The following is a 355,374-nucleotide window of genomic DNA, read 5'->3' as shown; positions in this document are numbered from 1 at the left end:
CTGTTCGATCAGGCCGAGGCAGGGCCCGTCGGAAAAGCGGTGGTCGGCATCCTTGACCAGGAGCAGGCGCATGTCGTCGCAGGTGGCATGGTCCACCAGCCGCAGGGCGGTTTCGGTCGAGACGGCGGTATCGGCGGTACCTTGCAGGCAGCGCACGGGGAACGGCAGGTTCAACGACTGCCGCAGGACCAGCCGCCGCCGCCCGTCCTCGATCATCCGCTTGGTGACGATATAGGGCTCCATGTAGTCCGAGGGCAGTTCCACGTGGCCCACCTCTTCCAGTGCCGCCTTCTGGTCGTCGCTGAATGAGGCCCAATAGCCATCCTCGGTGAAATCCGGCGCGGCAGCGATGGTGACCACGCCGGCGATCCGGTCCGGCACCGCGCGTGCCAGCAACAGCGCCTGCCAACCGCCCATGGAGGACCCCACGACGATCAGCGGCCCCTCGGTCAGGGCCGAGACAGCGGCCACGGTATCCTCATGCCAGTCGCCGATACAGCCCTCTGCAAAAGTGCCCGAACTCTCGCCATGCCCGGAATAGTCGAACCGCAGATAGCCCTGCCCGCGCGCCTGCGCCCAGGCTTCCAGATGCACCGCCTTGGTGCCCTCCATATCCGACTTGAGCCCGCCCAGAAAAACGATGGTGGGCCCTGCCCCCTCACTCCGGTGATAGGCCAGCCGCCGCCCTTGCGGCGTCTCCAGAAAATCCGTCGCTGCCATGAAATCCTCTTTGCTTTTCCAGCATCATGCACGCCCCGCCCCCAAGTGCAATTCCCCCCATCCTTGCTTCATCTTTTCCAAAATACTCCGGGGAGCGCGAGGGGCTGGCCCCTCGCTCCGCCCCTTGACACGCGCGCACCCTCCTGCCACATGGGCCGGACATCATAACCCGCAACCGGGCGTTCAGTGGGCGCCAAACCGACGAGGAGTGCCGATATGGCCACCGCGCTACAAACAGACTCACAATCCGTCTCCCTTACCTTTCCCGATGGCAATGCACGATCCTATGACGCGGGCGTAACCCCTGCGCAGGTGGCATCCGACATCTCGACCTCGCTGGCGAAAAAGGCCATCTCGGCCACGGTCAACGGCCAGCACTGGGACCTGCAATGGCGCATCGAAGCCGACGCCGATATCGCCATCCACACCATGAAGGACGAGGCGCAGGCCAATGAGCTGATCCGTCACGATCTGGCCCATATCATGGCGCGCGCGGTGCAGGAGATCTGGCCAGATACCCAGGTCACAATTGGCCCCGTCATCGAAAACGGTTGGTACTACGATTTCGACCGGGCCGAGCCGTTCACGCCCGAAGACCTCGGGCTGATCGAAAAGAAGATGAAGGAAATCATCAACAAGCGCGAGCCCGTGACCACCGAGGTCTGGGACCGGAGCCGCGCGGTCGATTTCTACACCGAGAACAACGAGCCCTACAAGGTCGAGCTGATCGACGCCATTCCCGGCGACGAGCCGCTGCGCATGTATTGGCATGGCGACTGGCAGGATCTGTGCCGCGGCCCGCACCTGCAGCATACCGGTCAGGTGCCGGGCGACGCGTTCAAGCTGATGTCCATCGCGGGCGCCTATTGGCGCGGCGACAGCAACCGCCCGATGCTGCAGCGTATCTATGGCTGTGCCTTTACCGGCAAGGAAAAGCTCAAGGCGCATCTGCACATGCTGGAAGAGGCCGCCAAGCGCGACCACCGCAAGCTGGGCAAGGAAATGAACCTGTTCCACATGCAGGAAGAGGCCCCCGGCCAGGTGTTCTGGCATCCCAATGGCTGGACCATCTACACCACGCTGCAGGACTACATGCGCCGCAAACAGCGGGCCGCCGGCTACAAGGAGGTCAATACGCCTCAGGTGGTGGACCGCAAGCTGTGGGAGGCCTCGGGCCACTGGGACAAGTATCAGGAGCATATGTTCATCGTCGAAGTGGACGAGGAGCACGCGCGCGAAAAGGCAATCAACGCGCTCAAGCCGATGAACTGCCCCTGCCATGTGCAGGTGTTCAATCAGGGGCTCAAAAGCTATCGCGAGCTGCCGCTGCGGCTGGCTGAGTTCGGCTCGTGCTCGCGCTATGAACCCTCGGGCGCGCTGCACGGGATCATGCGGGTGCGCGGGTTCACGCAGGATGATGGTCACATCTTCTGCACCGAGGACCAGATCGAGGCTGAATGCGCGGCGTTCCTGGAATACCTCTCGTCGGTCTACAAGGATCTCGGGTTCGAGAAATTCGAGATCATGTTCGCCACCCGCCCGGAAAAGCGCGTGGGGTCCGAGGAAAGCTGGGATCACGTGGAAAGCGCGCTGGAAAAGGCGATCAAGGCCACCGGGCATTCCTATACGCTCGATCCCGGCGAAGGTGCGTTTTATGGCCCCAAGCTGGATTTCAAGCTGACCGACGCCATTGGTCGGGAATGGCAGTGCGGCACCTTCCAGGTGGACCCGAACCTGCCGGAACGGCTGGGCGCGACCTATATCGGCGAGGATGGCGCCAAGCACCGTCCCTACATGCTGCACCGGGCCTGCCTGGGCTCGTTCGAGCGGTTCATTGGCATCCTGATCGAGAACCATGCGGGCAAGCTGCCGTTCTGGCTGGCACCGCGTCAGGTGGTCGTCGCCTCGATCACGTCTGAGGCGGATGACTATGTGCAGGAGGTCGTCAAAACCCTGCGCGCCGCCGGTATCCGGGTCGAGGCCGACATCCGCAACGAAAAGATCAACTACAAGGTCCGCGAGCATTCGGTGGGCAAGGTGCCGGTGATTCTGGCCGTCGGCCACCGCGAGGTTGAAGAGCGCACCGTCAGCGTCCGCCGCCTGGGCGAAAAGCAGACCAGCGTGCAGCCGCTGGCGGATGTAACAAAAGAGCTGGCCCGGGCCGCGACCCCGCCCGATCTGCTGTAACATTCGGCGGAAATTTACCTGCAATCCGGCCCCAAACCGTGGGCCGGATTGTAACATTTCAATATTTTCACTTGAAAAACAGTTTGTTAACCAGGCCCGGGCCATGACAAAGCCTGACGGGCTTGTGAGACACGGGCTCGTGAATTCAACTGCGGCGTCCAAGTCGCTACCTTTGAGTTCGTAAGCAACAGACATACGCAGTCATCAAGAGGATTTCCGAGATGTCGAATACCGCAAAAACCCTGGTCATCGCCAGTGCCGTCGCAGCAGCCATGACCGGCGCCGCCACCACCGCAAGCGCACAGGCCAAAGAAAAGTGCTATGGCGTGTCGCTGGCCGGTCAGAACGACTGCGCCGCCGGCCCCGGCACCACCTGCGCGGGCACCTCGACCGTCGATTATCAGGGCAACGCCTGGACCCTGGTGGATGCAGGCACTTGCGAATCCATCGAACTTCCGGCTCAGGCAGACGGCACGGACCGCAAGGGCTCGCTCGAGGCGCTGGAACGCGACCTGCCGGCATAATCCGGACGTAAATGACCGGGGGCGGGCCTGTTGGATGGCCTGCCCCCAATTTCATTTTCCGCAGGAGACAGGGTGATGTTGGATAGCGCGAACAGGTCGAACCGCCTGCCCGCAGCGCCGGGCGTCGGCTACAAGCCCCAGCATTTTGCCCAGATCCTCGACGCGGCCGCCCCGGTGGAATGGCTGGAAATTCACGCCGAAAACTACATGGGCGATGGGGGCCGCCCGCTGGCGCAGCTGCGCCACCTTTCCGAACAGTTTCCGATCTCGGTCCATGGCGTTGGCCTGTCCATTGGCGGCGAAGGCCCGCTGGACCCCGATCATCTGGCCCGGCTGAAGCATCTGGTAGGCTGGCTCGATCCGGCCAGCTTTTCCGAGCATCTGGCCTGGTCCACTCATGACAGCCATTTCCTGAACGACCTGCTGCCCCTGCCTTATACCGACGCCACGCTGAACCGCGTGTGCGAACATATCGATCAGGTGCAGGAGGTGGTCGGGCGGCAGATGCTGCTGGAAAACCCGTCGAGCTATCTGGCCTTTGACGAAAGCACCTGGGCCGAGCCCGATTTCCTGCGCGAAATTGCGCGGCGCACCGGCTGTGGGCTGCTGCTGGATGTGAACAACGTCTTTGTCTCGGCCACCAATCTCGATTACTCGCCGCAAGGCTATATCGACGCCTATCCGCTTGAGAAGGTGGGGGAAATCCATCTGGGCGGGCATGACGAGGATGAGGACGACCACGGCCGTCCGCTGCTGATCGACAGCCATGGGCGCGAGGTTGTGGACCCGGTCTGGGCCCTGCTGGATTACGTGCTGGACCGCTCGGGCCCCAAGCCGGTCCTGATCGAATGGGACACGGATGTGCCGGACTGGCCGATCCTGCGCGACGAGGCGGTGCGCGCCCAGACCGCGCTGGAGCGTATCCCGGCATGAGCGTGTCGCAGGACATGTTCCGCAGCGCCCTTCTGGACGCCACACAGCCAGTGCCACAGGGCCTGAGCGATGCGTATGACCGCCCCGCCGGCCGCCGGTTCAGCGTCTACCGCAACAACGTCGCCGTCTCGCTGACCGAAGCGATGCATCAGGCGTTTCCGGTCATCACCAAGCTGCTGGGGCCGCAGAACATGGACGGGCTGTCCGGCATCTTCCTGCGCCAGCACCCGCCCTCGTCGCCGCTGATGATGTTTTACGGCGACGCGTTTCCCGAGTTTCTGGCGGGCATGGAGCAATTGGCCCATCTGGGGTATCTTCCGGATGTGGCGCGGCTGGAACTGGCACTGCGCCGGTCCTACCATGCGGCCGACAGCGCTCCGATCGCGCCCGATGCGCTGGCCATCGACCCCGAGGAGCTGATGGGCGCTCGGTTGGGATTTGCCCCGGCGATGGAGATCTTGCGTTCCCCCTGGCCGGTCTATGCGATCTGGCGCTTCAACACCGAGGAGGGTGCGCCGAAACCGCAGGCCGGGGCTCAGGACGTTCTGATCACCCGGGCCGAGTTCGATCCCGCCCCCCATCTGCTGCCCGCAGGCGGGGCCGACTGGATCGACGCCCTGCGCGCCGGACAGACCATCGGCGAAGCCCATGAAACCGCGCTCGCCAAAGTTCCGGATTTCGATCTGGGCGCCACGCTGGCCCTGCTCTTGCAGGGCAACGCCATCACTTCACTCACCACCAACAAAGGATGAGGCCATGCACGCACTAGTCTCGATTCACAACAAAATCTTCGATCTTGTCGAAAAGGCCGGGGACTGGTTGCTGCCGCTATTCGCGCGTTTCACCTTTGCAGCGGTTCTGCTGATCTACTACTGGAATTCCGGGAAGACCAAGCTCGGCGAAGGGATCTTGGGCATTTTCAACCCTTCGATCGGCGCCTATTCGCAGATCTTCCCGAAACAGCTTGAAGCCGTGGGTTATGACACCTCGCAGTTTGGCCTGTTTCACTGGGCGGTCGTGATGGCGGGCACCTATGCCGAGTTCATCCTGCCGCTGCTGATCGTGATCGGGCTGGCCACCCGTCTGGCGGCGCTGGGGATGATCGGCTTTGTGGTGGTGCAGTCGCTGACCGACGTTTACGGGCATGGCGCCACCGATCTGGCAACGCTGGGCGCGTGGTTCGACAATCAGGCCAGCGGCGTGATCATGGATCAGCGGCTGTTCTGGGTGTTCCTGCTGACCTTCATCGTGGTCAAGGGGGCCGGGGTTCTGTCGGTGGATGCGCTGTTGCGGCGCCGGGCGGAACCGGCGATGGCCTGACCTCAACCCCCGTGAATGTGTTGGACACCGGCCTGCAAGGGCCGGTGTTTTTGATTCAGAAATGCGCCTTGGGTTCATCCGGCTTACCCGCCGCGATGGCCAGCACCCCGGCAACACCGGCAAACGCGACCGGGAACATGGTGAAGACATTGAAGCCGAAGGCATAATACATCCCCGCCGCCGACGCGAGCAGCAGGAGACCGCCCCACAGCGCCCTCGCCCGTGCCATGGCGCCCCCGGCGATGGCCAGCATCGGCGCCACAATCGACATCACCTGTATCAGATCCGCATTCTCGACCTGTTCGGCGATGCCCTCGATCTCACCGAAATGCTCGATGGCCTCGATATAGCCGAAGCCGAAAAATCCGACGATCATTCCGATCAGACCGGCGATCACCCCCAGTACCAATGCCGCGTTGCGCATACTCTTTCTCCGTTACCGTGAGAGTGCAGATAAGGGCGCGATCAGCCGGCGCCAAGGGCTGTGCGCGTTTCCTCGTTCCACCCAAGGTAGAGCTCTCCGTCCCGTTCGATCAGCGGGCGCTTCATCAGGGCCGGGTGGTCGGCCAGCAGGTCGGCCGGGGCGCGGGTACGCTCGGTCTCGTCCAATCCGCGCCATGTCGTTGAGCGGGTGTTGAGCAAGGTCTCGCCGAACCGCGTCAAGGCCCGCGCCATCACATCTTGTGGCAATCCGTCCGAGCGCACGTCGACAAACTGCGCGTCCGGCAATAATTTCAGCGCCTTACGGCAGGTGTCGCAGGATTTCAGGCCAAAAAGCCGCATGGATTATCCCTCTCCCATTTTGCTCATTTTGTGGACAATGCGCGATATCCCACCGCCTTGTCCTTGATTTTTTGCTTTAGCGTGTAATTGTGAGGCAGGCGAAACCTGCGCTTGAAACCGGTCCGGGACCAATACCTGTCCGCCTTTGGGAGTTGGCATCGTCATTTACTACCCCACAAATCCTGTGGGCCACGTGCAAGTAGAAGGAGACACGGGACATGCCAACCGGCACCGTGAAATGGTTCAATACGACCAAGGGTTATGGTTTTATTGCGCCCGACGAAGGTGGCAAAGATGTGTTTGTTCATATCTCGGCCGTAGAGCGTTCCGGACTGACCGGGCTCGCCGACAACCAGAAGGTTTCCTATGAACTTCAGGATGGACGCGACGGCCGCCAGATGGCCGGAGAATTGAAACCTTTGTAATTCGTTTTCCGTATTCACGACGGGACTATCCAAAAAAGGTCGGCGGCCTGGGCTTGGCCGTTGACCGTTTCGCTGGCGTGATCCCCCTGTCCGGCCGCATTGCAGCCCGGAGGGTCGCGCTCAGCCTTCCCGAATGACCGCCTCGAACTCACGCCATTCCCGTGCCGAAAGGCCCGAGTTTTCCTGTGTCACATCCTCACCCTTGAGCATCCGGCGCAGGATTTCGACCATCTGCGCCGACAGGTTGACCGCGCCCAGCCGGTAATCCTCGAACGCCCGGTAGGCGAAGGGCACCCAGTCGGCAACGATGGCGCACATCGCTTCGGCATAGACGCGAATCTCGTATTGCGCATGAGCATCGGCGCGCAGCCGCAGGAAGTGGAACAGGTTGTGCAGGTCCACCTTCCAGTACCATTGGGTGTAGACATTGGCGGGCAGGTTCATCCGCGCCAGTTCCCGTGCCAGCCCCTGCTGGCCATCCTGGCTGATCATCGCCTCGTAATTGTCGTAACAGCGGGCGCTGTCGGCCTTGAGCATCTCCAGCACGCGCGCGGCCTCGGCCCCCTCCAGCGCGGAACCGCGGCCCTGATTGTTGATCTCGGACTGCGCGGCGACATGTTCGGGCGCAGGGATATAGAATTCGCGGTCGAGGATCGAATAGCGGGCGGAGTATTCGTTCACGTTGGCGGTGCGGTGGCGGATCCACTGGCGGGCCACGAAAACCGGCAGTTTCACATGCAGCTTGATCTCGCACATCTCGAACGGGGTCGAGTGCCAGTGGCGCATGAGGTAGCGGATCAGCCCCTCGTCATTCTGCACCGATTTGGTGCCCTTGCCGTAGGACACCCGCGCCGCCTGACAGATCGCGGCATCGTCGCCCATATAGTCGATCACCCGGACAAAGCCGTGATCCAGCACCGGATGGGCGGTATAAAGATGATCCTCCATCCCCGGGGCGACCACGCGGCGTGTCTGCTGCGATTGCGCGCGCTGCGCCTCGATCTCGGCCAGTTGCTCAGGCGAAAGCGGCATGGGGGCTCCTTTCCGGAAATGAGTCGGGTACCACTATATCTCTGCAAAACGGGAACCGGAACCGCGACATAAGGTATTGATGCAGATTATCTGGGGTCGCGTGCCCTGCCCCGGTTTCCGGGCCTGCGCCCCTCGACACCGGCGCGGGGCGCGCTAAGCTTCGTGCCAGCGAAATACCACGAAGGATGGCACAAGATGGCGCTGAAATACCTGCACACCATGGTCCGCGTGAAGGATCTGGAGAAATCCATGGCTTTCTATGAGTTGCTGGGGCTGAAAGAGACCCGGCGTTATGAAAGCGAACAGGGCCGGTTCACGCTGGTGTTCCTGGCGCCCCCGGGGCAGGAAGAGGCGCCCATCGAGCTGACCTATAACTGGGATGGCGATGACGAGCTGCCCAGCGACAGCCGCCATTTCGGGCATCTCGCCTATGGGGTCGATGACATCTACGCGACGTGCCAGCACCTGCAGGACAATGGAGTGACCATCAACCGGCCGCCGCGCGACGGGCGGATGGCCTTTGTGCGCTCGCCGGACAATGTCTCGGTCGAGTTGCTGCAGAATGGCGAGGCGCTGGCCCCGGCCGAGCCCTGGTCCAGCATGGAAAGCACAGGCCACTGGTGATCCGGGGGCTAATAGCCCTGACGCTGGCCCTGGCGGCCGGCCCGGCCGGGGCGGCCCAGTGTCGCCTGGCCCTGGCTTTGGCCATGGATGTGTCAAGCTCGGTCGACGCCGCCGAGCACGATCTGCAGCGCGGCGGGATGGCCGCCGCGCTGATCGCGCCCGAGGTCGAACGGGCGTTTTTTGCCTCGCCCATGCCGGTGGCGCTGGCGGTGTACGAATGGAGCGGGCGGTTCAATCAGGAAGTTCTCGTGGACTGGCAGCTGATCCGCAGCCCGGCGGATCTCTATGCGGCCTCGGCGGTTGTTGCCCGCGCACCCCGGTCACAGACCGAGTCGCCCACCGCGCTGGGGCATGCGCTGGCCTATGGCTCGCAACTGTTGCGCCGCGCGCCTCCGTGCCTTGCCCGGACCATTGATGTGGCGGGCGACGGTGAGAATAATGACGGCTATGCGCCGCATCTGGCCTATGCGCATTTTCCATTCGAGGGCGTCGTGGTGAACGGGCTGGTCATCAACGGTGCCGATTTCGAGGCCGAGACCGGGCTGATCCCGTTTTACCGCTCCGAAGTGTTGCGCGGCCCCGGCGCGTTTCTGGAAATCGCGCAGGGGTTCGAGGATTACGAGCGCGCGATGCGGCGCAAGCTGGAGCGGGAGCTGTCCAATATGGTGATTGGCGCGGTGGACAGGGACCGGAAATGATCCGGGCCCTCGCCCTGTTGTGCTGCCTTCTTGCCTCACCGCTTTCGGCGCAGTGCCGGCAGGCGCTGGCGCTGGGGCTGGACGTGTCGGGCTCGGTCGACAGTACCGAATACCGTTTGCAGATCGGCGGGCTGGCCAATGCCCTGCGTCATCCCGATGTGGAGCGGGCGCTGCTGGGCACACCTGGGGTGCCGGTGCGGCTGGCGGTTTTTGAATGGAGCGAGCCGGGCTATCACCGTCTGCTGCTGGACTGGACCGAGATACGCGACGCCGCGACCCTTGCCGGAATCGCGGCGGATCTGGGGGCCACTGCGCGGCAACCGGCGCCGAACGGCACCGCAGTCGGGGCGGCGATGCTCTATGGCGCCGATCTGCTGGCGCGGCAATCGGGGTGCTGGAAGCGCACGCTGGATCTGTCGGGGGACGGGAAACACAACATGGGTCCGCATCCGCGCGACATCCGCAAGGTGCTGGAACCTTCGGGGGTCACCATCAACGGTCTGGTCATCGGCGCCGACGATCCGCATGGCGGCGACAAGCGCCAGATGCAGATCGGAGAGCTGTCGGCCTATTACAAGGCCTGGGTCATTCTGGGGCCGGATGCCTTTGTCGAAGTCGCCCTGGGGTTCGAGGATTACGAGGCCGCGATGGTTCGGAAACTGCGGCGCGAGTTGGAGGGGCTGGTGCTGTCCGCCCTGCCCGCCCCAGTCCCAAGCTCTCAATAGATATAGCGGATCTGATCGGTCCAGTAGCGTTCGACCCGGCGCAAGGCGCTGGTGATCTCTTCGATGCCCTCAGCCCCCAGCACGCCCTTGGCCTGCAACCCCTCGGCGTGGCGCGAGAACAGGTCGGCGACGATATCGCGGATTTCACGCCCCCGCTGGGTCAGCCGCACCCGGACCGAGCGGCGGTCAATCTCGCAGCGCTGGTGGTGCATGTACCCCATCTCGACCAGCTTCTTGAGGTTGTAGCTGACATTGCTGCCCTGATAGTAGCCGCGGCTTTTCAACTCGCCCGCCGTCACCTCGTTATCGCCGATATTGAACAGCAGCAGGGCCTGCACCGCGTTGATCTCCAACTCGCCCACCCGCTCGAACTCATCCTTGATGACGTCCAGCAGCAACCGGTGCAGCCGCTCGACCAGGGCCAGCGACTCCAGATAACTGGTCATGAACCCCTTGTTGCCGGTGGCAATCTGCGTCTCGATACTCATCCAACTCTCCGACTCGCTCGTGCTTTAAGCACACGATGCGGGGAAATGCCGAAGAATCGGTTAAATCCAAATCTGTCTTATTTTTGAAACGTTTGCGCGATATCGGAAATCAGGGCGCCATAGGCGTCGGGCACGTCGGCCTGCCCGGTGACCCATTGATAGAGGTCCTGATCGTTCTCGTGCAGCAGCGAGTCGTAAAGGTCGAGCCCCGCCGCATCCATCCCGTCGAGGTTCCGGTCGGCATAGGCGGACAGGATCAGATCCATCTCTTTGATACCGCGCCGCATCGAGCGCATCTTCATCCGCTTGATCCGGTGTTCGCGCGGTTCGCTCAATGGTCGGCTCCGACCAGTTGGCGCAGGCGCTTTTCCAGCCGCGCCGCGCGCTCGGCGGTGGTGCGCATCTCGCCCCGGATCGCGCGCAGTTCGGCCGCCATGGCAGCCAGATCGGCGTCGCCCTCATCGATATCCGCCGGAGCGTCCATGCCCTCGCCCTCGCCGGTCAGCAACCACATGATCGAGACGTTGAGCATGCCCGCCATCATCGAAAGCCGGTTGGCGCGCGGTTCGGACAGGTCCTGTTCCCATGCCGCTACGGTGGACTTTTTGACCCCCAGCCTGCGCGCCATCTCGGACTGGGACATTCCCGCCGCCTCACGCGCGCCCGCCACCCGGTCGCCGAAGGTCGCCGCATCGGGACCGTACCAGTCGTTGTCATCGCTCATCGGGGTGCCCTCATCCGTCATTTCATACAGCTTGATCGTCATTCGGGCGCACCCTATGACAGACGGGCTGAACATACAAACCGAGGCCGCCCATGAGTTTCCTGTCTGCGACACTGTCGCGCGTCAAACCCTCGCCCACCATTGCGATGACGGCCAAAGCCGCTGAGCTGAAAGCCGCCGGTCGCGATGTGATCGGCCTGAGCGCGGGCGAGCCGGATTTCGACACGCCGCAGAATATCAAGGATGCGGCGGTGGCGGCGATTGCGGCGGGCAAGACCAAGTACACGGCTCCGGACGGTATCCCAGAGCTGAAACAGGCGGTCTGCGCCAAGATGCAACGCGATCATGGCCTGGAATACACGCCCGCGCAGGTCTCCGTCGGAACCGGCGGCAAGCAGACGCTCTACAACGCGCTGATGGCGACGCTGAACGAGGGCGACGAGGTGGTCATACCCGCGCCCTACTGGGTCAGCTACCCGGACATGGTGCTGTTGGCGGGTGGCACGCCGGTGATCACGGAAACCTCGATCCAGACCAATTTCAAGCTGACCGCGGATCAGCTTGAGGCGGCGATCACGCCCAAGACCAAATGGCTCATCTTCAACTCGCCGTCAAACCCCACCGGGGCTGGCTACAGCCGGGAGGAGTTGAAAGAACTGACCGACGTCCTGTTGCGCCACAGCCATGTCTGGGTAATGACCGACGACATGTATGAACACCTGGCCTATGACGGGTTCGCGTTCTGCACCCCTGCGCAGGTGGAACCGCAGCTTTATGAGCGCACGCTCACTTGCAACGGTGTCTCCAAGGCTTACGCGATGACCGGCTGGCGCATCGGCTATGCCGCCGGTCCTATCGAAGTGATCGCGGCGATGCGCAAGATCCAGTCGCAGAGCACCTCGAACCCCTGCTCGATCAGCCAGTGGGCGGCGGTCGAGGCGCTGAACGGCACGCAGGAGTTCCTTGCGCCCAACAACGAGATTTTCGTGCGGCGGCGCGATCTTGTGGTGAAGATGCTGAATGAGATCGATGGGATCAGCTGCCCCACACCCGAGGGCGCGTTCTATGTCTATCCCTCGATCGCCGGTCTGATCGGCAAGACCACGCCCGCAGGCACGGTCATCGACAGTGACGAGGCATTCGCCACCGCCCTATTGGAGGAGGCCGATGTCGCGGTGGTGTTCGGGGCCGCTTTCGGGCTGTCGCCGAATTTCCGGGTCAGCTATGCCACCTCGGATGAGGCGCTGAAAGAGGCCTGCACGCGCATTCAGCGGTTTTGCGCGTCGCTGGTGTGACGAGGGGATACGATGACCGCAGAGTTGCCACGCTACTATTTCCGGGTTCGCGACAACGGCGCCTTTGTGTTCCGTGTCGAAACGGAAAACCGCCAACGCCGGATCGAGATGGACCAGATTGCGGTGGTCAATATCCGCAACGGGGATATCAAACCGCATGGCGGGCGCACGCTGTCGCCCGAGGACAAAGACGAGATCGCGCGCTGGATGGCAGAGCGGACCGAACTGCTGGCACAGCGCGATATCGACGACATTTACCGCGCGGTGGATTACCTCAACACCACCGCCCACTGGGCGCAGTCCAAGGCCACCGATGCCCAGCTTGACGAGGTGACGGACGCCCTGTTGCTGGCGATGCATGATTTGCGCTCGGTGCTGGTGCGCAAGAAGTCCGACCGGCTGATGGGCAAGGTCGGCAAGGACTGACCCCGACAGCTTGTCTGGCTGACCGTTTCAGCGCACTGTGCCCCCGTATCCGGCAGGATATGAGAGCGACGGAGGGCGGTATGAGCGGCTGGCAGGATTATCTGGACCAACACCAATCCCGGTTCGAGGCGGAGTTGCTTGAGTTTGTCCGCATCCCCTCGGTCTCGGCCATGCCCGGGCACATGCAGGATGTTAAGCGAGCGGCAGACTGGGTGGCGGACCGGTTGCGCGGAGCGGGGATGGAGCATGTCGCGGTGCTGCCCACGACGGGGCATCCTGCGGTCTATGGCGACTGGCTGCATGCCGGGCCGGACAAGCCCACGGTGCTGATCTACGGCCATTTCGACGTGCAACCCGCCGATCCGTTCGAGCTGTGGGACAGCCCGCCGTTTCAGCCCGAAATCCGGCAGGGCTGTGTGTTTGGCCGGGGGGCCTCGGACGACAAGGGCGGCATGTTCATCCCGATCCTGTCGGTCGAGGCGCTGTTGCAGGCGGGCGGGCAGCTGCCGGTCAACGTCAAGTTCATCTTCGAAGGGCAGGAAGAGATCGGCTCGCCCGACATGCCCCCGTTCATCGCCGCCCAGTGCGAACGTCTCGCCTGCGACATGATCTTTTCCGCCGACGGGCTGCAATGGAGCGCGGATGAGGCGCAGCTGATCATGGGCCTCAAGGGGCTGGTGGGGGTCGAGGTGATCGTGGAGGGGCCTGCCGCAGATCAGCATTCGGGCCTGCATGGCGGCGGGATCAACAACCCGCTGATGGCGCTCAGCCAAGTGCTGGCCTCGATGAAGGATGCGCAGTCGGGGCGCATCACTATCGACGGGTTTTACGACGACGTGGTGGACCTGACCGTCGAGGACAAGGAACAGATCGCGCGCGTGCCGTTTGACGAGGCCGCCTATTGCGCCAGACTGGGCGTGCCGGAGGCGTTCGGAGAGGAAGGCTATACCATCCGCGAGCGGATATGGGGGCGACCGACGCTGGAGTTGAACGGGCTGACCGGCGGCTATCAGGGCGATGGCAGCAAGACGGTCCTGCCCGCCCGCGCCAGCGCCAAGATCACCTGCCGTCTGGTTGCGAACCAGAAACCCGAACGGATTACCGAGTTGATCCGCGCCCATGTCGAGCGCCATCTGCCCCCCGGCGTCACCGCCCGCATCGAGCATCTGGCGGGCGATGCCGACCCGTTCCTGGTTCCGCGTGGCCACAATGCGACGCAGGCAGCCGGAGAGGTGCTGCGCGAGGTCTATGGCGAGGCGCCCTATGTCACCCGTGTCGGCGGCTCGATCCCGATCATGACGCTGTTTCTGCGCGAGTTGGGCGTGCACGGGGTGATGTTCAGCTTCAGCGTCGGCGACGAGAACCTGCACGCGCCGAACGAGTTCTTTCGGCTGGCCAATTTCCGGCGCGGGCAGACGGCCTATTGCCGGTTGCTGGAGACGCTGGGCGGCTGAGACCTACTCGGCGGCGACGCCGATCTCCTTGACCGAACGCATCCAGAACCGCGCCATCAGCATGACAGCGGCGCAGGCCAGCCCCAGAACCAGCCCCATCCAGACGCCGATGCCGTCCATGTGCTGAACGAAGCCAAAGTAATACGAGGCCGGGATACCCACGACCCAATAGCTGAGCGCGGCCATGATCATGGGAACCTTGGCATCCTGCAGGCCCCGCAGCAGCCCCAATGCGATCACCTGCGCACCATCGACCAGTTGGAACAGTGCCGCCATCGCCAGCAGGCCAACTCCGATGGCCAGAATATCCGGTCGCTGCGGATCGTCCGGCTCCATGAACAAAGAGATCAGCGGCTCGGCGCAGGTCAGGAACAGAATGATGGTCAGGGCGGACATGATCAGCGACATCAGCGTCACGGCAACGGCCCCCCGTTCCAGATGGTTGCGATCCTGCCGGCCAAAGGCGTTGCCGGCCCGCACGGTGGCTGCGTTCGACAGGCCCAGATGCACCATGAACGTGGCCGAGGCCAGGTTGAGCGCGATCCCGTGCGCCGCCAGCGGCACCTGCCCCAGCCACCCCATCATGAAGGCGGATGTGGCAAACAGGCTGACCTCGGCGAGGGTGGTCAGCCCAATCGGAACGCCCAGTTTCCAGACGCGCGCAAACATCTCCCAGTCGGGGCGCCAGAACCGCTGGAACAGGTTGTGTTCGGGCAGCACTTTGACCGCGTAAACAATGACGGCAATCAGCGACACAAGTTGTGTCACGACCGAAGCGATCGCGGCGCCGACCACGCCCAGTTCCGGCGCGCCCCAGTTGCCGAAGATCAGCGCATAATTGGTCACAGCGTTGACGACCGCGGCTACCACCGTGATCCAAAGCACGATCTGCGTGCGCTCCAGCGCGGCCAGATAGGATTTCAGCACCATCACCAAAAGCGCCGGGAACAGCCCCCAGCCCGCAACCCGCAGGTAAACCGCCGCCGTCTGGGCCACCTCGGGCTCCTGCTTCAATGCGATCAGGATCGGATAGGACCACCAGAGCAAGGGCATCATCACCGCGGCATAGAGCAGTGACAGCCAAAGGCCCATCCGGGTTGCGCGGCGGATGCTGGTCTCATCCTCTTCGGCGGCTGCCGCCGCGACCATCGGCATCACCGCCCAGCCGAACCCGGCGCCGAACAGGAACAGGACAAAGTAATAGCTGTTGGCCAGCGTCACCGCCGCCAGCGCCTCGACCCCGTACCAGCCCAGCATGACGGTATCGGTCAGCCCGATGGCGTACTGCGCCAGATGCCCGCCGATCAGTGGCAGGCCCAGCACGGAAATCGCCCGGAAATGGCCGCGATATGTCATGACTTGGGACATGCCGTCACGCTTATCAGCCCGCAGGGATTCCACAAGAGCCCCGATAAGATATTTCAAACCGAGACTTCACTGATAGACTGCGCCGACCAACAGGAGGCCGCTCATGTCCGATCCGTTCGCATCGCTCATCCCCGAAGCCCGCGCCTATCTGGCCGAGCTTGCCGCCAATAACAGTCGCGACTGGTTCAACGATCACAAGGCGCGGTACGAGGCCGAGTTGAAGGGACCGGCCACGCTGTTGCTGGAGCAGTTCGCGGCCCAGATTGGGGGCGCCGGGACCAAGCTGTTCCGCCCGCACCGGGACGTGCGGTTCTCCAAGGACAAGACGCCGTATAACACTCATCTGCACATGCTCTGGACCCTGCCCGGCGGGGGCCGCCAGGCGCCCGGGTTCTTCTTCGGCGTCGCGCCGGATTACGTCAGCATCGGCGGCGGTGTGATGGGGTTCGACAAGGCGGTCGTGACCGATTGGCGCAACGCGATGGACGGCCCGCTGGGCGCTGAATTGGAGCAGGTGCTGGATGGGCTGCGCGCGGACGGAATGCGGATCGGGGAGCCGGACCTGAAGCGCGTTCCGGCGCCGTTTGACAAGGACCATCCGCGCGGCGAGCTGTTGCGGCGCAAGGCCTTGACGGTCTGGCGCGACCTGCCCGAGGGTGACTTCTCCTCCCCGCTGGCGGCGCTGAGCGGGACTTATCAAAAACTTCTTCCGCTTTACGACAAGCTGCGGGAGTTTCTTTAGTGCCCAGCCGCTGAGTGGCCAGAGCGGATTTTCTACAAAAGGCCCCGACAAAGGGCCGCGCTCTCGGTTCCGGGCCGGCAGGTCAGTGGATGGCCGCAGCGGCGCATACTCTCACGCGGATCTGCGCACGGTATGCTTAAGTGTCCGGACCCGGGAGGATGACCGTGGAAACGATACTGCTTCTTATCGATGCCGGAATAAATCTCGGCCTTGGTCTTGTTCTCATGCCGTTTCCGCTGTGGCTCATCCGTGCCCTCGGGCTGCCCGAGGCTGTGCCCGCGTTTTACGCCAGGATATTGGGTGCCGTTCTGTTTGGCATCGGCCTCGCCCTGCTGTTCGAAGCCTATCCCGGGCTGACGGGCGCGGGCGGCCTGTCCCTGCCCGGCGCGGTTGCCATCAACCTTTGCGGCGCCACGATGCTTGCGCTGACGCTCTTGTTTGCCAGGCCCGAGATGCCATTGCGCGGGCGCCTGATACTATGGGCATTGGTCTGCGTGCTTGTGGGCCTCAGTCTGGTCGAGATATGGATTTTGTCGAATGCAGCACCCCTTTGAGCCATACCCAACTGTCACAAAGGAGCCATCATGGAGTTTCACAAAGGCCGGTTGGTTGATCACATCCATCTTCGGGTCAGGGACCTGCAAATCAGCCAAAGGTTCTACGAAGGCGTTCTGAAATCGCTGGGCCGGGACCTGACGCTGGTGACCGAAGAGTTCTTCATTGCCGATGAGCTGTTCGTCTCACAGTCCGGGGAAACGCCCAGCCGCATTCACCTTGCCTTTCAGGCAGAGGATCAGGACCAGGTCCACGCCTTTCACCGGGCCGCCCTTGCACATGGCGGCACCGATAACGGAGGGCCGGGGGAACGCCCCTACCATCCGGGCTATTTCGCGGCCTACGCGCTTGATCCGGACGGCAACAATATCGAGGCCGTCTATCATGGCCCCGCCGAGCGTTCGGCGGTGAGTGTCGTTCTCACCGTCACCTGAAACAGTGCCGCTCTACGGCTCTGCCCCGGCGCGGGAAAGACGCGCCGAGGCGCCGGTCCGGCACAGGACCTGCTACTACTTAACCCTTGCCTCGGGATGCAGTGCGGTGCCGAGGATATGTTCCGAGCGATGGATCACGTGATGCGCCTGCCCGACGATCAGCGGATCGGGCTCGCCCACCAAATCCATGTCCTTGTCGGGATAATCGACCGTCGACAGGAAATGCCGCATGCAATTCAGGCGCGCACGTTTCTTGTCGTTCGACTTGACGATGGTCCAGGGCGCGTCGGCGGTGTCGGTGTAAAAGAACATCGCCTCTTTCGCCTCGGTATAGTCGTCCCATTTGTCGAGGCTCGCCTTGTCGATCGGCGACAGCTTCCACTGTTTCAACGGGTCGGTCTCACGCGATTTGAACCGGCGGAGCTGTTCATCCCGGGTGACCGAGAACCAGTATTTATAAAGCCTGACGCCAGAGCGCACCAGCATCCGCTCAAGTTCGGGCGTCTGGCGCATGAATTCCAGGTATTCATTGGGCGTGCAAAAGCCCATCACCCGCTCGACACCGGCACGGTTATACCAGGAGCGGTCGTAGAACACCATTTCGCCCAGGGTCGGCAGTTCCTGCACATAGCGCTGGTAATACCATTGCCCCTTCTCCTCCCAAGTGGGCTTGTTCAGCGCCACCACCCGGGCCTGACGGGGGTTCAGGTGTTCCATGAAGCGCTTGATGGTGCCGCCCTTGCCGGCGGCGTCGCGCCCCTCGAAGAGCATCACAAAGCGCTCACCGGTTTCCTGCGCCCAGTGCTGCACCTTGAGCAGCTCGGCCTGCAGTTTCGCCTTTTCCTTCTCATACTCCTTTCGGGCCATCTTGACCTTGTAGGGGTATTTTCCGCTTTCAAAGGCATCGCGGACTTTGTCCGCCGTAGGCTCGGCAGCGTGTGGTGGCGTGGTGTCGGCGCCATTAGGTTTCACTTTTTTCGCGTCGGTCCGGGTGACTGTCTCCATGCGTTCCTTCTCCTGTTCTGGATGTCGCGCATGGGCTAGCAGAACGGATCTCGGCACGCGTTGATCCGTGTCAACAAAATGTCGCATAACGGTGGACCTGACGTGACGTTCCGGCGTGTCTGGACCGGCGCCCGCCACCGGGGCAGAGTGGGCAGCGGGAGGACGCGCCATGATCACCGGAACCGCCACGCTGAACGGCCATGACTTCTTTCTGCGCCGCTGGGGAGATCCGGCGCTGCCGCCGTTGCTGATGCTGCATGGCTTTCCGGAATATGGCGGTGCCTGGTCCGATCTGGCGCCGCATCTCGCGCATCGCTTCCACTGCGTCGCCCCCGATCAGCGCGGATACGGGCAAAGCTGGGCGCCCGAGGGGGTCAGAAACTATACGGCGTCCGAACTGGTGCGCGACATGGCCACGCTGATCGGGCAACTGGACGCGCCGCTGACGGTGCTGGGCCATGACTGGGGCGCGGCGGTGGCTTATGGGCTGGCCATGTTCCAGCCGCATCTGGTGTCCCGCCTGATCATCGCCAACGGCGTGCACCCGGTTCCGTTCCAGCGCGCCCTGGCCGCCGGAGGGGCGCAGACACGGGCCTCGCAGTATATCGGCTATCTGCGCGATCCCGAGGCGGCGGCGCGCTTGTCCGCGAACAATTTTGAAAAGCTCGAGAAATTCTTCCGTCACGACTTGGGGCAGGATTGGATGTCGCCGCAGCGACTGGAGGACTACCGGACCGAATGGGCCCGTCCGGGGCGCCTGGACACCATGCTGAACTGGTACCGCGCCTCACCGCTGATACTCGCCAGCCCCGGCAAGCCGCGCACCGACATGCCCGAACTGCCGCGCGACAGGCTACGTGTGCCCTGCTCGCATCTGCTGATCTGGGGTCCCGAAGACAAAGCGCTGCTGCCCGAGGCCACCGAGGGGCTGGAAGAGTTCGCGCCCGACCTCACCCGCGTCACCATTCCCGGCACCGACCACTGGTTGCACCACCAGAAACCGCGGGAGGTGGCCCAAGCCATCCTGGATTGGACGTCGGATACCTGATCCGACCTCTCTCCTTAAACGCTGACTTCACCCCTTCTTCTGTTCACAAATATCCCGGGGAGCGCGAGGGGCTGGCCCCTCGCTCCTGCCGCTACCGATGTCCCCAATCGTCCGGGTTCTCCGAGTTGTTCGGAGACAACCCCAGCACATCCCCCTCGGTCGAACACCCCAGCCCCAACACCGTCCGGTTGGCATAGGAAAAATAGGCACAGACCTGATTGATCTCGAGGATTTCGCCGTCATCCCATCCGGCCTGCCGCAGCGCCTGCACATCCGCCTCGACCATCGCCGCCGGATCCTCGGTCAGCTTGCGGGCATAGCTCATGGCCGCGACCTGCGCGGGCTCCAGCGGGGCCAGATCCGGCTGCCGCGCCTCGATGGCGGCCCGGATCGCATCACCTCGCGCCTCGTCCTCAAGCAACCGCTGCACGCCCTGAAAGTGATGCTCGACACAATAGGCGCAGCCGTTCAGCGAACTGACCCAGACCCCCAGCACCTCGAGGAACCACTTCGGGATGCGGTTCCCGGTGTGATGCAGGACGTTCTTGTAGAGCGCCATGTGGCCTTCCATCGAATGCGGGCGCAGGGAATGCGCCATCATGATGTTGTCCACATTGTTGCCGGGCCCGGTCACCCGCTCATACAGCTTCCTCAGCTTGCCTGTGGCGTCCTCGAACGGCACCGTCCTGATCCAGCTCATGCAGCCCCCTCCCTTTCTGTCTGCCCTGCATCAGCCGCAGCTTAGAGAGGTTCGGGACCGGCTTCGAGGCACAATCGACGGCCCCGCTTCAATTCCGGGCACATCGTTGAATGGCGGGGCCGCGCACAACGCGGAACACTCCCTGGCCGGCCGCGAAAGACTGCAAAAAGCTGCTGCGGGCGGCGGCCAACCAGTCTTTTCTGTTGCGTTTCCCCCGTACCGGACCTTTCCTGACCAGGACCCGCGCACAGGAGACGTCAGATTGACCGTCCGCAAACTCTACCTTGGCCCTCTGACGGATAACAGGCGTTGGGATTCGGTGGATATCCGGCCCGACGACGTCATTGTCGTCACGCCCCCCAAATGCGGAACCACCTGGATGCAGACCATCGTGGCGCTTCTGTTTTCCGGCGATCCCGAGGTCGAAACGGAGCTGTCCGTGAAAATGCCGTGGGTCGATATCCGCCTCCGTGAGATGCCCGAGGTGGCCGAGCGGCTGGCGGCAATGACCACCCGGCGCAGTATGAAAAGCCACACGCCGATGGACGGGCTGCCGCTGCATGACCGGGCGCATTATATCTGCGTGTTTCGCCACCCGCTCGATGCGCATTTCTCGTACCGCAAACACGTGCGCAACATCCCGATGTCATTTTTCGATACCTGGTATCCCGAGGACGATGCCGACGGCATCACCTTCCGCCGCTTTCTGGACGGCGGCGCCGAGGGGTTCGACGGCGATGCCATGCCCCTTGCGCATATCCTTCGGCACTATGAGGCCGCAACCGCCCTCGCAAACCGCCCCAATGTCTCGCTTTTCCACTATGCGGATATGACGCGCGATCTGGCGGGCACGTTTGACAAGCTGGCCGCTTTGCTCGGCATATCGCATCCTCCGCATGTTCTGGATCGGCTGGTACAGACGGCCACCTTCGACAACATGAAGGCGAGGGCCGAGCGCTATGCCCCGTCCGGCGGCAAGGGGTTCATGAAGTCCGACTCCGAGTTCTTCCATAGCGGCACCAGCGGCAAATGGGTGGGCAAGCTGACGGACAAGGAGCTGTCGGCATATGACGAAATCATGGACGCGCATCTGAGTCCAAAGGATCGGGCTTGGCTGGAGTTTGGATCTCAGGGACACTCGCCCGCCTGAGGCGCTGCCCAGCCCCCGGATTATCCACAACACCTCGCGTCCCCCTTCCCCCGAACCACATCCCCTGCCATAATGGCGAAAACCCAAGAACAAGAGCAGCAGCCATGCCCGAAGATTTTTTGACGCCGAGCGCGACCACCACCTATGACGCCTCCTCGATCGAGGTGCTTGAGGGGCTGGAGCCCGTGCGCAAACGCCCCGGCATGTATATCGGCGGCACCGATGAACGCGCGCTGCACCACTTGGTCGCCGAGATCCTCGACAACTCGATGGACGAGGCGGTGGCGGGGCACGCCAACCGGATCGAGGTGGAACTACACGAGGATTACGCCCTGACCGTGCGCGACAACGGACGCGGCATCCCGATCGACCCGCACCCGAAGTTTCCGGACAAATCCGCTTTGGAGGTCATCCTGTGCACCCTGCATGCGGGCGGCAAGTTCTCGGGCAAGGCGTATCAGACCTCGGGTGGTCTGCATGGCGTCGGTGCCTCGGTGGTCAACGCGCTGTCGGATTCCATGGTGGTGCAGGTGGCCCGCGACAAGCAGCTGTTTGAACAGCGCTTCTCGCGCGGTGTGCCGCTGGGACCGGTCGAAAAGGTCGGCGCGGCGCCCAACCGGCGCGGCACCACTGTCACCTTCCACGCCGATGCGGAAATCTTCGGCCATCACCGGTTCAAGCCCGCACGCCTGTTCAAGTCGATCCGCTCCAAGGCCTACCTGTTCTCGGGCGTCGAGATCCGCTGGAAATCGGCCATCGACGATGGCGAGACCCCGACCGAGGCCAGCTTTCACTTCCCCGGCGGCCTTTCCGATTACCTCAAGGAGACGATGAACGGCTCGTCCACCTATGCCGAGCAGCCCTTTGCCGGCACCGTGGACTTTCAGGAGAAATTCGGCACCCCCGGCAAGGTGGAATGGGCGATCAACTGGACGCCCTCGCGCGACGGGTTCATCCAGTCTTACTGTAACACCGTGCCCACGCCCGAGGGCGGCACCCATGTGGCCGGGTTCTGGGCGGCGATCCTCAAGGGGATCAAGGCGTATGGGGAACTGACCAACAACAAAAAGGCGGGCCAGATCACCCGCGACGACCTGATCACCGGGGGCTGCGCGCTGGTGTCGTGCTTTATTCGCGAGCCGGAATTCGTCGGCCAGACCAAGGACCGGCTGGCCACGGTCGAGGCACAGCGGCTGGTCGAGAACTCGGTCCGCGACCATTTCGACAACTGGCTGGCGGCGGATACCAAGTCGGCCGGAGCGATCCTGGATTTCCTCGTGCTGCGCGCCGAAGAACGGCTGCGGCGGCGTCAGGAAAAGGAAACCGCCCGCAAAAGCGCCACCAAGAAACTGCGCCTGCCCGGCAAGCTGGTGGACTGTTCCGCCACCAACCGCGACGGCACTGAGCTGTTCATTGTCGAGGGCGACAGCGCGGGCGGCTCGGCCAAGATGGCGCGCAACCGCAAGACGCAGGCGCTGCTGCCGCTGCGGGGCAAGATCCTGAACGTGCTGGGGGCGGCAAGTTCGAAACTGGGCTCGAACGCCGAGATCAACGACCTGACGCAAGCGCTGGGGGTCGGCCTTGGCACCAAGTTCAACATCGACGATCTGCGGTATGACAAGATCATCATCATGACCGACGCGGATGTGGACGGGGCGCATATCGCCTCGCTGCTGATGACGTTCTTCTTCACCCAGATGCGCCCGATGATCGACGCGGGCCACCTGTACCTGGCCTGCCCGCCGCTCTACCGCCTGACCCAAGGCGCCAAGCGCGTCTATTGCCTGGACGAGATGGAACGGGACGAGTGGCTTGAGAAAGGTCTGGGCGGCAAGGGCAAGATCGACGTCTCGCGCTTCAAGGGTCTGGGCGAGATGGACGCCAAGGACCTGAAAGAGACCACGATGGACCCCGCCTCGCGCAAGCTGATCCGGGTGACGATAGACGAGGACGAACCCGGCGAGACCGGCGATCTGGTCGAGCGGCTGATGGGGAAAAAGCCCGAACTGCGGTTCCAGTACATTCAGGAAAACGCGCGGTTTGTGGAGGAGTTGGATGTTTGAGGAGTGAAGAAATTCTCCATTTCCCAAAAACTGAAGTTTTTAGAGAATCCTGTTGCACTCAGCAAAAAATGGCCTTGGCTGTATTGGAGAATATACAACTTTTCTTGGAAAGATTACTTCTGGATTTTCGATAACAAACTGTCGAAGGCGTCTATCTTGGCTTCTGCCGCTGGATACCTACTGTACCTAAACGACATACTTATTCACAATGGGTTTGGATTCGAAGGAATTACGAACAACTTCACATCTGTTTTTGGACTGGATACTAGACAAAAACTATCTCTTATCTACTTTGGGTTAATCCTTATCTCCTTGAGCCGGCTTTTATTCCTCTGGCGCCGCCCGAATTCGATAAGGTTAGGGCCAGACCTATCAAGCTGGGTCATACACGGTCTGCGTGAATTTACTTTCTATGATTTCAACGAACTACACGGTGATATAACATACAACACGCATCGAACCCTGTACGGAAAATACTATACCGACGATTGGGAAGCGTTTGTAGAGGACGCCCGATGGGAGCAAAGTGGGAAAACTAGCGAACTAAGCCCTGCTCAGAAAAAACGAAGCAGAAGTAATGTCGATTTTTCCACTGCGAAGGCCAAACACGAAGACTTATTGAGATCTATTTTGATCGATAGGTATTACGAATACTCTGCAAGGAATAAAATTTCCCTTCTAGCTGCTTTGGCATTAGCTACAATCGGTTACATAATGTTTCTATTGCCAAATTTTGATTTGCTTTTGACCGTGGTTCGTAGTCACATCTCGTAGCAAGCTGTAGGGTGGGTTTCCAACCCACCACTGCTCCCCCAAAACCCGCGCACAAGCGTGGGATGAGTGCTCACACCCATCATTCGTAAATCCGCCGGCGGGCGATGGGTTAAAACCCATCCTACCCCAAACACGAACCTCGCGCCCGGCCAGAGAGTGGGCGCGTGCATGATGCCTTGCACCCTGCATTGGGTTGGATGGGGCGAGGCATTCCCACAAACCGTAGCAAGCGTAGGATGGGTGCTCGCACCCATCATTCAGAATTCTCTGTGACGCAGCGATGGGTGTAAACACCCATCCTACCTCAACCGCAAACCTCGCGCCCCGGCCCGAGGGTGCCTGCGGAACGCGCCCGCGTCGTGCCGCAGGCACGCCTGCGGCGTGACGGGGTGGGGCGAGCGCGTGCATGATGCTTCGCATCATGCATTGGATTGGATAGGGCGCGGCGTTTCCACGAACCGCAGGGCGGGCTTCAGCCCGCCACCCCTCCAACAAACAGGACCACGAAAACCGCCCCACACCTCGCTCACCACACGCCAAAAAACATTTTGTACAAAACAAACAAACCCCGCCCCGGAGCCGGTACAAGACGAACAAAACACCGCAACCCTACAACTTCGTGAGGACGGTTGCCTGAGCCCCCTGCCCCCGTAAACTCCCTCACATGACGTTCATTGCCGATAACCAGTTGCCGCTGCTGATCCTGTTCTTTCTGATCGGATCGGTCGGCACCGCGTTCCTGTTCCGCAAACCCGCCGGGCACCGGGCGTGGAAGCTGGCGGATCTGGTCTGGGTCGTGCTGGGCGGCATCGGCGCTTTAGTTGCTGTTTTAGCTGGACTTTATACCGCCGACAGCTCGCGCCTCGACCGGCAGATCGACGTGGCCTATGCCGCCAGCCTCGCCTTTGACCGCGACGCCGCGCGGTTCCGGCTGCGGTTCTGCGATCCGGCCTATGATCCCGATACCGCTGTTCTGTGCGAAAAGGTCGAGTTCCTGTCCGCCTCGACCGCCAGCAATTCCGAGCTGCCGCTGTTCATCGCCGTCACCAACGAGGTGGCGCCGCTGCAGGGGCTGAATTTCCTGTTCGGCGGGTCGGACAAGGACGACATGGACGAGATGCGCGAGAAGGTGGCGCAGGCGGATGCGTTCGAGATCGACCAGTTCCTGGTCTTCACGTCGCTGGACGAACCCACCCAGGCCGCCATCGACAACCTGCGCCGCAAGGTGCCCGCGATTGCAGGGGATTACCTGATCATCGCGCAGAGCTATGACGATCTCGTCGAGCAGGTCGGCAAGCTCAAGGATGAGTGGGAGTATCTGCAGGACAACGCCGAGATCCTGCTGTTGCAGATCATCGCCCTGTGTCTGGTCAGCTTCGCGGCGCCGTTCCGGCTGGGCAAATCGATTGTCGAACTGCGGGCGAGCCGGGGCGCCGCCCCCACGCCGCGCCGGGGTCAGGGGAAGCGGGCCAAGTAGAACGGTTATCTCGGCTCTGGTCTTGGGGCCATGATCTCCTATATCACGGGGTCCGAACAGATCATGAGGACCGCCCATGCCCACCCGCCGCATCCTGCGCCTGACCGGCAAAGACACCGAGGATTTCCTGCAGGGGCTGGTCACCAATGACATCGCCCGGCTGGAACAGGGGCTGGTCTATGCGGCGCTGCTGACGCCGCAAGGCAAGTATATCGCCGATTTCTTCTTGGCCCGGGATGGTGACGGGGTGCTGCTGGATGTGGCCGAGGATCTGGCCGACATGCTGGTCAAACGGCTGGGCATGTACAAGCTGCGCGCTGACGTGACGATTGCCGAGAGCGGGTTGCAGGTGCAGCGCGGCACCGGTCCCGCCCCCGAGGGTGCGCTGCCCGACCCGCGGCACGCGGATATGGGCTGGCGGGCCTACACCGAAGCGCCCGAGAGCGACGATGGCAGCGACTGGGATGCGATCCGGGTGGCTCATTGCATCCCTGAAAGCGGGATCGAGTTGACGCCCGACAGCTATGTTCTGGAATCCGGGTTCGAGACGCTAAACGGGGTGGATTTCAAGAAGGGCTGTTACGTCGGTCAGGAGGTCACGGCGCGCATGAAACACAAGACCGAGCTGCGCAAGGGGCTGCGGGTGGTCGAGATCGACGGCAGTGCACCTGTCGGGGCCGAGATCAAGGCGGATGGCAAAGTCGCAGGCACGCTCTTTACCCAATCCGGCGGGCGGGGCATCGCCTATCTGCGGCTGGACCGGGCGAAGGGGGAGATGCAGGCGGGTGAGACTTCCGTGCGCTTGCCCTAAACGGGCTGTGGCCATTGGGGCACGACGCGGCCCCGGCGGGGCCTGCACGGTTTGAACTCCGGGCGCGGCCGCCCCAGACTTGCGCCATCCACTGGACCGGGATGCGCTCATGTTTCAACTCTATGCCGCAATCTGGCGCGTCAGCGCCGGGCGTCAGGTCGTCCTGATTGTGCTCTCCATCGCCATCGCCGCGCTGGCCGCAGCCCCGCTGGAGTTTCAGCGCAATATCATCAACCTGCTGACCAAAGGCGGGCTGGATACCGCGCAGCTCTATCTATTAGGCGCGGGCATGATGGCGGTGATCGGGCTGAGTTTGGGTCTGAAATGGCTGCTGGGCTTTCGCAGCGGCACGCTGGGCGAGGATGTGATCCGCCTGATCCGGCAGCGGCTGCTGACCCGGGCGGTGGATGCAGATGAAAGCGGAGAAGACGTGCGCCGAGGCACGCTGACCACCGCCGTCTCGGCCGAGGCCGAGGAGCTTGGCAAATTCGCCGGTGCCGCCTTTTCCGAGCCGGTGGTGCAGATCGGCACGCTGATCAGCGTGATCGGCTATATCTCATCGACCCAGCCGGGGCTGGGCCTGATCGCGCTGTCGATGATCCTGCCGCAGATCGCCATCGTCCTGATCTCGCAGCGCAAGGTGAACGTTTTTGTGGCCGAGCGGGTGCGGGTTCTGAGAGCCGCCACCGACCGGCTGACGGCAGAGCAGATCGAGGCGGTGACGCGCGAGGTGACCGACCGGTTCGACGCCATATTCGAGACGCGACGGCAGATGTTTCTATGGAAGCTGTCGGCCAAATTCCTGCTCAGCATGATCAACGGCGCGGGCACGGTTGCGGTGCTGATGCTGGGCGGCTGGCTGGTGCTGAACGGGCGCACGGATGTCGGCACCGTGGTGGCCGCGACCAGCGGTCTGGCACGCATTCAGGGGCCGACGGCGTTCCTGATCGCCTTCTACCGGCAAGTCAGCGCCAACCGGATCAAATATGAACTGCTGCTTGAGATTTTCGGACCTGCCGCCACCAGGCAGCGGGCATAGTTTCTGCCCCGGTTTTCATGAAGAAAGCCGCCCCGGGCGGAGCGGCCTCAGATCTCGGATCAAGCGCCGTGTTCCGGAACGCAACGTCATGCGCGTTCGGAGTATTCCATGGTTTCGGTGTTCACCACGATCATCTCGTCCTGCCCGATGAAGGGCGGCACCATGACCTTGACGCCGTTGTCGAGAATCGCCGGCTTGAACGAATTGGCCGCGGTCTGGCCTTTGACCACCGGCTCGGTCTCGACGATCTTGCAGGTGACTTTCTGGGGCAGCGTGGCGTTCAGCGCCTCGGCCTCGTAGAACTCGACCACGATGGTCATGCCGTCCTGCAGAAACGGGCGGCGATCGCCCAAGAGATCGGCCGGCAGTTCGATCTGTTCGTAGGTCTCGGTGTCCATGAAGACCAGCATCCCGTCATTTTCATAGAGGAACTGCTGATCCTTCTGTTCCAGCCGCACCCGCTCGACCTTGTCCGCCGAGCGGAAACGTTCGTTCAGCTTGGACCCGTTGCGCAGGTTGCGCAGCTCGACCTGGGCAAAAGCGCCGCCCTTTCCGGGTTTTACGTGGTCAACCTTCACCGCGGCCCACAGGCCATCGTTATGCTCCAGAACATTGCCTGGGCGAATCTCGTTCCCGTTGATCTTGGGCATGACATTATTCCTTCACACATGGTTGATGCACCAATCGTTGCCCCTATATCTGGCGTGACCGATGCTGGCAAGACAACGACACCTAGTGCTGCACGTGCAGCAAGCTATGCAAAATTTGCAACACAATTATGCATTTCTACTGTATCCGAATCGAGCCGGATCGGTCATAAGGATCGCCACGCCGAAAATTGCAAGAGCAAGAACAACAAGGAAGACGAGATGAGAGATTTCGTTGACGGCACCGCCTTTAACAACGAGCAGGGCAACCGCGCTCGCAAGCTGTTTGCGGCTGTTGTGCTGGCCGCATTGGATGATGCCATTGCGGACGACAAGAAATACGGCAACGGGCCCGAGCAGATCGCCCGTTGGGCACGTTCGCGTGATGGGCGCGAAGTGCTGAGCTGCGCCGGTATCGACCCCAATGAGCGGGTCGTGAGCGGCCTGATGGAATTCGTGGGCCGCGGGGTGCGGACCTCGGTCGCGCTGTCGCGCGAGGAAAGCGAACGGCGCAACGCCGCGCAACAGGCCGAAGCCGCCTGAACCAGCCTACCTTGGATTGGAAAAACGCGCTCCCAGAACGGGAGCGTGTTTTTTTGAGCCCTCAGAAATACAGGATCCACTGACGGGCCACCCATAGCTCGGCTGCCAGCAGCGCGCCAAAGCCCAACCTGCCCCAGAGGCCGATCCCCTTGCGCCAGAGAACAGTGTAGGCCGCCAGACAGGCCAGCGCCGCCACCGGCGCGATCCACAAGGCGTGATGCGTTCGGTCCCAATAGCTGAGCGGGCTGTCAAACACCCAGTCCGACAGCGGCCAGAAATGCGGCCTGCCATCGCCGGCATGCAGCACGAAATCGGTGGCCAGATGCAAAAGCCCGGCGCTTGCAAACGCCATCATCGGCGCCCAGCCCAGCCGGATCGCCACCAGCAGAACCGCTCCCCACAGCAGGAACGAGTTGTCGATGGCAAAGACGGTTTGCCAGGCGGACGAAAAGTACAACCTGTCGAACACCACCTGCTCGGGGATGTTCAGGACATACAGCGACGTGCCCGCCATCAGATAGAGCGACAGGTCCGGTAGCAGCGCCCCGGCCAGCGCAGCTGCCATGGTGCGCCGCTCGCCGGGCGCACCAAAGGCGGCGGCGCCGATCAAAAGATGCGCGGGCGTGTTCACCGGCCTTTTCCTTTGTCCCCAAATCGGGTCATCTGCGCCTCAGCATAGGAGGCAGGCCATGGTTCGGTCCATCATGATTCAGGGCACCGGCAGCAATGTCGGCAAGTCGGTTCTGGTCGCCGGTCTGGCGCGGGCCTACACCCGGCGCGGGCTGCGGGTGGCACCGTTCAAGCCGCAGAACATGTCGAACAACGCCGCCGTGACCGAAAACGGCGGCGAGATCGGGCGGGCGCAGGCGCTGCAGGCGCGCGCCGCCATGCGGCCCACCCATACGGATATGAACCCGATCCTGCTCAAGCCCGAGACCGATACCGGCGCGCAGATCATCGTGCAGGGCCAGCGGGCGGGCACGATGAAGGCGGGCGATTACCGCAAGCACAAGTCCAAGCTTCTGGGGGCGGCGCTGGACAGTTTCGACCGGCTGTGCGCCGATGCCGATCTGGTGCTGATCGAGGGCGCGGGCAGCCCGGCCGAGACCAATCTGCGCCAGGGCGACATCGCCAATATGGGCTTTGCCTGCGCGGCAGGTGTGCCGGTGGTGCTGGTGGGTGACATTCACCGGGGCGGCGTGATCGCACAGCTGGTGGGCACGCAGGCGGTGCTGGACCCGGATGATCTGGCGACGATCCGGGGCTTTGCAGTGAACCGGTTCAAGGGCGACGTGTCGCTGTTCGACGAGGGCCGTGACGATATCGCCGCCCGCACCGGCTGGCCCTGTCTGGGCGTGGTGCCGTGGTTCAACGACGCCTGGCGCCTGCCCGCCGAGGACATGATGGACATCCGCTCGCACGCAGGCGGCGCCTGCAAGGTGGCAGTGCCGCAATTGGAGCGGATGGCGAATTTCGACGATCTCGATCCGCTGGCCGCCGAGCCCGGACTTACGGTCGAGGTCATCCCCGCTGGTCGCCCCTTGCCCGGAGATGCCGATCTGGTACTGCTGCCCGGCAGCAAATCCACCATCGGCGATCTGGCCTATTTTCGGGCGCAGGGCTGGGATATCGACCTCTATGCCCATGTGCGGCGTGGCGGGCACGTTCTGGGTCTATGTGGCGGTTATCAGATGCTGGGTCGGACCATCGCCGACCCTGACGGGGTGGATGGCCGCCCCGGCACGGTCAACGGTCTGGGCCTGCTCGATGTAGAGACGGTCATGGCCGGGCAAAAGCAGGTCACGCTGCGCGCGGCCAAGGCCCTGCCCGGTGGCGAGCCGGTCGCGGGCTATGAGATCCATATGGGCCGGACCGAGGGGCCGGATTGCGCGCGCGCATGGCTCGAGGTCGAGGGGCGGCCCGAAGGTGCGGCCAGTGCCGACGGCCGTATCAGGGGCAGCTACCTGCACGGGCTCTTCGCCTCGGATGCCTTCCGCACCAGCTATCTGGCGGGGCTGGGTGTCGCGTCAGATGTGGCCTATGAGGACGGTGTGGACCGGACGCTGGACGCGCTGGCGGATCATCTTGAGCAGCATATGGATCTGGACCTGCTGCTGTCACTGGCAGAAAAACCCAAAAGCGGCACCCGGATGTGACTCCGGCGTGCCGCTGTGATTTCTGAACTGCGCTTTGGGCGCGGCTAGCGTGCTATTCCAGTTCCTTCGCCGTCAGCGCGCGGTGAACCTCACGCCGGACCAGTTTGCGCACATTGCGGGTGATGCGCTCACCCAGCGCCCCCTGCAGCTCCTGACGGACGATATCGGCCACCATCAGGCGTAGAGTTTCCTCGTCCAGCACCGCCTCTTCTGCCGGTGCAGGGCTGGCTGCAGTTTCGCTGGTGTCCTCAGCTTCCGCAGGCTCAACAACGGGGTCAGCCTGCGCCTCGATCACCTCGGGCTCATCGCTCTGAACCTGCTCGGGCTCATCCGTCAGCTCGGGCATCAGGTCGGCCACCGGTTCTGCCATACTGGCCTCAAGCTCGGCGCGGATTTCAGCCTCAAGCTTGGCGGCCATGTCGCCGTCCTGCCAATTCAGGCTGCGGGTCCAGGTTCCGGAATAGTCATCGTCGCTTTCGCCATCCGGTTCCCACTGATCCTCGGTCTGGGCAATCGCGGCTTCCAGCGCTTCGATCTTGGCACTGAGGCTGTCGGCCAGATGCTTCTGGCTGAGTTCGATCGCGGGTTCAGGTTGCCAGCCTGCGTCTTCGGCGGTCTCTTCCGCCTCCGCCGCGGGTTTGATTTCCAGCGGAGAATTGGCGGGCGTGACGTCCCGCCCTTCGATCCAGACCGCATCCACCGGGCGCAACAGCATCGGCTTGGACAGGTCCATGTCAAACGCCCGGCCCGTCTCCTTGTCCTCGGCGTTCGCGACCGCCTTCCCCGGCACATCGCGGTCCGCCAGATTGGCGGCGCAATGCGGGTTGGCATCGGCTGGCGTAGCAATACGCAGCGCCGGGGTCAGGATCAGACGATCCGGCTTTTGCTGTGGGGTCCGGGGCGCGGGGCGCAGTTCCTTGCGGCCCTCTTCGCTGACCAGACGGCGAATCGAGGACAACACATCCTCGATCTCAACTTGTGCGACAGGTTCTGACATCATTTTTTCTACCACTCTTGCCCTCGGGTTTGAGTGTAGCGAATGTCAGGCCACCTCACAACAGATAGTATGGCAATTCACTGTTTCCCCAATGCCTTGAGGACCCGATCCAGATCTCGGCTCTGTTTGCTGACCTGCGCCGGGGCGCCCTTGACCAGGTTGTAATAGAGCGTGGGATCATAGATTTGCACCGCCAGACCCAGCCGTTCGGCGGTCAGCAGACCCTGCGCCTGCAGCACCTGATAGGCGGCAAGAGATCGCTCGGTACGGGCGGAAACCTGCGCGAGCTGCGCATCCAGCAGGTCCTGCTCAGCCGTCAGCACGTCCAGCGTGGTGCGCGCGCCCAGCGTCGCCTCTTCGCGGATGCCGTCAAAGGCTACCTGCGCCGCCCGGACACGCTCGTTCGAGGCGGTCAGGCTGGCATTGGCGGTCTGAAACCGTACATAAGCGTCGTTGACGCCTTGCCGGATGTCCTTCTGCACGTTCAGCAGGTTCGAGCGCGAGGCGTCGCGGGTGGCCATCGCCCGGCGCACGACAGCGGCCAGGCGGCCACCAGCATAAATCGGCTGGCTGTAGATCAGCGCTCCGCTGGCCGTGTTGCTATTGTCGTCGTTGCGGAAGTTCTCTGTGATGCCCACATCGGCCTGGAACCGGACCGTGGGGCCCAATCCGGCGCGCTGCTGCTCGACGGTCAGGTCCAGCGCCCGCACCTGATGCTGCGCAGACAGGATCGACGGGTGGTTGCGATTGGCCAGGTTCACAGCATCCCCCAGCGAGCGGGGCTGCTGCGGCAGGCGCGGCTGACCGGCGGTGCGGCCCGGCTGACGGCCCACGGCGTTGACATATTCGGCCTGCGCGGTGCTCAGCGCGCCTTGCGCATCGGCCAGGTTGGCCCGCGCATTGGCCAGACGCGACTCCGACAGGGCCACGTCGGTGCGGGTGACCTCACCCACCTCGAACCGGTCCTGCGAGGCGCGCAGTTCCTCGCCCAGAAGGCGCACGTTGTTCTGACGGATGGCGACGGTTTCTTCCTGCAGCAGAACACCGAGATAGGCCGTCACCGCCCGGAACAGCACCTGCTGTTCGATCTGTATCAGCGTCTGCCGAGTGGCCAGAACCGTCTCTTGCGCCGATTGCTTGCCCAGGAGCGAGGCGCCGCCATCGTAGATCAACTGCTGCAGGGTCAGCCCGGTGAAAAAGGTCGCAGGCTCGTTGTCGGTGACCAGAGCGCCGGTGCGGGTCCGGTTGTAGTCCTGCTGAATGCGCGCGGTCCAATCGATGATCGGGCGCAGCGCCGACAGCGCAATCGCCACATCTTCGTCAGCGGCGCGCAGCAGCGCCCTGTTCTGCTCCAGCAGCCCGCTGGTGTTATACGCCCCGATCAGGGCGTCCGTCAGATTGTCCGCCCAGCCCTGGCGTGGTGCCAGCACGGCCAGCGAAACCCCGGCGGTGAGAACCAGCATTCTGGTCAGTTTTCCACGAACCACTCTGCGCATCGCGTGCCTCATAAAATTTTTTAATTGCTCTGCGCACAGTTTGCGCGTTTGCGCAGGTCATGGCAAGGCAACGGAAAGTTCTGGCTGTGAACTATAGCGCAAATGCACGTGCACCGGTGAATCCGGGCAACACCGGGGCGCCCGCATTGAACGCATAGCGCCAGGTTACGCGTCCCGCGGCCTTGTGGCCGATGCGCACGGTGCCCAGGTCGCCTTCCATGAACACGCAGGCAATCCGGCCGTGATCCTTGAGCTGATCCAGCAGCGCCTGCGGCACCTCTTCGACCCCGCCCTGCACCATGATCACGTCATAGGGCCCGTGCTCTGCGGCGCCCTCGGCCAGCGGGCCGGTATGCACGACCGCATTGTCGGCGCCCGCGTCCATCAGCAGCGTCTGCGCCTCTTCGGCCAGTTGCTCATCCTCTTCCACAGCAACGACAAGCTGCGCCATGCGCGCGGTCACGGCGGTCGAATAGCCCAGCGCCGGGGCCACATCCAACACCATCTCATCCTTGGAAATGTTCAGCGCGTCCAGTATCTTGGCCAGCGTGCGAGGCTCGAGCAGACAGCGCCCCTCGCCCAGATCCATCAGATCGCCGGCATAGGCCGCTTCGCGCTGCGCATCGGGCACGAACTGTTCCCGCGCAACCGTCAGCATCGCGTCGATGATGGGAAACTTGGTCACGTCGGAAGGCCGGATCTGGGTGTCGACCATCATGCGGCGCCGGGCTGCGAAATCTGTCATCTCATCGCTCTTCATTTCCGTGTGTCACCCGGCTTTTGCCACATCCCCGCGACACCGGCAACGTCCCATCGCGCGAAAAGGCGTCGCGGGTCCGGGCCGCGCGGGTAATTCGCGCAATTCGCATGAATTTCGAGGTGTCCCCTCTGGACGCCGCTCCGGAAAGTTGGTAGAACCCGATGCACACCACGGCAAGTGCTTGATTTCACTTGATAAGGCGAGTTGGCGGAGTGGTGACGCAGCGGATTGCAAATCCGTGTACACCGGTTCGATTCCGGTACTCGCCTCCATTCACAACCAAGTCAAAGACTTAGCGCCGGGGCACACAGGTGCGGCACAAAGCCCATGGTGCTGTCGACTTACACAGGCCGTGCCAGCACTTGGACTGCCGGTGCTCAGTAGTGCGGCGGGCGCTCGTCTCCGAGCACCACTCCGCCTGTGCCTTCCTGTTCCCGGGCCGCCTCGCGCTGCATCAGCATCTCGACCTTCCGGGTGAGCCGGTCGATCTCGTCCTGCTGCCGTGCCGTTTCCGCGCTCAACTCATCCACCGTTTTGGTCAGATGGGCGATCTGTTCCTCAAGATGCTGCATGGGCGCGTCTCCTGATCTATGCGTGCCAGCGTCATACATGCGCAACGTCACGCTTGCCAGCCCTGCCTGGGGCGCCGAGGCTGAGTGCAAGGGAGGAGACCATGACCGTCATCACCGAGCGCCGGGACGGGATAACGACCGTCACCATCAACCGCCCCGAAACCCGCAACGCGGTGGACCCGGCCATGGCGCGGGCGCTTTACGAGGTCTTTCTGGCCTTTGAGGCGGATGAAACCCAGCGCGTTGCCATCCTGACCGGCGCGGACGGTTATTTCTGCGCGGGCTTCGATCTGAAGGCGGCGGGCTCGGGCGCGTCGGACGGCTGGCTGGCGGGGCTTGGCTTGCCCGAGAACTGGTCAGATCCGATCTCCGATCCGCTTCCCGGACCGATGGGACCCACGCGGCTGATGCTGTCCAAACCGGTGATCGCCGCAATCGAGGGGCCCGCGGTGGCGGGTGGGATGGAACTGGCGGCGTGGTGCGATCTGCGGGTGATGGCCGAGGGGGCGGTCACCGGCGTCTTCTGCCGCCGCTGGGGCGTGCCGCTGATCGATGGCGGCACCGTGCGGCTGCCGGGCATTCTGGGACAGGGCCGAACCAATGATCTGATCCTCACCGGGCGCCCCGTCGAAACGGATGAGGCGCTGTCCCTGGGGTTTGCCAATCGCGTTTGTCCCAAGGGGGCGGCGCTGGCCAGCGCAACCGCTCTGGCGCGCGAATTGACGCGTTTTCCGCAGGCCTGCATGCTTGCCGACCACCTGTCGGCCCGCATGCCGCCCGAGACGCTGGCTGCCGCGCTGCGCCGCGAATGGCAATCCGCCGCCGCCTTTGTCGCCGAGGGCCGTGCAGGTGCGGCGCGGTTTGCGGCCGGGAAAGGACGCGGCGGGGATTTCTCGGATATCTGAGTCATCTCCGAGCCGCCCTGTCCGGCCATGCGTATTTTTGGCAAGAAGAAGCGAGAGGGTGCGCGTTCTTCTTCCTGTTCACAAATTTGGCGGCCGGAAGTGCGTGTATCTCAGGCGGTTGCGACCCTCGCAGCCTTGCCCCTGCGCGGGCCTTCGGCTAGACCCCGCCCCGACTGCAATCCCCTGAGGACGCCCATCATGGCCAAGCCCAAGAAACAGCCCCGCCCCAAGGCGATCACGCCAAAAGGGTTCCGTGACTATTTCGGCTCGGAAGTCACGCAGCGCACCGAGATGCTGCGGACCATTGCTGGCGTCTATCATCGTTACGGGTTCGATGCCTTGGAGAGCAGCGCGGTCGAGACCGTCGAGGCGCTGGGCAAGTTCCTGCCGGATGTGGACCGCCCGAATGAGGGGGTCTTTGCCTGGCAGGAGTTCGACGAGGGCGGCAACGGCGACTGGATGGCGCTGCGCTATGACCTGACTGCGCCTCTGGCCCGGGTTTACGCACAGCACCGCAACGACCTGCCTACGCCCTATCGGCGCTATGCGATGGGTCCGGTCTGGCGCAACGAAAAGCCGGGGCCGGGGCGGTATCGTCAGTTCTATCAGTGCGATGCGGACACCGTTGGTACCGCTTCGATGGCCGCCGATGCCGAGATTTGCGCCATGCTCAGCGACACGTTGGAGACCGTTGGCATCCCGCGCGGCGACTATCTGGTGCGCGTCAATAACCGCAAAGTGCTGAACGGTGTGCTTGAGGCGATGGGGCTGGGTGAAGACCAAACGGCCCGCGACAACGTGCTGCGCACCATCGACAAGTTCGACAAGGTAGGTGAGCAAGGCGTGCGCGAGCTGCTGACCAAAGGGCGCTTGGATGCCTCGGGTGCGTTCATCGACGGTGTGGGGCTGAGCGAGGATCAGGCCGAGCCGGTCATCGCTTTCCTGACCTCCAAGGCTGCCGATACTGCCGGAACGCTAGCCAATTTGCGCGCCGCTGTGGGCGACAACAAGACCGGTGCTGACGGCATTGCCGAGCTGGAACACATCGGAGAACTGCTCGACGCAGGCGGCTACGGTGCGGATCGGATCGAGATCGACCCCTCGGTCGTGCGCGGTCTCGGGTACTACACCGGCCCGGTCTATGAGGCTGAACTGACCTTTGAAATCTTCGACGAAAAGGGGCGCAAGCGCCAGTTTGGCTCGGTTGCGGGCGGTGGACGCTATGACGATCTGGTCAAGCGCTTCACCGGACAGGAAGTGCCCGCGACCGGTATCTCCATCGGTGTCGACCGTCTGCTCGCCGCGCTGCGCGAGAAGGGCCGCGTTCGGGCCGTTGAACATGGCCCCGTCGTCGTCACCGTCATGGATCGCGACCGTATGGCCGATTATCAGGCGATGGTGGCCGAGCTGCGCAATGCGGGCATCCGGGCCGAGGTTTATCTGGGAAATCCCAAGAACTTCGGCAACCAGCTCAAATATGCCGACCGCCGCAACTCTCCGGTCGCTATCATCGAAGGCGGGGACGAAAAGGCCAAGGGGATCGTGCAGATCAAGGACCTGATCCTTGGCGCAAAGATCGCCGAGAGCGCCACGCTGGAAGAGTGGAAGGAACGCCCCAGCCAGTTCGAAGTGCCGCGCGGCGATCTGGTGGCCAAGGTGCGGGAGATCCTCGCCTCGCAAAGCGGGCAAGGCTGATGCCCAGCCGCGCCCAGACGCTGGAGCGGGCCGCCCGCCTGCGGAGCTATTTCGAGGCCGCCGGGGCCGAGCCGGTGGAAACGCCGGTCCTGCAGCCGGCGGAAACCCTGCTGGACCTTTACGGCGAGGATATCCGGGGCCGCGCCTATGTGACCTCGGACGCGCTGAGGGGCGAGCAGATGCTGCGCCCGGACTACACGGTGCCGGTGGTGCAGAAACATATGGAGTATGGCGCCGAACCTGCCCGCTATACCTATGCGGGCGAGGTGTTCCGGCGGCAGGAGCACGACCCGGACCGGGCCAACGAGTATATCCAGGTGGGATACGAGGTCTTTGACCGCGAAAACCCCGCCGCCGCCGATGCCGAGGTGTTTGCCCTGATTGCCGAGGCCCTGAACGGGCTGCATCTGCGCGCCGCGACCGGGGATATCGGCATCCTGATGGATGCGGTGCGGGGGCTGAACACCACCGACCGCCGCAAGACTGCGCTGATGCGCCATATCTGGCGCCCGCGCCGGTTCCGGGCGTTGCTCGACCGGTTTGCGGGGCGCGCGCCGGTGCCGCCAACCCGGGCCGCGCTGCTTGAGGCCGCCGAGCCCCTGGCAGGCGATATGCCAAAGATCGGCAAGCGTACCGGCGCCGAGATTGCCGACCGCATCGACGCCCTGCGCGCCGATGCCCAGGCCGCGCCGATTTCCGACAACGAGTTGGTGGGGCTGGAGACATTGCTGGCCGTGCGCGAGACCATGCCCTTTGCATTGGAGCAACTGCGCGACGTGGCCGTCGATCTGCCGCAGATCACCCCGGCGCTCGACCGGCTCGAGGCGCGGATCGAGGCGCTGAAGGCGCGCGGGGTGGATGTTGCGGGGCTCGATTTCGAGGCCTCTTATGGCCGCACCTCGATGGAATACTATGACGGCTTCGTCTTTGGCTTTTACCCCGAAACCCGGCCGGACCTGCCCCCCATCGCCACCGGCGGGCGTTATGACGCGCTGACCCGGCAACTGGGCAACGGCGCCGAGATCCCGGCCATCGGCGGCGTGCTGCGCCCCGGCCTGATGCTCGAGCTTGAGGAGGGTGCGCAATGAGCCTGAAGCTGGGTGTGCCCTCGAAAGGGCGGCTGATGGAAAAGACCTTTGCCTGGTTCGAAAAGCGGGGCATCACGCTCAGCCGGACCGGGTCGGACCGCGAATATGCGGGTCGGGTGGACGGCATCGACGGCATGTCTCTGGTGCTGTTGTCGGCCGGAGAGATCCCGCGCGAACTGGCCGCCGGGCGCATCCATCTGGGCGTGACCGGCACCGATCTGGTGCATGAGAAACTGCCGCGCTGGGAACAGCAGGTGGAACAGGTGGCGCCGCTGGGGTTCGGTCAGGCCGATCTGATCGTCGCGGTACCGGCCTGCTGGGTCGATGTGGATACGCTCGACGATCTGGACGCGGCCTCGGCAGCGTTCAGAGCGCGACATAGCCACCGGTTGCGGATCGCGACCAAGTACCACCGGCTGGTGCGTGAATTTCTGACCGACAGCGGGGTTGCCGATTATGCGCTGGTCGACAGCCAAGGCGCGACCGAAGGCACGGTCAAGAACGAAACCGCCGAGGCGATTGCCGATATCACGTCGACCGGCGAGACGCTCAGGGCCAATCACCTCAAGATCCTTGAAGACGGGCTGATCCTGCGCTCGCAGGCGACGCTGTGGCGCAGCCGCGTGGCGCGCTGCGCGGACGCGGATAAAACTGTCCTGGACGACCTGCTGGACCGGCTGCACCGGGCGGCCTGAGCCCCCTCATTTGTCATGATCGGGGCGCATCTGATAAGGTGCGCCTTTGTTTACGTGTATTTCATGACGAATGGAGAATGCTGTGGCCGGCAAGACAAAGATCAGTATCGATGTGTCCTTTGACAAGAAGGTCAAACTGAGCCACGTGGCAAGCGGTAAGTTGCAGAAAGAGAAAGACGGTCTGAAAACCACCAAGACCCTGGGGGTGACCAAGCCCTCGGCTGCCGTTGAATCCCCGGTGCTGCATTGGGACGAGGTCACGGACCCTATCAACAAAACCAAGACGCTGGCCATCAAGGAGGTCAGCGCCAAGGTCGTCTACAGCACACGGGTCTGGATCGACAAGGCAATCGACAAGAAACACGACTGCTACAAGCACGTGTTCGAACACGAGAAACGCCATGTCAAAGTGTGGCAGGCCGGCGTCAAGAAATACGCCAAGGACATCATCAAGGCGGTTGACGCGGCGACGACGCCCAAACTGAGCAAACCGGTTGAGGTCAAGGACAAGGGCGCCGCCAAGGTGCGGGATGAGGCCTTTAAGCGGATCGACAAGGCGCTGGCGGATGCGGTGCAGAAATACGGCAAGAAGATCGGCGACGAATCCAAGAAAAAGATCGACACGTCGTCGGAGCGCAAGAAAACCAACGCGATCTGCGCCGATTACCTGAAATAAGCCGATTGTTCGTTAGCTGCGACTAGAGAACGCCGATCTCGGCCAGCGCCCGGTTCAGATCGTCCGGCAGTGCGTCGTCCTGTACCCGGGTTTTGGGCAGATCGGGCGGGGTGTCCTCGGGTTTCAGATAGCGCCAGCCCTGGAAAGGCCGCTTTTGTGCGCTCTGAGTGCGGTGCAGTTCGGGGTCGAGCACGATGGCGCAGCGGCGGATGCCGTCCTGTCCGATCACCTCGTCCAGCCGCAAGATGCGCTGGCGGCACTGCACCAGCCCCTTGATCACCCAGTAGATCGAGCCACCGTTGAGAATCTCGGCCTCGCGCTTGGGCCACATCCGGGTGACGTGGCGCGGCAGGCCATCCTCGGCCTGGGCGGCACGGGCGCACTGCCAGTCGGCCAGCGTATCGACGCTTTCCGAGCCGACCGAAAGTTTTATGAGGTTCACATACTTATCCACAACTCCCCCACAGAGTCGTCCAGAGGCCTGACTTGATATTGTAGCTCACAGACAGCTTTCATCAACCTATTGTGGTGAACTCGGCGTCAGGTTTAATCTGAGTACCACTGTCGGCAAATCACGAATCACCAGTAGCAGCGCCGAGAAAAAAGTTTTGGTGCTTTAGATGCTCAAGACGTTTCGTGGAATTGGTGCCCCGACTTTGTCGAGGCACCAATCTTTGGGGGATGGCATGGTGCGGGGTACGGCTTCTCATCCACAGCCCCGAGGGTTCGAGCCCCTCCATCTCCACCGCCTATCAACAGCATATCCCGCTGATGATAGAGATCGAACTAGTGTGCCAAGGGCATTTGTAGCGGTCAATCAGAATTGTACTATTTTTTTTTGGCTGGCAAGGTGCCTTTGTTGTCATATATAGTTGAGGTTCGATTGACTGCCACCACCTATAGAGTTGTAGCATGAGCCGCTTTGCCGCCCCCATTGCCGAGCAGATCTGGGACATGAAGTACCGCTTCAAACAGGCGGACGGCACGCCCATCGACCAGACTGTCGAGGACACCTGGCGGCGCATCGCCCGTGATCTGGCGAAGGTCGAAGATGATCCAACGCATTGGGAACAGAAATTCTACGAAGCACTTGAGGATTTCAAATACCTCCCCGCCGGGCGCATCACCGCAGGCGCAGGTACCGCGCGGCAGGTGACCCTGTTCAACTGTTTCGTGATGGGCACAATCCCCGACAGCATGGCCGGTATCTTCGACATGCTGAAAGAGGCGGCGCTGACTATGCAGCAGGGCGGCGGCATCGGCTATGATTTCTCGACCATCCGCCCGCGCGGCGCGGATGTGCACGGGGTGGCGGCGGATGCCTCGGGGCCGCTGTCGTTCATGGACGTATGGGATGCGATGTGCCGCACGATCATGTCCGCAGGCTCGCGCCGGGGGGCGATGATGGCCACCATGCGCTGCGATCACCCGGATATCGAACAGTTCATCACCGCCAAATCCGACCCGGCCCGTCTGCGCATGTTCAACATGTCGGTGCTGGTGACGGATGCCTTCATGGAGGCGGTCAAGGCCGACGGCCCGTGGGAGTTGCAATTCGACGGCAAGGTCTATCACACCGTGCAGGCTCGCGATCTGTGGAACAAGATCATGCAGGCCACCTATGACTATGCCGAGCCGGGCGTGATCTTCATCGACCGGATCAACGCGGCCAATAACCTGAGCTATGTGGAAACCATCGCGGCCACCAACCCATGCGGCGAACAACCCCTGCCCCCTTATGGCGCCTGCCTGCTGGGCTCGATCAATCTGGCGCGGCTGGTGGCAGAGCCTTTCGAAGAGGCGGCCCATCTGGATGAGGACGCGCTGCAGGAGCTTGTCGCCACCGCGATCCGGATGATGGACAACGTGGTCGACGCCTCGAAATTCCCGCTGCCGGAACAGGCCGCCGAGGCGCAGGCCAAGCGCCGGATCGGCCTCGGCGTCACCGGCTTGGCCGACGCTCTGCTGATGCTGGGTCTGCGCTATGGCTCGGACGAGGCGGCGCGCCAAACCGAGCGCTGGTTGCACGCCATCGCCCGCGCCGCATATCTGGCGTCGGTGCAATTGGCGAAGGAGAAAGGGGCGTTCCCCCTGTTCGACGCCGACGCCTATCTGTCCAGCGGCACGATGCAGGCCATGGATGAGGATGTGCGCGACGCGATCCGTGAACACGGCATCCGCAACGCGCTGCTGACCTCGATCGCGCCGACCGGGACGATCTCGCTTTATGCCGGCAATGTCTCATCCGGGATCGAGCCGGTCTTTGCCTACGCCTACACCCGCAAGGTGCTGCAGAAGGACGGCTCGCGCACCGAGGAAGAAGTGGTGGATTACGCCGTGCAACTCTGGCGCGACAAGTTCGGGGATACCGAACTGCCAGAGTTTTTCGTCAACGCCCAGACGCTGACGCCACTGGATCACGTCAAGATGCAGGCGGCAGCGCAGAAATGGATCGACAGTTCGATCTCGAAGACGATCAACTGCCCCGAGGATATCTCGTTCGACGATTTCAAGGATGTCTACATGCAAGCCTGGGATCAGGGCTGCAAGGGCTGCACCACCTACCGGCCCAATGACGTGACCGGATCGGTACTGACGGTCTCGGAAAGCTCGGACAAGGTGCCGGGCGAAAGCGCCGATGCACCGCAAGAGGTCGAAGGCGGCGACGTGATCTACATGTCCGAACCGCTGGACCGCCCGCAGGCGCTCGAGGGCTCGACCTACAAGCTGAAATGGCCCGACAGCGAGCATGCGATCTATCTGACCATCAACGATATCGTCATCGCCGGCCGCCGCCGCCCGTTCGAGGTGTTCATCAACTCCAAGAATATGGAGCACTACGCCTGGACGCTGGCCCTGACACGCATGATTTCAGCCGTGTTCCGGCGGGGTGGTGACGTGTCCTTTGTGGTCGAAGAGCTGAAAGCCGTGTTCGACCCGCGCGGCGGCGCCTGGGTCAAGGGCAAGTACATCCCATCCATTCTGGCTGCCATCGGTGGCGTGATCGAGCATCACATGATCGCCATCGGATTCCTTGAAGGTGAAGGAATGGGCCTGAAATCCGACCCGCAGGCGCAGGTGGTCAACACCGACGCCCCGCGCGGCAAGGCCTGTCCGTCCTGCGGCCAATACGACATGGTGATGATCGAGGGCTGCATGACCTGCCGCAGCTGCGGGCATTCGAAATGCGGGTGAGGATCACCTAGGCAAACCGGTAAAACGAGTTTCCGGCCACGAACCCATCCAGCCCTGCCGACCGCGCATAGTGGCAGAGGTCGCTGGTTTTGTTGATAAAACCCGCCCCCCGGAAGTTCAGGGAGGTGTTGCACAGAACCCCGCTGCCGGAAATTGCCCGAAACTCGGTCAGCAAGTCGTAGAACATCGGGTTTTGATTGCGCGCGACCGTCTGCACCCGCGCCGATCCGTCAACATGGGTGATGGCCTTGAGCGCCGGGTCGGTGACCTTCTGAAAATACAGCATATGTGGCGACGGGCGGGTGGAATCGAAATGCCGGCCCACATCTTCCTCAATACAGGACGGCGCAACCGGGCTGATGTCGGCGCGGTTCTTGGCCCGGTTCAGACGCAGCCGCGCCTCGGCTGAGAACGGAGAGGCCAGAATGGACCGGTTGCCCAAGGCGCGCGGTCCGATTTCACAGTTGCCGCGTGCCCACCCGATGATCTGGCCCTCCATCAGCGCCTGAGCCACGTCGCGCGGATTCTGCTCGGACATGGTCAGACCTTCGTGGTCGATCCTGTCGTCGCAAAAGGACTGACCGGCATAAACGCTCCAGGTCAGTTTGGCTTGCCCGGTATAGTGGCGCATCGCGTCCACCGCTGTCCCGATTGCGCAGCCCGAGTCACTGGTGCAGGGCGGCACGAAGACATCGCTGAACAGGCCGCTGCGCATCCATTTGGTATTCCAGTCGCAATTCAGCCCGCATCCACCGGTGATGATCAGCGGATACCCTTTGGTCAGCTTTTGCTCTGCTGCCGCGTGAAACCGGTCGAAAATGGCATCCGACAGTTTGACCGCAACGTGGCACAGGCGCGGATCGTCGACGCCGATATTGTAGAAGGGCGATCCGGTCAGCTTGTCCTTGCACAAGAGCTCGGCCGCCGGTTCGGACGAAAGCAGATAGTCGATCAGCGCCTGTTCATCCGGGTTGGTTGATCCGTTTTCCCCAAACGCACAGGCCGCCATCAGACGGCCGGGATCCTCGCGCCGCATCCGCCGGGCGGTATCGGGAAACTTTGGATCGGCCAGCGCGTAGAGAAACGAATATCGTTGGCCCGGGGCCTCCATCACCCGCCCCAGATGATGCAGGTTCAGCTGCGCGTCGATCTCATAAAAGTCGCCCAGAACGCCTTCCCAAACCAGAACATAGCACGGCTCACCCTGGTTGAATGGCGACATCGCATAGGCGCCCCAGATATGCGCCCGTTCATGGGTGGACGAAAAATAGTCGACAACCTTGCCAAAGAACGTGCGTTTGCCGACATTCTGCGATCCGTCGCCAATCCCGAAATACCCCGCCCCCGAGGTGGTGACATGCTGTGCCCCTGAGGTGGACCAACCGCTGAGCGCCAGCACATCCGGCAGGTCCCGAAACCAGAGCCCTGAGTCGATGAACGTGTCCGGCGTCACCGAGGTATAGCGGGGAAAGCTGTCTTTTTCGGATTCATAGGAAAACAGCAGCTCACCCCCTGCCGCATCGACCCCTGCAACGCTGCCGTCATGTCCCGATTTGAATGACAGAATCTTCATGTCGCTATCCCCTGCCCGACACCCTGCAGCACCATCCGCGAGACCACAATGCTGCGAATGCAATACGGCAACTCAGTTCATCAGACCCTGGTTGCGCAATCCCTTTGCAATGGTGGAAGCTGCCAGCTTTGCCCCTTCTTCATTGAAATGAGAATCCGCGGCAAACAGAGATTTGGGATCATCGGTCGCCTCAAATGCATCCGTCAGGTCGATCAACCTCAGCCCCGCCTGATCCGCCGCCTCCTTCACCATGACCCGCAACGGATCATGAATGAAATCCTGCGACACGAGGCCCTGGAACCGGCGGGCAGGCGGTATGAAAACGACCACCAGTTCGCCGTCCCATTGCGTGACGATATCGGCCGCGCGCTCCAGTACCTGCGCATAAACGGGTGTCGGCTTGGTTGCCCGCGCATAGTGTATTCCGATGATCTCCGAGGTTTTTTGCAGCGCAAAGAAGTTGCGTATGATCCGCTGCTTGCGAAGGAAATCCTTGTAGGACAACGTGGTGGTCTTCCACCAGTCCTGCACCACCTGCGAGGCGATCTCGACCTGCTCGGGGGAGTGTTTGGCGGGGCCGAATTTGGTTCCGGGGTCAAGCACGGGTGTCAGCCACGATATCTCTTTTTCCCGGTACAGGTTCCGCCAGTCGTTGCCCGCAAAGAACGCAAACACCGTCACGTCGGGTTTGAGCTCCGGGCCATACCGCCCCAGCGTTGCCAGTTCCAGCATGGGCCCTGCCCCGCGATGTCCGGTATTGACAAGCTGGGGAATTTCCGTGCGCAGATGGCTGGCCATGTCCCGGCCGTCATCCAGGCAAAACCCCTCGACAAAGGAATCGCCCAGCAACATGACCTCGATATCGTCGTTATAGACCGAATCCGGATTTCTGAACCCGTAACGGTCCGGCCGATACGTCACCGGATCGCCGTAGACCGAGCACATCAACATCTCGCGCCCGGGGATCGGTGCAAGGATCGCATCCTCCAAATCGGTGATTTCCATGACGTTGTTCAGGTGCTTGATGGTGAAGGCCGGTGGCAGGTTCTGCTGATATTGCGCGACGCTCACATCCTCACCCACGACCCCGACCAGACCCAGACGCCCGGGCAGTACCTTGATCGTGACATAGGCCTCGAACGCAAACAGCCCGATCCAAAGGGCGGTTGCGTATATGCCGACCATCAGCCGGGTTTCCCGCGACAGGAAGAGGGCGGCGCACAGAAAAAACAGGCCGATCAGCGCGGGGGCCACGACATACCGGATCACCAACGGGGTGCCGTGCGCGTATTCGGCCGATTTGACAAGCGCGTAAACGACGGTGACGAAACAGTACAACGCCGGCAGCAAACACAGGATCAGGCCAATCCGATTGGCGCGCTTTGCTGTGGTCATCTCGTTGCTCCCTTTCAATTCGGTCGGTCTGCCGCCCGCCACCATCTTTCGGCAGCACCGGCTCACAATCAATAATACACTTTGGCCCCGACGATGGGGCGACTAGTCCAGCTCAAATTTGCTTTCGTAATTAATTCTCAGTTCGGGGTTCTGATCCTCTTTCCGCAGCAGGCAATTGCCGACGACCAGAACTTCGATCTCGGTCCCCATGAAACACCGAAACGCGTCCGTAGGGGTACAGACAATCGGCTCACCCCTGACGTTGAACGACGTGTTCACCACGATCGGGCAGCCGGTCAGCTCTTTGAAGCGAGAGATCAGGGCGTGGTATTTCGGGTTGGTTTCCTTGTGAACCGTTTGCACCCGCGCCGAGTAATCCACATGGGTGACAGCCGGAATGTCCGAGCGCTTGACGTTCAGCTTGTCGATACCGAACAGCGCTTCTTCGTCTTCCGTCATCTGACGGCGCTTCTCGGGCTGCACATCCGCCACGATCAGCATATAGGGGCTGTCGCCGTCCAGTTCGAACCAGTCGGCAACATCCTCGCGCAGCACCGACGGGGCAAAGGGGCGAAAGCTCTCGCGGTATTTGACCTTGAGGTTCAGGGTCTTCTGCATCGTCTCCGAGCGCGGATCGCCCAGAATCGACCGTGCCCCCAAGGCGCGCGGGCCAAACTCCATGCGTCCCTGAAACCAGCCGACCGCCTTGCCATCGGCCAGCGCCTGCGCCGCCAGTTCGGTCACTTCGCCATCCTCATGCGCGCTGAAGACGGCGCCTGCATCGGTCAGTTCGGTCGTGATGGCGTCGGTTCCGAACTCAGGCCCCAGATAGGCCCCCGACATCTGATCGGTGCCGGTCGCCTGCCGGGGCTGGCCCATTTCCTGGTGCCAGGCGGCATAGGCGGCCCCCAGTGCGCCGCCGGCGTCCCCGGCTGCGGGCTGAACCCACAGGTTTTTGAACGCGCCGTCGCGCAGAATTTTTCCATTTGCGACACAATTCAGCGCCACACCCCCGGCCATGCACAAATTGGAAATACCGTGCTCCTCGGCCAGTGACCGGGTGATTCTCAGAATGATCTCTTCGGTCACCGCCTGCACCGATGCCGCCACATCCATATGGAACTGGGTCAGCGGATCGGTTTCCGGTTTGCGCACCTTTTGACCGAACAGCTGCTCCATCGCCTTGCTGGTCATGGTCAGACCGGAGACATAGTTGAAATATTTCTGGTTCAGGCGAAACGAGCCATCCGGTTTCAGATCCACCACGTTGTCCAGGATCAGGTCGCGGTATTTCGGCGTGCCATAGGGCGCCAGACCCATCACCTTGTATTCGCCGGAATTCACCTTGAAACCGGTGAAATAGGTGAAAGCGGAATAGAGCAGGCCCAGCGAGTGCGGAAAGTGCAGTTCCTTCACCATCGTCAGCTCGCTGCCGCGCCCGATACCCACCGTGGTCGTCGCCCATTCCCCCACTCCGTCCACGGTCAGCACAATGGCCTCTTCAAACGGTGAGGGATAAAACGCACTGGCCGCGTGGCTCATGTGGTGCTCGGCAAACAACAGCTTCTCGCCGGAAAAACCCGGCGCGATCTGGCGCAGCTGTTTGGTCAAAAGATCCTTGAGAAACAGTTTCTCGCGCAGCCAAACCGGCATCGCCATGCGAAACGAGTTGAACCCGCGCGGGGCCGCGGCCAGATAGGTCTCCATCAGCCGTTCGAACTTGAGGAACGGCTTGTCGTAGAACACCACGCCTTCCACGTCATCCAGGGTGATCCCGCCCGCCTCCAGGACATACTGGATGGCCTTGGCGGGAAATCCGGGGTCGTGTTTGCGGCGGGTAAACCTTTCCTCCTGCGCGGCGGCCACGATCTGGCCGTCACGCATCAGCGCTGCCGCACTGTCATGATAGAGTGCCGACACACCCAGAAGATACGCCATGGCTTTAGAATAGCGTGTAGACGAAAGGTGCGATGGCCGAGCCCTGGCTCGCCACGATCAGGCCGCCGAACACGGCCAATACAATCAGGATCGGAAGCAGCCAGTACTTCTTTCTCACCCTCATGAACATCCACATCTCGGAAACAAACGAAACCATCCGATACCCCCAAAAAACCTAAAACTGATACTTCATACTGCGCGGCTGTTCCTCGCGCTTGATCCAATAGCTTTCCGCATCCCTGTCCTGGCGCAAGGATAACAAATCCTTACCCAACAGCCGCATAACTAGTCCGATCGGAACAAAAGTCGTGACAAAAACCAGCGCCATCACAATCGGCGCCACGATCGCCCCCAAGAGCATTCCGAACTTGAACCACAGCCGGTTGGGTTCGCGCAGCAGATGCGGCGCCACAAAGGCAATTCCCAGAATCACGCCGGCAATCAGCAGCGGCACAAGGCGCACCGACCCCGATCCGCTCCACAACGGCCACAGTCCGATGATGGTGAATACTAGGGCGAAAACAATGCCAAAGCTGCGTTCCGACCCAACTTCAACGGCGACATTCGCGCGATGATCATCCATGACACTCAATACATTTGCTTTATCAAAATTCGGTCTGTGTATAACACATGGCCGAAGAAAAGCAAACAAACCTGAGCCTCAAATACGTGGCATAGCCGCCGTCCACGATCTGTCGACAGGCCGGGATCTCGCCCCTCCCGGCGGGCCAGCGTTTCCCGCCTTTTTTATCAGGCTCGAAATGGGTGGCTCGACCTCGGCCGGGCCATGCGCTTGAGGATTTCAAAAGTCGGTGAGTGGTGGCTCGGGATCAGCTCAACGCCCCCTCTTTCCGGGCCGCCTCTGTCTGTCTGACCAAGCCTGTTGGACCAAGTGCAGCAGACGGCTGGTTAGAGGCCGTACTGATGGGTAATGCGGTCCGAGCAAACGCAGCTTTCCATCCAACGCAGGAACGGATCACGTCCCACCGGTCACCTTCAACACTGAAACCCGCAGCGCCCCAAGCAGATCCAGCAGGTGCTTCCTGCTTCTCGCATTGTATTTTGCCGCCGTGGCCGAGCGTTGAACGAAGTCTGCAAACTGCCCGACCGTCAGACCGTTCCTTTCGACCTCGCTCGCATAGGGACCAATGACCCCTGAAATGACCTCAATGTTCCGCTGGGCCCCCTCCTCCAGCTCATTCTGGCTGGACGCATTGAACCCCGCGACGATGTCTTCGGCGTTGGGGGACGTGTGCATCAGATCGAAATGCTCGATCGCGATGTGCTTGAAGATGACATCCAGCTGATCGCCGAGACCATCCGCCTTTTTCAAACCGGCCTCGATATCGGCAATCACCCTGTCGGCCAGCAATCGTATCGTCGCCTGCAGCACCGCGTCCTTGTTTGCAAAGGCGTTGTACAGCGTTTGCCGCGATATGCCGGCCTCTGACGCAATGTCGTTCATACCGGTCCGCTTCACCCCGTAGCGGATGAACAGCCGCATGGCGGCCTCGATGATGCGTATTTCGCGTTCGTTCATTTTTACATATTGACAAACAGACACTGTATGTCAATATTTACACTCATACGTAAAATGTCCAATCGTCAGGAAGCGAGCCATGAACACGCAGCCTCAGAAAATCGCCATCGTCACCGGGGCCAATAACGGCATCGGCTTCGAAACGGCCGCAGGCATGGCCGAAGCCGGGTATCACGTCGTCATGGCCTGCCGGAGCCAGGCGAAAGCGGAAGCCGCCCGTGATGAACTGATCGCAAAAGTGCCGTCAGCATCGCTCGACATCATCCTTCTGGATCTGGGCGATTTCGCTTATGTTCAGCGCTTTGCTGAAGACTTTCGCGCACGCTACGAAAAGCTCGATGTGCTGATCAACAATGCCGGCATCCTGCTTTACTCGGCCCAAACCAATGGCGGCGGCATTGAGCTTCAGTTTGCCACCAACCATCTGGGGCATTTCCTGTTGACCGCCCTTCTGATTGACCTGATGCCCGATAATCCCGCATCAAGAATCGTCGCGCTGTCGAGCCTTGGCCACAAGGGTGCCAGCATCCATTTCGATGACCTGACCTGTGGTGGGGACGGCGGTATCGCCTATGGGCAGTCGAAACTCGCCTGCCTCCTGTTTGGTGATGAATTGGATCGCCGCCTGCGGGCCTCGGGCAGGAAGATCAAGGCGCTCTCGGTCCATCCCGGCGGCTCTGACTCCGGGCTGTTCACCGACATGAGCGACGCGCAACGCAGCAAGCTGAAGGCGCAGGTCGAACAGTTCCTTCACTCCAATGCGTCGGCGGCCAAACCCGCTCTGCACGCAGCATTGTCGCCAGACGTCAAGGGCGGAGACTATTACGGACCAACCGGCCCGCAGGAAATGAGCGGCGAAGTGGGCCACGCTACACGCGATCTGATCACCGGCGATCTTGACGTCGCAGGGCGGCTTTGGCGCGTGTCCGAGGAACTGACGGGCAAGACATTCTCTCTCTGAGCCCTTCCATCGCAAAACCAATCGGAATGAAACGAACCATCTGGAGGGAGTGAATGAGGGGATTTGTGAACATGTCGTCTCGGGCATTCAGCTATCTGATCGTCATCGCCGCAGCCGTAATGCTGGGATGGGGTCTTTTGGGCTTTCTGGAATATTTCACCGGGCTGGCCCCGCTGATGCCCCTGCAGAACCCGACATTCCCGGGCGGGACGCAAACTGTCCATTGGGTGTTGATCACACTCTCCGGTGCCACTTTTCTGGCCGGGTACGTCCTGCGCTGGCGCTACACGCCCGTAGCCATGCTGGTGCTGTTTGCATCGCTGGCCACGATGTGCGCCATCCAGACCTTCGACTTTCTCGAAAACCCGGATCGCTACAGAAATTTCGCTCAGGAATGCGTCAACTACGTCGTCATCTCGATCTACCTCTTCCGGTCAGAGCGGATGCGCGAGCGGTTCGGCCAAATCACGAGCGTAGGTGCTGCGCAAACCTTGCCGCAAAGTGCTTAATGGGTGCCCCGGAAAGGAAAATCATGGAAGCCGCAAGATCCGAAAAAGTCAGCCTGGCACATCACAAGATCTACACCGAGATCCTCATTGATGCCTCTCCGGATGTGGTCTGGTCGGTGTTGACCGACACAGGCAGCTATGGCGACTGGGCGGCTTTTCTGGTCGATATCAAGGGCGAGATAAGGGACGGAACGCAAATAACGACGGTGTTTCAGGTCGATCCGGCGAAAGAAAAGCTGACGACCATCGACCACAGAATAACGGTCGTGGACGGCGAGACGTTCTTCTGGGCCGAAAAGGGCCCGGGCGGCATCCGGGACAATCACCATTTCAGGGTCGAACCCGCCGCCGAGGGAAAAACCCGGTTCATCCAATCTGACGAGATCATGGGCGGGATCACCTGGCTGATGGGTGGCCGATTGGCGAAGATGTATGAGGACGGGTATCAGGCTTTCAATCGTGGCCTGAAAGCCGAAGCCGAACGCCGTGCCCGTGCAAAATGAACAAAACCCCAGGGCGCTCGGGCGCGTCCTGCTGACCGGGGGCACCGGCATGGTCGGCTCTTCCGTGCTGTCGGCGCTGCTCGATGCGGACAGCGCCTCTGAAGTCATTTCCCTGGGTCGTAGGCCATCCGGGCGCCAACACCACAAACTGACCGAAGTCACCTTCGCGGCGTTTGGCGATGCCGAGGCTATCACGCCGCATGTCGCGGGCGTCGACACGGTGTTCCACTGCCTCGCCACCTATTCCAGCCGCGTCAGCCGCGAAGCCTACGAAGAGATAACGGTCGACTGGCTGGGCGCGCTTCTGCACGCCTGCGAGACGGCGTCGCCCTCGATGACGTTCTGCCTGTTTTCGGCTCAGGGCGCGCGACCGGACGGGGGCGGAATGTCTTTCGCGCTGAAGGTCAAAGGCAAGGCAGAGACCGCCTTGTTCAAGTCAAACATCGCCCGGAAATTCGCGTTCCGGCCGGGCTACATCGCACCCTCCGGATCGCGGGACGGCTGGAAGCTGGCCGATTACCTGTTTGTGCCCGTGCAACGGCTCATTCCGTCGATTGGTTTAACATCCAACGAACTGGCCCTTTCGATGCTGAAGACGGCCACGAATGATCCACGGCACTCAGCGGTGCTGGAAAACGGGGACATGCGGACCCTGCTGGATTAGCCTCACGCCCGCACTTAGTGCGCTGTAACTGGGCCCGATGAGGTGCAGGCGCCCGAACGCGCCGGGCATCAACTCGACCTCACCGCGCACCCGCAAACAGGCAAGCAAACTTGACCCGACATCGGCACCTGCAGCGCCTAGAACACCACGTTCAGCATCACCATCGACACGATGAGAAACAGCACGGTCATGATGCCGCCGCTCTTCAGGAAATCCGTGACCTTGTAGCCCGCCGGCCCCATGATCAGCGCGTTTACCTGATGGGTCGGTATGATGAACGAGTTCGACGTCGAGATCGCGACCGTCAGCGCGAACAGCGCCGGGCTTGCGTCGGCGGCAACCGCGATTGAGACCGCCAGCGGCACCAGCAGCACGGTTGCACCCACATTCGACATCACCAGCGAGAACACGGTGGCCAGGACGGCGACACCCAGCTGCAGCGACCAGACCGGCCAGCCATCGAGTATCGCCAGAATTTGCTGAGCGATCCATTCCGCCGTTCCGGTATTCTGAACCGCCTGCCCCAGCGGGATCAGACTGGCCAGCAGAAAGACGGTGTTCCACCCCACCGCGCGATAGGCCTCGTCAATGCTCAGGACACGGCTGAGCAGCATCCCGACCGCGCCGGTCAGCAGGCAGAGCGACAGGCGCACGTCCGTGAACAGGATCAGCGACAGCGAGACGGCAAAGAACAGGAGCGCCCAGCCGACCTTGTGCGGGCGCAGCTCCTCTTGCGGGAAATCGGTGGTCACCACGATGAAATCCTGGTCCCGCTTGATGCGCATCAGGTTGTCCCAGCGGGTATGGGCGACCAGCATGTCCCCCGCCTGAAACGGAACCAGCCCGATCTGGGTCGGCTCATGCTCTTCGGTTTTCACATGGCTCAGGGTCTCTTCACCCCGGTGAATGGCCATCAGGCTCAGGCCATAGGTCTTGCGCAGCAGCAACTGGCGGGGGCTTTTGCCGATCAGCTTGGAATCCGGCGGGATCACCAACTCGGCCACACCGGCATTTGTGGGGGCAAACTCCTCGACAAAGACATCCAGTTCGGGCCGAACGGTCAGCCCGTACTTCTTTGCAAAGTTCTGGACCACGTACCTGTTGCCGATGATGGCCAACCGGCACGGCGCCGCGATCTCGGCGGTCAGGATCTGGATCATCGACACTTTGCCGCGATAGAAGGTGGAGATGATGTAGAGATTGTTCTCGTTGTTGATGTCGGCCAGGATTTGCCCCACCAGCGCGCTGTCGGCGGGCACGTCAACCTCGAAGACATCCGCATGAAGCCCGTAGATACGCTCCAGATATTCCGCGGTCCCGCCGCCGGCCGACACTTCGGCCGCTTCCGCCGTCCCCGGCAGAACCCAGCGGCCGAGAAGCAGGAAATACAGGATGCCGGTGCCCACAAGCGCGGCGCCGATGGGGGTTACGGAGAACAACCCGAATGGCGGTATCTTGGCATCGTCGGGCAACCCGGCATTTGCGGTCAGGATCAGATCGTTCAGCAGGATCAGCGGCGATGATCCAACCATCGTCATGGTCCCGCCAAGGATCGCGCAAAAGCCCATCGGCATCAGCAGACGGCTGATCGCTATTCCCGAGCGCACCGAGATCCGGCTGACAACCGGCAGAAACAGCGCCGCCGCACCGACATTCTGCAAAAAGCTCGAGATGAAGCCCACGGTTCCCGACACGATCGGAAGAATCCGCGCCTCGGTGGTGCCGCCATGTTTGAGAATGGACGAAGCCACCTTGTTCATGATCCCGGTCCGGTCCAGCCCGGCCCCGACGATCATCACGGCGATAATGGATATGACGGCGTTGGATGCAAAGCCATCGAACAGATGTGTCACATCGGCCAGGTTTTCCAGCCCCGGCAGATAGCTCAGGATGCCCACGATCACGAGAACGAGCAGCGCGGCCAGGTCAATTCGGATAATCTCGGAGACGAACAGGAAGACCGTAAATCCCAAAAGGCCCAGAACGACCGCCATTTCATTCGTGAATTGCAGAGCTTCCATTATGCCCCCCGGAACAGTTCAGACGTATTGTGACCCAAAAAACGGCTGGCCCGCGCAAGGTTTGGCCGCACGGAGTCTTTAGTCCCTATCACACTTCCGACAATTTGTCAGATTTCACATTCTATTTATTGAATTCGATACAGAAAACTGCGCAAGCCAAGCCTCAGGAACACGCATGCGTGTGATGGGGCTTGTCCACCTTTCCCAGTGGCTGCGTTCTATGAAGATTGGCAAAGGATGGGTGAAATCACCCATCCTACACTGCGCTCCGAACCTCTTCCCCCTGCACCAGCAGATCCAGCATGCCCGAGATATCCTCAACCTCCTCGGCGATCACATGGGTCACCGAATCCGCCCGCTGCATCTGCCCGGTGATGCGCAACAGCCGCCCCGCGATCACCGCGCGGCGGAAGCGTTCGAACACCTTGCGCCAGACGATCACGTTGACCACGCCGGTCTCGTCCTCGAGCGTGACAAAGATCACCCCCTTGGCCGTCCCCGGCCGTTGCCGCAGGATGACCAGCCCCGCCACGGCCACCCGCGCGCCCTCGGGCGGATCGCCCAGCCGGGCGGCAGGCAAGCAGGCGGGCGGGCGCGGCCAGTCGCGGCCCGGGGCCGGGGTGGGAACGGGGATCACATGCATGAGAACAAATATAGAACATGCGTAACGAATGTCCAGACGCGGCCCGGTGCGTCGCAATTGAGGCTAGAATCGTTCCAACAGCTTGACTAAGGAAGATGCGGAACATCGCAGAAGGAAGACGCGAGCAATGGCAAAGATTACCTATATCGAGCATGGCGGGACCGAGCACACTGTCGATGTCGCCAACGGCCTGACCGTGATGGAAGGTGCCCGCGACAACAATATTCCCGGCATCGAGGCTGATTGCGGCGGCGCCTGCGCCTGCTCGACCTGCCATGTCTATGTCCATCCCGACTGGGTCGAGAAGCTGCCCACCAAGGACGATATGGAAGAGGACATGCTCGACTTTGCCTACGAGCCCGACCCCTCGCGCTCGCGCCTGACCTGCCAGATCAAGGTCACCGACGCGCTGGACGGTCTGGTCGTGCAGATGCCCGAAAAGCAGATCTGATGCCAAGGCAGGCGCCGCGCCTGCCAGCACGCCCGTGGCACGCATATGCCCGCGGCGCAGGGCTGGCGTTGAGCCTGTGGCTGGGTTTGTCGAGCGCGGCCGAGGCCTGCCGAGCTTCCCCCCGTCATTGGGGAATCTCCAACGGCTCATATGTCATCACACCGGGTTGCAAAGGCGGTCAGTTCACAACCTGTCCGGGGCAAACTATCTCCTCGGCTTGGTACAGCCACGAAACCAGCCGCTATGCGCATGGCGTTCTCGGGGATGCCATCGAATACGCTCAGCTCACTGTCCACTCCAGCGACCCCCTCGCAGACACGTGCGGAACAAAATCCGCGCGGCTGGATGATCTTCACGTGTTCGAAGATATCGCCCCGCGGCTCGTGGATCTGGACCGGGATCAAAGCGCGGAAATCATCACCGTGCGCAGCCACGCCGAGAAAGGCGCACAGCTCGCGATCTACGCCGACCGGGGCGGGTATGATCTTCAACTTGTCGCCGCAACTCCTTATATCGGAAGAAAGAACCGCTGGCTGGCCCCCGCGGGAGCCGCCGATCTGGATGGCGACGGATATGTCGAGATCGCCTATGTCGACCGCCCGCACCTCGCCAAAACGCTCCGCATCTGGCGGTTCCGGGACGGGGAACTGAGTGAAATCGCCGCTCTGCCCGGCCTCACCAATCACCGCATCGGCGAGGATTTCATCTCGGGCGGCCTGCGCGACTGCAGCACCGGACCCGAACTCATCCTGGCCAGCGGCGATTGGCGCCGTATCGTATCAGTCCGGTTCGACGAGGGCTGGGTGACCCGCGACCTCGGCGCATATGGCCGAGACCGCATGGTCCAAACGATGGAGTGCGGCTAGCACGTTCTCATCACCTCAACAGAAAACTCTTTTGATCTGGTCCCGGGTGAACACACCCCGCCGCGCGCCCCGCGCGCGGCGTCGGGCCCAACGGGAGGCAACGCCGCAGGCGTGGCCGACGGGCGGGAGCTTCCCGGTTCCCGATCCTCGACCGATACTATGTCCTACAGCGCCCGCCAGCCGATATCGCGGCGGTAGAAGCCGCCGGGCCAGTCCACCGCCTCGACCATCGCATAAGCCTGGTCGCGTGCCTCCTGCAACGTGTCGCCCCGCGCGGTCACGTTCAGAACCCGGCCTCCAGACGCCAGCACGGCCCCGCCCTCGGCCCTGGTCCCGGCGTGAAACACCATGTTGCGGCTGTCCTCGGGCAGCGCCTCCAGCCCCTTGATCTCGGTCCCCTTCTCATATGATCCGGGATAGCCATTGGCCGCCATCACCACCGTCATCGCGTGATCGTCGGCCCAGTTCACCCGGGCCTCGGCCAGACGCCCCTCGGCCGCCGCATGCATCAGGTCCATCGCCTGCGCGCCCAGCCGCATCATCAGCACCTGGCATTCCGGATCGCCGAACCGCACGTTGTATTCCACCAACCGGGGTTGACCATCCTTGATCATCAGCCCGGCATAGAGCACGCCCTGAAACGGCACCCCGCGCCGGGCCATTTCGGCCATGGTCGGGCGCACGATCTGATCCATCGCGCGCGCCTCGACCTCGGGGCTCAGCACCGGCGCCGGAGAATAGGCGCCCATGCCGCCGGTGTTCAGCCCGGTATCGCCCTCACCCACCCGCTTGTGGTCCTGCGCGGTCCCGATCGAGAGGATGTCGGTGCCATCGCACAGCACGAAGAGCGACGCCTCCTCGCCCTCCATGAACTCCTCGATCACCACCTCGGCCCCGGCCCCGCCAAAGGCACCGCCGAACATGTCATCGACCGCCTCCAGCGCGGTGGCCTCGTCCATGGCCACGATCACGCCCTTGCCCGCGGCCAGACCATCGGCCTTCACCACGATCGGCGCGCCCTGCGCCCGGACATAAGCCTTGGCCGGTTCGGCTTCGGTGAACCGCACATAAGTCGCCGTCGGCGCCCCCGCCGCATCGCAGATCTCCTTGGTAAAGCTCTTCGATGCCTCCAGCCGCGCCGCGCCCTCGGAGGGGCCAAAGACCAGTATCCCCGCCTCGCGCAGCCGGTCCGCCACCCCGGCGGCCAAAGGTGCCTCGGGCCCCACGATCACGAAGTCGATGGCGTTTTCCTCGGCAAAGCTGACCACGGCTCCGCCATTCTCGATGTCAAACGACGCACACTCGGCGATCTGCGCGATCCCGGCATTTCCCGGCGCCACGATCAGACGGTCGCATTTGGGGTTCTGCATCACCGCCCAGGCCAGCGCATGTTCGCGCCCGCCGCTGCCGAGAATGAGGATGTTCATGAAGGTCTCCGATCTGCTTGGCCTCGCCTGCGCGGCGTTCTAAGCTGCGCGGGCAGTCTAAACAAGGCGATGAAATGTCCGACCTCCTCGACGACCCCGTTCCCGGGCAGAACATGCCCGAATACACCGTCTCGGAACTCTCCGGCGAGGTGAAGCGCACGCTGGAAGGCTCCTTTGGCCGCATCCGCGTGCGCGGCGAGGTGGGGCGGGTGTTCAAGGCCCGCTCAGGCCACCTCTATTACGACGTCAAGGACGACCGGAACGTGCTGGCCTGCACCACGTGGAAAGGCCAAATCGCCGGGCTGTCGGTCGTGCCGGAAGAAGGTCTGGAGGTTGTCGTCACAGGCCGCCTCACTGCCTTCGGTGCCCAGTCCAAATACAACATGAACGTGGATGAAGTCGCGGTTGCCGGTCAGGGCGCGCTGATGGCGCTCTTGGAAAAACGCAAGAAACAGCTCGAGGCCGAAGGGCTGTTCGCGCCCGAGCGCAAGCGCCCCCTGCCCTATCTGCCGCAGATCATCGGCGTGGTGACCTCGCCCTCGGGCGCGGTGATCCGCGACATCCTGCACCGCCTGCGCGACCGGTTCCCGCGCAAGGTGCTGATCTGGCCGGTGGCCGTGCAGGGCAGCAATTGCGCCCCCGAGGTCGCCCGCGCCATCGAAGGAATCAACAAGCTGACCCCCGGCGGCGCCCTGCCCCGGCCCGACCTGATCATCGTCGCGCGCGGCGGCGGCTCCATCGAGGATCTCTGGGGCTTCAACGAGGAAATCGTCGCCCGCGCGGCAGCCGCCTCGCAAATCCCGCTGATCTCGGCGGTGGGGCACGAGACCGACACCACCCTGATCGACTACGTCTCGGACCGCCGCGCGCCCACCCCCACCGCTGCCGCCGAACTGGCGGTCCCGGTGCGGATGGAACTGCTGGCCTGGACCGGCGAACAGGGCGCTCGCCTTGCCCGCGCCGCCGCCGACACGGTGCAGCGCCGCGCCCAGCGTCTCAGCGATCTCAGCCGCGCCCTGCCGCGCGCCGAGACATTGCTCGACACCCCGCGCCAGAGGCTCGATCAGGTGGCCGAGCGCCTGCCCAATGCCCTGATCCGGGGCGTGCAGAACCGGCGGGTGAAGCTGCTGGACATCTCGGCCCACCTGCGCCCGTCCACCTTGCGCGGTCTGGTCGAAACCCGCCGGGACCGCTGCCGCAACCTCGCCTCACGCCTGTCGCTGCGCCCGATCCGACGCGAAATGCAAGCCCAGCGCGACGCGCTCACCCGCCTGTCCGAACGCCTCGACACCGCCCAAACCGCCCGTGTCGACCGGCTGCGCCAGCAACTCGACGCCACCGACCGGCTGCGCGAGACACTCAGCTACAAGGCCACGCTGGAGCGCGGCTACGCCGTTGTCCGCGCCGAGGGAGAGGTCGTCACCACCAAGTCACAGGCCGCCAAACACGCCGCGCTGGAAATCGAATTCGCCGATGGCCGCCTGACCACCGGCGGCGCCTCTTCGAAACCAACCCCAAAGAAACCCAAACCCGAACCGCCCAGCCAGGGCTCGCTGTTCTGAGCGCATGCTGACGATCTGGGGCCGCAAGACATCCTCGAACGTGCAGGCCCTGATGTGGTGCGTCGGCGAGCTGGGCCTGCCCTACCGGCGCCATGATGCCGGCCACCGCTTCGGCGGCCTCGACACCGACGCGTTCGCCGCCCTGAACCCCAACCGCACCATCCCGGTGCTGCAGGACGGCGACGACCCACCGCTGTGGGAAACCGGCGCCATCCTGCGCTATCTGGCGGCGCACTACGGCGACGACCAATTCTGGCCGCGCGCCCCCCTGCGCCGCGCTGAAACCGACAAATGGGCCGAATGGGCCAAGCTCAACGTGGCGATGGCCTTCACGGTGCCGGTGTTCTGGCGCGTGGTCCGCACCGCCCCTGCGGACCGCGACCCAGACGCCATTCGCGCGGCAGTCGACGCGCTGGAAACCAAGCTCGCCATCGCCGACGCGCAACTTGGCCTACACCCATACCTCGCCGGAGACACCTTCACGCTCGCCGACATCCAGTTCGGCCACGTGCTCTACCGCTATTACGACATAGACATAGCCCACAGGCCGCTGCTCAACCTCGCCCGCTACCACCAAAACCTGACAGATCGCCCCGCCTATCGCGAACACGTCATGCTATCCTACGACGAACTGAAAGCAGACTAACCCCACCCCGCTTCTTCTTGCCAAAAATACGCAAATCCCGCAGATGCCACCGGGTGCCGCATCAGACCCCCACCTCGGGCCCGTAACACAGCATCTCTTCCCCGATATCCTCGGCCTCGTACAGCTCGGTCGCTTCCGGATCCCCCTGAAACCGCGCGATCAGCCCGCCGGGCGTGCGGTTGAACACCCAGCATTGCGGGTCCAGCCGGTCCTCGTAGATAAAACAGATCTGCTCTTCCCGCTCATACCAGATCCCCTCCTTGCAGTCCCCATCCAGAAAGGACCACAGCACGCGGCGGTTCGGCATATAGCGCTCGACCCCGTAGGCCACGCCATCGAAGCCGTAAAACAGGGTCTTGCCGCGGGTATAGCTGTCGAACTCCTCAGCCGACATCGGGCCCTGGGCCCACGCCGCCTGAACCGACAGCAACAGCAGAATCACGGATCGCTTCAGCATGGCCCGATTGTGGCAGATCGCTGCCCGCGCGGCCACTCACGATGGCGACACGGGGGTCCATCACCCGGCGCCAGAGCGGCGGGATCAGGGCCAGCAACGCCATCACCGGCATCGAGCGTGGCCAGACCGGCATCCCGTCCTCCAGCCGCAGCGCCGGATAAATCCGGCTCGGGTTCATGTGATGATCCGAATGACGCGGCGCGTTCAGCATCATCGCCCCGCTATACCAGTGCGGTGCGTTCCACGCATGTTGCGGCCCCGCCGGTTCCGCCCGTCCCTGCGCATCCACGCGCCGCCGCAACCCGTAATGCTGCACATAATCGGCCAACAGCAGCTGCGCCTGCGCATATCCCGCAAGCGCCAGCAGTGCCAGCGCGCCGCCAGACCCTGCCAAAACCCAAGCCGCCCATAACGCGGTCACCGCCCCGCCGACATAGATCACATAAGGATGCCCCGGCCCCACACCCCGCCGCAATGCAGTCTCCGCCCGAAACCCGGCCACAAACGAGCCCACCCAGGCGCGCAGCAGGAAATACCAGTAACTCTCCCCCAGCCGGGCCGAGTTCGGGTCCTGCTCCGTCGCCACGTGCACGTGATGCACCCGCCGATGGGCCGAGGCATGGTGCCCGAACAGCAACGAGACATAAACGGCCACCCCCAGCGCCCGCTCCCACCGGGCAGCACGATGGATCAGCTCATGCGCGTTCGAGTTCGACACCTGCCCCAGAAACAACCCAGCCGCCAGCCCAAGGCCCAGCCCCTGCGCCACGGTCAGCTCTCCCTGACCCAGAACCGCGACCGACAGGCCCAGAACCACAAAATGCCCGAGCCCCAGAACAACCGACAGCCCCCGCGCCCAGGCGCTCCCATCCTGCACCGGCAACAGACCGTCCCAAAGCCGGTCCATCACCCAGACATGCGCCGTCATGGCCAGCAGCGACAGCCAGATCCAGACGCCGCCCAACAGGCAGGCCATCAGAATCAGACCCGCAGGCAAAAAGCTCGCAATCGCGTACCAGAGCATCCAATCCAACCTTCGGGGCACCAAACCAGAGCATAACATCGCGTCACCCCGAGGCCCTGTCAAACCTTGCCGGTTGAAATGCGGCCGGATTTTTGCCCCTCTGGGCAGGCTGACGAAAGGACAACCCGATGATGCCGTTTCTGTTTTTCGGCGCCGCTGCCTGCGCACTGGCCTACCTGCCCCGGACCGCGCGTCCGGCAAGCCTGCTGCGCACCGTGCTCAAGACCGGATCGGTGGCCCTGCTCGCCCTGATCGCGTGGCAGAATGGCGCGCCGTTGCTGCTGACCGGCGCGCTTGGCCTCTGCGCGCTGGGCGACGCCCTGCTCTCGCGCGAAACCGACAGCACCTTCATGGCAGGCATCGGTGCCTTCGCCGCCGGGCACATCGCCTATATCGCCCTGTTCCTCAGCCACCCGGCCAGCGATCCCGCCCGCATCGCCACGCAACCGGGCGTGATCGTGGCGCTGGTGCTTCTGGGCCTCGTCATGGCCATCCTGCTTGCACCCCGTGCCGGAGAGCTCAGGGGCCCGGTTCTGGCCTATATCCCGATCATCCTCGGCATGGGGATCACCGTGCTGGCCCTGCCCAAGGACTCGCCGCTGGACTGGGCCTTTCCCGCCGCGCTGGCCTTCATCGCCTCGGACCTGATCCTGGCCGCCGAGAAGTTCCTGCTGCCGTATGGCCACCCGGCCCTGCGCCTGACCCCCTATCTGGTCTGGACACTCTATTGGGGGGCGCAAGCCGGGCTGCTCCTTGCGTTCTCCTGACCCTTTGCAACCGGCGCCAATCCGCATTAGGTGAGGGGAAGACCTCGCGGAGACCGAATATGGCGTTTTTCTCAAAGCTCAAGGACCGGCTGTTCAAATCCTCTTCCCGGCTCGAACGGGGGCTGGACGCGATCATCGAGGATGGCGGCGAGGAAACCCCCGCCGCACAGGACCCGTTCATCCCCAAGCCCGACCCCGAGCCGCAACCGGTCCCGGAAATCCCCGAACCGGTGCCCGCGCCGCAGCCGGTCGAAGTGCCCGAACCGATCCCGGCCGATCCGGTCCCTGCGCCTGTACCGCCGGAAGAGCCTGAAACCCCGGCGCAAAAGGGCCTGCTGGGTCGCCTGTTCTCGCGCGCCGACACCGCGCCCGTCATCCGCCGCACGCTGGATGACGACATGCTGGAACAGCTCGAAGAGCTGCTGATCGCCGCCGATATGGGCGTCGACACCGCCCTGCGCGTCACCGCCAACATGGCCGAGGGGCGCTATGGCAAGAAACTCTCGACCGACGAGATCAAGCAGGTGCTGGCACAGGAAGTCGCCCGCATCATGGACCCGGTCGCCAAACCGCTGCCGATCTATCCCAAACGCCCGCAGGTGGTGCTGGTGGTCGGCGTGAACGGCTCGGGCAAGACCACCACCATCGGCAAGCTCGCCAGCCAGTTCAAATCGGCAGGCAAGAAAGTGGTCATCGCCGCCGGCGACACCTTCCGCGCCGCCGCGGTGGAACAGCTTCAGGTCTGGGGCGAGCGCGCTGGCGTGCCGGTGCTGACCGCGCCCGAAGGCTCGGACCCCGCCTCGCTCGCCTTCGACGCCATGACCCGCGCGCAGGAGGACGGCGCCGACCTCCTGATGATCGACACCGCGGGCCGCCTGCAGAACCGCGCCGACCTGATGGAGGAACTGGCCAAGATCGTCCGCGTCATCCGCAAGAAGGACGACACCGCCCCCCACAACACGCTGCTGGTACTCGACGCCACCACCGGCCAGAACGCGCTGAGCCAGGTAGATACCTTCCAGAAGCTCGCCGATGTCTCCGGCCTGGTGATGACCAAGCTCGACGGCACCGCCAAGGGCGGCGTGTTGGTGGCGCTGGCCAACAAGTTCGGCCTGCCGATTCACGCCATCGGTGTGGGTGAGCAGATCGACGACCTCGCCCCCTTCGACCCCGAAGAATTCGCAGCCGCCCTGACCGGTCTGGAAACCCGCTAATTCCTTCTTCTGTTTAAAAATATCCTCGGGGGGTCTGGGGGGGCAGACAGCCCCCCAGACTCTCCACCAAGCGCAAGGCCCAGATTTGAGCGACTGGCTGATCTCCCTAGAAGGCACCGAATCCGGCCACCACCTCGCCTTGGGGCTGGCGCTGATGGCCGCCTTCCTGCACGCAGTGTTCGGCGCGCTTCAGAAAGGCCGTCACGATCCGTGGCTGTCGCGCGGGGCCATAGACGCCTCCTACGGGCTGATGGCCGCACCCTTCGCGCTGTTCGTGGTGCCCTGGCCCGAGGCGCATATGTGGCCGATCTTCGCCACGGTCTGGCTGATCCATATCCTCTACAAATGCCTGCAGGCGCTGGCCTATACCAAGGGCTCCTACACCGTCGTCTACCCGGTGGTGCGCGGAACGGGGCCTCTGTTCACGGTGATCGGCGCCTACCTGCTGTTTGCCGAGACCTTCTCGCCCACCCAATGGCTGGGCGTTGCGGTGCTGCTGGCGGGCATCTATGGGCTTGCGGCCTACAATCTCCGCCACCTGACCGCCGAGCGCGACACGCTGGGCGTGGCCCTGACGCTGGCGGTGATCACCGGGCTTTTCGTGGCGCTCTACACCACCTATGACGCCTACGGCATCCGCGCCACCGCCGACCCCTTCACCTTTCTGGCCTGGTTCTTCATGATCGACGGGGCCACCATGCCGATCTACGCCTTCCTGCGCTGGCGGGTGATGGTGAACCGTCCCGCGCCCGGGCCGCTGATGCTGCGCGGGTTCATCGGCGGGATCGTGGCCTTCCTGTCCTTCGGCTCCATCATGCTGGCCACCCGGCTCGACAAGGTGGGCGAGGCTGCCGTGCTGCGCGAAACCTCGACCGTCTTTGCCGCGCTGATCGGATGGCTGGTCTTGAAGGAAACCGTCGGTCCGCGCCGGATTGCCCTGATGGCATTGATTGCACTCGGCGCCGTAATAGTTGAAATGGGCGGGTAAGTATTCAGGACACGCGCATGACGAACAAGAAAGAGATCCACCCGCTTCTGAAACAGGTATTGGAGCTTGGGCCCCCGCTGGCCTTCTTCTTCATCTACCTGCGCCTGCGCGATCAGGATTTCACCATTGCGGGCACCGAGTATTCCGGCTTCATCATCGCCACGATCCTGTTCGTGCCGATCATGCTGGCGGCGATGGGCATCCTGTGGTGGCTTACGGGCAAGCTCAGCCGGATGCAGATCTTCACCGCCATCATGGTGATCTTTTTCGGCGGCCTCACCGCTTGGTTCAATGACGAGCGCTTCTTCAAGATGAAGACCACACTGGTTTACGGGTTCTTCTCGGCCATGCTGGGGATCGGGCTGTTACAGGGCAAATCCTATCTCGCCTATGTGCTCGACGACATGCTGCCCATGCGGATGGAAGGCTGGATGATCCTGACCCGCCGCCTGTGCGCCGGGTTTGCGGTACTGGCGGCCGCGAACGAGCTGGTATGGCGGACGATGTCGACCGATCTCTGGGTCAAGATCGAAACCTTTGGGTTTCCGCTGGCGCTGATGGCGTTTCTGATGATGCAATTCAGCCTGCTGCAACGCTACATGGACGACCCCGACGGCAACTGAGGCCGCGCAACAAGTCACGCGGCGCTCCCGCCCGTCATCGGGCCGCGCTGCGCGCGCCCCTCTTCCCGTTGGGCCCGGCGCCGTGCGGCAAAGCCGCCCGGCGCCCCAACCTGCCGCGCCAGCGCCGCAATGCCCTCACGATTCTGACCATTTCTCTTGGAATAACGGCCAAGCTGTGAAAAACAGGTAAGTACCACTCAAGTCCACATAGGAGCGCCGCTCGATCCATGACGGCCTTTCCAGACACCGAATTCCTGTCCGAAGCGTCGGACCGGCTCAAGGCCATGCTGTCCGCCCAGGCCTCGGAGGTTGAGCTTGAGCGCGGCGAGGTTCTATTCGAGCAGGGCGATGCCGGCGATGCGCTCTATGCCCTGCTGGACGGATCGCTCGAGGTATCCGTGCTGGCAATGAGCGGGCGCAAGCTGTCGCTCAACCTCATGCGTCCGGGCGAAGTGTTTGGCGAGATCGCGCTGTTCGACGCCGGCCCCCGCACTGCCACTGTATCCGCTGCGGAACCCTCGCGCGTGATGCGGGTGCGCAGCCGGGACGTGATGGCCCAGATCAAGCAGCATCCCGATCTTGCCGCGGACATGATCCGGCTGGCCGGGCTGCGGATGCGCTGGATGGGCACCCAGCTCAACGAACAAGTCTTTCTGCCGATGCCCGCGCGGCTGGCCCGCTGGCTGCTGCATCTGGTGCGCGCGCGCGATGAGGGCGATGGCAAGATCACTCTGTCGCAAAGCGAACTGGCGGAATTCGTCGGCGCCACGCGCGAAGCGGTCTCAAAGACCCTGTCCGGCTGGCGCCGTGAAGGCGTGATCGAAGTGTCGCGTGGCGGGCTGGTGATCCTCGATTTCGACGCGCTCGGGACGCTGGCCGAAACCGACATGATCTGAGCCGTACCGGGTGTGACCCGCTTCACAGACACGGGGCCGCCTGCCGGGTTAATGTATCCTTGGTTACCGCGAGAGGCCGGATGTTTCTCCCCAAGGTCTGTCCGAAGGTCTCTTCTAAGTGACAGAGCCATATGCCCCCCTCGGCATATGGCTCTTTACTTTTGCAGCCGGACCATCGCGCGCTGACACCGATCCCACCCAAATCGACAAAGCGATAATGTGACGGTTCCCAAAGGCTTGCAGCGGGAAACGGATCTGACACCCCCGTCAAAGCAAACGGCCGGGCATTTGACCCGGCCGCAGCATGCATGTCGTGAGGGCGTTTCTACTTTGCCAGACTCAGCGCGACGAATCGCGGCTCGCCACCCCGGCGCACCAGCAGCAGCAGCGATTTGCGCCCGGCTTCCTGCGCCTCGACGATCCGCGCGTCCAGGTCGGCCAGCGAGGTGACCTTTTGCTGGCCCGCCTCGGTGATCACGTCCCCGGTGCGCAGGCCCTTCTCGAACGCCTCCGAGGATTCATCGACGCTTTTGACCACAAGCCCGGCCACATCCTCGTCCAGCCCAAGCTCGGTCCGCTCGGCATCCGTCAGCGGTGAGACGACCAGCCCCATCAGCTCTTTTTCAGCTGTTTCAGGTTTCGCGGTCGAGGAACTCTCGCCATTCTCGGCCCGCTCGGCATCCTCGCGGCGGCCCAACGTGACCAGAACGGTCTGGGTGCTGCCGTCGCGGAACACGACCACACGCACCGATTTTCCGACCGTGGTCTCACCCACCTGGCGCACCAGCGTGCGGGTGTCCTTGACCTCGACCCCGTCGAAATTGACGATCACGTCACCGGCCAGCAACCCGGCCTCCTTGGCGGGACCCTCGGGCACATCGCTGATCAGCGCGCCGCCCGGCTTGTCCAGACCCATCGCCTCGGCCATGTCCTCGGTCACGTCCTGAATGCGCACGCCCAGCCAGCCGCGGCGGGTCTCGCCAAACTCGCGCAGCTGATCCACCACCTTGACCACCACGTTCGACGCCATCGAGAACCCGATCCCGATCGAGCCGCCATTGGGCGACAGGATCGCGGTGTTCACGCCGACCACCTCGCCCTCCATGTTGAAGAGCGGCCCGCCCGAGTTGCCCCGGTTGATCGCCGCATCGGTCTGGATGTAGTCGTCATAAGATCCGCTCAGCGCCCTGTTACGGGCCGAAACGATCCCTGCGCTGACCGAGAAACCCTGCCCCAGCGGGTTGCCCATGGCGATCACCCAATCGCCCACGCGCGCCGTGTCGCTGTCGCCGAATTTGACATATTTCAGAGGGCCTTGCGCCTCGACCTTGAGAAGCGCGATATCGGTTTTCTCGTCCGTACCGATCACCTTGGCGGGCAGCTCCTTCTTGGGCTGGCCATCACCGGGAAAGAACTCGATCAGGATCTCGTCGGCCTCGGCAATCACGTGGTTGTTGGTGACGATGAACCCGTCCTCGGAGATCACGAAACCCGACCCCAGCGCATTGCTGCGGCGTGGGCGGTTTTCATTGTCGCCGTTGCGATCCTGGAACTCGCGAAAGAAATCCTCGAACGGAGAGCCCTCGGGCACGATCCCCTGCGGACCGGTGCGGCCCTCGATCAGGGTCGAGGTGGTGATGTTCACGACCGCCGGGCTGATCTGTTCGGCCAGCGGCGCCAGGCTTTCGGGACGCGCCTGCGCCATGACGGCCTGAGCAAGGGCGAACAGCATGGTCAGGAATGCCAGCCACATCAGCCGCGCATTCGTGATCATACCGTCCTGCCTGAGGGGAATACTGCGTGCCTTTGCCTGCACTGGACGTCTCCTTGTCACCAACCTGTTTCGCCCGGTCCCATGGCGGAAACCGGTCTGTCAGGGATCAATGTAGTGAGTTTGGCCAAGCCCGCAACTCGGGATCGCGGGGAATTCACCGGCAATTGAGGCGCAATCACACGCCAGGCGCAAGTGCATGGGCGCTGAGATGGCGGTAATGCGGCTCGTGCCGGTCCAGCAGGGAGCGCACATGCGGGGCGCGCGCGCAGAGCGCATCGAACCGCCCGGCCTCGCGCGTCTCGGCCTGCGGATCGGGCGGTGCGATGCCCGAGCTTTGCAGCACCCGCCCGTGCCAGCCTTCGACCTTCTGCCAGTCCTGCGGCGCTTCGTTCTGCCAGTCAAAGGCGTGATCCGCCGGTGCCAGCCCCACCGCCCGCCACAGCGCCCCGATGAGGCCGCGCGGATCGGCCCGCACATCCTCGGCCCGGATCACCTGCGCGCGCGCGCCCCGCGCCACCAGCGCCCGATGCTGCGCCGCCTGCGCCGCGATGCCGATCTCTTCGTCGGTCACCTCCGGGTCCAGCTTGTGATACGAGACGATCGCCGCGCGAGGGCGCCGGATCAGGAACATGTTGCGCAGCCGCGCCAGAAACACCGCATCCTCCAGGATATGCGGCATCACGTAATAGCTCATGTCCTTGATGAAGACCGGCTGCACCGCAGCGCGATCCAGCAGCATATCCCGGATCTCGCTATAGCTGCGGGGATGGCCGGGTTCGACCTCGAAATGCGGCATCTCGCGCACGCGGCGATGCACGTAATAGTCATACATGAAGGGCTCATGCGCACAGTCCAGATCGCCACGCTCCCGCATGATCCGCTCGATGGCGGTGGACATGGAACGGGGATGCGACCAGAGCGCATAGATCGGATGCATGGCAGCGTCTCACGCCAGTTATAGCGAAATCGAATCAATCTGCACGAGGGAGCATCAAAATTCGCGTTCGAAAGCAGCAGTATGCTGATTGAGAGGCGGAGAATTTTGATTCAGATTTTTCGATTTCTGCTTTGGGCAGGGTCAGGCTGTCAAAAGCCGAACCGATGCGCAATCCACAGCAGGATCAGGCCGGTGACAACACAGATCAGTCCGACCTGGCGCCGGGCGCCTTCGGGCAGTGCGCGCAACACTTCCAGCATGCGTTCAACAAGCGAAGGGGCCAGCGCATAGGCCAGCCCCTCGACGATCAGCACCAGCCCGAAGGCCAGAAAGATCATGCCCATTATTCGGCCCCGCTCGCGGGTTTTCCGTTGGGCGACTTGAGATAGTTGAAGAACTCCGAATCCGGGCTCATCACCATCGAGCTGTTATTGCCCTGCAGCGCGCGGCCATAGGCGGTCAGCGAGCGGTAGAACTCGAAGAATTCCGGGTCCTTGCCAAAGGCCTGGGCAAAGATCGCATTGCGCTCGGCATCGGCCTCACCGCGGATGATCTCGGCCTCGCGCTTGGCCTCCGACACCAGCTCGACCACGGTCCGGTCGGCCTGCGCGCGCACGCGCTGCGCCGCCTCGTTACCACGGGCACGTTCGTCGGTGGCTTCACGTTCCCGCTCGGCCTTCATCCGGTCGAACGTGGCCTCCAGGTTGGCCTGCGGCAGGTCGGTCGCTTTCAGGCGCACGTCGATCACGCTGACCCCAAGTGCCAGCGCCTCGGCAATGGCGCTGTTGCGGATGCGCAGCATCAGCGCCGCCCGGTCCGAGCTCAGGATGTCCTTGGAGCTGACCGAACCCAGCACCTCGCGCGTCTCGGCGCGCAGGATGCGGTCCAGCCGGTCCTCGGCGACGGCAAGACCGCCGACACCGACGGCCTGACGGAACCGCTCAACATCCGCGATACGGTACCGGGCAAAGGCGTCGACCACCAGACGGCGGTCATCCAGCGGGGTCACCTCCAGCGGCTGCACGTCGATGGACAGGATGCGGTCGTCATACCGCACCACTTCCTGAATGAGCGGGATCTTGAAGGCCAGCCCCGGCTCTTCCTTCACCGCCACCACGCGGCCAAACTGCAGCACCAGCGCCTTTTCGCGCTCGTCCACGATGAAGATCGCCGACAGCACGCCGACCACGGCGAGAACCAAAACCGGCAGAATGAAATTGGTTTTCCGCATCACTGATTCTCCCCACCGGAATTGCGGCGCAGCTCGTTAAGCGGCAGGTAAGGCACGACGCCCTGCCCCGTTCCGCCGGAACTTTCATCCAGAATGACCTTGTCCAGATCCCCAAGCACCTGCTCCATCCGTTCCAGATAGAGACGTTTGCGGGTCACGTCGGGCGCCTTGGAGTATTCCTCGAGAACCGCGCTGAACCGGCTCGCCTCACCCTGGGCTTCGTTCACCTGCTGGGCGCGGTAGCCTTCGGCCTCTTCCAGGATCTGCGCCGCTTCACCGCGCGCCTCGGCCAGTACCTTGTTGGCATAGGCATCGGCCACGTTCTGCAAACGGTCCCGCTCCTGTGCTGCGGCCTGAACGTCGCGGAAGGCGGCGATCACGTCCTGCGGCGGGTCGGCCTTGTCGAAGTTCACACGGATGATGTTCACACCCGAATCGTAGCTGTCGAGCGTCAACTGGATCAGCTCCTGCAGCCGGTCGGCGATGATGCCGCGATCCCGGTTCAGGATCGGCGCCAGCTCCGACTGCGCGATGATCTCGCGCATCGCCGATTCCGACACCGCCCGGATGGTCGGGCGCGGATCGCGCAGGTTGAACAGGAACTTGGCCGGGTCGTTGATGTTCCAAACGACCTGATAGTCGATATCGACCACGTTTTCGTCACCGGTCAGCATCAGTCCGTCTTCGCTGCCCCGGGTGCCGCCCATGTCCTCGGTCTGTTCGCGGGTGACCGGGATCACTTCGGCGGTGACCAGCGGCCAGGGGGCAAAGTTCAGGCCCGGATTGCCGACGGCCGAGAACTCGCCCAGAAACAGCTCGACCGACTGTTCTTCGGGTTTGACGGTGTAGAAACTGGCCGCCGCCCACAGACCGGCGGCGATCAGCACGCCCAGCCCCACGGTGCCACGGGTAAAGACCGGACCGCCGCCGCCCGGGCCGCGGCCATCGCCGCCCCGGCCACCGCCGCCGCCACGCCCGCCCATCAGCACGCGCAGCTGCTCCTGACCCTTTTTCATCAATTCATCGATCTCGGGGATCTGCGGGCCGTCGCCTTCGGGCGGCCGCCGCCCGTCACCGTTGTTTCCCCGATTTCCGCCGCCGCCGGAAGAGCCTCCGCCCCCCCAGGGGCCACCGCTGTTGCCCGCCATGTGTTTTTCATCCCTTGTGTGGTGCCGTCTTGATCACGGCGTCAGTTCTAACCTGTATGCGCCCGCGTGCAAATCAAGCGCTGCGGACCGGATGCCGCATCGTCACCAGTTCCTCGGCCATCACCGGGTGTACGGCCACGGTGCGGTCGAAATCTTCCTTGGTCGCGCCCATCTTGACGGCGATGCCCGCCATCTGGATCATCTCGCCCGCACCCGGCGCCACGATGTGACAGCCCAACACCTTGCGGGTGGCCTTGGACACGATCAGCTTCATCAGCACCCGCTGCGACCGGCCCGCAAAGGCCTGCTGCATCGGCTTGAACGAGGTCGCGTAGACCTCGATCGGCTCCTGCGCCGCCGCCTGTTCCTCGCTCAGACCCACGGTGCCCATCTCGGGCTGCGTAAAGATCGCGGTCGGGATCAGTTCATGATCCACCGGCGTCGGGTTGGCCTTGAATACGGTCTCGACAAAGGCCATGCCCTCGCGGATCGCCACCGGGGTCAGGTTCACCCGGTCGGTCACATCGCCGATGGCATAGATCGAGGGCACGCCGGTCTGGCTGTACGCATCCACCACGATCTCGCCCTTGCGGCCCCGCTCGACGCCCAGAGCTTCCAGCCCCATGTCGCCGGCATTGGGCGCCCGGCCCGTGGCATACATCACCACGTCGAACAGACGCTCAGTTCCGTTGGTCGCCTTGACCCGGATCTTGTCGCCATCCTTGGCCATCTCGATCACGTTGGTGCCCAGATGCACATCGACCCCGTTCTGGCACATCTCCTCGCAGATCAGCCCGCGCGCCTCTTCGTCGAAACCCCGCAAGATCTGCGCCCCGCGATAGAACTGCGTGGTATTAACGCCCATCCCGTTCATGATCCCGGCAAACTCGCAGGCGATATAGCCGCCGCCAACGATCAGCATGGTCTCGGGCAGCTTCTCCAGATGGAATATCTCGTTCGAGGTGATCGCCAGTTCCGAGCCCGGAAACTCCGGCACCACCGGACGCCCGCCGGTGGCGATCAGGATGTGCTTGGCGGATTTGCGGGTGCCATCGGCCAGTTCGACCGTATGCGGATCGACCAGGCGGGCACGCTGGTCAAAACTCTCGACCCCGTTGTTTTTCAGAATGCCGCGATAGACACCTTCCAGCCGGTCCAGCTCGGCATGCAGCTTGCTCTTGAACGCGTCCCAGTCAAATGCGCCCGGCTTGACGTCCCAGCCATAGGCCTGCGCATCCTCGACCATACCGGCATATTCGCTGGCAAACACCATCAGCTTCTTGGGCACGCAACCGCGGATCACGCAGGTCCCGCCATAGCGGTCCTCTTCGGCCAGCGCCACCTTGGCTCCGGTCTCACCTGCCGCAACGCGCGCCGCCCGCACACCGCCAGAGCCGCCGCCGATGACGAACAGATCATAGTCAAAGCTCATGGAATATTCCTCAATCCGTCAGATCGGAGAACAGGTTGTCGCTCTCGGCGAACTCCATCCGATCCTGCTCAATCGTGCCCTCATTGATGTCGCGCGTCTCGACCCGGCCATCGCCAAAGCCGATCACGACCCTGTCACAGATATCGATGAACAAACCGTTTTCAACCACACCGGGGATCTGGTTCAGCACCAGCGCCAGTTGCCTCGGGTTGCCGATGCGCTGCAGATGCAGGTCCAGAATGTGGTTGCCCTCATCGGTAATCGCGGGCGCCTCGCCCTTCATCCGCAGCGTGACCGAGCGGCCCAGCACATCCATCGCCACCAGCGTTTCCTCGATCAGCGAGCGGGTGGTCTGCCAGCCGAACGGAATGACCTCGACCGGCAAGGGAAACGCGCCCAGCGTCTCGACCTCCTTGCCCGCATCGGCAATCACCACCATCTGATCGCTCGCCGTGGCCACGATCTTTTCCTGCAGCAGAGCGGCCCCGCCACCCTTGATCAGGTTCAGATCGCCGTCGAACTCGTCCGCGCCATCAATGGTCAGATCCAGCCACCCGGCCTGATCCAACGAGACCACCTCGATCCCCACTTCCCGCGCCAACTCGGCGGTTCGGGTCGAGGTCGGCACGCCCTTGATCCGCAGGCCATTGTCCCGCACCATCTCGCCCAGGCACCGCACCAGCCAGGCCGCGGTCGAGCCGGTTCCCAGCCCCACTCGCATCCCGTCTTCCACCATATCGGCGGCGCGTCTTGCAGCAACGAATTTGGCCTTGTCGATGGGCGACAACTCTCCGGTCATGGCAGCATCCCTTGTTTGCGTTGCCGGACTTATACGGAATGCCCTGCCCGACTGCGAGGCCAAATTGCCCGCCCCGCAATCGGGACAGCGCGGACAAGCGCGCAACCCCGCCATGGGGCACCCATCAAAACACCCGAGCGCGTGCGCAGCACGCTCAATTTGGTAACCGCTCAGCCGCGCTGCATATTGGCGATGGCGCGCCGCATCAGGGCCAGAAACAGCACGCGATCCGCATCGTCGATCCCGGCCAGCGCCTGCGCGTTCTGCGTCCGGGCCGCCGCCTTGGCCTCCGCCTCCAGCCCCCGTGCCCGGTCCGTTAGGAACACCAGCCGCGAGCGTTTGTCGGTTTCCGACGCGCGCCGCTCGATCAGCCCGTCCCGCTGCATCCGGTTCAGCGTGTTGGCCATGGTCGCCTGCTCCACATCCAGCGCCCCAACCAGATCGGCCTGCGTGCGCCCGTCCCGCACCCACAGTTCCAGCAACACCATGAACTGCGCGGGCGCCAGCCCCAAAGGCTGTATCCGCTTCTGCAACCCCGCCGCGAACAGCCGCGCCATGTGGTTGGCCAGATACCCGGCCGAGTTTTCCTGAAAATCCGACATGGCCGCAAAAAACACTTGAATAGCACGCTATGCAACTCTATTTACATAGCATGCTATGTTAAATCTGGACACCACCGCCATGAAAACCGCCATCCACGCCACCGCCGGAAGCCTCGCCCTCGCCACCATCTCGACCTTCTGGGTCTCGACCCTGATCTCGGAACTCTTCGCCTCGCATGCGGCCATCGCTGCGGTCAAAACCGCCATCCTCTACGGCATGGCGCTGCTGATCCCGGCCATGGCCACGGCGGGCGCCACCGGGGCCAGCCTCGGCAAGGGATGGAAACTGCCGCAGGTGGCGGCCAAATCGTGCCGGATGAAGATCATCGCCACCAACGGCCTGCTGATCCTGCTGCCCTCCGCCGTCTTCCTCGCCCTGCGCGCGCAGGCCGGACAGTTCGACACCGCCTTCTATGCGGTGCAGGCGCTTGAATTGATCGCGGGCGCCATCAACATCACCCTGCTCTCGCTCAACCTGCGCGACGGGCTGGCACTGGGCCGCCGCCGCAAGGCCCGCGCAAAGGCCAGCACACAGACCAGCACACAGGCGCGGTGAGGCGCGGCAATCCGCCAAAGATACCCTCAAAATACGCGTTTCCGATAGGAAACGTCGGAATCAAGGCTTTCTGAATTCTCCACAGCCCTTAAACAGGCGGCATGGAATCGCCGTACCGCCTGCACTGCGCCCCCGACAACGCCTCGCTGGTGATCCGGCTGGCGATGGAAGAGATGGGCCTGCCCTACGACACCGCCCTTGTCAACCGTCCGGGCAAGGCGCAGGACAGCGCGGCCTACCGGGCGCTCAATCCCAACGGGCTGATCCCGGTTCTGGAAACGCCGCAAGGCCCGATCTTTGAGACCGCCGCCATCCTGCTCTGGCTGGCCGACACTCACGGGCAACTCGCCCCGGCACCGGACAGCGCCGAGCGCGCGCCCTTCCTCAAATGGCTGTTCTTCGCCTCGAACACGCTGCACGCCGATCTGCGCATCCTGTTCTATGCCGGAAAATACATAGACGCCGCCCAGACCGAGACCCTGCGCGCCGGGATCCGCCCGCGCCTGCGCCAGCACCTGCAAGTGCTGGAGGCTGAGGCGAAAAACGCCCCCACCTGGCTCAGCCCTCATCAGCCCTCGGTTCTCAGCTACTATCTCGCCTGCATGATGCGCTGGATGGCGCTCTACCCGGCCGGCACCGACCGCAGCTGGTATCAGCTGGCCGATACCCCATATCTGCAGAAGGTCCTGATGCAGCTCGAACTCCGCCCCGCCACCCGCGCCGCCATCAGGGCCGAGGGGCTGGGGGTCACCCCGTTCACCTCGCCCACCTACGCCAACCCTCCAGAAGGCTCAGCAACCTAAGATGTTCCTCTCCGTCTTCGATATGTTCAAAGTGGGCGTCGGCCCATCGTCTTCGCACACCATGGGGCCGATGGTGGCCGCCGCACGGTTCCTCGACCTGATGCGCGCCTCGCCGTTCGAGTTTTCGGGCCTGCGCGGCTCGCTGCACGGCTCGCTGGCCTTTACCGGCGTCGGCCACGCCACCGACCGCGCCACCATCCTCGGCCTCGCTGGCTTTACCCCCGACAGCTACGACCACAACAAGGCCGAGGCCGCGCTGGCCGCCATCGCCGACACCCACACCGTCACACCCGAGGGCCTGCCGACGCTGAAATTCGACCCCAAGGCCGACCTGCTCTTCGACTACGACCACACCCTGCCCGGCCACGCAAACGGCATGATCCTGATGGCCACCGACGCGCAAGGCGACGTGATCCTGCGGCAGGTCTACTACTCCATCGGCGGCGGCTTCGTGCTGACCGAAGAGGAACTGGCCGAGGGCAAGGACTCCAACGATGGCGCGCCCGTGCCCTACCCCTTCCACACGGCCGCCGAAATGCTGGAAATGGCCAATGCCAGTGGCAAGACCATCGCCGACATGAAACGCGCCAACGAGGTCGCGCGCGGCTGCGCCGACAGTTTCGCCAAGGGCACCGCCCGGATCTGGGAGGTGATGAACAACTGTATCGAGCGCGGCCTGGCCACCGATGGCATCCTGCCCGGCGGCCTCAAGGTCCGCCGCCGCGCCAAGGGCATCCACGACGCGCTCATGGCCGAGCGCGGCATGAACCTGAACGCGCCGCACACGATCAACGACTGGATGAGCGTCTATGCCATGGCGGTGAACGAGGAAAACGCAGCCGGAGGTCAGGTCGTCACCGCCCCCACCAACGGCGCGGCAGGCACCATGCCGGCGGTGCTACGCTACTATCTCGATCATGTCCCCGGCGCCTCGGAAAGCCATATCGAGGACTTTCTGCTCACCGCCGCCGCCATCGGCGGGCTGATCAAGTACAACGCCTCGATCTCGGGCGCCGAAGCGGGCTGCCAGGCCGAGGTCGGCTCCGCCTCGGCCATGGCCGCCGCTGGTCTCTGCGCGGTGATGGGCGGCACGCCGGAACAGGTGGAAAACGCCGCCGAGATCGCGCTGGAACATCATCTGGGCATGACCTGCGACCCGGTCGCCGGGCTGGTGCAGGTGCCCTGCATCGAACGTAACGGTCTGGCCGCAATCAAGGCGGTATCTGCCGCCTCGCTGGCGCTACGTGGCGACGGCCAGCACTTCGTGCCGCTCGATTCGGCCATCGAGACCATGCGCCAGACCGGCCACGACATGCACGAACGCTACAAGGAGACCTCGCTGGGCGGTCTGGCGGTCAACGTCCCCAACTGCTGAGGCCCTCCCTCCGGCACCACCCGACGGACCAAGCCGCTTGCAAGCGGCTTGATGCGGTTTGCAAACCGCATGAAAGGCGTTTACAAAGGCGATGGAGAAAGTTGCATCTTCACCTACCCACCAAAATCCGTCGCGCCAAAATGACGAATAGCAAGACGCTGTGTCGCCTCGGCAAACAATCGGTATTCATCAGGAAATCGTTTCGCCTTTGGGTCCATCCCCCTAATTCTACGTGAGTAGTAAGCCACAAAGTCGGCAGCTTGCAGCGATATTACCGACTTCTTTTCAGCAAAACTGAGGGTGCCAAGCATGGCGTGGTGCTGTTTAGCATGTTGAAAGCGAGCAAGGACATCAGCATTGTTTGAGTTTCCGTCCTCCACGACAAATGACAGCGTCTCACCATGTTGGGCAATTAGGTCAAGGTGCCCAACCTTCTGATACTGATCAATAATGCCGACCATGCAAAATCCCAACGGCGAGACTGTCTTGTTTCTCCCAAGCTCCTTTTTGCGCTTCGGGTAGATCTTGCGAAGAGTGGAGAATTCAAAACTATCAGCAACATACATTTCAAGGATTTCGCAGAAGACGTTGGCAAAGCCTTTCCTGTAATCCCAATCTTTGTCACTCCAAAAGCCGCGAGCATGCCTGAAATCTTCAGTGTGTAAATAATCAAGTCCGATCTCATCGAAAAACAGACGAGCATGGACCTCAAACGCCTTCCACTTTTCTTCTGTGGTCGCATGTCCCGCAAGCGTGACGTACTTGGTGTCTCTCCCGCCGCTATCGTCAATATAAGCTATCAGCACAAAAGATGTCGCTTCTCACGATCCGGAAAACTCATGATCGGAAAGCATGGAGTCCGGTGCTTTAGGTTAGATACATTACTCATACCCTACCTCGCTGCCTCGGGTACGGCACGTACAATAACGCCTTTCCAAACCGCCATTTTCCGCCTTTTGCAAACGCACGCCATGCCCTAGCGTGGCGCGCATGACCCATGACCGCCCCGTCCTCGGCATCCTCCTGATGCTCGGCTTCTGCGTGCTCGCCCCGATGGGCGACGCGCTGGCCAAGCTGCTGGGACAAACCGCGCCCATCGGCCTGCTCCTGCTGGGCCGCTTTGCGGTGCAGGCCGCCGTGCTGATCCCGCTGATCGCGCTGACCGGCAGGCCGTGGCGGATGCGCGGGCGTGTCCTGCGGCTGACCATGATCCGCACCGGGCTGCACATCGTGGGCATCGGCGCGATGTTCACCGGGCTGCAATACCTGCCGCTCGCCGACGCCGTCGCCATCGCCTTCGTCATGCCTTTCATCATGCTGCTTCTGGGCAAATACATCCTCGGCGAAGAGGTCGGTTCCCGCCGCCTCGGCGCCTGCATCTTGGGCTTCATCGGCACCCTGATGGTGATCCAGCCCAGCTTCGCCGAGGTCGGCCTGCCCGCCCTCTGGCCGCTGTTGGTCGCGGTGATCTTCGCGCTCTTCATGCTGGTCACCCGCCAGATCGCCAAGGAAACCGACCCGGTGGGGCTGCAGGCGGTCTCCGGCGTGATGGCCTCGGCGGTGCTGCTCCCCGCCCTGCTGCTGGGCAACCGCGCCGGTCTGGACCAGCTCACGCTGATCCTCCCCGACGCCCGCACCACCTGGCTGCTGCTCGCCATCGGCCTGCTGGGCACCGGCGCCCACCTGCTGATGACCTGGGCGCTGCGCTACGCGCCATCGGCCACGCTGGCGCCCATGCAATATCTGGAGATTCCCATCGCCACGCTGATCGGCTGGATCATCTTCAGCGACCTGCCCGACGGTCTGGCCGCGCTGGGCATCTGCATCACCATCGCCGCCGGGCTCTACGTCATCCTGCGCGAGCGGACCAGCGCCCGGTCCGGTCCGACAGAAACGCCTGCATGACCTGATCCAGCGCCCCGCGCGGCACCATCACTAACAGCCCCGGCGCGTCGACCTCAAGCGCCACCGCACCCGTCGCCCGGTTCGAGGTCCCGACCTGCCCGTCGGGCTCGAACACCAGCCCCTCGATCGGCCACTCCAACCCCTCGCTGCGCCCGGTCACCCGCGCCAACGGAAACAACGACACCACGCTGCCGGGCTCCAGCTCCAGCCGGATCCGCGGCGGCGCATGAAAGATCACCTCACGCTCGCCCAGCAGCAGGCAGGGCCGGTCCGCATGCCGGACCAGCGCGTTGAACACCGCCAGCTGATGATCCACCCGCGCGCCCAGAAACCCCAGCCCCAGCACCAGCGGCGCCTCTATGTTCCGCAAAGCCTTGTCAAAATCAGTGCTGTCCTGCTCGCGAATCGGGAACAGCCGTTCGGAGGGAATCAGCTCCCGCGATACCCGCTCAAGTGAGTCGAAATCGCCGATAACGGCGTCCGGAACCCGCCCTTCGGCCAGAATAGCCGCCCCACCGCTATCCGCCGCAACCAGCGTTTTGACGCGATTCAGCGCCAGATTCATGTCGTCTGGGCCGATTTGCCCCCCTCCGACCAGTAAAATGGGGGTTTCCGAGCAAACAATTGCGCCACTTTTAGACGTATTGGCCACTTTTTCTAGGTTTCGACACATTCTGACCACAAAATGATACGTTGATTTACACAGATTCGCGCCGAATTTGACGCCCGGCGTTTGTTAGCTTGGTGTCATAAGTTTGTAGAGGACGAGCGTCGTATGGTACACAACAACAAGGTATTGACCGTCTCCTATGGGACGTTTTCATGCACCCTCGAAGGGTTCGATGACTCCTTTGAGACCATGAAATCCATCGCCGAGTATTTTCGGGACCTGGCAGCGGACGACCGCTATTTCGGATCGGAACCGCCGCAGCCGGATGCAGAAATGCTGACCCGGATCGCCCAGCGCGACATCGCCCGTCAGGTCGAGGCCCGCCAGAGCGAGACCGGAATCGTTTTGCGCGCAACCGAGGCCGAAGCCCCGGCCATCGCCGCCCAGCCGCAGCCCGCAGCCGATCCGACGCCGGCCGCGCCGCAGCAGCCCGTTCAGGCGGAGCCCGCCCCCAGCATCGCACCAGTCCCGGCCGAGCCCGTCCAGCCCGCCGCAACCACGCCCGAACCTGCAAACTCCGAGCCGTCCACCCCCGTCCAGGCCGAGGCGCCGCAACCCGCGCCCGAGCCGGTTGCCGAGCGCAAGCCGGTCGTGCTGGAAGCGGTCAAGACGGATGTGCCCGAACCGACGCCCGCCCCGGCACCCGAAGCCGCAGAACCGGAAATGGAAGCGGAAGAGGCCCCGATCCTCGAGGCCGAGCCGGTCGACCCCGAAACCGTACCCGCCGCAAACAGCATCGCCGCGAAACTGCAGCGCATCCGCGCCGTGGTGTCGCGCTCCGAGGACGAGGTTAGCTCCTACTCGGAAGACGAGCATGCCGATCTGATGGCTGGCGGAACCGAGGAAGATCAGGACGCGATCTCGTCGGCCTTTGACGCGGAAACCGAAACGGCAGCCGACCTGCCCCCGGTTGTCCAGACCCTGGAAACCATCATCGCCGGTGCCGAACCCGCTCAGGAAGACGAGAGCGACGACATCCTGTTCGCCAATCTCGATGAAGACGCCGATGAGCCCGAAGAGGATGGCGATTTCCGCAATATCCTCGACGACGACACCGATACCGCGCCCGAGCAGATCGCACCGGCAGCCGAGTCCGTTGTCGAGATGCCGGCCCCGGCTGCGGCAGAGGATCAGCAGACGCCCGATGGCGCCCTGACTGCCGAAGACGAGGCCGACCTGATGCGCGAGCTTGCCGGGGTCGAGGCCGAACTGATCTCGCGCCGCGAAGATCGCCCGGACATGAGCGGCGGCATCGACGATGACGCCGACGTGTCCCGCCTGATGGACGCAGCCGACGAAAAGCTGGGCGAGCCCGGCGCATCGCATAACCGCGAGGCCTACACCCACCTTCGCGCTGCCGTTGCGGCGACCGAGGCGGATCGGACTGTCGGTGAAGAAGCCAAAACCGGCGCGGATGCCGAGGACTATCGCGAGGATCTGGCCTCGGTCGTGAACCCGCGCCGCCCCACCGCAGAAGGTGCGACCCCCCGGCCCGAGGTCGACAAGCCCGGCCCGTTGAAACTGGTTGCCGAGCAGCGCATCGACGAATCCTCCCCGGCAAATGCCGGCCCCGTCCGCCCGCGCCGGGTGGCCAGCGTGGTCAAGGCGGATGTAACCGCACCCGACAGCGGATTTGCCAGCTTTGCCGAGGAAAAAGGCGCCCAGTCGCTGGCCGAACTGCTGGAGGCCGCTGCCGCCTACCTGTCCTTCGTCGAGGGGCAAGAGCAGTTTTCGCGCCCGCAGCTGATGAACAAGGTGCGCGCGCTGAACCTGGACGAGTTCAACCGCGAAGACAGCCTGCGCTTTTTCGGCCAGCTGCTGCGCGAAGGGAAAATCGAAAAGGCCGGTGGCGGCCGCTTCGCCGCGTCCAGCCAGATCGGCTATCGCCCCAACGGAGAACGCGCCGTGGGCTGAACCCCTCGTCATCTCACGGAAAAACGCCCTGCCGGACACCCCGGCGGGGCGTTTTCTTTTTTTGAGTATCGCCCCGTTGCAATGGCAGGGCTATTTGCGACCCCCGATTTGGTTTCCGGGCCAAGAGACCAACGGGTTTCATTCGCCCCAAAACTGCGCGAACACTTACCTGTTTGCGGGCGCCTCTTCCTTCTCCACGTTCCAACTGACGAAGAGAGGCAGAGGGGCCGGCTCTGCGCAAGCAGAAAACACTTTAAGAAACCACCGTAACCCCTTACGGATAAGACAATGCGACTGATGTGCCTGAACGGATGGGGCGGAAAACTCCACGATGATCTGCTGCCCTACCTGGCAGCGGACCGCCCCGACATCCTGTGCCTGCAAGAGGTGGTGCACAGCCCGCAAACCGGCAAGGACTGGCTCACCTACCGGGATGGCGACCATGTTCTGCCGCAACGGGCCAACTTCTTCCGCGATGTCTGTCAGACGCTGCCGGACCACGTCGCCACCTTTTGCCCGGCCGCACAAGGCGTGCTGTGGGATGGCGAGAAATCAGTGCCGTCGCAATGGGGGCTCGCCACCTTTGTGCACAAATCTCTGCCCGTCATCGCGCAGGCACAGGATTTCGTCCACAAAAACTACTCACCGCACGGCTACGGCCCCCACCCCAGATCCCGCAGCGCCCACGGCATCCGGGTCTACGATCATCAGCGCGACCGCCCGGTGAGCGTCACCCATATGCACGGTCTGCGCGATCTGAACGGAAAGTTGGACACGCCCGACCGGCTGGCACAGGCACAGCGGCTTCTGGACCTCTCGAACCGGGTCTCCGACCCCGATGGCGTGGTGATCATCTGCGGGGATTTCAATGTCGAACCGGATAGCGAGACCCTGCGGCTGCTACAGGACACCGGACTGACCGAGCTTGTCACGCGCCGGGGCTTCGACGGCACCCGCACCTCGCACTACACCAAACCGGGCCGATTCGCGGATTACATGCTGGTGAACCACGAAAGCGAGGTTACCCGCTTTGATGTGGTCCACCAGCCCGAGGTATCCGATCACTGCCCGCTTGTGCTCGAAATCTGAGCGGTGCCGCGCCGCACGGGGGCGCGACACCAAAACGAAAAACCCGAACCCGAACAGGGGCCGCATGACTGAAGGCCCCAGCCCTGGTCAGCTCCCCAGATCGCAGCCGATGATCTCGGTTGCGATCCCGTGCCCCAGTGCTTCGTCGGACGACAGCAGCCGGTGCCCCAGCTTGAGCTCGCGCACTTCGTCCCGCGTCAGCTTCGAACGCTGGGCCAGAATGCTGATCGACCGTTCCTCGGTCTTTTCCCAGCGCTGCGGAAAACTGTTGAGCTCGGTCCGGTCGTTCGAACTGGCCACCACCGTCAGCGTGACGGGATGGATCTGCATCGTGCTGCTGCAGCTGATCCGCCGCTCGGAACCGGCCAGGAACACATAGACCGCCGCCGAATGGCTGTTGCCATAGATGGTCGTGGTCAGTCGGTTCTCGGTATCCGCGATCCGCAGCGCCTCATAGACGCCATGGGCCGTGGTCGGGCTGCCGCCAGGCGAGTTGATGACGATTTCCTGCGCGTATCCGCCTTCCAGACAGGGAATGACCGTGTCAAAGATCTTGCCGGTCAGTTCCCAATCGACCTTACCGTCGAGAACAAAGCGCCCGTGCTTGCCGGTGCATTTAAGCTTGTCCCCTTCCTCTTTCTTGGCCGTTTCCACGGCTGCCATGGCCGTTGCCGAGTCTCCGGCAGACCAGTTGATGGCGACGATACTCAGCGCCGCCAGTGCCAGTGTAATTGTGACTTTTTTCATGTGTTTACCCACTAAACAGAAAGTGTACCCCGGTATTCATGAATTCATGGCGCACCTGAGCCTTGGTCTTCCGGCTCGAATTCTTATTTGTGCGCCGCCTTCAGAAGACCAGAAAAACCGGCCGAAATATAGTTTGGAATGTGGCCATAATACGGTTCGCAACAACTTGTGACCGGTCCGTCAGGTGCCGTGAGGGCTGCGCTTTTGCACCAATCTGCCCCTGAAACGACACGCTCCGAAACGCCTTGGGCAGTCACCGATATGTGCCGCCGCCGCTTTCGTGTTACGGTTGCACCAGTCCGTTCGAACCAGCCCACGAGGTCTGATGTGGCCACCCGTCACGTGAAATTACGCCATTTTACCATAGCCTTGGTTCCCATCGTCATTTTCTGGCTGAACGCCCTGATCAGCAAGCATCTGATGGCCTCGGACCTCGATGTGCCCCCCGATATCCTGCAGGACGGGCGCCACTGGCTCGAGGCGGTGGGCCGGTACCGGTTCCTCGCCGCCACCTGGTTCTTCGCCGCTCTGGCGGTGCTCGCGGTGGCGGTGCTGGTGCGCACTCTGATGCGCCCGACAGCCCGCCAGACACGTCTTGCGGCTGTCGCCACCATGGTCGTCATCTTCCTGCTCGCCGTCACCCCGGTGATTCAGCAGAACCTGAACCCGGACGGGACGCGGCTCTATCACCGCCTCGGAGCGGCTGTCTTTGAGACCGCCCTTGCTCGGGGCAACTTGCCGGGATGCGTCGGACCGGACGACCTGTGGCTGCTGGGCCGATGCGGCGACATCCCGGTCGTCTCACTCTTCAACCGCCTGATGGATATCGTCACCGTCCTGGCCGGCCTCGCCGTGGGCGCATTGATCGTCGGAATGATCCTGTGCCTGGAAACGCGCCACAGCGACGATTTCGAGGAAGCCGCCGCGCAGCTCGCCCAGAACCTGCGTCAGATGCGGCAGCAGCTTTACCTCTCCAGCCTGATCCTCACCTTCGGCATGCTCTTCGCAACAAGCTGGATGCACTGGCCCCTGCCCATGGTGTCCGAGGCGGAACGGGGACCATACGGCTCGATCGTACTGGCCTCGGCCCTGTTCACCGGCACCTATTTCAGCCTGCTGCTCCTGAGCTTCTACCTGCCCGTGGCCCTGATACTGGACGAGCGGGTCAGACTGCTCGCCGAAAAGGCGGGGCAAAGCGCGCCGGCCGGCGAGCCGCTCGATATCATCGGCTGGCGGGCCTCACACGGGCTGAAAGACGGGGCCAGCGAATACATCCGTGCGGGGTTTGCCCTGACAGCGCCGATCCTGGCGGCCTTTGCAGGCGGGATTTCTCCCATCGCGCTGTAAGAGCGCCATACGCCCCAGAGGCGCAAAGGTCAGGCGCATCCTCGCAGGGGCGCAGCTTATCCCCCGTCGTCCGGGTCCGCCTGCCCCACGCCCCGGAACACATATTTGAAGGGCAGCGCCCACAGGATGCCAAGGCCGATATAGACCAGCAGCTCCAGCCAGATCGGCGGACGCTCAAGCAGGTTCAGCACCGTGACCACCGCCACGATATAGAGCGGCAGCCCCACCAGCAGGATCACCAGCGACCAGCGGCGGCGGGCCTTGTAGCTGAGCCCGGGTTTCTTTCCCGCGCCCATCAGTCGGCAAACGGGTCGGTCACCAGAATGGTGTCGTCCCGCTCCGGGCTGGTGGAGAGTAACGCCACCGGGCATTCGATCAGCTCCTCGACCCGGCGCACATATTTGATCGCGTTGGCGGGCAGATCGGCCCAGCTGCGTGCTCCTTCAGTGGATTCGCTCCAGCCCGGCATTTCCTCATAGATCGGCTTGCAGCGCGCCTGTTGGTCGGCGGCGGTGGGCAGGTAATCCAGCCGCTCGCCATCCAGCTCATAGCCCACGCAGATCTTCAGCGTCTCGAACCCGTCCAGCACGTCCAGCTTGGTCAGCGAGATACCGTTCACCCCGCTGGTGGCGCAGGTCTGGCGCACCAGAACCGCGTCGAACCAGCCGCAGCGGCGCTTGCGCCCGGTGGTGGTGCCAAACTCATGCCCGCGCTCACCCAGCCGCTGGCCGTCCGCGTCATGCAGCTCGGACGGGAACGGCCCCTCGCCCACGCGGGTGGTATAGGCCTTGACGATGCCGAGGACGAAATCGATCGAGCCCGGCCCGATGCCCACGCCGGTGGCGGCCTGCCCGGCAATCACGTTCGACGAGGTCACATAAGGGTACGTGCCGAAATCGATATCCAGCAGCGCGCCTTGCGCGCCCTCGAACAGGATGCGCTTGCCCGCCTTGCGTTTCTCGTTCAGCACCTTCCAGACCGGCGCCGCAAAGGGCAGGATCTGCGGCGCGATCTCTTTCAGCTGCGCCAGCAGCGCGTCGCGGTCGATGGCCTCGATCCCCAGCCCTTTGCGCAGCGGGTCGTGATGCTGCAACGCCCGGTCCACGCGCGCCTCAAGCGTGGCGGGGTCCGCCAGATCAGCCACGCGGACGGACCGGCGGCCCACCTTGTCCTCATAGGCGGGGCCGATGCCGCGCCCGGTGGTCCCGATCTTGGTACCCTTGCTCGCGGCCTCTTCCCGCGCCCGGTCCAGCTCACCATGGAAAGGCAGGATCAGCGGCGTGTTCTCGGCGATCATCAGCGTCTCGGGGGTGATATCGACACCCTGCGCCCGGATCGTGCCGATCTCGTTGATCAGATGCCACGGGTCCAGCACCACGCCGTTGCCGATGACGCTCAGCTTGCCGCCCCGCACTACGCCCGAGGGCAGCGCGTGCAGCTTGTAGACCTCACCGTCGATGACCAGCGTATGACCGGCATTGTGCCCGCCCTGAAAGCGCGCGATCACGTCCGCCCGCTCGCTGAGCCAGTCGACGATCTTGCCTTTCCCCTCGTCGCCCCACTGGGCGCCGACAACAACCACGTTGGCCATATCCGGTCCTTTTAGCTCGGTAATATCAAACCCGGGCCCGTATAGCGGGGCGTGAGGGGCAGGGAAACCGGTAATTCGACGCAGTTCAGGTCATATCGCGCGTGCCGTGCGATGCCTCCGGCGGGGACATTTTTGGCAAGGGGAAGAGCGTGTCCGCCTTAATGGCGGTGTTACTGCGATGAGGGCAGATGCACGGGCTGTCCATGCGGGGTGCCGAGATAGGCGTCCTCCCAGGCGCGGCGGATGGTGGTGACCTCGTCCGCGGCCGCGGCGCCGTCTTCGGCCAGCAGCGTCTCGAGCGTCTCTAGCCAGGCGTGGAAATAATCGTCGCCCCCGTCCAGTTCACGGCTCAGCCCGTGCCGTTTCAACGTCTCGGAAAACCGCGCCGCCCAGTCGGGCCAGTCGAACCGCCCCGCCTCGTTCAGCGCCACCGTCAGGGCAAAGACCTGCGCGTGCCAGGGCTGCTCGAACGCCGGTTCCGGCGCGGAATGCTCGGGACAACTGCTCATGCCGGTGCCAGATAGCTTTGCCAAAGGTCCAGCACGACCTCATCTTCGGGGTGTTCGGGATGCGCCCACAGCTCGCGCGCGTGAAACCGCACGGCATAGAGCGGCTCGGGCGCCTCGCCCAGACCATGCGCGTTGCTGTCGGGAAACACGTGATTGCCGTGCAGACGCTCGACATATCCCAGCGCACCGGCAGCATAATGCGGCAGGCGGGTGTGCCCGCCGGTGACCAGCGCATTGTCGGACGGAATATGCGTGCGCACCGCCTGCCCTGCCGAAAACAGCGGTGCCGGACCTTCGCCCCGATCCGCCGGGCCCCCCTTGGCCAAAACCCCCGGCACCGCGTCCGCCTTCAGCGCGCGTTGCGCTAAGGCATGCGGTTCGTCATTCCCGGCCCCGCGCAGATCCTCCTCGGTCAGCACGCCGGTCTCGACCAGCAGATCGGCCAGCCCCGAGAGCCATTTCTCGTAATAGGAAAACCGGGCGTAATCCCTGGGCGACAGCCGCTCCCGCGCGTGCCGCGACACGTCGATGTTCCACTGTCCCAAGGCGCCCGCCGCCAGCGTCACCGCCAGGGCCCGCGCGTGCCAGTCCTCGGCAAAGACCGGCGCATCCTCACCCTCGGGCTCCACCGGGCCATCGCCGAACCGCCCGCCCATGTCATGCACCCGGGTCATGCCGGCACCTTGGGCAGGCCGGTGCCGATCATGCTGTCGCGAGTGACCAAAGCGGCCAGCTCATCCTCGCTCATCCCTTCGGTGCCCTCGGGCCGCATCGGCAGCACCAGATAGCGGACCTCGGCAGTCGAATCCCAGACCCGCACGGCGGTGCCCTCGGGCAGGGTCACGCCGAACTCGGCCAGCACCTTGCGCGGCTCGCGCACGGCGCGGGCGCGGTAGGCGTCGGATTTGTACCAGCCGGGCGGGATGCCCAGCAAAGGCCATGGGTAGCAACTGCACAAGGTGCAGACGACCATGTTGTGCCGCGCGGGCGTATTCTCGACCACCACCATGTGCTCGCCCTGCCGCCCGTAATAGCCCAGATCGGCCACCACCGGCGTGGCATCCTCCAAGAGCGCCGCCCTGAACGCGGGATCACTCCACGCCTTCGCAACGACCCGCGCGCCGTTCTGCGGGCCGATCCGGTTCTGATAGGTGTCGATGATCTCATCGAGCGCTGCCGGATCGATCAGCCCCTTGCGGGTCAGAATCGTCTCCAGCGCCTTGACGCGGAGCGCGGGATCGGGCGGCAGCAATGCATGCGGGTGGTCATGGTGATCATGTGGCATGGCCGCAGGGTGCGCGAGCGAAACGCAATCTGTCCAGTCCCTTTGCCGTGATCGCCCCGATCACGGGGTTTGATGCCAACTCCTCCCTTGCCCCCCCGGCCAAACTTGCATAGATACCACGCGATACACGCCACGCTCCGCAGGACCCCCATGGAAAACGTCGTTCTCATCATTCACCTTCTTCTGGCCCTTGGCCTGATCGCCGTCGTTCTGATGCAGCGGTCCGAAGGCGGCGGGCTTGGCATGGGTGGCGGCGGTGGCGGCGTCATGTCGGGCCGCTCGGCGGCAACCGCACTGGGCAAACTGACCTGGATCCTGGCGATCTGCTTCATCGTGACCTCGCTCACCCTGACTATCATCGCGGCGCAGAAATCCGCAGGCACCTCGGTGATCGACCGTCTGGGCGTTCCGGCGCCTGCCGAAACCGAGCAGAGCGCACCGGCGGTTCCGGCCGCCGACGACCTGCTGCCTCCGGCCCAAGGCGACAACGCTCCGCTGATTCCCCAAGCGGACTAAGCCACAAAACCTAGAAATTCTTAAGAGAACGGCAACAGCATCTTGCGGTTCTCTTGCGCCTTTCGCGCGAATCCTCTATATGTGAAGTCCCGTGATGCAGCGGTTTTTCAAGGCCGCCGGGCAGCCGAATAATGACGTCTCACGGGAGCAGCCGAACAACATGGCGCGTTTTATCTTCATCACTGGTGGTGTGGTTTCATCCTTGGGCAAAGGGCTGGCCTCGGCCGCGCTCGGCGCTCTGCTGCAGGCGCGGGGATACTCGGTCCGCCTGCGCAAGCTCGACCCCTATCTGAACGTCGATCCGGGCACCATGTCACCGTTTGAGCATGGCGAAGTGTTCGTGACCGATGACGGGGCCGAGACCGATCTGGACCTCGGGCACTACGAGCGCTTCACCGGCGTGGCCGCCCGCAAGACCGACTCGGTCAGCTCGGGCCGGATCTATTCCAACGTGCTCGAAAAGGAACGGCGTGGAGACTACCTCGGCAAGACCATTCAGGTGATCCCGCACGTCACCAACGAGATCAAGGATTTCATCGCCATTGGCGAGGATGAGGTCGATTTCATGCTCTGCGAAATCGGCGGCACCGTCGGCGACATCGAGGGCCTGCCGTTTTTCGAGGCCATCCGCCAGTTCAGCCAGGACAAGCCGCGCGGCCAGTGTATCTTCATGCACCTCACCCTGCTGCCTTACATCAAGGCGTCGGGCGAGCTGAAGACCAAGCCGACCCAGCACTCGGTCAAGGAGCTGCGCTCGATCGGCCTTGCCCCCGACATTCTGGTCTGCCGCTCCGAAGGGCCGATCCCCACCAAGGAGCGCGAGAAACTGGCCCTCTTCTGCAATGTGCGCGCGGATTCGGTGATCGCGGCGCAGGACCTCTCGACCATCTACGACGCTCCGCTGGCCTATCACCGCGAAGGTCTGGATCAGGCGGTTCTGGATGCTTTCCAGATCAGCCCGGCCCCCAAGCCCGATCTCGCCAAATGGGAGGACGTTAGCGACCGCATCCACAATGCCGAGGGCGAGGTGAAGGTGGCCATCGTCGGCAAATACACCCAGCTCGAAGATGCCTATAAATCCATCGCCGAGGCGCTGACCCATGGCGGCATGGCCAACCGGGTGAAGGTGAGCATCGAATGGGTCGATGCCGAGATTTTCGATACCGAAGACGCCGCCCCGCATCTCGAAGGCTTCCACGCCATCCTGGTCCCCGGCGGCTTCGGCGAGCGCGGCACCGAGGGCAAGATCAAGGCGGCGCAATACGCGCGCGAGCACAAAGTGCCTTATCTGGGCATCTGCCTCGGCATGCAGATGGCGGTGATCGAGGCCGCCCGCAACGCGGCGGGCATCAAAGAGGCGGGGTCCGAAGAGTTTGACCACGAGGCCGGCAAGAAACGGTTCGAACCGGTGGTCTATCACCTCAAGGAATGGGTGCAGGGCAACTACAAGGTCCAGCGCGGCGTCGATGACGACAAGGGCGGCACCATGCGCCTGGGCGCCTATGACGCGGTGCTGGCCGACGGCTCCAAGGTGGCCGAGGTCTATGGCGGCGCCAATATCGAGGAACGCCACCGCCACCGCTATGAGGTCGACATCAAGTACCGCGACAAGCTGGAAGAGGCGGGCCTGAAATTCTCAGGCATGAGCCCCGACGGCCGCCTGCCCGAGATCGTGGAATGGTCGGACCACCCGTGGTTCATCGGCGTCCAGTACCACCCGGAACTGAAATCCAAACCCTTCGAGCCGCACCCCCTGTTCCGCGACTTCGTGCGCGCTGCCAAGGAAACCTCGCGACTGGTCTGATTTGGGCGCAAGGCAAAAAGATGATAGAGTCCCGGGATATTCAATTTCGGGACTTTTATTATGCCAAAACCCTCATTTCTTCAGCCGAACTACGAATCCGTCGCCACCAAGCGGGTCTGGATCACCCTCGACGATGGCCCCCACCCCCGGCGCACGCCCAAGATCCTCCGGGCGCTGGCCGCCCACAAGGTCAAGGCGACCTTCTTCGTCATCGGCCAGAACGCCAAGGCCCATCCTGACATCATCAAGGCCATTCACGATCAGGGCCACGGCATCGCCAACCACACCTACACCCATCCCGACCTAACCCGCCTGTCGCTGACCAGCATCCGGCGCGAGCTGAGCCGGGCCAAGAAGCTGACCGAACCCTACGAGGGCAAATCCCCGCTCTTCCGCCCGCCCTACGGCGCCTCGAACGCCAATGTGGAACTGGCCGCGCGCGAGCTGGGCTACCGGCTGATCCTGTGGAACGTGGACACGCTGGACTGGAACAAGCGCTACAAGCCCGACGGCTGGATCCAGCATGGCATCGACCAGATCCGCAATCGCAGCTCGAACGTGGTTCTGGCCCATGACATCCAGAAAACCACCGCCGACCATTTCTCGATGTTCCTGACCCGGATCAAGGCGCTGGGCTCGATCACGTTCGAACCGCCCTCGACGCTCTGATCGCGTCCCGCACCGGAACTGCTTGCCACCGCGCCCATTCCACGCCACTCTGGGCGCTACTCAACCAGTGAGGGAGCGCTGGCCATGGCCAAGGGATACTGGGTCGCCCATGTCGACGTGGACGACATGGACGCCTATAAGAACTACATCGTCGCCAACGGGGCCGCCTTCGCCGAATACGGCGCCAGGTTTCTGGTCCGCGGCGGCGAGCGCGAGCTGCGCGAGGGCACGGCCCGCGCCCGCACCGTCGTGATCGAATTCCCCTCTTACGAGGATGCTCTGGCCTGCTATGACAGCGACGTCTATCAGGCGGCCAAAGCGCTGCGCGATCCGGTCTCGACCGGCGACTTAGTGATCATGAGGGGCTATGACGGGTAGTTCCCGCTTGGCTGCCCACTAAATCTGGCATATTCTCATCCCATGCTGAAAAAGTTCTTTCAGGCCCTCCGCCCGCCGCAACACACCACCCTGCCCGACCCGGATGCCGAGCTGGCCCTGGGTGCGCTGATGGTGCGCGTGGCCCAGGCCGACCGCGATTATCAGGTCGAGGAAATCAGCCTGATCGACAAGATCCTCGCCCGCCTCTATCAGCACAACGCCATCGAGGCCGCGAAAGTGCGCGCAACCTGCGAGAAACTGCACGCCGCCGCGCCCGAAACCGACACCTTCGGCAAGCTGATCCGCGAGACGACGGGACTCGAAGAACGCCTCGCCGCCATGGACGCCCTGTGGGAGGTGGTGCTGGCCGATGGCGAGACCAAGGAGGGCGAGCTGAAAATCCTCGAAGAGGCGCGCATCGCCATGGGGCTCAGCTACAATGACAGCAAGGCCTCGCGCGAGCGGGTGGAACACAAGATGGAATCCCGCTTGGACGAGCTGTAATCCCGGCCTATAACCCGTCCATGTTTCGTGATTTTCTCTCTCGCCTGACACAGGCCGACCCCGATCCGCTGGCCGATGAGGACGCGCGGCTGGCGCTGACCGCCCTGCTGGTGCGCATCGCCCGCTCCGACAACGATTACGCCGATACCGAAATGTCCCGGATCGACCGGATCACCGCCGCCCGCTACGGGCTCGGCCCATTCGAGGCCGCCGCCCTGCGCGCCCGCGCCGAGGATCTCGAGGCCGAGGCCCCCGATACCGTCCGCTTCACCCGCGCCATCAAGGACGCAGTGCCTTACGAGGATCGCCGCGCCGTGGTCGAGGCGCTGTGGTCGGTGGTGCTGGCCGATGGCGAGCGCGCACAGGAAGAGGACGCGCTGCTGCGTCTGGTCGCCAACCTGCTGGGCGTGAACGACCGCGACTCGGCGCTGGCCCGGCAAAAGGCCGCCCGCTCATGACCGCGATGCTGGGCATGTATGACATGCCCGCGCTGCAACCCGCCAATGACCGGTTCTGGGCGCTGATTCGAGCCCATCTGGGCGACGGCCCCGCGCATCTGACCCGCGATCGGGACTTCTGGGAGGTCTGGCAGGATCCTGCGCTGGTTTTCGCGCAGACCTGCGGCATGCCCTACCGCACCCGCCTGCACGGCACCGTGCAACTGGTCGGCACGCCCGATTACGGCCTGCCCGGCTGCCCGCCCGGACATTACTGTTCGGTCTTCGTGGCCCGCGCCACGGACGACCGCCCGCTCGAAGCGCTGGCGCAGGGAACCTTCGCCTATAATGAGGCGCTGTCGCAATCCGGCTGGGCCGCGCCGATCACCCATCTGACCGGGCTGGGCCTGGCCCCCGGCGCGCTGCTGCAATCGGGCGGCCATGCGCTGTCGGCACAGTCTGTCGCAGAAGACCGCGCCGATCTGGCATCGCTCGACGCCCTGACATGGGAGCTGCTGAAAACCCATACCGATCTGGGCCGGACCCTGCGCGAGGTCGCCCGGACCACGCCAACCCCGACCCTGCCCTATATCACCGCCAATTCCCGCGACGCGCAGGCCGTCACCGCCGCCACCCGCGCCGCCATCGCCGATCTGACGCCGCAGGACCGTGAGGCCCTGCATCTGCACGGGCTGACAGAGATCCCCGCCGAGGTCTATCTGGCCGTCCCGACACCTCCGGGACCGGACGCGCTGGGCGCTGCCAAATAGCCGTTTTGACCATTCCCTATGGTCAATTCGCCCCATTCTTGCCCGGAACTTCCTTTTTGCGCATTGCATTGCACCGAAAATTCGGCCCTAGTACCGGACCAATAACACTCACAACACCGGACAGCCCGTGACAGAGACCGCACCCGTCATCGAGATCAAAAACCTGCACAAGAGCTTTGGACAGCTTGAGGTACTCAAAGGGGTCGACATTACCGCGCATCGGGGCGACGTCGTCTCACTGATCGGATCGTCGGGATCGGGCAAATCCACGCTTCTGCGCTGCTGCAACCTGCTTGAGGACAGCCAGCAAGGCGAAATCCTGTTCAAGGGCGAACCGGTGCACTGGTCCGGCAATGGCCATGGCCGCCGCCCCGCGGACGCCAAACAGGTGCTGCGCATCCGCACCAACCTGTCGATGGTGTTCCAGCAGTTCAACCTTTGGGCCCATATGACCATCCTGCAAAACGTGATGGAGGCGCCCGTCACCGTGCTGGGCCGCGACAGGGCCGAGGTCGAGGAGAGCGCCCGCAAATACCTGGAAAAGGTCGGCATCGGCGACAAATGCGACGTCTATCCGGCGCAGCTGTCGGGCGGCCAGCAACAGCGCGCCGCCATCGCGCGGGGCCTCTGCATGGAGCCGCAGGCGCTCCTGTTCGACGAACCCACCTCGGCGCTCGACCCGGAACTGGAACAGGAAGTGATCCGGGTGATCAAGGATCTGGCCGCCGAGGGCCGCACCATGATCATCGTCACCCACGACATGAAGATGGCCGCCGACATCTCCAGCCACGTGGTGTTCCTGCATCAGGGGCTGATCGAGGAAGAGGGCTCGCCCGAGGACATCTTCACCGCGCCCGAATCCGCCCGCCTTCAGGGCTTTCTTTCCGCCACCCAGGCGGCATAAAACTTCACAACACAACCTAAGAAACAGGGGAGTACACATGAAAAAATTGATCCTGACCACTGCCGCACTGGCGCTCAGCGCCGGTATGGCCATGGCTGAAACCGTCCGCATGGGCACCGAAGGCGCCTACCCTCCTTACAACTTCATCAACGATGCCGGTGAGATCGACGGGTTCGAGCGTGAAGTGGGAGACGAGCTGTGCAAGCGCGCCGGCCTGACCTGCGAATGGGTCAAGAACGACTGGGATTCGATCATTCCGAACCTGGTTTCGGGCAACTACGACACCATCATCGCCGGCATGTCGATCACCGCCGAGCGCGATGAGGTCATCGACTTCACCCAGGACTACTACCCGCCCACCGCCTCGGCCTATGTCGCGGCTGCCGAGGGCGTTGACGTAACCGGCGGTGTCGTCGCGGCGCAGACCGGCACCATCCAGGCCGGCCACGTGGCCGAGTCCGGCGCAACCCTGGTCGAATTCGCCACGCCGGAAGAAACCATCGCCGCCGTGCGCAACGGTGAGGCCGACGCGGTTCTGGCCGACCGCGACTACCTGGTGCCGCTGGTTGCGGAATCCTCGGGCTCGCTGGTCTTCATCGGCGATCCGGTCCCGCTGGGCGGCGGTGTCGGCATGGGCCTGCGTGAAAGCGACGGTGAACTGCGCGGCAAGTTCGATGCCGCCATCACCTCGATGAAAGAGGACGGCACGCTGAACGACATGCTCAAGAAGTGGTTCGGCGAAGGGACCCAGACCTACGGCACAGACGGCACCGTCGTCACCAACTAAGCAACGGGTGCCGGACCCGCTGCCATTGGCGCCGGGTCCGGTCCGAAAGCGGCCCCGCGGGGCCGCTGCCGCCTCGCGAAAGCCGTCCCATGTTTTCCTACTGCGCCGAACCCGACACGCTGAGCACGTTCCGCTGGTTTTCGTGCTACCTCACGAACGGCGTGCACATGTCGTTCTATCTGTCCTTCGTGAAGGTGCTGCTGCTGCTCGCCATCACCGCCCCGGTGGCGCTGGGCTTCGGGTTCATCGGCGCCATGGCGGCCCGCTCGCATTTCCCGCCGCTCAGCTGGCTGGGCAAGGGCTATATCGCCATCGTCCGGGGCGTCCCGGACATCGCGTTCTTCCTGTTCTTCGTGATCGCGCTGGATCAGGCGCTGGAATGGACCCGCCACAAGGTGCTGTGCCCGGAATGGACCGACCCGATCCGGCAGGGATCTGACTTCATCGTCTGCGCCCAAGCCAAACTGCCGCTGGGCACCGCGCCGGAATGGATGCATGAAACCTACGGCTTCTTCCTCGCGGTGATCACCTTCTCGATCGTCTTCGGCGCCTTCGCCGCCAATGTGCTGTTCGGCGGCATGCGCGCCGTCCCGCACGCGCAACTGGAAACCGCCGAGGCCTATGGCATGACCCGCCGCCAGACCTTCTGGCGCATCCTCGTGCCGCAGATGTGGGTCTACGCCCTGCCCGGCCTCTCCAACCTCTGGATGGTGCTGATCAAGGCCACCCCGCTGCTGTTCCTCTTGGGGATCGAGGATATCGTCTATTGGGCCCGCGAACTGGGCGGCACCAAGACCTCGCAATTCACCAGCTACCCCCATGGCGACTGGCGCATGTGGTACTTCCTGTTCCTGCTGGTCTTCTACCTCGCCATGACCAAGGTCTCCGAGATCGGGCTCGAACGGCTGATGCAGCGCCTCTCGCACGGACAGGCCACCACCGGCGGCGAAGCGCAAAGAAAGGCCGCGGCATGAGCTGTCTGCAGACCATCCAGGACTACGGCCTGCGCGCCATCGGCATCGGCGAACGCCTGCTGCCCCGTGACGACTATACCCTGTGCGAGCACTTCACTCTGATCGGCTCGGGCATGATCTGGAACGTCTATTTCGGCCTCGTCGCACTGACCACCGGTTTCCTGCTGGCCACGGCGGTGGCCCTGGGCAAGGCCTCGCCCAACCGGATGCTGCGCAAACCGGCCGAGTGGTTCATCTTCCTGTTCCGGGGCTCGCCCCTCTTCATCCAGTTCTTCTTCGCCTATTTCCTGTTCCTGAACCTCAAGAACGTGCACCCGGTCTTCGACCCCTTCACCGCCGCGTGGCTCGGCGCGCTGATCGTGCTGTTTTTGAACACGGCGGCCTATACGGGCGAGATCTTCTACGGCGCCCTGCGCTCGGTCCCCAAGGGCGATGTCGAGGCGGCGGACGCCTACGGCATGTCCGGCTGGCCCCGGTTCCGGCGGATCGTCTGGCCCACCATGCTGCGGCTCGCATGGCCCGCCTATACCAACGAGGCGATTTTCCTGTTCCACGCCACCACGCTGGTCTATTTCTCGGGCTTCCCGGCCTGGCGGCAAAAGGGCGACGCGCTCTACTATGCGAACTATTTCGCGGACAAAACCTTCAATCCGTTCATCCCCTACCCGATCCTGGCCTTCTATTTCATCCTGCTGACACTGGTGATCGTATGGGTGTTCGGCCGCGTCAACAAACACCTCAACCGCCACCTCCCCGCCGCCCAACGCACCAAGATGCGCTTCCGCTTGAACCTGGCACGATAGGCGGGTCGCGGCGGAACACTGCGGGCGAGAGCAATCCAGTTTCCAATACAACGACCGCAACGCCGCGAGGCCGCCTGAAGGCCACGTGATCCGGATGAGCCCGCCGCCTCCACCTACCGCACCAGGTTCGCTTAGTAGGCCACGTGGCGGGGAAGTTTGCGCTCGAAATCCCGCAGGCGCCGCCGAACCCAGAGTGAGTTCGACCCAGCGAGCGGTCGCTCAACCGGGGCACGCAGCCGAAATCATTTGGAAAACGAAGGAGCAAGACGCTACTCTCCCCGCTGACAGACCTTACTCGAAAGGTAAGGAACAAATCCAATGGCACAGCCCACTCTCGTTCGCGGCTCCACCGGTTCTGCCGTCGAAACGCTCCAGACCAAGCTCAACAAGCTCGGCGCCCGGCCCGAGTTGGAAGTCGACGGCATCTTCGGCCCGCTCACCGATGGCGAGGTCAAGAAGTTCCAGAAACGGCTCAAGCCCCCGCTCAAGCCCGACGGCAAGGTCGGCACCGACACCTGGGCCGCCATCGAGTTCGAGCTCAAGGGCGGGAAGAAACCGGATCTCAAAATTCCCGACTGGCTGTCCCCGAAAGAGCTCATCAAATACCGTGATCATGACCGCAAACAGTCAAAGCTGATCCAGAAGTCTATCCAGAGCGCCGGAACCGCCGCTGCCACCTTTGGGAACACCTGCAAGTCAGAAGAGAGCGGCCTCCTGACCACCATGAAGGGGAGCGAGGCGATGTGGAAAAAGGTATTCGCACTTCAAGCCTCGTCCGAAAAACTGGTCGCTGAGTTCGACGCCGGAGCCTTTCGCGACCCTGCGCGTGTGAAGGTCATTCAGTCGAAGATCGACCAAATTCTCGCAAAGATAGAAGCGCTTACCGCCGAGTATCCGGGCATCGAGCGATTTGCGGCGCACAAGGATGCGGTAAAGGCGGCACTCAACAAAATTCGCAATTTCAAGCTGCCCTGAGAGGCATCCCGGGCCGTTGGTGCGGGCCTTGCTCTCCAAACTGGCCGGGGGCATTCACTTGTTTCCGGACAGTCCGAAGTCAGCTCCGGAGCCCCAACTGCCTGATGCTGCGCTTCGCATAAATGCCGGCTTTCGGAAATTTCGCATTGCGGTCGATGGACGTAGGTGTCAGCTTTTGCATCGTTTATCGTCTTGCAGGACACCAAGAAGCATTCTTTCCAGCGGAGGATGGGAGATGATCGACCATATCAGTTTTGGTGTCACCGATTTCGCTCGCTCTACGGCCTTCTACGATCAGGCCCTTGCCCCTCTGGGTGTCCGCCGCTTGTTCGATGTGCCCGAAGAGCATTCCGACGGGGTGAGGGTGACCAGCTACGGCGACGATCGCCCATGGTTTTGGCTGGCCGAAGAACGGGCCACCACCGGGTTGATGCACATCGCCTTGCAGGCAAAGAGCCGGGCGGACGTAGATGCATTTCACGCGGCGGCAATCCGTGCGGGCGGAACAGACAACGGACCGCCAGGTCTCCGCCCGCACTATCACCCGGACTACTACGCCGCCTTCGTCCTTGATCCCGACGGACATAACATTGAAGCGGTGTGTCACACGCCAACGCCCTGAAGATCGCAAGCTTTTGCCGAGGCGGTGAAAAACCGACATTCATACAAGCGCTGCGAATGTCCGGACAGTCCGCCCATCACCGATCTCGGGCGCACACCGGCGCAGGAACCGACAGGGCGAAGCCGCCAGATGGCAGCCTCGAACCCAATTGACCCGGGGCGGACCGACATGTTCGAGCATTCGCGATGTTTGCCGGAAAGATACCTGTGCTACAGATTAACTCACTCGCAGCGGGAGTGTGGGCAATGACACGTGATTACCTGTCGATCAATCGAGATGTCTGGAATGCCGACGCAGTCAACTGGGTTACCGCAGGCAAACGTCTTTGGAGCCTCGATACTCCGGAATGGGGAACCTGGGGAAATTCCGACGAGGGCCTGAACCTGCTGCCCCCGGACATGTCGGGCATGAATGGGATCGAACTCGGCTGCGGAACAGGATACGTGTCGGGCTGGATGTTTCGGCGTGGGGCGAAGGTCACGGCAATCGACGTTTCCGCCGAACAATTGGCCACCGCACGTGACCTGGCCGCAGAGCATGGTGCAGATATCACGTTCATCGAGGGCAACGCCGAAGCGACAGGCTTGCCGGATGCCTCGTTCGACTTCGCGATATCGGAATATGGTGCATCGATCTGGTGTCCGCCAGACAAATGGCTGCCAGAGGCCTGGCGATTGCTGCGCCCGGGCGGGCGACTGGCGTTCCTCGGAAATCACCCGCTATCCCTGATCTGCTCGCCCCTCGATGGGTCGCCTGCTGAATGGACGATGCATCGTCCATACCGAGGCATGTGGGGCGCCGATTGGACAGAAGTCGAATACGAACCGACGGGAGTATGTTTCAACCTGACGATCTCGGCCTGGATGGACCTGTTCACGGAAATCGGATTCGACATCATAAAATACAGCGAACTCTACGCACCAGAATGGGCATCGGGAACGCGCGCGGAAATTCCCGCAGACTGGGCTAAGAGCTACCCGGTCGAGCAAATCTGGCAGCTCAAGAAGCCTGAATGACTGCTTGGTCCGCTCGCGGGACTTTGCCGCCATTCAAGCGATTAGTTTTACTTTCTCAGACCACCATCTCAAAATGCTTCGAGCGCTCCGTTCGCAACAGTGAAAGTCCTCGATGAAACCTTCGATGTATCCCATTTCAGCCGAATACCCTGGGCAGTTGTTCATTATGCCCAAGCCATCGGGCGAATGGTTAGAAGATGACGTGCATCACTATCATTCGATGGGAGTAGACGTGGTGATTTCGATGTTGGAAGACACTGAAGCGACCGAACTGTCCTTGCAAGATGAAGGTCGCGTTTGTTTGAGCAACAATATGGAATTCTTGAACTTTCCTATCCCCGACAGGGGGTTGCCAGACAAGAAGAACTTCACAGAACTCGTTGCCTTAGTAAGATCACACCTATCGCAGAATAAAAGCGTTGCTATTCATTGCCGGGCGGGGATTGGTCGATCCGGAATGCTGGTGTGCTGTGCACTTTCCAAATTCGTTGGATCACCAAGTGCGGCAATCCAACTCGTTAGCTGTGCACGTGGTGTCGAGGTTCCGGACACCGCAGAACAGCGCGAGTTTATCGAGAGCATTGCAATGGAGATCGACGGCTAAGGCATGTCACTCTGGACTCACACCGGTCATCTGACGGATTTGGCCGGGCTTCCTGGCGGGTCATGAGGTGGCAACGACGACAGAGCGGACTTTGCTGCCGTTCCACGGATTTGTATCCCTCAGCTCTCAGGCTAAGCTTCGCTTTGTCGAAAACGCTCGACCAATTTGAAGAAAGTAAGGAAGGCTCTTTCCGGACTGGAAGTATTGCTTTCAATTGCTGAGGCGAAGCCAAGCGCCCCAAACCAACCCATCTCATCAAACAGCCATGCGGAAAACTCGCGCGGGTGAAACTGGCGACCTTCGTAATACTCTTTGATTTCATTTGACTGAAGGCAGGCACAGTACCCATAAAGAAGAGTTTCTAGAGGGCCTAAGGATTTGTCTTGCGTGAACATTCCGGGCCTGGCTCTCATCTCATCGATATAGTCGTAAATGGTGCTCAACAGATTGACCTTCGAAACTAATATCGGAATCACGATGGTACAGAAGATCACGGCGCGGTGCTAGACAACTGACCGTCACTCTTGGGCTCACTCCCGACTTTGGTCAGCATTCGCGGGATTTCAAACACAAACCTCCCAGCAACTGTCCAACCCAAAAGAAACTACGACCACAAGCCCGAACACAGGGCAGCGCTCGACTGCTGGTAAGCGCTCCTGCTCTCAACGGTCTCCCCCTCATGGTGCCACCGCACCCGAACCCAAACCACACCGCCCACGCCATAATAGCGCCGCCCATAGGGGCGGTGTCGCCATTGGTACTCGAACCAATGGCGCAACACTGGCGACCGCTGCCCGGCGGCACTGCGTGCCTTGGCTCCGGGCCGGGCGCCCAGATCTGAGCGTCCATCTCTCCCACCGTATCTGCCTTCTCGGTTCGCCCAGATCGCGCTACATCCCGCGGCGCACACGACGATCCCGCTGACCCAACGCGATCCCACACCTCTGGCCTCACCACCTCTGCCCAGCTACCATCAAAGTACCCGCCTCACACACCCGCTAATCCCATGAACGAACCCCAACTCCAAAGCACCCTCACCTGCCCCGAATGCGGCCACGCGCAGGTCGGGCAGATGCCCACCGACGCCTGCCAGTGGTTCTACGAATGCAGCGCCTGCCGGACGCTGCTGAAGCCGAAACCGGGCGATTGCTGCGTCTATTGCTCCTACGGCACCGTCCCCTGCCTGCCTGTACAAGCCGGAAACTCCTGCTGCGAGTGATGTACAAAACGGACAGAACACCTTCTGCTCCGGATAAACCGGCACCGCCGGTCTACATCCCTGCAATAATTTGATCAAATATCGTGACAACGCCCCCTGCCTCGCGCTACACCTGCGCGAAAGAGGATCGGAGAGCCCCATGGACCTGAGCAATCTGCACACTTTCCGCGTCGCCGCCTGTGACCTGAACGGCCAGATGCGCGGCAAACGGGTGCCCTCGGCCTATGCCGCCAAGCTCGACACCGGCGCGGTGCGGATGCCCTTCTCGGCGCTGAACGTGGACCTCTGGGGCGCCGATATCGACGGCAGCCCGCTGGTCTTTGAAAGCGGCGATGCCGATGGCGTGCTGCGCCCCACCGGACGCGGCCCGGTGCCGGTGCCGTGGATCGACGCCCCCACCGCGCTGGTCCCCATGAGCATGCATCACGACGACGGCCGGCCCTTTGCCGGCGATCCGCGCCACGCGCTGGCAACGGTGCTCGACCGCTACGCCGCGCGCGGCTGGTCCGTCATCGCCGCGACCGAGCTGGAGTTCACCCTGCTCGACGCCTCCGCCGACACGCCCCGCCCGCCGGTCAACCCGCTGACCGGGCGCCGCCTGGAGGATGAGGCGGTTCTGTCCATGGCCGAGATGGACGCTTTCGATACCTTCTTCACCGAGCTTTATGATGGCTGCGAGGCCATGGGCATCCCCGCCCAGACCGCGATTTCGGAAAGCGGCATCGGCCAGTTCGAGATCAACCTCAACCATCAGGAAGCAATGCGCTGCGCCGACGATACGTGGCTGTTCAAGGCCTTGGTACGCGGGCTTGCACGCAAGCATGGCTTTGCCGCCACCTTCATGGCCAAGCCGTATCCCGATGACGCGGGCAACGGCATGCATGTGCATTTCTCGGTGGTGGACGGCGCGGGCAACAACGTGCTGGACGATGGCGGGCCTCAGGGCACGGACACGCTCCGCCACGCGGTTGCGGGCTGTCTGGCGGCGATGCCCGCCAGCACGCTGATCTTTGCGCCGCACGGCAACTCTTACACCCGCCTCGTGCCCGGCGCCCACGCGCCCACCGGCGCCTGCTGGGCATATGAGAACCGCACCGCCGCGATCCGCATCCCCGGCGGCGCTACGGCCGCGCGGCGGATCGAGCATCGCGTCGCGGGTGGCGACACCAACCCCTATCTGATGTTGGCTACCATCCTCGGCGCCGCACTGACCGGGATCGAAGACGCGATGGAGCCCCCGGCCCCGATCACCGGCAACGCCTACGAGATCGACGGCCTGCCGCAGCTCGCCGCCGATTGGCCCACCGCCATCACCCGGTTCGAGGCCGATCCCCTGATCGCCCGCATCCTCCCCGCCGATCTGATCCGCTACCTGGCCATGACCAAACGCCAGGAGATCGCCCGCTTCGCCGATCGTGCGCCCGAGACCCACTGGCTGAGCTATCTCGAGGCCGTGTAACCCCTCTTGCCCGGGCGGTCTGACTCCGCTACGGTAAATTTGATCAAATTGGTGATACATGAAAATCGGCATCCTCCAAACCGGCCACTCCCCCGATGCATTGATCAAAACAGAAGGGGATTATGATCAGATGTTTGAGACCCTGCTGGACGGGCACGGGCTGACGTTTGACACCTATGTCGTTGTCGATGGCACCTTCCCGCAAAGCCCTAGGGACGCGGATGGATGGCTGATCACCGGCTCGCGCCACGGCGCTTACGAGGATCACGCCTGGATACCACCGCTTGAGGCGTTGATCCGCAACATTCGCGACGCCAGACTGCCCCTGATCGGCGTCTGCTTCGGCCACCAGATCATCGCGCAGGCGCTGGGGGGCAAGGTCGAAAAGTTCTCAGACGGCTGGGCTGTTGGACGGACGGAATATGAACTGGACGGCAGGACGGTGGCGCTCAACGCATGGCATCAGGATCAGGTCACCGACCTGCCCGAAGGGGCTGAAGTTCTGGCCTCGAACGCGTTTTGCCGCAATGCGGTGCTGGCCTATGGCGACACGATCTGGACGATCCAGCCGCATCCGGAGTTCAGCAACGGCTTCGTCGACGGGCTGATCCGTACCCGCGGTAAAGGCGTCGTGCCCGACGCTCTGTTGCAGCAGGCCAGAAACCGGCTGGACGGCCCCATCGACAGCCGCGAGATCGCGGGTCTCATGGCCGCGTTTTTCAAGAAAGAGAGGGCCTGATGGCCGATTGGAAGGACAACCTCCCGCAAGCGGCGCAGGACTATCTGGACGGGCGACGCCTGGACGAGGTGGAATGCGTCATCGCCGACCTGCCCGGCATCGCGCGGGGCAAGGCGGTACCCGCCTCGAAATTCGCGCGCCAGTCCTATTTCCACCTGCCCGACAGCATCTTTTACCAGACCATTACGGGCGATTGGGGCGAGGCCGCAGGCGATGACGGGTTCATCGAAAAGGACATGATCCTCAAGCCGGATTTCTCGACCGCCTCAGCCGCGCCCTGGACCGGAGACTGGACGCTGCAGGTGATCCATGACGCCTATGACCGGGACGGCGCGCCGATCCCGTTCAGCCCGCGCAACGTGCTCAAGCGGGTGGTGCAGCTTTATCACAAGAAAGGCTGGGAGCCGATCGTGGCCCCCGAGATGGAGTTCTTTCTGGTCGCCCGCAATCTGGACCCGGCGCATGAGATCAAGCCGATGATGGGCCGCTCGGGCCGTCCGGCGGCGGCACGGCAGGCCTATTCGATGACGGCGGTGGACGAGTTCGGCCCGGTGATCGACGACATCTACGACTTCGCCGAACATCAGGGCTTCGAGATCGACGGCATCACCCAGGAGGGCGGCGCCGGGCAGCTTGAGATCAACCTGCGCCACGGCGATCCGGTCAAGCTGGCCGATGAAGTGTTCTATTTCAAACGACTGATCCGCGAGGCGGCACTGCGTCACGACTGTTTTGCCACCTTCATGGCGAAACCCATCGAGGACGAGCCGGGATCTGCCATGCACATCCACCACTCGATCATAGACGCAGAGACCGGGCAGAACATCTTCTCCGGTCCGCAAGGGGGCGAGACGGACGCGTTTTATCACTTCATCGCGGGTCTGCAGAATCATCTGCCGGCCGGTCTGGCGGTGATGGCGCCGTATGTGAATTCCTACCGCCGCTATGTGAAGGATCATGCCGCCCCGATCAATCTGGAATGGGCGCGCGACAATCGCACGACCGGCATCCGCGTGCCGCTGTCCCCTCCGGAAGCACGCCGGATCGAGAACCGGATCGCGGGCATGGACTGCAACCCGTATCTGGGCATCGCCCTGTCGCTGGCCTGCGGCTATCTCGGCCTGACCGAGCAGGAGCGCCCGCGCCGTCAGTTCTATGGCGATGCCTACGAGGGTGAGGGCGACATTCCTCAGGTTATGGGCAATGCGCTGGACATGTTCGAAGGGGCCGAGGCGCTGCATCAGGTGATGGGCCCGGAATTCGCGCGGGTCTATGCCATCGTGAAACGGGCCGAATACGAGGAGTTCCTGCAGGTGATCTCTCCGTGGGAGCGCGAGCATCTGCTGCTCAACGTCTGAGCCTTTTGGCCCGGGCCGGAATATGCGTATTTGCAGCAAGAAGAAGCAGGGGGCGGGATGAATCTGCTTTATTCCAATGATCGGCGGGGGGAGTTTCCGCCCAGTTGGTACGCGGCCACGGCGCATCAGGCGGAGCGCTGCGCCCCCCTGCGCGGCGAGGTCAAGGCGGACGTCTGTGTGGTGGGCGGTGGCTACACCGGTCTGTCGGCGGCGCTGCATCTGGTCGAGGCCGGGTTCGACGTGGTTCTGGTCGAAGCGCATCGCGCGGGCTTTGGCGCCTCGGGGCGCAACGGTGGGCAGTTGGGCAGCGCGCAGCGGATGGATCAGGAGGATCTGGAGCGGTTGGTGGGCGACGCGGATGCCGCGCGGCTCTGGGATCTGGCCGAGGATGCCAAGGCGCTGGTCAAGGACCTGATCGCAAGGCACGGGATCGACTGCGACCTGAAACCGGGCGTGGCCACGCTGGGCCTGTCCGACGGCGAGCGGCGGGAGTTGCACGCCCACGCCACGCATCTGACGGACCGCTATGGGTATGACCAGATCGAACTGCTGGATACGGCGCAGGGCCATGCGCTCTGCCCCTCGCCCGCATACAAGGGCGGGTATCTGGACATGGGTGCGGCGCATCTGCATCCTCTGAACTATGCGTTGGGGCTGGCGCGGGCGGCACAGGCCGCGGGTGTGCGCATCTTCGAAGAGACCGAGGTGCATCATATCGAAGAGCGCACCCCGGCGGTCGTGCGCACCGACAAGGGCCGGGTCGTGGCCGAACATGTGATCCTGGCTTGCAATGGCTATCTGAGTTCGCTGAACCGCAAGGTGGCGGCGCGGGTGATGCCGATCAACAATTTCATCGTGGCGACCGAGCCTTTGGGGGACGAAGCGGCAAAGGTCCTGACTCGGGACGTGGCGGTGGCCGATACGAAGTTTGTGGTCAACTATTTCCGCCTCAGCGCCGACAAGCGCCTGCTGTTTGGTGGTGGCGAGAGCTATGGCTATCGGTTTCCCGCCGACATTGCGGCCAAAGTGCGCAAGCCGATGGCCGAGATCTTTCCGCATCTGCGGGATGTGAAGATCGACTATGCCTGGGGCGGCACGCTGGGCATCACCATGCGGCGGATGCCCTATCTGGCGCGGGTTGCGCCGAACATCCTGTCGGCCTCGGGCTATTCCGGCCATGGCGTCGGCACCGCGACCCATGCCGGGCAGTTGATGGCGTTGGCCATTCAGGGGCAGGCCGAGGGGTTCGACACCTTCTCGCGCGTGCCCGCCCTGCCCTTTCCCGGCGGCCCCGCATTGCGCAGCCCGCTGCTGGTGCTGGCCATGACCTGGTACGCGCTGCGGGACCGGTTGGGCGTCTGAGAGCCTGAAAGCCACAGATCAGTGAATTCTCGCCGATGGGGGCAAAAGGGTCTTGGCATCGCCGCATCATGAATTTACTTTTTCGAAAAGTGGAATTCAGGATTTCCAAAGATGACTCAACCTCCCAACGTTCATGACGCCGAACCCATCCCCGCCGCCGCACGTGAGGCAATTGAGGCGCTGATGCAATCCGGCGACCTGTTCCGCTACACCGCCCCGCAGGATGCGCCCGTTGCCCTGCTTGAGGCCGAGTTCGCCGAGCTGCTGGGCAGCAAATATGCGCTGGCGGTGTCGTCCTGCTCGGCGGCGCTGTTCCTGTCGCTCAAGGCGCTGGGTCTGCCACGGGATGCGCGGGTGCTGATCCCCGGCTTCACCTTTGCCGCCGTGCCGTCTTCGGTGGTGCATGCCGACTGTGTGCCGGTGTTGTGCGAGGTTGGGCAGAACTACCGCATCGACATGGGTGATTTCGCCGCCAAGCTGGACGGGGTACAGGCGGTCATCATCAGCCATATGCGCGGGCATACCTCTGACATGGACGCCATCATGGCGCTGTGCGATGCACGAGGCATCCCAGTGATCGAGGATGCGGCGCACTCGCTGGGCACCACCTGGCATGGCCGCAATATCGGCACCATCGGCAAGGTGGGCTGTTTCTCGTTCCAGTCCTACAAGATGATCAACGCCGGCGAAGGCGGTATCATGATCACCGACGACGCGGATCTGGTTGCCCGCGCCGTGATCATGTCCGGCGCTTATGAGCATAACTGGAAAAAACACAAAGGCCCGCATGGCGACAACTCGCCCGAGCTGGAGCAGGCCTTTGCCCGCTGGCAGAACAAGCTGCCGCTCTACAATCTGCGCATGAGCAACCTGAGCGCCGCCGTGATCCGCCCGCAGCTGCCGGAACTGGCGCGGCGGGTGCGCGACGGGTTGGCCAACCACGACTACGTGGCCGAACGGCTGAACACCTCGCCCCATCTCTTTGTGCCCAATCCGCTGACACCGGAACGGCGGGCGCCGGATTCGATCCAGTTCAATCTGGTCGATCTGGACGAGGCCGAGACCCGCGCCTTTGCCGCTGCCGCCGAGGCGCGCGGGGTCAAGGTGCAGGTGTTCGGGATGAGCACGGACAACGCCCGCGCCTTCTGGAACTGGCAGTTCCTGCCCGAGCAGACCGAGCTGCCGCAGACCCGCGCCATGCTGATGCGCGCCTGCGACGTACGCCTGCCGGTGCGCCTGACGAAGGCTGAGCTGGACGTGATCACCGACATCCTGCTGGGCGCGGTGAGCGAAGCCACGCAGGCAATGCCCGCCTACGGCACCTGAAACTGACGGAAGTTGCGGCCTGACCCGGCATGACCGGGTCGGCAGGGGCTAGCTGAGCTTGGAGAGCTTTTTCTGCAGCTCGGCAAGCTGTTTCTTGATCTCGTCCAGATCCTCGCCTTGGCTGGATTTCGTCTCATCTTCCTCGGCGGGATCGGGTGCGGACCAATTGCCGGACAACCCGCTGGTCATCGCCTTCAGGAACGCCTGTTGCTGCGCCTGCATCGCGTCAAACCCGGGCATCTTGGACATCGGGTTCATGGCGTTCATGTTCTCGACCATCTTGGCCTGGCTTTCGCGCAGCATCTCGAACGAGCTTTGCAGGAATTGCGGCATCAGCCCACCACCCGGCACCATGTAGCTGCGCACCAGATCGTTGAGCACATTCACGGGCAGCACGTTCTCGCCCCGGCTTTCATGTTCGGCAATGATCTGAAGCAGATACTGCCGGGTCAGGTCGTCGCCGGATTTCAGATCGACGATCTGAACCTCGCGCCCGTCGCGGATGAACCCGGCGATATCCTCGAGCGTGACATAGTCGCTGGTCTCGGTGTTATAGAGCCGCCGGCTGGCGTAGCGTTTGATCAGCAGCGGTTTTTCTTCTTCTGCCACCGTGTTCCCCTCCCCAAGGATGATGCATTGCAGCAGAGGTTATGCGAGTGCAGCAGAAAAAGAAAGTCCGGCCTTGCCGGAGGTGGCGCCGGTCACGAATGCTCCTCGGCCGCCGTTGCTGCCAGCGCGCGGTTATAGGCCTTGAGCGCGTCCACGTGATAGAGGACACCAACCGGGTCCTCACCCCCATCCTCGTCCCGGATCACCACCGGAATGCAGGGGACGTCGTCGCGGTCGAAATAGGGCATTGCGGCTTCGAGGGTGGAGCTGGCCTCGATACACAGGCCCTGCTCGATCAGGTCGCGGCATTCCTCGGTGCTGATGGCGCGCGGATCGCCCAGCGGGCGCATGACCGCGCCCGCCCTCAGCATGGCCAGCAGATAGGCCTGCGGCCCGGCGGCCAGATGCACGTTGCGGCGTTCGAGCTGGGTCAGGAAGAACGACCGGTCCACCAGCCGCGAGGCCAGCGCGGTGGACATCGACACCGACACCATCACCGCCAGCCCGATCTGCCAGTCGCCGGTCAGTTCGAACACGATCAGCGTGGTCGAAATCGGCGCGCCCAGCACCGCAGCCGCCACAGCCCCCATCCCGGCAAAGGCATAAAGCGCGTAAGTGCCAGACACATCCGGCAGCAGCCCGGTGGCGATATGACCGAATGCCAGCCCGGTCAGCGCGCCGATCATCAGCGAGGGCGAAAACACCCCGCCCCCCATGCGCCCGCCCATGGTGATGGCCAGCGCCCCGGTCTTGATCACGGCAAACAGGATGGCGGTGGTCAGCGCCAGCTCACCGCTCAGCGCCAGGATCGTGGTCTCATAGCCGACGCCGATGATATGCGGGAACCAGATGGCGATCAGCCCCAGCATCGCCCCCGACACCGCCGGACGCAGCCAGCGCGGCAGCGACAGGCGGTTCTGGACGTGCGAGCTGATGTCCTCGGCAAAGAAGATCGACCGCATCAGCACCAGAGACACCAGCCCGCAGATCAGCCCCAGCAGCAGGAAGGCGGGCAGTTCGACGTAGAATTGCAGCGAGCCGGGGGTGGTCAGCACGAACTCGGTCACGTCGCCATAAGACAGCCGGTTGATCACCGTGCCCGCGACCGAGGCGATGACGATGGGGGCAAAGGCGTGCACGGCGAAATGGCGCAGGACCACCTCAAGCGCGAACAGCGCCCCGGCAATCGGCGCGTTGAAACTGGCCGAGACGGCAGCCGCCACGGCACAACCAAGCAAGTCGCGCCCGGTGATGCCGTCTGCATGGATCTTTTCGCTGACCCAGGTCGAGATCACCCCGGCCATGTGTACCACCGGCCCCTCGCGCCCGCTGGAGCCGCCTGAACTGAGCGTGATCAGCGAGGCCAGCATCGAGGCCAGACCGGCCCGGGTCTCGACCCGCCCGTCGGTCAGCGCCGCGCCCTCGATCACGTCGGCCACCGAGCGCACCCGGCCATCGTCGGTGAAATTGTGCAGGATCAGCCCCACGATCAGCCCGCCGACAATCGGTATGATCAGAATCCAGTACCATGGCAGTTGTTCGGCAAAGCTGTGCAGGTATTGCACATCCTCGGTGCCGTAGAGATAGGCCTGCAGCGCCGCGATCCCCTCGCGAAAGAACAGGGCGGCAAACCCGGCCGCGATCCCGATGGCCAGCGCGATGAACCAGAACTGGATCTGGCTGGGCCCGCGATGGCGCAGCACCCGCCAGGCATCCTTGAGCGCGGCAAGGGCCTGATTGAACTGCTGGCTCAGGATAGTGCGGGTGGATTGCGTCATCGCCCCCTCGGGTCACAGGTTAACCTTTAGTAAGCTACGCGCGCAAAACAGAAAAGCGGGTTCGCGACAGTGTGAGGGCCGCGTTGCGGCAAGGCCGCGCTTCAGGCGCTGAGCAGGGCGCGGGCGGCAGCGCGGGCCTCGTCGGTGATGGTGTCGCCGGCGACCATGCGGGCGATCTCGTCGACCCGCTCGTCCGGGTCCAGCGGCACGACGGTCGAGAGTGTCTGGCCATCGGCCACCTGTTTCTGCACCCGCCAGTGATGCGCGGCCCGCGCGGCCACCTGCGGCGAGTGGGTCACCACCAGCACCTGCCCGCCCTGTGCCAGAGACGCCAGACGCCGCCCGACCGCATCGGCAGTGGCACCGCCGACGCCCCGGTCGATCTCGTCGAAGATCATGGTGCGACCACTGTCATCCCCGGTCAGGCAGACCTTGAGCGCCAGCAGGAAACGGCTGAGTTCTCCGCCCGAGGCGATCTTGTTGAGCGGCCCAGCAGGCGCACCCGGGTTGGTGGCAACGGTAAAGGCCACCGTGTCGCGGCCCTCGGGACCCGGTTCGGCCTCGGTCACATGGGTTTCGAACACCGCGCGTTCCATCTTGAGCGGCGCAAGCTCGGCCATCACCGCCTTGTCCAAAGCACCGGCGGCCTTGGCGCGGGCAGCGGTCAGCACCCCTGCGGCGGTGTCATACGCGGCCTCAGCCGCCGCTAGCACGGCGCGCCGGTCAGCCAGATCCGCATCGCCTGCATCAAGCTGTCCCAGCCGCGTCCTTAGCGTATCGGCAAACCCGCCCAGATCGTCGGGCGCCACGTCATGCTTACGGGCCAGCGCGCGAATGGCAAACAGCCGTTCCTCTGCCGCCTCCAGTTCCGCCGGGTTGAAATCCAGCGCCTGCAGGCAGGTCTCGACCCCGCCCTGCGCCTCGCCCAGTTCGATCATGGCGCGGCCAAGGGCAGCAATGGGTTCCTCCAATTGCCCTCCGGCGCTTTCGGACACCCCTTCCAGCCAGCGCAGCGCGTCGCCCATCGCGCCCTCGGCCCCCTCGCCGCCCAGCAGGGCAAAGGCGCGGGCCACGTCGTCGCGGATGCGCTCGGCACCCTGCATCATGCGGCGGCGGGCGTCCAACTCGGCATCCTCACCGGGCTGGGGATCAAGTTGATCCAGCTCGGCCACCGAATGGCGCAGGAAGTCTTCCTCGGCCCGCATCGCGGCCAGAGCGCTTTCCGTTTCCTCCAGCGCCTTGCGCGCCCGGCTCATGGCGGTCCACGCACCGCGCGTGTCAGACAACGCCGCGTCCAGCCCGGCATAGGCGTCCAGCATCGCGCGATGGCCGCGCGGGTTCAGCAGGCCCCGGTCGTCATGCTGACCATGCAGCTCGATCAGCGTCTCGGACAGCGCCCGCAGCACCTCGCCCGAGCAGCGGCGGTCATTGACCCAAGCGGTCTTGCGCCCCTCGGCGGTGTTCACCCGGCGCAGGATCAATTCCTCTCCACCCGGCAGCCCGGCCTCGTTCAGCATCGCATGGGCCGGATGACCGGCGGGCAGCTCGAACTCGGCCACCACCTCGCCCTGCGCCGCGCCCTGCCGCACCAGCTCCGCCCGGCCCCGCCAGCCCAGCACGAATCCCAGCGAATCCAGCAGGATCGACTTGCCCGCCCCGGTCTCACCGGTCAGCACGTTGAGCCCGGGCTGGAACGTCAGTTCCAGCCGGTCGATGATCAGCATATCGCGGATATCGAGCGCTCGCAGCATCGGGATCACCGTCCGAGGCGTGTCCGCATGGCGCCTACAACCATTCACCCTTGATCGACTGGCGATAGATCTGGCTCAGCCAGTTGTTGCCGCGATCCTTGAGGTCGAGCCCACGCGAAGTCAGCAGCTTGTAGCTGCGCTCATACCATTCGGTGGACTGGTAGTTGAAGCCGAGGATGGCACCCGCCGTCTGCGCCTCGTTCACCAGCCCCAGCGAGAGATAGGCCTCGACCAGACGGTGCAGCGCCTCGGCGGTGTGGGTGGTGGTCTGGAAATCCTCGACCACGACGCGGAAACGGTTGATGGCGGCGGTGAAGTGATCGCGGCGCAGGTAGTAGCGCCCGATCTCCATCTCCTTGCCCGCCAGATGGTCGAAGGCCAGATCGAATTTCAGGATCGCCGAGGTGGCGTATTCGCTGTCGGGATAAACCTCGATCACGGTGCGCAGCGCCTGCAGTGCCTGAAAGGTCAGCCCCTGGTCGCGGCCCACCTCGTCGATCTGGTCGTAGTAACTGAGCGCCAGCAGATACTGGGCATAGGCCGCATCTTCATCCGTGGGATAGAAGTCGATGTAACGCTGCGCGGCGGCGCGGCTTTCGGGGTAATCCTTGCCCGAATGGAACGAAAACGCCTGCATGATCAGCGCGCGCTTGGCCCAGTTGGAATAGGGATAAAGCCGCTCGACCTCGGCAAAATACCAGGCCGCGTCATCCGCCCGGTTCTGCGACAGCTCGTATTCACCGCGTTCGAAAATCTGTTCGGGGGTGAACCCTTCGAGGTTCTGGGTTCGATCCGCCCCGGACCGTGCACCACATGCCGCCAAAGTAGCTGTCAGAAGAATCGCACATGCGAGTCTGACTGCCGCCCTGCTGCCAACCATACCGCCCATCCTTGTCGTCTTGTTCATGGGGCAAACCCCGAATTGGGGATCGGTCTAGCACATATAATTCTGGTGCAAAACGCCTTATCGGCCTGATCACACAATTGCCGGAGGTCAGGCAACCTGCGGGATTTCAGCCCACACCACTCCGTATCCAGGCAGGCGCGCGGCCTGCTCCGGGGTGCACAGCACGGGACGCACGGCGCCGGGCGTCTCGAACAGCTTGCGCAGCAGCGTGTTGGTCATGGCGTGGCCCGATTTCTCGCCCACATAGCGGCCCAGAATGGGACCGCCCGCCAGATACAGATCCCCCAACGCGTCCAGCATCTTGTGGCGCACGGCCTCATCCTTGTGACGGAAGCCGCCCGGGGTCAGAACCTCGTCATCCTGAACCACAACCGCGTTGTCCAGCGACCCGCCCAGGGCCAGGCCATTGGCGCGCATCGCCTCGACATCGGCGCGGCGGCAGAAGGTGCGGCTGTCGCACAGCTCGCGCGCGAATGTGCCATTGTGCATGTCGAGCGTCATGCTCTGCTTGCCGATGGCCTTGTCATCGAAGTCGATGTGGAACTCGATCTCCTGCCGGTCCGACGGCAGCAGGGTTGCCTTGGCGCCTTCGCGCTCGACGGTAACCGGCTCGACGATCTCATAGGCCAGAACCGGCGCTGCCTGCTGGCGCACGCCGCAGGCGACGATGCCACGCACGAACGCGATCGAGGATCCGTCCATGATCGGAACCTCGGGGCCGTCGATCTCGATCAGCGCATTGTGCACGCCGCATCCGGCCAGTGCTGCCATGATGTGTTCGACGGTGGAAACCGAGACGCCCGCGTCGTTGACCAGACGGGTACAAAGCGGGGACCGCTCGACCACATCATAAGCCGCCGGGATCATCGCATCACCAAGCTCGATATCGGTCCGCTTGAACCAGATGCCGTACCCCGCAGCCGCCGGGCGCAGCACCATCGTGGCCGGCCGGCCGCTGTGCAGACCGGTGCCTTTGAACATGACCGAGGATTTAAGCGTGTGTTGCAATGTGAACCTCAAGGCGCTGTGTCCAACCTCGGCGGGTTGGGTTGATCCTGAGGTAAGGGAGGGGCGCGTTACGCACAACTCACTCTTTGCAACCGAATGAAACATGGATGTAACACATCGGCAAAACCCTGCTTGCAGCGTTTCAACCATTTGGTTCCAAAGGAAAAAGGGCCGCCCGCAGGCGACCCTTTTTGCTTACTTTGTTATCGCTGTCAGTTGGCCTGACGGCGCAGGAAGGCGGGTATTTCGATCCGCTCCTGATCCGGGTCGGCCTCGGTCGGCGCAGGTGCCGTAGCGTCATTCTGGCGCAAAACCGGCTGCTGCCGCACCGGCGGCTGCTGCGCCGGAGTGTCGGCTGCGTGGCCGGTCATCCGGTCGATCAGCCGGTTGAAACCAAAGCGCGGCTTGTCCTGCGGCGGCTGCTGTTGCTGCACCGGCTGCGGCTGTGCGGCGGGCCGGGCCTGCTGATTTTGGGCCGAGGGCACTTTCTGCACAGCGGCCTGCAACCGCTGCATTGCCTCGGGCGACGGGGTGCCCGGCGCGGGCGCCCGGGGGGCCACAAACTCCTCTGCGGGGCTGTCCACCGCATCGGCTTGCGGCTGGAACGTGGCGGCAGGCTGCTGGTAGACCGGCGGCGGCAGGCCGTCATCGTCCATCACCTGCGGCTCTTCGGACCGATAGGTGCCCTCATCCATTCCGCGCGGCGCTTCGGCGGTTTCCATGTTCTCGAACAGGGTCGGCTCTTCCACCGGTTCGGCAACGGTTTCGGCCACCGGCTCTTCGACCACACGCGGAGCGGCGGGAGCGGCCGGAGCCTCTTCCTCGGCCGAGACCTTGCGGGTCAGCGGGGCCGACATCGGACGGCGCGCCACCGGGATATCCGACTGCACTTCGGTTGCGTCGATGCCGGTCGCAACCACCGACACACGCATCGCGCCCTGCATCTCGGTATCCAGCGTCGAGCCGACGATGATGTTTGCGTCCGGGTCCACTTCCTCGCGGATGCGGTTGGCCGCCTCGTCAAGCTCGAACAGGGTCAGATCGTGGCTGCCGGTGATGTTGATCAGCACACCCTTGGCGCCGCGCAGGCTGATTTCGTCCAGCAGCGGGTTGGCAATCGCCTTCTCGGCGGCCTGAATGGCGCGATCTTCGCCCTCGGCCTCGCCGGTGCCCATCATCGCCTTGCCCATCTCGTCCATGACCGCGCGCACGTCGGCGAAGTCGAGGTTGATCAGGCCCGGTCGCACCATCAGATCGGTCACACCCTTGACGCCCTGATAGAGCACGTCATCGGCCATCGAGAATGCCTCGGTAAAGGTGGTTTTCTCGTTGGCAAGGCGGAACAGGTTCTGGTTCGGAATGATGATCAGCGTATCGACGACCTTTTGCAGCGAGTCCACGCCGTCCTCGGCCTGACGCATCCGCTTGGCGCCTTCGAACTGGAAGGGTTTGGTCACCACGCCGACGGTCAGAACGCCCAGCTCACGCGCGGCCTGCGCGATGATCGGTGCGGCACCAGTGCCGGTGCCGCCGCCCATGCCGGCGGTGATAAAGCACATATGCGCGCCCGCCAGATGATCGACGATCTGTTCGATACTCTCTTCGGCAGCCGCGGCGCCGACGGTGGCCCGGGCACCCGCGCCCAGTCCCTCGGTCACTTTCACGCCCAGTTGGATGCGGGCCTGCGACTGGCTTTGCTGCAGCGCCTGCGCATCGGTGTTCGCAACGACAAAATCCACGCCGTCGAGTTGTTTCTCAATCATGTTGTTGACGGCATTGCCGCCAGCCCCGCCTACACCAAATACCGTGATCCGTGGCTTCAGTTCATCCTGACCGGGCATCGAAAGGTTCAATGTCATGCTCTGTCCGCCTGTATTATATTTCCCCGCGAAAACGGGGTTTTTCTTACCTATCCACAGCCGACTCTACCTTTCGAATTGCCAAACGTCACGCCAAAAATCGCGCAAAACCACAAAATATGGAGAAAGTAAGGCGGCAACCGGCGTCATTTCGCCGGGCCCGCCAAATGTTGCGGCTCACAGTATACTCACCACAAGGCGTGCGAATGCAGCACGCCCGGCAAAACACCGCCATGCGTGACGTATTCAGGTTTCCAATGCGCAGATCCTGCTCGTTCTGCCGCCGGGCCTCTGTCGGGCCTTGTGGATATCTTGCGGGATAAATCGTTGCGCCGCAACCAAATTCTTCAGCTTGTCAGCTCACCCGGGCACGAGATTGGATCACTCGTGATCGCGCGAACTTCCTGGATCTCTGCATCCAGGAATGTGGCAAGGCGCACCATCAGCCGATCACCCTGCATGAAAGGCCACCAGCAGACGGGCCGGCGGTCCGGATTATTGTCGTAGAGAAAGCAAATCCGGCCGTCGGGCGTGCTGATCCGGCCATAAACGCAGTGTTCGCCCACCTGTTTCCAGACCGAACGCGAACGGTCAAGGAATTGCTCCACCCCGACCAGTTCGCCGCTCCTGACCTCATAGAAACTGAGTGTCTTGCCTTCTGCGGCATCCAGGAAATCCTCCGGGCTGATCAAGGTCTGCGCCGTTGCTGACGTGGCCAGCAACACGCCGCCCAGGGCCGCGGGAATCCGGGACATCGCGTTACCAGTTGTCGCGGAACCACTTCACCGCGCGCTTGAGCGAGCGCGAGGGGTAGCGATCAACCGGAATCTCGAAATCCCACCATTCGTCCTGCGGATGCGCCGCAAACAGGCTCAGCCCCACCGCCGACGAAAACCCGGGCCCGGTTGCCGATTGCGGCAGCCCATGCACGCGCAGCGGACGCCCCAGGCGCACGCGCTGGCCCAGAATGCGGCTGGCGAGCCCGTCAAGCCCCATCACCTGGCTGGCCCCGCCGGTCAGCACGATCTGCTGGCTGGGCAGATGCTCGAACCCGGCGGCATCCAGCCGGACGCGCACCTCTTCCAGAATTTCCTCGACCCTCGGACGCATGATGCCAATGAGTTCGGCGCGGCTGACGGTGCGGCGGTCATGCTCCCAATCGCCGGTGTCGCCGCCGATGTCGATCAGGTCGCGGTCATCCGCGCCTGTTGCGTGCACACCACCACTGAAGGTCTTGATCCGCTCGGCCACCGCCGCCGGAACCCCCAGCCCCATCGAGATATCGCTGGTCACGTGATCGCCGCCCATGCGCACGCAATCGGCATAGATCATGTGCTTCTTCATGAAGATCGAGACGCTGGTGGTGCCGCCGCCCATGTCGATACAGGCCGCGCCCAGCTCCTGTTCATCCTCGACCAGCGCCGAGATGCCCGAGACATAGGCCGAGTTGGCAATGCCCGCCAGTTCCAGATCGCAGCGTTTGATGCAGTGCACGATGTTCTGGATCGCCACCGCATCCACGGTCAGCATATGCATGTCCACCGCCAGCGACTGCCCCAGCTGCCCGCGCGGGTCGATCAGGCCCGAGCGGTTGTCGAGCGCGAAGTTCACCGGCTGGGCATGCAGCACCTCGCGCCCGGCCCCGTATTCCGGCACCTCGCAGGCGTTCAGAACCCGGCCCACCTCGGCCTCGGTCACCACCTGGCTTTCCAGCTCCACCTGCGCGTCCAGGCCATAAGACCGCGGATTGGCACCCGAGAAACAGGCGATCACGTGATCGACGCGGATATCAGCCATCTTCTGCGCCGCCTGCAGGGCGGTGCGGATGGCGCGCTCGGTCTCCTGCATGGCGGTCACTTCGCCAAACTGCACCCCGCGCGAGCGGGTGGTGGCGGCGCCGATCACGCGGAACCCGGTCTGACCCGCCATCGAGCCGATCGAGTTGTCCTCGCTCAGCCGCCCGGTGCCGTCGAAGCGCAGCACCAGACAGGCGATCTTGGAACTGCCGACGTCCAGAATGGCCACCACACCGCGCTGCATCGCCTGCCGGCGCATCTGCCGCATCGCCCTCTGGGACTGATAAAGATCCGTCATCATACCTGTTACTGCCCATTCCCGATTGTTGTTCTTGTCCGCCACCATTCCTCGCTGGCGGTTTCGGTCATTCTGATCGTGGGGCGCGATCCCAGCCGCATGTCCACCACGGCCACGTCACGCTCCAGCAGGTCCTGCACCTCGCTCACCGCCAGCACCCGCTCCAGCGCCTCGATCGGGCGCTCGGTCGGCAGCATGATGCGCTGCTTGCGGTCCAGCACCACGTCCCAGCGGCGCTCACTGATGCGGACCAAGCCGCGCAGGCGCTCGCCCAAGCCTTGCGCGGTGCGGATCAGCGCCAGCGCCTCGGGCACATGGCCATCCGCCCCCTTACCCGCGATCAGCGGCAGGTCCGAGCGCAGCTTGCGCGACGGCAGGTCCTTCACATGCGCGCCGGTCTCATCCAGCAATTCGATCCCGTCCCGCGTGCGCCAGACCACAACCGGTTGACGTTCGACCACATCGATCTGCAGGATGCCGCCGGGCCGCACCCGGACGCTTGCGGATTTCACCGGGTCGAGCCCGGTGATCACGTCGCGGATCTGCTCGACATCCAGATCGAACGAGCTGATCGGGAAATCGAGCGGCACCACCTCGCGAATATCCTCGGCCAGACTGCCGCCCGCGCCGTCGATGGCCATCAGGTTGACCATGAATTCCGGCCGCTCCTGGATCGAGGCGCGCAGGTCGGCGACAAAATCGTTCACCGCATCGCGCCGCGCCTCGCTGGCCAGAAAGGCGCTGCTGAGCGCCAGCACCAGACAGACGGGCACGCCCACGCGCAGGCCCAGCCGGATACCCGGCGTCAGCATCCAGCGCTGGAACCGGTAGCTCAGCCGCGACGGCGCCGGATCGGCCCGGCGCTTCGGTTGCTTCAGCCGCTCCCCGCCATGCCGTCGCATCCCCTTGCCCGCACCGGCCTCACCCGTCTCAAAGGCGGCATCGGGACCTGCGACCGGCTTTTGCCGGAACAGGACGGGCAGCTTGCGGCGCTTTACCTGTCGCATGAGGCGTCCTCCACCATCCATGCGCAGAGCTGGCCGAATGTCATGCCCAGCTCGCCCGCCTGTTCGGGCACCAGCGAGGTTGGCGTCATGCCGGGCTGGGTGTTGGTTTCCAGCAGGATCAACCCGTCGGCCCCGCGCGACTCGTCCCAGCGAAAGTCAGTACGGCTCGCCCCCCGGCACCCAAGCGCCTGATGCGCGCGCAGAGCATAATCGAGGCACAGGTCGAAGATCTCTTTCGGGATATTGGCCGGAACCTCGTGCCGCGAGCCGCCGGGTTTGTACTTGGCGTCGTAATCGTACCAGCCGTCGGTGATGATGTCGGTCACGCTCACCGCCCGATCCCCCACCACGGTCGTGGTCAGCTCGCGGCCGGGCACATATTGCTCGACCATCACCTGCGCGGGCATGGTCTGGGCCAGCTTTGGCGGGCCGTTGGCGCCTTCCTGCACGATATAGATGCCGACCGAGGAACCTTCGTTGTTGGGCTTCACCACATAAGGCGGGGCCAGCACGTGATCGGCCTGCGCATCCTCTTTCGCCACGATAACGCTTTCGACCACCGGCAGCCCCGCCGCGCGAAACACCTCCTTGGAACGCTGCTTGTCCATCGCCAAAGCCGAAGCGAGAACACCGGAATGGGTATAGGGAATGCCCAGCCATTCCAGCAGCCCCTGCACACAGCCATCCTCGCCCCAGCGACCATGGAGCGCGTTGAAAACCACATCCGGATTGATGTCCTGCAAACGGGCACAGAGGTCCGGGCCGGCATCCAGCTCGACCACCTCAAACCCTTCTCCCCTGAGGGCGGTTGCGCATTCACGTCCGCTGACCAGCGACACCTCGCGCTCGGCCGAAGGTCCGCCCATCAATACCGCCACTTTAGGGGTTGTCCTGCTCGACTTACCCACCGTGTGCCTCAATGTCCCCGGGCCTTATCCGCTGGCCCGTACTGCTTTGTTATTTCCCTGCTCCGCCGCCGGTTTTGCCTGTTTTTGGTCAGCGGATCGGGAAGCTATTCTTTCAGCGGATCACCGACCCGCATGATTTCCCACTCTAGCGTGATACCGCTTGTTTCGTAAACCTTTTTTCGCACATCCTCGCCCAGACCTTCGAGATCGGCGGCGGTGGCATCACCAGTGTTGATCAGGAAATTCGGATGCTTTTCGCTCATCTGCGCACCGCCCCGCCGGGCACCCCGCATACCGGCGTCGTCGATCACCTTCCAGGCCTTGAGATCATGGGTGTCGTCCGCCCGCCCGGTCGAGGAAAACCCGGCCGGGTTGCGAAAGGTTGATCCGGCGCTGCGGTCCTTGGTGGGCTGGGTTTCGTCACGCTTTTTCAGCTGCGCGTCCATGCGGGCATGCAGTTCGTCCGCCGGCGCCGACGGCCCCTCCATCACCGCCTCGACCAGCACCGCGCCTGCGGGCAGGTTGGACTGGCGATAGCGGAAGTTCAGGTCGCTCGCGGTCAGGTCCTGCACCTCTCCGTCGCGCGTCACGATGGTGGCGGAAACCAGCACATCGGCCATGTAGCTGCCATAACACCCCGCGTTCATCCGCACCGCCCCGCCGATGGAGCCGGGGATGGTGCGCAGGAATGTCAGATCAACCCCGGCATCGGCGGCTTTCCGCGCCACATGCGCATCCAGCGCCGCCGCGCCCGCCGTGACCCGGTTGCCGTCGATAGAAGTACCGTTGAACCCCCGCCCCAGCCGGATCACCACGGCGCGCAAGCCGCCGTCGCGCACGATAAGGTTCGAGCCGACACCCATGGGGAAGACGGCGACATCCGAAGGCAGTTGCCGCAGGAAGTCCTGCAGGTCTTCCAAATCCGCAGGTTGAAACAGGTAATCCGCCGGGCCACCAACGCGGAGCCAGGTCAAACTGTCAAGCAATCGGCCTTGCGTAAGAGGCCCGCGCGGAGATGGTATCATTGCCATGGGCAGTAGATCGCGAATTTGAACAGCCAGTGCAAGCCCACGGGTTTCATTCTTCGCTGGACGGTCTACCAAGAATATTTCGTAGGCCACCTCCCACTAAAAGCCCAGCAACCATTGCAACTACAAATATGGCCGAACTTTTGTTGATTGGCAGCAATAGCAAGCGAGATAAAAGAGGTGCGCCGCGTGAAGCAGCCTCATCAATAGGAAGTCTACTGGCCTCAAACAGAATCCAAGCGCAGGCCGCAGAAAATCCGACATGGGCGGCAAAACGAAACCAGGGTGTCAGCAACCCAGACAACACTCCAGTGGCGCAGCACACCAAGCCAATTGGAGAAGCCAGAACCTCTAGAAATGACATGCTCTCAATCGCTCAATTTTCGCAGCCAGCGCGTCAGATAGATCACCGGCCAGCGCAGCACCGACATGCCCGCGGCCAGCACCAGCAGGCCGATCCACGGGCCGTTCTCATAGGTCACATAACCCACCAGCGGGATGCCCACCGCGATCAGCGCATAGGCACGGGTCCAATGGTTGTCCCGGCTCGGTGTCATCGCCAGCACATTTGCAACCACGGCCCACACACAGGCCAGGATCAGCGAGGTGTTCATTCCCGCCCCTCTTCGTCGTCGGAACCGAACCACTTGCGCCAGTAATAACGCAAGGGGTTGCGGTACATTGAAACAAAAGCCGCCGTCGCCGCCAGCGACAGGAACCAGTTGTAATCCACTCCCAGCCATACGATCACGACCGGTGCCGCGATCAGCAATGCGATGCCGGGCGGGAATTGCATCCGCATCGGCAACAGCGCCACAACGGTCGCCGCCAGCACCCAGGCACAGGCCAGTATGACCGAGAGCGGCACGGCCCTAGCCCGCCAGTTTTCTCAGGCGGTCCGGCAGCGCGTTGGCCCAGCCGCTGATGGTCCCCGCACCCAGACAGACCACCATGTCGCCCGGCCGAGTCTGCTCGCGCACCAGCCGTTCCAGATCGTCCTCGTTCAGCAGGGCACGGGCGTGACGGTGACCGTGGCGGATCATGCCCGCCACCAGATCGTCGCGGCTGGCACCCTCGATCGGATCTTCACCGGCAGCAAAGACCTCGGCGATGGCCACCACGTCGGCATCGTTGAAACAGGTGCAAAAATCCTCGAACAGGTTCGACAGGCGCGAATAGCGGTGCGGCTGATGCACGGCGATCACGCGGCCCTCGCAGGATTGACGCGCGGCCTTCAGCACAGCGGCGATCTCGACCGGGTGGTGGCCGTAATCGTCGATGATGGTGACGCCATCGACCTCGCCCACCTTGGTAAAGCGCCGGTTGACGCCGCCGAAATTGGCCAGCGCCTCGCGGATTTCCGCGGCCTTCATACCCAGATGCCGCGCCACGGCCACTGCCGACAGCGCATTCGAGACGTTATGATCGCCCGGCATCGGCAGCGTGCAGCCCTCGATCACCATATCCTCGTGCTGCAGATGGATGTCGAAATGCGCCACGCCGCCCTTGTAGGTCAGATCGACCGCCCGCACATCCGCCTGCGCGTTGAAACCGTAGGTGCGCACGCGGCGGTCGGTGATCCGGCCCACCAGCGCCTGCACCTCGGCATGGTCGGTGCAGCAGACGGCGAGGCCATAGAACGGGATGTTCGACACGAACTCGTAAAACCCGTCGCGCAGCCGGTCGAAATCGCCCCAATGCTCCATATGCTCGGGGTCGATATTGGTGACGATGGCGATGGTGGCGGGCAGGCGGTTGAACGAGCCGTCGGACTCATCTGCCTCGACCACCATCCACTCGCCCTGCCCCATACGGGCGTTGCTGCCATAGGCGTGAATGATGCCGCCATTGATCACGGTGGGGTCGAACTCACCGGCCACCATCAGCTCGGCCATCATCGTGGTCGTGGTTGTCTTGCCATGGGTCCCGGCAATGGCGACGTTGGACTTGAGCCGCATCAGCTCGGCCAGCATATCCGCGCGCCGCACCACCGGCAGGCCGCGCGTCCGGGCACCGTCCAGCTCCGGGTTGCCCGGCTTGATCGCGGTCGAGACGACAACGACCGAAGCCCCTTCCAGGTTCTCCGCGCTCTGGCCGACGAAAATCTCAGCCCCCAGCCGCGCCAGCCGCTCGGTGATCTTCGTGGCCTTCAGGTCCGAGCCCTGCACCCGGTAGCCCAGGTTCAGCAGCACTTCGGCGATGCCCGACATGCCGATGCCGCCGATCCCGACGAAATGGATGGGCCCGATATCGGTGGGGAGTTTGGTGGCGGGGGTCATGCGGTCTCCTTTTGCGCCAGACCTTCGACAAGGGCGACCAGACGCTCGGTTGCGTCCGGGGCCCCGACCGACAGGGCGGCGCTGGCCATTTTCTGGGCGGCTTGCGGGTTGGTCAGAACCAATGCGATTTGCTCTGCCAGCGCGGAAACGTCAAGGGCACTTTCGGGGATCAGGATGGCAGCACCCGCCTGAACCAGCCCGCGCGCATTGGCGGTCTGGTGATCTCCGGCGGCGGCGGCAAAGGGCACGAGGATCGAGGGGCGCCCGATCACCGAGATATCCGCCACGCTGGAGGCGCCCGAGCGGCTGATCACCAGCTGCGCCTCGGACATGCGGCGCGGCACATCCTGGAAGAAAGGTTTCACCTCGGCCTTGATGCCGTGTTCGGCGTAATAGGCCGAGACCCGCTCGCCATCCTCATCCCGGGCCTGATGGGCCACGCGCACATATTGGCGCAGCTCTTCGGGCAGCGAGGCAACCGCACCCGGCACCTTGTCGCTGAGGATGCGCGCACCCTGAGAGCCGCCCATCACCAGGATCGACATCGGATACTCGCCCGGCGGAATGTATCCCGCCGCCGCCCGGTCCAGCACGGCAGCCCGCACCGGGTTGCCCACATGAACACCATCGGCACCCTCGGGCAGATCGGTGGGCCAGGCGCCACAAGCCACATGCGCGACCCGGGTGGCAAAGATCTGGTTCACCCGCCCCAGAATGCCGTTCTGTTCGTGGATCATCCGCGGCACGCCCAGCATCGTCGCCGCCCCCAGCGCCGGGATCGACGGATACCCGCCAAAGCCCACCACAACGTCCGGCCTGTTGCGCAGCATCTGCCAGGCCATGCCGGTCACGCCGCCTGCGATCCTCGGCGCCACCAGCGCCTTGGCCACCGGCCCGCCGCGCGCGAAGGTGGCGGATGACGCCTCGACAATCTCGGTCGTATGGGGAAAGCCGCCGGTGTAGCGCGCACCGCGCGCATCTGTGGACAGGCGCACGCGCCAGCCACGATGCAGCATCGCCTCGGCCAGCGCCTGCGCCGGAAACATGTGGCCACCGGTCCCGCCCGCTGCAATCAAAAGGTAAGGTTGCGCCATCATCCCCGTCCGCGAAGAATGTCACCCAGCTCGCCTTGCGGCCGCGTCCGTGTAAAGGCCAGCAGCATACCGACCGCGATCCCGCCCGCAATCAGGGACGAGCCGCCGTAACTGACGAAGGGCAGTGTCATCCCCTTGGCGGGCAGCAGCCGCACGGCCACGCCCATGTTGATCATCGCCTGCACCCCGAACATGCAGGCCAGCCCGGTGCCCGCGAGGCGGATGAACATGTCCCGCTCGCGCATCAGCCGCAACAGCGAGCGCACCACGACAAGCGCATAGAGCGCGATGATGATCAGCACCAGGATCAGGCCGTACTCTTCGGCCGCGACCGCAATGATGAAATCTGTATGCGCGTCGGGCAGCGACCATTTCACCTGCCCCTCGCCGACACCCACGCCGAACAGCCCGCCCTCGCGGATCGCGTTGGTGGCATAGCCAAGCTGGGTGGTCGGGTCCACATCCGGGTTCAGGAACCCGTCGATCCGGCGCGCGAAATGCTCCGAGTTCGAATAGGCCAGCATACCGCCCAGCACCACGACACCCGCCATGCCCACCAGCAGCAGCATCGGCGCCCCGGCCACGAAATACATCACGCCCCAGCCGAACAGCATCAGACAGGCCTGCCCGAAATCGGGCTGCATCACCAGCATCGCCACGATCGCCATGCACAGCAGAAACGACCAGAGCCGCCCGGGCGGCCCGTTGATCTCCTGACTGGCGGCAAAGAGCCATGCGGCGACCACCACGAAACCGGGCTTGAGAAACTCCGACGGCTGGACCGAGGCAAAGCCCAAGCTGTACCACCGCACCGCGCCCTTGCCGAAATCAGTGCCAAAAACCGGAAGCAGCGCCAGCGCCACGAAGGCGCCCAGAAAACCCAGCACCGCTAGCCGCCGCACCAGTGTCGGCGACATCATCGAGGTCAGCAGCATCGCCACCAGCGCCATGACGCCAAAAAAGGCCTGCCGCTCGACATAGTGAAACGGATCGAACCCGTTGCGCGCCGCTAGCGGCGGGGATGAGGCCAGCCCCAGCAGCAGCCCCACAACGAACAGCAGCATCACACAGGACATCGACCATTTGTCCAGCGTCCGCCACCATTTCGGAAGGATTGGTTCGCCGCGCTGGTCCGGGACCGCGCCATACACCATCTCAGTCATGAGATTACCGCCACTATCTGCCTCGTAAACGTCCCGTTTTCGGGATCTGAGCCAGAGTCTACAGGCAAATTCGCTGTCAGACCAGCCTCTTCCTCTTGTCATTCGCGTCAAACCGCGCCAAGGGCGGGGCATGAGGTTCGACACGATCATCCTGGGCGCCGGCGCCGCCGGCATGATGTGCGCCGCCCATTGCGGCGGCCGCACTCTGGTGATCGATCACGCCCGTGCCCCCGGGGAAAAGATCCGCATTTCCGGCGGCGGGCGCTGCAATTTCACCAACATGTATGCCGAGCCCGCCAATTTCCTGTCGCAGAACCCGCATTTCTGCAAATCGGCACTGGCGCGCTACACGCAGTGGGATTTCATCGACCTGGTGAACCGCCACGACATCGCCTGGCACGAAAAAACACTGGGGCAACTGTTCTGCGACGGCTCCTCGAAACAGGTCGTGGCGATGCTGGTGGCCGAGATGGAGCGCACAGGTGCCCAGCTGTGGCTGCACACCGCGCTGAAAGACCTGCGCAAGACCGAAGGCGGCTTCGCTCTGGAGGTCGAACGCGAAGGCCAGCGCCAATTGCTCACCTGCCGCGCCCTCGTCCTGGCCACCGGCGGCAAATCGATCCCCAAGATGGGCGCCACTGGCCTCGCCTACGACATCGCCCGCCAGTTCGCCCTGCCGATCACCGAAACCCGCCCCGCGCTGGTCCCTTTCACCTTCAGCGATGGCCGCTTCAAACCGCTCTCCGGCGTGTCCCTGCCCGCCCGGCTCTCGAACGCACGCACTTCCTTCGACGAAGCGCTGCTCTTCACCCATCGCGGCCTTTCCGGCCCATCGGTGCTGCAACTCTCCTCCTACTGGCGCGAGGGCGAGGAGATCACAGTGAACCTGATCCCCGATCTGCCCCTGCTCGACACGCTGCGCGCCCAGCGCCAAAACTCCGGCCGCAAAGCGCTCAGCACCGAACTGGCCCGCCACCTGCCCGCCCGACTGGTCGAGGCACTAAAATCCGAGCTACCGCTCGATGGCAACCTGGCCGACCAGTCGGACGCAAAGCTCGAAACGCTCTGCGCCGCCCTCGCCAACTGGCGCCTCACCCCATCGGGCACCGAGGGCTACCGCACCGCCGAGGTCACACTGGGCGGCATCGACACCGATGCGCTCTCTTCAAAAACCATGGAGGCCAAATCCGTCCCCGGTCTCTACATCATCGGCGAGGCGGTGGACGTCACCGGCTGGCTCGGCGGCTACAATTTCCAATGGGCTTGGTCCTCGGGCCACGCCGCCGGAACCGCCATCGCCGCGCGCGCGCCCTGACCCCTTCATCTTTTCCCAAATACTCCGGGGGAGCCGCGCCCCGCGCGGCGGGGGCAGAGCCCCCAGCTAGAGCGGGTCGCGTCAAATCGCACCCTTCAGCACCGGCGAACGCGTTATGCTTCGCAAACGCTGCCTCACCGATGCCTTCGGGTTCACATTTCCGATCAAACGCGACCCGCTTTAAAGCCGCCGCCGCACCTCGGCCACGAAATCCTCACCGCGCTGCTCGAAATTGTCATACTGATCGAAACTGGCCGCCGCCGGCGCCAGCAGGACGGTTTCCCCCTCCTGCGCATCGGCCATGGCCTTCTCGACCGCCGCCGCCATGGTGGTGCAAACCTCGGCCTCGGCCTGCAACTGCATCGCAAACCCCGCGGCCTCGCGCCCGATCACATAAGCCTTGACCACCTCACCGGCCGCCCCGTTCAGCGCGGACAGCCCGCCTTCTTTCTCCAACCCGCCACAGATCCAGCGAATGCGCTTAAACGCACTCAGCGCCTTGACCGCAGCATCCACATTGGTGGCCTTGGAGTCGTTCACATAGGTCACCCCGCCCGCCTCGGCGATGATCTGGCTGCGGTGCGGCAGACCGGGATAGGAATGCAGCGCCGCCTCGATCACCTTCGGCGCCAGCCCCAGCGCACGGCAAGCCGCATAGGCCGAACAGGCGTTCTGATGGTTGTGACTGCCCGGCAGCCCCTTGATCTGCCGCAGATCGATCGAGGCCGCCTGCCGCCCCTTGCGATACTCGGACAGATACCCCTTGCGGGCAAAGATCTGCCAGCCCGGCCCGGTCAGCTTGCGCGCCACCGACACCCGGATCACCCGGTCATCGGCAGGGCCTTCCGACATCTGCCCGGCCAGAAACGCGCCCTCGGCCTCGTCCACACCGATCACCGCCCGGTCCGGCCCGCCTTCGGCAAACAGGCGCCGCTTGGCCGCGAAATACCCACCCATGCCGCCATGCCGGTCCAGATGGTCCGGCGAGAGATTGGTGAACACCGCCACATCCGGCGTCAGCGCCCGCGCCAGATCGGTCTGATAGCTGCTGAGTTCCAGCACCACCACCGAGCCATCGCCACCGGGCTCGATATCCAGCACCCCGCGCCCGATATTGCCCGCCAACTGCGAAGGCCGCCCCGCCTCGGTCAGGATGTGATCGATCAGCGCAGCGGTGGTGGATTTGCCGTTCGACCCCGTCACAGCAACCACGCGGGGCGGGGTGTCGAGGCGGTTCCACTCCGCCCCGGCAAAGCTGCGAAAGAACAGCCCGATATCGTTGTCCACCGGCACCCCGGTCTCCTGCGCGGCGGCCACGACCGGGTTCGGTTCGGGGTAGAGATGCGGGATACCCGGCGAGACGATGAGCGCAGAGATACCCTCAAACGCGCCCTGCCACCGCAGATCGGTGCAGGCAAACCCCTCACCCTCCGCCGCCTCGCGCGCCTCCCGGTTGTCATCCCAGCACACCGGCTCGGCCCCACCGGCCCGCAAAGCTCGGGCCGAGGCCAGACCCGACCGGCCAAGCCCCAGAACCGCAACCTTCTGCCCCGCAAACCCTTTGACCGGGATCATCCGCGCACTCCATCCTCGCCACCTGCTGCGGGAACCACCCTGTACAGACAGCAGGCCGGAATGCAAGCAAGGCTAGCCGGGCTTGCTGGCGAGGAAGGCGTCCAGGTTCTCGCGGGCGCCTTTTGTATGAGGATGCTCCGCCCCAAGGGCCTGTTCAAGAATCTCCAAAGCCTCACGAAACAGCGGTTCGGCCTCGTCATAGCGGCCCGTCGCATGCAGCAACATGGCAAGGTTGTTGAGGTCGACGGCGTAACCGGGATGCTCGACACCAAGCGCTTTGCTGTCAATCTTCAGCACCTCCCGGAACAGCGGCTCGGCCTCATCAAAGCGGCCCGTCGCGTGTAGCAGCCTGGCGAGGTTGTTTAGACGGACGGCATAATCAGGATGCCAGACGCCAATCGTCTTACGGCTGATTTCCAGCGCCTGACGATAGAGTGGCTCGGCCTCATCATAACGGCCCGTCGCCCGCAGCGCCGCCGCAAGGTTGTTGAGACCAGTGGCATAGCCGGGGTGCTCGGTACCAAGCGCCTTGCGGTCAATCTTCAGCACCTCCCGGTGGAGCGGCTCGGCCTCATCATAGCGGCCCGCCGCATGCAGCAACATGGCGAGGTTGTTGAGACGGATGGCATAGTCGGGATGCTGGACACCTATCGTTTTGCGGTCAATCTCCAGCGCCTCGCGATAGTGCGCCTCGGCTTCATCACGGCGACCCGTCGCCCGCAGCAACCCGGCGAGGTTGCTGAGACGGGTGGCATAAGCGGGATGTTCGACACCTACCGTGTTTCGGCCGATCTCCAGCGCCTCACGATAGAGCGGCTCGGCCTCATCATAGCGGCCTGTCGCCTGCAGCAACCCGGCGAGGTTGTTGAGACGAATGGCATAAGCGGGATGTTCGACACCTACCGTCTTGCGACTGATCTCCAACGCCTCGCGATATAGCGGCTCGGCCTCATCATAGCGGCCCGCCGCTTGCAGCAACCCGGCGAGGTTGTTGAGACGGACGGCATAGTCGGGATGCTCGACACCTATCGTCGTACGACCAATCTCCAGCGCCTCGCGATAGAGAGGCTCAGCCCTTGCGTAATACCCTAGTGAGTCGAGGGAAATCGCATGTTCATTCAAAGCCTTTGCCAGTTGGTATGGATCCCCAAGACTACGGGCCAATTCCAGCAGATCTTCACTATACCGGAGTGCCTTGCGATATTGCCCGGCTTTCCACGTCAAGGCGTGTGCATTCAGCAGCGTAACGAATGTCGGGTTCAACCGGGCCGCATCCGCGTAATGCTTGGCTGCGTCCGCCCATCGGATTTCCTGTTCCGCAATCTCGCCCCGCAGAAAGGCCGCGTCCGCCGCCAGAACCACCGCATCGGTGCTCTGTTCCTGCACCTCGGCCAGCAAGTCATCGGCCAGTTTCCGGTTGCCTTCGAACAGCGCCTGCTGGGCCGCCTCAAGCTGGGTGCGCGGCACCGCATCTTCGAATTCCGTCAAACGCAGGCGCAACTGACGCAGCTCTTCAACCGTTTGCGCATAGGCCTCTTCGACATTTGCCATTTTCAGGCGGATGATCTCCAACTCCTGGTTCAGCACCGTCTTTTCGGCACTCGAGGCGCGCTCAAGATCGGCCCGGATCTCATCCTCGCGCCGTTCCAGTTCGGCAAAGAACTTCTCCTGCGTCAGGCCAATGATCACCGTGCCGTCGCCGCAGTTCTGGATCAGATTGCCGTCGCCGTCCTGCCGGAACTGGCTGTTGCAGGTAATGGTGTCGTCGCCTGCCTGCCCGTCCACCTGTACGTCACCGCCGCAGTTTTGCACGACCGTGCCATTGTCGCTCTGGGTGAATGTGCTGTTGCACTCGATGGACGACGGGCCGTTATCGTCGTCATCCTTGCTGGTGATCCCCAACCACCCGGCAACGACCACCGTGACGACCAGCACAGCTGGCACGACCACTTTCAATACATCGATGATCGCGGTGGCGCCGTCGCGATTATCCTTGTCGCGCCACCAGTTGAATTTGAACAAAACTATATCCTCGTCGGTAATGAGACGAGAATACCATGGCGGCTCAATTTGTGTCACGCTGCGACGCGGCAGTGCATCTGGGGCCGTCAGGGCGGAGCCAAAGGGTGCCGCCGGTCTTGTACAAAACGGTCATTCCACTCCCGGAGGCCCGTACAAGACGGCCAGAACGCGGCTCAGCGCACTTTAAGTGTCGCCAGCCCGATCATCGCCAGGATCAGTGAGATGATCCAGAAGCGGATCACGATGGTGGGCTCGGCCCAGCCTTTTTTCTCATAGTGATGATGGATCGGCGCCATCAGGAACACCCGCTTGCCGGTGCGTTTGAAATAGAGCACCTGAACGATCACGCTCAGCGCCTCGACCACGAACAGCCCGCCCACGATGGCCAGCACCAGTTCGTGTTTCGTCGCAACCGCAATGGCCCCCAACGCGCCCCCCAAGGCCAGCGATCCCGTATCGCCCATGAACACAGCCGCCGGCGGCGCGTTATACCAGAGAAAGCCCAGCCCGGCGCCAAACAATGCAGCCGTGAAAATCAGCAGTTCACCGGTCCCCGGAACGTAATGCACGTCGAGATACTCGGTGAAGTCGACCCGTCCGACCGCATAGGCGATCACCCCAAGCGTCGAGGCTGCAATCATCGCCGGCATGATCGCCAACCCGTCCAGACCGTCGGTCAGGTTCACCGCATTGGCCGCGCCCACAATGACGCAGATCGAGAACGGAATGTAGAACACCCCTAGATTGATCAGCGTATCCTTGAAAACCGGCAGCGCCAGTTGATACTGCAGCGCCTCGGGATGGTTCAGCGAGGCCCAGGTCGCCGCCGCAACCGCGATCATGATGCCTAGCGCCAGCCGCAACCTGCCCGGCACGCCCTTGGTGTTCTGCTTCGACACCTTCGCGTAATCGTCGGCAAATCCGATCGCCGCATAGGCCAGCGTCACGAAGAGGACCAGCCAGACATAGGGGTTCTCCCACCGCGCCCAGAGCAGTGTCGAGGTGAGCAGCGCGCCTACGACCAGCAGCCCGCCCATGGTCGGTGTGCCCGCCTTCACGAAATGCCCCTCGGGGCCGTCATCCCGGATCGGCTGGCCCTTGCCCTGCTTCTTGCGCAATACGTCAATCAGCGGGCGCCCGAACAGGAACCCGAACACAAGCGCGGTCAGAAAGGCGCCGCCTGCGCGGAAGGTGATGTAGCGGAAGAGGTTCCAAAAATCCCCTCCATCCGACAAGGCGGTCAACCAATAGAGCATTTCAATACGATCCTTACTCGTGAGTCGTCATTCAGACGGGGAGGCATCCGCGGGGCCATCGCTCATTTTGCGTATTCCGTCAACAATCCGCGCTAAATCCATGCTGAGCGACCCTTTGGCCAGCACAATGTCGCCCGCCCAGAGCAGATCGGGCAGATGTGTGGCCATCTCGGCACTGGTCTCGGTCCAGAGCCCGCGCTTATCCTCGGGCAGCGCGGCGTGTAGCGCGCGCATCAGCGGGCCGATGCAATGCACCTGGTCGACCTGCTCCATCGCGTCGAGCTCGGCAAGGCCCGCGTGCAGCGCTTCGGCCTGTTGGCCCAACTCTTTCATGTCGCCCAGAAACGCCACCCGGCGCCGGCCTTCGGTGCCCGCCAGCACGTCCAGCGCCGCACCGGTCGAGGTGGGGTTGGCATTGTAGCTGTCATCGAGAAGGGTCAGATACCCGCCGGTGACCAGATCGACCCGTTCGCGCACTCCGCGCCCCTTGTAGGGGGTCCATTCGCGAAGACTGACGAGGGACTGGATCAAATCGGCCCCGAGTGCGGCGCACGAAGCCAAAGCACCCAGCCCGTTCATGGCGAAATGCGTGCCCGCCGACCGGATGCGGAACCCAAGGACCGAGCCATAGACATTGGTCTTGACCCGGGTCAGTTCGCCCTCGGTGTCGACCTCGATCAGCTTGAAGTCGCGGGCGGTTCGTCCAAAGGTCAGCACGCGCGCACCCCGCTGACGGGCCTGATCACGCAGGATGTCGACCTGTTCGATGTCAGAATTGACGATGGCCACCCCGCCCTGCGGCAGACCTTCGAAGATCGCCGCCTTTTCGCGGGCGATGGCATCCACCGACTCGAAGGCCTCAAGATGCGCGGCCGCCACGGTGGTGATGAGCGCCACATGCGGGCGCGCCTGTCTGGCCAGCGGCGCGATCTCACCAGGATGGTTCATGCCGATCTCGATGATGGCAAACTCGGTATCGGCGGGCATCCGCGCCAGCGTCAGCGGTACGCCCCAATGGTTGTTGTAGCTGGCGACGCTGGCATGGGTCTGACCCTGATCGCCCAGCATGGTGACCAGCATTTCCTTGGTCGAGGTCTTGCCGACGCTGCCGGTCACCGCCGCCACCCGCGCATTGCAGCGCGCTCGTCCGGCGCGACCCAACGCCTCCAGCGCGGCCTGCACATCGTCTACGATCAGGAGCGGCGCATCCTCGGCCACGCCTTCGGGAATGCGCGAAACCAGCGCGGCGCTAGCGCCCTTTTCCAGCGCTTGTGCGACGAAATCATGCCCATCGCGCGTGTCCTTAAGCGCGACGAACAGGTCGCCGGGCCGGATGGTCCGGGTGTCGATCGAAACGCCGCTGGCGGTCCAATCGGTCGTAGCGCGGCCACCTGTGGCCTCGGCGGCGTCTGCTGCGGTCCAGAGTATCATGCGTATCTCCCGTCCAGCGCGGCGACCGCGATGCTGGCTTGTTCGGCGTCGTCGAAGGGCAACACCTGATCGCCCACGATCTGCCCGGTTTCATGCCCTTTGCCCGCGATCAGCAGCGCGTCGCCCGGCTGCAGCGCGTCGATACCGCGCAGGATGGCCTCGGCCCGGTCGCCCACTTCGGTGGCCTCGGGGGCGCCCTCCATCACCGCGGCACGGATCACGCCCGGTTCCTCGCTGCGCGGGTTGTCGTCGGTGACAAAGACGATATCCGCATTCTGCGCCGCTGCCTGCCCCATCAGCGGGCGTTTGCCCGCGTCCCGGTCGCCGCCCGCGCCGACAATGGCGATGAGGCGGCCCATCACGTGCGGGCGCAGCGCCTTGAGCGCGGTCGAAACCGCATCCGGAGTATGCGCGTAATCGACAAAGACCGCAGCCCCGTTGCCGCGCGTCGCGGCCAACTGCATCCGCCCGCGCACGGTGGTCAGATGTGGCAGGGTCTCGAACACCTGTTCGGGCTCGTCGCCGCTGGCGATGGCCAGCCCGCAGGCGAGCAGCACGTTCTCGGCCTGAAACCCGCCAATCAGGTTCAGGCGGGTTTGATGCACGCTGCCCCGCCACGAGAATCGCAGGTCCTGCCCGGTGGCATCGAAACGCTGGTTCAGCAGGCACAGATCGCCGATGCCCTGCCCGACCGTCAGCACCTCTTGCCCACGCGCGGTGGCCACGGCGCGCATTTCTGCGCCCTTGGGGTCGTCCAGATTGATCACCGCCTTGCCGTCGGGCGGCAGCACCCGGCGGAACAGGCCCGCCTTGGCGGCGAAATAGGCCTCGAACGTATCGTGATAGTCCAGATGGTCCTGGGTGAAGTTGGAGAACCCCGCGGCGGCCAGGTTCACGCCATCCAGCCGTCGCTGTTCCAGCCCGTGCGAGGACGCCTCCATCGCCGCATGGGTCACGCCGTTTGCGGTGGCCTCGGCCAGGCAGCGATGCAGAGTAATCGGTTCGGGCGTGGTGTGGGCCAGCGGCGCGGTCCATGCGCCCTCGACCCCCGTGGTGCCAAGGTTGGCGGCGGAGTGACCCAGTTCGGCCCAGATCTGACGCACGAATGTGGCGACCGAGGTTTTGCCATTGGTGCCGGTCACGGCGACCACGACCTCGGGCTGCGCGCCGAACCAAAGCGCTGCCGTGAAGGCAAGCGCCTGACGCGGATCCTCGACCACGACCAGCGCAGCCTCGGACGCGGCCAGCTCGGCGCTGGCGATCTCGGCCCCTTTGGCGTCGGTCAGCACGGCGGCGGCGCCCATGCGCAGCGCGTATTGGATGAACTGTCCGCCATGGACGCGGGTGCCGGGGAGGGCCGCGAACAGGAACCCGTCCTTGACCTCGCGGCTGTCCACCGCCAGCCCGGTGATCTCGGGATCGCGTCCACCGCGTGCCGTCAGGGCCAGTTGGCTGAGTTTCTGTGACCGTGTGCCCATGACGCTCCTGCTTTTGCGCTGCCTAGTTCGAGGTCAGCGTTATAGCAGCGCCCTCATCATGCTCAAGGCGGGGGCGCAAGCCAAGCAGCGGCGCCACCCGTCCGATCAGTTCCGCCGCGACCGGCACGGCGGTCCAGCCCGCGGTGCGACGCTTTTCACCGTAAGCGACGATCGAAGGCTCATCCAGCGTGACGATCAACACGTATTGCGGATCGCTGGCGGGGAACAGAGAGGCGAAGGTGGCGATCACCTTATCCTCGTAATACCCGCCGCGCGGCTTGGGTTTGTCGGCGGTGCCGGTCTTGCCAGCCACCTCATAGCCCGGCACCTCACCAAAGCTGGCGGTGCCGCTGGTGACCACCTTGCGCAGCATCTGCTGGGCCTGGCTGGCGGCATTCTCGGACATGACCCGAGGCCCGTATTGCGGCCCCTTCTGTTTCAGGATCGTGGGGCTGACATAACGCCCGCCATTGGCAATCGCCGCATAGCCCGCCGCCAGATGCATCGGGCTGGTCGACAGGCCATGGCCGTAGGAGATGGTCACAGTGCTCAGCTCACCCCATTTCTTGGGCTTCAGCGGCTGCCCGCCCGCCGCCTCGACGATCTCGAACGGGGTCGGTTCGAACATGCCGAGCCTGCCCAGAAAATCCTGCTGCCGTTTGGCGCCGATCTGCAGCGCCAACCGTCCGGTCCCCCGGTTCGAGCTTTTGACGATCACGTCGGCAACACTCAGCTTGCCATAGTTCTTGCCTTGAAACTCTCCGATGGGAAAGCGTCCGATGCGCATCGGGCCGGAGGTGTCGATAATGGTCCCGGAATTCACCAGCCCGAGGTTCACGGCCTGCGCGGCAGTGAAGATCTTGAAGACCGAGCCCAGCTCGTAAACCCCTTGAACATAACGATTAAAAAGAGGGCTGTCAGACGGGTCAAACCCTGATGTCGGCGGACGGGGCCGGTCGTTGGGGTCGAACGAGGGCAGCGAGGCCGCCGAGATCACCTCTCCCGTATGGGCATTCATCAGCACGGCCGAAGCACCTTTGGCGTTCATGATCTTCATGCCGCCGAACAGCACCTGCTCGACCGCCGCCTGCACGGTCAGGTCCAGCGACAGGCGCAGCGGTTTGGCGCCGTTGGAGGGGTCGCGCAGATAGCCGTCGAACTGTTTCTCGACGCCGGCGACGCCGATGACCTCGGCAGCGCTCACACCTTCGCGGCCAAACCCGGCACCACCCAGAACATGGGCGGCAAGCTGACCGTTGGGATACAGCCGCATTTCGCGCGGGCCGAACAGGATGCCGGGATCACCGATGTCATGCACTGCCTGTTTCTGTTCGGGCGAGATACGCTTCTTAATCCAGAGAAACTTGCGCTTGCCAGTGAAATCCTTGACCAGCCGGTCCTTGTCGAGATCGGGGAATACCTTGACCAGACCCTCGGCGGCGGCAATCGGGTCCACCATCAGCGGCGGCTGGGCGTAAACCGAGTAGGTTTCGAGATTGGTGGCCAGAATGCGCCCTTCGCGGTCCACGATATCGGCGCGCTGCATGGCGATTGTGGCACCGGGTGCGCTGGCCAAAGGCTCCTGCGCCTCGGAGGTTGCGAGCATGCCCATGCGCACCCCGACAACGGCAAAAGCGCAGAAGAAGAAGGCGCCAAGCACCAGCAACCGCCCTTCGGCCCGGGCGCGGGAACGGTCCTGCATGTCCTCGTGACGTTTGCGGATGTTCTCACGCTCGATGGCGTCGGGGTTTTCGCCTTTGGCGCGGGCATCGAGAACACGGGCAAGCGGGCGCAGCGGGGTTCGGATCATGGCCATTCAAGCTCCGTCAACGCCTGAACATCGGTGATCCCCTGCACGTCGATGGGGTCGATGATCGGAAGATCGGGATCTTCAGCATAGGTAATCTCGTCCACCCGTCCGAACTGATCGGGGCGCAGCGGCAACAGGCCGAGTCGTTCGAAATTCAGGTCCGCCAGTTCGCGCAGCCGGTCGGGGCGATTGAGATAGGCCCATTCGGCGCGCAATACGCTCAGGCGCACCTGCGCGGCGCCGATCTGGCGTTGCAGCGCCTGCGTTTCCTTGAGCACCTGCTGGGTGCGGTAATTCTCCTGATACGCCCAGAGCGCCAGGCCGAACACGGCCAGCGCGGTCAGGACATAGATCACGCCCCTCATCGCATCCCCCCCTTGAGCTGCGGCATTCCGATGGATCGCGGATCGACCGATCCCGCCGGAGCATCCGTGCGGACCGCCACCCGCAGCTTGGCCGAGCGCGACCGCGGGTTTTCTGCCAACTCGTATTCGTCCGGCCCCACCGCCTTGCGCGTTTTCAGCGTGAATTGCGGCTGTTCCTGCTGCAGTTCCGGCGCATGGCGGCTGGCCCGTCCGGTCTTGCCTGCGCGTGCTTGCAGAAAGCGTTTGACCATCCGGTCCTCGATGGAGTGGAACGTCACCACCGCCAGTTGCCCACCCGGCTTCAGCGCGCGTTCGGCGGCCATAAGCCCCTCAAACAGCTCGTCATATTCAGCATTCACCGCGATCCGCAGCGCCTGAAACGAGCGGGTCGCGGGATGCGACTGCCCCGGCTTGGCTCGTGGCAGGCAGGATTCGATGATCTCGGCCAGGTGTAGAGTAGTGGTGATCGGCGCTTCGGCCCGGGCCTTGACGATGGCCTTGGCGATGCGGCGGCTGGCACGTTCCTCGCCATAATGGAACAGAATATCGGCCAGCTGCACCTCGGCCGCGGTGTTGACCAGATCGGCGGCGCTTTCACCCTCCTGGCTCATGCGCATGTCGAGGGGGCCGTCCTTCATGAAGGAAAACCCGCGTTCCGCCTGATCGAGCTGCATCGAGGACACGCCCAGATCGAGCACCACACCGTCGAGATCCTGCGCATAGTCATCCATGCGTGAGAACACGCCCGACTGCATCACCAGCCGATCGCCATAGTCTCCGGCCCAATCCGCCGCCATCTCAAAGGCCAGCGGATCGCGGTCGACGCCGATCACACGCGCGGCACCGGCAGCCAGCAGGCCACGGGTATAGCCGCCCGCGCCGAAAGTGCCGTCCAGCCAAATGCCCGAAACGGGAGCCACCGCGTCAAGCAAAGGCCGCAACAGGACCGGAATATGCGGATCGTCGGAAGAAAGGGAGGCAGCGGCGGCCATGCCGTCACCCATCCCCGGGTCCGTCGAGATACTGCATCGGATCGAAATCGTCCGGCAACTCGTCCAGCCACTCTTCGGCGGCGGCAAGCTCTACACTCTCGTAGGTCTCGGGTTTCCAGATCTGGAACGTATCACCGGCGGCGATGAAGAAGGCCTCGTTGTCCAGGTCGATTTTCTTGCGCAGCTTGGCAGGCAGCACCAGACGGCCGGTTTCGTCCACATTGGTGGGAAAGGACTGACCGTGGAACATGCGCTGCAGCATCTTGCGCTGCATCGAACCGCGCGGCAGTGCGTCGATCTTGGCATCGACCTCGTCGATCGCCGCCATCGTGTAGCATTCCAGGTATTTGCGGCGGTGATCGCCATAGACGATCACAAGTTCGGGGTTGTCGCCGGATTGCCAGTTGGGATCGCCCGCCTCAAGCACACGGCGAAACGAGGCCGGGATCGACACCCTGCCCTTCGCATCCACCTTGTGGTGGCTTTCACCTCTGAACCTGCGCGCCAAGCCGACTGTCCCTTTCGCCTGCGCCCCCGTTAAAACTCACACACCCCCAGATGCTAAAAACGGCAGGTTGATCTGCTGCCACCGATCAACCCGCCGCATTTGCCCGCTGTGCGGGAAGTCCAGCTGCGCGCGCCACCTGGGGGGATGTCTGCTCGCCCGCGCGCCGGATCTCATTGTTCTGATGAAAGCGAGATGCCTGTATGAAACCTGTTTGTTATTGGTTGGGGTCGTTAACTGCCCCTACTGCCTCGTCCTCATCGGATGTATTAGGGATGCCATGGGAATTCATGGAAATCAATAGGTTTTTGAGGGAAGATTTTAAACATGGCCTTGTTTGCTTACTGATTTTGACTGGAAATGCAGAAGATTCGCTGTCAATTGCGGCCTTGATAGCGGGTTTCGCCATTCAAGGCACAACATGTTGTGACGCAGGTGCGCGGCCGCAATCTCCCATTATTTCCCAATATTTTTTCGCTACGCCGGCAAACGCTTGCTTTTGTTCTATATTTGTTCACGAAAATCACACGAATCGCGCATCATATCCCGTCCCACGAACATTAGGCCACGCCTCTTCGGGACCAGTCGGCCATTCTCATCCCACGGTTTCCCATGTCCCGTGATTTCCCAGACGCCAGTCCCATAATGTCCCAAATCCGTCTTGGTGTCGCGCAGCCAAATTCAAGGCCCGTTCTTCGTTCACGTTACGTAAAAATGTAGCCCCTCAGACCGAATACCCACACAAAACCGAAGCGACGGCCCAAGAGCATTGCCGCGAAACCCCAACAAAACAGGCGCCCCGAGCGTGTCACACGGGTTTCCCAGCCAATCTATGCACTTGCTGCATAGCGGCATTGCCGATGTCAGCCATTGTGCACCTGCAGCATTTGCCTATTTTCAGTCTCAAGCAAACGCCGCAGCACCGCGGCACCATCCGATACGAATACAGGTTACGAACATGGCCGTTACGAGCGAACACACCGCCCTGAAGGGCACCCAGACCTTTGGCTTCTTTGCACTGATCGAAGCCGCCAAGACCCGTTACACCCGTCACCGGGTCTACCGCCAGACCGTCAACGAACTGTCGGCGCTGTCGGGACGCGAGCTGGCTGATCTGGGCCTGCACCGCTCGATGATCAGGCGGGTTGCGCAGCAGGCGGCGGACGAGTTCACCCCGCGCTAACCACCAGGAATACACGGGATCAGGCCCTTACTCCTCCTCCCTTGAGGGTCTGAACTTAGGCGGCGGCATTCTCCTCCTCCCTGTGCCGCCGCACCTTATACCGGCTCTGAACGCCGGAAGCCGATACACCGGGTTCTCCTCCTCCCTACCCGGTGTTGAAAGCGCGCGGCGGTGTCCTCCTCCTCCCTGACACCGCCGCGACTTCATACCGGGATCAAACCCGGGTTCGGATACATCGGGGCCTTCCTCCTCCCTGCCCCGATGTTGCAAAGAACGGCGGTTCCCCCTCCTCCTCCCTGGGAACCGCCGTTTTTCTTTGCCTTGCACCGCCGTCCAATCCAAACGGCACGCGCCTTGACCCACCGCGCATTACCGAGGCACGCTGGTTTCATTCCTATATTTGACTTTCGAATTCTCATTCTCGATTGGAGGCCCGTGCCATGAAATTCACGCTTGCGACGTTCAACACATTCTGGCTGTTCGACAACGAGGCGCCCCTGAAGCGATGGGGCGAGCGCCTGCCGGATGGTGGGTTCGAGGAAAAGGCCGACCTGATTGCCGAGGCCATTCGCGGCATCGGGCCCGAGGGGCCGGACATCGTGGGCTTGCAGGAGGTCGAAGGGCCGCATGTTGTCGAGGCGGTTCAGCAGAGGCTTGCCGCCGCAGGTCACGCGATGCCGTTTCTCTACTGCGGCGAGACGCTGGACCCCTACACCGGGCAGAACGTGGCGGTGCTGAGCAAGTATCAGGCGTCGATCAGCCCGGTCACCCGGCTGGATCAGACCGCCGTGACTTATATCGACGCACGCGAACGCGAGCGGGTCGGAAGCCTGGGTAAATTCGTGCGGGCAGATATCGAAGTGGGCAGCGAGGTCATTTCGCTCTTCGTCGCGCACCTGAAATCCCGCCGGGGCGGAACCGAGGAAACCAGGCTGCTACGGAACGTGCAGGCGCAGATCGTGCGGCATCTGTCCCGACCACGGGTCGAGCAGGGCAATTCCGCCTCCCCCTCGTTCACCGCGATTCTCGGGGACATGAATGACGAGCCCAAGACCAAGCCGCTGGACATCATGCAGGGCAAGCTGGACACCAGTTACAACCTGATTTCAGCGACCGAGCATCTGCCCGAGGAAGAGCAGTTCACCTATGAGTTCGACGGCCGTAAGCAGCAGCTTGATCACATTCTGCTCAGCAAGTTCACCCACGACCGGATGCAGGACGCCGGGTTCACGCGAATCGACCGGCCTGCGTCGGATCATGATGCGGTGTGGGTGACGCTCGATCTCTGAGAAGCTGTCTCAGAACGACACGTCGTCGCTGGCGGTGAGAAAACGGGCCACCACTTTCTTGGTCCCGGCCTTCTCGAAGTCCACCTCGACTTTGTCGCCCTCGATACCGATCACGGCGCCATAGCCGAATTTCTGGTGGAACACCCGCTCGCCCAGCGTAAAGCTGGCCACCGCGTCGAGGTCGATCACCGTATTCCGGCTCTCGCGCGGCTGAGACACGCCGTACTGGCCCTGCCGCGCCTGCAGGCGTTTCCAACCGGGGGAGTTGTAGACATTGGCCTCGGCCGCACGGGTCTCGATGCCCTGCGCGCTGTAGCCCCCGCCGCCATAAAGGCCCGGAGGTGTCAGCACCTCCACATGATCCTCGGGCAGTTCGTCGATGAAGCGGGACGGCAGCGCGTTCTGCCATTGCCCGAACACCCGTCGGTTGGCGGCGAAGGAGATGGTGCAGACCTCTTCGGCGCGGGTGATGCCGACATAGGCCAGCCGCCGTTCCTCTTCGAGGCCCTTGAGGCCCGATTCGTCCATCGAGCGCTGGGATGGGAACAGTCCGTCTTCCCACCCCGGCAGAAACACGGCGGGAAACTCCAGCCCCTTGGCCGCGTGCAGCGTCATGATCGAGACCTTGGCCCCGTCCTCGCTCTGATCGTTGTCCATGATCAGGCTGACATGTTCCAGAAATCCCTGCAGGTTCTCGAATGATTCCAGAGCCTTGACCAGCTCCTTGAGGTTTTCCAGCCGCCCCGGCGCCTCGGGCGTTTTCTCGTTCTGCCAATGGGCGGTATAGCCGGATTCGTCCAGCACGATCTGCGCCAGCTCGACGTGAGAGACCTCGGGCTCGCCATAGGCAAGCTGTGGCGGCGCGCCGTCGTCGATCACCGCGTTATCGTCAACCTCGATCACCGGTCCGCGCGTCATTCCGTTCCAGCGGGCCAGATTGTCGACCAGCTGCCGCAAGGCCGCACCACCCTTGCCTTTGATCAGCCCTTGCTCGACCGCGATTCGCGCACCTTCGACCAGCGACACGCCGTGGGAACGCGCCGTCATCTGGATCGTCTGCTGCGCCTTGTCACCGAGTCCGCGCTTGGGCGTGTTTACGATCCGCTCGAACGCCAGATCGTCCTCGGGGCTGACAACCAGCCGGAAATAGGCCATGGCATCGCGGATCTCCATCCGCTCATAGAATCGCGGGCCGCCGATCACCTTGTAGGGCAGGCCGATGGTCAGGAACCGGTCCTCGAAGGCCCGCATCTGGTGCGAGGCACGAACAAGGATGGCGATGTCATCGAGGTTCATGGGTCGCACGCCGCGCGTGCCGCCCTGCATCGCGTCGATCTCTTCCCCGATCCAGCGCGCCTCTTCCTCGCCATCCCAATGGCCGATCAGGCGCACCTTTTCGCCAGTCTCGGCTTCGGTCCACAGCGTCTTGCCCAGCCGCCCCTCATTGCCGCGAATGACGTTCGAGGCAGCAGCGAGGATATGGGGGGTCGAGCGGTAGTTCTGCTCCAGCCGCACCACATGAGCGCCCGGGAAATCCTTTTCGAACCGCAGGATATTGCCCACCTCGGCACCGCGCCAGCCATAGATCGACTGGTCGTCATCGCCGACGCAGCAGATGTTCTTGTGCGCCCCGGCCAGCAGCCGCAGCCATAAATACTGTGCGACGTTGGTGTCCTGATATTCGTCCACCAGGATGTAGCGAAACCAGCGCTGGTACTGCTCCAGCACGTCCGGATGGGTCTGGAAAATCGTGACCATGTGCAAGAGCAGATCGCCGAAATCCACTGCGTTCAGCTCGCGCAGACGGGTCTGGTATTGGGCGTAAAGCTCGACGCCCTTGTGGTTATAGGCACCCGCATCCGCCGTCGGCACCTTGTCGGGGGTAAAGGCGCGGTTCTTCCAACCGTCGATGATGTTGGCGAGCAGTCGCGCGGGCCAGCGCTTGTCGTCGATATTGGCCGCCTGCACCAGTTGCTTGAGCAGGCGCAGCTGGTCGTCGGTATCCAGGATGGTGAAATTCGATTTCAGATCCACCAGTTCCGCATGACGGCGTAGCAGCTTGACGCAGATCGAGTGGAAGGTGCCGAGCCACGGCATCCCCTCGGCGGGCTGACCCAGCAGGCGCCCCACCCGTTCCTTCATCTCGCGCGCGGCCTTATTGGTGAAGGTCACGGCAAGGATTTCATTCGGGCGCGCACGCGCGGTGCTCAGCAGATGCACGATCCGCGTGGTCAGCGCCTTGGTCTTGCCCGTACCCGCGCCTGCCAGCATCAGCACCGGGCCGTCCAGCCGCTCCACCGCCTCACGCTGGGCCGGGTTGAGATCGTCCAGATAGGGCATCGGCCGCGCCGCCATCGCCCGCGCCGACAGCGATGCGCCCTCGAAGGCGTCCATTTCATCGAAGCTGCTCATGCCGTCAAACTACGCCGGAACGCGCCTGAGGGAAAGGGTTTGTTCACGACTTGTTCCAGCTCATTTCCGACTTATCCACAGCAATCGGCCAAATTTCACCGAAAGATGAAGCATCTGCTCTGGGTGGAATTAACGGTTGTCAAACCCGGCCCCGGAAGATTTCCCAAAGCTCTGGAGCGCGGCATAATGAGCGGAACGGAGACGGGGCCGGCCACGGGGCGGCTGAAATGGATCGGCATTTGCATCGGTCTGATCGGGCTCGGCGTCGCCGCAGGTTGGGGCATTTACAGAATTCCGGCGCCGATCGTAGACCGGATGCTCGAGGCGGGTCTGCGGCACCAGGCCGACCTGTGGAACCGCCGGGTGGTGCTGCATCTGGAGGATGCGGAGGTCACGTTCCGCACCGGCATGCTGGACGAACACGATCGCGAATTTCTGGCGCTGATGCCCAAGGCCTCGGATGTCTACCGCTTCAAACTGCTCAAGGCGGATGGCCGGGTGTTCTGGTCCACCCGAGCGTCCGATATGGGCAGCACCGTCGACACCTCGCATTTTCACTCCGTCGTGGCAGCGGGAAGCGTCTATTACAAGCATGAGGAAAAGCCGGTCTCAGAGGTCGATGGGCTCCGCATATAACCGGCATCCCCGGATATCGGGACCCGACATGTGGCCGAGCTCTACACACCGGTGATTGCGAACGGCCAGTTTGTCGGCGCGGTCGAGTTCTATTCGGACATTACCGATCTGCGCAATCTGTTCATCATGCGGGTGCGCCTGTCACCGGCGGTGGACGTGGATCATTTCAAGAAGTTCAACGACACCGAAGGCAATGACGCGGGCGACATGGTGCTGCGCGCGGTGAGTTCCGTGCTGGTTCAGGGCTGCGACGGCGATGAGGTCGCCTGCAGAATGGGAGGTGAGGAATTCACCCTGATCCTGCCCGACAGCAAGCCCGAGGATGCGATCACCCGCGCCGAGCATCTGCGGCGGGCGGTTGAGGCGGTGACGGTGCGCTATGGCGAAAAGACCCTGCCGCGAATCACGATTTCGCCGGGCGTCGCGCATTGCCCCTCGCATGGAACCATGCCGCAGAACTTGATGCGGGCCGCCGACGATGCGCTCTATCTTGCCAAGGACAAAGGCCGCAATCAGGTGCAGGTCGCCACCTATTCACCGCTGGTTGCCGAGGCCGGGCCCGCCGAGGATCGGGATGTTGCCAAAAGGAAGCCCTGCAAGGAAGCCGCCGCCTGAGTCTCTTGCCGAATCGCCGGGCAGGCCCGATCAAATCGCATGGACCTGCACAGCACTTACCCTGGCATCGAGGACCTGAAACGGCGCGCCCGGCGCAGGTTGCCGCGATTCGTTTGGGACTATCTGGACAGCGGCACCGGGGCCGAGGCGACTACGGCCCGCAATCGCGCCGCGCTGGACCGGGTCGGTTTCGCGCCCTCGATCCTGCATGGCACGCTTGAGATGTCGCTCGGCACCCGGTTTCTGGGGCAGGACTATCCCCTGCCCTTCGGCATCGCTCCCATCGGCATGTCCGGGCTGATATGGCCCGGGGCCGAACGCATTTTGGCGCAGCAAGCGGCTCGGGCGGGCATTCCGTATACTCTTTCCACCGTTGCCAGTCAGAGCCCCGAGGATCTGGCACCACATCTTGGGCCGAACGCATGGTTCCAACTCTATCCGCCCAGGGATCCCGAAATTCGCCGTGATATTCTAGAGCGTGCACGCGCTGCCGGGTTCCGGGCACTGGTGCTGACCGTGGACGTCCCCGTCGCATCACGGCGTGAGCGGCAGGTTCGCTCGGGCCTGACCCACCCGCCGCGACTGTCCCCGCGCCTGCTGGCGCAGGTGGCGATGCGGCCCCGCTGGGCCATGGGCATGGCGCGGGCCGGGATGCCGCGGATGCGAACGCTCGATAAGTACATCGGTAATCGGCAGAATCTGCCACCGACGGCCCATATCGGGTACCTACTGCGCACCTCGCCGGACATGGATTATGTCAAATGGCTGCGCGATCACTGGGACGGCCCCTTCATCGTCAAGGGCGTGATGCGCGCCGAAGACGCGGCCACACTCGAGGCGGCGGGGATTGATGCGCTGTGGGTGTCCAACCATGGCGGGCGGCAGTTCGACGGCGCCCCGGCCAGTATCGAGGCGTTGCCCGCGATCCGCGCGGCCACGGCCCTGCCGCTGATCTTCGACAGCGGCATCGCGGGCGGGCTGGATATCCTGCGCGCGCTGGCGCTTGGCGCCGATTTCGTGATGTCGGGTCGCGCCTTTCTTTATGGCCTTGCCGCATTGGGTGAGGCGGGCCCGGCGCATGTGGTCGAGATCCTGCAGCAGGACATGGAGGCTAACATGGGCCAGATCGGCGCTGCTACGCTGTCGGACCTGCCGCCTCCGTTGACGTTGACCGACGCTGCACCGCAGCATATTGTGCCGTGAAATCCGTGCCCCTGCGGCGTTTGCGAGCGATAACATGCCGGTTCTACCCAGAAATACAGATGTACCTGCACGTATTGTCCGCCTAAAACCACCGCCAAGCTGAAAGAGACCGGGACCTGCCATGACCGACTTCAATAAAATCCTGATCGCCAACCGCGGTGAGATTGCGATCCGCGTGATGCGCGCGGCAAACGAGATGGGCAAGCGCACCGTCGCCGTGTTTGCCGAGGAGGACAAGCTGGGCCTGCACCGCTTCAAGGCGGACGAGGCCTATCGCATCGGCGAGGGGATGGGGCCGGTGGCCGCGTATCTGAGCATTGACGAGATCATACGCGTGGCCAAGGAATGCGGCGCCGATGCGATCCATCCGGGCTATGGCCTGCTGTCCGAGAACCCGGATTTCGTGGACGCCTGCGTACAGAACGGCATCACTTTTATCGGTCCCAAGGCCGAGACCATGCGCGCGCTCGGCGACAAGGCCAGCGCCCGCAAGGTCGCCATCGCGGCGGGTGTGCCAGTGATCCCGGCGACCGAGGTTCTGGGCGATGACATGGATGCGATCCGAGCCGAAGCCAAGGAGATCGGCTATCCGCTGATGCTCAAGGCCTCATGGGGTGGCGGCGGGCGCGGGATGCGCCCGATCCTGTCCGAGGACGAGTTGGAAGAGAAGGTACTGGAAGGCCGCCGCGAGGCCGAGGCCGCGTTTGGCAATGGCGAGGGCTATCTGGAAAAGATGATCACCCGCGCCCGCCATGTCGAGGTGCAGATCCTCGGCGACAAGCATGGTGAGATCTATCACCTGTATGAACGCGACTGCTCGGTCCAGCGCCGCAATCAGAAAGTGGTGGAACGGGCGCCTGCGCCGTACCTGACCGAGGAGCAGCGTGCCGAGATCTGTGAACTGGGCCGCAAGATCTGCGCCCACGTGAACTATGAATGCGCAGGCACGGTCGAATTCCTGATGGATATGGAATCGGGCAAGTTCTACTTCATCGAGGTGAACCCCCGGGTGCAGGTGGAGCATACCGTCACCGAAGAAGTGACCGGCATCGACATCGTGCGCTCGCAGATCCTGATCGCCGAGGGCAAGACGATTGCCGAAGCCACCGGAAAGGCGGCGCAGGACGAGATCCGGCTCAACGGCCATGCGCTGCAGACGCGGATCACCACCGAGGACCCGCAGAACAATTTCATCCCCGATTATGGCCGCATCACCGCCTATCGCTCGGCCACCGGTATGGGCATCCGTCTTGATGGCGGCACGGCCTATGCGGGCGGCGTGATCACGCGGTATTACGACTCGCTGCTGACCAAGGTCACCGCCTGGGCGCCGACTCCGGACATGGCGATTGCCCGCATGGACAGGGCGCTGCGCGAGTTCCGTATCCGGGGTGTCAGTACCAATATCGACTTTGTCATCAACCTGCTGAAACATCCCACGTTTTTGTCGAACGAATACACCACCAAGTTTATCGACACGACTCCGGACCTGTTTACCTTCAAACGCCGCCGCGACCGGGGCACCAAGGTGCTGACCTACATCGCGGACATCACGGTGAACGGGCATCCCGAGACCAAGGACCGCCCCCTGCCCCGGGCCGACCTGAAAGAGGCGAAGGCGCCGGCGCAGAAGGCCGAGCCGATGATGGGCACCCGCAACCTGCTGGAACAGAAGGGCCCGCAGGCGGTGGCCGACTGGTTGAAGGCGCAGCGGCAACTGCTGATCACCGACACAACCATGCGCGACGGGCACCAGTCGTTGCTGGCCACCCGCATGCGCTCGATCGACATGATCAAGGTGGCGCCGAGCTATGCCGCCAACCTGCCACAGCTGTTCTCGGTGGAATGCTGGGGCGGCGCGACTTTTGATGTGGCCTATCGTTTCCTGCAGGAATGCCCCTGGCAGCGCCTGCGCGACCTGCGCGAGGCGATGCCGAATCTGATGACCCAGATGCTGCTGCGGGGCTCGAACGGCGTTGGTTACACCAACTACCCCGATAATGTGGTGCGGGAGTTCGTACGGCAGGCCTCGCAGAATATCGACGTGTTCCGCGTGTTCGACTCGCTTAACTGGGTCGAAAATATGCGCGTGGCGATGGATGCCGTCGTCGAGAACGGCAAGATCTGCGAGGGCACCGTCTGTTATACCGGCGACATTCTCGATCCGGACCGGGCCAAGTACGACCTGAAATACTATGTCGGCATGGCGAGAGAGCTGCGCGATGCAGGTGCGCATGTTCTGGGCCTCAAGGACATGGCCGGGCTGCTGAAACCCACCGCCGCACGGATGCTGATCCGGGCGCTGAAGGAAGAGGTCGGACTGCCGATCCATTTCCACACTCATGACACCGCCGGGGTGGCCTGTGCCACCATCCTCGCCGCCTCCGAGGCGGGTGTGGATGCGGTCGACTGTGCGATGGACAGCTTCTCGGGCAACACCAGCCAGGCGACGCTGGGCACCGTGGTCGAGGCGCTGCGCCATACCGACCGCGATACCGGGCTGGATATCAAGGCGATCCGCGAGATCAGCGATTATTTCGAAGCCGTGCGCGGCCAATACGCGGCATTTGAGAGTGGGCTGCAAGCTCCGGCATCGGAGGTCTATCTGCACGAAATGCCGGGCGGCCAGTTCACCAACCTCAAGGCGCAGGCGCGCAGCCTCGGGCTGGAGGAACGCTGGCACGAGGTGGCGCAGATGTATGCCGACGTGAACCGGATGTTCGGCGATATCGTCAAGGTGACGCCGTCCTCGAAAGTGGTCGGCGACATGGCGCTGATGATGGTCAGCCAGGGCCTGACCCGCGAGCAGGTCGAGGACCCGGGCACCGAAGTGGCCTTCCCCGACTCGGTCATCGACATGATGCGCGGCAACCTGGGCCAGCCTCCGGGCGGGTTTCCCGACAGCATCGTCGGCAAGGTGCTCAAGGGTGAGGTGCCCAATACCGAGCGCCCGGGCAAACATGTCGAGGCGGTCGATCTGGAGGCCACCCGCGCCGATCTGTCGAAACAGCTCGAGGGCAAGGAGGTCGATGACGAGGACCTGAACGGCTATCTGATGTATCCCAAGGTCTTCCTCGACTACATGGGCCGTCACCGCACTTATGGCCCGGTCCGCACCTTGCCCACGCGCACCTTCTTCTACGGTATGGAGCCGGGTGAAGAGATCACGGCCGAGATCGACCCCGGCAAGACGCTGGAAATCCGCTGCCAGGCCATCGGCGAGACGGACGAGAAGGGTGAGGTCAAGGTGTTCTTTGAACTCAACGGCCAGCCGCGTGTAATTCGGGTGCCGAACCGCCTGGTCAAGTCCTCGACCGTGCAGCGGCCCAAGGCCGAAGCGGGCAATGCCAATCACATCGGCGCGCCGATGCCGGGGGTCGTGGCGACCATTGCCGCTGGCGCTGGACAAGAGGTCAAGGAAGGCGATCTGCTGCTGACCATCGAAGCGATGAAGATGGAAACCGGCATCCACGCCGAGCGCGATGCCACTGTCAAGGCCGTGCATGTGCAACCCGGCGGCCAGATCGACGCAAAGGACCTGCTGGTGGAGCTGGAATAGGCTCAGCTACAAAGCGGCATGACAAAACGGGCGGGGCCTCGCGGCTCCGCCCGTTTCCGTTCAGCCCGCCAGTGTGCGGGTCATAACAGTCGGAGCAGGCGTCAACATCGGCTGCGCCTCGACTGTTTTGCTGCCATCACAAACCGCCAGCGCAGCAATCACGATCAAGCCCGCAAGCAGTGTCGATTTTACGGTTTCAACCCCGGGCATACCTCACCTCCGCCAAAGCCGTTTTTGTCCGGTCTGATCCTTCAACGGGCGGGCATTGGTTTTCCGTCGCGGCAAAGATTTTTTCCCGATGTGGCGTTTTTCCTCTTGCAGCTTTCCGCCAGAATTTATACTTCACGCCTCACTCAACCGGGCGGGCGTAGCTCAGGGGTAGAGCATTACCTTGCCAAGGTAAGGGTCGTGAGTTCGAATCTCATCGCCCGCTCCAGGTTGAGATATCTGGCCGATGGCCAACTGGATGCGGGCGTAGCTCAGGGGTAGAGCATTACCTTGCCAAGGTAAGGGTCGTGAGTTCGAATCTCATCGCCCGCTCCAATATCTCAAAAAAAATGCAAGTGGGCTCCCGTGCGCTGGAGAGGCCGGACGGGTCTTGACGCGTGGGCCGTGATGCAACCCAATAGCTTGAGGCTATTGGAGGGTTCGAGCAATGCCGGGCACACAGCAGAAAAGGTTGCTATTGGGCATTTTCGAAAACCTGCCCGGGCTGTCTTTCCTGATATTGTCTCAGGCGTCAGGCGATTTGCGGCTGGCAGGCTGGATCGGAGCAGTCCTAGCGGGGTTCGTCTGTGCCACATACATCAAGCATATCTTGGACCCGCATCCGATCCTTCTGGGTATCAACGTATTTACAGTGGGAATCACCCCGCTGATCGAGGGTTTGTTCCTGCTGGACATGCCCCATCAAGCTCAGTGGCTTGTCCAGAACGTGGACACCGCCGTTCTGAGCAGCGTGTTTTTGATCGGACTGGCGCTTACCCTATTCGCGCCGAACGGATTTCTCGCATGCCGCACCGAAACACGGAGACAGACGTTGATCTATTCCGCCGTCCTGCTGGCCGCGAGTGGCACCGGCATCATCTGGTCGGCATTTGTGGACGCCAGCCCCTTGCTGTCGCTAGCGATGCCATTGTCGCTGCTGTTCGGACTGCGCCAATATCTGTGCGCCGGACTGAGCGACCGTCAGTCGCTGAACAGCGGGCTGACCGCGCTCCCAGGCGCGACGGCGCCATCGGCTGACCTTACGGTTTGACGCGGATCAGAACGCCTTGAAGGTCATCGTGGTCAGCGACCGTTCGATGTTCGGAATGATCAAGAGGTGCTCGTTGATGTAGTGCCCCACATCCTCGCCCTCGGGGACGTAGAGTTTCATCAGCAGGTCATATTCGCCGCTGGTCGAATACAGTTCGGAATGGATCTCGCGCAGCGCAATCTCTTCGGCCACCTTATAGGTCGTGCCGGGTTTGCAGCGGATCTGGATGAAAACACAGGTGGTCATGCCGGGAGGGTCCAGTTGATTGAGCCGATGATCTGGCGCCAAAGCTGGCATGGGGGCACAGCAGGCGCAATCCCCTGATTTTAGCGCAACACATCGCCGCGCGTGCTGCACGCGGGCTGGAAATCCGCCCTGCCCCATGCCTATAAGCCCTCCGGTATCAAGAGGATTTGCCCATGCGCCGCGCCACCATCAGCCGCAAGACCGCCGAGACCGATATCTCGGTCGAGGTCAATCTCGACGGAACCGGGGTTTACGACAACCAGACCGGGGTCGGCTTTTTCGACCACATGCTGGACCAGTTGGCGCGCCATTCGCTGATCAACATGACCATCCGCGCGCAGGGCGATTATCACATCGACGACCACCACACGGTCGAGGACACTGGTATCGCGCTGGGGCAGGCCCTGACCGCCGCTTTGGGCGACAAGACGGGCATCCGTCGCTATGGCGAGTGCCACCTGCCCATGGACGACACACAGGTGCGTTGTGCGCTGGATCTGTCGGGGCGTCCGTTTCTGGTGTGGAACGTGGACCTGCCCACGCAGAAGATCGGCAGTTTCGACACCGAGCTGGTGCGCGAGTTCTTTCAGGCGCTCAGCACTCATGGCGGCATCACGCTGCATGTGGACCAGTTGCACGGTTTCAACAGCCACCACATTGCCGAGGCCGCGTTCAAAGCCGTCGCCCGCGCCCTGCGGCTGGCGGTCGAGACCGACCCGCGCAAGGCGGATGCGATCCCGTCGACCAAAGGCGCGCTGTAGGCGCAGCTCAAAAATGGGAACCGGTTTTCCGACGAGCCGCGCAGAGGGGATCACATGCTGACCGCCATCATCGACTATGAAAGCGGTAACCTGCACTCCGCCGAAAAGGCGTTCCAGCGCATGGCACAGGAGGTTGATGCAGGCGAGGTCCTGGTGACATCGGACGCCGACGTGGTCGCACGCGCCGACCGTCTGGTGCTGCCCGGCGACGGCGCCTTCCCTGCCTGCGCCGCCGAGCTGCGCGGGCATAAGGGCATTTATGACGCCATGGTCGAGGCGGTCGAGCAGAAAGGTCGCCCGTTTCTCGGCATCTGCGTTGGCATGCAGCTGATGGCGACCACCGGCCGTGAATATGAGGAAACCGCTGGATTAGACTGGGTCGCGGGCGATGTGGTTCGGATCGAGCCCGAAGACAGTACGCTGAAAGTGCCGCATATGGGCTGGAACGATCTAGTGATCGAGAGCGATCACCCGGTCTTTGCCGGAGTAAAGACCGGCGATCACACCTATTTCGTGCACTCCTACCAGTTCCACGTCGCCAATCCGGCAGAACGGCTGGCGCATGTTGACTATGGCGGGCCGGTGACAGCGGTGATCGGGCGGGACACGATGGTGGGAATGCAGTTCCACCCCGAGAAAAGTCAGGATGTGGGCCTGCGCCTGATCGGCAACTTCCTCACCTGGGCCCCATGAAAAAGGCAGGCCCCGAGGGCCTGCCACGCCATTCGTTGCGGACGCCCGAACTCGCCTACTTCACTCGGCTCCAGTTCTGTTTTGAACAGATCAGGCCGCCAGCGACGCATCCGCGCAACGCCAGACTGTCGCCGCTCAGATTCATCTTTCCGATGTAAATCTTGTCATTGGAGGGGCGCCAGACCTTACCGGCATAGCTGCCGTCACCATTGGGCACCATGTCGATCACCAGCGTCTTTCCGATATTTGGTGACTTGTACTCGCCCCCATCGTTGAAGGTGCGGGCAATCTTGCCGCAGACCGCCGCGCCACATTTCTGCATCTCGATATGCGCGTAGGACCCATCGTCGGGTTGCGTCTTCCAGGTGCCAAGCACCGGATCGGCCATGGCCGTCCCTGCAACACCCAGCCCCATCGCTGCTGCCAGAATCATTCGTTTCATCGCAAAACCTCCCTGTTTGCCGCACTGTGGCGCGTGCGGCAGGTGACAGGCAAGCATGACTTAGGGTCGCGTTGCATCCCCTGCCCCTCTCGTGCCATATCGCGCGTCAAATCCAGCAGAAGGTTGCGCATATCATGATCCTCTACCCCGCCATCGACCTCAAAGACGGCCAGGCCGTGCGCCTTTTGCGTGGTGAGATGGACAACGCCACCGTGTTCAACGAGGATCCGGCTGCACAGGCCAAAGCCTTTGTCGAGGCGGGCTGTGAATGGCTGCATCTGGTGGACCTGAACGGTGCCTTTGCCGGTGAGCCGGTGAATGCCACCCCGGTCGAGGCGATCCTGAAGGCCTGCAACGTACCCGCCCAGCTGGGCGGCGGCATCCGCGACATGGCCACCATCGAGCGCTGGCTAGACAAGGGGCTGGCGCGGGTGATTCTGGGCACAGTGGCGGTCGAGAACCCCGATCTGGTACGCGAAGCGGCCAAAGCCTTTCCAGGCAAGGTTGCCGTGGGCATCGACGCACGCAACGGTATGGTCGCCACCAAGGGCTGGGCCGAAGAGACCGATGTGCATGTCACCGATCTGGCCCGCAGCTTCGAGGATGCAGGTGTCGCCGCCATCATCTACACCGACATCAACCGCGACGGCGCGATGCAGGGCCCAAATGTTGAGGCCACCGCCGACCTGGCCCGCGCGGTCTCGATCCCGGTCATCGCATCGGGCGGCGTCAGTTCACTGACCGACCTGATCGCCCTGCGCGATTGCGGCGCGGACCTCGATGGCGCGATCTCGGGCCGTGCACTTTATGATGGCGCTTTGGATCTGGCCGAAGCGATCCGTATCCTCAAGACCGATTAATTCGCAGCAGCGCCCGTCAGCTTTTTCAGCGCGCCCTGCATCTTTCCGAGGACGGGCGCGTCGCCTGATATCTCCACATCATCCAGCATTTCGGCCGGGTCTTCGTAGACGAGCCAGACCTGTCCGTCCGCGTCCGAATAGGCCAGCACCTTGAGCGGCAGGTAGAGCCCCGCCAAGGGATCTGCCTGCATGGCCGGCGTTCCCAGCTTGGGATTGCCAAAGATCAACAGCTGCGCGTCCCCAAGTTCCATTCCGACCTTTTGCGCACCAGCCGCGTGATCGACGCGGGCAAAGACGGTCGCCCCGGCGTTGCCGACCGCGGCCTCCAACGCATCCATCGCCTCCGTCACGGATTTATCCGTTTTCACTTTGATCAGATCATCGGCCAAGGCAGAGGCAGCGCCCAAGAATGTCAAAAGCCCGGCGCAAAGAAGAACACGCATGTCAAATCTCCCATTGTGACTATTCCCGCTAAATCTCCACGACTGAGACGTTTCCGCCAGTCACAACTCTGGCATAAGCGGGGCTTTGCCGCTAGGACGGCACCAATAGAGGATCGCCCATGCTGAAAACCCGCATCATCCCCTGCCTGGACGTCGCCGATGGCCGCGTGGTCAAAGGCGTGAATTTTGTCGGCCTGCGCGATGCGGGCGATCCGGTGGAATCGGCCAAGGCTTATGATGCGGCGGGCGCGGACGAGATCTGTTTTCTCGATATCCATGCCACTCATGAAAACCGGGGAACCATGTTCGATGTGGTGCAACGCACAGCCGAGCAGTGCTTTGTGCCGCTGACCGTGGGCGGGGGCGTGCGCACGCGCGAAGACGTGCGCAACCTGCTGCTGGCGGGGGCCGACAAAGTCAGTTTTAACTCCGCCGCCGTGGCCAACCCGAATGTGGTGGCCGAGGCCGCCGACCAGTTCGGCAGCCAGTGCATCGTGGTCGCCATCGACGCCAAGACCGTCAGCCCCGGCAAATGGGAGATCTTTACCCATGGCGGGCGCAAGGCAACCGGCGTCGACGCGGTGGAGTTTGCCCGAACCGTCGTTGGTAAAGGGGCCGGAGAGATATTGCTGACATCGATGGACCGGGACGGTACCAAGTCTGGCTTCAACCTGCCGCTGACCCGCGCCATTTCCGACGCGGTGGACGTGCCGGTGATCGCCAGCGGTGGCGTCGGCAATCTGGATCATCTGGTCGAAGGGGTCACCAAGGGCGGCGCCAGCGCGGTGCTGGCGGCCTCGATCTTTCATTTCGGCGAATACACCATTCAGGAGGCCAAACAGCACATGGCCGCCGCAGGCATCCCGATGAGGCTGATATGAGCATTCTGCACGACCTCGCCGCTACCATTGCCGAGCGCAAGGGGGCAGACCCGGACTCGAGCTGGACGGCCAAGCTGCTGTCCAAGGGCCCGGAGAAATGCGCCGAGAAGTTCGGGGAAGAGGCGGTCGAGGCGATCATCGAGGCAGTGAAGGGCGATACCGAGAAACTGACGGCTGAGGCGGCGGATGTGCTCTATCACCTGCTGGTGATGCTGGCGGCGCGCGACGTGCCGCTGGATGCGGTTCTAGCAGAGCTGGCGCGCAGGCAGGGCACCAGTGGCATTGCGGAAAAGGCCAGCCGCACCGGCGGGTGACGCCGGGCATCTGATGGGTTCCACAGCTGCGTCGCTCATTTTATAGTTCGCTGTCAAAGTGCCGGGAATGCTCCGGTATCCAAAGGGTTATTGAGAATGATGAAACCACTCGCTTGCGTGTTCGCGGTGTTGGCGGCCCTGACATTGGGCGCCTGCTCGGTGCCCGATACGGTGGATCGGCGGGATGTCGCCGGGCTGGCAACCGAGATCCGTGGGCTGGGCCCTGATATCGACCCCGAAGAGGCCGAGCGGGCGGCGCGCATCGCCTATGACTACACCAGTCAGTTGGCGGAGGAGTATCAGATCCCCGACCCGCCGCTGATCCACAACACCAAGGTCAACCGGGGCCTGCGCCCGCGCGGGCTGTGCTGGCACTGGGCGGAAGACATGGAGGCGCGGCTGAAGCAGGAGAACTTTCAGACCCTGACCCTGCACCGGGCCATCGCCAATGCGGACAACCCGTTCCGGATCGACCACAGCACCGCGATCATCAGCCGTCGGGGTGATTCCATGTTCGATGGGGTGGTTCTGGACCCGTGGCGCTATGGCGGCAAGCTGTACTGGTCGCAACTTCAGGCCGATACCCGCTACAATTGGCGGCCTCGCATGGAGGTTCTGGAATGGAAACGCCAGCGCCGCGAGGAAAAGCAACGGTTAGCATTCATCGAGTAGCTGGCTATAGCTTGGACGAGATGATGCCGGTGGCAAAGCCGCCCATGCGCAGCTCACCAAACAGGCGCTGATACTCGATCTTGGGACAACGGTTCATCACCACGTCGATGCCCCGCGCCTGCGCCTTGTCCGCCGCCTGTTCATTCTCGACCCCGATCTGCATCCAGATCGTGCGCAAGGTGGAAAAGCGCGCCAGCGCCTCATCCACGATGGGCGGCACCGCCTCGGAGCGGCGGAAGATATCGACCATGTCGACCGGTTCGGAAATCTCGGACAGGCTGCCCCGCACCGTCTCACCGAATAGCGCCTTGCCGGCATGGCCGGGATTGACCGGGATGACCCAAAATCCCTTGAGCCCCAGATAGCGCGCCACGTAATAGCTGGGCCGCACCGGGTTCATCGACACCCCTACAACAGCTACCACCTTGGTGCGTTGCAGAATGCCCTTGAGATGATCGTCGGAATAGTCTGGCATGGCCGTCACCCTAGCCACATGGCGGACAAGAAAAAAGCGCCCAAGAAACTCTTGGGCGCCAGGTATGGAACGAGGGACAGTGAAATGACCCGCGGCAGTTCCGTTCCGCGGTCACTGTGACATTTAAGCACGCATTTTCAGAAAAAAAGAGGGCGCGCGCGTTTTTGTGATGACAGGTGGGAGATTTTATCGCCGCCGCTCAGTCAAACAGCGCATCTGGCCAGTTCTGCTCGGCCATGGCGATGTTTCCGGCGATATCCTGTTGCCACAGCCGCTGGATCTGCGGCGAATGGACCAGATAAAGCTTGCCGGCCACGATCTCCCACGCCTCGGGGTCGGTCGAGGACAGACGCCCCTTGGACATGGCATATGCGCAATAGCCGCCAAATTGTGGAGCAAAGGCCCGTGGATTTGCCTCGAACGCCTCGCGATTGCCCTGCGACGCGAATTGCCAAACAGCGCCCTTCCACATGACCGCTATGTCAGAGCGCCCGGGAACCGGATGACCACCATTGAAGTAGGACACGGTGTCGTATCCGCTGATCGCCATGCCTTCGTGAGCGTGAAAGAGCGGCGAGTCCGCATAAGCAGCGGGGGAAACAAGTGACGCGGCCAGTCCGGCCAACAGGGAACGACGAGAAAGCATGGGCCTCAGAGTGCTGATTGCGGCCCCTAAGATGCCTCTGAAACGGCAAACGCGTAACCCCGGCTGACGCGGATGTGATCTGGTTGTGTTATTGCCGGATCAGTCGAAGATATCCTCGACCACATCCCAGGCCTCGTCCAGAAACCGGGCCATAACCCCCTTGCGACGCTTCACTTTTTTTACCTTCTTGCGCTTGGCCATGGTCGGGGGCCGCGTGGCAACGCGCGGTCTGGCGGGTTCCGGAGCCTTCTCCTTGCGCAGCATCTTGAGGTTATGCAGCGGCGCACCGCAGGCAGAGCAGCTCAGCTCATGCCGCTCGCGGCCTTTAAGCACCAGTGCGGCGCGCGTGCCGCAATAGCAGCAGGTTGCAATCTTGGTTGGGGTGGAAATGGGACGCTCCTGTCACTTGTGTCTGGATGCATATAGGGCAATTGCGGCAGCATTTGAGACGTTGAGCGATCCAAACCCGCCCGCCGTGTCGATTTTCACCAGTTGGTCCACGGTTTCCTTGGTCTTTTGCCGCAGTCCCGGTCCTTCGGCTCCCAGCACCAGTGCGACAGGCCGGTCGGTGCCCTCCCCCAGCGCTGCCTCAATGGTGTCTCCGGCCTCGCCATCGAGACCCAGCACCAGAAATCCCATGCGCCGCAACTCGGTGATGGCATCGGCCAGATTGCGCACCCGCAGATAGGGCTGCCGCTCCAGCGCGCCGCTGGCGGTCTTGGCCAGCGCGCCGGTTTCGGGCGCCGAATGGTGCCGCGTGCCGATCACGGCACTGGCGCCCAGCACCTCGGCCGAGCGCAGGATCGCACCCACATTATGCGGGTCGGTCACCCGGTCCAGCAGAATCACCCGTGGATGCTCGCGCCCGATGCAGACCTCGGCCAGATTGCCCCAGTCGAGTGGCTTGACCTCCAGCGCGGCCCCCTGATGGACCGAGCCCGGGTCGATCGGCGCAGTGAATTTTCGGGGATCGGCCAGCTCTGGGTCAATGCCTGATGCCGCGATGGCCTCGACCAGCTTGTCTTGCGCATTGCGGGTCACGATCAGGCGCAGTTTGGTGCGGTTCGGGTTCAGCAAAGCATCGCGCACGGCGTGCATACCGAACAGCCAGACGGTCTCGGAGGCCGCCGCCTTGCGGGCCTGCTCCTTTTCGACCACCCATTTGGGTTTCTTCATTTTACCGGCCTCCGGGACCCGAAATCAGTTTCCTGCGCCCAGGCGGAATTTTCCTGTTGACGCTTCTTTGGAGCGCTAGTAATCACGCCTCCACGTCAGGCGCAACGCCTGACAGTGGGCGACAGGCCGCAAGGTGTGGCAGGGGACTGTAACTCCCTCGCGGAGACGCACGCCTGGTTCGATTCCAGGGTCGCCCACCACTTTCTCATGAATTCAAAGCCTTAGCTGTGATCCGCGTTACGGGCGTTTATCTGACACGCCGAAACGATGCGGCCTGACTCAGGCCGCGTTCCGTTCTGCCGTGATCTGGTCCAGCCAGCGCTCGATCGCGTCGATATCGGCGGGCACCTGCTGGGCGGCACCATCAGTAAAGGCAAGGAACTTTTCCTCATTCAAACCGTTCACACCCACCAGCACCGGGATATCACGCGCCAGGGCCTCGCCGATGACCGGACGAAATCCGCGCCCGTCGGCCTCGTGCTTGCCGAACTTGTTGACGATCAGCAGATTCGGCCCAGCGTCCAGCGAGGCAGTCACATACGCCACCGCCTGTTCCAGCGCTGCAGGGTCTAGCCGGCAGCCACGCGACTGGCTGCCCAGCGATTGCGAGATGCGGATGGTCTCACCCACAGGAAGCACCCGCAGGTCCATGTCGCATTTGCTGCTGTCGGCGCATTCGGTGTTGGTCTGCACCACCCCGGCCAGAAAAACGTCTCGGGCCAGCAGACGCTCGGCCACGGCACTGAGAAGGCGGTCGGTCGCGCCCCGGTCGGTGGTGGTGATATAGGCCAGATGCATGTTCGGGCTCCGGTAAGTCATAGCGTTTCACAGCAGATAGCACGGGTATGAGCCCCCGACCACTCCCGCTGTCATGGCCAGGGTGACAGTCCAATCACGGGTGCGTGCAGATGGACGGCGGCCTCGAACACGACAAAAGCCACCAGCCAGACCCAGAGGCGAGGGAGTGGTTTTGGCAGGCGTAACGACAAGCGGGCAGTGTTTTTGGCCAGACGGTCCCAGTCCGCCCCCATATCGCGCATCTTGCGGCGGTCGATCAGGGCCATGCCCAGACCGGCAAAGCCGGCGAACAAGCCAAACAGGATGACATGAGCCAGGCTGCCATTGGCCAGCAGATGCGCCAATGCCCAGAGCAGCAATGCCAGCAGGATCGGGTGGCGGCTGAGGCGGAGGATGCCGGGGTGTTCTGGATCGAACGGTGCGCGACCTAGCCCACCGAATGAAAACGGATTGCGGATTGCCATCCCGGCGACCGCCAGCAGGCAGACCACGGGCATCACCAGAAGCGGCACCCAGCGCAGCGCCGGAAGCGGAGGAATGACCTCGACATACGGTGCACGGGCGGCAGCCACGATCAGCCAGCCGAGGATGGCTAGGGAGAGCAGTGAATAGGCAGTGAAATAGGCGCGCTTGCCCAGTCGATCGATCAACCACGGGCGCATGGGCGGGCGCACCGGGATGACGTGGCTCAGCAGGAAAACACTCAGCGCCAATAGGAATTCGGCCCAACCGCCCATGGTTCCACCCTTTGTCTCTTCGGCTGAACTCTAGGCGTCGTCCCGGCCCCGATCCTTGCTTTATGTCAAGCGTTTGCGGCGGCGGGAAGGCCCCGCCACCGCCAAGCTTAAAGACCTAGCGCCTTGCGCCGTTCCTCGGCAAAGCCCTGCACCATGCGGTCGGCGATCAGCGCGAGGATCGCCATCGCAGCACCGGCCGAGATGCCCAGCCCCACATCCGCCTGTCCCAGCGCCAAATAGATCGACTGGCCCAGACCGGTGGTCCCGATCAGCGCCGCGATCACCAGCATGGCGAAGGCATAGAGGATGGTCTGATTGAGCCCCAGCAGGATCGTCGGCGCCGCATAAGGCGCACGCACGTCGCGCAGAATTTGCCACTCGTTGGCTCCGCTGGAAATTGCGGCCTCCATCATCTCGTCCGGCGTGTTGACCAGTCCATGGCGGGTGTAGCGGATCATCGGCACCACCGCATAGGCGCAGATCGCCAGAAAGGCCGAGAACTCGCCGATCTGGAACACCATCAGCACCGGGATCAGGAAGACGAACAGAGGGATGGTCTGCAACATGTCGCAGATCGGGCGGACTACTTTCCACACCGGCTCCCACACTGCGCTGGCCAGGCCGATCATGCCGCCGGCCACGGCACAGGCAAAGACCGCGGCACCGCTGAGGTAGAGCGACAGCAGCGCCCTCTCCCACAGACCCGAGACGAGGATGGTGGCCAAAAGGCCCACCGATAGCGCCGCCAGACGCCAGCCGCCCGCAACCCAACCCAGAGCGGCGGCACCGGTCAGGACAAAGGGCCAGGGCAGATTGGCAATCCCGGTCTCCAGCATCCCCAGCGCGATCAGCACGGTCAGGCCGCCGGTGATACGACCGCGCCATGCCATCAGCAGCGCGATCAGTGCTGCGACGGCGAACAGGCCATAGCTCATCGCCGGCGTCCAGGCGAAACCCCAGGTAAAGGGCAGCACCGCCTGATCCAAACCGATCCGCAGTGGCAGCAGCACGTAGAACATCGAGTTGTTCTTGAGCGCATCCAGCCACGGCCCGTTGCTCTGGGTGAAGGCCGTCAGCCCCTGATCGACGGCCGCCGCCATCGGATCGAGCAGCGTCAGTTCGGACGGGTTCGGCAGGCGTGCCCAGAAAGCGACGGTGAACAACACCGCAAAGCCCAGCATGGCCCAGACCACGCGGGTGTCATAGCGCTTGCGCTCGGTCGCCAGCACGCCGCTCATCCGGTCGATCACTACGGCAAAGACCACGATAACCAGGCCGGCCAGCAGCGACTCGCCGAACTGCGCCTTGCGCATGGTCAGCAGCACCTCCCAGCCGATATCGTTGAATCCGCCGATGACGGCGGCGATGATCACCATCGACAGTGCGGCCATCAGGCACTGGTTCACGCCGACCATGATCTGGGTGGTGGCCGAGGGGATTTCGACCTGGAACAATTGTTGGAAGCGGGTGCCGCCGGACATGATGGCGGCCTCTTTCACCTCATGCTCGACCCGCTCCAGCCCCAGCATCACGTTGCGCGCCATAGGCGGGGCGGCGTAGATCGCAGAGGCGATGAGGCCCACGACGGGGCCGAAGCCGAAGAGCAACAAAAGAGGCGTGAGATAGGCAAACGTCGGCACGGTCTGCATGATATCCAGCACCGCCTGCACAAAAGCTTTCACCTTCGGTACCTCGTTGGCGAGGATACCGATGGCGCCGCCGATCACCAGCGCCAGCGGCACCGAAACGGCGACCAGCGCCAGCGTGTTCATGCTCTCGGCCCAATAGCCCGAGGCCAGCACGAAGCTGAGACCGAGGAAGCCCAACGCCGCCATCGGCAACCCGCCCAGATACCAGCCCAGTGCAGTCACGATGCCGATGACGATCGGCCAGGGTGTCGAGCCCAGCACGAAATTGGCCCAGTTCATCGGATGGGCCATCACGTAGGAGAAGAGCCGGGCAACCGGTTTGATCCCGTTCAGGAACCAGGCAAGGAAAGACCCTACCCAATCGGTCGCGGGCAGTTCCCATGCGGCGGGCCACTTTACCAGCCACGGGGCGATGGGCTCCAGCGCCAGACAGATCGCGCCGACCAGAACCGTAATCAGCGCCGCCTGCGCCCCCGCCGTCAGCCGTGCGGCGCGGGCGGGCGTTACATCCGCAAGCGCGCTCATGCGTCTTCGACCTGCAGGGCGGCGGCAAGATCGGACGGGTGCACCGTGCCCACGATGGCACCGCTGGCATCGCGCACCGGCACGGGTTCATAAAGTTCCATGCAGTGTGCCAGCGCCGCGTCCAGCGTCATCGAGGTGGTCAGGCCCGGGTCGTCCGGCCCGCGCTGGGCATCTCCTTCGCGCATCACCGAGGCCACCTTGGCGTGCTGGCCCTTGGCCACGTCCTTGGAAAACTCGCGTACGTAATCGTCAACCGGGCGCAGCACGATATCCGAGGGCGTGCCGATCTGCACGATCTTACCATCCCGCATGATCGCGATCCGATCCGCCAGTTTCAGCGCCTCGGCAATGTCGTGGGTGATGAAGACGATGGATTTCTTCAGCGTCGCCTGAATGCGCAGGAACTCGTCCTGCAATTGCCGCCTGATCAGCGGGTCGAGCGCCGAGAACGGTTCGTCCAGAAACCAGATGTCAGGATTTACGGCGAGGCTGCGTGCAATCCCCACGCGCTGCCGCTGCCCGCCCGAAAGCTGGCGCGGAAAACTGTCCTCACGACCCTCAAGGCCCACCATCGAAATCACTTCCTGCGCCCTAGCGCGGCGTTCCTTGCGGCCCACGCCCTGCACCCGCAAGGGATAGGCCACGTTCTCGGCCACGGTCATGTGCGGGAACAGGCCGAAATGCTGAAACACCATGCCCAGCGTCTTGCGGCGCAGTTCGGTCAGGCGTTTCTTGGGGGCGCCCACAACGTTCTCGCCCTCGATCCGGATCTCGCCGCCGGTGCCGGGCAGCAGTTGCGAGATGCAACGGATCAGCGTGGATTTTCCGGACCCGGACAGGCCCATGATGACGAACAGCTCGCCATCCTTCACCTCGAAATTGGCATCCTGCACGGCGGGGATGAACCCCTGCTCGCGCAGATCGGCGGCGGCCTGGTCGGCATCTCCCCCTGACCGAGCCAGCGCGTCGGTCAGGGCCTTGTCGGCGCCCGGGCCAAAGACCTGCCAGAGATTCTGGCAGGCAATGGCCGGCGTATTTGCGTCAGTCACGTATGGGACTCACTTGGTTGCGGCGTCGACAACCGGACGCCATTTACCTTCGTTATCAGCCATCCACTTGGCCACGACTTCCTCAACCGCGCCACCATCGACGTCGATCGCGCCCATCATCGGCTGCTGGTCTTCAACTGCCAGTTGGTAGTGGGTCAGGATCTCGTAGGCGGCAGGCCACTTTTCCTCGAACCCGTTCCAGCCCGCCTTGAAGATGCGTGAGGGCGAAAAATCGCAATCGTTGACCGCGTTCGGGTTCGGACCCCAGGCCGGATCGGTAAAGCACGCCTCTTCGCCCGGCGGCAGGTCGACGAATTGCACGTCATAGGCCGACATCGCCCAATGCGGCTGCCAGAAGGTGATGAGCAGCGGCGACTTGCGCTCGGTCGAGGCGCGCAGTTCGGCGATCAGCGCCCCTTCGGAACCCGCCGGAACCGCCTTGAACGGCAGTTCGAGCCCGGTCATCCGGTCCGCGCCGGGGGTGCCCCAATCCGCCGGGTAGTCCACCAGACGCCCGTTCGGAATGGTCTCGGCAGTGGCGAAGTTCTGCGCGCAGTCCTTCAGTGCCTCCCACGCGGGCAGGCCCGGGCACAGCTCGGCCACGTGCGCCGGATATGCGATGCCCTCTTTGGCGTCGAGGCCAAGATCGCCGATCTCGACCACGGTGCCTTCATCGACCTTCTTGGCGTATTCGTCGGACACGTTGGACGACCAGATTTCCAGCGTCGCGTGAATGTCGCCATCGGCCAGCGCCTGGAACTGGTTCATCATGCCCGCGGTCACGTATTCCACATTGTACCCGGCGGCTTTCAGCATTTCACCGGCCACATGAGTGGTCACATGCTGGCCGGTCCATTCGTTGATGGCCAGCTTGATCGGCTCATCCACGGCGCCCATGTCGGCGGCATAGGCCGAACCGGCGACGGTTGCGGCCACAAGGCCAAGGCTAAGTTTCTTCATCCTTTGTCTCCCAGTTGGATTTGCTCGACATCTCCGGTCAAGGCAACATTCTGACCAAAGCGATCAGCGGCTAACCATGCCCACCCAAGACAAGCACCCAATCAGTCAATAAATGAAATGCGGGCGCATCCCGGTATCCGATCCCTCCCCATCTTGCGAAACGTGGTCCGTTTCTGTTTTTCGGTCGGCCCGATCCGTTTTACTATTCGCCAAAACCGATCATGTGTCACGGCTTAAGCAGGGCCACGGGATATTGACTGACGGATCAATCACAAACCCAAAACGCCTCTTTTGTCGAGAGTTTCTTTTGTGATCGGCGGTGAAACCATCGGCACTTGCAGTTTTTACTGGCACTGAACCGGGAAGCGGATAGCATTCCGCGATGGCATCCAAGCGCGTGATAACACCCGACACGGCACAGAGTTTTCTGGAAGAGAACTTTGCCGAGTGGGTTCTGGCATTGAATTTAAGCGTCATTGCGACTGAGCGGGACCACACGGTGATCCGCATGCCGCTGGCCCCGCATCTCGCCCGCGTGGGCGGCATCGTATCGGGTCAGGCGCTGGCAGCCCTGGCCGACACCACAATGGTCATCGCCGCGATCTCACATTCCGGTGAGTTCAAGCCTTACGCCACCACCGATCTGCACACCCAGTTCCTGAGACCCGGTGTGGGCACCGCCATCCTCTGTCGTGCAGAGATCGTGCGTGCAGGCCGATCCCTGGTCTTTGCCCGCGCAGACATGACCGAAGAGAGTTCGAACAAAGCGGTTGCCTGCGCAACCGCCACCTTCCTATCGCCCTGAAACCTCCCTTGCAATATGAGAACAAATGGGCAACATTTATGCAGAGGGAGGACACGCCCATGCATCATTTTGATGAGATATTCGGCCTTGCCGCCGCTCGGCACGGCGGTGACGCAGCGTTGGAAGCCAAGCTGAGCAAGCCCAAACCGGCAGAGGAGCTTGCCGCCCTGCCTGAGGACCGCTGGCTGTCGACCATCTCCAAATGCGTATTTCAGGCCGGGTTCAATTGGAAGGTCATCGAAAACAAGTGGGACGGGTTTGAGGAAGCCTTTGATGGCTTCGATGTGGGCCGCTGTGCGTTCATGGATGACGACAAATTCGACGCCCTGCTGCAGGATACGCGAATCGTGCGCAACGGCACAAAGATCGCTACCGTGCGCGACAATGCAGCCTTTCTGATGGAACTGCGTGAGGAAGGCGGCGCCGGTCATGTGCTGGGCGGATGGCCCTCGACAGACTATGCGGGTCTGCTGGCGATGCTGGGCAAGCGGGCCTCACGGCTTGGCGGCACCACGGCACAATACGCAATGCGCTTTATCGGGCGCGATAGTTTCATCCTGTCCCGGGACGTCACCGCGCGCCTGATTGCCGAGGGCGTTGTGGACAAGCAGCCCACGTCGAAAAAAGCCATGGCGGCGGTGCAGCAGGCCTTCAACACATGGATGGATCAGTCCGGCCGCTCGCTAACGGAAATCAGCCGGGTTCTGGCCATGAGCCTTTAAGAGCAGGTCGGGGCGAGTCGAACTTCCCAACAACCGCGAACGCGTAGTACGTCGCCGATGTCTCCGGGTTCACAATTCCGATCAAACGCGACCTGCTCTGGAAAATCGCTTGCGGGCGGCGTGAGTGGCACTAGGGTCACTCCTATGATCCTGCGCGCGTTTCTGATCCTGCTGTTCGTCGCCGCCTGTGGCCGCCCGCTTACTGAGACCGAGCGCGCCTTTGCCGCCCGCGTGCATGGCGATGCACTGAACCTGGACCGGGTGCGCCTGATCGAAGGCGCGCCGGTTGGCAACATCACGTTCAAGCGCGAGCCGCGCCCGCGCCTTACCTGCCGCGAGCGCATCCTGCCGCCTGTGGAAGAAGAGATCGTGACCGGAAAACCCGCCGCGGTGGCCCTGTTCAACAGGGTTTTCTTTACCCGCGACTGGTATCTCGAAGATTACATGGCCGAGTTCCCCCAGACCGTCGATCTGGTTGCGGCCATGTTGTTGGCCCATGAGTTGACACATGTCTGGCAGTGGCAAAACCGCAGGCGCACCGGGTATCACCCCCTGCGCGCGGCAGCCGAGCACGGGGTTTCAAACGATCCTTACCTGTTCGATCTGTCCGGTGACCCGGATTTCCTCGATTTCGGCTTTGAGCAACAAGGCGCGATTGTCGAGGAATATGTCTGCTGCCGCGCCCTGGCCCCGGATGCACCCCGCACCATGCGTTTGCACGAAATGCTGAGCGAGGTCATGCCCGTGGCCGACCTGCCCGGCGCCCGCCGCGAGAATGACGTTCTGCTGCCTTGGAAAGGCGTGCAGCTCAAAGGGATCTGCGGCTAGGTTACCGACTAACCTGGATGCTTTCGAGATAGGCAAGCAAGGCTGCGAGCGGGCGCGGTGTCGGTGTCAGAACGCCGTTCACCTCGACCGGAACAAGGTCACCCTGCAAGAGCGCACCGAATTCCGGCATAACCTCTGCCGGAACCTTGCCGCGGCCGTAGCCGTCGATCTGCGACAGCACTTGGGCGCGTGGCAGTTCCCCGCCGTTCCTCGCCGCAATCCGGGTCAGGTCCGGAGCGGTCTGATCCCCGACCAGAATGCCCCCTTCGCCCCGGTAACCGTGGCAGGCGGTGCAGTTGTCGGCAAACAGCACCGCGCCTTCGTGCGCGGTCGGCATCTCGGTTTCTGCAACTGTGCAAGCAGCCAGTAGCAAGGCTGCGCATCCGGCTTTGATGTTCCGCATTGCTCGCGCCCTCCCGGCTCAGTTCCTTTGAAGGGTTTGCAGATAGGCGACCAGATCCACGATGGGTTCACTGGTCAGGATCGGCTGGCCAGCGGGTGTCTTGATCGCGGTGTCCCGCCCTTCGAAATAGGGCCCGTAGACCGGCATCGGGCTACCATGGCTGACCAACGGGTCCCGCCCGTCGATTCGCTTGACCACGCGCTCGGTTGGGAAAACACCGTCCTCGCCCGTCAGAGCGGTCAGATCCACAGGCTGGATGATCAGCACACCCGCCATCGGGCCGTGCCCGGTCGCCTCCCGGCCGTGACAGGCTGCGCAATGGTGGAAATAGAGTCCCTCCCCACGTTCGACATCCTGCGCAGAGGCGGGCAGCGCCAGCAACGCACACGCTGCAAGGCCGGCCAATCCAAAGTGCTTTGTCACCAATCCGATCATCGCCACCTCCTACATGCTGCGCCATCCCGTCGCCGGAGGCATAAATCTTCGACCTCCGGCGCATATGCAGGCTTGCCCAGCGGCGGACGGGCCGCAATGATCCAGATCAACAGATTGAGGCAGGATGAGGAGTGAAGACGCATGACCCAATACGCAGCCATCATGCTGGCCGCCGGGATCGGTGTGCCAATTCTTGCCGCCCTGAACGCCGCCCTCGGCAAGCTCATCGGCTCACCCACAGCCGCGGCTGTGGTGCTGTTCGCGGTGGCTCTGGGCGCCTCGGCGCTGGTGTTGGCGCTGTTCCCCGGCCCACAGGCGCTGGCTCAGGTCGGCGGATCGCCCAAACACCTGTTGCTGGGCGGAGTTCTGATCGCTTTCTACGTGCTGTCGATCACCCATGTCGCGCCGCATTTCGGGGTCGGCAACGCGGTGTTCTTCGTGTTGCTAGGTCAGCTCATCAGCACCGCTGCCATCGACCATTTCGGTCTGTTCGGCGCGCAGGTGACACCGCTGACGCTGATCCGCGCAGGCGGCATCGCGATCATGGCGGTGGGGGTAGCGATCACTCAGCTGGCCTGAGCGTCCCGCCCTCAAGCCGCACCACCCGGTCCATCCGTGCGGCCAGCTCCAGATTGTGGGTGGCGATCAGAGCAGAAAGGCCAGTGCCCCGCACCAGATCCATCAGCGCATCGAACACTTGATCCGAGGTATCGGGATCGAGATTGCCTGTCGGCTCATCCGCCAGCAGCACCCGGGGCCGGTTGGCCAGCGCACGGCAAAAGGCAACCCGCTGCTGCTCCCCTCCCGACAGCGCCGCCGGACGGTGGTCGGCGCGAGCGGCCACACTGACGCGGCCCAGCAAGTCCTCGGCCCGATCCCGCGCCTCGCGCTCAGGCACACCATTGGCCAGCTGCGGAAGGGTTACGTTTTCCAGCGCGGTGAACTCTGGCAGCAGGTGATGGAACTGATAGACAAACCCAACGTCCCGCCGCCGCACCGCCGTGCGGGTCCGGTCGCCCTTGCCGGACACATCCTGTCCGGCCACCTCGACCGAGCCCGCATCCGGCGTATCCAGCAGCCCAGCAATGTGCAGCAAGGTTGATTTGCCCGCCCCCGAGGGTGCGACCAGCGCCACCGCCTCACCCGCGCGCAAGTCCAGATCGGCGCCGCGCAGCACCTGTACCTCGCCCGGGGTGCCCTTGAGATAGGTCTTGGTGAGGCCCTTCAGGCGCAATGTCACATCACTCATAACGCAGCGCCTCCACCGGGTTCAGCCGCGCCGCGCGGCGGGCCGGGAACAGGGTTATTAGCCAACTCAACCCAATGCTGAGCACCACGGTGGACGCCACATCCGGGACTGTGACGACGGCAGAGGGGAAGAAGAAACCACGGGCTTCCAGATCCCGCACCCCGCTGCCCGTCACCCAATCGACAAAGGAATAAACGCTGTCGATATTCATCGCAAAGATGACACCAAGAATGACGCCGAACACCGTTCCTGCGGTTCCGACTGACGCCCCGCACAAAAAGAACACCCGCAAGATCGACCCCTGGCTCAGCCCCATGGTGCGAAGTATGCCGATATCGCGCCCCTTGTTCTTGACCAGCATGATCAGCCCGGAAACGATATTCAGCGAGGCGATCAGCACCAGAATGGCAAGCACGATGAAAATCGCGTTATCCTGCATCTTCAGCGCCCGGATCATACCGCCTGCCCGGTCCTGCCAGGTGTAGACGTAGGCGCGATCACCGCTCTCGCGGATCACCGGCAATGCAAGATCGGCCACAGCAAGTGGCTCGGACAGACGCAGATCGATCTGATCGACGGCGCCTTCCTTGTTGAAAAAACTCTGCGCCTCGGCCAGCGGCATGTAGAGGCGGCTTTGGTCGACAAAGCCCTGTCCCGACGAAAAGACGAACACCACCTCATAGGCCGACACGCGCGGGGACGTTCCCATCGGTGTTCTCACCCCATCCGGAGAAATCAGCTTAAGCCGGTCTCCCACAGTCAGCCCCAATTGCTGTGCCAATGTGGCGCCGATGGCCACACCGTCGTCAAAGCGCGTCAAATCTCCCCACGCTTGCTCGGGTTCGGCAATCATCGGGTAGTCCAGCAAGTCCTCCAAGGCGAGGCCATAGACATCCACCGGCATGTTACGCCCGCGATAGCTGCCCATCACCTGATTTCGCACCAGCGGAGCCGCATCGCCGACCCCGGGCATCGCCTCAAGCCGCTGGGACAGGTCGGAATACTCGCGAACCAGATGGTCCTTCGGCACCTCACCCGTCAGATCGCGCTGAAAATGCACGCTCATATGGGCGTTGGCCCCCAGCATCGTGTTGACGAGATCGGATCGCAGTCCTTCCCGCACCGCCAGCGTCGCCACCAGCGCAAACACCGCCAGCGTGATGCCGATCAGCGAGATCCATGTCATCACGCTGACCCCGCCCTCGGCCTTGCGGGCGCGCAGGTATCGCCAAGCGATTTTCCACTCAAACGGGGCGAAAGGGGCTGGAGTTCCTGCCATGTCTTGTCCTGCTCTGTTGCCGCAGAACCTGTAGTCTCTGCCCCGGTGGCGTCAAGGTAGGTTTGGGCCCGAACGGCACCTCTCCGCTACCGCGAATGACGCTGATCACGAAACAGTTTGTTTTCGTTGGCGCTAACTGACTTCAAAATGCAACAGGCTTGCAGTAATATACTTGCGTACTTTGATTATTAAATGAAATTTTGTCACCCTGTTTGTGGGGGATTAACGAGTAAGTGCGAGGCACTAAGAAAATGGGATTTCAAACTGGAATTGAAGGATCGGTGTATGCCGGTCAAATGTCTAACCCCAACAATCTGGCCAACCAACTGGACTGCGAAACCGCAGCGCTGCTTCGGGCCGTGATCCGGCCCGTGTTCGAAGGCGCATCCAGTTGGACCACCTTGATGGATACCCTGCGTGTAAAAGGCTATCGTCTGGCCTTTCGTGAGGGACGGCTGTGCCTCACCGACCGGACCACCGGCGACCGGGTATGCGGTCTGAGGTTCCTGGGCCTCGACCTGCGCGATCTGGTTGGACGTCTGGGCCGACCCATCGTGGTCGCCCGGCCGGGTGCTGGCGCTGACGGCGATCTGCTGATCACCCGCCCCGGCATGAACTCAAAGCCGGTCTAAGCAGGCCAGTCAGACTGCCGGGTCTTGGCGCTCCGGAGACGGGGCGACCCCGCGGATCGCGGCGCAAAGCATTGAGAACCGGTTACAAAAAGCACGACGCGTTTCAGCGCCGCGCTTCGCCCTGAAAACGAGTCCTCAAAGCCAAGGCGACGCGATCAGGCGATCCCCTCGTAGATACCCGCGATCTTGGTGACGGCGGCCTCGGAGCTCAGCTCCTCGCTTTCGCCGGTCCGGCGGCTGGTCAGCTCGACCACCCCATTCTTGAGCCCGCGCGGCCCCACCGTGATCCGCCACGGCAGACCGATCAAGTCCATGGTGGCAAACTTGCCCCCTGCCCGCTCGTTGCGGTCGTCATAGAGCGGCTCAAGCCCCAGGGCGGTCAGCGCGGCATAAAGCTTGTCGCAGGCCGCATCCGCCTCAGCGTCGCCCTGTTTCAGATTGACGATACCGCAGTGGAACGGCGTCACGCCCTCGGGCCAGATGATGCCGTTGTCGTCATGGCTGGCCTCGATGATGGCGCCGATCAGACGGCTGACACCGATGCCGTGGCTGCCCATGTGCACCGCCACCGGCTTGCCATCCGGCCCCTGCACGGTCGCGCCCAGTGGTTCGGAATACTTGGTGCCGAAATAGAAGATCTGCCCCACTTCGATCCCCCGAGCCGAGCGGCGGCGGTCTTCGGGCACCTGATTGAACAGCGCCTCGTCATGGGTCTCATCCGTGCGGGCATAGAGCGAGGTGAACTCCTCCATCACCGCCCGACACTGCGCCTTGTCGTCATAATCGATGTCGCGCTGCCCCAGCCGGATATCGGTCACGGAGCTGTCATAGAACACCTCGGATTCGCCGGTGTCGGCCAGAACCAGGAACTCATGCGTGTCGTCCCCACCGATCGGACCGGAGTCGGCGCGCATCGGGATGGCTTGCAGCCCCATCCGCTCATAGGTGCGCAGATAGCTGACCAAGTGGCGATTATAAGCGTGCAGCGCGTCTTCCTTGGTCAGGTCAAAATTGTAGCCGTCCTTCATCAGGAACTCGCGCCCCCGCATCACGCCGAAACGCGGACGGATCTCGTCGCGGAACTTCCACTGGATCTGATACAGGGTCAGCGGCATGTCCTTGTAGCTGCTGACATGGCCCCGGAAAATGTCGGTCACCAGTTCCTCGGCCGTGGGCGTATAGAGCATGTCGCGCCCGTGCCGGTCCTGCATCCGCAGCATCTCTTGCCCGTAATCGTCATACCGGCCCGACTCGCGCCACAGGTCCGCCGATTGCAGGACCGGCATCTGAATCGGGATATGGCCCGCGCGCGCCTGTTCCTCATGCACGATGTTTTCCAGCTTGCGCAGCACCTTGAAGCCCAGCGGAAGCCAGGAATAGATCCCTGCGGCGGCTTGCTTGATCATGCCGGCGCGCAGCATCAGCCGATGGCTGACAATCTGCGCTTCCGAGGGGTTCTCTTTGAGAACAGGCAGGAAATAACGGGACAGGCGCATCGGCTCTCTCTTCTTCGTCAAAAACGCGGTTTTTCGGGGTCTAAGGCAAAGGGAAGCGGCAGGCAATCGGACTTTGGCGGTTTCGCGGCGCAGGCGGCGTCGGTTTTGCGGTTGACCCGCGAACCGGCGATACCCGAGTGTGCCCGGACGAAGATCGCAGAGGCACCCATGGACAGCATTCTGGAACCCGCCCGGCAAATACCGGTCGTGCACCGCACCAATATTCTGGTCGTGGGTTCAGGGCCTGCCGGCCTCGCCGCCGCGTTGGCCGCCGCCCGCTCCGGAGCCGAGGTCACGCTAGTGGACCGTTTCAGCTGTTTCGGCGGCAACATCACCGCCGTGGGCGTCGAGGGTTTTGCTTGGTACCGGCATGAAAAGACCGTCGAGGCGGGTGGCATCGGCATCTACTCCGAATTCATCTACGGCTACGGCATCCTGATCCTGCCGACCACGGGCCGGTACATGCAGATCCCCTATCGCTCGGTGCTGCCCAAGGGGATCGAAGGACTGCTGGTTGCCGGCCGGTCGCACGGCGCCGACCGCGTAGCCCATGCCGCCACCCGCAACATGGCCTGCTGCGCGGTCATGGGACAGGGCGCTGGGATCGCCGCCGCGCAGGCGCTGAAAAGCAACCGTTCGCTGGACCAGGTCGACATGGGTGCCATCCATGCCGAACTCGACCGTCAAGGCGTGAGGTTTCACTGATGCAAACTATCCCTACCATCGACATCTCGCCGCTTGGCACTCCGAGCCACCCGGAGCGGGAAGCGGTGGTGCGCCAGATCCTCGACGCCTGCACAGGCATTGGGTTTCTCTCGATCACCGGCACCGGCATCGCGCCTGAAACGGTCGAAACCGTGCGCCGAACCGTCTGCGAAATCTTTGCCGTCGATGAGGCCAGCAAGTGGGATCAGGCGATCACCCGGGACAATTATCGCGGGTATGTCCCAATGGGGTTCTTCACCCCCAACGATGGCAGCGGCACGGCGGACAAGTACGAAGGGTGCAAGCTGCACTACGAGGTGGCCCCAGACGCGCCGATCCGCACGGCCTGCCCGCTTTATGGCCCGAACCTCTGGCCGTGCGAGGTGCCGGGCGCACGCGAGGTTGTCCTGAGCTATTGGGCGCAGCTCGACACCGTGGCCGATCAGTTGCTGGGCGCGCTGGAGAACGGGCTGGAGATCGCCCCCGGCACGCTTCGCGACGCTTTCTCCGATCCGCTGACCAACATGACGCTCCTGCACTACCCGCCGCAGGCCCCGGACGAGGCCGGGTTCGGCATCCACCCGCACAAGGACACCGACGCCCTGACCATCATCGCCCCCGATCCGGTCGGCGGGCTAGAGGTGCAGACCCGCGGCGGAAGCTGGATCACGCCCGACTGCCCGCCGGGCGGTCTCGTGGTCAATATCGGCGACATGCTGGAGCTTTGGTCAGGCGGGCGCCTGAAATCGACACCGCACCGGGTGGTGAACCAGTCGGGGCGGGAGCGCTATTCCTTCCCCTACTTCGCCGTGCCGCGCCACGATGTTGTTGTCGCGCCGCTGCTGGAGCCGGTACCTGGGTTCGACCGTCCCCCGGTTCATTGCGGCCACTGGTCGGCCGAAATCTGGCGTACCAACTGGCCGGATGAAGAGGCGGTTGCAGATACGCCTGAGCTGGGAACCCTGCACATCTGAGCGCCTGACGAGCGCGCCGCGAAATGCTTGCATCGCGTCCCCCCTTGGGCCAAGAACGGTGCAGACAGGTGCAACGAGGAAACCCGCCATGGCCTTGCCGGTGAAAGACCAGCTCAGATACTGGGGCATCGCAACTGCGGTTTTTGTCTTTGTGCTCTGGCTGTTGGGCGACGTTCTTCTACCATTCGTGATTGGCGCGGCCATCGCTTATTTCCTTGATCCCGTGGCTGACCGGCTGGAACGGCTGGGCCTGTCCCGCGTCGCCGCAACGGCGCTGATTACCGTGGTTGCGGTGGCGCTGTTCGTCATCACCTTCCTGATGGTCGTACCCGCGCTGATCACCCAGCTGGTCGATCTGGTCGAGACCCTGCCCACCTTGTTCCAGGACCTGCGCGCCTTCATCGACAAACGCTTCCCCTCGCTGCTGGATGCGGAATCGAACACCCATCAGTTCCTCGTCTCGTTCGGCGAGACGCTGAAATCCAAGACCGGAGAGGTTCTGCAAACCGTCGTCACCTCGGTTGGATCGGCCATCAACGTCGTGGTTCTGCTGGTGATCGTGCCGGTTGTGGCGGTGTACCTGTTGCTCGACTGGGACCGGATGATTGAGCGCATCGACTCGCTCCTGCCACTCGATCATGCGCCGGTGATCCGCAAGCTGGCGGGCGAGATCGACGCGGTGCTCGCCTCGTTCGTGCGCGGCATGGGTACCGTCTGCCTTATCCTCGGCATCTATTACGCCGTTGCGCTGATGATCGTCGGGCTGCAATTCGGCCTGATCGTGGGCTTCATTGCCGGGCTGGTCACCTTCATCCCTTATCTCGGCGCGCTCATCGGCGGCGCGCTGGCCATCGGGCTGGCGCTGTTCCAGTTCTGGGGCGACTGGACCTCTATCGGACTTGTCGCGGGCATCTTTGCCATCGGGCAGGTGATCGAGGGTAACTTCCTGACTCCCAAGCTGGTCGGCAGCTCGGTCGGGCTTCACCCGGTCTGGCTGCTGCTGGCGCTGTCGGTCTTTGGCGCGCTGTTTGGGTTTGTCGGTATGCTGATCGCGGTTCCGGTTGCCGCGGCCCTTGGCGTGCTTGCGCGTTTCGGTACCGGTCAATACCTGGTCAGCCGCCTCTACACCGGACTGGTGGGTCAGGAATCGGCACAGGACAAGGCGCAGGACACCGACTGAATGGCCACACAGCTCAGCTTTGACCTGCCCGCCAAAACGGCATTGGGGCGGGAGGATTTCTTTGTCTCCCCCGCCAATGCGCTGGCAGTGGCGATGATCTCGGCCACCTCCTGGCCAGGTAACAAGCTGGTACTGAGTGGGCCGGCAGGCGCGGGCAAGACACATCTGGCCCATGTCTGGGCCGCGGAAACCGGTGGCCGCATCGTGCAGGCCGAAACGCTGCGATACGAGGATGTTCCGGATCTGGCCAGCGGCTCCATCGCGGTCGAAGACGTGCCGATGATCGCCGAAGACCTTGAGCGGCAGAAGGCTCTGTTCCACCTGCACAATCTGGTGCTGGCCGAGGGCCACACATTGCTGATGACCGGACGGTTGGCCCCCAATCTGTGGCAACTGCCGCTGGCCGACCTGCAAAGCCGCATTCAGGGCGCCCATCACGTTGCCCTTGGCCCGCCTGACGACGCGCTGCTGGGTGCGGTTCTGGCCAAGCTCTTCGTGGACCGGCAACTCAGCCCCAAGCCCGAGGTCATCTCGTATCTCGTCAAACACATGGACCGCAGGTTCGAAACCGCCGCCGAGGTCGTCGAACGCCTCGACCGCGTCGCACTGGCCGAAAAGCGTGAGATCACGCGGGCGCTGGCCAGTCGCGTGCTCCAAGATGACGCAGGTCCGGCCTGATCCAGCCAATTGACCCGTTCCCGGCGATTTCGCATCCTGCCGGGGACCAGACGCCGGGGGGAAGATGGAACAAGTGATCGAAACCGTCACGCCGGACTGGGGGCCTTTTGGCAGACCCCTGTTCGACGACCCAAGTGTGCGGGCGCTGTCGCGGGTCGGTGTGGTGGATGTCGGATCGAACTCGGTCCGGATGGTCGTGTTTGACGGCGCGGCCCGCTCACCCGCTTATTTCTACAACGAGAAAATCATGTGTGCCCTCGGCGCGGGCCTGTCCGAAACCGGGCAGTTGAATCCGTCGGGCCGTGATCGCGCGCTGGCCGCGCTGCGGCGCTTTCAGCATCTGGCACAAGATCTTCACCTGCCACCGCTGCATGTGGTTGCCACCGCTGCCGTGCGCGACGCCACTGACGGGCCCGATTTCTGCGCCGAGGTCGAGCGCGAGACAGGTCTGCACATCTCGGTCGTGGATGGTGAGGAGGAGGCACGGCTGTCGGCGCAGGGCGTGCTGCTGGGCTGGCCCGGTGCTTACGGACTGATCTGCGACATCGGTGGCTCCTCCATGGAGTTGGCCGAAATCGGCGAAGGTGAGGTCGGACGCCGGCTCACTTCGGCGTTGGGTCCGCTGAAACTGCGCGACATCAAGGGCGGGCGTAGCGGGCGTAAGGCGCATATCAAACAGGTGATGGAAGAGCTGCGCAGCCAGCTTGGCCCGCAACGGGACCGTCTGTTTCTGGTCGGCGGCAGCTGGCGCGCCTTTGCCCGCCTCGACATGCTGCGCCGGGGCTACCCACTCAAGGTGCTGCACGAATACCGCATGACCACCAAACAGGTGCGTGAAACAGTCAAGTTCATCGAGCGGGGCGATCCTGAAACGCTGCGCGCCGCCGCAGGTGTCTCCGGCTCGCGTATGGCGCTGGTACCTTACGCAATGGATGTTCTGACCCGCCTGATCCGCACCTTCAAGCCCAAGGATATCGCGATTTCCAGCTACGGGATCCGCGAAGGGCTGCTATATGAACAGATGCCCCAGCGCCTGCGGGACCGTGACCCGCTGGTCGAGGCCAGCCGCTTTGCCGAAGCCAAGGACGCGCGCCTGCCAGGTTTCGGCAAAAAGCTGTTCGATTTTGTTATGCCGCTGTTCAGATCGGCCCCCGAAACTCAGGTCCGCCTGATCAAAGCCGCCTGTCTGCTGCATGACGTCAGCTGGCGCGCCCATCCCGATTATCGCGCCGAGATCTGCTTTGACAACGTCACCCGCGCCAACCTGAGCGGTCTGAAACACTCCGAACGTGTTTTCATCGGGCTGGCCCTGCAGCACCGCTACCGCAACAAGCGGGACGGCAATCAGTTCGATCCACTGTACGCGCTTCTGGATGAAAAGGGGCAGAAACAGGCAGAGATTCTGGGCAAGGCCATGCGGTTCGGCGCGATGCTGTGGATGCAGAACGACGCGAAAATGGGCAAGCTGCGCCTTTATCCCAAGAAAAAACTGCTGGAGGTCACGCTTCCCAAGGCCACCTTGCCGCTTTACAGCGAAGTGGCCGAGGCCCGGCTGAAATCACTGGCCAGCGCGCTTGATGCCGAAACGCGGCTTATCACCCGCGGCTGACTCATAACTAAGTGCTAGATATCCGTCGTCCCTTCCGGAGCATCATCCTCTGCGGGCGCATCCTCCGGTTCTTCCGGCTTGGCCTTTTTGCGGATGATGATGTCGCCATTGGGCAGCATCTCGGGCATCTCATAGGCGCTCCAGTCCTGCACCTGGCCTGCCAGTTCCGCCAGTGCCGGACCCATCTCTTCAAAGAACGACCGCATCGAGGGGCCGAACTCCTCGGCCATGCCCAACAGATTGTCGAGCGCCGGTTCCATCTCCTGCCGCAGTCCCTCAAAGAACAGCTCGGCCCCCTGCTCCATCAGGGATTTGCCATTGTCCTCATCCTCGGCCAGCGCCGGTGATGCGGCCAGGCAAGCGGTCAGGGTCAGGGCTGCGATCCGTGTCATGAGACGGATATAGGGTCGCAGTAGCTTGGGTTCAAAGGTCATATCTCGATATCCAGCGTGACCGGGAAGTGATCCGAGGCGGTCAGCAACGCCTCGCGCAGTTCCGGCATCCGCCAGCATTCCACGTCATCGAACGGGTGCCAAATCCGCCAGGCTGGCCGCTTGGCACGCAGCCCCGGAGTGACCATGACATAATCCAGCAGCGCCTGCAGATAACGCCCCTCGCCTGGCATCTCGAACCGCGCCGTCGAAGGCAGCGGCCCGGGCCGGACCTGAACCGCTTTCGACGCATGGGGGTCGTAAAGCCCCGCCTCGAGCAGTATCTCGACCGAGGACCGCCCGAACAGGTGCTCGAACTCATCGAGCCCAGGCCCATCATTCAGATCCCCCATCAGGATCACCTCTTCACCCGCCGCGCGATGCTCTTCAACCCGCGCCCTCAGCCAGATCGCCTGCGCCAGTTGTTTGCGGCGGTTGGCGATCGAAATCTGGATCACTTCGTCGCGCGTCTCGGCCCCGTGCGGCGCCTTGGATTTCAGATGCGCACCGATCAGGCGCAGATCGGTTCCCCCTTGCGTGCGCATGGCCAGTTCCAGGGGGGGCTTGGAAAACCGCACCAGATCCTCGGTTGCATCGATATCCAGATCGATCCGGAAAGTACCGTCGAACCGGGGCGCCTGCGTGCTGCCCTTCTTGCCGGTCTCCTGCCCCTTGGGATCGTGGCGCACCTCCAGCCGGTCAGGATCATAGAGCAACGCCAGCTCCTGATGCGTGTCGTTGGCAAAGCCCATCACTGCCTTGCGCGTGCGCAGATCGAACGTATCGGCGAACCCTTCCAGAGCCCGGACGGTATTCTGGTGCCGCCCGGTATTGGGCGCCTCGACGATCAGCAGCGCGTCAGCTTCAAGCGCGATCTGCACCTTTGCCACCGCCTCGATCTGCTGCGCCTTGGTCACGTCGTGGCGGCCGGACCAGCTGTCGTCGATGATCAACTGGTCGTCCTTGTCGAACAGGTTGGCGAACCACTCGATATTATAGGTCGCCAGCCGCATCGCCTCAGACCTTCGCCCCGTTGATCTCATCCCAGGCCCGATTGATGTCGATCAGCTTCTTCTCGGCCAGCCGGATCGCCTCTTCCGGAACGCCCCGCGCCATCATCGCATCAGGGTGGGTGTCACGCACCAACTGCCGCCAGATCCTGCGGATCTCGGCCAGAGGCATGTCCGGAGAAACGCCAAGCACCGTGTAGGGATCGTTGGGCGCGTCAGGCACGAAACGCGCCCGCAGCGCCTTGAACTGCTGATCGGTCTGACCGAAGATGCGGCTGACTTCCTCAAGGAACTCGTTCTCGCCCGGGTGATAGAACCCGTCCGCCATGGCGATATGAAACAGCCCCTCCATAAGGTCGCAGAGCGTGGTGCTGTCCTCGGCAAACATCCGTCTGATCTTGCGGGCATAATCCTGATAGCCCGCCACATCCGTGCGCGCCATGTTGAAGACCCGCGCAGCACCCGCCTCTTCCTCGCGGCCGATCTGGAACACCTCGCGAAAGGCGGTAACTTCGTCGCGAGTGACCTGTCCATCGGCCTTGGCCATCTTGGCACCCAACGCAATGACCGCAATGGCAAAGGCCACCGAGCGTTCGGGTGGCGTGCGCAGGCGCTCGAAAACCTCGGTCAGGCTTTCGCCCTGAGCAAGGGCGCTGAGCGCATCGGTGATGCGGGTCCAGAGTGACATGGCCACACCCTAACCTGAGCGGCAGGCGGTGTCAGGTGCGGCAATTCATGCCTTGCCCAGAATTTTCTGCATCAGAACAAGGTCCAGCCACCGGTCCTGTTTGCGCCCGACTTGCGGCATCCGCCCGACCTCATCAAAGCCAAGTTCCGCATGAAAGGTGATAGCCCCGGGATTGGCGCCCGACACACCCGCCACCAACGCATGCACGCCCTCTGCCCGCGCAACATCCTCCAACCGCACCATCAGCGCCCGGCCCAGCCCATGGCCGCGCGCGTCGGGCGCGAGCTGGATCGAATGCTCTTTGGTGTGAGCATAGCCCGGACCGCCCCGAAACGGCCCATAAGTGGCAAAACCCACCACCTGACCATCCAATTCCGCAACCAGAAACGCTGGGCCCCGCGCTGCGATATCTTCCGAGATCTTACCAGCCTCGCGTTCATCGGTGGTGAAGGTGATCAGCGTGTCACGGATCACCTGATTGGTGATCGCCGCAATCGCATCGGCATCCTCTTCCCGCGCCCGCCGGATCGTCATTCCAACACCCTCAGCCCATGGGGTGTCTCGACCTCGGCGCGCAAGCCAACGTCTCCCACCTCGAAGACGACCCTATCCAGCGTCCCCAACAGCGCCGACAGCGCCTGTGCCTCGGGATGGGTCACGATCAGCCGCCGCAGCGCGCATCCGCTCGGTGCCAGCATCGACGCCGGATGCAACTTTCCCTGCCACTGAATGAGCGCCGGGAACAGATTGTCAAAGGGCAGCCGCCCATCCTCGGGAACCGCCATCCGCCACCGCAAATCACCCCGCTCCAGCGCCACCGGCTCGCCGGCCTGCTCGGGTACGCGTTCAATATCGTCAACCCGGCAGATCCAGTTGCTCAACCGCGGCTGCCCCGCAAACCGGTCCAGATCGAACCAGCGCGGCCTTCCGGGGTCCGGCGCCTCCGGATCGACCGCAATCGCCTCCAGATACAGCCCCTCCGCCAACCCCAAAAGCCGATTATGAGTCCCGAACCGCGCGTGATGCCCGCCGGGCTGCATCCGCACGCCCAGCGCCTCTTCCAAATGTGCCGTCGCCGCATCCAGCGTCTCGCCCGCCACCGCCAAGTGATCCAGTTGCATCGCATCCCTCCCGACACCACCCGCACATAAGCAACAAAAAAGCAGAGAGCCAACGCCCCCTGCTTCTTCTGTTCTAAAATATCCTCGGGGATGAATGCTCAATGCCCACGCATTGAGCAGAAGGGGCAGACAGCCCCTTCCCGCGCGCCTCAGGCGCGCGCCTCGCCGATCAGTTTCAAGATATCCTGGGCCGCTTCAGGGATATTAGTCCCCGGCCCAAAGATCGCCTTGACCCCATTGTCCTGCAGGAACTTGTAATCCTGCTGGGGGATCACGCCGCCACAAATCACGATGATATCCTCGGCACCGGCCTTCTTCAGTTCCTCGACCAACTGAGGCGCCAGCGTCTTGTGACCCGCCGCCTGGGACGAAATGCCGACCACATGCACATCGTTGTCGATGGCATCCTGCGCCGCCTCGGCAGGGGTCTGGAACAGCGGCCCCACATCCACATCGAAGCCGATATCGGCAAAGGCGGTGGCGATCACCTTGGCACCCCGGTCGTGCCCGTCCTGCCCCATCTTGACCACCAGCAGACGTGGACGGCGGCCCTCGGCCTCGGCGAAATTCTCGATCGACTTCTGGATCGCGGCAAAGCCCTCATCACCCTCATAGGCCGCGCCATACACCCCGGCGAGCGTCTTCACCTCGGCGCGATGACGGCCGAATTCCTTTTCCATAGCCATGCTGATTTCCCCTACGGAGGCCCGCGCACGCGCGGCCTCGACCGCCGCTGCGAGCAGGTTGCCGCCTTCCTTGGCGCGGCGAGTCAGTTCAGCCAGAGCGGCCTGGCACGCGGCCTCGTCACGCCCGGCGCGCATCTTCTCAAGCCGGGCGATCTGCGCCTCGCGCACCACCTGATTGTCGACCTCGAGGATGTCGATCGGGTCTTCCTGCTCCTTGCGATACTTGTTGACCCCGACGATCACCTCGTCGCCCCGGTCGATCATCGCCTGACGGCGCGCGGCGCTTTCCTCGATGCGCAGCTTGGGCATGCCCGAGGCCACCGCCTTGGTCATGCCGCCCATCTCCTCGACCTCCTGCATCAACGCCCAGGCCTGCTCGATCAGGTCGTTAGTCAGGCTTTCGACGTAGTAGGAGCCTGCCAGCGGGTCGACCACATTGGTCACGCCGGTCTCTTCCTGCAACACAAGCTGCGTGTTCCGGGCGATCCGTGCCGAGAAGTCAGTCGGCAGCGCAATCGCCTCGTCCAGCGCGTTGGTGTGCAGCGACTGGGTGCCGCCCAGAACCGCGCTCATCGCCTCGTAAGCGGTGCGGATCACGTTGTTATAGGGGTCCTGTTCCTGCAAGGACACGCCCGAGGTCTGGCAATGGGTGCGCAGCATCTTGGAGCGTTCGGACTTGGCCCCGAACTCGGTCATCACCCGGTGCCACAGCGTCCGCGCCGCGCGCAGCTTGGCGATTTCCATGAAGAAATTCATGCCGATGGCAAAGAAGAACGACAGGCGGCCTGCGAACTTGTCCACATCCATCCCGGCCTCGGTTGCCGCACGCACATATTCGCGGCCATCGGCCAGCGTATAGGCCAGCTCCTGCACCAGGTTCGCCCCGGCCTCCTGCATGTGATAGCCGGAAATCGAGATCGAGTTGAATTTCGGCATCTCGTTCGAGGTGTATTCGATGATGTCCGAGATGATCCGCATCGACGGCTCAGGCGGGTAGATATAGGTGTTGCGCACCATGAACTCTTTCAGAATGTCGTTCTGAATGGTGCCCGCCAGCACGGATTTGTCGTGGCCCTGCTCCTCACCGGTGACAATGAAGCTTGCCAGCACCGGGATCACTGCGCCGTTCATGGTCATCGAGACCGAAACCTTGTCCAGCGGGATACCGTCAAACAGGATCTTCATGTCCTCGACACTGTCGATGGCGACCCCGGCCTTGCCCACATCGCCCACCACGCGCGGGTGGTCGCTGTCATAGCCCCGGTGCGTTGCAAGGTCGAAGGCGACCGAGACACCCTGCTGACCTGCCGCCAGATTGCGACGGTAAAAGGCATTCGATTCCTCTGCCGTCGAGAACCCGGCATATTGCCGTATGGTCCAGGGACGGCCCGCATACATCGTGGCCTTCACCCCGCGCGTGAACGGGCCGAAACCCGGCAGCGTGCCCATATGCGACAGCTCTGCCGTATCCGCCTCAGTATAGAGCGGCTTGACCTCGATGCCTTCCAGCGTGGTCCAGTTCAGATCGTCAACGGGACGACCGCGCAGCTCTTTCTCAGCCAGCGCGTGCCAATCGTCGGTTTTGGTCATTGCGTCTTCCTCTTGTCAATTCGGGTCTTGGCAGGGTTTGCCCCGCCGGTTTTTTGTTAGGATCACCCACCAGCCGGACCAGCCCGTCGGCGCCCGTGGCCAGCCACATCAGGTCATCGGCATAGACAGCGCGCATATGCGCGGCTTGTGCCGGGAAAAACGGGTTCCAGCGCGCGTCGCCCCTAGGCAGCGCAGCCGTAAGGTCGGGCGGCATGGCCGCACGGAGTTCCGGCAAACGCGGCGTCGCATTGCACCATTGGCGGCAGTGCTCGCCCGGCGCTGGACCACCCGTCACGGCAGCCAGTTGCGCGTCCGGGCGGCCTGCGAATATCTCGAACGGCAGCACCCAGAGCCGAGTGCCAGGGATAGCGCTGGCGATGTCGGTGATCACGTCGCGCCAGCTGCGCTCGCCGCTTGCGATCCACTCCAACGCGACCGAGCTCGGAATCCCCCGGCCCCGCTTCAGCCCATATCCCAGCGACGAAGCCCAGTATTGGTCCAGCGCGCGGATGTTGAGGATCACGTCCGCGACACTCCCTTCGAACGCCTGAACGAAATGCGCCATACGCTCACCAGCGGTGGGATAAAGCTGCGCCTCGGCCATGTTCCGCCGCATCGTGCCCAGCATGTTCTCATCGCTTACGACCAGGCGCCGCACGCCGCGGCGGGCGCTGCCCGCAAGTGCCGCTGGCAAACGCCCCGGGTCCTGTGGAGGCCGGCTGCGCGCCCTGGCTCTGCCCGGCACGATCCCACGAAACAACCCCGAGCGGGTCCGGCGCGGACCCCAGAATCCGATCCCCCGCCGCAGCAGAACCTCGGCATTCCCGCGCATGTAGTGCTGAAAACTGGTGGTGGCGCAACGATGCGCCCCGATATGCAGTATGACGTCCATGGCTTTGCCTCGGCTCCGCGCCGCGTGGCGCGGTGGGGTGGTGGGGAGCGGAACGATGGTCATGCCGAACCCCTGACAAAGCGATTAACGTTAAACTTTTTGGTGACCGCGCGCATTTCTCCGGTCGCATTCCCGCCATCCGGGTCTATATTCAACCCAACAGGAGATCGCATGACCCGCACGCTAGCCCTTGTTTTCTCAGCACTTATCCCGGTGGCCGCCTGGGCCGCGGATGGTTCCCTCCCGGCGGATGAAGGGCTGATCCAGCCCGCCGGTGACAGCGATTTGAGTGAATTTTTATGGATAAACCGGCCCATCGTGGTGTTTGCGGACACCCCCGCCGACCCCCGATTCCAGCAGCAGATCGACATGCTGCAAAGCGGCGAAGCAATGCTGCTTGAGCGCGATGTTGTGGTGCTGACCGATACCGACCCGGCGGCGCGATCCGCCCTGCGCACGAAACTGCGTCCGCGCGGGTTCCAGCTGGTCTTTGTGGACAAGGATGGAGTGGTGAAGCTGCGCAAACCTTTCCCATGGAGCGTTCGCGAACTCAGCCGTTCCATCGACAAGACCCCGATGCGAGAACGCGAAATTCGCGAACGGCGCCAGAGCAACTGAAGCGCTGTTCCCTTGTGTGCCCCCTCACCTTCACCTATATTTAACTGTGACAGGGCCAAATGCCCTGCATGGAAACGAGGAAAGGACGACCGGATGGAAAAAGATCCCAACATTCCGTTCACTCCGATTCCGGTGACTGGCCGGACCGGCCCGAGACCGGGTTACTGAGCCGTTTGGCCAGCTGTTCCGCGGCTGCGGGACCGTTTTCCGCATATTCCTTGATCAGACGCAGCGCGTATTGCCCCAAGGCAAACGCGCTTTTTCGTGTCTCGAAATAGTCGCGGTACATCAGGATGCGCCGGTCCTGTGTCATATCGGTGCTGCGGAACACATCACCCCGCATATCCTCGGCCTGTGCTGCGATTGACTTGATCAGGCTGTAATAGGCCACAACCGCGTCGATGGTCACACGCGGAAGTACTTCGATCTCATCCACAAGCGAATCATAGACGAAATCATTGTGTTCGCGTGGGATCAGAGGGATGAAATCCAGGTCCGCCTCCATCCGCGCAACCAGTGCATTCGCTTCCTGCTCGGCCTGCCCCCGGTCCCAGAGAACCTGCAGCGTATTGCCGATCTCGGCATAAAGCGCCTTGTGATAGTCCCGGAGCTTCTCGGCCTTGTCGCGGGATTTGCCCAATTCGCCAAAAATGGCAGTCGTCAGCCAGCCGGTGGCGATGACCAAACCGGCAATGATGGCGGCCCAGATGCGTTCATCCAGATCCGTATTGACGGCGAGGACGACAAGCACCCCGCCGAAAATGACCAGCAGCGGCAGCGCGATATTGAGTATGAACTGCACAAAAACCCGGCGCGCGACACGCGCATCCTCGGAAAGCCCGAAGGCGATCACGAGGACCGCGCTGGCACAAAGTGCCAGAAGCAGCCAGTTATGCGACAGAAACTCGGTCATCGCGCGGCTACTCGAACTCCATGATCACATCGTCCACAGCCAGGCTGTCGCCGGGGCCTGCGTTGATCTTGGCGACCGTGCCCTTTTTCTCGGCGCGCAGGATGTTTTCCATCTTCATTGCCTCGATGGTGCAGAGCGCCTGACCTTCCTGCACTTCCTGCCCCACTTCGACATCAACTTTCACGATCAAGCCGGGCATCGGGCAAAGCAGCATTTTCGAGGTATCGGGCGGCAGTTTCTCGGGCATCAGGCGCGCCAGTTCCGCCTGACGCGGGGTGCGCACATGCACCTTGAGGTCGGCGCCCCGGTTGCGGATTCGGAACCCGCCTGAGACCTTGCCCACCTTCAGCACCAGCGGGCTGCCGTCAACATCCAGCGTCGCTAGCTGATCGCCCGGCGTCCAGTTCGAGGCCACGCGGTATTTGCCGCCACCCTCGAAACTCACGGTTGAGCCTTCCGGGTCGGCGTCGATGGTCACGTTATATTCATGGCCCTGCAGGCTGACGGTCCAGTCAGTGCCCACTTTGCGCTCATGGTTGTCCATCCGGCCCGAAACGCGGGTACGGCGGATCTCGGCGACCCGATGCATGGCCGCGCATGAGGCCGCGATGCGGCGCAGGTCGTCCTCGTGCAGGGTCACGCCCTCGAACCCGTCGGGATACTCTTCGGCGATGAAGGCGGTGGTCATGTCGCCGCTGACGAATTTCGGGTGGTCCATCACCGCGCTCAGGAAGGGCAGGTTGTGGCCAATGCCCTCGACCTCGAAACTGTCGAGCGCCACGCGCATCGCTTCGATGGCCTGCTCGCGGGTCGGTGCCCAGGTACACAGCTTGGCGATCATCGGATCGTAGTACATGCTGATCTCGCCACCCTCATAGACGCCGGTATCGTTACGCACGGCAGTCGCACCGTTCGGCGCCTCACCCTGCCATTTGCCGTTGGCCAGCAGCGGCCCGGCGGCGGTTTCCTCAGGCGGGCGATAACGGGTCAGACGGCCGATCGACGGCAGGAAACCGCGATACGGGTCCTCTGCATAAAGCCGGTTCTCGATGGCCCAGCCGTTCAGTTGCACGTCGTCCTGCGTGATAGTCAGCTTCTCACCTGCCGCAACGCGGATCATCTGTTCCACCAGATCGACACCGGTGATCAGCTCGGTTACCGGGTGTTCCACCTGCAGGCGCGTGTTCATTTCGAGGAAGTAGAAGTTCTTGTCGCCATCCACGATGAATTCCACCGTGCCCGCGCTGGCGTACCCCACGGCCTTGGCCAGCGCCACCGCCTGTTCGCCCATTGCTTTACGGGTTTCCGGGTCAAGGAAGGGCGAAGGCGCCTCTTCCACCACTTTCTGGTTCCGGCGCTGGATCGAACATTCGCGTTCGCCCAGATAAATGCCGTTGCCGTGGCTGTCGCAGAGTACCTGAATCTCGATATGGCGCGGTTGGGTTACGAATTTCTCGATGAAGATGCGATCGTCGCCAAAGCTGCTGGCCGCCTCGTTCTTGGAGGACTGAAACCCTTCACGCGCCTCGTCATCGTTCCAGGCGATCCGCATGCCCTTGCCGCCGCCGCCGGCAGAGGCCTTGATCATCACCGGATAGCCGATGTCGTTCGAAATCTTGACCGCCTCGTCGGCATCCTCGATCAGGCCCATATAACCGGGCACTGTGGACACATTCGCGTCCTGCGCGATCTTCTTCGAGGTGATCTTGTCCCCCATCGCCTCGATGGCGCCTTTCGGGGGGCCGACGAAAGCCACATCCTCGACCTCGAGCGCCTCGGCGAATTTCGAGTTTTCAGACAGAAAGCCGTAGCCTGGATGCACCGCCTGTGCGCCGGTCGCCCGGATCGCCTCCATCACCTTGTCGATGACGATATAGGACTGGTTCGCGGGCGGCGGGCCGATATGGACGGCCTCGTCCGCCATTTCGACATGCAGCGCCTGCTTGTCCGCGTCCGAATAGATGGCGACGGTGGCAATACCCATCTTGCGCGCGGTCTTGATGACCCGGCAGGCGATCTCGCCCCGGTTGGCGATCAGGATCTTGTTGAACATGGAACGTCCTTTGTCTTGGGGTGTTTCAGACGCAGAACGCCGCCCCCGGCCAATCGGCCAAGGGCGGCGTTCTGCATGTGTACGGTCGGGCCGGGAGCGGCCCGGAAGTTCAGAATCCGGTTAGCGGCAGTTTCTCTCGAGTTTGCAATAAAGCAGGTTTCCGGCAGCACCCGCCGCCGCGCCGACGACCGGGTTGCTGTCAAGCACGAGCGCGCCGAGGAAACCCGCGCTGCCGCCATAGAGCGCCTGTTCACCTGGGTTGTCGCCGCAGGCGGCAAGGCCTGCACAGAGTAAGAGTGCCGAAGAGATTCGAAGCGTCCGCATGTGTTCCATCCCCTAACAGACGTTGACTGATTGCTCGTCAGATGCCGGGGATTTCGGCTTGTCCGCAAGGCAATTCGCCGCGAGTTGCTGCGCTGCGCGGGACTCTGCCCAAACAGGGCTTCGCCATCGGCAAAGAAAAAAGCGGGCGGGTCAATGTGAAAAACACTGACCGGCCCGCCTAAGGAAGGGGTACGGAATAGTAGGTGCATGTGCGGCGCAGGCATAGAAGTGCCGCACGGCCCGGCCAATCTGCCTGCTTGACGCGGCGTCGCCAACACGACTTTTTCGCAGTCGCAAAATCCGGCTGGTTTCTGCCCATTCGGCGGATAAGCGCGCAAAATCGTGCCGATCGGGTTGTGCAAAGCGGTGCGGGACGAACGCTGTTCACGTGTCACGACTGTGTGACGGCGATCCTGCATGGCGGTGCGCCAAGCGCTTTCGCAATCACATGCGGCGGCGCCGCGAATCGAAAAACTACCACTTACTATCAACCGGTTAGGCGCGGATATCGCAGCGCGGTGAGAGCGATGTGAGTTTGGATCAAGTTTCGATGAGAATCCTCTCACACCATCTCGCCTGAACGTCATTTCACGCCGGTTGGGCCGTGTGGAACGCTGATTGTGCACCACTGCATACAGGGATGGACTCTCATGAAACAGCACAGAACAGCCATGTCTTCGCTTGCCATTCTGGCATCGACGCTCGCGAGCGCGCCACTTTGGGCACAGGACGCCCAGACCCAGGCCGAACTGGACGCGCTGCGCGCCCGGGTCGAGGCGCTTGAGGCTGGCGGCGCGCGGCCCTCGGGCGATCTGACCAATTTCCAGATCGGCCAGACCAACATCGACATCTACGGCTATGTCAAAGCCGACTTCTTCTACGATTTCGACTTCAATCAGGGCGACACGGCATTCGTCAACAATATCGGTGAACCGGCCAATGCCACTGACGGCAATTTCGGGGCGACCCTCCGCCAGTCGCGCCTGGGGTTCAGAACCACGACCCAAACCGACATTGGCGAGCTTCGGGGTCAGTTGGAACTTGATCTCTTTGCCTCTGGCGGCGCCGCGGAACTGCGCTTGCGTCACGCCAATATCGGGATCGGCGAGCACTGGATCATTGGCCAGGACTGGACGAACTTCATGCCGCTCGCCCAATACCCGACAACCGTGGAATTCAATGGCCCCGTTGGGATCGCCTTTGCGCGGGTCCCGCAGATTCGGTACACGAACACCTTCGGCCAGACGACGTTCAGCGCCTCGATCGAGGAAAACACCGCCGACTCGGATGACCCGGTCTTTACTGCCGCCCTGTCCTACGACACCGACCGGTACAGCGCCCGTGTCGCTGGCCTGATCGGCACCGTGAACTCCGGCGAAACGGATGTCGATCAGACCGGCATCACGCTTTCGGGTTCGATCCGTCCGTGGCAGGGCGGTCTGTTTCAGGCAACCTATGTCACCGGCGAAGCGCTCGGCCCGCTTCTGATCGGCCTCGGGGATGCCGCTGTTGGTGGTGTTGCCAATGACGTCGACGGCTATACGCTCGAGTTCCGGCAGGATATCGGTGACAAGTGGAACGTGGGCATCGCCTATGGCCGCGAGGAGTATGACCTGCCCACCTCGACCGGCACCCTGTCGTTCACCGAGTTGGAGACGATCCACGTCAACGCCTTCTACAACGTGACCGACAACCTGACGCTCAGCGCCGAATACATCCGGGGCGAGCGCAATGACGCCACCACCGGAGCCACCTTTGACGGCGACCGCATTCAGGCCGCCATCCAGCTCAATTTCTGAGGACGCAACCCAGCGCTGCGGCCCTTGCCGCAGCGCTTCCCTTTGGGACATAGCGATATGCTGCGTGCCCGGGATCACGATTAGCGGCCCCCGTCGAACACGTCAGGAAAGGATAGCCGCGCCGCGTCCACGTCGATAACGAGCAGAGCCTCGTAACTCGCGGGATCGAACGTGTCATCGGCGGGGATCACCTCACGCCCGAACAGCCAGCTCAGCCGTCCGGCATCCAGATTGCCGCGCTCAAAGGGCTGATCGCCAAACTGCATCCACAGCGCTTCGAGAAAAGCGGCATCGGCGCGCTTGTCCGCTGGCTTGCGGTCGCGGAACCGCTCGCGCTTGGTCAGCGGTGTGACGCCCTTCGGATTGGCGCGACGGATGGTAAACTGAAAATCGGTGCCGGGAAGACGGCCGGGAAAACCGCGGTGCTTCAGCATGGCAGACCCTCCCGTGCCGGGGCTGCCAGGGTTCGCGGGACCGACCGCAGGGCCGGTCCCGCGGAGGAATTACTTGTACTTGCCGGTGAAGGTCGGCTCGGTCGAAACCGGCTCAACCACGACGACTTCTTCTTCCTGCTGACCGCATGCGGCAACAGCACCGACGAAAGCCACCATGGCGACGAACTTGATGCACTTCGACATCTATTTCTCCTGACTCTGTTATCAATTCCAACAGGGGCGCAAACCCCTGCCTGCCCCTCGTCCGAGGTCACGGCCGAATAAGCACGACCGGGGGCGACCATAGCCGATGCTTTATCGGAAATACATCCAAAGGTGTTCAGTTTCATGGCTTGTGACTCCAAAGCCTCAGAAGTTCGCAGAATGGGCGGGAAAACCGCAATATATTGTGGCATTCTCAGAACTCCTCCCAGATACAGCGGGTATTCTCCAGCCGATAGGCCTCAAAGAACTGGGTGGCCTCGGGGTCCGATCGGCCAAATTCCACCGATCGGTCCGAAAGGGAAACGATGACCCGCGCAGGGTCGAGCGCATGTTTGGCGACATAAGGGATCACCAGGCTCTGGCACAGATGGTTCATGTCGATCGCAGCCACGTCATAGCCGATTCGACCCACCGTCGAGCCGATCCGCGGAGCGATGAAGCGGAAACGAACCCACAACTCTCCCGGATTGTTGTCGAGCAGAACATTCTCCAACTGCACCGGCTGTCCGGACGGAACCGGCAGCGAGACCTCGGCGGCGGCGGTGGATGCAAAAGCCGAAAACACCAGAGCGTATCCGCAGCCCCGACCCCACCATTGGCGGGCTCCTCCCGCCGGGGCTGCTTGCGCCACGCATGCGGCGTGCGCTGTTTCATTTCGGCTCGCGCGGATCATGGGGCAGGTTCGTCCCTTGTGTCAAACTGAGCGGGCGCTGTGATTTCGATCAGTTCCATATCGTCCGAATGCCGGACCTCGCGGTGCCTGATGCCCGGAGGCTGAAGGACGCAGGAACCCGCCCGCAGGGTATGTTCACCCTGCCCTTCATATTCAAAGACGACCCAACCCTTGGTGACATAGACCATCTGGAACTCCAGATCATGGCTGTGCCATGCGCCCGGGCTTTCCATCCCCGGAACCGCGCGGATGACATGAGCGCCGAACTTGCCTTGGGTGGCACCTTTGATGCCCAGATCCCGGTACTCGAAGAACGCACGCAGGCCCTGGCCGACGAAGGGAGAGTCGTCGGCGTGGGAGATGGAGAAGGCTTGGTTTTTCCAGAGTTGAGTCATCTGTCGTCCTTCGCAGGATGGGGTTTCACCCCATCCCACAGCCTCACAGCGGAATATTGTCGTGCTTCTTCCACGGGTTCTTCAACGACTTGCCCCGCAGCGAGGCGAACGCGCGCGAGACCCGGCGTCGTGTCGAGTGCGGCATGATCACCTCATCGATGAAGCCGCGTTCGGCCGCCACGAAGGGGTTAGCGAAGCGGTCTTCGTAGTCCTTGGTGTGGGCCGCGATCTTGTCCGCATCGCCCAGATCGGCGCGGTGAATGATCTCGGTCGCCCCCTTGGCGCCCATCACCGCAATCTCGGCGGTGGGCCAGGCATAGTTGAAATCACCGCGCAGATGTTTGGATGCCATCACATCATAGGCACCGCCATAGGCCTTGCGGGTGATCACCGTCACCTTCGGCACCGTGGCCTCGCCATAGGCAAAGAGCAGCTTGGCCCCGTGTTTGATGACGCCGCCATATTCTTGAGAGGTCCCCGGCAGGAAGCCCGGCACATCAACCAGCGTCAGGATCGGGATTTCGAAACAGTCACAGAAGCGCACGAAACGCGCGGCCTTGCGCGACGAGTCAATGTCCAGACACCCGGCCAGCACCATCGGCTGATTGGCGACGACACCCACGGTCTGTCCCTCAAGCCGTATGAACCCGGTGACGATGTTCTTGGCGAAGTCCTCCTGAATTTCATAGAAATCGCCCTCATCCGCCACTTTGACGATGAGTTCCTTCATGTCATAGGGCGTGTTCGGGTTTTCCGGCACCAGCGTGTCCAGCGAGGCCTCGACCCGCCCCGGTTCGTCAAAGAACGGGCGCACGGGCGGCTTTTCGCGGTTGTTGAGCGGCAGAAAGTCCACCAGACGCCGCACCTCGGCCAGCGCCTCGACATCGTTCTCGAAAGCGCCATCGGCGACCGAGGATTTTCTGGTGTGGGTCGAAGCACCGCCCAGTTCCTCGGCGGTTACCACCTCATTGGTCACGGTCTTCACCACGTCGGGGCCGGTGACGAACATGTAGGAGGTATCTTTGACCATGAAGATAAAGTCGGTCATCGCCGGAGAGTAGACTGCGCCACCTGCGCAGGGGCCCATGATCACGCTGATCTGCGGCACTACGCCCGAAGCCATGATGTTGCGCTGGAACACTTCGGCATAGCCTGCCAGCGAGGCGACGCCTTCCTGGATTCGCGCCCCACCCGAGTCGTTGATGCCAATCACCGGCGCGCCGTTCTGCACCGCCATATCCATGATCTTGCAGATCTTTTGCGCGTGGGTTTCCGACAGCGAGCCGCCGAACACGGTGAAATCCTGCGAGAACACATAGACCATGCGGCCATTGATCGTGCCCCAACCGGTGACCACGCCATCGCCCGCAGGCTTTTGATTTTCCATCCCGAAATCGGTACAGCGGTGCGACACGAACATGTCGAACTCTTCAAAACTGTCCTCGTCCAGCAGCAGTTCGATCCGCTCGCGCGCCGTCAGCTTGCCCCGGGTGTGCTGCGCGTCGATCCGTCTCTGCCCGCCCCCCAGCCGCGCGGCCTCGCGGCGGTCTTCAAGCTCGGAAAGGATGTCTTTCATGGCGATTATCCTCTTTGAAATCTGGCCGGACCATATAGTCTGCGGGGCGCGCACTAAAGACTTATTCGGCAAATTTGCAAATCATTGGCAACATTACATCCGCTAAATGCAAATTTGTTAATTAACACCTTAACTCACGACCTGGCATGGACAGCCCATACCGGGCCGCCTAGATGCAAACCATGCAGTTCAGTTCCGCCCAACGGCACCGCAGTCCGCCTACCGTCGCCACCCTGATTTTGCTGTCGGGTCTGTCGGCCTTGGGCATGAACATATTCCTGCCCAGCCTGCCCAACATGGCCACGTATTTTCAGACCGACTACCGGGTGATGCAGTTGACCGTGGCGCTGTATCTGGCGGTCAATGCGATGATGCAGATCGTGATCGGGCCGCTGGCGGACAAGGCCGGGCGCAGGCCCGTTATCCTGTGGGGGCTGGTGCTGTTCCTGCTGGCGACATTGGGCTGTATCTACGCACCCACCGCCGAGATCTTCCTGTTCTTCCGCATGTGTCAGGCCGTGATCGCCGTCGGCATCGTGCTGAGCCGGGCCGCTGTGCGCGACATGTATGAACAGGATCAGGCCGCCTCGATGCTGGGCTACGTCACCATGGGCATGGCGGTGGTGCCGATGATCGGCCCCGCAATCGGCGGGCTGCTGGATCAAAGCTTTGGCTGGCAAGCCAATTTCTGGCTGCTGTTTGCGCTGGGGGCGATGGCCTTCTTTCTGGTCTATGCCGATTTCGGTGAGACCGCGCACAAAAGCGGCAAGAGCCTGATCGCCCAGTTCCGGGAATACCCCGAACTTCTGACGTCGCCCCGGTTCTGGGGCTATTCGCTGGCCTGCGGCTTCTGTTCGGGCGCCTTCTTTGCCTATCTGGGTGGTGCGCCTTTTGTCGGAACTCAGGTGTTCGGCATGGCCCCGGCCGAGGTCGGGTTCTACTTCGGCGCCCCGGCCATCGGCTATTTCTTCGGCAACTTCATCAGCGGCCGCTTCTCGGTTCGCATCGGTGTGAACCGGATGGTGCTTTGGGGCTGCTGGCTGAACGCCATCGGCGTGGCCCTGTCGCTGCTGGTGATGCTGGCAGGTCTGGGATCGGCGTTGACCTTCTTCGGGTTCATGACCTTCGTCGGCCTCGGCAACGGCATGGCCATCCCCAATGCCACCGCGGGTTCACTCTCGGTGCGTCCACATCTGGCCGGAACCGCCTCGGGTCTGAACGGAGCGATCATGCTGGGCGGTGGCGCCGCGCTGAGCGCATTGGCCGGTGCCCTGTTGACCCCCGACACCGGCGCGCTGCCGCTTCTGTGGCTGATGCTGGTCACCTCGATCCTCGGCGTTCTGGCAATTCAGGTGGTGATCTGGCGCGAACGGCAATTGGGTCTGTAGCACTCGGCTCAGAGGCGAAACATCCGGTCGATCCAATCGACTGTCACCCGTATCCGTTCGAGTTCCCGCAACTCACGCCGCACCAGGACCCAGATCTCCCGGCTGGGCAGCCGGGTAAACGGAAACGGCACCTCCCTCAATCGCTCATCCGCCGAGCCGATGATCCGGGGTAAAAGCGTCTTTCCATATCCCGCCAGAAGCGCCTGATACAACGTCTCCGCATCGTTGAAACTGGCGGCAAATGCACGCTCGCCGGTCGTCTCGGACGCCGACGCGAGTGCCGCCGCGTGGGTCAGATACTGCATGCGCCGGTCATAGTTGAGCCATGGAGCATCCTCCGGTGCGTTCGGCCCGACATAGGCCCCGTAATCCAGGTCTCCCACCTTGCGCGCCAATATACCCTGTCCGCCTTCGCTGGGACGGGCCAAACGCAGCGCAATATCCGCCTCTCCCTGCAGCAGGCTCAGGTCCCGCGCCTCCGAGATCAATTCAACACGCAATCCCGCTGAACGAGACAACAGATCCGGCAGGTTGGGCAACAGAATGTGGTTCACCACCAAAGGCACCGAGGTCACACGCACCGTTCCCAGACACATTACGGGGTCGGCGTTGGCCTGCGCCCGTATCGCCTGCACCTCGGCCTGCATGACCTCGGCGTGCCGCATGAGCGAGCGGCCGAACTCCGTCAGGATCAGACCGGTCGCGCTTTTTTCGACCACCGGCTGGGACAGGCTCTGCTCCAGCGCGCGCAGACGTCGCGATACGGTGGTCTTGTCCACGCCAACCAACCGCGCCGCTCCTTTGAGGCCGCCGGTCTGCGCCACGGCCAGAAGATATCGCAGATCGTTCCAGTTCATGACTGCGATTTTGCAGCTAGGCGAGGCAATTTTCTACCCTATGCAGCAGAAGCGCATCCAGAAACGATGAGAGTGCAGCAATCCGAAAGGACAGATCATGCTCTTTTGCGTTCTCTTCCAGGACAACCCGGGCAAGGACTATCTGCGTCAGGACCACATGGCCGACCATCTTGCCTATCTCGACACGCTAGGTTCCACAATCGTGGGTGCGGGGCCGCTGTTCGAAGGTACTTCGGGTCATGGCGGTATGTGGTTGGTTCAGGCCGACAGTGCCCCCGAGGCGCAAAAACTTGTCGAACGCGATCCCTTCTGGCCAACAGGCCTGCGCAAATCTGTGAGCATCCTGGAATGGCGGCAGGTATTCCGGGATGGCCAGCGCACGTGACCGCTTGCACCGCGCAGTTTGCAAAGTTAGCTTTTGCGGTAGGTAAAACTGCAAAGAACTCCCATGGCCACCCAGAAACTCTACGCCGGCGCCAAGCTGCGCGAAATCCGCAACCGTCTGACGCTGACGCAAAAGGATTTCGCCGCCAAGCTGGGCGTGTCCCTGCCCTATCTGAACCAGATGGAGAACAACAACCGCCCGGTCTCGACCACCGTGGTGCTGGCGCTGGCGCAAGAGTTTGGGCTGGACGTCACCGAGCTTAGCACCGGCGACAGCGAGCGGCTGGTCTCGGACATGCGCGAGGCGCTGGCCGATCCGATCTTTGCCGATGCCATGCCACCGCTCGCCGATCTGCGTCTGACCGCCTCGAACGCGCCTGCGCTGGCGCGAGCCTTCATCGAACTGCACCGCAACTACCGCCAGACCCATGAACGGCTGGCCTCTCTGGACGAGGCGCTGGGGCGCGAAGATGCGCGTATTCAGGCCAGCCCGTGGGAAGAGGTCCGTGACTTCTTCCACTATTGCGACAACTATATCGACGCGGTGGACCACGCCGCCGAACGGTTCGCGGCGCAGGCGCAAGGCGATATCCGCACCGCCGCCATGGACCGACTGGCCGCACGTGGCATCACGGTGGAACTGGCCGATATCGAGTCCCTGCGCCGCTACGACGCCGCCAGCAAGACCCTGCACCTGTCGTCACGCTCGGCGCCGCAGACACAGGTCTTTCAACTGCTCTTGCAGGTAGCGCTGCTCAGCCAGGATCAGTTACTGGAGGCAACACTAGACTTCGCCCGGTTCCAAAGCGACGAGGCGCGCTCCATCGCCAAAATAGGGCTGGCCAATTATTTCGCCGGGGCGGCGCTGATGCCTTATGGCACCTTCTTGACCGCCGCGCAGGACTGCCGCCACGACCTTGAACTGCTCAGCGCCCGCTTCGGCGCCTCGATCGAGCAGGTGGCCCACCGGCTCTCGACCCTGCAACGGCCCGGCGCCAAGGGCATCCCGTTCTTCTTCGTCCGCGTCGATCAGGCAGGCACGATCACAAAGCGCCACTCGGCCACCCGGCTGCAATTTGCGCGCTTCGGCGGCGCCTGCCCGCTGTGGAACGTGCACCGCGCCTTTGAGACCCCGGGGCATTTCCTGCGGCAGCTGGCCGAAACGCCTGATGGGGTTCGCTACATCTCGCTGGCGCGTGACGTGTCGAAACCCGGCGGCTCCTTCGGTGCCCCGGTGCGTCGCTACGCCATCGCGCTGGGGTGCGAGGTGCGCCACGCCGACGCATTGGTCTATGCCGACAACATGGACGTCAACAATGCCAGCGCCTACGAGCCCATAGGCATCTCGTGCCGCATCTGCGAGCGCAAGACCTGCCACCAGCGCTCGGTCCCGCCGCTGGAACGCCGCCTGACCATCAACGCCGATGAACGCGGGACACTTCCCTATGAGGTCAACTGATCTTCTTCTGTTTATAAATATCCCGGGGGAGTCGTGGCCCTGCCACGACGGGGCAGCGCCCCCATCCCCGGACAAAATCAGACTCACGCCTTCGACAGAATCCCCCAGATCTCGTCCTTCAGCGCTGCACGCTTCTTGCGCAGATCAACCTCGGCCAGATCCTCCATCGGCTCCACATTGGTTTCGGCCCGGTGCACGGCGCGGTTTATCTCGTGATACTCGTCCGCCAGCCGCGAGAAATGCGCGTCGGTCTGCTTGAGCTGGCTCATCACCTCGATCTTGTCGGGAAACTCTTCGGCCAGTTCGTGCGGGGTATGGGACATGCCTGTTCGCTCCTTGTCTGTTGTTACGAACACAGACTAAGAGCACGCTCTGTGCCCTACTTTGACGCCGATCAAGTCCGGCTTGAACGGTGTACATGAATCACGACCGGGCGCTCCTCCATCCGGCTTTTCTTGCCGCCGCAGCGCTGCAGAACCAGCGCTCTCCCTTGCTTTCGTTGATCCGGGTTCGCGCATAGAATTTCTGCCCGGGCAGGTGATAGATTTTCTCACCTTTTGCCGAGATGTTGCCCTTGATCTTGCAGCCGGAACTCGGCTGCGCCGCCTTGCTTATCGACCTGAACAGCCACGGCGCCTGCACTTTCCCCGCGTGCAATCCCGCCCGACTGGCGACGGCCATGTGTTCCTGCGGCACATATACCGTTGCGTATTTTCTGTAGGCAAAGGCCAGACCACGCGCGACCAGTATCTGACCGGCATCCGCACCATCCACGAGGCAACGGGCAACCGCCCGCCCATACCGATCGCGGTCCAACACCCGGCAGCGCGCCTTCTCGCCCTGATACAGCTCGCGCACCTGATCCGTGACCCAAACACCGCAGGACCAATTCGCGCCATCGTCGCTTTGGCAGGTTTGATCGAGTTCCGGTGCGTCGATCCCGTGCAGGCGCACCCTGATGCCCCCGACATCCCATGTATCCGCATCAACGACACGAACGGGCCCGGACAGGACCTCTGCCGCCTCAACCTGCATCGGCACTAGAACAAAGACAAATGCAGAACAAATCCTTAACATGCCCCGGATATGCGCCGGGAAAACGGCGCATTCAACAGGCGGCGTTAAGAAAGGTTAACGCTGTGCCGTTTTCCACTCAGGATGAATCCACGGCCGATCATTCGCGCGCGGCAGAGGATCCCGGCCCAGCAAGTGATCCGAGACCTTCTCGCCCACCATGATCGACGGCGCATTAAGGTTACCGTTGGTGATCTGCGGAAAGATGGAGCTGTCGGCAACACGCAACCCATCCACGCCGATGACCCGGCTTTCGGAATCGACCACCGCATCGGGATCATCCGCACGGCCCATCCGGCAGGTGCCGCAGGGGTGATATGCGCTCTCGGCGTGTTCGGCGATAAACGTATTCAGTTCGTCGTCGGACTGCACCTCTGCGCCGGGTTGTATCTCGTGACCGGCAAAGGGTTTGAACGCTTCCTGCCCAAAGATCTCACGCGTCAGGCGAATGCAGGTCCGGAATTCTTCCCAGTCCTGCTCGTGGCTCATGTAGTTGAAGCGGATCACCGGCGCGTCGGTTGGTGCAGCAGACCGCAGCGTGACCGCACCCCGCGAGGGCGACCGCATTGGTCCCACATGCGCCTGGAACCCATGGCCTTCGGCAGCGGCCTGTCCGTCGTAGCGGACCGCGATGGGCAGGAAATGATACTGGATGTCCGGGTACTCGATACCAGGCCGCGAGCGAATGAACGCCGCGCTTTCGAACTGGTTCGACGCGCCCAGACCGGTCTTGGTGAACAGCCACTGCGCACCAATGATGCCCTTGCCGATCAGGTTCCAGTATTTGTAAAGAGTGATGGGCTGGATCGCCTTTTGCTGAATGTAAAGCTCCAGGTGGTCCTGAAGGTTTGCACCGACGCCAGGGCGGTCCGCCACCACGTCGATGCCATGTTCGGCCAGATGCGCGGCAGAACCGATCCCCGACAGCATCAACAACTTGGGCGAATTGATCGACGAAGCGGCCACAATCACCTCACGCCGGGCCCGGATCACCTGTCTTTGCCCGCCCCGGATCACTTCAACGCCGACCGCACGGCCCTCCTCGATTACAATGCGCGAGGCCAGTCCACGCACCAGATCGCAGTTTTCGCGCCTGAGCGCGGGCTTGAGGTAAGCGTTCGCCGCAGACCAGCGCCGCCCCTTCCAGACGGTCTGCTCCATCGGGCCAAAGCCCTCCTGCTTTTCGCCGTTGTAATCGCCGGTGACCTCATAGCCCGCCTGACGCCCGGCCTCGACAAACGCCTTGAACAGCGGGTTCGAGCGCGGCCCACGCGTAACATGCAGCGGCCCTGAATTGCCCCGCCAGGTGGGATCGCCGCCATGACCGCCGTCATGCCAGGTTTCCATCCGCTTGAAATAAGGCAACACATCCGAAAAGGCCCAACCATCTGCGCCCATCTCGGCCCAGGTGTCGAAATCACGCGCATGGCCACGCACGTAGACCATGCCGTTGATCGAGGATGACCCGCCGATCACCTTTCCACGCGGACAGGCCAGGCGCCGGTTGTTCAGATGCGGCTCCGGCTCGGACTGGTATCCCCAGTCGTAGCGCGACATGTTCATCGGATAGCTGAGTGCCGCGGGCATCTGAATGAACGGCCCCGCATCTGTGCCGCCATGTTCGATGACCAGAACGGATGCCCCGGCCTCGCTCAACCGATACGCCATTGCGCACCCGGCCGAGCCTGCACCAACAATGACAAAATCCGCTTCCATGTCCGCCTCTTGATTTCAGTCGAGCCGCGCGCGGACCTCCGCACGCGGCATGTTTCGAGTTCAGTGCACTTGCTCGACCTTGTGGAAGTCGAGGTTGCGATCTTCGGGTGAGGACGCGATGCTCAGAACCTCGGTCCGTTTGAGCAGCGCGATGTAGAGCACGCAGGCCAGATACAGGCCGATCACGATGGCACCGATCCACTGGATCTGCAGCCACTGGCTCTGAAACAACAATGTCAGGCCAAAGAGCACCGCGACGTTCAGCGCCACATAAGGGGCCTTGCCCAGCCGGTCGACCGTCAGCGACAGGTTGTCGGTGTAAAGACGGATCAGCGAGTCCAGCGAGTTGATCACAAAGGTCACGCCCACGATGATCATCGCCAGGTTCACCAGACCCTCGGTCGGGATGGCCGCGGTGTGATAGTGGTACAGAACCGAGAACCAGATTCCCAAGGGTATCGACGGGAACACGAGCAGCGCCAGCAGCAGTTGCCAAGTCTTCAGCCCGCCGACAAAGCGCGACGTGAACTGGCCGATCATGATCGACCAGGCAAACCACCAGAACAGGTAGAAGGCGTGATAATCCGTCAGAGGCAGGGCGAATTTGTGCAGGTTCGCAAAGTAATCCCCCAACAGCGCAACGTTCGAGCCCAGCCCGCCGACACCCATGCCGGAATAGACCCACATGCCCAGGATCAATGCAAAAAACAGCAAAGACGATCCGACGGACAGCACCCGGACATATTTCAGGTCGGTCGAGCTGTAGGCCGCTGCCAGAATGGTAACAAAGACGATCAGGTAGAAGGTGGTCACCACCGTCTCGCCATCGCCGATTTCGGGGATGTAGCCGGGCAGGTAGATCAGGAACAGGCTGGCGGTGAACGCGCAGGTGCCGATGATGACGATGTTGTTGACGATCTTGACCAGCGGGATCTCGAAAAAGCCGACGCGCGGCTCGATTACGCAGAAATAGAACGTGGTCAGGAAATAGAAACCCCAGATCAGAAAGCCCCAGAACCCGAACTCGATCGCTAGCGGGTTGGCAAAGCTGTACGCGGCGTCCTCGGCATAACCGCCGAACTCAGCCAGCGGGAACATGATCAGGCCAACATCCAAGCCCGACGTGAACAGGATGGCGATGAAGGTGAACAAATGGACGGGCGTGACACCGACGCAATCCACGTTGCGCCACTTTATCGTGAAGAAGATTACCAGCGCAAAGGCCAGCAATATCCCGAATGTCAGGATCACGTTCAACAATTTCATCCCTCCCAAGGTCTTGTATTTGCCCCACGGACTGTTCCGCACGTGGGATGGGAACGGTAATTAGCAGGATTTTCTGATTGTCGGAACCATTTTTTAAATGACTGTTCAAGATTTGATTTTTTCTATCGCTTTCATTCACCTACGCGCTTTGCCAATATGGGCGCATGACACGCAGACGCATTCGCGACATACGGAACGACGAACTCATCGAAGCCGCGATCGAGGCGATTCATCAGAAGGGATTCGTGACTGTCACAATGGCCGAGATTGCGCGGACCGCAGGAGCTTCTGCCGCGTCGATCAACTACTATTTCGGCTCAAAAGATCAGCTGATGGAAAAAACCATGCGCCGGCTGATGTCGCTGCTGCGCTCGCGTCTGCTGGCCCATCTGAGCGGGTCAGAGACGCCACGCGACCGTCTGCTTGCCATCATCGACGCAAACTTCGACGATCAGCTGCTGACCGCCCAGCAATGTTCGGTCTGGGTTCAGTTTTGGGCCAACGCGCCTTACGCCCCTCGTCTGGCGCGCCTGCATCGTATCAACCAGCACCGGGTGGCCAGTCACCTGCGTCACGAGCTTCGGCAATTAGTCGAGCCCGCTCGCCAATCCGCCCTGCGCGCCTCGATCCAGGCCTATATGGACGGCGTATGGATCGAACTGGCACAAAGGGCCGGTCCGGTGGATGCCACACACGCGCGCCAGGCAGCGCGTGAGGTGGTTTTAACCTTGTTGGACGGACACGGTCACTCGCCGCGCGGATAGCGCTGGTTTTCCTCAACGGTGTTCAGGTCCATGTGGTTGCGCATGTAACGCTCGGACGCCTTTTGCAGCGGCTGATAATCCCAAGGGTAATAGCCGCCCTGGCGCAATGCCTCGTAGACCACCCAGCGGCGGGCCTGGCTGGCGCGCACTTCCGCGTCGAACTTCTCAAGATCCCAGCGGGCCTCGGACTTTGCCCTGAGTGTTTGCAGCGTGCCCTGATGCTCGGGCTTTTCCGCCAGATTCTCCAACTCGTGCGGATCGGCCTCAAGGTCAAAGAGCTGATCGGGATCCAATGCGCAGCGGTTGTATTTCCACTTGCCATAGCGCAACGAGACCAGCGGCGCGTAAGATGCTTCGGCGGCGTATTCCATCGCCACCGGGCTGGTGCGCTCTTCGCCCCTGGCCAGCGGCGACAGATCCTCGCCATCAGTCCATGGCGCAAGCTCATCCATCGGCACACCCGCCAGCACCCCCAGCGTCGGGGTCACATCCAGCGTCGAGACCGGCGTGTCGATCCGGCCCGCAGGCAGGTCCAAGGCCGAGATCATCAGCGGCACCCGCGCCGAGCCTTCGTAGAAGTTCATCTTGAACCACAGGCCCCGCTCACCCAGCATGTCGCCATGGTCCGAGACAAAGAGGATGATCGCCTCTTGCCGCGTGGTTTCCAGCACCTCCATGATCTCACCGACCTTGTCGTCGAGATAGGAGATATTGGCGAAATAGGCGCGACGGGATTTGCGGATGTCCTCTTCGGTGATGTCGAAACTGCGCCAGTCATTGGCGTCGAAGATGCGCTTGGCGTGCGGGTCCTGATTATCGTAACCAAGGTCCGCCACTTCGGGCAGCAGATGCTCGCAATCCTCGTAGAGATCCCAATACTTTCGGCGCGCCACATAAGGATCATGCGGGTGGGTGAAACTGACGGTCACACACCACGGGCGACCGTCATGACCGCGGGCCAGATCATAGAGCTTGGCCTTGGCGTTGTAGGCAACCTCGTCGTCATACTCCATCTGATTGGAGATTTCCGCCACACCCGCACCGGTGACCGATCCCATGTTGTGATACCACCAGTCGATCCGCTCGCCCGGTTTGCGGTAGTCAGGGGTCCAGCCGAAATCAGCAGGATAGATATCGGTGGTCAGCCGGTCCTCGAACCCGTGCAACTGGTCGGGGCCCACGAAATGCATCTTGCCGGAAAGGCAGGTGTAGTAGCCCGCCCGGCGCAGGTGATGCGCATAAGTGGGGATGTCGCTGCGAAACTCGGCGGCGTTGTCATAAACCCCGGTGCGCGACGGCAGTTGCCCGGACATGAAGCTTGCCCGCCCCGGCGCGCAGAGCGGCGAGGCCGTATAGGCATTGGCAAAGCGCGTCGAGCGCGCCGCCAGTTTCTTCAGGTTCGGCGCGTGAAGCCATTCGGCGGGACCGTCGGGAAAGAGGGTTCCGTTAAGCTGATCCACCATCAGGATCAGAATGTTCGGCTTTGTCATTTTTCAGCCTCGATAAGGGTGTTGAGAACGCGCAGCGCATGATTGAGCGCTATTTCCGGCACTTCCGGCGCGCCGAGTGCCGCCTGAATGTAAAGCCCGTCGATCAGAGCCCGCATATTCTCGGCCAGTTCGACCGGGTCCGAGACGATGGGGCGCAACGCATAGATCAGGTTCGAGCGCAACCGGGACTGATAGATTTGCCACAGCCGCAGCGCATCATCGTTTGTTTGCGCCAGAACATAAAAGGTCATCCAAGCCGTGGTGACGTCCGGTGTGAAACAGGACTGCGCAAAGCAGGCCCGAACGATGGCATGCGCCCGGCTTTCGGTCGTGCATGTCTTGAGTTCGGCGCGCACTTCATCGCCGAATTCTGTCAGGATGTGACGCATCGCCGCCAAAAAGATCTGCTCCTTGCCGCCGAAATAATGATGCGCCAGCGCGCTCGACATACCTGCCCGCTTGGCGATTTGACTGACGGTCACATCAAGCGTTTTTTTCACGCCAAGCTCTGCGATCGTTGCCTTGACGATCGCATCCCGCCGGATCGGCTCCATTCCGAGTTTCGGCATGTCGGGTTCCTCGAACAGACTGTTAGCGAAAACGCTAAGCCGTTTTTATTGACCCGTCAATCAATTACCTAATAGCTATGGGAACGCCCCAATGTGATTACATTCAGAGCTTGGGCGCGATGCTCGGAGGGGTCAGCGCACGGCGTTTCAGCACCGCCTCGCGCCAAGTGATGAAGCTGACGGCGCCCAAGATGATGGTACCGCCAGTGACCACCCAGATGTCCACGCCTTCGTTGAACACCAGCGCGCCCAGCAGCGTCGCCCAGATGAGTTGCAGGAAGGTCACCGGCTGGGTCACCGCAACTGGCGCGGCCTGTAGGGCCAGCGTCATGAAATAGTGCCCGCCAGTGGCAAAACAGGCGACTAGGAACAACACCCCCAGATCGTGCAGACTGGGCGGGGTCCAGACCATTATCGCAAAGGGCGTCAGCGCCAGTGTCACCCAGCCTGACAGATGCGCGACCACGACGGCGGGGCTGACATCCTCGACCATCGCCTTGGCCAGCAGGTACGAGCCGCCCAGCGTCAGCGATGTCCCCAACATCGCCAGATGGCCCGGCGAGACCTCGCGAAATCCGGGACGCAGGATGATGGCGGCTCCGATCAGCGCCACCAGTACGGCGGCGATGCGGCGCGCAGCCAGTTTCTCGCCTAGAAACAGAGCTGCACCAAGAGTGACATAGACGGGGGTCAGATAGTTCATTGCCGTGACCTCGGCCAGCGGGATCTGGGTCATGGCAAAGAACCACAGCATCACGCCCACTGCGTGGATACCGCCGCGAATGCCGAACAGGGTCCAGTGGCGCCGGGTCAGCCGCGCGTTCATGATCGCCCGCAACGCGGGGATCAGGAACACCAGCCCAAGAAGATAGCGCAAAAACGCTGCCTGAATGGGATGCATCGACGACCCCATGGACTTGACAAGCGCCGTCATCATCACGAAAGTCGCCCCCGCCGTCAGCATCCAGAACATGCCGGCAAGAGGGCGGGATTGGGCGGCGAGTGTCGTCATGAGACCGGTTGAACACGCAATTCACCGGCAGGGCAACCCTTCACATCGCAACAAGTTTCAAGGCAATGGCCCACATGGTCAGGCCAATCAGAGTATCCAGCACCTGCCACGCCCGTGGCCGGGCAAAAAGCGGCGCGATAAGACCCGCGCCGTACCCAAGCGAGAAGAAGAAGACGAAGCTCGAAAACATGGCGCCCACAGCAAAGCTCAGCCTGTCGTCATACTGGGCCGAGATCGACCCGATCAGCACCACCGTGTCCAGATAGACATGCGGGTTGAGCCAGGTGAAGGCCAGCACCGTCACCAGCGCGGCACGCAGGCTGGTGCCCTGCCCGTTGCCCGCCTGCATCGCGGCCCCGCCAGTCCAGGCCGAGCGCAGGCTGCGCGCGCCATACCACAGCAGGAACGCGGCACCGCCATAACGCATCACCGGTTCGAACCACGGCACTGCCACGGCCAGCGCGCCAAAACCAGCCACGCCCGCCGCGATCAGCACCGCATCCGAGACGGCACAGGTCAGGCATAGGGCAAAGACATGCTCGCGCCGAAGGCCCTGCCGCAGAACGAAGGCGTTCTGCGCGCCGATGGCCAGGATCAGACTGAAGCCCAGTGCAAAGCCGGGCACGAAGGACGGGGACATGGGACCTCCTGATTGGTGTCCGGTTTGACTAAGACAGCGGATCGGCTTTATCCAGTTAAAGATGTTAATCCATATTAAGGATTGCTAATGCAGTTCGATCCTAACCACCTGTCCGCGCTTGCCACCATTTTGCGTCTGGGCAGTTTCGAAGCGGCCGCTGCCGAGCTTTCGGTGACCTCGTCGGCGATCTCGCAACGGATCAAGGCGCTAGAGGACCGGGTGGGCACCGCGCTCATCCATCGCGGCCCGCCCTGCACCGGAACACCCGCCGGGCTGCGGATCGCGAAACATGCCGAGGATGTGGGCCTGCTTGAGGCGCAGCTCAGCCGTGAGTTGGCTCTGGACCGGGGGACGGAACAGGTGCATCTGAGGATCGCGGTCAATGCAGACAGCCTGGCCACATGGTTCATCGCCGCTCTGGCGCAGGTTGAGGGGATCTTGTTCGATCTGGTGGTGGACGATCAGGATCACTCCGCCGAGTGGCTGCAACGGGGCGAAGTCAGCGCCGCGATCTGTGTCAGCGGCAAACCGGTGACAGGTTGCGATTCCATGCCGCTGGGCACCCTGCGCTACATCGCAACGGCTAGCCCCGGCTTCATGCAGCGAAGGTTTCCGGATGGCATAACCCCACAGGCCGCGGCGCAGGCGCCCTGCCTGACCTTCAACACCAAGGACGAGCTGCAAAAGGCCTGGCTGGCGGCCAACGTCGCACCCCGGGTCGCGCCACCCAGCCATTTTCTGCCCTCGACCCAGGCCTTTGTCGACGCCGCCCGCTCCGGGCTGGGCTGGGGAATGAACCCCGAGGCGCTGGTGCGCCGCCCGATCCGCCGGGGGCATCTGCAACCGTTGATCCCGGACACCCCGCTGGACGTGCCGCTGACCTGGCAGGTCAGTCGCATCATGGCCCCGGCGCTGGCGCCGCTGACCCGGGCGGTGAAAGAGGCAGCCGCCAAGGGCTTGATCCCCGGCTGATCCCGCCGGATAAGAGGGCAACCCCTTGGAGGAAAAGCCATGTTCGCCCGCGACGCCCTCAGCTATGACCCGATCCCCCTGCCCGACCGCGCCGATCTGACCGATGCTGAGATGCTGGCCGCGGCGCAGGCGTTTCACGCCGTCATGCTCCGGCGCCACACCGTGCGCGACTATTCCGACCGGCCGGTAGAGCGCGCGGTGATCGAAAGCTGCGTCCGCACCGCCGGTACCGCGCCGTCGGGCGCCAATCACCAGCCGTGGCACTTCGCAGCGGTGTCGGATGCAGGCCTGAAACAGCGCATCCGCGAAGAGGCCGAGGAAGAAGAGCGCCGTTTCTACGCGGGTGGCGCGGGGGATGAGTGGATCAAGGCGCTAGAACCGATCGGCACCAATGCCGACAAGCCGCACCTGACCGTCGCGCCCTGGCTGATCGTGGTCTTCGCCCAGCGCTGGGGCCAGTTCGAGGATGGCAGCCGCTACAAGAACTATTATGTGCCTGAAAGCGTGAACATTGCCACCGGGTTCCTGCTGGCCGCGCTGCATCATGCGGGGCTATGCGCGCTGACCCACACACCGAACCCGATGCGGTTTCTCAACGACGCGCTGAGCCGTCCAGCCTCGGAAAAACCGACGATGATCATCGCGGTAGGCCACCCGGCAGAAGACGCGACCGTGCCTGCGGTGGCCAAGCTGAAGAAACCGCTGGAGGAGATTAGCAGTTTTTTTTGAGTGCGAACTGTGCGCGGAATTGTTTGAACTCTGTCACGCCATAAGTTCAGGCGGAGGGCCGCGCCCTCCCTCGGGTGGGCGCCCACAACGAGCGTGGTAAGTGATTTATCTCAAAAGCCCTGAACGACGGCTGAACGGCGAACGACATAGCCAAAGCGCCCTCCCAAGGGGGAGGGAGGGCGCGGCCCGGCGGGCTTCGCCCTTGATTCCGGGCCAGCAAATTCATTGAGACAGACAAAAAGACCCGGCGCATGGCACCGAGTCCTCGCAAATCTCCTCAGGGCTCGATCAGAGCTGCGCCATCACCTCGTCGGTGGCTTCGAAATTGGTGGTGACCCGCTGCACGTCATCGTCATCTTCCAGCGCGTCCACCAGCTTCATCAGGCGTTGCATGTCCTCCAGCCCTAGCTCGGTTGTGGTGGTGGGCTTCCAGACCAGCTTGGTCGATTCCGACTCGCCCAACGCCGCCTCGAGCGCGTTCGAGACCTCGTTCAGATCCGTATCGGCGCACCAGATGATGTGGCCGTCTTCCGAGCTTTCCACGTCTTCAGCACCCGCTTCGATGGCTGCTTCGAAAATGGTATCCGCATCGCCCGCGTCAACGGGGTACACAACCTCACCCTTGCGCTCGAACATGAAACCGACCGAGCCGGTTTCACCCAGATTGCCGCCGTTCTTGGAGAAGGTCGAGCGCACGACCGAGGCGGTCCGGTTGCGATTATCGGTCATCGCCTCGACAATGACCGCGACGCCGTTGGGGCCATAGCCTTCATACCGGATTTCTTCGTAATCGTCGCCTTCGCCCGCAACCGATTTCTTGATCGCGCGGTCGATCACGTCCTTGGGAACCGAGTTGGATTTGGCTTCCTTCACCGCCAGGCGCAGACGCGGGTTTTTGTCTGGGTCCGGGTCGCCCATCTTGGCGGCAACCGTGATTTCCTTGCTGAGCTTCGAAAACAGCTTGGACCGGGCGGCGTCCTGACGTCCTTTGCGGTGCTGAATGTTTGCCCATTTGGAATGGCCGGCCATGATTTCCTCGTAGCTGATTGACTGACTGGCGCTCATATAGACCTGCCAGGGTTAAAGGATCAAGGGACCGGGTTGCAGGGCAAAGCCAGAGACGTATGGTGAGGCCATGACGACAGATCAGATTATTCTCTTTGCTCTTTTCGCCGCTGTGTTTGCATTTCTGCTGTGGGGCAGGTTCCGATACGATCTGGTGGCATTCTCTGCCCTGATGATCGGCGTGGTGCTGGGCGTGGTCCCGGTCAAGGACGCCTTTTCCGGTTTTGGCCATCCCGCCACCATCGTGGTGGCACTGGTGCTGGTGGTGTCCGCCGGGCTGGTGCGGTCGGGGGCAGTGTTTCTGATCACCCGCACCCTGGTCGATGCCTCACGCGGGCTGGGCTCCCATATCGCGCTGATGGGCGGGATCGGGGCGGTTCTGTCGGCCTTCATGAACAACGTGGCGGCGCTGGCGCTGCTGATGCCGGTCGATATCCAGACCGCGCGCAAGGCGGGCCGGGCGGCGGGGCTGACGCTGATGCCGCTCAGCTTTGCCACCATCCTCGGCGGCATGGCCACGCTGATCGGCACACCGCCCAACATCATCATCGCCTCCATCCGGGCCGAGGCGGTGGGCACTCCATTTGCCATGTTCGACTTTGCGCCGGTGGGCGGTGTGGCAGCTATTGCGGGGCTTGCTTTCGTAGCACTGGTCGGCTGGCGTCTGATCCCGGATCGCGGCGCGCAGGCAGCGGGCGCCGAGGCCGTCGCACAGTATATTGCCGAGCTGACAGTGCCGCAGGAATCGCCCCATATCGGCAAGCGGCTGGCCGAACTGGACGAGACCGCCGAAAAGACCGATGTGGCGATCCTGGGCCTGATCCGCGACGGTAAGCGCCGCTATGGACGGGCCGCCAACGCCATCCTGCAAGCCGGTGACACACTGGTGATGGAGGCGGTGCCCGAGGCATTGGACGAGTTCCGCGCGGCCCTCAATCTCGATTTCTCGGACACCCGGCGGCAGGAGGTGGTGACCGCCGCCGGCGAGGGGCTGGAAGTGATCGAGGTTGTCGTCCCCGAAAGCGCCCGCATCACCGGGCGCACAGCCCAAGGGCTGGGTCTGGCCTGGCGGCAGAGCGCGGTGCTGATGGGCATCTCGCGTCAGGGGCGGCGGATCACCAAACAGGTGCGCAAGACCGAGGTTGAGCCGGGTGACATCCTTCTGCTGCTCTGCCCCCGCGACCGGGGGCCGGACGTGACCGACTGGCTGGGCTGCCTGCCGCTGGCCGAGCGGGGTCTGAACGTGACAGCGAATGACAAGGTATGGCTGGCCATCGGCCTCTTTGCCGCCGCGGTGTTGGCCGCGAGTATCGGGCTGCTCTACCTGCCGATTGCACTGGGGCTGGTGGTGGTGGCCTATGTGCTGACCAAGATCCTGCCGATTGCCGAGATTTATGACCATATCGAGTGGCCGGTGGTTGTGCTTCTTGGCTCGATGATCCCGCTGGGGGCAGCGTTGGAAAGCGCGGGCGGTACTCAGCTGATCGCGGGCAGTCTGATCTCGCTGACGCAAGGCCTGCCTGCCTGGGCGATCCTGACCGTGCTGATGGTGGTTACGATGACCCTGTCGGACGTGCTGAACAACACTGCGACCACCATCGTGGCAGCCCCGGTCGGCATCCAGATGGCCCGCACGCTCGAGGTGTCGCCGGACCCATTCCTTATGGCGGTGGCCGTGGCGGCGTCGTCAGCGTTCCTGACCCCGATCGGGCACAAGAACAACACGCTGATTCTGGGGCCCGGCGGCTACCGGTTCGGGGATTACTGGCGCATCGGCCTGCCGCTGGAGGTTCTGATCGTCGCCGTCTCGATCCCGGCCATCCTGATCTTCTGGCCGATGTAGATGCGAGTGGATAGCGCGCCGGGCCACCGCCTCGCGCCAAGGATTTTCGAAAATCCTTGTAAGAGCCTTGCAAGGCTCTTGGCCGCGCATGAAACCTGGTGTGCCTGGTTCCATTTCGCCGCGATCCGCTCTAATCCGGTGCCATGAAACGTTTTCTGATCCTTCAGCTCCGTCCCGAGACCGATGCTGCCGACGCCGAATATGCCTCGATCCTCGGCAAATGCGAGATGCCGCCTGGGCGTACCCACCGCATCCGACTGGATTGCGAGGATTTGCCCGAGGGGCTGGACATCACCGATTACGCGGGCGTGATCGTCGGCGGCGGGCCGGGCTGTGTCAGCGACGATCCGGCCAGCAAGACCCCGTTGGATGTCCGGATCGAGGGCACGATCATGGGGCTGATGCCGCGCATTACCGAACTGGACTACCCCTTCATGGGCTGCTGCTACGGTTTGGGCATTCTGGCCGCGCATCTGGGCGGGGAGGTCAGCAAGGCGCGCTACAGCGAGCCTGTCGGCCCCTCGACCTGCACCCTGACCGAGGATGCCGCCGACGACCCGCTGACCACCGGGCTGTTGCCGGTCTTCGACGCCTTTGTCGGCCATAAGGAGGCGGTGCAGGACCTGCCCCCGGACTGCACCCATCTGATCGCCTCGGCCCCCTGTCCCTATCAGATGATCCGCTGGGGCAAGAACGTCTATGCCACTCAGTTCCATCCCGAGGCCGACGCGCATGACTTTGAGGAACGCATTAATATCTACAAGGATCACGGCTATTTCCCGCCCGAAGACGCGCAAAAGCTGATCGAAGCCTGCCACGCCGCCGAGATCACTCAACCCGGCGAAATCCTGCGCCGTTTCGCGCACCGCTACGGATGACCTAACGGAGCCGTTGCCTGAGGCCCGTTCACCCGCATAGGGTGATCCGAAACGGCTTTGGGAGGGGTTGTTTTGGATTTACTCGTCAATGTCGGCCTGCCGGTCTCGCTGGCCATCATCATGCTGTCGCTGGGTGTGGGGCTTGAGGCTGCGGATTTCCGCCGCGTCATCACCCGCCGCTACCCGTTCGCCATCGGTGCTGTCAGCCAGGTCCTGCTGCTACCCCTGGCGGCTTTCGCCACAGTTACCCTGTTTGCGGTGCCGCCCGAGATCGCGGTAGGCTTCATGCTGCTCAGCTTCTGCCCCGGAGGCGTGACAAGCAACATCCTATCCAAGCTAGCCAAGGGCGACGTGGCCCTGTCGGTCACCCTGACAGCCATCATCAGCCTGCTCTCGATCCTGACCGTACCGATCCTTGCCGCCTGGTCCGTCAACCACTTCATGGGCGAAGCGGCGCCCGAGGTTTCGGTCACCGGTCTTGCCATCGCCATGTTCCTGATCACTACCCTGCCCGTCGCCATCGGTGTTACGATCCGGCATTGTTTCCGGGGCTTTGCGCTAGTGCTTGACGGGCCGCTCTCGAAACTCGCCACCGTGCTTTTCGTCCTGATCGTCATCGCCGCGCTGGCCGGCAACTGGCAGCTTTTCATCGACAATCTGAGCATCATGGGTGCCGGACTGATCACGCTTAACCTTGCGCTGCTGCTCATCGGCCTCGGCATTGCCCGCGCCGCTGGGCTGAGCTGGGACGAGACCAAGACGATCTCGATCGAGACCGGTATCCAGAACTCGACGCTGGGCATCACGCTGGCCGCGCTGATCACCAACACTTCGACCGGATTCAGCCCACTGGCCCTGCCCGCCGCCGTTTATGGTATCACCATGTATGCCGTTGCCCTTCCCTTCCTCTTCTGGTTCCGCAGCCGCTGAAAGGATAGCCCATGAGCAATAACTCCGCAGATGCAATCATCGTGGGTGGTGGCCTTGCGGGCCTTGCCGCGGCGGCAGAGTTGGGTGACCGAGGAAAGCGGGCCATCCTGCTGGATCAGGAGCCCGAGCGTTTCCTGGGCGGTCAGGCGTTCTGGAGCCTCGGCGGGTTGTTCATGGTGGACACGCCCGAGCAGCGCCGCATGGGCATCCGCGACAGCCGCGATCTGGCGATGCGCGACTGGCTGGGCAGCGCCCAGTTCGACCGCCCCGAGGATGACTGGCCGCGCAAATGGGCCGAAGCTTATGTGGAATTCGCAGCCGGTGAGATGCGTCCTTGGCTGCACGAGATGGGTTTGCGCTGGTTCCCGGTGGTCGGCTGGGCCGAGCGCGGCGGCTCTTACGCCACCGGCCATGGCAACTCGGTTCCCCGCTTTCACATCACCTGGGGCACCGGCCCCGGCGTGATCGAACAGTTCGAGCGCCGCGTGCGCGAGCACGTGGCCGCCGGTCTGATCGAGTTGCGGTTCCGCCATCAGGTCAGCCACATCATCATGCATAACGGCAGCGCCAAGGGGGTCTCGGGCGAGGTTCTCTCGGATGACCGGGCGGCGCGCGGGGCCAAGACCAACCGCGACGAGGTGGGCGAGTTCGAAGTTTACGCCCCCTCGGTCATCGTCACCTCGGGTGGTATCGGCGGCAATTTCGAGATGGTCCGCAAGAACTGGCCACGCGACCGGTTGGGCGAGCCACCACAGGACATGGTGGCCGGGGTGCCTTTCCACGTCGATGGCCGCATGATCCCGATCAGCGAAAAGGCGGGCGGTCACGTGATCAACGGCGACCGGATGTGGCATTACACCGAAGGGGTCCGCAACTGGGATCCGATCTGGCCCGCACACGGCATCCGCATCCTGCCCGGCCCATCCTCGATGTGGTTCGACGCCACCGGCAACCGCCTGCTCCCGCCCTGCCTGCCCGGCTTCGACACACTCACCACCCTGCGCGAGATCCTGAAGACCGGGTATGAGTACAGCTGGTTCGTCCTGACCCAGAAGGTGATCAAGAAGGAATTCGCCCTTTCGGGTTCGGAACAAAACCCCGACTTCACCTCGGGCAGTTGGATGGAAGTGATCCGTCAGCGCATCCTATCCGGCTCCAAGGCCACCGGACCAGTCGAGGCGTTCAAGGAGAAAGGCGAGGATTTCGTCGTGGCCAACACCCTGACCGAGCTGGTCGGCGGCATGAACCAGCTCGGCGGCGGGCTGATCGACGAGGCACAACTGCGCGCCCAGATCGAGGCGCGCGATGCCCAGATCGACAATCCGTTCTCGAAGGATGCGCAGATGATGGCGATCCACGCCGCCCGCAACTATCGCGGGGACAAGCTGATCCGCACTGCCAAGCCACACAAGTTCCTGGACCCGGCCAACGGTCCGCTGATCGCAGTCAAACTGCATATCCTGACCCGCAAAACATTGGGCGGACTGCAGACCAACCTCGACAGCCAGATGATTGGTATCGACGGTCAGGTGATCCCGGGCCTCTTTGCGGCGGGTGAGGTCGCTGGGTTCGGTGGCGGTGGTTACCACGGCTACAACGCGCTTGAGGGGACCTTTCTGGGCGGCTGCATCTTTTCGGGTCGCAACGCGGGGCGGTCCCGGGCTATTGCCTGAGTTATCTCATGGCACCGCGCGATAGCTGTTCGGTACGCGCGGGACCCAGATCGAGCCGTCTTGCGCGGCGTTGCAGCCCAACTGATAGATCTCCAGCAAGTGTTCGGGCGAAAAATCCAGCGCATGAACCGCCAGCGGCCAGTCCGGCGGAATATAGGCCAGCGACATGTCCGAACCGGCCTGGCGCAACAGCGTCTCGGTCAGGGCCAGATCCGCGTGCATTCCGGCACGGATCAGCGTGGTGATGGCGCGCGTACCGAGGCTGGCGGCATTGGCGTTAATCACGTCGAAATCCGGCTCGACGGCGTTGTTGATGATGATGTGGTAGGTCGTGCCACGACCTCCATTGTGGGTGCGGAGCGCGCGCGGATCGGGCGCCCAGATCTGGCTGATCACGCCCCCATCGGCATGCAATTCATCCTCGATCCCAAGAACCGAGGGGGCAGAGAGCCGCACCGGTTTGAACGCTGCCGGAATCGCCGCGGCAGCAACGAAGACACCGCGAATGGCCTCGGCCATCTGGGGGTTGACCGCCTGCGCCATGGCACCAATGTCCCAGACCGCCATACGCTGCGCATCCAGATCTGTGGTCGCCACGAACAGGCGCCGCCCGGCACGATGTTCTTCGGCGATGCGGGCAATCACGTCCGGCGTCAGAATCGCGTTTACGAGCGTTGAGAGCGCCTGACGCTCAAAGGCACCGGCGTCAAAGATCAGCCCGGAAACGGTCAATTCAGGGCGCTGCAGCTTGCCGGTGCGGTTCAGGACCAGATCCTCAAGCTCGTCATCATATTCCGGCCCAAGAAAGGCGTAAGGGGCAATAATGGCGCCGATGCTGACCCCGGTGACCACGTCAAATTCGGGCCGGGTTCCGGCGTCGGTCCACCCGGTCAGCACTCCGGCACCGAACGCCCCATCCGGGCCGCCGCCCGACAGGACAAGAACATCGCTCAACCTGCCGCCCGGCAGGTGATTGGACAACGCTCTGGCCGGCTCATCGGCCCAGAACCGCAAGTCTCGCGCGACAAGCTCGGGCGCCGTCTCGCGATCTTCGGTCATGGCCGTGCCCCGGTCGAACGGCGCGCAGCCCATCAGCGCGCTTGCCACAAAGAGAATGCCTGCAAGCCCCCTGATCCGGGCAGTTCGTCCGCTGCCCCCTGCGAGTTCGACCAGCTTTTTCATTGAAACTCTATTGAACCAAATTCAGGCGTATGATGGCCATTCCGGCGGTATCCACCAGAACCAGCATCTCACCGTCGCGCTGAAACCCGGACACCTGCGGCAGCGCGCGGAAAAACTCGTGCTCCAACTCATCGTAGGGCTGCGGACAGGCCATCAGCGTGGCGGCCATATCCTCGGGGAACGCAATCATGTCGGCGGTGATCTCCGCGTGCCCGCTGAAACGGTTGCAGCCACTGCTGCCGCCAAAGGCACCGTCGGTTGCAAATGCGATCTCGGGCCGCTTGTCGGTCTCCAGCGGTATCCCGTTCAGCTCAAAGGCCCGCCAGGTTGTGCCCTCCAACCCCGCGCCCTCGCCTTGGGCAACCTGGACAAGCACCAGTTCGGCATCGTCACCGCTGCCCTGCGTCAGAACCGGGTAGACCATGTCGGTGAAAAACAATGGTCGCTCGCCCTGCAGGATCTCGCCCTGCACCGCATAACTCATGCCTGCGTCGATCAGCGCATCGTCGAACGGCAGTTCGAACGTCACCGGAACGGTGCTCAGCGCGTAGCGGCGGGATGACAGGGTGATCGACGGGGCATCGGCGCGCGAGATGTCCACCAGCCGTACCTCAAGCACCGCGCCCGGAGGCACCGCGATGCGCTCACGATACGTCGCCGAGCCTTGAATTGTGCCAGCCGCAACCGTTGCAGCGCCGGTCGCCAGCAACGCGATGCTTGTGGCAATAGCGGTCAAACTCTGGACTGTGCGCATGAACCGTCATCCTCTGTACTCGCATTCATTCTGCCTGCGAGATCGGAGGTTGTGGAACCGTTTCAAGCGCACCAGCCCCATGTCGGCGGCAACGTGCCGTCAGAGCGGCCAGATGAGCGGAATAAGTAACGAGGCCAGAAGCCCCACGGACAGGTTGAGCGGAATCCCGACGCGCATAAAGTCCGTGAACCGGTAGCCGCCCGGCCCGTAGACCATCATGTTGGTCTGGTATCCGATCGGCGTCGCAAACGAAGCCGAGGCCGCCACCATCACCGCCACCACCAGCGGCCGGGGATCGACGCCCACCGCCTGCGCCAGACCTATGGCGATGGGGGTGACCACCACTGCCACCGCGTTGTTCGACACTAGTTCAGTCAACACGGATGTCAGCAGATAGACCGCCCAGACGATCATGAACGGCGGCAACATGCCCAAACCCGGAGCGACGGCATCAACGATCAGTTTCACCGCGCCCGAGGCCTCAAGCGCCGCGCCGATGGCCAGCATGGCAAAGATCAGCGCCAGCAAACGCCCCTCAATAAACGAAAACGCCTCATCGGCGTCGATGCAGCGGGTGACCAGCACCAGCGCGACGGCCATCACGGACAGCATCAGGATCGGCGCCACGCCCAGCGCCGCCAGCAGCACGATACCGCACAGCGCGGCCACTGCGATTGGCGCGTGGCTGCGCCGGTAAGCCCGCGCCGAGGGTTGCGAGACATCGACCATGTCCATATCCGCCGCTAGCCGCTGAATATCGGCGGGCGAACCTTCCAGCAGCAACGTATCCCCAACCCTCACCACCAACTCGTCCAGCTGGCGCCCGATATTCTGGTTCCGACGATGCACCGCCAGCACGTAAACGCCGTAGCGCCGCCGCAGCCTCAAGGCCCCCAGCGTGCGCCCGACCATGCGGCAGCCGGGCGTGATCAGCACCTCGACCGTCTTGGTCTCGACCGCCGAGACTTGATCCACACGCTTGAGTTCCTTGTTGCTCTGCAGGCTGAGCAACTCGGTCATTTGCGTGCGCAGCACCACCCGGTCACCGACACGCAGGGTGACGCCCTTGAGGTTGCGCCGCAGCGACTCGTCGCCCCGAACCACGTCGATCAGCCGCACACCCTGCCGCTTGAACAGCTGCACACCTGTCACTTCGCGCCCGATCAGGTTGCTGTCGGGGGGGATCACCGCCTCGGTAAAGAATTTCATCTTGGATCGGTCGCTCAGCATCGAGGCCATGCTGTCGCGCTCGGGCAGCAGGCGCGGCGCAATGAAGCGCAAGTAGAGCATGCCATAGGCGACCAGGATCAGACCGAGCGGCGTGACTTCGAAGATGGTAAAGGCCGGTTGGCCATGGGTGCGCGCCACACCATCGACCAACAAATTGGTCGAGGTTCCGATCAACGTCAGCGTGCCACCCAGGATCGCCGCATAAGACAGCGGGATCAGCAGCTTCGACGCGGGCACATCCAGGGTCCGGGCGATCTGTACGAAAACCGGGATCATGACGACTACAACCGGCGTGTTCGAAACAAACGCCGAGGCGATCACCACAAAAGCCATCAGCAGCGCGATGGCGATACGCGGGTTCACCTGCGCCTGTTTCTGCGCCACCGAGGTGAAGGAATGAAGCGCCCCGGTCCGCACAAGCGCGCCCATGATGATAAACATAGCCGCAATGGTCCACGGCGCCGGGTTGGACAGCACCGGAAGGGCCTGATCATAGGGCAGGATGCCGGTGATCATCATCAGGGCCACGCCCGAGATCGCCACCACCTCGGTCGGAAAGACCTCACGCAGGAACAGAATGAACATGCCCGCGACGATCATCAGCGCCACAACAGCACTGCCCGTGTCAGTAAGCTGAAGGAATTGCATTTTTGGTTGTCAGTCCGAACCCTTGTCTGGCGTGCGCGCCTGATCGGTAGTGTCCCGCATTGGCCCGGCTTGAGCAAGCCTCTCCTGCGGATGGCTAAGGCGCAGCTTGCTCAAGCCGCCCGCCAACGCGCACCATGCGTACAGATTGGGCAGCGCCGGTACGGTCATCGGTCTCGACAAACACGCCCGAAAGCGTTGCCTCGCCCGTCGCGGGCGTGAACCGCGCCTTGGGCATTCCGGTGATGAACCGGCGCATCGGCTCGACCTTGTCCATGCCGATAACCGAATCGTAGTCACCGCACATACCCGCATCGGTCAGGTAGCCAGTGCCACCGGCCAGCACCTGCGCGTCGGCTGTGGGCACGTGAGTGTGGGTGCCGACGACAAGGCTCGCACGCCCATCGCAGTAATGGCCCATCGCCATCTTTTCCGAGGTGGCCTCGCAATGCATGTCCACGATCACCGCCTGTGCCAAGCCACCGCGCGGATGCGACTTGAGCACGGGTTCGACGGCCGAAAACGGATCGTCGAAGGGGCGCTTCATGAACACCTGCCCCAGCACCTGCACCACCAGCACCTTGCGCCCGCCCGGCGCGTTATACAGGCGATAGCCCCGCCCCGGCGCGCCCTTGGCATAGTTGATCGGACGCACGATGCGTGGCTCGCTTTCGATGAATTGCAGCATGTCCTTTTGGTCGAAGGCATGATCGCCCAGCGTCACGCAATCCGCACCCGCATCCAGCAACAGCTTGGCGTGATCGCCGCTCAGGCCCATCCCGTTCGAGGCGTTCTCGCCATTGACCACGACGAAATCCAGCCGCCACTCGTCGCGCAAGCGCGGCAGGTTATCGCGGATGGCCGCACGCCCCGCGCGGCCCATGACATCACCCAAAAACAAAATCCTCATGACCGTCTGTCCTAGGTGCTGCCGCCTGCAAGAACAAGCGGGAATGTCGCGTCAGAAGGTCAGCACCCGGGTTTCGGTGATCAGCATATCGAGGGGTTGGTCGGTGGGCTCCAGCGGCAGATTGTCGGCCTGCTGCGCGTCGAAGGCAAACCCGATGGCCAGCGTCGGGCGCTTGGCGCGCAGCCCTTCCAGCGTGCGGTCGTAGAAGCCGCCGCCATATCCCAGCCGCCCGCCGCGAGTATCAAAGGCGACCAGCGGCACGATCAGGATCTCGGGGTCGAAATAGTCATCCACCTCGGGCACTTTCGCCCCGAACGGCCCATCGCGCAGCGCGCCTTCGGGCGTCCAGCGGGAAAAGCGCAGCGCCTGCCCCTCGCCCTGAATGACCGGCACGCCAACCGGGCCATAGGCCGAGGCCTCGGCCATGGCAGGCAGCGGGTCGATCTCGGTCCGTATCGGCATGTAGCCCGAGAGCGGCACGCCACGATGGCCGGCCAGCACCTCGGACAGCCGCCCCGCCGCGCCCGGCAGCCGCGTGTCGAAGGCCTGCTTGCGGCGGGCGAAACCCGCCTTGCGGGCCGCCGCCTTCACTTCGGTCAGGTCTGTCAGATCGGTCATAGAAGCACCACGGTGGCAAGGCCCAGAAAAATGAAGAACCCCATCACATCCGTCGTGGTCGTCACGAAAGTGCCCGAGGCCAGCGCCGGATCGACCCCAAGCCGGTCCAGCACCACCGGTACTACCGTACCTGCAAAGCCCGCGATGATCATGTTCACGACCAGCGCCGCGCCGATCACGACACCCAGCATGGGCGAGCCGAACCACAGCATCCCTACCGTGCCCAGAACGATTGCAAAACACAGCCCATTGAGCATCCCCACCAGCAGCTCGCGCCGGATCACCCGCCAGACATTGGCGCCGGTCAGGTCGCGCGTGGCCAGTGCGCGCACTGCCACCGTCAGCGACTGCGTGCCCGCATTGCCGCCCATCGACGCCACGATGGGCATCAGGATCGCCAGCGAGACCAGTTGCGCAATCGCCGCCTCGAACTGCGAGATCACCAGCGAAGCACAGATCGCAGTACCGAGGTTTACCGCCAGCCAAGGCAACCGCCGCTTGCTGGTCGACGCCACGCTGTCGGACAGCGAGCTTTCATCGCTGACCCCGGCAAGGCGCAGGATGTCTTCTTCGTGCTCGTCGTCCAGCACCACCATGGCGTCATCTATGGTGATCACACCGACAAGCCGCCCGTCGTCGTCCACCACCGGGGCCGAGATCAGGTGATACTGATTGAAGGCATAGGCAACATCCTCTTCGTCCTGCTCGACCGGTATGGTCTGGAACTCTTCGTCAGCGATGCCGCTCAGCAAAGTGTCGCGGGGCGAGGCCATCAGGCGGCCCAGCGCCACCTGCCCGGCTGGATGCAGACGCGGGTCGACCAGAACGACGTGATAGAACTCCTCGGGCAGATCGTCGGTGCCGCGCATGTGGTCAATGGCCTGCCCCACCGTCCAGTGATCGGGCGCCATCACCACCTCTCGCTGCATCAGACGTCCGGCGGAGTTCTCGGGGTAGGACAGCGCCTGCTCGGCGGCGACCCGGTCGGCATCCTCCAGCGCGTCGAGGATCGCCTCCTGCTGCGGCTCTTCCAGGTCCTCCAGCAAGTCCACGACATCGTCGCTTTCCAGCTCGCGAACCGCTTCGGCCAGGACGTCGGGGCGCAGAACGCCAATCACCTCTTCCCGCAGGCCCTCTTCAAGCTCGGACAGGATCTCGCCGTCGAACTCGCGGTCGTAAAGGCGGATCAGCCGGGCCCGGTCAAAGGTGTTGATCTGTTCCAGAAGGTCGGCGATGTCGGCCGGGTGCAACGGCTCCATGAGCTCGACCAGCTTGTCCCGATCGTCCACATCCACTGCATAGAGGATTGCGGTGACGGCCTTGGGGTCCAGCTCATAGGCGTTATCGTCGCGGGACTGGTCGGTGTCGGCGTGTTCGTTGCCCGTCGTCATGCTCAGCCCTTTTGTTCTGCGATTGGCCGCAAAATAGAAGAAGCTGCTACCGGAAAACAATGACAATAGCGCAATTTACCGACTTGCATGCGGCACCTATGCTCAGGTCCGGTTCCAACTGAGCGGAGATCGACACGGCATGGCGCAGGAAACCCTTCTGAAAGGGCGCGTATTATCCTTCACGGCATCCCCTTTCGAGGGTGAGCCCGAAGACGCGGTTCGGATCGACGAGGCGGTGCTGCTGTCAGGCGGCACCATTGCCGCAGTCGGGAACCATGACGCCCTGCGCGCCGCCCATCCGCAGGCCGAGGTGGTCGATCACGGCGAGCGGCTGATCCTGCCTGGCTTTGTGGATGCGCATGTGCACTATCCGCAGACGGCGATGATCGCGAGTTGGGGCAAGCGGCTGATCGACTGGCTGAACAGCTACACCTTTCCCGAAGAGATGAAATTCGCCTCGCCCGACTATGCCGCCGAGATCGCCGGGCGGTATCTGGACCTGACGGCGGCGCACGGCACCACCACCATGTGCAGCTTCTGCACCATCCATCCCGAAAGCGTCGAGGCCTTCTTTGCTGCAGCCCAGGCCCGGGGACAGCGGGTAGTTGCGGGCAAGACCTGCATGGACCGCAACGCGCCTGAGGGGCTGCGGGACACGGCGCAGACCGCCTATGACCAGTCCCGCGCGCTGTTGCAGCGGTGGCATGGGTTGGACCGCATTTCCTATGCCATCACGCCGCGTTTCTCGCCCACCTCGACGCCGGAGCAGCTGGAGGCGATGGGCGCGCTCTGGGCCGAAAACCCAGATTGCCTAATGCAGACCCACCTGAGCGAGCAGACGGACGAGATCGAGTGGGTGCGCGGCCTGTTCCCCGACGCCCGTGACTATCTCGACACTTACGAGAGCTTCGGACTGCTGGGCGGAAACGGCCTCTACGGCCATGCCATCCATCTGGAACCGCGTGAGCGCGACCGGCTGCGCGAGGTCGGCGCGGCGCTGGTGCATTGTCCGACCTCGAACACGTTCATCGGATCGGGCCTGTTCGACATGGCGGGTTTGATGGTCGAAGGACAGCGGATCGGACTGGCCACTGACACTGGCGGCGGGTCGAGCTTTTCCATGCTGCGCACCATGGCGGCGGCCTACGAGATCGGACAGTTGCGCGGCGTACCGCTGCATTCCTCGCAACTGCTATGGCTGGCCACGGTTGGCTCTGCCCGCGCACTGCGGATGAATCACCTGATCGGCAACATCGCCCCAGGGATGGAGGCGGATCTGGTGGTGCTGGATCTGGCCTCGACTCCGGCCATCGCTCAGCGTTCAGATATGGCTTCGGACCTGTGGGAGGCAGTGTTCCCAACCATCATGATGGGCGATGACCGGGCCGTGACCGAGGTGTGGATCGGCGGGCGCCGCAAGGGGCCCTGACAAGAAGCACGCGTCCTAAGACGTGCGTCCGATGGGGGTATGTCAAATAAGTGAACCGAAGCCCGATCAGGATTGGAGCGCGCGCGCCAAACGGTTCTGGCGCTCGATGACGGTCGGCAGGTCGATCGAGGTGATCTGACCATCGCGCACAATCTGGCGTCCCTCGACAAACAGATGCTTGACGCGGGTCGGGCCGGCCAGCAACAGAGCCGCCGGATCCCAGCTGCCGGCGCTGTCGATGCCGGTGGTGTCCCAGATCGCGATATCGGCACGCTTGCCGGGGGCGAGGCGACCGCAGTCCGAGCGACCCAGCACATTGGCACCACCGCGTGTGGCAATCTCAAGAGCCTCGCGGGCCGACATCGCGTCTGCACCGCGCGCCACCCGCTGCAGCAGCATAGCATGGCGCGCCTCGGCCATCAGGTTGCCGCTGTCATTCGAGGCCGAGCCATCCACGCCCAGCCCCACCGGAGCGCCCGCATCCCGCATCGCCCGCACCGGCGCGATGCCCGAACCCAGACGGCAATTCGAACAGGGGCAATGGGCCACACCGGTGCGTGTTCTGGCAAAAAGATCAATCTCCTGCCCATCGAGTTTCACGCAGTGGGCGTGCCACACATCCGGCCCGGTCCAGCCCAGTTCCTCGGCATATTGACCGGGACGGCAACCGAACTGCGCCTCGGAATAGGCGATATCCTCGTCGTTTTCGGCCAGATGGGTGTGCAGCATCACGCCCTTGTCCCGCGCCAGCAGCGCCGCGTCGCGCATCAGATCCCGGCTGACCGAAAAGGGTGAGCACGGGGCCAGCCCGACCCGGCACATCGAGCCTTCGGACGCATCGTGGAACTTGTCCACCACGCGGATCATGTCGTTGAGAATCTCCTCCTCGCCCTCAACCAGACTGTCAGGCGGCAGGCCACCGGCACTCTCCCCGATGCTCATCGCGCCCCGTGTGGGATGGAAGCGCATCCCCAGTTCAGCGGCGGCGGCAATCGTGTCGTCCAGCCGGCAGCCATTCGGGTACAGGTAGAGATGGTCCGAGCTGAGCGTGCAACCCGACAGAGCAAGCTCCGCCAACCCGATCTGCGCCGAGACGAATATCTCCTCCGGGCCAAACCGCGCCCAGATCGGATAGAGCGTGCGCAGCCAGCCGAAGAGCAGCGCGTCCTGCCCGCCCGGCACCGCCCGGGTCAGGGTCTGGTAGAGATGGTGATGGGTATTGACCAGACCCGGGGTAACGACGCAGCCCTTCGCCTCGTGGATAATCGTATCCGGCAAGGCTGCAACGGTGTTGCCCAGATTCGTTCCGACGGCGGCGACTGCACCGTTTCGGATCAGGATGTCGGCATTGCTCAACTCGCTGCGCTTATCATCCATGGTCAGGATGGTATTGGCATTGCGGATCAGGATATCGGTCATGAACACACTCCTTTCAGGCACCCGTCTCATGGAAGTGTGTGTGGGCCGATGGAAAACGGGCTCAAGAACCGGCCGCGGGCAGGCTAATCCTTGGGTGTCTATTAAACAAGCCGGATCAGGCGCGAGCGAGAATGTCCAGGGCGGCGGCGTGAATATCGGCATTCGCGGCGGCCAAGGCCCGTCCACCCTGGTGCGCCGGACCACCCTGCCAGTCCGTCACGATGCCGCCTGCCGCCTCGATCACGGCGATGGGGGCCTGGATGTCATAGGCGTTCAATCCGGCCTCGATCACCAGATCGATCTGCCCTGCCGCCAGCAGCGCATAGGCATAACAATCCATCCCGTACCGCGTGAGCTTCACGTGTTCGGCAACCGCGCGAAAGGCTGCGCCTTCTTCGGGCGTTCCAACCTCGGGGAACGTGGTGAACAGAAGGGCCTGATCAAGGGCCTTTGTATCGCGGGTTTTCAACGCAACCGATCCCTTGGGGCCGGACATGCGCGCCTCACCACCGCCACCCAAAAAGCGTTCACCAATATATGGCTGATCAATGATGCCCAACTCAGGCCCATTGTCACCCGAGAGCGCAATCAGCACACCCCAGGTTGGTGTGCCGCTGATGAAGGCACGGGTGCCGTCGATCGGATCCAGCACCCAGGTTCGACCGCTCTGCCCGGCCTCCTGTCCGAACTCCTCGCCCCAGATACCGTCCTCGGGACGATGCTGGCGCAATACCGCGCGCATGGCTTCCTCGGCTGCCCGGTCCGCAACCGTCACCGGATCAAAGCCAGCCTGCAACTTGTTTTGGGTATCAAGATCGGCGGAACGAAAAAATGGCAGAATCGCCGACCGGGCGGCATCTGCCATCAATTCTGCTATGTCGAGATCGCTAAACCGGCCAGGTGTCATGCATACACCCGTGCGTCCCGCGACCGGCGAAGTCAAGCCCGTATCAGGCGACGTCGCTCAACACGCGCGCCAGTTCAAACAGGCGACGGCGCTGGTTTTCCGGAATTGCGTAGTATGAGCGCACGAGATCCAGAGCTTCCTTGTCGCCCATGAGGTCCGCAGGCACGTTGCGCTTTTCCGGTGTCTCTTTGTGGCTTTCATCCAGACCTTCGAAAAAGAAGCTCACCTGAACATCCAGAGCCTCTGCGATGTCCCACAGACGTGATGCGCTGACCCGGTTCGCACCGGTTTCATACTTTTGAATCTGCTGAAACTTGATACCAACCTGTTCGGCCAGCTGCTGCTGGGTCATGCCGATGAGCCAGCGGCGATGACGCACGCGCTTGCCCACATGGACATCGACGGGATGGGTCATGAGTTCTCTCCTCTTCATTCACTAACAACAATCCGGGCACTGGCACAAAAGCTCCCTCGCCACGCTAGCGGGTGGCCGTTTAAGAACTCCCTAATTCCGTTAAATGCATCCCGAACTGCACCATGGCTGAATATTGCCAATTTTTTGCTGCATTTCAAGAAGGTTGAATCTAACGCAGCGTACACAGATTTGTGGTTGTGTATGTCAGCGCGACTCAACGACTGTTTCCACATCACAAACGAAGGGTCTGTTTGGCCAAGATTGGGGAACGCGCAGGTATCGCAGGAACCGGTTTGACACTCGCCTCACTTCAACGGTTTATAGCCTGAAAAAAAGGGGGTTTCAGATGCGCGCATATCGAATCGAGGCGCCTGGCGCACCGGCCGAACTCGTTCAGGTTGACCGGCCAGAGCCAGGGCCGGATCAGGTCCGGGTAGCGGTCCGCGCCTGCGGTCTGAACTTTGCGGACCTTCTGATGCAGAAGGGTACGTATCAGGATACGCCCGCTGCACCGTTCACACTCGGCATGGAAATCGCCGGTATTGTCGACAAACCGGGAACAAACGTGCGCAACCTGAAGCCGGGCGACCGAATCGCCGTTTACTCAGGTCAGGGTGGGTTGGCGGACTATGGTGTCTTTGATGCAGATCGTGCCATCCCCTTGCCGGACACAATGACTTTCGAAGATGCGGCGGCGATTCAGATCGCTTACGGCACCAGCCACATCGCCTTGGAACACCGCGCGCGCCTGCAACCCGGCGAGACCCTGCTGGTGACCGGCGCTGCCGGTGGCGTCGGCCTGACCGCCGTCGAGATTGGCAAGCTGATGGGGGCGACCGTCATCGCGCAGGCACGGGGCGAAGACAAGCTTGCCGTCGCAAAGGCCGCCGGGGCGGATCATCTGATCGACGCCTCCGAGGATTTGCGGGCCCGGGTCAAGGAACTGGGCGGCGCCGACGTTGTCTATGACGCCATCGGCGGGGATGTCTTCAATGCAGCGTTTCGCGCCACCAACCCTGAGGGCCGCCTACTACCCATCGGGTTTGCTGGCGGCGAGGTGCCGCAGATTCCAGCCAATCATCTGCTGGTCAAGAACCTCACCGTGATCGGCTTTTACATCGGTGGTTACCTGAAGTTCCGCCCCGAGATCGTGCGAGACAGCTTCCAAACCCTCTTTGCCTGGCATGCCCAGGGCCGGATCAAACCGCATATCAGCCATACCTTGCCGCTGGATCGGGTCTCTGAAGGCATGCAACTGCTCAAAGAGCGACAATCCACCGGCAAGGTCGTCATCACTCCTTAGTTCGTCAGACGACCGCCCGGATGTGCGACGGGCGCAAGGCCGAAAAACTCTGCCGGATCAGTTCCGCAAGCTCTTTAACATATTTCTCGCGCACACGATCCGCCCCGTAGAGGTTGATGTGCTGCACCGGCAGACGGGGCAGCGACCCGCCGTGGTCAATCAACTCCTGATGGCCGGGTTGAGTGCCTTCCAGCAGCACGCCAACCGCCAGATCGGCGCTGACCGTCGCCTCGACCGTGCGGTCGGAATCGCTGTCCAGACCCAATTCCCACTCGATCCCGGCATCTTCCAGTGCCGACAGCGCGACGGGGCGGAAACTGCAGATGCGGCAGAACCCAAGACGCAGCGGCCTTTGCCTCCAGGCCGAGCCGTTACGTGCACCGACCCAGCGCAAGGGCATGTGATGGATGGTTTCCGCTCCTTCGCCCTCACCGGTTTCGGTGGTCAGAATCAGATCGTAGGTGCCGCGATTGAACTCCTCTTTCAACTGGCGGGTATTCGAGGTCGCGAGGTTCACGTTCACACGCGGATAGTTGGCGTTGAACGTCTGCAGCACCCGTGGAATGGCCGGATAGACGATGTCATGCGGCACGCCCAGTACCACCTCGCCTTCAAAGGCCTGATCGGTGAGCCGCCCGATCACCTCGTCATTTAGGGCCACCATCCGGCGGGCATAGGCCAGAAGCTGTTCGCCCGAAGCGGTGAGCGCAATGCCGCGGCCGCTGCGGTCCAGCAGTTCGAGCCCCAGCAACTCCTCCAATCGCTTGAGCTGCATCGATACGGCGGATTGTGTCAGGTGCAGGAACCCTGCGGCGCGGGTGACGCCGCCATTGTCAGCCACCGCTACAAACGAGCGCAATGTGGTGATGTCCAGATTTCTCATAATCACGATCCTTGATGATACGCATCAGAAACATTCGTTTTGAGAATGAACCACATTCTCCCATATTGATCAAGGAAATTGATGAAACAGTCAAAACCCATCAAAAGTACGGAAAGGAATTACATCATGGCACTGACCACTGCATCACACACCTGCCGCCCTGTCCGCACATCCCGTCTGGCCGCAGTGAAACGTCTGTTCGCCGTTTGGCGTCAGCGTCGCGCGCTGGAACGCCTTGATGATGCGGCTCTGAAGGACCTGGGACTCACCCGCGATCAGGTCGACCGCGAAGTGCGCCGGCCGATCTGGGACGCGCCAGAAACCTGGCTTCGCTGACCCGCACACGTTCAACCCGAGTGTTTTGGTTCGAAATGTCGGGTTTTGCGTGCAAGAAACGGCTCGAAAGGCTTGAATTGGGGGGCTTCCTCTCCGATATTTGTTCCGAGAGTTGCAGGTACACGCCTGCGCAGACAACGGACTATTGTAGGGAGACCCCAATGGCTGAATTCGACACAATCCGGACGGGCGCGGGCGTACGCGCTGCCCAGATTGACGAGGGCCTACGCGCCCATATGAACAAAGTCTACGGCACAATGTCCGTAGGCATGCTGATCACCTTCCTGGCGGCCTGGGCCATTTCGGGCCTGGCGGTCACCACCGATCCGTCGGCAGCGGCTGCGCAGCTGAGCGCAGACAAATACCTGACCTCGTTCGGGTACTCGATCTACGCCTCGCCGCTGAAATGGGTCATCATGTTTGCCCCGCTGGCCTTTGTCTTTGGCTTCGGCGCTGCGATCAACCGGTTGTCGGCCGCGGGCGCGCAGGTGGTGTTCTACGCCTTTGCCGCCGTGATGGGCCTTTCGATCAGCTCGATCTTTCTGGTCTTCACCGGCCAGTCCATCATTCAGGTGTTCCTGATCACCGCAATCGCCTTCGCCGGTCTTTCGCTCTATGGCTACACCACCAAGAAGGACCTGTCGGGGATGGGCACGTTCCTGATCATGGGTCTGATTGGCCTGATCGTTGCCATGATCGTCAACATCTTCCTCGCCTCGTCGGCGGTGGCTTTTGCCATCTCGGTGATCGGCGTTCTGATCTTTGCTGGCCTCACCGCCTACGACACGCAGAGCATCAAGAACACCTACCTGCAGATGGCCCATTCCGGCGATCAGGAGTGGCTGGGCAAGGCCGCCATCATGGGTGCACTGAGCCTCTATCTGGACTTCATCAACATGTTCATGTTCCTGCTCCAGTTGATGGGTAGCCGCGAATAACGCGACACTGGATATCTTAATTGCCAAGGGCGGGTTCCAAAGAACCCGCCCTTTTCTATTTCACGGACGAGACAGTGCCATGTCGATCATCGAGATTCCTGCTGCAGAGGCCCACCGCCTGATCCCGCTCTTGCGCCAGGTGCACGACCTGCACGTTCTGCATCAGCCTCGGCGCTTCAGTCCGTTTCCGGCTGATTCCGAAATTGCTCCGTGGCTTGCCGACTGGCTGGCCCAACCTGACATCCACGCACTGGGATATGAAACCGTCGGCAAGCTCGCCGGCTACGCCATCTATGAAATCGAACGCCGTCCCGCATCCCCGCTGAGGCCTGCCGAAACTCGAGCCATGCTGCATCATGTCAGCGTAGATGCAGAACACAGGCGGCAAGGTATCGGAACGGCACTGATCGCAGCCATCCGGGATCGGCTTGATCCAGACGACATTCCTGTCATCGCCACCACCTATGCCAGCTTCAACCTCGCTTCCGCAGCGCTCATGGCCGCGTCAGGCTTTGAGCCTGCGGTGATCTTTGCGGAATGGCGGGTCTAGATTCGGTTGCCTATCAGCTACCGGGCAGTGCCTTATCTGCAGTTCAAAGGAGCTGCAAAGCCACTGGTGCGCAGGCTCGATGTGCCCTTCTGATAGACGTTCCCACCGATCAGGCACCCTGTCAGACGCGGAATCGACGCTGCAAACTGGGGCCCCGTGCTGACATCCATCCGGTCAGCCGCACCTTCCGGGGTTCGCAGGACCGCATAAAGCACATTGTTGACGCTCACGGTGCTCAGCATCAGGGTTTGTCGATCGCCTCCGATCTCGACCGCCTGTCCGGGCACCCGCCCGCCATTGTCAATCGCCACGCCCGCAACCTTAGCGGGATCGGTCTCTTCGGTCAGCAATTGAGGCGTGGTCAGCCCGGCAAGCTCAGCCGGAACGCTGTCGCGGCTGGCAACGAAACCCGCTGCCTCGCGGCTCTCGACGATTGTCCGAGGCTCGCCATCGATGCCGGTGAATCCGACCCCTTCTCGGTTCCAGATATCTTCGCAGGCAGAAAGCGTAACGAAGGCGAGCGCGGGCAGAAGGATTTTTTTCATGACAGTCAGAGCGTTGTGGCGGACTTGTGAACCGTAACGGCAGCGGCCCCGTCATGACAAGCTCTGTCTCATACGAATTGCCGGAAAGCTGATGCCCGGTTGCAACGCAACCTCCATCGGACCTTCGGACCGGAACCCCATCGCGGCGTAGAAAGGCTCGGCGGTATAGGTGGACCAGCATTCCAGTTCGGTGATCCCCGCCGCACCCGCCTGGATTAGGATATGGGACAGAATCGTCCGCCCAACCCCGCGCCGAACCGCGCGGTCATCGGTGACCACGTGACGGATATGTCCCAGCTCTTTCAGGCTCCTGTCCCTTGTCCAGCCGCCAGCCCCCAGAATCGCTCCGTCGCCCTCCGCCACATAATACGTCCCACAGGTCAGCAGCGCCGGTTGCGCCCGGCTGATCAGCGGTAGAGCGGTCACCAGAACCGAAGGCGCATAGTCATGCTTGAGCAGCTTTGGGTAAGCGCGCGCCAGCAACGCGTCGACCGCCGCGATATCCGCCGCTGTGGAAGGCCGGACAAGAAGTTCCACACTCACCTCGCAAAACGAAAAGGGTCACGCCGCAACGTGACCCTTTCACAGATTTTGTCCAGTCTTTCGGAAGGCTTACTTGATCTTGCCTTCCTTGTACTCGACATGCTTGCGAGCGACCGGATCGTATTTACGAACGGTCATTTTCTCGGTCATGGTCCGCGCGTTTTTCTTGGTCACGTAGAAGTGGCCCGTGCCCGCGGTCGAGTTCAGACGGATCTTGATGGTCGTCGGCTTCGCCATGGTTATCTCCTGCGTCCGGAAAGGCAGGGGCCTTTCGGTTGAATTCTCATGAGCGTGCGCTTTTACGCCCTGCACCGCTTATGTCAAGGACAAACGCCGCCCGGTTCACCGGATTCCGGCGCCGGTTCAGGATGGCAGGTTCGGCGCCCCCATATACGAGTGAATCTGATCGCGTTCCGCATCAGAAAGGCCCAGAGCGGTGGAAAGCTGCCGCAGATAAGACGCCTCGCGCGCGTTATCCAGCCGAATCGCCGCCAGAGATGTCGCGTAGACCTGAGTCTTGAGCGGCGCACCGGATGCAGCCGCCAGTCCCATCACGTCGATCGGAGCATCCAGTTGTTCCTGCACGAATTCCCGTTCCGCGTCGCTGATTTCATCGCCCAACTCACCCAGAATGGTATCTTTCTCGTGCGCATCTAGTTCTCCATCCGCTTTCGCGGCCTGAATCATGGCGCGCAGCATCAGCTTTGCCTGTTCCTCCATGGCGGCACCGGCCGGTGTGCCCTGAAAAACCGTCTCCATCATGTCGGTCGTTTGCTGGCCGCCGGTTCTGGCCGCCCCCTGCATCGCGTTCATCAGACCGCCCAGTCCAGCCGCGCCCGCCGCGCCGCCGCCGAGCCCCATCTTGCCGATCATGTCCTGCAATCCCGATGCGCCACCGGGCATGCCGAACTGCTCGGCCATCTTGCCAAGCTGGTCCATCCCGAACCCACCGCCTGAGCCTTGCATCATATCCTGCAGACCGGCCATACCGCCCATCTGCTTGTATTTCTCCAAACCCTTTGCGGCGGCAAATCCAACAGCCACCGAGGCCAGCGCTTTCATGAAACTCATATGTCTTCTCCCAGCTTGTGCGCCATCCCCAAGGGGCACCATAACAGACTGAGACAGATGCGAATACCGTCAGAGCGATTGATGCGCGGAGGGCCTGTAAGCCGGATCCTGTTCAGGGGTCGCCCCCTTCGATGACCATTCCTCTAGGCCGGGCATTGCTGCACGGCTCAAGCTGCCAACCCGGTCCCTCTCAGCCAAGACGCGCTTAGCGGCGGTATCGGCTGGTGCCGACCGGCCCGCGCGGGGACCCTATTTGGCATTGCTCCCGGTGGGGCTTGCCGTGCCGCCCCTGTTGCCAGCGGCGCGGTGGGCTCTTACCCCACCGTTTCACCCTTACCTGTGACCGAGGTCTCAGGCGGTTTAATTTCTGTGGCGCTTTCCGTCGGGTTGCCCCGCCCGGGCGTTACCCGGCACCGTTGTCTTGTGGAGTCCGGACTTTCCTCTCGGGCCTACGCCCCAGCGGCCATCCGGCCCTCCGCGCAAGGGTGCAGTTATGCGGTGGGCGGCGTTGCGTCAAGCCGGCGCACAGCAGGGAACGCTGCCCATCTTGGCCTGCGGCCAATTCACTCCGGGATATTTGGAGCAAGAGGAAGATGCGCGGCCATTCATCTTGCGTGCTCAGGTCCACAGGGCGGCATGGCCCAGAGGGGTAAAATCCTCGGAAGAGAGCGGGCCCGTCGCCCAGGGGCGAAAGCGCAGCCGGACGGCGTGGAGCAAAGTGTCGTCAGCCGCCATAGCCGAATAACCTGCCCCGCATGCAACCTGTCTAAAGAGCTCGGAATCCGGATCAACCGGCCCGGCATCGTGACCGTTCCGGGCCGCCAGTCCTTGCCGCGCCAGCCGCGCCCAGTCGAAGCGCGGACCGGGATCGAACTTGCGCCCCGGCGCCATGTCGGAATGTCCGATCACCCCTTCGGGCGGGATGCCCCAGCGCGTCATGATCTGTGGCAGCAGCCGTTCCAGCACCGCCATCTGCGGTTCGGCAAACGGGTGAGTGCTGCTATTGTCCAGTTCAATGCCGACCGAGCGTGAGTTGATGTCGTCCTTGCCATGCCAGCTTCCGGCGCCCGCATGCCAGGCGCGGTTGGCCTCGTCCACCATCTGCCACAGATGACCGTCCATACCGATCAGGTAATGCGACGATACTTCGGCCTGCGGATCGCACAACCGCTCAAGCGCCGCCTCGGCGCTCTCCATGGCGGTGTAGTGGATCACGATCAGCGATGGGGTTAGACCGTCACGGCGCGGCCCGAAATTCGGTGAAGGATGCCAAACCGGCTGCACGCGCTCAGTTGTTTACCGCGCGGCGGAACGGGCTTGGGTCCCAGCCACAGGCGTACCCGTCCCCGTCGGGGTCCAGACCCTTGCGGTCGCGCTGCGGGCCGCCACCAGCCAGGAACTCGATCTGCGCCTGATCCGCCGAAGGATATCCCGCGCAATTGCGCTGCGCCTTGGCCCGCAGGTTGAAACCCGCGCGGCTATAGAGCTGGGTCCCAACCGGGTGCGAGGTGCTGAGCGCGTATTGCACGATATTGGGTTGCGCATCGCCGCTGCGCTGAGGCACGGCGGTGGGCGCAATCACCTGATAATTGGCCTTGTTGCGCTCGATCCGCGCCGCATCGCTCTCGATCGTCTGACGGTTGGAGACAGCCTGAAAATCCTGCTCGTCCGAGATGCCCGCATTGCTGCTGGCAACCGGCGCAGGGACCGGAGCCGACGCTTGCGGAGACGTGGCTCCCAGCGCAGCCGCCGTCTGATTGGCAATGTCCGCGTCGGGATCCCCCGTCGGTGCCTGAAGCGGCGCACCGCCCGCCGTTGCCGGCGACAGCTGCTCGGAGGACACGACCGAGGGCGGGACCAGGGCGCCATTTGTCCCGGTTTGCCCTGCCAGCGCGGCCTCACGCTGCGCCTGGTATTCGGGGGTGTTGAACCCCGCGCCCGACGACGGAACCGCCGTGTCGCAGGCCGCCAAAACGCCGATCACCGGTATCAGAAAGAGTGCACGCATCTAATGCTGCCTTGTTGTTCTTGTCCTTGCCCGGGGCGGGACATTACCACCATTTTGCGGGCTTGGCCACAAACCCGGCGGCGTTCTCCAGCGCGTAGGCGGTATTGAGCAGATCGCCCTCTTCCCACGGACGCCCGATCAGTTGCAGACCCAGCGGCAGACCCTGCTTGTCCAGCCCGGCAGGCACCGAGACACCGGGCAGCCCCGCAAGGTTCACAGTCACGGTGAAGACGTCGTTGAGGTACATCTGCACCGGATCGGCCTCGGTCATCTCGCCCAACCCAAAGGCCGCCGATGGAGTGGCCGGGGTCAGAATGGCATCGACGCCGGTGGCGAAGACATCCTCGAAGTCCTTCTTGATCAGGGTCCGGACACGGCGCGCGCGGTTGTAATAGGCGTCGTAGAAACCTGCCGACAGCACATAGGTGCCGATCATCACCCGGCGCTGCACCTCGTGGCCGAAGCCTTCGGCGCGGGTCTTTTCGTACATCTCGGTGATGCCGTCGCCCTGCGCCAGCGTGGCCCGGCGGCCATAGCGCACACCGTCATAGCGGGCGAGGTTCGAGGACGCTTCGGCCGGCGCGATCACGTAGTAGGCAGGCAGCGCGTATTTGGTGTGCGGCAGCGAGATATCGACGATCTCGGCACCCGCCGCCTTCAGCATGTCGGCGCCGTCTGACCAGAGCTTCTCGATCTCTGCGGGCATGCCGTCCATGCGGTATTCCTTGGGGATACCGATCTTCTTGCCCTTGATGTCACCGGTCAGCATCGCCTCGAAGTCCGGCACGGCCAGCTCGGCGCTGGTCGAATCCTTGGGGTCGTGGCCGCACATGGTTTCCAGCATGATCGCCGCGTCGCGGACGTTCTTCGTCATCGGGCCGGCCTGATCCAGCGACGAAGCAAAAGCGACGATGCCCCAGCGCGAGCAACGGCCATAGGTCGGCTTGATGCCAGTGATGCCGACAAACGCGGCGGGCTGACGGATCGAACCGCCGGTATCGGTGCCGGTTGCCGCCAGGCACAGATCGGCCGCCACGGCCGAGGCCGACCCGCCCGACGAGCCGCCCGGGGTCAGTTGCGCGTCGTCATTGCCACGGCGCCAAGGGCTGACCGCGTTACCATAGACCGAGGTTTCGTTGCTGCTCCCCATGGCAAATTCATCCATGTTGAGCTTGCCCAGCATCACCGCGCCCGAGTCGGCCAATTGCTGCGACACAGTGGATTCGTACTCCGGCTTGAACCCTTCGAGGATTTTCGAAGCCGCCTGCGAGGGCACGCCCTTGGTGCAGAACAGGTCCTTGATGCCGATGGGCAGCCCGCACATCGACGGCGCATCACCGGCCTTGATCCGCGCATCGGCGGCCTTGGCACGCTCCATCGCGATCTCGGGCGTCTTGTGGACGAACGCGTTCAGCGCACCCGCTGCGTCGATAGCGGTCAGGCAAGCCTCGGTCAGTTCCACGGATGTGGTTTCGCCCTTGCGCAGCGCGTCGCGGGCTTCGGCCAGGCCCAGTTTGTTCAGATCGCTCATGTCTTACTCCACCACCTTGGGGACCGCGAAAAACCCCTCGCGCGAGTCGGGGGCGTTGGACAGCACCTTGTCCTGCTGGCTGCCGTCGGTGACCTGATCCTGACGGCGCTTCAGCCGCATAGGCGTGACCGAGACCATCGGCTCCACCCCTTCGACATCCACCTCGTTCAACTGTTCGATGAACCCCAGGATCGTGTTGAACTCCGAGGCCAGCGCGGGCAGCGCGTCATCCTCGACCTTGATCCGGGCCAGTTTGGCCACCTTGGCGGCGGTGCTTTGGTCAATCGACATGGGAAACCTCATCTGCGTTACGGGGCGTTTACCGCTCTGTGGGGCGGGTCGCAAGGGCGCAGGAGGCTTGTCAGGCGGGTTACGGCAAACACCCCGTCTTGCTTAGCCCACCCGAGGGCCGAGCCCTCCCTCGGGTGGGCGCCCGGAACGCCTGTGGTCAGCGGTTTATCTCAAAAGCCCCGAACGACGGCTCATCGGTGCACCACATTGCCGATGCGCCCTCCCATTGGGGGAGGGAGGGCGCGGCCCGGCGGCACTGCGTGCCTTGATTCCGGGCTAATTTGGCGTTGGTCAGGTCAGGATCAACCAACCGAAAGTTTCGGAGCCTGAGACCGCCGATAAACCTCGATCATCCAACCCAGCATCACCCCGTTCAAAACGTGCCACAGAAAATGCGTCCCCACCGGCCACACACCGCAAAGCGGCACGTCCAAAGACCGGAAGGTGATGGACACAATCAACACACACGCTCCAACGGCCAGCCCCCGCGCAGTCTTCGGCGCTCGGTGACGGAGCAGTACGGCATAGATTAGGATCAGCAACGGCACCGGCGCATAACCCGCCGAGTCGCCAAGACCGGGGATCAGCCGGAACAGCGGCACGGTCGCCGCTGCGTAGGGAAAAAATAGCGCCGTCAGACCCAATGCCTGCCATGTCTTCAGACGCCAGACATTCCGGTTGATCGCAAAGATGTAGACAAGGATGAACAGCAGGATCGGTGCGACATCCACCACCGCCGCCCAGACCTGCGCATGGGTATGGAACAGATAGCTCCCCACACCGATCGCCGCCAGAATGACCACCAGCAGCACGGCCAGCGGCATCCCCTGCCCCCGCACCCGCCGCCACATCACAAACGCGGCGATCAGAAACGCCGCGTTCGTCACCGCGTTCACCGGCTCGGCCCAGTAGTCGGGGCCAAGCCGCTCACAATACCCGTCGATTTGCCGCATCCAGTCCATGGATTTTTACTTAAGCGATGCTAGGCTGCCGCGACCAGACATGCGGGAGGTTTTTTCATGAATATCATCTGGCTGGGCCATGGCAGTTTCCGGATCGAGACCGAGGGGCAGGTGCTGCTGATTGACCCCTGGCTCTCGGGTAACCCCGCGCTGCCCGAAGAGCATCACGATGCCGCAGTCGAAGGGGCCACGCATATCCTGCTGACCCATACTCATTTCGATCACGTAGTGGATGTGCTGCCGCTGGCCAAAAAGCTGGGCGTGCCGGTGGTTGGGCAATATGACCTGATGGGGTTCTGGGGTGAGTCCGAAGGGATCGAGGCCGTGGGTTTCAACAAGGGCGGCACGGTGGACCTGAACGGCATCATGGTATCGATGGTGCCCGCCTCGCACAGTTCGACCTTTTCGACACCGGACGGCCTGCGCACCGGCGGGACCGAGGTGGGCTACATGATCCGAACCGAGGGCAAGATGCTCTATGTCTCGGGCGACACCGACATCATGGCCGACATGGAGTGGATGGGGGATTACTACAAACCCGATATCGGCATCCTGTCGGCGGGTGGGCATTTCACCATGGACATGAAGGCCACGGCCTACGCGGCCAAGCGCTACTTTAATTTCAAGACCGTAATCCCCTGCCACTATAAGACCTTCCCGATCCTCGAACAATCGGCACAGGATCTGATCGACGGATTGCCGGGGGTCGATGTGATCGAGCCCCAGGTGATGCAGGGCATCGCGCTCTGATGCCCGCCTCGGATTTCAGCCGGGCCGAATATGCCGCGCGGATCGCCAAGACGAGATCGGCGATGGCGGCGCAGGGGATCGACACGCTGCTGGTGGCGGACCCGTCGAACATGGCCTGGCTGACCGGCTATGACGGGTGGAGCTTCTATGTCCCCCAGATGGTCATCCTGCCCGTCGAGGGCACGCCGCTCTGGTGGGGGCGCACGCAGGATAAGGCGGGCGCGGCACAGACGACATGGCTTGACGCCTCGGACCTGCATGACTGGCCCGAAGAGCATGTCCAGCACCCCGACCACCACCCGGTCGAGGCGCTGGTAACCCTGCTGCGCGATCACGGCTGGACCCGCAATCTGGGCGTCGAGATGGACAACTACTATTACTCGGCGGCCAGCCACCGGGTGTTGGAACAGGCCTTTGGCCGTGAGGCGTTGAGCGATGCGACCGGGCTGGTGAACTGGCAGCGCGCGGTCAAGAGCAGCACCGAGCTGGACATGATGCGCAAAGCCGGGCGGCTGACGGCGCATATGCATTCTGTGCTGCGCGAGGGGTTTCGCGAAGGCGTGCCCAAACATGAACTGGTGGCGCAGGTGCAGGCGGCGGGCGTGGCCGGGCTCCCCGGGCTGCCCGGGGATTATCCCGCCATCGCGCCCATCGCGCCCTCGGGGCGCGAGGCATCGGCCTCGCACATCACCTGGAACGACCGACCACTGACTGCAGGCGAGGCCACCTATTTCGAGGTCTCAGGGTGTTTCCGCCGCTATCACTGCCCTGGCAGCCGGACGCTCTTTCTCGGCGACCCGCCCGCCGATATCCGCCGCGCCGAGGCAGCGGTGCTGACCGCCATCGAAGACGCCTTTGCCGCCGCCCGCCCCGGCGTGACCTGCGAAGAAGTGGCGGCCTGCGTCTACGAAAGCTTCGCGCGCACGGGCTATGTCAAGGCCAACCGAACCGGCTATCCCATCGGGCTCAGCTACCCGCCCGACTGGGGCGAACGCACCATGAGCCTGCGCCCAGGCGACACGACGCCGTTGCAGGAGAACATGACCTTTCACCTGATGCCGGGCCTCTGGACACCGGACTGGGGTCTGGCAATCACCGAAAGCTTTGTGGTCACCCCGGAGGGTGGCAAACCCCTGGCCGACATGCCCCGCGATCTTGTCGTGAAACCGGTATGACCCAGCCTGTCCGCCCCTCGCCAGAACTGATCGCCGTGGTGCGACGCTGGAACGAAGCGGTTCATGCCAAGGACAGCGCCGCGCTCTCCAACATGCTGTCGACCTCTGAATACCTGCGGTACCAGGGCTCAGCCGAAGGGGAGAGCTGGTCCGGGTCTCTGTTCCGAAAGGGCTTTCCCGATCACGTGGCCGAAATCCCGGAATATGACTGGGACGAGCACAGTCTTGAGGCCTTTGAGTGCGGCGCGGTCGGCTGGGCCCACTGCGTTGCCACTCTACGCTTTGCCAGCAACGAAAAGGCCATGGTGCACCGGTTCACCTTTGTGCTGCATCTCGAAGACGGCGTTTGGAAGATCGTTCACTGCCACGTGTCGAATCCGGTCCCCAACATGGAGAAAATCGGCATCGAGCATAAGGCATTGGACGCGCTGGTTGCAGCGGCACGCGACGGGTTTCGCCAGGACCAGCGCGAAGGTATGGCATCGGTCATGTTCACTGATATCGTCAATTCCTCGGCCATCGCTGAGATGTTGGGGGATCGGATCTGGACCGATGCGGTACAAAAACACCTCGATCTCGCCCGTGACACGATCGAAGCGCAGAACGGAAAGCTGGTGAAATCGCTGGGCGACGGAACAATGTCGAGCTTTTCCTCAGCCCGGGCTGCCTTGACGGCCGCCGCCGAGCTGCAACGGCGCAATGCGGAGGAACCTGATGAACCGCCGCTCCAGATCCGCATCGGAATTCACACCGGGGACGTGATCCAAACGGATGACGATTTCTTCGGCACAGTGGTGAACAAGGCGGCGCGGGTTGCGGCAGCCGCCGCCCCGGGTGAAATCTGCGTGTCCGACGCAACGCAATTGCTGGTCGGCGGACCAAGCGAACTCACCTTCAGCGCGCCCAGATCGGTTACCCTGAAAGGTCTGCCCGGCGATCACAGAATTTTCGGCCTGAAATGGTAGCCCATTAGCGCCGCTCTGCGAAAAACCCTTTGAGCAGGCGCTCCGCCTCCTCGGCGCCGATCCCGTCATAGACCTCTGGCACGTGATGCGCCTGCGGATGGCTGAACACCCGCGCCCCGTGCGCCACCCCGCCCGATTTCGGATCGGCGGCGCCATAGTAGATCCGCGCGACCCGGGCCGCCGCCAGCGCCGCCGCGCACATTGCGCAAGGCTCAAGCGTCACGTAGAGGTCGTGCCCCGGCAACCGCTCCGATCCCGCCGCCGCGCAGGCCGCGCGCAGTGCAACGATCTCAGCATGGGCGGTAGGGTCGTTCCACTCGCGGGTGCGGTTGCCCGTCGCGGCCACCACCTCGCCTGAGGGGCCGACGATCACCGCGCCCACCGGCACCTCTCCGCGCTCTGCCGCCGCGCGCGCCTCCTGCAAGGCGCGGTCCATGTATGATCTGAAAACCATGCCCCTGACTGCCCCACAATCCCGGCTTTCGCAAGCCGCCGGGATCAGGTATGGCCGGTCCATGAGCAACACCCCTCCTCCCGGCGACCGGATCGCCAAGACCCTTGCCCGCGCGGGCATCGCCTCGCGTCGCGAGGCCGAGCGCATGATCGAAGCGGGCCGCGTGGCGGTCAACGGCAAGACCATCGACAGTCCGGCGCTGAACGTGACCGCCAAGGACAAGATCACCGTTGACGGTAAACCGGTGTCCGAGCCGGAACCGGCCCGCCTGTGGCTCTACTACAAACCCACCGGGCTCGTAACGACCGCACGCGACGAAAAGGGCCGAGCCACCATCTTCGACGACCTGCCCGAGGAGATGCCCCGGGTGATGAGCGTCGGGCGGCTGGACCTGAACTCCGAGGGGTTGCTGCTGCTGACCAATGACGGTGGCATCAAGCGCAAGCTGGAACTGCCCTCGACCGGCTGGCTGCGCAAATACCGGGTGCGGATCAACGGGCGGCCCAAGGACGAGGACTTCGCCCCCCTGCGCAAGGGCCTGGTCATTGATGGCGAACGGTTCCAGCCGATGACGGTCACGCTCGACCGGCAGCAGGGCGCTAATGCCTGGCTGACCGTGGGCCTGCGCGAAGGCAAGAACCGTGAGATCCGCCGCGCGATGGAGGATATCGGGTTCTCGGTCAACCGGCTGCTGCGGGTGTCCTACGGCCCGTTCCAACTGGGCAACCTGAAACCCGGCGAGGTCGAAGAGGTCCGCCGCCGGGTGTTGCGCGACCAGTTAGGGCTGGATGCGGACGACAAAACCGCATCCAGCAGCGCCGAACGCCCGAAACGTCCCCAACGCAGCCGCAAGCCCATCGGCAAAAAACCCCGCGCGTGAGACCTTTAGGCAAACCTTCCCCCTAGCCTGGCGCGGGCGCATCCTCTAGATTCCCGGTGAACACGACACCTTGGGGAGCCTGATGTCTCAGACCGGAGTGCAGAAAATGGCCTTTGCGGCCCTGCTCGTGCTGTTGTTCGGTGTCTGCACCGGATTGCTGGGAGGGCTCTGAGCGCATGGCCAAACGCTATGGCGGCAAGTTCAGCCCCGACGGGTCCGACACCCCCGAGCAGCCGGAACGCAACCAGTTCGAGGGCGCGCGCGTGGATCCCGTGGGCGCACGGGCGAATGTCATGTTCGCGCCGGCGATCCCGCTGGTATTTCTGTCCCTCAACGATGGCGCCATCGGCATGACGCTGGGTCTTGTGGCCGCCGGTCTGCTGACCGGGGCGGCCTACCTGTTGCGCGAGGGGCTGCGGGCCGAGGCTGCCTTTAACGCCCGCCGCGTGGCCCGGCGGCCCGCCTTTCCGCGCAAGGTCTTTGCCAGCGTCCTGACCGGCACCGGCGCAGGGCTTGCCGCCTTTCGCAATGACTATCTGGATGCCGAGACCGTCGCACAGGTCAGCCTGCTGGCCCCGGTCCTATATGGTCTGGCAGGTACCGTTCTGCATTCCCTGGCCTTCGGTCTCGATCCGCTCAAGGATAAGGGGATGGAGGGCGTCGATACCTTTCAGCAGGACCGGGTTGCTCGTGCGGTGAACGAGGCAGAAGCCTATCTGACCGCCATGTCCGACGCCATCACCCGCGCGGGCGACCGCCGGATGGAGGCGCGGGTCGAGCGGTTCCAGACCGCCGCGCGCGAGTTGTTCCGCACGGTCGAGGAAGACCCTCGCGACCTTAGCGGCGCCCGCAAATACCTGACCGTCTATCTGCAGGGCGCGCGCGATGCGACGGTGAAGTTCGCCGATGTCTACGCCCGCACCCGCGATGCGCAGGCCCTGACCGACTACTCGGCGCTGCTCGACGATCTCGAACAGAATTTTGCCGCCCGAACCCGCAAGATGCTGCTGGACGACCGCAGCGATCTGACCGTGGAAATCGATGTGCTGCGCGACCGGCTGCAGCGCGAAGGTGTCCGGCTGGACTGACTGGACCATTTGAGTGAGGAAGCGTTTCATGTCCGATGCGATCAAGAACAAGGCCATTGAGGCCGAAACCCTGGTGCACGAAGTCACCGCAGTGGCCCTGCCCGAACCGCAGGCCGATGTCGTGCCGCTGGAAGAGGCGGACGAACCCGTAGGCACCGAAATCCGCAAGCGCATGGGCGAGATCGACATGGGTGACACCAACTCGATCGTGTCGTTCGGCTCGGCGGCACAGGCCGAGTTGCAGGAAATCAGTCAGGCGATGCTGGCGGATGTGCGCAACAAGGATGTGGGCCCCGCCGGCGACAGTCTGCGCAATATCGTGACGACCATTCGCGGCTTTTCGGTCAGCGAACTGGATGTGCGCCGCGAGCGGTCGTGGTGGGAAAGACTGCTGGGCCGCGCCGCGCCCTTTGCCAAGTTCACCGCCCGTTTCGAGACCGTGCAGAACCAGATCGACAAAGTCACCGACGACCTGCTGGGGCATGAGCACACGCTGCTCAAGGACATCAAATCGCTGGATCTGCTTTATGAAAAGACCCTCGATTTCTACGACGAACTGGCGCTCTACATCGCTGCGGGCGAGGAAAAGCTGACCGAGCTGGACAGCCATGACATCCCCGAAAAAGAGGCTGAGGTTCAGGCCGCGCCCGAGGACCAGCAGGTGATGCAGGCGCAGGAACTGCGCGACCTGCGCGCCGCGCGCGACGATCTGGAACGCCGCGTGCACGACCTCAAGCTGACGCGCCAGGTGACCATGCAGTCGCTGCCGTCGATCCGGCTGGTGCAGGAAAACGACAAGTCGCTGGTGACCAAGATCAACTCGACGCTGGTCAACACCGTGCCGCTGTGGGAAACGCAACTGGCGCAGGCCGTCACCATCCAGCGCAGCGCCGAGGCTGCGGCAGCAGTGCGCGACGCCAACGATCTGACCAACGAGCTGCTCACCGCCAACGCGGCCAATCTGCGCGAAAGCAACAAGATGATCCGGCAGGAGATGGAGCGCGGCGTCTTCGACATCGAAGCCGTGAAACAGGCCAACGCGGATCTGATCGGCACCATTCAGGAAAGCCTGCAGATCGCCGACGAAGGCAAGGCCAAGCGCGCCGCCGCAGAAGAGGAGCTGAAAAAGATGGAGGCCGAACTGCGCGATACGCTGGCTGCGGCCAAGGCACGGCGCGACGGGCTGGGCGACACCGCCGCCACCGCCGTTCCGGGCTGACCCTTGCAGGCGCGCACCGGCAGACATTTGGGGGTTGTCTGGGCTTTGACCGCCCTGACGGCCCTTGCCGCGTGCGAGCCCGTATTGCAGTCGGTTCCGGCCCCGCAAGCCCGCCCGGCGGGCCTGACCCAGCCCGCGCCCGCAGTGACTGCCCCGTCTGCGGCCAGCCTGGATTTGGCGCGCTACTATCAGAGGGTGCAAAACGATCTGCTGACCCGGGGCCTGCTGCGTACCGATGGCGGAGGGCCGGACACGCCCTATGATGCCGAAGATCTGGCGCGCAATTTTGAGGCCATCGCCTTTTATGACGAATACCCCGGACAAGCCGTGTCAGCGACCGGCCGCCGAACCAGCGGTCAGCTTAGCCGCTGGTCCGCCCCGGTGCGCATCCGCACCGAATTCGGGCCGAGCGTAGCGCTGGAGCGGCGCGAGAAAGACAAGACCAGCGTCGAATCCTACGCCGCCCGGCTGGGGCGGGTTTCGCGCCATTCGATCAGCACAACGACGAGCCGCAACGCCAACTTTCTGGTTTTTGTCGCGGGCAAAGACGACACTACTTATGTGCAGAACCGCCTGCGCCAGTTGATCCCCAATATCGGTCAGGCGCAGCTCGACCTGTTCGAGGATCTGCCGCGCTCTTTCTACTGCTTTGTCTTTGCCACCGCTGGCGGCGGCTCTCCCTATACCTACACCCGCGCCGTCGCGCTGATCCGGGCCGAACACCCCGATCTTGTGCGGCTGAGCTGCATTCACGAGGAAATCGCGCAAGGTCTGGGCCTGCCCAATGACAGCCCCGCGGCGCGGCCTTCGATCTTCAACGACGACGACGAATTCGCGCTGCTGACCAGCCACGACGAAAAGCTGTTGGAGATGCTGTACGACCCCCGGCTGAAACCGGGAATGACAGCCGAACAGGCCCGCCCGGTGGCCCGGATCATCGCGCGTGAACTGATGGGCCAGTCACTCTGACCCGCATGACAGGAGAAGACCCATGGGCATTTTCGATTTTCTAAAAGGTGAGTTCATTGACGTCATCCACTGGGTGGACGACAGCCGCGACACCATGGTCTGGCGATTCGAACGCGAAGGGCACGAGATCAAGTACGGCGCCAAGCTGACCGTGCGCGAAGGGCAGTCGGCGGTGTTCGTGCATGAAGGGCAACTGGCGGATGTGTTCACGCCGGGCCTTTACATGCTCGAGACCAACAACATGCCGATCATGACGACGCTGCAACATTGGGATCACGCGTTCCAGTCACCGTTCAAATCCGAGATCTACTTCGTCAACACCACCCGGTTCAACGACCTCAAATGGGGCACCAAGAACCCGATCATGCTGCGCGATCCGGAATTTGGGCCGACCCGCATCCGCGCGTACGGCACCTATACGGTGCGGGTGAAGGATCCGGCGCGGTTCCTGGTCGAAATCGTCGGCACCGATGGCGAGTTTACCATGGACGAGATCAGCTTTCAGATCCGCAACATCATCGTGCAGGAGTTCTCGCGCGTGATCGCCGGCTCGGGCATCCCGGTTCTGGACATGGCCGCCAACACCGCCGATCTGGGCAAGCTGATCGCCGCCGAGGTGTCGCCGGTGCTGGAGGGCTACGGGCTGGAGATGCCGGAGTTCTACATCGAGAACATCTCGCTGCCGCCCGCGGTCGAAGCGGCACTGGACAAGCGCACCTCGATGGGTCTGGCGGGCGATCTGGGCAAGTTCACCCAGTATTCGGCAGCCGAGGCGATGACGGCCGCTGCCAACAACCCCGGCGGAGGCGGCGGCATGGGCGCCGGTCTCGGCATGGGGATGGGCATGGCGATGGCGCAGCAAATGTCGAACATGGCAGCGGGTCACCCGAGCGGCCCGTGGGGCGCGTCCGCCCCCGCTGCCGCCGCACCGGTATCGCCTGTGGCCCCGCCGCCCCCGCCGCCGGTCGAGCATGTGTGGCATATCGCGGTCGACGGGCAGACCAGCGGCCCGTTCTCGAAAGCCAAGATGGGTCGCATGGCAACCGAGGGAGAGATCACGCGCGAAACCTATGTCTGGACCGCCGGTCAGGACGGCTGGAAACGGGCGGGTGACGTGCAGGAACTGGCGCAGCTTTTCACCATCCTGCCGCCGCCGCCGCCGGGAATGTAATGCGACGGAATGTGTACACTGGCGCGTAGAAGATCTGCGCGAATGCCAAACTCAAGGAGAATGCTAGTGTCCACACGTACCGAATACTCCAAAGCGCAGATCATTCTGCACTGGCTGGTTGCCATTCTGATTCTCGCCGCCTGGCTGACCGGCGACAACATGGGCCGCGTGCTGCGCGCGCGCTTCGACAGCGGCACCACCGGATTCGAAGGCAGCACCCCTCATGTCTGGCTGGGATGCGCCGTCTTTGTACTGATCCTGATCCGGCTGGTGCTGCGCCGCGTACAGGGCGCGCCCGGCGCGTTGCCCGGCTCGACCGAAATGATGGAGAAGGCGGCCCATTGGGGGCATCGCGTGATCTATCTGCTGATGATCGCCGTTCCCGCCTTGGGCGCCCTAGCGTGGTTCGGGGGGGTTCGGGCAGCCGGAGAGGCGCATGAAACGGCCTCGAACGCGCTGTTGCTGGTCGCCCTTGGTCACGCCGTCCTTGCCATATGGCATCATGCCATCCGCAAGGACGGGGCGCTCAATCGCATGAGATTGTCCCAGAAAGGCTGAGCTGCAAGGGTTTGCCCGATGATCGATATTCCGCCCCCACCCGGTTCTTCCAAGTCGGCACCAGGCCCGGAAGAACACCGCTTTCCCTGCAACCAGTGTGGGGCGGATTACCGGTTCAATCCGGGTGACGGAGCACTGACCTGTGACCATTGCGGGTACTCCGAGCCGATCGGCGCAGGCCCGTGGAAAGGGGCCGCGCTGCGCGAGATGGATTTCGACACGGCCATCGCCCAGCAACTTCCCGACGCCGAGATCGAGGAAACGCGGGTTCTCACCTGCCCGAACTGCGCGGCGCAGGTTGAGTTCGACCCCGACACCCATGCCGCCGAATGCCCGTTCTGCGCCACTCCGGTGGTCACCGATACCGGCATCAGCCGCCATATCAAGCCGCGTGGCGTTCTGCCCTTTGCGTTGGACGAACGCACGGCCCATAAGGCAATGAGCGACTGGCTGGGCGGTCTGTGGTTCGCGCCCAATGGCCTTAAGGACTATGCGCGCAAGGGACGCCGGATGCAGGGGATCTATGTCCCCTACTGGACCTTCGATGCCGATACTCAGACCGCATATCGGGGTGAGCGCGGCGTGGTCTATTACGAAACCCACACCGTGATGCGCGACGGCAAGCGAGTAAAGCAACAGGTGCCCAAGGTCCGCTGGAGCCCTAAGTCAGGCCGGGTGGCGCGGTTCTTCGACGATGTGCTGGTGCTGGCCTCACGCTCCCTTCCCAAATCCTATACGGATGCGCTGGAACCCTGGGACCTGCCGGCGCTGGAGCCCTATCAGCCCGAATACTTGGCCGGGTTCCGGGCCGAGGCCTATACGGTCGAACTGGCCGAGGGCCATGCCGAGGCGCGTGCCTACATGGCGCGGGTGATCGAGCGGGACGTGCGCTTTGACATCGGCGGCGACCGGCAGCGTATTCACGCGATGGAGACCGCCGTGCGCGATGTGACCTTCAAACACATCCTGCTGCCGGTGTGGATGGCCGCCTACAAGTATCGCGGACAGACCTACCGGTTCGTGGTCAATGGCCGCACGGGCCGGGTGCAGGGCGAACGGCCCTGGTCGGCGATCAAGATCACCATCGCCGTGGTGCTTGGCCTGCTGGTTGCGGCCGGGGTCGGCTATCTGGCCGCCACTGGCCAGTAGCCAGTTCGGACCCGGCCGCGTTTTCCCGGGGTTTTCAGCTCCGGGAAATCTCGATCCGGCGCGAGGTGTCGCGTTTCTCCAGCGCCTTCTTGGGCACCGTCACATGCAGCACGCCGTCCTTCATCGCGGCGCTTGCCTTGGCCCCATCCGCATCCTCGGGCAGCCGGAACGAGCGGCGGAAGGCACCGTACTGGCGTTCCGAGAAATACCAGGTGTCACCCTTCTTCTCTTCATGGGTCTTCTTCTCACCCCGGATGGTGACGACGCCATCCTCGACGATCAACTCGATATCCTCGTCCGAAACACCGGGCAGTTCCATCGAGATGTCATACGCGTCGTCATTGCCCGAGGCTTCGGTGGCAGGGTTCAGCCAGTCGGCCAGCTTGGCGCCGAAATGGCGGAACGGGTCGTAGAGCGACGGCCAGAGGCCGGCGTGATCGGATTTTTCAACCATGGTCAGTCCTCCTTTTTCAGCTTTGCGATAAGGATCGCATGATCGCGCGAAACTGTCCTTGGTCGGGCTCAATCCAGGGCCAGATTGGCCTCTTGCACAGTGCCGATCCCGCCGCCATTCTGCGCCGCAACGCCGAGAGAGGAGCCGAGATGACCCTGACCGATCTGGACGATCTGCTGGCACGGCGACATTCCTGCCGGGCCTTCCTGCCGGACCCGGTACCACGCGAACAGATCGAGCAGGTCATCGCCAGCGCAAGGCGTGCGCCCAGCTGGTGCAACGCCCAACCCTGGCACGTGACCATCACCAGCGGCACCGAAACCGACGCCTTCCGCGCCGCCCTGTTACAAGAGGCGGCCACAGGCTCCCCCGCCCCCGACCTACCCTTTCCCACTTCGTATTCCGGCGTCTATCAGGACCGCCGCCGCGCCTGCGGATGGGCGCTATACGAGGCTGTTGGAGTGGAGAAAGGCGACCGCGCCGGATCGGCCCGTCAGATGATGCAGAACTTCTCCCTGTTCGGCGCTCCGCACTGCACGATCGTCTCCAGCCCCGCCGAGTTGGGGCCCTACGGCGCGATGGATTGCGGCGGCTTCGTCACCGCCTTTACCTTGGCGGCCGAAGCGCTTGGCATTGCCTCCATCCCGCAAGCTGCCGTGGCCTCATACGGGCCGTTCCTGCACCGCTATTTCGACATCCCCGAGGACCGCCTGATCCTCTGTGCCATCTCCTTTGGCTATCCGGACGCGGACCACCCCGCCAACGGTTTTCGCACCGAACGGGCAGATCTGTCAGAGGTTGTCGACTGGCGGGAATGAGTGCTCAGGCCTCGGCCTTTTTCTCCCACCGGCCCGATTCCTCGGACCAGTATTGGGCCGCGCACCCTGCCTCCGTCAGCGCCTTCCACTGACCGCGCGCGTGCTGGACCGCCTGCGGGTCGTTGCCGTCGAACAGGATGCAGACCCGCTCCAGCGCCGCGACCTCTTCCGCATATACCGCCGCGCCGTCGATGGCCATGACGCAAGTCGGCGCGTTTGCCGCCTCCGTCTCGGTGGTCAGCAGGATTGGCTGCATCGCGTCATGCGGGCCGCCCGCGCGGCCGTGCGGCAGGAACCCGTCATCCGGCCCCAGCCACAGTTTCTCGTCCAGCCAATCGAGCCGCCCCGGATCGGTGCCGCGCACCGCGATCGCCCACCCGGCCTGCCGCGCCTTGCCCAGCAGGACCGGCAGGGTCTCTTCCAGCGGGCGGCGGGTCAGGTGGTAGAAATAGGCGGCTCCCATGGGATTTACTCGAAATTGTCCTGCACGAACCGGCTGAGCGCCCGCACGCCCCAACCGGTCGCACCCTTGGGCGCGTAGGAGGTATCGGACTTGACCGAGGCGACGCCCGCGATGTCGAGGTGAATCCACGGGGTTTCGTCCTTGACGAAGCGTTGCAGGAATTGCGCCGCGGTGATCGAGCCTGCGGGCCGTCCGCCCACGTTCTTCATATCCGCGATGCGCGATTTCAGCAGGTCGTCATAGGCCTTGCCGAGCGGCATCCTCCAAGCGCCCTCATCCTCGGCATCGGCCGCCTTGAGGAAGGCATTGCAGAACGTGTCGTTGTTCGAGAACACGCCCGCATTCTCGTGCCCCAGCCCGACGATGATGGCGCCGGTCAAGGTGGCTAGGTCGATCATGCCCACCGGCTGGAACCGTTCCTGCGCGTACCACATCACGTCGCACAGGACCAAGCGGCCCTCGGCATCGGTGTTGATGATCTCGACCGTATCGCCCTTCATCGAGCGGACCACGTCGCCGGGGCGCGAGGCGTTGCCCGAGGGCATGTTCTCGACCAGCCCCACAAGACCCACCACATTAGCCTTGGCCTTGCGCAGGGCCAGCGCCCGCATGGCGCCCGCGACCACCCCGGCCCCGCCCATGTCCATGGTCATGTCTTCCATGCCGCCCGAGGGTTTCAGCGAGATGCCGCCGGTGTCGAACACCACGCCCTTACCAACCAGCGCCAGCGGTGCATCGTTCTTGTCCCCGCCCTTCCACTGCATCACCACAACCTTCGAGGGGCTGTCCGAGCCCTGCCCCACGCTCAGCAGCGTGCGCATGCCCAGCTCGGCCAGCTTGTCCTCTTCCAGCACTTCCACCTCAAGGCCCAGCGCCTTCATCTCGTCTAGCCGGTCGGCAAACTCGGTGGTGGTCAGCACGTTGGCGGGTTCGTTGACCAGATCGCGGGTCATGTGCACGCCTTCGGCGACGGCCATGAGCGGGGCAAAAGTCGCCTCGGCCAGATCCGGCTTGGAATGATGGATCACCACATCGCCCTTGTCCGAGCTTTCCGCCTCATCCTCGTCGCCGGTCTTGTGGGCATCGAAACTATAGGCGCGCAGTGCTATGCCGGCCGCAAGTTCCTCGATCTTCCCCTGGCTGCCAGCCATCAGAAGCAGCGGCTTGCCATCCGCCGCTTTGGCAAGCGCCACGCCGGCCTTGCGGGCCTCGGTCGCATCCGTGCGGCGCGGCAGAACCAGCACATCCAGCGCCTCGGCAGCCATACCGGCGGGCCAGGCCAACGAGATCACCTGCCCAGTCTTGGCCTTTTCGAACCGCTTGCTTTCGATCAGGCGCGCCACGGCACCCTTCGTCACCCGGTTGGCCCGCCGCGCGGCCTTGTCCAGCTTGCCGTCGGGCGTGACGATAACTGCCACCCGCCCTTCGCTGGTGGCCACAGCGTCAATATCGGTGGACTGGAAACGGATCTGGATCAGGCTGCTCATATCGGGCGCTCCTCGATTGGGTTCCGACAAGAGGTAACGCGCCCTACCCGGCTTGACCAGATAGCAGTTTTCCCCGCCGTTCAATTAGATTAAGGTCCCGGGAAAACAACACGCGGGCTCCGGGGGGAAGCAGTGGCACTAAACGACAGAAACATACTGTCGCACTTGATGTATCGACCTGGCATCTCCAACCCGAATCCCGGCGCACGCGCCGGGCTGGAGGCGAGCCGGTGATCCTCGACCGCTACTTCGCCCGCCGTTTTCTGCAGAGCTTTCTGTTCATCGGGGCCGTCTTCATGACCCTGATTCTGCTCATCGACCTGATCGAGCAGGTGCGCCGGTTCGATGAAGCGGATCTGAGCCTTGGGCAATTGCTGCAACTGACCCTGCTGAACGCGCCGGCGGCGATCAGCGAGATGTTGCCGCTGTTGATGATTCTAGCAACCATCGCGCTTTTCGTGGGCCTTGCCCGCAGCTCTGAACTGGTAGTCACACGATCCATCGGGCGCTCGGGCATCCGGGCGCTGGTGGCGCCGGTGCTTGTGTCGGCGGTCATTGGCGTACTGGCGGTAGCGATGCTGAACCCCATCGTCGCGGCCACCGGCGAAGAATACCAACGCCTCGCCGACACCTACCGCAACGGCGGCAACTCGGCCCTGTCGATCAGTGGCGAAGGGCTCTGGCTGCGACAGGGCACCGAGGCGGGCCAGTCGGTCATCCATGCCAACGGGTTCGGTGAAGAAGATGAGTTTGCCCTGCTCGACGTGACCATCCTGACCTATGCCAAGGATGGCGGGCCGGTCCGCCAGATCGTGGCGGAAAGTGCCCGGCTGGGCGACGGCGTCTGGGTGCTGGAAAACGCCAAGGCCTGGCCCTTGGCTGCCGGTCTCAACCCCGAAACCAATGCCGCCGTGCACGAGCGGCTGGAGCTGCCGACCACGCTCACACGTGACCGCATTCTGGACACGCTGGGTCAGCAGGGCACCGTGTCGGTCTACGACTTGCCCCAACTGATTCAGGATCTGCAACAGGCCGGATTCTCGACCAAGCAATACGAGGTCTGGCTGCATGCCGAGCTTGCCCGGCCGCTGTTTCTGATCTCGATGGTGCTGGTGGGCGCTGTCTTTACCATGCGACACGTGCGATTTGGCGGCACCGGCGTGGCGGTCCTGACTGCGGTTCTCTTGGGCTTTGCGCTCTACTTCGTGCGGAACTTCGCGCAGATCCTCGGCGAAAACGGCCAGCTTTCGGTGTATCTTGCCGCTTGGGCGCCGCCGATTGCGGCGATCCTGTTGCCTCTGGGCCTGCTGCTGCACGCGGAGGACGGATGATGCGGCGCACATTCTTTGCCGCGCTGCTGTCAGGCGTGGCCTGCCTGACGTCGCTGCCGGCCGCTTTGGCGCAGACCACGGCGCAACCCGGCGCTGCCGCCCAGACCGAGGAAGATCCCCCCGCCCTGCTGGTGGCCGACAAGGTATTCATCACGCCCGAGCGCGTGCTGATCGCCGAAGGCAATGTCGAGGCCTATCAGGGCGATGTCCGTCTGAGGGCGCGCAAGGTCACGTTCGACCGGGAGAACGGGCAACTGAAAATCGAGGGGCCGATCCGTCTGGATCAGGGCGGAACCTCGACCATCCTGGCCGACGCCGCAGAGCTGGACAAAGGGCTGCAGAACGGCCTGCTGATCAGCGCTCGAATGGTGTTCGACCAGCAGGTGCAGCTGGCCGCCCACCAGATGACGCGGGTGGGCGGGCGCTACACCCAGCTTTACAAGACCTCGGCCACATCGTGCCATGTCTGCGAGGATGGCAGGCCGCCGCTCTGGCAGATCCGGGCCCGCAAGGTCACGCACGATCAGCTTGAACGGCAGCTCTACTTCGAGGACGCGCAGTTCCGCATTCTGGACGTGCCAGTGTTCTACTTTCCCGCCCTGCGTCTGCCCGACCCGACGCTGGAACGCGCCACCGGTTTTCTGGTGCCGTCCATCCGCACCACTTCGCAGCTCGAAACCGGGGTCAAGGTGCCCTATTTCTTCAAGCTGGGCGATCACCGGGATCTGACGCTGACGCCGTACCTGTCGCCGCGCACTCGGACGCTGGAATATCGCTATCGGCAGGCGTTCAAGAACGGGCGCATCCATATCGAAGGCGCGCATACGCGGGACGATCTGCAACCGGGTGAGACCCGGGGCTATCTGTTCGGCCGTGGCTGGTTCAACCTGAAAAACGATTACCGGCTGACCTTCGACGTCAAGGCCGCCTCGGACGACGCGTATCTGGCCGACTACGGCCTGCCGGATTTTGACCGCCTGCGCAGCGAAATCGCCCTGACCCGGATTAAGCGCGACACGGCGTTCCGCGTCGGTTTCATCCACTACAAATCCCTGCGGGACAGCGACAACGAAGGCGAGTTCCCCGCACGGATTTTCGACGTCAACTACCAGAGGCGTTTCTTTCCGACGACGCTGGGTGGCGAGGTACGGCTGGGCCTGACCGCCCATGGGCACAAACGCCCGAGCAACGAAGATCTTGTTGGCCGCGACGTGGCACGGGCCACGGTCGATGCCGAATGGCTGAGGACCTGGACCTTTGCCAGCGGGCTGCGGGCCGAAGGTGAGATCGGCGCCTCGGTCGACGGGTTCCGCATCCGCGATGACAGCACCTTCCCGGAGGAAACCCTCCGCACCACCCCGCGTGCGGCCTTCACCCTGCGTTATCCGATGATCAAACGCGAGAGAACCGGCGCGACACATTATATCGAACCCATCGCCCAGATCGGCTGGACCAATGTATCGGACACCGACGTGCCGAACGACGAAAGCAACTTTGTCGAGTTCGATCAGGGCAACCTGCTGTCGCTGACCCGGTTTCCCGCTGAGGACAAGCGCGAGGATGGCGCCACCGCCGTTCTGGGCCTCAACTGGGCGCGCTACGATCCCCGGGGCTGGCAGGCTTTTGCCACGATCGGCCAGGTGTTCCGCGATACGACCGATCCCTCGTTCTCCAAATCCTCCGGTCTTGGCGGCCACGCCTCGGACTTGCTGCTGGCGGGCCAGATCAAGCTGGATCAGGGCTTTGGCTTGACCGCGCGCGGGCTCCTCAACAGCGATTTCAACTTCTCCAAGGCGGAACTGCGCGGGGAATGGGATGCCGAACGTGGCGGGCTCAGCGGATCTTACGTCTGGCTCGGGCGCGACCCGGCCGAGGACAGGGACCTTGCGGTATCCGAGATTTGGCTCAACGGGCGCTATGAAGTGACCGAGAACTGGACCACGCGCAGCGATATCCGCTACGATTTCAAGGATTCCCGGCCCATCAGTGCCGGCTTCGGTCTGGCCTATCAAAACGAATGTGTGACCGTTAACTTGACCGTCAGACGGCGCTATACCTCGTCATCAAGTATTGAGCCCTCGACCGATTTCGGCTTTACCGTTGCCCTGACCGGTTATGCGGTTGACAGCGGACAAAAGAAATACAGGCGAACATGCAGCTGATCACCAGACTTTCGACCCGACCCTTCGCACGCTGGCTGACAGCGGCTGCACCTGTGCTGACGGCGGCCTGCCTTGCGCTGACCTCAGCTACGGCCATGGCGCAAACCCCGTTTTCGCCAGCAATCCGGGTCAATCAGGACGTCGTGACCTGGTACGAACTGGACCAGCGCCTGCAATTCCTGCAACTGCTCGGCATTCCCGGCGACAGCGAGGCCGAGGTGCGCCAATCCCTGATCGACGACCGGTTGCGCTTGCAAGCCATCGAAGAGGCCGGGATCGAGATACCACCGGAAGACGTGCAGGTCGGCATCGACGAGTTCGCAGCGCGCGGCCAGCTTTCGACCGAGGAATTCCTGCGGGTCCTGGGCAATGCCGGTATCTCGCCCGAGACGGTGCGGGATTTTATCCGCAACCAGCTGGCCTGGCGCGACTATATCAGTTCGCGCTTCATCTCGCGGGCCCGGCCCACCGAAGAAGAGATCGACCGCGCCATGGGCCAGGCCGGTGGGACCGGGCTGCAGGTGCTGCTGTCGGAGATCATCATCCCCGTGACGCCGCAGACGCTGGGCCAGGTCGAGACCCTGGCCGACGAGATCGCACAGCTCAAAAGCTATGACGACTTCTCGGCAGCGGCCGCTCAGTATTCAGCCGCGGACACCCGCAGCAATGGCGGGCGGATGAACTGGCTGTCGCTGAACAGCCTTCCCCCGGCGCTGCAACCGGTGATACTGGCGCTCAACGAGGGCGAGATCACCTCGCCCCTGACGCTGCCCAACGCGGTCGCCCTGTTCCAACTGCGCGGCGTGCGCGAGGTCTCGGGCGGCACGCCGCGTTACGCGGGGATCGAATATGCGGCCTATTACATGGGCGGAGGCCGCAGCCCCGAGACCCTGTCCACCGCCGCCGAACTGACCGGCCGCGTGGACACGTGCGATGACCTCTATGGCGTTGCCAAGGGACAGCCCGCCGAAGTTCTGGAGCGCGTAACGGCAAAGCCGTCCGAGATCCCCCGCGATATCGCGCTGGAACTTGCCAAGCTCGACCCGAACGAGATTTCCACGGCGGTGACCCGCAACAACGGCCAGACGCTGGTGTTCCTGATGCTGTGCAGCCGGACCCGCGATCTGGGTGAGGAGACCTCGCGCCAGGACGTGGCCAATGCGCTGACCCAACAGCGCCTGCAGGCCTTTGCCGCAAGCCTGCTGGAACAGCTCCGCGCCGACGCCGTCATCGTCGAGCAATGACTGCGCCCATCGCGCTCAGCTGCGGTGAGCCGGCCGGGATCGGCCCCGAGATTGCGGCCCGCGCCTGGGAAACGCTACGCGACACCTGCCCCTTCGTCTGGATCGGCGACCCATCGCACCTGCCGCAGGACACGCCGGTGGCCCTGCTGGACGACCCCACTGAAGCCGTCGCCACAAGCGCAACGGCACTACCAATTCTGCCTCTGCCCTTCGCCGCGCCCAACCACCCCAGCCAGCCCGACCCGCGCAACGCGCCGGGCGTAATCCGCGCCATCGAGCGCGCGGTGGAGCTGGTGCAATCCGGCGCCGCCTCGGCCATTTGCACCGCGCCCATCCACAAGAAAGCGCTGATCGACGGCGCCGGGTTTGCCTATCCCGGGCACACCGAATTCCTCGCCGCGCTGGCCGGACGCGAGCGGGTGGTGATGATGCTGGCCAGCGAGCAGCTGCGCGTCGTGCCCGCCACCATCCACATCGCCCTTGCCGACGTGCCCAAGGCCCTGACGCACAAGCTCTTGCGCGAAACCATCGAGATCACCGCAGCGGGCCTGCGTGACCAGTTCGGCATCGCCCACCCACGCCTCGCCGTGGCCGGACTGAACCCCCATGCGGGCGAAGGCGGCGCGATGGGGCAGGAAGAGGGCGATTGGATCACCTCCCTGCTGCAAGAGATGCAGTCCGAGAACTACACCCTGACCGGCCCGCACCCGGCAGACACCCTGTTTCACGCCGCCGCCCGCGCCCGTTACGATGCCGCAATCGCGATGTATCACGATCAGGCGCTGATCCCGATCAAGACGCTGGATTTCGACCGGGGCGTGAACGTGACGCTGGGCCTGCCCTTCATCCGCACCTCGCCCGACCACGGCACTGCCTTCGATATTGCAGGCAAAGGCGTCGCCAACCCCACCAGCCTGATCGAGGCCTTGAAGCTGGCCCAGCACATGGCGAAAAGGGCTTGATGCTTCCTCTTGCTGGAAATATCCCCGCCGGAGGCACAAAATTCTCTGGCACGACCTGCCCCTTCCGCGCCACGGTAACCGGATCATGAGCGCTATCGACACCCTTCCCCCCCTGCGCGAGGTCATCGCGACCCACCAGCTTTCGGCCCGCAAATCGCTGGGCCAGAACTTTTTGCTCGACCTCAACCTGACCGCCAAGATCGCGCGCCAAGCCGGGGATCTGACCCAATGCGACGTGCTGGAAATCGGCCCCGGCCCCGGCGGCCTGACCCGTGGCCTGCTGTCCGAGGGCGCACGCAAGGTCGTAGCGGTCGAGAAAGACACCCGCTGCATCGCCGCGCTGAACGAGATCGCCGCCGCTTATCCGGACCGTCTCGAAGTGATCAACGGCGACGCGCTTGAAATCGACCCGCTGGCCCACCTGACCCCGCCAATCCGCATCGCGGCGAACCTGCCCTACAACGTGGGCACCGAACTGCTGGTCCGCTGGCTGACCCCGCCCGAATGGCCACCCTTCTGGCAGAGCCTGACCCTGATGTTCCAGCGCGAGGTGGCCGAGCGCATCGTGGCGCAGCCCGGCAGCAAGGCCTACGGGCGGCTGGCCATCCTCGCCCAATGGCGGGCCGAGGCGCGTATTGCCATGTCCCTGCCGCCTGGTGCCTTCACCCCGCCGCCGAAAGTGTCCAGCGCTGTGGTGCATCTGACCGCGCTGCCCGAGCCGCGTTATCCGGCGGATGCCGCCACGCTCTCGCGCGTTGTCGCCGCCGCCTTCAACCAGCGCCGCAAGATGCTGCGCGCCTCGCTCAAGGGCACGGCCCCGGATATCGAGGATCGCCTGCTCGCTGCGGGCATCCAGCCCACCGAACGGGCCGAGCAAGTCCCGCTCGAGGCGTTCTGCGCCCTGGCCCGGGAACTGCGTAAGCCGTAAGCGCTTAGCTGGAAAACCCCCGCATACCTGATCAAGCGGGTTGACCTGCGGCGGGCAGGCTGGCACCCCTGCGCCAACCGTTTCTCCAACAGGAAAAAACATCACATGCGTGCCCTGATCCAACGCGTCTCCCGCGCCTCGGTCACTGTCGATGGCGAGGTCATCGGCCAGACCGGCGCCGGCCTGCTGGTCCTGATCTGCGCCATGCACGGCGATGGCGAGGCGCAGGCAGATCACCTTGCCGCCAAGATCGCCAAGCTGCGGATCTTCAAGGACGAGGCGGGCAAGATGAACCGCTCGGTTCTGGATAGCGGCGGCTCGGCTCTGGTGGTCAGCCAGTTCACGCTGGCCGCCGATACCGCGCGCGGCAACCGGCCCGGATTCTCGGCGGCGGCATCGCCGGACGAGGGTGAACGGCTCTACGAATACTTCGCCGCCCAACTCGCCGCGCAGGGTGTTCCGGTCGAAACCGGACGCTTCGGCGCCGACATGGCGGTGGAACTGGTCAATGACGGCCCCGTGACGATCTGGATGGAGGCATGATGGACGCCCGAGAAACAGCCCGCGCAATCTGGCAAGCCGGAGTGGACGCCGTCGGCGGCTACACAGCAACACAAGCCGCGCTTGGCGATTTGCCCAAACCCGACCGAATTCTGGCCGTCGGCAAGGCCGCAGGCGCGATGGCGCAAGCGGCGCTTGATCAGTTCTCCGGGGTACCCTGCCTCGTGGTCACCAAGGACGGGCATGGCGACGGCCTGCCCGACGATGTCCACCTGATCGAGGCGTCTCACCCCGTTCCCGACGCCCGCAGCCTTGAGGGCGGCCGCGCCCTGCGCGAGGCGGTCGAGGCAATGGGGTCGGACACACACCTGCTGTTGCTGGTCTCGGGCGGGGCCTCCTCACTGGCCGAGGATCTGATGCCGGGCAAGACGTTGGATGATCTGGCCGCGCTCAACCGCCAACTGCTGTCCACCGGGCTCGATATCGGCGCGATGAATGCCGAGCGCAGGAAGATATCGCGGATCAAGGGCGGCGGGCTGCTGTCCGGTTTCTCGGGTACACGCGCCGATGTACTGGCAATCTCGGATGTGCCGGGTGACGATCTGATGGTGATCGGCTCCGGTATCGGTGCCCTACCCGACGCCCCCGCCTTCGATGCCCAGGCACGGATCATCGCCTCGAACGCCCATGCCCGCGCGGCGGCGGTGCAGGCTGCACAAGGCGCCGGATTCGACGTTCTGGCCAATGAAGAAGCACTGCATAACGACCTCCCCACGCTCGCCACAACCCTTGGCCCCCGCCTGCGGGACATGCCGCGCGGCGCGATGATCTTTGGCGGGGAACCCACGGTCGTCCTGCCCGAAAACCCGGGACGCGGCGGGCGCAATCAAGCGCTGGCTCTGGCGTTGGCACGGGAAATCGCCGGATGCGACGGCCTGACCCTCGTTGTCGGCGGCACCGACGGCACCGACGGACCCACCGAATCGGCCGGCGGGATCGTGCATGGCGGTATATGGGGCGATGGCGCTGCCGAGGCGCTCGCCGCTGCGGACAGCGGCAGCTATCTGGAGCAGATGGACGCGCTGCTGAATACCGGTCCAACCGGCACCAACGTCATGGACCTTTTGGTCGCGATTCGCCGATGAACTGACGCTTACGTTCTTTATTGAAACGAATTTGGGGCGGAAACTCGGAGCATGACGTCCACCCCGAACGCCCTGCGCGAGATCGAAGAGATCCCGGATCTCGGCATCACCCTGTCCGACGGCTGCCGCCTGTCCGCCCGTGTCTGGCGTCCGGTCGATGCACCGGACGATCCTGTACCGGCGGTGCTCGAATATCTGCCCTACCGCAAACGTGACGGCACCACCGTCCGCGATGCGCTGACCCATCCGTGGTTTGCCAAACGCGGCTATGCCTGCATCCGCGTCGACATGCGCGGCAATGGCGACAGCGAAGGGCTGATGGCGGATGAATACACCCAGCAGGAGCTCGACGACGCGGTCGAGGTGATCGACTGGTTCGCCGCGCAGCCGTGGTGCAGTGGCAATGTGGGCATGATGGGGATCAGCTGGGGCGGCTTCAACGCGCTGCAGGTCGCAGCGATGCAGCCCCAGGCGCTGAAAGCGATCATCACCTTGTGCTCGACGGCAGACCGCTACGCCGACGACATCCACTACAAGGGCGGCTGCCTGCTGAACGAGAACCTCGGCTGGGGGGCCACCATGTGGTCCTATTCCTCGCGCGCACCCGATCCTGCATTGCGGGACAACTGGCACGAGATGTGGCTTGAGCGGCTTGAGAACGAGCCCTTTCTGCCCTCGGTCTGGCTGCGCCACCAGACCCGCGACGCCTACTGGCGGCACGGATCGGTTTGCGAGGATTTCGGTGCCATCACGGCGGCCACGCTGGCCGTGGGCGGCTGGGGCGATGCCTACAAGAACACGGTGCCGCTGCTGGTCGAGCGGCTGGACGCACCGGTCAAGGGCATCAACGGTCCGTGGGTGCACAAATACCCGCATTTCGCGGTCCCCGAGCCACGTATCGGGTTCCTGCAAGAGGCGCTGCGCTGGTGGGATCACTGGCTCAAGGGGCGTGACACCGGCGTGACCGATGACCCGGATTACCGCGCCTATCTGATGGACGGCGTCCGGCCCGCGCGCTGGTATACCGAACGCCCGGGCCGCTGGATCGCGGAACCCAAGGGCGCGACCGCGCATCTGCAAACGCAAACCCTGTCACTTGGCAACGATGGGCTGGGTGCGGATGGGCCGCTGGATATCAAGGTACGCTCACCGCATCACTGTGGGATGGAAAGCGGAGAATACTGCGCCATCTGGCTGGGTCCCGAACTGCCCGGAGATCAGCGCCCCGATGACGCCCTGTCGGCTTGTATCGACGGCGCGCCGCTGGCGCAGGATATGGACATCGTCGGCGCCCCGCGCCTGCGGTTGCGGCTGAGCGCCGACATGCCACAGGCTCAGATCGCGGTACGGCTGAACCATGTGCATTCCGACGGCGCCTCGACCCGGATCACCTATGGCGTGCTGAACCTGACCCATCGCGACGGCCATGCCGATCCGCAACCGCTGGAGCCCGGGAAAAGCTACGACATCACGCTGGACCTCGATCACATCGCCTATCGCGTACCAAAGGGTCACCACCTGCGGCTGGCGATCTCCAGCGCCTATTGGCCGCTGATCTGGCCCTCGCCCGAAACCGCCGAACTGCATCTGACCGGCGGAGAAGTCGCCCTGCCCCTGCGCCCCTCGGGCCAGACCGACGAATACGCCTTTCCGCCCCCCGATGCCGAGGCACCCTGGGCAACCGAGACCCTGCGGCAAGGTTCCAACGCGCGCCGCACCGAGACCGATCAGGTCACGGGCGAGGTGCATCTGGTCATCGAGGACGATTTTGGCCTAGTCCGCGACTCCGATCACGGCCTGATCAGCGGCGGCATCGCGCGGGAACGCTGGTCCATCCATCCCGACGATCCGCTCTCGGCGCGCGGCACCTGTCACTGGACCAAGGAGATGGGCCGCGACGGCCTGCACCTGCGCACCGAAGCCCGCTGTGAAATGTGGTCCGACCGCGACAGATTTCATCTGCGCGCAACACTCCATGCCTATGAAAACGAAAAGGAGATTTACAGCCGCGAGATCGAGGACAGCATTCCGCGCAACCACGTTTGAACCGCATCGCCGATCCGGGCCGAGATTAACCCTTGCCCGTCAGGCTGAAATGCGCCAACTTTGACTCACGCGTCAATAAAAAAACTGCCCCTCAGAGGCAGATGGACAGATCAACTGGGAGAATCCAATGAACGATCAACTCAATCACATGGCCAGCCAGGTGGCCGCAGGCAAGATGACCCGCCGCGAATTCATGGGGAAAGCCGCGGCCCTGGGCATCTCGGCCGCCGTTGCCTCGACCATGTTCGCGGGCGCAGCACATGCGGCAGGCCCGGTCAAGGGCGGCACCATCCGCGTCGGCATCCAGGGCGGCGGCTCATCCGACAGCCTTGACCCGGCACTGGCCGCAAACGCCACCGCGACACAGGTTCTGCGTCTCTGGGGCGAACCGCTGCTGGAACTGGACCCCAATGGCGGGCTGTGGCCGCGCCTGGCCGAAAGCTTCGAGGCGTCGGCCGATGCGCGGGTCTGGACCTTCAAGATCCGCTCGGGCGTCAACTTCTCCAACGGTCAGACCATGACCGCCGACGACGTTCTGGCGACCATGGAGCGCCACTCCGGCGAAGACACAAAATCGGGTGCCCTGGGCATCATGCGCGGCATCAAGGACATGCGCGTGGACGGCGACCAGTTCATCGTCGAACTGGACAAGCCGAACGCCGACCTGCCCTACCTGCTGACCGACTATCACCTGCTGATTCAGCCGGGCGGCGGCAAGGACGATCCGACCGCGGCAATCGGCACCGGTCCCTACGTCCTGAAATCGGTCGAGCCGGGTGTGCGCTTTGTCGGTGAAAAGAACCCCGACTATTGGGATGACACTGTCGGTCACGCCGACACCATCGAGCTGATTGTCATCAACGACGACACCGCCCGCGTCGCAGCACTACAGTCGGGTCAGGTGCACATGATCAACCGTGTGCCGCCGCGCACCGCCCAACTGGTCGGACGCGCGCCCAACATCAACCTGCGCACCACGTCCGGCCCTGGGCACTACGTGTTCATCATGCACACCAACACCGCACCCTTCGACAACAAGGATCTGCGGATGGCGCTGAAATACGGCATCAACCGGCAGGAGATGGTGGACAAGATCCTGTTCGGCTTCGGCTCGGTCGGCAACGACACCCCGATCAACAGCTCCTACCCGCTCTTCACCGAGCTGGAGCAGCGTGAATACGATCCGGACAAGGCCGCGTTCCACCTCAAGGAATCGGGCTTTGACGGCACGGTACTGCTGCGTACCTCGGACAACTCGTTCCCGGGTGCCCCGGACGCGGCGGCCCTGTTCCAGCAGTCCTGCGGCTCGGCGGGCATCAATATCGAAATCAAGCGCGAGCCCAATGACGGCTACTGGTCCGAGGTCTGGAACAAGCAGCCCTTCTGCACCAGCTATTGGGGCGGACGTCCGACCCAGGACTCGATGTTCTCGACCGCGTATCTGTCGACGGCCGACTGGAACGATACCCGTTTCAACAACGAGCAGTTCGACCAGCTTCTGTTCGCCGCGCGCGGGGAACTGGACGAGGGCAAGCGGACGCAGATGTATGCGGACATGTCCACCATCCTGCGGGATGAGGGCGGGCTGATCTGCCCGATGTTCAACCAGTTCATCGACGCGACAACCTCGGACGTGGACGGCTGGATCGACTCCCAGAACGGTTTCGACCTGAACAACTTCTACGCACCAATGACGATGTGGGTTGCTGCCTGATATGGGACCCGCGATGAAACTTGTGGTCCAGCGCATTGCGCTGGGCTTTTTGCTGCTGTTGGCAGTCTCCGTACTTATTTTCGCGGGCACGATCATCCTGCCCGGCGACGTGGCCCAGTCCATTCTCGGCCAATCCGCAACGCCTGAGGCCCTGGCCAACCTGCGCGAGGAGCTTGGGCTGAACGAACCCGCGATCACCCGCTATTTCGACTGGCTGTTTGCCGCACTGCAGGGCGATCTGGGCGTCGCGCTGACCAATGGCCGCGACATTGCCGAAAGCATCAGCCAGCGCATGTCGAACACTCTGTTCCTGGCCTTCTGGGCCGCACTGATCTCGGTGCCGCTCGCCATCCTGCTGGGCCTGATCGCAGTGCGCTACAAGGACCGCTGGCCCGACAAGGCGATCTCGGCGATCACGCTGGCCTCAATCTCGATCCCGGAATTCCTCATCGGCTATCTGTTGATGTATTTCATTGCCGTGAAACTGGGCTGGTTCCCGTCGGTCGCGATGATCGGCGATCACATGAACCTGCTGCAGAAACTGCAGGCCATCGCCCTGCCCGTCATGGTGCTGACGCTGGTGGTTCTGGCGCACATGATGCGCATGACCCGCGCCGCCATCCTGAACGTGATGCAATCGGCCTATATCGAAACCGCCGAGCTTAAGGGCCTGACCGGGTTTCAGGTCATCGCCCGCCACGCCTTTCCCAACGCCATCGCCCCGATCGTCAACGTGGTGATGCTGAACCTGGCCTATCTGGTCGTGGGCGTCGTGGTGATCGAAGTGGTGTTCGTCTATCCCGGCATGGGCCAATACCTGGTCGACCACGTGTCGAAACGTGATGTGCCGGTGGTGCAGGCCTGCGGCCTGATCTTCGCCGCCGTCTATATCGGCCTCAACATGATCGCCGATATCGTCTCGATCCTGGCCAACCCGCGTCTGAGGCATCCGAAATGAAGAACATCCCCATTTCCGCAATGATCGGGCTGTTCTTCACGGCTCTCTATTTTCTCATGGCGATCTTTGCCCCGTTGCTGGCGCCCTATGGCATGGCCGAAGTGGTGGGCGGCGTCTGGGAACCTTCCTCATCCAAACATCTGCTGGGTACCGACAATATCGGCCGCGACCTGCTCAGCCGGATGATCTATGGCGGGCGCACCACCATCTTCATCGCCACCGCCGCAACCATCCTGTCCTTCGTGACCGGCTCGGTTCTGGGCTTTTTCGCAGCCGTGATGGGCGGATGGGTCGATCAGGTGCTGTCGCGCTTCGTCGACCTTATCATGTCGATTCCGACGCTGATCTTCGCCCTCGTGGTGCTGTCAGTGATGCCGGTGACCCTGCCGGTGCTGATCCTGGTGATGGGCCTGCTCGATTCGACCCGCGTCTATCGTCTGGCCCGCGCCGTGGCCGTGGACATCACGGTCATGGACTATGTCGAGGCGGCGCGCCTGCGCGGCGAAAAGATCGCCTGGATCATCTTCCGCGAGATCCTGCCCAACGCCCTGTCGCCGCTGGTGGCCGAGATGGGTCTGCGCTTCATCTTCGCGGTGCTGTTCGTCTCGACGCTGTCGTTCCTGGGTCTGGGCGTGCAACCGCCCGAGGCGGACTGGGGCGGTATCGTGAAAGAGAACAAGGAAGGCATCGTTTACGGCATTTCCGCCGCCCTGCTGCCGGCCGTTGCCATCGCCACGCTGGCGATCTCGGTCAATCTGGTGGCTGACTGGGTGCTGAACCGCACCACATCGCTGAAAGGAGGCCGGGGATGAGTGACAATCTTCTCAAGGTCCGCGACCTGAAAATCGGCGCAACAGTCTACCCGCCGGGCGAAAAGCCTCATGACATCGAGATCGTGCACGGGGTCAGCTTTGACCTCGAGCGCGGCAAGGTGCTGGGGCTGATCGGCGAATCCGGTGCCGGCAAATCCACCATCGGTCTGGCCTCGATGGCCTATGGCCGGGGTGGGGTCAAAATCACCGGTGGCGAGGTCTGGGTGAACGGGCGGGAAATCCTGAAAACATCGCTGAAGGATATCCGCAACCTGCGCGGAGGCGAGGTGACCTACGTGTCGCAATCCGCCGCCGCCTCGTTCAACCCCGCCAAGAAGATCATGGATCAGGTGGTTGAGGCGGCGGTCGAGCAAAAGAAGTTCTCGCGCAAAGAGGCCGAGGCCCGCGCGCGCGAACTGTTCGCCAAGCTGGGTCTGCCCGATCCGGACAATATCGGCGACCGCTACCCGCATCAGGTCTCGGGCGGTCAGCTTCAGCGTTGCATGACCGCGCTGGCGCTGTGCCCCGAGCCCGATCTGGTGGTGTTTGACGAGCCTACCACGGCGCTCGACGTGACCACCCAGATCGACGTGCTGATGGCGATCAAGGAGGCCATTCGCGACACCGGCGTTGCCGCGCTCTACATCACCCACGACCTTGCCGTCGTGGCACAGGTGAGCGACGACATCATGGTGCTGAAGATGGGCAATACGGTCGAATACGGCACCACCGACCAGATCATCAACAACCCGCAGGAAGAGTACACACGGGCGCTGGTCTCGGTCCGCTCGATCGAGCACGAGGAAAAGAAACCCACACCGGAACCGGTGCTGAGCGTCGAGGGGATCACCGCGCGCTACAAGGGTCTGAACTTCGACGTGCTGCACAATGTCAACGTCGACCTGCATCCGGGGCAGACGCTGGCGGTCGTGGGCGAATCCGGCTCGGGCAAGTCCACCCTGGCCCGGGTGATCACCGGCCTGCTGCCGCCCCGCGATGGTGAGATCACCTTTGCCGGGCGCAAGCTGTCGCGCGATCTGGCGGGGCGGTCGCGTGAGGACCTGCGCGAGTTGCAGATGATCTACCAGATGGCCGATGTGGCGATGAACCCGCGTCAGACCGTGGGGACCATCATCGGACGTCCGCTGGAGTTCTACTTCAACATGCGCGGTGCCGAAAAGCGCAAGCGGATCATCGAGCTGCTGGACGAGATCGAACTGGGCGAAAAATTCATGGACCGCTATCCGGCGGAACTGTCCGGCGGCCAGAAACAGCGGGTCTGTATCGCGCGTTCGCTGGCGGCCAAGCCCAAGATGATCATCTGTGACGAGGTCACTTCGGCCCTCGATCCGCTGGTCGCCGACGGCATCCTCAAACTGCTGCTGGATCTGCAGAAGATCGAGGACGTGGCCTATCTTTTCATCACCCACGATCTGGCGACGGTGCGTGCGATCAGCGACTCCATTGCGGTTATGTATCAGGGCCGCGTGGTTCGCTACGGCCCGAAAAGCCAGGTGCTCAGCCCGCCCTTCGACGACTACACCGACCTGCTGCTCAGTTCGGTGCCCGAGATGCATCTGGGCTGGCTGGAAGAGGTCGTCGCTCACCGCAAGATGGAAAGCGCGGGGAACTGATCCCCGCCCTTTCGAAGCGTCCGTATGACGTTCTGAAATCCCGGCGTTCTGCCCCACGGCAGACGTCGGGATTTTACCATTCGGGGCGTGAACTGACGGGCCGGGCCGGATTGCGGCGCTAGGCTCGACCAGAATCCAAACCCGCGAAAAGGAGATCGCGATGGACCGTAAAATGCTGCTGATCGTCCTGGACGGGGTGCCCTGGCGCAACTTCCGCCGCCTGTTCGGCAATCTCGAAGGCTGGGTACAGACCGGCGAGGCGCGGGTGTGGAAGCTGCGCGCAGTGCTGCCGTCCATCTCGGCCAGCTGCTATGCCTCGATCCACACCGGGGTGGTTCCTGCCGAGCACGGCTGCACCGGCAATGGCAACGTGTTCCGGCTCAGCCACAAGGATATCTTTTCGCAGGTGCGCGAGGCCGGAGGTGTCACCTGCGCGGTCACCCACAGCTTCTGGTCGCAGTTCTTCAACCGCCATCCCTTCGATTTCGTGCGGGACGTGGAATATGACGAACCGGACAGCCAGACCATCAACCATGGCCGGTTCCACACGATGACCGGGTACGGCAGGGACAATCAGATGACGCCGTCCGACGTCGATCTCTTTGCGACGCTGACCAATCTCTGCCTGCGTTTCGGGCTGGATTACGGCATCCTGCATACCTGCACGCTGGACAGCATGGGGCATCGCTTTTATCACGAATGCCACGAGATGGATCATGCCTGTTTTGTCATGGACGAAATGCTGGCCCCGTTCATCCCGCGCTGGCGGCAGTTGGGGTACGAGGTGATCGTGACCGCCGATCACGGTCAGGACGAGCGTGGCCATCACGGCGGGCGCCACCCGCTGCAACAGGAAACCGCGCTCTATTACTTCGGGGATGCCGAAGGCCCCGCCGAGGACTACGTGATCGAACAATTGCAGCTGGCCCCCACCATCCTCACCCGCATGGGCGCGCCGGTGGCCGAGACCATGAAGGCCGAGCCTTTCCTGAAATAGCGGAACGTGGCACCCTGGACCCGTTTCAAGCTTTCAATTGCTACGGGTCATTGCGATGCACAGGGTATTTCTGTTCCTTCTTCTTTCGACCTCTCCGGCCTGGGCCGGAGGGGATGGCTGCCACGATCTGTGGTTCACCCGCAACCTGATCATGGACCGCGCCGGTTATTGCTTCGGCTCGGCGCTGGGACAGGCCGCGTTCGACAACAGCGATTGCATCGGGAAATCGGTGTCCCTCGATCCCGCATCCGCGCAGATGGTGGACCAGATCCGCGGAATGGAACGCTTTCACGGCTGCACGGTCGATACCGGTCAGGTGTGGCTCGATCTGGACGATGTGTTCATCCGGCGGCAACTCACGGATCTGCCGATCCGGGAAGAGTTTGAAAGCGCCTGCATCGGCTGGTTGGGACCGGTCACGATCCTCTATTCCGGCCATAGCCCCGGCGCCGTCCCGGTTGGGCAGATTCAGCCCGGTGACACGCTGAGCTATTCCCATCTCCCGGTCGGCAACTGGACCTATCTCACGGTGCGGGGCCCGGACTGGCAGATCAAGGGCGGCGGCTGGCTGGACACCGCCGCCACGCCCGAGCAATGCCGCGAGGTCGCGGGTTAGAGCATGTCGCACAAAAGTGGGAACCGGTTATGCGCTTCCCGGGCATGCGAAATCAAAATAGTCAGAGCGCGTTGCGCTCCACGGCCTCAGTCGTAGGGCCACACCTCCTGCCCCAGCGCCTCGATGGCCACGACGATGCGCTCGAAACTGTCCTGCGCCCGGGTGACCGAGCTGCGCGCACGCAGGTAGCCGTGCACCAGCCCCTCTTCGTTGATCCAGCACGCCTTGCCGCCGGCCGCTTGCACCCGCTCGCAATAGTCGCGACCGTCATCGCGCAGAGGATCGCAGCCGGCGGTAACAACCACCGTCAGCGGCAGGCCCGAGAAATCGCTCTCCCGCAGCGGCGCATAAGAGGGATCGTCCAGAGGTTCATCCCCCTCACACCGCACGGTCTTGTAAAACCGCAGATCCTCAAGGCTCAGCAACGGCGCATGCGCATGTTCGATGTATGAACCCTCGCCCATGTCGCCGCCGAGACCGGGATAGATCAGCACCTGCCCCAGAATGCTCTCCAGCCGCCCGCGCGCATGATGCGCCACGCAGGCCGCCAGATTGCCCCCGGCGCTGTCACCGGCCAGCACCAGCGGGTCGCCAAACTCTGTGGCGGCCCATTCCGTGGCGGTCCAGCAATCCTCGAACTGCGCCGGATGGTGGAACTCGGGACACAGCCGGTAATCCACCGCCACCACGCGATAGCCGGTCTGAACGCAGATCTCGGCGCAGACATCGTCATGACTGTCGAGCCCACCAACGACAAAACCGCCGCCATGGTAATAGACGACGGTTCGGGTGGGATCACCGGCGGAATAGATGCGGACCGGAACGCCGTTCGCGGACCGGTCCTCGGTCGCGACGCCATCCGGGCGCCCCTGATGGAACACCCGGCACATGTCGTCATAGACCCGCCGCTGATCGGCGATGGAGAGGTTGACCGCATCCTCGGGGTAACTCTCCAATGTCCGCCTGATGAAGGTCCAGGTTTCCTCGTCGATCAGCCGGTCATAATCCATTGCCCCTCCGCTCAGGCTGCCCATTCCCAAGGCCGGGTATAGGCACCCAGCACCTTGCTGACATCGTCCTCGGAGGAGCCCTGCGCGTCAAGCTGTGCGACCAGCCCGCGTTTCTTGTCGTCGATCACCGAGACCACGCGCGCCGACACCCCGGCCTGTTCCAGCGCGCCGTTATAGATGCGGGTGATCGCCATCTTGCGCAGATCGGGTTTGAACACCTTGCCCACGGCGGTCTTGGGCAGTTCCGTCAGAATAGTCATGTGCTTGGGCTGCGCGGCGCGTTCGTGCACATGCACCTTGCAATGCTCCAGCAGCTCCGCCTCGGAAATCGACGCGCCCTCGACCAGTTCGACAAAGGCGCAGGGCACTTCGCCCGAATGGGCATCGGGCTGACCAATGGCGCCCGCAAAGGCCACCGCCTCATGCGCCAGCAGCGCCTCTTCGATCTCGGCGGGGTCGATATTATGGCCGCCGCGGATAATCAGGTCCTTGGCGCGGCCGGTAATCCACAGATAGCCGTCCCCGTCAAACCGGCCCAGATCGCCGGTGCGCAAGTATTTGTCGTGGTGATAGAGGTTCGCGTTCTTGTCCGCCTCGGTATAGGTATTGCCCGCAAAGACGCCAGGGTTCGAGATGCAGATCTCGCCGATCTCATCGACCGCGCATTCGCCGGGGCCATCCGGACCGTCGCGCAGGATCTTGACGTCGGTGTAGGGGAACGGGATGCCGATCGAGCCGATCTTCTTCTCGCCATCGACCGGGTTGCATGAGACCAGGCAGGTCGCCTCGGTCAGGCCATAGCCCTCAACGATGGTGACACCGGTTGCCTGCTCGAACCGGCGGAACAGCTCCACCGGCAGCGGCGCCGAGCCGGAGAACGCAGTCTTGACCGTCGAGATATCGGCATCGACCGGGCGCTGCATCTTGGCCGAGATAGCGGTGGGCACGGTGATGATGAACGAGATCTTCCAGCGCTCGATCAGCTTCCAGAAATTGTCGAACACCCCATCGCCGCGATACCCGGCGGGTGTCGGGAACACCACATGCGCGCCCGAGGACACGGCGGCCATGACGATCACATGACAGGCAAAGACATGGAACATCGGCAGCGGGCACATGATGTTGTCGTTTTCCGAGAACAGCAGCGTGTGCCCCAGCCAGCCGTTATAGATCATGCCGGAATACTTGTGCTGCGCCACCTTGGGCATGCCGGTGGTGCCGCCGGTGTGGAAATAGCAGGCCACCCGGTCCTCGGTACTGTCCGCAAAGCTCAGCGCGCTCGGCTGTTTGGCCAGTTCCTTGTTGAAGTTCAGGTAATCCGCGTGGGCCAGATGCTCCTTGTCCTGCAGCTTGGGCCGGACCAGCGGCACGATCCACGACTTGGGCGGCGTCAGATAGCGGTTGAGGTCGATCTCCAGCACGGTGTTCACACCTGGCGCGTGGCGTACCGCCTCGGCCACCTTCTGGGCGATATCGGTCTTGGGGAAGGGTTTCAGCGTCACCACCACCTTGGCGCCGGTTTCCCGCAGGATCGAGGCGATCTGTTCCGGCTCCAGCAGCGGGTTGATCGGGTTGACGATCCCGGCCACGGCCCCGCCCATCATGGTGATCAGCGTCTCGTTGCTGTTGGGCAGCACATAGGCCACCACATCCTTCTCGCCGATACCGAGCGAGCGGAACAGGTTCGCGGCCTGATTGACCTTGCCCAGCAGTTGCGACCAGGTCAGCGTTTCTGCCTTGTCGGTCGGGCCGGACAGCAACTGGAAACTGAGCGCCTTGTGGTTGGGAAACTTTCCAGCAGTCCGCGCCAGCAGCGCGTGCAGCGTGATCGGCAGATCACGCTCCTCCCACGCCATTTCTCCCTCGATCCGTGCCCGGTCTTCCAACCCCGCAAATGCCATACGGCTTCCTCCCCTTATGTGCCACCCGTCCTCCCGGGTGTTTGTTCGTTCCGCTCCAAGATGAGAGCAAATCCTCGTCTGCGCAAGCGAGGGCTTATCGGGAGAGGGTCAACATGGATAGAATGACGCTACGGCGATTGGGAAGGTGCCGGAACGTCACTTCATTCGGCGGCCAGACCGTCGGTAAACTGCAGCCGCGCCAGACGGGCATAGAGGCCATCCTGCGCCACTAGCTCGTCATGGGTGCCCTGCGCTACGATGCGGCCAGCCTCCATCACAACGATGCGGTCCGCCTTTTTCACCGTTGCCAGCCGGTGCGCCACGATCAGTGTGGTCCGTCCGGCGCTCAGCTCGTCCACCGCCCGTTGCACCGCAAGCTCGCTTTCGGCATCCAGAGCCGAGGTCGCCTCGTCCAGCAGCAGCACCGGCGCGTCACGCAGGATGGCGCGGGCGATGGCGATGCGCTGTTTCTGACCGCCCGACAGCATCACGCCGCGCTCGCCGACAAAGCTGTCATAGCCTTCGGGCAAGGCGGCGATAAAATCATGCGCGGCGGCGGCGCGGGCAGCGGCCTCGACCTCGGCGTCTGAGGCGTCGGGGCGGCCAAAGCGGATATTGTCGCGGGCCGAGGCGGCGAAGATCACCGGGTCCTGCGGCACCAGCGCGATATGGCGGCGGAACGCGGCCCGGTCCATGGTCCGCAGGTTCACGCCATCCATCGTGACGCTGCCCGCATCCGGGTCATAAAACCGCTGGATCATCTGGATCACCGTGGTCTTGCCGGCGCCGGAGGGACCGACAAAGGCCACCGTCTCACCCGGTTTTACCTGTAGCGACATGCCGTCCAGCGCAACCACATCCGGGCGCGCGGGATAGCGAAAGTTCACATCCTGAAAGCCGATCTCGCCACGCACCGGCTCAGGCAACACCTGCGGCTGCGCAGGATCAATCACCGTGTCCTCGGCGTTGAGCAATTCCACCAGCCGCTCGGTCGCTCCGGCGGCGCGCTGCAACTCGCTCCAGATCTCCGACAGCGCCGCGACAGAGCCCGCCATGATCACCGAGTAGATCACGAACTGGATCAACGTGCCCTCGGTCATCAGCCCGGCGCGCACGTCGTTGGCGCCCATCCACAACACGCCGACTATGCCGGAAAACACCAGAAAGATGACGATCACCGTCAGCACCGCGCGCGTCTGGATGCGCCGCAGCGAAACGGTATACGCGGTCTCGGTCATCTCGGCGAATTGCGACCGGCTGGCGATCTCATGCGTAAAGGCCTGCACGGTCTGCACCGCGCCCAGCGCCTCGCCCGCATTGCCCGAGGACGCCGCGATCCAGTCCTGATTCTCGCGGCTGATACCGCGCAGACGGCGGCCCAGCACCAGGATCGGCACCACCACCACCGGGATCAGCAGCAGCACCATGCCGGTCAGCTTGGCCGAAGTCAGCAGCATCAGCACCAGACCGCCCAAAAACATCAGCATGTTGCGCAGCGCGATCGACACCGACGAGCCCAGAACAGACTGAATCAGCGTGGTATCGGTGGTGATCCGGCTCAGCACCTCGCCGGTCATGATGCGCTCAAAGAACTCGGGACTCATCCCGATGATGCGGTCAAAGACGGCCTCGCGGATGTCGGCCACAACCCGTTCGCCCAGCCGCGTCACCAGCGCATAGCGCACGCCGGTGCCCAGCGCCAGAATCGCGGCGATGCCAAGGGCGGCCAGAAAATACTGATCCAGCAGCGCCCCATCCTCGATCCGGAAGTGATCCACCACGCGGCGCACCGCCAGCGGCAGGGTCAGCGACATGCTCGCCGTCACCACCAGCGCCACGGTCGCGCCGATCATCAGCAGCCGGTAGGGCTTCATGAAGGGCCAGAGCGACCCCAAAACGCCGAGCTTCTTGGACCCGGCCCGCTCTTCGCTGGCCCCCGGTGCGGGGGTGGCTGACGATTGTGCGGACTGAGTGCGTGCCATATCAGGCCCTTGTTGCTGTTTCTTCGCGATGCCCGTGCTTCTTGGCGGCAGAGCCGCGCAGCGTCAAGCAACGCTGCCCCTTGCTGTGCAGCACAGGTCCATTTGACGCAAGCGAAAGCGGATTGGAAGAACTGGAGCGGGTAGACGGAATCGAACCGACATAGCCTGCTTGGAAGGCAGGGGCTTTACCATTAAGCTATACCCGCTCTGGTTCCCCGTCACTAGGACAAGCTACGGGGATGGTCAAGCCGGTTCTTCTTGACACCGATCCACCTCCGAAATGCGGTCTACTTCCCCGATCACAGGGAACACGGGCGCAATCCCACCCGTCCCCGCCACGCCGCAAAAATTGGTTTCAGCCTCCGGGTGAAGCGCACGCAACTCTGTTAGCTGATTGTCACATTCTCGCTCTAAACCTGCGTTATCCCGCAACTTCAGATAGCCAGGAACCCCCATGAAAGACATTGATCCCAAGACACTTTCCGCTGACGACTGGGACGAACTGCACTTTCCCCGCCCTGAAGAGAGCGATTTCGACCGCGTCGTCGAAGCCGCGATTTCACGCCGTGGCTTTCTGGGCGGCGTGCTGGCCTTTGGCTCGGGGGCTGCGGCGATGGGCGCCGGGCTGCTGGGCTCAACCTCGGCGCAGGCCGCTGAGGCCTCGCGCTTTGCCTTCACGCCGATCCCCGCGCAGACCGATGGCACGGTACATGTGCCCGAGGGCTATAGCTGGAAGATCCTGATGCGTTGGGGCGACCCGCTGTTTTCGGACGCCGACGGCTATGACGTCACCGAGGGCGGCCCGGTGGAAAACTCGGACAGGATCTTTGGCGAAAACACCGACGGGATGGAGACATTCTCGTTCCGGGGTCACCAGTTGATCGCGATCAATCACGAGTATCCCAACCGCAAGATCAACCTGCCCGCCGCGCAGGAGGGGACACCTGCCAGCGCCGATGACGTGCTGAAATTGCAAAACCTTCAAGGTGTGACGGTGATGGAGATCACCGAGGGCCCCGATGGCTGGTCGGTTGTCAAGGACAGCCCCTTCAACCGCCGCATTCACCACAACACGCCGATGCGAATCGTGGGTCCGGCGGCGGGTCATGACCTGCTCAAGACCGAGGCCGACCCGACCGGCACGTCCTCGCTGGGCACCATGAACAATTGCGGCTCAGGCAAGACCCCCTGGGGCACCTACTTGACCTGCGAAGAAAACTTCAACGGCTACTTTGGCTCCTCGGATGAAAACGCCAGCTATGACCAGAAGGTCGCGGACGGCATGGAGCGCTACGGCATCAAAGCGGAAAGCTGGAACGGCTACGAACTCTTCGACCCGCGCTTTGACACCTCGAAAAACCCGAACGAGCCGCACCGCGCCGGTTGGATCGTCGAAATCGACCCGACCAAACCGGACAGCACTCCGGTCAAGCACACCGGGCTGGGCCGTTTCAAGCATGAGAATGCCGAGGTTGTTCTGGCCCCCGACAGCCGCGTAGTGGTTTATATGGGCGACGATGAACGGGGCGAATACCTCTACCGCTTCGTGTCGAACGATCCTTTCGTCCCGGGCAACCCGACCGAGGGTCTGCTGAACGACGGAACGCTCTATGTCGCCAAGTTCAACGACGATCAGACCGGCGAATGGCTGGCTCTGACGCCCGAGACCACGGGCATGGAGGCCGCCGATATCGCGATCTTCACCCGCATGGCGGCGTCCGCCGTGGGTGGCACCACCATGGACCGGCCCGAATGGGTCGCCACCAGCCCGGTATCTGCCGAGGCCTATTGCTGTCTGACCAACAACAAGAACCGGGGCGTCAAACCCAACGCGGGCGGCGACGACACCTCGGCCAACGGCCCCAACCCGCGTAACGAAAACAGGTATGGTCAGATCGTGCGCTGGCGTCCGGCGGATGAGGATCACGCCGCCGACGGGTTCGACTGGGATCTCTACGTCATGGCGGGCAACCCGACCGTGCATCAGGATGATCGCGCCGGTTCGCCAAACGTGAACGAGGGCAACCTGTTCAACTCGCCCGACGGCATGGCTATCGACTCGACCGGTCTGGTCTGGATTCAGACCGACGGCAATGACGACAACGAGGGCGATTTTGCCGGCAACGGCAACAACCAGATGCTGGTGGGTGACCCGGTGACGGGTGAAATCGCGCGTTTCATGACCGGCCCCAATGGCTGCGAAGTGACCGGGCTGGCCTGGTCCGCCGACAAGCGCACCGCCTTTGTCGGCATCCAGCACCCAGGCAGCAACTGGCCCGACGGGGGCACACCGCGCTCTGCCGTGATCGCCATCAAACGCGACGACAACGGCCAGATCGGCTGAGCCTGCTTGCACAAACAAACGCCCCCGACCGCTGGGTCGGGGGCGTTTTGCTGCTTTGACAGGATCAAAGCGTTTCTATCTACGCCCCCGCTTGATCGCCGTGGGCGCAATCGGGCCGGTCAGACGAAAGCCACCCCATTCTCGGCCATCGGCAGGCTGCCCACCCGCAGATCGCTGGCCGCCGCAATAGCATTGGCCAAGGCGGGCGCCGCAGGCGGTGTGCCCGGCTCGCCCACACCGGTCGGCGCCTCGGCCGACGGCACGATATGTACGTCGATGGCCGCGATGTCGCCGATGCGCAGGGGCTCGTAATCCGGGAAGTTGAACTGATCGACGGCACCGCCGGTCAGCGTGATCTGATCGCGCATGACATGGCCAATACCATAACCGATCCCGCCTTCCATCTGCGCCTTGACCACATCCGGGTTCACCGCAAGACCGCAATCGACCGCGCAGGTGATCCGCTCGATCTTCACGCCATCTTCGGCATTGCCCGAAATCTCGGCCACCTCGGCGACATAAGAGCCAAAGGACTTGTGCACGGCAATACCCTGAGCACGGCCTGCGGGCGCATTGCCCCAGCCCGCCTTCTCCGCTGCCAGCTTCAGCACACCGGCCATCCGGTCCTGATCGGCACCGCCGGTCAGATAACGCAGGCGGAACTCGACCGCGTCCTGCCCCGCAGCCCTGGCGGCCATGTCCATCATGACCTCCATCACATAGGCCGTGTGGGTATGCCCCACCGACCGCCACCACAGCGTACTGGTCGCCTTCTTGGTGTCTGTCAGCCCGAAGAAACCGCCGGGGATCTGATAGGGGCTGTCAGATGTGCCCTCGACCGAGCTGTGATCGACCCCGTCATGGACGCTGAAATCCTCGAACGCGGTGCCCTTCATGATCGACTGACCGGCAATGCGGTGATCCCAGCCCACGATATTGCCGTCGGCATCCAGCCCGACACGAACCTTGTGGCCGAAGGCGGGGCGGTAATAGCCGCTGCGCAGATCGTCCTCACGCGACCAGACCAGTTTCACCGGGCGGGTTCGGTCGGTGACGACGAAGGCCAGCGCCGCCTCGACCTGATAGTCCGCATCCGGCGTCGCGCGGCGGCCAAAGGAGCCGCCCGCAAACATCGTGTTGATCTGGATCTTCTCCATCGGCAGCTCAAAGATCTGCGACAGGGCCATATGCGGGCCCGTGGGGAACTGGCAGCCGTCATGCAGCAGGATACCACCATCCTCGGTGGCCTGAATGGTGCAGGTCAGCGGCTCCATCGGCGCATGTGCAAGCAGCGGAAAGTAGAAGCTCTGCTCGACAACCTGCGCTGCTCCGTCCAGCGCGGCCTGAGTCGCCGCCGCGTCGGTTTTGTTGACGTTATATTCCGGCGCGGCATCCAGCGCGGCCATGATCTCGGCCTTGATCTGCTCGGAATCGCGCGTTTCGGCCGCAGAGACATCCCACTCGACCTCAAGCGCATCACGCGACTGCATCGCGGCCCAGGTGTTTTCCGCATACACGGCGACACCGGCGTTGTTCGGCAGGGTCTGGGACATGATGTAGCCCTTGATCCCCTGCGCCGCGCTATCGTCGAAGCCGGTCACCATGGCGCCACGCTGCTCGGGGCGCTTGATCATGGTCACCATCTGGTTCGGCAGATGCACGTCCATCGCATATTGCGCGGTTCCATTGCCCTTGATCGCGCTGTCCACGCGGCGAACCTCGGTGTTTCCGATCAGACGGAACTCGGACGGATCCTTGAGCCTGGGTTCTGCCGGGGCCTCCAACTCGGCGGCGGCAGCCACGAAGTCACCCAGCGGCGCGGACTGACCGGCACCGGCAATGACGCCCTCATCCAGCGTTAGTTCCGAGGCATCGACGCCCCAGGCCTGCGCGGCGGCGTTCAGCAGCATCTCACGCGCGGCAGCTCCTGCGGTGCGATATTGCTGGAACGAGTTCGCCATGGCGGTCGAGCCGCCGGTGCCCTGGAACTGCCCGAACAGCAGATTGTTATAGAGCGCGGGGTTCGACGGGGCGAATTCGTATCCGATCTGATCCATTCGCAGGCCGATTTCCTCGGCGATCAGCGTGGTCAGGCCGGTGGCCGGGCCCTGCCCTTTCTCGAAATGCTTGACGATGGCGGTGACCGAGCCGTCCGACCCGATCTTGACGAACGGGTTCAGCATGGCGCTTTCGCCCGAGGCGGCGGCAATGGCCCCATCCGGACGGGCACCGACCATCAGAACGGCGGTGGCGGCAGCGGCCCCTTTCAGGAACCCGCGGCGAGAAGTGTTCACGGTCATATCAGGCCTCCAGAATTTCGGCTGCGCGCTGAATGCCCGCCCGGATGCGCTGATAGGTGGCGCAGCGGCAGGCATTCCCGTGCATGTAACTGTCAATCTCTTCGACGGTAGGCTTGGCGTTCTCCGACAGCAGCCCAACGGCAGACATGATCTGCCCGGACTGGCAATAGCCGCATTGCACCACGTCCAGCTCGACCCAGGCCTGCTGCACAGCGGCCCCGATCTCGCTGTCCTCCATCGCCTCGATGGTGGTGATCTCGGCCTCGCCCACATCCTCGATATAGGTCTGGCACGACCGCACCGGTTCACCGTCCAGATGCACGGTGCAGGCCCCGCAGGACGCGACACCGCAGCCGAACTTGGTCCCGGTCATCTTGAGTTCGTCCCGGATCACCCACAACAGCGGTGTTCCGGGTTCGGCGTCGACGTCATGCGTCTGGCCGTTCAGTTTGAGTGAGATTGTCATGAAAGTGCCTCCCGTGCAGCATCAGGCTGGTGAGTCGGTAAACTGGTGCGTTTACCGTATGCAAAGCCACCCAGGGTGTAAACTGCAAAGTTTACCACCTTGATTGACGGTTACGTGAATTTGGCCCATAGCTGGATGTCATGTACGAGTGCAGCGGCCCCAATGCGTCGAAATACGCGCAGATCATTGATGCCGCCGTAGAGGAGTTCCAGGAAAAGGGGTTCTCTGCGGCCAGCATGGATCGGGTGTCGGCACGGGCCGAGGTCTCCAAGCGGACGGTCTACAAGTATTTTGAAAGCAAGGAAAAACTGTTTCGCTCGATTGTCAGCGTTCTGGCCGAGCGGTTCGCGGACATGCGGCACATCCGCTATGAGCCGGACCGGGACATCCGGGAACAGCTGATCGAACTGGGCTGGGCCGAAGGAAGGCTGCTGATCTCGCCCGAGGTCATGGCGATGGCGCGGATGATCATCAGCGAAACCCTGCGCAATCCCGATCTGGCCGAGGCGGCACAGGGCAAGATCGACAAGACCGGCGCCTTCATTGACATGCTGCGCGCCGCCAGCGAGGACGGCCAGCTGAACGTGCCCGATCCGGAAGAGGCCGCACAGGAATTCATCGCGCTGCTGAAGGCCAAGGCGTTCTGGCCCTATATCTTCGGCTCTGCCCTGGTCTCGGAAGAGCAGATGCAGAAAATCGTCGAAAGCAGCGTCGAGATGATGATGTGCCGATACGGCACCGGATGAAACTGGCCGGGCGGGCCATGGCAAGCAGCAAATGCGCCGCGCCCGATGCGCGACTCTCGCCGCCCCGGCGCCTGCACAATAATAGACCCCGGGCCTTGCAGCTCCCCTGCGCCCGGGGTCCTCTTGATCAAAATATCCCCGGTTTCTTGTGGTGAATGCGGCGTTAACCACACCCGCCAGCGCGAAACATGCGCAATCTTGTCGAACACGTCGGTCGGTGGCCACTCACCTCCACCAGGACGTTTCCTCCGGGTAAGACAAGCATATGCCGAAGCAGCCCCGCCTGCCTGTGATCTGGTTCACAGAACTCGGAACCTTTTTTAAGAAATCTTAATTTTACGTAAACTGTTCCGAAATCAGGCGCTCTTCCAGCCCGTGACCCGGATCGAACAGGATGCGGTGCGAGATTGCAGGCTCGGACCGGATTTCGACCCAGTCGATATCCGAAATGGAGATCGAGTCCGCGTCCGCCATCACGGGGCGCTTGTCGGCCTCCACGACGTCAAAACGCACATGCGCGGTTTTCGGCAGAACCGCCCCCCGCCAGCGCCGGGGGCGGAATGCGGCAATCGCGGTCATGGCCAGAACATCCGAGCCGATGGGCAGAATGGGACCATGGGCGGAATAGTTGTAGGCGGTGGAGCCCGCCGGGGTTGAAACCAGCGCGCCATCACAAACCAGCTCGGCCAACCGCAGCCGCCCGTCGATGGTGATCTTGAGCCGGGCCGCCTGCGGACCGGCACGCAGCAGCGAGACCTCGTTGATCGCCAGCGCCTCATGCACCCGCCCCGCCTGATCCATTGCCGTCATCGCAAGCGGGTTGATGATCTCTTCCTCCGCCGCCGCCAGACGATCCAGCAGATCGGTTTCGGAATACTCGTTCATCAGAAACCCGATGGTGCCGCGGTTCATGCCGTAAACCGGCGCATGCAAATGCTTGCTGCTGTGCAATGTGCGCAGCATGAACCCGTCCCCCCCAAGGGCCACGATCACGTCGGCGTCGCCGGGGGCGGCATTGCCATAGCGCCCGATCAGGGCGGCGCGGGCGGTCTGGGCCACCGGAGCGTCACTGGCCAGAAAAGCGATTCTCTTACTCATCAATTTCGGTTTCCGGTGCTGCGCATTTGGTTCCGAAACAAACATACCTTTCCCCGAGAGACCAGAGTTGACGCCACAGCGGGCCATTTCGTCGCTTTATAACCTTTCTCGGATCGCTGGTTTCCGATAGGAAATTCGCCAAACACACCCCCAGCCATTTGGAGCCCCCATGAACGCCAACCTTCGTGACACCGGTTTCTTCACCCAGTCTCTTGCGGATCGGGACCCTGAGCTGTTCGGCTCGGTCACCTCTGAACTTGGCCGCCAGCGCGACGAGATCGAGCTGATCGCCAGCGAGAACATCGTCTCGGCCGCCGTGATGGAGGCGCAGGGCTCGGTGATGACAAACAAATACGCCGAGGGCTATCCCGGGCGCCGCTACTATGGCGGCTGCCAGTTCGTCGATGTCGCCGAGAACCTGGCCATCGACCGTGCCAAACAGCTCTTTGGCTGTGAGTTCGCCAACGTGCAGCCGAACTCGGGTTCGCAGGCCAACCAGGGCGTGTTCCAGGCGCTGATAAAGCCGGGCGACACCATTCTGGGCATGAGCCTGGACGCAGGCGGCCACCTGACCCACGGCGCGGCCCCGAACCAGTCGGGCAAGTGGTTCAACGCCATCCACTACGGCGTGCGCAAACAGGACAACCTGATCGACTATGAGCAGATCGAATCGCTGGCGAAAGAGCATCAGCCCAAGCTGATCATCGCGGGTGGCTCGGCCATCCCGCGCGTCATCGACTTTGCCCGTATGCGTGAAATCGCCGACATGGTCGGCGCCTACCTGCATGTGGACATGGCCCATATCGCCGGCCTGGTCGCAGCAGGTGAGCACCCCTCGCCCTTCCCGCATGCGCATGTGGCCACCACCACCACCCACAAGACCCTGCGCGGCCCGCGCGGCGGCATGATCCTGACCAATGACGAGGCCATCGCCAAAAAGGTCAACTCGGCCATCTTCCCCGGCATTCAGGGCGGCCCGCTGATGCACGTGATCGCCGGTAAGGCCGTCGCTTTCGGTGAAGCGCTGCAGCCTGCGTTCAAGGACTACATCAAGCAGGTCGTGGTCAATGCGCAGGCGCTGTCGGATCAGTTGATCAAGGGCGGGCTGGACACCGTGACCCACGGCACCGACACCCATGTGGTGCTGGTGGACCTGCGCCCCAAAGGCGTGAAGGGCAATGCGACCGAAAAGGCCCTGGGCCGCGCGCATATCACCTGCAACAAGAACGGCGTGCCGTTCGACCCGGAAAAACCGACCATCACCAGCGGCATCCGCCTGGGCTCGCCCGCCGGCACCACCCGCGGCTTTGGCGAGACCGAGTTTCGTCAGATCGCCGACTGGATCATCGAGGTCGTTGACGGCCTGGCCGCCAATGGCGAGGACGGCAACGGTGCGGTCGAGGCCAAGGTAAAGGCCGAAGTGGCCGAGCTGTGCGCCCGTTTCCCGCTCTATCCGAATCTGTAACCGTACAGACCCGACAAAACCGCCCCGCCGCTGAACTTGTCCGCGGCGGGGCATTTATTTGCGAGGAGCACCCGCAAAGGATCGGAGGGCTCCCGCCCCTTCTGCCCGCATCTTAGATGCAGGCAAAAGCGTTGGGCCCGGCGCCGCGCCTTTCGGCGCGGCGGGGCAAGCGTCAGATGTCGGACTTCGGATCCTTCAGCGCCTCTTCCAGCAGCTTTTCGTTGCGCGCCTCCTCGATGCGGTTGATCCGGTCCTCGGACGAGCGGTAGTCGAAGCGGTATTTCACCACGTTGATCAGGCTCAACGTCAGCAGCACCACGCCCATGCCCCAGTACCCCTTGGTGGCCAGCGGCACGTCGGTGGACAGCCACAGCGAGATCGCCAGCAGGACATAGGCCAGCACAACACCGGCGCCGTTCAGCATCAGGATCAGGGCGTTTTCGTTACGAGTATTCATCTTGTCTCTCCATTCATTCGGTAAAGTCACCGGCTCTCATGAGGTCCGGACAGTGTCGGTTCAGTCCTTGGCCTTGAGGCGGCTCAGAACGTCAGCGGCGGTCGATCGGGTCTTGGGACCAAAGCCCGCCTCTTCCATCCGCGCGGCAACGGCGGAGTGATCCAGCGTCGCGTCGATCTCGCGCAGGATTTCGCCCTGCTCGAACGGGTCGTCCTGCTGCATCACGCGGGCAATCAGGCTTTCGGCCTCTTCGATGGGGCTCTCGCCGCCCACATGGCGGTTCAGCCGTTTCTGCAGCCCCTGCTCGCGCCTGACCGCACGGGCGGCAATCGCGCCCTGCTTCAGGTCGATGATGCGGCGGCTGGCGGCATCGACGGTCTGGCGCAGCTGCAGGATGCGGGTATCGAGCCGGTCGAGGGTCTGGCGGCGCACCGCAGCCTCGTTTTCCAGATCCGCCACCGCCTGCGCAGCACTTTGCGCTAGATCCTCGCGCCCGCCATCCAGCGCCTCCTGCGCGCGAGTCATCAGGTCGGCGATCCGCCCCTGCAGCCCGTCCACCTGGCGCTGCTCTCCGCGCTGGCGCTGGATCAGGCTTGCCAGGGTCAGCTTGGCCGCCTTCAGGCTGCTCTCTGCCTCGCGGATCTTCTGGTCGATCAGTTCAATGGAATAAGTGTCACGCAATTGCTCTTCCGCGCGGGCATTTGCACCGACGATCAGGGTCTTCAACGTGCCGAACATGGGTTCCTCCAATATCATGAACATCGTTCACAAATTTGAGATAGCAAATCCATGAACGCCGTTCAAGGTACTTTATGAACGTTGTTCAGGAAACTATTTGTTTCCAATCTGGCGAAGAACCTGCCCGATCATCCGCTCGATCTGTTCCGGCGGCACGCCCGAGATACGGTTTTCCAGCCCCAGACTCACGATCCCGTGCACCGAAGAGAACAGCGCCCGGGTCATCAGTTCCAGCTCTTCCCGCTTCATCTCGGGGAAGATCTGCGACACCGGCTCCGAGATCAGACCGAAAAGCCCCGCCAGCGCCTCGCGATACCAATCGGGCACCGGCCCGTCCTGTGTCATCTTCAGTTCGAACAGCGCCCGCCAGAGATTGGTATGCGCATCTGCAAAGCGCAGATAGGCCGTGCTCATCACGATCAACCGCTGCACCGGCGCCTCGCTGCCATCGAAGGAATCGGAGACCGCCTGCCCCAAAGCGCGGAAAGTACGGCCATTCACGGCCATCACGATGGCATTGAGATCCTCGAAGGCATTGTAGATCGCCCCCAACGCACAGCCCGCGTCCCGGGCGAGGTCCCGCGCGCGCAATTCGCCCAGGCCCTCACGGTCAATGCGAACCTCGGCCGCCTCGACCAGTTTCTCGCGCAGCTGCGCCCTGCGGGCCTGGGACTTCGATGACATGGCGTTCCTTTCCTGAACCATGTTCAGGAATAGCCGGAGCACGCCGCCGGGAAAAGGGTCAGATCACGCCTTGCCAGCGCAAAAACACCAGCAGCAGGATGGCAAACACCAGAATGTTGAAGGCCAGCCCGCCCAGCATGCTCAGCAGCCAACCCTTACGCCGGTCGGCCAGATCGATGGCGCGCAGATGCGCCTGCACCTCCTGCACCGCGGTGACCAGCTTCGGTGTATCCAGCGTAAGCCGCAGCTTCGGGTGATTGGCCAGCGGTTCAGCCTTGGCCAGTTCCATCGCCTGCCCGTGAATACGGCGCGGCAACCGGTGCCGGGCCCGGCGCAGCGAGGCGGCCAGCGTTTTGCCGCGCACGCCCAGCTTGGCGCGCAACAACGCGATGGTCTCGGCAATCTGGTCCTGTACGGCAATCTGTTCTGACATCCAAACGGGCCTCCTGGCCGGACAGTCTACCGGCTTGTCCTTGCGGCCTCAATGGGGCTGGCCCATCGCTACGGGGCCGGGTATCACCTACCCATGTTGAACATGATCCATTTCGGCACCCCGACCGACACCCCGCCCCTACTGATCGCCCATGGCCTCTATGGCTCGGCCCGCAACTGGGGGGTGATCGCCAAACGCCTGTCGGACGAGCGGCAGGTGATCTCGGTTGATATGCGCAACCACGGGCAAAGCCCCTGGTCGGACACCCATGACTACCCCGCGCTGGCGGCGGATCTGGCCGAGGTGATCGAGGCCATCGGTGGGCAGGCGGATGTGGTGGGCCATTCCATGGGCGGCAAGGCGGCAATGACGCTGGCGCTGAACCACGGGATGCTGGTGCGCAAGCTGGTGGTCGCCGACATCGCGCCGGTCGCCTATGGGCACAGCCAGATCCAGTATATTCAGGCGATGCGAGCCGTGGACCTGGCACAGGTCGAACGCCGCTCGGATGCCGAGGCGCAACTGGCCACCCAAGGGGTCGAGAAGGCGCTACAGAGCTTTTTCACCCAGTCGCTGGACCTGCCCGCAAAGCGCTGGCGGCTGAACCTGGACAGCCTGGCCGCCGAGATGCCACGGATCATGGGTTTCCCACAGGGCGGCACCGCTTGGTCCGGCCCGTCGCTGTTCCTGTCGGGCGCGGCTTCGGATTACGTTCTGCCCGAACACCGCGACCCGATCCGCGCACTGTTCCCGCAGGCCCGCTTTGCCAAGGTCCCCGGCGCCGGGCACTGGCTGCACGCGGAAAAACCCCGCGAGTTCGAGGCCGCAACGCGCGCCTTTCTCAACGCCTGATCAGGCCGACTACCCTGTGTAGAGATGCCGGGCCACCAGCCAGGACGCCGGTGCGGCCAGAACGAACCCCGCCCCGGCGGCCCAGAGGATCGCCGCCACCGAAACCATGCCCGCCGACAAAACCGCGATCACGGCGGTCCCCGCTAGGGCTGTGGAGATCAGGGAATAGAGAATTGCAGCAAGACGCATCATGGCCGGTGATTCCTGTTCAAAACCGTTCGGCCATGACATTAGCGGGTTGGAATATGTACCACTTTGACCTGTATCAGATCGGGCCGATCACATCCCGGGATCGACCGGCTCGATCACCGCGCCGCCGCCCTGCTGCCAGTCGGTCAGCCCGCCCAGATTGTAGACCTCGGCGTACCCCATCTCCTTGAGCAACTTGCCTGCCAGCGCGGCGCGCCCGCCCGAGGCGCAGTGCAGCACGATCGGCCGGTCGAACCGCAACTCGGAGTCGTGATACTGGGTCGTGGGATCGGCACGAAACTCAAGCATGCCGCGCGGGATGTGATGCGCCTCGACGGCGCGCCCGCTGCGCTCCAACTCGGGCGCATCCCGGATGTCGAGCAGCAACGCCCCTTGGGCCACCAATTCCTGCGCCTTCGCACCGTCGATCCGTTCGACCACCGCGTTGGCGGCCTCCATCATGTCCTTGACCGTCAATGGCATTTGGCAGTTCTCCCTGATCGTTCACAGGCAAGCTAACATGCGGCATTCCCGAGGTGTAGACCGCGTTCGTCGGCAAACCGACGGCGATTCCCCCGAACATTGGACCAGCGCACGCGCGCACCTGAATACGCTTGTCTTTGCGGAGTAACAGCCCTTCAGAGACTCTGCCCTTCTCACCGCGCGAAACTGTTCACGCCGGTATTGCCACCCTCCAACCGGTTCATTTGCCTTGAAGCGATTTTTTCGACCGCTACTCTTGCGCCGCACGGGTGCAATCCGTAAAAGCCCCTGACATGCCGCTTTGGCCCGTTCGTCTATCGGTTAGGACGCCAGGTTTTCAACCTGGAAAGAGGGGTTCGATTCCCCTACGGGCTACCATCCCTCCCCAATGCTGATCCGTCCAGAACCCGCCATAGCGTGTGCCTACACCCGCGCATCGCGACGTCTGGAGTGCATTTTGCCCCTAAAAGGCGCTCCGATGCCGAAAAACCGACTTAGAGATAAGCAGATTTCCGTCGCGCAGTGGCAGGCGAAAGCCGGACGGAATTCCCTCGAAATAGATGCATTTGATAATTCTCTCCACGCATTCTAGGCTCGGGGGCACAGCCAGCCGTGGCCAAGAAAAGAGGCAGACACATACATGACCCCATTTGCAATCGCAGGCGTTCAGATGCACGTTTCCGCGCTTCATTCGAACGTGGAGGCGATGCGCCATCGGATCGAGATCCTGATGGCCCGGTTCCCCTGGACCCAGATGGTCGTTTTCTCCGAGCTGGCGCCTTATGGACCTCTCGATCAGTTTGCGCAGCCGTTTCCGAACGACGCGCTTGCGCAGTTTCAGGACGATGCACGCCGGTTCGGCATCTGGCTGATCCCGGGCTCAATGTTTGAAAAACGCCCCGACGGTCGGATTTTCAATACATCGGTCGTCATCAACCCGCAGGGCGAAATCGTCAAGAAATACGCCAAGATGTTCCCGTTCAAACCCTATGAACAGGGCATCGCATCGGGGACGGATTTCTGCGTCTTCGACGTGCCCGAGGTCGGGCGGCTCGGACTGTCGATTTGCTATGACATCTGGTTCCCGGAAACCACGCGGCAACTGACCAGCCAGGGGGTCGAGGTTCTGCTGCATCCGGTTCTGACCGGCACCACGGATCGCGACGCCGAGATTGCCATTGCACGGGCAACGGCAGCGCAGTTCCAATGCTACGTCTTCGACGTGAACGGGCTTGGCGCAGGCGGTGTGGGGCGCTCGCTTGTGGTCGACCCGACCGCAACCGTTCTGCACCAGTCCGCCGGGCAAGAGGATATGTTCCCCATCGAGATCGACCTCGACAACGTGCGCCGTCAGCGCGAAACCGGCCTCAATGGGCTGGGTCAGGTCCTAAAAAGCTTCAGGGATCGTGAGGCCGATTTCCCGATTTACGACCGCGCCAGCGGCGCAGACGCGTACCTGCACACGCTGGGCCCGCTTGAAACGCCAAAACAGGGGTCAAAGGCGGGGGTTGGCGTCCGCGATCCCCGGACGGTTTTGGCCGAGGACAGCCGATCTCGCGCCGATCACGTCACCATACCGGCGTTCAAGGGGAGAACCGGAACCGGGTGATTTCGCGTCGCGCCATAAGCTGTCGAATTGTTCGATGTGTCACGGAGGAGTAAGAGATGAACCTGCAACACACGAGCACAAAGCTGCCATCGGTCAGTGACTATTACAGCGCAACGCAACTGCGCGCCGACCGATGGAGCGCCCTGCGCGAAACCGCTGAATCCATGCTCGTCCACGATGTCGCAGGGCGACAAGGCGCCAAGCTGTTGCAGACGGCCGAGGCATTGCTCGACGCGCTTGCACCGATCGAAGTGTACTGGGCGTTCCCGGGCGCGCACGTTTTCGAACATCTCAGGAAATTGCTCGAACAGCGAAACATCGAAGATCTTTCGATTTCGGTACGGCGCGTCGCCCGCGCCCTGACCTCGGGTGCCTATCGGCGGCGCACAATCCCCATCGGCAGCGATGAAATCGACAATGAGGATTACGAGGACGAAAGCACCCTCCCGCCCGAAGACCGCGCATTGGGGCGCCCCTATTTCGAGGTTCTGATCGTCGACAACGTCAACGAGCATCAGGAACGGTTCCTGCGAAACAACCTCTACCGTGTCCGCCGGGCCGAGGACCCGTTCATCTATGAGCCGGTGATTGTGCCCAGCCTCGAAGACGCGCTCATGGGCATCCTCTTCAATCACAATGTGCAGGCGGTGATCGTCCGGCCCGGTCTTGTGCTCAAATCCAAGAACGTCTTGCCGATCATCCAGCAATATCTCGACCGCCTGAAAGAGGACGAGCATGTCGATGCCCTGCAACCCAGCGAGTACGGCCCCGAAGCCTGCCGTCTGATCGCAAAGGTCCGCCCCGAGCTTGACGCCTATCTGATCACGGATCGCTCAGCCGAGGATATCGCCGGGATGGATTTGGGGCGCTGCCGCCGCGTGTTCTACAATCAGGAGGATTTTCTTGAGCTGCACCTCAACATCCTCCGCGGGGTGAACCGGCGCTACAAGACCCCGTTTTTCACCGCGCTCAAGGAATATTCCAAACAGCCCACCGGCGTCTTTCACGCCATGCCGATCAGCCGCGGCAAATCCATCAGCCGGTCGCACTGGATTCAGGATATGGGCGCCTTCTACGGGCCCAACATCTTTCTGGCGGAAACCTCGGCGACGTCGGGCGGGCTTGACAGCCTGCTGGAACCACGCGGCCCGATCAAGGAAGCGCAGGACATGGCCGCGCGCGCCTTCGGCTCGAAACAGACGTTCTTTGCCACCAACGGCACCTCTACCTGCAACAAGATTGTCGTTCAGGCCCTGATCCGGCCCGGCGACATCGTCCTTGTCGACCGCGATTGCCACAAATCGCACCATTACGGCATGGTTCTTGCCGGTGCGAACGTGGTCTACATGGACAGCTATCCGCTCCACGAATACTCGATGTACGGGGCGGTGCCGCTGCGCGAGATCAAGCATACGCTCCTTAAACTGAAGGCCGCCGGAAAACTGGACCGGGTGCGCATGGTCCTGCTGACCAACTGCACGTTTGACGGGCTTGTCTACAATGTCGAGCGGGTGATGGAGGAATGTCTGGCCATCAAGAAGGACCTCGTGTTCCTGTGGGACGAGGCGTGGTTCGCCTTTGCACGGTTCAGTCCGATGTACCGCCAGCGCACGGCCATGTCCGTGGCCAACACCCTTCGGACACGCCTGCGCGACGCATCCGGCAAAGAGGCCTGGGACAAGCAGCAGGACCGGCTGAAGGACGCCGACGAGGAAACGTTGCTGAACACCCGTCTCGTGCCCCCGCCGGATGCGCGCATCCGGGTCTATGCCACGCAATCGACACATAAAACCCTGACTTCGCTGCGCCAGGGGTCGATGATCCATGTCAACGATATGGACTTCAAGGGCGAGGTCGAACAGGCCTTTCACGAGGCCTACATGACGCACACCTCGACCTCACCCAACTATCAGATCATCGCGTCGCTGGATGTCGGCCGACGGCAGGTCGAGCTGGAAGGGTTCGAGTTCGTGCAGCGCCAGGTCGAAAGCGCCATGGCGATCCGGAGGGCAGTGACAAGTCATCCCCTGCTACAGAAATACTTCCGCGTCCTGACGCCCTCGCTCATGATCCCGCCCGAGTATCGCGAAAGCGGCATCGAAGCCTACTACGACGAACAGGATGGCTGGTCGGATAAATGGGAGATCTGGACCAAGGATGAGTTCGTGCTCGACCCGACCCGGGTCACGCTGGGGATCGGCGGAACCGGGTGGGATGGCGACACGTTCAAGACCGACATCCTGATGGACAGATACGGGATCCAGATCAACAAGACCTCCCGCAACACCGTCCTGTTCATGACCAATATCGGCACCACCCGCTCTTCGGTCGCCTATCTGATCGAGGTTCTGGTCGAGGTCGCCAAGGAATTGGACGAGCTGCTGGACGACGCCTCGAAAATGGAACGCCTGTCCTTCGACAAGCGGGTCGCGGGCCTTGTCGAACACGTACCGCCCCTGCCCGATTTCAGCCGGTTTCACGATGCCTTCCGATCAGGTACCGACACGCCCGAGGGCGACGTCCGCACGGCTTTCTTCCTCGCCTATAACGAGGACAATTGCGACTATCACGACCTCGACGACGTGCTGGTGGAGCGCCTCAACTCAGGCGAGGAACTGGTATCCGCCTCATTCATCATACCCTATCCTCCCGGATTTCCGATCCTTGTCCCCGGACAGGTGATCAGCCCTGAAATCCTGTCTTTCATGCGCGCGCTGGACGTCAGCGAAATCCATGGATACCGGCCCGATCTCGGTTTGCGGGTCTTCACCAACGAGGCCCTGCAAGGGCTAAACAAAAAAACGAAATAAGAGAGGACAGCCAAATGCCAAAGAAGACCCTGAAGAACATTTCAGAAATCCGGCGCTTCTTTCACACCAACAAGGATCCGATCTATTTCGTATCAGCCACCAACTTCAACCTGCTCGGCCTCGACGAATGGGTGAAGAATTTCAAATACATCTGCTACATGGATTGTTTCGACGGGCGCCACCCGAACGTGCTCGTCCCGTCCGAACTGCCGCATGACGAGTTCCAGTCCATCGAAGACATCAACAACTATCTCCTCCAGCACAAAGAGGTGATCGACTACGTCAAGGCGCGGGGCGGCAAGCCCAAGTTTGCCTTTCTGATGTTCGACGAGAAAACCGAAAAGCTGGTCAAGGAACTGGGCGGAGAGGTCTGGTTTCCCAAGGCCAAGCTGCGCACCAACATGGACAACAAGATCGAAACGGTCCGCATCGGCAACAAGGCAGGCGTTCCGTCCGTTCCCAACGTGCTGTCCGAGGTCGAAAGCTACGACCATCTGCGCGAGGTGTGTGAAAAGGCCGGGATCGGCCATGATCTGGTGCTGCAATCCGCATTCGGGGACAGCGGCCACACCACGTTCTTCATCAAGTCCGAGGCCGATTTCCGCAAGCACGAGCATGAGATCGTCGGCGAGGGCGAAATCAAGATCATGAAGCGGATCGATTGCCGCGGATCGGCGATCGAGGCGTGCGCCACCTCTCAGGGCACGATCGTCGGGCCGCTGATGACCGAACTGGTCGGTTTCAAGGAACTGACGCCCTATCGCGGCGGCTGGTGCGGGAACGAGATCTTCTCGACCGCCTTTCCGCCCAAAACCCGCCAAAAGGCCCGCGAGCTGACGTTCAAGTTCGGCGAGCAGCTTCGCAAGGAAGGCTATCGCGGGTATTTTGAGCTGGATTTCCTGATCGACAAGAAAACCGGAGACATCTGGCTGGGTGAGCTGAACCCGCGGATCACCGGCGCCTCGTCCATGACCAACCACGCCGCCTTTGCCCATGCGGACGCGCCGTTGTTCCTGTTTCACCTGCTCGAGTTCTCGAAAAAGCCGTTCAAGCTGGATGTCGAAGAACTCAACGCCCGCTGGGCTGACCCCGACATGATCGACAGCTGGTCGCAGATGGTGATCAAGCACACCGAAGACAACGTGGACATCATCACCCATGCCCCCGAAACGGGCATCTACAGGATGCTCCCCGATGGCCGCGTCGAATTCGACCGGTTCGACTATCACCGGCGCGCGGTCGAAAGCGATGACGAGGCCTTTTTCCTGCGGATTTCCAATGCCGGGGACTATCGCTACGAGGGGGCGGATCTCGGCATTCTGGTGACGCGCGGACGCTCCATGACGAAGGGCTTCCAACTGACCCAGAAATCCAAAAACTGGATCAACGGGATCAAGAACGCGTATTCGGCCCGGCCCCTGCCATCGGCCAGCGCATTCGACGATCCCGCATTCAAGATCATGTAGAACCCTGACCGAGGCAGGCCGCGCGCCGTGTGCTGCGGCCAGCTCTACCCGGCGATCTTTGCACTTTCGGCCAATTCGGCTATCCAGACGCAATGTCCCTGAACTTCAAAGCGATAAGTGAGGATGCGCCGGGGCCCAAGTGGCGCCGGCAGTTCCTGGAATACTGGCCCGCCTACTCGGCCTGGTGGGCCAGAGAGGGCCTGTCGGGCCGTCCCACCTATCACGAATGCCGTCAGGCGCTTTGCACCCATATGCCCGAGATCGTGGATCTTTATGACGAGTTGTGCGCACTTGTGGGCGGCGGCGATGTCGAGGCACGGTTCCTCAGCTTCTATTGCCCGCCGCGATACCTTGCGGGATGCAGCCAGGCGATCTGGCAGGGCGACACACCCCTGCTGGTGCGCAACTACGACTATGACGAAGATGCCTTCGACGCCGTAATCCTGAAAACCCGATGGAATGGCCGCGGTGTGATCGGAACCACGGATGGGCTGTTCGGGTTGGTGGACGGGATAAACGACGCGGGCCTGACGGCCTCGCTGACCTTTGGCGGACGGCAGGAGGTCGGAACCGGTTTCGGTGTACCGCTGATCCTGCGCTACATCCTGCAGACCTGCACGACGACCGAAGAAGCGGGCGAAATCCTGAAACGCGTGCCCTGTCACATGAGCTACAACGTGACGGTTCTGGACTCTGCCCGGCGCTACCTGACCGCATATCTGACACCGGATCGCCCAACCATCCTGACCCGCGCGGCGGTTGCAACCAACCATCAGGAGCGGGTCGAATGGTCAAGCCATGCCAGATTCACGGCGACAGTGGAACGAGAGCGGTTTTTGCTTCAAAGACTAACGCTGCATCCTGAAACGCAAGAGAAATTCGTCGGCGCCTTCCTCAAGCCCCCGCTCTATTCAACCGCCTTTTCTTCCGGTTTCGGAACGCTTTACACCGCCGCCTACCGCCCCAAGGCACGCGCGCTTGAGATTCACTGGCCGGGCCGCACCTGGTCCAAGAGTTTCGACGCCTTCGAAGAAAATCAGGTCCGGGTCACCTTTCCGTCGCCCGCCAGACAGGTCTACTAAAGCATTTCGCAAATCCCGGCGTGCGCATCCCAAAGGGCAAATGCGCGGTGTCGTGTGCCCGCGCAGCCTCATCAACAGCAAAGGGGAGCGAGTCTCGCTCCCCTTTGTGACATGTTTGCCGGATAGCTCAATCTGACCCGGATGTCTTTGCCGCCATCCCGACAGTGATCAGCGCGACCCCTGCGAAGATGAAATTAGCCCCCAGCAACACGCCGATCAGCATGAGCGAGGCGCCGTTGGCCAGCCCGGCGAAGACCATTCCGCCAAGCAGGATGGACAACGCGCCCGATGCGATCAGCAGAAACAGCTTCCGGGACCGTTCCATCCGAAGCGCCATGAAGATCCGCAGCACACCTTCGGCCACGAAGGTCGCGCCCAGCATGACCGTCAGCGCAAGAATGCCGCCCAGCGGATTGGTCAGGAAAATCACACCGGCCGCGATGTGCAACAGGCCGATGAGCAATTCCCACCACATGCCCTCGGACCCGCGGTCGATGATGGCATGCGTGGTCGTGAACACGCCGACCGTCAGGAACAGGCTGCCGACCAGAACCTCGACCGCGAGGGTCGAGGCCAGCGGAAAAGCGATGGCCGCAATGCCGGTCAGTACGGTCAGCGCGCCCAGCACGATGATCCACACCGGCCGCAATTCGGTCGTCGCCGGCAAGGCGGTGGTGGCCTCCTTCGACCCGGTTGGCTCGGAAAGTGTCATGTCGTTATCTCCCTAGTTCTGACGCTATTGCGCGTAGGTGAAGGATGGCATTGCGCCCAGCGCAGCCTCGGTGGCCCCGGCGAGAACGACGGCGTTGTTGCCGTCGGCCTCGAACAGATGCGCCGGAACCGCAACCCATTTGGACCCGAGCCCAAGAAAGCCGCCGACCTCGATGATGGCGAGGCTGACCTCGCCCTCGACACCGACGATCAGATCGTGAACCGATCCGACGGTTTCGGCCCGCTCGTTGCGCACATTCGCACCGATCAGCGCATTTGCGCTGTAGCCCTTGCTGACGATCCGGGTCACGTTGACCTCGACACCCAGCACGGTTTCACCGGCGACAGGCGCAGTGCTTTCGGCAAGCCCCGGCGACGCAACGGCCCCGATGACCCACATAGTTGCCGCTATGCGAAGCATGTTGGCTCTCCCCTTTTTTCGAATGTCAGACATCCGCCGACTTGGTTACGTGATCGCGATACGTGGCCACGGCGGCGTGCAGCGCATCCCAGTGACGTTTTGCCTGGTCATGCGCCTCGGTGACGGCTTCCTCGCCCTCACGGTCGATGCGCTCGGCCAGATCGGTCACCTTCTTCTGGGCCTCGCTCAGATCCGCCTTCAGCTTTGCCGCCTGATCCCGTGTCCAGGTGTCCGCGGCCTCACCGGCGTCCTTGACCTTCTTTTCATAGGATTTCAGCTCGGTCTCGATGCGGGTGTAGTCGTCTTTCGCCTTTTGGATGAAGTCAGAGAAAGATGTCATGTTGCGTTCCTTTGGTTGATGTTGGTTTCGGTTTCGGCCCGTCCAGATGAGCCGCGCCACAAACCTGACAGAGGCGCGCCGCCGGGGTGAGTGAGTCACGGTGACCTTGCGTTACCCAAACACCGGAACGTACAAATGAGGGTGGAGGACAGCCTTGTGCCCACTGCTCTGACATCGAAGATCGACCCGAGCGTCATCGCCGAGCAGCTCAAGCGCGTCCTAGCCAGCCCGCAGTTTTCCGAAACCACACGCATGAAACGGTTTCTGTCGCACCTGGTCACCGAAACGCTGGCCGGGCGCGGGGACGAGCTCAAGGGCTATGCCCTCGGGTTGGACGTCTTCGACAAACCCGAAGATTTCGACCCCGGCATCGACACGATCGTGCGGGTTCAGGCCAACAAGCTGCGCTCGCGGCTGGATCTCTATTACGGCAAGGAGGGGCGTGGCGATCCGGTCCGCATCCACGTGCCAAAGGGATCCTATGCGCCGGTCTTTGAAATCGCCTTCGATCCGGAGCTGAGCAGCGAACCGGTGTCATCCGAGCCCGAGCCGGGCGGGCGCAAATCGCTGGCCGTGATGCCGTTCGACAATCTCAGCGGTGATCCGGATCAGGAATACCTGGCCGACGGATTCACCGAAGAGGTCATCGCCGCCCTCGCGCGGTTCCGCGAGGTCAGCGTCCTGTCGCGCCATGTGACCTTCCGGTTCCGCGACAGGTCGCGCGACCCCCGTGAAATCGGCGAAGAACTGGGCGTGCATTACCTTGTCGAGGGCAGCGTGCGTCACTGGGCCGGAAACCTGCGCGTCACCGCGCAGCTGGTGGATGCGCTTTCAGGCGAACAGATAGTGTCCGACGCCTATGACCGGGACCTCAATGTCGACAGCCTGTTCGACGTTCAAGAGGATATCGCGGCCCGCATCGCCACCGAGATCGCGGAACCCCATGGCATCATCCACCGGACCGGGGCGCTGCACCGCAGGGCCGGAACGCAGACATTCGACGCTTACCAATGCCGCCTTCTGGCCACCGAATACTGGCGCCAGCCCACGGTCGAACAGCACGCCCGGGTCCGCGACCTGCTGGAACGGGCCGTCCAACTCGATCCGGATTACGCCGGCGCCTGGGGAATGCTGGCCATCGTCTATGGCGACGAGGTGCGCGGCGGGTACAACTTCCAAAAGGAACCGCCCCCGCTCGACCGCGCGCTCAAGGCCGCCGAACGCTCCGTCAGCCTCGATCCGATGAACGCGACCGGCCAGCACGCGTTGTTTCTGACCCATTACCACCGGGGGTCTTTCGACACCTATCGTATTGCTGCCCAAAAGGCGCTCAGGGCCAATCCGAACTATCCCGACATGCTGGCCGATATGGCGATTTGCGAGGCGCTGCTGGGCGATCGGGACAAGGGGTTCCAGCTTATCGGGCGCGCAACCGAACTCAGCCCCCACCCTCCGGGATGGTATCACGCCGTCACGTGTATCCTGCACTTTCAGGCCGGCGCCTACGAAGCCGCGCTTGCGTCCGCCCGCCAGATCGGGGACGCCATGTGGAACGGGCCCGAGCTCCTGGTCCTGATGTGCCTGGGACAGCTCGACCGCGAAGAGGACGCCACCGAGCTGATCCAGCGCCTGCATGCAAACGTGCCCGATCCGTCCCGATTGCTCGAAACGCTCCTTGCAATCTGGCACGCCCCCGACGAGCTGTCCGAACGCATCCGAAACGGGTTGAACAAGGTCGGCGCCTTCTAGAACACAACGGCCTTCACCGTGACTCACTCTCCCCACCCCACGGCCCGGCATATCTCTGTAACAACCGAGATATCAACTGACGAGGGCCCGGATGCTGAACGTCGCACAACGCATTGACCTGATGAAACTCGCCATAGACGTGGCAAAATCCGAGGCCTCGGGCGCCGACCAGCCCGCGCCCCGGCTTCTGGATCGCACCCTTCAAGCCTTCACAGCAATCAAGGCGGCCGTCGAATCCGGAGACCCGCTGGACGACACCAAAATCACGGATGTGAAAGCGGCCTTCGACATGGCATCCGAGATCGAAGAACTCATCGACTAGCCGGTCCCCAGCCCGTGCCCCCGTACCGATGACAAGTCGAAACCCGGCTGAAACAGCATCCACCCCGGCCCCGCAGAAAAAGGCGCTCGGTCAACCGCGCATCTATCTCGTGAGATACCACCTTCCGTTTGGCCCAACGGAGGAGCTTGTTAGTTTTCAAGGATTTGGTGCGGGCGGTGGGACTCGAACCCACACGGCCTAGGGCCTTCGGATTTTAAGTCCGATATGTCTACCATTCCATCACGCCCGCAGATCATCCCGGAAAGGATGCCTTAGCTCTAACCAGTGATGAGGTGAAGCTCAACTTGATATGTCGTGATACCATTAAAAATTTTTCCAGACGGTCAAAGGACTATCAGAGGTCCTGCCCCGGTGGCGCTAATGGACCGCCGGGGGCCGCCAGTCCGCGTTCCGGCAGCCAGGGGTTCAGCGCCAGCGCCTCGGCCATCGCGTCGCGCGCCTCATCCAACCTCCGCAGACCCATCAGTGTCAGGGCCCGCCCGCTGATCGCCGCGATATGGCGCGGCGAAAGCGCGATGGCGCGGTCCAGATCGACAAGTGCGGCCGGGAAATCCTGGCGCAGGAAATTGACGAACGCGCGCTGGTTATAGCCCTCGGCATAGTTGGGGCAGTATTCGACCAGCCTGTCGAAATCCTGCAGCGCGCCCAGCAGATCCCAGGCCTCGCGCCGCGACATGCCCCGGTCCAGAATCGCCTGCGACTGCTCATCCGGCGCGTCTGCCCAGAACGCCCACATCTGGTTCGAGATGACGCGCGCCTCCTGCTCGCTCTCCGCCTGCTGGATTTGCGCAATCAGATCGTCCAGCCCCGCACTGTGATCCGGCGCGTCCGGACAGGTATCGGCAAACACGGCGCCGGCAAGGCATATCGGCAGACACAAAAGCAAAGGCCACAATCTCATGCCCCGATGCTGACGTAAAATGACCCCCGGTCAACTCACGTTTTCGAGCGGCCCCATGAGCCCGGTTTCCTTCACCGCCTCCATCGCTACAAAGGTCGAGGTGTTGGCCACATGCGGCAGGGACGAGATTTTCTCTGCCAGAACAGCGCGGTATTCCGACATCGACCGGGTGCGCACCTTGAGCAGATAGTCGAAATTGCTGGCAATCATATGCGCCTGCTCGATCTCGCCGACCCGGCGCACCGCCGCATTGAACTCGGCCAGCGCCTTTTCCCGCGTGTCGGTCAGGCGCACCTCGACAAAGGCCACATGGTCCAGCCCCAGCCGGATCGGGTCGATCAGCGCGCGGTAGCCGGTCACGATCCCCTCGGCCTCCAACCGCCGCAGCCGCGCCTGCGTGGGGGATTTCGACAGACCGATCCGGCGCGCCAGATCGGCGATCGACATCCGGCCATCCCCGGCCAGCGCCGTCAGAATCGCCTGATCAAAGCGATCCAGCCCTGGAAAGTCCATTTGCATCGTTTTAGCCCCTCATTTCAGGCATCACGCTCGCAGATACACAAATTTCAGGCGATTGTCCCGCAAATTTCGCAGTATCCTACGCAAAACGACCGGAGGCCACATGACCCACGCCCTGCGCACCAAGATCGACAGCCAGACCTATGCCGATCAGTCGGCCACCCTGACCGCGCTGACCGAGCAGGCCGCCCTGTCCCCGCAGGACCGCACCGCCATCTGCGCCTCTGCCGCCCAGCTTGTCCGCGACATCCGCTCCAGCACAGCGCCGGGGCTGATGGAGGTCTTCCTTGCCGAATACGGCCTTTCCACCGATGAAGGCGTGGCGCTGATGTGCCTGGCCGAGGCGCTCTTGCGGGTGCCCGACGCCGACACCATTGACGCGCTGATCGAGGACAAGATCGCGCCCTCGGACTGGGGCAAGCATCTGGGCCGCTCCTCCTCGTCACTGGTCAACGCCTCGACCTGGGCGCTGATGCTGACCGGCAAGGTACTGGACGACGACCAATCCTCGCCCGTCGGCGCCCTGCGCAGCGCCATCAAGCGGCTGGGTGAGCCGGTGATCCGCACCGCCGTCGGCCACGCAATGAAAGAGATGGGGCGCCAGTTCGTGCTGGGCGAAACCATCCGCTCGGCCATGGATCGCGCCAAGGGCATGGAGGACAAGGGCTATACCTATTCCTACGACATGCTGGGCGAGGCCGCCCGGACCGAGGCTGATGCCGCCCGCTATCACCTGGCCTATTCCCGCGCCATCGCCGCGATTGCCGAGGCCTGCACCCATGACGACATCCGCGCCAATCCGGGCATCTCGGTCAAGCTCTCGGCCCTGCACCCCCGCTACGAGGTGGCGCAGGAGGCGCGCGTGATGGAGGAGCTGATGCCCCGCCTGCGTGCGCTGGCGCTGCTGGCCAAGGCCGCCGGCATGGGCTTGAACGTGGACGCCGAAGAGGCCGACCGCCTGTCGCTGTCGCTGCAGGTGATCGAGGCGGTGATGGCCGAACCTGCGCTTGCGGGCTGGGACGGGTTCGGCATCGTTGTGCAGGCCTACGGCCCGCGCGCAGGTCTGGTGCTCGATACACTCTACGAGATGGCCGAGCGCCACGACCGCAGGTTGATGGTGCGGCTGGTCAAGGGTGCCTATTGGGATACCGAGATCAAGCGCGCGCAGGTCGCGGGCGTCGATGGCTTCCCGGTCTTCACGCAAAAGGCGGCCACCGACATCTCCTACATCGCCAACGCCCGCAAGCTCTTGGGTTTGACCGACCGCATCTACCCGCAATTCGCCACCCACAACGCCCACACGGTCAGCGCCATCCTGCATATGGCGCAGGACGGGCAGCCTTACGAATTCCAACGCCTGCACGGCATGGGCGAAACGCTGCACGGGCTGGTCAAGGACCAGCAGAACACCCGCTGCCGCATCTATGCCCCGGTCGGCGCCCATCGCGACCTGCTGGCCTATCTGGTGCGCCGCCTGCTGGAAAACGGCGCCAACAGCTCGTTCGTCAACCAGATCGTGGATGAGAATGTACCGCCCGAAGAGGTCGCCGCCGATCCGTTCGAAACCGTGCTGCACCCGGCCAATCCGCTGCCGAAAGGGCCTGAGCTTTTCGCCCCCGAACGCCCCAACTCGCGCGGCTTCGACCTGACCCATGCCCCGACGCTGGCGGAAATCGACACCGCCCGCGACGCCTTCCGCGCGCATCACTGGTACGCCCGTCCGCTGTTGGCCGCCCCCGAGGCCCCGGACAGCGACGAGCCCGTCATCAACCCAGCCAACCCGCAGGACACTCCCGGCGCCGTCGCCCCGGCCAGCGCCGCGGATGTCGAAACCGCGCTGTCATCGGCTGCCCCGTGGGCCGCACCGGCCGCAGACCGCGCCGCCGCCCTCAACAAGGCCGCCGACCTCTACGAGACGCATTTCGGCGAGCTTTTCGCCCTGCTGGCCCGCGAGGCCGGAAAATCCCTGCTCGATGCCGTGGCCGAACTGCGCGAGGCAGTGGATTTCCTGCGCTACTACGCCGCCAACATCCCCGAAGCCGCGCCCGCAGGTATCTTCACCTGCATCTCGCCCTGGAACTTCCCGCTCGCCATCTTCACCGGCCAGATCTCGGCGGCCCTGGCCACCGGCAACGCGGTATTGGCGAAACCGGCGCCGCAAACGCCACTGATCGCGCACCGCGCCGTGCAGTTGCTGCACGAGGCCGGTGTGCCTCGCACCGCCCTGCAACTGTTGCCCGGCGGCCCGATGGTCGGCGCCGCGATGACCTCAGACGCGCGCGTCTCGGGCGTGGCCTTCACCGGCTCCACCGCCACCGCGCAGAAAATCCGCGCCGCCATGGCCGAAAACCTGGCCCCCGGCACCCCGCTGATCGCCGAAACCGGCGGCCTGAACGCGATGATCGTCGATTCCACCGCCCTGCCCGAACAGGCCGTGCAGTCGATCATCGAAAGCGCCTTCCAGTCGGCGGGACAACGCTGCTCGGCCCTGCGTTGCCTTTACCTGCAAGAGGATATCGCCGAGGACGTGCTGACCATGCTGCAAGGCGCGATGGACGCGCTGCGCGTGGGCGACCCATGGCCGATCTCGACCGATTGCGGCCCGGTCATCGACGCACCAGCCCATCAGGGCATCGCCGAGCATGTCTCCAAAGCCCGCGCCGAGGGTCGCGTTCTCAAGGAGATGCCCACCCCGCCCGATGGCACCTTCATCGCCCCCACCCTGATCGAAATCCCCGGCATCGCGGCGATGAAACGCGAAATCTTCGGCCCCGTCCTGCATGTCGCCCGCTTCAAGGCGCAGGAGATCGACAAGGTGATCGCCGATATCAACGCCACCGGCTACGGCCTGACCTTCGGCCTGCACACGCGGATCGACGACCGGGTGCAGCACATCACCGAGGCGGTGCATGCGGGCAATATCTACGTCAACCGCAACCAGATCGGCGCCATCGTCGGCAGCCAGCCGTTCGGGGGCGAGGGTCTCTCGGGCACCGGCCCCAAGGCGGGCGGCCCGAACTACATGGCCCGCTTCTGCGCCCCCGACCGGCAGTCCGCCTCTGACACGTGGACCGGCACCATGGCCGACCTGCCCGCCCCCACCGGCACCCCGGCCGCAACCCGCACCGAAACCCTGCCCGGCCCCACCGGCGAGTCGAACCGGCTGAGCGAAACGCCCCGCCCGCCGCTGCTCTGCCTCGGCCCGGGTGCCGGGACCGTGCGGGAACAGGCGGAGGTCATCCAAACCATGGGCGGCACCACGATCTGCGCCACCGGCCAGCTTGACCTGCACCGGCTCGAAAACATCGGCGGCATCTCGGGCGTCCTGTGGTGGGGCGACGAGGACACCGCGCGCGAGATCGAGCGGCACCTGTCCCGCCGCACCGGCCCGATCCTGCCCCTGATCCCCGGCCACCCCGACCGCGCCCGGGTGATGGGCGAACGGCATGTCTGCGTCGACACCACCGCAGCGGGCGGCAACGCGGCCCTGCTGGGCGGGGCCGCATAACCCACCTTGACGCTGGGCCGTGAAAAGCCCAGCGTCGCCCCATGCTACCGATCCGCGATCACAACCCTTCGGGGCGAACCCCTTACGTCATCTACCTGCTGATGGCGGCCAACATCCTGATCTTCCTCAGCTATGTGGGGATGATGGACAATGCCCGCCTGATCAACCGCTTCTTCTTCGACTACGCGATCATCCCGGCCCGTATCGCCGACGGCTTCAGTTTCGAGACCCTCGTCACGTCGATGTTCCTACACGGCGGCTGGATGCATCTGGCGGGCAACATGCTGTTTCTGTGGATCTTCGGCGACAATCTCGAAGACGAGATGGGGCATATCCCCTTCCTGCTCTTCTACTTCGCCAGCGGCATCGGCGCCGGGCTGATCCACGTCCTGGCCTCCCCCGCATCGGTCATCCCGACGGTCGGAGCCTCCGGCGCCATCGCCGGGGTCATGGGCGGCTACCTGCTGCTCTTCCCCAGGGCGCGCGTCGATATCCTGCTGATTCTCCTCATCTATTTCCGCATATTCTCGATCCCCGCCTTCGTCATGCTGGGGGTCTGGCTCGGCATGCAATTCCTCGGCGGCGTCAGTTCCGACCCCGATCAGGGCGGCGTCGCCTACTGGGCGCATGCGGGTGGCTTCTTCGTGGGCCTCGGCCTCTGCATCCCGCTCTGGCTGAAACGCGGCGGCCCGACCTACTGGAATCGCACCCACGGCCACCCACCACACCCCGAGCACAAATACAAACTCTCCCCTTCGCGCATCCCAAGGATCCCCCGCAAATGAACCGGATGAAAGCCAACTGCCACTGCGGCGCGGTCGAGATCGAGGCCGAGTTCCCGCAAGGCCTCGCCTCAGCCGCCCGCTGCGACTGTTCCTTCTGCATCCGACGGGGCGTGGCCGCCGTCACCGCCATCGCCGCCTCGCTCAAGGTGCTGAAAGGTAAGGGCAACCTCAGCCTCTACAGCTGGGGCACCCACACGGCGAAACACTATTTCTGCAAGACCTGCGGCATCTACACCCACCACCAGCGCCGCGCCAACCCGCTGGAATGCGGCGTCAATCTGGGCTGTATCGCAGGCGCCAACCCGCGCACCCACGGAGACATCCCCTGGACCGACGGCGTCGACCACCCCTCGGACCGCCAGGCATAGACGCACCGCGCCCTTCATCTTTTCCCAAATACTCCCGCCGGAGGCTCCGCCGCCACGCGGCGGAAAGGGGCCTCAGCCCCGGATCACCTTGGCAAAATTGTCGAAGATCGGCTCGTTGGCACAAATCACCTCGCCGCTCGACAGAATATCGCTCTCCGGATCGAGCGGCTGCACCAGCCCGCCCGCCTCTTTCACGATGATGATCCCCGCAGCCAGATCCCAGGCGTTCAGATGACGCTCCCAGAACCCCTCGTAACGGCCAGCGGCCACATAAGCCATGTCCAGCGCCGCCGCGCCCCAGCGCCGCACCCCGGCACAGACCGGCATCAGCCGCGCCAGATCCTGCAGCGTCGCGGGAAGGTCCGAACGACCGCCAAAGGGCAAACCGGTCGAAAACACCGACTCGATCATTCGATGACGCCCCGACACCCGAATGCGGGTCTCGTTCATCCAGGCGCCCTCGCCCTTCTCGGCAAAATACATCTCGTCCTTGGCCGCGTCATAGATCACGCCAGCCACGATCTTGCCCTTGTGCTCCAGTGCAATCGAGATCGCCCAATGCGGCAGCCCGTGCAGAAAGTTGGTGGTCCCGTCCAGCGGATCGACGATCCAGCGCCGCGTCGGGTCCTCACCCGCGGCCTCGCCACCCTCCTCGGCCAGCCAGCCATAGGTCGGACGCGCGCCCAACAGCTCTTCCTTCAGGATCTTCTCGGCGGCGATATCGGCCCTGGACACGAAATCGCCCGCCCCCTTCATCGACACCTGCAGGTTCTCGACCTCGCGAAAGTCCTTCACCAAAGACCGGCCCGCCTTGCGCGCGGCCTTTATCATGATGTTGAGATTTGCACTGCCAATCATCGGGGAGCTCCTGTCCGGTCAAGCCGCGCGTATACTGCCGCGCGCACCGCTTGCCAAGAGGCAGCTTTCACCACCTCCGCCGCTTTGCGACCGCAAGAAGAACAAAGAGCCCCGAACCCTTCTTCTGTTTGAAAATATCCCGGGGGGGTCGCCAAAGGCGACGGGGGCAGCGCCCCCTATTGCGCCTGCAGCCTGGTGGCCTCGACCCGGGCCAGTTTCACCAGCTCCTGCACGAACGGCTTTTCCAGATCCTCACTGCGCACCGCCGCATAAAGCCGCCGGGTGATCCCATCCTGCGTCAGCGGCCGGGTCACGTAATCCGAGTTATACTTCACCTCACGCACCACCCAGTCCGGCAGCACCGAAATCCCCCGGTTCGAGGCGACCAGCAGCAGGATCACCGCCGTCAGCTCCACCTGCCGGATCGAGGCCGGTTCCACCCGCGCGGGGATCAGCAACTGGCTGAACACGTCCAGCCGGGTGCGTTCGACCGGATAGGTTATCAGGGTCTGGCCGCGAAAATCCTCGGCTTCGATATACGGCTTTTCGGCCAAGGGATGCGACGAGGCGGCGACGAAAACGGCATTATAGTCAAACAGTTCCACGAACTCGACACCCGGCAGATCCTCGGGGTCCGAGGACACGACCAGATCCACCTCTTCCTTCTGCAACGCGGGCAGCGCGTCAAAGGCCAGACCCGGACGGATGTCCACATCCACGTCCGGCCAGGACTTGCGAAACGCCTCCAGCACCGGGAACAGCCACTCGAAACAGGCATGGCACTCGATGGCGATATGCATCCGCCCGGTGCGCCCGTCGCGCAGCGAGGAAAACTCGGCCTGCATCGCCTCGACCTGAGGCAGGATCTGCTCGGCCAGCCGCAGCAGGCGCAACCCCGCCGCCGACAGCTTCATCGGCTTGGACCGGCGCAGGAACAGCTCGACCCCGGCCTGATCCTCCAACCCCTTGATCTGATGGCTCAAAGCCGACTGGGTGATGTTCAGCTGATCAGCCGCGCGGGCCAGCCCGCCGCATTCATGGATCGCCTTGATCGTGCGCAGGTGGCGGAACTCGATATGCATCTATCGCGAGACTCATGTTGTTCTTGAGGAATATGAGTTTGTCTCACAATGCCGCACATGCGACAAGGGTGGAAATGTGAGAGTGAGAGAAACCATGACTGCGCCCGAAATTTCCTTCGAATTCTTCCCGCCCCAGTCACTCGAGGCCTCGTTCCGCCTGTGGGACACGGTGCAGACGCTGGCACCTCTCGGGCCGCGTTTCGTCTCGGTCACCTATGGCGCGGGCGGCACCACCCGCGAACTGACGCGCGAGGCGGTGGCGACGCTGCACAAATCCTCGGGGCTGAACGTGGCCGCGCATCTGACCTGTGTCCGCGCCTCCAAGGACGAGACACTGGCCATCGCCGACAGTTTCGCCGAGGCGGGGGTCACCGACATCGTGGCCCTGCGCGGCGACCCGCCCAAGGGCGAAGGCCGGTTCCAGCCACATCCCGGCGGCTTTGCCAATTCGGTGGAACTGATCGAGGCCCTGTCCGAGACCGGCAAGTTCACCATCCGCGTCGGCGCCTATCCCGACATCCACCCCGAGGCCCCCTGCGCGGCGGCCGATGTGAACTGGCTCAAGGCCAAGCTGGACGCGGGCGCGGATGAGGCGCTGACCCAGTTCTTTTTCGACGCCGAGACCTTCTTCCGCTTCCGCGATGCCTGTGAAAAGGCCGGGATCGACAAGCCGATCACCCCGGGCATCCTGCCGATCGAGAACTGGAACGGCGCCCGTAACTTCGCCCGCCGCTGCGGTGCGCATATCCCCGACTGGGTCGAGCGTGCCTTCGAGAAAGCCGTGCGCGACGACCGCGAGGATCTGCTGGCCACCGCGATCTGCACCGAGCTGTGCTCGGACCTGATCGAGGGCGGCGTGGACAAGCTGCATTTCTACACCCTGAACCGCCCGGAACTGACCCGCGATGTCTGCCATGCCCTGGGCGTCGTGCCGAAGGTCGAACTGCAGAACGTCGCGTAAGACTTGCCCGCACGTCCCCCGCTGCTAGCGTTCCCCAGAACCAAGGGGAGCGCGCCAGATGCATTACGCCAAAGGGGTCGAGGAGTTGCTGGGGCCTGCGGATATGGGCACCATGTCCGGACTGGAATTCATGCAGGGCATCCTCGAAGGCCGCCTGCCCGCCCCGCCCATCGGCAAGACCCTGGGCTATCAGCTACACGCGGTCGAAGAGGGCCGCGTGGCCTTTCGCGGCACCCCCACATTCGACGTGTGCAACCCGCTGGGCTCGGTGCATGGCGGCTGGTACGGCACGCTGCTGGACAGCGCCATGGCCTGCGCCGTCCAGACCCGCGTGCCGCGCGGCGCGGCCTACACGACACTGGAATACAAGATCAACATCATCCGCGGCATTCCGCTGGATCACGAGGTGGAATGCGTGGGCGAGGCCGATCATGTGGGCCGCTCGACCGGCATCGCCCATGGCGAGATTCGCGGCGTCGAGGATGGCCGCCTCTATGCCACCGGATCGACCACCTGCATCGTTCTGAACCTGCCGCGCGGGTGATCAGGTAGTTCGATCCTCTCCGGCGCCAGCGCGGGCGGACAGGTCGGATTTGCGTATTTTCAGCAAGAAGAAGCAGGCAGGGGCGCTACTGGGCCCGTGAGCTGCGCATGAATTCCTCGGCCAGCGGGGCGGGCATGGTTTCGGGCCGCACGCTTTCATGCAGCCGTTCCGAGCGGTCGCGCCCGAATGTACGGCGGCGGCGCAGCAAAAAGATCTTGCCCCAGCCGCGCCAGGTGCCGACCGAGGGCGCCTCGGTATCGGTTGGAAAGCTCTCGCGCCAGTCCTCGGGCAGCGGCATGCCATGCGCCTCGGCCTTTTCCAGCATCCAGACCAGCGACAGGTTGGAGAGCGGCCGCGCGTCCTCGTGCCCGGCCAGTTGCCCGCCGACATCGCCATGGGTGCCCCGGAACCAGACCTGTTCCACATGGCCGTTGAACCCCGGCGAGCATTGCCACAGGACCGGCTGAAACACCTCGCGCGTCTCATCCAGCGCCAGCGCGTGATAGCCATGCTGGATGCTGGGGCCGAGTTGGTGGTTGTGGAAGGCATGCCGCGCCTCGGCAAAGCGCCACAGGATCGGCAGGCGCATGCCCAGCGCCTTGACCGTATCCCAGACCCCGATCATCTCGATCTGCAGGTCCTCATGGCAGAACCTGCGCGAGAACTCGGCGGCATGGGCACTGCGCGGATTGCATTCGTAATGGCGATAGGCCTGCCGGATGTTGCGCTCGGTGGCATGCTCGGCCTTGAGCAGGCCCACCATGTCGATCACCCCGGCCAAGCTGCGCACGCCATAGGCGCCCCGGGAATAGCCCATGAAAAAGATCTTGTCGCCCGGCTTGTAGCGCGAAGCGAGATAACCGTAGGCGCGCCGGATCTGACGGTTGATACCCTTGCCCATGACCACGTCGGTTGTGGTGCGCCAGCTCTGCCATTGCACCCCGGCCTCGTAGAAGATCGACGCCCGCGGCCCCATCGCGCAGAGCAGACGGTAAAGTTTCCCGGCATGGGTCTCATACCCCGGCTCAAGCGTGGACATGGTGCCGTCCAGGATGATCACGTGAACCAGCGGTTCGCGATGCTGCGTCTCGGCGGAATGCTCGGACCGCAAGGGCCGTCCGAGCCACCCGAGAATACGTCTACTCAGCCGCGACAGGTTCATCCTTCAACAGTTCCCATACCTTGAGGGGTGTGAACGGCATATCCGCCTGCCGCACCCCACGTTCCCAGAGCGCATCCTGAACCGCATTTGCCACGGCGGCCAGCGCGCCCACCGTTCCGGCCTCGCCACAGCCCTTCATTCCCATCGGGTTGGCCGTGGATGGAACCGGCACCGAGGTAAATCCAATCATGGGCACGTCGCCCGCGCGCGGCAAGGCGTAGTCCATCAACGTTGCCGTGAGCAGTTGTCCATCCGCATCATGCACCACATGCTCGCACAGCGCCTGACCGATGCCCTGCGCCACCCCGCCATGCACCTGCCCCTCGGCCAGCATCGGGTTGATCAGATTACCAAAATCATCGACGACTGTATAGCGGTCGACACTGACCTGACCGGTGTAAGAATCGATCACGACCTCGGCAACATGGGCGCCGTTGGGATAGCTGCGCCCGGGCAGCCTGGCCCGCGCCTCATGCCGCAAAAGCTCCGACCGCCCGTCCGCCCGCGCCATCTCGGCCGCCTCAAGCAGCGTAGGCGTCAGGTTCGACCCCGGCGCGCGGAAGGTTTCGTGATCAAAGCGCACATCGCTCTCCTCGACCCCCATCTTATCGGCAAGATAGGGCGTGAATGCGGCAACAATGGTGTCCACCGTGGCCAGCGTCGCGTGGTTCTGCGTCGTGACCGAGCGCGACCCGCCGGTGCCGCCACCCTGTGCCATCCGGTCGCTGTCGCCCTGCACCACAGTGATCCGCTCCGCCGGAATACCGGTCTGGTCGGCCAGAAACTGGGCATAGACCGTCTCATGGCCCTGCCCGTTCGATTGGGTGCCCACATAAAGGCTCACACTGCCCTCCTCATGGAACTCCACCTTCGCGCCTTCCGAAGGATCGCCCAGAATGCTTTCGATATAGTAACAAATCCCCTGCCCCCGCAGCAGGCCTCGCGCGGCATCCGCCGCCTTGCGGGATGCAAAGCCTGCGGTCTGCTCCTGTGCCCGGCTCAGCAGCTTGTCGAAATCGCCGACATCATAGGTCTCGCCAGTGGCGGTCTTGTAAGGAAAGGCCTCGGGCCGAACGAAGTTCCTGTGCCGCAGCTCCCATGGATCGACCCCCAACTCGCGCGCGGCGCGGTCCATGATCCGCTCCAGCACATAGATCGCCTCTGGCCGCCCGGCGCCGCGATAGGCGTCGACCTGCGTGGTGTTGGTATAGATCCCCTCGACCTGCAGCCAGGTGGCCTGCACGTCATAGACCCCCATCAGCACGCGGCTGAACAGCTGCGTCTGGATCGCCTGCGCGAAATGGCTGTTATAGGCACCCATGTTGCACAGCGTCTTGACCCGATAGGCGGTGATCCGGTGATCGGTGTCAAAGGCCAGTTCGGCGACCGAGGTCAGGTCGCGGCCATGATTGTCGGTCAGCATCGCCTCGGTGCGTTCGGACATCCAGTGCACCGGGCGGTCCAGCACCCGTGCCGCATGAGCCACCGGGAAATACTCAGGATACGGCATCGCCTTCATGCCGAACCCGCCACCCACATCCGGCGTAACCACGCGCAGATCATCGGCGTTCAGCTTCAGCTTCTCGACCAGCTGTGCCTTCATCCCCCAGACGCCCTGCCCGCCGTAATGGAAATGCAGCCGCCCGTCGCGCCATTCGGCATGGCAGCCGCGCGGCTCGATCGAGTTCACGATGACCCGGTTGTCATGAATGCTCAGCGACACACTATGCGCCGCCGCCTGAAACGCTGCATCGGTCGCCGCCTCATCGCCCATGCCCCAGTCAAAGGCGCGATTGTCCGGCGCTTCCGGGTGGATCACCTCCCCGCCCGGCGCCAGGTCCATCTTGGCAGGCAGATCGTCGGTCTCCATCCAGATCAGCTCGATGGCGTCGCGCGCCTGTTCGATGGTTTCGGCCACGACCATGGCCACCGGCTCACCCACGAACCGCACCCGGCCCCGGGCCAGCATGTAGCGCGCGGGCGCAGCCCCTTTCGAGCCGTCGCGGTTGGGCACCACGGTCGCGCTCATCACCGTGTCGATGCCCGCCGCCGCCAGATCATCGACCGTCATTACCAGATGCACGCCCTCGGCCTCACGCGCGGCGTCGAGATCCAGCGCGGTAATTTGCCCATGCGCCACCGGGCTGCGAAAGAACATCGCATAGAGCGCGCCCTCGGGCATGGTGTCGTCCAGATACCGCCCGTGGCCGGTCAGAAAACGCACATCCTCGACCCGTTTGACCGGCTGGCTTTTCCCGAATTTCTCCATCCCGCGCCCCTTTTGACTGGTTCAGAGCGCGAGACTAGCCTGCCGCAACCCGATGTCCAGAGGGCGCGCCGGATCGGGGCAGATAATCCAGCAACCAGTCCCGGAACATGCGCGCGGGCGGGCGCAGCAGGTCGCGGTCGTCATAGACCAGATGGTAGGATTCGCGCCCCGGCACGGCGATGTCGGGCAGGCACGGCACCAGACCAAAGCGCGCCATTAGACTGTCGCTGGCAGGCGCCCGGGCCAGCGCCACGCCCTGCTCCTCGGCGGCCAGCGACGCGGCCATGATGGTATTGTCCGAGACCATGAACCGGGCGCCACCGGGCGACAGACGCAGCACCTCGAACATGTGCGGCCATCCGGCGCGATGCGCCGCCACGTCGATCAGGGCAAACCGCAGCAGATCCTCGGGCCGGTGGATCTGATCCGCCAGTTCGGGCAGGGCCACGGGATAGATCACCTCGGACAAGAGCAGATCGCTCTCGACACCAAACTGCGCCGGATTGCCAAAGACGATCTGCAGGTCCGCAAACCGGTTGGCGAAATCCACCGCGTCGCTGCCGGTGCTCAGCACCAGATTGACATCCGGATGGTCGCGCCGAAACCCGCCCAGCCCTGGCGCCAGCACGCCCTGGGCAAAGAGCAGGATGGACTGGACATAAAGCCTCTGCTCGCGGCTTTCGCCAAACAGGCCCGAGGTGGCGGTTTCCAGCATCAGCAGCGATTGCTGGACGCTCGGCAGATAGGCCCGCCCTGCCTCGGTCAGCGTGACCGAATGGGCGTGACGATGGAACAAGGGCGTGCCCAGCCGCGTCTCCAGCGCCTTGACCTGCTGGCTGACCGCCGCCGCCGACATGTTGAGCTGCGCCGCCGCCCGGGCAAAGCTCTCGGTACGCGCCGCCGCTTCGAACACGCGCAGCCAGTTCAGGGAGGGAACGCGGGATGCCATGGGTTCGAGGCTAAGCAAAACTTACCCTGACCGGCAAGACAAACCGTTCTGAGCCCGTGCAAACCCCGCCTAAACTGTCCCCAACGCCCGAAACGGAGCCTCCCATGCCCACGCCCTTGCCCCTCGAAAACGGCCACCTCTCCGACGCCCAGATCGCGCAATACTGGGAAGACGGGTTTCTCTACCCGTTCCAGATCCTGCCCCCGTCCGAGGCCGCGGACCTGCGCGCCGAACTCGAACGGATCGAGGCCAATTGGCGCGAGGCCGACCTGCCCCTGCCGCTCAGCATGTACAAACGCCTCAACAGCCACGTGGTCATGCCGATGGTGGCCCGGGTGGCGCGCGATCCCCGCATCCTCGACGTGGTTCAGGGCATCCTCGGCCCCGACCTGCTGATCTGGTCGGCGGAGTTCTTCATCAAGGAGCCCCACACCACCCAGATCGTCAGCATGCATCAGGACTTGACCTATTGGGGCATGGGCGAAACCTCGGATCAGGTGACGGCCTGGCTGGCGCTGTCCCCGGCCACAACCGCCAGCGGCTGCATGGATCTGGTGGCGGGCAGCCACAAAAACCCGATCCTGCCGCACAACGACACGTTCTCGGACACCAACCTGCTCTCGCGCGGGCAGGAGATCGCGGTCGAGGTCGCCGACAAGGACAAGACCCGGATCGAACTGCAGCCGGGGCAGATGTCACTGCACCACGGCCTGACCATCCACGGCTCTGGCCCCAATGTGTCGGACGACCGGCGCATCGGAATGGCGATCCGCTATCTCAATCCCAACGCGCGCCAGCAGGTCGCCGATCGCGACTACGCGATGCTGGCGCGCGGCGTGGATCACAGCAGCAATTTCATCCATATCGACCCGCCCGAGACCCTGTTCGACCCCAAGGCGCTGGAGCTGCATCAGAAGATCCGCACGGATCAGGCCAAAGCCCTGACCGAGGGCACCAACAAAACGGTGTCAATGTATCAGGCCATGCCACCCTCCTCCTGAAAAAGAGCGCGGCGGAAAGACCCGCGCCGCATAGATTTGCCCGGCCAATTCCCCTACGCTCCGCCAATGAGCTGGCAGGCGGATCACATATTCCCCTTCTCGGCGGCGCTTTCCACCGGCGCCGAGACCACGCATGACGTGCATGTGGGCGGCGACGGCCCGCCCATTCTCATCCTCCAGGAACTTCCCGGCATCGGCCCCGAAACGCTGACACTTGCCGAACGGCTGAACGCCGCCGGGTTCCGGGTCTACCTGCCCCACCTCTTCGGTACCTTCGGCAAGCTGACCCCCAAGCGCAACCTGCTGAGACTGTTCTGCATCCGGCGCGAGTTCCAGATGTTCTGGAAAGGCCGCCAAAGCCCCATCGCCGACTGGATGCGGGCCCTGGTGCGCGACATCCAATCGCGCGAAGGCGGTCCCGGCCTCGGCGTCATCGGCATGTGCCTGACCGGCAGCTTCGCCCTGACCCTGATGGCCGAAGACACTGTGCTAGGCGGTGTCGCCAGCCAGCCCGCGCTGCCGGTTTTTGGCGGCGACGCACTGCACATGAGCCCAGACGACATTACTGCCGCCCGCTCGGGCATGGCACGCAAGGGCCCGGGACTAGCCATGCGCTACCAAGGCGACCGCATGGCCCCCGCATGCCTGATGCGCTCGCTCGAAACCGCCTTCGGGTGCCACCTGACCACCGTGGAATTCCCCGGACGCGACCACTCACTCCTGACGCTGGACTTCCTTGAGCCGGCCTATCAGCGCGTTGAGGCCTATTTCCGCGACCGCTTCGCGCAAGCGGCCAACTCCGGCTGATCCCTCCGCCGGAGCGGCATGCTTCCACCGCAGGACCTTGCGTATTTTCAGCAAGAAGAAGTAGGAGGGCGCACCCGGCCCCAAAGGTACAGCCGAAGCCGATCCAAGGCCGCCGGGCCGCTTCTCCTCGCGCGGTCATCGGCTCGCCAGCCTGTACCGCGAGTGCAGCTTGCAGCAGGCAGGGTTAACATGCGGTTACCCGCTTCTTCTTGCCCCAAATACGCAAATCCCGCCCCCTCCACCCACGCTGACCCGGGAAATAGGGACAAAGCCTTTCCCTTCCCGCGCCCATTCGCTATTGCAGGCGCTGACCACGGATATGATCACGCAGGAATAGCCCCATGGCGATGGACAAAACCTTCAACGCAGCCGAGGCCGAGACACGCCTCTACAAGGCCTGGGAAGAGGCCGGTTGCTTCAAGGCGGGCGCGAACAAATCGCGAGACGAGGCTTTCACCATTATGATCCCGCCGCCCAATGTGACGGGCGCCCTGCATGTGGGCCATGCCTTCAACAACACGCTGCAGGATATCATGATCCGCTGGCACCGCATGCGCGGCTTCGACACGCTGTGGCAGCCGGGCCAGGACCACGCAGGCATCGCCACCCAGATGCAGGTGGAAAAGATGCTGGCGACCACCCAACAGCCCGGTCGCCGTGAGTTGGGGCGCGAGAAATTCCTGGAAAAGGTCTGGGAATGGAAAGGCGAATACGGCGGCACCATCATCGAGCAGCTCAAGCGTCTGGGCTCCTCCTGCGACTGGTCGCGCAACGCGTTCACCATGGCCGGCGCGGCGGGCGATCCGCGCACAGGCCACGAGAATTCGGCCAACTTCCATGACGCGGTGATCAAGGTCTTCGTCGACATGTACGAAAAGGGCCTGATCTATCGCGGCAAGCGGCTGGTCAACTGGGACCCGCATTTCGAAACCGCGATCTCGGATCTCGAGGTCGAGAATGTCGAAGTCGCCGGCCACATGTGGCACTTCAAGTATCCGCTCGCGGGCGGCGCGACCTACACCTATGTCGAGAAGGACGATGACGGGAACGTCACCCTCGAGGAAGAGCGTGACTATATCTCCATCGCCACCACCCGGCCCGAAACCATGCTGGGCGACGGCGCGGTTGCGGTTCATCCATCGGATGAACGTTATGCACCAATCGTCGGCAAACTCTGTGAAATCCCGGTCGGCCCGAAAGAGCATCGCCGCCAGATCCCGATCATCACCGACGACTACCCGGACCCGGATTTCGGCTCGGGCGCGGTCAAGATCACCGGCGCGCATGACTTCAACGACTATGCCGTGGCCAAGCGCGGCAACATCCCCTGCTACCGCCTGATGGACACCTGTGGACATATGCGGGCCGACGGCGCGCCCTATGCCGACGAGGCGGGCAAGGCGCAGGAATACGCCCGTGGGCGCGAATTCACCGAGGGCGAAATCGACGCGATCAACCTGGTCCCCGATCACCTGCGCGGGCTCGACCGGTTCGAGGCGCGCGCGAAAGTGGTCGAAGAGATCACCTCCGAAGGTCTCGCCGTGATGACCCGCGCCGATGATGCGCGACTGGGCACGACCGCGCTGAAACCCGAACACGAGGGCGCCGACAAAGCGGTTCCGCTGGTCGAAGCCAAACCGATCATGCAGCCCTTCGGCGACCGCTCGAAAGTCGTGATCGAGCCGATGCTGACCGACCAGTGGTTCGTCGACGCCGAAAAGGTCGTCGGCCCCGCGCTGGACGCGGTCCGGGACGGCACCGTCAAGATCATCCCCGAGTCGGGCGAGAAGACCTATTACCACTGGCTGGAAAACATCGAGCCCTGGTGCATCTCGCGCCAGCTGTGGTGGGGCCATCAGATCCCGGTCTGGTATGGCCTCGATCTGTCGGCGGACGACTTCAGGGACGACGAAAACGACGGCGACCTCGATCTGGTCGAACTCGGCCGTCTGCTGAACGAAGGTGGCATGCTACACCGTGGCAACGTCATGGAATGCGCGTCGAGCTTCGACGCTGTTACCGAAAAGTTTCTGGACGACAACGCCAACATCCCCAGCCCGCTGAGTCACGCAACCGTTATCGAAGTTGCCGACAAGCATGAAGCGATCCACCAGTTCGCCGAAAGCCTCGCCCAGTATGCCGTCGAACAGGACCCGACCAAACTGGTCTATCCGGTGTGGCGCGATCCGGATGTGCTCGACACCTGGTTCTCCTCCGGTCTCTGGCCCATCGGCACGCTGGGCTGGCCGGACCAGACCGACGAGCTCGAACGCTACTTCCCGACCGATGTCCTGATCACCGGTTTCGACATCCTGTTCTTCTGGGTCGCCCGGATGATGATGATGCAACTGGCCGTGGTGGATCAGATCCCGTTCCACACCGTCTACCTGCACCAGCTCGTCCGCGACGAGAAGGGCAAGAAGATGTCCAAGACCACCGGCAACGTCATCGACCCGCTCGAGATCGTGGACGAGTTCGGCGCCGACGCGCTGCGCTTTACCAACGCCTCAATGGCGGCCATTGGCGGCGTGCTGAAACTCAGCCGCGAGCGCATCACCGGCTACCGCAACTTCGGCACCAAGCTCTGGAACGCGGTGCGCTTTGCCGAGATGAACGGCGTTTACGATGGTACAAGTCAGACAATCGGCGCGCTGGACGCTGTACAAAACGCACAATTCGCGGTGAACCGCTGGATCATCGGCGAAACCGCCCGCGTCCGCGAAGAGGTCGATGCGGCGCTCGAAACCTACCGCTTCAACGACGCCGCAAATGCGCTCTACGCCTTTGTCTGGGGCAAGGTCTGCGACTGGTATGTGGAGCTCTCCAAGCCTCTCCTGCAGGGTGAGAACACCGCCGCACAGGAAGAAACCCGCGCCACCATGGCCTGGGTCATGGACCAGTGCATGATCCTGTTGCACCCGATCATGCCCTTCATCACCGAAGAGCTTTGGGGCCTGACCGCCGAGCGCGCAAAGATGCTCGTTCACGCCGACTGGCCCGACTACAAGGCGGCCGACCTGATCGATCCGGACGCAGACCGTGAGATGAACTGGGTTATTTCGGTGATCGAGAACACCCGCTCGGCCCGCGCCCAGATGCGCGTGCCCGCCGGCCTCTATGTCCCTATGATCGTTACGGAAATCGACGATCATGGTCAGGCGGCCTGGGATCGGAACGAGGCGCTGATCAAGCGCCTGGCCCGGATCGACAGCCTGACCAAGGCGGACGAACTGCCCAAGGGCACCATCTCGATCACCGCCCCCGGCGCCTCCTTCGGTCTGCCGCTCGCGGACATCATCGACATCGGCGCCGAAAAGGAACGGCTGGAAAAGGCCAAAGGCAAGCTCGCCAAGGAACTCGGTGGCCTGCGCGGACGCCTTGGCAACCCCAAATTCGTGGCCTCGGCCCCGGAGGAGGTGGTGGAAGAGACCAAGGCCAACCTCGCCGCCCGCGAAGAGGAAGAGGCCAGGATCAACGAGGCGCTCGCCCGTCTGGCCGAAATCGCCTGACCGCTTCTTCTTGCCAAAAAAATACGCAAGTCCCGAACCCCGCCGCACTCGCAATCGGCGGGGTTTTTTGCTAGGTTCTGACCATGTTGCGAAACCTTCAAGACCTCATCGAACGCCAGATCAGAAAGGCGCAGGCCGAGGGCCAGCTTGACGGGCTCGAAGGCGAAGGGGCGCCACTGCCCGACAGATCCTCCGAGGCGCTAAGCGATCCTGCCCTGGCCGCCGGTCACAGGGTCATGGTGCAGGCCGGGGTTCTGCCTGAAGAGTTTGAAATCAAAAAGAAACTGGACGCCGCCCGCACACACTATGCCAGCCTGACAGACCCCGAAGAGCGCAAGGCAGCCATGTCGCGGCTTGCCGATCTGGAAATGCGCTACAATATGGCCCGCGACGCCCGGCGGGCGTTCATGCGCTGAGTTCAACACCTGCCCCAAAGCCCTCTCCCCTCGGGGTAGAGGGTTGGGTGAGGGGCAAGCGCTGCTGCGATCGAGACCCCGAGGCCTATTTGAACTCCGGCTTGCGCCCCTGCATCTGCGCGGCGATGACCTCTATCTGATCCGGCTTGCCGATCAGTTGCACCTGCTCGCGCGATTCCGCCAGCAGCACCTCTTCCCGCCCCGCGTTTTCGGCCAGGTCGATCAGACGCTTAGCGGCGCGGATAGCGGACGGGCTCTTTCCCGCGATCTCTTCGGCCAGTGCAATCGCCTCGGCCTGCGGATCGTCCGCCAGTTGCGTCACCAACCCCCATTCTGCCGCCTGCGCCGCACCGATGGGACGGGCGGTGTAGGTCAGCAGGCGCAGCACGTCCGAGCGCACCAGTTTGGGCAACAGCACCATGCCACCCATATCCGGGATGATGCCCCATTTCATCTCCATAACCGCCAGTTTGCTGTCGGGATGGGCGACGCGGATATCCGCACCGAGCGCGATCTGCAGGCCGCCGCCATAGGCCACCCCCTGTATCGCGCAGATGACCGGCACCGGCACCCGGCGCCAGACCATGGCCAGCTCCTGCATCTCGTTGGCATCGCCATGGCTGCGCGTCATCAGCCATTCGGTCGGGTCCATATGCGCCATCTTGGCAAAGCTCGCCATGTCGAGCCCGGCGCAGAAGCTCTTGCCCTCGCCCGACAAAACCACCGCCCGCGCGTCCGAGGCCGCAACCTCTTGCCCCGCCGCGATAATCGCCTTGACCATCGCGTCATCCAGCGCATTCATCTTGTCGCCTCGGGTCAGGGTGACATGGGCAATGTGCTCCTTGTACTCGACAGATACGCGCGCCATCTGGCCCTCCTGTTTCGACTTCGGTGTCAGTCTGCCCGGAACAAGCCACCGGTGCCACCGGAACGTCGGGGCAGATCAGGGCATGTCCGCAACCGGCATCCGCCCGAACCAAGGCGAATCGAGTGTCATCACATAGAACTGCTCACCCACGATCCTGCCTCCGGTGGTGATACCCAACTCACCGTCCGGGTCCTGCAGCGTGCGCAGGATACGGCCCTGCCCGTCGAACTGCATGATCATGCCGCGGTGGATCGGCGCCGGGCGCACCATGGGACCCAGCCGCCAGATCACCTTGCGCAGGAACGGGTACGGCATCAGCGCCTCCGACGGCACACGGGGGCTGGCGAAGGCCACCCAATAGGTGCCGTCGCCCTGCGCCTCGAGATTGTCCGGATAGCCCGGCAGGTTGTCGAGGAACACCTCTCGGGTTCCAGCCTTCTCTCCCGTGAGCCATAGCCGGTGCACCCGCGCCCGGCCGGTTTCGGCGATCAGTAGGAAATCCTCATCCGGCGACAGCGCCACGCCGTTGGTATAGACAAACCCCTCGGCCAGTTTCTCGACCGTTCCATCAGGGTTGCGGCGGGCGACGTAGCCGGTATCGGACTGCTCCCAGATGGTCAGGATCGAGGTCGGTTTGGTCCCACCCATGGTTTCCGGATCGAACCGATCCGAGGAGTTCGAAAAATAGACGCTGCCATCGCGCCCAACGTCCAGCTGATTGGCATAGATCACCGGCGCGCCGCCGATCTCGGACACAAGGCTTTCCAGCGTTCCGGGCCCGGTCCAGCGCATCAGGCCGCGATAGCTGTCGGCAATATAAAGTGCCCCGTCGGGCCCGGCCCTAAGGCCCAGCGGACGTCCGCCCAACCGGTCCACCTCGACCGGCCGATCCCCGTCGATGCGGTAGAGAATGCCGGACAGGCTGGTGGTGTAGATCGTGCCATCGGGCATCACCGCCAGATCCTCGGGGCCGATCTCTCCGTCCGGCAGGCTGATGAGTTCGGCAGCATCCAGCGCATTGTTCTCGGCGAAATCGCCGGTAAAGCCCGGCGGCTCGGGCGGGTCATAGGCCACGGGCTGAACCGGCACCGGCCAGAACAGCAGATAGCCGAGACCGGCCAGCAAAAGGATGAACAGAATGCGCATGGTGCCTCCGCGTGGGGTTTCAGGCGCAGCCTGCGGTTGAACGGAGCGGGACGCAAGCCTTGCGGCACGTCAATTCATAGGCTTATCTGCGGCCATGTCCGATCCGCGCTACACCCCGCTTGCCCAATCCCTGCCCGCCACCGTGCCCTTTGTCGGCCCCGAAACGCAGGAGCGTCAGCGCGGCGCACCGTTTGACGCCCGGCTGGGCGCGAATGAGAGCGTGTTCGGTCCCTCGCCCCGCGCCATCGAGGCGATGCAGCAGGCGGCGGGCGAGATCTGGATGTATGGCGATCCGGAAAATCACGATCTGCGCCATGCGTTGGCCGCGCATCACCGGGTACAGCCAGAGAATATTATCGTCGGCGAGGGGATAGACGGCTTGCTCGGCTATCTGGTGCGACTGCTCGTGGGGCCCGGCGACGCGGTGGTGACCTCGGACGGCGCCTATCCGACCTTCAACTACCATGTGGCGGGCTATGGCGGCGTACTGCACAAGGTGCCTTACACTGGCGATCACGAGGACCCGGCAGCGCTGTTTGCCAAGGCGGCGGAGGTGGACGCGAAGCTGGTCTATCTCGCCAACCCGGATAACCCGATGGGCAGTTGGCACGGCGGCGCCGATATCGTGACTGCGATGGAGGCCCTACCCGAGGGCACGCTGCTGGTGCTGGATGAGGCCTATGTGGAATGCGCGCCCGAAGGAACGGCAGCCCCGATCAGCGCCAACGATCCGCGCGTGATCCGCATGCGCACGTTCTCCAAGGTCTACGGCATGGCAGGCGCGCGTGTGGGCTATGGCATCGGCGCACCGGAGCTTACTTCGGCCTTCAACAAGGTGCGCAACCATTTCGGCGTGAATCGCGCGGCGCAGACGGGCGCCTTGGCGGCCCTGCATGACAACGAATGGCTGGCCCATGTTCAGTCCGAAATCGCAGGCGCCCGCGACCGGATCGCCGACATCGCGCGGCAGAACGGGCTGGAGCCGCTGCCCTCGGCCACCAATTTCGTGGCCATCGACTGCGGCCGGGACGGAGCGTTCGCCAAGGCGGTTCTGGATGCGTTGGTGAGTATGGGCATCTTTGTCCGCATGCCCTTTGCCGCGCCCCAGAACCGGTGCATCCGGGTGAGCTGCGGGCGTAAGGCGGACCTCGACGCCTTTGCCGAGGCGCTGCCCAGGGCTCTGGCCGCCGCCCGCAACTGATCGCGGCAGATTTACCTGACAATCCGGCATCTTGCGGTAAGATGGGACTCTGCGAACATGTCAGGAGGCCACAATGCGCGACCGCAAGATCGCACCGGCACCGGACTATACCCGCGCAGCGCTGACGATGTTGGGCGTGAACCTGCTCTGGATCTTTTTCGTGGTCTGGATGATTTGGGGTTTTGCCGCCACGTTGGTGCTGGCCGTGATGATCGACTACGGCATCACCTGGCTGGCTGCGCGACTGGATTGAGGACGGTCACCGCGAAAACGACAGGAACAGCGCCCGCCGGACGGAGGGCGTGACGGCTCCGCTTAAGCAGGCCAACTGTTTCACCGGGCAATCACTGCCGCCGCTGCCTCGAGCGCACCCTTGCCGCGCGGGATGTCCAAAGCGGTCAGACCGGCCTCGACCCCGCCCAGCAGGCCCAGCACCATGTGCCCGTTCAGATGCCCCATATGGCCCAGCCGGAAATAGGCATCGCGGTTGGGATCGTCCGGCGCGGCCATGCCCAGCCCGATCCCCAGCGTCAGTCCCAGATGCGCCTCGGTCCATTCGCGCAGGGCGGTGCCTTTGCCGCTGTTCAGCCGCAGCGCGGTTACCGCATGGCTGCGATAGCTCCGATCCGCCACGTTCAGACACAGATCGCCCGTCTCGCCCCAGACCTCGCAAGCCGCCCAGATCGCCTCGGCCAGTTGGCGGTGCCGAGCCCAGATATTTTCCACACTTTCTGCATGGATCATATCGAGCGCCGCGCGCAGGCCATAGAGGTGGTGGGTTGGCGCGGTGCCACCGAAATACTGGTAGAAATCGTCGGGATTGGCGCGCGGCGCCCAGTCCCAGTAGTGCGGCACCCGTGGCATCGCCGCCCGTTTCGCCGCCGCCTTGTCGTTAAAGAAAACAAAGCTCACCCCGGGCGGCACCATCAGCCCCTTCTGACTGCCGGTGACCGTCACGTCGACGCCCCACGCATCCATCTCGAACCGTTCACAGCCGAGCGACGCGATGCAATCGGCCATCAGCAGCGCCGGGTGGTTCAGTTCATCCAGCAGCGCCCGCAAGGCGGGGATGTCGTTGCGCACCGAGCTTGAGGTGTCTGTGTGTACCGCCAGCACCGCTTTGAACCTGTGCCCGGTATCGGCGCGCAGGGCCTCGGCGATACGGTCCATGTCCCAGGGCGCGGATTTGCCGAAATCGATCAGGTCGGCCTCGGCACCGATCCCGCGCGCCATCTCGGCCCAGCCATGGGCGAACCGGCCTGAGGCCGGAGCCAACACCGTCTCACCCGGTGCGATCACATTGGCCAGCGCCGCCTCCCACGCTCCGTGGCCGTTGGCGATGTAGATCGCCACCTGATGCTGCGTCCGCGCCACTCGTTTCAGATCGGCGGTCAGCCCCGGCATCATCTCGACCAACTCACCGGCATAGATGTTCGGCGCGGCGCGGTGCATGGCCTGCAGCACCGCATCCGGCATCACCGAAGGCCCCGGAATGGCAAGATAACCGCGCCCATGCGCCAGAGTTGGAGACCGTGTCATGAATTCCGCCCGTCAAAGATATCCGCTCAACCTAGCGGCAGTGCAGGCGGCGTCAATCCGCCTTAACCGACGCTCCGAAAGCCGGTGGTCAGCGTATACGTTCGGCAGCGCGCTACGCTGTGCCAGCCAGCGCCACACGCCCGGTCGGCGGCGTCATAAGCTCAGGCGCCGCCAGCGAAAAACGCCCCGAAGCTTGCACCAACCCCCTGACCTGCTTAAATGGGCCGGCCATGACATATGAACTGTCCCTTCTCCCCCACATGAAAGCTGCCCTATGAGCATCAAACCCAAATCCTCCGCTGAGTTGATGGGCTGGCTCTGGCGCAACTATCTGCGCATGCGGATGGGATTGCTGGCGATCGCACTCTTGTTCATGGTGATCGAAGGCTCGATGGTCGGCGCAATCAGCTACATGATGCAGCCGATGTTCGATGAGATCTTCGTCAACGGAAACTCTTCTGCGCTCGGCTGGGTGAGTGTTGCCTTCTTCGTCATCTTCTCGGTCCGCGGTCTGGCGGGCGTCTGTCAGAAGGTGCTGTTGTCAAGGATTTCGCAAGAAACGCAGGCGCATCTGCGCATGGATTTGCTGGGGCGTCTGATCCGGCAGGATACTTCGTTCCACCAGACCCACCCGCCCGGCTTTCTGATCCAGCGGGTGCAGTCGGATGTGGGGGCGGTGAACCACGTCTGGCAGGTGATCATCACCGGGGCGGGCAAGGATCTTGTCTCGCTCGTCGTGTTGATCGGTGTCGCGGTGAACGTGGACTGGATCTGGACCGCGATCATGCTGGTCGGCGTGCCGCTGATGTTCCTGCCCATCGGAGCAGCACAGCGTTACGTGCGCAAAAAGGCCGCCATAGCCCGCGATCTGGGGGCCACGCTGGCGACCCGGCTGGACGAGATTTTTCACGGCATCGTGCCGATTAAACTGAACAATCTGGAGAAGTACCAAGCGGATCGGTTCAAAGGCCACGTGGATGGATTTGTCCGATCCGAGGTGCGCGCCTCGTTCGGGACAGCATCGATCACTGGGCTGATCGATGTGATGGCAGGCCTGGGCTTCATGGGTGTGCTGCTCTATGGCGGCGCCGAGATCATTGCGGGGGAAAAGACCGTCGGCCAGTTCATGAGCTTTTTCACCGCCATCGGCCTGGCCTTCGACCCGATGCGGCGGCTGGCCTCAGTGTCGGGCACCTGGCAGGTGGCAGCCGCAGCGATGGAGCGGATCAAGGAGCTTTTGGACGCGCCTATCCTGCTGCAATCGCCAGAAAAACCTATTTCGGCACCTGACGGCCTGCCGAGTATCCATCTACGCGACGTCCGGCTGGACTATGGCGATGCTCAGGTTCTGCGTGGCCTGACGCTGACTGCCGAGCCGGGCCAGACCACGGCGCTGGTGGGTGCCTCGGGGGCGGGGAAGTCGACGATCTTCAACCTTCTGACCCGGCTGGTCGACCCGCAGGAGGGCAGTGTCGAGGTGAACGGCGTGGCAGTGCGTGACATGGCCCTTCCCGATCTGCGCAACCTGTTCTCGGTGGTCACGCAAGAGGCGCTGCTGTTTGACGAGACGCTGCGTGAAAACATCCTGCTGGGCCGAAGCGATGTCTCGGATGCTGAGCTGCAAAAGGTGCTTGAGGCCGCGCATGTCTCGGATTTTTTGCCCAAGCTCGAAAACGGGCTCGATACGCTGGTCGGCCCGCGCGGCTCGGCCCTGTCGGGCGGTCAGCGGCAGCGGGTGGTGATTGCCCGCGCGCTGCTGCGCGATACGCCGATCCTGCTGCTTGACGAGGCCACCTCGGCGCTCGACGCGCAGTCGGAGAAGGTGGTGCAGGCGGCGCTGGACCGGCTCTCGGGCGGGCGCACGACCATCGTGATCGCGCACCGTCTGTCGACCATTCGCAACGCCGACAAGATCGTTGTGATGGATCGCGGGCAGGTCGTGGACGAGGGCACACATGACGAGTTGCTGTCGCGTGGTGGGATCTACTCCGATCTCTACCGGCTGCAATTCCAGGACGGGCTGACCGTTGTGGACCCACAGGGCATGGCCGCACTGGCGCCGCAGCCGATCCAGACAGAAACTCAGCAGCAGGGATGGCTGCGGCGGGTCGTGACCCGGATGATCGGGAACAAATCCGCTTAGGCCTGCCGCAAACTGGGCTTCCGAGTTCAACAGAGGGCCGCGCCCTCCCTCGGGCGGGCGCCGCAACGCATAAGTTAAGCGGTTTATCTCGAAAATCCGGACGACGTCTGAACGACGCATAGCATCGCCAATGCGCCCTCCCAAGGGGGAGGGAGGGCGCGGCCCGGCGGGCTTCGCCCTTTATTCCGGGCCACTGAAACAACGGCAGACAGAACCTTATACGTTCACCGCGCCAGTGTTGCGGCCTCGCGCGCCAGCGCTTCGATTCCGGACCAATCGCCGGACTGTACTTTGTCCTTCGGCGCCACCCAGCTGCCTCCGGCGCAAACGACATTCGGCAGCGACAGGTAGTCCCGTGCGTTGGCCGGGGACACACCACCGGTGGGGCAGAAGGAAATCTGCGGCAGGGGCGCGCCGATGGCCTTGAGGGCGGAAGCACCGCCCGAGGCCTCGGCAGGGAAGAACTTGAGCATGCCATAACCGCGCGCCAGCAGCTGCATTGCCTCGCTGGCGGTGGCGGCACCGGGGAGAAGCGGCAGGTCGTCGGCCTCGCAGGCCGCGATCAGCGCATCGGTCGCACCTGGAGACACCCCGAACTGCGCCCCGGCCTCCTTGGCTGCCCGCACGTCCTCGGGTGTGACCAACGTGCCAGCGCCCACAACCCCGCCCGGCACCGCGGCCATGGCGCGGATCGCATCTAACGCCGCCGGAGTGCGCAGGGTCACTTCAAGCGCGGGCAGACCGCCGGCCACCAGCGCCTCGGCCAGTGGGCGGGCCTGCGCCGCGTCTTCGACCACCAGCACCGGAACGATCGGGGCCAGCCCGCAGATGTCGCGCGCCCGCGCGGATTTCGATGTCATGTCTCAGCCTCCAAACACGCTTGCGCCGGCATCGGCCGATCCAACGGCCGCCCGGAATGTGGCAAAAAGCTCGCGCCCGACGCCATAGTGATTGCCCGACAGATCGGCCTGCGCCGGCGCACGGTCCAGCACGCCGTCGGTCAGGATCTCAAGATCGCCGTTCACCGCATCCACCCGCACCAGATCGCCGTCCCGCAGATAGGCGATGGGGCCGCCATCCAGCGCCTCGGGGCAGACATGGATCGCGGCGGGCACCTTGCCTGACGCGCCCGACATGCGCCCATCGGTGACCAGCGCCACCTTCTGCCCCTTGCCCTGCAGGATCGACAGGATGGGGGTCAGCGAGTGCAGCTCGGGCATCCCATTGGCCTTGGGCCCCTGAAAGCGAACCACAACGATCACGTCGCCGGTCAGCTCGCCCGCCTTGAACGCGGCCTTGACCTCATCCTGATCGTGGAACACGCGTACCGGCGCCTCCACCTGGCGATGCTCGGGCGCCACCGCCGAGACCTTCATCACCGCCGTGCCCAGCGATCCGGTCAGGCGCGACAGCCCTCCGGTCGGCTGGAACGGGTCCGAGGCCGGACGCAGGATCTTATCGTTGAGGCTGTGGCCTGCGCCGTCCTCCCAGACCAGCGCGCCGTCCTTGATCTTGGGTTCCTGCGTGTAATGGGCCAGCCCCTGCCCCGCCACGGTCTGGGTGTCGGGGTGCAAAAGCCCCTCGTCCAGCAGCGTGGCGATGGAGTAGCCGAGGCCGCCTGCGGCGTGGAAATGGTTCACATCCGCCAGCCCGTTGGGATAGACCCGCGCGACCAGAGGCACCACGGCTGAGACCTCGGAAAAGTCCTCCCAGTCCAGCACGATCCCTCCGGCCCGCGCCATCGCGATCAGGTGGATCAGCAGGTTGGTGGAGCCACCGGTGGCCATCAGCCCGACAATGCCGTTCACAAAGGCCTTTTCGTCGAGCACCTCGCAGACCGGCGTGTAATGGTTGCCCAGCGCGCTAAGCGACAGCGCGCGGCGGGCGCCTTCCTCGGTCAGGGCGTCTCGCAGGGGCGTGTTCGGGGTCACGAAGCTGGAGCCCGGCAAGTGCAAGCCCATGAACTCCATCAGCATCTGGTTGGTGTTGGCGGTGCCATAGAAGGTGCAGGTGCCGGGGCCATGATAAGCGGCCATTTCGGCGGCCATCAACTCCGGGCGCCCGCATTCCCCGGCGGCGAATTGCTGGCGGACCTTGGCCTTTTCGTCATTGGCCAGTCCGCTGGTCATCGGCCCGGCGGGGAGGAAGACGGCCGGCAGATGCCCGAAGACCTGCGCGGCGATCACCAGACCCGGCACGATCTTGTCACAGACGCCCAGAAAGACGGCGGCGTCAAAGGTATTGTGGCTGAGCGCCACCCCAGCGGCCATTGCGATCACGTCGCGGGAGAACAGCGACAGCTCCATCCCCGCCGCGCCCTGTGTGACCCCATCGCACATCGCCGGAACTCCGCCCGCTACCTGTGCCGTGCCGTCTGCGGCGCGGGCCGCCTGACGGATCAGTTCTGGGTAGCGTTCGAACGGCTGGTGGGCCGAGAGCATGTCGTTGTAGCTGGTCACGATGCCCAAATGCCCGGCGCTGCCGATGGCCAGCTTTTCCTGATCGGGCCCAGCCCCGGCATAGGCATGCGCCTGACCGCTGCAGGACAGATGCGCCCGCGCCGGGCCTGCGGACCGGGCCTGTGCCATCCGCTCAAGATACGCGCCGCGCTCTGCCGCGCTGCGCTCGATAATGCGTTCAGTGACGTCAACAAGTACCTGATGAACCATCTCAACCCCCAATCTGGCGCCAGCGTCGCCCGTCGCGATGCATCAGCATCAGTGCATCCTCGGGTCCGGAACTGCCCGGGTCATAAGGCGCGGGCCGGTCGCGGCCACCTTCCCAGCCCTGAATGATCGGATCGACCCAGGCCCATGCGGCCTCGGCCTCGTCGCCGCGCATGAAGAGCGTCTGGTCGCCCCGGATCACGTCCATCACCAGCCGCTCATAAGCATCCTGCGGCCGCACATCGGCGCCCAGCGCCTCGGCAAAGCTCATGTCCAGCGATACGTCCGCCAGACGGAAACCGCCCGGCCCCGGGTCCTTGATCGTGGTGCGCAGGGTGATCCCTTCGTCCGGTTGCAGACGGATCACCAGCACGTTGCCGCGCAGATGCCCCACATTGGGAAAGATAGTGTGCGGCGGGTCGCGGAACACCACGGCGATCTCGGATTCGCGGGCACGCAGCCGTTTGCCCGTGCGCAGATAGAACGGCACCCCGGCCCAGCGCCAGTTGCCGACATGGACCTTGAGCGCGATGTAGCTTTCGGTGCGGCTGTTCGGATCGCCGACGTGATCGAGATAGCCGTCCTCGCCGTTCTGGGGCTTGTACTGCCCGCGCGCGATGTCTTGTTGCTCCACCGGTTCCAGCGCCTCGATCACCTTGACCTTTTCGTCGCGGACCGAGTTGGGCGTGAATTTCGAGGGCGGCTCCATCGCGGTCAGACACAGAAGCTGCACAAGGTGATTCTGGATCATGTCCCGCATGGCGCCGGACTGGTCGTAATAGGCGCCGCGCCCGTCCACACCGATGCTTTCGGCTACGGTGATCTGCACGTGATCGACATGGGTGGCGTTCCACAGCGGCTCGAACAGCGAGTTGGCAAAGCGCAGGGCCATCAGGTTCTGGACCGTTTCCTTGCCCAGATAATGGTCGATCCGGTAGATCTGATGTTCTTCGAAACAGGCGCGCAGCCCGGCGTTCAGCGCCTTGGCGGTGGCCAGATCGCGGCCAAAGGGCTTTTCGACCACGATGCGGCTTTCGGGAGTGGCAAGCCCGTGGTCATGCAGGCGTTGTGCGATGCCTGAGAACAGGGACGGCCCGACCGACAGGTAGAAGGCGCGTACCGCGTCGGGGCGCAGCTTTTTCTTCAGTTCCGGCCAGCCCGCGTCGCCCAGCGCATCGACCGGGATATATTCCACGCAGTCCAGGAAGCGGGCCAGAATGTCCGTTTTGTACTCGGGCGCGAACTGCCTTATGCCGTCTTGTACAACGGCCCGGAACGCCGCATCGTCCATATCGGACCGGGCGGTGCCGATGATCCGGGCGTCTTCGGGCATCTGCCCCACCTCGAACCGGTGGTAGAGCCCGGGCAGAATCTTGCGTTGGGCCAGATCCCCTGTCGCGCCGAACAGTACGAGATCGAACGGATCCACCGGAATCACGCGTGAGACCATGGCGGGGCTCCTCTTGGGCTCGGGTCCCGGTCAGGCTTACACCTGCCCGGGCGCGGAGTTGCTACGCTCAGATGTTATCGCTAACATTTATCTGGCGCCCTACATAAACGACTTGGCCGAAAACGCAAGTGTGCTGTTGAATGCTGCGCTGCGGCAGGCGTCAGGTCTGGTTGCGCAGCCACTCCATGACCGCCGGGCGCACGCTTTGCTCGCCCCTATGCCGGGCGTCCGAGATGATCTTGCGAATCTCGCCCAGATCCGAGCGCAGCAGCAGGCTTTTAACCGGACCGACAGAGGCAGGCCGCATCGACAGGGTGCGCATCCCCATGGCCGCCAGACACAAAGCCTCGACCGGACGGCCGGCATCCTCGCCGCAGAAACTGAGCGGGGTGCCCGAGATGCCACAGCGTTCGACGATCCGTTCGATGAAGGTCAGGAAGCTGACATTCAGCGTGTCGTAGCGGCGGCGCACCAGCTCGTTTTCGCGGTCGGCGGCAAAGAAGAACTGTTTCAGGTCGTTGCCGCCCACCGAGATGAACCCCACCTCGTCAAAGAATTTCTGCGGCGCAAAGGCCAGCGAGGGCGTTTCCAGCATCGCGCCCACGTCCAGGGTTTCCGGCAGCGCGTGACCCAGACGCTTTTCCCGGGCGATGGTCTTGTCGACCTCGAACCGGGCGGCGTGGAATTCCTCGGCCTGCGCCACGAAGGGGAACATGATGGTCAGCGGGCGGCCATTGGCGGCGCGGATCAGCGCCTGCAATTGCATCCGCATCACGCCGCGCTTGTCCAGACCGACCCGGATCGCGCGCCAGCCCAGCGCCGGGTTGGGCTCGGCCACGTGTTTCATGTAGGGCAGCACCTTGTCCGAGCCGATATCGAGGGTGCGGAAAACCACCCGCTTGCCCTTTGCCGCATCCAGCACCCGCGCATATTGCGCCACCAGCTCCTGCCGTTTCGGCATCTGGTTGCGGATCAGGAATTGCAGCTCGGTCCGGAACAGCCCCACCCCTTCGGCGCCCGAGCTTTCCAGCGACGGCAGATCCGCCATCAGACCCGCGTTCATCACCAGATTGATGCGGTGACCGTCCCGCGTTTCAGTCAGGGTTTCGCGGATCGAGGCGTAGCGTTCCTGCGCCTTGGCCTGCATCGCCATCTTGTCGCGGAAGGCGCCGACAACGGTGTCCTCGGGCCGCAAATGCACCACGCCCTGATCGCCATCGACAAGGATATGATCGCCGTTCAGTGCTTCGGTCGTGATCCGCCCGGTATGGACCACCAGCGGGATCGCCAGCGCACGGGCGACGATAGTGGCATGCGAGCCGACCGAGCCCTCCTCGAGCACGATCCCCTTGAGCGCCCGGCCATATTCCAGCAGATCGCCGGGGCCGATATTGCGCGCGACAAGAATGGGATCGGGCGGCAGCTCGGCGCCGATATTGTTGCCCTGCCCCGTCAGGATGCGCAGCAGCCGGTTGCTGAGATCGTCCAGATCCGCCAGCCGTTCGCGCAAATAGGGGTCCGAGACCTGGCTCATCCGGGCGCGGGCCTGCGACTGTTCCTTCTCAACCGCCGCCTCGGCGCTCAGCCCGCGCGAGATGTCCTCTTCCATGCGCCGCATCCAGCCGCGGGAATTGGCAAACATCCGATAGGCTTCAAGAACCTGCAGCTGTTCCTTGTCGCCGTCCTGCGACATTTCCAGCATCTTGTCGACACCGACGCGCAGTTCCTCGACCGCCTCGCTCAGCCGCTCCAATTCGGTGTGCGGGTCTTCGGCGATGGGGTTGGTGACGACCACGCGGGGCTCGTGCAGCCAGACATGGCCCTCGGCCGACCCCTCCTGCGCCGGGCCGCCGGTCAGCACCACCGACTGCTGGTGCAGGGGCGACAGGGCCGCGCCCTCGCCCACAAAGGCACCCAATTCGGCCATCTCTGCCAGCACCATCGCGACCACTTCCAGCGCATAGACCTCATCGGCGGAAAACTCGCGCGCCTCGCGCGACTGCACCACCAGCACGCCCAGCTTTTCGCCCAGCCGCTGGATCGGAATGCCCAGGAACGAGGAATAGCGTTCCTCTCCGGTCTCGGGCATGTAGCGGAAGCCCTTGGCCGAGGGCGCGTCGGGCGTGTTGATCACCTTGCTATACATGGCGACGCGGCCCACCAGCCCCTCGCCCATACGCATCCGGGTCTTGTGCACCGACTCGGGCGCCAGCCCTTCGGTGGCGCACAGTTCCAGCGTCTCGCTGTCGCGGAACAGGTAGATCGAGCACACTTCGGAGGCCATGCTGTCCGCGATCAGATGCGTGATGCGGTCCAGCCGTTCCTGGCCAGCGGCCTCGCTGGCCATTTCCTCGCGCAGCCGCCGCAGCAGCTTGCGGGATTCCGATTCGGTTCCATCCGCCATGGGACCTATAGCCTTTGGGTGTCAGGCGGGCCCGAGATGGGGATGATCAGGCCGCCTTGTCCAGTTCAAACGCATCATGCAGCGCCTGAACGGCAAGTTCCATGTATTTCCGGTCTACAAGAACGGAAATCTTTATCTCGGAGGTTGTAATGACCTTGATATTGATCCCCTCATCCGAGAGTACCTTGAACATCTTGGCCGCCACACCGGATTGCGAGCGCATGCCGATACCGACCACCGAGACCTTGCAGACATCGTTGTCGGCGACCAGTTCGGCATAGTTCAGCTCACCCGCCGCCTTGATGTCCAGCAGCGCCTTTTCCGCCCGCGCCACCTGTTCGGTGGGGCAGGAAAAGGTCATGTCGGTGCGGCCCTCGTCCGAGATGTTCTGCACGATCATGTCCACGTTCACGCCCGCATCGCTGAGCGTGGTAAAGATGGTGGCGGCGATGCCGGGGCGGTCGGCCACCGACAGAACGGTCATCTTGGCCTCATCCCGGGAATAGGCCACACCGGAGACTACATTGGATTCCATGATTTCCTCCTCGTCGACGACCAGCGTGCCGGCCTCGTCGGATTGTTCCTCGAAGCTTGAGAGAACGCGCAGTTTCACCTTGTAGCGCATCGCCAGCTCGACCGAGCGGGTCTGCAGCACCTTGGCCCCCAGCGAGGCCAGTTCGAGCATTTCCTCGAACGAGATCTTGTCCAGCTTGCGCGCCTTTTCGCAGATGCGCGGGTCGGTCGTGTAGACGCCGTCCACATCCGTGTAGATATCGCAGCGCTCGGCGCCGAAGGCGGCGGCAAAGGCCACGGCGGTGGTGTCCGAGCCGCCCCGGCCCAGCGTCGTGATGCGGCCCTCGGGGCTGATGCCCTGGAAGCCTGCCACCACGGCCACGCGCATGCCTTCGCCGAATTTCTGGTTGATGTTCTCGGTCGGGATCTCTTCGATCCGGGCCGCGGAATGGGCACCATTGGTGATCAGCGGCACCTGCCAGCCCTGCCAGCTGCGGGCGGGGATATCCATTTCCTGCAGGGTCAAGGACATCAGCCCGGCGGTCACGTTTTCACCCGACGAGACAACGGCGTCGTATTCGCGCGCATCGTAAAGCGGCGAGATTTCGTCGACCCAGCCGACCAGTTCGTTAGTCTTGCCCGACATGGCCGAGACGATGACAATCACGTCATAGCCCTTGGCCACTTCCACGCCGATGCGTTTCGCCACGCGGCGAATGCGGTCGAGATTGGCGACCGAGGTGCCGCCGAATTTCATCACGAGTACGGGCATGGGTCCGAGTGTCTCCGCGCCTGGGAATTCCGGTCCCGTGCCTCATATGCGAGGGGGGCCGCAAGGGCAAGTGGCCAAAGGTGCCGCGCTGCCTGATGGGCGGGTTTACATTGTCCGGCGCCGGTGCCAGCGTGTGCGCGTCCTTTCAAATCAAGAGGTTCCGCATGTATCGCCTGATTCCCGCCCTTGCCCTGCTCTCAACCCAGGCCGTGGCCCAGGCTCCGACGGTATCGGGAACGGACGGGCAGAATGTGCTTGGCACCGTGCCCTGCACCGCGCTGGCGGGCGATCCCGTGGGCGATTGCCCTGCCGAGCTGCGCCGCAAGGATGACGGGTCTGCCACGCTGGCGGTACAATTGAAGACCGGCGAGGTGCGGCGCATCTATTTCGAGGGCGGAGAGGCCACGTCGTCCAGCTCGACATCCAAGATGACCACCGAAACCCGGGGCGACATGCTGATCATCTTCATCGACCCCGGCGAGGTTTATGAAATCCCCAAGGCGGCGGTTGCCACTCAGTAAGGGTGCGCGCGGCCATCCCAGGTTTCAAAGCAGCCGGAGGTGTCGAGCGAGAGCGTATCGAAGCGTTGGCTCAGCCCTTCCACGGCCTCATCCACGGTGATTTCGGCACCACCGCCGCCCATATCGGTCTTGACCCAGCCCGGATGATAGATGCCGACCGCGACCCCGTCGGGCCGCAGGTCAACCGCCAGGTTGCGGCCCAGATTGAGCGAGGCGGCCTTGGACGCGCGGTAGATGTAGCTGCCGCCCGGCGCGCGAGTGTGCGAGGCCATCTGCGATGAGAGAATGGCGATCTTGCCCCGCGCGGCCTTGAGATTGGGCAGCAGCGCCTGCACGGTCAGAAATACGCCGGTGACATTGGCGGCAAAGGTCTGGGCCCACATCTCGGCCGCGTAGCCGTCCATGCCCTGCGTCTTGTCCAGATAGACGCCCGCGTTGCAGACCAGCAAATCAACAGGTTTTCCGGCGAGCACCTTTGCCATATCGCTGTGCTGCGCGGGGTCGGTCACATCCAGTGGGATGGTTTCGCCGCCATCGCGGGCGGTGCCGGTCACTTCATGCCCGGCAGCGCGATAGTGTTCCGCCAGGGCCCGGCCTATGCCGCGATTGGCCCCGGTGACGACCACATGCATGGTCAGTTGGTCTTTCGGTTCGGCAGGAACGGCAGCGGCGCCACCGGTACGCCCTCTTCGATCAGGGCCTTGGCCTCATCCATCTTGGCCTCGCCGTAGATCGCGCGATCCGGCGCCTCGCCCAGGTGGATCTTGCGGGCCTCGGTGGCGAAATCCTTGCCCACGTAGTCGGAGTTTTCTTCAACCTTGCGGCGCAACTCGGCCACTGCCTGCTCGGCGGCGGATGCTGGGGCGGTCAGGGGACGTTCCTCGCATGGCCGTTGCTCACCCTGTGCCTCACTCCGGGCCGGTCGCACCCGAGGCGTCATGACCGCCTTTTCAACATCGGTTCCGCCGCATACCGCACAGGACACAAGACCGGCGGCGGACAACTTTTCGTAAGCCTCCGCCGACTGGAACCAGCTGTCAAAACTGTGGCCTTCGCTGCATTTAAGGGCGTATTGAATCATGGTCCGCTCAATGTGACAGGTCCATGAATAGATATCCAGTGACCTGACAAGATCAAGCCTTGTTCCGCATCTAGTGAAGCACCCGGGGGTGAAAGCTGCGCAGAATCCGCGACAATTCGGGCTCATCCACGCGCATTGATGCTTTCTTGGGCGAAAACCACTTGCGCCGACGCTGGCCACTTTCGGGAAACTCGCGTGCAAGGCGGCGCACGAGTACCGGATAGACCTGCACCATGATCGGCACATCCCCCTTGCTGGCGCGCATCTTTGTATAGACGAACTGCCCCAGACAACGCGGCTGGAAGGTGCCGACCACACCGGCCTCTTCCCAGGCTTCGCGGGCGGCGGTTCCGGCCCCGCCGAGCTGTTCCATGGGCCAGCCCTTGGGAACCACCCAACGCCCCGTCCCGCGCGAGGTCACCAATAAAATCTGGGGTTTGCGGTCATCTATGCGATAACACAATGCGCCGTATTGGATGAGGGGTGGCGCCTTTCCGATCCCCTTGTGCATTCCGGCCGACGGTTTGGAACCCATGTCCACCTCCTGCACTCAAGATAGGCCATATGCCGCAAAATAACAGGTCCGAACAAAGACATACCGCAAGATATAGTGGCATTCGGGGAACACATGCGCCAAGGGCGCCCGCCGGTTCAGGGCAGTTTCGCATCCATCCGCCGGGCCAGTTGCCCGACCAGTTTCTCGTGCGGGATATCGGCGTCAATGGCCAGTCTGCGCAGGCCGAAATGCACCCGCGCCACCTGCTGATAATAGCGGGTATAGACATAATTCGTCCCGCCACCGGCGACCGCGCCCAGCACCGGCACCGCCTGCGCGGCCAGCTTCTGGCCCAGAGCGGTAGCCAAGCGCGGGGCCACCTGGGCGATCAGGCGCTGCATCGCGCCGCCGGTCAGGGTCAACCGGACCGAGAAAAAGCCCAGATCGGCGCCGTCATCCTCGGCCAGAGGACCGGCTGCGGACAGCACCCGGATACAGTCGAATTTCACGTTCTCGGCGGCGGGATCGAACCCTTCTTCCGCCGCCGCGCCCTGAATGGCGCGGAGCAGCATCGTCGTGGTGATCGGCAGCTCGACCAGCGATGTGTGCAGCCCGCCAAAACCGCCGACGGCACCCATCGCGGTTGTCGCGGCGGTATTCACCCAGGGTTTCTGGTCGGGTACGGCCCGGCGCGACACATCCGCCGTGCGCATCGCGATCCACAGCGCCTGCTCGGTTGCCCCGGTCAGCCCGTCGCGCACCTGTGGCGGCAATTGATCGAGCAGGGATTCGGCCTTGCCGCCCAACCGGTTCAGCAGCCGCACACCCGCGCCGCCAGCCGCACGGTACTGCGCCGCCAGCCGGTCCAGCTCGGCCTCCGGATCCACCTGCTCTACCAGAACGATGTCTTGCATGGGGCTCCTCCTTACATGAAAAGATCGGTACGCCCCGGGCCGGTTTCAATGGGTTAACGGTCAGGAAACATTGATCCTAGCGGTCCCACCGGGTCACTGCACCGCGCAGGCCGTCCCATGCGCCGGGTGCCAGTTCCATCCCCAAGACCCGCTCGGGGTTGGTCGGCGGCGGCATCTCGACACCGTCCAGACGGGCAAAGCCGAACCGTGCGTAATAGGGCGCATCCCCCACCAGCATGACCCGCTGCCAGCCCCTGGTCCGGCCCGCCTCCAGCCCCTCGCGGATCAGGAAACCGCCCAGACCTTCGCCCTGATGGGTCGGGTGCACGGCCACGGGGCCCAAAAGCAGCGCATCGGCAGCGCCGACATGGACCGGCCAGAAGCGGATGGCACCGGCCAGAATGCCCTCGCCATCACGCACCACCATCGACAGGCCCGCAACCGGCGGCACCTCGTCGCGCAGACGGTATGAGGACAGCGCCTCGCGCCCCGGCGCAAAGCACAGGTCGTAGAGAGCCTCGACCTCCCACCAATCGTCCGGCTCCTCCGGCCTGATCCCGAACCGCTGCACCCCTGCCCTCTTTTCATGTGTGGCAATCGCCCTAGCACTTCGTTACGCCTTGGGCAAACGCTTGGAGACCGGAATGTTCTACCGCCCCGAAGACGGCCACGGCCTGCCGCACAACCCGTTCAACGCGATCATCACGCCGCGGCCCATCGGCTGGATCTCGACCCGCGATGCGGATGGGGTCAACAACCTGGCGCCGTATTCTTTTTTCAACGGCGTGGCCTACACCCCGCCGCAGGTGATGTTCGCCTCGACCGGGGCCAAGCCCGATCAGGACGGCACCAAGGACAGCATGGCCAATATCGAGGCGACCGGCGTGTTCTGCGTCAATATCGTGGAATACGGCCAGCGCGATGCGATGAACGCCAGCTCGGCGACGCTGCCCAAGGGAACGGACGAATTCGCCCATGCGGGGCTGACACCCACCCAATGCGAAACCATCCCCTGCGCCAGGATCGACGGCGCCCCGGCGGCGCTGGAATGCAGGCTGACACAGATCGTGACCCTGCCGGGCGAGGCCAACCGGGTGGTGTTCGGAGAGGTCACCGGCATCCACCTGCGCGACGATTGCCTGCGCGACGGACGGTTCGACGTGACTACGTTTCAGCCTTTAGCCCGGCTGGGGTATCGCGACTACTCGGTGGTGACCGAGCTGTTCTCGCTCAAACGTCCTGACGACTGATGCATCGCGCATAGGGGGCTCTGCCCCCATCGCCGTTGGCGATTCCCCCGGGATATTTTCAAACAGAAGAAGGATTGCGCGCACGCCTGCTTCTTCTGTTCACAAATATCCCGGAGCGCGAGGCAGAGCCTCGCCAAAAGACAATCGAGCGTGCGCCGAACGGCGCACTCATTTTGGTAGCGGCTCAGTGCCCGCCCAGAATGCCGGTGCGGACCGAGTAGTCCACCGCCAGCCCGTAATCCGGGTCGTCGTCGCTGTCGACCATGAGGTGGCCGGCCTTGTTCAGCAGCTTGTGGCAGTCCCCGCTCAGATGCCGCAGCATCACGCGCTTGCCAGCCGCCTCGTATTTCGCGGCAACGTTCTCGATGGCCTGCAAGGCGGATTGGTCCACCACCCGGCTCTCAGCGAAATCCACGATCACCGTTTCTGGGTCGGTCTCGACCTCGAACAGTTCCACGAACCCATCCGACGAGCCAAAGAACAGCGGCCCCTGAATTTCATAGACCTTCGCCCCCTTCTCCGTCTCTGAGGCGCGGGTCACGGCGTGGATGCGCTTGGCGTTGTTCCAGGCATAAGCCAGCGCCGAGACGATCACGCCGACGACCACGGCAACGGCGAGGTCTTCCATCACCGTCACGACGGTCACCAGCACGATCACGAAAGCGTCCATCAGCGGCACCTTGCGCATGATGTTGAACGAGTTCCAGGCAAAGGTGCCGATCACCACCATGAACATCACGCCGACCAGGGCCGCCAGCGGAATCTGCTCGATCAGCGGTGCGGCGAACAGGATAAAGATCAGCAGAAAGAGCGCCGCCGCGATCCCGGCCACACGGGTGCGGCCGCCGGATTTCACGTTGATCATCGACTGGCCGATCATCGCGCAGCCGCCCATGCCGCCGAAGAAGCCGGTCACGGTGTTGGCCACGCCCTGCGCGATACACTCCTGGCTGGCGCCGCCGCGCTTGCCGGTGATCTCACCCACAAGGTTGAGGGTCAGCAGCGATTCGATCAGGCCGATGGCGGCCAGAATGACCGAATAAGGCAGAATGATCTCGAAGGTCTCCCAGCTGAGCGGCACCATCGGGATATGGAGCGCAGGCAGCCCGCCCTCGATCGAGGCCAGATCGCCCACGCGCGGCACGTCCAGCCCCAGCCCGATCACCAGCGCCGCCACGACCACGATCCCGGCCAGAGGCGCGGGCACGATGCGGGTGACGCGCGGCATCACCCAGATCACCGCCATGGTCAGCCCCACCAGCCCCAGCATGGTGTAGAGTTGCAGCCCCGACAACCACTCGCCACCGCCCATGCCGTGCCCGGTGTTTTCCATCGACCCCGGCAGCTTGAACTGCCCCAGCTGCGCCAGAAAGATCACGATGGCCAGACCATTGACAAAGCCCAGCATCACCGGATGTGGGACTAGCCGGATGAACCGGCCCCAATGCATCGCGCCTGCGATGATCTGCAGGATGCCCATCAGCACCACGGTCGCGAACAGGTATTCCACCCCGTGCTGGGCCACCAGCGCCACCATCACCACCGCCAGCGCACCGGTCGCGCCCGAGATCATGCCGGGACGCCCGCCGATGAGCGCGGTGATCAGCCCCACCAGGAAGGCCGCGTAGAGCCCCACCAGCGGGTGCACCCCGGCCACAAAGGCAAAGGCCACCGCCTCGGGCACCAGCGCCAGCGCCACGGTCAGGCCGGACAGCAGCTCGATCCGCAGCCGGGAGAGTGTCAGCCCTTCGTCGGGCATCCAGCGCAGATCGGGAACGGCTAGGCGATTGGCAAAACTTGCCAGTATGGCTCGGGGCATTGATCGGTCCTGTCATGAGGATGTGTTCGCGCGATTGGGCTTTCTAACGACTTGTTCCCGCGCGAGCCACAGCAGCCAGCGGGACACTGCCATGCGGTCACCGCATGGCTTGACGCTCGCGGCAACGTGACTTGCCTGGGCTAGAAGGCTGGGACAAGCCTGATCCATGCGATGGCTGATCCTTCTCATGCTGCTGGCCCGCCCGGTGCTGGCGCAGGACCTGCAAGGCAATGACACGCCCGGCAACTGGCGCGTGACGCATCATCAGATCTTCGGCATCTGGAATTCGATGTGCGACGAGCGCGAAGAGGACGGCGCACTGCGCCAGCGCTGTTACATCCGCCGGGTCGACGTGTTTTCCCCGCGCCCCAACTTTGCCGCGCAGTTCCTGTTCATCACGCCCGAGACCGAGGGCTACAAGGTAGAGTTCGGGATGGAGGCGGGTACACTGTTTCACCCCTCGGGCTTTCGCATCGAAGGGGAGGCAGGCGAGGTCTGGCGCACCCGGCGGCCCGGATGCGTGACCGGGCTGAGCTGTGTCTTTGAACTGGACGCGGCGCAGGGGCTGATCGACGCGATGCAAAGCGGCTCGGCCTTTCGCTTCACCTTTCGCGACCGTCATGGGCAAGCGCAGGACCTGACCTGGCGGCTGGACGGGTTTGGCGAGGCGTGGACGGATTTCAACACGCAGTCCCGTGTGCGCAACCTGATCCCCGCCCGGAACTGACCAGCGTCACGCTTGAAAAACCCCGCGCAAGCGCCCACAACATTCGCATAATTCCGACGCACAGGCAGGGAGAGCGCACGTGGCCAACACCAAAATCGCCGTCATCGGCGGATCGGGCATCTACGAGATCGACGGGCTGGAGCAGCCGGAATGGGTCACGGTGGAAGGCCCGTGGGGCGCACCCTCGGACCAGATCCTGACCGGTACGCTGGGTGGCGTCGAGATGGCGTTTCTGCCCCGCCACGGCCGCGGTCATGTGCATGCGCCGACCGAGGTGCCCTATCGCGCCAATATCGACGCGCTCAAGCGGCTGGGGGTGACGGATGTGATCTCGGTTTCGGCCTGCGGATCGTTCCGCGAGCATATGGCGCCGGGGGATTTCGTCATCGTCGATCAGTTCATCGACCGCACCTTTGCCCGTGAGAAAAGTTTCTTCGGCACCGGCTGCGTGGCGCATGTGAGCGTGGCGCATCCCACCTGCCCGCGTCTGGGCGACGCTTGCGAGACGGCGGGCAAGGCGGCGGGCATCACCGTGCATCGCGGCGGCACCTATCTGGCGATGGAGGGGCCGCAATTCTCGACGCTGGCCGAATCGAAGATGTACCGCGAGCAGTGGGGGTGCGACGTGATCGGCATGACCAACATGCCCGAGGCGAAACTCGCCCGCGAGGCCGAGCTGTGTTACGCCTCGGTCGCCATGGTCACCGATTATGACAGCTGGCATCCCGATCATGGCGAGGTGGACGTGACCGCCATCATCGCCACCCTCACCGGCAATGCCGAGAAGGGCCGCGCACTGGTCAAGGGCCTGCCGGCGCTGCTGGGGGCTCAGCGCGCGCGCTGCCCCCATGGCTGTGACCGGGCGCTAGAATACGCCATCCTGACCGCGCCCGAGAAACGCGATCCGGCGCTGCTGGCCAAGCTGGATGCGGTGGCGGGCCGCACCTTGTGACACGTCTGCGCGGGCTGGATGCGGGCGGTGTCTGGCCTTTTGCGGCATGGTGCTGGTCAATTTCCGCATCGCCGCCAATGTGCCGGATGGCTCCGATTGGGCCTCTGTCCCGATTAGCGGCCTCGAGGGCCGTGCCGCCGCGCTGTTCATGGTGCTGGCGGGATCGGGGTGACGTTGAGTGCCCCGTCCGCGGGCCTGATGGCGCCGGGACGGCAGAGCTTGACGCTCTATGTCGCGCATATCCTGCTGGGCAGGGGTGCGCTGGAGGCGCTGGGGCTGCTGAACGGCGCTCACTGCGCGTCGGATCATGGTCATCGGGCTGGGATTTTGCGTGTTTCGTTCGCTCTACGCGATGATCTGGGGCCGTGCTTTCCGGCGGGGTCCGCTGGAGGCGGCGATGCAGAGGATATCCGGCTGACGCGCCTTGCAAAACGTGGCGCTGTAAATCAGGGTTGCCCGGAACAACCCGGAGCAACCGCATGTCCCTTGATCTTTGGCTGACCTTTGTCGCGGCCTCGACCGCCCTGCTGCTGATCCCCGGCCCGACCGTGCTGCTGGTGCTCAGCTATGCGTTGTCCAAGGGGCGCAGCGTTGCGGTGGCCTCTGCGTCGGGCGTGGCGCTTGGGGACCTGATCGCCATGTCCGCCTCGCTGTTGGGGCTGGGGGCGCTGGTGTTGGCCTCGGCCACGCTGTTTTCGGTGCTGAAATGGGTGGGGGCCGCCTATCTGGTCTGGCTGGGGATCAAGCTGCTGCGCAGCGCGCCCAACGAAGGGCTGGCCCCGGTGCGGACCGGTCGAGACGTCACCGCGCACGGCGTCTTTGGCCATGCCGCTGCCGTCACCGCGCTTAACCCCAAATCCATCGCCTTCTTCATCGCCTTCGTGCCGCAGTTCCTGCGCCCGGACCAGGCGCTGCTGCCGCAATTCGGCATCCTGATCGCCACCTTCGTGGGCCTGGCCTGGATCAATTCGCTGGCCTATGCGCTGCTGGCCGACCGGCTGCGGCGGCTGATCGGGCGCCAAGGCGTTATCACCGGGCTGACCCGGGCCGGAGGTGTGACCCTGATGGGGATGGGGGTTGCAACCGCCCTGCTGCGCCGCCCGGCCTGACCGGGCGGGCCGCTCCGGGCCAGGTCGCAAGCGGCGCGGAGGCCCAGTGATGCGAAAACGCTGACCTGCCGGAAAACCGATCCGGCGGCCCTTGCGCGCGCGAAGATGATGCGCGAAACCCTCGGGTGATCTGACCACCAAGGGGGCCCGAATGCCCAGAAACACCTCCGTCAAGGACTATATCCGCACCATCGTCGACTTCCCGCATGAAGGGATCATGTTCCGCGATGTGACCACGCTTTTTGCCGATCCGCGCGGGTTCCGCATGGCGATCGACCAGATGCTGCACCCATACGCGGGCGAGCGCATCGACAAGGTTGTCGGGCTTGAGGCGCGCGGCTTCATCCTGGGCGGCGCCATCGCGCATCAGCTGAGCGTCGGCTTCGTGCCGATCCGCAAGAAGGGCAAACTGCCGGGCACCACGATCAGTCAGGATTACAAGCTGGAATACGGCGAGGCCATCGTCGAGATCCATGACGACGCCATTCAACCCGGAGAGACGATCCTGGTGGTGGACGATCTGCTGGCCACTGGCGGCACCGCGGCGGCCGGGATCAAACTGATCCAGCGGCTGGGCGGCGAGATCGTTTCCTGCGCCTTCATCATCGACCTGCCGGATCTGGGCGGGCGCAAGGTGCTGGAAGATCTCGGCATGGACGTGCACGCTCTCTGCGCGTTCGAGGGTGCATAGCGGGCCTTTGGCTGCACGTCAGGCGCGCAGCACCGCGCCGGGGTTCATGATCCCCGCCGGGTCGAGCGCGGCCTTGATCGCCCGCATGGCGGCCAGCCGCACCGGGTCGCCATAGCGTTCCAACTCGCCCACCTTCATCCGGCCAATCCCGTGCTCGGCACTGACCGAGCCGCCCATTTCGTGCACCAGGTCGTGCACCGCCCGTTGCACGGCCTCGCGCTGATGGTCGTTGTCGGCGCGGTTGCTGCTCGGCATGGGAAAGACGTTGTAATGCAGGTTGCCATCGCCCACGTGGCCGAAACTGTTGATCCGGAATTGGCCGATCCCCGCCACCGCCTCGGCCCCACGCCGGATGAATTCCGGGATGGACGAGAGCGGGATGGAAATGTCGTGGCTGGATAGCGACCCGGTGAGGCGGTTCGCCTCGGGGATGCGTTCGCGCACGGACCAGAGGTCGGCCCGCTGCGCCTCGGACCGGGCAATCACCCCGTCCAGCGCCAGCCCCTGCTCTGCCGCCTGTTCGAATATCGCTTCGAGCGCTGAGGTGGGGTCCAGCCCCCCGGCCAGACCGACCTCGATCAGGACGCACCATTCGGGCCGTTCCGCAAAGGGCTGCCGTACGTCCGGCAAGACCTCGTCGAGAAACCGCAGGCCCTGCCCGTGGATCAGTTCAAAGGCGCTCACCGCCTCGCCCACGCGGCTGCGGGCCAGTGCCAACAGGCCCAGCGCCGCCTCGGGCGACGGCACCACGATCATCGCGGTGCCGATCCCGGCGGGCACCGGGCTGAGCTTCAGCGCTGCCGCCGTGATGATCCCCAAGGTCCCCTCGGCCCCGATCAGCAGGTTGCGCAGATCGTAGCCGGTATTGTCCTTTCTCAGCCGGGTCAGCCCGTGCCAGATCCCGCCATCGGGCAGCACCGCCTCGAGCCCCAGACACAGATCGCGCGCATTGCCGTAGCGCAGCACATTCACGCCGCCTGCATTGGTCGAAAGGTTGCCGCCGATCCGGCAGGAGCCCTCGGCCGCCAGCGACAGCGGGAACAGGCGATCCACTGCGAGCGCCGCATCCTGCACGTCGGACAGGATGGCGCCGGCCTCGGCCACCAGCACGTTTTCGGCCGGATACACGCCCCGGATCGCGTTCATCCGCTCCAGCGAGATCAACAGCGGCGCGGGGCCTTGGGGCATCACCTGCCCGCCAACCAGCCCTGTGCCGCCGCTATAGGGCACCACCGGCACCCGCGCCTGTGAGGCCGCGCGCACCAGCGCCGAGACCTCCTCGACCCGCCGGGGCAGCGCAAGCAGGCCCGCCTGCCCCGCAAACCGCCCGCGTGGTTCGGAGAGGTACCGGTTCTCGACAGGGCGCAGCACATCCTCGGGCAGCACGTCGCGCAGGCGCGCGATAAAGCTCTCGTCAGCGGGGTTCAGGTCCATACCCGATCCATGCCGAAACCGGCCGCGCCCGGCAAGCGCTATTCCTGTTCGATGAGATATTGCGGTTCCAGCACCACCACCGTGGGCCGGTCCGGCAGCGTCCGCAGCGAGACTTCGATCTCGGACACCCCGTCACGCTGCACCGGGAACTCGTCCTGGATACCAACGGTGAACGCGCCCAGCGAATAAGTCGAAAACCAGTGCATCGGAATGATGATCGAGCTTTTGAGCCGCTTCAGCACCTTGATCATATCCGGCAGCGGCATGGTGGTGCCGCCATCCACCGCCGCCATCACCACGTCCAGCCGCCCCAGCGCGGCAAACTGCGCCTCGGTCGGCACGTGATGCAGGTGGCCCAGATGGCCGATGCACAGCCCCTCGACCTCGAAGACGAAAATCGAGTTTCCCTTTTCCTCGACCCCGGCAAAGGAGGACCGGATATCGGTCGAGACATTGCGGATCAGCATTTCGCCCAGATCCAGATGATGCTCGATCCCCTCGCCGAACGGCCCCCAGCCCGGCAGCACGTGGGGAATCGCGGGATCGGGATGCGCGGTCCAGTGGGTTTCATGCGCGTGGTTCATGGTCACCACGTCCGGGATCAGCGGGGCGCTGCCGATGAAGCCAGTGAAATCGGTGACCGCGGTGATCCCACCGGGCGTCTGCAACAGGAACGAGGCGTGGGCGATATAGCTCAGCCGCACGGAATAGTCCGGCACCGGGTCCTGCCAGTTGGCCTTGTGCAGATACTCGATTCCGGGCGCGGCATCGGCCAGCGCGATACAATGGCTCGGCCGCCGCTCCTGCGCCGCCGCCGAAGCGCCCCAGACCATCGCCACTGCCAGAACAACCCAACGCATTCCGCTAGTGTAGCCCAATAGCCTTACAAGTCACGCACCTGCTCTTCATCTTTTCAGAAATACTCCGGGGTTTGGGGCAACGCCCCAATGGCCCCAACGGGGCCACCTACCCTACATCCGTCCGGCCACGCCGGTCGGAGCGCAGGCTGGCATAGAGCACATGCGTCCGCCACCGCCCGTTGATCTGCAGATAGGACTGCGCCACGCCTTCGTATTTGAACCCCGAGCTTTCCAGCAGCCCGCGCGAGGCGGCGTTTTCGGGCAGACAGGCAGCCTCGATCCGGCTCAGGTCCAGCCGGGCGAAGGCATAGTGGACCAGCGCACCGATGGCCTCGCGCATGTAGCCGTGCCGCGCATGGGCCTGCCCGGTCCAGTATCCCAGCGTCCCCGCCTGCGCCGGGCCGCGGCGGATGTTGTCCAGCGTGATCGCGCCCACCAGCACGTCGTCCTCGCGCCGGAACAGAAACAGTGGGATGGCCGTGCCGTTGGCGACCGAGCGCTGCGCCCAGTAGACGCGGTTGGTGAACGCCTTGCGGCTCAGGTGATCGGCGGCCCAGCTCGGCTCCCACGGGGTCAGGAAATCCTTCGAGGTCCGGCGCAGGGCCGTCCAGTCGCGGAAATCGGAATGCACGGGCGGGCGCAGGCTGAGGCGCTCGGTCTCGAGTTTCAGCTTGCGCTTGCCCAGAAGCATCACGCTGCGCGCCTCTCCTGCAATTGGGCCAGGGTCGGTGCCGCCGCGATCGGACCATAGAGCGCCAACGCCGCCGGGGCCTTGACCGCCATGTCTTCGGCAAAGTCACGCACATCCGCCGTCGTCACCGCATCAATCTTGGCCACGGTTTCCTCGAGCGAGGGCACCTTGCCCCAGATCTGTACCAGCCGCGCCAGACGTTCGGCCCGGTTCGAGGGGCTTTCCAGCCCCATCAGCATCCCGGCCTTCATCTGGGCACGGGCGCGGGCGACCTCTTCGGGGCTCATGTCCTCGGCGGCGCGCTTCATCTCGTCGATGGTGATGCCCGCGAGCTCCTCGACCTGCCCGGCGGAGGTTCCGGCATAGATCGTGGTCGAGCCGGTATCGGCATAGGCGCCGGTCTGCGCGAAGATCGTGTAGCAGAGGCCGCGCACCTCGCGCACCTCCTGAAACAGGCGCGAGGACATGCCGCCGCCCAGCGCGCTGGAATAGATCTGCGCGGTATAGATCGTGTCGTCGCGATAGCCGGGGCTTTCCAGTGCCAGCGCGAAATGGGCCTGCTCCAGCGCCTTTTCGCGCCGCGCCTCGCCGCCGGTGAACCGGGCCGGTTCCGCGATCAGCCCTTTGCGGGGTGTCAGATGGCCGAACATCTCTTCGGCCAGTTTCATCAGCTGGTCGTGATCGACGGCGCCTGCGGCGGACAGAATCATCTGCTCGGGGCCGTAATGCTCGGCCACGAACCCGGCCAGATCCTCGCGCGAAAACGCACTGACCCGTTCGGTCGGGCCCAGAATGGTCCGGCCCAGCGGCTGGTCGCGATAGCTTTCCTCCTGCAGCCAGTCAAAGATCACGTCATCGGGGGTGTCGTGGGACTGGCCGATTTCCTGCAGGATCACCCCACGCTCGACCTCGATCTCGCGCGGGTCGAAGATCGGGTTCATCACGATATCCCCGATCACGTCCATGGCCAGCGCCACGTCGTCCTTGAGCACGCGGGCGTAGTACGCCGTCACCTCGCGCGAGGTATAGGCGTTGATGTAGCCGCCCACATCCTCGATGGCCTCGGCAATTTCCAGCGCCGTGCGCCGCTCGGTGCCCTTGAACGCCATGTGTTCGAGGAAATGGGCAATCCCGTTCTGCTCGATCCGCTCGTGGCGGCCGCCTGCGGTCACCCAGATGCCGATGGCCGCTGATTGCAGCCCCGGCATGTGTTCACTGACGATACGAAAGCCGTTGGCCAGTTGGTCTTGTTTAACAGTCACGCAGTAATCTGCCCTCTGATGTGGTCCTGGATGGCGCCCAGATCGTTGGCGATGCGGGTCACCCGTTCCGGCCTGTCATACAGATCAGACATGCGGGGGGGAAGAGGCGGATGTATGCCGCTGGCCTGTTCCACCGCGGCAGGGAATTTCGCCGGGTGTGCAGTGGCGAGCGTGATCATCGGAATATCGCCCGCACGGGCCTCTTCGGCCACTTTCACACCGACGGCGGAATGGGGGCAGAGCAGCTCGGCGCCGGATGTCAGGGTGGCCTGGATCGTGGCGAGCGTCTCGCCCTCGGAGGCGCGGCCCGAATCGAAGCTTTCCCGCAAGCTTTCCATCGCGCCCTGGCTTACGTCAAAGCCGCCCTGTTTCAGCTCATCCATCAACTGCGCCACAGCGCCTCCATCCTCGCCATAGGCATAATAGAGCGCACGTTCGAAATTGGAGCTGACCTGAATGTCCATTGACGGGCTGATCGAGGGGATGGTGTCGCCCTTGTAGTACCCCTCGCCCGAGAGGCAGCGGTGCAGGATGTCGTTCTGGTTGGTCGCCACCACCAGCCGGTCGATGGGCAGGCCCATGCGCTTGGCGATGTAGCCCGCAAAGATGTCGCCGAAATTGCCGGTGGGCACGGTAAAGCTGACCTTGCGGTGCGGTGCGCCGAGGCTGGCGGCGGCGGAGAAGTAATAGACCACCTGCGCCAGCACTCGGGCGAAGTTGATCGAGTTCACGCCCGCCAGTTTGACCCCGTCGCGGAAGTCGAAATCGTTGAACATGTCCTTCACGGCGGCCTGGCAGTCGTCGAAATCACCGTCGAGCGCCAGCGCGTGCACGTTGCTGTCGGCGGGCGTTGTCATCTGGCGGCGCTGCACCTCGGAGACGCGGCCATGGGGAAAGAGGATGAAGACATCCACCGCGTCGAGCCCCCGGAACGCCTCGATCGCCGCCGAGCCGGTATCGCCGGAGGTTGCGCCCACAATGGTCACCCGCTCGCCGCGTTTTTTCAGCGCCACCTGGAACAGCTGGCCGATCAGCTGCATGGCGAAATCCTTGAAGGCCAGCGTGGGGCCGTGGAACAGTTCGAGCAGGAAGTGGTTTTCGTTGAGCTGCTTCAGCGGCGCGCGGGCGGCGTGGCCGAAGCCCTGGTAGGCCCGGGCGATGATCCCTTTGAACTCATCCTCGGCAAAGGAGCCGCTGACATAGGGCCACATGACGCGGAACGCGATCTGCTCATAGGGCAGCCCGGCCAGGGCGGCGATCTCGTCCTGGCTCATCTGCGGGATTTCGGCGGGCAGGTAGAGGCCCCCGTCGCGGGCCAGACCGGTCAGCATGGCCTCTTCGAATGTCAGCTCGGGCGCCTGCCCTCGGGTCGAGATGTATTTCATCGCTCTCAGCTTTCTGCTTTGGCGCGGCTGCGCCACAGGAAATAGGCGGTCATGGCAGCCCAGACCAGGGCCAGGCCAAACCAGGTGACGGCATAGTTCAGGTGATCGTTGGGAATACCGGCGGTGTCCACCGGCAAAGGCGTGATGTCCGGGTCGGTCCGGTTGCGGGCGATCAGCAGAACCGGTTCGGTCTCGAGCGCCTCGGCCAGCGCGGGCACATCGCGGGCGAACCAGATATTGCCGCCGAGGTCCGGGTCGGGCGTGTAGCCGTCGATCTCATCGGGCCAATGGATGTTGCCGGCGATCTGCATCGCGCCCACGGTACGCGGGGAGGTCTTGGCCTCGGTCCGGACGAAGCCACGATCCACGAGGATCGTGCGCCCGTCCGTCCGGAACGGCGCGATGATGCGGTAGCCGGGGCCCACATGCTTGACCGAGACCAGAACGTGAATTTCGCCGGGCAGCATCTCTCCGGACATGGTGACCGGCAGGTAGCGGTCCGTGTTCGCATCGGGCGCGGCGGGCAAGGCCAACGAATCGCCGTCGATGCGGGTGTCGATCTCGGCCAGCAGTGCCTCTTTCCACGCCAGCCGCCGGACCTGCCACGTGCCCAGCGACAGCAGCACCGCCAGCCCGGCCAGACCGAAGATCAACAGAAACAGGATACGGCGCATGTCAGGTCCCGAGTTCGAAGCGGCGCGAGGGGCGCCCCGCGAGCCGGCTTGTTGTTATGGTTGGAGCGCCCGGGATTGCAACCGTGCAATTGTAATGGTGGCAATTTGACGTGGTGCGGGAAAAAGAAAAGCCGCTTGGAAGCGGCTTAAGCGGTTTGAAAACCGCTTGGACAAGGCGTTTGCAAACGCCTTGTCGCTTGGTTTGACCGCCGGGATCAGTGGAACAGCGGTGCCTGGCCCCAGATGTAGACGGCGAAGAACAGGAACAGCCAGACCACATCGACGAAGTGCCAGTACCAGGCCGCGGCCTCGAAGCCCACGTGCTTTTCCGGGGTGAAATCGCCACGCATCGCGCGCACCAGGCAGACGGTCAGGAAGATGGTCCCGATGATCACGTGCGCACCGTGGAACCCGGTGGCCATGAAGAAGTTGGAATAGAACTGGTCACCGCCAAATTCCCAGCCTTCATGCGCCAGCAGCTCGGCATATTCGTAGCCCTGCAGGAAGGTGAAGATCACGCCGAGGACGATGCCGATGGCCAGACCCTGAACCAGTGCCTTGCGGTCGTTTTCATGCACCAGCGCATGGTGCGCCCAGGTCACCGCGCAGCCCGACAGCAGCAGCACCAGTGTGTTGATCAGCGGCAGGTGGAACGGGTCGACCGCGTGGATGTCCGGCGCGATGTACTCGGTGCCCACATAGTCCTGCATCGGGTACATGCGGTGCTTGAAGAAGGACCAGAACCAGGCGAAGAAGAACATCACCTCGGACATGATGAACAGGATGAAGCCGTAGCGCAGGCCGATCCGCACCACGGGCGTGTGATCGCCCACGCGGCTTTCGGCCACCACATCCGACCACCATGCGAACATGGTGTAGAGCACGGCCAGCAGCCCCGCCCAGAACATGTATGGCGTGATATCGTGCATCCACAGCACGGCGCCGCACAGCATGGTGAAACCGCCGGCGGCACCGATCAGCGGCCAGATCGACGGGTTCAGAATGTGGTAGTCATGGTCTTTCGCGTGTGCCATCAGCGTCCCTCACCTTGCGGCATTAGTTCGTGTTGTTTTCTGCCTGCGCTTCGAGGGCGGCATAGCCCTCGGGCAGGTCGATTTCGTAGAATGTATACGACAGCGTGATCGTATGCACATATTTCGCTTCGCGATCCTCGACGATTTCGGGATCGACAAAGAAGGTCACGGGCATCTGTACCCGCTCGCCCGGTTGCAGCACCTGCTCGTCAAAGCAGAAACAGGCGATTTTCTCGAAGAAGCCACCGGCGGAGTATGGCGTCACGTTGTACGACGCCTGCCCGGCAACCGGGCGGTCGGTGGGGTTGTAGGCCTCGTAAAAGGCCAGCCCGGTTTCGCCGATGCGCATCTCCATCTCGCGCTCGACCGGCTTGAACTCCCACGGCATGCCGCGTTCCTTCGAGGCGTCGAAGCGCACCTTGATGGTCTTATCCAGAATGGTGTCCGAGCCCTGCTCGGCCACGCCGGTGGCGCCGCCAAAGCCGGTCACGCGGCAGAACCAGTCGTAGAACGGGACCGAGGCCCAGGCGAGCCCGCCCATCAGCACAACCACGCCCACCAGCTGGATCACCGTTTTCTGAGGACCGCTGAGCGCCATCAGTTCTGTACCTCCGCGCCGCGGGGCGGCTCGAAATCGCCGCGGGTGACCTTGACCACCGTCAGGCCGAAGATGATCACGATGAAGGCCGCCAGCGTCAGTGCCACGCCCAGATTGCGGCTGAACCGGCGCTCGTGCAGCTCATGCGACTTGCGCAGGCTCATGACCAGCCTCCCAGCCCGTAGGGCTTGAGCAGTGCTTCGGCCAGAATCGCGCCGAAATGCAGGAAGAGGTAGAGCAGCGACAGTTTGAAGAAGCCACGTTCGACCTTGAAGTTATCGGCCTCGGCATCGTCCTCGTCGCGGCGCGAGATGGCCCAGGCACCGCGCAGGAACAGCGCGTTCAGAACCAGCGAGACGGTCAGGTAGATCGGGCCGCCGATGCCCGAGAACGAGGTGCCCACGGCAAAGATCGCCAGCAATGCGGTGTAGACCAGGATGTGCACCCGCGTGGCGCGGCGGCCATGAGTTACCGTCAGCATCGGCACGCCTGCATCGTCGTAGTCCGAGCGCATGAAGAGCGCCAGCGCCCAGAAATGCGGCGGCGTCCACATGAAGGTCAGCGCAAACATCAGCCACGGCTCGACCGCCATGGACCCGGTCGCGGCAATCCAGCCGATCACCGGCGGGAAGGCCCCTGCGGCGCCGCCGATCACGATGTTCTGCGGCGTCGAGCGCTTGAGCCACATCGTGTAGACAACGGCGTAGAAGAAAATCGTGAAGGCCAGGAAGGCCCCGGCAAAGATATTGGTGGCCAGCGCCAGCATGATCACCGACAGGCCCGACAGTGCCAGACCGATGGCCAGCGCCTCGCCCTCTTCGACCTTGCCCGTGGGGATCGGGCGACCCTTGGTGCGCTTCATCACCCGGTCGATATCTGCGTCCCACCACATGTTCAGCGCACCCGAGGCACCGCCGCCGATGGCGATGAACAGGATGGCGCAGAAGCCGATGACGGGATGTACCGTTACCGGCGCGGCGACCAGCCCTACAAGAGCGGTAAACACCACCAGCGACATCACGCGCGGCTTCAGCAGGGCGAAATAGTCGCCAAAGCTGGCCTCGTCCTCGCGGCCCCTTTTTCGGGCTGGGCTGGCATTGATGCTTGCGTCGCTCATCTTTGGTCCTTTGGGCGCGAAAGGTGCGCGGAGACCACGCACCCTACATCATTTGCAAATGGGCGGGGTCGGCCCCGCCCCTAGTCAGATCAGTTCGATGCCACCTGATAGGTTTGCGGAATGCCGGCATACTCTTCCTTGGCGCCCGCCAGCCATTCGGCATAGGCCTCTTCGCTGACGACCTTGACGGTGATCGGCATATAGGCGTGGTCCTTGCCGCACAGCTCGGAACACTGGCCGAAATAGATCCCTTCCTGATCCGCCTTGAACCACAGCTCGGCCAGACGGCCCGGCACGGCGTCCTGCTTCACACCGAACGAGGGGATGGTCCAGGAGTGGATCACGTCGGCACCGGTCACCTGCATCACGATGACCTTGTTCACCGGAACGACAACGGCGGTGTCGGTGGCCAGCAGATATTCATCCTTGCTGTAACCGTTATCCTCAAGCGCTTCGCGGCCCAGCATGAAACTTTCGAATTCAAAGCCTTCGTCGACGTATTCATAGCCCCAGTACCACTGGTAGCCGGTCACCTTGATAGTAACGTCCCCCTCGGGAATTTCCTGCTGGTTGAACAGAACCGGCAGTGAATAGGCGCCGATATAGACCAGGATCAGAATCGGCCCGATCGTCCATGCAATCTCGACCGGCGTAAAATGCGAGAACTTGGCGGGCGTCGGGTTGGTCCGGCTGTTGTAGCGCACGATGCAGTACACAAGCAGCGCACCAACCAGAATGCAGACCGCCGTGATGATGACCAGAATCCGGCCATCGAGCGATTGAATACCGCGGGCCAGTTCGGTCGCGGCGGGCTGAAAGCCCATGGCGCCGTCAACCGGCTTGCCGATGATCTCCAGGTCCTGCGCCATGGCGGGCAGGCTCGAAAGGGCGGCAAAAAGCCCCGAAAGCGTCAAAGCATTCTTCATTTTCTGTCCTGATCGTTTGATCTTTGCGTCCCTGATCGGGCGGCGTGAATCAAGACGCACTCCACCCGTTGTCTTTGGCTGCGTTAAAAATCATATTCCGGGGACTAGATAAAGCAAAATGCTTGCGTCAAACGGACGCTATTTTTGATCTGGATCAAACCCGAAAGGTCCGCGCCATGCCCCAAGACCCGTTTCGCCCCCTTGAAACCGCGCTTCCACGCGACGAAGCGCTTAACGTGCTAAGGGCGGCGACCGACGGAGCCGACGATGGCGAGCTGTTCGTCGAGCGCCGCAAGTCCGAGGCGCTGGTCTTTGACGACGGGCGCCTGCGGAGCGCGTCGTATGACGCCTCCGAAGGGTTCGGGCTGCGCGCGGTGCAGGGTGAGGTGGCGGGCTATGCGCATTCCACCGAGGTTTCGATTCCCGCGCTGAAGCGCGCCGCCGAAACCGCCCGGCTGGCGGTGGGCGATGGCGGCGGTACGCTGGCTGACGCGCCGCGCGCCACCAATACACGGCTTTATGGGGATGACGATCCGATCGAATCGGCCAGCTTTCCGGTCAAGATCGACACGCTGCGCGAGATCGACGCCTTTGCCCGCGATCTGGATCCGCGCGTGGTGCAGGTCAGCGCCTCGCTCGCCGCGTCGGTGCAGGAGGTCGAGATCCTGCGTCCCGACGGGGTGCAGATGCGCGACGTGCGGCCGATGACCCGCCTCAATGTCTCGGTGATCGTGGAACAGTACGGGCGGCGCGAAAGCGGCTCGGCGGGTGGCGGCGGCCGCGTCGGGCTCGACGGGCTGATCGACCCCGCCGACTGGCGGGCCAAGGCGCGCGAGGCGCTGCGGATCGCGCTGGTCAATCTCGACGCCGTTCCTGCTCCGGCCGGTGTCATGGAAGTGGCGCTTGGTCCCGGCTGGCCCGGCATCCTGCTGCACGAGGCCATCGGCCACGGGCTGGAGGGCGATTTCAACCGCAAGGGCAGCTCGGCCTTTGCAGGCCTCATGGGCCAGCAGATCGCGGCCAAGGGCGTGACGGTGGTGGATGACGGCACAATTCGCGACCGCCGGGGCTCGATCACCATCGACGACGAGGGCACGCCGAGTTCTCGCACGGTTCTGATCGAGGATGGCGTGCTGACCGGCTATATGCAGGACCGCCAGAACGCCCGCTTGATGGGGGCTGTACCGACCGGCAACGGGCGGCGGCAGAGCTTTGCACACAAGCCGATGCCGCGGATGACCAACACGATCATGCTGGGCGGCGAGGCCGATCCGGCGGAACTGGTGGCCGAGATCAAGGACGGCATCTGGGCCGTGGGGTTCGGCGGCGGTCAGGTGGATATCACCAACGGCAAGTTCGTCTTTTCCTGCACCGAGGCCTACCGCGTGCAGAACGGCAAGATCGGCGCGCCGGTCAAGGGGGCGACGCTGATCGGCGACGGCCCCTCGGCGCTCAAGCGCATTCGGGGGCTTGGCAACGACATGGCGCTGGACCCGGGCATGGGCAATTGCGGCAAGGACGGGCAATGGGTGCCGGTTGGGGTCGGGCAGCCGACGGTGCTGATGGATGGGCTGACCGTAGGTGGCTCGGCGGCCTGAGTCGCGATTCAAGGGGTTTTGCGGGCGCGGGTTAACCCTGCGCCCGGTTTGATTCTAGGGCCGGGTGATAATCCGGCATGGGAAAGCGTCACGGCGAAAGTCTAGAAAGTTTTTTATTTTCAGTGTATTGCCTTTGATCTCCGGATGTTTCGGAGAGAATACGCGTCTAATTTTCGGCGATTCACGCGCTGTTAACTCCGACCCGCGTAAACCGGTTTTGCAAACAGGCGGAGCAACGGATGGCCGAGGAACAGCTTTCTTCCTATCACCCCCCACTCCCACCCACCACGGAAGAGGATCGGTTTTCGTGGCTTCGTCTTTTGCGCTCGCGCAAGGTCGGTCCGGCGACATTCCGGCGGCTGATGCGCGAACACGGCACGGCGCAGAACGCGCTTGCCGCGCTGCCGGAAATGGCGCGGGCCGCCGGGATCGAGGGCTATGAAATCTGCCCGCCCGGCGTTGTGGAAGCTGAGCTAAAGGCCGCAAAAGCCGTGCGTGCGCGGCTTTTGTGCCTGGGCGATCCGGATTATCCGAAACACCTGCTGGATCTGCAGGACACGCCGCCCGTTCTGTGGGCCATCGGCGAACCGGCGCTGTTGCGGCGCCCAGCGATTGCCCTGGTGGGCGCCCGCAACTGTTCGTCGTTGGGCACCCGGATGGCGCGGGCATTGGCCCATGATCTGGGGAAACAGGGCTATGTCATCGTGTCGGGCCTTGCGCGGGGCGTGGACACGGCGGCCCATCTGGCCGGGCTGAGCACCGGCACCATAGCAGTGATGGCAGGTGGGGTTGACGTGGTCTATCCGGCGGAAAACACCCATCTGGCGGCGGATATCGCAGCGCAGGGCCTGCGCCTGTCCGAACAACCGCCCCGCATGACGCCGCAAGCACGGCATTTCCCGCGCCGCAACCGGATCATCTCGGGGCTGGCGCAGGCGGTGGTCGTGGTCGAGGCGGCGGCCAAGTCCGGCAGCCTGATCACCGCCCGCGATGCGCTGGATCAGGGCCGCGAGGTGCTTGCCGTACCCGGCCATCCCTTTGACGTGAGGGCGGCGGGCTGCAACCTGCTGATCCGCGACGGCGCGCGTCTGGTGCGCAACGCAGAAGATGTGATCGAGGCGCTGCCGATGCAGGCCGAAGCCGCCCCGCCGAAACCGGTGCAGGAGATCATGAAGGATCTGCCCCCGCCCCCGCCGCAGAAGCGCAGCCTGAAACAGACGGCCCGTCTGCACATGCGCATTCTCGACCGGCTTGGCCCCTCGCCGCTTGCCGAGGATCAGCTGATCCGGGATCTGTCCTCGAACGCCGGAGATGTCGGCCCTGCGCTGGTCGATCTGGAACTGGACGGGAAGATCCAGAGGCAGGCGGGCGGATTGCTGTCCCGCGTGGAGTGAGCGCGGCACGTCCGGATGGCCGTCGGTTCCAAACCAGACGGGGCAACCGATCCCACATGCCTCAAGGCCGGATTTCGATACCTGCCTGCCCCGTCCCCGGCCTGGCCTGGCCCCCGTTTTCACGCAGCGTTTTCGCCCCCGAACGGAACGGATTGACAATCCACCCTTGCGCTCCACATCTTGCACCGCCATAGAAAGCGCCATGTCCGTCGAATGAGGTTTTCTCTTAAATGCCTGTAGTTGTTGTAGAATCCCCTGCCAAGGCGAAAACGATCAACAAATATCTCGGCCCCGACTACACGGTTCTGGCCTCTTATGGCCATGTGCGCGACCTTCCGGCCAAGGACGGATCGGTCGATCCCGACGATCAATTTGCCATGACCTGGGAGGTCGGCACCGACAGCCGCAAACACGTCAAGGCCATCGCCGACGCGCTCAAGGACGACAACGCCCTGATCCTCGCCACCGACCCCGACCGCGAGGGCGAGGCGATCAGCTGGCACCTGCAGGAGGCGCTGACCAAGCGCCGCTCGATCAAGAAGGACACCGCCGTCAGCCGCGTCACCTTCAACGCGATCACCAAGGATGCGGTGGCCGAGGCGATGCGCAATCCACGCGAGGTGGACATGCCGCTGGTCGAGGCCTATCTGGCGCGCCGCGCACTGGACTATCTGGTGGGCTTCAACCTCAGCCCCGTGCTGTGGCGCAAACTGCCGGGCGCCAAATCGGCGGGCCGGGTGCAATCGGTGTGCCTACGCCTGATCGTCGAGCGCGAGATGGAGATCGAGGCGTTCAAGCCGGTGGAATACTGGTCGATCAAGGCGCTGCTCGAAACCCCGCGCGGCCAGAGCTATGAGGCGCGGCTGGTCAAGCTGGCGGGCAACAAGCTCGACAAGATGGACATCCGGAACGCCACGCAAGCCGAACTGGCGGTGCAGGCGATCACCAGCCGCGCGCTGTCCATCCAGTCGGTCGAGGCCAAGCCCGCCAACCGCAACCCCTCGGCCCCGTTCATGACCTCGACCCTGCAGCAGGAGGCCAGCCGCAAGTTCGGCATGGGTGCGCGCCAGACCATGAGCGCGGCGCAGCGGCTCTATGAGGCGGGCTATATTACCTATATGCGGACCGACGGCATCGACATGGCGCCCGAGGCGGTGATGGCCGCGCGCGACGCGATCAAGGATCGTTACGGCGCGGAGTATGTCCCCGACAGCCCGCGCATGTACAAGAACAAGGCCAAGAACGCACAGGAAGCCCACGAATGTATCCGCCCGACGGATATGACGCGCGACGCCAAGACGCTGAAACTCACCGATGACGATCAGCGCAAGCTGTACGATCTGATCTGGAAACGCACCATCTCGTGCCAGATGGCGGCGGCGCGGCTGGAGCGCACCACGGTCGAGATCGGCAGCGATGACGGTCAGGTGGGCCTGCGCGCCACCGGTCAGGTGGTGCTATTCGACGGGTTCATGCGCGTCTACGAGGAAGGCCGCGACGATGTGGCCGATGAGGATGAAAGGCGCCTGCCCCAGGTCATGCAAGGCGAACCGGCGGTCTTTGCCAAGGCCTCGCTGGCCGATCAGTTCGCCAAGGCCACCGGCGAGGTGCAGGTGACCGAAGGCGCCAAGATCGGCAAAGAGGCGATCCTGTCCGAAAACGAAGCGGTTCTGGCCCTGCAGCACCACACCCAGCCACCGCCGCGCTATACCGAGGCGACGCTGGTCAAGCGAATGGAAGAGCTGGGTATCGGCCGCCCGTCGACCTATGCCTCGATCGTGACCACGATCCAGGACCGCGAATATGTGCGCAAGGACAAGAACCGGCTCATCCCCGAGGAGAAGGGCCGGATCGTCACCATCTTTCTGCTGAACTTCTTCCGGCAGTATGTCGGTTATGAGTTCACCGCCAATCTGGAAGAACAGCTGGACGATGTCAGCGCCGGGGATCGCGACTACAAGGATCTGCTGGGCCGGTTTTGGCGCGATTTCTCGGCGGCGATTGGCGAGACGTCCGAGCTGCGCATCTCGGAAGTGCTGGACAAACTGGACAAGGCGCTGGCGCCGCAGCTTTATCCGCCACGCGAAGACGGGTCCGATCCGCGCATCTGTCCCAAATGCGGCACCGGACAGCTGCATCTGAAAACCTCGCGCACCGGCGGGTTTGTCGGCTGCGGCAATTACCCTGAATGCCGTTATACCCGGCCTCTCAATGGTGATACCGATGACAGCGGCGACCGGGTGCTGGGTGAGGATAATGGCGACGAGATCAGCCTGAAGAAGGGCCGGTTCGGACCTTATGTGCAGCGCGGTGAGATCACTGAGGACAACAAGAAACCTCCGCGCGCCAGCCTGCCGCGCGGCTGGTCTGCCGAGGATATGGATCTTGAAAAGGCGCTGGTTCTGCTCAGCCTGCCGCGTGAGATCGGCCAGCATCCCGATGGCGGGTTGATCACCGCCAATTTCGGGCGCTTCGGGCCGTATCTGCACCACAAAGCCCCGGATGAAGAAAAAGGCATCTATGCCAATCTCAAGGATCCGGCGGATGTGTTCGAGATCGGCATGAACCGCGCCGTGGAGCTGCTTGCCGAGAAACGGGCCAATCCCGGCGGGCGCGGACGGGCGGCAGCCAAACCGCTCAGAGAACTGGGCGAACATCCCGAAAGCGGCGGTCCGGTCAACGTGATGGACGGACGTTATGGGCCGTATGTGAAGTGGGAAAAGGTCAATGCGACCCTGCCCAAGGGCATTGAACCTGCGGATGTGACCATGGAGATGGCCGTTCAACTGATTGCTGAAAAGGCGGCCAAGAAGGGAACCAGGAAAAAGGCCCCTGCCAAGAAGAAGGTCACCAAGAAGGCCGCAACGGACTGAGCACAAAGGGCCTGGCACCCCGCCGGGCTTTTTCATTGTATTGCGTTTCGGGAAAACTGGAATCGACAATACCCTGCCGTGCTTCGCGCTCTCGGGACATTGGCCATCAATGATGTTTCAGGTGCTTCCCGAAACGCTTTAAGTAGAAATACCATTCCCCCTTGGTTTCATTGACTTCCCCGTGACGTGGCGGCACAACCGGCGCAATCACCAAGTCATTGGGGGAGTTTTCCATGAAGAAAGTCTATGCCAATGCCGCCGAGGCACTCGACGGGCTGCTGTTCGATGGCATGTTCATCGCCGCCGGCGGCTTCGGCCTGTGCGGCATTCCCGAACTGCTGCTCGACGCGATCAAGGATGCAGGCACCAAGGACCTGACCTTTGCGTCCAACAACGCGGGCGTGGATGATTTCGGCATCGGCATCCTGCTGCAAACGCGGCAGGTGAAAAAGATGATCAGCTCGTACGTGGGCGAGAACGCCGAGTTCATGCGCCAGTATCTGAGCGGCGAGTTGGAGCTGGAGTTCAACCCGCAGGGCACGCTGGCCGAGCGGATGCGCGCCGGTGGTGCAGGCATTCCGGGCTTTTACACCAAGACTGGCGTGGGCACCGTGATTGCAGAGGGCAAGGAGCATAAGGATTTTGGCGGCGAGACCTATATCCTTGAAAACGGCATCTTTGCCGACCTCGCCATCGTCAAGGCGTGGAAGGCCGATGACACCGGCAACCTGATCTTCCGCAAGACCGCGCGCAACTTCAACGTACCTGCCGCCACCTGTGGCAAGGTCTGCGTGGCAGAGGTTGAAGAGATCGTTCCGCGCGGCTCGCTCGACCCCGATAACATCCACCTGCCGGGCATCTATGTGAATCGCATCATTCAGGGCGATCACGAAAAGCGCATCGAACAGCGCACCACCCGTAAGAAGGAGGAAGCATAATGCCCTGGGACCGCAATCAGATGGCCGCACGCGCGGCGGAAGAGCTGGAAGACGGCATGTATGTGAACCTCGGCATCGGTATTCCGACGCTGGTGGCGAACTATGTGGGCGACAAGGACATCACCCTGCAATCCGAGAACGGTATGCTGGGCATGGGCCCTTTCCCATATGAGGGTGAAGAAGACCCCGATCTGATCAACGCCGGCAAGCAGACGATCACCGAGCTGGCCCGCACGGCGTATTTCGACAGCGCCACCTCGTTCGCGATGATTCGCGGCGGCAAGATCGCGGCGGCGATTCTGGGTGCGATGGAAGTGGCCGAAAACGGCGATCTGGCAAACTGGATGATCCCCGGCAAGCTGGTCAAGGGCATGGGCGGCGCTATGGATCTGGTTGCCGGTGTGGGCCGTGTGGTGGTGGTGATGGACCACACCAACAAGCATGGCGACTCGAAGGTGCTGAAGGAATGCACCCTGCCGCTGACCGGCAAGGGCGTAGTGGATCGCATCATCACCAATCTGGGCGTTCTGGATGTGGTCGAAGGCGGCCTGAAGATCGTGGAACTGGCCGATGGCGTCACCGAAGACGAGATGCGGGCAGCCACTCAGGCGACACTGGTCAACTGATTTTCGTCAGAGACAAGCGCAAAGGCCCGCCTTAACAAGCGGGCCTTTCTTATTGAATGGAAGTGAAGACGCAGCCGTCCGAAACCAACTCCGGCGGCGTGGCACAGAGCGCCCGCGCGACTTTGAAGGCCGCGAGAACCTTGGGGACATAGTCTCGTGTCTCGGAATAAGGCGGCACGCCGCTGTGTTTGCGCACTGCCCCCTCTCCGGCGTTGTATCCGGCGAGGACGAGAATCGGGTCGTTGTTGAACTCTTTCATCAGCCAGTCGAGATATTTCACCCCTCCGGCAATGTTCTGATCCGCGGACAGGCTGTCCTCGACCCCGAAGCGCTCGGCCGTCGCTGGCATGAGCTGCATGAGTCCCTGAGCTCCGGCCGTGCTGACCGCATCCGTGCGCCCGGCCGATTCCACCGATATGACGGCCAGCACCAGCGCGGGCGACACCTTGGTGCCGATGGTCGAGCGCAGAATTGACACGCCCTGCGCGCGCGCGATGTCCTGAAGCGCCTGCAATCTGGGCGCGGCAACCTCCGCGCTCGAAACGGCTTGCAAGGCCTGATCGAACTGCCGCGTTCCGGCGGATGTCAGCTCGGGTGAAACCGCCTCCCAAAACCGGGTGTACTTGCCCGGTTTCGCCGGAGCGGGTTTGGGGGCCGGCTGTGGAAGCGTCGCAACCTCGGGTATGTCGAGCTCCTTGCCGGTGCTTCTGGCATAAGGGGCCGCGGCATGTTCCTCGGCGCTGATCTGCACGGTGATTTTCGGGCGCGTCCCGGGCTTGGGCGCCTTGATCCGCTTGAACACAGGTTTGGCCGAGGGATCGGTTGCCTCGGTCGCCATTACGCCAGAGCAGGCCAGCGCCAGCGCGCCAGCGCATATTACTGCTATCCGGAGGTTCATCTGCCCGCCTCACGTTCTGTTTTGGAGAAATTTGTTAATGAAATCCGTCCATAAGGCCAGAAAAACCTGTCGAATTGGGGCAGTTTCGCCTCATTTGATACCAATCTGCATCGGTTGCGATCGGTGACCCAACGGATATCAGATTTTTTTTCTTTAGAAATCAGTGAGATGTGTAAATTCTAAGAAAAAAGTTAAGCTCAAAGCGAAAAATTCGCGTTTTGGCCCAATTCCTGCCACGGGTGAACGTCAAACATGTATCCATACCGCGACGGACAGGTACCAAACGAGAGAGAGATGGTTCCGGACGACGCCGAGGTAAGGAAGATGAGTTTTTAGATCCTGTAGGAGGGACATTACCATGATCAAGTTCTTCAAGAACTTCCGCAAAGACGAAGACGGCGCAGTAACTGTTGACTGGGTCGTGCTGACCGCAGCCGTTGTTGCCCTGGCAGCAGTTGCTTACGGCCAAGTACGTTCGGGCGCCAGCGACCTGGCAAACAGCGTTGAAAGCGCGCTGACCGGTGTGAGCGTTCTGACGCCTGACTTCAACTAATACCACATTAGTTGCCAAACAAGTTAACCACGGGGCCACGCCTTTTAATCAAAGGCGTGGCTTTTTATACAGTAACGGTTGAGTGACATGGCTAAAGAAGAACATGCGAATAATTTCTGGACGGACGAAAGCGGCGCCATCACCGTAGACTGGGTTGTTCTTACGGCGGGGATCGTGGGTCTTGCCGGAATCGTTTACACTTATCTGAGTGGACCCGTCGACGGTATCGACGCCAAAACCGGAAGCGCGCTTTCGAGCGTCTCGGTGCCGAAGATTTCGTTCGACTGACGCTGCACAGGCTCACGCACACGAAACTCTGCTCGGGCCATTTGCCTCGATTTTCTCAGAATCGGCAACAATATCGCGACTCTTGTCCCTCTTTTCGACACAATTCGCCATTAATCTGCATACTGAACCGACGGCGTATTCGCTACATGCGCCGCATCCCGAAATAAGCTGAAAAAAGGTGTAACAATGCGAGTTGTTTTTGGCCTTGTCCTGCTCGTCGGCGTTGCTCTTGCAGGCGGCGCGGTAATGATGGCGCGGAATTACATCAACGCCTACCAGGCCGAGTTGGCTCGCGAACGCCAGGCGCGTGCTCAGATAGTTCCGACAACGGACGTCTTTGTTGCAAACAAAGCCTTGCGGTACGGCGTCCGCCTGACCAAAGCCGATGTGCGCATCGTCAAATGGCCAGAAAACGCGATCCCCGAAGGCGCATTCACCGATGCCGCCGTACTGTTCCCCGAAGACCAATCCGACAACCGCTTTGTCCTGCGCGCCATGGAAAAAGACGAAGCCATCATGGCAATCAAGGTGACCAAGCCCGGAGAGGAAGCGGGTCTGACTTCCAGGTTGCAGCGCGGAATGCGCGCTTTTGCGATTCGGGTTGACGTGGCTTCGGGCGTGTCCGGTTTCCTGCGGCCAGGCGATTTGATTGACGTCTACTGGACCGGCGGCGGTATCGGAGATGCCGTGGAAGGCACCGCCAGCAAAGAAATCACGCGCCTGATTCAG

At 63.2% G+C, this 355,374-nt stretch carries 360 protein-coding genes, 7 tRNA genes, 1 other RNA gene and 1 pseudogene (1 of these 369 running past the window's edge); 180 read left to right on the top strand and 189 right to left on the bottom strand.

Going from position 1 to position 355,374, the window contains the following annotated elements:
- Nucleotides 1-720: alpha/beta fold hydrolase (locus AB3N21_RS03670; protein WP_367933913.1), on the bottom strand; the 720-nt coding region annotated here is incomplete at its 3' end.
- Between the two features lie 216 nt (nucleotides 721-936).
- Here AB3N21_RS03670 and thrS point away from each other — a divergent pair.
- The 5 genes from thrS (at nucleotide 937) to AB3N21_RS03645 (ending at nucleotide 5,684) form a co-directional block, all read left to right on the top strand.
- Nucleotides 937-2,907: a threonine--tRNA ligase gene (gene thrS, locus AB3N21_RS03665; protein ID WP_367933912.1), complete on the top strand. Its 1,971-nt coding sequence runs from the start codon at nucleotides 937-939 to the stop codon at nucleotides 2,905-2,907.
- A gap of 221 nt (nucleotides 2,908-3,128) precedes the next feature.
- Nucleotides 3,129-3,431, top strand: a complete 303-nt coding sequence (locus AB3N21_RS03660; RefSeq protein ID WP_171178459.1) for a DUF2282 domain-containing protein — start codon at nucleotides 3,129-3,131, stop codon at nucleotides 3,429-3,431.
- Nucleotides 3,432-3,506: 75 nt separating this feature from the next.
- Nucleotides 3,507-4,364, top strand: a complete 858-nt coding sequence (locus AB3N21_RS03655; protein WP_367933911.1) for a DUF692 family multinuclear iron-containing protein — start codon at nucleotides 3,507-3,509, stop codon at nucleotides 4,362-4,364.
- Entirely contained in the window at nucleotides 4,361-5,116 is a 756-nt protein-coding gene (locus AB3N21_RS03650; RefSeq protein WP_367933910.1) for a putative DNA-binding domain-containing protein, read from the top strand. The genes AB3N21_RS03655 and AB3N21_RS03650 overlap by 4 nt, the downstream gene beginning before the upstream one ends.
- Nucleotides 5,117-5,120: 4 nt before the next feature.
- Complete coding sequence (locus AB3N21_RS03645; RefSeq protein ID WP_171178466.1) at nucleotides 5,121-5,684, top strand: DoxX family protein; 564 nt, start codon at nucleotides 5,121-5,123, stop codon at nucleotides 5,682-5,684.
- A gap of 55 nt (nucleotides 5,685-5,739) precedes the next feature.
- Here the strand turns inward: AB3N21_RS03645 and AB3N21_RS03640 are convergent, their stop codons facing one another.
- Both AB3N21_RS03640 and AB3N21_RS03635 read right to left on the bottom strand, forming a co-directional pair.
- Complete coding sequence (locus AB3N21_RS03640; RefSeq protein WP_367933909.1) at nucleotides 5,740-6,108, bottom strand: hypothetical protein; 369 nt, start codon at nucleotides 6,106-6,108, stop codon at nucleotides 5,740-5,742.
- Nucleotides 6,109-6,149: 41 nt separating this feature from the next.
- On the bottom strand, nucleotides 6,150-6,467 hold the full coding sequence (locus AB3N21_RS03635) for an ArsC/Spx/MgsR family protein (protein WP_367933908.1): 318 nt from the start codon (nucleotides 6,465-6,467) through the stop codon (nucleotides 6,150-6,152).
- A gap of 218 nt (nucleotides 6,468-6,685) precedes the next feature.
- Between AB3N21_RS03635 and AB3N21_RS03630 the strand changes: the two genes are divergently transcribed.
- Nucleotides 6,686-6,892, top strand: a complete 207-nt coding sequence (locus AB3N21_RS03630) for a cold-shock protein (RefSeq protein WP_171178471.1) — start codon at nucleotides 6,686-6,688, stop codon at nucleotides 6,890-6,892.
- A gap of 120 nt (nucleotides 6,893-7,012) precedes the next feature.
- Here the strand turns inward: AB3N21_RS03630 and thyX are convergent, their stop codons facing one another.
- Nucleotides 7,013-7,924 (bottom strand): FAD-dependent thymidylate synthase, encoded by a 912-nt coding sequence (thyX, locus tag AB3N21_RS03625; RefSeq protein WP_367933907.1) that lies wholly within the window; start codon nucleotides 7,922-7,924, stop codon nucleotides 7,013-7,015.
- A gap of 195 nt (nucleotides 7,925-8,119) precedes the next feature.
- On the opposite strand from thyX, the gene AB3N21_RS03620 reads away from it, so the two are divergent.
- Genes AB3N21_RS03620 through AB3N21_RS03610 form a run of 3 tightly spaced genes read left to right on the top strand, consistent with a single transcriptional unit; the run spans nucleotide 8,120 to nucleotide 9,971 of the window.
- The gene (locus tag AB3N21_RS03620; protein ID WP_171178474.1) at nucleotides 8,120-8,548 is read left to right on the top strand and encodes a VOC family protein; all 429 of its coding nucleotides are present in this window, start codon (nucleotides 8,120-8,122) and stop codon (nucleotides 8,546-8,548) included.
- On the top strand, nucleotides 8,545-9,246 hold the full coding sequence (locus AB3N21_RS03615) for a DUF1194 domain-containing protein (RefSeq protein WP_367933906.1): 702 nt from the start codon (nucleotides 8,545-8,547) through the stop codon (nucleotides 9,244-9,246). Before AB3N21_RS03620 ends, AB3N21_RS03615 begins: the two co-directional genes overlap by 4 nt.
- A complete protein-coding gene (locus AB3N21_RS03610) occupies nucleotides 9,243-9,971 on the top strand; it encodes a DUF1194 domain-containing protein (RefSeq protein ID WP_367933905.1) in 729 nt (242 codons plus the stop codon). Before AB3N21_RS03615 ends, AB3N21_RS03610 begins: the two co-directional genes overlap by 4 nt.
- Here the strand turns inward: AB3N21_RS03610 and AB3N21_RS03605 are convergent.
- The 3 genes from AB3N21_RS03605 to AB3N21_RS03595 all read right to left on the bottom strand — a co-directional run bounded on the left by AB3N21_RS03605 (nucleotide 9,965) and on the right by AB3N21_RS03595 (nucleotide 11,183).
- Nucleotides 9,965-10,459 (bottom strand): MarR family winged helix-turn-helix transcriptional regulator, encoded by a 495-nt coding sequence (locus AB3N21_RS03605; RefSeq protein ID WP_171178480.1) that lies wholly within the window; start codon nucleotides 10,457-10,459, stop codon nucleotides 9,965-9,967. The two genes, AB3N21_RS03610 and AB3N21_RS03605, sit on opposite strands and share 7 nt — an antisense overlap.
- A 77-nt stretch (nucleotides 10,460-10,536) precedes the next feature.
- On the bottom strand, nucleotides 10,537-10,794 hold the full coding sequence (locus AB3N21_RS03600; protein ID WP_367933904.1) for a succinate dehydrogenase assembly factor 2: 258 nt from the start codon (nucleotides 10,792-10,794) through the stop codon (nucleotides 10,537-10,539).
- Nucleotides 10,791-11,183: a helix-turn-helix transcriptional regulator gene (locus tag AB3N21_RS03595; RefSeq protein ID WP_171178519.1), complete on the bottom strand. Its 393-nt coding sequence runs from the start codon at nucleotides 11,181-11,183 to the stop codon at nucleotides 10,791-10,793. Before AB3N21_RS03595 ends, AB3N21_RS03600 begins: the two co-directional genes overlap by 4 nt.
- A 92-nt stretch (nucleotides 11,184-11,275) precedes the next feature.
- Between AB3N21_RS03595 and AB3N21_RS03590 the strand changes: the two genes are divergently transcribed.
- The 3 genes from AB3N21_RS03590 to AB3N21_RS03580 all read left to right on the top strand — a co-directional run bounded on the left by AB3N21_RS03590 (nucleotide 11,276) and on the right by AB3N21_RS03580 (nucleotide 14,358).
- A complete protein-coding gene (locus AB3N21_RS03590; RefSeq protein WP_367933903.1) occupies nucleotides 11,276-12,478 on the top strand; it encodes a pyridoxal phosphate-dependent aminotransferase in 1,203 nt (400 codons plus the stop codon).
- Nucleotides 12,479-12,490: 12 nt separating this feature from the next.
- Nucleotides 12,491-12,904 carry a hypothetical protein gene (locus AB3N21_RS03585; protein ID WP_367933902.1) on the top strand — a complete coding sequence of 138 codons (414 nt, stop codon included), beginning with the start codon at nucleotides 12,491-12,493 and terminating at the stop codon, nucleotides 12,902-12,904.
- Between the two features lie 80 nt (nucleotides 12,905-12,984).
- A complete protein-coding gene (locus tag AB3N21_RS03580; RefSeq protein WP_367933901.1) occupies nucleotides 12,985-14,358 on the top strand; it encodes a dipeptidase in 1,374 nt (457 codons plus the stop codon).
- 3 nt (nucleotides 14,359-14,361) lie between these two features.
- Here AB3N21_RS03580 and AB3N21_RS03575 read toward each other — a convergent pair whose 3' ends face one another.
- On the bottom strand, nucleotides 14,362-15,726 hold the full coding sequence (locus tag AB3N21_RS03575) for an MATE family efflux transporter (RefSeq protein ID WP_367933900.1): 1,365 nt from the start codon (nucleotides 15,724-15,726) through the stop codon (nucleotides 14,362-14,364).
- A 103-nt stretch (nucleotides 15,727-15,829) separates the two neighbouring features.
- Between AB3N21_RS03575 and AB3N21_RS03570 the strand changes: the two genes are divergently transcribed.
- The 3 genes from AB3N21_RS03570 to AB3N21_RS03560 all read left to right on the top strand — a co-directional run bounded on the left by AB3N21_RS03570 (nucleotide 15,830) and on the right by AB3N21_RS03560 (nucleotide 17,457).
- Nucleotides 15,830-16,468, top strand: coding sequence for a TIGR02453 family protein (locus AB3N21_RS03570; RefSeq protein ID WP_367933899.1), 639 nt, complete (start codon nucleotides 15,830-15,832; stop codon nucleotides 16,466-16,468).
- A 164-nt stretch (nucleotides 16,469-16,632) separates the two neighbouring features.
- Nucleotides 16,633-17,022 (top strand): hypothetical protein, encoded by a 390-nt coding sequence (locus AB3N21_RS03565; RefSeq protein ID WP_367933898.1) that lies wholly within the window; start codon nucleotides 16,633-16,635, stop codon nucleotides 17,020-17,022.
- A 30-nt stretch (nucleotides 17,023-17,052) separates the two neighbouring features.
- Nucleotides 17,053-17,457 (top strand): VOC family protein, encoded by a 405-nt coding sequence (locus AB3N21_RS03560; RefSeq protein ID WP_367933897.1) that lies wholly within the window; start codon nucleotides 17,053-17,055, stop codon nucleotides 17,455-17,457.
- A 75-nt stretch (nucleotides 17,458-17,532) separates the two neighbouring features.
- On the opposite strand, the gene ppk2 is transcribed toward AB3N21_RS03560, so the two are convergent.
- Nucleotides 17,533-18,462 carry a polyphosphate kinase 2 gene (ppk2, locus tag AB3N21_RS03555; RefSeq protein WP_367933896.1) on the bottom strand — a complete coding sequence of 310 codons (930 nt, stop codon included), beginning with the start codon at nucleotides 18,460-18,462 and terminating at the stop codon, nucleotides 17,533-17,535.
- A gap of 169 nt (nucleotides 18,463-18,631) precedes the next feature.
- On the opposite strand from ppk2, the gene AB3N21_RS03550 reads away from it, so the two are divergent.
- Nucleotides 18,632-19,510: an alpha/beta fold hydrolase gene (locus AB3N21_RS03550; protein WP_367933895.1), complete on the top strand. Its 879-nt coding sequence runs from the start codon at nucleotides 18,632-18,634 to the stop codon at nucleotides 19,508-19,510.
- Nucleotides 19,511-19,601: 91 nt separating this feature from the next.
- On the opposite strand, the gene AB3N21_RS03545 is transcribed toward AB3N21_RS03550, so the two are convergent.
- A complete protein-coding gene (locus AB3N21_RS03545; RefSeq protein WP_367933894.1) occupies nucleotides 19,602-20,210 on the bottom strand; it encodes a carboxymuconolactone decarboxylase family protein in 609 nt (202 codons plus the stop codon).
- A 262-nt stretch (nucleotides 20,211-20,472) separates the two neighbouring features.
- Here AB3N21_RS03545 and AB3N21_RS03540 point away from each other — a divergent pair, with 262 nt between their 5' ends.
- From AB3N21_RS03540 to AB3N21_RS03515, 6 genes are all read left to right on the top strand, one after another.
- Nucleotides 20,473-21,360 (top strand): sulfotransferase domain-containing protein, encoded by an 888-nt coding sequence (locus AB3N21_RS03540; protein ID WP_367933893.1) that lies wholly within the window; start codon nucleotides 20,473-20,475, stop codon nucleotides 21,358-21,360.
- A gap of 104 nt (nucleotides 21,361-21,464) precedes the next feature.
- Entirely contained in the window at nucleotides 21,465-23,423 is a 1,959-nt protein-coding gene (gene parE, locus AB3N21_RS03535; RefSeq protein WP_367933892.1) for a DNA topoisomerase IV subunit B, read from the top strand.
- Nucleotides 23,424-23,426: 3 nt separating this feature from the next.
- The gene (locus AB3N21_RS03530; protein ID WP_367933891.1) at nucleotides 23,427-24,197 is read left to right on the top strand and encodes a hypothetical protein; all 771 of its coding nucleotides are present in this window, start codon (nucleotides 23,427-23,429) and stop codon (nucleotides 24,195-24,197) included.
- Between the two features lie 664 nt (nucleotides 24,198-24,861).
- Nucleotides 24,862-25,674 carry a hypothetical protein gene (locus tag AB3N21_RS03525; protein WP_171178508.1) on the top strand — a complete coding sequence of 271 codons (813 nt, stop codon included), beginning with the start codon at nucleotides 24,862-24,864 and terminating at the stop codon, nucleotides 25,672-25,674.
- A gap of 76 nt (nucleotides 25,675-25,750) precedes the next feature.
- Nucleotides 25,751-26,485 (top strand): folate-binding protein YgfZ, encoded by a 735-nt coding sequence (locus AB3N21_RS03520; protein ID WP_367933890.1) that lies wholly within the window; start codon nucleotides 25,751-25,753, stop codon nucleotides 26,483-26,485.
- 109 nt (nucleotides 26,486-26,594) lie between these two features.
- Complete coding sequence (locus AB3N21_RS03515) at nucleotides 26,595-27,524, top strand: ABC transporter transmembrane domain-containing protein (protein WP_367933889.1); 930 nt, start codon at nucleotides 26,595-26,597, stop codon at nucleotides 27,522-27,524.
- An 86-nt stretch (nucleotides 27,525-27,610) separates the two neighbouring features.
- On the opposite strand, the gene efp is transcribed toward AB3N21_RS03515, so the two are convergent.
- Entirely contained in the window at nucleotides 27,611-28,174 is a 564-nt protein-coding gene (gene efp / locus AB3N21_RS03510) for an elongation factor P (RefSeq protein ID WP_171179940.1), read from the bottom strand.
- Nucleotides 28,175-28,393: 219 nt separating this feature from the next.
- Between efp and AB3N21_RS03505 the strand changes: the two genes are divergently transcribed.
- The gene (locus tag AB3N21_RS03505) at nucleotides 28,394-28,714 is read left to right on the top strand and encodes a DUF6280 family protein (RefSeq protein ID WP_037310273.1); all 321 of its coding nucleotides are present in this window, start codon (nucleotides 28,394-28,396) and stop codon (nucleotides 28,712-28,714) included.
- 61 nt (nucleotides 28,715-28,775) lie between these two features.
- On the opposite strand, the gene AB3N21_RS03500 is transcribed toward AB3N21_RS03505, so the two are convergent.
- Nucleotides 28,776-29,345: a cobalamin biosynthesis protein CobQ gene (locus tag AB3N21_RS03500; protein WP_367933888.1), complete on the bottom strand. Its 570-nt coding sequence runs from the start codon at nucleotides 29,343-29,345 to the stop codon at nucleotides 28,776-28,778.
- 58 nt (nucleotides 29,346-29,403) lie between these two features.
- Here AB3N21_RS03500 and AB3N21_RS03495 point away from each other — a divergent pair, with 58 nt between their 5' ends.
- Complete coding sequence (locus AB3N21_RS03495) at nucleotides 29,404-30,870, top strand: cobyric acid synthase (RefSeq protein WP_367933887.1); 1,467 nt, start codon at nucleotides 29,404-29,406, stop codon at nucleotides 30,868-30,870.
- 52 nt (nucleotides 30,871-30,922) lie between these two features.
- Here AB3N21_RS03495 and AB3N21_RS03490 read toward each other — a convergent pair whose 3' ends face one another.
- The 3 genes from AB3N21_RS03490 to AB3N21_RS03480 all read right to left on the bottom strand — a co-directional run bounded on the left by AB3N21_RS03490 (nucleotide 30,923) and on the right by AB3N21_RS03480 (nucleotide 34,108).
- The gene (locus AB3N21_RS03490; protein WP_367933886.1) at nucleotides 30,923-31,867 is read right to left on the bottom strand and encodes a hypothetical protein; all 945 of its coding nucleotides are present in this window, start codon (nucleotides 31,865-31,867) and stop codon (nucleotides 30,923-30,925) included.
- 77 nt (nucleotides 31,868-31,944) lie between these two features.
- Nucleotides 31,945-33,363 carry a TolC family outer membrane protein gene (locus tag AB3N21_RS03485; RefSeq protein WP_171179947.1) on the bottom strand — a complete coding sequence of 473 codons (1,419 nt, stop codon included), beginning with the start codon at nucleotides 33,361-33,363 and terminating at the stop codon, nucleotides 31,945-31,947.
- A gap of 91 nt (nucleotides 33,364-33,454) precedes the next feature.
- Nucleotides 33,455-34,108, bottom strand: coding sequence for a protein-L-isoaspartate O-methyltransferase (locus tag AB3N21_RS03480; RefSeq protein WP_367933885.1), 654 nt, complete (start codon nucleotides 34,106-34,108; stop codon nucleotides 33,455-33,457).
- 213 nt (nucleotides 34,109-34,321) lie between these two features.
- Between AB3N21_RS03480 and AB3N21_RS03475 the strand changes: the two genes are divergently transcribed.
- Nucleotides 34,322-34,395 (top strand) — tRNA-Cys (locus AB3N21_RS03475).
- A 105-nt stretch (nucleotides 34,396-34,500) separates the two neighbouring features.
- Here the strand turns inward: AB3N21_RS03475 and AB3N21_RS03470 are convergent.
- A complete protein-coding gene (locus AB3N21_RS03470) occupies nucleotides 34,501-34,695 on the bottom strand; it encodes a SlyX family protein (protein ID WP_171179952.1) in 195 nt (64 codons plus the stop codon).
- A 101-nt stretch (nucleotides 34,696-34,796) separates the two neighbouring features.
- On the opposite strand from AB3N21_RS03470, the gene AB3N21_RS03465 reads away from it, so the two are divergent.
- From AB3N21_RS03465 to AB3N21_RS03445, 5 genes are all read left to right on the top strand, one after another.
- Nucleotides 34,797-35,600, top strand: coding sequence for a crotonase/enoyl-CoA hydratase family protein (locus tag AB3N21_RS03465; RefSeq protein ID WP_367933884.1), 804 nt, complete (start codon nucleotides 34,797-34,799; stop codon nucleotides 35,598-35,600).
- Nucleotides 35,601-35,798: 198 nt separating this feature from the next.
- Nucleotides 35,799-37,295: a histidine--tRNA ligase gene (hisS, locus tag AB3N21_RS03460; protein ID WP_367933883.1), complete on the top strand. Its 1,497-nt coding sequence runs from the start codon at nucleotides 35,799-35,801 to the stop codon at nucleotides 37,293-37,295.
- Nucleotides 37,295-38,383: an ATP phosphoribosyltransferase regulatory subunit gene (locus AB3N21_RS03455; RefSeq protein WP_367933882.1), complete on the top strand. Its 1,089-nt coding sequence runs from the start codon at nucleotides 37,295-37,297 to the stop codon at nucleotides 38,381-38,383. Before hisS ends, AB3N21_RS03455 begins: the two co-directional genes overlap by 1 nt.
- Entirely contained in the window at nucleotides 38,380-39,078 is a 699-nt protein-coding gene (gene hisG, locus AB3N21_RS03450; RefSeq protein WP_367933881.1) for an ATP phosphoribosyltransferase, read from the top strand. The genes AB3N21_RS03455 and hisG overlap by 4 nt, the downstream gene beginning before the upstream one ends.
- A gap of 82 nt (nucleotides 39,079-39,160) precedes the next feature.
- Nucleotides 39,161-39,754 carry a hypothetical protein gene (locus tag AB3N21_RS03445; protein ID WP_367933880.1) on the top strand — a complete coding sequence of 198 codons (594 nt, stop codon included), beginning with the start codon at nucleotides 39,161-39,163 and terminating at the stop codon, nucleotides 39,752-39,754.
- A 22-nt stretch (nucleotides 39,755-39,776) separates the two neighbouring features.
- Here AB3N21_RS03445 and AB3N21_RS03440 read toward each other — a convergent pair whose 3' ends face one another.
- Nucleotides 39,777-40,208, bottom strand: a complete 432-nt coding sequence (locus tag AB3N21_RS03440; RefSeq protein ID WP_367933879.1) for a DUF1489 family protein — start codon at nucleotides 40,206-40,208, stop codon at nucleotides 39,777-39,779.
- A gap of 458 nt (nucleotides 40,209-40,666) precedes the next feature.
- On the opposite strand from AB3N21_RS03440, the gene AB3N21_RS03435 reads away from it, so the two are divergent.
- Nucleotides 40,667-42,949 carry an adenosylcobalamin-dependent ribonucleoside-diphosphate reductase gene (locus tag AB3N21_RS03435; protein WP_367933878.1) on the top strand — a complete coding sequence of 761 codons (2,283 nt, stop codon included), beginning with the start codon at nucleotides 40,667-40,669 and terminating at the stop codon, nucleotides 42,947-42,949.
- 7 nt (nucleotides 42,950-42,956) lie between these two features.
- Here the strand turns inward: AB3N21_RS03435 and AB3N21_RS03430 are convergent, their stop codons facing one another.
- The 6 genes from AB3N21_RS03430 to AB3N21_RS03405 all read right to left on the bottom strand — a co-directional run bounded on the left by AB3N21_RS03430 (nucleotide 42,957) and on the right by AB3N21_RS03405 (nucleotide 49,395).
- Nucleotides 42,957-44,522, bottom strand: a complete 1,566-nt coding sequence (locus AB3N21_RS03430; protein ID WP_367933877.1) for a carbamoyltransferase C-terminal domain-containing protein — start codon at nucleotides 44,520-44,522, stop codon at nucleotides 42,957-42,959.
- Nucleotides 44,523-44,594: 72 nt separating this feature from the next.
- Complete coding sequence (locus AB3N21_RS03425) at nucleotides 44,595-45,917, bottom strand: SGNH/GDSL hydrolase family protein (protein ID WP_367933876.1); 1,323 nt, start codon at nucleotides 45,915-45,917, stop codon at nucleotides 44,595-44,597.
- Nucleotides 45,918-46,019: 102 nt separating this feature from the next.
- On the bottom strand, nucleotides 46,020-47,855 hold the full coding sequence (locus AB3N21_RS03420; RefSeq protein WP_367933875.1) for a carbamoyltransferase: 1,836 nt from the start codon (nucleotides 47,853-47,855) through the stop codon (nucleotides 46,020-46,022).
- Between the two features lie 4 nt (nucleotides 47,856-47,859).
- Nucleotides 47,860-48,012, bottom strand: coding sequence for a DUF5989 family protein (locus AB3N21_RS03415; protein ID WP_256415894.1), 153 nt, complete (start codon nucleotides 48,010-48,012; stop codon nucleotides 47,860-47,862).
- Nucleotides 48,013-48,030: 18 nt separating this feature from the next.
- Nucleotides 48,031-48,438, bottom strand: coding sequence for an SxtJ family membrane protein (locus AB3N21_RS03410; protein WP_171179973.1), 408 nt, complete (start codon nucleotides 48,436-48,438; stop codon nucleotides 48,031-48,033).
- Nucleotides 48,439-48,831: 393 nt separating this feature from the next.
- Nucleotides 48,832-49,395 (bottom strand): TetR/AcrR family transcriptional regulator, encoded by a 564-nt coding sequence (locus AB3N21_RS03405; protein ID WP_367933874.1) that lies wholly within the window; start codon nucleotides 49,393-49,395, stop codon nucleotides 48,832-48,834.
- A 79-nt stretch (nucleotides 49,396-49,474) separates the two neighbouring features.
- On the opposite strand from AB3N21_RS03405, the gene AB3N21_RS03400 reads away from it, so the two are divergent.
- Genes AB3N21_RS03400 through AB3N21_RS03385 form a run of 4 tightly spaced genes read left to right on the top strand, consistent with a single transcriptional unit; the run spans nucleotide 49,475 to nucleotide 52,032 of the window.
- Nucleotides 49,475-50,356, top strand: a complete 882-nt coding sequence (locus tag AB3N21_RS03400) for an oxidoreductase (RefSeq protein WP_367933873.1) — start codon at nucleotides 49,475-49,477, stop codon at nucleotides 50,354-50,356.
- 53 nt (nucleotides 50,357-50,409) lie between these two features.
- Entirely contained in the window at nucleotides 50,410-50,865 is a 456-nt protein-coding gene (locus AB3N21_RS03395) for a hypothetical protein (RefSeq protein WP_367933872.1), read from the top strand.
- A 23-nt stretch (nucleotides 50,866-50,888) separates the two neighbouring features.
- Entirely contained in the window at nucleotides 50,889-51,368 is a 480-nt protein-coding gene (locus AB3N21_RS03390; protein WP_367933871.1) for an SRPBCC family protein, read from the top strand.
- On the top strand, nucleotides 51,352-52,032 hold the full coding sequence (locus AB3N21_RS03385) for an NAD-dependent epimerase/dehydratase family protein (protein ID WP_367933870.1): 681 nt from the start codon (nucleotides 51,352-51,354) through the stop codon (nucleotides 52,030-52,032). Before AB3N21_RS03390 ends, AB3N21_RS03385 begins: the two co-directional genes overlap by 17 nt.
- A gap of 137 nt (nucleotides 52,033-52,169) precedes the next feature.
- On the opposite strand, the gene AB3N21_RS03380 is transcribed toward AB3N21_RS03385, so the two are convergent.
- On the bottom strand, nucleotides 52,170-54,053 hold the full coding sequence (locus tag AB3N21_RS03380; protein ID WP_367933869.1) for an SLC13 family permease: 1,884 nt from the start codon (nucleotides 54,051-54,053) through the stop codon (nucleotides 52,170-52,172).
- Nucleotides 54,054-54,309: 256 nt separating this feature from the next.
- On the bottom strand, nucleotides 54,310-54,696 hold the full coding sequence (locus AB3N21_RS03375; protein WP_171179987.1) for an OB-fold nucleic acid binding domain-containing protein: 387 nt from the start codon (nucleotides 54,694-54,696) through the stop codon (nucleotides 54,310-54,312).
- A gap of 127 nt (nucleotides 54,697-54,823) precedes the next feature.
- Between AB3N21_RS03375 and AB3N21_RS03370 the strand changes: the two genes are divergently transcribed.
- Both AB3N21_RS03370 and AB3N21_RS03365 read left to right on the top strand, forming a co-directional pair.
- Nucleotides 54,824-55,147: a 2Fe-2S iron-sulfur cluster-binding protein gene (locus AB3N21_RS03370; protein WP_171179989.1), complete on the top strand. Its 324-nt coding sequence runs from the start codon at nucleotides 54,824-54,826 to the stop codon at nucleotides 55,145-55,147.
- Between the two features lie 356 nt (nucleotides 55,148-55,503).
- A complete protein-coding gene (locus tag AB3N21_RS03365) occupies nucleotides 55,504-56,013 on the top strand; it encodes an FG-GAP repeat domain-containing protein (protein ID WP_367933868.1) in 510 nt (169 codons plus the stop codon).
- 164 nt (nucleotides 56,014-56,177) lie between these two features.
- Here the strand turns inward: AB3N21_RS03365 and purD are convergent, their stop codons facing one another.
- A complete protein-coding gene (purD, locus tag AB3N21_RS03360) occupies nucleotides 56,178-57,440 on the bottom strand; it encodes a phosphoribosylamine--glycine ligase (protein WP_367933867.1) in 1,263 nt (420 codons plus the stop codon).
- A 74-nt stretch (nucleotides 57,441-57,514) separates the two neighbouring features.
- Between purD and xseA the strand changes: the two genes are divergently transcribed.
- Together xseA and AB3N21_RS03350 are read left to right on the top strand one after the other, a co-directional pair.
- Nucleotides 57,515-59,002, top strand: coding sequence for an exodeoxyribonuclease VII large subunit (gene xseA, locus AB3N21_RS03355; RefSeq protein WP_367933866.1), 1,488 nt, complete (start codon nucleotides 57,515-57,517; stop codon nucleotides 59,000-59,002).
- 4 nt (nucleotides 59,003-59,006) lie between these two features.
- Entirely contained in the window at nucleotides 59,007-59,648 is a 642-nt protein-coding gene (locus tag AB3N21_RS03350; protein ID WP_367933865.1) for a glutathione S-transferase family protein, read from the top strand.
- A gap of 61 nt (nucleotides 59,649-59,709) precedes the next feature.
- On the opposite strand, the gene AB3N21_RS03345 is transcribed toward AB3N21_RS03350, so the two are convergent.
- Nucleotides 59,710-60,105, bottom strand: coding sequence for a hypothetical protein (locus AB3N21_RS03345; protein WP_367933864.1), 396 nt, complete (start codon nucleotides 60,103-60,105; stop codon nucleotides 59,710-59,712).
- On the bottom strand, nucleotides 60,032-61,129 hold the full coding sequence (locus AB3N21_RS03340) for an alkane 1-monooxygenase (protein WP_367933863.1): 1,098 nt from the start codon (nucleotides 61,127-61,129) through the stop codon (nucleotides 60,032-60,034). Before AB3N21_RS03340 ends, AB3N21_RS03345 begins: the two co-directional genes overlap by 74 nt.
- Nucleotides 61,130-61,257: 128 nt before the next feature.
- On the opposite strand from AB3N21_RS03340, the gene AB3N21_RS03335 reads away from it, so the two are divergent.
- The 5 genes from AB3N21_RS03335 (at nucleotide 61,258) to AB3N21_RS03315 (ending at nucleotide 65,617) form a co-directional block, all read left to right on the top strand.
- Nucleotides 61,258-61,896: a lysoplasmalogenase gene (locus AB3N21_RS03335; protein ID WP_367933862.1), complete on the top strand. Its 639-nt coding sequence runs from the start codon at nucleotides 61,258-61,260 to the stop codon at nucleotides 61,894-61,896.
- 59 nt (nucleotides 61,897-61,955) lie between these two features.
- Complete coding sequence (gene ftsY / locus AB3N21_RS03330) at nucleotides 61,956-63,110, top strand: signal recognition particle-docking protein FtsY (RefSeq protein ID WP_367933861.1); 1,155 nt, start codon at nucleotides 61,956-61,958, stop codon at nucleotides 63,108-63,110.
- Nucleotides 63,111-63,195: 85 nt separating this feature from the next.
- Nucleotides 63,196-64,098, top strand: a complete 903-nt coding sequence (locus tag AB3N21_RS03325) for an EamA family transporter (RefSeq protein ID WP_367933860.1) — start codon at nucleotides 63,196-63,198, stop codon at nucleotides 64,096-64,098.
- Nucleotides 64,099-64,115: 17 nt separating this feature from the next.
- Entirely contained in the window at nucleotides 64,116-64,721 is a 606-nt protein-coding gene (locus AB3N21_RS03320) for an inner membrane-spanning protein YciB (protein WP_367933859.1), read from the top strand.
- Nucleotides 64,722-64,948: 227 nt separating this feature from the next.
- Complete coding sequence (locus AB3N21_RS03315) at nucleotides 64,949-65,617, top strand: Crp/Fnr family transcriptional regulator (protein WP_171180009.1); 669 nt, start codon at nucleotides 64,949-64,951, stop codon at nucleotides 65,615-65,617.
- A gap of 325 nt (nucleotides 65,618-65,942) precedes the next feature.
- Here the strand turns inward: AB3N21_RS03315 and AB3N21_RS03310 are convergent, their stop codons facing one another.
- From AB3N21_RS03310 to AB3N21_RS03275, 8 genes are all read right to left on the bottom strand, one after another.
- Nucleotides 65,943-67,391, bottom strand: coding sequence for a Do family serine endopeptidase (locus AB3N21_RS03310; RefSeq protein ID WP_367933934.1), 1,449 nt, complete (start codon nucleotides 67,389-67,391; stop codon nucleotides 65,943-65,945).
- A 175-nt stretch (nucleotides 67,392-67,566) separates the two neighbouring features.
- Complete coding sequence (locus AB3N21_RS03305) at nucleotides 67,567-68,328, bottom strand: hypothetical protein (protein ID WP_367933858.1); 762 nt, start codon at nucleotides 68,326-68,328, stop codon at nucleotides 67,567-67,569.
- Nucleotides 68,329-68,477: 149 nt separating this feature from the next.
- Nucleotides 68,478-68,672: a DUF2065 domain-containing protein gene (locus AB3N21_RS03300; protein ID WP_367933857.1), complete on the bottom strand. Its 195-nt coding sequence runs from the start codon at nucleotides 68,670-68,672 to the stop codon at nucleotides 68,478-68,480.
- The gene (gene hflC, locus AB3N21_RS03295; protein ID WP_171180017.1) at nucleotides 68,672-69,559 is read right to left on the bottom strand and encodes a protease modulator HflC; all 888 of its coding nucleotides are present in this window, start codon (nucleotides 69,557-69,559) and stop codon (nucleotides 68,672-68,674) included. Before hflC ends, AB3N21_RS03300 begins: the two co-directional genes overlap by 1 nt.
- Entirely contained in the window at nucleotides 69,559-70,707 is a 1,149-nt protein-coding gene (gene hflK, locus AB3N21_RS03290; protein WP_367933856.1) for an FtsH protease activity modulator HflK, read from the bottom strand. The genes hflC and hflK overlap by 1 nt, the downstream gene beginning before the upstream one ends.
- A gap of 73 nt (nucleotides 70,708-70,780) precedes the next feature.
- Complete coding sequence (gene gor, locus AB3N21_RS03285; RefSeq protein ID WP_367933855.1) at nucleotides 70,781-72,139, bottom strand: glutathione-disulfide reductase; 1,359 nt, start codon at nucleotides 72,137-72,139, stop codon at nucleotides 70,781-70,783.
- 10 nt (nucleotides 72,140-72,149) lie between these two features.
- On the bottom strand, nucleotides 72,150-72,938 hold the full coding sequence (gene rpiA, locus AB3N21_RS03280) for a ribose-5-phosphate isomerase RpiA (protein WP_171180023.1): 789 nt from the start codon (nucleotides 72,936-72,938) through the stop codon (nucleotides 72,150-72,152).
- 170 nt (nucleotides 72,939-73,108) lie between these two features.
- Nucleotides 73,109-73,540, bottom strand: coding sequence for a MarR family winged helix-turn-helix transcriptional regulator (locus AB3N21_RS03275; RefSeq protein ID WP_367933854.1), 432 nt, complete (start codon nucleotides 73,538-73,540; stop codon nucleotides 73,109-73,111).
- Nucleotides 73,541-73,595: 55 nt separating this feature from the next.
- Here AB3N21_RS03275 and AB3N21_RS03270 point away from each other — a divergent pair, with 55 nt between their 5' ends.
- From AB3N21_RS03270 to AB3N21_RS03260, 3 genes are all read left to right on the top strand, one after another.
- Nucleotides 73,596-74,096: a hypothetical protein gene (locus tag AB3N21_RS03270; RefSeq protein ID WP_367933853.1), complete on the top strand. Its 501-nt coding sequence runs from the start codon at nucleotides 73,596-73,598 to the stop codon at nucleotides 74,094-74,096.
- Nucleotides 74,097-74,197: 101 nt separating this feature from the next.
- Nucleotides 74,198-74,899 carry a glutathione S-transferase family protein gene (locus tag AB3N21_RS03265; protein ID WP_367933852.1) on the top strand — a complete coding sequence of 234 codons (702 nt, stop codon included), beginning with the start codon at nucleotides 74,198-74,200 and terminating at the stop codon, nucleotides 74,897-74,899.
- A 1-nt stretch (nucleotide 74,900) separates the two neighbouring features.
- Nucleotides 74,901-76,274 carry an L-serine ammonia-lyase gene (locus AB3N21_RS03260; RefSeq protein WP_367933851.1) on the top strand — a complete coding sequence of 458 codons (1,374 nt, stop codon included), beginning with the start codon at nucleotides 74,901-74,903 and terminating at the stop codon, nucleotides 76,272-76,274.
- A gap of 113 nt (nucleotides 76,275-76,387) precedes the next feature.
- Here AB3N21_RS03260 and AB3N21_RS03255 read toward each other — a convergent pair whose 3' ends face one another.
- A complete protein-coding gene (locus AB3N21_RS03255; RefSeq protein WP_367933850.1) occupies nucleotides 76,388-77,080 on the bottom strand; it encodes a DUF3800 domain-containing protein in 693 nt (230 codons plus the stop codon).
- A 184-nt stretch (nucleotides 77,081-77,264) separates the two neighbouring features.
- Between AB3N21_RS03255 and AB3N21_RS03250 the strand changes: the two genes are divergently transcribed.
- A complete protein-coding gene (locus AB3N21_RS03250) occupies nucleotides 77,265-78,179 on the top strand; it encodes a DMT family transporter (protein WP_367933849.1) in 915 nt (304 codons plus the stop codon).
- Here AB3N21_RS03250 and AB3N21_RS03245 read toward each other — a convergent pair.
- The gene (locus AB3N21_RS03245; RefSeq protein WP_367933848.1) at nucleotides 78,124-78,852 is read right to left on the bottom strand and encodes a thiamine diphosphokinase; all 729 of its coding nucleotides are present in this window, start codon (nucleotides 78,850-78,852) and stop codon (nucleotides 78,124-78,126) included. The genes AB3N21_RS03250 and AB3N21_RS03245 overlap by 56 nt on opposite strands.
- Before the next feature lie 102 nt (nucleotides 78,853-78,954).
- Between AB3N21_RS03245 and AB3N21_RS03240 the strand changes: the two genes are divergently transcribed.
- Together AB3N21_RS03240 and AB3N21_RS03235 are read left to right on the top strand one after the other, a co-directional pair.
- On the top strand, nucleotides 78,955-80,763 hold the full coding sequence (locus AB3N21_RS03240) for a hypothetical protein (protein WP_367933847.1): 1,809 nt from the start codon (nucleotides 78,955-78,957) through the stop codon (nucleotides 80,761-80,763).
- 288 nt (nucleotides 80,764-81,051) lie between these two features.
- Nucleotides 81,052-81,852, top strand: a complete 801-nt coding sequence (locus tag AB3N21_RS03235) for an endonuclease/exonuclease/phosphatase family protein (protein ID WP_367933846.1) — start codon at nucleotides 81,052-81,054, stop codon at nucleotides 81,850-81,852.
- A gap of 87 nt (nucleotides 81,853-81,939) precedes the next feature.
- On the opposite strand, the gene AB3N21_RS03230 is transcribed toward AB3N21_RS03235, so the two are convergent.
- Nucleotides 81,940-82,599, bottom strand: a complete 660-nt coding sequence (locus tag AB3N21_RS03230) for an ATP-dependent Clp protease proteolytic subunit (RefSeq protein WP_367933845.1) — start codon at nucleotides 82,597-82,599, stop codon at nucleotides 81,940-81,942.
- A gap of 369 nt (nucleotides 82,600-82,968) precedes the next feature.
- Here AB3N21_RS03230 and AB3N21_RS03225 point away from each other — a divergent pair, with 369 nt between their 5' ends.
- On the top strand, nucleotides 82,969-83,946 hold the full coding sequence (locus AB3N21_RS03225; RefSeq protein WP_367933844.1) for a hypothetical protein: 978 nt from the start codon (nucleotides 82,969-82,971) through the stop codon (nucleotides 83,944-83,946).
- 56 nt (nucleotides 83,947-84,002) lie between these two features.
- On the opposite strand, the gene AB3N21_RS03220 is transcribed toward AB3N21_RS03225, so the two are convergent.
- The 5 genes from AB3N21_RS03220 to nthA form a co-directional block, all read right to left on the bottom strand.
- Complete coding sequence (locus tag AB3N21_RS03220; protein WP_367933843.1) at nucleotides 84,003-84,242, bottom strand: DUF2842 domain-containing protein; 240 nt, start codon at nucleotides 84,240-84,242, stop codon at nucleotides 84,003-84,005.
- A complete protein-coding gene (locus AB3N21_RS03215; protein WP_367933842.1) occupies nucleotides 84,242-85,537 on the bottom strand; it encodes an adenylosuccinate synthase in 1,296 nt (431 codons plus the stop codon). Before AB3N21_RS03215 ends, AB3N21_RS03220 begins: the two co-directional genes overlap by 1 nt.
- 170 nt (nucleotides 85,538-85,707) lie before the next feature.
- Nucleotides 85,708-86,046 (bottom strand): nitrile hydratase accessory protein, encoded by a 339-nt coding sequence (locus AB3N21_RS03210; RefSeq protein ID WP_367933841.1) that lies wholly within the window; start codon nucleotides 86,044-86,046, stop codon nucleotides 85,708-85,710.
- Nucleotides 86,043-86,720 (bottom strand): nitrile hydratase subunit beta, encoded by a 678-nt coding sequence (gene nthB / locus AB3N21_RS03205; RefSeq protein WP_367933840.1) that lies wholly within the window; start codon nucleotides 86,718-86,720, stop codon nucleotides 86,043-86,045. Before nthB ends, AB3N21_RS03210 begins: the two co-directional genes overlap by 4 nt.
- Nucleotides 86,717-87,331, bottom strand: coding sequence for a nitrile hydratase subunit alpha (gene nthA, locus AB3N21_RS03200; protein ID WP_367933839.1), 615 nt, complete (start codon nucleotides 87,329-87,331; stop codon nucleotides 86,717-86,719). Before nthA ends, nthB begins: the two co-directional genes overlap by 4 nt.
- 150 nt (nucleotides 87,332-87,481) lie before the next feature.
- Between nthA and secG the strand changes: the two genes are divergently transcribed.
- The 15 genes from secG (at nucleotide 87,482) to AB3N21_RS03125 (ending at nucleotide 99,094) form a co-directional block, all read left to right on the top strand.
- Entirely contained in the window at nucleotides 87,482-87,847 is a 366-nt protein-coding gene (gene secG, locus AB3N21_RS03195; protein ID WP_171180053.1) for a preprotein translocase subunit SecG, read from the top strand.
- A gap of 160 nt (nucleotides 87,848-88,007) precedes the next feature.
- Nucleotides 88,008-89,651, top strand: coding sequence for a CTP synthase (locus AB3N21_RS03190; RefSeq protein ID WP_367933933.1), 1,644 nt, complete (start codon nucleotides 88,008-88,010; stop codon nucleotides 89,649-89,651).
- Nucleotides 89,652-89,711: 60 nt separating this feature from the next.
- The gene (locus tag AB3N21_RS03185; protein ID WP_367933838.1) at nucleotides 89,712-90,320 is read left to right on the top strand and encodes a polysaccharide deacetylase family protein; all 609 of its coding nucleotides are present in this window, start codon (nucleotides 89,712-89,714) and stop codon (nucleotides 90,318-90,320) included.
- 84 nt (nucleotides 90,321-90,404) lie between these two features.
- Complete coding sequence (locus AB3N21_RS03180; protein ID WP_367933837.1) at nucleotides 90,405-90,698, top strand: DUF1330 domain-containing protein; 294 nt, start codon at nucleotides 90,405-90,407, stop codon at nucleotides 90,696-90,698.
- A 42-nt stretch (nucleotides 90,699-90,740) separates the two neighbouring features.
- Complete coding sequence (locus AB3N21_RS03175) at nucleotides 90,741-91,202, top strand: TerB family tellurite resistance protein (protein ID WP_171180058.1); 462 nt, start codon at nucleotides 90,741-90,743, stop codon at nucleotides 91,200-91,202.
- 20 nt (nucleotides 91,203-91,222) lie between these two features.
- On the top strand, nucleotides 91,223-91,660 hold the full coding sequence (locus AB3N21_RS03170) for a TerB family tellurite resistance protein (RefSeq protein ID WP_171180060.1): 438 nt from the start codon (nucleotides 91,223-91,225) through the stop codon (nucleotides 91,658-91,660).
- Nucleotides 91,657-92,409 (top strand): phosphate/phosphite/phosphonate ABC transporter substrate-binding protein, encoded by a 753-nt coding sequence (locus AB3N21_RS03165; protein WP_367933836.1) that lies wholly within the window; start codon nucleotides 91,657-91,659, stop codon nucleotides 92,407-92,409. The genes AB3N21_RS03170 and AB3N21_RS03165 overlap by 4 nt, the downstream gene beginning before the upstream one ends.
- Nucleotides 92,410-92,536: 127 nt before the next feature.
- Complete coding sequence (locus AB3N21_RS03160) at nucleotides 92,537-93,313, top strand: ABC transporter ATP-binding protein (protein ID WP_367933835.1); 777 nt, start codon at nucleotides 92,537-92,539, stop codon at nucleotides 93,311-93,313.
- A 37-nt stretch (nucleotides 93,314-93,350) separates the two neighbouring features.
- A complete protein-coding gene (locus AB3N21_RS03155; protein WP_367933834.1) occupies nucleotides 93,351-94,100 on the top strand; it encodes a transporter substrate-binding domain-containing protein in 750 nt (249 codons plus the stop codon).
- A gap of 89 nt (nucleotides 94,101-94,189) precedes the next feature.
- Complete coding sequence (locus AB3N21_RS03150; protein ID WP_367933833.1) at nucleotides 94,190-95,074, top strand: ABC transporter permease; 885 nt, start codon at nucleotides 94,190-94,192, stop codon at nucleotides 95,072-95,074.
- Nucleotides 95,071-95,877, top strand: coding sequence for an ABC transporter permease (locus tag AB3N21_RS03145; protein WP_367933832.1), 807 nt, complete (start codon nucleotides 95,071-95,073; stop codon nucleotides 95,875-95,877). The genes AB3N21_RS03150 and AB3N21_RS03145 overlap by 4 nt, the downstream gene beginning before the upstream one ends.
- A gap of 318 nt (nucleotides 95,878-96,195) precedes the next feature.
- Nucleotides 96,196-96,852 (top strand): peptidoglycan-binding protein, encoded by a 657-nt coding sequence (locus AB3N21_RS03140; RefSeq protein WP_367933831.1) that lies wholly within the window; start codon nucleotides 96,196-96,198, stop codon nucleotides 96,850-96,852.
- A gap of 235 nt (nucleotides 96,853-97,087) precedes the next feature.
- Nucleotides 97,088-97,474: a VOC family protein gene (locus AB3N21_RS03135; protein ID WP_367933830.1), complete on the top strand. Its 387-nt coding sequence runs from the start codon at nucleotides 97,088-97,090 to the stop codon at nucleotides 97,472-97,474.
- Between the two features lie 245 nt (nucleotides 97,475-97,719).
- On the top strand, nucleotides 97,720-98,490 hold the full coding sequence (locus AB3N21_RS03130) for a class I SAM-dependent methyltransferase (RefSeq protein ID WP_367933829.1): 771 nt from the start codon (nucleotides 97,720-97,722) through the stop codon (nucleotides 98,488-98,490).
- 112 nt (nucleotides 98,491-98,602) lie between these two features.
- On the top strand, nucleotides 98,603-99,094 hold the full coding sequence (locus AB3N21_RS03125; RefSeq protein WP_367933828.1) for a dual specificity protein phosphatase family protein: 492 nt from the start codon (nucleotides 98,603-98,605) through the stop codon (nucleotides 99,092-99,094).
- Nucleotides 99,095-99,225: 131 nt separating this feature from the next.
- Here the strand turns inward: AB3N21_RS03125 and AB3N21_RS03120 are convergent, their stop codons facing one another.
- Nucleotides 99,226-99,537 carry a hypothetical protein gene (locus tag AB3N21_RS03120; protein WP_367933827.1) on the bottom strand — a complete coding sequence of 104 codons (312 nt, stop codon included), beginning with the start codon at nucleotides 99,535-99,537 and terminating at the stop codon, nucleotides 99,226-99,228.
- Between the two features lie 563 nt (nucleotides 99,538-100,100).
- Here AB3N21_RS03120 and AB3N21_RS03115 point away from each other — a divergent pair.
- The 6 genes from AB3N21_RS03115 to AB3N21_RS03090 all read left to right on the top strand — a co-directional run bounded on the left by AB3N21_RS03115 (nucleotide 100,101) and on the right by AB3N21_RS03090 (nucleotide 106,557).
- Nucleotides 100,101-100,313: a GDCCVxC domain-containing (seleno)protein gene (locus AB3N21_RS03115; RefSeq protein WP_367933826.1), complete on the top strand. Its 213-nt coding sequence runs from the start codon at nucleotides 100,101-100,103 to the stop codon at nucleotides 100,311-100,313.
- Nucleotides 100,314-100,452: 139 nt separating this feature from the next.
- Nucleotides 100,453-101,772: a glutamine synthetase family protein gene (locus AB3N21_RS03110; RefSeq protein ID WP_367933825.1), complete on the top strand. Its 1,320-nt coding sequence runs from the start codon at nucleotides 100,453-100,455 to the stop codon at nucleotides 101,770-101,772.
- Nucleotides 101,773-101,830: 58 nt separating this feature from the next.
- Nucleotides 101,831-102,511: a type 1 glutamine amidotransferase gene (locus AB3N21_RS03105; RefSeq protein WP_367933824.1), complete on the top strand. Its 681-nt coding sequence runs from the start codon at nucleotides 101,831-101,833 to the stop codon at nucleotides 102,509-102,511.
- On the top strand, nucleotides 102,511-103,869 hold the full coding sequence (locus AB3N21_RS03100; protein WP_171173968.1) for a glutamine synthetase family protein: 1,359 nt from the start codon (nucleotides 102,511-102,513) through the stop codon (nucleotides 103,867-103,869). Before AB3N21_RS03105 ends, AB3N21_RS03100 begins: the two co-directional genes overlap by 1 nt.
- A gap of 57 nt (nucleotides 103,870-103,926) precedes the next feature.
- Complete coding sequence (locus AB3N21_RS03095) at nucleotides 103,927-105,231, top strand: NAD(P)/FAD-dependent oxidoreductase (RefSeq protein ID WP_367933823.1); 1,305 nt, start codon at nucleotides 103,927-103,929, stop codon at nucleotides 105,229-105,231.
- Between the two features lie 111 nt (nucleotides 105,232-105,342).
- Complete coding sequence (locus AB3N21_RS03090) at nucleotides 105,343-106,557, top strand: DegT/DnrJ/EryC1/StrS family aminotransferase (protein ID WP_367933822.1); 1,215 nt, start codon at nucleotides 105,343-105,345, stop codon at nucleotides 106,555-106,557.
- A 48-nt stretch (nucleotides 106,558-106,605) separates the two neighbouring features.
- Here AB3N21_RS03090 and phaR read toward each other — a convergent pair whose 3' ends face one another.
- From phaR to ftsW, 17 genes are all read right to left on the bottom strand, one after another.
- Entirely contained in the window at nucleotides 106,606-107,166 is a 561-nt protein-coding gene (gene phaR / locus AB3N21_RS03085; protein WP_367933821.1) for a polyhydroxyalkanoate synthesis repressor PhaR, read from the bottom strand.
- A 92-nt stretch (nucleotides 107,167-107,258) separates the two neighbouring features.
- A complete protein-coding gene (locus AB3N21_RS03080) occupies nucleotides 107,259-108,944 on the bottom strand; it encodes a chloride channel protein (RefSeq protein WP_367933820.1) in 1,686 nt (561 codons plus the stop codon).
- Nucleotides 108,945-109,045: 101 nt separating this feature from the next.
- Nucleotides 109,046-110,695, bottom strand: a complete 1,650-nt coding sequence (gene recN, locus AB3N21_RS03075) for a DNA repair protein RecN (RefSeq protein ID WP_367933819.1) — start codon at nucleotides 110,693-110,695, stop codon at nucleotides 109,046-109,048.
- 34 nt (nucleotides 110,696-110,729) lie between these two features.
- Entirely contained in the window at nucleotides 110,730-111,575 is an 846-nt protein-coding gene (locus tag AB3N21_RS03070; protein ID WP_367933932.1) for an outer membrane protein assembly factor BamD, read from the bottom strand.
- A 114-nt stretch (nucleotides 111,576-111,689) separates the two neighbouring features.
- Nucleotides 111,690-112,610 carry a UDP-3-O-acyl-N-acetylglucosamine deacetylase gene (gene lpxC / locus AB3N21_RS03065; protein WP_367933931.1) on the bottom strand — a complete coding sequence of 307 codons (921 nt, stop codon included), beginning with the start codon at nucleotides 112,608-112,610 and terminating at the stop codon, nucleotides 111,690-111,692.
- A 212-nt stretch (nucleotides 112,611-112,822) separates the two neighbouring features.
- Nucleotides 112,823-114,469 carry a cell division protein FtsZ gene (gene ftsZ, locus AB3N21_RS03060; protein ID WP_367933818.1) on the bottom strand — a complete coding sequence of 549 codons (1,647 nt, stop codon included), beginning with the start codon at nucleotides 114,467-114,469 and terminating at the stop codon, nucleotides 112,823-112,825.
- 347 nt (nucleotides 114,470-114,816) lie between these two features.
- Nucleotides 114,817-115,224, bottom strand: coding sequence for a hypothetical protein (locus tag AB3N21_RS03055; RefSeq protein ID WP_367933817.1), 408 nt, complete (start codon nucleotides 115,222-115,224; stop codon nucleotides 114,817-114,819).
- A gap of 4 nt (nucleotides 115,225-115,228) precedes the next feature.
- A complete protein-coding gene (gene ftsA / locus AB3N21_RS03050; protein ID WP_171174036.1) occupies nucleotides 115,229-116,563 on the bottom strand; it encodes a cell division protein FtsA in 1,335 nt (444 codons plus the stop codon).
- 8 nt (nucleotides 116,564-116,571) lie between these two features.
- Nucleotides 116,572-117,570: a cell division protein FtsQ/DivIB gene (locus AB3N21_RS03045; RefSeq protein WP_367933816.1), complete on the bottom strand. Its 999-nt coding sequence runs from the start codon at nucleotides 117,568-117,570 to the stop codon at nucleotides 116,572-116,574.
- Nucleotides 117,558-118,478 (bottom strand): D-alanine--D-alanine ligase, encoded by a 921-nt coding sequence (locus AB3N21_RS03040; protein ID WP_367933815.1) that lies wholly within the window; start codon nucleotides 118,476-118,478, stop codon nucleotides 117,558-117,560. Before AB3N21_RS03040 ends, AB3N21_RS03045 begins: the two co-directional genes overlap by 13 nt.
- Nucleotides 118,479-118,582: 104 nt before the next feature.
- A complete protein-coding gene (murB, locus tag AB3N21_RS03035) occupies nucleotides 118,583-119,509 on the bottom strand; it encodes a UDP-N-acetylmuramate dehydrogenase (RefSeq protein WP_367933814.1) in 927 nt (308 codons plus the stop codon).
- Nucleotides 119,510-119,555: 46 nt separating this feature from the next.
- Nucleotides 119,556-119,870 carry a hypothetical protein gene (locus tag AB3N21_RS03030; RefSeq protein WP_367933813.1) on the bottom strand — a complete coding sequence of 105 codons (315 nt, stop codon included), beginning with the start codon at nucleotides 119,868-119,870 and terminating at the stop codon, nucleotides 119,556-119,558.
- Between the two features lie 4 nt (nucleotides 119,871-119,874).
- Nucleotides 119,875-120,120 (bottom strand): DUF2484 family protein, encoded by a 246-nt coding sequence (locus AB3N21_RS03025; protein WP_367933812.1) that lies wholly within the window; start codon nucleotides 120,118-120,120, stop codon nucleotides 119,875-119,877.
- A complete protein-coding gene (locus tag AB3N21_RS03020; protein ID WP_367933811.1) occupies nucleotides 120,117-120,374 on the bottom strand; it encodes a DUF2484 family protein in 258 nt (85 codons plus the stop codon). Before AB3N21_RS03020 ends, AB3N21_RS03025 begins: the two co-directional genes overlap by 4 nt.
- A 4-nt stretch (nucleotides 120,375-120,378) precedes the next feature.
- Nucleotides 120,379-121,785, bottom strand: a complete 1,407-nt coding sequence (gene murC / locus AB3N21_RS03015; protein ID WP_367933810.1) for a UDP-N-acetylmuramate--L-alanine ligase — start codon at nucleotides 121,783-121,785, stop codon at nucleotides 120,379-120,381.
- Nucleotides 121,782-122,879, bottom strand: a complete 1,098-nt coding sequence (locus AB3N21_RS03010) for a UDP-N-acetylglucosamine--N-acetylmuramyl-(pentapeptide) pyrophosphoryl-undecaprenol N-acetylglucosamine transferase (protein WP_367933809.1) — start codon at nucleotides 122,877-122,879, stop codon at nucleotides 121,782-121,784. The genes murC and AB3N21_RS03010 overlap by 4 nt, the downstream gene beginning before the upstream one ends.
- Nucleotides 122,879-124,042, bottom strand: coding sequence for a putative lipid II flippase FtsW (gene ftsW, locus AB3N21_RS03005; RefSeq protein ID WP_367933808.1), 1,164 nt, complete (start codon nucleotides 124,040-124,042; stop codon nucleotides 122,879-122,881). The genes AB3N21_RS03010 and ftsW overlap by 1 nt, the downstream gene beginning before the upstream one ends.
- A 130-nt stretch (nucleotides 124,043-124,172) precedes the next feature.
- Between ftsW and AB3N21_RS03000 the strand changes: the two genes are divergently transcribed.
- On the top strand, nucleotides 124,173-125,357 hold the full coding sequence (locus AB3N21_RS03000; RefSeq protein WP_367933807.1) for an NAD(P)/FAD-dependent oxidoreductase: 1,185 nt from the start codon (nucleotides 124,173-124,175) through the stop codon (nucleotides 125,355-125,357).
- A 180-nt stretch (nucleotides 125,358-125,537) separates the two neighbouring features.
- Here AB3N21_RS03000 and murD read toward each other — a convergent pair whose 3' ends face one another.
- The 9 genes from murD to mraZ form a co-directional block, all read right to left on the bottom strand.
- Complete coding sequence (murD, locus tag AB3N21_RS02995; protein WP_367933806.1) at nucleotides 125,538-126,932, bottom strand: UDP-N-acetylmuramoyl-L-alanine--D-glutamate ligase; 1,395 nt, start codon at nucleotides 126,930-126,932, stop codon at nucleotides 125,538-125,540.
- A gap of 72 nt (nucleotides 126,933-127,004) precedes the next feature.
- Nucleotides 127,005-128,954 (bottom strand): tetratricopeptide repeat protein, encoded by a 1,950-nt coding sequence (locus AB3N21_RS02990; protein ID WP_367933805.1) that lies wholly within the window; start codon nucleotides 128,952-128,954, stop codon nucleotides 127,005-127,007.
- 173 nt (nucleotides 128,955-129,127) lie between these two features.
- Nucleotides 129,128-130,210, bottom strand: coding sequence for a phospho-N-acetylmuramoyl-pentapeptide-transferase (gene mraY, locus AB3N21_RS02985; protein WP_171173927.1), 1,083 nt, complete (start codon nucleotides 130,208-130,210; stop codon nucleotides 129,128-129,130).
- 27 nt (nucleotides 130,211-130,237) lie between these two features.
- On the bottom strand, nucleotides 130,238-131,641 hold the full coding sequence (gene murF / locus AB3N21_RS02980; RefSeq protein ID WP_367933804.1) for a UDP-N-acetylmuramoyl-tripeptide--D-alanyl-D-alanine ligase: 1,404 nt from the start codon (nucleotides 131,639-131,641) through the stop codon (nucleotides 130,238-130,240).
- The gene (locus tag AB3N21_RS02975; protein WP_367933803.1) at nucleotides 131,638-133,119 is read right to left on the bottom strand and encodes a UDP-N-acetylmuramoyl-L-alanyl-D-glutamate--2,6-diaminopimelate ligase; all 1,482 of its coding nucleotides are present in this window, start codon (nucleotides 133,117-133,119) and stop codon (nucleotides 131,638-131,640) included. Before AB3N21_RS02975 ends, murF begins: the two co-directional genes overlap by 4 nt.
- Before the next feature lie 22 nt (nucleotides 133,120-133,141).
- Entirely contained in the window at nucleotides 133,142-134,929 is a 1,788-nt protein-coding gene (locus tag AB3N21_RS02970; RefSeq protein WP_367933930.1) for a peptidoglycan D,D-transpeptidase FtsI family protein, read from the bottom strand.
- Nucleotides 134,926-135,294 carry a cell division protein FtsL gene (locus AB3N21_RS02965; protein WP_171173921.1) on the bottom strand — a complete coding sequence of 123 codons (369 nt, stop codon included), beginning with the start codon at nucleotides 135,292-135,294 and terminating at the stop codon, nucleotides 134,926-134,928. The genes AB3N21_RS02970 and AB3N21_RS02965 overlap by 4 nt, the downstream gene beginning before the upstream one ends.
- Nucleotides 135,291-136,286: a 16S rRNA (cytosine(1402)-N(4))-methyltransferase RsmH gene (rsmH, locus tag AB3N21_RS02960; RefSeq protein ID WP_367933929.1), complete on the bottom strand. Its 996-nt coding sequence runs from the start codon at nucleotides 136,284-136,286 to the stop codon at nucleotides 135,291-135,293. The genes AB3N21_RS02965 and rsmH overlap by 4 nt, the downstream gene beginning before the upstream one ends.
- Nucleotides 136,287-136,290: 4 nt before the next feature.
- Nucleotides 136,291-136,794 carry a division/cell wall cluster transcriptional repressor MraZ gene (gene mraZ, locus AB3N21_RS02955; RefSeq protein WP_367933802.1) on the bottom strand — a complete coding sequence of 168 codons (504 nt, stop codon included), beginning with the start codon at nucleotides 136,792-136,794 and terminating at the stop codon, nucleotides 136,291-136,293.
- A 955-nt stretch (nucleotides 136,795-137,749) separates the two neighbouring features.
- Between mraZ and AB3N21_RS02950 the strand changes: the two genes are divergently transcribed.
- Together AB3N21_RS02950 and AB3N21_RS02945 are read left to right on the top strand one after the other, a co-directional pair.
- On the top strand, nucleotides 137,750-137,974 hold the full coding sequence (locus tag AB3N21_RS02950) for a DUF1127 domain-containing protein (protein ID WP_367933801.1): 225 nt from the start codon (nucleotides 137,750-137,752) through the stop codon (nucleotides 137,972-137,974).
- 440 nt (nucleotides 137,975-138,414) lie between these two features.
- The gene (locus AB3N21_RS02945; RefSeq protein ID WP_367933800.1) at nucleotides 138,415-139,263 is read left to right on the top strand and encodes an endonuclease/exonuclease/phosphatase family protein; all 849 of its coding nucleotides are present in this window, start codon (nucleotides 138,415-138,417) and stop codon (nucleotides 139,261-139,263) included.
- 9 nt (nucleotides 139,264-139,272) lie between these two features.
- Here the strand turns inward: AB3N21_RS02945 and AB3N21_RS02940 are convergent, their stop codons facing one another.
- Complete coding sequence (locus AB3N21_RS02940) at nucleotides 139,273-141,675, bottom strand: ATP-dependent helicase (protein WP_367933799.1); 2,403 nt, start codon at nucleotides 141,673-141,675, stop codon at nucleotides 139,273-139,275.
- 186 nt (nucleotides 141,676-141,861) lie between these two features.
- On the opposite strand from AB3N21_RS02940, the gene AB3N21_RS02935 reads away from it, so the two are divergent.
- The 4 genes from AB3N21_RS02935 (at nucleotide 141,862) to AB3N21_RS02920 (ending at nucleotide 147,688) form a co-directional block, all read left to right on the top strand.
- Nucleotides 141,862-142,311, top strand: a complete 450-nt coding sequence (locus AB3N21_RS02935; protein WP_367933798.1) for a hypothetical protein — start codon at nucleotides 141,862-141,864, stop codon at nucleotides 142,309-142,311.
- Between the two features lie 30 nt (nucleotides 142,312-142,341).
- Nucleotides 142,342-142,926, top strand: coding sequence for a GGDEF domain-containing protein (locus AB3N21_RS02930; RefSeq protein ID WP_367933797.1), 585 nt, complete (start codon nucleotides 142,342-142,344; stop codon nucleotides 142,924-142,926).
- 39 nt (nucleotides 142,927-142,965) lie between these two features.
- The gene (locus AB3N21_RS02925) at nucleotides 142,966-144,129 is read left to right on the top strand and encodes an alpha-hydroxy acid oxidase (RefSeq protein WP_367933796.1); all 1,164 of its coding nucleotides are present in this window, start codon (nucleotides 142,966-142,968) and stop codon (nucleotides 144,127-144,129) included.
- Nucleotides 144,130-144,250: 121 nt separating this feature from the next.
- Nucleotides 144,251-147,688: a pyruvate carboxylase gene (locus tag AB3N21_RS02920; protein WP_367933795.1), complete on the top strand. Its 3,438-nt coding sequence runs from the start codon at nucleotides 144,251-144,253 to the stop codon at nucleotides 147,686-147,688.
- Between the two features lie 60 nt (nucleotides 147,689-147,748).
- Here AB3N21_RS02920 and AB3N21_RS02915 read toward each other — a convergent pair whose 3' ends face one another.
- Entirely contained in the window at nucleotides 147,749-147,898 is a 150-nt protein-coding gene (locus tag AB3N21_RS02915) for a hypothetical protein (protein WP_367933794.1), read from the bottom strand.
- 151 nt (nucleotides 147,899-148,049) lie between these two features.
- Here AB3N21_RS02915 and AB3N21_RS02910 point away from each other — a divergent pair.
- The 3 genes from AB3N21_RS02910 (at nucleotide 148,050) to AB3N21_RS02900 (ending at nucleotide 148,946) form a co-directional block, all read left to right on the top strand.
- A tRNA-Gly gene (locus AB3N21_RS02910) sits at nucleotides 148,050-148,124 on the top strand.
- A gap of 32 nt (nucleotides 148,125-148,156) precedes the next feature.
- A tRNA-Gly gene (locus AB3N21_RS02905) sits at nucleotides 148,157-148,231 on the top strand.
- Between the two features lie 112 nt (nucleotides 148,232-148,343).
- The gene (locus AB3N21_RS02900; protein ID WP_367933793.1) at nucleotides 148,344-148,946 is read left to right on the top strand and encodes a hypothetical protein; all 603 of its coding nucleotides are present in this window, start codon (nucleotides 148,344-148,346) and stop codon (nucleotides 148,944-148,946) included.
- 6 nt (nucleotides 148,947-148,952) lie between these two features.
- Here the strand turns inward: AB3N21_RS02900 and AB3N21_RS02895 are convergent, their stop codons facing one another.
- Nucleotides 148,953-149,192, bottom strand: a complete 240-nt coding sequence (locus AB3N21_RS02895; protein WP_171173903.1) for an Lrp/AsnC family transcriptional regulator — start codon at nucleotides 149,190-149,192, stop codon at nucleotides 148,953-148,955.
- A gap of 173 nt (nucleotides 149,193-149,365) precedes the next feature.
- Between AB3N21_RS02895 and hisB the strand changes: the two genes are divergently transcribed.
- Entirely contained in the window at nucleotides 149,366-149,953 is a 588-nt protein-coding gene (gene hisB / locus AB3N21_RS02890) for an imidazoleglycerol-phosphate dehydratase HisB (protein ID WP_367933792.1), read from the top strand.
- A gap of 54 nt (nucleotides 149,954-150,007) precedes the next feature.
- Nucleotides 150,008-150,646 carry an imidazole glycerol phosphate synthase subunit HisH gene (gene hisH / locus AB3N21_RS02885; RefSeq protein ID WP_367933791.1) on the top strand — a complete coding sequence of 213 codons (639 nt, stop codon included), beginning with the start codon at nucleotides 150,008-150,010 and terminating at the stop codon, nucleotides 150,644-150,646.
- Nucleotides 150,647-150,701: 55 nt separating this feature from the next.
- Here hisH and AB3N21_RS02880 read toward each other — a convergent pair whose 3' ends face one another.
- Nucleotides 150,702-151,088: a DUF2147 domain-containing protein gene (locus tag AB3N21_RS02880; protein ID WP_367933790.1), complete on the bottom strand. Its 387-nt coding sequence runs from the start codon at nucleotides 151,086-151,088 to the stop codon at nucleotides 150,702-150,704.
- A gap of 134 nt (nucleotides 151,089-151,222) precedes the next feature.
- Here AB3N21_RS02880 and hisA point away from each other — a divergent pair, with 134 nt between their 5' ends.
- Nucleotides 151,223-151,948 carry a 1-(5-phosphoribosyl)-5-[(5-phosphoribosylamino)methylideneamino]imidazole-4-carboxamide isomerase gene (hisA, locus tag AB3N21_RS02875; RefSeq protein ID WP_367933789.1) on the top strand — a complete coding sequence of 242 codons (726 nt, stop codon included), beginning with the start codon at nucleotides 151,223-151,225 and terminating at the stop codon, nucleotides 151,946-151,948.
- Here hisA and AB3N21_RS02870 read toward each other — a convergent pair.
- Nucleotides 151,945-152,391, bottom strand: a complete 447-nt coding sequence (locus tag AB3N21_RS02870; RefSeq protein WP_367933788.1) for a DUF302 domain-containing protein — start codon at nucleotides 152,389-152,391, stop codon at nucleotides 151,945-151,947. The genes hisA and AB3N21_RS02870 overlap by 4 nt on opposite strands.
- Before the next feature lie 119 nt (nucleotides 152,392-152,510).
- On the opposite strand from AB3N21_RS02870, the gene hisF reads away from it, so the two are divergent.
- From hisF to AB3N21_RS02855, 3 genes are all read left to right on the top strand, one after another.
- Nucleotides 152,511-153,272, top strand: a complete 762-nt coding sequence (gene hisF, locus AB3N21_RS02865; RefSeq protein WP_367933787.1) for an imidazole glycerol phosphate synthase subunit HisF — start codon at nucleotides 152,511-152,513, stop codon at nucleotides 153,270-153,272.
- On the top strand, nucleotides 153,269-153,586 hold the full coding sequence (locus AB3N21_RS02860) for a phosphoribosyl-ATP diphosphatase (protein WP_367933786.1): 318 nt from the start codon (nucleotides 153,269-153,271) through the stop codon (nucleotides 153,584-153,586). The genes hisF and AB3N21_RS02860 overlap by 4 nt, the downstream gene beginning before the upstream one ends.
- A gap of 96 nt (nucleotides 153,587-153,682) precedes the next feature.
- Nucleotides 153,683-154,258, top strand: a complete 576-nt coding sequence (locus AB3N21_RS02855; protein WP_367933785.1) for a hypothetical protein — start codon at nucleotides 153,683-153,685, stop codon at nucleotides 154,256-154,258.
- A 4-nt stretch (nucleotides 154,259-154,262) separates the two neighbouring features.
- Here the strand turns inward: AB3N21_RS02855 and AB3N21_RS02850 are convergent, their stop codons facing one another.
- The 4 genes from AB3N21_RS02850 to rlmB all read right to left on the bottom strand — a co-directional run bounded on the left by AB3N21_RS02850 (nucleotide 154,263) and on the right by rlmB (nucleotide 156,555).
- Nucleotides 154,263-154,733, bottom strand: coding sequence for a CoA-binding protein (locus AB3N21_RS02850; protein WP_367933784.1), 471 nt, complete (start codon nucleotides 154,731-154,733; stop codon nucleotides 154,263-154,265).
- Nucleotides 154,734-154,932: 199 nt separating this feature from the next.
- The gene (locus AB3N21_RS02845) at nucleotides 154,933-155,283 is read right to left on the bottom strand and encodes a YHS domain-containing (seleno)protein (protein ID WP_367933783.1); all 351 of its coding nucleotides are present in this window, start codon (nucleotides 155,281-155,283) and stop codon (nucleotides 154,933-154,935) included.
- A 195-nt stretch (nucleotides 155,284-155,478) separates the two neighbouring features.
- Nucleotides 155,479-155,712, bottom strand: a complete 234-nt coding sequence (locus AB3N21_RS02840) for a hypothetical protein (RefSeq protein ID WP_367933782.1) — start codon at nucleotides 155,710-155,712, stop codon at nucleotides 155,479-155,481.
- Nucleotides 155,713-155,781: 69 nt separating this feature from the next.
- The gene (rlmB, locus tag AB3N21_RS02835) at nucleotides 155,782-156,555 is read right to left on the bottom strand and encodes a 23S rRNA (guanosine(2251)-2'-O)-methyltransferase RlmB (protein WP_367933781.1); all 774 of its coding nucleotides are present in this window, start codon (nucleotides 156,553-156,555) and stop codon (nucleotides 155,782-155,784) included.
- A 116-nt stretch (nucleotides 156,556-156,671) separates the two neighbouring features.
- On the opposite strand from rlmB, the gene AB3N21_RS02830 reads away from it, so the two are divergent.
- A tRNA-Tyr gene (locus AB3N21_RS02830) sits at nucleotides 156,672-156,755 on the top strand.
- A 79-nt stretch (nucleotides 156,756-156,834) separates the two neighbouring features.
- Here AB3N21_RS02830 and AB3N21_RS02825 read toward each other — a convergent pair.
- The 5 genes from AB3N21_RS02825 to AB3N21_RS02805 form a co-directional block, all read right to left on the bottom strand.
- Entirely contained in the window at nucleotides 156,835-157,353 is a 519-nt protein-coding gene (locus AB3N21_RS02825) for a DUF2478 domain-containing protein (RefSeq protein WP_367933780.1), read from the bottom strand.
- Nucleotides 157,354-157,424: 71 nt separating this feature from the next.
- Nucleotides 157,425-158,090: an NnrU family protein gene (locus tag AB3N21_RS02820; RefSeq protein ID WP_367933779.1), complete on the bottom strand. Its 666-nt coding sequence runs from the start codon at nucleotides 158,088-158,090 to the stop codon at nucleotides 157,425-157,427.
- Between the two features lie 107 nt (nucleotides 158,091-158,197).
- The gene (locus AB3N21_RS02815; protein ID WP_367933778.1) at nucleotides 158,198-160,264 is read right to left on the bottom strand and encodes an ABC transporter permease; all 2,067 of its coding nucleotides are present in this window, start codon (nucleotides 160,262-160,264) and stop codon (nucleotides 158,198-158,200) included.
- Nucleotides 160,261-161,313 (bottom strand): glycine betaine/L-proline ABC transporter ATP-binding protein, encoded by a 1,053-nt coding sequence (locus AB3N21_RS02810; protein WP_367933777.1) that lies wholly within the window; start codon nucleotides 161,311-161,313, stop codon nucleotides 160,261-160,263. Before AB3N21_RS02810 ends, AB3N21_RS02815 begins: the two co-directional genes overlap by 4 nt.
- Nucleotides 161,314-161,322: 9 nt before the next feature.
- Complete coding sequence (locus AB3N21_RS02805) at nucleotides 161,323-162,273, bottom strand: ABC transporter substrate-binding protein (protein WP_367933776.1); 951 nt, start codon at nucleotides 162,271-162,273, stop codon at nucleotides 161,323-161,325.
- A 382-nt stretch (nucleotides 162,274-162,655) separates the two neighbouring features.
- Between AB3N21_RS02805 and AB3N21_RS02800 the strand changes: the two genes are divergently transcribed.
- The 3 genes from AB3N21_RS02800 to AB3N21_RS02790 all read left to right on the top strand — a co-directional run bounded on the left by AB3N21_RS02800 (nucleotide 162,656) and on the right by AB3N21_RS02790 (nucleotide 164,628).
- Nucleotides 162,656-163,078, top strand: a complete 423-nt coding sequence (locus tag AB3N21_RS02800) for a PaaI family thioesterase (protein ID WP_367933775.1) — start codon at nucleotides 162,656-162,658, stop codon at nucleotides 163,076-163,078.
- A 59-nt stretch (nucleotides 163,079-163,137) separates the two neighbouring features.
- Nucleotides 163,138-163,800, top strand: a complete 663-nt coding sequence (locus tag AB3N21_RS02795) for a DNA-3-methyladenine glycosylase I (RefSeq protein ID WP_367933774.1) — start codon at nucleotides 163,138-163,140, stop codon at nucleotides 163,798-163,800.
- Between the two features lie 144 nt (nucleotides 163,801-163,944).
- Nucleotides 163,945-164,628 (top strand): hypothetical protein, encoded by a 684-nt coding sequence (locus AB3N21_RS02790; RefSeq protein ID WP_367933928.1) that lies wholly within the window; start codon nucleotides 163,945-163,947, stop codon nucleotides 164,626-164,628.
- 1 nt (nucleotide 164,629) lies between these two features.
- Here the strand turns inward: AB3N21_RS02790 and AB3N21_RS02785 are convergent, their stop codons facing one another.
- Together AB3N21_RS02785 and AB3N21_RS02780 are read right to left on the bottom strand one after the other, a co-directional pair.
- On the bottom strand, nucleotides 164,630-164,965 hold the full coding sequence (locus tag AB3N21_RS02785; RefSeq protein ID WP_367933773.1) for a cytochrome c: 336 nt from the start codon (nucleotides 164,963-164,965) through the stop codon (nucleotides 164,630-164,632).
- An 84-nt stretch (nucleotides 164,966-165,049) separates the two neighbouring features.
- Nucleotides 165,050-165,466: a cytochrome c gene (locus tag AB3N21_RS02780; RefSeq protein ID WP_367933772.1), complete on the bottom strand. Its 417-nt coding sequence runs from the start codon at nucleotides 165,464-165,466 to the stop codon at nucleotides 165,050-165,052.
- 141 nt (nucleotides 165,467-165,607) lie between these two features.
- Between AB3N21_RS02780 and AB3N21_RS02775 the strand changes: the two genes are divergently transcribed.
- Complete coding sequence (locus AB3N21_RS02775; RefSeq protein ID WP_171173862.1) at nucleotides 165,608-166,045, top strand: DMT family transporter; 438 nt, start codon at nucleotides 165,608-165,610, stop codon at nucleotides 166,043-166,045.
- Here AB3N21_RS02775 and AB3N21_RS02770 read toward each other — a convergent pair.
- Entirely contained in the window at nucleotides 166,029-166,715 is a 687-nt protein-coding gene (locus tag AB3N21_RS02770; protein WP_367933771.1) for an ABC transporter ATP-binding protein, read from the bottom strand. The genes AB3N21_RS02775 and AB3N21_RS02770 overlap by 17 nt on opposite strands.
- A complete protein-coding gene (locus AB3N21_RS02765) occupies nucleotides 166,708-167,994 on the bottom strand; it encodes an ABC transporter permease (RefSeq protein ID WP_367933770.1) in 1,287 nt (428 codons plus the stop codon). Before AB3N21_RS02765 ends, AB3N21_RS02770 begins: the two co-directional genes overlap by 8 nt.
- 296 nt (nucleotides 167,995-168,290) lie before the next feature.
- On the opposite strand from AB3N21_RS02765, the gene AB3N21_RS02760 reads away from it, so the two are divergent.
- Complete coding sequence (locus AB3N21_RS02760; RefSeq protein WP_367933769.1) at nucleotides 168,291-168,626, top strand: hypothetical protein; 336 nt, start codon at nucleotides 168,291-168,293, stop codon at nucleotides 168,624-168,626.
- 155 nt (nucleotides 168,627-168,781) lie between these two features.
- On the opposite strand, the gene proS is transcribed toward AB3N21_RS02760, so the two are convergent.
- A complete protein-coding gene (gene proS, locus AB3N21_RS02755) occupies nucleotides 168,782-170,122 on the bottom strand; it encodes a proline--tRNA ligase (protein ID WP_367933768.1) in 1,341 nt (446 codons plus the stop codon).
- 168 nt (nucleotides 170,123-170,290) lie between these two features.
- On the opposite strand from proS, the gene AB3N21_RS02750 reads away from it, so the two are divergent.
- The 5 genes from AB3N21_RS02750 (at nucleotide 170,291) to AB3N21_RS02730 (ending at nucleotide 175,268) form a co-directional block, all read left to right on the top strand.
- The gene (locus AB3N21_RS02750) at nucleotides 170,291-170,827 is read left to right on the top strand and encodes an FAD-dependent oxidoreductase (protein ID WP_367933767.1); all 537 of its coding nucleotides are present in this window, start codon (nucleotides 170,291-170,293) and stop codon (nucleotides 170,825-170,827) included.
- A complete protein-coding gene (locus tag AB3N21_RS02745) occupies nucleotides 170,827-171,801 on the top strand; it encodes an isopenicillin N synthase family dioxygenase (protein ID WP_367933766.1) in 975 nt (324 codons plus the stop codon). The genes AB3N21_RS02750 and AB3N21_RS02745 overlap by 1 nt, the downstream gene beginning before the upstream one ends.
- Nucleotides 171,802-171,889: 88 nt before the next feature.
- Nucleotides 171,890-172,981, top strand: a complete 1,092-nt coding sequence (locus AB3N21_RS02740) for an AI-2E family transporter (protein ID WP_367933765.1) — start codon at nucleotides 171,890-171,892, stop codon at nucleotides 172,979-172,981.
- Complete coding sequence (locus AB3N21_RS02735) at nucleotides 172,982-173,659, top strand: DnaA/Hda family protein (protein WP_367933764.1); 678 nt, start codon at nucleotides 172,982-172,984, stop codon at nucleotides 173,657-173,659.
- Between the two features lie 64 nt (nucleotides 173,660-173,723).
- Nucleotides 173,724-175,268, top strand: coding sequence for a Ppx/GppA family phosphatase (locus AB3N21_RS02730; RefSeq protein WP_367933763.1), 1,545 nt, complete (start codon nucleotides 173,724-173,726; stop codon nucleotides 175,266-175,268).
- 14 nt (nucleotides 175,269-175,282) lie between these two features.
- Here the strand turns inward: AB3N21_RS02730 and AB3N21_RS02725 are convergent, their stop codons facing one another.
- From AB3N21_RS02725 to AB3N21_RS02695, 7 genes are all read right to left on the bottom strand, one after another.
- Nucleotides 175,283-175,660 carry a hypothetical protein gene (locus AB3N21_RS02725; protein WP_367933762.1) on the bottom strand — a complete coding sequence of 126 codons (378 nt, stop codon included), beginning with the start codon at nucleotides 175,658-175,660 and terminating at the stop codon, nucleotides 175,283-175,285.
- A gap of 38 nt (nucleotides 175,661-175,698) precedes the next feature.
- Complete coding sequence (locus tag AB3N21_RS02720) at nucleotides 175,699-176,712, bottom strand: endonuclease/exonuclease/phosphatase family protein (protein ID WP_367933761.1); 1,014 nt, start codon at nucleotides 176,710-176,712, stop codon at nucleotides 175,699-175,701.
- A 4-nt stretch (nucleotides 176,713-176,716) separates the two neighbouring features.
- Nucleotides 176,717-177,397 carry a TerB family tellurite resistance protein gene (locus AB3N21_RS02715; RefSeq protein WP_367933760.1) on the bottom strand — a complete coding sequence of 227 codons (681 nt, stop codon included), beginning with the start codon at nucleotides 177,395-177,397 and terminating at the stop codon, nucleotides 176,717-176,719.
- Nucleotides 177,398-177,442: 45 nt separating this feature from the next.
- Nucleotides 177,443-177,931: an N-acetyltransferase family protein gene (locus AB3N21_RS02710; protein WP_367933759.1), complete on the bottom strand. Its 489-nt coding sequence runs from the start codon at nucleotides 177,929-177,931 to the stop codon at nucleotides 177,443-177,445.
- Nucleotides 177,928-178,518, bottom strand: a complete 591-nt coding sequence (locus AB3N21_RS02705; RefSeq protein ID WP_367933758.1) for a VOC family protein — start codon at nucleotides 178,516-178,518, stop codon at nucleotides 177,928-177,930. The genes AB3N21_RS02710 and AB3N21_RS02705 overlap by 4 nt, the downstream gene beginning before the upstream one ends.
- Nucleotides 178,519-178,667: 149 nt before the next feature.
- The gene (gene scpA, locus AB3N21_RS02700; protein WP_367933757.1) at nucleotides 178,668-180,794 is read right to left on the bottom strand and encodes a methylmalonyl-CoA mutase; all 2,127 of its coding nucleotides are present in this window, start codon (nucleotides 180,792-180,794) and stop codon (nucleotides 178,668-178,670) included.
- Nucleotides 180,760-181,686 carry a hypothetical protein gene (locus AB3N21_RS02695; RefSeq protein WP_367933756.1) on the bottom strand — a complete coding sequence of 309 codons (927 nt, stop codon included), beginning with the start codon at nucleotides 181,684-181,686 and terminating at the stop codon, nucleotides 180,760-180,762. Before AB3N21_RS02695 ends, scpA begins: the two co-directional genes overlap by 35 nt.
- On the opposite strand from AB3N21_RS02695, the gene AB3N21_RS02690 reads away from it, so the two are divergent.
- Nucleotides 181,669-182,304: a DUF4174 domain-containing protein gene (locus tag AB3N21_RS02690; protein WP_367933755.1), complete on the top strand. Its 636-nt coding sequence runs from the start codon at nucleotides 181,669-181,671 to the stop codon at nucleotides 182,302-182,304. The two genes, AB3N21_RS02695 and AB3N21_RS02690, sit on opposite strands and share 18 nt — an antisense overlap.
- A gap of 118 nt (nucleotides 182,305-182,422) precedes the next feature.
- Here AB3N21_RS02690 and AB3N21_RS02685 read toward each other — a convergent pair whose 3' ends face one another.
- From AB3N21_RS02685 to AB3N21_RS02675, 3 genes are all read right to left on the bottom strand, one after another.
- Complete coding sequence (locus AB3N21_RS02685; RefSeq protein WP_367933754.1) at nucleotides 182,423-183,217, bottom strand: hypothetical protein; 795 nt, start codon at nucleotides 183,215-183,217, stop codon at nucleotides 182,423-182,425.
- Between the two features lie 7 nt (nucleotides 183,218-183,224).
- Nucleotides 183,225-185,270 (bottom strand): acetyl-CoA carboxylase biotin carboxylase subunit, encoded by a 2,046-nt coding sequence (locus tag AB3N21_RS02680; RefSeq protein ID WP_367933753.1) that lies wholly within the window; start codon nucleotides 185,268-185,270, stop codon nucleotides 183,225-183,227.
- A gap of 120 nt (nucleotides 185,271-185,390) precedes the next feature.
- The gene (locus AB3N21_RS02675) at nucleotides 185,391-185,594 is read right to left on the bottom strand and encodes a hypothetical protein (protein WP_171173827.1); all 204 of its coding nucleotides are present in this window, start codon (nucleotides 185,592-185,594) and stop codon (nucleotides 185,391-185,393) included.
- Nucleotides 185,595-186,244: 650 nt separating this feature from the next.
- Between AB3N21_RS02675 and AB3N21_RS02670 the strand changes: the two genes are divergently transcribed.
- Nucleotides 186,245-187,393 (top strand): DcaP family trimeric outer membrane transporter, encoded by a 1,149-nt coding sequence (locus AB3N21_RS02670; RefSeq protein ID WP_367933752.1) that lies wholly within the window; start codon nucleotides 186,245-186,247, stop codon nucleotides 187,391-187,393.
- 80 nt (nucleotides 187,394-187,473) lie between these two features.
- Here AB3N21_RS02670 and AB3N21_RS02665 read toward each other — a convergent pair whose 3' ends face one another.
- The 5 genes from AB3N21_RS02665 to AB3N21_RS02645 form a co-directional block, all read right to left on the bottom strand.
- Entirely contained in the window at nucleotides 187,474-187,827 is a 354-nt protein-coding gene (locus tag AB3N21_RS02665) for a hypothetical protein (RefSeq protein WP_367933751.1), read from the bottom strand.
- A 69-nt stretch (nucleotides 187,828-187,896) separates the two neighbouring features.
- Nucleotides 187,897-188,031 carry a hypothetical protein gene (locus tag AB3N21_RS02660; protein WP_256415806.1) on the bottom strand — a complete coding sequence of 45 codons (135 nt, stop codon included), beginning with the start codon at nucleotides 188,029-188,031 and terminating at the stop codon, nucleotides 187,897-187,899.
- 214 nt (nucleotides 188,032-188,245) lie between these two features.
- On the bottom strand, nucleotides 188,246-188,617 hold the full coding sequence (locus AB3N21_RS02655) for a DUF6497 family protein (protein ID WP_367933750.1): 372 nt from the start codon (nucleotides 188,615-188,617) through the stop codon (nucleotides 188,246-188,248).
- 104 nt (nucleotides 188,618-188,721) lie between these two features.
- On the bottom strand, nucleotides 188,722-189,120 hold the full coding sequence (locus AB3N21_RS02650; protein WP_367933749.1) for a cupin domain-containing protein: 399 nt from the start codon (nucleotides 189,118-189,120) through the stop codon (nucleotides 188,722-188,724).
- Between the two features lie 43 nt (nucleotides 189,121-189,163).
- The gene (locus AB3N21_RS02645) at nucleotides 189,164-190,696 is read right to left on the bottom strand and encodes an acyl-CoA carboxylase subunit beta (RefSeq protein WP_367933748.1); all 1,533 of its coding nucleotides are present in this window, start codon (nucleotides 190,694-190,696) and stop codon (nucleotides 189,164-189,166) included.
- A 182-nt stretch (nucleotides 190,697-190,878) separates the two neighbouring features.
- Here AB3N21_RS02645 and AB3N21_RS02640 point away from each other — a divergent pair, with 182 nt between their 5' ends.
- Entirely contained in the window at nucleotides 190,879-192,084 is a 1,206-nt protein-coding gene (locus AB3N21_RS02640; RefSeq protein ID WP_367933747.1) for a multidrug effflux MFS transporter, read from the top strand.
- Nucleotides 192,085-192,092: 8 nt separating this feature from the next.
- Here the strand turns inward: AB3N21_RS02640 and AB3N21_RS02635 are convergent, their stop codons facing one another.
- Complete coding sequence (locus AB3N21_RS02635) at nucleotides 192,093-192,941, bottom strand: LysR family transcriptional regulator (protein WP_367933746.1); 849 nt, start codon at nucleotides 192,939-192,941, stop codon at nucleotides 192,093-192,095.
- A 97-nt stretch (nucleotides 192,942-193,038) separates the two neighbouring features.
- Between AB3N21_RS02635 and AB3N21_RS02630 the strand changes: the two genes are divergently transcribed.
- Together AB3N21_RS02630 and AB3N21_RS02625 are read left to right on the top strand one after the other, a co-directional pair.
- Nucleotides 193,039-193,326: a YciI family protein gene (locus AB3N21_RS02630; RefSeq protein WP_367933745.1), complete on the top strand. Its 288-nt coding sequence runs from the start codon at nucleotides 193,039-193,041 to the stop codon at nucleotides 193,324-193,326.
- A 63-nt stretch (nucleotides 193,327-193,389) separates the two neighbouring features.
- Entirely contained in the window at nucleotides 193,390-194,784 is a 1,395-nt protein-coding gene (locus AB3N21_RS02625; RefSeq protein ID WP_367933744.1) for a short-chain fatty acyl-CoA regulator family protein, read from the top strand.
- An 83-nt stretch (nucleotides 194,785-194,867) separates the two neighbouring features.
- On the opposite strand, the gene AB3N21_RS02620 is transcribed toward AB3N21_RS02625, so the two are convergent.
- The 4 genes from AB3N21_RS02620 to AB3N21_RS02605 all read right to left on the bottom strand — a co-directional run bounded on the left by AB3N21_RS02620 (nucleotide 194,868) and on the right by AB3N21_RS02605 (nucleotide 198,831).
- Nucleotides 194,868-195,107 carry a YdcH family protein gene (locus tag AB3N21_RS02620; RefSeq protein ID WP_171173808.1) on the bottom strand — a complete coding sequence of 80 codons (240 nt, stop codon included), beginning with the start codon at nucleotides 195,105-195,107 and terminating at the stop codon, nucleotides 194,868-194,870.
- A gap of 100 nt (nucleotides 195,108-195,207) precedes the next feature.
- Entirely contained in the window at nucleotides 195,208-195,861 is a 654-nt protein-coding gene (locus tag AB3N21_RS02615; RefSeq protein ID WP_367933743.1) for a thermonuclease family protein, read from the bottom strand.
- 54 nt (nucleotides 195,862-195,915) lie between these two features.
- The gene (betA, locus tag AB3N21_RS02610; RefSeq protein ID WP_367933742.1) at nucleotides 195,916-197,574 is read right to left on the bottom strand and encodes a choline dehydrogenase; all 1,659 of its coding nucleotides are present in this window, start codon (nucleotides 197,572-197,574) and stop codon (nucleotides 195,916-195,918) included.
- Between the two features lie 60 nt (nucleotides 197,575-197,634).
- Nucleotides 197,635-198,831 carry a BCCT family transporter gene (locus AB3N21_RS02605; protein ID WP_367933927.1) on the bottom strand — a complete coding sequence of 399 codons (1,197 nt, stop codon included), beginning with the start codon at nucleotides 198,829-198,831 and terminating at the stop codon, nucleotides 197,635-197,637.
- Between the two features lie 173 nt (nucleotides 198,832-199,004).
- On the opposite strand from AB3N21_RS02605, the gene betI (AB3N21_RS02600) reads away from it, so the two are divergent.
- On the top strand, nucleotides 199,005-199,604 hold the full coding sequence (gene betI, locus AB3N21_RS02600) for a transcriptional regulator BetI (protein ID WP_367933741.1): 600 nt from the start codon (nucleotides 199,005-199,007) through the stop codon (nucleotides 199,602-199,604).
- Here betI (AB3N21_RS02600) and betC read toward each other — a convergent pair.
- The 4 genes from betC to AB3N21_RS02580 all read right to left on the bottom strand — a co-directional run bounded on the left by betC (nucleotide 199,586) and on the right by AB3N21_RS02580 (nucleotide 203,315).
- A complete protein-coding gene (betC, locus tag AB3N21_RS02595; protein WP_367933740.1) occupies nucleotides 199,586-201,094 on the bottom strand; it encodes a choline-sulfatase in 1,509 nt (502 codons plus the stop codon). The genes betI (AB3N21_RS02600) and betC overlap by 19 nt on opposite strands.
- A complete protein-coding gene (betI, locus tag AB3N21_RS02590; protein WP_367933739.1) occupies nucleotides 201,091-201,663 on the bottom strand; it encodes a transcriptional regulator BetI in 573 nt (190 codons plus the stop codon). Before betI (AB3N21_RS02590) ends, betC begins: the two co-directional genes overlap by 4 nt.
- A 103-nt stretch (nucleotides 201,664-201,766) precedes the next feature.
- Nucleotides 201,767-202,675 carry a DMT family transporter gene (locus tag AB3N21_RS02585; RefSeq protein WP_367933738.1) on the bottom strand — a complete coding sequence of 303 codons (909 nt, stop codon included), beginning with the start codon at nucleotides 202,673-202,675 and terminating at the stop codon, nucleotides 201,767-201,769.
- Between the two features lie 40 nt (nucleotides 202,676-202,715).
- Nucleotides 202,716-203,315, bottom strand: coding sequence for a LysE/ArgO family amino acid transporter (locus AB3N21_RS02580; protein WP_367933737.1), 600 nt, complete (start codon nucleotides 203,313-203,315; stop codon nucleotides 202,716-202,718).
- Between the two features lie 87 nt (nucleotides 203,316-203,402).
- Here AB3N21_RS02580 and AB3N21_RS02575 point away from each other — a divergent pair, with 87 nt between their 5' ends.
- Complete coding sequence (locus AB3N21_RS02575) at nucleotides 203,403-204,287, top strand: LysR family transcriptional regulator ArgP (RefSeq protein WP_367933736.1); 885 nt, start codon at nucleotides 203,403-203,405, stop codon at nucleotides 204,285-204,287.
- Between the two features lie 39 nt (nucleotides 204,288-204,326).
- Nucleotides 204,327-205,016, top strand: a complete 690-nt coding sequence (locus AB3N21_RS02570; RefSeq protein WP_367933735.1) for a nitroreductase family protein — start codon at nucleotides 204,327-204,329, stop codon at nucleotides 205,014-205,016.
- Nucleotides 205,017-205,304: 288 nt separating this feature from the next.
- On the opposite strand, the gene AB3N21_RS02565 is transcribed toward AB3N21_RS02570, so the two are convergent.
- Complete coding sequence (locus AB3N21_RS02565) at nucleotides 205,305-206,045, bottom strand: YebC/PmpR family DNA-binding transcriptional regulator (protein WP_367933926.1); 741 nt, start codon at nucleotides 206,043-206,045, stop codon at nucleotides 205,305-205,307.
- Nucleotides 206,046-206,151: 106 nt separating this feature from the next.
- On the opposite strand from AB3N21_RS02565, the gene AB3N21_RS02560 reads away from it, so the two are divergent.
- The 4 genes from AB3N21_RS02560 to AB3N21_RS02545 all read left to right on the top strand — a co-directional run bounded on the left by AB3N21_RS02560 (nucleotide 206,152) and on the right by AB3N21_RS02545 (nucleotide 211,405).
- Nucleotides 206,152-207,924 (top strand): SLC13 family permease, encoded by a 1,773-nt coding sequence (locus AB3N21_RS02560; RefSeq protein WP_367933734.1) that lies wholly within the window; start codon nucleotides 206,152-206,154, stop codon nucleotides 207,922-207,924.
- 143 nt (nucleotides 207,925-208,067) lie between these two features.
- Entirely contained in the window at nucleotides 208,068-208,802 is a 735-nt protein-coding gene (locus tag AB3N21_RS02555) for a glutamine amidotransferase (protein ID WP_367933733.1), read from the top strand.
- A gap of 72 nt (nucleotides 208,803-208,874) precedes the next feature.
- The gene (locus AB3N21_RS02550; protein WP_367933732.1) at nucleotides 208,875-209,732 is read left to right on the top strand and encodes a bile acid:sodium symporter family protein; all 858 of its coding nucleotides are present in this window, start codon (nucleotides 208,875-208,877) and stop codon (nucleotides 209,730-209,732) included.
- Nucleotides 209,733-209,743: 11 nt separating this feature from the next.
- Nucleotides 209,744-211,405, top strand: coding sequence for an FAD-binding dehydrogenase (locus tag AB3N21_RS02545; protein WP_367933731.1), 1,662 nt, complete (start codon nucleotides 209,744-209,746; stop codon nucleotides 211,403-211,405).
- 6 nt (nucleotides 211,406-211,411) lie between these two features.
- Here the strand turns inward: AB3N21_RS02545 and AB3N21_RS02540 are convergent, their stop codons facing one another.
- From AB3N21_RS02540 to mgtE, 6 genes are all read right to left on the bottom strand, one after another.
- A complete protein-coding gene (locus AB3N21_RS02540; protein WP_367933730.1) occupies nucleotides 211,412-212,587 on the bottom strand; it encodes a patatin-like phospholipase family protein in 1,176 nt (391 codons plus the stop codon).
- Between the two features lie 7 nt (nucleotides 212,588-212,594).
- The gene (locus AB3N21_RS02535; RefSeq protein WP_367933729.1) at nucleotides 212,595-213,341 is read right to left on the bottom strand and encodes a YbaY family lipoprotein; all 747 of its coding nucleotides are present in this window, start codon (nucleotides 213,339-213,341) and stop codon (nucleotides 212,595-212,597) included.
- A 99-nt stretch (nucleotides 213,342-213,440) separates the two neighbouring features.
- On the bottom strand, nucleotides 213,441-215,219 hold the full coding sequence (locus AB3N21_RS02530; protein ID WP_367933728.1) for an SLC13 family permease: 1,779 nt from the start codon (nucleotides 215,217-215,219) through the stop codon (nucleotides 213,441-213,443).
- 94 nt (nucleotides 215,220-215,313) lie between these two features.
- The gene (locus AB3N21_RS02525; protein ID WP_367933727.1) at nucleotides 215,314-216,126 is read right to left on the bottom strand and encodes a TIGR00282 family metallophosphoesterase; all 813 of its coding nucleotides are present in this window, start codon (nucleotides 216,124-216,126) and stop codon (nucleotides 215,314-215,316) included.
- Nucleotides 216,127-216,177: 51 nt separating this feature from the next.
- Nucleotides 216,178-216,735, bottom strand: coding sequence for a 5-formyltetrahydrofolate cyclo-ligase (locus AB3N21_RS02520; protein WP_367933925.1), 558 nt, complete (start codon nucleotides 216,733-216,735; stop codon nucleotides 216,178-216,180).
- Nucleotides 216,736-216,740: 5 nt separating this feature from the next.
- On the bottom strand, nucleotides 216,741-218,135 hold the full coding sequence (gene mgtE, locus AB3N21_RS02515; RefSeq protein ID WP_367933726.1) for a magnesium transporter: 1,395 nt from the start codon (nucleotides 218,133-218,135) through the stop codon (nucleotides 216,741-216,743).
- Between the two features lie 139 nt (nucleotides 218,136-218,274).
- On the opposite strand from mgtE, the gene guaD reads away from it, so the two are divergent.
- Nucleotides 218,275-219,564: a guanine deaminase gene (gene guaD, locus AB3N21_RS02510; RefSeq protein WP_367933725.1), complete on the top strand. Its 1,290-nt coding sequence runs from the start codon at nucleotides 218,275-218,277 to the stop codon at nucleotides 219,562-219,564.
- Nucleotides 219,565-219,630: 66 nt separating this feature from the next.
- On the opposite strand, the gene AB3N21_RS02505 is transcribed toward guaD, so the two are convergent.
- From AB3N21_RS02505 to AB3N21_RS02495, 3 genes are all read right to left on the bottom strand, one after another.
- A complete protein-coding gene (locus AB3N21_RS02505) occupies nucleotides 219,631-220,983 on the bottom strand; it encodes an 8-oxoguanine deaminase (RefSeq protein ID WP_367933724.1) in 1,353 nt (450 codons plus the stop codon).
- A 115-nt stretch (nucleotides 220,984-221,098) separates the two neighbouring features.
- On the bottom strand, nucleotides 221,099-221,890 hold the full coding sequence (gene hisN, locus AB3N21_RS02500) for a histidinol-phosphatase (protein WP_367933723.1): 792 nt from the start codon (nucleotides 221,888-221,890) through the stop codon (nucleotides 221,099-221,101).
- Between the two features lie 43 nt (nucleotides 221,891-221,933).
- Nucleotides 221,934-222,305, bottom strand: coding sequence for a helix-turn-helix domain-containing protein (locus AB3N21_RS02495; RefSeq protein ID WP_171173772.1), 372 nt, complete (start codon nucleotides 222,303-222,305; stop codon nucleotides 221,934-221,936).
- A 346-nt stretch (nucleotides 222,306-222,651) separates the two neighbouring features.
- On the opposite strand from AB3N21_RS02495, the gene AB3N21_RS02490 reads away from it, so the two are divergent.
- Nucleotides 222,652-223,608 (top strand): NADPH:quinone oxidoreductase family protein, encoded by a 957-nt coding sequence (locus tag AB3N21_RS02490; RefSeq protein ID WP_367933722.1) that lies wholly within the window; start codon nucleotides 222,652-222,654, stop codon nucleotides 223,606-223,608.
- A gap of 4 nt (nucleotides 223,609-223,612) precedes the next feature.
- On the opposite strand, the gene AB3N21_RS02485 is transcribed toward AB3N21_RS02490, so the two are convergent.
- Complete coding sequence (locus AB3N21_RS02485; RefSeq protein WP_367933721.1) at nucleotides 223,613-224,491, bottom strand: LysR family transcriptional regulator; 879 nt, start codon at nucleotides 224,489-224,491, stop codon at nucleotides 223,613-223,615.
- Between the two features lie 126 nt (nucleotides 224,492-224,617).
- Here AB3N21_RS02485 and AB3N21_RS02480 point away from each other — a divergent pair, with 126 nt between their 5' ends.
- The 3 genes from AB3N21_RS02480 to AB3N21_RS02470 all read left to right on the top strand — a co-directional run bounded on the left by AB3N21_RS02480 (nucleotide 224,618) and on the right by AB3N21_RS02470 (nucleotide 226,315).
- Nucleotides 224,618-224,827 (top strand): DUF1127 domain-containing protein, encoded by a 210-nt coding sequence (locus AB3N21_RS02480; protein WP_171173769.1) that lies wholly within the window; start codon nucleotides 224,618-224,620, stop codon nucleotides 224,825-224,827.
- Between the two features lie 161 nt (nucleotides 224,828-224,988).
- Complete coding sequence (locus tag AB3N21_RS02475) at nucleotides 224,989-225,765, top strand: Bax inhibitor-1/YccA family protein (RefSeq protein WP_171173768.1); 777 nt, start codon at nucleotides 224,989-224,991, stop codon at nucleotides 225,763-225,765.
- Between the two features lie 79 nt (nucleotides 225,766-225,844).
- The gene (locus tag AB3N21_RS02470) at nucleotides 225,845-226,315 is read left to right on the top strand and encodes a GNAT family N-acetyltransferase (protein ID WP_367933720.1); all 471 of its coding nucleotides are present in this window, start codon (nucleotides 225,845-225,847) and stop codon (nucleotides 226,313-226,315) included.
- Nucleotides 226,316-226,347: 32 nt separating this feature from the next.
- Here the strand turns inward: AB3N21_RS02470 and AB3N21_RS02465 are convergent, their stop codons facing one another.
- The 10 genes from AB3N21_RS02465 to AB3N21_RS02420 all read right to left on the bottom strand — a co-directional run bounded on the left by AB3N21_RS02465 (nucleotide 226,348) and on the right by AB3N21_RS02420 (nucleotide 233,266).
- The gene (locus AB3N21_RS02465) at nucleotides 226,348-226,860 is read right to left on the bottom strand and encodes a hypothetical protein (protein ID WP_367933719.1); all 513 of its coding nucleotides are present in this window, start codon (nucleotides 226,858-226,860) and stop codon (nucleotides 226,348-226,350) included.
- Between the two features lie 51 nt (nucleotides 226,861-226,911).
- A complete protein-coding gene (locus tag AB3N21_RS02460; protein WP_367933718.1) occupies nucleotides 226,912-227,397 on the bottom strand; it encodes a GNAT family N-acetyltransferase in 486 nt (161 codons plus the stop codon).
- Nucleotides 227,398-227,472: 75 nt separating this feature from the next.
- Entirely contained in the window at nucleotides 227,473-227,640 is a 168-nt protein-coding gene (gene rpmG, locus AB3N21_RS02455; RefSeq protein ID WP_005630270.1) for a 50S ribosomal protein L33, read from the bottom strand.
- A 126-nt stretch (nucleotides 227,641-227,766) separates the two neighbouring features.
- The gene (locus tag AB3N21_RS02450; RefSeq protein WP_367933717.1) at nucleotides 227,767-228,474 is read right to left on the bottom strand and encodes a DUF533 domain-containing protein; all 708 of its coding nucleotides are present in this window, start codon (nucleotides 228,472-228,474) and stop codon (nucleotides 227,767-227,769) included.
- A gap of 81 nt (nucleotides 228,475-228,555) precedes the next feature.
- An RNA gene (gene rnpB / locus AB3N21_RS02445) (RNase P RNA component class A) lies at nucleotides 228,556-228,953 on the bottom strand.
- 139 nt (nucleotides 228,954-229,092) lie between these two features.
- Nucleotides 229,093-229,758 carry an N-acetylmuramoyl-L-alanine amidase gene (locus AB3N21_RS02440; RefSeq protein WP_367933716.1) on the bottom strand — a complete coding sequence of 222 codons (666 nt, stop codon included), beginning with the start codon at nucleotides 229,756-229,758 and terminating at the stop codon, nucleotides 229,093-229,095.
- A 4-nt stretch (nucleotides 229,759-229,762) separates the two neighbouring features.
- On the bottom strand, nucleotides 229,763-230,482 hold the full coding sequence (locus AB3N21_RS02435) for a hypothetical protein (protein ID WP_367933715.1): 720 nt from the start codon (nucleotides 230,480-230,482) through the stop codon (nucleotides 229,763-229,765).
- Between the two features lie 43 nt (nucleotides 230,483-230,525).
- Nucleotides 230,526-232,013: an Asp-tRNA(Asn)/Glu-tRNA(Gln) amidotransferase subunit GatA gene (gene gatA / locus AB3N21_RS02430; RefSeq protein ID WP_367933714.1), complete on the bottom strand. Its 1,488-nt coding sequence runs from the start codon at nucleotides 232,011-232,013 to the stop codon at nucleotides 230,526-230,528.
- A 3-nt stretch (nucleotides 232,014-232,016) separates the two neighbouring features.
- The gene (gatC, locus tag AB3N21_RS02425; RefSeq protein ID WP_367933713.1) at nucleotides 232,017-232,304 is read right to left on the bottom strand and encodes an Asp-tRNA(Asn)/Glu-tRNA(Gln) amidotransferase subunit GatC; all 288 of its coding nucleotides are present in this window, start codon (nucleotides 232,302-232,304) and stop codon (nucleotides 232,017-232,019) included.
- 302 nt (nucleotides 232,305-232,606) lie between these two features.
- Nucleotides 232,607-233,266, bottom strand: a complete 660-nt coding sequence (locus AB3N21_RS02420; RefSeq protein ID WP_367933712.1) for a ceramidase domain-containing protein — start codon at nucleotides 233,264-233,266, stop codon at nucleotides 232,607-232,609.
- A gap of 57 nt (nucleotides 233,267-233,323) precedes the next feature.
- Between AB3N21_RS02420 and AB3N21_RS02415 the strand changes: the two genes are divergently transcribed.
- From AB3N21_RS02415 to AB3N21_RS02405, 3 genes are read left to right on the top strand one after another with little or no spacing between them, the layout of a single operon-like run.
- Nucleotides 233,324-234,016 (top strand): metal-dependent hydrolase, encoded by a 693-nt coding sequence (locus AB3N21_RS02415; RefSeq protein WP_367933711.1) that lies wholly within the window; start codon nucleotides 233,324-233,326, stop codon nucleotides 234,014-234,016.
- Nucleotides 234,016-235,191 (top strand): M24 family metallopeptidase, encoded by a 1,176-nt coding sequence (locus tag AB3N21_RS02410; RefSeq protein ID WP_367933710.1) that lies wholly within the window; start codon nucleotides 234,016-234,018, stop codon nucleotides 235,189-235,191. Before AB3N21_RS02415 ends, AB3N21_RS02410 begins: the two co-directional genes overlap by 1 nt.
- Nucleotides 235,188-236,156 carry a nuclear transport factor 2 family protein gene (locus tag AB3N21_RS02405; RefSeq protein WP_367933709.1) on the top strand — a complete coding sequence of 323 codons (969 nt, stop codon included), beginning with the start codon at nucleotides 235,188-235,190 and terminating at the stop codon, nucleotides 236,154-236,156. The genes AB3N21_RS02410 and AB3N21_RS02405 overlap by 4 nt, the downstream gene beginning before the upstream one ends.
- 4 nt (nucleotides 236,157-236,160) lie before the next feature.
- On the opposite strand, the gene AB3N21_RS02400 is transcribed toward AB3N21_RS02405, so the two are convergent.
- A complete protein-coding gene (locus tag AB3N21_RS02400) occupies nucleotides 236,161-236,610 on the bottom strand; it encodes a nucleoside deaminase (protein ID WP_367933708.1) in 450 nt (149 codons plus the stop codon).
- A gap of 61 nt (nucleotides 236,611-236,671) precedes the next feature.
- Here AB3N21_RS02400 and AB3N21_RS02395 point away from each other — a divergent pair.
- From AB3N21_RS02395 to AB3N21_RS02365, 7 genes and pseudogenes are all read left to right on the top strand, one after another.
- Nucleotides 236,672-237,460: pseudogene (locus AB3N21_RS02395) on the top strand (pseudouridine synthase); the annotation flags it as partial.
- 206 nt (nucleotides 237,461-237,666) lie between these two features.
- Nucleotides 237,667-238,578: a 5-bromo-4-chloroindolyl phosphate hydrolysis family protein gene (locus tag AB3N21_RS02390; protein ID WP_367933707.1), complete on the top strand. Its 912-nt coding sequence runs from the start codon at nucleotides 237,667-237,669 to the stop codon at nucleotides 238,576-238,578.
- 28 nt (nucleotides 238,579-238,606) lie between these two features.
- A complete protein-coding gene (locus AB3N21_RS02385) occupies nucleotides 238,607-239,797 on the top strand; it encodes a toxic anion resistance protein (protein ID WP_367933706.1) in 1,191 nt (396 codons plus the stop codon).
- A gap of 84 nt (nucleotides 239,798-239,881) precedes the next feature.
- Nucleotides 239,882-240,766 (top strand): DUF2927 domain-containing protein, encoded by an 885-nt coding sequence (locus AB3N21_RS02380; RefSeq protein ID WP_367933705.1) that lies wholly within the window; start codon nucleotides 239,882-239,884, stop codon nucleotides 240,764-240,766.
- A gap of 22 nt (nucleotides 240,767-240,788) precedes the next feature.
- A complete protein-coding gene (locus tag AB3N21_RS02375) occupies nucleotides 240,789-241,937 on the top strand; it encodes an SPFH domain-containing protein (RefSeq protein WP_367933704.1) in 1,149 nt (382 codons plus the stop codon).
- Between the two features lie 60 nt (nucleotides 241,938-241,997).
- A complete protein-coding gene (locus tag AB3N21_RS02370; RefSeq protein WP_367933703.1) occupies nucleotides 241,998-242,495 on the top strand; it encodes a cytochrome b in 498 nt (165 codons plus the stop codon).
- 18 nt (nucleotides 242,496-242,513) lie between these two features.
- Entirely contained in the window at nucleotides 242,514-243,644 is a 1,131-nt protein-coding gene (locus AB3N21_RS02365) for a primosomal protein N' (replication factor Y) - superfamily II helicase (RefSeq protein WP_367933702.1), read from the top strand.
- Between the two features lie 34 nt (nucleotides 243,645-243,678).
- Here AB3N21_RS02365 and AB3N21_RS02360 read toward each other — a convergent pair whose 3' ends face one another.
- The gene (locus AB3N21_RS02360) at nucleotides 243,679-244,098 is read right to left on the bottom strand and encodes an Hsp20/alpha crystallin family protein (RefSeq protein ID WP_367933701.1); all 420 of its coding nucleotides are present in this window, start codon (nucleotides 244,096-244,098) and stop codon (nucleotides 243,679-243,681) included.
- A 149-nt stretch (nucleotides 244,099-244,247) separates the two neighbouring features.
- Here AB3N21_RS02360 and AB3N21_RS02355 point away from each other — a divergent pair, with 149 nt between their 5' ends.
- The gene (locus AB3N21_RS02355; RefSeq protein ID WP_367933700.1) at nucleotides 244,248-244,916 is read left to right on the top strand and encodes a nitroreductase; all 669 of its coding nucleotides are present in this window, start codon (nucleotides 244,248-244,250) and stop codon (nucleotides 244,914-244,916) included.
- Nucleotides 244,917-244,920: 4 nt separating this feature from the next.
- On the opposite strand, the gene AB3N21_RS02350 is transcribed toward AB3N21_RS02355, so the two are convergent.
- Nucleotides 244,921-245,379, bottom strand: a complete 459-nt coding sequence (locus AB3N21_RS02350) for a DNA polymerase III subunit chi (protein ID WP_367933699.1) — start codon at nucleotides 245,377-245,379, stop codon at nucleotides 244,921-244,923.
- Between the two features lie 5 nt (nucleotides 245,380-245,384).
- A complete protein-coding gene (locus tag AB3N21_RS02345) occupies nucleotides 245,385-246,866 on the bottom strand; it encodes a leucyl aminopeptidase (protein WP_367933698.1) in 1,482 nt (493 codons plus the stop codon).
- Nucleotides 246,867-247,096: 230 nt separating this feature from the next.
- On the opposite strand from AB3N21_RS02345, the gene lptG reads away from it, so the two are divergent.
- The 14 genes from lptG to AB3N21_RS02275 all read left to right on the top strand — a co-directional run bounded on the left by lptG (nucleotide 247,097) and on the right by AB3N21_RS02275 (nucleotide 263,916).
- Nucleotides 247,097-248,197, top strand: a complete 1,101-nt coding sequence (gene lptG / locus AB3N21_RS02340) for an LPS export ABC transporter permease LptG (protein WP_367933697.1) — start codon at nucleotides 247,097-247,099, stop codon at nucleotides 248,195-248,197.
- On the top strand, nucleotides 248,197-250,359 hold the full coding sequence (locus AB3N21_RS02335) for an LPS-assembly protein LptD (RefSeq protein ID WP_367933924.1): 2,163 nt from the start codon (nucleotides 248,197-248,199) through the stop codon (nucleotides 250,357-250,359). The genes lptG and AB3N21_RS02335 overlap by 1 nt, the downstream gene beginning before the upstream one ends.
- On the top strand, nucleotides 250,350-251,603 hold the full coding sequence (locus AB3N21_RS02330) for a peptidylprolyl isomerase (RefSeq protein WP_367933696.1): 1,254 nt from the start codon (nucleotides 250,350-250,352) through the stop codon (nucleotides 251,601-251,603). The genes AB3N21_RS02335 and AB3N21_RS02330 overlap by 10 nt, the downstream gene beginning before the upstream one ends.
- Complete coding sequence (gene pdxA / locus AB3N21_RS02325) at nucleotides 251,600-252,565, top strand: 4-hydroxythreonine-4-phosphate dehydrogenase PdxA (protein ID WP_367933695.1); 966 nt, start codon at nucleotides 251,600-251,602, stop codon at nucleotides 252,563-252,565. The genes AB3N21_RS02330 and pdxA overlap by 4 nt, the downstream gene beginning before the upstream one ends.
- Before the next feature lie 85 nt (nucleotides 252,566-252,650).
- On the top strand, nucleotides 252,651-253,493 hold the full coding sequence (gene rsmA, locus AB3N21_RS02320; RefSeq protein WP_367933694.1) for a 16S rRNA (adenine(1518)-N(6)/adenine(1519)-N(6))-dimethyltransferase RsmA: 843 nt from the start codon (nucleotides 252,651-252,653) through the stop codon (nucleotides 253,491-253,493).
- A gap of 105 nt (nucleotides 253,494-253,598) precedes the next feature.
- Nucleotides 253,599-254,036, top strand: coding sequence for a D-aminoacyl-tRNA deacylase (gene dtd, locus AB3N21_RS02315; protein ID WP_367933693.1), 438 nt, complete (start codon nucleotides 253,599-253,601; stop codon nucleotides 254,034-254,036).
- Nucleotides 254,033-255,139 carry a DUF4147 domain-containing protein gene (locus tag AB3N21_RS02310; protein WP_367933692.1) on the top strand — a complete coding sequence of 369 codons (1,107 nt, stop codon included), beginning with the start codon at nucleotides 254,033-254,035 and terminating at the stop codon, nucleotides 255,137-255,139. Before dtd ends, AB3N21_RS02310 begins: the two co-directional genes overlap by 4 nt.
- A gap of 51 nt (nucleotides 255,140-255,190) precedes the next feature.
- Nucleotides 255,191-257,185, top strand: a complete 1,995-nt coding sequence (locus tag AB3N21_RS02305) for a CocE/NonD family hydrolase (RefSeq protein WP_367933691.1) — start codon at nucleotides 255,191-255,193, stop codon at nucleotides 257,183-257,185.
- Between the two features lie 127 nt (nucleotides 257,186-257,312).
- Nucleotides 257,313-258,899: an ABC transporter substrate-binding protein gene (locus AB3N21_RS02300; RefSeq protein ID WP_367933690.1), complete on the top strand. Its 1,587-nt coding sequence runs from the start codon at nucleotides 257,313-257,315 to the stop codon at nucleotides 258,897-258,899.
- A 1-nt stretch (nucleotide 258,900) separates the two neighbouring features.
- Entirely contained in the window at nucleotides 258,901-259,857 is a 957-nt protein-coding gene (locus AB3N21_RS02295; protein ID WP_367933689.1) for an ABC transporter permease, read from the top strand.
- Nucleotides 259,854-260,669 (top strand): ABC transporter permease, encoded by an 816-nt coding sequence (locus AB3N21_RS02290; protein ID WP_171173737.1) that lies wholly within the window; start codon nucleotides 259,854-259,856, stop codon nucleotides 260,667-260,669. The genes AB3N21_RS02295 and AB3N21_RS02290 overlap by 4 nt, the downstream gene beginning before the upstream one ends.
- Nucleotides 260,666-262,303 carry an ABC transporter ATP-binding protein gene (locus AB3N21_RS02285; RefSeq protein WP_367933688.1) on the top strand — a complete coding sequence of 546 codons (1,638 nt, stop codon included), beginning with the start codon at nucleotides 260,666-260,668 and terminating at the stop codon, nucleotides 262,301-262,303. Before AB3N21_RS02290 ends, AB3N21_RS02285 begins: the two co-directional genes overlap by 4 nt.
- A gap of 160 nt (nucleotides 262,304-262,463) precedes the next feature.
- Complete coding sequence (locus AB3N21_RS02280; protein WP_367933687.1) at nucleotides 262,464-263,300, top strand: alkaline phosphatase family protein; 837 nt, start codon at nucleotides 262,464-262,466, stop codon at nucleotides 263,298-263,300.
- A 55-nt stretch (nucleotides 263,301-263,355) separates the two neighbouring features.
- Nucleotides 263,356-263,916 carry a DUF4453 domain-containing protein gene (locus AB3N21_RS02275; RefSeq protein ID WP_367933686.1) on the top strand — a complete coding sequence of 187 codons (561 nt, stop codon included), beginning with the start codon at nucleotides 263,356-263,358 and terminating at the stop codon, nucleotides 263,914-263,916.
- An 86-nt stretch (nucleotides 263,917-264,002) separates the two neighbouring features.
- Here the strand turns inward: AB3N21_RS02275 and AB3N21_RS02270 are convergent, their stop codons facing one another.
- The 4 genes from AB3N21_RS02270 to AB3N21_RS02255 form a co-directional block, all read right to left on the bottom strand.
- The gene (locus AB3N21_RS02270) at nucleotides 264,003-264,926 is read right to left on the bottom strand and encodes an alpha/beta hydrolase (protein WP_367933685.1); all 924 of its coding nucleotides are present in this window, start codon (nucleotides 264,924-264,926) and stop codon (nucleotides 264,003-264,005) included.
- A gap of 11 nt (nucleotides 264,927-264,937) precedes the next feature.
- Entirely contained in the window at nucleotides 264,938-266,827 is a 1,890-nt protein-coding gene (locus AB3N21_RS02265; RefSeq protein WP_367933684.1) for an acyl-CoA synthetase, read from the bottom strand.
- Between the two features lie 161 nt (nucleotides 266,828-266,988).
- A complete protein-coding gene (locus AB3N21_RS02260) occupies nucleotides 266,989-268,809 on the bottom strand; it encodes an ABC transporter transmembrane domain-containing protein (RefSeq protein ID WP_367933683.1) in 1,821 nt (606 codons plus the stop codon).
- 132 nt (nucleotides 268,810-268,941) lie between these two features.
- Nucleotides 268,942-269,015 (bottom strand) — tRNA-Gly (locus AB3N21_RS02255).
- A gap of 248 nt (nucleotides 269,016-269,263) precedes the next feature.
- Between AB3N21_RS02255 and AB3N21_RS02250 the strand changes: the two genes are divergently transcribed.
- Nucleotides 269,264-271,153 carry a PhoX family phosphatase gene (locus tag AB3N21_RS02250; RefSeq protein ID WP_367933682.1) on the top strand — a complete coding sequence of 630 codons (1,890 nt, stop codon included), beginning with the start codon at nucleotides 269,264-269,266 and terminating at the stop codon, nucleotides 271,151-271,153.
- A gap of 119 nt (nucleotides 271,154-271,272) precedes the next feature.
- Here AB3N21_RS02250 and AB3N21_RS02245 read toward each other — a convergent pair whose 3' ends face one another.
- Both AB3N21_RS02245 and AB3N21_RS02240 read right to left on the bottom strand, forming a co-directional pair.
- Nucleotides 271,273-273,453, bottom strand: a complete 2,181-nt coding sequence (locus AB3N21_RS02245; RefSeq protein ID WP_367933681.1) for a molybdopterin cofactor-binding domain-containing protein — start codon at nucleotides 273,451-273,453, stop codon at nucleotides 271,273-271,275.
- Between the two features lies 1 nt (nucleotide 273,454).
- Entirely contained in the window at nucleotides 273,455-273,919 is a 465-nt protein-coding gene (locus AB3N21_RS02240; protein WP_367933680.1) for a (2Fe-2S)-binding protein, read from the bottom strand.
- A 140-nt stretch (nucleotides 273,920-274,059) separates the two neighbouring features.
- Here AB3N21_RS02240 and AB3N21_RS02235 point away from each other — a divergent pair, with 140 nt between their 5' ends.
- Nucleotides 274,060-274,665 (top strand): TetR/AcrR family transcriptional regulator, encoded by a 606-nt coding sequence (locus AB3N21_RS02235; RefSeq protein WP_367933679.1) that lies wholly within the window; start codon nucleotides 274,060-274,062, stop codon nucleotides 274,663-274,665.
- 336 nt (nucleotides 274,666-275,001) lie between these two features.
- Here AB3N21_RS02235 and AB3N21_RS02230 read toward each other — a convergent pair whose 3' ends face one another.
- Nucleotides 275,002-275,763, bottom strand: a complete 762-nt coding sequence (locus AB3N21_RS02230) for an NAD kinase (RefSeq protein WP_171173725.1) — start codon at nucleotides 275,761-275,763, stop codon at nucleotides 275,002-275,004.
- A 169-nt stretch (nucleotides 275,764-275,932) separates the two neighbouring features.
- On the opposite strand from AB3N21_RS02230, the gene glyA reads away from it, so the two are divergent.
- The gene (gene glyA, locus AB3N21_RS02225; RefSeq protein WP_367933678.1) at nucleotides 275,933-277,228 is read left to right on the top strand and encodes a serine hydroxymethyltransferase; all 1,296 of its coding nucleotides are present in this window, start codon (nucleotides 275,933-275,935) and stop codon (nucleotides 277,226-277,228) included.
- A 172-nt stretch (nucleotides 277,229-277,400) separates the two neighbouring features.
- Here the strand turns inward: glyA and AB3N21_RS02220 are convergent, their stop codons facing one another.
- The 4 genes from AB3N21_RS02220 to AB3N21_RS02205 all read right to left on the bottom strand — a co-directional run bounded on the left by AB3N21_RS02220 (nucleotide 277,401) and on the right by AB3N21_RS02205 (nucleotide 279,540).
- A complete protein-coding gene (locus tag AB3N21_RS02220) occupies nucleotides 277,401-277,685 on the bottom strand; it encodes a hypothetical protein (protein ID WP_171173723.1) in 285 nt (94 codons plus the stop codon).
- A gap of 60 nt (nucleotides 277,686-277,745) precedes the next feature.
- Nucleotides 277,746-278,423 carry a PspA/IM30 family protein gene (locus AB3N21_RS02215; RefSeq protein ID WP_367933677.1) on the bottom strand — a complete coding sequence of 226 codons (678 nt, stop codon included), beginning with the start codon at nucleotides 278,421-278,423 and terminating at the stop codon, nucleotides 277,746-277,748.
- Nucleotides 278,424-278,516: 93 nt separating this feature from the next.
- Nucleotides 278,517-279,107 (bottom strand): TetR/AcrR family transcriptional regulator, encoded by a 591-nt coding sequence (locus AB3N21_RS02210; RefSeq protein ID WP_367933676.1) that lies wholly within the window; start codon nucleotides 279,105-279,107, stop codon nucleotides 278,517-278,519.
- A 58-nt stretch (nucleotides 279,108-279,165) separates the two neighbouring features.
- Nucleotides 279,166-279,540: a hypothetical protein gene (locus AB3N21_RS02205; protein WP_171173720.1), complete on the bottom strand. Its 375-nt coding sequence runs from the start codon at nucleotides 279,538-279,540 to the stop codon at nucleotides 279,166-279,168.
- 93 nt (nucleotides 279,541-279,633) lie between these two features.
- Here AB3N21_RS02205 and AB3N21_RS02200 point away from each other — a divergent pair, with 93 nt between their 5' ends.
- Nucleotides 279,634-280,392, top strand: a complete 759-nt coding sequence (locus AB3N21_RS02200) for an alpha/beta fold hydrolase (RefSeq protein ID WP_367933675.1) — start codon at nucleotides 279,634-279,636, stop codon at nucleotides 280,390-280,392.
- Between the two features lie 9 nt (nucleotides 280,393-280,401).
- Here the strand turns inward: AB3N21_RS02200 and AB3N21_RS02195 are convergent, their stop codons facing one another.
- Nucleotides 280,402-280,584, bottom strand: a complete 183-nt coding sequence (locus AB3N21_RS02195; RefSeq protein ID WP_367933674.1) for a hypothetical protein — start codon at nucleotides 280,582-280,584, stop codon at nucleotides 280,402-280,404.
- A gap of 87 nt (nucleotides 280,585-280,671) precedes the next feature.
- Complete coding sequence (locus AB3N21_RS02190; protein WP_367933673.1) at nucleotides 280,672-281,064, bottom strand: rhodanese-like domain-containing protein; 393 nt, start codon at nucleotides 281,062-281,064, stop codon at nucleotides 280,672-280,674.
- A gap of 303 nt (nucleotides 281,065-281,367) precedes the next feature.
- Between AB3N21_RS02190 and AB3N21_RS02185 the strand changes: the two genes are divergently transcribed.
- From AB3N21_RS02185 to AB3N21_RS02165, 5 genes are all read left to right on the top strand, one after another.
- Nucleotides 281,368-281,442 (top strand) — tRNA-Glu (locus tag AB3N21_RS02185).
- Between the two features lie 262 nt (nucleotides 281,443-281,704).
- On the top strand, nucleotides 281,705-282,673 hold the full coding sequence (locus AB3N21_RS02180) for a carbon-nitrogen hydrolase family protein (protein WP_367933672.1): 969 nt from the start codon (nucleotides 281,705-281,707) through the stop codon (nucleotides 282,671-282,673).
- Between the two features lie 56 nt (nucleotides 282,674-282,729).
- On the top strand, nucleotides 282,730-285,483 hold the full coding sequence (locus AB3N21_RS02175; RefSeq protein WP_367933671.1) for an aminotransferase class I/II-fold pyridoxal phosphate-dependent enzyme: 2,754 nt from the start codon (nucleotides 282,730-282,732) through the stop codon (nucleotides 285,481-285,483).
- Nucleotides 285,480-286,949 carry a biotin carboxylase gene (locus AB3N21_RS02170; RefSeq protein WP_367933923.1) on the top strand — a complete coding sequence of 490 codons (1,470 nt, stop codon included), beginning with the start codon at nucleotides 285,480-285,482 and terminating at the stop codon, nucleotides 286,947-286,949. The genes AB3N21_RS02175 and AB3N21_RS02170 overlap by 4 nt, the downstream gene beginning before the upstream one ends.
- A gap of 92 nt (nucleotides 286,950-287,041) precedes the next feature.
- Entirely contained in the window at nucleotides 287,042-288,031 is a 990-nt protein-coding gene (locus AB3N21_RS02165) for a C45 family autoproteolytic acyltransferase/hydolase (RefSeq protein WP_367933670.1), read from the top strand.
- Nucleotides 288,032-288,158: 127 nt separating this feature from the next.
- On the opposite strand, the gene AB3N21_RS02160 is transcribed toward AB3N21_RS02165, so the two are convergent.
- The 3 genes from AB3N21_RS02160 to AB3N21_RS02150 are packed head-to-tail and all read right to left on the bottom strand — an operon-like array spanning nucleotide 288,159 to nucleotide 289,503.
- A complete protein-coding gene (locus tag AB3N21_RS02160; protein WP_367933669.1) occupies nucleotides 288,159-288,743 on the bottom strand; it encodes an HdeD family acid-resistance protein in 585 nt (194 codons plus the stop codon).
- A gap of 24 nt (nucleotides 288,744-288,767) precedes the next feature.
- Nucleotides 288,768-289,163 (bottom strand): PRC-barrel domain-containing protein, encoded by a 396-nt coding sequence (locus tag AB3N21_RS02155; protein WP_367933668.1) that lies wholly within the window; start codon nucleotides 289,161-289,163, stop codon nucleotides 288,768-288,770.
- 25 nt (nucleotides 289,164-289,188) lie between these two features.
- Nucleotides 289,189-289,503: a hypothetical protein gene (locus AB3N21_RS02150; RefSeq protein WP_367933667.1), complete on the bottom strand. Its 315-nt coding sequence runs from the start codon at nucleotides 289,501-289,503 to the stop codon at nucleotides 289,189-289,191.
- Nucleotides 289,504-289,644: 141 nt separating this feature from the next.
- On the opposite strand from AB3N21_RS02150, the gene AB3N21_RS02145 reads away from it, so the two are divergent.
- Both AB3N21_RS02145 and AB3N21_RS02140 read left to right on the top strand, forming a co-directional pair.
- Nucleotides 289,645-291,252, top strand: a complete 1,608-nt coding sequence (locus AB3N21_RS02145) for a hypothetical protein (RefSeq protein ID WP_367933666.1) — start codon at nucleotides 289,645-289,647, stop codon at nucleotides 291,250-291,252.
- 91 nt (nucleotides 291,253-291,343) lie between these two features.
- Nucleotides 291,344-291,574, top strand: a complete 231-nt coding sequence (locus AB3N21_RS02140) for a hypothetical protein (protein WP_367933665.1) — start codon at nucleotides 291,344-291,346, stop codon at nucleotides 291,572-291,574.
- 165 nt (nucleotides 291,575-291,739) lie between these two features.
- Here the strand turns inward: AB3N21_RS02140 and AB3N21_RS02135 are convergent.
- From AB3N21_RS02135 to AB3N21_RS02125, 3 genes are all read right to left on the bottom strand, one after another.
- A tRNA-Leu gene (locus AB3N21_RS02135) sits at nucleotides 291,740-291,824 on the bottom strand.
- 105 nt (nucleotides 291,825-291,929) lie between these two features.
- Complete coding sequence (locus AB3N21_RS02130; protein WP_367933664.1) at nucleotides 291,930-292,496, bottom strand: hypothetical protein; 567 nt, start codon at nucleotides 292,494-292,496, stop codon at nucleotides 291,930-291,932.
- Between the two features lie 30 nt (nucleotides 292,497-292,526).
- On the bottom strand, nucleotides 292,527-293,015 hold the full coding sequence (locus tag AB3N21_RS02125; RefSeq protein WP_367933663.1) for an Lrp/AsnC family transcriptional regulator: 489 nt from the start codon (nucleotides 293,013-293,015) through the stop codon (nucleotides 292,527-292,529).
- A gap of 103 nt (nucleotides 293,016-293,118) precedes the next feature.
- Here AB3N21_RS02125 and putA point away from each other — a divergent pair, with 103 nt between their 5' ends.
- The 3 genes from putA to AB3N21_RS02110 are packed head-to-tail and all read left to right on the top strand — an operon-like array spanning nucleotide 293,119 to nucleotide 297,676.
- Nucleotides 293,119-296,523: a bifunctional proline dehydrogenase/L-glutamate gamma-semialdehyde dehydrogenase PutA gene (gene putA, locus AB3N21_RS02120; protein WP_367933662.1), complete on the top strand. Its 3,405-nt coding sequence runs from the start codon at nucleotides 293,119-293,121 to the stop codon at nucleotides 296,521-296,523.
- 41 nt (nucleotides 296,524-296,564) lie between these two features.
- The gene (locus AB3N21_RS02115; RefSeq protein ID WP_367933661.1) at nucleotides 296,565-297,308 is read left to right on the top strand and encodes a rhomboid family intramembrane serine protease; all 744 of its coding nucleotides are present in this window, start codon (nucleotides 296,565-296,567) and stop codon (nucleotides 297,306-297,308) included.
- Between the two features lie 5 nt (nucleotides 297,309-297,313).
- The gene (locus AB3N21_RS02110) at nucleotides 297,314-297,676 is read left to right on the top strand and encodes a GFA family protein (protein ID WP_367933922.1); all 363 of its coding nucleotides are present in this window, start codon (nucleotides 297,314-297,316) and stop codon (nucleotides 297,674-297,676) included.
- A 72-nt stretch (nucleotides 297,677-297,748) separates the two neighbouring features.
- Here AB3N21_RS02110 and AB3N21_RS02105 read toward each other — a convergent pair whose 3' ends face one another.
- Both AB3N21_RS02105 and AB3N21_RS02100 read right to left on the bottom strand, forming a co-directional pair.
- A complete protein-coding gene (locus AB3N21_RS02105) occupies nucleotides 297,749-298,534 on the bottom strand; it encodes an inositol monophosphatase family protein (protein ID WP_367933660.1) in 786 nt (261 codons plus the stop codon).
- A 176-nt stretch (nucleotides 298,535-298,710) separates the two neighbouring features.
- Entirely contained in the window at nucleotides 298,711-299,616 is a 906-nt protein-coding gene (locus AB3N21_RS02100; RefSeq protein WP_367933659.1) for a LysR family transcriptional regulator, read from the bottom strand.
- A gap of 94 nt (nucleotides 299,617-299,710) precedes the next feature.
- Between AB3N21_RS02100 and metF the strand changes: the two genes are divergently transcribed.
- Together metF and AB3N21_RS02090 are read left to right on the top strand one after the other, a co-directional pair.
- Nucleotides 299,711-300,577, top strand: coding sequence for a methylenetetrahydrofolate reductase [NAD(P)H] (gene metF / locus AB3N21_RS02095; RefSeq protein WP_367933658.1), 867 nt, complete (start codon nucleotides 299,711-299,713; stop codon nucleotides 300,575-300,577).
- A 58-nt stretch (nucleotides 300,578-300,635) separates the two neighbouring features.
- The gene (locus AB3N21_RS02090; protein ID WP_367933657.1) at nucleotides 300,636-301,121 is read left to right on the top strand and encodes a PaaI family thioesterase; all 486 of its coding nucleotides are present in this window, start codon (nucleotides 300,636-300,638) and stop codon (nucleotides 301,119-301,121) included.
- A gap of 85 nt (nucleotides 301,122-301,206) precedes the next feature.
- On the opposite strand, the gene AB3N21_RS02085 is transcribed toward AB3N21_RS02090, so the two are convergent.
- The 3 genes from AB3N21_RS02085 to AB3N21_RS02075 are packed head-to-tail and all read right to left on the bottom strand — an operon-like array spanning nucleotide 301,207 to nucleotide 305,501.
- Complete coding sequence (locus tag AB3N21_RS02085) at nucleotides 301,207-302,283, bottom strand: DUF2235 domain-containing protein (RefSeq protein ID WP_367933656.1); 1,077 nt, start codon at nucleotides 302,281-302,283, stop codon at nucleotides 301,207-301,209.
- Nucleotides 302,261-304,552, bottom strand: a complete 2,292-nt coding sequence (locus AB3N21_RS02080; RefSeq protein ID WP_367933655.1) for a xanthine dehydrogenase family protein molybdopterin-binding subunit — start codon at nucleotides 304,550-304,552, stop codon at nucleotides 302,261-302,263. Before AB3N21_RS02080 ends, AB3N21_RS02085 begins: the two co-directional genes overlap by 23 nt.
- A gap of 34 nt (nucleotides 304,553-304,586) precedes the next feature.
- Entirely contained in the window at nucleotides 304,587-305,501 is a 915-nt protein-coding gene (locus AB3N21_RS02075; RefSeq protein ID WP_367933654.1) for a LysR family transcriptional regulator, read from the bottom strand.
- Between the two features lie 104 nt (nucleotides 305,502-305,605).
- Here AB3N21_RS02075 and AB3N21_RS02070 point away from each other — a divergent pair, with 104 nt between their 5' ends.
- The 4 genes from AB3N21_RS02070 (at nucleotide 305,606) to AB3N21_RS02055 (ending at nucleotide 311,234) form a co-directional block, all read left to right on the top strand.
- Nucleotides 305,606-306,502, top strand: coding sequence for a phytanoyl-CoA dioxygenase family protein (locus tag AB3N21_RS02070; RefSeq protein ID WP_367933653.1), 897 nt, complete (start codon nucleotides 305,606-305,608; stop codon nucleotides 306,500-306,502).
- A 66-nt stretch (nucleotides 306,503-306,568) separates the two neighbouring features.
- Nucleotides 306,569-307,309 carry a dienelactone hydrolase family protein gene (locus AB3N21_RS02065; protein ID WP_367933652.1) on the top strand — a complete coding sequence of 247 codons (741 nt, stop codon included), beginning with the start codon at nucleotides 306,569-306,571 and terminating at the stop codon, nucleotides 307,307-307,309.
- A gap of 341 nt (nucleotides 307,310-307,650) precedes the next feature.
- On the top strand, nucleotides 307,651-310,818 hold the full coding sequence (locus AB3N21_RS02060) for a valine--tRNA ligase (protein WP_367933651.1): 3,168 nt from the start codon (nucleotides 307,651-307,653) through the stop codon (nucleotides 310,816-310,818).
- A gap of 83 nt (nucleotides 310,819-310,901) precedes the next feature.
- A complete protein-coding gene (locus tag AB3N21_RS02055) occupies nucleotides 310,902-311,234 on the top strand; it encodes a DUF1992 domain-containing protein (protein WP_367933650.1) in 333 nt (110 codons plus the stop codon).
- 85 nt (nucleotides 311,235-311,319) lie between these two features.
- Here AB3N21_RS02055 and AB3N21_RS02050 read toward each other — a convergent pair whose 3' ends face one another.
- Both AB3N21_RS02050 and AB3N21_RS02045 read right to left on the bottom strand, forming a co-directional pair.
- Nucleotides 311,320-312,102 (bottom strand): crotonase/enoyl-CoA hydratase family protein, encoded by a 783-nt coding sequence (locus tag AB3N21_RS02050; protein WP_367933649.1) that lies wholly within the window; start codon nucleotides 312,100-312,102, stop codon nucleotides 311,320-311,322.
- A 75-nt stretch (nucleotides 312,103-312,177) separates the two neighbouring features.
- Nucleotides 312,178-313,248, bottom strand: a complete 1,071-nt coding sequence (locus tag AB3N21_RS02045) for an SMP-30/gluconolactonase/LRE family protein (protein WP_367933648.1) — start codon at nucleotides 313,246-313,248, stop codon at nucleotides 312,178-312,180.
- Between the two features lie 94 nt (nucleotides 313,249-313,342).
- Between AB3N21_RS02045 and AB3N21_RS02040 the strand changes: the two genes are divergently transcribed.
- Both AB3N21_RS02040 and AB3N21_RS02035 read left to right on the top strand, forming a co-directional pair.
- Nucleotides 313,343-314,449 (top strand): pyridoxal phosphate-dependent aminotransferase, encoded by a 1,107-nt coding sequence (locus AB3N21_RS02040; RefSeq protein WP_367933647.1) that lies wholly within the window; start codon nucleotides 313,343-313,345, stop codon nucleotides 314,447-314,449.
- A gap of 73 nt (nucleotides 314,450-314,522) precedes the next feature.
- Nucleotides 314,523-314,702 carry a hypothetical protein gene (locus AB3N21_RS02035; RefSeq protein WP_171173598.1) on the top strand — a complete coding sequence of 60 codons (180 nt, stop codon included), beginning with the start codon at nucleotides 314,523-314,525 and terminating at the stop codon, nucleotides 314,700-314,702.
- 80 nt (nucleotides 314,703-314,782) lie between these two features.
- Here the strand turns inward: AB3N21_RS02035 and AB3N21_RS02030 are convergent, their stop codons facing one another.
- On the bottom strand, nucleotides 314,783-315,988 hold the full coding sequence (locus AB3N21_RS02030; protein WP_367933646.1) for an alanine--glyoxylate aminotransferase family protein: 1,206 nt from the start codon (nucleotides 315,986-315,988) through the stop codon (nucleotides 314,783-314,785).
- A 274-nt stretch (nucleotides 315,989-316,262) separates the two neighbouring features.
- Here AB3N21_RS02030 and AB3N21_RS02025 point away from each other — a divergent pair, with 274 nt between their 5' ends.
- Complete coding sequence (locus tag AB3N21_RS02025; RefSeq protein ID WP_367933645.1) at nucleotides 316,263-318,131, top strand: ABC transporter ATP-binding protein; 1,869 nt, start codon at nucleotides 316,263-316,265, stop codon at nucleotides 318,129-318,131.
- A 224-nt stretch (nucleotides 318,132-318,355) separates the two neighbouring features.
- Here AB3N21_RS02025 and AB3N21_RS02020 read toward each other — a convergent pair whose 3' ends face one another.
- The 5 genes from AB3N21_RS02020 to AB3N21_RS02000 form a co-directional block, all read right to left on the bottom strand.
- Nucleotides 318,356-318,991: a bifunctional 4-hydroxy-2-oxoglutarate aldolase/2-dehydro-3-deoxy-phosphogluconate aldolase gene (locus tag AB3N21_RS02020; protein WP_367933644.1), complete on the bottom strand. Its 636-nt coding sequence runs from the start codon at nucleotides 318,989-318,991 to the stop codon at nucleotides 318,356-318,358.
- Nucleotides 318,992-318,994: 3 nt separating this feature from the next.
- Nucleotides 318,995-320,800 (bottom strand): phosphogluconate dehydratase, encoded by a 1,806-nt coding sequence (gene edd / locus AB3N21_RS02015; protein WP_367933643.1) that lies wholly within the window; start codon nucleotides 320,798-320,800, stop codon nucleotides 318,995-318,997.
- Between the two features lies 1 nt (nucleotide 320,801).
- Entirely contained in the window at nucleotides 320,802-322,247 is a 1,446-nt protein-coding gene (gene zwf, locus AB3N21_RS02010) for a glucose-6-phosphate dehydrogenase (protein ID WP_367933642.1), read from the bottom strand.
- A gap of 160 nt (nucleotides 322,248-322,407) precedes the next feature.
- A complete protein-coding gene (gene ptsP / locus AB3N21_RS02005) occupies nucleotides 322,408-324,651 on the bottom strand; it encodes a phosphoenolpyruvate--protein phosphotransferase (protein WP_367933641.1) in 2,244 nt (747 codons plus the stop codon).
- A 46-nt stretch (nucleotides 324,652-324,697) separates the two neighbouring features.
- Nucleotides 324,698-325,936, bottom strand: a complete 1,239-nt coding sequence (locus AB3N21_RS02000; RefSeq protein ID WP_171173591.1) for an aspartate kinase — start codon at nucleotides 325,934-325,936, stop codon at nucleotides 324,698-324,700.
- 164 nt (nucleotides 325,937-326,100) lie between these two features.
- On the opposite strand from AB3N21_RS02000, the gene AB3N21_RS01995 reads away from it, so the two are divergent.
- Nucleotides 326,101-326,457, top strand: a complete 357-nt coding sequence (locus AB3N21_RS01995; RefSeq protein ID WP_367933640.1) for a hypothetical protein — start codon at nucleotides 326,101-326,103, stop codon at nucleotides 326,455-326,457.
- Here the strand turns inward: AB3N21_RS01995 and AB3N21_RS01990 are convergent.
- The 5 genes from AB3N21_RS01990 to AB3N21_RS01970 all read right to left on the bottom strand — a co-directional run bounded on the left by AB3N21_RS01990 (nucleotide 326,451) and on the right by AB3N21_RS01970 (nucleotide 329,519).
- The gene (locus tag AB3N21_RS01990; RefSeq protein ID WP_367933639.1) at nucleotides 326,451-327,089 is read right to left on the bottom strand and encodes an SDR family oxidoreductase; all 639 of its coding nucleotides are present in this window, start codon (nucleotides 327,087-327,089) and stop codon (nucleotides 326,451-326,453) included. The two genes, AB3N21_RS01995 and AB3N21_RS01990, sit on opposite strands and share 7 nt — an antisense overlap.
- A 2-nt stretch (nucleotides 327,090-327,091) precedes the next feature.
- A complete protein-coding gene (locus AB3N21_RS01985) occupies nucleotides 327,092-327,538 on the bottom strand; it encodes a DUF1178 family protein (protein ID WP_171173588.1) in 447 nt (148 codons plus the stop codon).
- A 70-nt stretch (nucleotides 327,539-327,608) separates the two neighbouring features.
- Nucleotides 327,609-328,073, bottom strand: a complete 465-nt coding sequence (locus AB3N21_RS01980; protein ID WP_367933638.1) for an NUDIX hydrolase — start codon at nucleotides 328,071-328,073, stop codon at nucleotides 327,609-327,611.
- A gap of 116 nt (nucleotides 328,074-328,189) precedes the next feature.
- Nucleotides 328,190-328,948 (bottom strand): EcsC family protein, encoded by a 759-nt coding sequence (locus AB3N21_RS01975; protein ID WP_171173587.1) that lies wholly within the window; start codon nucleotides 328,946-328,948, stop codon nucleotides 328,190-328,192.
- Nucleotides 328,949-329,024: 76 nt separating this feature from the next.
- Nucleotides 329,025-329,519 carry a GNAT family N-acetyltransferase gene (locus AB3N21_RS01970; RefSeq protein ID WP_367933637.1) on the bottom strand — a complete coding sequence of 165 codons (495 nt, stop codon included), beginning with the start codon at nucleotides 329,517-329,519 and terminating at the stop codon, nucleotides 329,025-329,027.
- A gap of 73 nt (nucleotides 329,520-329,592) precedes the next feature.
- On the opposite strand from AB3N21_RS01970, the gene AB3N21_RS01965 reads away from it, so the two are divergent.
- Complete coding sequence (locus tag AB3N21_RS01965) at nucleotides 329,593-330,198, top strand: flavin reductase family protein (RefSeq protein ID WP_367933636.1); 606 nt, start codon at nucleotides 329,593-329,595, stop codon at nucleotides 330,196-330,198.
- A 184-nt stretch (nucleotides 330,199-330,382) separates the two neighbouring features.
- Here AB3N21_RS01965 and AB3N21_RS01960 read toward each other — a convergent pair whose 3' ends face one another.
- A complete protein-coding gene (locus AB3N21_RS01960; protein WP_367933635.1) occupies nucleotides 330,383-332,017 on the bottom strand; it encodes a SulP family inorganic anion transporter in 1,635 nt (544 codons plus the stop codon).
- Nucleotides 332,018-332,183: 166 nt separating this feature from the next.
- Here AB3N21_RS01960 and AB3N21_RS01955 point away from each other — a divergent pair, with 166 nt between their 5' ends.
- The 6 genes from AB3N21_RS01955 to AB3N21_RS01930 all read left to right on the top strand — a co-directional run bounded on the left by AB3N21_RS01955 (nucleotide 332,184) and on the right by AB3N21_RS01930 (nucleotide 335,496).
- Nucleotides 332,184-332,744, top strand: coding sequence for a hypothetical protein (locus AB3N21_RS01955; RefSeq protein WP_367933634.1), 561 nt, complete (start codon nucleotides 332,184-332,186; stop codon nucleotides 332,742-332,744).
- Nucleotides 332,745-332,823: 79 nt separating this feature from the next.
- Nucleotides 332,824-333,696: an S-methyl-5'-thioadenosine phosphorylase gene (locus tag AB3N21_RS01950; RefSeq protein WP_367933633.1), complete on the top strand. Its 873-nt coding sequence runs from the start codon at nucleotides 332,824-332,826 to the stop codon at nucleotides 333,694-333,696.
- A gap of 46 nt (nucleotides 333,697-333,742) precedes the next feature.
- On the top strand, nucleotides 333,743-333,868 hold the full coding sequence (locus tag AB3N21_RS01945; RefSeq protein ID WP_367933632.1) for a hypothetical protein: 126 nt from the start codon (nucleotides 333,743-333,745) through the stop codon (nucleotides 333,866-333,868).
- 135 nt (nucleotides 333,869-334,003) lie between these two features.
- A complete protein-coding gene (locus AB3N21_RS01940) occupies nucleotides 334,004-334,114 on the top strand; it encodes a hypothetical protein (protein ID WP_367933631.1) in 111 nt (36 codons plus the stop codon).
- 61 nt (nucleotides 334,115-334,175) lie between these two features.
- A complete protein-coding gene (locus AB3N21_RS01935; RefSeq protein ID WP_367933630.1) occupies nucleotides 334,176-334,805 on the top strand; it encodes a LysE family translocator in 630 nt (209 codons plus the stop codon).
- 151 nt (nucleotides 334,806-334,956) lie between these two features.
- Nucleotides 334,957-335,496, top strand: a complete 540-nt coding sequence (locus AB3N21_RS01930) for an adenine phosphoribosyltransferase (RefSeq protein WP_367933629.1) — start codon at nucleotides 334,957-334,959, stop codon at nucleotides 335,494-335,496.
- A gap of 18 nt (nucleotides 335,497-335,514) precedes the next feature.
- Here AB3N21_RS01930 and AB3N21_RS01925 read toward each other — a convergent pair whose 3' ends face one another.
- The 11 genes from AB3N21_RS01925 to coxB all read right to left on the bottom strand — a co-directional run bounded on the left by AB3N21_RS01925 (nucleotide 335,515) and on the right by coxB (nucleotide 345,477).
- Nucleotides 335,515-336,930: an FAD-binding oxidoreductase gene (locus tag AB3N21_RS01925; RefSeq protein WP_367933628.1), complete on the bottom strand. Its 1,416-nt coding sequence runs from the start codon at nucleotides 336,928-336,930 to the stop codon at nucleotides 335,515-335,517.
- Between the two features lie 38 nt (nucleotides 336,931-336,968).
- Nucleotides 336,969-337,790 (bottom strand): MBL fold metallo-hydrolase, encoded by an 822-nt coding sequence (locus AB3N21_RS01920; RefSeq protein ID WP_367933627.1) that lies wholly within the window; start codon nucleotides 337,788-337,790, stop codon nucleotides 336,969-336,971.
- Between the two features lie 106 nt (nucleotides 337,791-337,896).
- A complete protein-coding gene (locus AB3N21_RS01915) occupies nucleotides 337,897-338,481 on the bottom strand; it encodes a GNAT family N-acetyltransferase (protein WP_367933626.1) in 585 nt (194 codons plus the stop codon).
- The gene (locus AB3N21_RS01910) at nucleotides 338,481-339,743 is read right to left on the bottom strand and encodes a M16 family metallopeptidase (protein WP_367933625.1); all 1,263 of its coding nucleotides are present in this window, start codon (nucleotides 339,741-339,743) and stop codon (nucleotides 338,481-338,483) included. Before AB3N21_RS01910 ends, AB3N21_RS01915 begins: the two co-directional genes overlap by 1 nt.
- Nucleotides 339,740-341,128, bottom strand: a complete 1,389-nt coding sequence (gene thrC / locus AB3N21_RS01905; protein ID WP_367933624.1) for a threonine synthase — start codon at nucleotides 341,126-341,128, stop codon at nucleotides 339,740-339,742. The genes AB3N21_RS01910 and thrC overlap by 4 nt, the downstream gene beginning before the upstream one ends.
- A gap of 5 nt (nucleotides 341,129-341,133) precedes the next feature.
- Nucleotides 341,134-341,802 carry an SURF1 family protein gene (locus AB3N21_RS01900; protein WP_367933623.1) on the bottom strand — a complete coding sequence of 223 codons (669 nt, stop codon included), beginning with the start codon at nucleotides 341,800-341,802 and terminating at the stop codon, nucleotides 341,134-341,136.
- 215 nt (nucleotides 341,803-342,017) lie between these two features.
- A complete protein-coding gene (locus AB3N21_RS01895; RefSeq protein ID WP_367933622.1) occupies nucleotides 342,018-342,836 on the bottom strand; it encodes a cytochrome c oxidase subunit 3 in 819 nt (272 codons plus the stop codon).
- 22 nt (nucleotides 342,837-342,858) lie between these two features.
- A complete protein-coding gene (locus AB3N21_RS01890; protein WP_367933621.1) occupies nucleotides 342,859-343,434 on the bottom strand; it encodes a cytochrome c oxidase assembly protein in 576 nt (191 codons plus the stop codon).
- Nucleotides 343,434-343,598 (bottom strand): hypothetical protein, encoded by a 165-nt coding sequence (locus tag AB3N21_RS01885; protein WP_171173572.1) that lies wholly within the window; start codon nucleotides 343,596-343,598, stop codon nucleotides 343,434-343,436. Before AB3N21_RS01885 ends, AB3N21_RS01890 begins: the two co-directional genes overlap by 1 nt.
- Nucleotides 343,595-344,551 (bottom strand): heme o synthase, encoded by a 957-nt coding sequence (cyoE, locus tag AB3N21_RS01880; RefSeq protein ID WP_367933620.1) that lies wholly within the window; start codon nucleotides 344,549-344,551, stop codon nucleotides 343,595-343,597. Before cyoE ends, AB3N21_RS01885 begins: the two co-directional genes overlap by 4 nt.
- 89 nt (nucleotides 344,552-344,640) lie before the next feature.
- Nucleotides 344,641-345,477, bottom strand: coding sequence for a cytochrome c oxidase subunit II (coxB, locus tag AB3N21_RS01875; RefSeq protein WP_367933619.1), 837 nt, complete (start codon nucleotides 345,475-345,477; stop codon nucleotides 344,641-344,643).
- Between the two features lie 176 nt (nucleotides 345,478-345,653).
- On the opposite strand from coxB, the gene tldD reads away from it, so the two are divergent.
- The 5 genes from tldD (at nucleotide 345,654) to AB3N21_RS01850 (ending at nucleotide 352,906) form a co-directional block, all read left to right on the top strand.
- Nucleotides 345,654-347,075, top strand: a complete 1,422-nt coding sequence (tldD, locus tag AB3N21_RS01870) for a metalloprotease TldD (protein ID WP_367933618.1) — start codon at nucleotides 345,654-345,656, stop codon at nucleotides 347,073-347,075.
- A gap of 239 nt (nucleotides 347,076-347,314) precedes the next feature.
- Nucleotides 347,315-348,469: a DNA-processing protein DprA gene (gene dprA, locus AB3N21_RS01865; RefSeq protein WP_367933617.1), complete on the top strand. Its 1,155-nt coding sequence runs from the start codon at nucleotides 347,315-347,317 to the stop codon at nucleotides 348,467-348,469.
- A 230-nt stretch (nucleotides 348,470-348,699) separates the two neighbouring features.
- A complete protein-coding gene (topA, locus tag AB3N21_RS01860) occupies nucleotides 348,700-351,342 on the top strand; it encodes a type I DNA topoisomerase (RefSeq protein WP_367933616.1) in 2,643 nt (880 codons plus the stop codon).
- A 233-nt stretch (nucleotides 351,343-351,575) separates the two neighbouring features.
- Nucleotides 351,576-352,280, top strand: a complete 705-nt coding sequence (locus tag AB3N21_RS01855) for a CoA transferase subunit A (protein WP_367933615.1) — start codon at nucleotides 351,576-351,578, stop codon at nucleotides 352,278-352,280.
- Complete coding sequence (locus AB3N21_RS01850) at nucleotides 352,280-352,906, top strand: 3-oxoacid CoA-transferase subunit B (protein ID WP_367933614.1); 627 nt, start codon at nucleotides 352,280-352,282, stop codon at nucleotides 352,904-352,906. Before AB3N21_RS01855 ends, AB3N21_RS01850 begins: the two co-directional genes overlap by 1 nt.
- A gap of 49 nt (nucleotides 352,907-352,955) precedes the next feature.
- Here AB3N21_RS01850 and AB3N21_RS01845 read toward each other — a convergent pair whose 3' ends face one another.
- On the bottom strand, nucleotides 352,956-353,804 hold the full coding sequence (locus AB3N21_RS01845) for a lytic transglycosylase domain-containing protein (RefSeq protein WP_367933613.1): 849 nt from the start codon (nucleotides 353,802-353,804) through the stop codon (nucleotides 352,956-352,958).
- A 358-nt stretch (nucleotides 353,805-354,162) separates the two neighbouring features.
- Between AB3N21_RS01845 and AB3N21_RS01840 the strand changes: the two genes are divergently transcribed.
- From AB3N21_RS01840 to cpaB, 3 genes are all read left to right on the top strand, one after another.
- On the top strand, nucleotides 354,163-354,357 hold the full coding sequence (locus AB3N21_RS01840; protein WP_367933612.1) for a hypothetical protein: 195 nt from the start codon (nucleotides 354,163-354,165) through the stop codon (nucleotides 354,355-354,357).
- An 87-nt stretch (nucleotides 354,358-354,444) separates the two neighbouring features.
- Nucleotides 354,445-354,645, top strand: a complete 201-nt coding sequence (locus tag AB3N21_RS01835; RefSeq protein WP_367933611.1) for a hypothetical protein — start codon at nucleotides 354,445-354,447, stop codon at nucleotides 354,643-354,645.
- Nucleotides 354,646-354,831: 186 nt separating this feature from the next.
- Nucleotides 354,832-355,374: the 5' portion of a Flp pilus assembly protein CpaB gene (cpaB, locus tag AB3N21_RS01830; protein WP_367933610.1), read on the top strand. Its footprint extends 321 nt past the window's final position; only the first 543 of its 864 coding nucleotides appear in the window; its start codon is at nucleotides 354,832-354,834; its stop codon lies off the right edge, out of view.

This window comes from Ruegeria sp. (assembly GCF_040830605.1).
Lineage (GTDB): Bacteria > Pseudomonadota > Alphaproteobacteria > Rhodobacterales > Rhodobacteraceae > Ruegeria.
This window is presented reverse-complemented; position numbering and strand designations above follow the sequence as displayed.

Bases quoted from the DNA above. Each gene is read 5' to 3' on its own strand.
- thrS (WP_367933912.1), top strand. From the start codon at position 937: ATGGCCACCGCGCTACAAACAGACTCACAATCCGTCTCCCTTACCTTT.
- AB3N21_RS03660 (WP_171178459.1), top strand. From the start codon at position 3,129: ATGTCGAATACCGCAAAAACCCTGGTCATCGCCAGTGCCGTCGCAGCA.
- AB3N21_RS03655 (WP_367933911.1), top strand. From the start codon at position 3,507: ATGTTGGATAGCGCGAACAGGTCGAACCGCCTGCCCGCAGCGCCGGGC.
- AB3N21_RS03650 (WP_367933910.1), top strand. From the start codon at position 4,361: ATGAGCGTGTCGCAGGACATGTTCCGCAGCGCCCTTCTGGACGCCACA.
- AB3N21_RS03645 (WP_171178466.1), top strand. From the start codon at position 5,121: ATGCACGCACTAGTCTCGATTCACAACAAAATCTTCGATCTTGTCGAA.
- AB3N21_RS03640 (WP_367933909.1), bottom strand. From the start codon at position 6,108: ATGCGCAACGCGGCATTGGTACTGGGGGTGATCGCCGGTCTGATCGGA.
- AB3N21_RS03635 (WP_367933908.1), bottom strand. From the start codon at position 6,467: ATGCGGCTTTTTGGCCTGAAATCCTGCGACACCTGCCGTAAGGCGCTG.
- AB3N21_RS03630 (WP_171178471.1), top strand. From the start codon at position 6,686: ATGCCAACCGGCACCGTGAAATGGTTCAATACGACCAAGGGTTATGGT.
- thyX (WP_367933907.1), bottom strand. From the start codon at position 7,924: ATGCCGCTTTCGCCTGAGCAACTGGCCGAGATCGAGGCGCAGCGCGCG.
- AB3N21_RS03620 (WP_171178474.1), top strand. From the start codon at position 8,120: ATGGCGCTGAAATACCTGCACACCATGGTCCGCGTGAAGGATCTGGAG.
- AB3N21_RS03610 (WP_367933905.1), top strand. From the start codon at position 9,243: ATGATCCGGGCCCTCGCCCTGTTGTGCTGCCTTCTTGCCTCACCGCTT.
- AB3N21_RS03605 (WP_171178480.1), bottom strand. From the start codon at position 10,459: ATGAGTATCGAGACGCAGATTGCCACCGGCAACAAGGGGTTCATGACC.
- AB3N21_RS03595 (WP_171178519.1), bottom strand. From the start codon at position 11,183: ATGAGCGATGACAACGACTGGTACGGTCCCGATGCGGCGACCTTCGGC.
- AB3N21_RS03590 (WP_367933903.1), top strand. From the start codon at position 11,276: ATGAGTTTCCTGTCTGCGACACTGTCGCGCGTCAAACCCTCGCCCACC.
- AB3N21_RS03585 (WP_367933902.1), top strand. From the start codon at position 12,491: ATGACCGCAGAGTTGCCACGCTACTATTTCCGGGTTCGCGACAACGGC.
- AB3N21_RS03580 (WP_367933901.1), top strand. From the start codon at position 12,985: ATGAGCGGCTGGCAGGATTATCTGGACCAACACCAATCCCGGTTCGAG.
- AB3N21_RS03575 (WP_367933900.1), bottom strand. From the start codon at position 15,726: ATGTCCCAAGTCATGACATATCGCGGCCATTTCCGGGCGATTTCCGTG.
- AB3N21_RS03570 (WP_367933899.1), top strand. From the start codon at position 15,830: ATGTCCGATCCGTTCGCATCGCTCATCCCCGAAGCCCGCGCCTATCTG.
- AB3N21_RS03560 (WP_367933897.1), top strand. From the start codon at position 17,053: ATGGAGTTTCACAAAGGCCGGTTGGTTGATCACATCCATCTTCGGGTC.
- ppk2 (WP_367933896.1), bottom strand. From the start codon at position 18,462: ATGGAGACAGTCACCCGGACCGACGCGAAAAAAGTGAAACCTAATGGC.
- AB3N21_RS03550 (WP_367933895.1), top strand. From the start codon at position 18,632: ATGATCACCGGAACCGCCACGCTGAACGGCCATGACTTCTTTCTGCGC.
- AB3N21_RS03545 (WP_367933894.1), bottom strand. From the start codon at position 20,210: ATGAGCTGGATCAGGACGGTGCCGTTCGAGGACGCCACAGGCAAGCTG.
- parE (WP_367933892.1), top strand. From the start codon at position 21,465: ATGCCCGAAGATTTTTTGACGCCGAGCGCGACCACCACCTATGACGCC.
- AB3N21_RS03525 (WP_171178508.1), top strand. From the start codon at position 24,862: ATGACGTTCATTGCCGATAACCAGTTGCCGCTGCTGATCCTGTTCTTT.
- AB3N21_RS03520 (WP_367933890.1), top strand. From the start codon at position 25,751: ATGCCCACCCGCCGCATCCTGCGCCTGACCGGCAAAGACACCGAGGAT.
- AB3N21_RS03515 (WP_367933889.1), top strand. From the start codon at position 26,595: ATGTTTCAACTCTATGCCGCAATCTGGCGCGTCAGCGCCGGGCGTCAG.
- efp (WP_171179940.1), bottom strand. From the start codon at position 28,174: ATGCCCAAGATCAACGGGAACGAGATTCGCCCAGGCAATGTTCTGGAG.
- AB3N21_RS03505 (WP_037310273.1), top strand. From the start codon at position 28,394: ATGAGAGATTTCGTTGACGGCACCGCCTTTAACAACGAGCAGGGCAAC.
- AB3N21_RS03495 (WP_367933887.1), top strand. From the start codon at position 29,404: ATGGTTCGGTCCATCATGATTCAGGGCACCGGCAGCAATGTCGGCAAG.
- AB3N21_RS03490 (WP_367933886.1), bottom strand. From the start codon at position 31,867: ATGTCAGAACCTGTCGCACAAGTTGAGATCGAGGATGTGTTGTCCTCG.
- AB3N21_RS03485 (WP_171179947.1), bottom strand. From the start codon at position 33,363: ATGCGCAGAGTGGTTCGTGGAAAACTGACCAGAATGCTGGTTCTCACC.
- AB3N21_RS03480 (WP_367933885.1), bottom strand. From the start codon at position 34,108: ATGACAGATTTCGCAGCCCGGCGCCGCATGATGGTCGACACCCAGATC.
- AB3N21_RS03470 (WP_171179952.1), bottom strand. From the start codon at position 34,695: ATGCAGCATCTTGAGGAACAGATCGCCCATCTGACCAAAACGGTGGAT.
- AB3N21_RS03465 (WP_367933884.1), top strand. From the start codon at position 34,797: ATGACCGTCATCACCGAGCGCCGGGACGGGATAACGACCGTCACCATC.
- hisS (WP_367933883.1), top strand. From the start codon at position 35,799: ATGGCCAAGCCCAAGAAACAGCCCCGCCCCAAGGCGATCACGCCAAAA.
- AB3N21_RS03455 (WP_367933882.1), top strand. From the start codon at position 37,295: ATGCCCAGCCGCGCCCAGACGCTGGAGCGGGCCGCCCGCCTGCGGAGC.
- hisG (WP_367933881.1), top strand. From the start codon at position 38,380: ATGAGCCTGAAGCTGGGTGTGCCCTCGAAAGGGCGGCTGATGGAAAAG.
- AB3N21_RS03435 (WP_367933878.1), top strand. From the start codon at position 40,667: ATGAGCCGCTTTGCCGCCCCCATTGCCGAGCAGATCTGGGACATGAAG.
- AB3N21_RS03430 (WP_367933877.1), bottom strand. From the start codon at position 44,522: ATGAAGATTCTGTCATTCAAATCGGGACATGACGGCAGCGTTGCAGGG.
- AB3N21_RS03425 (WP_367933876.1), bottom strand. From the start codon at position 45,917: ATGACCACAGCAAAGCGCGCCAATCGGATTGGCCTGATCCTGTGTTTG.
- AB3N21_RS03420 (WP_367933875.1), bottom strand. From the start codon at position 47,855: ATGGCGTATCTTCTGGGTGTGTCGGCACTCTATCATGACAGTGCGGCA.
- AB3N21_RS03415 (WP_256415894.1), bottom strand. From the start codon at position 48,012: ATGGTTTCGTTTGTTTCCGAGATGTGGATGTTCATGAGGGTGAGAAAG.
- AB3N21_RS03410 (WP_171179973.1), bottom strand. From the start codon at position 48,438: ATGGATGATCATCGCGCGAATGTCGCCGTTGAAGTTGGGTCGGAACGC.
- AB3N21_RS03405 (WP_367933874.1), bottom strand. From the start codon at position 49,395: ATGAACGAACGCGAAATACGCATCATCGAGGCCGCCATGCGGCTGTTC.
- AB3N21_RS03400 (WP_367933873.1), top strand. From the start codon at position 49,475: ATGAACACGCAGCCTCAGAAAATCGCCATCGTCACCGGGGCCAATAAC.
- AB3N21_RS03395 (WP_367933872.1), top strand. From the start codon at position 50,410: ATGAGGGGATTTGTGAACATGTCGTCTCGGGCATTCAGCTATCTGATC.
- AB3N21_RS03390 (WP_367933871.1), top strand. From the start codon at position 50,889: ATGGAAGCCGCAAGATCCGAAAAAGTCAGCCTGGCACATCACAAGATC.
- AB3N21_RS03380 (WP_367933869.1), bottom strand. From the start codon at position 54,053: ATGGAAGCTCTGCAATTCACGAATGAAATGGCGGTCGTTCTGGGCCTT.
- AB3N21_RS03375 (WP_171179987.1), bottom strand. From the start codon at position 54,696: ATGCATGTGATCCCCGTTCCCACCCCGGCCCCGGGCCGCGACTGGCCG.
- AB3N21_RS03370 (WP_171179989.1), top strand. From the start codon at position 54,824: ATGGCAAAGATTACCTATATCGAGCATGGCGGGACCGAGCACACTGTC.
- purD (WP_367933867.1), bottom strand. From the start codon at position 57,440: ATGAACATCCTCATTCTCGGCAGCGGCGGGCGCGAACATGCGCTGGCC.
- xseA (WP_367933866.1), top strand. From the start codon at position 57,515: ATGTCCGACCTCCTCGACGACCCCGTTCCCGGGCAGAACATGCCCGAA.
- AB3N21_RS03350 (WP_367933865.1), top strand. From the start codon at position 59,007: ATGCTGACGATCTGGGGCCGCAAGACATCCTCGAACGTGCAGGCCCTG.
- AB3N21_RS03345 (WP_367933864.1), bottom strand. From the start codon at position 60,105: ATGCTGAAGCGATCCGTGATTCTGCTGTTGCTGTCGGTTCAGGCGGCG.
- AB3N21_RS03340 (WP_367933863.1), bottom strand. From the start codon at position 61,129: ATGCTCTGGTACGCGATTGCGAGCTTTTTGCCTGCGGGTCTGATTCTG.
- AB3N21_RS03335 (WP_367933862.1), top strand. From the start codon at position 61,258: ATGATGCCGTTTCTGTTTTTCGGCGCCGCTGCCTGCGCACTGGCCTAC.
- ftsY (WP_367933861.1), top strand. From the start codon at position 61,956: ATGGCGTTTTTCTCAAAGCTCAAGGACCGGCTGTTCAAATCCTCTTCC.
- AB3N21_RS03320 (WP_367933859.1), top strand. From the start codon at position 64,116: ATGACGAACAAGAAAGAGATCCACCCGCTTCTGAAACAGGTATTGGAG.
- AB3N21_RS03315 (WP_171180009.1), top strand. From the start codon at position 64,949: ATGACGGCCTTTCCAGACACCGAATTCCTGTCCGAAGCGTCGGACCGG.
- AB3N21_RS03310 (WP_367933934.1), bottom strand. From the start codon at position 67,391: ATGATCACGAATGCGCGGCTGATGTGGCTGGCATTCCTGACCATGCTG.
- AB3N21_RS03305 (WP_367933858.1), bottom strand. From the start codon at position 68,328: ATGCATCCGATCTATGCGCTCTGGTCGCATCCCCGTTCCATGTCCACC.
- AB3N21_RS03300 (WP_367933857.1), bottom strand. From the start codon at position 68,672: ATGGGCATGATCTTTCTGGCCTTCGGGCTGGTGCTGATCGTCGAGGGG.
- hflC (WP_171180017.1), bottom strand. From the start codon at position 69,559: ATGCGGAAAACCAATTTCATTCTGCCGGTTTTGGTTCTCGCCGTGGTC.
- hflK (WP_367933856.1), bottom strand. From the start codon at position 70,707: ATGGCGGGCAACAGCGGTGGCCCCTGGGGGGGCGGAGGCTCTTCCGGC.
- gor (WP_367933855.1), bottom strand. From the start codon at position 72,139: ATGAGCTTTGACTATGATCTGTTCGTCATCGGCGGCGGCTCTGGCGGT.
- rpiA (WP_171180023.1), bottom strand. From the start codon at position 72,938: ATGACCGGAGAGTTGTCGCCCATCGACAAGGCCAAATTCGTTGCTGCA.
- AB3N21_RS03275 (WP_367933854.1), bottom strand. From the start codon at position 73,540: ATGTCGGATTTTCAGGAAAACTCGGCCGGGTATCTGGCCAACCACATG.
- AB3N21_RS03270 (WP_367933853.1), top strand. From the start codon at position 73,596: ATGTTAAATCTGGACACCACCGCCATGAAAACCGCCATCCACGCCACC.
- AB3N21_RS03265 (WP_367933852.1), top strand. From the start codon at position 74,198: ATGGAATCGCCGTACCGCCTGCACTGCGCCCCCGACAACGCCTCGCTG.
- AB3N21_RS03260 (WP_367933851.1), top strand. From the start codon at position 74,901: ATGTTCCTCTCCGTCTTCGATATGTTCAAAGTGGGCGTCGGCCCATCG.
- AB3N21_RS03250 (WP_367933849.1), top strand. From the start codon at position 77,265: ATGACCCATGACCGCCCCGTCCTCGGCATCCTCCTGATGCTCGGCTTC.
- AB3N21_RS03245 (WP_367933848.1), bottom strand. From the start codon at position 78,852: ATGTGTCGAAACCTAGAAAAAGTGGCCAATACGTCTAAAAGTGGCGCA.
- AB3N21_RS03240 (WP_367933847.1), top strand. From the start codon at position 78,955: ATGGTACACAACAACAAGGTATTGACCGTCTCCTATGGGACGTTTTCA.
- AB3N21_RS03235 (WP_367933846.1), top strand. From the start codon at position 81,052: ATGCGACTGATGTGCCTGAACGGATGGGGCGGAAAACTCCACGATGAT.
- AB3N21_RS03230 (WP_367933845.1), bottom strand. From the start codon at position 82,599: ATGAAAAAAGTCACAATTACACTGGCACTGGCGGCGCTGAGTATCGTC.
- AB3N21_RS03220 (WP_367933843.1), bottom strand. From the start codon at position 84,242: ATGGGCGCGGGAAAGAAACCCGGGCTCAGCTACAAGGCCCGCCGCCGC.
- AB3N21_RS03215 (WP_367933842.1), bottom strand. From the start codon at position 85,537: ATGGCCAACGTGGTTGTTGTCGGCGCCCAGTGGGGCGACGAGGGGAAA.
- AB3N21_RS03210 (WP_367933841.1), bottom strand. From the start codon at position 86,046: ATGAGCAGTTGTCCCGAGCATTCCGCGCCGGAACCGGCGTTCGAGCAG.
- nthB (WP_367933840.1), bottom strand. From the start codon at position 86,720: ATGACCCGGGTGCATGACATGGGCGGGCGGTTCGGCGATGGCCCGGTG.
- nthA (WP_367933839.1), bottom strand. From the start codon at position 87,331: ATGCCACATGATCACCATGACCACCCGCATGCATTGCTGCCGCCCGAT.
- secG (WP_171180053.1), top strand. From the start codon at position 87,482: ATGGAAAACGTCGTTCTCATCATTCACCTTCTTCTGGCCCTTGGCCTG.
- AB3N21_RS03190 (WP_367933933.1), top strand. From the start codon at position 88,008: ATGGCGCGTTTTATCTTCATCACTGGTGGTGTGGTTTCATCCTTGGGC.
- AB3N21_RS03185 (WP_367933838.1), top strand. From the start codon at position 89,712: ATGCCAAAACCCTCATTTCTTCAGCCGAACTACGAATCCGTCGCCACC.
- AB3N21_RS03180 (WP_367933837.1), top strand. From the start codon at position 90,405: ATGGCCAAGGGATACTGGGTCGCCCATGTCGACGTGGACGACATGGAC.
- AB3N21_RS03175 (WP_171180058.1), top strand. From the start codon at position 90,741: ATGCTGAAAAAGTTCTTTCAGGCCCTCCGCCCGCCGCAACACACCACC.
- AB3N21_RS03170 (WP_171180060.1), top strand. From the start codon at position 91,223: ATGTTTCGTGATTTTCTCTCTCGCCTGACACAGGCCGACCCCGATCCG.
- AB3N21_RS03165 (WP_367933836.1), top strand. From the start codon at position 91,657: ATGACCGCGATGCTGGGCATGTATGACATGCCCGCGCTGCAACCCGCC.
- AB3N21_RS03155 (WP_367933834.1), top strand. From the start codon at position 93,351: ATGAAAAAATTGATCCTGACCACTGCCGCACTGGCGCTCAGCGCCGGT.
- AB3N21_RS03150 (WP_367933833.1), top strand. From the start codon at position 94,190: ATGTTTTCCTACTGCGCCGAACCCGACACGCTGAGCACGTTCCGCTGG.
- AB3N21_RS03145 (WP_367933832.1), top strand. From the start codon at position 95,071: ATGAGCTGTCTGCAGACCATCCAGGACTACGGCCTGCGCGCCATCGGC.
- AB3N21_RS03140 (WP_367933831.1), top strand. From the start codon at position 96,196: ATGGCACAGCCCACTCTCGTTCGCGGCTCCACCGGTTCTGCCGTCGAA.
- AB3N21_RS03135 (WP_367933830.1), top strand. From the start codon at position 97,088: ATGATCGACCATATCAGTTTTGGTGTCACCGATTTCGCTCGCTCTACG.
- AB3N21_RS03130 (WP_367933829.1), top strand. From the start codon at position 97,720: ATGACACGTGATTACCTGTCGATCAATCGAGATGTCTGGAATGCCGAC.
- AB3N21_RS03125 (WP_367933828.1), top strand. From the start codon at position 98,603: ATGAAACCTTCGATGTATCCCATTTCAGCCGAATACCCTGGGCAGTTG.
- AB3N21_RS03115 (WP_367933826.1), top strand. From the start codon at position 100,101: ATGAACGAACCCCAACTCCAAAGCACCCTCACCTGCCCCGAATGCGGC.
- AB3N21_RS03110 (WP_367933825.1), top strand. From the start codon at position 100,453: ATGGACCTGAGCAATCTGCACACTTTCCGCGTCGCCGCCTGTGACCTG.
- AB3N21_RS03105 (WP_367933824.1), top strand. From the start codon at position 101,831: ATGAAAATCGGCATCCTCCAAACCGGCCACTCCCCCGATGCATTGATC.
- AB3N21_RS03100 (WP_171173968.1), top strand. From the start codon at position 102,511: ATGGCCGATTGGAAGGACAACCTCCCGCAAGCGGCGCAGGACTATCTG.
- AB3N21_RS03095 (WP_367933823.1), top strand. From the start codon at position 103,927: ATGAATCTGCTTTATTCCAATGATCGGCGGGGGGAGTTTCCGCCCAGT.
- AB3N21_RS03090 (WP_367933822.1), top strand. From the start codon at position 105,343: ATGACTCAACCTCCCAACGTTCATGACGCCGAACCCATCCCCGCCGCC.
- AB3N21_RS03080 (WP_367933820.1), bottom strand. From the start codon at position 108,944: ATGACGCAATCCACCCGCACTATCCTGAGCCAGCAGTTCAATCAGGCC.
- recN (WP_367933819.1), bottom strand. From the start codon at position 110,695: ATGCTGCGAGCGCTCGATATCCGCGATATGCTGATCATCGACCGGCTG.
- AB3N21_RS03070 (WP_367933932.1), bottom strand. From the start codon at position 111,575: ATGGTTGGCAGCAGGGCGGCAGTCAGACTCGCATGTGCGATTCTTCTG.
- ftsZ (WP_367933818.1), bottom strand. From the start codon at position 114,469: ATGACATTGAACCTTTCGATGCCCGGTCAGGATGAACTGAAGCCACGG.
- AB3N21_RS03055 (WP_367933817.1), bottom strand. From the start codon at position 115,224: ATGTCCCGGATTCCCGCGGCCCTGGGCGGCGTGTTGCTGGCCACGTCA.
- ftsA (WP_171174036.1), bottom strand. From the start codon at position 116,563: ATGACGGATCTTTATCAGTCCCAGAGGGCGATGCGGCAGATGCGCCGG.
- AB3N21_RS03045 (WP_367933816.1), bottom strand. From the start codon at position 117,570: ATGCGACAGGTAAAGCGCCGCAAGCTGCCCGTCCTGTTCCGGCAAAAG.
- murB (WP_367933814.1), bottom strand. From the start codon at position 119,509: ATGGCAATGATACCATCTCCGCGCGGGCCTCTTACGCAAGGCCGATTG.
- AB3N21_RS03030 (WP_367933813.1), bottom strand. From the start codon at position 119,870: ATGTCATTTCTAGAGGTTCTGGCTTCTCCAATTGGCTTGGTGTGCTGC.
- AB3N21_RS03025 (WP_367933812.1), bottom strand. From the start codon at position 120,120: ATGAACACCTCGCTGATCCTGGCCTGTGTGTGGGCCGTGGTTGCAAAT.
- murC (WP_367933810.1), bottom strand. From the start codon at position 121,785: ATGACCCCCGCCACCAAACTCCCCACCGATATCGGGCCCATCCATTTC.
- AB3N21_RS03010 (WP_367933809.1), bottom strand. From the start codon at position 122,879: ATGGCGCAACCTTACCTTTTGATTGCAGCGGGCGGGACCGGTGGCCAC.
- ftsW (WP_367933808.1), bottom strand. From the start codon at position 124,042: ATGACTGAGATGGTGTATGGCGCGGTCCCGGACCAGCGCGGCGAACCA.
- AB3N21_RS03000 (WP_367933807.1), top strand. From the start codon at position 124,173: ATGAGGTTCGACACGATCATCCTGGGCGCCGGCGCCGCCGGCATGATG.
- murD (WP_367933806.1), bottom strand. From the start codon at position 126,932: ATGATCCCGGTCAAAGGGTTTGCGGGGCAGAAGGTTGCGGTTCTGGGG.
- mraY (WP_171173927.1), bottom strand. From the start codon at position 130,210: ATGCTCTATTGGTTGACCGCCTTGTCGGATGGAGGGGATTTTTGGAAC.
- murF (WP_367933804.1), bottom strand. From the start codon at position 131,641: ATGATACTCTGGACCGCAGCAGACGCCGCCGAGGCCACAGGTGGCCGC.
- AB3N21_RS02975 (WP_367933803.1), bottom strand. From the start codon at position 133,119: ATGGGCACACGGTCACAGAAACTCAGCCAACTGGCCCTGACGGCACGC.
- AB3N21_RS02970 (WP_367933930.1), bottom strand. From the start codon at position 134,929: ATGATCCGAACCCCGCTGCGCCCGCTTGCCCGTGTTCTCGATGCCCGC.
- AB3N21_RS02965 (WP_171173921.1), bottom strand. From the start codon at position 135,294: ATGAGGGGCGTGATCTATGTCCTGACCGCGCTGGCCGTGTTCGGCCTG.
- rsmH (WP_367933929.1), bottom strand. From the start codon at position 136,286: ATGGCCGCCGCTGCCTCCCTTTCTTCCGACGATCCGCATATTCCGGTC.
- AB3N21_RS02950 (WP_367933801.1), top strand. From the start codon at position 137,750: ATGGCCGTTACGAGCGAACACACCGCCCTGAAGGGCACCCAGACCTTT.
- AB3N21_RS02945 (WP_367933800.1), top strand. From the start codon at position 138,415: ATGAAATTCACGCTTGCGACGTTCAACACATTCTGGCTGTTCGACAAC.
- AB3N21_RS02940 (WP_367933799.1), bottom strand. From the start codon at position 141,675: ATGAGCAGCTTCGATGAAATGGACGCCTTCGAGGGCGCATCGCTGTCG.
- AB3N21_RS02935 (WP_367933798.1), top strand. From the start codon at position 141,862: ATGAGCGGAACGGAGACGGGGCCGGCCACGGGGCGGCTGAAATGGATC.
- AB3N21_RS02925 (WP_367933796.1), top strand. From the start codon at position 142,966: ATGGACCTGCACAGCACTTACCCTGGCATCGAGGACCTGAAACGGCGC.
- AB3N21_RS02920 (WP_367933795.1), top strand. From the start codon at position 144,251: ATGACCGACTTCAATAAAATCCTGATCGCCAACCGCGGTGAGATTGCG.
- AB3N21_RS02915 (WP_367933794.1), bottom strand. From the start codon at position 147,898: ATGCCCGGGGTTGAAACCGTAAAATCGACACTGCTTGCGGGCTTGATC.
- AB3N21_RS02900 (WP_367933793.1), top strand. From the start codon at position 148,344: ATGCCGGGCACACAGCAGAAAAGGTTGCTATTGGGCATTTTCGAAAAC.
- AB3N21_RS02895 (WP_171173903.1), bottom strand. From the start codon at position 149,192: ATGACCACCTGTGTTTTCATCCAGATCCGCTGCAAACCCGGCACGACC.
- hisB (WP_367933792.1), top strand. From the start codon at position 149,366: ATGCGCCGCGCCACCATCAGCCGCAAGACCGCCGAGACCGATATCTCG.
- hisH (WP_367933791.1), top strand. From the start codon at position 150,008: ATGCTGACCGCCATCATCGACTATGAAAGCGGTAACCTGCACTCCGCC.
- AB3N21_RS02880 (WP_367933790.1), bottom strand. From the start codon at position 151,088: ATGAAACGAATGATTCTGGCAGCAGCGATGGGGCTGGGTGTTGCAGGG.
- hisA (WP_367933789.1), top strand. From the start codon at position 151,223: ATGATCCTCTACCCCGCCATCGACCTCAAAGACGGCCAGGCCGTGCGC.
- AB3N21_RS02870 (WP_367933788.1), bottom strand. From the start codon at position 152,391: ATGCGTGTTCTTCTTTGCGCCGGGCTTTTGACATTCTTGGGCGCTGCC.
- hisF (WP_367933787.1), top strand. From the start codon at position 152,511: ATGCTGAAAACCCGCATCATCCCCTGCCTGGACGTCGCCGATGGCCGC.
- AB3N21_RS02860 (WP_367933786.1), top strand. From the start codon at position 153,269: ATGAGCATTCTGCACGACCTCGCCGCTACCATTGCCGAGCGCAAGGGG.
- AB3N21_RS02855 (WP_367933785.1), top strand. From the start codon at position 153,683: ATGATGAAACCACTCGCTTGCGTGTTCGCGGTGTTGGCGGCCCTGACA.
- AB3N21_RS02850 (WP_367933784.1), bottom strand. From the start codon at position 154,733: ATGCCAGACTATTCCGACGATCATCTCAAGGGCATTCTGCAACGCACC.
- AB3N21_RS02845 (WP_367933783.1), bottom strand. From the start codon at position 155,283: ATGGCGATCAGCGGATACGACACCGTGTCCTACTTCAATGGTGGTCAT.
- rlmB (WP_367933781.1), bottom strand. From the start codon at position 156,555: ATGAAGAAACCCAAATGGGTGGTCGAAAAGGAGCAGGCCCGCAAGGCG.
- AB3N21_RS02825 (WP_367933780.1), bottom strand. From the start codon at position 157,353: ATGCATCTGGCCTATATCACCACCACCGACCGGGGCGCGACCGACCGC.
- AB3N21_RS02820 (WP_367933779.1), bottom strand. From the start codon at position 158,090: ATGGGCGGTTGGGCCGAATTCCTATTGGCGCTGAGTGTTTTCCTGCTG.
- AB3N21_RS02815 (WP_367933778.1), bottom strand. From the start codon at position 160,264: ATGAGCGCGCTTGCGGATGTAACGCCCGCCCGCGCCGCACGGCTGACG.
- AB3N21_RS02805 (WP_367933776.1), bottom strand. From the start codon at position 162,273: ATGAAGAAACTTAGCCTTGGCCTTGTGGCCGCAACCGTCGCCGGTTCG.
- AB3N21_RS02800 (WP_367933775.1), top strand. From the start codon at position 162,656: ATGGCATCCAAGCGCGTGATAACACCCGACACGGCACAGAGTTTTCTG.
- AB3N21_RS02795 (WP_367933774.1), top strand. From the start codon at position 163,138: ATGCATCATTTTGATGAGATATTCGGCCTTGCCGCCGCTCGGCACGGC.
- AB3N21_RS02790 (WP_367933928.1), top strand. From the start codon at position 163,945: ATGATCCTGCGCGCGTTTCTGATCCTGCTGTTCGTCGCCGCCTGTGGC.
- AB3N21_RS02785 (WP_367933773.1), bottom strand. From the start codon at position 164,965: ATGCCGACCGCGCACGAAGGCGCGGTGCTGTTTGCCGACAACTGCACC.
- AB3N21_RS02780 (WP_367933772.1), bottom strand. From the start codon at position 165,466: ATGATCGGATTGGTGACAAAGCACTTTGGATTGGCCGGCCTTGCAGCG.
- AB3N21_RS02775 (WP_171173862.1), top strand. From the start codon at position 165,608: ATGACCCAATACGCAGCCATCATGCTGGCCGCCGGGATCGGTGTGCCA.
- AB3N21_RS02770 (WP_367933771.1), bottom strand. From the start codon at position 166,715: ATGAGTGATGTGACATTGCGCCTGAAGGGCCTCACCAAGACCTATCTC.
- AB3N21_RS02765 (WP_367933770.1), bottom strand. From the start codon at position 167,994: ATGGCAGGAACTCCAGCCCCTTTCGCCCCGTTTGAGTGGAAAATCGCT.
- AB3N21_RS02760 (WP_367933769.1), top strand. From the start codon at position 168,291: ATGTCTAACCCCAACAATCTGGCCAACCAACTGGACTGCGAAACCGCA.
- proS (WP_367933768.1), bottom strand. From the start codon at position 170,122: ATGCGCCTGTCCCGTTATTTCCTGCCTGTTCTCAAAGAGAACCCCTCG.
- AB3N21_RS02750 (WP_367933767.1), top strand. From the start codon at position 170,291: ATGGACAGCATTCTGGAACCCGCCCGGCAAATACCGGTCGTGCACCGC.
- AB3N21_RS02745 (WP_367933766.1), top strand. From the start codon at position 170,827: ATGCAAACTATCCCTACCATCGACATCTCGCCGCTTGGCACTCCGAGC.
- AB3N21_RS02740 (WP_367933765.1), top strand. From the start codon at position 171,890: ATGGCCTTGCCGGTGAAAGACCAGCTCAGATACTGGGGCATCGCAACT.
- AB3N21_RS02735 (WP_367933764.1), top strand. From the start codon at position 172,982: ATGGCCACACAGCTCAGCTTTGACCTGCCCGCCAAAACGGCATTGGGG.
- AB3N21_RS02730 (WP_367933763.1), top strand. From the start codon at position 173,724: ATGGAACAAGTGATCGAAACCGTCACGCCGGACTGGGGGCCTTTTGGC.
- AB3N21_RS02725 (WP_367933762.1), bottom strand. From the start codon at position 175,660: ATGACACGGATCGCAGCCCTGACCCTGACCGCTTGCCTGGCCGCATCA.
- AB3N21_RS02720 (WP_367933761.1), bottom strand. From the start codon at position 176,712: ATGCGGCTGGCGACCTATAATATCGAGTGGTTCGCCAACCTGTTCGAC.
- AB3N21_RS02715 (WP_367933760.1), bottom strand. From the start codon at position 177,397: ATGTCACTCTGGACCCGCATCACCGATGCGCTCAGCGCCCTTGCTCAG.
- AB3N21_RS02710 (WP_367933759.1), bottom strand. From the start codon at position 177,931: ATGACGATCCGGCGGGCGCGGGAAGAGGATGCCGATGCGATTGCGGCG.
- AB3N21_RS02705 (WP_367933758.1), bottom strand. From the start codon at position 178,518: ATGCAACTGGATCACTTGGCGGTGGCGGGCGAGACGCTGGATGCGGCG.
- scpA (WP_367933757.1), bottom strand. From the start codon at position 180,794: ATGACCAAAACCGACGATTGGCACGCGCTGGCTGAGAAAGAGCTGCGC.
- AB3N21_RS02690 (WP_367933755.1), top strand. From the start codon at position 181,669: ATGCAGTATGACGTCCATGGCTTTGCCTCGGCTCCGCGCCGCGTGGCG.
- AB3N21_RS02695 (WP_367933756.1), bottom strand. From the start codon at position 181,686: ATGGACGTCATACTGCATATCGGGGCGCATCGTTGCGCCACCACCAGT.
- AB3N21_RS02685 (WP_367933754.1), bottom strand. From the start codon at position 183,217: ATGACCGAGTTTCTGTCGCATAACTGGCTGCTTCTGGCACTTTGTGCC.
- AB3N21_RS02680 (WP_367933753.1), bottom strand. From the start codon at position 185,270: ATGTTCAACAAGATCCTGATCGCCAACCGGGGCGAGATCGCCTGCCGG.
- AB3N21_RS02675 (WP_171173827.1), bottom strand. From the start codon at position 185,594: ATGCGGACGCTTCGAATCTCTTCGGCACTCTTACTCTGTGCAGGCCTT.
- AB3N21_RS02670 (WP_367933752.1), top strand. From the start codon at position 186,245: ATGAAACAGCACAGAACAGCCATGTCTTCGCTTGCCATTCTGGCATCG.
- AB3N21_RS02665 (WP_367933751.1), bottom strand. From the start codon at position 187,827: ATGCTGAAGCACCGCGGTTTTCCCGGCCGTCTTCCCGGCACCGATTTT.
- AB3N21_RS02660 (WP_256415806.1), bottom strand. From the start codon at position 188,031: ATGTCGAAGTGCATCAAGTTCGTCGCCATGGTGGCTTTCGTCGGTGCT.
- AB3N21_RS02650 (WP_367933749.1), bottom strand. From the start codon at position 189,120: ATGACTCAACTCTGGAAAAACCAAGCCTTCTCCATCTCCCACGCCGAC.
- AB3N21_RS02645 (WP_367933748.1), bottom strand. From the start codon at position 190,696: ATGAAAGACATCCTTTCCGAGCTTGAAGACCGCCGCGAGGCCGCGCGG.
- AB3N21_RS02640 (WP_367933747.1), top strand. From the start codon at position 190,879: ATGCAGTTCAGTTCCGCCCAACGGCACCGCAGTCCGCCTACCGTCGCC.
- AB3N21_RS02635 (WP_367933746.1), bottom strand. From the start codon at position 192,941: ATGAACTGGAACGATCTGCGATATCTTCTGGCCGTGGCGCAGACCGGC.
- AB3N21_RS02630 (WP_367933745.1), top strand. From the start codon at position 193,039: ATGCTCTTTTGCGTTCTCTTCCAGGACAACCCGGGCAAGGACTATCTG.
- AB3N21_RS02625 (WP_367933744.1), top strand. From the start codon at position 193,390: ATGGCCACCCAGAAACTCTACGCCGGCGCCAAGCTGCGCGAAATCCGC.
- AB3N21_RS02620 (WP_171173808.1), bottom strand. From the start codon at position 195,107: ATGTCCCATACCCCGCACGAACTGGCCGAAGAGTTTCCCGACAAGATC.
- AB3N21_RS02615 (WP_367933743.1), bottom strand. From the start codon at position 195,861: ATGTTAAGGATTTGTTCTGCATTTGTCTTTGTTCTAGTGCCGATGCAG.
- betA (WP_367933742.1), bottom strand. From the start codon at position 197,574: ATGGAAGCGGATTTTGTCATTGTTGGTGCAGGCTCGGCCGGGTGCGCA.
- betI (WP_367933741.1), top strand. From the start codon at position 199,005: ATGACACGCAGACGCATTCGCGACATACGGAACGACGAACTCATCGAA.
- betC (WP_367933740.1), bottom strand. From the start codon at position 201,094: ATGACAAAGCCGAACATTCTGATCCTGATGGTGGATCAGCTTAACGGA.
- betI (WP_367933739.1), bottom strand. From the start codon at position 201,663: ATGCCGAAACTCGGAATGGAGCCGATCCGGCGGGATGCGATCGTCAAG.
- AB3N21_RS02585 (WP_367933738.1), bottom strand. From the start codon at position 202,675: ATGACGACACTCGCCGCCCAATCCCGCCCTCTTGCCGGCATGTTCTGG.
- AB3N21_RS02580 (WP_367933737.1), bottom strand. From the start codon at position 203,315: ATGTCCCCGTCCTTCGTGCCCGGCTTTGCACTGGGCTTCAGTCTGATC.
- AB3N21_RS02575 (WP_367933736.1), top strand. From the start codon at position 203,403: ATGCAGTTCGATCCTAACCACCTGTCCGCGCTTGCCACCATTTTGCGT.
- AB3N21_RS02570 (WP_367933735.1), top strand. From the start codon at position 204,327: ATGTTCGCCCGCGACGCCCTCAGCTATGACCCGATCCCCCTGCCCGAC.
- AB3N21_RS02565 (WP_367933926.1), bottom strand. From the start codon at position 206,045: ATGGCCGGCCATTCCAAATGGGCAAACATTCAGCACCGCAAAGGACGT.
- AB3N21_RS02560 (WP_367933734.1), top strand. From the start codon at position 206,152: ATGACGACAGATCAGATTATTCTCTTTGCTCTTTTCGCCGCTGTGTTT.
- AB3N21_RS02555 (WP_367933733.1), top strand. From the start codon at position 208,068: ATGAAACGTTTTCTGATCCTTCAGCTCCGTCCCGAGACCGATGCTGCC.
- AB3N21_RS02545 (WP_367933731.1), top strand. From the start codon at position 209,744: ATGAGCAATAACTCCGCAGATGCAATCATCGTGGGTGGTGGCCTTGCG.
- AB3N21_RS02540 (WP_367933730.1), bottom strand. From the start codon at position 212,587: ATGAAAAAGCTGGTCGAACTCGCAGGGGGCAGCGGACGAACTGCCCGG.
- AB3N21_RS02535 (WP_367933729.1), bottom strand. From the start codon at position 213,341: ATGCGCACAGTCCAGAGTTTGACCGCTATTGCCACAAGCATCGCGTTG.
- AB3N21_RS02530 (WP_367933728.1), bottom strand. From the start codon at position 215,219: ATGCAATTCCTTCAGCTTACTGACACGGGCAGTGCTGTTGTGGCGCTG.
- AB3N21_RS02525 (WP_367933727.1), bottom strand. From the start codon at position 216,126: ATGAGGATTTTGTTTTTGGGTGATGTCATGGGCCGCGCGGGGCGTGCG.
- mgtE (WP_367933726.1), bottom strand. From the start codon at position 218,135: ATGACGACGGGCAACGAACACGCCGACACCGACCAGTCCCGCGACGAT.
- guaD (WP_367933725.1), top strand. From the start codon at position 218,275: ATGGCGCAGGAAACCCTTCTGAAAGGGCGCGTATTATCCTTCACGGCA.
- AB3N21_RS02505 (WP_367933724.1), bottom strand. From the start codon at position 220,983: ATGACCGATATCCTGATCCGCAATGCCAATACCATCCTGACCATGGAT.
- hisN (WP_367933723.1), bottom strand. From the start codon at position 221,890: ATGACACCTGGCCGGTTTAGCGATCTCGACATAGCAGAATTGATGGCA.
- AB3N21_RS02495 (WP_171173772.1), bottom strand. From the start codon at position 222,305: ATGACCCATCCCGTCGATGTCCATGTGGGCAAGCGCGTGCGTCATCGC.
- AB3N21_RS02490 (WP_367933722.1), top strand. From the start codon at position 222,652: ATGCGCGCATATCGAATCGAGGCGCCTGGCGCACCGGCCGAACTCGTT.
- AB3N21_RS02485 (WP_367933721.1), bottom strand. From the start codon at position 224,491: ATGAGAAATCTGGACATCACCACATTGCGCTCGTTTGTAGCGGTGGCT.
- AB3N21_RS02480 (WP_171173769.1), top strand. From the start codon at position 224,618: ATGGCACTGACCACTGCATCACACACCTGCCGCCCTGTCCGCACATCC.
- AB3N21_RS02475 (WP_171173768.1), top strand. From the start codon at position 224,989: ATGGCTGAATTCGACACAATCCGGACGGGCGCGGGCGTACGCGCTGCC.
- AB3N21_RS02470 (WP_367933720.1), top strand. From the start codon at position 225,845: ATGTCGATCATCGAGATTCCTGCTGCAGAGGCCCACCGCCTGATCCCG.
- AB3N21_RS02465 (WP_367933719.1), bottom strand. From the start codon at position 226,860: ATGAAAAAAATCCTTCTGCCCGCGCTCGCCTTCGTTACGCTTTCTGCC.
- rpmG (WP_005630270.1), bottom strand. From the start codon at position 227,640: ATGGCGAAGCCGACGACCATCAAGATCCGTCTGAACTCGACCGCGGGC.
- AB3N21_RS02450 (WP_367933717.1), bottom strand. From the start codon at position 228,474: ATGAGTTTCATGAAAGCGCTGGCCTCGGTGGCTGTTGGATTTGCCGCC.
- AB3N21_RS02435 (WP_367933715.1), bottom strand. From the start codon at position 230,482: ATGCGTGCACTCTTTCTGATACCGGTGATCGGCGTTTTGGCGGCCTGC.
- gatA (WP_367933714.1), bottom strand. From the start codon at position 232,013: ATGAGCGATCTGAACAAACTGGGCCTGGCCGAAGCCCGCGACGCGCTG.
- gatC (WP_367933713.1), bottom strand. From the start codon at position 232,304: ATGTCGATTGACCAAAGCACCGCCGCCAAGGTGGCCAAACTGGCCCGG.
- AB3N21_RS02420 (WP_367933712.1), bottom strand. From the start codon at position 233,266: ATGGACTGGATGCGGCAAATCGACGGGTATTGTGAGCGGCTTGGCCCC.
- AB3N21_RS02415 (WP_367933711.1), top strand. From the start codon at position 233,324: ATGAATATCATCTGGCTGGGCCATGGCAGTTTCCGGATCGAGACCGAG.
- AB3N21_RS02410 (WP_367933710.1), top strand. From the start codon at position 234,016: ATGCCCGCCTCGGATTTCAGCCGGGCCGAATATGCCGCGCGGATCGCC.
- AB3N21_RS02405 (WP_367933709.1), top strand. From the start codon at position 235,188: ATGACCCAGCCTGTCCGCCCCTCGCCAGAACTGATCGCCGTGGTGCGA.
- AB3N21_RS02400 (WP_367933708.1), bottom strand. From the start codon at position 236,610: ATGGTTTTCAGATCATACATGGACCGCGCCTTGCAGGAGGCGCGCGCG.
- AB3N21_RS02390 (WP_367933707.1), top strand. From the start codon at position 237,667: ATGGCCAAACGCTATGGCGGCAAGTTCAGCCCCGACGGGTCCGACACC.
- AB3N21_RS02385 (WP_367933706.1), top strand. From the start codon at position 238,607: ATGTCCGATGCGATCAAGAACAAGGCCATTGAGGCCGAAACCCTGGTG.
- AB3N21_RS02375 (WP_367933704.1), top strand. From the start codon at position 240,789: ATGGGCATTTTCGATTTTCTAAAAGGTGAGTTCATTGACGTCATCCAC.
- AB3N21_RS02370 (WP_367933703.1), top strand. From the start codon at position 241,998: ATGCTAGTGTCCACACGTACCGAATACTCCAAAGCGCAGATCATTCTG.
- AB3N21_RS02365 (WP_367933702.1), top strand. From the start codon at position 242,514: ATGATCGATATTCCGCCCCCACCCGGTTCTTCCAAGTCGGCACCAGGC.
- AB3N21_RS02360 (WP_367933701.1), bottom strand. From the start codon at position 244,098: ATGGTTGAAAAATCCGATCACGCCGGCCTCTGGCCGTCGCTCTACGAC.
- AB3N21_RS02355 (WP_367933700.1), top strand. From the start codon at position 244,248: ATGACCCTGACCGATCTGGACGATCTGCTGGCACGGCGACATTCCTGC.
- AB3N21_RS02350 (WP_367933699.1), bottom strand. From the start codon at position 245,379: ATGGGAGCCGCCTATTTCTACCACCTGACCCGCCGCCCGCTGGAAGAG.
- AB3N21_RS02345 (WP_367933698.1), bottom strand. From the start codon at position 246,866: ATGAGCAGCCTGATCCAGATCCGTTTCCAGTCCACCGATATTGACGCT.
- AB3N21_RS02335 (WP_367933924.1), top strand. From the start codon at position 248,197: ATGCGGCGCACATTCTTTGCCGCGCTGCTGTCAGGCGTGGCCTGCCTG.
- AB3N21_RS02330 (WP_367933696.1), top strand. From the start codon at position 250,350: ATGCAGCTGATCACCAGACTTTCGACCCGACCCTTCGCACGCTGGCTG.
- pdxA (WP_367933695.1), top strand. From the start codon at position 251,600: ATGACTGCGCCCATCGCGCTCAGCTGCGGTGAGCCGGCCGGGATCGGC.
- rsmA (WP_367933694.1), top strand. From the start codon at position 252,651: ATGAGCGCTATCGACACCCTTCCCCCCCTGCGCGAGGTCATCGCGACC.
- dtd (WP_367933693.1), top strand. From the start codon at position 253,599: ATGCGTGCCCTGATCCAACGCGTCTCCCGCGCCTCGGTCACTGTCGAT.
- AB3N21_RS02310 (WP_367933692.1), top strand. From the start codon at position 254,033: ATGATGGACGCCCGAGAAACAGCCCGCGCAATCTGGCAAGCCGGAGTG.
- AB3N21_RS02305 (WP_367933691.1), top strand. From the start codon at position 255,191: ATGACGTCCACCCCGAACGCCCTGCGCGAGATCGAAGAGATCCCGGAT.
- AB3N21_RS02300 (WP_367933690.1), top strand. From the start codon at position 257,313: ATGAACGATCAACTCAATCACATGGCCAGCCAGGTGGCCGCAGGCAAG.
- AB3N21_RS02295 (WP_367933689.1), top strand. From the start codon at position 258,901: ATGGGACCCGCGATGAAACTTGTGGTCCAGCGCATTGCGCTGGGCTTT.
- AB3N21_RS02290 (WP_171173737.1), top strand. From the start codon at position 259,854: ATGAAGAACATCCCCATTTCCGCAATGATCGGGCTGTTCTTCACGGCT.
- AB3N21_RS02285 (WP_367933688.1), top strand. From the start codon at position 260,666: ATGAGTGACAATCTTCTCAAGGTCCGCGACCTGAAAATCGGCGCAACA.
- AB3N21_RS02280 (WP_367933687.1), top strand. From the start codon at position 262,464: ATGGACCGTAAAATGCTGCTGATCGTCCTGGACGGGGTGCCCTGGCGC.
- AB3N21_RS02275 (WP_367933686.1), top strand. From the start codon at position 263,356: ATGCACAGGGTATTTCTGTTCCTTCTTCTTTCGACCTCTCCGGCCTGG.
- AB3N21_RS02270 (WP_367933685.1), bottom strand. From the start codon at position 264,926: ATGGATTATGACCGGCTGATCGACGAGGAAACCTGGACCTTCATCAGG.
- AB3N21_RS02265 (WP_367933684.1), bottom strand. From the start codon at position 266,827: ATGGCATTTGCGGGGTTGGAAGACCGGGCACGGATCGAGGGAGAAATG.
- AB3N21_RS02260 (WP_367933683.1), bottom strand. From the start codon at position 268,809: ATGGCACGCACTCAGTCCGCACAATCGTCAGCCACCCCCGCACCGGGG.
- AB3N21_RS02250 (WP_367933682.1), top strand. From the start codon at position 269,264: ATGAAAGACATTGATCCCAAGACACTTTCCGCTGACGACTGGGACGAA.
- AB3N21_RS02245 (WP_367933681.1), bottom strand. From the start codon at position 273,453: ATGACCGTGAACACTTCTCGCCGCGGGTTCCTGAAAGGGGCCGCTGCC.
- AB3N21_RS02240 (WP_367933680.1), bottom strand. From the start codon at position 273,919: ATGACAATCTCACTCAAACTGAACGGCCAGACGCATGACGTCGACGCC.
- AB3N21_RS02235 (WP_367933679.1), top strand. From the start codon at position 274,060: ATGTACGAGTGCAGCGGCCCCAATGCGTCGAAATACGCGCAGATCATT.
- AB3N21_RS02230 (WP_171173725.1), bottom strand. From the start codon at position 275,763: ATGAGTAAGAGAATCGCTTTTCTGGCCAGTGACGCTCCGGTGGCCCAG.
- glyA (WP_367933678.1), top strand. From the start codon at position 275,933: ATGAACGCCAACCTTCGTGACACCGGTTTCTTCACCCAGTCTCTTGCG.
- AB3N21_RS02220 (WP_171173723.1), bottom strand. From the start codon at position 277,685: ATGAATACTCGTAACGAAAACGCCCTGATCCTGATGCTGAACGGCGCC.
- AB3N21_RS02215 (WP_367933677.1), bottom strand. From the start codon at position 278,423: ATGTTCGGCACGTTGAAGACCCTGATCGTCGGTGCAAATGCCCGCGCG.
- AB3N21_RS02210 (WP_367933676.1), bottom strand. From the start codon at position 279,107: ATGTCATCGAAGTCCCAGGCCCGCAGGGCGCAGCTGCGCGAGAAACTG.
- AB3N21_RS02205 (WP_171173720.1), bottom strand. From the start codon at position 279,540: ATGTCAGAACAGATTGCCGTACAGGACCAGATTGCCGAGACCATCGCG.
- AB3N21_RS02200 (WP_367933675.1), top strand. From the start codon at position 279,634: ATGTTGAACATGATCCATTTCGGCACCCCGACCGACACCCCGCCCCTA.
- AB3N21_RS02195 (WP_367933674.1), bottom strand. From the start codon at position 280,584: ATGATGCGTCTTGCTGCAATTCTCTATTCCCTGATCTCCACAGCCCTA.
- AB3N21_RS02190 (WP_367933673.1), bottom strand. From the start codon at position 281,064: ATGCCATTGACGGTCAAGGACATGATGGAGGCCGCCAACGCGGTGGTC.
- AB3N21_RS02180 (WP_367933672.1), top strand. From the start codon at position 281,705: ATGACCCCATTTGCAATCGCAGGCGTTCAGATGCACGTTTCCGCGCTT.
- AB3N21_RS02175 (WP_367933671.1), top strand. From the start codon at position 282,730: ATGAACCTGCAACACACGAGCACAAAGCTGCCATCGGTCAGTGACTAT.
- AB3N21_RS02165 (WP_367933670.1), top strand. From the start codon at position 287,042: ATGTCCCTGAACTTCAAAGCGATAAGTGAGGATGCGCCGGGGCCCAAG.
- AB3N21_RS02160 (WP_367933669.1), bottom strand. From the start codon at position 288,743: ATGACACTTTCCGAGCCAACCGGGTCGAAGGAGGCCACCACCGCCTTG.
- AB3N21_RS02155 (WP_367933668.1), bottom strand. From the start codon at position 289,163: ATGCTTCGCATAGCGGCAACTATGTGGGTCATCGGGGCCGTTGCGTCG.
- AB3N21_RS02150 (WP_367933667.1), bottom strand. From the start codon at position 289,503: ATGACATCTTTCTCTGACTTCATCCAAAAGGCGAAAGACGACTACACC.
- AB3N21_RS02140 (WP_367933665.1), top strand. From the start codon at position 291,344: ATGCTGAACGTCGCACAACGCATTGACCTGATGAAACTCGCCATAGAC.
- AB3N21_RS02130 (WP_367933664.1), bottom strand. From the start codon at position 292,496: ATGAGATTGTGGCCTTTGCTTTTGTGTCTGCCGATATGCCTTGCCGGC.
- AB3N21_RS02125 (WP_367933663.1), bottom strand. From the start codon at position 293,015: ATGCAAATGGACTTTCCAGGGCTGGATCGCTTTGATCAGGCGATTCTG.
- putA (WP_367933662.1), top strand. From the start codon at position 293,119: ATGACCCACGCCCTGCGCACCAAGATCGACAGCCAGACCTATGCCGAT.
- AB3N21_RS02115 (WP_367933661.1), top strand. From the start codon at position 296,565: ATGCTACCGATCCGCGATCACAACCCTTCGGGGCGAACCCCTTACGTC.
- AB3N21_RS02110 (WP_367933922.1), top strand. From the start codon at position 297,314: ATGAAAGCCAACTGCCACTGCGGCGCGGTCGAGATCGAGGCCGAGTTC.
- AB3N21_RS02105 (WP_367933660.1), bottom strand. From the start codon at position 298,534: ATGATTGGCAGTGCAAATCTCAACATCATGATAAAGGCCGCGCGCAAG.
- AB3N21_RS02100 (WP_367933659.1), bottom strand. From the start codon at position 299,616: ATGCATATCGAGTTCCGCCACCTGCGCACGATCAAGGCGATCCATGAA.
- metF (WP_367933658.1), top strand. From the start codon at position 299,711: ATGACTGCGCCCGAAATTTCCTTCGAATTCTTCCCGCCCCAGTCACTC.
- AB3N21_RS02090 (WP_367933657.1), top strand. From the start codon at position 300,636: ATGCATTACGCCAAAGGGGTCGAGGAGTTGCTGGGGCCTGCGGATATG.
- AB3N21_RS02085 (WP_367933656.1), bottom strand. From the start codon at position 302,283: ATGAACCTGTCGCGGCTGAGTAGACGTATTCTCGGGTGGCTCGGACGG.
- AB3N21_RS02080 (WP_367933655.1), bottom strand. From the start codon at position 304,552: ATGGAGAAATTCGGGAAAAGCCAGCCGGTCAAACGGGTCGAGGATGTG.
- AB3N21_RS02075 (WP_367933654.1), bottom strand. From the start codon at position 305,501: ATGGCATCCCGCGTTCCCTCCCTGAACTGGCTGCGCGTGTTCGAAGCG.
- AB3N21_RS02070 (WP_367933653.1), top strand. From the start codon at position 305,606: ATGCCCACGCCCTTGCCCCTCGAAAACGGCCACCTCTCCGACGCCCAG.
- AB3N21_RS02065 (WP_367933652.1), top strand. From the start codon at position 306,569: ATGAGCTGGCAGGCGGATCACATATTCCCCTTCTCGGCGGCGCTTTCC.
- AB3N21_RS02060 (WP_367933651.1), top strand. From the start codon at position 307,651: ATGGCGATGGACAAAACCTTCAACGCAGCCGAGGCCGAGACACGCCTC.
- AB3N21_RS02055 (WP_367933650.1), top strand. From the start codon at position 310,902: ATGTTGCGAAACCTTCAAGACCTCATCGAACGCCAGATCAGAAAGGCG.
- AB3N21_RS02050 (WP_367933649.1), bottom strand. From the start codon at position 312,102: ATGGCGCGCGTATCTGTCGAGTACAAGGAGCACATTGCCCATGTCACC.
- AB3N21_RS02045 (WP_367933648.1), bottom strand. From the start codon at position 313,248: ATGCGCATTCTGTTCATCCTTTTGCTGGCCGGTCTCGGCTATCTGCTG.
- AB3N21_RS02040 (WP_367933647.1), top strand. From the start codon at position 313,343: ATGTCCGATCCGCGCTACACCCCGCTTGCCCAATCCCTGCCCGCCACC.
- AB3N21_RS02035 (WP_171173598.1), top strand. From the start codon at position 314,523: ATGCGCGACCGCAAGATCGCACCGGCACCGGACTATACCCGCGCAGCG.
- AB3N21_RS02030 (WP_367933646.1), bottom strand. From the start codon at position 315,988: ATGACACGGTCTCCAACTCTGGCGCATGGGCGCGGTTATCTTGCCATT.
- AB3N21_RS02025 (WP_367933645.1), top strand. From the start codon at position 316,263: ATGAGCATCAAACCCAAATCCTCCGCTGAGTTGATGGGCTGGCTCTGG.
- AB3N21_RS02020 (WP_367933644.1), bottom strand. From the start codon at position 318,991: ATGACATCGAAATCCGCGCGGGCGCGCGACATCTGCGGGCTGGCCCCG.
- edd (WP_367933643.1), bottom strand. From the start codon at position 320,800: ATGGTTCATCAGGTACTTGTTGACGTCACTGAACGCATTATCGAGCGC.
- zwf (WP_367933642.1), bottom strand. From the start codon at position 322,247: ATGGTCTCACGCGTGATTCCGGTGGATCCGTTCGATCTCGTACTGTTC.
- ptsP (WP_367933641.1), bottom strand. From the start codon at position 324,651: ATGGCGGATGGAACCGAATCGGAATCCCGCAAGCTGCTGCGGCGGCTG.
- AB3N21_RS02000 (WP_171173591.1), bottom strand. From the start codon at position 325,936: ATGCCCGTACTCGTGATGAAATTCGGCGGCACCTCGGTCGCCAATCTC.
- AB3N21_RS01995 (WP_367933640.1), top strand. From the start codon at position 326,101: ATGTATCGCCTGATTCCCGCCCTTGCCCTGCTCTCAACCCAGGCCGTG.
- AB3N21_RS01990 (WP_367933639.1), bottom strand. From the start codon at position 327,089: ATGCATGTGGTCGTCACCGGGGCCAATCGCGGCATAGGCCGGGCCCTG.
- AB3N21_RS01985 (WP_171173588.1), bottom strand. From the start codon at position 327,538: ATGATTCAATACGCCCTTAAATGCAGCGAAGGCCACAGTTTTGACAGC.
- AB3N21_RS01980 (WP_367933638.1), bottom strand. From the start codon at position 328,073: ATGGGTTCCAAACCGTCGGCCGGAATGCACAAGGGGATCGGAAAGGCG.
- AB3N21_RS01975 (WP_171173587.1), bottom strand. From the start codon at position 328,948: ATGCAAGACATCGTTCTGGTAGAGCAGGTGGATCCGGAGGCCGAGCTG.
- AB3N21_RS01965 (WP_367933636.1), top strand. From the start codon at position 329,593: ATGTTCTACCGCCCCGAAGACGGCCACGGCCTGCCGCACAACCCGTTC.
- AB3N21_RS01960 (WP_367933635.1), bottom strand. From the start codon at position 332,017: ATGCCCCGAGCCATACTGGCAAGTTTTGCCAATCGCCTAGCCGTTCCC.
- AB3N21_RS01955 (WP_367933634.1), top strand. From the start codon at position 332,184: ATGCGATGGCTGATCCTTCTCATGCTGCTGGCCCGCCCGGTGCTGGCG.
- AB3N21_RS01945 (WP_367933632.1), top strand. From the start codon at position 333,743: ATGGTGCTGGTCAATTTCCGCATCGCCGCCAATGTGCCGGATGGCTCC.
- AB3N21_RS01940 (WP_367933631.1), top strand. From the start codon at position 334,004: ATGGTCATCGGGCTGGGATTTTGCGTGTTTCGTTCGCTCTACGCGATG.
- AB3N21_RS01935 (WP_367933630.1), top strand. From the start codon at position 334,176: ATGTCCCTTGATCTTTGGCTGACCTTTGTCGCGGCCTCGACCGCCCTG.
- AB3N21_RS01930 (WP_367933629.1), top strand. From the start codon at position 334,957: ATGCCCAGAAACACCTCCGTCAAGGACTATATCCGCACCATCGTCGAC.
- AB3N21_RS01925 (WP_367933628.1), bottom strand. From the start codon at position 336,930: ATGGACCTGAACCCCGCTGACGAGAGCTTTATCGCGCGCCTGCGCGAC.
- AB3N21_RS01920 (WP_367933627.1), bottom strand. From the start codon at position 337,790: ATGCGTTGGGTTGTTCTGGCAGTGGCGATGGTCTGGGGCGCTTCGGCG.
- AB3N21_RS01915 (WP_367933626.1), bottom strand. From the start codon at position 338,481: ATGCTTCTGGGCAAGCGCAAGCTGAAACTCGAGACCGAGCGCCTCAGC.
- thrC (WP_367933624.1), bottom strand. From the start codon at position 341,128: ATGAAATACATCTCGACCCGAGGGCAGGCGCCCGAGCTGACATTCGAA.
- AB3N21_RS01900 (WP_367933623.1), bottom strand. From the start codon at position 341,802: ATGCGCCGTATCCTGTTTCTGTTGATCTTCGGTCTGGCCGGGCTGGCG.
- AB3N21_RS01895 (WP_367933622.1), bottom strand. From the start codon at position 342,836: ATGGCACACGCGAAAGACCATGACTACCACATTCTGAACCCGTCGATC.
- AB3N21_RS01890 (WP_367933621.1), bottom strand. From the start codon at position 343,434: ATGGCGCTCAGCGGTCCTCAGAAAACGGTGATCCAGCTGGTGGGCGTG.
- AB3N21_RS01885 (WP_171173572.1), bottom strand. From the start codon at position 343,598: ATGAGCCTGCGCAAGTCGCATGAGCTGCACGAGCGCCGGTTCAGCCGC.
- cyoE (WP_367933620.1), bottom strand. From the start codon at position 344,551: ATGAGCGACGCAAGCATCAATGCCAGCCCAGCCCGAAAAAGGGGCCGC.
- coxB (WP_367933619.1), bottom strand. From the start codon at position 345,477: ATGAAGAATGCTTTGACGCTTTCGGGGCTTTTTGCCGCCCTTTCGAGC.
- tldD (WP_367933618.1), top strand. From the start codon at position 345,654: ATGCCCCAAGACCCGTTTCGCCCCCTTGAAACCGCGCTTCCACGCGAC.
- dprA (WP_367933617.1), top strand. From the start codon at position 347,315: ATGGCCGAGGAACAGCTTTCTTCCTATCACCCCCCACTCCCACCCACC.
- topA (WP_367933616.1), top strand. From the start codon at position 348,700: ATGCCTGTAGTTGTTGTAGAATCCCCTGCCAAGGCGAAAACGATCAAC.
- AB3N21_RS01855 (WP_367933615.1), top strand. From the start codon at position 351,576: ATGAAGAAAGTCTATGCCAATGCCGCCGAGGCACTCGACGGGCTGCTG.
- AB3N21_RS01850 (WP_367933614.1), top strand. From the start codon at position 352,280: ATGCCCTGGGACCGCAATCAGATGGCCGCACGCGCGGCGGAAGAGCTG.
- AB3N21_RS01845 (WP_367933613.1), bottom strand. From the start codon at position 353,804: ATGAACCTCCGGATAGCAGTAATATGCGCTGGCGCGCTGGCGCTGGCC.
- AB3N21_RS01840 (WP_367933612.1), top strand. From the start codon at position 354,163: ATGATCAAGTTCTTCAAGAACTTCCGCAAAGACGAAGACGGCGCAGTA.
- AB3N21_RS01835 (WP_367933611.1), top strand. From the start codon at position 354,445: ATGGCTAAAGAAGAACATGCGAATAATTTCTGGACGGACGAAAGCGGC.